Raw genomic sequence first — 461,373 nt, forward strand, 5'->3', positions numbered from 1 at the left:
TAGTGGAACCGCATTTGAAATATCTGAGAAATCGTCCCAGTTAACAATGTAGCCAGCAGCGCGCGCAACAGCGATAAGGTGCATGGTGTGGTTAGTAGAACCACCCGTTGCAAGTAGACCTACAAGACCATTTACAATGGCTTTAGCATCTACAATGTGCCCAATTGGCGTGTAGTTGTCACCAAGGTCCGTTAGGCGAGTCGCTTGAACCGCAGCGGCTTTTGTTAGCGCATCACGCAGTGGCGTACCTGGGTTAACAAACGAAGAGCCCGGTAAGTGTAAACCCATCATCTCAACCACAAGCTGGTTTGAGTTTGCTGTACCGTAGAAAGTACACGTACCAGCAGAATGATAAGACTGAGACTCAGCTTCAAGAAGTGCGTCGCGACCAACCTTACCTTCAGCAAATTCTTGGCGAACGCGCGCTTTTTCTTTGTTCGGTAAGCCTGATGGCATAGGACCGGCTGGGACAAACACCGTTGGCAAGTGACCAAACGTTAGTGCACCCATCAGAAGTCCGGGTACGATTTTATCGCAAATACCCAGCATCAAGGTGCTATCAAACATGTTATGTGAAAGCGCAATAGCTGCGCCCTGAGCAATGTTGTCACGGCTCATAAGGCTTAAGTCCATACCAGACTGGCCTTGCGTCACACCATCACACATTGCAGGTACACCACCGGCAAACTGCGCTACACTGCCTACTTCTTTTACCGCTTCGCGAATAAGCGCAGGATAAGTCTCATAAGGCTGGTGAGCAGAAAGCATGTCATTGTATGCTGACACAATAGCCACATTGGCTTTGGTCATGGAACGAAGGTCTGCCTTTTCACTTGAACCACATGCGGCAAAGCCGTGGGCCAAGTTACCGCATGATAGTACACCGCGGTGTGGGCCTTGACGGCGCGCGTCTTCAATTTTTTCTAGATACGCTTTACGCGTTTCTTTACTACGCTCGATAATTCGTTGCGTAACTTCAGCAATTTTTGGATTCATTCTTGTCTCCTATGGCGCCCACATCAGAGTCACCGGTGCTCTATTTACAACGGCAGTGATGGGCTTTTGCGCTTCGGTAGCATTTTCAATAGCGTCTAAAAGCACTTGCTTTTTCTTTTCACCCGTTAGGTGTAAAAAGATGTTTCGACTATTGAGTAACGCAGGTAGCGTTAATGAAATACGTTGATGAGGTGCTGTTGTAGGTTGAACAGCAATGCAGGTTCTGCCGCTGCTCATATCTAAGCCGTCAAGTACTTGCTCAGAACAAGGGAAAAGCGATGCAGTGTGCCCGTCTTCCCCCATACCAAGAATCAATGCGTCAAAAGGCTGTGACATGCTAGCCAAATTAGACTCGGCTGCATTTACACCTTCGTTTGCATCGTCAACATCGCTTTTCAGTTCGATAAAACGAGCTGCTGCGGCTTTATTTTGAATTAGATTGTTTTTAACTAGGCTAGTATTGCTGGCTTCATGGCCCTCTTCAACCCAGCGTTCGTCAGCAAGGGTAATATCAACCTTATCCCACTCAAGGTCGGTCTCGCTTAACTGCTTGAAAAGCGCTAGCGGTGTACGTCCACCACTAACTACTAGAGATGCGCGGCCACGAGTTTTAATACCTGTTTTAAGAATGCTTACCAAATCTTGTGCAAATGCATCGGTTAGCGCGTCAGGTGTTTCAAATGATAGAGTTGTTAACGCCATATTACTTTTTCTTCCCTGTTTTGCTTTCGTACCAGCTGCGATTCTCGCGGGCTAAAAGACCAATAGAATCTACCGGGCCCCACGTACCTGCCTGATACGGCTCAGGTGGCTCACTTGATTGCTTCCACGCTTCAAGAATTGAATCTACCCATGTCCAGGCTTGTTCAATTTCGTCTCGGCGAACAAATAGCGCCTGGTTACCAAGCATCACTTCAAGCAGTAGTTTTTCGTAAGCATCAGGAATACGCTCGTCAGCAAACGCTTCCGAGAAGCTTAGGTTAAGCTTAGATTTTTGAAGATCCATCGAGCCTGAGCTAGTTAAACCTGGAACTTTATTCATTACAGTGATTTCTACACCTTCATCAGGCTGTAGACGTATTACAAGCTTGTTAGGCGGAAGGTTTTTGAAGCTATCGCCGAATAAATTGTGCGGCTGGCGCTTGAAGTAAATAACAACTTCACTCACCTTAGTTGGCATACGTTTACCTGTGCGCAGGTAAAATGGCACGCCGGCCCAACGCCAGTTATCAATTTCCGCTTTAATAGCAATAAAGGTTTCGGTTTTGCTCTGCGTGTTTGCACCTTCTTCTTCAAGGTACCCAGGTACTTCCTCGCCTTTAACAAAACCAGACGTGTACTGACCACGTACCGTGCTTTCGTTGATATTAAACGAGTTGATAGGGCGAAGCGCTTTAAGCACTTTAAGCTTTTCATCACGAATGCTATCGGCATCTAACGTTGTTGGCGGTTCCATCGCGACCAAGCTTAAAATTTGTAACAGGTGGTTTTGTACCATGTCACGCATTTGTCCCGCATCGTCGAAATAACCCCAACGCCCCTCAATACCTACTGACTCAGCAACTGAAATTTGAACATGGTCAATACAGTTGTGATCCCAGTTTGTAGCAAAAATAGAGTTGGCAAAACGAAGCGACACTAAGTTAAGAACGGTTTCTTTACCTAGGTAATGGTCAATACGATATATTTGTTTTTCGTCGAAGTATTCAGCAACTTGTTCGTTGATAACTTTTGACGATTCCAAATCATGACCAATTGGCTTTTCAAGCACTACGCGAACGCTTGAATCGATAATTTTGCAGCTATGCAGGCCGCGACAAATGTCGCCATAAATAGCAGGAGGTGTAGCTAAGTAACACACCATGGTGCGAGTTGGGTCAACGTGGTCGTCTAAAACGCAGTAACTTTCCACATCTTTCATGTCTACGCATGCGTAATGCAAACGTGCTTTCATGCGCTCCCAAGTTTCTTCACATAAGTTCTTTTCACCAAACTTAATAAGGTTAGCGTGAACTTCTTCGATATACGCTTCAAGCTCCATTTCCTGACGCGCCACACCGACAATGGTAGTGTCTGGGTGCATCAAGTTAGCTTTTTCTAACTGATATAAAGAAGGCAATAACTTGCGTCGTGAAAGATCTCCCAGCGTACCAAAAAGTACAAAATCACAGGGCTCGTAGGAATTATCCAATACCATATTCGTCGACCTTTTAAATGTATGTGTGCGCGGCGTATTGTACAGTTATTTACAACACTAACGACTATTATTACCGTATAGTTAACACCAAATGTAGTAAAATTACAACTTGAACCAACTATAGGATCTGAATCTTTACTATTTCCCTCAGTTTACCCTGATTTAACCTGTTTGAAACAACAAATTTTGTCAAAAAATTACATTTTTCTTGTCACAGACGTCACATTGGGTACTATTACAGATGTACCTTACAATAATTTGTGCTAACCAATTGCTATATCTGTATGAACATTTTAGAAAAAATCACACAAAACCAAGCGGCATTCAGTAAATCTGAAAAAAAGGTAGCTGAAGTTATTTTAGCTAACCCACAAACAGCCATTCATTCGAGTATAGCAACCCTCGCTAAAATGTCGGATGTTAGTGAGCCCACTGTTAACCGATTCTGTCGAAGACTGGATACAAAAGGCTTTCCAGATTTTAAACTTCATTTGGCGCAAAGCTTAGCTAACGGCACGCCATATGTTAATCGTCACGTCGATGAAAATGACAGCCCAGACGAATATACGAACAAGATATTTGAGTCTACTATGGCATCGCTTGAAGTTGCCCGTCAGTCGGTTAACGTCAATGTGGTAAATCGCGTAGTTGATCTACTCACCCAGGCTCAGAAAATTTCATTTTTCGGTTTAGGTGCGTCGGCATCTGTGGCTCACGATGCACTTAATAAGTTCTTCCGATTCAACGTGCCTGTTGTGTACTTTGAAGATATCCTAATGCAGCGTATGAGCTGTATGAATTGTTCGGCCGGTGATGTCGTGGTTTTGATAAGCCATACTGGTCGTACTAAAAGCCTAGTTGAAATCGCTCAAATCGCTCGAATGAACGATGCAACAGTTGTTGGTATTACATCGGCAGAAAGCCCTCTCGCTCAAGAGTGTACCTACGTATTGTCATTGGAAGTGCCAGAAGATACTGACATGTATATGCCGATGGCTTCACGTATAGCGCAATTGACCCTTATTGACGTGTTGGCAACAGGGTTTACATTACGCCGCGGTAATAAGTTCAGAGAAAACCTCAAGCGCGTAAAAGACACATTGCGTGGGTCACGATACGAAAAACGTGGCGATTAAATCACCACTACTCTGATCATAGTCGCCTTTATTGCCGTAGCAATTAGCGACTGATGAATCCAGAAGAGCGCCTAACTGGTCGAGCCAGTTGGGCGTTTTTGTTTATTTCATTCACATTATTGTCAAATTCAACTATTATTCTGTAATAAAATTACGTAAAGCGATTACAGGCGTTCATATAATAGCCAACGCCTATCACTCTTTGTCTTTTCTAACTTAGAAACAGCGACGGAATCACATGACCAGAAGAACTAAAATTCTTGCCACCCTAGGACCTTCAACAGACTCACTTGAGAAAATTCAGGCGCTAATAGCCGCTGGCGCGAATACAGTGCGAATGAACTTTTCACACGGGCAGGCTGAAGACCACATCGAGCGAGCTAAACGCGTTCGCCAGGCTGCAAAGAACTTAGGCAAATACGTAGCTATTTTAGGTGACCTTCAAGGCCCTAAAATTCGTGTTGCCCGTTTTGCCGAGGGTGCTGTTCATTTAGATATCGGTGCTAAGTTCATCTTAGACGCTGAGTTAGGTCGTGACGAAGGTGATATCAACCAAGTAGGCATTGATTACAAAGCACTTCCTGACGACGTATCTGCTGGCGATATCCTTCTTCTGGACGATGGTCGTATTCAGCTTCGTGTGACAGGTGTTGAAGGACGCAAAGTTGTTACTGAAGTCACCGTTGGTGGTAAACTTTCAAACAACAAAGGCATTAATCGTCAAGGCGGTGGCCTTTCAGCAGACGCACTTACTGACAAAGACAAAGAAGACATTAAAACTGCAGCAAAAATCGGTGTCGATTACCTTGCAGTGTCATTCCCACGAAGCGGCGCAGATTTAAACTACGCGCGAGAACTTGCTGAAGCAGCAGGCTGCTACGCGAAAATTTGTGCAAAGGTTGAACGTGCTGAAACCGTCGCTTCTGACGAAGCCATGGACGATATTATCGTAGCCTCTGATGCTGTAATGGTAGCTCGTGGTGATTTGGGTGTAGAAATTGGCGACGCAGAACTTGTTGGCGTTCAGAAGAAGTTAATTGCCCGCTCTCGTCAACTGAACAAAGTTGTTATCACAGCGACTCAAATGATGGAGTCGATGATTGATAGCCCAATGCCGACACGTGCTGAAGTTATGGACGTAGCAAACGCTGTACTAGACGGCACGGACGCGGTTATGCTTTCAGCTGAAACCGCTGCGGGTAACTTCCCTATCGAGACGGTTGCAGCAATGGCCCGTGTTTGTGAAGGTGCAGAAACTCATCCAAGCGTTAAAATTTCTAAGCACCGCATGGATCAGAAATTTTCATCAACGAGCGAATCAATTGCACTTTCAGACTGTGTATGCAGCGAACCACCTGCCAAGCGTTAAGGCGATTGTCGGTTTGACAGAAAGTGGAACTACGCCAACCTTGATGTCTCGTATTACTACGTCACTACCAATAATTGCCATGTCTCGTCACGAATCCACGCTCAACACTATGGCATTGTGTCGTGGTGTGAAGCCAGTTTACTTTGACTCATCTAACAGCGAACCAGGCAAATTAAAGTACGATGTTATTGCTTCGCTAAAAGACAAAGGCTTAGTGAAAAGCGGTGACAGCATCATTCTTACTTATGGCGATGAAATGGAAAAAGTAGGCGCAACGAACACTTTGAAAATTGTAGAAGTTGAATAGTCTGAAACGAATATTGAAAGCGAAGCTTAAGCTTCGCTTTTTTTTGCCTGAAATTTGAATAGATTTGGAAACTAAAAACGCCCCTTACACCTTTATGATGTAAGGGGCGTTCTGGTTAATACTGTTTAGGCTAGATTGCCTGTGCAGTGTAGGTCTCTGTCTCTTGATTTATATCGTTCGCATATTGTGTAAGATGGTGGCTTATGATGTTTTCAGCCCGTTCAACGAACTCATCACGTTTAAACTTCCAACCTCTTAAATCGGCTTGTTTTGCCTGCTTAACATAAAAATCTAAGCGTGTTTTTCTAAGCAAATGCGCCTTTTTGGATAAATCAAACTCTACCAGTGATAAGGTCTGTTCAACCTTAACAATATCTGCGTGAACAGTGCGTTCTGCGTCATCGGCCGTTGCTTGGCTAACTGAAAGCTTACCCTGCCCAAACATGCCGATTAGTGCTATGACAACTGAAACAACAATAGCTGAATAAACCCACTTTAAAATGTTCATGCCTCACTCCTTGACCAACTGTGAACTGCTCATAATTTGGATAACAATTATTTGGTTAACGACTTCTATTTGGTTAACTTCTTCGGCGATGAAAAGTTAATGTATGCCAAACAGCGCGCTAATATTAATTGCTAAATGTAATTTATAATTTGAGATTGCAGCTTCTATACCACAATATATTTCTTTGAATATCAGGAAGATATGAAACAAGACTGCTACTGCAAAATGTGTATAAAGAACTTTCTACACACTTTAAGAGAATTTTTCCGTGTCTTTCCTTCAAGTTTAATTTAAGCGTTTCTAAACTTAAGTTAGTGAAATAGGCTCAAACAAACAGTAGATAAAGAATATAGTGTCTAATGCATATTTGGTATTACCAAAAAGTTTATTTCTCGCGCTAAATATCGCGACGCGCATAGACATAAGTATAAAAAAACATCGAAATCAACGGTAAAAGTGAAGGTTATATAATCACTCTCCCCTTCAGAACTCTTTAAAGTTAACGACTTGATAACATTTTGCAATTGGTTTACAAGAATGATAAATTGGCATTACAAAGTAAAAATTCAACCCAGAACTGGACTTACCAATAATATTAACTTAAGTATTAGTTGTATTGGTAAGCGATTGTCTACTAAGAGGTTTAAATGTCTAAAATAAAAACAATGCCTACTGCCTTTTCGTTATTTACCGTCTCTGTTTCCCAATGCACAAAGCCCCTGTTGACGTGCCTTCCACTACTCTTCGCTTCAGGCCTTACTAATGCTGATACACTTCCAGCTGAGAAGTTTGATTTAAGCGAATGGAAAATTACAATCCCTACAGATAAAGACAACAATGGGAAAGTTGACGAAATATCCGTAAAGGATATTCAGAGCTTTGAGCACAAAGATTTTTTCTATGTTGACGATGACGGCAATATGGTATTTGCTGCGCCTAATAAAGCGCTAACCACTCAAAATTCATCTAATACTCGTAGCGAACTTCGACACATGCTTCGCGGCTCTAACACACGCATAAAAACTCACTCCCCAAAGAATAACTTTACTGTTGCCAGCAACCCTATTTCAGATCGCTTTGCGCAAGTCGGCGGAAAATTAAATGCCACGCTTAAAGTGCAGCACGTCGCTACCAGAGCTAAATATCCCGACAAAGCGCCGGCTTTTTCAGTGGTAGTAGGCCAAATACACGCCAGTAAATGGAAGAAAAAGGTCAAAGGGTTTGGTTGGGGTAATGAACCACTCAAGATTTATTATAAAAAGTGGCCACAGCATGAAACAGGTTCTGTATTCTGGACTTACGAGCGCAACTTGCCCAAGAATGATAAAAACCGTACTGATATTGCTTATCCAGTTTGGGGAAATTTATGGACCGACCCAGAAAACCCGGGTAGCGAAGGTATTAAACTTAACGAGAGCTTTAGTTATGAAGTGAACGTTCACGGTGACGTGATGTACCTAAGCTTTAAATCAGACGGACACAAAACCGTTAATTATGCTATTAATCTTGCCAATGGGGTAAATGCTTATGGAGAGTTGGACCAACACGATCACCCCTACGGCTTTACGCTAGATTGGAATTATTTTAAAGCTGGCGCTTATAACCAGTGCAGTACTAAAGATGATGACGGCTTTTGGTACGCTGCATGTATGGGTACAGGAAACTGGGAAGAAGATAGGAAAAATGGTGACTATGTACAGGTTGCGTTTTCCAACTTAACGGTAGGTGAAAGCAGCGAACCTATTGAAACCTTCAAAGCGAACCTAATTACGCAAAAACCTGGGGCGCAAAGACCTGTGGCGAAAAGCGACAATGTGAAGATTGGCGCTACGCTAAACAAAAAAGAAGCGATATCCATAGATGCTATTCCTACTTCCGCGTTAACGGCAATAAAAAGCGTTGCGCCTAATTTTGCGATACAAGAAGTTGAGAAAGAATACAAACACGATCATGTATATCTTGATGTTGAAGGTGAAGACGCTAACGGAAATGAAATAGAATTCGATATGCTGCAAAATGGAGAGCAGTGGAAAATTGTTGAAGTACAGCGGGATTTAACTATGGAAGATTTACCTTCCGCTGTAAAAACACTTATCAATAAGCAGGAAAACTCTGACCAAGTTAGGCGTATCATTGAAAGTAAACAATACGGAACTGATATTACGATTTATGAATTTTATCTTGTGGAAGAAAATGGCACTGAATCCCGAAAAGAAATTAAATCTGAAAACGGTGAAGTTGTCCTATTGGATGAAGAGTGGAAACATTAGTTATGTCGATTTGCTAACCATTTTACCTTACTTTCGTTAGGCAAGAAAAAAGGGGCGCATGCCCCTTTTTCATAATGTCGGATGAAGAAACTTTAGTTCATTGCAGTTTCAGTAACAACACGTAAGTCACTCTCTACGTCTTTAACATCAGAAGCATTTTTAGCAATTTCTACTGCTAGGTCACGCTCAGCGTCAGAATCGACTTCGCCAGTCAGTGTTACCACACCATTTTCTACGTCAACGTCAATGTCAAAGCCTGAAATATCTGTGTCCATGAGAAGGCGAGTCTTAATTACTGTAGCAATTTTGGCGTCAGTTAATTCACTTGTGCCTTCATCTACAGTGTCTTCCATATCGTCAGACATCTCTTTGTGCATATCGTTGTCGTTAACAACAGTAAGCTTGTTATCTACAGAGGATACACCGTCGATGTTAGCTACCAACTCTTCAGCTAATTTTTTATCGACAGAGTTTTCAACCTTGCCTGTAAGAACGACATTACCATCCTTTACGTCGGTGTTAATGTCGAATGAATCTAGATTGCCATTGAACAACAGCGTAGCTTCTGCTTTACCGTCAATCCATGCGTCTTTAGCACCTTTTTCCCACTTATTGTCTGTGTCCATATCACCAGCATAAGCAGTCTGTAGTTAATGTTGTAGCAACAATCATAGAAATAATTGAACGTTTCATAACATTTCTCCTTTGTCGAAACTCACAACTACAGGTGCTAAAACCTTGCCAACATAATATCCTATTGTTTTATATACATTAATTATTGATTTTCGATTATATCGGACTTCTGGAATTTGCAAACTTTGCCTTATTTCGAGAATTTTTTACTTAACACAAGCAAACAGCGTATGCCCTATGGAAAGTGCTCTATTTATAATTCGCCGCTTAATAACCCTGAGGAAATAACACGGTGGAATTAACATTGAAAAGATCCATAGAACCACGCACAGATACTGACGCTCAATAGAAAGGTAAGGTTAAACTTATTTTAGAAAACCGCCGTAATTATAACTATTGTTTTCACATCATCTACATCGCCTTTGACATGCCAACTAACTTTTTTGGTTTAGGTAAGATGTGTTTTGTCAGTTTTACTCAAGGACCATCTAGACATGGATACTGCACTCACTGCTGCTTCTGTCTTTTTTATCGCTGTAAGCTGGGCTCCCCTTTTACCCTCTTCACACTGGTTGGTAAGAGTATGGGAGTTTCCACGACTTCAAATAGCAGCTATTATTTCTTTATTACTTATTGGGTACGCTTTTAAAGCATCGTACTACGCCCCATTAAATAGCCTTTCGCTAATTTTGGTAGTAGGCTTAATTGTTAGCTTGATTTACCAAGTTGTCTGGATAATCCCCTACACTCCCCTGTACAAGCGTGAAGTACAACGCGTGGGTAGTGAGGACACGAGCCGTAAACTTAGCGTGCTTTCCAGTAACGTATATATGCCAAACAACGATTTTCGCAAGCTCATCGAGCATGTGCGCAATAAACACCCCGACTTTCTGGTTACTCTTGAATCTAATGAAAAGTGGCAGAAGGGCATTAGCGAAATAGAGTCAGAATATCCTTACCGCAAATTCTGCCCTCTAGAAAACCTTTACGGCATGCATCTATACAGCAAGATCCCATTTGAAGAGGCTACACTTCGTTTTATGATAGAAGACGATGTGCCATCTATGAGGGTAAAAATTAATCATCATGGTCAAGATGTGCTGCTGTATTTTCTTCATCCAAAACCGCCAAGCCCTACGGAAAATACCTATGCTAAACCTAGGGATATCGAGTTGACCGTTGTCGGAGAGGAAATTGCTAAAACAGAAGGTCCAATCATAGTCGCTGGCGATCTAAATGACGTCGCGTGGTCACCTACTACCAGGAACTTTAAGAAAATAAGCGGCCTATTAGACCCTAGGGAAGGCCGAGGCTTTTTTAATACGTTCCACGCAAAGTACCCATTAGTGAAGTGGCCGCTAGATCACGTTTTTCACTCTAAACACTTTGGTTTAGTAAACATTGAGAAGTTAGAGGGGGTGGGATCTGATCACTACCCTCTTTATACCGAACTTGCGTTAATGACCGACAAAGGATAAAGCGGTTCAATGATGTTTAACGCGCCCCACGATGTTTTACACACCACATGAGGCTGTCGCAAGCCTCTTCACGCTTTTTGAAGTGCGCCAAACCAATTAAACTATGCTCTCTTGGCCAAACAGCTTGGTTAAGAAGTTCTTTATCCTTTGCAAGAAGTTGCTCGCTATCTAGCATAATCTCAATGGCTTTTTTATTGGGTTTTATCAGCGTAGGCTTAGCGTCTTTAACCAAAGCAGAGCGAACACAAATATACTCTCGCTTTACAGGGTCGCGTACCACACCGATATAGTCATTGTCACAAATGATAGCAGGCCAGCCTTCCGTTATTCTACTTTGCCCGAACATGATAAGTGTAAAAGCAACAAGCACAAAAAGTGTTAAACCAATAAACTGCGCGCTTAAATCAGGGGCCACACTTACAATAACCCCAACAACAGCCGCAAAAAATATCCAACCACCGAAGACTCTACGCATAGCGTTTGGTGAGATACCTGAAATAACATCAACCAATTTTAGAGATTGCTTGTCATAGTTTCGAATAATTACAGACGATTGTGATTCCACAGCCTTTGTCCACCAAAGAAAAATACGAAATACAGAAATTAATACGTTACAAGTAAGGCTGAAGATTTACCTACACTCTGAATGAGTAAACACCAATTTTAAAAGACGAATTTTACTCGAAAGGAAACGTGTTAAGTAATAATTGTAGGAATATGCAAACTATTGAAATGTAATGCTTAACCTACTAGGTAAGCATATCAAAATTTATATCGGGGGCAAAGCTATTACGCACTAAATACGCGGTGAAAAACGACATAACAAACATCGTACAACACCGCGCTATATGAAGAGTTTAAAATTACCTTTGCGGGCGGCGCTCTGGCATTGCGACAAGGGTATCATCTTTTAGCGTGCACGTACCCTCAACGGTTTCACCTCTTGGTGTTTCAAAAGATACGGTTTCGCCTTCAGCTTTTCCTTCACAAGCTTCTATAGCCTCTGGAGGTGGTTGTCTTGGATGTTCTCTATCGCCTTTCGCGAAGCAACCGGCGGTACTCAAACTAAGTAGACCAATTAACATTGCCGTCTTATTCATATTGCTACTACTCCTTACTTCTGTATCCAAAATATATACAAAATCAACTGTAATCGGTGCCAAATGCAGTGACCGCAAATGGCACCGGCTCTATCGTTCCAATCATAGAATTTAAATGTGCAGAAATAGTGCAGAACATGAGTATTAACCCATGATTTGCGGGTTAATCAGGCTGTGGATATTGTAGAGATGGCCCCTAGGTCGCTATACTCGAAATATGAAGTTATCTCATAAACTTACTATCATTTTGCTCGCGTTCTCTTGCATGTCTTTAATGCTTGCGCTCGCTACTGCCCGTTGGAGTTTTGAACAAGGTTTCAACAAATTTATTATAGCTCAGGAAAAAGAGCGGCTCAGTCAGCTTGGAGAAATGCTCGCGTTAGAGTACGCACTGAATGAGCGAAGCTGGGAAGGTATATCGCCCTATGCATTTTCTCGCCAAAGTAATCGCCCCCCTCCGCCTGGGCGCAAGTTTGGAGCCCAAGAACATAGAGGTATCAATCAGCATCCTCCACAAAGGCGCGCCAATCAGCTACCTAGTCGGGACCAACAGCACATAGGCCCTCCTACTACATTACTTGACTCACAAAGTAACGTCATAGCTGGCAGTATGCCTAGCGACGCTGCGACTAACCAAGATATTAAAGTATCTGTCTCTATTGTTAGCGAAGGTCGCAAGATTGGCGCATTGGAAAGCTATCTCCCCCCTTCACCAAGCTCTACAATGGCGCAAGAGTTTATGCGACAGCAGCGCACATCATTTATCGCTGTAGGTGCATTAGCATTGCTGGTTTCATTGATTACTGCGGTGATCATTGTGCCTAAACTTTTATCGCCCTTTAAAAAGATAGTAAAAGCTGTCGAACAACTCGCTAGACGCGAGTACGATGTAAAATTTAGGCAGCCGCCCAGCGATGAGTTTGGCGTGTTAATGAAAGACATTAACTCTCTTTCAGAGGCTTTACAAAAACATGAGGCTACGCAAAAACAATGGTTGGCAGATATTTCTCATGAATTGCGCACGCCGCTATCAATACTTGCTGGTGAAATGGAATTAGTTGAAGCAGGTGTCAGGCAGTTCGACAAAGCACAACTCGCTTCATTCCAAGACGAGGTTAGCCGTTTAACGCGCTTGGTTAATGATTTATATCAGTTGTCCTTATCAGATATAGGAGGCATGCACTTCGATTTCGAGATGGTTGATATCGGCGGCTTATTAGAAGATAGTTTGGCACAGTTTAATCTAGCTTTAGAGGCCAAGAGCATTAACGTTAGTACTTTCATCCCAAGCGATATAGAAGTTAACGCCGATGCCCAACGGCTGCGCCAAGTGTTTTCGAATATTTTGAGCAACAGTGTTGAATACACAGACTCTCCAGGTCAACTGCGGATAACATTAGTTGAAACCGGAACTAAAGCCACTATCGACATAGAAGATAGTGCACCTGGCATATCCACCGGAAATGAAAAGCAAGTATTTGACCCTCTCTATAGAGAGGATTCATCTAGAAAACGGCGAACTGAAGGTGCTGGCTTAGGTTTATCGATAAGTCAGTCAATTATTAAAGCGCACAAAGGTACGATAGACGCTGCGAATTCTGAGCTTGGAGGCGTTAAAATATCAATCGCGCTACCTATTAGGGGAAATGTTATCTAATGTCTACTCAATACCCTGTCTTAATTGTTGAAGACGAAGAAAAAATTGCCCAAATACTTGTAGATTTCTTTACTCTTGAGGGTTTCAACACAAAAGTACTGCATAGCGGTGAACAGGTTATTTCTGAAATTAGAGAAAACACCTTTAGCGCAGTCATTCTCGATCGCATGTTGCCTGCGGTAGATGGACTAACCTTATGCAAACAAATTAGGCAGTTTTCAAATGTGCCTCTTTTGATGCTAACCGCTCGAATTGATGAAATAGACAGGCTTATTGGGTTAGATGCAGGAGCCGACGATTACATATGCAAGCCCTTTTCTCCACGTGAGGTTGTAGCTCGGGTACAAGTTATTTTAAGAAGAACGCAAACCACTAATAACATAAGTGGTGAAGGCTCGAGAAAGCTAGTATTCAAAGATATTTCGTTAGATTTAGACGCTTATGTCTGTGAACGAAGAAACCAAACCATAGAGCTCACTCCAGTTGAGTTTAGATTGCTTAAAGCATTTATAGAAAAGCCAGGACATGTATTTTCCAGAGAACAGCTTATGGACAAAGGCTATGTGGACGGTCGCATCGTTAGCAATCGCACTATTGATAGCCACATGAAAAACTTACGCCATAAGCTAATGCAGGATGACGAAATCTCGCCGCTTCAGGCTGTATACGGTATAGGTTATAAACTGAGTTAGCTTTTTAAATCTTTTATCTGACTCAGCTTTGCACATAGCGGGCACGTACACTAGGCACCCACTTCAAGAATGGTGAAAATAACCTGTTTTCAAAGTTACTTCACTAAAAAACCTGCCCACTTTTTTGGTTTGTAAATTTTTCTCTTTCTTTGCAGTTCTTGCTCGCTTTTAAAGCCTCGCCACTGCTGAACTGGCAAATAGAAACAAAAAAACCACATATCTTCAACAGCTTACAACTTTGGAGCACTCTTTGCTTTATACAAAAGTATAACGTACAAGGTACGCCGTTTAAGCCAAGGGCTTTAGATAGGTTAGCAAAGGAGGTTGAGTATGCGTTCACCAGTAAGTGCAGTAACTATTGTTAAAAATAGAACCGAGAAGCTTTGCAATTTGATTTCGCAGTTGGAGCAATGCTCACCAACGCCAGATGAACTTGTTATTGTGTGGATGGCACCTCCTTCTGATTTGTCCCTCATTCAAAGCGAAAAATTCGATATTGTGCACAAGTTCACTACCCAAGAAGAACTACCAATTGCGAAAGCGCGAAATAAGGGAATGCTGGCGGCTAAGCATGAAAACCTTGTTTACTTAAATGTTGATGCGGTTATATCACCTACGCTCTGTAAAGATGGACTTTTGGCGTTGAAATACAACACGGTGGTGTTTACTTCGGTCGTCTTTTTACCCAACGAACGCTGCAACAAGCCGTATTCAGACATTTCAAAAAATGAACAGCAAATAGGTTATCTAGCAAGTAACGACGAAACGTTACCTGGCGATGATAACAACGAAATACCTTCAAGAGATCAGGAAAATAATCATGGAAAGTTTAGTGACGATAGTATTTGTTCTACAGTGTTTTTTATTCGTAAGACAGACTTTCAGAAAACCGGCGGCTTCGATGAAGGCTACGCGGGTTTCGGACTAAACGACGAAGACTTTTTCACCAACTGCCGGGCACTTGGCTACTCATTAGAACAGTTGCCTACTCGCACTTTTGCGCCACAACGCCCTAATTATCAATGCCCAGTCAATCATTTATTAGACTTTGTACATAATGCACAGCGCTTTCACGCTAAATGGGGCTTCTACCCTTGCACTGAAGTACTCAAAGCTTACGCGGACAAAGGCTTCATCGAGTCAAACTATGAAGAAAAGGGATTGAAGGTTATTCAGTTGCCTGAGCAGGAAGATGACCCAATCAAAATAGACACGAGCGGTTCAAGCGCTGCCCCGGCTTCTACGGGATACGAATTCACTTCGTTTCATTCGCCAGCTAAAAATCAAGAGCGTTTAAGCAACACGGCTTAATTTCTTTAAAAGGAATGAGCGGCACTGTTTGAATAGGGAGATATGGAATGTCTTTACTGAAACCCGATCTAACACACCGTTTTTTATCATTTGTAGGGGAAGGTGACTTCCCCTGTGTAGGCGCTAAATCGGCGCTAACTAAGAAGCAAATACACGTTCTGCAATTTGACGATATCTACTGCGAAAGTAATGAACCTGATATCTTGGCTTCAATTCACAAATTCGTGGAAGCATTCAAGCTGAACCGTGATATGTACTCCTCACTTGTGGTTACCTTCGAACAGCCCGATACCATTACCGAAACTGAGTTTGATAAGATTTTATGGGAAAAACTTCAACGTCTTCATGAAGTAGACGCATGCTTAAAAAGTTGGGATAGCAAAGTATCAAGCGATCCGCATAGTGCGCAATTCAGTTTAAGCCTTGGTGGGAAAGGCTTTTTCGTGATTGGATTGCACCCAAATGCCTCTAGAAAGAGCCGCCGTTTTTCTCATCCCGCAATTGTATTTAATTTACACGAACAGTTTGAACTGCTTCGTAAACAACAGAAGTTTGAAGCATTTAGAGATCATATAAGGAAGCGTGATGCCGCCTATTGCGGCAGTAAAAACCCATTGCTTGCTAACCACGGTGAAAGTTCTGAAGTTTATCAATACAGTGGTAAAAAGCATTCAGAAAGCTGGGAATGCCCCTTTAAACAAGTAAAAAATTAACTCTTAAAATATAAAAGGCACAGTATGAGACAAACTATACAGCCAAGAAGCGGTACTGCATTTACTATCAAGAAAGGTGAACGCCTTAAAGTCATTGACCCTGAAGGGGAACAAGTGGCCGACCTTTATGCCTTTAACGAGCATAATAAGGACGAGTTTATTTCCTCGGGTAGAAGTTTGGATTACAACGAAAGCCTTAAATTTAAAAAAGGCAGTTTGCTTTACTCAAATCAAAGCAACATCATGTTTGAAATTATCGAAGATAGAGTGGAAGACCATGATTTTTTACTAACGCCTTGTAGCGTAGACACCTTCAAACACTTCTACCCCAATGAAGAGCCAGTACCAGGTTGTCACGGTAACTTAGTTGCCGCTTTCGCTGAATTTGATATTCCAGAGCACCATGTTTGCACGACCTTCAATACATTTATGAATGTTGAGGTAGACAGTACGGGTAAAATCGCTGTTTTGCCGCCGAAGTCAAAAGCCGGCGATTACACGATATTTGAAGCTAAAATGGATATGATTGTAGGGTTAACGGCTTGCTCTGCTGGTGAATCTAACAACTTTCGATATAAACCAATACAATTTGAAATAATGCCCGCGAACCCGTTGTAATTCGCGAGCATTATTTTAGCAAATGGAGCGAGCGTTATTGTGCTTCTGCGATAGCGCTAGGCTTGCCTTTTTGCCAGTTAAGCCGCATATCCCACTTGAAGCGATGTTCAGGCTTTAATGGTGGTTGCGCTGCATCGATATTACTTAAGACGTTGGTTGCCTCGGTAAGCGTAGCATCGCGACCAAACAAATAGCTTTGCTCTTTCACTATGGTTAAGTAGGCCTTATTTAACGCGTAAGCGCGTTCTGGCGAAGGAGTAATGATGTCGTACACCGACTTAGCACGCTGCACTTCTTCCGCTTTAACCATACCTTTTTCGTCAAACCACTTTGCTAGCATTTCGCCGTTTTGACGAAACTCGTCGCCACCGCCTACACGCTCCATGTAGGTGAGGAATTCGCCTTTTTCTTCATTGATATTTGGCACATCTTCGATGGCACGCAAATCAATATATCCCCACCCTGCCTCGCCAGGAACTTTACGGGCAAATGAAAATGTCTGGTCAAAGGTTGACCCTACTGTTTTATGACAGCCGTTACAAAACGCTAGCTCTTGATCGTGTTGCGCACGCAGTTCACCCTGCTCATCTTCAATGAAGCCATTGATTGTCCAGCCAAAGCCGTTGTCTATCCCCTTTTCGCCTAGGTAGCGAGTTTGAGGCAGCTTTTCAAAATGTTTATCTTTTGCCTCAGCATAATAGGCAGAAGCTAGGCTTTCTCGGCTTCTAAACATATGCTTTTTCATATAACGTACTTCTTTCATGCGCGGCGCATTATAAATATTCCCGTTATCGTCCACACCAATGTAGCGTACGGTATGCAAGAACTCGGTGCCTTCAGGGTAAAGCATATGAGCCAGAGGAACAGCACTCGCATCACCCACATAATGTGAGGTGCGAACAATTTCAGTTACAGATGGCGACAACTCACCGTCTTGGTTAACGTCTACATTAATGGCAGTCTCATCTACTGGCGCTACGCTTAGTTTATTAAGCTCCTTTAGCGTCATTTCAACTAGGCTTAGGTTCAATGTGTAAATAGCTTTGTTGTAGTCGCCATTTAGCGTTTGGAAGTTTTCTGGAAGGCGAATCATAGCATCGCCCGTCGACCCGTTGGTCGGCCAGAAAGTACTTGGGAAAGGTTTGTAGTTATATGACACCCATCCGCTGCCATCTTTAGCAAAACCGTCGCCATCAAAGGCTTTGTCAGCGGCGCTCAAGTTTTCAATACGCATGTACTCTGGCATTGCGTGTTTTTTAAGTGAAGCGGTGTAGTTATCTTGCTCTACGTATTTTTTTATTGTGGCATCGTCAATACCCGCTATAAGTGATGTGCGGTCAATAAACAGATTCTTCCAGCTGTTTGTTAACCCCACATCGGAAAATTCATAGTTGCCCTGCAAGGTACCATCGCCCATTTGGTTAGGGCGTTTTTCTAAGGAATCGTAACTTTGGTGACATGCGTAACAAGGGTTATTTACGCCTTCTGTTTTGGTATAGCACTGGGGTGGGATAACCGACTCAGGGTTATACACTTCATTATGCTCAATATAGGCAAGAGCGGGAATATCGTCCCCTTCTCGGTATGGGTAGGAATGTGCGCTATTGGCGTCTGTATGTGCAGATGAAGACCCTTTCCCATTAGCAGGGTAAGTACTCGCGCTTACGCCGGCATTTGATTTATTGCTTAAATCAGCACTTGTGCTTTCAGTGCACCCTGCACTGATAAGTAGCGAAAGCAGAATGCCTGCGCTTGAGGTTATTTTTAGTATTTTCATAATCATCACAACGGCAAAAGCCGGGTGTGTAAACACCCGGCATATTTTAAATTAAAGAAAAACCTTACTTGTCTGCTGGCTCATACATCCACAGCGTGTTGTTCTCTTGGAAACCGTCTTCACCGATAAGAATACGGCCGTCGTTCATTACAACAACGTTATCTGGCTGAGAAAGCTGCTCAACGTCACAACGCTCTGCGCCGGTTAAGCTTGAACGATACGTACCGCCCATCACTACAGGTTCGATACGAGAAATGTTGTAGCCTTCTTCGAGTTTGGCGCGATAAACACCACCACAATCTTTAACACGGGCAGAAAGCTGCATATCGCCTTCACCATCGATCATCGTGTTATCGATATCTGCAATGCCAATGTAAAGGTATGCATTTTCGACAACTTCACCTTCAATGGTATCAACGCCTTCTACGGCTTCTTGCGCGCGTTTTTGGTTAATAGAGATACCTTCTAGCTTTCTCCACTCTGCCGTTGCGCCTTTAAGACGAGCAGCCGCACGACTTTCTAGGAATGCAACGCGGTCATCCATTGGCTCACCGGCTGTAACGCTTGAACCGCCCTCTTCAACCGTTGGGTAAGTTGCATCACCATCTGCCCACGCTTGAACGTCTGCCATTGTGATGTAAGAGCTTTGACCATCTACGTAATCGTCAGTACCAATACCGTTGTACTCGTCAATCCATGCGCGAATAGTCATATTGTCGCCACTGGCTAGCTCAACCCACTCAACGGCAAAGCCGGTTGTTGCCGGGTCATTCTGCCCTGCATCCTGAGTTAGTTTAGCGCCGTAAAGCGTACCTGCAGATAAGTCTTCTGCCGTGTCTGCAACAAATTTAAACAGTACGCCGCCGGTGTCATCTTGAGAAAGATAAACCGTTTTTCCATCAGGCATTACTGTTGAATTTTCGTGCTCATAACGACCCATAGTGAAGTGCTTAACAATCACCGGCTCATCAGCCAATGGTTCTGTTACTTCTGCAATGTAGCCGTAGTTGTAAGGGTTTGGTGCATCAGGTGCTGTCATTTGCCACATGCGACCTAAGCGTGCATCTGTAGATACTGCTTCTGGGTTATTCCAGCTAGGAGACGTTGTGGTATCTACTTCCGAATCAACTACCCACTCTTCAGAGGTAAGCGGCGTGCCCCAAGGAGACATCGAGCCGAAACAGTTTGCTGCCGTGCCCCATACTGGTGAGAAATCCAGCATCATGGCTTCTGTGACTTCCCACATACCGAATTCATCTTTTTCTACTTTCATGCGGCTCATACCGCCAGGTAGTTCTTCCCAGTTTGAGAACAGGTACCCTTCGCCTTCGGCAGTTGAAATAAAGCCGTTAAAGTCAGGCATATCGTTTTCAAGAACTAACTCTTCGCCATCTAGTGTGTAGATGTGGCCCAAACCTTCAGGAAGATCAGTACCGAAAGTATCACCGGTTTGACCTAGCACTTGATACTGACCGATAGCAGAAACAACTAGCTCTTTCTCTTCATCAGAGCTAGGTACTGGAGAATTTGGCAAAGTAACCGGCAGATTATTGAAGTTAGCGCCTGCAAGTACACCTACAGTACCTGTATTGATAGGCATATCGTTAACGCTATTAGTCGCAGCGTTAGTGCCTGAAGGATGCTGGACGTTGAAGAAAAGGTCGCCTTCATCAGTTAAGAAAATACCGGTTACCTCTGCGCCAAGAGGAACAGTCGCAATACGAGTAAGCGTGCCTGCTGTTGTACCTTCCGGGCCCTGCTCACCCGCAGGTCCCTGTTCGCCTGTTGGGCCTTGTTCACCTACTGGACCCTGAACGCCGTCTTCACCATCATCACCCTCTAGTGAGCAGGCAGACATGCCAAGTGTTACTGCTAGTGCAATCGCTGAATACTTAATTCCACGAAGAGTTTCGCTTTTCATTACGGTTCCTTGCTTATACTTGTTTTATAATTAGAGATGAGGAGAGCAGATGGCTTACCTCGCTAAATGGTCTTAGCGGACAAAGAGTGTGGATAAGATTTATGACACTTGGGTGACAAGTTATTGACTCCAAAATGAAAGATTTTTGACACTACAACCTGAAAGTAAAAGAGAAAGGAGAGTAAACGTCTACGAAGGCGGCGCAGTGCTTAGGGTTATTGAATGTTCAATTAAGAAAGAGTGGTCCACTTAGTCAGTTTATGAATTATTTGTTTCATGGGGCTATCTAAGAGGTTTAACTCGACTCAATACTTGAAAAGTCAATGTCGAGATAGTTAAAGAACGTTACGGAAGATATTAAAAAGAAATGTACGAAGAAGGCAAAGACACAAAAATACACCATAACGATTAAACGGACCTAGAGCCTGTTGATCTTTGCCCTGTATCAAAGATCATCAGGCCACAGCATAAAACAATATTCTACTCGCCAAATTGAGCAATGCCGCTTAATTCAAAATGGTAAGCGGATGACTATACATTTTTAGTTTATTAATCAGATAATCTTCGAATTGCTTGGCAGTTTGTATATCGTTGGTTCGCTTGGGCCAAACCGCAAGAATTTTATAGTCAAAAGCGGTTGAAGGTTTAAACAACACAAGGTGGTCATGTTCACCCTCAAATACCTTTTCGGCCTGATCTAGCCGGTAAACAAGGGCCAATCCTAAGTTGTCATTATCTGCCAAGATACTTTGAGCCCCCCAAGTAGCTATCACGCCCCAATCGCCGTGCTCGGCTTTAATCACCTGCATTCCATCATGCGCCACTAAACCTGCGACAATATTATCCGAAGGCTCTGATACAGAAACACTGATATGGGTTGTGGGGTCAAAAGCATCAATTCGATAGTGCGTGCTAACGTCGATGCTGTCCGCTTTCGCATCAGACGATGTCCACCCTTCGTAGCTAACTTTAAACTCAGCCCGTAACTGACTATTTGATACCAGCTGGTATTCGGTATTCTCGACATACTGAAAATGCATTACCGCTTGCTTAGAAGCACTATCTGATGGGATTTCCGTCGTGTTTTCTTGATTGCGGTCTGCGAGTCGGCCCAGAGCGCCTAAACCTAATGACTTCCCTACTTTAAGCGCGTCTCCGCCCCACGGAGATAAAGTGTGATAGCTATCATAACCGTCTTGCCCAACTTCGGGTAACACTACACTGTCATCAGTTTTCACGAAGACATCTATTGCGTTGCGCCAATCTAGATAAAGGCGATAGCCCATTTGATCAGACTCCCAACCAGGCCCTTCGTAACGCAAAAAATAAGAATGGTCGGTTAATTGAGGGGGTGACGTAAACGAAGTGACCTCTTCAAACGAAAAGCCTTCAGCGCTATACGCTGTATCTTGCCACTCTCCTCCCCTTCTTACTGAAAGTTCCGCGTGCGCCCTGTCTTGAACATTATTATTTGAAACCTGCTTAGGTGGCAAAAGTTCCAACGATATGCTCTCGCCTGGCGCTATAGATGCCGCACCTAAAAGCACCGCTTTCCCTTCATTATTTTCTATCCACTCTGAAGGGTGTTGCTTCAACTTCCAACCTGAATATTGCGGGGGCAGTGAAATTTCGAAAACTTGCTTCCCGTCACCACCATCTGCTGGATTTTTGACCTTGACAGACAAAGCTGGATTTATATCTTCTTGTGAGCAACTTGCCAAGAATGGCACCAAAATTAGACCTATCTTACTCAATTTAATCACTTTTATGCTCCCCATTGGTTGTTAACGCGCTGAACTAATTTACGATATTTATAAACAATATATTGACAATTGCCACCGGTGGCAATTATTTTAAATTTTGTTAACGAGATTTTTCAATTTAGTATGTCGATAAAATTCGGCACGCCAATGAACCATTTAGTGAAAGGTAAATTACATGGTCAACTTTAGCCTTGAAGGTAAAACTGCATTAGTGACAGGCGCAAGCAGAGGTATAGGTCAAGCGCTTGCCTTAGCACTCGCCACTTCAGGTGCCTTTGTCATCTGCGCGAGCTCTCGACCAGGTGGTTGTGATGAGACATTACGTAAAATTCAAAGTAAAGGCGGGCAAGCAATGGCACTAGATGGTGACCTCGCCGATGCCAACGATGTGGTTAAACTTGCCGAAGATGCGTTGAGCGTTAAAGGTCATATCGACATCCTGCTCAATAACGGTGGCACTATTTTCAGAGCGCCCGCCACCGACTTTCCTTTAGACGAATGGAGAAACGTACTTGCGGTCAACATCGATTCAGCTTTCCTACTTAGCCAAGCTATTGGCAAGAAGATGGTAGAGCGCGAGCAAGGCAAGATCATCAACATTGCCTCAATGTTGAGTTATACGGGCGGTATTACTGTTCCTGCCTACACTGCGAGCAAACATGCCATTGCCGGATTAACAAAAGCGCTGGCGAATGAATGGGGACAGCACAATGTCCAGGTAAACGCTATTGCCCCAGGTTATATCAAAACTGATAACACCCAAGCGCTGCAAGATGATGAAAAACGCAGTGCTGAAATTTGTGCACGCATTCCAGCTAACCGCTGGGGAGAAAGCGACGATTTAGCAGGGGCAGCAGTATTTCTTGCGAGCGCAGCAAGCAACTATGTTAACGGCCATATCCTTGCGGTCGACGGCGGCTTTTTAGCACGCTAGTGACTAACAAGGGTCACAGCCCTGAGCGATAAAACAGCCTTGAGCAAACAAATAGCCCTGAGCGATAAGATAGCCCTGAGTAAACAAATAGCCTTGAGCAGCAAAACAACGATGAATGGGAAAAAAGTCATGAACGAAAAAATAGACACACGATACGCCATAGGCCGTAAAGAGGCCAACGCTTACAATACGCAAGAACTGCGCGACGCTTTTTTGGTCGACACCCTAATGACAGAGGGCAAAGTCGTATGGATATACACCCATTACGAACGCTTTATGCTTGGAAGCGCCGTACCTACAACGAGTCCATTGACGCTAGAAACCATTGAAGATCAGTTAAAAATGCCCTTCTTTACCGCTCGTCGCGAAGTAGGTGTAATAAACATCGGCGGTCCGGGCACCATTACCGTTTCAGGCACAACTTACCATTTAGATAACGAAGAAGCCCTATATATCGGCCAGGGCAATGAAGAAGTAGTATTTGAGTCAGACAACGCCTCTAATCCCGCCAAATACTATTTGAATTCAGCGCCGGCTCATCACGCCTATCCATGCAAAAAAATAGGTAGTGCAGACGCAAATGTTCTCCATTTAGGTAGCCAAGAAACGTCAAATCAGCGCGATATTAAACAATTGCTTATCAATACTGTTGTTGATACCTGTCAGCTTCAGATGGGACTGACGCGACTGCATACCGGTTCTGTCTGGAACACTATGCCAGCTCATCAACACGACAGACGCAATGAAGTGTACTTTTACTTCGATATGGACAGCGAAAGCAGAGTATGTCACTTCATGGGTGAACCACAGGAGACCCGCCACATTTTCATTGCGAATGAAGAAGCTGTGGTATCGCCACCTTGGTCAATTCACTGTGGTGTGGGTACAGGAAGCTATGCGTTTATCTGGGGAATGGCAGGTGAAAACCTGGATTACGATGATATGGATAAGTTTCCGCCATCACAGTTGCGCTAAGCAGCCCTGTTCTAAATAGGTGTATTAAATATGTTGCGGTATCTAAAACTCACGCTCTCTGCTACAGCGATGTTGCTAACAGCTGCGTGTTCGCAAAATGAATTGCAAGGCGAGGTCACCGTATTGCGTTTGGGGCATACGTTGGACACACAACACTCTGTGCATAAGGCAATGGAATACCTTGGAGAGCGACTCGATTACTATTCTGACGGTACAATGAGTGTGGTTATTTATCCGAGCAGCCAGCTGGGAACCGAGAGAGAAATGGTAGAACTGTTGCAGATTGGCTCACTCGCTATGACGAAGGTGTCTGCAAGCCCCCTAGAAGGGTTTGCTCCTGAAATGAAGATATTCAGTATTCCCTACATTTTTCGCGATAATGATCATTTTTGGCGAGTATTAAACAGCGACTTGGGCGACCAATTGCTATCAGGTATTGAAGATTTTCGACTAAAAGGCCTCGGCTATTACGATGCGGGAAGCCGTAGCTTTTACACCAACGACAGACCTATAGAAACACCAAACGATCTGAACGGGCTAAAAATTCGCGTGTTGAACAGCCCTACTGCAGTAGCAACAGTTCGCGCACTGGGTGGAGCAGCAACGCCCGTCTCTTGGGGAGAGCTGTACACAGCGCTTCAGCAAGGCGTTGTGGATGGTGCTGAGAATAACCCACCTAGCTACTACCTTTCTCGTCATTATGAAATTGCTCGGTATTACAGCCTTGATGAGCATACGAGCGTGCCAGATGTCATGCTGGCATCGCTGCCGGTATGGGAAAGTTTGAATGAACAGCAGCAAACGTGGCTAACCAAAGCAATGGAAGACTCTGTTGAATACCAACGCGAACTTTGGAAAACATCTACGCAAGAATCTTTAGAAAAGGTAAAAGCCGAAGGCGTCACAGTTATTACGCCTGACAAAGCGCCTTTCGTTGAAGCGGTAAAGCCTTTTCATAAGAGCTTTGAAGACACGCCTATTGGCGACTTAATTACGCAAATAAAAGCGATGTAACAATGACAATAATACGCCTTATCGATAAAGCCTTAGCCGGCACACTTATAGTTGCCATGGTAAGTATTTTACTTACCGTGATTTGGCAAGTGGTCTCTCGTTACGTACTTAAAGACCCCGCTTCAATCACCGAAGAATTATCTAGGTTCATACTTATTTGGATTGGTATTTTAGGTGCGGCTTATGCGTATCGTCAAAACGCGCATTTAGGTTTCAACCTAATTGTTGAGCGTCAATCACGTAAAGTGAAACGCCTTTTACTTACCTGCGTTGAAATTATCGTCATTATTTTTTGTGTTTTAGTGATGGTATACGGCGGCTCTGAGCTTGTATCTCTCACCTTAGAATTGGAACAAATTTCGGCGGCACTTGGCATTAAAATGGGCCTTATTTATAGCGTGCTTCCCCTGTCTGGTGGCCTCATTATTGCCTACGCACTGGTCAACATTACAACGCTTTGGCGAAACAACAATAAGGGAACAGCGTAATGGAACTGACCGGTATTATCTTAGTCGTCGCTTTTTTCGTACTTCTTCTTTTAAATGTGCCAATTTCAATCAGTATTGGTGTCGCCACGCTGCTTGCTATGGTAATGAGCATGGATATCGCCCCTGCTACTATCACCATTGCGCAGCGTATGGCAGGTGGTCTTAATAGCTTTGCACTATTGGCAATCCCATTTTTTGTTTTATCTGGCCTTATCATGGGACGCGGCGGGATAGCCAAGCGATTAATTGAATGTGCAATGGCGCTTATTGGTGCGCTTCCCGGTGGTTTAGCCTTGGTGAATGTTGTTTCTTGCATGCTTTTTGGTGCAATTTCAGGGTCTGCGGTAGCAACTACGTCTGCTATTGGCAGCTTCATGTTGCCCGAAATGAAAAAAGCGGGCTACGAGCCGAATTTTAGTGCCGCAGTCACTGCAGCTGCATCAACCACAGGTATGTTAATTCCACCAAGTAATATCTTAATTGTATACGCAATCGCTAGCGGTGGCGTATCCATCGCCGCCCTTTTTATGGCTGGCTATATCCCAGGCATTATGGTGGGTTTAGCGCTAATGCTAGTGTGCTTTGTCTATGCAAAAATGAAAGGATACCCGCTGTCGCCACGACTTCCTTTTAAACTAGTTGTCGAAAAAACTATCGCAGCACTCCCTTCCCTGTTCCTCATATTCTTAGTGATTGGCGGCATTGTAGGCGGCGTTTTTACCGCTACTGAAGCTGGAGCCATTGCGGTAGTTTACTCATTGCTGTTAGCTGTGGTGTTTTATAAAGAAGTAGAAGCGAAAGCCTTACCCGATATATTCTTAAAAGCAGCGGAAACAACAGCAATTGTAATGCTGCTTATCGCGGCTTCAACCGCGATGTCATGGCTTTTATCGTTTGAAAATATCCCGCAAACTTTAAGTAATGCACTGTTATCGATAAGCGATAACCCATTACTCATTCTTCTTCTTATCAACTTGTTACTCATTGTGGTTGGTGCATTCTTAGATATGACACCTGCCGTACTTATTTTTACGCCCATATTTTTGCCGGTTGCCTTAGAGCTTGGAATGAGCGAGCTGCAGTTTGGCATCATGCTAGTACTCAACCTATCTATTGGATTATGCTCACCGCCCGTAGGCGCGGTACTTTTTATTACCTGTGCTATTGCTAAAACCAAACTTGAGAACATCATTAGACCGCTCATTCCTTTGTATGTGGCTATGTTCGTGGTTCTCATGTTAGTCACATATGTTGCTTGGTTCAGTGAAGCTCTGCCTCGCGCCTTGGGCTTTTAGCACTTATGGTCTGTAACGGATATCTATTCTGATAATAATATAGAGTGACCAGACTGCGGGTCGATTTGAGGTGACAGTAATATACTGCCTTGAATTGTGTGTTAATATCGCAAATAACAATAAAATAGCGCGGAAAAACAGAGATCTATGAACAAGCGCCCGACTATCAATGATGTTGCAGCCCTTGCAGGGGTATCAAAGCGTACCGTGTCGCGTGTGATTAACGGCGCAACCAATGTAGGTAAAGCAACACGTGAGCGTATTGAAGCTGTCATTCAAGAAACGGGCTTTGCCCCCGACAAGCAAGCGCGAGGTTTAAGTACTAGCCGCTCTTATTTGATAGGCTTGATTTATGACAACCCCGATGCCTTGTATATCGACCAAGTACAAAGAGGTGTGTTGAGCATATGTTCTCAAAAGGGTTATGAGTTAGTTGTACACCCTTGTAGTTACAATGCCGATGGTTTTGTAGAAAACTGCGTCAATTTTGTACGTCGTTCGAACATTGATGGCGTCATCATACTGCCACCGGTATCCGAGTCTAAGCTTTTAGCAGACGCACTGCAGCAAAAGAGCATAAACTATGTTCGAATGGCGTCAGTAGATTTAGATGACCATCAAAATATCGTAGTCAGTGACGACAGAGCTGCGCTTTGCGACCTAGCCCGTTATATGGTATCACTGGGCCATAAAGATATTGGTATTATCAGCGGTCCACAACAATACTATTCCTCAAAAGAGCGTTTGGAAGGCTTTGTTGAGACGCTTAACGGTTTAGGAGTCGATGTACCTAAAAACAGAGTAATTGAAGGTAAAAACAGCTTCGAAAGCGGTATAGAATGCGCGCGTCAATTGCTTATTCAGTCGCCACGAGTTAAAGCTATTTTTGCAAACAACGATGAAATGGCAGCAGGCGTATTGAAAGTGGCTCATGAAATGGGCATTACCGTGCCAGACGAGCTCTCCGTCGCAGGGTTTGACGACAACTTGCTCGCCGCTCGCGTGATCCCTGCCCTTACTACGGTTCAACGGCCGGTTGGTGATATGGCTGCTATCGCAGCGCGTAAAATCATTGCACACATAGAAGGCAGTGAAGTGAGTGAAACTGAAACCTACTTAGTAAAGCCCCACTTAATTATCCGAGACTCAATCAAAAAAGTGTAACTTTTTGCAATGAAGTGTTGCTAACACTTCATTTTCGACCTATTATGCCACCGGTGGCACATATTAAATAAGAATGTTAATGAGCCTATTTAATAAAGATAATGCTCAACGTTAAAAAGCTGCTCAAGTGACTATTCAGTATTAAACGGCTCGATAGAAACTCAAAGAGCTCAAGATGACAAAGCAGGACATGTGATGGACGTTAAAACACAATTAGTTAAAGTGCATAATAACGATAACGTTGCGGTTGCAACCTGCCCTATCGTGGCTGGCACTTACATCGCTGAATATGACATTACAGTTAGCCAAGACATTCCTGCTGGCCATAAAGTTGCCCTAGTTACCGTGTCAGACGGTGGCGACATCGTAAAATATGGTTTCAGCATTGGTGCTGCAACAAGCCAAATTAATGCTGGTGAACATGTTCACAGCCATAACGCAAAGACTAAGTTAAAAGGCACTGAACAATACGTTTACGCGCCGTCAAATACCGCTTCAAAACAAAACCATCTTACTTCTGAGTTACAGTTCATGGGCTACAGAAGAGAAAATGGAAAAGTGGGTATTCGCAATGAAGTGTGGATCATAAATACCGTGGGTTGTGTAAACCGTACTGCGGACCGAATTGCTGATGAATGTAACCGTCGTTTCGCGAGCGAATGCGAAGGTTTCCGCGCATTCACCCACCCTTTTGGCTGCTCTCAGCTTGGCGATGATTTAGACGACACCCGCACAATATTGGCATCACTGGCATCGCATCCGAATGCTGGTGCCGTGTTAATTGTAGGCTTGGGTTGCGAAAACAATCAGCTTAAGAGTTTACTGCCTCACGTTGATAAACCGGCAAATCGGGTTCGCTTCTACAACGCACAAGAAGTGGTAGATGAATTAGAAGAAGGCGTCAATGCGGTTTATGACTTGCTAAAAGTAATGGCTAATGACAAACGTGAGCCCATCGACGCTAGCGAATTAACCTTAGGCATGAAGTGCGGTGGTAGCGACGCTTTTAGCGGTATCACTGCCAACCCAACAGTAGGGCGTGTTACTGATTTAATGTGTAATCTAGGTGGCTCGGTCATTTTAACCGAAACGCCAGAAATGTTTGGCGCCGAACAGCTCTTAATGAATCGCGCTAAAAACAAAGACGTATTCGAGGCGTTTAACTCGCTGATTGATGAGTTTAAGAACTACTTTATCGCCCACAACCAACCTATTTACGAAAACCCGTCTCCAGGCAATAAGGCAGGCGGTTTAACCACGCTAGAGGAAAAGTCTCTCGGCGCGGTTCAAAAAGGTGGAACGTCTACTATTCAGTCTATCTTGCAATATGGCGAGCCCAAGCAAGATAAAGGCTTAAGTTTATTACAAGCACCTGGTAACGATGCCGTTAGCTCAACGGCGCTGGCAGCATCAGGGGCACATATTGTTTTATTCACCACAGGCCGAGGCACGCCCCTTGGTTTTCCTGTACCCACAGTCAAGATATCGTCAAATTCAGATATCGCTAATAAGAAGCCACATTGGATAGATTTTAACGCTGGACAAGTTCTAGAAGGCGTATCTATCGATAAGTGTGCCGAAGCGCTACTCCAACACTGCTTGGCAGTGGCATCTGGTCAACAAACCTGCAACGAGAAAAATGGCAGCCATGAGATTGCTATTTGGAAACGTGGCGTCACCCTCTAAAAGAGAGCGTTATGGAATCGATTTTATTACATGAAGATAGACTTTTTCCTGCCGATGAAGCAACTCGTACTGTTGCAAAGGCGTTGTATAAGGAAATTCGGGATCTCCCTATCATAAGTCCGCATGGCCATACTGACCCACGTTGGTTTGCACAAAACAATAATTTCACCAATGCAACCGAGCTATTTATCACGCCTGATCACTATGTGTTCAGAATGCTGTATAGCCAAGGCATTAAATTAACCGATATCGGTGTACCACGTTGGGATGGCGGCGAGACGGAAAAGGATCCACGTAAAATCTGGAAGCTTCTGGCAGATAACTATCACCTGTTTGCTGCCACACCGTCCCGTTTGTGGTTAGACACTGTATTTTATGATGTGTTTGGTTTACGAGAGATGCTATGTAGCGACAACGCAACGCATTATTACGACCATATTACCGCGCAGCTTCAAGGGGATGACTTTAAACCCCGTGCGCTGATGGACCGCTTCAATATTGAAGTGATTGCTACCACCGAAGGTGCGCTTGATGCCCTTCCCCATCACGCAGCGATTAAAGATACACCGTGGGCAAAGCGGGTAATCACCACCTTTAGACCTGATGATGTAGTCGATGCTTCACGCGAAGATATTGTTTCAAACATTGAGAAACTGGGTGAACTCACCGGTGAAGACACTGCAACCTGGCAGGGCTACCTGAATGCAATTCGTGCACGACGTGCCGTCTTTAGAGAGCACGGGGCGACAGCAACCGATCACGGACACCCAACGGCGAACACAGCTGATTTAAGTGAAGCTGAGTGTATTGCTTTATTCGATAAAGTAAGAAGTGGAAACAGTAACGCTGAAGAGCAAGAGCTATTTAGAGCGCAAATGCTTACCGAATTAGCGGGAATGAGTGTAGAAGACGGCATGGTGATGCAAATTCACCCTGGTTCGTTTAGAAACCACAACAGTCAGCTCTTTGCACAGTTTGGTCGCGATAAAGGCCACGACATTCCAATGCAAACAGATTTTGTTAAAGCGCTTCGCCCGTTACTCGGTAAATACGGTAACGAGCCTAACCTCGACATTATTCTATTTACATTAGATGAAACCACGTACAGCCGTGAATTAGCGCCACTTGCAGGCCACTACCCTTGCCTGAAACTCGGTCCTTCTTGGTGGTTCCATGATAGCCCTGAAGGGATGTTGCGCTTTAGACAGCAAGTGACAGAAACCGCAGGTTTCTTCAATACGGTTGGTTTTAACGACGATACGCGCGCGTTCTTGTCTATACCTGCACGTCATGATGTTGCCAGACGCATTGATTGTCGCTTCCTTGCACAGCTAGTTGTGGAGCACCGCATCAGCGAAACAGAAGCGGCCAGCATTGCAAGAAAACTCACTTATGATTTTGCTAAACAAGCGTACAAACTGGGGTAATCATGACAAAGCCGTTATCAATTTCAACGCTACCTCTTTTAAGTGACAGCGTAAGTAAACCAAATTACGACCTGGAAGCAACCGGTTGTGGCATTGTGCATATTGGTCCAGGCGCCTTTCACCGTGCGCACCAAGCGTATTATACCGAAAAGGCGCTGGCTTATGGCGGTGACTGGCGCATTCACGGTGTGTCAATGCGCAGCGCATCACTTAAAGAAGCGTTAGCTACGCAAGACAACCTGTATGCTTTGTGTATTGTTGACAACGAGCCTGAAACTCACATTATTGGCGCAATTAAGACCCTTTCTACATTAGCACATGATCGTGAAGACATTGCTGCTGCGCTGGTAGACAAGCAAACTAAGATTGTGACGCTTACCGTGACAGAGAAGGGCTATTGCCTTAATGCACAAGGTCATCTAGATACTGATCATCCAGATATTAAAGCTGATTTAGTCACGCCAGAAACACCGGTAAGTGCAGTTGGCCTAATTGTGCAAGCGCTAGCACAACGTAAGCAGTCAGGCTATGCAGATATTACCATTATCAGCTGTGACAACGTGTCGGACAACGGTAAAAAGCTGCAAAAAGCGGTGACCGAGTTCGCCAATAAAACGGATGAATCACTCGGCCAATGGATCAGCGAGAACATCGCCTTCCCCTGCACTATGGTTGACAGTATTACGCCAGCAACTGAAGACAGCTTTAAAGCTAATGTTGCCAATGAACTGGGTCTAACCGATAACTGGCCTATTCAGCGAGAGGCATTTACTCAATGGGTGGTTGAAGATAATTTTTCTGGCCCACGACCTGCTTGGGATAAAGTTGGCGTTACTTTCACTCATGATGTGAGCTTCTTTGAAAAAGCTAAGCTTCGCATTCTAAACGGCACACATTCAACACTGGCCTACATAGGGTTATTGCTTGGCAAGGAAACCGTATTCGACGCAATGCGTACCCCAGCCATAAAGCAACTGATTCAAACCATGTTGAAAGAAGAAATTGTTCCGTCTCTATCCAGTGATAACGAGTTTGCCGATAGCGGAACACAAGACTTCGATCTGAACGCTTACGCACAAGACATTGTTAAGCGCTATGAGAATAAGCATATTCGCCACCTGTTGTCGCAAATTGCTTGGGATGGGTCACAGAAAATCCCATTTCGAATTCTCGACACAGTACGCGATAACCTAAAAGCAAAACGAAACATTGATTTGCTCTGTAGTGCCGTTGCGGCATGGTGCCTATTTGTAAACAACAAGGTACGTTTAAACGAAACTATCACCGACCCGCTAGATAGTATGTTAAGGGCTACAGCAAAATCAGTAGACTTTCAGGCAATAGAACTTGCAAAAAAATTGCTATCTCTTGAAATCATGTTCGCCGAACTGTCGGTAAACACTACGTTCAAAGAAAAAGTGCTCGAAAAAGTTGATCAGCTGCTTAACATTTTATCGCACGAAAACAGCAACGAAAGTCAGCAAGGTTCTGCTCCCACTACGTTAACAGAAAGTTCGCTAGATTCACTAAAAGGAACCGCGTGATGAAAAGTACCTTTTCCATGCTTAAAGGCGCCCCCTTACTCCCTATTATTCAGCCTAAATCTGTTGACGAGGGGCTTCACTTAGCAGAAGCAATTGCAAATAGCGGCCTGTGCAACATAGAAGTAGTGAAACGCAGCGACGCAGCATTTGAAGCCCTGTCAGCGATTAGAAAACAGTTTCCTGAACTCGTTGTGGGTATGGGCACATTGTTAAATCGCAACCACGTATTTGAAGCGTTGGATGCAGGCGCGCAATTTTTGATAACGCCCACAAGCTCAGAGACATTGCTCGATACTCTGATTGCTTCTAATGCACCCTTTTTGCCTGGCGTCGCTACGCCTGCCGATATTCTTTTGGCGCACCAAAAAGGCATTCGCGAGATGAAGTTCTTTCCTGCGAGTCTTAGCGGCGGAACCCCTTTTCTTAAAGCGATTTCAAGTGTATTTAGCGATGTTTGCTTCTGCCCTACCGGCGGCATTAATGGCGACAACGCGAATGAGTATCTCTCGCTTGGCAATGTTCGAGCAGTAGGCGGTACATGGATGATGCCGAAGGCAGCCATTGACGCAAAAAATTGGCAAGCTATAACTTTGGCATGTCAACAAAGCCTCACATTGTTTGATGAGGCTGCGGCATGAGCATCGTTGATACCAAACAAAGAATGGTTATTTTTGGCGAGTGCATGGTAGAGCTTCGAAGCACTCAGCGTGAATCATCAGTTAGGACGTGTGATGAAAACACAAATAGCGATTTGATGACGAAAAGCTTTGCTGGCGACACCTACAACACTGCGGTTTATTTAAAACGCTGTTTGCCTTCATCTTCCATTAGCTACTTAACAGCGATCGGCGCAGACTTTTTAAGCGATGAGCTGCTGTTTAAAATGGGTGAGCACGAAATAAACACTGATTTAGTATTTCGCTCGTCGTCGCGTAATCTCGGTTTGTATATGATCCGCAACGACAATGAAGGTGAAAGAACCTTTGCCTATTGGCGTAACCAGTCTGCTGCAACTCAAACGCTTAATATTATGAACGGCGCTGAATTTACGTGTGACTGGTTTTACTTGAGCGGTATCTCTATTGCTATTTTAGATGACGAACAGCGCGCTACACTTTTCGAACTAATTTCATCCCTCAAGGCCAAAGGCAGTAAGATTGCCTTTGATCCTAATTATCGAGCTCGCCTTTGGTCATCTCAAGAAGATGCCAAGTACTGGACGGGTAAGGCTTATGCTGAAGCAGATTTAGCGTTCCCAGGTGCTGACGACCATTTAATGCTGTTTGGCCACACTAATGCTGATGAAATATTTAGCTATTTAGCCGACAAACAGATTGAAGAAATCGTTATGAAAAACGGGGCAGTCGGCGTTCATATACTCTGCCACAAAGAACAATGTATTGTACCTGTTGAGCGTGTTGAGCAAGTGGTTGATACAACAGCTGCTGGCGATGCATTCAATGGCGGTTATTTGGCAGCTCGACTTGCAGGTAGAAAGCCTGTTGAAAGCGCGAGCTATGGAGCAAAAGTGGCAGCCACCGTAATAACCTACCCAGGTGCCATTATATCAGGCGATGCCTTCACTAATCACATACCGTCGCTATAGTCGGTATGTGACATTCCCTTTTCTCTTTTGTCTTCCCTCCTCCTCACTAATCACTCGCCACATACAAAATTGATAACGATGCCTCAGCAAGTTAGCTAAGATAGGTTGCACTGCGTTAGTTTAAATAGGCGCGGCATACTAGGTATACTGGCGCGCCGCTTTGTTTAGTTTGATTTATAGAGTGTCTCGATAAACGTATTTTGCTAATGGATGTGCTGTTGCTTTTAGCTCTCGCACAAATATTTGCGCCATTTTTGCAGCACCAACTACGTTCAAGTGAGTGTCGTCATTCTTACCTTCAGGATAGCGCGCATATAGGTCGGCGGGCACCTTAATGAAGTAATGGTTGCTGTTAGGCTCGCCTACCTGAGCAAGAAAATCGCAAGTTAAAGCGTTCATAGGGATAAATGGCACGTTATTTTGTGCTGCCACTTTCTTCGCTGCATCGGCATACGCCAGCAAAGTGCGTTTTAATACACCTTCCTCGGTGAAATGACGCCTGCAAATACTACTTGCAATAATCACTGATGCGCCTCTCGCTTCAACGTCTTGCACAAACTGTTTCAAGTAAGCAGGATAGGCATTTTCCGGGTCAGCATAGCGAGCGGGGTCCGACTGTTTTTGATCGTTGTGACCAAACTGAATTACCACAAAGTCACCTTCAGAAAGATCAGATAACAGCACTTGCCAACGCCCTTCGTCAACAAATCGCTTTGTGCTCCTGCCGTTAGCCGCGTGGTTTTTGATATTTAGATTTGGCAGCATGAATTCAGGAAGTAATTGCCCCCAACCACGTTCTGGATATGCCAACATTGGCTTGTCTGACATGGTTGAATCGCCAACCAAATGTAGGGTAACCGGCTTTTTGTAAGGCGGAGCTTTTGCACTTCCTTCGTTCTCTACAATTCCGGCACTTTGTTCCTTAGCAATGTGGGCATTTGAGCTAGCGAGAACCAAAGTGCTCGAATGAGGCACGTAGCTGTTTTGAAGAGCCGTCGTACTTTCTTGGCCTGCCAATGCAAAACTACTGGCTACAGCAATAACGCTTGCAAAACTGTAGCGAAGCGCGTTGAATATTTTTCCTGCGGTGGAGTTACTTGAATTTCTCACACCTTTTCTCCTTCTCAATATTAGTAGAGTTGCGCTCCAATTAAGTGATAAAGCAGATAGACGCATCAGGAACAATCCGCAATGTCACCTTGTCACAAATAAAAAAGGCCATCATTACGATGGCCAAACACACCCGTCTTCACGGAACACAACATTTAATTATTATCTTAGGCTCACCAATATGCTTGGTCAGTCTGTTATTTTACATAGTATAACGCGCGCCCAAGAAGAACTGACGGCCCGTATGGTTGTATTCACGTACCAAATCCAATGAGCCATCACCCGTGGTAAACAAACGCTCGTACTCGTCAGTTAGGTTAATTACTTCAAAGGTTAACGTGAGTTCGTCGTTTACGTTATAAAATGACGAGAAATCTACCTGCGTTGGCCCTGTCGTGCCGTGTGCAACGTTACCATTGCTGCCAGTAAAGTCTGTCAGGTAATCGTCACGTTTGTTAACTGACACACGCGCGCCGTATTGGTCTGTTTCGTAATACACCGTAAAGTTGTACGATGTTTCACTCATACCTTCGATGTCGTCTGCGTTAACGTGAGTGTAGTTCGACACAATACCCATGTTTTCGAACAGGCCTGGTAAGAAACTTAACGGCTGCTGATAAATAAGCTCATAACCGCTTACACTTCTGTCCTCAGCGTTGATTGGGCTACTATGCTCGTATGGAATAGTACGAGGGTCTAGCGCAATTACAGGGTCAAACTGTGCATCGTTATCGATAAAGTCGTAGTAGGCACTATCAACTAGACGCTCTTCAGATGCGCGAACAATCCAGTTATCAATGTCTTTGTAGAACACGGTTGCTGCCAGTAGCGCTTCGTCGTCGAAATACCATTCAACACCAAAATCTACGTTGTCTGAAGTGAACGGGTCAAGGAACGGGTTACCCACGCTTACCGAGCCGTTAATATAATCAAAGCTAGGGTTACCAGGGTTTAATGAGTTCAGGCTTGGGCGCGTCATTGACTGGGTTAGACCAAGGCGTACAACAACGTCATCAGTGGCCTCAAGTGCTAAGTTAACTGCCGGCAAAAAGTTATTGTAGTCATTTTCAATTTGTACCGTTTCGCCTTGAATAAAGCCTTCAGAGGTGGTGGTTGTTTTCACATAGCGTACACCGTAGTTAGCGCGAAGCAGCATATCGCCAATCTCATAACTCGTGTCCATCTCAATATAAGCAGCAGAAGTTTCTTCGCCTACTTGCCAGCTTTGTGCAGAGCGCGGTGTCCAAACTACGTCTAGAAGCTGACTATTTATTGCGTCAAAGTCAGCAACAAGAAATGGGTCTAGAGGACCATCAAAGCCACTACCGAAATCGTCTACCGGCATCATTTCAGCAAAGCCGACCGCCGAATCTTGATCTGGGAAGCCATTAATTTGCTCTTCACTGTAGGTTACTACGCGGTCGTTGTAGGCGAAGCCCGCCTTGATAGTTACTTCGTCGCCAAGGTAAGTGGCATCAAACTTAACCGTATCGTTTTCGCGCAATACATCAGTAGCGCGTAAACGACCATCTGAAAGATTATAGTTACTTGCATCGTTAACGTCATAACCGTAAGTGAGCTGCGGAGCGTTAATGTTATTACTAAAATCAAAACCGTAGCTGGTTTCTTCTAACAGCGTCATGTTGTAACGATACTGCTCTGAACGAGCATCAGATTCTGCAGTGCCGGCCATCATATCTAATTTAATATTTTCACCAATAAACCACTCGCCAGAAATCACAAATTGACTAAAGTCAGTGGTTGATTCCTGCAAACGACTCTCTATACGTGACTTGATACCGTCGTAACTTCCGGCTAGAACCTGTTTGCCATTAGGATGTACTGTAATAGAAGTGGGTGTAATCTCTGAAAACGTACTTCTAAACATATGGAAGAAATTGTACATAGTACGGGTGTTATCTAGTTTAGATACCAAACCGTCTAAGGTTAAAGTGAAATTATCAGTGGCAGCCCACTGGATAGAACCCGTAAAACCGGTACGCTCTTGGTCATTACCAAAGTAATCAGGTCGTGGAAGGCGTGGCGTCCACAAGCAGTTGATGGGATCAACAGATTCGCCTTGAAACTCGCAATTACCCACGTCTGGCGCGCCGTTCACCACAGTATCAGACGTGTCTGCAAAAATACCGCCGCCATCACGAACCGGTGTTGTCCAACGAACGGTACCGAAGCCTTCTTGCCTTACTGTGCGCTCTGAGAAAGCGGCCGAGAAAAGCACGCCCACCTTGTCGTCAGCGAAACGGTTACTGATCATGAAAGCTGCGCGAGGATCGGTCTCTTCAGTAATGCTGTTATAGCCACCTTGAAGGGACGATACGAATTTAAAGCCGTCATAATCGAACGGTTTTGCGGAGTACAAATCAACGGTACCTGCAATACCGCCTTCTTCCATTGAAGCTGTAGGCGACTTCTGAATATCTACACGATTAAACAGTTCAGAAGCGAAAATATTAAAATCAAAGCCACGTCCACCGTTTACGCCACCGCCTGAATCTGTTCCATCTGTACTTGCTGGTACTTCCATGCCATTAAGTGTTGTACGGGTAAATGATGGGCTTAAACCGCGCAAGGTAATTTGACGGCCTTCTCCACCCTCACGAGAAATCGCTACGCCTGGAACGCGCTGAATAGACTCTGCAATATTTAAGTCCGGGAATTTACCAATGTCTTGCGCAACAATTGATTCTTTACTGTTAACTGATGTTCGCTTTTCCATCAGTGATTTATTAAGTGATCCACGAAAGCCAGATACCTCTATGACCTCCATATTTTGCGCTTCGGTTTCACTGGCTTGTTCGTCTGTGGCTTCTTGTGCATGAATATGTGCGCCTGACAACGCTAGCGTAACAAGAACAGCGAGTTGCTTTTTCTTTGGTAACATTGTTGTTTCTCCGGTTTTTATATTTATAAGCGACGCACATACTAAGAAAAAGTGAAAATGCTTCTGAAACGCGTGTGGACCTTTCAAATTAACACAAATTCAACATTTACCGTATTTAACCATTTCACTTCCCTTTATGCCACCGGATAACATTTTGGAGGTCATTGCCGCCAATAATCTATATTAACCAATAGCACGCTTTGGCTGTTAAGGAAGCGAAAACGCGTCAATTCTAATTAATTCTCTACAGTGGTTTTGTAACCACCAAAACCATGAATAAGAAGCATTGCAGGGTACAGCTCTATTTTTTATCAACGCAAAAACTTCCCTTCGGCAATAATGTAAACCCCGAAAAAACACTCAAGCTTTACATTTGATTTACATCCTAATTAGATATGCTACCGGTGGCAACTATTTTATTGAAAAAATTTATTATATGTATAAGTTCAGAAGATAATATTGATCGCAAAAGGCAATCTAGACCTAAGCCAAATGAAGAGAAAAAATTAAATTTAATCTCTTATATACATATACTTAGTTAAAACTTACAGCTTTTACTTGACGTAAAATAAAAGTTAAAAAATATAAATAATTTCGTTGACATGCAGGCAAATAAAAATCATTATGCTACCGGTAGCACAGAGTGTATTTACAATGTTATAAAAATAAGGGTTTGTTATGCTAAAAGGTATTCTACGCGCCGCTTCCGTTATAGCTTGCACGGCGTTTGTTTCTTCGGCTGCTGATGCAAATGATTGGGTGAAAATGCCTCTTGATAACACGCAATCGTGGTCTATGAGAATGATAGAGTCTGAAATGGTGCGCTTTCCTGGAGCTTGGCAAATCGATTGGGACGAGACGCCACAATGGGACTACGTTCATGGTCTCAACCTTCTCGCGATAACAGAAGTGTATCAAGATACTAAAGATCCTCGCCTTCTGTCTTATGTAAAAGGCTACTACGACATGCTGGTTCAAGATGACGGAAGTATTAAGACATACGATATCAACAAGTTCAATATTGATATGGTTAACCCGGGTAAGGTGTTATTTTTTCTTTATGAAGAAACTGGCAACCCTAAATACAAAAAGGCAGCCGATCTTTTAAGAACTCAACTCACTGACCACCCGCGTACAGAGCAAGGCGGTTTTTGGCACAAGAAACGCTATCCAGACCAAATGTGGCTTGATGGCCTATACATGGGGGCTCCCTTCTACGCTGAATACATTATTAAGTACGGCGATATGAAAGAGCTAGACGACGTATTTTTGCAATTTGAACTCATTGAAGAGCACCTTTACGACGAAAAAACAGGCCTCCCCTTGCATGGCTGGGACGCATCTAAAAAGCAAAAGTGGGCTGATAAAGAAACAGGTCTTTCTCAACATCACTGGTCACGTTCGCTAGGTTGGTATGCTATGGCAATGGTGGATGTGCTAGAAGTTGTTCCTGCAGAGCACCCAAAAACACCGTGGCTAAAAGCGCGCTTTAAAGCGTTTATCGACGCTACGCTTACCTATCAACATAATTCAGGCACCTGGTATCAGGTTACTGACTTGGGAAGCCGTGAAGGAAACTACCTTGAAGCATCAGGTACAGCAATGTTGACCTACGCTATGGCTAAAGGTGCAAGCCTTAAGTTTCTTTCTAAGGAATACAAAGCTCATGCAGAAAAAGGGTTTGCAGGACTCCTTGATCAAATGATTTCGGTTAATCCAGAAACTAACGTTATCAGCCTTGAACAAGTTTGCGCTGTTGCTGGTCTTGGTGGAAATCCATATAGAGATGGTTCATTCGACTACTACATGAGTGAGCCAATCAGAGCAAACGACGCGAAAGGTGTAGGCCCATTTATTCTGGCCGCACACTACCTAAATAAGTAGAAAGCACTATATCGTAATGCAAGGAGTCTATGATGGCCCAACCTAAGTCAATGAGCACTAGACGACATTTTTTAAAGTCCGGTCTCGCCACCACTGTAGCAGCTTCTGGGATGGCTGTAAGTGTTCCTACATTTCTATCCGGATGTGCAAGTGTGACCGAAACAGGAAGGACGCAACGCCAGTGGGACGCTGAAGCAAACCTTATTAAAGGGATGATAAAGCGCCCCACCTTTGCAAAGCGCGAAGCTAATGTTACCGACTTTTCAAATGAAAATGGCAGTGACTTTAAGCAAGCGTTACATGCAGCTATCGACCAAGTCGCACGCCAAGGTGGTGGCAAAGTGGTTGTGCCAAAAGGCGACTGGCTATGCAGCGGCCCAATTCACTTACAGTCGAATATAAACTTGCATATTGACGCAGGCGCAACAATTCGATTTTCTACAAACCCTGATGATTACAAACCATACGTTTTTACTCGCTGGGAAGGTATGGAGTTGATAGGTTACTCCCCTCTTATTTATGCTTTTGAGCAAAGTAATATCGCAATTACCGGCAAGGGTACGCTTGACGGTAGCGCGGCGAAAGACAATTGGTGGCCATGGAAAGGTAAGTGGAAGGCTTCAACATGGGGTGATGATCCGGTTGAAAACCAAAAATACACCAGAGATACGCTTCAGCAAATGGTAGAAAATGGGACACCCGTTAGTGATCGCGTTTTTGAAAATAACTACCTGCGCCCTCCGTTTATACAACCTTACCGCTGTGAAAATGTACTTATTGAGGGCATTACCATTCTGCGTTCTCCATTTTGGCTGGTTAACCCTGTGCTTTGCAAAAACGTCACCGTAAACGATGTGTACTGTAAAAGTTTCGGCCCAAATTCGGACGGGTGCGACCCCGAAAGCTGCACAAACGTACTTATATCTAACTGTACGTTTGATACAGGAGACGATTGTATTGCCATTAAATCTGGACGTAATGCAGACGGCAGAAGGGTCAATGTTCCCTGCAGTAATATTGTCATAGAACATTGCGAGATGAAGGCGGGGCATGGCGGTGTTGTAATAGGCAGTGAGATATCCGGCGGTGTAGAGAATCTCTATGCACAGTATTGCACCATGAGTAGCCCTGATTTAGACCGCGGCATTAGAATTAAAACCAACAGTATTCGGGGTGGGCACCTGAAAAATCTAAACTATCGCAATATCGATATTGGGACGGTGAAAGACGCCGTTGTCGTGAATTTCTTTTACGAAGAAGGTGATGCAGGCAACTTCCCTCCTCTGTTAGAAGATATCACCATAGAGAACTTGAACGTTGCTTCTGCTAACCGAGCCTTTGTACTTCGCGGGTATGACCATACGCCCATTTCCGGCTTGACGTTAAATAACATAACGATAAAACGTGCGCTCAAAGATGCTGTTATCGAAAATGTGGCGCACCTTTCTATAAATAATGTGTTTATTAATAATCAACCGTTTAACGAGCGTGGGTTGTAGAATAAATACTATGGAATTTAATAAAGCACGTGTCAGTCTTAGTTTAGCCTTTGTGTTGCTAACAGGCATCATTTTCAGTGAATTGAGCGCGGCGATGCCAGTAACTACTGATGTAGTAGTAGCTAAATCACATGACAGTAACTTGACTAATGAATCGTTACCTCGTTTTAACTCTGTGTCCGAAGCTGTTGCTTATATCGAATCTCACGAGCCACAAAAAGACAAAGTGTGGACCGTTTTTATAAGCGAAGGCATCTATCGAGAACGTGTCGTCATTAACGCTGATAATGTCCACTTGGTAGGCCAGTCGCAAGAAACAACGACTGTCGTTTTCAATCGATATGCAGGTCAAAAGGTCGCAGAGAACTCTGAAGAAAAATGGGGAACCCGCCGTACTGCCACGGTAGAGATTTTAGGTGATAACATCACTATCGAAAATATTACAATCGCCAATGACTTTGATTATCCCGGTAACGAGGTCAAAGCAAAAGATGACCCTACTCGGTTATCAGGTACGCAGGCAGTAGCGCTTAAAACCGATGTGAACTCAGATCGCACTTACCTTAAAAATGTGGCACTCTGGGGTTATCAAGACACCCTCTATTTAAAAGGTGACCGCGCTTTGATTGAAGGCGGAACAATAGCAGGTCATATTGACTTCATTTTTGGTGAGGGCACAGCATTTTTTGAGAGCGTTTCAATTGTCTCACGAGCACGTCATTCAGGTGGTGACAGCGAAGGACTTACGGGCTACATAACCGCCCCAAGCACCCATTTACAGCGCCCATATGGACTTACTTTCAATAACTGTAGGCTTGAAAGAGAAAACGATGTTCCAGATGAAAGCGTGGCACTAGGAAGGCCTTGGCACCCAACAACCACCTTTTCAGATGGCCGTTATGCAAACCCTTTCGCTGTAGGCAAAGCGACCTTTATTAATACCTATATGGACACTCATATTACTCCAACTCGATGGACTACTATGGGAGGGACTACACCAAAAGGTACAAAGAGACCATTTAGTCCCCACACAGAAGCACGGTTTTCCGAATACCAATCTTTTGGAGATGGTGCACCTAAAGAAGCCGCATCACCTGCAATTGACTCCCATTTTCTAAACGATAAAGAAGCAGAGTTTTACACTAAGGACGCGGTATTGCGTGGCTGGGTGCCAAACGATTTTCCAAGCGATGATGAATAGGGTCACTTAAAAAAGTAATTTGCTCAGCACATTGCGTAACCACTTGGCATCTATTATCTTTTAGTTACCACTGTGCATTTCTTTACCTTATGTCCATACGTTTTCGATATATTGTTGCTTTAGCGCTAACAGCGTCGCTGATTACCTTGTCTTTTTTAATTCTTTCAGGGTTAATTAAAGAACAAAAGCAAGATGGTGAAATTATCAATATTGCAGGCCAGCAGCGTATGCTGTCGCAACGCATAGCGATGCTGGCAACTTCATCGACATTGTGTGGAAACAGCCAAGAATTAGGCTACTTACAACAAGACCTTGCTAAATTTGAACAAAATCATAAGTATCTTACCTCTTTAGAACATCTGCCAATTCAAATCTTTAGTACTTATTTTCAGCAAGGACAGCTAGATGCAAAAGTTAAAAACTTCGTCGATAGAGCTGAGACCTTGTTAACAAATGCACGTTGCGAAACGACTTCTCTTATGCCGGTTGAAGAGCTTACGTCGCTTCTACAGCAGCTAGACAATGTTGTGAACCAATTCGAACAGGACGCAACATCACGTGTAGATACCGTCCTTACTATTGAAATGTACCTGTGGCTTGCAGCACTTGCTCTACTGGTTATAGAAGCCGCGCTTATTTTCTTTCCTATGGAGCGTCAGGTTAAACGCTCTATTAACGCGCTAGAGCACTCGAAAGAATTAGCACAAAATGCCGCAGAAAAAGCCGAGAAAGCCAGTAAAGCAAAATCAGAATTCCTTTCAAGCATGAGCCATGAGTTACGTACGCCTATGAATGGTTTATTTGGCATGATAGAGCTGGCGATCGATAATCCGGAAAAAAGTAACTTGTACTTAAAAAAGGCTAAAACAGCCGGCCGGCAGCTATTAGTTTTGATTAACGACATTCTCGACATATCTAAGATAGAGGCTGGCAAAATCAAGATAGAACAAGCCCCTGTTGATTTATTACAAATACTAGACGATGTGGTGTCGTTACAACGGGTTTATTGCCAGCGTAAAGGGCTCGAATTTCACTATTTAAAAGACGCTAATCTTCCCCATGTTATTCAAGGTGATATAACGCGAATAGCGCAAATCTTACACAACCTGCTAAGCAACGCGATTAAGTTTACGGCCGAAGGCTCGGTAACGCTAAAAGTGACACACGCTAAACATGAAAATGGCAATCGCCTTATCTTTGATGTTATCGATACAGGCATTGGCATTCCCTCTTCTAAGCTAGAGAACATTTTTAAAAAATTTGAACAAGCTGACCAATCTACAACACGAGAATTTGGTGGCACAGGGCTAGGGCTAAGTATCGCAAAACAGCTAGCTAACTTAATGGGTGGCGACATAAATGTGGTCTCATTCTCAGGTCAAGGCAGTACATTTACTTTCACAATGCTGACAAGAGAAGCACAGCTCCCAGAAATCGATATTGTGCCTAGCGTTAACTTGCGTTGTGCAATCATTGACGACCTACAAACCAGTCGCGAATACTTTGAGCACATCGTTGCGTCTATGTCGATTAAGCCCTGTAGCTATGAAAGTGCGAAAGCATTTTTAGATGACAAACCGTTTAATTTTGATGTCATAATTCTTGACCTTTCTATGCCAGGAATGAGCGGCGTAGATTTACTTCATCATCTTAAAAATTTAAAACCGCCCAAATTTCCTAAAGTAATATTAATTTCGGCTGAGCTAGAAAGATTGGAAGACGAACACGAAATACTCGAAAGTATTTGGAAGACTCATGCAAAACCAATCAACCGACGTGAACTGGAAAATGATTTAAGTAAGTTGATTGAAACAAAGCCTGTTAGCCGCCAAGAGATTCAAGAACTCAATAAAAAGAAACGGATACTATTGGCTGAAGATAACGAAATTAATGCTGAGATTGTCAAAGCTATATTGCAAACTGAAGGATACAAATATCTGCATGTTAAGAACGGCCAAGATGCCGTTGAAATATGTAAACGACACAACTTCGACCTGATACTTATGGATTGTAACATGCCGATTATGGGCGGTATTGAAGCCTCAATTATTTTGAGAAAAACACTGGAAACTAACACTCCTATAATCGCACTGACCGCAAATGCATTTGCAGAAGATAAAGAAGAGTGCTTAGATGCGGGCATGGATGATTTCTTAGCGAAACCATTGGATAAAGACACCCTACTCGCTACGATTAAAAGATACATCAGTTAATAAAGACGCTTGTACTTATGGGCTAGGTTTACCAAACATCAATATTAACGAAAATAAACGGTCTCTAAGCGGTATAAGCTTCTTGCTCGCCTACATAGCCTGGGGCAATAGCAAGGTTGTCAGTGTCTGCCAAACTCTGCTGATTTCTAAGCCAAAGCTGGTATTCACCGGTGCGTAAACTGGCATGCTTTGTACAGTCAACATTCCAACGCCTTAACAAATACCCTGCCATGGCTGCGCGCACTTCTAACGTCAACACGCCTTCTTCCATAGCGTAGTCGAACTCTATCGCAGTAGAATATTTAATATTCTTCGGGTGGGGCACAATTTCAAGTGAGATAAGCCTTCCCCACTCTTCATCCTGCTCAATGCATTCATGAGTTTCAGGTTCGGTTTTAACCGTTACCTTACTAATTCTTGTAAGCACAAAATCGCGAAAGCTTTGAGATTTTCTGTCGAACGCTCGCACATGCCAGCGCTGGCCATTATCAACAATACTATGCGGAACCAGTTCTCGTGCGCCACTGCCACTAGACAGCGATGTGTAAATAACGCTCATCGCCTTTTTGTTTACTATGGCTTGTACTACTTTCGCCACCACAAAAATATCAGGTACGTTCAGCGAAGACGCACTTTCTACGGGGAAATGTACATCGCCAATAGCATCGAAACCGTCCGATATATCGTTAGCAAGCTTTACCAAGGTACGTTTTGCATCGTGTTCAAAAACCGGAACGAAGCTTTCTGTTTGAAAATAACGTTTTTCCCTCGGGTCATAAATTAAGTTATCAGGCGCAAGTTCTTTATACAGCGTAAAGTCACGAGAGCCGGCCGATAAACCCACTTCAAACCGATTGATTAAATCTTGGCGATGAATGGCCCCTTTAAACAAAAGGCAGAAGTCGATATACGCCAGTCGTTGGCGTTGAGAAAAAGAAATGGTTTCTAACATGGTGCGCGCTTATTGTATTTTTATTCAGTGTGGTTCATTTAAAGCCGCATGTAAATAGCAAAAGACATAAAAAAAGCCCAGCACTTGTCTGGGCTTAAACGTTTAGCGTTTAAGGTTTATGATTTCGCACGCTTGCGAGCGAAAAACATACCACCTAACGCCAGTAGCGATAGCGCAAAGGTACCTGGTGCGGGTACTTGAGCGATGGTGAAGCTTGCGGTTTCTGGCATAGCCGTTTCAGGTGAAAGTGGACCTACTGCAGGGTCTACAAATTGATTTTGCAGAAATGTAAATGGCGATATATCGCTGCCGAAAGAAGTAGCTAAAAACTGCGCGCGATAAAGGCTAATTTCATTTTGCCCCTGCTGCGGAGCTGTTGCACCTAATCCGCCGATTGACTCAGCAAAAAGAGCTGTACCTTCAAACCTTGCCAAAAATAACTCAGGCGCAAAAGTAGGCCCTCCTGGGAACGTCGGTATTACTTGAGTACCAAACGGCATAAGGCTTTCAATACTATTATCAATAAATTGCAATACACTATTATCAAAGCTAAATGCTGTATCATAGCCAGACATGAGAGTCTGTACGCCATTATTGAATAAGCCTGAAATACTTACTGTAACGGTCACTGTATCACCGACATTATAAATCTCTTTATCTGTCGTCAAACTAATTATTGCTGCATTTGCATTGAAAGTAGCGGCAGCCATTAATAGTAAAAAGAACTTTTTCATTGTTATTTTCCTAAAATTAAATTGCACAGTTAGCGCGTGTACACATCGCCATTAATGCCTGAATATCGAAGAAGCTAATCTGGCCGTCGCCGTTAAAATCGTAGTTTTCACCCGTCGCTTGCCCTTGTAAAAACAGTTGATAGAAAGCAATGATATCGTTGTAATCCACATCGTTATCACCATCAAAATCTCCAACTGTTACTTCTTCTGGGAAGTTAAGCACTACCACTACTGGGTCGTGATCAGACGAGCGATAAGCATCAGCGCCGTAGTAACTAGAAAGCTGGGTTTCAGTCTTATATTCAACGTTATAGTCGAACACGCGAGGTTCATCGGCATTAATGTGCCATACCGTTGCATCTACCACATATTCAGTTAATGAAGGGCTTGATAAAGCGTGATCTAAGTAACCTACTTCGCCGCCGAAGCTATACGAATAAGCGCTGTCTCCATCAAAGAAGTTAACCAAGTTACTGTAGCCAGCCTCTTCAAGCGCAAGGATAGGTTCCTCTTTCGCATAGGCATTCAAATCACCCATTACGACAACGCGGTCAGACAAGACATCACTGTTTTGTTCAACAAGAGAAATTAGGCCTTGTGCTGCTTGGGTACGAAGTTCGTTCCAACACCCTTGACCGTCACCTAAATCAGCGTTGTTGCCTGTCGCGTCCCCACAACTTCCTTTTGACTTAAAGTGGTTTATCGCTAGGGTAAAGTCTTCGCCATTACTGTTCACGCTAAAACTTTGTAGTAAAGGTTGACGGTTGCCATAGTCAAATGGCGCGTCAGATGAAGTCACAGGGTTACCCTGTAGCGAAACTACTGCTGGTTTATAGATAATACCTACAGCAATTTCATCACCGCCTAGTTGAGACTCTAATGCAACATAGCTGTACTCATCGCTGCCGAGTTCAGCGTTAACGCTGTCAACCAATGTCGCAATCGCCGATTCACTGCTGTAACCATCGTTTTCAATTTCAACAAGGCCAAGTACGTCAGCATTCATCGCTACAATAGCTGCAATGGTTTTCGCTTTCTGACGCTCGAATTCAGCAACTGAATCTGCGCCACGAGATGTGGGGAATTCCGGGCCATTGAAGTAGTTAAGCACATTAAAGCTAGCCACTTTTACATCACCGATAGCATTGAGCTGTGGTGCAGCAATTCGTGGGTTAGTGCCTACGGTTTGAATATCACCAACAGGAATAAGGTTGTAAGCACCAAAGGCGTAATGTAAAACACCTTCCAAAGCTTCGATACTGTTGCCCAAACGTAGAGGGTTGTTGTGCGATAATCCACCTACAGGGAAAGGAATATCATCCAAATTCTGTGATGTTTCTCCGTCATCAACCAATAAGGTATTTCGTGCATTGATTTCGGCTAGTGCCAACGCATCTTGTGAACCCGCTACAAACTGATTAGTAGGAATGAATAAGCGTTCTGAAGACACGTTGAACTGACCATAACGCCCAAGATTGTAGATATCAGAAACTTTAAGGGTTTGCTCAAAACTAATATGCATGCCCTCTAGTGCTTCTAAATCAGTATCAAGGCTAAATGGCATAGCAACAGGTGTGTAAAGCACATTACTACCTACACCCGTAACCTCGAGTTCTGCAGACAGGGTTAATTGGGTTACACCAAAGCGCTCGCCTACTGTACCTTGCAAACGCACCGCATCCCCTGCTTCTGGCAGGTTAAATGAGCCTGCGTAAACGAACACACCTTCAGAAGTTGCCGGGTTATCGTCTGAATCACTTGCTTCTTCCTGAACAAAGAAACCGCTCATGGCAGGTACAACTTTGGTGACTACTGCTTCAACAATCACATCCGTGCCGACAAGCGCTGATTCTTCACTGTCGCCTTGAATTGCGCTGATAAGTACTACTTCAGCAATTGGATCTGTTGGGTCTGTAGGGTCCGTCGGGTCGGTTGGCTCACTTACTGAACCGTTGTGAGAACCAAAATTACTTAGCGTATCTTTTGCAAAGCTATCCCATTCATCAGTGGTAAAAGCAGGGTTTCGGTTTGGGTTTCCGCCAGTCACTGTACTCTTACGTACTAATGTGACGTCTTTGCCCCAATTAGTCTTAACGCCAAAAGTACCCAATGCATCTACAACTTGACCGTTGTAGACAAGCTCAACGTAATCGTCGCCGTTGAAATTCATTACGAAACTGCTGAGTGTAGAACCAGTTGTAAGTAAAGCATCAGCTTGGGCGTGAGCGAATGTTGCTACGCCACCTGCAGGAATTTCACCCTCAAGCGCCAGTACTTTACGGTCGGCATCGGCAGTATCACCGTTTGAAAGTAAAACTAACTCGTAACCAGACAAGCTCACAGGTTGAGTCGAGCTATTGAAAAGCTCTATCGCTTTGTTATAGCTACCACCCTCAATGTACTCTGAGATGTAAACGCTATTGGTTGACGGCCCAGTATCACCACCAGTATCGCCGCCTGTGTCACCACCAGTATCACCGCCTGTGTCACCACCGGTATCACCACCTGTGTCACCGCCTGTGTCTCCGCCTGTGTCACCGCCGGTATCACCACCTGTACCGTCGCAGTTGTCGTTATAAATAAGTGAAGCAAGTTCAGGCTTATCAATAAACGGGTTACGGTTCCCTTGGAATTCAAACACACGCTCGTTACGGCGGCGCTCAAATTCATCGACTGGATCGCTCTCGTGCCACTGAAGCAGCACACAAAGCTTACCAAATGCAGCTTCGTCGGTAGACGTTAAGCGGTTTAACAATACTAAATCTTCTTCGGTATCACCTGCGGTGTTACCGTCGTAACGCACATCCATATAAAGCATAGAGCGAGCTACGTCACCCTTCACTGCATCGCGCGGCTCGAAAGAATCGTTATCAACACGGTTTTCAGGCGCTTCGGCAAGTGCGCTATCGCTGAAGTCAAAATCTAAATTGCCACGAGAGCTATTAACCGAAATATCTGTGGGACGCAGATGAAGAATATCGCTGTATGCAGTTAAGCTTGTACTTGAAAAACCGTGGCTTTTTGCCCAAACATGTTCGCGGTTCCAATTTTCTTGGTTAGAGCTTTGGCTACCGCTTCCGTTGGTAAACTTACCTTGTGATATCCCCTTATAAAACAGGATAACATTGTCAGTATTTGAAGGGTCTTCATCAGTATAGGTAAGCGCCGTCCACACCTCAGAGTATGATAATGTGCGATGACCGTTTTCAATGATGTTGTGCGCTGTTTCTTTCAGTGTTTGTGCACTATCGCCGTTAGCAATAGCGGCATCTAAAGCGGCATAGTAGTCCGATGCTACAAAATCACTCGCTAAATTAATTGCTTCTAAATCTGGGCAGTTAAAGCAAGTACCGCTTAAGAAAAGAAGTTCGTTCGAAGGTTCACCACCGTTATCGGGGTTATTGCCGCCATCGCCGTTGTCACCACCATCGGTGGCATCTGAGCCGCTCACTGAAATACTGTCTAAATTCAGGTATTCAGTACCGGCATTATTAGCCATAGCTACTTTTAATACTAACGAGCTTCCGCTGCCAATTGTCTCATTTACCGTAGCACTATCGAAGTCATCTTCTACGGTATTCGATGCCCCTTCGGTAAGTGTTATAAGCTCAAACGCGCCGCCATCCAGTGAGTAAAATATATCGATGTAGTCTGACGCTTCAAACGTTCCACTTTGAGAAAGTGCTGCATTAATTGTGACTTCACCAGCACTAGCGATATCGATTGATTCACTCAACCAAACCACTTCGCCATCCACATCGCGGGCTTGCATAGCGCCATTTTCTACACGAAACCAATCTGAAGTTGCAGTTAATGCGCCTTTGGAAACGTCAATTGACCAACGCTCTACGCCTTCAAGGCTTAGAACGGCCCCACCGGGATTAGAACCAGTTGCGCCCTTTCCTTGCAATTCACTGGATTCAAAATCTTCCTGCCAAACCGTGTCGGCCGATGCATTTAGTGATACTACGCCCAGTGACAATGCCCCTGCCAACAACGCGTTGACAACTTTCGCTGATTTACTCAGCTTATACTTTTGTGTGTTACCCTCATTAACCATTTTGCTTTCCGCTTTATTTGTATAAGGAAGGTATAAATTCTTATACATACGTATGCGCAGCAAGCACTTAATGAAAATAATAATATAAACGTCACACGCTATATATATCAACAAGTTACAGCTTTAAAATAAGTTTACTTATTCATTAACTCGACTGAACTTTGGTACAGGAAAAGCTGATTTGTAACATTACTAAGTTGTTTCAGTTTTGAAACATTTCCATGCTGTAATCTTGCGTATGTTACAATTTAAATGCACAAAAAAAGAGCACCTATAAAGCACTCTTTAGTTCTGTGATGGACATTAGACGCACTCACTTACTTTGATTAATGATGCCTCTTTGTCGCTTACGGATTTGCAGGAAAACAGTTTTTACAGCTTTTTCACTGAATAATGGTTTTTCCCTCGAATGGGAATTTAGAACCGATAGCGGCGCAATTGCATTTGCATGGTCTTTATTTGCTGCACTAGTGCTTCACAATTATCAACGACCTCTTTAGCGTAGTCTGTATTGGCTTGGCCTACCTGCTGGATACTGCTCACCCCTCTGTTTACATCGGCAGCAACTGAAGTTTGTCCTTCTGCCAAATTAGCGGCATCCTCGTTCAGCGCAGTGATTCTAGCGACAGCCTCTAGCGCTTGGTTTAACGACTCACCTGCGTGCTTAGTGGTTTCCACGGTCTTAAACGCGGTTTCTTTGTTTAGTTGCATTTTTTCAGAAGCAATACGGCTTCCTTGCTGTAACCTTTCTATCATAATGCGGATCTCTTCCGTTGAAGCCTGCGTACGACTAGCTAGTGAACGCACTTCATCTGCAACCACAGCGAAGCCCCGCCCCTGTTCGCCTGCTCTGGCCGCTTCAATTGCCGCGTTGAGTGCAAGCAGATTGGTTTGCTCTGCAATGTTTCTAATGACTTCCATAACGCCACTGATTTCCTCGCTGGCCTGTGCTAGTTCATTGATTACTTGCACTGATGCGTCGACGTCATTCGCTTGCGATTGGATATCTTTGATAGTTTCAGATAAAACGGTCACGCTGTTTCTTGTATCCGAATCAGCAGCACTAGCTGCGTCACTCGAGCTTCTTATAGTAGTAGAAACACTTTGTGCGTTTTGCTGCATCAACGTGATCGCGTTGTCGATGGATTCGGTTTCTTGACTAAGCTTCGAAACGGTTTCCTTAGAACTCATTGCAGTAGTATTTAGCGCTTCTGATTTTGCCAACATATTATCTGTGGCTTCATCCACGCTTTGAAGTGTTTGTTGTAGTTGAGTAAGTAAACCATTGAAGGCTTTAGCCATGGTACCAAACTCGTCACTGCGGCTTGCCTCAAAGCGAAAGGTAAGATCTCCTTCACCGGTTGAAAGGTTATTAACCACACCAATAAACTCATCGAGTGGTTTTCCAACGATATATTTCACCAATAACCAAACAGTGAGTAAAATCCCCGCGCTGGCCAGCACAATTTTAAGCACTACAGTTATCACCGAACTGCTAACCATCGCTGCTTTCTCGGAAGCTGACGCAGCTAATATGATGTCATAGCCCCATTTAGAAAAAGGCACCACTTCTACAATCCAATTTTCATTTTGATTCAAGGCTTGGGTTACGTTTGCATCGGTAACATGCGATGAATGCATGCGAATGTTACCCTTTGCATCTCGTAGCGCTACGAATCCATCCTCTAAAACATGACTTTGCTTTATCGCTTGCTCTAAAACATGAAGGTCTGCAGAATATCCCACATACCATATACCTACCACTTGTCCGCTGGCGTCAAACATAGGTTCATAACCTGTCAGGTAGGGGCTACCTAGAATATCCACTGCACCATAGTAAGCTTGCTGTTTATTTATTTTCTGAATCGCTTTGCCCGACGGTGCTAACTTAGTGCCTATTGCTCGTTCACCATTTTTAATGACGTTTGTACTCACTCGGATATAGTCATCACCGGTTTTACTGAAAAGCGTTGCTGTACCTCCCATTACGCTGGTCAACCCATCAACTAACTCAAAATCGTTTGCTTGCGGAACATTCCCTAGCCTTAGCTCTAGTGCCTGTGTTGCTTTTACATTGATGTAGTCACCTTGATTGGGAGCACCTAAGGCTTCTCCTCGCTGCTTCAGTAGCGCCATACTGCTTTTCACTCGCTCAAGCATAATGGCGTCGGTCACAGTTAGAATGTTGACTAAGCGGTCGGCAGTGTTTTTCTTCTGCTCTTTAACAAGCTCAGAAATAGACGACGAGGTGGTGACCACAGTGATAATTGCTACAATCAGTGCGAACAAGGCAATGACTGCAGAAACCGAGAACAGAAATTTTCTTTGAATGGACATGCAACATCTCAGGTTAACAGTTAGGTAATAACTCACTCCTTTGACTTTTAATCCATACCATACACGCTTGCCTTTTCGTTTTAGCGGGCTCACGAGTTATTTTATAAATCTAGGCAATTTTTGTGTCAGTGCAAATTGCCCAAATGATTAATTTTTCAAAATTTCCGCAAAAACAAAAATAATGACTTTATTTGTGCGTTACGACACCTTTCTTGAAACCTTGTCACAATCTCAAAATGTCACTTCATATGCACTTTACCGCCCACTATTTTAAGCGCGGGAGTTCCCCGAATCATTGTATTTCTGGCAAACTGAACATTACATGATGGGCAGACTCCCTCTTTATTAGTGTAGTCTTCAACAATCCGCTCTTTAAAGCATTTCACCAAAGCTCCCTTGCCACCTTTTCGGTATTTAAGTAGTGGGAATCTACATTTGGCGCAAAAGATCTGAACGGTTTTCACCGGCCCTTTTGCATTGGGTTTTGCCATAACGTTTTTTCTCTCCTTATATTGTAAATTTCACCTTTTGTTGAAGTGCGACAAATCACAAATCTTGGTTATACTTCAAAGAGGGTGATGTGCCCTTTCACAATAATGTCTCTGCAGTTTATTAACGTAGCAATTTAGCTGAAAGAGAAAGGACTAAAGGTAATACCAATGAAGATAATTGCAGCCCTGTTTTTAATTTTATCGGCACCACTTTATGCGGGCACTGCTGTAATTGTAAATGCTAACAACAATTCAGGTATAGATATCGACACAGTGAAAAAGATTTACCTGGGAAAAGTGAAAGCATTTCCAGATGGCAACCGCGCCATTCCACTCACGTTCGAGCAAGGCAATGCAGCGAGAGATGCTTTTAATAACAGTGTGTTAGGAAAATCGGAATCACAATATTCTGCATTTTGGTCGAAACTAGTTTTTACTGGTCGCGGTACACCACCTGAGATGATTGCATCGGAAGATGAAATGTTGAAATTAGTTGCGACAAATCCAAATACAATTGGATTTATCGATGAGAGCAAAGTTGACGACCAAGTAAAGGTTGTTGGCACGTTTTAAACTGCCCCCTATAAAAAGCTTATTTTAGTCACAGTGCGACACACATTTCTGCGTGTCGCACTGTGTATCTCCAAGTTAGTCTGGGTAACTGGCTAGATAATTAATATTGGCAAATGCCATTATCACGTCTTTCGCAAAGTCTACTCTAGGATGTCGCAGCGCACCTTTCTTCCATACCAAGTAAATCTCGTTTTCAGGCCCACTCCTTCCAAGCGGAATAAGCTCACCTTTAGCGATGGCTTCTTTACAAAGGTAATCAGGTAACACGGAATAGCCTATCCCTGCTTTAATAATGCTGCTTATCGCACGAATATCTGGACATATTGCGGCTACAGGTGACTCGCATGGTGCATTAAACACTTCTGAAAAATATCGGCGAATAAGCGGTAGTTGCTCGTCATAGCTTACTACCTTGTGTTGATTCAATAATGACGCCGTAATCTCTTTATCGCCAATTAATTTACCTTGAACCCGGTTCATCACTAAAATTAAACGCTCTTTGTCCAACATCTGATATTCATACGTGGCGTCTGTGGGCTCAGATGCGGTGATGGCAAGTTCAGCGACGTCGTCTTCTAACAGTTGATAAGTGTTATTTTTATTACCTGTATGGATTACTAAATTTACTTTATCTGCTTGAAGTAAATTGGCCAACGCAGGGCCCGCAACAAAGCTTAAATACTCTGCTGGGCCGGCTAAGTGCAAGGTACCGTGGTCGGTAGATGCGCGACTTCGAATAGATGCTACTTTTTGTTCTAGTGTATCTATGTGACTGGCTACTTGTAGCGCTAAATCATCGGCAATTGCGGTAGGTTCAACGCCCCGAGCTTTGCGTACAAACAACTCTTTACCGACAATATGCTCCATTGCCTGAATATGTGAAGTCACTGCAGGCTGCGACATATGAAGCCGCGATGCTGCACGTGTGATGTTGCCGCTTCGATAAACTTCTACAAAGGTTTTTAACTGTGTTAGGTAAGACATGATTTTCCACCCATCAGATTTTTGATGACTCATCATAATTTATCTGACTTCTGCTTTTAAACCAATAACTCTAAGATGCACGCACTTTCAAATGCGACAGGAATTGCACATGAAAACATCATCATCAATTCTATCACTTGCCATCATCGCAGGGTTATCACAGTCAGCGTACGCTGCAGACGCTGAGTCAGCAAAAGCCAGTAAAGGCGAAGTGCTTGTTCTACTTTCAAGTGAAAATGTAATGCAGCTTGCTGAAGGAAAAACCGAACCTACCGGTTACTACCTCAACGAGTTTGGCGTGCCAGCTAAGGCTTTGGTAGATGCGGGTTACAAGCTGGTATTGGCAACACCTAAAGGTAATGCGCCAGCGGTAGATAAAAAGTCTGTTATTCCACAGTACTTTGATGGCGGCGAATCACAAATGCGAGATATTCAAACATTTGTTGCATCAATAGATGGAATTAATGACACATTGTCGTTAAATGAAGTTATTGCAAAAGGGCTTGATGAGTTTGAGGGTGTATTTATCCCCGGTGGGCATGCTCCGCTTATCGATTTAGCAAACAACCCTCAAGTGGGCGAGATTTTGTCTCACTTTCACAATGAAGGAAAACCCACTGCCGCAATTTGCCATGGCCCAATCGCCTTACTTTCTGGGCAATCTAACCCAAAGGCATTTGAGCTGGCATTGAAAACAGACGAGCAAGCCACATCTGACAATTGGATTTATGAAGGCTACAAAGTGACAATCTTCTCTACACCAGAAGAAGAGTATTTTGAAAGCACTTTAGATGATGCAAAGCTATTATACTACCCAGCAGATGCCATGGCGCAAGCGGGTGGAAATATGGAATACAAAGAAATGTGGGCGCCAAATGTAGTAGTAGACCGTGAACTTATTACTGGCCAAAACCCATTCTCTGACGAACTGCTAGCTGAGAAGCTATTACAACAGCTAAATTCACAAACTAATTAAGGACAGGCAACACGATGCTTAATTTTACATTTAAAAATCAAACCGAAATTTTGTTCGGCAAAGGTCAACTAAGTGAAGTGTCTTCACGTTTGCCGGAACAAGCAAAAGTCCTCTTCCTGTATGGTGGCGGCTCAATTAAGAAAAATGGTATTTACGATAAAGTAAATGCCGCGCTGGAAGGCGCTGACGTTATTGAATTTCAAGGCGTCGAACCAAACCCAGAATTCGAAACATTGATGAAAGCGGTGAATGTGGCCCGTGAAAATGACGTTAACTTCATTCTTGCTGTAGGCGGCGGAAGTGTTATCGACGGCGCAAAATTTGTGGCAGCGGCAGTAAACTTTGAAGGAGACCCATGGGATATATTAATCAAGGGTGCATCTTTCGAAAATCCACTACCTATTGGCGCAGTGCTTACACTGCCTGCAACAGGCTCTGAGAGTAACGGCAACTCGGTAGTAAACAGAAAGGAAACTTCACAGAAGCGCGCGTTTTCATCGGAAACGGTACAGCCAGTATTTGCTGTGCTTGACCCGGAATTCACATATTCACTACCGCCTCGCCAAGTCTCTAACGGTGTAGTTGATGCATTTGTTCACGTAATCGAGCAGTACCTAACTTACCCAGTGAATGCGCCGCTTCAAGACCGTTTTGCAGAAGGTATTTTACAAACCTTAATCCAAGAAGGTCCAAAGGCCCTAGCAACACCTGAAGACTACGACGTACGTGCAAATGTGATGTGGTCAGCAACTATGGCACTTAATGGTCTTATTGGAAAAGGCGTACCACAAGACTGGGGTACTCACATGATTGGCCACGAACTAACGGCCTTACACGGTTTAGATCACGCCGCAACGTTAGCTATTGTGTTGCCTTCGCTTATGTTCGTGCAGCGCGACAAGAAGCAGGAAAAAATACTGCAGCTAGGCGAGCGCGTGTTTGGTATTCAAGAAGATGACAAAGAAAAAGCCATCGACTTGACCATTAAGGCTGTACAAGACTTTTTCGAAACCATGCAGGTAAAAACCCGCCTATCAGACTACGACCTTGAAAAGTCTGCAATTGATGGGCTTATCGACAACTTAGAGCGCAACGGATTAACAGCGCTTGGTGAGCACGGCGATATCGACCTGGCAAAAGCCCGCGAAATTTTAACCCTCGCAGCATAAGCCTGGTTGCATATGACGCAACGCGCATATGCTTTTTCAACATTTAAGTACCCAGCATAGTCTGGGTACTTTTTATTCTTATCCTAATTAGAGAGAAATATGACTGCACTATTTGAACAGTTTTCGTTAAAAGACGTCACGCTTCGCAATCGTATTGCTGTACCTCCTATGTGCCAATATTCGGCAGAAGACGGCTTTACCAACCAGTGGCATGAAGCAAACTATCAGTCGTTCGCCCGTGGTGGCGCAGGGCTTGTAATCGTTGAAGCTACAGCGGTTTCTCCGGAAGGTCGTATTACGCCAAATTGCTTAGGCATTTGGAAAGACGATCACGTTAGTGGCCTTAAAAACATCGCAGAGCGCATCAAAAGCCAAGGCGCGGTTGCAGGTATTCAAATTGCTCATGCAGGACGAAAAGCTAGCGCTAACCGTCCTTGGGAAGGCGACGATCACATACAGCCAAGTAAAGAAAATGGTTGGCAGCCTATTGCTCCTTCTGCAGAAGCGTTTGGCGCGCACCTGCCGGTAACACCTACCGAAATGACTAAAGCCGACATTGAACGCGTTAAGGCCGACTTTGTTAAAGGCGCCGAGCGTGCACTTGAAGCTGGGTATGAGTGGCTAGAACTTCACTTTGCTCACGGTTATTTAGCTCAAAGCTTTTTCTCGAAACACGCGAACAAGCGTACAGATGAATACGGCGGTGACGCACAAGGTCGCGGACGCTTCTTGCTTGAAACACTAAGCGCAGTGCGTGAAGTTTGGCCAGAAAACCTACCGCTAACAGTGCGTTTTGGCGTTATCGAATACGATGGTGAAGACGAGCAAACACTAAGCGAATCTATCGAACTCATTAAACAGTTTAAAGAAATTGGTGCTGATTTTGTAAGTGTTAGCGTGGGCTTCAATACGCCCGAAGCGAACATCCCATGGGGCCCAGCGTTCCTAGCGCCTATCGCTAAACGCGTGCGAGACGAAGCTGATATCCCTGTTGCAACGGCTTGGGGTGTAGACACACCAGAGCTAGCTAACGAGACTATCGAAAACCAACAGCTTGACGTTGTGATGGTAGGCAGAATGCACCTTACTAATCCGCATTGGACGTACTATGCGGCAAAACAGTTAGGCGTTGAGAAACCATCATGGGTAATGCCTGCGCCTTACGCACATTGGTTGGAGCGTTACGCGCCATCAGATGAAAGGTAGCAAGTAGAAATAAAGGCAGCAGAGGCTTTAAGCTATGCTGCCTTTTTTGTTTGCGCTTAATTTGCTCTTATTTTGCTCTTATGTAATGTTTCTTTGCGTAGGCGATGCTTTAAAAGCTTTTGAGGTTTCAAACGGATCTTTTTCCTGGCGGTGATTTGACGTAGCTTCAGCCCACCAGAGCATTTGGCTAAGCGCCCTTCCAAAATAAGCTTTCCAGCTTTCTTCTTTTTCACTGCTTGCACAACCTTCCTCATCAAACGCATCTTGTGCATGCGGCACGTGGATCATTGCAGAAACAGGCAGACACCCAAGCTCAGACAGAAAGGTTCGCATCCCAACGGCCGCGCGCATTCCACCCCACTGCCCTGCTGAATAAGTGGCAATAACGCTGGGCTTGAATGAATATAAAGAACTACCAAAATGATTAAGTAAATCCGCCAACGCGGGGCTCATCGAATGGTTGTACTCAGGGCTTAGCATTACATAGCCATCAGCCGCCTCTATTTTCTCGGCAAGAGTAGATAGCGCCTCGGGAGCTTTTCCTTGCGCGTACGCAAAATGAGGTTTGAACACTTCACCGGTTGAATAATCTAAAGGGTCAATCAGTTCAAACTCGTGTTCAGCCATATTGTCTTTGCTCCAATTCAATATGGCTTTGGCGACTCGAAGTCCAAGTCTTGCTGGTTTTGGGGGCGTGCTGTCACGTACGGTGCCGAGAAAAACTAAGAATTTCACCTCGCTTGCTCCTTTGTTAGTGCATTGTGTAGCCCAGCCTAGTGTTTCTTAAAGGAGGGCACAACCATTACGCAATCAAAAAACAAAGCATAAGCTTAACAGGCTAAAACCCGTGATAAGTCACAAACTCTTCGTTGTCAGCGCGAGTTGAGCGAACGTCGTTTGCGGGAAAATCTGGGTCTGGGTAACCTAGCGCGATACAAATCATAATGGCTTCGTCATCAGGGATATTAGCGTACTTATGTACTACTTCAGACTGCATAATACCTTGTCCATTGATAACGCAACCAAGCCCTAAGTCCCATGCCGCCAGTACTATACCATACGCTAAAGATCCTAAGCCAAACTGCGTTATACCTGCAGGCTCCAGAGATTTATCATACGTCAGCACCAAAGATACCGGCGCATCAAATTGTCTAAAACCTCGCATCATCCAATCCATGCGCTTCTCTTTATCCTCTCGGGATATACCCATTACATCGAACAATTGTATCGCCACATCAATTTGGCGCTGACGATGAACACCCTCGTAATCTTCTTTGTAAGGGAAGTCTCGAACGTGGGGCTTACCTTCCAGTGTGTTTTTGGTATTACCCTCGCGAATTTTATCTAACACGTCACCTGTTACTGCGTGTATTTTCCATGTTTGCGTATTGTATGACGACGGCGCCCACTTCGCTGCGTTAATAATGGCGTCTACTGTTTCCTTAGTTACCGGCTGCTTAGTAAACCCTCGAACACTTTTTCTTGATGCTGCAAACTCCGCAAAATTCATACACTTCCTTAAACGCGGTTATTAGAACTGTTAATTTAGAGTAAACACGAGAAGATATGTCTTCAATAGGCAGGCATGCTTATTAAGATTGATTGTTTTTATAGATATATATAGAAGTTTGTAAACCCTTTTATAAAGCACCCCGTAGCAAATGCATATCATGAGTCAATCACACATGATGTTAATGGACGTTTGGCTTTAAAAAAAGCATATGAAAGGAGTTTTATAATGGCTAAGAAACCGCAATTAACTACGTCGGCAGGCGCCCCTGTAGTAAGTAACGAAACCACTAAAACGGCCGGAGAGCGTGGCCCCGCCCTTTTACAAGATTATCAGCTCATTGAAAAGTTAGCCCACCAGAACCGTGAACGCATTCCAGAGCGCGTAGTTCACGCCAAAGGTTGGGGTGCACAAGGCACGTTTACAGTCACTCACGACATCACCGATTACACATGCGCTGATTTATTTTCAGAAGTCGGTAAACAAACTGAAGTCCTAAGTCGCTGGTCTACAGTAGCAGGTGAATCTGGTGCCGCCGATACTGAGCGTGATGTCCGAGGCTTCAGCTTGAAGTTTTACACCCAGCAGGGCAACTGGGATATGGTGGGTAACAATACGCCTATATTCTTCATTCGCGACGGATACAAATTCCCAGATTTCATTCGCACGCAGAAACGTCATCCAAAAACTAACCTGCGTTCTCCAGAAGCCATGTTTGATTTTTGGGCTGGCCAACCAGAAAGTGTACACCAAGTCACTATTTTAATGTCAGACCGTGGTATTCCTGTATCGCCAATGCACATGAATGGTTATGGCAGCCACACCTTTAGCATGTGGAATAAAGACGGCAAACGTCACTGGGTGAAATTCCACTTCAAAACCCAACAGGGCATCAAAAACTACACTAATGAAACATCTGAAAAAATCATTGGTAGCACGCGCGAAAAATACCAAGAAGAGTTGTACAACGCTATAGACGAAGGTAACTTCCCAAAATGGACCATGTATATTCAGGCTATGCCTGAAGAAGAAGCTGGCCAGCAAAGCTATAACCCATTTGACCTAACTAAAGTTTGGCCACACGATGATTACCCACTTATTGAAGTAGGCGAACTGGAGATGAACAGAAACCCAGAAAACTACTTCCAGTTGGTTGAAAACGCAGCTTTTAGCCCGTCGAATGTCGTGCCTGGTATTGGTTTCAGCCCAGACAAAATGCTTCAAGCCCGTATTTTTTCATATGCTGATGCACACAGGTACCGCTTGGGCACGCACTACGAGGCTCTACCGGCTAATGCGCCAAAAAACAGTAAAGTGAATCACTATCACAAAGACGGCGCCATGCGCTTCTTTACCAACGACTTTGGCAATCCAGACGCTTACTATGAGCCCAATCAATATGAAGGGCCAGTGGCAGATTTTTCAGTGAAAGAGCCGCCGCTTCGTATTGATGGCGATGCCGACAGATATCATCAAGATGATGTTGATGTCGATTACGTGCAGCCGCGCAAGCTGTACGAAATGTTCTCTGACGATCAAAAAGAACGGTTATACAAAAACTACGCTGCTGCGATGGGCCCATGCTCTGATAGCGTAAAAGAACGCTGGTACGCCGTGTTAGAAAAGGTTCATCCAGACTACGCCGCAGGTGTTCGCAATGCGGTTGAAAGCCTAGATACTGACGTAAACACTGTACCCATTACAGAGAACACCCCTATCGAAGATAGTTAAACGAGCTTGTTATTGTTTAACACTCTTACCTGGTTGGTATCTATTGCAGGTACCAACTGGGTAATTTAGTTATTAAAGATGACGAATTTTTAACTTATCTCCCCTCTTGCTTACATATGCAGCATTCGACTTTTCTTAACAAATCAACGGCATTCAACTTTAGAACAAAAGTTTATTCACAGATTTGCGAGAATAAAAATTGTGGCTTACGTTTAGGGTATCTAATCGTTCACTGCACTGTGTATGTCGTTATTCAAAAAGTCTAAAACTGAACAAAATACCCCGCGTTTGGCGCCGTGGAAAATTGCCATTATTGATGATGAAGAAGGCGTTCATGAGGTTACCAAACTCACACTACGCAAATTCCATTTTGAGAAGCGTGGCGTAGAGTTTCTATCTGCTCATAGTGGCGAAGAAGGTTTAGCGCTATTCAAAGCTAACCCTGATATTGCGCTTGCGTTTGTTGACGTAGTGATGGAAACCGACGACGCTGGATTGAAACTGGTAGATGCTATTCGCAACGAACTACAAAACCACGTTACTCGACTAATACTGCGAACAGGCCAGCCCGGGCAAGCGCCTGAAGAGGATGTTATTAGACGGTATGACATCAATGACTATAAAGCCAAGACGGAGCTTTCTTCATTAAAGTTAAAGTCATGCGTTTATACCGCTATTCGCTCTTATCGTGATATACAAACCATAGAGCAAGGTAAGCGTGGTATGGAAGATGTATTAAAATCATCTTCCTCTGTACTGGCAAGCCAGTCGCTAGCTCAATTCGGTACTGCGGTACTCAAACAAACGCTTACCCTCCTCAATTTAAACAACTCTGTGTTATACCTGTCTACCCAGCATACCGATCTGTATGGCGATACGAGCATGACAGTACTGGGAGCGAGCGGAGACCTTGTTGGTTTATGTGAACCGGGTATCTCAACGCGTATACCAGAAGACATTGAAGAAGAGGTTAAACAGGTACTGGCGAATAAATCGCACTACCAAAGCGATACCGTATTTATCGGCTATTACCCCACAGGTGAAGACAGCCACAATATTTTGTACATAAAGTTAGACCAACCTTTAGATGCAATGCAGAGAAAAACGCTGGAAATGTTTGCATCCAATGTAGCGGTTATTTTCCAGAATCTCACGCAAAAAGAAGATATACAAAAAACACAGAAAGAACTCATCATGGTGCTAAGCGACGCTATCGAAATGCGTAGCAAGGAAACCGGTGGCCACGTTAGACGCGTTATATTAATGACAGAGTTTCTTGCTGAAAAGCTGCACATGAGCAGAGAGTTCATAGATACCATTCGCTACTCTGCAGCCCTTCACGATGTGGGCAAAATCAGCATACCAGAATCAATCTTACACAAACCTGGAAAGCTTGACCCTGATGAATGGGAAATCATGAAAACCCATGCGCAAAAAGGCTATGAACTGCTTGCCGACTCTGATCGCATTGTTGCCAAAATGGGGGCAATCATTGCTAAAACCCACCATGAAAGATGGGACGGTAAAGGCTACCCTGACGGACTTGCTGGAGACAACATACCAATTGAAGGGCGTATTATGGCTATTGTTGACGTAGTCGACGCCCTGCTTTCTAAACGGTGTTACAAACCTGCATGGAGCGTTGATGAGGTAAAAGCTTACCTTGAAGAAAACGCAGGAAAACAATTCGACCCGCTAATCACCCATATAATGCTAGAGCACTTCGATAGAATACTTGAGATCCGTGCCACAGAACCGGACGAAGATGAATGAAAGAAAACCTAGAGTTAATTTTACTACGCGTTAGCCAAAGCCCAGACATTGATAAAGGTGAATTAGACGTTGCCTCAAGACTGATTATCAACTCTGTGTGTGAAGGCTTGGAAATTACTCGAGCAGGTATTTGGTTATATGATGAAAACCAAACTCTAGTGCAGTGCACATTGCTTATAGACAAAGGCAATGATCTTGATAACGAGAGTTTAGTGCTAACTCGAAGGGATTTTCCGCATTACTTTGAAGCGCTTGATTCAGGTAGGACAATCGCAGCGCACGACGCGCTCACCGATGTTGCGACATTTGAATTTGCCGAAGTATATCTTACGCCTCTGGGCATAAGCTCTATGCTGGATGTCCCTATTCGCCACCGCGGTAAGATGATAGGAATAATTTGCTGTGAACACCAAGGTAAGGCTCGTGAATGGCTTGATGATGAAATGGTATTTGCGGCTTCGCTTGCCGATCTTTACGGGCGAGCGGTAAGCGCTAACGAACGAGCTGACTATGAGCAACAGCTTATAGAAGCTAACCAAAATCTTGAGCAAAAAGTCATAGATCGCACTGCCGAACTTGAGGCTGCGCAAGAAAAACTTGTTGAATCAGAAAAAATGGCTGCCCTGGGTAACCTTGTCGCCGGTATTGCACACGAAGTTAATACACCGCTAGGCATTGCGCTTACCTCGGTAAGTAACTGCAAAGAAGAACTCAAAGAGATTTATCGAGATTTCGAAAATGGTGAACTAACAGAAGAAGGTTTTAAAGATTTTGAAGCGATTTGCACTGAGGGGTTAACGTTAGCTGAAACAAGCCTGATGCGGGCCGCGAACCTAGTTCAAGACTTTAAGCGAACCTCTGCCGACCAAACCTCGCTTGAAATTGAAGAAATCGCGCTGGATGAATACATACCGCGGGTTTGTAATCCATTAAAACCAATGCTTCGCAAGGAGCAAATAGAGCTTAGTATAGATGTTACACCTGATTTAGTTATCACTACCTGCCCTGGCATAATCGCCCAGTTGCTTACGAATTTGATATCGAACGCGCAACGTCATGCTTTTGGCCCATCAGTAAATAATGGGGTGAATAAAGTTGCCGTAAGCTGTAGCCAAAACGACAACGGCGTTGTGGTAAGCGTTCAAGATAACGGAAAAGGCATTCCTGAAGAATTTCATAAAAAGGTGTTTGAGCCCTTTTATACAACTGCTCGTGATAAGGGCGGCACCGGTTTGGGCCTAAATATATTGTACAATCTTGTTCGCCAAAAATTTAACGGAGAAATTGATTTAATATCGTCGCCTGGTGAAGGAACCAGGGTAACGGTTTGTATACCTGTCGAGAGTTAGTGCATTTACCGCCCTATCGCTCATTTGTTTTGTTTAAATTGACGCAACAAGCGCGACATAGTTTAAATGTCGCGCTTACGACAGACCTAAAGCCTCGCAATAGGCAAGCTGAGCATAAAAACATAATAAGGCTTTTCGTGATGCAACTTTCACAATGGCGTAGCTCAGGCCAATTCCTAAACGTTAATGATCAGCAAATTTTCTACACAACCCAAGGCAGAGGACCTGTGTTGTTGTTAATTCATGGGTATCCTACCGCAAGCTTTGACTGGGTGAAATTATGGCCCGCCCTTACAAAAAATTATCACTGTGTAACACTCGATATGTTGGGGTTTGGTTTTAGCACCAAAGCACCCAAAAAATACATGATAAAAGAACAGGCAACGGTCATAGAAGCCGTAATGGAACATCTTCAAGTTACGCATGCTCACGTGCTGTCTCACGATTACGGTGATACCGTCGCGCAGGAGTTAATGGCCCGACAGTTAGACCGCGACCTTGCGTTTCGTATGCAGTCGCTGCATTTGCTAAATGGCGGCCTTTTTCCTGAAACCCATCAAGCATTACCCATTCAAAAGCTGCTGCTTTCCCCTATTGGCGGGCTGCTTATTCCTTTTTTAAGCAAAAACGCCATTCGAAAAAGCATGCACAACATCTTTGGCCCAAATACGCCTCCTGCAGACCAAGACATTGATGATTTTTGGGCGCTTATAACTGAAAACAATGGCCACAAATACATGCACTTGCTTTTGGACTATATGAAACAGCGCAAGCAATACAGAGAGCGTTGGGTAGGTGCCCTTCAAAATGCTGACGTGCCGGTTCGACTAACCGCAGGCATGGCAGACCCAATTTCTGGTGCGCACATGGTAGAAAGATATAGGGAACTTATACCCAATGCTGACGTAGTTGAACTTGTTGATATAGGGCATTACCCGCAGATTGAGAGTGCTGAATTGGTTTTAGAGTCGATTTTTGGATTTATTAGCAGCCCTTCACTTTGAAAAATAAATGAGCGGATTAATAAAGTATATCCTTATTGGCTGATAATTCGCTATCGCGAATAAATATATTACTTTTCTTAAATTCATTGATACGCCCTTCAATAACAGATGCATCTTCAGTAAGGCGCTCTTTGACTCTGTACAAGTGACCCTTGAAAAGACCTTCTGCAAGGTGGTACTTTTTATTCGGAATTTCCCTGTAGAATGAAAAGTAGCCTGGTACTTTTTCTGTCAACGTATATTGAAATGCACGATAGAAATCAGTACCAGCATTTCTCCTATAAGCCTGATAATTTGAAAATGCTTCTTCTTTAAGACCAGAAGGTGAATAATACAAATTAAACTGCCACTCATTTGGTTTCGAATAGACAGAAAACTGAAGGTCCGCTCCTTGTTTTAAGAGGACTAGCCAAAATGTAATACTCAATGCCCCCTCACGCCATAGCTGCCACTAAAATTACAATTATCTAATGACAGCTTTACGAACATTTCAGCCCCGCAGAGCCACTGCCTCAAAATGACAAGGCGTAGCCCTCAGGGGTTAGACTTTTGTGCCATCAGTGTATTTTAGCTTTAACGATTTCGATGTAATTGGCTGCACTGACTCAACCGTTATTTAATCTCAAAAGCTTGGTTAATGGTGTCTAGCGGCAAAGCATAACTCGGCTTCTTGCCCCCAAAGTCAATTAACATTGAATCTAACATTACACCGGCATCAATAAAATAAACAGTCAATGTGTGTTTACCTGGTTTATCGACAAGCTGCTTTATGGACGCACTGGCTTGGTTTCTTAGTACATTTTGCTTCCATGTATCACTCCGACCTTGCGTACAGAAATCCAATATCTCAGGTTTGTTATCGTCGATAGCAATAGCAACGCGAACGCCACGCCCTTCATACATCGGATGGGTGGGTACAACATAGACGCTAATTTCTGCTAAACCGTGATTAAAGGTAAAGAAATCGTATTCCAGTGCGGGCCCTTTGAGGGACAAAGGTTTTACAGACGCCGAGTCAGCAGTAACGGGAACGGCTTGCATAACACTTCCACTGTAACCCAGACCGTTAATTTTCTGCCAACGACGGTTTGAAACGTTTGTTTGACGCTGAAATGTAGCTGCATTTAACACCACATACCCCAAGTCTTCGACAAAACCATCAAAGGTCTTCAACACCGGAATATCCGGATTAAACACATTTAAACTAATGTCTGTTTGAAAACCCTCATTAGCTAATACAAGTTTACCAGGCACTTTAAATGAAGGAGGGATGAGTTGGTGATCATGCCCTAGCGGCGGCTCTTTCAAGGCTTCGCCAGTAGGCACTTTATCCCACTCGATATCAACCCAAACACGCTCATGAGGATTAGCTTTACTTAATGTCCCCTTGGTCTTAGACAGTGAAATCCAAGGCTGTTGAGGCGAAATAGTCCACTCACTCGCTTTATCGCCATTCAAATAAATATCAATAAAACGTGGCTTGCGACTAAAAGCGTTAAACACAGGTAAGGTGCGTGCATGGCTATTGGTGATATGCGAATTAGCCGGCATATCAAAGCCTTCTAACACAAAACCTACAGACTGCTTCTGCTCGCGATGAGGCTGCGCTGAAGAAGGCATATCAAACACAGGCAAGTAGCGCGGAGACGCCGACATGATATGCTTCCACTTACCATTTGCTACCTCGGTATTGTAGTAACGGGTAATGTCTTGGATGGTTTGATAACTTGATGCCATTTGTTCCGCATACCAGTTAGCATCACCTCGACCTTGGGCTGCGGCAAAGGCATTTTTATAGTGATAAAGCCATTTCAGGCTCATATTCCCAGCAGCAACAATGGGGTAATAAGCCAACTGGTAAAACGCATCTTGGCGGGTTTTATCGATTTGCGGTTGTAAGGTTTCCACTTCCTTGATCAAAGCCTGCCACTGGGTGATAAGTGTGCTCACTTCATCACCGTAATGAGTTTGTGTTAGTTCGCTGGGCTGAGGCAATGACACAGGCTCAACATGGCTCCATGCCATAAACTCAGGACGGCGTTGATATACCAAGTGAAAATACTGCTTGAACATAGCGACCAATTTGGCCGATGCTTGTACCGATAGATCACGAGCAAAATACCCCGCCATTTGCGTGTAAACATCATCCGGAGAGTTAAAGTGGTCTCGCTGCCACGCAATGTCCATAAACAATTCGGTATTGTATTCGTGTGGCTTAATATCTCCGACATTCAACACCCATTGTTCTCTGGCGTTGAGATCCCACGCTTTAGTAATTTCTTGCCACATTAAAATAGGGTTTGTCGAATTTAACCACAGGTAATCATGAGGGCGCCCCCAGTAAGACGTGTGATAATAAATACCCGCCCCACCTGCGCGTTTTTGTTCTTCAGGGCTGCTGAGTTGACGCAGGTAACCATAATTATCATCGGTCCACATTAACGTGATGTCATCGGGTACTTCGAGGCCGTTTTGATAGTACGTTAATACTTCTTTGTAAGGCACAAAAGCTTGCGGAATGGCATCGGCTTCTTCGCCAGTGATGGATGACAACAACTCTCTTTGGTCAGTGATCACCTTATCGAGCAGCGCCACCTGGTCAGCCATAGAACTGTCGCGCATGATCATTGGCGAGTCGTGCTCACCACGCATTGCGACGGTATAAATGCTTTCAAAGTCTTGGGTTTCCTCAATACGCTTGCTAAAAAACTGCTTTACCGCTGCAGCATTAGTGTCGTAGCGATATTGCCCCATAGCCTGTTTATTCCACTCACCATTGATGTTCGACAACATGGGCTCTGCATGGGAGGTGCCAACTACAATGCCGTAATCATCGGCGACTTTTTTGTTCTCGGGTATTTGATAAAACGGCGTGGTGGTTTTGTGCATGGCAGGCCAAATAGTATTTGCGCGCAAACGCAGTAAAAGCTCAAATACGCGGGCATAAGTTTTTGGCCCTATATCGCCGATTTCCGGCTCATAGTTTTTTGCTGCCCAGATCTGTAAGCCCCAATCTTCATCATTGAGGAAGATACCACGGTACTTCACACTCGGTGATGAAGATGCAGATGCTTCTACATCAATAGACAAAGGGAACTGCGTAGCGGGTGTGACATCGGCCCACCATTCCCACGGAGACACGCCAAGCTGACGTGACAATGACAGTAAACCATAGGCAGTACCGCGTCGGTCACTGCCCACAATAACTAACGCCGGTTTATCGCCAAGAGCGGCAATAGGCTTAAGCCAAATTTGATAGCGTTCCCACTGACCTTGAATTGAAGATGGGTCAATGTCGCCTTGCTCGATCAACCGATCGAGCAAGGCGCTCTGGCCTAAAGTTCCCGCAATAATTGCAGTGTGAGGAACCGAATTAAAATGTGACGCGAGTAACAACTTATGGCCGCTTATCGCCGCCACATCACCAACTAGCATACCCGCAGCTTTGTGTACTACTGTTGCATCTGACTCATCAACAAAGAGCGTGGCTACGCCTTTTTCCCCAACCAAAGAAAAAGGCGCGGCCCCACTTTGCACACTCAGGCCAACACTACATAATATTACGATCACCCACTTTTTGGGTTTCCACCACACTGCCACTGCGCTTACTCCTTGCAGAAAATACTATTAACGAGATTGAATATACGATACCGCGCTAATCACACCACGCAATTCAGCCAAGCCTTTCAAGCGACCAAGATAAGAATAGCCGGGTTTAATTCCGTCTTTGCCTTGCTCATCTGCCAATAAATGCCCATGGTCAGGACGCATTGGTATTTTGCATTGGTAGTCTTTTTCACAACGCAATAATGCCTGGATAAGCCCAACCATATCATTGTCACCGTCGAGATGAGCAGACTCGTAAAACGAACCGTCATCTTCACGTTTAACATTGCGCAAATGTACAAAGTAAATACGGTTGCCAAACGTATTCACCATTTGCACCAAGTCGTTGTCACCACGTGCTCCATAAGAACCAGCGCACATAGTTAGCCCATTTGCTTCACTGGGTACGGCATCCAACAAACGCTGCGCGTCATCTTGAGTTGAGACAACACGAGGTAAACCAAATAAAGAGAACGGTGGATCATCAGGGTGAATACACAGTTTCACACCCGCTTCTTCGGCAACGGGAACCACTTCTGCAAGAAACGCAAACAAGTTGTTACGCAAGCCGTCTTCACCAAGGTCGATGAAAGATTGAATGGTGGCTTTGATACTGGCGCGATCATAAGACCCTTCACCACCCGGCAAGCCGGCAATAATATTCTGCTCAAGCAAGGCTTTTTCTTCTTCAGACATAACATCTAAGCGCGCTTTAGCTTTGGCGAGTAAGCTTTCTGGATAATCCTTTTCTGCCCCTTCCCGTTGCATGATGTACACGTCGTACGCCGCAAAGTCTGAGTATTCAAAACGAAGGGCGTAAGTTTTATCGGGCAATTGATAGTTGAGGTTAGTACGTGTCCAATCCACCACTGGCATAAAGTTATAGCAAACCGTGGTCACACCGGCGGCGCCAACATTGCGAAGAGAAGTCTTGTAGTTCTCTATCATACGGGCGTAATCACCAGTGCGGCTTTTAATATCGTTGTGAACAGGAATACTCTCAATCACGTCCCAGTCTAAGCCTGCTTCTTCGATCATGGTTTTACGCGCTTTAACGCGGTCAAGTTCCCAGGCTTCGCCAGTCGTAACATCGTGCAATGACGTGACTATCCCGGTCGCGCCGGCCTGTTTAATTTTTTCTAGGGTAATGGTGTCATCAGGACCAAACCATCTCCACGTTTCAATCATAAATAGTTACTCTTATAAAAGTTATAATGCCTGTTCGATAATTTCCCAGAGCGCGCCTTGGGTGTGATAATCACACTTCGCGCCAGCCAGGCTTTTCTCGTTGCTGTAAGGCTTGTTGTCCGCCGTGAGTACGCGGTACCAACTGCCGTATGTGTGGTCAATAATGGCGTTCCAGCAATACGCCCAAATTTTTTCGTACCATTGCCAATAAGCTTCATTGCCCGTTGCTTTCGCTAACAACGCTGCCGCAGCTAACGACTCGGCTTGTACCCAGAAATATTTGTCACTGTCGCAAATTTCGCCGTCTGGAGCATGGCCGTAAAAAATACCGCCGTTTTCCTCGTCCCAACATAGTGACAAGGCACTATCAAATAGGGCTTGCGCTCTTTCCACCATCCAGCTTTCGGGCTGATGGCGATGTAAAATTAACAATAATTTAGTCCACTCCGTTTGGTGACCGGGTTGGAAGCCCCACGGACGATACAGATTTTTGGGGTCGTCTTTGTTGTACTCCCAGTCAATCGACATATCAGCATGATAGTGTTCCCAAATAAGACCTTGAGTCTGTGCTGCTTTGTCTACCGCAAAGGTTTTTGCCAGTGTATAAGCACGTGTTAAGAACGCCTCGTCTTGGGTTGCATCAAAGGCAATTAATAGAGCTTCACAGCAATGCATATTGGCATTCTGGCCGCGATACGTACCTAGCGTTGACCAATCTGGTGAGGCTTCATCGGCATAGCAACCATCTGACTCTTGCCAAAATCGCTCATTGAGTATGTCCCACGCTTGATACAAAGGCGCCTCAGCCTGTTTAAAGCCTGTTTTCACACAGGTCGCAAGCGCAAGGATCACAAAAGCTAGTCCGTAAGCATGGTTGGTTTGGTCCACTGGTGTATTAGCATCTAAAAACCAGTTGTACGCTTGTCGATCTGCATCCCAATGCCGAGTGAGCAAGTACGCCAAACCGTGTTCAACGCGTTTGAGATCTTCTTCACGTTGAAAATGCTGATAGGCTTTGCAGTAGTTGAAGATCATCCGAGTAGAGCTGACCAGATGCTTTTTATCGAGGTCGAACACGTCACCATTGTCGTAATAGTTTTGGTGAAACCCACCGTTCACTTCATCCAACACGTTCGGCGCGTAAAACGCCAGTATGTCTTGAATATGTGACGTTAATGCTTGTTTGTTTTTACAATCCAACATAACCCAACTCTCTATTGTTCATTTGGCAGCTTACTGCCTTTTTGTGCATACCAAGTGACAAACCCATAGCTAGCCAAGGGCACGATAAAGCTCATCTGAATACTCAGGGTGTCGGCTACAACGCCTTGGATAACGGGCAAAATCGCCCCGCCGACAATAGCCAAACACAACAGGCCCGCACCTTCGGCCGTCGCGCCGCCTAAACCACGAATCCCTAGTGAGAAAATAGTCGGGAACATGATGGAGTTACACAGACCAATTAATACCACGGCCCACATGGCGACACTGCCACTGGCTGATATAACAACCACTAGTAAAACAATAGCTGCAAGTGCGTTAAATGTGAGCGCAGAAGATGCTTTGATGTACTGCATGATGTAAGCACCAGCGAAACGCCCGACCATAGCAGCGCCCCAATAGAGCCCTAAATAACTCGCCGCATCTTTATGAGTGAGACCAGCGATATCATCGCTACTTAAAAAGTTAATCAAGAAGCTGCCGATCGATACTTCAGCACCGACATACAAAAAAATCGCTACGGCCCCCAAAACAAGATGACGATGAGCCGTGAGTTTTTTCACAGCCTCTCCTTGCAGGCTTGCAGGTTGCTCGGCCTCTGCGGCAATTTTAGGTAGTGGGAAGCGCTTAAATGCAATCGCCACCACAACCAGCGCTAATGCAATCAACAAGTAAGGAATTTGTACCGACTCTGGATTAGCAGGCCCGTCGAGCTGACTCGCCCCAATGATTAACGCACCACCAAAGAAGGGGGCCACAGTGTGCCCCACCGAGTTCAAGCCTTGACAAAAATTCAGTCGACTTGATGCGCTTTTTTCATCACCCAGCGCCGCTACATAGGGGTTTGCCGTCACTTGTAATATCGTAATTCCGCTGGCGAGAACAAATAGCCCCCCTAAGAAAAACACATACAACTTCACTTCTGCAGCGGGGTAAAACAACACACACCCCACAGCTGTGGTTAATAAACCCGCGATAATGCCGGCTTTAAAGCCCAAACGACTAATTAACTTGCCGGCAGGCAGAGAAATAAGGAAGTAAGCGCCGAAAAAAGCAAATTGCACCAACATGGCTTGGGTGTAATTCAGTGAAAACGCACTTTTAAGGTGAGGGATCAAGACATCATTCAAGCTTGTCAGAAAGCCCCAGAAAAAAAACAACGCACTCATCGCTAATAATGGCGAATGAGACTTCACTATTGAGGCTTGTGTTTTACTTACTGTATCCATTGGTCACCTTTATGTTCACAATTAGGTAGCATCATATGTTTTTGGTAAGGCCACCTTACAAAGGGTAATTGAAGACCATCAACATTGCAACAAAGGGGTTAAACAAAACAAAAAAATAAATACAAGTCAATGTATTAAAAAGTTTTTTGTTATTATCAATCACGCAGCGTCCAGCAACAACAGCGTTATCTTCAACATAATCGAATGAGTTAATTTAGTTTACAGAGTGTAACTTTCGTTTATTTTTTGTAAAAATTTAGTTGTGAAAACCATTTTCTTGTGATTATACTGATCCGGCCTTACCAATTATTCATAAGACTGGGAGAGACAGCATGAAAAACCGATTTGGGGCCCAACGCAAACTCACACCGTTAGCCACTGCATTAGCATTGGCATTACCTATTACGGTGCTCGCGCAAGAAACAAACTTACAAGATCCTGAAGTGATAGAAGTTAAAGGGATTCGTTCTAGTGTTACAAAAGCATTGTCGATGAAGCGTTATGAAGTAGGTGTTTCTGACGCCATTTCTGCCGACGACATTTCAAGCTTTCCGGATGAGAATATCGCCGAATCGATTCAACGTATTGCCGGTATTCAAATTCAGCGTTCTAACGGACGCGGTGCGTTAATCAGTATTCGAGGTCTAGGCCCCGAATACGCGGCAACAACCCTGAACGGTCAAGCGTTCGCCAGCGCTCAGTTTGACGGTGGCTTCCGCTTTGATATTGTGCAGTCGGAACTCGCTTCAGAAATTCAAGTTTTCAAAACTCCCAGTGCATCTATGGATGAAGGTGGACTGTCTGGTGCGGTTAACATAGGCACAGCCAAGCCACTCAACTATTCAGAGCGAAAAATGCTAGCGAAAGTAGAAGCAAACTACTCAGAAGATCGCAGCAGTACCACGCCTGGAGCAAGTTTTACCTATATTGACCAGTTTAATGACAACCTAGGTGTATTGCTAAACTTCGGTTATCAAGAACTCGATACCCGTTATGATCTCATGTACAGCCAGCGATTTGCTGATGTTGATGCAGACGGCGATGGTGAAAGTGATTATGCAGAAAATGGTATTCCGCTGGAGCGCACAAACCGCCCTCGTTTGCGCCGTGAAGACGGCAACACCCAACGCTATTTGCTGAACACCGCGATTCAATATGTTGCCAGTGACACCCTCGAATTTGGCCTGACAGGTATTCTTGCCCAAGACGAACGTAAGATATACTTCCAACAGTTGGTGCCGCTATTTAGTGGTGGTGATCCAGAGCCAGCGCTGACGTTTTTAGGTCAAACAGACAACACCGTTGACCAGATTCTTGCTGAAAACATCCGCGTTGAAGCGAACCACACCCGTCAAACTGAAGAACGCACCAGCTACGCAGTAACTGGTACTTCTGATTGGATGATTTCAGACAAGCTCAAAATGAACAGTGCACTGCATTATACCGCTGGTAGTATTGATATTGTTGAACGCGCAATCGTATTGGGTATTCGTTCTGACCTTGAAGTCGACATGGATTCCAATAACCCTGTGTTCACGTCTAACGGGCTGAACCCAGTATCAGAACCGAACTCATGGGCGTTGGACAACCTGTTCCGTAATGACATTTCAGGTAAAGTGCAAACCTACGACACTGACGAGCTCGCTGCGCAGGTTGATTTCAACTATTACCTTGAAAGCGATTTCTTTAAAGCCGTGAAATTTGGTGCCAAACATCGCAGACAAACGCTAGATACTGAAAGTACACGTTATGACCGCAACTTCCGCGACGACGATATTTATACTGCGCCCTTCCCAACTGTGGCAGAAGCCAGTTATACCGTTAAGAACTTTACTGGTGGTGAATTCTCTGGCTTGAACTTGAACTATGTATTGCCCGATGTTGACGCTTATCTAAAAGCCTTTGATGACTCAGGTTTGACCATTGAGCCTAACTTCCAAGAAGCAGGGTTCTTCCAAATCGATCGCAACATTACTAACCTTTACGCCCAGCTCGACTTCGGCAACGACTACCTGCGCGGTAACATTGGTATGCGTTACGCAAAAACCGACCGTACGGTAGACACCGTGACCTATGACGGCGGTATTCAAGTTACTACTGGCGCATTCACAGACATCGGTGGCGACTCTGCCGAGCCGTCATCAAACAGCTTTGATTACGACAACTGGTTACCCAGCTTAAACCTAGCGTATGATTTAACCGATGACATCGTAATTCGTGCCGCTGCGGGTAAAGTGCTAGTACGCCCAATTATTGGTGAAACCGCGAGCTTCGGCCGCGAGATTGCAACCCAAGATAATGGCACTGATATTATTGTGAATGTATCAGAAGGCTCTTTCGACCTTCCTGCATTAACCGCAAATCAGTATGACTTGAGTGCTGAATGGTACTTCAATGAATCAAGCGCGTTGACCTTGGCTTACTTTAGAAAAGACGTGAAGAACCAAGTTATTTCAGAAGCGGTATGTCCAGGTGATTTCCAGTTGGCGGATGTGTCTTTTGACTCAGCTACCGGTGAATGTCGCGGTACAGACGGCTACATTTATAACATAACTCGTAACCGCGCAACCGACGGCGTATTGAAGATCAACGGTATTGAGCTTGCGTACAACCAGTCGTTTGACTTCCTACCTGCACCATTTAACGGCTTGGGTATGATTGCCAACTATACCTTGCTAGACGCAGATAACCCACAAGAAGAGCAACCGCTACTTGGTTCATCAGAGCGCACAGCTAACCTTATTGGTTACTATGAAAACGGTGGTTTCGCCATTCGTATCGCGATGAACTATCGCAGCGAATACTCATTGAATGACGGTTCTAAAACGGGCGAAAACTACGGAGATAGTAGTGCGCTTGTGCCTAACCCTGGCAGCCTACTCGACGCCAGAAAGCAAGTGGATATTTCTATGTCTTACGAGTTTGAAAACGGCGTAAAAGTGTCGCTAGAAGGGATTAACGTGAACGGCGATTACGAGCGTGGAACTCGTTTCGAGAAGGCACGTTTGCAGTCTATCGCGACCTTTGGTTCGACCTACTTCATGGGTGTGACCTACAGCTTCTAATAGCTGTGTTTAGGTGGTTACCTTTTTAGGTAACCACTATTTTTATTTGGTCATGTAAATTGACCACCTGAGCAGTAACACGCTAAAGTGTAAGTATTAACAGGTTCTGATAAAAACAACATTTATGCAATTTCAAATTAATGATTTATCGAGCAAGCGTCTTTACTTGCAAATCGCTGAACAGATTCTCGAGATGATAAGTCAGGGTAGTCTACGTGTCGGTGAAAAACTGCCGGCAGAACGCAAACTTGCGGAAACCTTCAATGTCAGCCGCCCAACTATTCGCGAGGCGATGATTGCGTTAGAAGTGAGTGGTATTGTGGAAATTCGTTCGGGTTCGGGTGTGTATGTCATCGCTGAATCTGGCCGCAATGAACTCAACTTTGAAGACAACCTACCCGGCCCATTTGAAATTCTTGAAGCCCGTTTGTATTTTGAGTCAGAAGCTGCTGCTTTAGCCTCTCAGCGTATTACCCATCAGGAAATTCATCAGTTAAAAGTGTTTCAAAAGAAAATGCAAAATCTTGAGAGTCAGGATTTAGCAGAAACACACAGTTATGACCGAAGTTTTCATGAGCTGATCGCACAATCAACCAGAAACTCAAGTATCTACGAGATCATCTGTTGGTTGTGGTCGCTGCGTAATCGGTCTGAAATGAATACCACCTTCGACACGCTAATTCGCAGTCGTGGTGCGTCACCAATAATTGAAGATCATCACCTGATTATAGAAGCATTACAAAACAGAGACGAAAATCGCGCAAGACAAGCAATGAGAGCCCATATTCAGCGAGTCATCAATGAGTTCTCAGAGTGTACCTTAAACGACGACTAGTTTCCTAACGCTTAATGTATCGGCGTGAGTGATCGCAACCTTCGTGGAGAAAGACATGCGATTAACGCATTGCGCTGTTCCAGCGTTACTTGTCAGTGCGGCGCTAACTGGCTGTGGAGAATCGGATAAAGTAGAAGCACCGGTTTCAGTACAACAAGCGGTTAGTGAGCAACTTGCCCCTGTTGATGCCGTATGGCCTTGGTTAGATTCAGCTAACTCACGCTGGTTTTACTTTAATTCAGCAACACGCCCCTTCGGCATGGTGAATCTTAGCCCCGATACTGAAATTGACGGCGCATGGGGCAGCGGTTACCGATATCAAACAGAAGAAGTAAAAGGGTTCAACCATGTTCACGCTTGGCAGTTGTCTGGTTTATCTGTGCTGCCTGTATCACAACAGCGCCCACTCGCGGACATAGAAAATGACTATTTTTCAGCGTTTAGCCACGACAAAGAAAGCGTCGCCGCTGGTTATCATTCACTCGTGCTTGAGCGCTATGGCATTAATGCTGAGTTAACCGCCACCACACGCGTTGGTTTTCACCACTACGAATATACCCAAGCTGGGCCAAAACAAATATTGCTCGACTTACAGGGCCAATTTGGTCCTTCGGCGTTATCTAAAGGCAGCTTCACTCAAATCGATGACACCACGTTTAGTGGATCTGTGATTAATGCACCGACTATTCGACGTCCTCGCCCAACACCGGTATTTTTCTATATCAAGCTAAATAAGTCTGTTGCCAAACTTGACGTCAATGACACAGCAGCCCTGTTAACATTGGATGACGCTACCAATGACGTGCTGATGAAAGTAGCTATTTCCTACGTAGATGAGGACGGCGCCAAGAATAACATGCAGTCTGAATTACCTGGGTGGGATTTCAATGCAACCGTCGCAGCTTCTCGCGAAACTTGGAATGAATGGTTAGGCAAAATCCAAGTCGAAGGTGGGAGTGAACAAGTTCGCCGACGATTTTACACTGATTTGTTTCATGCACTTCAAGGGCGTCGAATAATCTCTGACGTAGATGGCCGTTATTCAGACCAAACAGGTCCAGAGCGACAAATCAAGCAACTACCATTAAATGCGCAACACGACCCCAAATTCAATCACCACAACTCAGATTCATTCTGGGGCGCGCAATGGACGATTCAAACCTTGTGGCCGTTGGCCTACCCCAAAGTGGCATCTGACTTTTCAAACTCTATGCTCACCATAGCAAAAGATGGCGGCTACGTGCCCAGAGGACCTTCTGGTGGCAACTATACGTATGTCATGACCGGGGCGTCGTCTACGCCTTTTATCGTTAGTACCTATTTAAAAGGTATTCATGATTTTGACCCACTGCAAGCCTATGAAGCGCTTAAAAAGAATCACTTGCCCGGCGGTATGATGAGCCACGCAGGCTATGAACACGATACTGCCGTAGGGGGTGGATTAGAATACTACATGGAACAGGGTTTTGTGCCTTACCCGCTGCCAATTGAAAGCAACGCGTTCCACCGCGATGGAGCAGGACAAACCCTTGAATACGCCTATCAAGACTGGACGTTAGGACAGTTAGCCCTAGAACTAGGTTTAGATGATGACGCGGAATGGTTGAAAGCACGCAGTCTTAACTATCAAAATATTTATGATGCCGAGACAGGTTACATGCGCCCGAAAGATGAGTATGGAGAGTGGAAGGCCGACTTTGACCCATTCGAATACCGCCACGGTTTTGTTGAGTCGAACGCAGCGCAAATGACATGGTACGTTCCCCACGATATCGCCGGGCTTGCCGATTTAATGGGCGGGAAAAAAATCGCCGCCGTACGCTTGAACGACGCTTTTGAAACTGCTGGAAAACTCGGTTTTACCTCGGGTACGGCTCACGCACAGGAAACCCACGAAGAGTATCGCCGTATTCCCATCAACTACGGTAATCAACCTTCAATTCAAACCGCGTTTATCTTTAATGAACTCGGTGAACCAAGCAAAACACAATATTGGGCGCGAGAGGTGGTCAATGAAGTTTATCAAAACTTGTCGCCAGAGCATGGCTACAACGGTGACGAAGATCAAGGCTTAATGGGCTCACTTGCTGTGCTGATGAAAATTGGACTTTTCCAAGTAGATGGTGGCGCGCGACAAAATCCTATTTATCAAATTGGCAGCCCTATTTTTGACCGTATTACCATTACTTTAGATGAGCGTTACTACAGCGGTAAAAACTTTACGATTGAGACCGTACATAACAGCGATGAAAATCGTTATATTAAAGCTGCATGGTTAAACGGCGAGCCACTTAAGCGACGTTATCTGATGCACAGCGAAATTACCCAAGGTGGTACGCTAAAGCTTGAGATGACGTCTACTCCTCAGGAATGACTCTATCAATTTGACGCATTTTTGCGCACACAAACGGCATTATTTGCTTTTTAAGCTGCTCGGTGATTGCGAGTAATCGGTTATTGAGGTGAATAATGCCGCCTTCCTACATGACTTTGAGATTTCTAGGGCATGCCCTAGTGATGAAACACTTGTAACGAGCGAGATTAAACATGACGTCCCTGCGCTTCTACCAGGCGTATGAAAAATCGATGTGGTCGAGACAGGTAAGTGAACTGCGCTACGGTGCTGCGCTCCGAGTTTGGGTGTGCTTACCCCTCCTGCTTTAAGGTGTAAGGTGAATGCTGCTCCCCCGTTTATGGGGTAGAGCCGAAAATTGACGTAAAGGGATGATTTTAAAAGAGAAGTTGGTCGGTGTGAGAGGATTTGAACCTCCGACCCCTGACACCCCATGACAGTGCGCTACCAGGCTGCGCTACACACCGACCGAAAGAGCGGGTTAGTCTACTCAAATTTGTTCACAATGCAACGGAATTTAGCAATAAGCCTGTTTAAGCGCTCAATTGCTAACCATCTTTGTAAAATTCTACATTAAAACACCTAGTTGCACGCTATTTTATATCAGGCCAAGGTAACGTAGCACACTGCGGTTACCACTAAGGCCACAAGCACGTTCAGCACTATTCCTTCTCTTGCCATGGTTTTAATATCGAACTTTTCAGTTGAGTACGCAATGGCGTTAGGCGCTGTTGCTACTGGCAGCATAAAGGCACAACTTGCGCTTATGGCTGCCGGTATCATAAGTAATTTAGGGTCAACGCCTACCGCTAGCCCAGCTGCAGCCAATATTGGCATAAGCAAAGTAGACGTTGCTGTGTTTGAAGTAATTTCCGTTAGGAAAGTCACGAATAAGCAAATACCCAGTACTAGTAACAACACAGGCAAGGTTGCGAGCCCAGTTAACCAAGAGCCCATCAACACGCTTAAACCCGATGACATAAACGCTTTTGCAATACAAATTCCACCTGCAAATAGTAGTAGCATTCCCCAAGGAATATCGTTTGCCGTTTTCCAATCAAGTAGCTTGTCGTTGTTACCTTTTGCGTCTACTTCGCCGTTGTCATTGCCGCTATTGGTGAAAAACATAGCTGCAACACCTGCAACGGCTATAGTGCTATCACTGATGGTGGTCACGCCTATCCAAGCGGTCCAAAAAGGTCTGAAGATCCACGCCATTGCTACCGTACCGAAAATGGCAAGTACACGCTTTTCTGCTTTTGACCATGCACAAGGTACAGGCAAATCGATGTTGCCCACTTCTTTAATTCCGCGTGCCAACCACAAGGCCATAATAGGCACACCTAAAACGACTATCGGTACGCCAGTTTTCATCCATTCGATAAAGCTGTATTCCATACCCTGCGTTTCTTCATACACGCTCATAAAGATAATATTAGGTGGTGTGCCAATTGGTGTTCCTACCCCGCCTAAGCTTGCGGAATAAGCAATACCCAGAATAAGGGCCACGCCAAATCGGGGGTTATCGACCGCATTAATAATGGCAATGGCCATTGGCAACATCATTAGCACCGTGGCGGTGTTACTAATCCACATACTAAGGACTGCGGTGGTGAGCATGAAGCCCAGTACCAGTTTAAGCGGGCTGCCGCTGCCTGTTACACGCAGCATGTAAATAGCAAATCGCTTGTGTAAGTTGGCACGTTCAAGCCCTTTTGAAAGCATGAAAGCTGCCATTAATAAAATAATGACATGACTTCCCAAGGCAGACGCAGCTTCACTATGCGACAGCACGCCGAATAATGGAAATAACGCGAATGGCAGAAGCGAAGTAGCGGGAATGGGGAGCGCTTCGGTTACCCAAAGTATTGCTACAAAAAGGGTGATCGCAGCGGTAAATATAATTTCGCTGGGCTGATGTACAGCCCATAAGCTCATACCGCTAAGAACAGAGGCGATAAACGCGAAAAGAATAATAGTGTTCTTACGTGTTGGCTGTCGTTGTTGAGAATCTGAAGAGGGTTCAGGATTTGTGTGCATTGCGCTTCCCGTTACTAATCGCTTTATTATAAGTGCTAGGGCCTTAGCTATAGGCCCTAATTATTGCTCTTATATTTTCTATCAGTAATTAGCGGGAAACGCACGAGGCTTTTCCAAAAAAATTGTTTTTAGATTGTTTTACTTACTTTCGTCGTCTGACGAAATACGGCTGGCAACTGCACCGGCTTGATCTTTATATTTCGCATCAACTCTGGCGTTGTAAGGTTTTTCAGCTGGGGCTGATAACACCTCGAAGCTAAGTGCCCCTATTTTCATTTTAGGGCGAAGCGCTAAAGGCAATTTGCCGCTGTTGTAAAACTCAAGAACGATGTTACCAGACCAACCTGGGTCGATTCTATGCGCCGTCACATGAACCATTAAGCCCAAGCGCGCCAGTGAAGAACGCCCATCTAGCCAACCAACGATATTGTCCGGCAGCGTTACCGACTCGTGGGTAATAGCAAGCGCTAGTTCACCAGGGTGTAGAAAGAAGGCTTTACCCTCTTCTAGTTCAATTTCGTCGCTCATCACGTGGTCCAGCGCTTCTTGTACCTGCGCTTTTGGACCACTTAAATCGATAAACGGCGCTTGATGATCTTCAAACACACGAAATTTGTTACCAAGGCGGATATCTACTGTTACACCGCTAATCTGATCATAGTTAGGTGTAGGCTCAATTTTTATTTTCCCATCTTGAAGATGTTGGTAGATATCGCGGTCGCACAAGCGCATGGTGTATTCCTCATTTCGTTAGGCCGCTATTATGCGTATGTCACCGCATGCATTCAACTGCTCAAGGGCTTGTTTTATCTGCTTTTGCGCAATTTTTATAAAGTTTTAGCTAATTTTGAATTTAAGTGCCAAAACCTGCCTCTATTTTTCTTTGGTTCAGCATCTAACTAGGCTTTAAACTAAACGTACATCACTATTGTGCGCTACCTGTTATTACTGACCCCTACTCTTTCTCAATCTTTCCCAAGAATGCCAATTGGGTCGCCTTTAATGTGTTTAACCGCTCCTTTGCGTGGTTCAACGGTAAGCGCTAGTTGCATAGACATTGCTCTAGCTGCCTCACGATAGCTTTCACTCAAGTCACTGTCGGGCGAGGCGAGCAACAAAGGCGTGCCGGCATCGCCATGCTCGCGAATATGAATATCAAGGGGTAGCTGCCCTAACAGTGGCAAACCATGGCGCTCAGCCAGTGCCTCTCCTCCGTCTTTTGCAAATACATAGTCTTTGGTGCCGCAGGCTCTGCATTGGTAATAGCTCATGTTCTCGATAAGCCCAAGTACTGGCACATTGACCTTTTCAAACATGCTTATGCCTTTTTGGGCATCGGCTAGCGCTAAGTCCTGGGGCGTAGTCACTACCACAGAAGCGGTTAGTGGAACTTGTTGTGCCATAGTAAGCTGAATGTCGCCGGTACCAGGCGGCATATCAACAATTAAATAGTCGAGTACAGGCCACAAGGTTTCATCTAATAATTGCTTTAACGCCCTGCTTGCCATGGGTCCGCGCCATACGGCCGCGTCTTCTTGCGGTACTAAATAACCTATGGAGTTTGCTACCAGCCCATGTGCCATAAGCGGCTGCATGTGCTTATTGTCTTCGCTTTCAGGGTGTGCATCGGGGTTGCCCAACATAATGGGAATAGACGGCCCATAAATATCGGCGTCTAAAATGCCAACTTTCGCTCCTTCTTGCATAAGAGCAAATGCAAGGTTGATACTGGTTGTAGATTTGCCCACACCACCTTTACCCGAGGCTACCGCAATAATATTTTTGATATTAGTAACAGGGGCAACTTCAGTGTCGCCACTGGCAACGTTTTGCTTAAAAGTAAGCTTATCGGCACCTTGTTTCCCTTTTAGCTGGTTAAGCACTTCTTGTTTAAGCGTATCTAACTGTGTAGCAATGCAAAATGGCAAAGTAACCGTAACGCCTGCATCTTCATTTTCTGGCTGGCTAAAAGCACACCAAGATAAGGTATCGTCTACGTCTAGCGAGAAATACTTGGCTAAAATAGCAGCAACCTTCTGCGTTAGCGGCTCTGCTTTGCGAGAAAAGAACATAAAATGCCTTACTAGTAGTAGAATTGTGTGAATTACGAGATGCAAAAAACGCGGTTTTCCGCTAGTATTTGCAGCCATTTTGAAACGCAAAGAATCAATAACGTCATTATGTCAGAAAAACGCCGAATTCTGGTAACCAGTGCGTTGCCATACGCAAATGGTTCTATTCACTTAGGTCATTTGCTAGAACACATTCAAACCGACATCTGGACTCGTTTTCAGCGCCTTCGCGGAAACGAATGTTACAGTGTTTGCGCCGACGATGCACACGGTACACCGGTTATGCTTAAAGCCCAAGAGCTTGGCATTACACCAGAAGAAATGGTGGCTAGAACCCGTGCGGAACACCACCAAGACCTTGTTGATTTTCACGTTGATTACGACAACTACTATGTAACCCATTCGCCAGAAAACAAGGCATTGTGTGAAGAAATTTACACTCGTCTAGATAACGCGGGCTACATTAGCAAGCGCACTATTAACCAACTGTTCGACCCTGAAAAAGAAATGTTCCTGCCAGATCGTTTCGTTAAGGGTACCTGCCCAAGCTGTGGCGCAGAAGATCAAAACGGCGATAGCTGTGATGTATGTGGCGCAACTTACAGCCCAACTGAAGTTAAAAACCCGCGCAGCGTTGTATCGGGTGCTACACCAGTACTACGTGAGTCTGAGCACTTCTTCTTCGACCTGCCAAAATTTGAAGGCATGTTAAAAGAGTGGATCCGCTCGGGTGCACTGCAAGAAGAAATGGCAAACAAGCTACAAGAGTGGTTCACTGAAGGTCTTCAACAGTGGGACATCAGCCGTGATGCGCCTTACTTCGGCTTTGAAATTCCAGGTGCGCCGAACAAGTTCTTCTACGTGTGGGTAGATGCGCCAGTTGGCTACATGGCTAGTTTCAAAAACTTCTGCGACCAGAATAACCTAGAGTTTGACGATTTCTGGAAAGCCGATTCTGATGCTGAGCTGTACCACTTTATTGGTAAAGACATTACTTATTTCCACTGCCTATTCTGGCCTGCCATGCTAGAAGGTGCGGGATACCGCAAGCCTACTGGCGTAAACATTCACGGTTTCGTAACCGTAAACGGTGCGAAAATGTCAAAGTCGCGCGGTACCTTTATTAAAGGCCGTACCTACCTTGACCACTTAAACCCAGAATATCTGCGTTACTACTTTGCGTCTAAGTTAGGCGACGGGGTTACCGACATCGACCTTAACTTTACTGATTTCGCACAAAAAGTGAATTCAGACTTGGTAGGTAAAGTGGTTAACATTGCAAGCCGCTGTGCAAGCTTTATCACTAAGCGTTTTGACGGAAAGCTGTCTGACAACGTGATCGAGCCAGAACTAATTGCTGAGTTCCAAAATGCATCAGAGAACATTGCTGCACTTTTCGAAAAGCGTAAGTACCACCAAGCCGTGCGCGAAATCATGGCCCTTGCTGACAAAGCAAACCAGTTCATCGACAACAACGCACCTTGGGTAACCATTAAAGACGAGACTAAGCAGCAGTTCACACACGATGTGTGCTCGCTAGGTATTAACATGTTCCGTCTGTTGGTGATTTACTTAAAGCCTGTACTACCAGTACTTGCAGAAAAAGCAGAAGAATTCCTAAACGACTCGTTTGACTGGAATTCACTGCAAACCCTATTGAAAGGCCACGCCATCAACAAATTTAAGCCGATGATGCAGCGTGTAGAAATGGAGAAAATTGACGCCATGGTTGAAGATTCAAAAGAAAGCCTAGCGCCAGCAGCACCGGCTATCGACCCAGACAGCCCGCTTGCTAAAGACCCTATTAGCGACACTATCTCGTTTGATGATTTCGCGAAAGTAGATTTACGTATTGCACGTATCTCTAACGCCGAGCACGTAGAAAAAGCTGACAAGCTTCTACGCTTAGAGTTAGATTTAGGCGGCGAAACTAAGCAAGTGTTTGCTGGAATCAAGTCGGCCTACTCACCTGAAGCCCTGATCGGTAAGCATACTGTAATGGTAGCGAACCTTGCCCCTCGCAAGATGCGTTTCGGCTTAAGTGAAGGCATGGTACTAGCCGCAGGCCCAGGTGGCGACGAGCTATATATTCTTGAGCCGCACGAAGGTGCAAAGCCGGGTATGCGCGTTAAGTAAACCTTATAATGTTCAACATTGAAGAAAGGTGACATTCAGCGCTTTAAAGCGACGGAATGTCACCTTTTTTGTTTAGCTGATAATAAAGTTCTCTGATTCGTGTAGCCTAAAATCTTATTGATAGGTTGAAGGTACATTTCCATCATCGTGCAAGCTCATTATTTCGCCCTCAGCATCATCTAACTCAATCATTACTAACCCCGTCTTTAATCTACTCCGTAATTTGCTATTTCCCTTTTTCCATTTTGCCCTATCGTCCTATCGCCCTATCGCCCTATCGCCCTATCGCCCTATCGCCCTATCGCCCTATCGCCCTATCGCCCTATCGCCCTATCGCAAAATAAGCTAACAACCGCAAACCATCAAAGGGACATCTCCACTCGTTGTAATTCAGGGCGATCTATCATTCTTTTTATAACGTAGTCACGGTGTTTAATCATTGAAAGAGGTATTTATGGAAGATTTGTTCGGGACTAATATCGATTTATCGGAATTAACCGAAAAAGCCATATCACTGGTGATGACTTATACCCCCAAATTGCTATTGGCTATTCTTACTTTGGTGGTGGGTCTTTGGTTGGTGAATCGTTTTGTAAACCTATTGGATCACCGAATAGGTAAAAAGGATCCCACGCTAAACAAATTTTTATGCGGGCTTATTAGTGCCGTGTTAAAAGTCATGTTGTTGATCTCTGTTGCTTCTATGATAGGTATTGAAACCACGTCGTTTATTGCCGTAGTTGGGGCAGCAGGTTTGGCTATAGGTCTAGCATTACAAGGCAGCCTGGCTAATTTTGCTGGCGGTGTGCTGATACTGATTTTTAAACCCTTTAAAGTGGGTGACACCATTGAAGCAGAAGGGTATCTAGGGTCTGTAGCAGAAATACAAATTCTCTATACTGTAATCAACACCTTTGACAATAGGCGTGTTGTTATTCCCAACGGGAATCTATCTAACGCCACATTAACTAACGTTAGCGTATACGATAAACGCCGCTGCGACATGACCTTTGGTATTGGCTACGATGACGATATCGACAAAGCAAAGAATATTTTGCAGCGTTTGTTTGAAGAGGACGAGCGCTCATTGACCGACCCTGCACCTAGAATTTGTGTAGGTGGACTAGGTGATAACTCGGTCGACCTGATGTTTAGACCTTGGGTCGGTACAGATGACTTGTGGCCTTATTACTGGGATATGCAGGAAAAGGTTAAAAAAGCTTTTGATGAAGAAGGTATTAGCATCCCTTATCCACAGCGAGATGTGCATTTGTATAAAGCAAGTGACGATTAAAATCTCAATATGGAGGTAGCTTGCTAAGCTATCTCCAACTCCCCTTCAAATTAGCTTATAAACGCTAAAGCCCGGTGATCTGATACAGCAACCTAGCAAATATCTAAAAGGGTTAATGCTTAGTACAGCCTGCTAGTTAAGAGCCAAGCGCGCTCTAAATCCACATGACATGTATATTAACACCACTAACGCAGCGTACGATTCGCCGTATAGGTACGCACACTTGCCCCTACCGCAGAAAAGCGCGGTTTTAAGTTACGCTTAGGTTTTATGGCCGTCATAGGGATTACCCGCTTTTTCGCGAGTATTACATATACCGCGCTGCACCAAGGCAAGTAAGACGCTAAATAGTGCTGAAGCTTAGCGGCTCCTTTCCACCGCTGCTGAAAAAACAGAGTAGAAAAAAGTACCTGGCGCTGTTCAACAATCTCGAAACCCAGCAACTGAAGCCAATCTTTGATGCGATAGGACGTAAAAAAGCGTGCATCGTGCAGAATATTTCCGCGTTTAACCGGTAAAAATTTGGCAATTCCAGCTAGGCTTAACGGGTTAAAACCACTGATGATGACGTAACCGTTTTGCGTAATAACACGGTCGACCTCTCTTAATATTTCGTGAGGGTCTTGCGCAAAATCTAGCTCGTTAGCTAATAGAAAGCCATCAATGCTGTTTTCAGAGAAAGGTAAGGAATGCGACTGCCCTACAATGGTATTTTCTCTGCTAATTGTCGATTCACGGCTTTCATTCTGTAACGGTGAAGATACAACTTTATTATCTGAAGAATTGTTAGATAAGGCGTTGTCGTCTAACTGGCGGCCAAATTGGTTATCAAAGGGCACTTGATTGATGTGGTGCCTTATAGGGCTGGTGTTCAGATTAATTTCGGCACTTAAAGAGCCTAACTTAGCAAAGTGATACCCAAATATACGCTCAGCATAATCGCTACAAACTGTATTCACGGCATCGCGGATATGCTCACCTGCGGGGAAATCATCCCAGCTTGTCGGGTAGCGAGGCGGTTTGGCTGTAAAAGCCGATTTCATTAACACTGCGCGCTCTTAGGTTGCTCTGCTGTTTACAAGTCCCTATAGTAACGCATAATTCTACCTACACAAGCAGGTACTCTTATGACGGCAGAAACGCTTCCTTCAGATGTAACAATTCATCCCATCCCCGCTTTTACTGACAACTACATTTGGTGCATTCACAACGGTAACAGCGCTATAGTCGTTGACCCGGGTGATGCTGAACCTGTATTGGCTTTTCTTAAAGCCAATAAATTATTGCTTAGTGCGGTTCTTATTACCCATCATCATAGAGATCATACTGGTGGCATCGCTAAGCTAGTGTCTACCGTACCGGATTTACCGGTTATAGGGCCAAGAGGCAACCATATAAGAGGCATCACTAAATCGGTGGCACAGGGCGATACCGTTACACTTCCTGTATTTAAAATGTCACTGCAAGTTATGGAAGTGCCAGGCCATACTCTTGACCATATTGCTTTCTTTGGGCATGGCATACTATTTTGCGGTGATACACTGTTTTCCGCGGGCTGCGGGCGTTTATTCGAAGGCTCTCCAGAGCAAATGCATCATTCTTTGAATAAGTTAAAGCGATTGCCTGACACTACCAAGGTGTACGGCGCCCACGAATATACGCAAGCAAACGTTGCATTTGCTCTTGCTGTTGAGCCTGACAATACGGCGCTAAACGACTACGCAGATTGGGTTAACGCTAAGCGAGAACAGAATCAACCTACTTTACCGAGTAACCTCAAAGAGCAAAAAAACATAAACCCATTTTTACGTGCACATGAACTTTCTGTTAAAACTGCTGCCGAAGCCTATTGCGAAAATAACCTGGCTGACGATGTTGCAGTGTTTGCTGCAGTTCGCCGCTGGAAAGATGAGTTTTGATGCAAAAGTAAGCCGATTATCGTAATATTGCCGGTTTGCAGTGCTCCAAGAGGTTTCTTCATATATGCAGTTGAAGTTTTTCCCTCTATCGCCATTGTTGTTGGCGATAGGTTTAACGGGTTGTCAGATAACAGATAATAATAGTGACAATGCGCAATTAGAAAGTAACGAAAATGCTTCGCTAGAAGCGTGCAGTGAAATTCATAGCAATGAAGAAGCTATTTCTGATTGTGAGTTAGCAAGAGATGGCGTTGTTGAAGTCGTGCATCCAAATGACGATACGCTAGAAGAAAGTGCCGAACTTACCGCGACACCTGACATGCATACACAGGCTGTTGTAACGGACGTATGGGAACGTGCTAGCGCAAATTTTGCTTTACCCATACCTGACAATAAACGCCTGAACGCCCAAAGAAAGTGGTATTTAAAGCACCCAGAATATATGGCTCGCGTGGTTAAGCGTGCCAAGCCATTTCTTTACTACATTGCAGAAGAAATTGAAAAGCGTGACATGCCGATGGAGCTAATTCTCTTGCCTATCGTTGAAAGCGCATTCGACCCTTTCGCTTATTCTCACGGCCGCGCAGCCGGTATGTGGCAATTTATCCCAGGCACCGGTAAGCGGTTTGGTATGGAGCAAAATTGGTGGTACGACGGGCGCCGCGACGTCGTTGCTTCAACGCAAGGTGCACTGGATTACCTTACCTATTTAAATGAGATGTTTGACGGTAATTGGCTGCACGCATTAGCGGCCTACAACAGCGGTGAAGGCCGTGTTCAACGAGCGATTAAAGCCAATAAACGTGCGGGAAGGCCTACCGACTTCTGGAACTTAAACTTACCTAAAGAAACCCGTGCGTATGTGCCCAAGTTATTAGCCCTTGCTGATATTCTTAAAAACAAAGATGAATATGCGTACTCTTGGCCAGAGGTAGAAAACGTAGCCGTTATTGAGGTGGTCGATATTGGCTCTCAGGTCGATTTAGCGTTTGCGGCCGAACTTGCCGGCATGTCTTTAAAAGAGCTTCATGGATTAAACCCTGGGTTCAATCGCTGGGCTACATCCCCAGATGGTCCACACCGCTTAGTACTTCCCCTTGATAAAGCTGCTGCGTTTTCGCAAGCCCTTGCTAAGATTGATCAAAAAGAGCGTCTTAACTGGGTACGTCACACCGTTAAGTCTGGCGATAGCTTAGGTAAAATTGCAAAGCAGTACCACACCACGGTGAAAGTGCTGAAAAGGATAAATGAGTTAGACTCATCAATGATTCGAATAGGCCAAGCGATAATGGTGCCAGTGGCGCTTCAAGAGTTAGACAGCTATACCTTATCGCAAGAGGAACGTTTAGCCAGTCTGCAAAATAGCAGCTTGTCTCAGCAAAAAGTGCGTCACACCGTTAAATCCGGTGATACGCTATGGGATATTGCGCGTAAGTACAAAGTAAGTACTAAGCAGTTAGCTAAATGGAATGGTATGGCACCGGGTGATACGCTTCGCCTAGGAAAAGCTCTGGTTATTTGGCAGAAAGGCAAAGCGCAAGCCGGAGTTACCAAAAAACTAACCTACACGGTAAGAAACGGTGACTCGTTATCTCGTATCGCCAGCAAGTTCAAAGTTAAGGTAAGTGACATTGGCAAGTGGAATTCGCTAAACACTAAGCGCTATTTGCAACCCGGTCAAAGACTTAAACTGTATGTAGACGTGACAAGGTTGAACGCATCGAGCTAGTGACTCGGCCTAGATTAGCATTAACGCGTTTTCCTTTAAGCGGTCATATCATACGTTAAATCACGAAAAGGATATGGAAATGCTAAGAATTAACCGAGAAAATCTGCGAAATAGTCACGAAACGCCTTGGTTAATCTTAGATTTAGTCATGCTAGGTATACTGTTTGTAAATCTAGCGTGGCTTATTTTCGATGCGCTTTATGCTACAGATTTTGTATACGGTCTTTTGGGTACATATTTCCCCGCCTTTCTAAACGCTTACGACCCAATTCACGCCAACTTTTTGTTGGTCGATTTAGTTTTTATTGCCATATTCTTTACCGAGTTCTGCTTTCGTTGGGCCGTTGCTATTGTTCGTAAAGAGCATTTACGCTGGTACTTCTTTCCGTTTTTGCACTGGTACGACATTATTGGCTTAATCCCAACGGGCCCTACTCGTCTATTCCGCTTCTTGCGAATATTCTCCATACTACACCGCTTGCACAAGTTCGAAATTATCGATTTAAATCAAACCGCCGTCTTTCGCTTTTTTGCCTTTTATTACGACGTGTTTGTTGAAGAACTTAGCGACCGGATTGTTGTTAAAGTGCTAAGCGATGCGCAAAAAGACATCTCAGCAGGTTCGCCTTTATTAGACGATATCAATGCACAGGTACTAGCGCCTCGTCGACCCGTCATAACGCAGTGGATGGCTGGTGTCATCAACCATTTAGGCCAATCTATTCAAAGCGAAGAACATGGCGAGGTAATTCGAGAGCATGTACGAAAAAGCGTGGGGAAAGCGGTGAGAAGCAATGCACAAGTATCCTCGCTGCATTACCTTCCTGTTATCGGCAAAACCATTGAAAATACATTAGAAGAGTCAGTTACCGACATTGTTACCACATCGCTAGTAAACCTGTTAAGCGACTTGGATGCAGAGCGCATCGACCATTTCATCTCTGTCGGTATGCACGACTATACTCCTACTGCGGACGCACTAGATAAAGAAGTGCTTAGCGTTGTAAATGAATGCTTAGAGCTTGTAAAAGCGCACGTTGCACAGCAGCGCTGGAAGTCACATTTAACTGAAAAAGAGTCGGCGATACCCACTAGTAAGCCAGATGTAAATCAATAGATTAGGCGATTATTAACAACAACCTCAATAGTTAACAATAACTATTATCATTACCTTTCAAATGATAGACTAAAGTTCAATATCTTAATATCTATCATTAGAGGAAGGGATTTATGGCGTCTAGTAAGCCATCATTAGCGAAACCTAGTATTTCAAAAAAGACTATTTTCTCATTGTCTGCTATTGCGTTAGCTGTTTTTGCTTCAAGCAATACATTTGCCCAGCAAACTGAAGAAGAAGAACAATTAGAACGCATTGAAGTAAACCCTATGCAGTCTTATAGAAGCACTGCAACAAAGTCATCACTTCGCCCTATTGAATCGCCTGTAAGCATTAGCGTTATTGATCAAGATTTATTGCAGCTTCGTCAAGCCGATTCAGTGAATAAAGCGCTTCGTTACGTTTCTGGTGTTACCACTGAAAGCCGCCCTACCATTACTATTTTCGACCAGTTTACTATTCGTGGCTTTACTACTTACCAAACGTTTTACGATGGCTTACCTCTTCTAACCAATAATAGTTGGAATCTTTACCCTCAAGTTGATGCGTTTGCTACTGAATCTCTGGAAATATTAAAAGGTCCGGCCTCATCTCTGTACGGTCTGGTTCCACCTGGTGGCATGGTCAACCAAGTGGCTAAATACCCTAAAGACGAAGATGAAACTCTTGTGAGAGCAGCGTTGGGGTCTGACAGCCTGTTTGAACTAGGTTTAGACACCGCGGGCGCACTTACTGACAATGCTCGCTATAGACTTGTAATGCTAGGAAGAAAGCGTGACGGATTCCAAGACACGACAGAGACCGAGCGCTACACCATAGCGCCTTCTGTTACGGTTGATATTAGTAGCGATACAGAACTTACACTATCTGGCTACTACCAAGATGACCCAGAGATGATTCCATCAACTCCTCTTCCCGGACAAGGTACCTTGTACAGCGACCAGTTTGGTAAGTTAGATCCAAGTACCTACGCAGGTGATGAAAACTGGAATAGCTTTTCACGCGAAGTGCTTATGCTTGGCTACAAACTAAATCACCAAATCACAGATAGCTGGTCAGTACTGCAAAAGTTCAGATATACAGATTCAGAAGCGCTTCAACGCAACACTTACCACTCTGTGTTAGATGCTGAAAACGATTTGTACCGCTCTGCCTATCTAACCGACGAAGAAACCGATGGTGTAACGGTAGATACCCAGCTTGCAGGGCAAATAGTTACTGGCGAACTAGTTCACAACCTTCTGTTTGGTGTCGACTATCAAGATTCTGATTCTACAGTAGCCTATCGCGATACGTTAGGTACGAATACACCGCCATTGAACCTTGTGAATATTGATAACGACCTTTTCGATGTTAGCGCGCTACCGCTCGATTTCTACCAAGAAGATCACAAAATTGATGTTGAACAACTCGGTTTTTATGTTCAAAACGAAATGCAGTTTAACAACATCACTGTGTTGTTAAATGGTCGCTATGATAACTTTGAAAGTACTGATGTCGCTGCAAATGTTTACGACGGTTTTGAATACGGTGGCACTACCGAGATTGACCAAGATGAATTTTCAGGCCGTGTGGCCGCTATGTATAACTTCGATTCAGGTTGGCGCGTATACGCGAACTATTCAGAGTCTTTTGAACCTGTAACGGGCGTAGACTCGGTAACAGGTGAAGCCTTCAAGCCGACCACCGCCGATCAAGTTGAAGTAGGTACTAAGTTCCAATCAAGCGATGGCGCGACTACGTTTACCGGTGCTTATTTTGTTCTCACTAAACAAAATGTTGTAGTGAACACGCCAGATTTTGCTCAGCGTACCCAAACTGGTGAAGTTGAGTCAGAAGGTGTTGAGCTAGAATTAAGTACAAATATCACACCTGCCCTTTCGCTTCAGGCTAATGCGACTTTCTTAGATATGGAAGTGACAGAAAATGAGCTAGACCCAGATGAAGTGGGCAATACGCCAGTATGGGTAGCCGAGGAAAGTGCTTCATTGTGGGCTAACTACCTGTTTGACGACAACTTAGATGGTCTAATGGTGGGCGCTGGCGTACGTTACGTGGGTGAAACGCAGGCAGATAAGTACAACTCTGACCAAGTGCCTTCATACACCTTAGTCGATGCTGTTGTCACTTACGACATGCCAGACTATGACCTGAGGTTAACGGGTAGTGTAAGCAACTTGACCGACAAAGAATATGTAGGTTCATGTTTTGATACCAACAACTGCTGGTTTGGGGCACAGCGTCGCTTCGAAGTGGGTATAGAAAAGCGCTTTTAATCCATACAAAAAAGCCCACATCTGTGGGCTTTTTCAATCTATCTAACTTGTAAAAATGCTTATCGACTCCGGATAGTTAGGCTTTACGCCACGTAGTGCCGCTTGGGCCATCTTCTAACACTACGCCTTTTGCGTTTAACGCATCGCGTGCAGCATCTGCGGCTGCCCAATCTTTAGCAGAACGGGCATCGTTACGTTGTTTAATTAAGGCTTCAATCTCTGCTGCTTCGTCATCGTTGCCCTCGCCACCTTTAAGGTAGGTGTCAGGATCGCTCTGTAGCATACCCAAAATTGCGCCTAAACCTTTTAGCACCGCAGCCAGTTTACCCGCTTCTTCAGCGTTGTCTTTTTGGCGGTTAAGCTCACGAGCAACATCGAACAATACAGAAAACGCTTCAGGTACGTTTAGGTCATCATTCATGGCCGCTTCGAAACGCGCTAAATAACCGCCGTAACTAAGGTCTGTACTTTCGTCTACTACAACGCCACGTAGTGCAGTATATAAACGTTCTAGGGCTGCCTTCGCTTGAGTAATATTGTCTTGAGAGTAACTTAACTGGCTACGATAATGCGCTGACATCAAGAAGAAACGCAAAGTTTCTGAATCGTGCTCTTTAAGCACATCGCGCAAGGTAAAAAAGTTGCCTAAAGACTTAGACATTTTTTCATCATTTACCTGTACCATACCCGCATGCATCCACACGTTTACGTATGGCGTATCGTACGCGCAGCACGATTGAGCCACTTCATTTTCGTGGTGTGGGAAGGTTAAATCCGAACCACCACCGTGAATATCAAAGTGCGCACCAAGGTGCTTGTGGTTCATTGCAGAACACTCTATGTGCCAGCCTGGGCGCCCCTCGCCCCATGGCGACTGCCACGCTGGCTCACCAGGTTTGGTGGTTTTCCACAATACGAAATCTAGCGGGTCGTCTTTACCTGCCGCTACTTCAACCCGGGCACCGGCTTTAAGCTGCTCTAAGTCTTGTTTGCTTAACTTACCGTAATCTTCATACTTGCTTACGTCGAATAGCACATCGCCGCTTTTAGCTTGATAGGCGTAGCCTTTGTCCATTAGACGCTGAATGATTTCAATGATCTCATCCATATGCCCACTTACTGTCGGCTCAACGTCAGGCTCTAGTAAGTTAATTGCCGCAAAGTCTTCGTGCATCATAGCGATAGTGCGTGCAGTCAGCGCTTCAAAGCTTTCGCCGTTTTCATTGGCACGAGCAATAATCTTATCGTCGATATCCGTGATATTACGCACATACTTCACATCTAAACCAAGGTGACGCAAATAACGTACTAAAACATCGAAACTTAGGTAGGTACGGGCGTGACCCATATGACTTAGGTCATAAACGGTGATACCACACACATACAAACCCACTTTCCCTTCTTGAAGCGGAACAAACTTCGCTTTTTCACGGGTTCGGGTATTGTAAAGATGTAGCATGTCTATATTTCCTATTTGTCATAATTTTGGGGCGCAAAGTTTAGCACTGTCACGATTTAAATGGTACAAGCCATTTGCAGCGATATTGCTGTTATTTGCCATACCCGCTCTTTGCGCTAGCTACCTGTTTTGCGCTAAAATGCCCCCACTTTACATATACGCTAACACACAGGACAAACCACAATGGTTACGTTAAAAACAAATTTCGGTGACATCACCCTAGAGCTTTTTGAAGATAAAGCACCTAAAACAGTCGCTAACTTCCTTTCTTATGTAGAAGACGGCTTTTTCGACAACACAATCTTTCACCGTGTAATTAACAACTTCATGGTTCAAGGTGGTGGTTTTACACCTGATATGGAACAGAAAGATACTAAAGAGCCTATCGAAAACGAAGCTGACAACGGTGTTGCGAATGAAGTAGGTACAATCGCGATGGCGCGTACTCAAGACCCACACTCAGCTACAGCACAATTCTTTATTAATGTGAACAACAACGACTTCCTTAACCACACTAGTAAGTCAGTAAACGGTTGGGGCTACTGCGCGTTTGGTAAAGTGGTTGAAGGTATGGACGTGGTAGAGAAGATCAAAGCGGTTAAAACCGGTAACAACGGCTACCATCAGGATGTACCTGTTGAGCCAGTGATCATTGAAAAAGCAGTTGTAGCATAAGTAACTGCTTAGATAATAATTACAACACCTGACTAAATTTTGGCTTGGCTGGCATGCTGTTCAAAACAAGCCTTTAGTTATATTAAAGCCGCGTGAACGTTAACGCGGCTTTTTAGACCACACTTAAGAAGATTTATGTCGTTCACCTACTTCATTGCTGATTTACACCTAAGTGCCGACCGCCCTGATATTACAGAATGCTTAATGCGCTTCTTAAAAGAAGACGCGATTAATGCTGATGCACTATATGTTCTTGGTGACTTATTTGAAGTGTGGATTGGCGACGATAATGTCACCCCGTTCAATACTGCTATAGCGACAGCCTTTAAAGAGGTAAGTCTGCACTGCCCTATTTACTTTATTCACGGCAATCGCGATTTTGCCATACGAGAAAAGTGGCTATCAAAAGCAGGCATGATCTTGTTAAACGAACAAGAGGTCATAGACTTGTACGGCACGCCTACCCTGCTGACCCATGGTGACGAGTTATGTACACGCGACGTTGCTTATCAAAAGTTTCGCAAAAAATCTCGTGGTTGGTGGTGGCCTCGTCTAATGCTTGCCCTACCTTTATGGTATCGCCAACGCGTAGCCGATAATGGCCGTAAGGAAAGTAAGGCTAAGCAACAAAACCTTAAACCAGATATCATGGATGTTACCCCAGAAGAGGTAGTGAAAGTGATGGAAAAGTGGGGTGTGCAGCGCATGATCCACGGGCATACACACAGACCAAACATTCACAGCCTTGAAGCTAATGGCAAACCTGCGACTCGAATCGTGCTCGGCGATTGGTATAATCAAGGTAGTGTTTTAAAGGTTACCCCCTCAGAAGCTATGTTACAACATCACAATTTTAAGTAAGCAAATCTGACACTTACAGATGGTCCTACCTCTTTTTTTATTACCATTAATAATATTTTATATGTGTGCCCTTCTTTACCTCTAACTCACTATAAAACGTAAGCTTTGTCAAATTTCAATCGACCGTAAAATTTCTCCAAAATACAGTTTTGTGACATTTATGACAGTTCAGTAATATAAATGTCAAAGAATTGTCACCTTCTCTCCATACGCTCTCCGTGATTTAACAATTCACTCCCCATGCAAGGAATGATGATGGGTAGTGATTGGATGTCTAGACAAAACCACAACCAATACAAACAATACGTTTAGGAAAAAATCATGAATCGTAACTGGAAAGTGGCATGTACTGCTGTTGCTCTAGCGGTTTCTGCTAGTCTTCAAGCGGCAGTGTTACCCGAGCACCAAACTAACAGCGCTTGGTTTACCGACGCACAATCAAAACTAAATACAAAGTTACAAACCAATAATCAGTTCAAAGCAAAGAATGTTATTTTGTTTGTAGGTGATGGTATGGGTATCTCAACCCTCACCTCAGCAAGAATTCACAAAGGTCAATTAGCGGGTAACCCTGGTGAAGAAGGTTATTTGAGTTTTGAAAGCTTTCCACATACGGCCTTGGTTAAAACCTACAATGTAGATGCTCAAACCCCAGATTCAGCGGGCACTATGACCGCTATGATGTCGGGCCTAAAGACTGACGTGGGTGTAATTGGCGTTGACGAAGATATTGAACGCGGTGACTGCTCAACCGTTGCAGGCAATGAAGTTATTACTGCGCTAGAGCTTGCTGAAATAAAAGGCCTGTCTACAGGTATTGTTTCGACAGCCCGTATCACTCACGCTACCCCTGCGGCAACTTACGCAAAGTCAGCAGATCGCAACTGGGAAGATATTTCCGACATGCCAGAAGCCGCTGTAACCGATGGCTGCTTAGACATTGCTGACCAGCTAGTGAACTTTGAAAGCAATTTAGAAGCGCGTTACACCGGTGTTGACGTTGACGGTATTGAGGTTGCTATGGGCGGTGGTCGCCGTCATTTCTTGCCAAAAGACGCCGCATTCAATAGCCCTGATGCAGTGAGTGATGTCGAAGGTGATAGAACCGATGATCGCGACCTTACGGCTGAATGGCAGACCATGTACGAAAATGGTGTATATGTTTATGACCAAGCAGGTTTTGACGCGATAGACACGGAGAGTGTTGAACGTGTATTCGGCCTTTTCAACGAGTCGCATATGCAATATGAAGCAGACCGTGGAAATGACATCGCGGGCGAACCATCAGTTGCAGAGATGACAGAAACGGCAATTAACATTCTTGATAACAACGAGAACGGCTTTTTCTTAATGGTTGAGTCAGGCCGTATTGACCACGCTCACCATGCGGGCAACGCGGCGGGTGCACTTACCGATACCCTAGCATTTGAAGAAGCAGTAATGACAGCGGTTGAAAATACCGATCCTTCTGAAACATTAATCCTCGTAACGGCTGACCACGGACACGTGTTCACTATCGCAGGCTATCCGAAGCGCGGTAATCCCATTCTAGGCAAAGTGGTTAACGTGGGTTCAGACGAACCTGCAACAGCGTCTGATGGCACGCCATACACCACACTCGGTTACACCAACGGTCTAGGTTTCCGCAACCTAGGTGATGAAACAAATTCTGATGCCACGTATGCATTAGAAAACGCAGCAGGTCGCGTTGATATTACCAATATCGACACAACAACGCCTGGATATCACCAAGAAGCACTTATTCCACTTAGTTCAGAAACACACTCTGGAGAAGACATTGCACTGCATGCCAAAGGACCTGGAAGCCAGCTTGCGCAAGGCGTAATAGAGCAAAACGTTGTTTTCCACTTGATTAATCAAGCGCTTGGCCTTGTAAACGAGTAAGTAGAGATAAGAATATGAACCTTTTTAAATTAAGTATAATTGCGGTAGCAGTAGCAGGTCTTTCAGCGTGTAGCTTGGAAGGCGACGATGGTAACGATGGCGCACCTGGTGCTGATGGCGCTGACGGTCAAAACGGTTTAACCAGCCTTACCGTGCAAACTGAATTAGCGGTTGGCGATACTAACTGCCCTAACTCGGGTGTTCGCATCGACTCTGGCTTAGACGCCGATGCTGACGGCTCGCTTGGTGAGTCTGAGATCACTTCGACAAGCTATGTTTGTGTTCCTGGCGTAAACAGCGTGAGCAATAGCGAACTACTCACTAGCCTCAATAATGAGTGGTTTGTGGCTGCTCAAACAGAAGTGGAAAACAATAAAACGGTTTGGATGAACGCTACTTCGGGTGAAAGCGCTGCTTCATCAAATGCGGCGTTTACTGCCACAGTTAATTCTAGAGAAGAATTAGACGCAATGGTAGCGAACCTACGCGGTAAAGCCAAAAACGTTATCTTGTTTGTCGGTGACGGCATGGGCGTTTCTACCGTTACCGCAGCGCGTATTCTAGATGGTCAGATGAACGGCCTAGCAGGCGAAGAAAACCAGCTTAGCTTTGACAAATTCCCATTCTCCGGGCTTTCAAAAACTTATAATGTTGATGCTCAAACACCGGATTCTGCAGGCACAATGACCGCTATGATGAGTGGCATAAAAACTGACGTAGGTGTTATCGGCGTAGACGAAGACATTGAGCGCGGTGATTGTTCTACCGTTGCAGGTAACGAGTTAGTTACGGCGCTAGAACTCGCTGAAATTGCAGGTAAGTCTACCGGTATTATTTCTACTGCCCGTATTACGCACGCCACGCCAGCAGCAACCTATGCAAAGTCAGCAGATCGCAACTGGGAAGACATTTCAGATATGCCAGAAGATGCAGTTACAGCGGGTTGTTCTGACATTGCCGACCAGTTGGTTAATTTCGAAGCTAACTTAGAAGCGAACTTTGAAGGCCTAGACGTTGATGGTCTTGAAGTTGTAATGGGTGGCGGACGTCGCCACTTCTTGCCGCGTGACGAAGCATTTAACAGCCCCGACGCTGCGAGCAGTGTAGAAGGCGATCGTACAGATGGACGTGATTTAACGGCCGAGTGGCAAGCAATATACGAAAACGGCGTTTATATCTATGATCAGTCTGGTTTCGACGGCTTAGATACTGAAACCACTGAAAAGGTGTTTGCTCTGTTCAACGAATCGCACATGCAATACGAAGCCGACCGCGGCAACGACATTGCTGGTGAACCTTCTATCGCTGAAATGACAAGTGCAGCAATTAAAGTGTTAGATAACAATGAAGAAGGTTTCTTCCTTATGGTTGAATCCGGTCGAATCGACCACGCTCACCACGCAGGTAATGCTTACGGGGCACTTCATGACACTATCGCTTTTGCTGAAGCTGTTGATGCTGCTGATAAGCTTACTAATGATGAAGATACACTTATTATTGTAACCGCTGACCACGGGCACGTCTTTACCATTGCTGGTTATCCAAAGCGCGGCAATCCCATTTTAGGCAAGGTAGTAAACGTAGGTTCAGATGAAGCTGCTACAGCTGCCGACGGTACGCCATACACCACACTTGGCTACACAAATGGCCTAGGCTTTAGAAATCTGGGAGACGTTACTAACTCAGACGCAGCTTATTTAGAAGGCCCTGATACAGGTCGTAAAGACATCACTGATGTCGACACTACAACACCTGGCTATCACCAAGAAGCCTTAATTCCACTGGGTTCGGAAACACACTCGGGTGAAGATGTAGGCATTTATGCTAAAGGCCCTGGCGCTTTCCTCGTCAACGGTACTAATGAGCAAAGCGTTATATTCCATGTTATGGATTTTGCAGGAGACTTTGTCTCTCAAGCAGAAAATGCAATGGAATAAGTTATTAAAAAAGTAATGCTAGGGCGGCCTTTGGTCGCCTTTTTCGCTTCGGTTAAGAACTTCATTTTCGGTAGGATAAATGAATGAAATTATTTAATGCATTTGCGCTTATTCTTTTTACAAGTGCGAGTACGTTTAGTTTAGCTCAAGTGGCTGAAACTTCGTCTGTAGTAAACGTATCTAATGAGCAGACGTGTAAAGAAGACAGCACCAGTCTGTTCGCTAAATATGAAATAAGCGTGACTAGCCCATCTAAAACTTTACAAACTACATCACTACATTTGTGGCGAAACGGCAATAAAGTCGCACATGAATACCCTGCCACCAATATTACTGAGTCATGGACACTTGTTAGAAACAAATTTATAAAGCCTACTCGCTTTTTCGATGCTCATGAGCGCGCTATCGAATACCAGCCAGGTGAAACCATTCACGGAAAAAAAGAGACGGACTTTTCATACCGCTACCAACTCATTAGTGACAAACTTATTAATGCTATGACCCTAGATACAATAGACGGTAAAAGCTGTAATACAGTGGAATACTATTCACTAGATAACGATCAGGGCCACTTTAAATTAGCATGGCTTCCCCATCTAAAATTAATAGAATCTTTTAGCGTTGATAAAAGTGGGTATGTAAGAGAGTGGAAACTCAAAACTGTCGATATCAATATGAATACGAAAGACTTCTTTGCAAAAAGACAAGACTATCAAAGTACTGACTATGCAGATATTGGGGATGACCACACTGATCCGTTTTTAACCAAAATGGTTACTCAAGGCTTTATTGAAGCTGGTGCCAGTGGCTACTACGATGAGCACGGTCACAGTATCGGTGAGGGTCACGCACACTAAACGTATAAAATCGCTCTCTAAATGGCTGTGTCTGCAGCTCAGCCATTTAGGCATCGTAAAAAGTTTTTGTTACAAACTAGCCCAAAGTACATGCGTTACGCGCTGGCTTAATTTTTGTTCTGTGGTATAAAGAATAAAAGCAAGTTAGTCATCATGGACGGTGTAAATGACAGATGTTCTTCTTTCCCCTGCAAATTTCTGGTTTAGCATTGCGCTTATAGCCGTATTCTTTGTTTTCATATTAGAACTAATAAGTACCATTTTCGGTGCGAGCTTTTTGGGGCTTGGCGACGATTTTGCTGAAGTAGATGGCGAAGGCTTTTTAAGTACGTCGTTAGCAAACTGGCTAAATATAAATAAAGTTCCCTTCCTTATATACCTAGTTGTATTGCTTACTTTATTTGGGCTTGCAGGCCTGATGCTAAACGGCTTAACAGCCAGCATATTTAAAATTACTTTGCCTGCGGCTATCTCTGTTCCTCTCGCCTTCGGTGTTGGGCTGTTTGTTACAGCCAAAACCGTAAAAATTATCGCCGGTGTATTACCAAGCGTCGAGTCCAGTGCAATCAATAGCGAAGATTTTATCGGCTCCGTGGCGGAAATCACGATTGGTAAAGCAAGCCGTGGAAATCCTGCCGAAGCAAAATTTACCGACCATTATTCTCAGCCTCATTTTGTGTTAGTTGAACCATTCGAAGATGAAGAATTGTTCGCACAGGGAGAGCGCGTCATTTTAGTTCAGAAAAACCAACACAGCTGGTTAGCAACCCGCTACTTATAACTTAAAAGAGATAAAAGTATGGATACAATTCAACCATCTAGCTTGCCGTCAATACTCTTTATTGCCGGTGCTATTGTTGTAGGGCTTATCGTTATTGGCCTTATTTTTGCCAAACTATACACCCGCGCTACTAAAGAAACTGCGTTCGTAAGAACCGGTCTAGGCGGCGAGAAAGTCATTAAGGACGGCGGCGCTTTGGTTCTGCCTGTTGTTCACGAAATTATTCCTGTGAACATGAATACCCTTCGCATCGAAGTAGAGAAAATTCAAAAAGACGCGCTAATCACTAAAGATCGTATGCGTGTAGACGTAAAAGCCGACTTCTATTTGCGTGTAGCGCCGAATGCCAACGGCATTTCAATGGCCGCGCAAACGCTAGGTACTCGCACAACACGCGCTGAAGAAGTCAAAAAATTAATGGAGTCGAAGTTTGTTGACGTACTACGTGCCGTAGCTGCTGAAATGAGCATGACAGAAATGCATGAGCAACGCGCTGATTTTGTACAAAAAGTTCAGCAGAGTGTAGCTAACGACCTTGAGAAGAACGGTTTAGAACTTGAATCGGTAAGTTTAACTGGCTTCGATCAGACAGACCTTCAGTTTTTCAATGAAAACAATGCATTCGATGCTGAAGGCCGTGCTCGATTGACTAAAATCATTGAAGAAAAGCGCAAAGAAACGAACGACATTCAGCAAGAAAACCGTATTTTCATTGAGCAGCGTAACCTAGCTGCCGAGAAACAATCGTTAGACGTAAAACGCGATGAAGAAGAAGCCCGCCTTGCACAAGAGCAGGTACTTGCTTTTAAACGCCAAGAGCAAAAAGCTGAAATTGCTAAGCAACGAGAAATGAAAGAACGTGAAGAGCGCGAAGCAGAAATTGCTAAAAACCGTGCTATCGAAGCGGCAGAAATTGAGAAATCTCGTGAGATAGAGACCCAAGAAATCGCCAAGCGCCAGGCGTTAGAACAAGCGCGCATTCGCCAGCAGCAAGAAGTTGAAGTTTCAGAACAAGTGAAGCAAATTGCTGTTGCTACCAAGTCGGAAGAAGAGTCTGCTGCACGCGCTAAAGCCGCCGAAGCTGAAAAGCAAAAAGTGGAAAAAGAAGAAGCAGTACTTACCGCTAAATCGGTAGCAGAAGCTGAGCGTAAGAAGCAAATTGAAGTTATTGATGCTCGCAAAGAGGCGGAGCGAGAAGCTGTAGGTATAACCGTTGAAGCACAGGCCAAGAAAGAAGCGGCTGAAAACTCTGCTGCCGCAATTCTGACAGAAGCCAAAGCTGCCGCTGATGCTAAAATGCTGCAAGCCGACGCGGACGAGAAAGTACTCGCCGTTGAAGCGCAAGGTAAACAAGCCCTTTACGAAGCTGAGAATACGCTCAAGACCGAACAAATTGAGCTACAAAAAGCCCTTGCGATGCTTAAGATATTACCTGAACTTGTTGAGCAAGCGGTTAAGCCTCTTGAAAACATTGAAGGTATTAAAATTCTTCAGGGATACGGACAAGGTAGCGGTACAAAAGGTGAGCATACCGTTGCAACCTCGGGCAACGGTTTGGCTGAGCAAGTAACACAGGCAGCGCTAAATTACCGTGCTAACGCCCCACTGGTAGACTCTATGCTGCGTGAAGTAGGTTTAGTCGATGCAGATAAAGGCTCGTTAGCAGACTTGGTTACCGGAAACAGCGATATCTTGGCTAAAGCAGGCGCAGTTAAGCCTAAGCCGGTTGTGGCTGCACCAGAAAACCTAAATGGCCATACAGCACAGGACGGCCAACCTATTGATTAACGGTTACTAGTAAAATAGTGAACTAAAAAAGCTAGGCCCTGTTATTTAACAGGGCTTTTTTGACCTAGCTTCTCAATTAACCATTCAGAAAATACTTTTAACCTAAGGGGCATTTGCCTTCTAGAGGGATAAAGGAGGTTAACCGGCATCGACTCCGCTTCGTATCTAGGAAGCACGCGAATTAATTTTCCTTCTTTCAGGTCAGACTCAACGCCCACGCTTGGAATTTGCGCGATACCTAACCCACTCACACAAGCCGTGAAATAGGCTTGAGTACTATTAACACTTAGTAAGCTTTGCATTTCAACGGCATGGCGCCTTCCATCTTTCATATATTCAAACTCTGGTGTTTTATGGCTTAGCGAGTGAGAATAATCAATGAGTTTATGATTACCTAAATCTGCCAGCGACTGCGGTATGCCCCACTTCGACGCATAATCAGGGCTTACACAGTTAAAAATTGGATAAGTTAAAAGGCGTCGGGCAATCAAATTGCTATCCGTTAATGCACCAACCCGTATGACACAATCAAACCCTTCTTTAATAAGATCAACTTTGCGATCGACGCTGCTTACTCGCAACGTAATTTTCGGGTAAGCAGAGATAAACTCTCCTAACATGGGAAGCAGAATGTTGGTTGCAAATCGACTGGGCATGTCGATACGAAGCTCGCCACTCACATTGTCTGGTGACGATATGAATTGTGATTGCAGGGCATCCCATTCACTTAGTAAGGCAATACTTTGTGGCAGAAATGTTTCTCCATCAGAGGTGAGAGAAACGCTTCGCGTACTTCGGTTAAAAAGACGTGTGCCCAACTGCTTTTCGAGCTTTGTTACCGCTTGGGAAATGCTTGATTTAGGCAGACCGAGTAGTGCAGCCGCCGCACTGAAGCTTCCTAATCTCGCAGTTTCCACGAACCGGGTAAGCATTTCGAACCTGTCCATTACTTCCCTATTGTTCACCAAATAAAAACAATGTTATCGCTTTAGGCAAGTTTTTCATACCAATTTAGGTCGATATACTCGTATGCAAATTAACCGACAGAGAGATGACAATGGCGATTGCATTAATAACAGGTGGAAGTCGAGGTCTTGGGCGCGCTGGCGCATTAGCACTGGCGAAAGAAGGGGTAGATGTCGTTATCACGTATAACACTAATCAAGCAGCGGCAGATGAGGTAGTTAAAGAAATTCAAAGCTATGGAAGAAAGGCCAGTGCCCTGCCCCTTAACACTGCTGACTCGCATTATTCTTTTCCCGAATTTCTGATTACGCTTAAACAAGTACTGAAGAGCCAATTTGGAAAGCAGGCTATTACCTACCTGATAAATAACGCCGGCATTGGCCTAAATGCTTCCTTTGAAGCAACCAGCATTAAACAGTTCGATACGCTATTTGATATGCATGTGAAAGGTCCTTATTTTTTAACCCAGACACTGTTACCTATTATTGAAGATGGCGGCGCAATATTGAATATCTCCTCTGGCTTGGCAAGATTTTGCTTACCCGGAAACAGCGCCTATGGAATGGCTAAAGGTGCTGTTGAAGTAATGACTCGCTATTTGGCAGCGGAGCTAGGAAATCGCAATATTAGAGTGAACACTCTTGCACCGGGTGCCGTTGAAACGGACTTTGGCGGAGGCTATATTCGTGATAATAGCGAAGTCAATAATGCTATAGCCTCTCAGACGGCTTTGGGCCGAGTTGGCAAACCCGAAGATATAGGTGGCGTTATGGCTGCGCTATTGAGTGATGATTGCTATTGGGTTAACGGCCATAGGATTGAGGCATCTGGTGGTATGAAGCTGTAACATCTTGCAAATTATAGCGTTAATGTCAGCTTTTGCTTATTAACGAAAATAGATTGAACGCCTTTGGAACCTTTCGAGCTGCAAAGGCGTATCGTAAGGGGTAAGATATACAGTCAAAGTTTTATCACTTGTGCTTAAAGATTACGTTTAGGCGAGAGGATGTTGTAGAACCTTGGACGTATTATTTGAGATTGAGTTGTTTTCAAGGAGCGAGATCGAGGATAAGTGCTATGAAGTCACTACCTGAAGAGCCGGAAAAACCATTAAGAGACGACTGCTGTGGCGGCGGTTCATGTTGCCCATGTATCTGGGACGTATACTATGAGAAGCTCGCTAAGTGGAAAGAAGCGAAGCGAGAATTTGAACAGCAAAACAACAAAGCGAAATTGCACGTTAGAACGCGAGACTAACTTTCGATAAAAAATTTAAACTGTTATATACCCAAGCACTATATGCTGAACCATTTCACTTTAAACCTTCCTTCAGTGCGTTGAGTTTTCGCAAAAGTGCGTTAACAAAGTAACAGCACAGCCTCTTACCAGGCCTCATTTTGAAACTTCTCATTTACAAACTGCTCATGCACTGCTATTTTACTTAATCGATTAAGGTCATCCTTTACCGCGTATCTCAAACAAATTGAATAAGACCACGGTAAAAGATTAAGAATTAAGCTAAACCTGTTACATGGTCAATTGGAACCTATCAGACTGGTAGTGCTTAATCTGTAGTAATGTGTGCTCGCGAAACGAAAAGCAGTACGAGCCAGCGCATGCTGAATTTTGGAGAATTATCATGTCTATACGCAATGGCGTTCAATTAATCACCTATGCAGATCGACTAGGCGATGGCAACATCGAGAGTCTGACAAGCTTACTTGAAGGTCCATTGAATGGCCTGTTCACCGGTGTTCACATCCTTCCTTTCTACTATCCTTACGATGGTGAAGACGCAGGTTTTGACCCTATTGACCACACGTCAGTGGATGAGCGCTTGGGCGATTGGAACAGCGTTAGAAAGCTGGGTGAGTCTGTAGATATTATGGCCGACCTTATTGTTAACCATATGTCAGGGCAAAGTGAAGCATTTAAAGACGTGCTAGCAAACGGGCGCGAATCTACCTATTGGCCACTGTTTTTAACTAAAGAAGATATTTTTAAGGGTAATGACCCAGCGCAAATCGACGAACAAATAGCACAAGTGTTCCGCCCTCGCCCAACGCCATTTTTTAGTGATTATGAAGTAGGCACAGAAACTGGTAAACCAGAAACGGTACCGTTCTGGACAACCTTTACCTCTAATCAAATCGATATAGATGTAGAGTCAGAGCTGGGCAAAGACTATCTATCGTCTATTCTTCAGTCGTTTACTGAGAGTAATGTTGACCTTATACGCCTTGACGCAGCAGGCTACGCCATAAAACGCGCAGGCTCGAACTGCTTTATGCTTGAAGAAACCTTTGAGTTTATTGAAGAGCTTTCTAACCGCGCTCGCGGCATGGGTATGCAGTGTTTGGTTGAAATACACAGCCATTATCAAACTCAAATTGATATTGCGGCGCGTTGCGACAGTGTTTATGACTTTGCGTTACCGCCACTTGTACTGCACACCTTGTTTACCAAAAACGCAGAGGCATTGGCATACTGGCTTTCAATTTCACCACGAAACTGCTTTACAGTGCTTGATACCCACGATGGTATTGGAATTGTCGATGTGGGCGCAAGTGGTGACAAGCCAGGCTTACTTAATGCAGACGCGATCAACGCGCTTGTTGAACAGATACACGTGAACTCTAACGGTGAATCTAAAAAAGCCACAGGCGCCGCAGCGAATAACGTAGACTTATATCAGGTTAACTGCACGTACTACGATGCACTAGGTAAGGATGATTTCGCCTATTTGGTCGCTCGTGCTATTCAGTTCTTTAGCCCGGGTATTCCTCAAGTTTATTACGGCGGCTTACTTGCGGCCCATAATGATATGGAGTTACTTGCCAACACCAACGTAGGTCGTGACATCAACCGCCCTTATTTGTCTACCGTGATGGTCGAAGAGGCAGTTAAAAAGCCGGTAGTTAAAGGCTTAATGCAGCTAATAACGCTAAGAAACGAAAGTGATGCCTTTAATGGCACGTTTGACGTAAATTACAGTGATAATGTTTTGACTCTGTCTTGGGTAAATGGCAACAATGCAGCGTCGCTACACGTAGATTTCAATGTGATGGACGCGACTATTAAGGCAGTTACAGATGGTGAAGAAAGCGTATTGTCTATTGGTTCGTTAATCGCTTAAATCATAAAAAGTACGGCTACTAAGGCGAGTATTGCTATCTGCTCAGTACTCGCCGTTTTTAGCCGTCCTTACCTAATTCGTTGTTTAATGTTTCCATATTTTCAGCTAAAACAAGTTTATTAGGCAGCCTAAGTCGCATTATCTGTAGTCGTCATTGTATGCCCTACCCCAATCACATAGCTGTCGTAGAGTGGGTTCTAACGTGCGACCTAACTCAGTAAGTGAGTACTCCACACGAGGTGGCACTTCAGCGTACACCTTCCGGTTGACCAAACCATCACGCTCTAACTCTCTTAACTGCTGGGTAAGCATTTTTTGCGTAACGCCTTGCAAACGCCTTCGCAATTGACTGAAACGTAGTGTTTTATGACAGAGGTGCCACAAAATAACGCCCTTCCATTTACCACCGATAATCTCAAGCGATACCGCAACACCACAAATGTATTGCTTAGGGTCGTTTGAGCTTTCACTAGCGCACTGTTTTGCATTCGAGGCGTTCCCTTCGACTTCAGTAATCGTATCGCACGGCTCTGTTTCTACACTTTTCAAATTTGTTGCCATTTTGCCCTCTCAGCTTACTCAAGCAAAAGATACTGCCTAGAGATCAGCTCGCCTTTTGCAAAAAAACACAAGCAAAACGTCCAACACAACTCCAATAGTATCTTTTTGGGTACTACCCTACTAAAAAGTGCATACTTGCGCAAAGTTTATATATCGTCACAATGGGTAGCGTAAATTTTCGACCAACGGAGACAGGTATGACATCATTTAAGGCTTTACTTGTAGAAAAACAGGAAGACAAATCATTCACTCGTGGCATCACAGAGCGCTCACTAAATGATTTGCCAGACGGCACTCTTCTCATCAAGGTAGAGTATTCATCACTCAACTATAAAGATGCCTTGTCTGCAACAGGTAACCCTGGTGTTAGTAGAAATTTTCCCCACACCCCAGGCATAGATGCAGCAGGTACAGTGGTGTCATGTGATGACGGCCGGTTTAAAGAAGGCGATGAGGTTATCATTACAGGTTATGATTTGGGCATGAATACCCCAGGCGGCTTTGGCGAGTACATCCGGATACCTAGTGAATGGGCGGTACCTAAGCCAGATGGCCTTACGTTAAGAGAGTCTATGGTTATTGGCACTGCTGGCTTTACAGCTGGGCTGTCAGTACAAGGGTTAGTTGAACACGGCATAACGCCTGATAAAGGTGATATCTTGGTAACAGGCGCCACGGGTGGCGTTGGGTCTGTAGCAGTTGCACTGCTTGCCAAAGCTGGCTTTTCTGTAGTGGCATGTACTGGCAAAAAAGAACATGAGTCATTCTTAAAAAACCTCGGCGCAAGCAAAGTAATAACTCGCGATGAGCTGTTGGAAAGTAAAGAGCGCCCTATGTTAAAAGAACAATACGCGGGTGCTGTTGATACCGTAGGCGGCGAATATTTAGCGCAGGCTATTAAGGCAACCCAATATGGTGGTTCGGTAACATGTTGTGGGCTGACTGCTTCTGCCGATCTTAATGTAAGTGTATTTCCTTTTATCTTACGCGGCGTGTCTTTGCTAGGTATCGACTCAGTACAATGTCCAATGCCGCCTAGATTGAGACTTTGGGATAAATTAGCCAGTGAATGGAAATTAGAATGTCTTGACGACTTAACTGAAGAAGTGTCGCTAGATGACGTTAGCCATAAAATAGATGCTATTTTGAAAGGCGAATTATCGGGCAGAACATTAGTTAAGCTTTAATCTTTTTGAGCGTAAGAGCGCTTCTATAAACACAAAAAAAGGGCTGAAGCCATTGCTTTTGCCCTATCTCGATACTAACACTCATGGCTCTCGGTAAGAGCCATGGTGCTGGCATTATCTTAAAACGCTTCTAGTACTAATTTGCCAATTGCGCGGCCTTCTTCCAGAGTTTTGTGCGCCTCTATTAGGTTGGCAGCATTAATTTTCCCCAAGTGTTTGCCTACCGTAGTCTTAATTTTACCCTCATCGATAAGGCCCGCTACGTGAGTAAGTAGACGACTTTGTTCTGCCATATCATCAGTTTCAAACATAGAACGGGTAAACATGAATTCCCAGTGTAGTGACAGGCTCTTTTGTTTAAGCTTTGCTACATCCAAACTTTCTGGGTCGTCAATTAGCGCAAGCTTACCTTTCGGTTTCATCACCTCTACATAAGTATCGATGTATTGGTGAGTATTATTTAAACTGGCCACGTGTGTTACTTCACCGATGTTTAGCCCTTTAATTTGCTCAGCCATGGGTTTACTGTGGTCGACCACGTAATCGGCGCCTAATTCCTGCACCCACTGTTTAGAGCTTTCACGCGATGCGGTAGCAATAACCGTGGCCCCCGTTAGCGTTTTGAGAAGCTGTAACATTATGGAGCCCACACCTCCGGCTGCTCCGACAACAAGTACCACTTCTTCGCTTTTTTCACTCTGCTGTTTAAGAGCAAGATGGTCAAACAATAATTCATAAGCGGTAATCGTTGTAAGCGGAAGCGCTGCTGCGTCGCTGTCAGATAATGACTTAGGCGCTTTACCGGCAATACGTTCGTCGACCAACTGAAACTCTGCGTTTGAACCAGTTCGGGTTAAATCGCCGGCATAGTAAACTCTATCACCAACTGCAAATTCGGTGACATCAGAGCCAATATCAACCACCTCGCCTACTGCATCCCAGCCAAGAATTTTAGGTTCGCCACCCTCTGGATTTACTCGCTGACGAATTTTGTAGTCGACAGGGTTAACCGCTATGGCGCTTATCTTAACTAGTAGATCACGACCCGATGCACTTGGCTTATCAATTTCCAAGTCTATTAACGCATTAGGCTCATTAATATCAAGTGAATGGGTATAGCCAATAGCTTTCATAATTCGTTTCTCCTTTAGACAATATGTTCATCATACTCTTGATTAAATTTAGATAAACATCACAATACAAGAAACATTATCAAATAATTTTTGAATATTATGCTTCTCGATGACTTGAATGTAGTAATAAAAGTTGCTGAATTTAGAAACATTACTGCAGCAGCAACCCATTTGAATATGCGAACAGCAACGGCAAGTGCTGCGGTTAAACGCGTTGAGCAAGCACTTGGCGCTGAATTGTTTGTTCGTACAACCCGATCGCTTAGGCTTTCTTCTGCAGGTGAACGTTTCCTTCCCACTTGTGAGCAAGCAATGTCAATGCTGACAACCGCCAAGCAGAACTTGAAAGGTGATACCGGCGTTATTGAAGGTGAACTAAGGTTAGGTTTATCGTCTGATTTGGGGCGCAATGTCATTGCGCCTTGGCTTGATGATTTTATGGAAGAGCATGAGAAAATAAGCGTTAAGCTCAATTTGAATGACAGTAATATCGACTTCTATCGCGACCCAATTGATTTAGCTTTACGTTATGGTTCGCCTGACGATGCCAGCGTCTATGGCTTTAAAATCTGTGACGTTCCACGCTTACTTGTTGCTTCTCCATCTTATATCAACACCTACGGTGCGCCTGAAGAGTTTGATGACTTACAAGCACACAGCGGGCTTTTTTATCAGCTGCACGATAAAGTTTATAACGAATGGGAATTCGTACACGACGATAAACCGATAAAGGTAAAAATGCAGGGCATCAGGACAGCTAATGACGGTGAAATGGTCAGAAGATGGGCTGTAGCAGGGAAAGGAGTCGCCGTTAAATCAAGTCTAGATATCTGCGACGACATCATAAATGGTCGGCTTGTGACTTTGTTGCCAGACTACCAACCAAAACCCACGCAACTTTGGCTAATATGCCCAAGCCGCCAGTCTATTACACCAGCGGTTAGGCTATTAAGAGATATGCTAAAAGAGCGCTGCGCTGAATATTTAGCGCAGCTCAAAAAAGCAGGTGCGCTGATTACACACTGCGATTAGCTGTTTACTTTCGGTGATACATGGCAGGTGCACCTTTGCTCGGTGTGCTTGCGTTAATGAATTCACGTAAGTCTTGGTTAGACTGTTTCAAGTCATCGCGACGCAGGTACATCATGTGTCCGCTGCGATACCCTTTGAAGCTTAAACGGTCTTTTAGCGTGCCACTTTGATCTAGCTGCCACATAGTATATTTAGCATCGAAGTAATTCGTGGCACCGTCGTAATAGCCCGCTTGAATCATCACGTTTAGATATGGATTTTGCGCCATGGCTAATCGCAAGTTCTCGCCCGTTTGATTATTGCTTCTATCCCACGGATGGACGTTTCCAAACATGTTGTATTTAATATCGGTTTTGTAATTTAACTCTTCACGCAAATAGTAATTAATAGCAGGCGTGAACGAGTGAAGCCATGAGGTCAGTTCAGCCCAATAGTCAGGGCGATCGCCACTTTGCTTAGCGTCTATACCCAAATAGCGACTATCTAAACGGCCTAAGGTCTTCCCTTCGTCTCGCAATAAGTCTTTCCAAAAGAAAGCGGTGCTTACATCTAGGTTGTTTTGCGCAATAGACGCCTCGCTTAAACCCGAATAGCGTGCCATTTGTTTTAGTACATCACGCTTTTCTGTATCACTAATAAAGCCACCTTTAGCGAGTGCTGGAATAAGTGTGTTGATAGTGAAGTCTTCGACTTCGGGTAATAGTTCAGTAAGGTCTTTATTTTGTAATTCTGGTTCAAGCTTATTGTGATACCAAGCTGCGGCGGCAAAATAAGGAAGTCTATTAGCGGCTTTTACTGGCCCGTCGCGCTCAATACCAATATCTGTTGGTGACACCAAAACGACGCCGTTTAAATACATCCACTGGCGGTTTTGAAGTTCTAATGCTAGGCCTGAAACTCGTGTTGTACCGTAACTTTCACCAATAAGATACTTCGGCGAACGCCAGCGATTATTGCGTGTTACAAAGGTATTCACCCAGTCGGCCAAATAGCTAATATCCGCGTTTACGCCAAAGAACATTTTCTGCTGTTCATCCTGCGATGGCATGCTGCCGTCAGCTTTAGGCAGCACTCGGCTGTACCCCGTATTTACTGGGTTAACGAATACAATATCAGCAACATCTAAAATAGAATAAGGGTTAGTTTGAACACCATAGGGCTGAACCGGGTAGCCCTCATCGTCAATATTAAGAATGCGCGGGCCTGTGTAAGCTACATGCATCCACACTGATGCAGAGCCCGGGCCTCCGTTAAAAGAAATAATAAGCGGGCGCTCGACATTCTCTTTTACGTCAGTGCGCTGATAATACGTATAAAACAAAGTGGCGACCGCTTCGTCTTTACTGTTCCAAACCGGCTGAGTACCTGTTGTCGCGCTGTACTTTACGCGTTTCCCCAGAATCTTGGTTTCATGCTCTGTTACTACACTACTATCAATTTTAATTGCACGAGCATGAGAGGCCGAGCTTTCCTCTTGGGCAGAAGCACTGACTGTCAAACTAACAAAAGCAATCATCACCGCCGTTAGCCATGCTGATAGACGGTGGCACCTCTTAGACACTAGTACATGGTCTACCTGTGATTTGCTTTTTGAATTAACCTGACTAAATAGCAGGCTTCTTGTATTTCTATTTGATGTAAGATTATTTTTCATTTTTCTTCTTTTGTGTGTCGTTAGTTTTTGGTTTTTTAATTAGTTGAGCGCAAGCCAACCTGTTTTCCAAACAGACCTTCATTGCACCATATTGAGACTATATCGCTGTTAATAAGTGAGCTTAGCAATCAACGATAAAACTACCAATTTCTTCGATACGTTTCTGTTAACGTGGCTAACCGTCATTTATATTTTCAGGGCCCCTGTCCTTTATATGAGCGATGAGGTCCGGGAAAAATGTTAAAAATCTCGCTTCTATTTCCTTTTTATTCGCACTTATGTCATCTACCGCGTGATGAAAAGTGTTCGCAAACCGAATTCGTTTTGCAACAACAGAAATGGCCTTAGCAATGCCCTCTTCTTTAGCATAATCTTCAAACCAATCGTGGGTTATCATGTGCCCTACGCTATGCTGCATTGTCTTTGGCATAGTGGGCAGCCTCTGCTCTAGCAAGGAAAAGCTTTGCTCTCGAAATTCGTTAAAGCTTTGCGACGTGAACGTCGACCAATGCTTTATCAGCAAGTGATCGAAGTAGATATCTAGCGCCACAGGCGCAAATCGCCGGCGGCTTTTATCAAACAGTTCTTTTGCAGCCAAAACACTGTCGTGACTATCCGTAAACTTATCCACTTCGTAGTGGTTTTTAAGACCCAGCTGTACTGCTCTTCCATATGTGCTTATATCAACACCACGCCTAAAATCGCCAAGTAAATTACCAAAGTGGGAGTCTGCAGTAGGACGGGCTAGAAAGAGGTGAGCAAGGTAATTCATTTTGTAATTTAATGGCCTCGATTTTAAGTTGTAACGGCTTGCGGGTATCAAGTAAAATTGACGCTCAGTTCAGAAGCATCGAATTTGGATAGCCTCAGTCTACAGCGCAGACAGCTCGCCTTGCCGACACTACCGTTGAAAATATGACAAATTCAAATGTAACTGAAAATTCGTAGCACTTAAAACCGAGTTTCAACATGTCTGTAATATCTTCCTCTGAAGTCACGTCTCTCCTGTCACCCGTCAATGATTTTTTACATTGCGAGACACCACAGTCATGGATAGACGAAGCGCAGAAAGAAGAAAACCTTCGGGTTATCCTTACCGATCACTTAATTTGCGAGCTTAAAGCAGCACAATCGGCTATGTACCTGCTTCGTCGCTATGTGGCTGATGATGAAACAAGTAAGGTACTGCTGGGCTGGCTGAAGCCCTATGAAGATTTCACCTACCGCCATGAGGGCGATTGGCAATCGCTAAATACTAAGCTCCTGTCTAAAAGCGTGTTTAATGTTGAAGGTTTAGAACCGTTTAAAAAAGACATGTTAGATAAGATGGTTATGCTTATTAAAGAAGAGCTTCATCATTTTTATCAAGTACTCGAAATTATGCACGAGTTAGGCTTTGAATATAAATCGGTGACATCAAGCCGTTACGCCAATGGATTGCTACGTCACGTGCGCACCTACGAGCCTGAAAAGCTGGTTGATAAGCTTATTTGTGGTGCTTATATTGAAGCCCGCTCATGCGAGCGTTTTGCCAAACTCGCGCCGTATGTTTCCGAAGATTTAGGCAAGTTCTATGTGTCGCTGTTGCGCTCTGAGGCCAGACACTTTGAAGATTATCTTACCCTTGCCGAACAAATCGCCAAAACCGATATTTCAGAGCGCGTTGCTCACTTCGGAAGCGTTGAAAAATCACTTATTGAAAGTGACGATAAGGAACTGCGTTTTCACTCCGGCGTTCCTCAATCCAACTAGCACCTATAGCCGTTTATAAATTAATCAATTTTTATTGACGGCTTTGCTTTTCTGCTGCACACTCAGATTGTAAACGTATTGTTAATGGCAGTGTTTGACGCCTTGCGTCGTGTTCGTGTTTTCCTGGTTTTACGGTTTGTCCGTGTGTGTACCCTGCCCCACAACAATATTTTTTAAAATAATAACGTTGGTGAATAAGGCAGGACTTTATGATTTTGAATCATCTAATTGGTATTTACACTCATCCAAGAGAAGAATGGCAAACCATTGATACCAAACACGAAACCTATTTTTACGCGCTTACCCACATTGCTTTTATTGCACTTATCCCTTCCCTCGTAGCCTACTATTCTAGTGCGCATACTGGGTGGAGTATTGGCGCAGGAGACGTAATACGACTAAGTGAAAATACCGCCATTATGATGGGTATCGGCATGTATTTTGGCTTAATTGCCGGTGTTGTAGCGCTGGCAGTGTTAATTCATGAGCTGGCTAAAGCGTTCGATGCAACACCTACGTATACCCAGTCACTAGAACTTGCGGCCTATACGGCAACACCATTGTTCATGGTTGGCTTTGCAGGTCTTTATCCTGAACTATGGGTAGTGATGACGGCACTGCTAGTGGGTATTAGCTACTCAGTTTACCTACTCTATTCCGGCGTACCTATTTTGATGCATATGCCAGAAGACAAAGGCTTTATTTACTCAAGCTCGGTAGTCACATGCGGGCTGGTTTTACTGGTTATTCTAATGACAGGCTCGGTATTAGTGTGGGGATTAACTGGCGGGCCAGTGTTCGTGCACTAACGCCCTAGCTCAACACAAAATAGGATAATGAAAAGCCGCTTTAAAAGCGGCTTTCTCGTTAACTATCAGCATATTTCAAAGATGCTAATCAGCAGCATCAATGTTATGTACATCAAGGTTACTCAATTCAGCTTGCACCACAGGTGCTTTTCTTGCTGCCTCACCCCGTGACATATCTATGCGCTCAAGATACTCTTGGTTGATATCGGCAGTGATATAGTTACCGTCAAATACTGATGTTTCAAAGCGCTGAATCGTTTCATTCTCTTCGCGTACGGCTTCAACCAAGTCAGAAATGTCTTGGAAGATAAGACCGTCTGCTTGAATAAGCTCTGCAATCTGATCGATTTCACGACCATATGCAATCAGTTCATTCGCCGATGGCATATCAATACCGTATACATTCGGGAAGCGAATTTCTGGTGCCGCTGACGCAAAGTACACTTTCTTCGCACCCGACTCACGGGCCATTTCAATGATTTGGCCTGATGTAGTCCCGCGTACGATAGAGTCATCGACAAGTAATACACTCTTACCTTTGAACTCAGATGAGATTGCATTTAGCTTACGACGTACTGATTTCTTACGCATGGTTTGGCCAGGCATAATAAAGGTTCTGCCAATATAGCGATTTTTAACAAATCCCTGACGATAAGGCAGTTCAAGTGTGTTCGCAATTTGCAGCGCTACATCCATCGACGTTTCAGGAATAGGAATAACTACGTCGATATCAAGATCTGCCCATTCGCGCTTAATTTTTTCACCTAGCTTGCGGCCCATGTTTACACGTGATGCATAAACTGAAATGCCATCAATAAAGCTATCGGGGCGTGCGAAGTAAACAAACTCGAAGATACATGGTGACGTTACCGGATTCTCTGCACATTGTCGGGTATGCAATTGCCCTTCTTCGGTAATGAATACCGCTTCACCTGGCATTACATCACGAACAAACTGGAAGCCAACTGCATCAAGTGCAACACTTTCAGAGGCTACCATCCATTCCTCACCCAGCTCGCTCATACGCTTACCAAGTGCAAGCGGTCGAATGCCGTGCGGGTCGCGAAACGCTACAATACCTTGGCCGATGATGGCCGCAACGACTGCGTAGGCACCACGAATTTTCTTATGAACTTTCGTTACCACTTCAAAAATGTGTTCAGCGCTTACGCTTAAGCCCGCTACCTGCTGTAGTTCGTGAGCAAGAATGTTAAGCAATAGCTCGGAATCTGAAGTGGTATTAATGTGACGGCGTGCTATGCGAAACACTTCTTCTTGCAACTCATGAGCGTTGGTTAAGTTACCGTTGTGAGCAAAGGCAATACCAAAGGGTGAGTTTACATAAAAAGGCTGTGCTTCTGCAGAGCTTGACGTACCCGCGGTTGGATAGCGAACATGACCAATACCCATGTTGCCCGATAACCTTTTCATATGACGCGTATGGAAAACATCTCGAACCAAGCCATTTGCCTTACGCAAATTAAACATATTTTGGTCGATAGTCATAATGCCTGCGGCATCCTGTCCACGGTGTTGAATGACCGTTAGACCGTCGTACAGTGACTGAGCTACGGGCGTTTTACCAACTATTCCGACTATACCACACATGTGCGTTACCTATTTCAAGCGGGATTTAAGAAACTGGAGGAGTCTTTCACATAACTGAAAAACCACTCAATGATGACACCAAACTCTGGAATGAGCACCGATGCTTGCCACCAATTAGAGGAAGCGGCGCCGGTGAAGGTATCCATAAAAAAGAGCAATGCGCTAACTATCAGCACGCCACGCAGAGCACCAAAAACTATACCTAGGGCCCTGTCTGTGCCAGACAACCCCGTTGCTTGTACCAATTGGCTTATGACGTAATTGATCATGCCGCCCAGAATGAGCGTTGTAATAAATAGCGCAGCGATTGCAGCGCCGTTTTTTAAATAAGGGTCGTCAATGGCTGTAAAGTAAACAGCAAGGTCAGCGTAGAAATTACTTGAAATAAAGAGTGCAGCAAACCACACCACTAACGAGATGGCTTCTTTAACAAACCCTCTAATAAGGCTTATTAAGGTAGATACCGCAATGATACCCAGTATGGAAAAGTCTACCCAGTTCATCGTCTCTTTATTGCGTTGATGTTGCTTTTTGTGATTAAGCAACGAGCCTTTGGCGAGATGGCGCGCATTCTAACAGAAGATAGAAATATTACTAGTCTGTAATGCAATCCGTGACACTTCCTTTCAGTAAGCGTGATTCAAGTAGAAAGAATACGCCCTACTCAACTTTGAACGTGGTGACTTTCCCTTTAAGTTTCGTGAGCTCTTTTAAATGTGGTAGCGCCGATTCCAGTTTCTTTTTGTCTAAATCAGGGCCTACAAAAACTTTATTGAGCGGCCCAGAGCTGGTTTGAATTTTTCGACTGAACGCGCGATACCCAGCCTTTTCTAGCTTTGCCAACAATGCCTTTACGTTTTTTTCATGACGAAAGCTGCCAAGCTGAATAACCCAGCCTGCGTCATCATCGGCAGTGGCACTTTTCGTATCAACAACCGTTTGGCTCGCTAACTCGTCCACTTCTTCAAATGCTTTTGGCATTGGCGCCTTAGCAGCAGTAGCTTGGTCAGTACTTTTGCTATCACCAGTACTTGAAGCAACCTGCTCTTCATCTAACGCTGTTTCATCTTCAATCTCCACAGCCGGAACCGCAGCTTTCGCTACCCGCTCTGATGGGAAAGATTCAGGCTCTACGATGGGCTTTTTAGGCGGGTTTGCAGGAACAGAGACGAAAGGCTCTCTGTTCGTTTGCTTTTTGCCATCAAGAAAGTCTGGTAAAAAGATAACCGCTAGGGCGACAACAATAATTGTCCCCACCAGTCTATTCTTTAATGCCGATGTCACTGTGCTCTCCTGCTTGAATACACGGTTTTACTTACAATGCGCGTGTTAGTTTTGCTCAGCAAGTACGTCTGCAACGGTAACAAAAGAACCAAAAACGAGAATAAGTTCACCAGTTTGATAATCTGCAAGCGCACGTTGATATGCTGAGGTCACGTCTTGAAACGTATCTATATTCTCTATGGTTGTGCCGGCATTAACAAGTGCATTTTCAAGTACTTCTGCACTGCAACCTCGCGGCCCACTTGTTGAAGCTAAGTACCACTTGGCGTTAAGCCCTGAAAGAGGCGCCAAGGTTTCAGCAATTGACTTATCTTTAAGCATACCCACAACAACGCGCATCTGGCTAACGTCGTAACGATTTAGCCACTCTTGCATGGCCGTGGTAGCTTGTGGGTTATGGGCGACATCTACGACAACAAGAGGCGATTCACTAATTGTTTGTTGGCGACCCGGCATGGTGGTATTTTCGATAATGTCCCTAACCACGCTTTCTTCGGGCAGTAAGTCTAAAAGCTCAAGTGCTGCTAATGCTGTGCTTGCATTTTGTAGAGGGATTTTGGGATAAGGTAGCGACGCGTAGCTGTTACTCTTTCCTTTCCAGCTCCACTCGCTGTAGTCACTTGCCACTACCGTGACGAAGTCTTGCGTGGCCCAGCGCACATTTGCCTGTAATTCATTAGCCACATCGTAAAGCGATGATGGAGGAAACAGCTCACCAACCACTGCATTGCCGTTTTTGCGCATAATGCCCGCTTTTTCACGAGCGATTTTTTCGCGAGTATTGCCAAGCCAATCTTGATGGTCAAGATCGATAGTGGTTATAACAGAAAGGTCGGGATCAATAATGTTGGTGGCATCCAATCGTCCACCTAGGCCTACTTCAAGAATGACCACATCAACAGCCCATGACTGCATCATTTTCATTGCAGCCAGCGTACCAAACTCAAAGTAAGTTAAGGTAATAGGTTCGTCAGCATTGCTCTTTCGCGCACTTTCTACAAACTCAAAAGCATCGACAAATTCACTGGCAGGCAGTAATTCGCCATTGTAACGCACCCGTTCACGGTAATCGGTTAGATGAGGTGAGCTGTATACCGCAACACTTTTGCCTTGCGATAACATGGCTTGTTCAAGCAAGCGGCAAGTTGTGCCTTTCCCATTTGTTCCTGCGACGGTAATAACCAACGACTGACTGAGCGATAATGCCATGGCGTTAGCCACTTCTTTCACTCTGTCTAGCCCCATATCGATGGCGCTAGGATGAATAGATTCTAGGTAGGATAACCACTGGCTCAGGCTTTTTTGCGAAGCAGAAGGCGCCTTTGCGCCTTCTGTATTTGGCACTGAGCCAGGTTTTAGATTGTTTTCGTTATTCACTAATTCTTGTAATGCAACTTAACCAACAGGCTGTGTAATCTATCACGCATATCTCTGCGGTCAACAATCATATCAATTGCACCTTTCTCAACAAGGAATTCACTACGCTGGAAACCTTCCGGCAGCTTTTCTCTTACTGTTTGCTCGATTACGCGAGGGCCCGCGAAGCCAATAAGCGCCTTTGGCTCTGCTACGTTTACGTCACCAAGCATTGCCAAGCTTGCAGATACACCACCCATTGTTGGGTCGGTCAGTACACTAATATAAGGCAGGCCTTTTTTGCTCATCTTAGCTAGGGCAGCCGATGTTTTAGCCATTTGCATTAGTGACATAAGCGCTTCTTGCATACGCGCACCACCACTTGCACTAAAGCAAATAAGCGGCATATCATTTTCTAAACATGCATTAACAGCGGCAACGAAACGAGCACCTACTACTGATGCCATTGAGCCGCCCATAAACGCAAACTCAAAGCATGCAACCACTACAGGCATACCTTTTAGCTTGCCCTGCATTACCACTAGCGCATCTTTTTCGTTAGTCGACTTTTGCGCAGCAACAATACGATCTTTGTAGCGTTTCGAATCTTTAAACTTAAGTACGTCTTGAGGCTCGTGCTCTGCACCTAACTCAACGCGATCGCCATCGTCTAAAAACGCATCGATGCGACGGCGTGCAGTAATTCGCATGTGGTGGTCGCATTTAGGGCAAACTTCCTGAAGTTTTTCCAGTTCGCTCTTATACAGCACGGCTTGGCATGAACCACACTTTGTCCAGATACCTTCTGGCACATTACCTTTGTGTGAAGTTTGCGTGCGAGGAAGAATTTTTTGAATCCAGCTCATGGAAATTGAATCCTTTGTTTTTGTTTGCCGACCATGACGATTAATGTTTATTCATACTTGTGGTCAACAACGCATTAAATTTTTAAGTTTCATACTGTATTACAAAGAGAAAATACGTAACACAATAGAACAGCTACCTAATATAGCGCGCTATTAGACCACAATACAACGAAATGGAAAAAACAAAACTGGTCTTAGAAGTTGGCAGTCGATATCAGTAATGCTAACCGCTGTTGGCTTTTACTTAAATTATCATTGACGAGATTCATAGAATGTTGGTTTCAAGGAGCACCGTGACATGTAAGTTTTGGAAACCGATTAACACCTGAGTGACGTTCTAGCGAAAGTTGCCGTTGTCCACTTTCGACAAAGTGCTTCAGCGCACTATCTATTTTATTTTTGAGAGAGTTTAAATCAGAACGAATAACAAACACTAAACGAACCCGGCTAACAATGTTAGGAGACTGATAGAATTCTGAAGAGCAAAACACCTTGTTAAACATAACAGCACGCGCGTTGTGTTCATTCATTATCGCAAAGTCACAGCGTCCTTTCGACATCATCATAGTCATTGTAAATTGGCTACTAGAGTCAACCCTCTGAATGCTGTCTTCTTTTGTCCCAAAGAACTGCTGTAAAACGGGATAAGTAAAGCCGTATCTAGTACAAATACTAGAAGATAAGTTTTCCTCGGGCGCAAATGGCCCTTCAAAATTTGAAGTTGAGTAGATATAGCTGTCATGCTTTATCAACTCTTCGCTAAACAGAAAGTCGTTCGGTTTACTTATCCAACTTTCAGAAGATAAAAACAAATCTATCGATGACGATTTTAATAAATCTTCGCTTCTAGCACGATTCGAGTCCAAATAAACGATACGAAACTGATTCGATAGCTCATCCGAGTTAAAAAAATCGACGACTATGCCTTCATAGCGTTTTGAGTTCTCATCATAATATAAATATGGGGCAGCACCTGGTGTGTTAACCGCGAAACGTATGCTAGGGGTTTTATCTTTTATATCGGCACCGCACTCTAATGCCGTTAAACACAATAACAAACCAAAAGTTTTTGATAAAAATTGAAACGTGGTCACAATACTTCCTTGTATACATCGACAGTGCTATGTGCAATCTGGCAGAAACAGTGGTCCCAAGGGCCCTTTAGGCAAGTTATGCTCTTCAGGGTAAGTGACATCTACCAGATACAAACCATTTGGCTTTGCCGTGGCTGCAGATTTACTTCTATCTTTTAGGCTTAATAAGTGAGCAATCCAATTTAGATCTTGCTCTCCTGCCCCAATTTCAACAAGCGCGCCAGTGATATTGCGAACCATGTGGTGCAAGAAGGCATTGGCACGGATATCTATAATCACATAGCGACCTTGGCGATACACACTTACATCCGTCACATTGCGAAACGGCGTTTTACTTTGGCACAACGCTGCACGAAACGACGTGAAGTCCTGTTCACCCAATAGCGCTTGGGCGGCAAGGTGCATTTTCTTCTCGTCTAATTCACGATGAATGTGGGTAACGCCCGAGTTCAAAATTGCTGGGCGCATTTTTGCATTATGGATGACGTAGCGATAGCGGCGGTGGGTAGCTGAAAAACGAGCATGAAAATCATCACTTACGTTCTTCGCCCAAGTAACAGCAACAGAGTTTGGAAGGTTAGCGTTAACCCCAAGCGTCCAAGCTCGTTCTGAACGTGGAGCATCACAACTGAAGTGAACCACTTGTCCAGTTGCGTGCACACCTGCATCAGTGCGTCCAGCGCATTGCACTTCAATAGGTTGGTTGGCTACTGTCGATAGTGCCTTTTCAAGATGCTCTTGAACACTCGGTACTTCGCGCTGGCGTTGCCAACCGTAAACTGCAGCACCGTCGTATTCAATCCCTAAGGCAATTCGCCCCATATCAGTTTTACCCCGTTTCTTAAAAGGCGCTAAGTGTAGTCATCTCGCTTACAACATGCAATGCTGCTTATAATCAAAGCCCAGCTACTGCATGGCAAATAAATGCAAGTTGGTGAAATCAAAAGCGGCCTGTATATCTTATCAATATACAGGCCGCTCAATACGACTATCAATGCAGGCTTTCGCCCACTCCTACAAGTGAACTAGGTGATTTTTTGTAGGATTGAGGCCGCTTCCTGTTTCTGTTCTTCGCTACCTTCTTTCATTACTTCTTCAAGCAACTCTTTCGCAGCATCTGCATCTTCCATTTCAATGTATGCACGAGCCAAATCTAAATTGGCGTTTTGCCCCGCATCTTTATCTATATCTATTACCGTGTCTTCGTCAGAAACGCCAGTAAAGTCAGATAAACTCACATCGAGGTCGAGCGCTTGGCTATCTGGATCAACTTCATCAGAGTCGTCGCCATCGTCCATCAGCGCTTCTACATCAAGAAAATCTTCGGATGGCGTTTGAGACTCACTTTCACCATCGACATCACTCAGTAAAGCAGCTAAATCCAAATCAGGATTATCAAGCTTCAGCTCTTCCTCTTGTTCCTTTTCGAGCTCAGGTTGTTCTGCACCCTGCTGGTCCTCTTCAATTTCCGAAGGCGTGGCGATATCTAAGTCCACATCATCTGGAATGTCGAGGTCGTCTAAAGCTAGTTCAGAATCATCGTCTTCAAGGGTGAAAGTTTCTTCTTCGTTATCATCCTTCGCTGATTCTATGTCGTCGCCATCATCTAACTGAAAAGTTTCGTCGTTTTCATCTAGCTCGAAGGTATCATCGCCTTCATTTGGTTCAAGGTTGTCAGCGACATCCTCTTCCAACTCAAGTGTGGCCTCGTCATCAGCTTCCTGTTCAAGTTCGAATGTATCTTCATCATTTTCGGCGACTGACTCTTGTGTATCTTCGCTTTCAATGTCGCTTGCATCTACGGCATCATCTGACTCAAGGCTCTGAAGAAGTTCATCAAACTCAGCACTGTCTAAGTCATCAAGTATCTCGTTGTCGTCAACAGCATCGTCTTCGTCAGCCCCTGACAACCAATCGTCAAGACCAGGCACGTCATCAAGTTCATTGAATTCTTTTTCTTTACTGTCTTCTGAGCCAATCTCGCTTGAATCTGGCTCTTGGACTGAGCCCACTTTTTCAGCGCTACCAGAGTCTTCGAGTTGCTGCTCACTTTTATCAACGCCGTCGACCTCTTGCTCAAGTTCAAAGCTGTCGATTTCATCAAATGCTTCATTTAACAGACTGTCGTCGTAATCATCACTGTCTTTTTCTGCCGGTGATTCATCTTGGGCAAAATCATCCGATGAAGGCTCTTGTTCAGCTGAAGGCTCCTCGTCCGCTGAAGGCTCCATCTCACCGAAAGAAGGGATGTCGTCCAACATTTGCTTTTCAAACGCTTCGATGGCGTCATCTAACGGATCGTCTGCATCACTTCCCGTATTGTTCTCGGCGCTTTCATTGACACTTTCGAGTTCAGATTCCGGCTCTATTTCAGCTTCTGCTTCTTCCTCGAATTCCAACTCTGCTTCAGGCTCGGGCTGAAACTCTAGCTCGGCTTCTAGTTCAGGCTCTTGTTCTGACTCTATATCAGCATCTTGTTCAGGCTCTACTTCAGTGCCCAACTCTTGCTGCGTTTCTGGCTCTAGTTCTGACTTAGGCTCGGCGTTTTCTTCAAGCTCGGTAACAGCGTCAGTTTCCGCCTCAACCTTGTCTTCTGGTACTAACTCGCCCTCTTCTGATTCAGTATCGAATTCGAGTTCTGCTTCAGGCTCGGGCTGAGATTCAAGCTCTGCTTCTAATTCAGGCTCTTGTTCTGACTCTATATCGGCATCTTGCTCGGGCTCTATTTCAGTGCCTAACTCTTGCAGCGCTTCTGGCTCTAGCTCTGGCTGTGGCCCTACATTATCATTAAGCTCGCTATCAGCGTCAGCTTCCGCCTCAACCTTCTCTTCAGGTGCTAACTCGCCCTCTTCTGATTCAGTATCGAATTTAAGTTCTGCTTCAGGTTCTGGCTGAGACTCTAGCTCTGCTTCTAATTCAGGTTCTTGTTCTGACTCTACATCGGCACCTTGGTCAGGCTCTGCTTCAGCGCCTAACTCTTGCTGTTCTTCTGGCTCTAGCTCAGGTTCGGCATTTTCTTCAAGCTCGGTAACAGCGTCAGCTTCAGCCTCAATATTGTCTTCTGGTGCTAACTTGCCCTCTTCTGATTCAGTATCGAATTCGAGTTCTGCTTCAGGCTCGGGCTGAGATTCAAGCTCTGCTTCTAATTCAGGCTCTCGTTCTGACTCTATATCGGCATCTTGCTCGGGCTCTAGTTCAGTGCCTAATTCAGGTTGCTCTTCTAGCGCTGGTTCTATTTCTTCAGGTTGTGTAACGGTTTCGTCTTCAACATTAAAATCTGCATCAGTGTCATTTTCAGACTCTATTTCAGATTCAAGTTCGGAAAGCAGTTCGTCTGTTAGCTGATCTACCTCTTCGCTGGTGTTAGCTTCCTCAGCTTCTAGTTCAGCGAGAAGCTCATCGGTTAAAGGGTCGCTAAAGTCATCTTCGTTTTCTTCACTTTCAGAAAAAGTTAAATCGGTATCTTCATCGTGAGCGTCCGGATTAGCATCTGGGCTAACTTCTGGTTCACCTTCCAGCTCGGCCTCAAGTTCAGCGAGCAACTCGTCAGTAAACGGGTCCTCAAAATCCCCATCATCCTCGGCTTGAGAAGGTAACTCACTTGAAGTGTTTTCATCACGCTCTTCAAGCTCATCTAATGCTGAATCGTTTATATCCTCAGGTATTCCATCCGCTGAAGGCTCCTGACCCGCTGAAGGCTCTTCCGCAAGTTCGTCTTCTGCCTGAAGTTCAGCGATAAGATCGTCAGAAAGAGGGTCACTAAAATCGGTATCTGTTTCTATTTCGTCGGTGACTATTTCATCTAAATCATCAGTGATAGCATCTAGGCTTTGGATAGATTGAGGTGACGGTGCCGATGTAATTATTTCATCTTCAATATCGTCTTCGTCATCTTCTTCGCCTAAACCACCCATCATTTCAATTTGCTCTATTTCGTTAAGCAAATCGTCGGTGATCTTATCTATTTCGTTGTTTTGCTGATTTATCTCATCGTCGAGCTTACTCAGCATGTCCTCATTGATAAGGTCATCGTTACTATCTAGCTCATCGGTAAGGCCTGCATCAACGCCATGCTCTTCAAGCAAATCATCAATGCTTATCTCTGGCTTATCGTCTTCATCTTCTACATTCGGTAAAGATGCATTACTTTCTTCTTCGTCTCCAGCCTCTGATACCGAATCAACAGAACTTGCAAGCAAGGCGTCTATATCGTCTTCGTCGACGTTTTCAGAATCGGCTGTTCCGTTAACTTCAGCAAGGATATCATCAGGGTCAATATCACCTGACTCATTGAGTTCATCACTTTCAGATTCTTCGGTGCCTTGACTTTGTACATCGTCAAGCAAGTCATCAATATCAAAATCGTCGTCATCTACTGATACAGCTTCTTCAGTAGCCGCTAACTCAGTTTCGCTATCATCTGCAGCATCTTCATCAAAGATGTCGTCATCACCTGAAAGATCAAAGCCTTCTAGGTCATCTGCGTCTTTGTCATTTAACACCTTGTCTGACAGGTCATCATCATCAAATAAGCTGTCTAACTCGCTCTGGTCAAGTTCATCATCACCAGCCTCGAACAGATCGTCTCCACCATCGTCTGGCACCAACATATCATCTTCAAGGTCAGCAAAGGTTTCTAGCTCGTCATCAAGGCTTTCTTCTAAATCTGAAGTCAGAACGTCATCAAGCAGGTCGTCATCATTGAACAAATCATCATCTGACAACTCCGCTTTATCATCGAAGTCAGGTGCTAACGCACTTGAAAGGTCATCAATGTCAGCATCAGGTACGGGTACTTCGTCGTTATCTGCCGTAATAGTAGGGCCAGGTGCAGGCACCTCTTCCGGCTTGCTGTTGCGTTTCAGCAGCCACATAATTAGGCCACCTACCAACAACAGTGACAGAAATGCAGAGCCTATGATGAGACTCAAAGGGCTGGTAAGCGCGCTTAAAAACGAAGACTGTTTCTCGGCTTCACGCTGCGCTTGCTCGGCTTTAATCATGTCGAGCAATTCTTGCTGAAGCGCCACTTGCATATCTAGTTGGCTCTTAACATCGCCTTCCACTTGACCACGTAAGGTTTCTAGTTCGCCATTAACGGCCTCAACACGCTCGTACAAGCGTCTGTTTTCGTTGAGAATTGCTTCAACATTTTCTAGTGAGGCGGCAAACTGCATACGCAGTTCGTCAAACTGACGAGTTTGTTCCTGATCTAAACGGGTGATCTTTTGCTCAATGTCAGTTTGCGTTTGAGTGAGGTCTTGTTGGTTGACTAACGGGGATGCTGGCTTAATATTCCTTACGCTGCTACCAGGCTTGTTAAGCGTTTCAGCGAATGCCCTATCGTCTTGCTCAGCTCGCATTTGTGCTTTTTGTTTGTCGATTCTGGCAATATAACGCTCAGACGGCAGCTTCAAAATCGCGCCATCTACTAACAAGTTTAAGTTGCCATTTTCAAATGCGTTGGGGTTGAGTTCATAAATAGCGGTCATAACCTGATAAACACTCAGGTTATTGTTTTGGCGATAGCGCTCGGCAATACGCCAAAGGGTATCGTTAGCATCAATAGGTCCGTACTCTAGACCCGAATATTGATCAGTTGCGTCTTTCGGACCTTTTAAGAAGGTAGCGCGTTCTTGTGCATCAACAGTGATTATAGGGCCAGACAAACATAATGTGAGTAAAAGTAAGCCCGTCAAATGCAATTTCATAGCAGTCCTATATGCCCTCAAGCGTCTTTACCACCCGGTAGTATGGGCGGATTTTTTAGCCAATCACTACAGAAAAATATATTGGCTTTTATTTTTATTCTGAAGCCACCTTGAAACCATTAATCGTCAAGCTAGCGTTTTTCAGTCTAATATGACCCTGGCAGTAAGATTTGTTTGCGCTTTTTAGAGTTCTTACTCTTCGCCTAAGTGTCTGACTGACTATTGTTTTTAACGTTGTTCTGTTCCTAACCCTACAAACTATAAACCAGTTATTAAGGGTGATCTAGTTAGACAGTAGTATTGGTCTAATCTAATGCTTAAAGTTTTGCTAAATGCTGCTTGTTTAATGTCCCGAGATTTATCTTACCATCGCGTCGAGAACACTAAATTCGCTACACACGTTATCTCTTTTACAGTGCAACAGACGCATTTTTTACATCGCACTAAACATCCTGCTTATTTTGCGTATCGGCAAGCACAGAAAAATGTTTACCTTTTCCTGTGCTTACCCGATTAATCAAAGGCAGAACCTCTGCTGAAGTATTTACAGGTAATCGCGAATTAGCGTTTCAGCAATTTGAATGCTGTTTGTTGCTGCACCTTTACGGATATTGTCAGACACCGCCCACAAATTTAAGCCACATGGATGACTAATGTCGTTTCTAATTCTGCCCACGTGCACAATGTCGTTACCGCTTGCACTGCTCACCTGAGTTGGGAACTGCTCATTTCCATCGTACACGGTAACACCGGGGGCATTGGCTAGGAGCTCTTTAACCTGCTGTGCATCTATCGGAGAACGTGTTTCTAAGTGAATGGCTTCCGCATGACCGTAAAATACAGGCACACGTACCGCAGTAGCGTTTACCAAAATACTTTGGTCGCCCATGATTTTTTGGGTTTCCCACAGCATTTTCATTTCTTCTTTGGTGTAGTCGTTATCTTGGAAAACGTCGATTTGAGGGATAACGTTAAAGGCAATTTGTCGACTAAACGACTCTGACTTCACTTCACGTGCATTTAGCAAACCCGCAGTTTGTTTAGCCAGCTCTTCCATGGCTTCTTTACCTGCACCAGACACTGATTGGTAGGTACACACGTTAATACGGTCAATGCCAACAGCTTCTTGGATTGGTTTAAGTGCTACTAACATTTGAATGGTTGAGCAGTTTGGGTTCGCAATTATGTTTCTATTGCGAAACTCTGCCAGTGCATGGGCGTTAACTTCTGGCACTACAAGAGGGATATCAGGCTTGTAACGAAACTCTGAAGTATTGTCGATTACAATACAGCCTTCTTCTGCGGCTAGCGGAGCAAATTTTGCTGAAATGCTTCCACCGGCTGAGAAAAAACCTAATTGCACTAATGACCAGTCGAAGTCATCAGCATCTAATACTTCAATGTCTTCGCCTTTAAACGATACAGTACTACCAGCTGAACGTTTACTGGCAAGAGGATACAAACGGTTTACCGGAAAGTCTCGCTCTTCTAATAGTTCAATCATGGTTTGGCCCACTAAACCAGTGGCGCCAAGTACCGCTACGTCAAACGCTTGCGACATAATGCTTTATGCTCCTATTAAGAAAATATCTAAACCAGACTAACGGAAAAGCCTAGTTTGGTGAAAGTGTTTTGAATTTGTTTACTGGTGTTCTTTGGCAATTGTAACGCATAGGCGCTGCACTCGCGACGTACTCTGTATTGCTTGCGCAGTGTAGAAAACGTACTCGCCACATCAGATTTCGTTTTTTCGTTATTTTTTGATGTTGATGAAAAAGCGTTTCGCGTTATTTCGTCATCAATAGCGACATCGTACACCTTGTGAAATACTGCAGTAAGATCTTCAACCGACAACCGCGACGCCTCTGGCGAATTTAACGCAGCTTTGATCGGGTTAGTTTTCTCTAAAAAGTCGCTAAGCGCTTTGTCTGGGGCTGCGCCCACTACCTCACAAATTTGCTCGTAAATCATTTGTGTACCGCGCACTTTACCTTCTACAGAATGACCCGCAATATGTGGTGTTACGAACCAAACGTGGTCAAATAGTGCTGTGTTTATGGCAGGCTCATTATCAAATACATCAAGCACTACTGTTGGCGTCCGTTCTTGTTGAAGCAGGTTAAGTAGTGCCTCTTCATCTATAACTTCGCCTCGGCATGCATTGATAAGCAGCTGGTCAGGTGTTAATGCTTCAAGAAAAGTTTTATCGATCATCTGGTAAGTGGGATAGTCGCCGCCTTTAATGAAAGGCACATGAAGCGAGACAACGTCGCACGTTGCAATTTGTGCTAAATCTACAAACGACTGACCGTTGTGCTGTGTTTTACCAGTACTTGCTAACGCTTGCTGTAGCGGAGGGTCGTACAAGCAGTGTTTAACACCTATTGCCGTTAAAATGCGTGATAGCGCGCTTCCCACGTTTCCGGCCCCTACTATGCCTACTTTCGCATTGTAAAAGTCGAGCTTTTGGGCTTTTTGTGCATGCAATAAAACACTCAATACGTACTCGGCCACCGCAACAGCATTACAGCCTGCTGCACTGCTATGTGCAATACCGACCTTGTCCAAATGTATTTTATCTAGATGATTGGTTCCTGCCGTTGCCGTAGTCACAAACTTAAGCTTATTAGCGTTGCTCAGCAGTTCAGGAGTAACCTTAGTGGTAGAACGCAGCGCAAGAATATCTACATCGCGCAACATTTCAGGCACAAGAGATTGCCATGCATAGGTTTTAACTTGACCTACGCTATTAAGGTAATCGGTGCCAAACGGAATGGTATCTTCAAGAAGTATTTTCATGGCGCTAAGTGTACCCTAAGTTAGGCTTTTAGTAACCTAGCGCCCTTATTTATCTTGTCGGTGGTTGGCTTAATTTACGTCATTTTGATGCACATTTGGCCGCCATATCAAAGAGACGGCCGAAGTTTATACAACCTTTTAAAACGGAAACTCTTAAAGCAAAGCGCTTTAGCTCGCGCTTTTTGTCCATCTCACCCTTTGCGATCGTGGTATTGGATAACGTTAACTTTTAATAGTTACTTATCGTATCCAGGGAAGCGACGCTCAACGCGACGTTTAATACCTGGCCATGCAAGTGAACCACCCGCTTGCCTAGTAACTTGCTCGGCTTGAGCACGAATTCCCTCTAGAATTGCCGAGTGAATTGGAATCAACGGCTTACCTGTGGCCTGCGCTTTAAGCTGAATTTCACAGGCGCGCTGCATGATAAACATAAACAAAAATGCATCGGGAATATTGTCTGCACAGGTTAAGAGCCCGTGATTGCGCAAAATCATAAATTGGGTATCGCCTAGGTCGCGAACCAGCCGCGCTTTTTCTTCTGGATTTAACGCCACCCCTTCATAGGCATGATAAGAAAGGGACGCTAGTGGAAAAAGGGACTGCTGCGAGTAAGGCTGCAACCCTTCTTCTAAAATAGATACCGCCACGCCTTCTGCTGTATGCAAATGCAACACGCATTTGGCATCATCACGTGCTTCATGAACAGCGCTGTGAATAGTAAAACCCGCAGGGTTAATATCGTACTCGCTTTCCATCACCTTATTGCCGTTAAGGTCAACTTTTACTAGGCTGGATGCCGTAACTTCATCAAACATTAAACCGTATGGGTTAATTAAAAAATGATGTTCAGGCCCAGGAACACGGGCAGAAATGTGAGTGAAAATAAGGTCGTCCCAACCATACATAGCAACTGCGCGGTAACACGCGGCAAGGTCAACACGGGTTTGCCATTCTTCACTGCTAACTTTCGACTTTACTGAATCTGTCATAGCTTTACTCTTTTTATATCTAAAATGATTCCATTGAGATTTGTCGATTTAGGCTTGTCAGCCCTTTTCTGAAGGCTCCTCACCTTAAGCGATTCAATGAAACTTCCATTTACTTTCTCTTACCGCCTACATTACGCGCAGTAATTGCTATACACTGTCGGATATACGACATTGTAAGAAATTTGTTAAATGGAAAAATTTAAACCTGTTCTGACTAGCTCTACGTGGTTTAGCGAGATGCCGCCCTATTTACAGGAAGCCATGTTCGTAAAGATGCGCCTTAAGCATTTAAAAGCAGGGCAACAACTGCATGCCAAAGGTGAAGACGGTGTAGGTTTTTATGGTGTGTGCGAAGGCCGTTTAAGAGTTGTTACGGTAGGTGTAGATGGCCGCGAAATGCTATTCGCGTTACTTGGGCCCGGCACCTGGTTTGGTGAAATATCAATGTTTGACGACCTCCCCCGTACTCACGACAACTTCTGTGAGACAAACTCCGTCGTTGCTATAATTCAAAAAAACGCGTTTAAGGCATTACTTGAACAGTATCCAGAATTGTATCCTCATTTTACTCGCCTTCTATGCACGCGTGTGCGCAGTGCGTTTCAGTTTATCGACTCAAGTGCGGGGCTTAGCCTTAAGCATCAGCTGGTAAAAAGGCTATTGATGCTTACCACCAGCTATGGTCAGCATTTACCTAAAAACAACGCGATTACACTTACCCTATCGCAGGAGTCTTTGGCGCAAATGATAAATAGTAGTAGGCAAACGGTTAATCAGCTTTTAGGCGAGCTTGAAAGTGAAGGCTTGCTGAAACGGCATTATGGAAAGATCACTATTCCCGAGCCAGATACTTTGTTTAGTCGTTACCAGTTTATTTGACCGAAATTTGTAGCTGAACTTCACTCGGTTCTAGAAAAAAATATTACCGGACCAATTATCCTTGTAGGCCATTCATTTGGAGGTGTAAACATGCAACGCTATGCCCTCACCTATCTCGAATATATAGCCGCTTTGGTGTTGGTAGACTCCGCCCATGAAGATCAGATAGATAAGATGCCTCAAACGAATTCTCTTCAACTATCCAACTCACAGAAAAAATGCTCCGTACATAAGGGAAAACCCCTACTTAGTATTACTTATTATTAATGTTTAATAAATTATACTTTATGATAACATCTCGTTAACAGGTATTTAGCAAGCTGCAATTACCTGAATTAAATAAACGACTTTTCTTAAGGTTAAGTTAGCTATCGAAGGTCTTGAACTGTAACGGAGAATTTATGATAAAAAGCAACCATGCAGAACAAGTAGACACGATTACCTCCTCACAGAAACATGATCAATCCGATAGTGGTGACGAACACATTGTCGAGGCAGAAAACACCGGACGAAGAAAGTTTATTGGTTACATGCTCAAGGGCTCGAGTTTTGCCGTTGCGTTACATATAACCGGCGGTGCTCTTCGCCCTCAGGGTGCCAACGCCCAGTTGTTAGGAATACCTGAGCTTGCAGATGAACTGGATTTAACAGACCTGCTGCTCATCTCCGGTGACCCTTTCTACTACGATTATTTAATTAAGATAACGAGTGATAACCGCGTCCGTTTTGAGCTTCCACGAATGGAAGTGGGGCAAGGTATATTAACCGCTGCAATGATGATTCTTGCCGAAGAGCTGGACGTTGAAATGTCCTCCATTGATGCGACTTTATCTCCGGCAGAAATCAGACGAGCGACTGGTCAAATTACAGGGGGCTCTCACGCCATAACCTCTCTTTGGGATCCGCTGCGTAAAGTCGCAGCAGCCCTGTTACATAAGATAAAATTGTCAGCCGCAGTGCATTTCGGGCTTTCTGTGAACGACATTAGTACAGAAAATGGCTATGCGATTGGTAACGATGGCAGCCGTATTGCTTACTCTGCGCTTACCGCAGGTGTTGAAGGACGCAACGATGCCGCTCGATTGGCACAGCCTAAAGATCCGTCACAATACAAAATTATCGGTACGCAGCAAAAGCGGGTTGACGCGCACGATATCGTTACCGGCAAACTAGATTTCGCGATGGATCTAGACGTAGTACCAGATGCGATGCCCACTGTAGTCGCTAGGCCACCCAGCTTAGGTGGTCGCGTGATCACGTTTGACGATTCTGAGGCAATAGGCCTGCCCGGTGTCCTTGCCATCAGAGAAGTTCCGCTGGATGTTGATGCAAATTCCTCTGGCGTGGCAGTTGTTGCGCGTTCCTTTGGCGAAGCATTTCGTGCGCGTGATGCTCTTAATATTTCATGGAGTGTGGGTGCTGCCGAACATCTATCTGACGCCGAGGTCATTGAGCAGTTACGTGCGATAAACCTGCCAACCTTACCTAATATTCCTCTGGCTACCGATTCGGTTGGCGGCGAGTTCATCTTTCCTTATTTGGCACATGCCCCTATGGAAACCATGACAGCAGTTGCCGATGCAACCGGCTCAAAGATCAGGGTATGGACTGGCGCCAAGACGCCACTTGCAGCACAAGCCAAAATTGCGCGCGAACTTGGAGTTTTACCCACTGACGTCGAGGTGAATGTAATTCAGAGCGGCGGCTCATTTGGCCGTCGCTTATTTTTTGATGCAGCAGTTGAAGGCGCGCGTATTTCACAAATGGTAAACCGCCCCATCAAACTTATGTTTACTCGACAGGACGACACAAAGTTTGGCCGCGCACGACCGCTCAGCTTGCATAACGTAAAAGCGACCTACACTAGAGGTTTTTTAATTGGCAAAAAAGTGTTGTCGTTTGACCATCGCGCTGCGACCGCTGAATTGGATCTCGAACATGGATTTGGCGAAGGTATTACTGCATTGGGAGGAGAATTAGCTCCCGCTGCTTTCAGCCAGACAGTCTGGCACTCAACGCAACTAGTGCAATATAAGTTTGGTGTAACTTCCTTGCTGCTAAACGAAAAAAAATTCGTTGTGCCAACCTCCTCTTGGCGCGGCATCTACTCCGGCACAGCTGCCGTCGCAAACGAGATAGTTGTTGACGAATTGGCACGCGCAATGAACAAGGACGAATGCCAGTTCAGATTACAAATGCTGGATGATGAGCGATCCAAAGCTGTTCTGCGGAAAGTTTCTCAAGAGGGCAATTGGGGAAGGAGAATGAAAAAAGGACGTGCCCAGGGCCTCGGGTTGCATAAAGAGTATAAGTCTCGAGCTGCCGTGCTTGTTGAATTACAAACGTTCAAAGATCCGGAGAAAGAATGTAAAGTCACCAAGATTGTTGTCGCGCTGGATGTGAACCGAGTATTGAATCCAACCGGCCTTGAGGCGCAAGTTATCGGTGCGGCAACCGATGCCATTACCTACATGATCCGCACCAGTTTACACCTCGACAATGGCGCCATACGCGAGAGCAGTTACGGCGATTTTGAAATTGCTCGAATGCGCAACACGCCACCGGATATTGAAGTGCATTTTATGCCGCCTAACGGAGAAACACCGGGAGGTGCAGGCGAGTTGGTAGTTCCTGCAGCGGCAGCGGCGATAGCCAACGCATTTGCCAGGGCGACGGGCATTGCACCACGTCGTTTTCCACTTCGTGACTTCTATCCAGAGGGTTAATTCATGCCACAAATTACATTTAATGTTAACAATAACCCGGTTTCTATCGACGCTGAAAACGACGATGAGCTCCTGTATCTCTTGCGTGATCGACTTGGTATTACTGGCCCAAAATATGGTTGCGGTGTTGGCGTGTGTGGCGCTTGCACTATCTTTAAAGACGGTGAGCTAGTCCGCCCATGCATTGTTCCGATGGAAGACGTGGAAGGTGCATCGCTAACCACTATCGAAGGGCTTGCGGTCGATGACATTCTGCATCCGGTGCAAGAAGCATGGATAAACGAAGATGTCGCTCAGTGTGGGTTTTGTCAGGCGGGACAAATTTTAACCGCCGTCAAACTCTTGGAGTCTAATCCCAATCCCAACGATGATGACATTGATGAAGCTATGAGCGACAATATCTGTCGCTGTGGTACCTACCATAGGATTCGAAAAGCCATTAAACATGCTGCAGCTTTGATTCAGCAGACGACATAAGAGGCTAATTTATGGAAAAACGGGTTGGGCTGAAAAGAACACCTTAATTTGTATAAGCTTAGATCTAATCTGAGTATTTCGCCTGTAGGGTTGGTCGTCTTGTAGACTGCTTAAAGCGAATTGCAGGTATTCCACCTGCTTTTAATTGGAGGGTTGCTTCACGTACACAGGGGCCTCACAAGCCTTTTAAGTCAAACAGCAAACACACCTTACACAAATGCTCGATAACGCGTGAGCTAAAATTAGAAACGAAGTAACATAGCCCATGTATAAGATCCTCAACGCTCAGAACAAGCGGCTAAAGTGCACTATTAGAATTTTCCAAGCGTTTTCCCTAAAAATATAAATAAAGCGCCGCCAACGAGAAGGCTTATAGATAATACTAATCCATTTAATAAAACTCTATTAAGGCCTAGCGCTTGAACATTTGTAAATTCGTAAGGGTAAAATTCTGTCCATTTCCCATGAGACATTGTGTACGCGGCATAAGTCAGCGGAAAAATGAGCCAATAGCCTAAGTCAGCGTATTGAAGCAGCGTTTTTTCTACAAAGAAAAACCAGTACGCAAGTGTGATTACGGGTGTAACGGCATGGACTAATAGATCTGATATACGTTCAAACAATGAAAGTTTAAGCCATCCATAGATAAGGTAGTTAGCAATACCAACTGTAACTATATAAAAAGTAATTGCAGTAGATACATTAGGATTTTTAGCAAACTGAGCAACTGAATGCTCAGGCCAAAAAGTCAAAGCCGCGAACCAAATTAGGACAAGAAGGTTCGATAGCGTTGTGTAATAACTAAAATATTTCCAGACTACAACGCCTATGCTGTCGCTGCCTCGTTTCCTAATTTCTCTTATAAGGCTAATTATTAGTGCCAATGCTGTAATTAAAAAAAGAACAAAATCCATTTAAAGTCCTTTCGAAGAATGAAGGTTCTACCAAATAAATAGGGCTCAAGTATTAAACTAATCGACCTCTAAAAAAAGGAAAACTGCTTTTTTAGACCAACTGATACTAAATTAATCCGTTATAAATTTAGTATAGTTTGCAAATGATAGGAAATAGCAACCCAGTCAAAGTGAAAAGAACAAGTGCAAAAGCATTTTCGTCAGTAGGTAGCTAATAGAAAATCTGTTTGCCTACTAATTAAAACAACTTTACTCTAACCTTTTCCTGTGACTAGCTTTTGCTTTTTTGTGCAGTGTATTGACGTTTGCTCTTCGTCGGAAAAAATTGAAAATAAGTGATAACAAGGAATCGTTAAAATGTCTAAATTTGCAGCCCGTCTAGTCATTAGTGTACTGCTATCAATTGGTTTATGCGCCTGCCAACCATCGTTAAAACCTGAAAAGTCTCTTAATAGCCCCTCAAAACAAACCCTAGAATTTGACCGACTATTTGCCCAATTCGATGATATTAATAAACCAGGAGCCTCAGTTGCAGTTCTGCAGGATGGAGAGATTATATTTTCAAAAGGTTATGGCAGTGCAAACCTTGAATACGATATACCTGTTACGCCAGAAACTATGTTTCACGTTGCATCTGTATCTAAGCAATTTACCGTATTCGCCATTCTTCTACTGGCTGAAGAAGGTAAGTTAAATTTCGGTGATGACATACGACAATACATTCCAGAAGTGCCGGATTTTGGTCACACCATAACCTTACGACACTTAGCATCACATACAAGCGGCATGCGAGATCAATGGAATTTGTTGCGTATGGCTGGTTGGCGATTAGATGACGTAATCACTACCGAACACGTATTAAAAATAGTAGCGCGACAAAAAGAGCTAAACTTCAAACCGGGAGAAGAGTTTCTTTACTCAAATACCGGGTTCACACTATTAGCAGAGGTTGTTGCACGTGTTAGCGGTAAATCTTTTGCGCAATTCACGCAAGAAAGGCTGTTCACGCCATTGAATATGAGTAACAGTTTGTTTTACGACGACCATCAAAAGATCGTTAGCAATAGGGCCTACTCATACGAGCGTAACGGCAATAGTTACAAAAAAAGCGTGTTGAACTTTTCAAATGTAGGTGCAACCAGTTTATTTACGACCGCAGAAGATTTGCTGAAGTGGTCAGCTAATTTCACCGAACCGACTGTAGGTAGCCCTGCTATAATTAAGCAAATGAATACTCTTGCGTCCTTAAACAATGGAGAAACATTTGGTGGCGCATATGGGCAATTTATTAGTCATTACAAAGGTATCAAATATTTTCAGCATAGCGGCGGAGACGCAGGATTTCGTTCGTATTTAGCTCGATTCCCTAACCAAAATTTAGCAATTGCAATATTGAATAATGGCGCAGATGCAAGGCCATGGGAATTGGCTCTGCAAATGGCTGACAGTTTTTTGGAGAAAGCCCCCCCTCCCCCTCAGAACGCGATTGCTGACGCATTTTTAGAGTCAATTTCACCTAAAGAAAAATCTAATTTTCTTGAGTTAGATGAAGACACACTCAAAGCTTATGTGGGTCACTATTGGTATGAACCAGAAGCGTACTCACGAGAGATATATTTAGAAAACGGTAAACTAATGTATTCAAGAGGCCAAGGTAACGTAAGCGTACTCGCTCCTATCAGCGAAAATACCTTCAAAATGCTGAATGTAGAGGGAGAGATTTATGTTAAGTTTACTGAAAGTGATGAGAAACAATTAATGACAGTGCAAGTAGACAACGTCGATACGTATGTGTCGGTTGGCTATACACCAGTCAAAATAACCAGAACCTGGTTATCACAGTTCGCCGGCAGTTACTTCAGCCCTGAACTTTCTTCCACTTATCACTTTTCACCAGAAAATAAACAGCTGAAAATTTCTCATCACCGTCTACGCGACCATTATATTGCGCCAATCAAAGGTGACTTTTTTAGCTCACAAGTTGGCGATATCCTATTTGAGCGCGATGTTCACGGTGAAGTGAATGGCTTCAGAATATCTAACGGTCGTGTTCGGAACCTTTACTTTAGAAAGTTATAGACGAGAACAATAAAAAAACAACAAAAAAGGGCGGAAACACAAACACTCATGGTGTTCAGGTTTACGCCCTTTTTAGTTTAAAGCTTCTTAAAATGAAGCTAAAAATTTTCTGTTTCTAGCTGCTTTGACTAGCCATTATAACGCTGCATAACCAGCGTTGCGTTAGTGCCGCCAAAGCCAAAGCTATTTGACATCACTGTGTTTAGCGTTGCTTCACGTGCTTCGGTAACAATATCTAAGCCTTGTGCTGCATCGTCCAGCGTGTCGATGTTAATTGATGGCGCGATAAAGTTATTTTCCATCATCAACAAGCTATAGATAGCTTCGTTTACACCCGCTGCACCTAATGCGTGACCTGTCAGTGACTTTGTTGCACTAATAGGTACGCCCGCTTGGCCAAACACTTCTTGAATCGCCGCAAGTTCTTTCACATCGCCTACAGGCGTAGACGTGCCGTGGGTGTTCAAGTAATCGATTGGAGCATCGATATTTTGCATCGCCATCTTCATACAGCGAATTGCGCCTTCACCCGATGGTGCAACCATGTCGAAGCCATCTGATGTAGCACCGTAACCTACTACCTCACCGTAGATTTTTGCGCCGCGCGCTAGTGCGTGTTCAAGTTCTTCAACAACAACCATACCGCCGCCACCAGAACTTACAAAGCCGTCGCGTGCTGCATCATAAGTTCGTGATGCCACAGCAGGATTGTCGTTATATTTAGAACTTAGTGCGCCCATAGCGTCGAACTGGCTTGATAGTGACCAATGTAGCTCTTCACCGCCACCGGCAAATACTACGTCTTGCTTACCAAGCTGAATAAGCTCTAGCGCGTTACCTATACAGTGGGCACTGGTTGCACATGCAGAGGCAATTGAATAGTTCACGCCGCGAATTTTAAACGGTGTCGCTAAGCAAGCTGATACCGTAGATGCCATACAGCGAGGAACCATGTAGGGCCCAACACGCTTAACGCCTTTTTCGCGAAGAATATCAGCAGAAAGCACTTGGTTTTCAGAAGATGCGCCACCTGAGCCTGCGATAATACCTGTGCGCTCGTTTGAAATGTCGCTTTCTTCTAAACCAGAGTCTGCAATGGCTTGTTGCATCGCTACGTACGCGTAGCCTGCCGCATCGCCCATAAAGCGCATAGCTTTGCGGTCGATGTGCTCTTTCAAATCGATGTCGATGTCGCCCCAAACTTGGCTGCGAAGGCCCATTTCGGCGAACTGTTCTGAAAATGTAATTCCAGACTTACCCGCTTTTAGTGAAGCAAGTACGTCTTCTTTATTTACGCCGATGCTTGATACGATACCAAGACCGGTGATAACTGCTCTTCTCATAGTTTACCCTTTGCGTTGTTGCGGCTTATGGTAACGATTTTGAATGGTAAAGTGGTCTGCTCTGCCAATTGCCATACTCGAACTAGCTATACTTAAGCGTTACAGTACCTGTTTCAATGCTGTGCATATTGGTACAAACAGGTTACTTGACCACTTCTCTTCTCTTTCGTTGTTACCGTCTGCGGCTACGTAGTTTTTTATTTTAATAAGTCCAATGTAGCACGAATGCACAGGGTCATGACTAGCGTTAATTTATACCTTCACAAAACCTTCAAAATAGCTTGAACATAAACTTTTGCGGTTTCTTTTATTCACTAAATTGGGCTCTAAGTTTGTTCTTAAATATTTTACCCGTATCTTCTCTGGGCAGAGCTTCGAGTATTTGCAACGTTTTAGGCCACTTGAACCGCGCTAGTTTGCCATCTAAATACCCGTGTAGCGCATCAATCGAAAGCGTATTGCCGGGTAGGCATTGAATAGCCACCACGACTTTTTCGCCATACTCAGCATCAGGCACACCGAATACCGCGCAGTCTGCAACCTCAGGGATTTCTATGATGACGCTCTCTATTTCAGCAGGAAATATATTGGCGCCACCTGAGATGATCATGTCTTTTTTTCTATCGCAAATGTATAAGTAACCATCTTCGTCCACATAACCCATATCGCCTAATGTTGTGAATTCACCAACATGCAAGTCACTCGGCGCGCCCGTAGTATTGGTATACTTGAATGGCGCGAACATAGAGAGATGCGCGTATATAACGCCAACGTCCCCTACTTCACACGCCTCTTTATTGTCGCTCAGTATTTTAATTGCTGCACCGGGAATGGGCTTGCCCACAGAATTAGGCTTAGCTAATGCCTCTTTAGATGAAATTAAGGTCATGAAGCCCAATTCGCTAGCGCCATAAGACTCATAAAATATTGGCCCAAACCAGTTAATCATTGCTTCTTTCACATCGCTTGGCAGTGCCGACCCTGTTGATAAGGCAAATCGCAAACTTGAAGTGTCGTATTTGCTTCTTATCGACTCGGGCAGTTTAAGTAGCCTCACCATCATGGTGGGAACAATGTAAGCATGAGTCAGTTTAAACCGCTCTATGTCTTGTAAAAATCGTTCCGGGTCGAATTGAGGCTCAATGTATACATCAACATTACCCGCTGCTAAACAGCAGAGCGTAAGCGCATGAGGTGCGCTGTGATAAAGCGGTGCAGAGACAAAAAAGCGGTCACCTCTTGATAATTGCATTAACGCTTCAGAGAGGCCTTTGAATATCAAATAAGGGTCCGGCCGCGTTAGGTCTTCATCGCGCTTGATGCCCTTGGGTTTTCCTGTACTGCCCGACGTGTACGGAAACATGCCCTTGAAGCGTTTCGGCGGTTCATTGTTGCGCTTTGCGATTGGGGCAGCTAATAGCGTATCAAGGCACTGATACTGCTCCCCAGTTTTCGGCTCGGATGCTAACAGTGAATTATCTGTAAGATGATAGCGCTCTAAAATGCTTTCCGGCGTTTTAACCGTATATATCACTGACAAGGTAGGAACTTGTAATAAAGTTTGGCGGTCATTCTCCCCCTTTAATAAATCACGATGAGCGAACAGCACTTTAGCGCTGCAGTCGTCTAAAATAGGCAAAAGTTCTGCAACTGGGCTGTGCCAATTAAGCAAAACATAACGCGAACCCACATATCGGCATGCCTCTACTATTTCGAATATATCGACGTGGTTTCGCATAAAAATAGCTACCACATCGTTTTCTTTTACATCTTGCTCAGCAAGTGCATACGCGATGATACGTGCACGCTCATCCATTTCATCTCTTGTGCGTTTGCAAATGCTCTTGCCACATTGGTGAAACACGCCCGCCATATCTTCTCCCTGAACTATCTTCAATAGACGTACAGCTAAATTTAACAAATTATTTACAACAACAATTAAATAAACGTATTGTTTTTACTGATAGATTGTTATTTGCAGAAGCAATAAAAAAAGAAGAGTTTTAAGCAGGTACAAACTTTTGCGGAAAAACAAAAAGGTGACAGGTAGAATACGCGGCCAAACGTTCGAAATTTAGATAAAACTGAAGATTGCTGTGTTATTAAAAAAGCCAAGAACCATTGCTCTACACATTTTCCAAAGTGCGATACCCCGACTTTCTTTCGTGGTGGCAGCCTTTATCATTGCTTCTGCAGCGACTGTCTCAGCAGCAGCTTCGACTATTAGGCTCCCCGCGCTACCAGAGCCAGTGTCAAACAATGCCGTAGCTTCTGTCACCATAAACAACACACAATATGTATTTAGTTTTATGGGGCTGGGCAAAGGAAAAACTCATAAAGACGTGCACAACCGTGCTTGGCAGCTCGTTATTAACAACAAAGATAAACCTTTGCAGTGGCAGGCCCTTTCCCCCGTTCCATCCAGCCTTGCGCTAAAAGGCCGCTTGGCATCAGTAGCAGTGGGCGTAAAAGACAGCGTTTACATTTTTGGCGGTTACACGGTTGATGAAGACCATAATGAAATTAGCACCCCAGATGTTTATAAATTCTCGCCTGTAACTGGGGAATATACGCTATTGGCGCCTATGCCTGTACCTGTTGATGATGCAACTGCACTGGTTTACCAAGACCGCTACGTTTACTTAGTTTCAGGCTGGCACAACGATGGCAACGTAAATCTTGTACAAATCTACGATACGCAAACCGAGCAATGGCAACAGGCAAGCCCTTTTCTTGGCAAACCGGTATTTGGTCAAGCTGGAGGCATCGTTAATAACACCATGGTAATTTGTGACGGCGTATCAGTAACACCGCACAGTGATAAACGCCGTAGCTTTGCTGCAGAAACCGCCTGTTTCAAAGGCGTAATTGATAAGAAAAACCCTTTAAAGGTTGATTGGCGTAAACTTGACCATCCAACAGGTACTGCGCGCTATCGCATGGCCGCAGCGGGCGATGAGGCCACCAATAAAATCTATTTTGTAGGCGGCTCGGCTAACCCGTACAACTACGATGGCATTGGCTATAACGGCGAGCCTTCAACTGCAGATGACGCCATTTGGGCCTTTGATATTGCAAAAGAAACGTGGGGTATATCGAAAACAGAAGCTGAAGCGCCCACCATGGATCATCGCGGATTAATTAACGTTAACGGTTCTTGGGTCACTATTGGCGGTATGCTTGGCGCGCAGCGCGTGACCAGTAAAGTCACCACGCATTTTTCAGCACTCGCAGAGGCGTCTTGTTCACCAGCGCAACAAACTAGCTCTAACGTTTCAAGCCAATCATCGGATGGGCAAGCTGATGAACGAGTAAAAACAGCCCCCAAACTAGAGTGCCAGCACCAAAACAATATAAGCGGAGAAAAATAAACAGTGAAATCTAAGCATGCACAGGTTCATTTTAATGAGAGCGGTACACCTGTCGCCGACCATTTTGACGACGTTTATTTTTCTAACGACAGCGGAATTGATGAAACCCAACACGTTTTTGTTGCTGGCAACGACCTTGCTGAACGCTGGCAACAGTGGCGCAACCCAACTTTTGTCATTGCCGAAACAGGTTTCGGGACTGGGCTTAATTTCTTAGTTGCTATGCGTGCTTTTAACGAATTTAAAGCAGCGAACCCGAATCATCCACTTAAGCACCTGTACTTTATTACCACGGAAAAGTTTCCACTGCCTCAACAGGATATGCAGCGTGCACTAGAAGCTTTCCCTGCCCTTAAAGACGAAGCGCAAGCACTCGCTGCACTTTACCCTATGGGACTTGAAGGTTGTCATCGCTTACATTTCGATAAGCACTCAACCACGCTCGACCTGTGGATTGGTGATGTTCACGAGCTTTTACCTCAATGGCATTCCCCTGCAAATGGACTAATCGATGCCTGGTTTTTAGATGGTTTCGCACCAAGCAAAAACCCGGACATGTGGACCGACGCTCTGTTTAGCCAAATGGCTCGCTTATCAAAAACCGGCACAACCTTTGGCACATTTACCGCCGCAGGCATAGTAAAGCGTGGGCTAACTGGTGTGGGTTTTAGCATTAAAAAACGCAACGGCTTTGGCCGTAAGCGTGACATGCTGACCGGCGTTTTTAACCAAGACAACGAAAATGTGCAGCATAAACTTCGCCTGCCTGCTGGCCCCTATTACAGGTACGCTAACGGCAGTTTAGATAAAACAAGTAAAGTAGCAGTAGTAGGATCCGGCCTTGCTGCAGCCACTGCGTGCCTTGCGTTAGTGAAGCGCGGTATTAACACCACCTTGTATTTCGATGGGGACACTCTTGCAAGCGGCGCGTCCGGAAACCCGCAAGGCGGCTTTTACCCGCAGCTTCATAGCGAAGCAAGTATTGCCAGCCGCATTCAGGCGCACAGTTTTTTGTTTGCTAGACAAGCCTACGATCACACTATTGAACATGCAAAAGCCTGTGGCCTAGCCGACGTTGCCCATGATTTTTGTGGCGTTATTCAATTAAGCTTTAACGACAAGGTAGCGGAACGCCAAAATAAACTGGCAGCAGCCGACGTATGGCCTGAAGCTTTAATTAAACCCGTGGACAGCAAAGAAGTGAGCGATATCGCTAACCTAGCTCTTCCCTACTCTGGCTTGTACATTGGCTTGGGCGGATGGCTTTCTCCTCCACAGCTAGTTACTGCCCTTATTGAAGAAGCATTGCAAAGTGGCAAACTCGAGTTGAAACCCAATCATATCTACGTATCCCATAAAGCGATTGAGGGAACGCTGCACAACGAAGACAGTGGCGCTTCAACCGGTACTCTTGATGCGGATGATGTGGATACAGCTAAAGGTGGCAGCGTTAACGGGTCAGCAACACAGAAAGTGCAAATTTGTTTTAACCTTGGTGAGCCTGAGAAATGTGCTAAGGGTGATCTTGATAGCAACACTTTCGATAGCGACTTATCGCAAGAAAACGTTACTGCCGATCACCTTATCCTTGCCCTTGGCGCAGGTGCGGTAAACGCTAGCGATTTTGACAGCCTGTCCCTTCGCCCTGTTCGTGGTCAGGTTGAAGCCATCCCCACCCAAATGCCAATTGAACAGCTCAAAACGGTATTGTGTCACAAAGGCTATATGACGCCTGCGCTCGACGACAGACACGCACTTGGCTCAACCTATGTGAAAAACGACTTAAGTAGCGATGTGCGAAGCGAAGAAACTGAAACAAACCTTGCCACACATGAACAGGCGCTGGCAAATACCGACATCGTGCAGGCATTACAACACGACGGCCAAGCAAGAGCGGCAACGCGCTTAGGTTCGCCCGACCACCAGCCTGTAGTCGGTGTACTGCATGATTTTAATGCGTTGAAAAAACACTACGATATGCTAGGCGTGGGCAAGCCGTTAACCAGCGCGCCTGTGTTGCCTGAAAGTGTAGTGTCCACCCTTACTTGCTTAGGGTCACGAGGGTTAACTACAGCGCCCTTAATGGCAGAGGTTTTGGTAAGCAGCCTATGTAAGGAGCCGCTACCTTTAAGCAATGATCTGCTTAATGCTGTAAACACCAGCCGCTTTATGACTCGCGAAGCGATTAGAAGTCAGGGTTAATAAACCAGGAGGCCTTTGTGAAAATTCTACTGTGCAGGACACAAAAGGCCGGATGTTTAGAGGTTTGAAAGCGAACATGAAATGAGTTCGCTTTGAAAAAACAGAGCGCAATGGAACTAAATGGCTAGTTTACGCTAGCCACTTTATTTAAATCCATCACGATAAACGCAGGAATGTATACGTTGGCGCTTGCCACCACTTGTTTATTTTCCAACGACACAATACGGGCGTTTACGCGTACGCCTCTGTCATCTTCAATAATGGTGCCGGTTACAACATGGTCCATTTCAACCTGTTTAGCGAGTGCAGTACCATCTCGCGTGAGTACGAAATCGCCCACTGGCGTTACGGTAATGCCACCTGCAAGCTTAAAGTCGACAACAGCTAACCCAAAGTCTTGTAGCTCGGCTATTAGATACTCTGAAAGCTGATTGCCTAACACGGTGCTGTCGCTCAACGACTGATTAAGCCTCACAAAGCTCGCCACACCCACCATATCTTGCTGCGTAAGACGGGTTGCATTGTCCATTAACTCCATCGCAAGCTGCGAAGCGTAATCGTTTAAACGTTTGTGCGTTTGTGAAGGTGAATAGCCATGGTGTAGCGGGTCCTTGTAGCCGGGCTCTACTTCCACGTGCTGTTGATATTGTCTATCGCGAGAATCTGGTGTGTACTCTAACCCTGAGCGGCTTGGTACAGGAACTGGCTCAGCGTGATGCGTAATTTCACCGTCTTCACCTAACCAAAATGAGCCAATAGACTCTGTGCTAGTGCACCCTGTCATACAACCACTTAGCATAAGGCCAACCGCTACCCAGCTATTTTGAACAAGCTTCTTAGTAAACACCATACTGAAACTCCTAGCCGCGACTTAGCTTAACGCCATCGCGCATACCGTTTTGCTGGCTACCGTCACTTGGAATAAGTGCATCTACAACGTAGAACGGCACTAGCATTTGCGCAGTTGCCACCACTGCACGCGACTCCATGCCTAAAATACGGGCGTTAACTAACACGCCACCTTGGTGCTTGGTCATGGTTCCGGTTAACACGTATTCAATAGGCAGGCTGCTGCTCAATTCCAAATAGTCTCGGCTTAATACAAAATCGCCATCGTCAGTAATGCGAATATACTCGGTGGCTTTGAAGTCGATAACCGGCACGCGGAATTTATGCAGTTCGTGAACAAAAGATTCCGCCATCTGACGGCCAAGCAAATCTGTTTTCTGCAAGTCAGTATCTAGCAGTGCGAAATGGGTTACACCAATAGGTGTCTTGTTATTCACGTATTCCATATTGGCAATTAAGTCTTGCGCCATGTTCTTCACATAGTCGCCAATATGCTTGGTTAGAGGTCGACCTTTATACGCGCCCTGTACGCTCGAATACAAAGGAGGTTGACCGATAGCGCCATACGCGTCCATAGCCTGAGACTGGGTATCACTGGTATTTTCAACTGGCTTCGTAGGAGCGCGGTCGGCGGCAGTAATATCAATCACGTTCATGGCCGGGCGCTGAGGCGCTTGTTCTGCTACCTCTTCTTCCCCCATCATCATAGAGCACCCGCTAACGCTTAGCAGTGAAGCACAAAGCGAAAGCGCCGCGTATTGATTTCGTCTTTTCATGGGGTTACCTCGTACCTTCAGTTCTGTATAACTTACCGTTTCTGGTGGTTACTTGTTCTTCGCGCCAAAATAGTTCGGCTGGGAAAAAGCGTGTTGCTGCAGCGACAATGTTTTTATTTCTAGCGTTGATAATTCGAGCGTTAACCACCGCGCCAGACTCTTGATACACAATAGTGCCGGTTATATAAAAATCGACGCGCTCAATGTTGGAAAGCTGGTCGATATCGCGGGTTAATACTCTGTCGCTTTCGTCACTAACAATTATATCGTTCGAAAGCTTAAATTCTTGAGTAGAAAAGCCTCTTTTCGTGGCCTCAGTAATCATTCCCTGTTCAAGTTGATGACCCAACAACATTAGCGGGTGTTGATGGTCAGCACTGTATTTCATAGTATCGGCAGGTACAAAGCCAACTACCGCATAGCGAGACTGACGCGCTGGACCCACATCAGCAAAAAGTTCGTTCGCCAACATATAGGTGTGGTATTCCACATTCCCCAATGCCGATACGTCGCTGGCATCGGTTTGCGCAAATTGACTCTTAGGTTCGTCAGATGAAGAGCAACCAGAGAGTAAGCCCAATATAAGCGCGGTATATGCCAAAGCTTTCGCAACTAAGCGACCATTTTCTGTCAGCAAAGCGTGAGAGACAGGTTTTGTCATACTTTTCATTACACGTGTCCAGTGAAAAACGTCAAATTTCTATCGGAAAGAAGCAAAACTCATCGAAAAACAGTGATCAGCTACTACGCAAACCGACATTTTTAGTGTCTTTAAACAGGCTTTTGCAAAATTCACACCAAAGAGAGGCTACAAGCAGCATTGACCGTTACATTGAAGGTTACATTGAAGAAAAATTGCTGATAACCAAGTGATATAAAGCGCCTAGTTTCAGTAGATGTACCTTCTTCAGCGCTAAAAGAGTTTGATGTTTATAGCCAGAGCGTTCTTAAAAAGCGGAGATGACTTGCCGCCTTAGGACAGAAAGCTGCCGATATTAAATAGGCAATGATCTCAATGCCATGTGATTAAAAAACTTAAGAACTCCCGGGTCTCTCATGCCACGTTAATGACCAGGTAGCTAAATAAACCTGCACATGCCTAGACCTAAACTTTCACCATCACGAGGTTCAAAACCGAACTTAAGATAAAAACTTTCCTTACCATGCGCAGCCAATAAGCCAATCGTTGCGCCAGGTGCGCAGCAAGACTCTAAATGTGCAATCAAGGTGTTCATTATTTTCGATCCCAAACCTTTATTCTGATGTCCTGGATGAATAATGACGTCTTGAATGTAAAAGTACATTGCGCCATCGCCAATCACCCGACCAGAGCCTACAAGGTTGTTGTCGAGGTAAATTGTTGCCCAAAACAACGAGGCATCAATACTCTTTTGAACAACCGATAAACACGGGTTATTCCATCCAATCAATTTTCTTAAACTGGCAAAGTCTTCAGCTGACGGAGGACTTTCTTCAACGGTGTAATTCGTATGCATCATTCGTCATTCCGCCCGCCGTTCTCGCAAAAGCTAGCTACCTAATTCGGTAATATGAAGTAGTTCGCCCGACGGGCCCCATAGATAGAAAACACTTCCCCAACTTTGCTTCTCAATTGAAGATATTTTCGTTTTATGTAACGAGCGCGAGCACAAATCAAAAGCGTCCTGAATGTCTGCTACACATATTTGAAGCATAAAGTTATTCGCCAATTCAGGATTATAGAAGCGCTGAAGAAAGAAGAGACAATCACCATTTTCAAACAGTGTTAGGTCTTCATTTACATATTCTGCATTAAATCCAATCTCAGAATAAAATGCTTTAGAAATGTCGTAGTTTTTGCTTGGAATAAAAGTCTTAATATCTATGACGTCCATATCTTGAGATTTCTCGCATTTCGCTGCTTTAAATTTAAATCGTGGCTAAATGGCCATAACAGCAAGCATGTCTTCGCCATCTTCATCTAATCCCACCTCTTCGAAACCAAAACTTGAATAGAAGGTTTTAGCGACAGGATTCTTGGGGTTATAGCATATCTCAATAAATTTAAGCTCAGAAGTTTGCTTTATAAGCGCGATAGCTTGAGACAAAGCAACTCTGCCAATTCCTTCATTTTGATGGCTCTCATCAATCATAAAGCGCCAAATGGACACCTTAGTTGGCGTTTCCTGAACCCACATCAAGAATCCTACGGGCTGGTCGTTGCAATAAATGGCTTTACAGGTATGGTTATCATTATAAAAAGACTCAACCAGCGACCACATATTGCACGCAACAAATGCTTGTTGATCTTCCGCCACGTCCAAGTCACAAACCTGCTCATAGTTAGATTTGTTTATTTCTTCCAGTGAAATTTTCATCCTGTTTTCTTTTACGCTCGTTTTATTTCAATACGCATTATAAGCCGAACTTTATTCAATTAATCAACAAGCGATTATAGCCACGTCTAAAGGACGGGCCTAAGAACCAATGCCGAAAGGTACAACCCTAAGCCAAATACTGCATGGTTTAAAACGCTGTGTAGGCGAACAGCGTTAGGATTAGGCGTTTTCGACGCAGCAATTCCTGCGCCCATTCCAGGCTGCAATACGAAAAATGGTGCAACGACTGTGGCTATACCTAGTGCTAAAGCTGGCCCTGCCGATGGTTCTAGCAACCAAGCCTCTCCAAATATAAGAAGAAGTAACACCGCATAGCCAATACCAATCACGTAATGCACTGTCCACCCAATGGATTTTTCACCACTCACAACATCGGCGTTTGCAATAGAAGTATGCGAGAACCGCCCTTTTCTCATATGCCCTATCCAACGCCCTACCATGCCCCAATTAGTTGGAGCAATACCAAACAGTTGTTGCCTTAGCAGCGCCCATAAATCCATCACTAGGGTAGCCCCAATACCAATTAGCACGATTAAAACAATATTCTGCATATTCACACTCAACAGCTAGTTACATTTAATTAGAGATGATAGCCTACAACTTCAAGTTAACTTTAAGTCAAGCAATCCTTTGGAAAAATGTATGGAAATATCTCAAGTAGCCAAAAAGTCAGGAGTGTCAGCATCTACACTTCGGTTTTATGAAGAGAAAGGTCTTATCAGTTCTATTGGTAGGCAAGGTATACGTCGTGTGTTTAGCCCGAATGTACTAGAGCGTCTTGAGTTAATAGCATTAGGTCGCGCTGCAGGTTTTTCTTTAGAAGAGATTGCGGGGATTTTGGGGAACGAGGCAAAGCCTGAAATTGATCGTGAGCTACTACTGAGAAAAGCCAATGAACTAGACGGAACAATAAAGAAGCTCACAGCCATGCGCGATGGTCTGCAACATGCGGCAGCCTGCACCGCGCCAAGCCACTTAGAATGCCCAAGATTTCGTCGTTTGATGAACCTTGCAGGTACAGGGGCAATAAAAGGCTTAGCATAGAGTAAAAAGTAAGATGCCCGCATTGAGCGGGCATTTCATTGTCATCTATATCAATTTAACCGTAGTCGAAACATAGCACTCATTGTTTCAAACTATCGATAAAATCCTGCTGCGGTGACGTCTGCTTAGGAGGCAGCAACACGATTTTGCCCACGTGCTTTTTCTCAGAGAAATCTTTTTGTGCTGTTACGATATCTTCCAGCGGGTAGGTTTTAGCTAGCATAGGTTTTATTTCACCTCGCTCAATATATGAAACAAGATTTGGGAAAACCGGTTCATCCCACGCAGTACAACCAATAAAGGTAAGATCTTTTAAGTAAAAGTTGCGCATATCAAGGGTGACTATTGGCCCCGCGATGGCGCCGGAAGAAGCGTAGCGACCACCGCGTTTCATAACCACGGACATTTGTGTGAATCCGTCACCTGCAACGTTATCGACAACTACATCTACCGACTTTTCTCCTAACACTTCAACTAAATCGCTGTTGCGTTCGATAACGCGGTCTGCACCTATTTCCTTAAGCACGTCCATTTTATTTTTACCAACAACGGCGGTAACTGTCGCACCACGGCGTTTAGCTAACTGAACAACTGCAGAACCTACACCACCTGAAGCCCCTGTCACCAAAACATGCTCGCCTTTAGAAACACCAGCTCGATGGACCATATTTTCAGCAGTGCCATAAGCGCATGGTATGGTTCCGAGTTCGGCATCCGACCAATCACACTCGACAGCGAAGGCTTCACTCGCGGTTATTTTTACGTACTGGGCGAAAGCGCCATCGAAGTCTGACGCCATCCAAATATTCTCTAATGAGTCCCAAGAGTCTTTTCGGATGCAAGAACGTATCAAAATTCGCTCTCCGATACGTGTAGGGTCTACGCCTTCTCCAACGGCTACGATTCGACCACAACAGTCAGTCCCTTGAATAAACGGAAAAGGGGTTTGTTCATTCCATCCACCGTCTAACTCTTCTGCTGCGCTTGACTTCTCATCGTCATTCTCATCCAACGCGTCAGTGCCTTGCGTGACTTTAGAAGAATACCAACCTAATCGAGTATTAATTTCCGTATTATTAACTCCCGCTGCTAAAACCTGAACTAGCACCTCGCCAGCAAGCGGTTTTGGCATGGGAACATCGGTGTAATTTAACTGCTCATAACCACCGTTCGCCATGGTCACCACAGCCTTCATAGTCGTATCGTCAGGTTTTACATCGAATCTCTGCTTGTCGCCAAGCAAACTAGTAATACTCATAATTTCTCTTACGTTTAGGATTAATAACAATTAATACGCCCAAAATAACGTATGCCTGATGCTCATGCAAAGCAGCTACGTTTTTACGGTTAACATTTAAACGGCTGTGTAGTGCTTAAAGTTTACCGAAGTTAGGGCTTTCGCCAACGCGCTTTAATTCCACGGGTGTCAATATGAATAAATGGACCTCGGTGAGGTTTAGGTCCGTAAACTCCCAAACCACCAATTAAACCTTTATATTCACTGCGTTTATTCAGCTCTGCAATCATGTTGGCCATAACGTCAGCATCTTTAATATTTACTACACCGTCGCTATTCAAATCGTCCATTCGATAGTTACCGTCATTATCTACAAAAATGTCGGCAGCATCGCCATATACATGTCGGCTAAATTTCACGTTACCGATTGACTTGTTGTACTGAGGTGTTCTATAGCCGCTCATGATCACCATGTTTGAAACATGAATATTGTTCATATTCATTTCTCTTCTAAGCATTTCGAGCTTTAAAAGTAGAGACGGACGAAGGTATACGAACTTCGGGTAGCCAGAGCGCTGTTTACTGGTGAACTCTTTTAACTTGAAATGGGGAGACAACAATAAGTCTTGGTTATTTTTAGTAACTTCAATAAAGCCTTCGGGTTCAACGTAAACGTCTTTATTTTTGACTTCGCTTTCATCTGGATAGGGCCCTATATGATAATATTTTAGGCGTCCGCCCTGGACTTTTTCGGCAGGAACCATAACAAATACATTTAACGACATATTGACCTGTCCGTCTTCACTTCTTATTTCTAGACGCTGCTCACCAGGGGTATTTTTCGCCTTCCAGTGCCATGTCATAGACTCGGATTTTTCAACCATCACGCCGTTTTCAAACAATTGGTAGGTTTTGTCCGGCTGCGGATAAATAATTTCTAGCTCTGTAATCTCTTCAGGCAACACGAATAAAGAAAAAACGTTATAAGGCATTACTATATTGTTGATCTTTAAACTAAACTCCGCGTCTTCTAAGTGAGCTTTATTCTCAACGACAACTGGCTCATGCGGCGCTCTTTGAGTGCTTCTTTGAGAAACTATCTTCTGAACCTTCTCGGCACTTTTTGCATCTGCGCCCTGTGCAAGAGCATTCGCAAAATGTGCGTTCAAAAGTAATGCGAATGCCACTACCGAAACAATTAGGTTGTTCACTATCATCTTCATTTGCCTTGTTACCACTATTATTCGTTTATATTCTTTTACAGAGACGCTACCTGAGTAAGCGCCTTAGCATCGCGTCTATCGCGCTGATAGATATCATTTCTGAAGTTCACCGTACCGTCTTGTTCAGCCCACGCAGTCCAATACACCAAATGAATAGGCAAAGGTTCTTCAAGGTGAAAAGTTTTTGACTGGCTTAATTCACGGGCTGTTATGACGTTGTCCATTAGACTCTCTACGCCCTGCTCTTCTGCAATTAACTTTGCTAGTGAAAAAGGGTCTTCCAATCTAATACAGCCGTGAGACGCTGCGCGGTTTGTTTCACTAAACCATTGTTGATAAGGCGTATCGTGCACGTACACAGCGTGTCGATTCGGGAATAGGTATTTAACCTTGCCTAACGGATTTTTTTCGTTGGGAAGCTTTACTAGAAAATGATCAAACTGATAAGGCTTTATGTTTCCCCAATCGATTGTATCGGGGTCAACCAACTCATCATCAACAAAGCTATTTTTACGAATAACAATATTGTTTTCTTCTAAGTAGTTAGGGTTATCTGCTACTTTTGGGGCGATCTCTTTAGTCGTGATCGAAAGTGGTATACGCCATTCTGGGTTAACTACAAATTTTTCGATATGATCGCTAAAAGAAGGTGTAGCCCAACTTGGCTTGCCTACTACCACGTCTTTAGTGGCTTTTACTTTACCTTTACTAATATAGCGAAGGCGGAACTCTGGAATGTTGACTAACACATAAGCATCGCTGTCTTTTTCTTCGAACATCTCCAAGCGTGTTATATTCAGTGCTAATTGCTTGGCTTTCTCATCTGCCGACACACTTAGTGCAGCAAGCGTTTTTCTGCCCACTACACCATCAACTAGAAGGCCATGACGGCGTTGAAAATCTTTTACCGCATTTTCGACATCTGTATCGAAAACGCATGGCTCGGAGTGAACCGCTGTAAATGCGTGAGTACAATTTGTATTAATCGAAGTGTATTCTCTACCTAAACGAGAGACTAATGCAGTTATAGCTTGAACTTCCTCTTCACTGTAGGTGGGTGTTTCATCGGCTGTAGCCTTTCTTAATGCGCCATGTTTAAGAAGCAAGTCTTTGTTTAAGGCTTCCCAGCCACCTTGCTGAGCTATAGAAGAATAAAAAGCATAGGCACTTTTCATTTGCTTTAACTGTGTCTGCAAAACAGAGTCATTATTAGTCTGTTCTAATGCTTTCGGCGAGGAAGTAGAAACGGTCGAGGCAACACCTACTAAAGGTAACCAGAAAGATGCAGCAGCAATAATGAGTTTTTTCGCTATGCTAGAAGTTCGCTTTTTAGGCGCTAAAAAGCGACCAGAAGAGTTCACTTCCAATTGATCACTATGGCGCAATTGAACAGTATGCTTGACGGCTCGATGTTCGGTTTCCATTTTTCCTTTCCTTGAAAATACACACATAGACAAGGTCGCAAAACAAGTGCCAGGGAATAACAAAAAACACAACCTACTGAAAAATATAATTTATTTGTATAAACAGGAAGTGAAAGGCTTTAGATAACAGAATTATTATGTGTAGGTAATTCAGCTTTTCAGTAAGATTTTTACGGGAAAAGGTTAGAAAATCGCCGTAAATTTTACAAACTAGATAGGTTTAGAAATATAAATAGAGCCGCAATAGGGCTAAACGCTTCAGTGGAACACTCGATGTTTGGCGAAGACATATCTGGTAGTAGCCAAGAAGATTTAGTTAGGTAAGCAACTAAAAGGCTAAACACTTAACTAAACTATTTAACTAGTTGAACTAGCATCGTTTTTACAACAGTAAAAGTATTGTTGAACAAATATAACAATACGTCTAGGATGGTGACGGTGTTTACAAATCAAGCAGAATAAGGATATCAACAATGCTCAAATACTGTCTTTTCTTACTTTCGGTTATTGCAATTTCACAGGCTAACGCTGCATCAATTTCTTATTTCCCTTGTGCAGAACGGGAATGTGTTCAACGCTTCAAAGATATTAAAGTAAGCGCTCGCAAGCACATAAACGCAAATATTATATTGGGGGATATGTACCTTAATGGTTATGGAACCGATAAAAATAAAAGCAAAGCATTAAAAGCTTTTAAAAAAGCGGGGAGCTGGGGTTCTACTGAGGGAAATTATAAAGCAGGACTATTAATTATCTCTGACGATAACCTTGCTGATAAAGAGACAGGCTTACGCTTTCTTAGAGATTCAGCCAAGAGTGGTCACAAAAACGCGGTTTATTTTATGGCTGAGATTTTGTCGAACCCAAGCTATAGCGTACAAAATTTAGAGCAAGCTGACTTTTGGTTGGCTAAAGCGGCTGAGCAGCGCCATGAGCTGGTGCCTAACACAGTAGCTAGATTGAAGTCGGAGCAAAAGCTTAATGAACAAAACTTCCCACAAACGCTATCAACACTAGAAGAACTATCCGCGAAGAATTCTGATGAACAAGCCCCACTTGCCCACAAAGCAGGAGCATTAGCGCCAAACGGGGACGAGATTGAAGTCGTTACCGTTAAAACACCAAAACTTGGCGAGCTCATTGATACTGGTATTGAATACTATCAGAGCGCACCAATCTCCATCACAAAAAACACCACAGGTACAAGAATTAAGGGCCGTAGTTGTCAAGATAAAGCAAATGCATGCTCTGACATACCCACTGACCAATTCATACGCTATTACTGGCAATTTCTTATGAGTGATTTCTAAAAGAAGTTAACGTCTATATTTTATAAGACGCCCGGTTTATCACTTCATCGGGCGTTTTGTAAAAAACGGCTAGATTTAGCTGTATGTATTTACCTAAAAAAGATCTTATTCTTGCATTTGCGCCTAAATCACTTATCATGAGGGTTGAGAAAAAACATCTTTTTCCAACCTTGAGTTTCAGACGTTGCTTTCCATGGCAAAGGAATAAGAGAAACTATCGAGTAGTGAAGGTGTGGCTGCTTACCTTTGGCATTGCCAGTATCGCCAAGGGTTCCCACTTTATCTTTTTGCGATAACCAAGTCCCCTTCTCAACTGTAACTTCTTGCATGTGAGCGTAATAATGCACACGCCACTTGGGGCCTAGAACCGCGAGAACGTTCCCTCCTTTTCCCAATTCGCCTGTGTAGATAACGTAGCCAGAGGTAGCGGATTGAACAGGCGTGCCTTTTGCACCGAAGATGTCTACACCTTTGTGCACACCAGAGCTGCCCCATGGCTCATACCAAAACGTGTTGTGATTCCAGTCGTTAGAGGATGCCCCCTCTACTGGAATTACAAGTTTTTCTGGAATTACTAGCCCCGCGCAAATGTATACCAGAAAAATTAGTAAAATTGATATGATCGTTTTTTTCACAAAAGTTCCTTTTTATAGGTCCCACCTTTCGAAGGTTGTTTTCTCAGACTCAGATAAACACTTTATTGGGGAATTACCTTCTAGCTATCTCAAGGTGGTAAAAATATGGCTATCGTAAAACTGTCCATCTTTGAAAATGGCGCGTTGCAATATCGCTTCCTGCTTGAACCCTGCATTTAGCAGCAGCTTTTGCGAAGCAAAATTGGATGAAAATACGCAGGCGAAAATGCGTTCTATATTTGTGTCTGAAAAAGTAAGGGCAATAATTTGGCGCAGTGCATCGCGCATAATGCCTTTTCGCCAGTGTGATGAACAAAGCCAGTAACCAACCTCTCCAGACCTTTCATATTCAAAATGACCGCGGTTAACACCAATACACCCTACTAACTCGCCCTCATACTCAACAGCTCTTATAAAGCCTTGGGTACTACCCTCTTGAACCCACCACGTAGCATCTTCTCTTGTATAAGGGCTGGGAATTTTTGTCGAAAGGTATTGAGTGACCGACGGTTGATTTAAAATATCTACCAGTCTACCCACATCGCCCATTTTAAAATCTCTCAGTTCTACCTTGCTCAAAAATTTATTCCCTTAGTCGACTGTAGAGTGTAGCGCTTAGCTCATAAGACTAACTTACCAGCTGACTCCGTCTTCAGAAAGTCTTATTCACCATTGACAGGTAAACAGAAAACTTCACAATAGTTCTACTTCTTACCCACTCGCAATCATAATGCTGTATCTTTCCGAATTTCAAACAAAGCTTTCTAATCAATATATTACCCCTGCATTTTCGTTAACACTGAATAATGAAAAACCACCCTCGCACTACATTATTGCAGGTAGAAATAGTAGCGGGAAGTCGCTCTTAATTTCATCACTAGCGGGTAACGGTAAAGTAGAAAGCGGTATTCGCGAGAGTAGTTCTCTTGTAGCGGAAGTATCAGTATTTAAACAACAGGCATTAATTGAACAAGAAAAGCAAAAAGACAGTGCGGATATTTTAGATGTAATCGCTGAGCCAACACAGGTACGCGAGTTATTCTTACGCACCAATGAGGATTATCAAAATCACCCTTATTACAGCGAACTTACTTCTGCGCTGAGAATTGAACATATACTTGATAGTGCGTTTCTTTCGCTGTCTACGGGAGAAACCCGCAAGGTAATTATCATGCTGGCGTGGTTGAGCGACGCTGCAATTATTTTGCTTGATGAACCCTTCGAAGGCTTAGATGTGGAAGCTGTTAACGCATTTAGTCGCTTTCTTGCTTCTCAACAACAAGCCGCACTGGCGTTGACCGCCAACAAGCTTGCAGACATTCCTGAGGGCCTTCACGCACAACTCATTGTGATGGATGATCTAGCTATTACGTGGAAATCTGACGGCACACTTAACTATGATGACTTGCGCTCAGAGTTAAGCACTTGGTTTGCGCTGGAGTCTGATGATATCGATGTACCCTCAGCGCTAAACGCTAATGCTCCAAACCGCAGCGACCCAAATCGCAAGGAGTCAACCAGTGAACTTGATTCACTACCCCATACCTTAATCGAGCTGAATGACGGCTTTGTGCGTTTCGATGAACGTACTGTATTTGAAAAGCTTAATTTTACGCTTAATAAAAATGAGCATTGGCAGATAACGGGCCCGAACGGGTCAGGTAAAACTTGTTTGCTTCAAATGTTTACTGGTGATAATTCCCATTGTTATACCAACGACTTAACAATGTTTGGAATAAAACGGGGGACTGGCGAGAGCATATGGGATATTAAGAAGCACATTGGAATTATGTCGAATGCGCTGCACATGCAATACAAAGTAAACGCAAGTGTTGAACATGTAATCATTTCTGGCTTTCACGACAGCATTGGTCTATACACCCGCCCAACGTTGGCTGAGCGAAACGTAGCAGAACAATGGCTTGCTGTACTGGGCTTACAACAGAAGAAGAATACACCGTTTCAGTCGCTATCGTTTGGCGATCAGCGATTAGTGCTTATAGCGAGGTCTATGGTAAAACACCCTGCACTGCTTATATTAGATGAACCCTGTAACGGTTTAGACGACTTCAACCGCCAAAAGGCACTTAAGCTTATTGATATATTGGCAAAGGCTGGCACCAGCACGCTGCTGTATGTTAATCACAACCCAGAGGAATGCATTCCCAGCATTCGCAACACCCTGAATATGAAAGACTACAATGTTGCAAACTAAAATCTGAGAAGAAAAAGGCGCTATCACAAGGGAAAACTCATGAAAAAGAGTGATAGCGCCAAAGAAATGGTAGAAATGCATTAAAAGCGCTTAAAATCTGCATCTGGCTCATATTCAATGCAGTACTCTTTTTGAAACTACATTGGGTCTAGAGTAAGCAGCACACGTTGAGTATTTGGCTGCACTTTGCAAGACCGATGTACGGCGGCAAACTCTTCATGACCTTGCCAAGACTTTCCTTTGAGTAACCCCACATCAAAAGCACTCATTTGTTTAATGCTGCTTTCTTGGTAGCGCTGCCCTAGCCTATTCTTCGTAAGCCCTTGCGTATTCGCTTCGTTAAGGCCAATCATCGGGCTAGTTACCACCCTTTCTTTAGGTAACCACTCAGTACCTTCGCCTAAATAAGTATTTACCAATCGAACAGGAATATTGTCTACGTGAAAGCTGGGGCACATTGCCGAAGATAGGGGCACGAGTCTTACCCCTACACTGTCACAATCAAATAGTGTGGTAAGCATGTCAGAAAGCAGATAAATATCATCAATGGCGGCTTGTTTTCCAATACTGGTTTCTTCGCCTGGTAGAAGCGTGGCAATTTCCTTCCTTAGAGAAGCAACAGAAAACACACCACGAATACCCATTCCTAGTGATTTAAAAACCTCGCCATAATATTGGGAGATGAGCGGCGCCTCGGGTCTATTCCATACCGTAACGCTAACCCCTTCTTCAAAAATATCGCCCAGAACTATAGCGTCGGCGCTTGAACGCCAAGAGTTGCTATGTTCAAAGGAAGTAATGTGGTCTTGTAACGCCTGCATGCTAGTGCTCCCACGCAGGAAATGGGTCAGGCATTTCAGCCCAAACATGGTGGCCTTGAATAAGCTGTTCATCAGTTAACAAGCAACTGTCTAAGCGCCTGATTATGTCCTCTTTATTAAGCCCTTGCCCAATAAATACTAGCTCTTGACGCATATCACCGAAAGGCTCCATCCATTGCTCTTCAATGGCTTTAAGGTAGTCAGGGTCTTCAGGCCACTGCTCTTTGGGTACGGCTTTCCAAAACAATCCAGCGGCTCCGTATCTCGCCATGCCGCCAGCCTGGCTCCAACTGCCTGCAAGCTGTGGGCGCGTTGCCAGCCAGAAGAAGCCTTTTGAACGAATTAATTTGCCAGCTATTTCTTTACTATGAATAAAATCATAAAACTTCTGCGGGTCAAACGGACGTCTTGCTTCGTACGAAAAGCTGCTGATACCAAACTCTTCGGTTTCTGGCACGTGTTCGCCACGCATTTCTTTCAACCAACCCGGCGATTGCTGAGCACGCTCAAAGCTAAACCGACCTGTGTTTAATACCTTATCTAGAGGTACTTTCCCATGCTCAATAGGAACTTGAATAGCCTCGGTATTTAGGGTTTGAAGGATGCTTTTAAGGCGAGCCAAATCTTCTTCAGAAACCAAGTCAATTTTGCTTATTAGCAAAATGTCAGCAAATTCCACTTGCTCTACCAATAAATCTGCCACGCTTCGCTCGTCTTCCTCACCCAAGCTCTCACCCACTTCGTTGAGAAACTTAGCTTCGTCATAGTCTTTAAGAAAATTCAATGCATCAACAACCGTGACCATGGTATCGAGACGAGAGATTTCCGATAAGCTTTTGCCGTCTTCATCGGCAAAAGTAAAAGTCTCGGCCACTGGTAGCGGCTCCGATATGCCCGTAGACTCAATGACCAAATAATCGTACTTCCCTTCGTGCGCTAAACGCTCTATCTCTTCAAGTAAATCTTCTCGCAACGTACAACAAATGCAACCGTTGCTCATTTCAACCAGCTTTTCTTCAGCTCGATTAAAACTAACCTCGTTTTTCACGGTAGCGGCATCAATGTTGATTTCGCTCATATCGTTGACTATAACCGCCACTTTCAATCCATCACGATTATTCAGAATATGGTTTAGAACCGTGGTCTTACCGGCGCCTAGAAAGCCCGATAGTACGGTAACGGGAAGCTGAGTTTGAATTGACATAACGACTCGCTAAGTTTCATTTTAAATCTCGAATTTAATAAATGTTATAACATAACAATTAAAATGAAAATAACGATATGATTAATTTATTGCAAAACGCTAGTAATACTCAGCGAGAACGAGTTGACAATAATGTTATCGAAGAAAGAGCCATTTCCTTTCAGGTCTGAAGTGCACTGCACTTATACAAATCGCAAAACCAAGGAAATAATAACGCCTGTTGCGATAAGCTGAACTAAGCAAAACCCCATAATATCTTTGGCTTTTAGGCCAGCTATGGCAAGTACGGGTAGTGCCCAAAACGGCTGAATTAAGTTCGTCCAAGCGTCGCCCCACGCCACTGCCATTGCTACCCTATTTACTTCCGCACCCAGTTCAGCAGCCGCAGGGAGGATTACAGGGGCTTGCACCGCCCACTGCCCGCCACCCGAAGGTACGAAAATATTAACAATGCCTGCACTAATAAAACTCCATACGGGCAACGACTCTGCAGATGCAAAACTAATTAGCCATTCTGACATAGTCTGCGCTAACCCAGATTGCACCATAACCGCCATGATGCCAGCATAAAACGGAAACTGTATTACAATTCCGCTGCCGCCCTGAACCGCTTGCTGCAAGCTATGCAATACATTGCGTGGCGTGCCGTGAAGGACAATAGCAAGGAAAAGAAATAACGTATTAACGATGTTTAGGTTTAGCCCGCCGCCAGAAATGAAATAATTTGTAAGATAAGCAAGCCCAGCGAAACCGACAAGTAAACCAAGTGCTTTGCTGTTTTCAAGTTTATCAGCGGGTCTTTCGTTTTCTGCTGAAGGTAAAGCATCGTCTTGTAGCTTTGCGCTATCCACAATTACGCTTTCAGATTTAGGAGGTAGCATTAAGCGATTCACAAGGGGAGCAACTACAAACATTATTGCCAACAACAGTAAGTTGAAGCCGCTAAAAATCGTCTCGCTGGTACCAATTACGCCTATTTGTTCCTCTGAAAAATGGCCCGGTGTTGCAATAGTTAACGGTACAGAGCCCGCCAGTCCGCCATGCCATACGACAAAACCTGAATATGCGCTCGCCACCAATAGTCGATAATCTACTGACACTTTTCTTGCAAGTGCTTTGGCGAACAACGCACCTACTACTAGCCCGAAGCCCCAGTTTATCCAACTGGCTGTAAGCGACACTAAAGTAACCAGTACAATAGCGCTTCCTGGGCTCTTAGCTAGACGGGCGAGACTTTCCAGCAGCGTTTTGACTAGCGGCGTGCATGCCAGCATGAACCCGGTTACTAATACCAAGAGCATTTGCATTGAGAAAGTTAGCAACCCCCAGAAGCCGTCGCCCCACTGTTGAACTGTGGTAAGTGGTGATTGGTCTTGAATGACCACCGCAAAGACAAGCGTTATGAGCGTTAACAATAAAACGAAAATATAAGGGTCGGGAAGATATCTTTCGACGAGTTTTACGAAGGGTTTTGATGCACGATTTAGCATTAACGCTCTCACAACTTGTTAAAAACTTGTTGCATATTAACGCGTTTACTTCCTCGTTGGCGAGAGGCTAGTTAATTTTGCTTAGCCACTTCTGTAAGGTTGAAGTTACTTTTTGATGATCGATAGGCTTTGTTAGAAAGTCGTCCATACCTGCTGCCATGCACATATCTTTATCGCTCTGCATGGCATTGGCCGTCATCGCTATAATAGGCGTACTTTTATAGATATCTCCTGCCGCACCTTCACGGATGCATTTCGTTGCTTCGAACCCATCCATTTCGGGCATTTGGCAATCCATAATTATTACGCTGTATTGTGCTTCAGGCTTGCTGTTCTTCAACATATCTAACGCTTCTAGTCCATTATTAGCTACATCCACCTGATACCCTTCGCTTTCGAGTGCATTAGTAGCAACCAGTTGATTTATCGCATTATCTTCAACTAACAAAATCCGTATTGCTTCGATATCAAGTAAGCGTCTCTTAGGTTCCTGCTCTGCTAGGTCTTCATCTGGATGTTGCTCTACAAAGTCTGCAGTACCTATAACCAACTGCCGTGAATGCACATCGTTTTGTGTACCGGGTTTACCTACCGTGGTTTCAAGTATTCTTAGTAAATCTGAGGTCGTTATCGGCTTAGGCAGACACTCATCAATGAGCATCCCTCTAAACTCGCTGTAGCTATCGACATCGCTTAATTTGGTCATAAGAATAGTACGACAGTGTTTCAAGTTAGCCATACCCTTAAGGTTCAGTAAGTGATTGTCTTGCTCGTGGTCATCAACGACTTTTTCCAAAAACAAAATATCAATACTTAAAGGATTTTGTTCACTAATCTCATCAGCTAAGTAAAGCGCTGCAGCCTCTTCTAGTGAAGATGCAGTTAATGCATTCACACCCCAAAGCCCAAGCTGGTTTTGCAAGGTATGCCTTGTTGAGGCATTGTTATCCACTATTAAGCAACGCGTGTTTTCTTTAACAAGTTCAGGTTGCAGTGTCGTGCTTTCCTTCGAGCCCGTAACTTTGCATATAACGTTGAAGCAGCTACCTTTGCCAAGCTCTGACACAACGCTTATGTCACCACCCAATAAATGACACAAATTCTTTGTAATACTTAAACCAAGTCCTGTGCCGCCGAAGCGCCTCGTTGTAGACGCATCTACTTGGGTGAAGGCGTCGAACAAATGAGGAAGTTTGGATTCCGGGATGCCTATTCCCGTATCTTTTACAGTTAAGCGCAGCATAGCTTCATTTTCAACATCACTTGGAAGTAACCTTGCTGCAATGTAAATTTCACCCTGTTCAGTGAATTTAACGGCATTGCTTAAGAGGTTAGTCAGAATTTGTTGAATTCGGTTTGGATCTGAATATATCTTTGTTTCGCTGATTTCAGAGAGATCAACGATTAGTTCTAGGTCTTTTTCTTGTGCTGAGTGCGCTACTGATAGTGCAACACTTTCCACTAACTCCCTTAAGTCAAAATCCACTGACTCTAGCTCAAGCTTGCCCGCTTCTATCTTTGAAAAATCCAGGATGTCATTGATAAGCACAAGCAACGAGTTAGCACTGGTTTTAGCAATACTCACGCGCTGGCTTTGTTCTGCTGTCAGGTCACTTTTTTTCAACAGGCCAAGCATACCTATAACACCATTCATCGGCGTCCTAATTTCGTGGCTCATATTGGCAAGAAATTCAGACTTCAACTTCGTGGCTTCTTCGGCACGTTCAAGCGCTTGTTTTAAATCGTTCGCCTGCGCTTTTAGCGACGCAGTTTTTTCAGATACCTGCTGTTCTAGTGTTTGAACAAAGCGTTTCTGTTTAGTGATTTCGGTTTGCTGTAGGCGGGTGCGCAGGTAAATCACTAATACAACCATACCTATCAAAAATAAGCCGTAGATAGTGTATGCCCACCAGCTTTTCCATGGTGCTACTGCCACATGTAAATTCAATGATAGAGTATCATCACCCCACTCACCATTGGGTTTCATGGCTTTTACGAGCAACCTGTAGTCGCCACCATTTAAGTTGGTAAACGACACCGAAGTATGATTTCCAATATGAATCCACTGCTCATCGTACCCTTCTAACTTGTAAGCAAAGCGGGCACGCTTAGGGTCTGAAAAATCTAAAATCGCAAAATCTAATGAAAAAAAGTAATCTTCATAAGAAAGGTTGATATCAGTAACATAGGACAGTGGCTTATTAAGCTCTACTGACTCCCCCATTTTGTTAAAACCGGTAAGAACTATATTTGCGCTAACAGCATCGGTTTGCTCTTGGTTATATTTGAAGTACTCTACCCCCCGCTGACTACTCGTAAAATAGGTATTTTCACCCGCTTTAATTAAGCTATCAGAGTAAAAGTTTTTGCCTGCCAAATCTGTATTACTGTTGTAGCTAATAACATTTTGTGTGTCGGGATTATAAAGAAAAACACCTTTATTGGTGGTAAGCCACAGCCTGCCGTCCTCGCCATCAGCGATAGCTCTTATTAAGGTGGTGGGCAGCCCATTCTTCTCACTAAAATGCTTGAAGGTTTTAGACTCGGCGAAATACTGGTACAACCCCCTTTGGGTAGCTATCCATATTTCTCCATCATTCGTTTGGTGTATGTCTTCTACAATGCTATCGACCAAACTTCCCTGCTGGCCCTTTGCGCCACTAAAAAACGTGAAACTTTCACTATCAGCTGACCACAAATTCACACCTCCGCCCGTGCCCACCCAAATATTGCCGCTGGCGTCTTTGTATAAGCTATGAATTTCTGGGTGCGTTAAGCCGTCTTCGGTTGTGAGATGTTTGAATTTTTCGGAATGCTTATTGTAAACGTAGATACCGTGCTTATAAGTACCAATCCAAACATTGCCATCATTATCTAATTCAAGCGCTCTAAACTCACGAAACTGACGATAATTGCTGTCAGTCTTAGGGTATTCAATGCGGTTTATTGCTTTAGTATGTCGATCAACTCTGACCACAAAATCATCTTGTGCTACCCACAGAAACCCTTCTTGATCCGGCACGATAATAGGTCTTTCTATAACTCCACGCTCTTTATAACCTTCAAGCTCTTTAAATACCGAGTCGTATTCTTTTTGCAAAAGCTCTTCTCTCACTTTCCATTTGAATACGTCGGCGTTTGCCGTAACAATGAGTACATCGCCACTTTTATTGCCATTTTTATCGCTGTCATCAAGTGCTATATCAAGTGCGATACCACTTGGTGCGGTTAGTAATTCACTATTAATTTGTTTAATTTTTCCGCGAGGAGAAAATTTAAAAATCCCGTGAACCTCACTGGTAATCCACTTGGTTTTAGTATGATCTTCAAAAATTATGCGAAGGCCGTTTTCATAACCAAAGTCGACCTTTTCAACATAGTTCCCCTCTCCGGTATGACGATACAATCCCTCGGTAGTGACGAACCATATTTGACCATCATGGTCCTCAATCATTGAGTTTACTTGGCTTAGTGGTTTACCTTCTCGTGTCGTTTGAGGCAGAAAAACACCGGAACTTGGAAAGAATAAGAAGGGTCCATTTTGCGTAGCGACGAATAGCTGATGAGAAGATGTACGAAGTAAACTACGTATTTCATTCGCGCCCGTAGCCGTTTTGTTTTTTGGATCCGGCAAGAAATGCTTGGCGTCTAACGATTTTTTATCGAGTAAATTTATCCCATAGCTGGTCGCTACCCACAGACTATCGGCATCGTTATCAATAATGTCCCAAATGCGATTGTGGGAAAGACTATTTTTATCCCCTGGTATTTTTTGTACTCGCTGAAATTCTCCATTGCCTAAAAAACGATTAAGCCCTTTGTCGTAAGAGCCTAGCCAGATATCACCTGCGTTATCTTGAAAAAGTGACTGAATTCGGTTTGATGACAAAGAATTTGTATCATCAGGCACATTTAAATAGCGCTCATACTGACCGGTTGTAGGGTCGTATTTGTTAACACCACCGCCCCACGTACCCACCCAAATATTGCCCTCGGCATCCAACATTAAGTTGCCGGCATCGTTATGAGAAAGGCTTTGGCCGTCTTCGCTATTCGATTCAAAGAGCTTAACGTTGCGACCGTCATAACGCATGACGCCATTTTCTGCTGTGCCAAACCAAAGGAAGCCTTGGCGGTCTTGGACTATGGAATAGATTTCTGATGAAACAAAGCCATCTTCAGCGGTTAAAAGTTCGACCGCATATTCGTTCATTAACTTATTCGAACCAGATGCGAGCGCAACAGTAATACACACTACATTTAGAAAAGCGATTGCAAACACGCGGAAGGGTGAGAGTATAAATTTTTTCGTGTTCACCAGAGGGGTTGTCTTCAAATCAAGAATTGAGCAGCTAATTAAACTTGTTTAACTTTAGTGCATGTTGTCGCCGCTCACCATTCTACAAAAGGCGCATTTGTCACCAACAAATAAACGCTTCTTGACCTGAATCATGACGTACAAAAGCTATAGGTATATGATTAACGATGACATTAACCAACAAGGCCAGTAGATAGTCTCTTTTTAAACGCTTTTGTGCTGAAAGAAAAAGAGACATTAAAGCCCGATTTTATTTGCGTCAGGAGAACACAATGACAAAGTCATATAAAGAAATTACCGATAGCTTAAATCCGTATCTAGCCGAGGTTAAAAAAGGCGTGCCAGAAGTCATGAAAGGGTTTTCTGATATGGCTAAGGCTGCGACCGCAGACGGTGCGTTGGATAAAAAAACGAAAGAACTTATTGCTCTTGCGATTGGTATTGCAACGCGATGCGATGGCTGCATAGGCTTTCATGCTAAAGCGTTAGTGCAATTAGGTGCTACCCGTGAAGAAATCGAAGAAGTGTGCGGTATGTCGGTTTACATGGGCGGAGGCCCATCGTTTATGTACGCTGCAGATGCTTTGCGTGCATTTGATGAGTTTAGTGAATAATTCCTAATAAAAAAGGGCCGAGAAAATTTTCGGCCCTTTCGCTTGCTTTGCAGTGTCGCTTATTACAGTGAATTCATACTCTGCACACTGACAGGTCCAAGCTCAGCTGCTTCAACATCCGCTTTGATTTTTTCGGCATCACCAATGATTATCCAAGTCAATTTTTCCGGATGCAGTACCTCTTTCGCCGCGCTACTTAAATCGTCTAAAGATAAGCCATTGTACTTATCGACCAAAGACTCTGGATAATTATATTCTCTATTGAACCTCTTACTTGATAAGAGGCTATACATTACCGCATTGGCCGTTTCGAATTGACCAGGCAACGAGCGGACTTCATCCAATCGCGCTCTTTCCAATTCATTCGCCATCGGCGGCTTATCCCCTATATATGCATTGAGCTCTTTTTTGAGTTCAAGTAGAGACGGCCCTGTTTTATCGGTTTGCACTGGTGCATACACCATAAATGGGCGTTGACCTCTTGCGTCTTGAAGAAAGGTATACGCGCCATAAGACCAGCTTTTATCTTCGCGTAAATTCATATTCACGCGAGCAGTGAAAGCGCCACCTAGTGTTTGGTTCATAGCATTGATGGCTATATTGTTGTCTGCACCTGTTGGTGGCGCTAAATGCGCGGCCAGAATTAGCGACTGTTGCGCACCTGGGCGATCAATAATAATCGCTTGGCCCTGCTCAGGCATGGACGCTTCAGCTATTTGTTTCGTTCCTTTATTGCCTTCTACTTTCCATTTACCAAACTCTTTTTCAAGCATAGGTTTTATGACGTCTAACGTAGTGTCACCAACGACAAAAATTGTCGCATTATCAGGGCGTAGCCACGTATCTTTAAAGCTAACTAGATCGCTTCGCGTCACTGCTTTCACGTCTTGCTCAGTTCCTGTACCGGTAAATGGAATACCATAGGCATGATCATCACCATAGATAAGCGGTGGAAGTAAGGTTAGCGCAATACTTACAGGGCGTGTTTTTTGCTGGGCAATATTGCTTAAAATAAGGGCACGTTGACGTTCAACCTCTTCTTCTTTAAACGTGGGCGATTTTAATATATCCCCCAAAAGTGCCAAAGAAGGCTTCATGTTTTCGGTAAGCATCGACATGCTAACTGTAGTGGTGTCTAGATTTGAGCCAGCATTTAAATTTGTTCCCAACTGCTCAAGCTCTGCCGCTAGTTCCAAGGCATCGTATTTACCCGCCCCTTCATCAAGCATCTGTGTGGTGAAACTCGCAAGTCCTAACTTTCCACCTGCATCAGCAGCATACCCTGCGTCAAATTGCACTGCCACATTAACCAAAGGTACCGTAGAGCGTTTCGCAAACACCACATTCACACCGTTAGATAAAGTGGTCTGCGTAACCTCTGGGAAGCTTAGTTGTGTCTCTGCATCAATTGACGGCAAACCTGAACTACGATCTACGCTCTCAGTTGATGCTGTATGTTCAATAAACGGCACAACCGTGATTTGGTGCCACCCTTCTTTTAACCATTTATTCGCAGCCGCTTTAACGTCTTTGGGCGTCGCCTCTCCTAGCTCGTCTAACTCAGTTTTAAAATAGTTAGGGTCACCAGCAATAAACTCCCCGCTAGCAAGGGTGTCTGCTTTCCCGCCAAAGCCCCCAACTTCTTCTAGCCCTCGAATAATTGAAGCGCGTTGTTTCGTCGACACAAGCTTAACTTCGTCTTTGCTAGGGCCTTTACGCAAGAATTCGCTAATGACCTTATCAATCTCTTTTTCTACCTTTGCTACGTCAACGCCGTCTTTTACGTCAACCGTAACTCCAAAGATGGACGCCATTTGTAGCTCGTAATTAAATACCGACGCATTGGTAGCGATTTGCTGATCGTAAACAAGTTCTTTATAAAGACGTGAGTTTTTGCCATCACCCATCACACTTGCAGCGATAAACAGGTCGGTTGCAGTTGATGACGTGTTTTCAGGTGAAACCCAAAGGCGATAAATGCGCGACTGTGGCACTTTGTCTTGGATCACTTCTCGGGTGTTTGCGCTACGTTTCGGTACCCATGCTTCCCACTTAGACAATGCGGGGCCCGGCTCAATATCAGCGAAGTACTTGTTAACCAGAGGTTTGGCTTCTTCGGCGTTAATGTCGCCGCTTAGCACCAGTATTGCGTTGTTGGGGCCATAATATTGGTTAAACCAGCCCTTAACGTCGTCAAGCGACGCTGAGTTAAGATCTTCCATTGAGCCTATTACAGTGTGGTGATAGGGATGCCCTACGGGAAATAAGCCTTCAAAAATATGGGTGAATACGCTTCCGTAAGGCTGGTCTTCGCCTTGGCGCTTTTCATTTTGTACAACGCCACGCTGTTCGTCTAACTTCTCTTGTGTTACCGCACCTAACAGGTGTCCCATACGGTCAGATTCCATCCACAATATACGGTCTAGAGCCGGCGTTGGAACGGTTTGAAAATAGTTAGTTCGGTCAAAATTTGTGGTACCGTTGAGGCCTGTAGCTCCGGCTTCTTGAAGCGGCCCGAACCACTCATCGTCATAGTTTTCGGTACCATTGAACATGAGGTGTTCAAATAAATGAGCAAACCCAGATTTGCCGTTGGGTTCATCTTTTGACCCCACTTTATACCACACAGCTACAGCAACTACTGGCGCTTTGCGGTCTTCATGAACAATTACGGTTAGCCCGTTATCGGTAGTAAACTTTTCATAGTCGATATTAATATCGTTTTTAGCAAACGCTGAGCCCATCAGCGAACTACTTACTGCCAGCACACCCACGCTTAATTTAAAGCCCTTGGTGAGATGTTTAAGTACAGTCATGTCGTCATCCTTAATCTTATTTTCTGCGCTGAACACCAGAATGTGCCAGGCACCACAAAGCGGCTTTACGCCTGTACTAAACATAAACTAATCTGGCGGTTAATAAAGGGCTGTAATGCAGAAAACTGTAACGGATTGTAAAAGAGGAAAAACGATGTGCGGGGGAGATAGTTCTTGTGAGAAAGTAAATAAGGAAAGCCGCAATTACATTGCGACTAACCGTGCCCAAAGTGCTTTGACTTGCTGAGCATCTTCACTGTCTAATTCGTTGTTAGCGAAAGCATTATTAAGGCTTTCGAGCATTTTGTCATTAAGCATCGCAATGGTAGCGCCTTCTTGCATCTCTAGTTGGCGTGCCTCTACCGCGAAATGGCCTTGTAAGTAGCTGGCAATAAACAATTCGTCATCACTACCGTGATTTACCACGTCATCAAGCGATGCCTCAATATCTGCAATAGCTTTAACGACACTTTCTGGTGCTGCAGCAGGTGGTAACACGTCTTACTCCTTCCTGTTGTTAATTTCAGTTATTTATCTCTATGTTTTCAGGTCGAGATAAACCTCGTTGTTCTAAAGGCAATAAATTCGCTTTAGTGTATGGCGTAATGCCTTTAAACAGCTTGGCAAAGTACTTTGTCTTTGTAGCCGGTAATAACCGTAAAAGCGCCTGCTAATTTAGCGTCTAGCGCGGCATCGCTTGAATCTAAACGAAGCGGTTTGCCATTTAATGCCTGTAGTTTTTGTTTAGTGGCAACGACAAGCATATTTTGTTTGCCAATTTGACGAATAAACGCTGGGCTTAACTGTTGATTTCCACGCCCCAAAATGTGGCCCTGACCACCAATAACCGTCAAAATGACTTTAGTGGGTTTGTCATGAGTCAGCGCAATTAGCTCGCTGGCAGTCACATCACTTGCGATTAGTTCACCTTGCTTCACCACATCAACGCCTAACAAGGTATTGTCTAAGCCAAGGAACTCCATGACAGCGCCTACTGTAGAGCCCGAGCCCATTACAAAATAGGTGTCAGGCTCATCGTCCATGATCTCGCTCACATATGCCGCAATATCATCAAGCACCAAAGCCTCGTCTTCTTTGCCGCCCATTTTTACGGCTTGAACGTAAGTGAGTTCTGCCGGTACGCGCATTTCGCCATAATGCTTAGCAATAACTTTCCCTTCGCGAAACGCGTTTTCGTCAATATCACGCACTTCGGCGTCCATTTCACTTACAAGCTCGCCTGCAATCATTTGACTTACTACCTGCCCTGCTGCTGACGGCGACACGCAGTAAACGCCAGAATGAATTTTACAACCGGCAGGCACGCCTAACACGGGAACTTGTGTGCCGACTACACTACAGATATTACGGGCTGTGCCGTCGCCTCCGGCAAAAAGCAGCAAGTCAACGTTGGCATCTACCATGGCTTTAGCTGCGCGTTCTGAGTCTTCGCCTTCGGTTTGTGCAGCACTAGGCGTATAGATTACCTCATAAGGAATACCTAGAGATTCACAAACTGTTTCGCCCATATCGCCCGACGCAGTCACAACAGTAAATTTCCCCGACAACGCTTCTAAGATACTGAGCGCTTTGGCCATTTTTTCGTTAGCTTTTTTCTCTGCTCCCATAGCGAGGGCTTTTTCACGAATTTCAGCCCCATCGCTACCTTTAAGCGCAAGCGCTCCGCCAATACCTGCAAATGGGTTTACCACAACACCCAGTTTGAATTTGGGCTTGTTATTAGACGTTGATTGGCTAAGGTCAATTTGACTCATTCAGCATTTACTCCTATCCCATCGACTACGTCACTACTTGCGGTGTTTTGGCGCGAGACTGCTGCCGTGCTATTCATGACACTGCTAGGCGGATCAGTTAATTTACTTTCGCCAAACACAGATGACAGCGCTTGTATAAAACGTTCAGCGCGTGGTGGAAAACCATTAGTTTTAAAAGCTTCTAGCTGAGCAGCCACGTTTCGGGTAAAACCTTCTCTGTCGGGCTCAGCACCATTCAAGTTATCCGTACTCACCTGAAATTTTCTGCCGGCGGCTTCGGTAAACGCCCATTCAATAGCCTGTGGCTTAATTTCTACTTTTTCAAAGTCTGCTTGCTGCACTGCATCGCGGCCATCAGGGCAATACCAGTAACCGTAATCTTCTAAAAGTCTGCGCTTTTCGCCTGCAATGCACCAATGCGCTATTTCATGTAAGGCACTTGAAAAGAACCCATGAGCAAAGACGATTTGATGGTAAGGCTTTTCGTTATCCGCGGGGATGTAAATAGGTTCATCATCGCCCAAAACCAAGCGCGTATTGAAATCTTCAAACGTGCTATTAAACAGTGATATTAACGTTGGAACATCGCTGTCTTTTTCTAAGCCCGGGGCGTGTGCGCCAGTGGTCTCATTTTTACAGGCATTGTTCAATGATGACTGACTACTTTGACTGTTCATTAAGTAAATTAAAAATCTAAATAAGCAAGCTAAACTAATGGCGGCAGAGTATACCAGTAAAACTTTGTCTTCTCACTTGAAAGGCACGCTTGCTTAGGTCAATCTAGGTTTACAACAGCAGATAAGCCACACTAGCTCAACAGGGAGTTTCTCATTTGGCGCAAGAGATAATTAAACATATTCACCGGGTAAATGCCCTTCGTGATTTGGCCAATCAGTTGGGAGTAATGCCTATCATTCATCAGCTGCAGCATTGGCAGTGCGAACGCTTACTGGTCACGCACGACGATTTGGCGCAGCAAAAACGTTATCAAAAAGCCATGGCGTTTTTTGTAGATGAATTGTACGGCCCGAAAGATTTTAGCCAGCGCGACGCTGATTTAGTTCGCGTTATTCCGAAGCTTGCAAAAGTATTGCCAGACAAAGCCATGAACGCTATGGACGATGCCCTATCGCTAAATGCACTATCATTCGATTTGGATATGGCAGTGGCCCAGTACTTACAAAGTCATTTTCCTGGGGAGCCCATTAACCGAGACAACTACGCTTTGGCTTATCGCAATGTGGGCAGGATGGAAGACAGAGCGCATCAAATCGACATAATTTCGCACTTGGGCGATCAACTCTCTGACGTAATAAAGATTCGTGGTATAGGTATGTTGATTTCGCTATCTCGACGTCCAGCCAAATTAGCGGGCTTACTGGCTCTGCATGAGTTTTTAGAGCGTGGTTTTAATGCATTTAAAGCGCTAGGCGATGTGCAAGGCTTTATACAACCTGTTTTGGTAAGAGAAAAAGCAATTATGCAGTCATTGTTAAGTGACGATTTAATCTTGCCTGAAGATAATCCGTTGCCAAAGGTATAAGTTGCCGAAACAGAAATGCAATAATAGGTCTTCGAGAGCACCGGCGCTACGCCGACGGTAATGAAGCAAATAGGGTATAAATAAGATATATGAATAAGGAAAAGGTTTGAGCAACCCAACGCTTAATTGGATGTTAGATAACCCCTACGTGCAGCAATGGCATATTAATGAAACACACATCGATCACTATCAGCACGTGAACAATGTGGCGTACCTCTCTCAGCTCGAAACCTTAGCTTGGGCTCATTCAAACGCCCTCGGCCTGCAGTTTGCCGATTATCAGGCGCTAAACCGTGGGATGGTAATAAAACGTCACGAACTTAACTATCATCTGCCAACTCATCTTGGTGATACGTTAGAATGCGCCACTTGGATAGTACACTGCGATAAAAAATTGACCTTGAAACGCCAGTTTCAATTTATCTGCCCAAAGCGAAACAAAACCGTATTTGATGCACTAACAACTTTCGTTTGCGTCAGCCTTGATACTGGCGCGCCAAAGCGGATGCCTAAGCAATTTGTGGACGTCTATGGAAAGGCGTGTTTAGACCAATGAAAACAGGGCTTGCAGTTCTGCTTACACTGTTTTTATGTGTGTCGTTGGGCATCAATGTTTACCTATGGATTAGCTTAAAGCAGCATAATAACGGTGCTTATAAGTTAGAAGCAGACTATGAGCATCATTTACAACATGAAGCAGCGCTGGAAAGTGAGACTCAGGCGAAGGGCAATATAGAGCCCTTCAACAAAGATCGTGAATCCACCTCTTTTTCGAACGCTGACAGAACTAACATACCGTCAAATGAGCGTGAAGATCTGCGCTTATCTTCGCAACAAATTACCCAAAGTGATATCGCTACGCTAACTACCCTACTCAATAATGGACAATATGCGTTGCTCACCACAGAGCTTACAAACCTTTTAAAAAATGACCCGCTCAACGAATCGCTGCTGTTGCTAGAAGCTGAACTAATTGAGTTAATTAAGCCCCTGCCCACAGCGATAGTACACTACTACGACTTGGCTGAACTGCCTCTTTCAACTAAAACTCTCGCGTTTATCGACACAAAAATTGCTACTTTGTATCAACAAGCGCAAACGCAGTTAAGTCAAGACCAACAATGGGAACTGGTGGCTAGATTAAATGAGCCTCTTTATCAACGCATACCCGACGCAAAACACTACACCCTAAATTTGGCTGAAGCTTATGCTTACCAGCAAAAGCTTACGCTAATGGAAGATGTACTCGCTGCTCTGCCGATAAACGATAGAGACGCCAATACCATTCGCGATAAAGCCTATGACATGCGCGATATTGCTAATGCCGACACTACACCGAACAACAGTGAACTAACGCCGCCAGACGGGGAGAACGCACGTTATGAAACTCGCTTAGCTTTGCAGCGTATTGGTGACCAATATCGCCTTGAAGCAAAGGCGCTTAACCAAAAAGCCACCATGATTTTAGATACGGGTGCCAGTACTACTGCAATATCGTCGCGATTATTTGCTCGCTTGGGTCGTATGCGAAACCTCACGTTTATCGGTAACTTCAACGTGAGAACCGCCTCAGGAACTATTGAAGCACCACTAGTACAAATACCGCGATTTTACTTTGCGGGCTACGAGTTCAACGATGTTTCTGCCATCGTGCTGCCCGAAGACGCATTACCCGATGCTGATGGGTTGTTGGGAATGAACGTCTTAGGCCAATTTGACTTTGCGATAATGCCCCAGTCTAGTGAATTGATTTTGACTGAGCGTGATAATTAGCGCGCAAACTTTGTTTACCGCTACTCGTGCCTCTGTGATAAAGTTCAGAGAGTTCACAAATATTCAGACAGCAGTTGTAATGCCACGGTTGGTTTTTCTTTTAAGCATAATTTATCTATCAAGTTTAGTTAAAAGTTTACACGCACAAGAGTATGCTAATTGTGTTAGCTGCCATCAGGAACAAGTTACGTTGTGGCAACAATCAGACCACGCGAAAGCAATGGCCCATGCTAATGATAAAACCGTGCTTGCCAATTTCGATAATGTTTCTATAACTCACTTCACGCAGAAGGCACGTTTTTTCAAAAACGAAAATAAATTTTTTGCCGAGCTCACAGAAGCAGGAAGTACGAATATCTATCCAATCACTTATGTTTTTGGTCATTTTCCGTTGCAGCAATACCTCATCGAAACACAAGCAGGTAAACTTCAAGTTTTTCCTTTTGCTTGGGATGCTCGAGACGAATCAAAAGGCGGCCAACGTTGGTACCCCAATTATCCATCTGAGGATATTACCCCTAAAGACAGGTTGCATTGGAAACAACCGATGCAAAACTGGAATGGTATGTGTGCAGACTGCCACTCAAGCGGATTAAAGCGCAATTTTGATACTAAGACGCTTACATTCGACAGCCAGTTTGATGAAATCAATGTGTCGTGCGCATCCTGCCACGGTGATATGGCATCGCATTATACTGCAAATACAACAAGCGTTAATGACAGCGAACCAAATAAAAAGGGCAACGTTACGCAAGTTGAAGAAGCCAATCACCATAGGTCATCGCTCACTTCTCACGAGCTGTCTCAAAATGAACAACAAGCAATTGGAAGGTGGCTGTTAAAAGATGGAAGCAACATCGCTACTTGGCACGAACAAAAAGATGGCGAATTTATTCCTGCAAAACGAGACAATCGGTTTATGGAAACGTGCTTTGCGTGTCACTCTCTGCGCACCTCACTTTCTGATGGAATAGACCCTAAAAAACCTTTCCTAGACCAGTTCTCACCTTCGCTTCTTATCTCACCATTGTATTTTGCCGATGGGCAAATACGTGAAGAGGTTTATGTATACGGCTCTTTTTTACAAAGCCGCATGTATGAAGCTGGTGTTAACTGTATAGACTGCCACAACCCACACTCTATGAAGCTCAAAATAGAGGGAAATGGTTTGTGCCTTCAGTGTCACTCGGCATCGGCTTATGAAGGTGAAAAGCATACAAAGCATGTGGGGAGTGAAGATGCAAATCAGTGCGTAAACTGCCACATGCCTACGCGCACCTATATGGGTGTAGATGCACGGCGGGATCATAGCTTTAGTATTCCAACTCCCAACGTTTCTTCGACTACTGGCGCACCCAACGCATGTTTAAACTGTCACGACCAAGATAATGATTGGGTATCAGAAAAGCTAATCAACTGGTATGGCAAAGACTCTACACTAAACAAACAAGAAGAAAACTATATCTCTGTTATGCAGGGTAATATTCATAGTAAACAAGCTGTGCTGCGTATTGCCCATTCGTCGTCTCTTCCAGTTATAAAACGGGCTACTGCGCTGAGCTTGTTGGCATCGTCGAACCAGGCACTTACTGATAAAGATTTACGGAAATTTATTCTGCATGAAGAGCCTTTGCTAAGACTGGGGGCGGCGCAAGCCGGTCGTGCACTTCTTCCTAATGAACGAACGAAAACGTACGCTAATCTACTTGATGATAAGTATAAAGCCATTCGAGTGACTGCAGCTAATAACTTGCTTGGTCAGGGCTTCAACACACCGAACTTCAAAAAAGCGCTTGGAGAGCTTAGGTTGTCGAATACCGTAAATCAATGGCGGGGGGAAGGTAACCTCAATCAAAGTCTGGTTGAATATCAGCTCGGCAATATTCATCAAACAGAAAATCTGCTTAAACAAGGTTTAACTGTAGACCCTTACTTTGAGGCAAACTACATCAACTTGGCCGAATTGTATCGCGCTCAAAATAAACTTCTGTTAGAAGAACAAACCCTCCTTGATGGAATGAGCAATTTACCTGATAGCGCGCTCATCCATTATTCGTTAGGCATGCTGCATGTTCGTAAACAGGATAAAGCAACTGCAGTTACATTTTTCAAAAAAGCAACAGAACTTGCCCCTGAGAACCCACAAAATTGGTATATTTACGCCCTCGCTTTAGATAGTGTAGGTCAAACGAAAAGCGCACTCAACGTACTAAAAAAAGCCATAAAGAGACAGTCTGATAATTCGCTTATCAGCTTGGGGTTGTCACTTTCACAAAAAATAGGCGATGAAGCGTCGTACCGCTTATTCCAGTCTAAAGTTAGGCGATAAACAAATCACCGTACTACTGAGGTCATGCTTTGCATGCCCTAATGGGCAAGCGTTCTAGCTGTAAAAAGCCACTAATCAGCATTTACTACAACTAAAGGAAACGTCTCAAACGCCACGCCTTCATGCCCTGTTTTCATAAAGTTGAGGATATTGGCGTGGTCGTTACCATCGGGGTTATTGAGTACGTCTTCACGATAAAAGCGCCCAAACAAAGCCAGTGTTTGTGCTTGGTTTAGGTTTAAATACTGACCCAGTGCAAGCAGCTTGCATGAGCCATTATTCTGGTTAGCTTCGTTTGTTACATCACCATTGGTGAACGCGGTTGGCGTAAAAGCAAACATGCTATCAACGAGCGCGATAACATCGTTAAACTCGATAGTCTCTGGTGAATTGCTAACGGCTTGAACTAAGTCTTGAGTGTTGCTGAACGTCATGTTTATCTCAGTGAAAAAAGAAAACGATAATAGCAGGTCTAGGTAACTTCAACAGGCTAAAACAGGTGTGGTTTCGGTATTTTCATAAAAAATCACAGCCTTCGGCTTAAAAAAATAAACCCCTCCGAAAAAAAGAGGGGTTTATCATCAATTTAAAGCACCTTTTGATGCGGCACTTCTATTTCTAAACGCGTTTGCACTAGGTCATTAAACCGCAGCACACACCCGTGTACCTTGGTCGATGGCGCGTTTAGCGTCTAGTTCCAACGCTTCATCGGCACCACCAATTAAGTGATAAGGCATGTTTAAGCCTTCAACGATATCACGCATCGGCTCTTGGCCTGCACAGATGATGATGTTGTCTACCGGCAATACTTGGCTATTGCCTTCTACCGTAATGTGTAGCCCTTCATCATCAATTTTATCGTAGCTTACGCCAGGGATCATGGTCACGCCTTTGGCCAGCAAGCCTACTCTGTGCGCCCATCCTGTTGTTTTGCCTAAACCCGCGCCAACTTTTGTGGTCTTGCGCTGCAATAGGAAAATCTCTCTTGGCGATGGCTCTGGCTGCGGCTTAACGCCTTCAATACCCGCGCGAGCCGAGAAGGTCATATCAATGCCCCACTCTTTCATAAATGCAGGAATATCTTGGCTTGGCGTTTCTTTGCCATGAGACAAATACTCAGCGGTATCAAAACCAATACCGCCAGCACCGATAATGGCCACCTTATTCCCTACAGGCTTTTTCTCTTTTAACACTTCGATATAGGTCAGCACTTTTTCGTGCTCAATACCATCAATTGCTGGCGTGCGTGGCTTAATACCCGTCGCAATCATAACTTCATCGAAACCTTCATCGTTAAGCGCAGCCGCGTCAACATAAGTATTCAATTTGAGGGTAATATTTTTATGAAGCTCAATTTGGCGCTTGAAATAACGCAGCGTTTCATAGAATTCTTCTTTGCCAGGGATTTGTTTAGCAATATTAAACTGCCCACCAATTTCGCTAGATGCGTCATAAATCACAACGTCGTGACCACGCTCGGCCGAGGTCACTGCTGCTGCTAATCCCGCAGGACCTGCGCCTACAACCGCTACACGCTTTTTAGTCTCTGCTGGCTTAACGTTAATTTCAAGCTCGTGACACGCACGAGGATTTACCAAACAGCTGGTCATTTTGCCGTTAAATACGTGATCAAGACAGGCTTGGTTACAGCCAATACAGGTATTGATTTCATCGGCCTTATTTTGCTGCGCCTTGCGCACAAAGTCAGGGTCGGCCAAGAATGGGCGAGCCATTGATACCATGTCTGCATCACCGCGAGACAGTACTTCTTCGGCAACTTCAGGGGTGTTGATACGGTTCGATGTGATTACCGGAATCGAAAGTGCTTCGCGGAATTTAGCCGTTACCCACGTAAATGCCGCACGCGGTACTTTAGTAGCAATGGTTGGGATACGCGCTTCGTGCCAGCCAATACCGGTGTTAATGATAGTAGCACCCGCTTTTTCGATTTCTTTGCCAAGCTGTACGACTTCTTCATAAGTAGAGCCTCCTTCAACAAGGTCAAGCATCGACAAACGGTAGATAATGATAAAGTTCTTACCTACAGCCTCACGCACGCGGCGCACGACTTCAATAGGTAAGCGGATACGGTTCTCGTATTCACCGCCCCATTCATCGTCACGATGGTTAGTGCGTTTAGCAATAAACTGGTTAAGGAAATAGCCTTCAGAACCCATGATTTCAACGCCATCGTAGCCAGCGCGCTGGGCTTGAGTTGCTGCAGTGATGAAATCTTTAATTTGCTTTTCAATCTCGTCAGCTTCTAACGCTTTTGGCTTAAACGGGTTAATTGGCGCTTGTACCGCAGAAGGTGCAACAAGCTTAGGGCTATACGCATAACGGCCCGTGTGCAATATTTGCATACAAATTTTGCCGCCAGCAATATGCACTGCGTCAGTCACTTCTTTGTGGTTTTTCACTGCTTCGTCTGTGTCTAAACGAAACGTTGAAGGATGGGTAGCGCCTTCTTCATTGGGCCCAATACCGCCGGTAACAATAAGACCTACGCCACCTCTGGCACGTTCGCCATAAAATGCTGCCATACGTTTATGGCCGTCGGGTAATTCTTCTAAACCCGTGTGCATAGAGCCCATAAGCACGCGATTTTTTAGGGTAGTAAACCCTAAATCTAATGGGCGAAATAAATGAGGGTAAACGGGATGATCGGTAACGGTCTGATTCATGATACATTCCTGAAAGTGGTTTAGGCTTGGTAAAAGCCGTTAAAAAGCCTGTTTAAATGTTCTTATTTGATGCGCTTCTTTTGTAGAAGCGCTATTTGTCTAAGTGTTTACTTAATTTCTGTAATAGAAATCATGTCGCGCACCAGCCTTAACGAATGGTAATTATCATTGGGCCAACAATGAGCAATTAGCAGTTAGGACAGCGCGCGTTCATACATAAACTTACGAATTCATTTTCTTAATGGCCGGGTGTAATGGCGGATATTCCGGCAGCGTTTTGGTTTTCTGTGCTTCCATGGCTTTAAACACATCTTCCATTTGAAACATGCCCGCTTGCCATGTGGCCATATAGGTCAAGCTTTCTGCCACAGTGTGTTCTACCGCGTAGTTAGTCATAGTCTTAGTACCTGAAACTGCGAGCGGCGAATTCATTGCAATCTGCTGCGCTATTTTCATCACCGCTTCTAGCATTGATTCTTGGTCGTCAAATACCTGATTTACAAAGCCAAGTTGCTGCGCTTCTGCGGCACCAAAATTGCGCCCGGTATAAGCCAGTTCTTTTACTATGCCAATAGGTATAAGCTTTGGTAATCGCTGGAGCGTACCGACATCTGCTGTCATACCTAATTGGGTTTCTTTAATAGTGAAAAAAGCGTCTTGGGTGCAATAACGCATATCACATGCACTTAGTAAATCTACTGCACCACCAATTGCCCCGCCCTGAACTGCACCAATAACCGGCATACGTGCCTGTTCTATGGCGGTAAAGCTATCTTGAAGCAACATCACCATACGGCGCATGCGCTCTGCTCTGCGCGACGGGTCGCCCTTAAAGTCTTCTTTCATATTCAGGAACACCGATAAGTCCATACCGGCAGAGAAATGCTTACCCGTAGATGAAATAACGATGACGCGGGCTTGACCCTCGTCATCGATTTCACGAATAGCCGCTGGCAATTCGGTCCAGAACTCAGGGATCATACTGTTCATTGCATCGGGGCGGTTAAGTACTACGTGGGCAATATGGCCCTCTTGTTTTACTTCTAATGTAGAGTACTTCATGGTTTGCGCTGTCTCCTTGGGCTGTTCCTGTTAACAAATTTGCAAACTAGACAGCGTCAAAATAAAAGGCTATGTTGACACTGTCAAGATAAAACGTTATCTATTCGTCTCAATTTTGAAAATGGAAACATTGGATTTATGGCTAATGCAGTACAAAGCTACCATCACGGCGACCTGCGCAGCGCACTGATAGAGGCGGCTACCGCGCGTCTCTCTGAGCACGGCGTTGATAGTTTATCTCTTAGAAAGCTAGCAGAGGATGCCGGTGTGTCACGTACTGCGCCCTATCACCATTTTAAAGACAAGAGTGCGCTGTTAAGCGCCATTGCAGCCAAAGGCTTTAGCGATTGGCATACCGCAGCTAAACGTATATTCGAGCAAGAAGATAAGACACCACAGGTGCGTTTTCGCGAATTTGTGCACGAATACATTGGCTATGCTGCCGACAACCCCGAGATGTACGAATTGATGTTTGGTCGCACTATTTGGCAAAACCAAGCGGCGACCAACGATCTGAAAGATGTTGCATTTCCCTGCTTTCAGTTTCAAGTAACGATGACGCGCTATTGGCAGGATAAAGGGCTACTTCCGAACAATCAGGATGCGCTGAGACTAGCACAGGTAACGTGGGGTACGTTACACGGTATTGCGCGTTTACTTATTGACGGAATATACGCTGACAGCAGTCATATCGACGAGATGTGTGATTGTGCAGCGGATTTATTTATGCAAAAGCAGGTATAACGTCTTATCAACGCAACCACTTGAATATAGCGTTGCGCTTGTACGCCGCGAAAAGTGTTTAACTGCCTAGAGCGGTAAAATAACCTAGAGCGGATGAATTGCCAGAGCGAGATGAGGGCTCGCTCTTAGCATTTTTTATTTACGCCGATTCTGCTTTAGCCAAAGATACTGGCTGACCTTCGTGCGTCGCTTTAATGAACTCAGCAGCACGTTCGGCAATCATGACGGTGGGTGCGTTGGTATTGCCGCCAATCAAGCTTGGCATCACCGAAGCATCTACCACTCTAAGACCTGCTATGCCTCTTACCCGCAACTGAGTATCAACCACTGCCATCTCATCGTCATCACTGCCCATTTTACACGTACCAATTGGGTGATAGATGGTTTCAGCGCGCTCACGTAAAAATTCTAATATTTCTTCATCAGTTTGCGCATCTTCCCCTGGGTATAACTCACTACCTTGGAACTTGTCGAAGTCTGGCGCAGATAGCAGCTTTCTGGCAATACGCACGCCTTCAATCATGACTTGCTGGTCTTCCTCTGCGGATAAGTAATTCGGGTCAATAAGCGCTTGATCGGCAGGATGGTTACTTTGAAGCGAAATAGTGCCGCGGCTTTTAGGATATAGACAACATACGTGCAGGCCATAACCGTAACCAAAAGCCAGCTGTCTTCCGTGGTCGTTTAAAATTGCAGGTAAAAAGTGGAATTGAATATCAGGGCCCTGTGTCGCTAAGCTTGAACTAACAAAACCACCGGCTTCAGCGATATTTGAAGAAAGAATACCTTTGCGCTTAAACGCGTAGTCTGCGGTGGCTTTAACGTAAGAAGGCAGCGCTCCGAATGCCACGGCATAACCTTCTCTGGCTTTACAGGTATATTGCACGATGGCATCTAGGTGATCTTGTAGGTTTTGGCCCACACCTGGCAAGTCTTGCTGTACAAAAATCCCCTTTTCTTCTAGTTCTGCTCTGGGTCCAATCCCCGAAAGCATTAGAAGTTGAGGTGAATTAATTGCGCCGCCGCAAAGAATAACTTCGCTTTTAGCGAAATAGCGGTTCACCACGCCTTTTTCCCGTACTTGAACCCCAATAGCACGCCCTTCTTTTAATAACACCTTTTCAGCAGCGACTCTTGTAAGCACGGTTAAATTGTTTCGGTGCTTTGCCTGCGTTAAGTACCCTTTTGCTGTTGAGCAGCGCTGGCCGTTGACTTGTGTAACATGGTAGTAACCAAGCCCTTCCCTATCGTCTCGGTTAAAGTCATTAAGCTGTTGATAGCCTGCAATCGACGCAGAGTTCACAAAAGCATCGGACAGTACGCTGGTATGCCTTAACTTGCTAACATTTAGCGGGCCACCTGCGCCGTGATATTCATCAGCCCCTTCTTCAAAGTTCTCAGAGCGTTTGAAATAAGGCAGTACATCTTCAAATGACCAGCCCTCGGCCCCTTCTTCATTAGCCCAGCGGTCGTAGTCTTCTTTTTGCCCCCGAATATAGCACATGGCGTTGACTGAACTGCTGCCGCCCAAGGTTTTACCGCGAGGCCAGAACAGCTCTCTGTCATACATTTCTTTTTGAGGAGCCGTATGATAACCCCAACCAATGCCTTCAAACCTGCTAAGCAGAGACAAACCAAAAGGAATATGAATAAGTGGGTTGGTATCCTTTGAGCCAGCTTCCAATAGCAAAATATCTAACGCAGGATTTTCCGATAATCGAGTGGCAAGCACTGCACCCGCAGAGCCCCCGCCTACAATGATGTAATCGTATTTGCTGAGTACTTCGCTCATTTCGCCAACTCCTTGAGGGCAAGACTTTTAAATGTTAATAAAACGTTGTGGTACGACCAGATTAGCAAACAATACTTCATCAATAAAAGAATTAAATTGTAAGATTTAAAAAATCTAATAATCCTGATAACTTAAGCGCTGTACTGGTATATGCATTACGTTAGACAATCTAGCAACAGGCCACTGCCTAGCAACATTAGGCTAAGAATACACCTTGACCAATAACTTATCCTTCAAAGACAAATGCAAAGTGTACCTGGCACAATGGCTTGTGAAATGGGGTAAGCTGACGCACGACGACTTTACCAAAGCTGAACTCCAAGACCTTATAAACCATAGCTTTCCTTACACCTTCACCTTCAACATCCCTATGGGAAGTGGCACTGTGACCGTGCTTGAAGGCAACATTACATTAGATAATGCAAATAACCGTATTGGTCTTCAGTGCCTTGCGGCACTTAATATTGTGGTAGCTTCTACCACCATTTACCGTGCTCACGTGGTGTTTACTCTGTCAGCGTCGCCTCATTACGACAAAAATATGAGCACGCTTTATCTAACCGGCCTTTCCACTGATAGTGTCAGTTTAGTTAACGATGATTACGCGTTGATTAAAGACACACAGTTTTTGGTTTCGCGGTTCTTTCCTAAAAGTGTAAACACTCTGCTTGGCGGCTCATTGAAGTCGGCACTATCGATTTTTAGCGCCGGGACATCAGATATTGCAGCAGACTATTTACAGGTCTATTTAACGGGCTCGAAACAAGCAGTATTGGAATACCACATTCCCCATATTAACGACGCTATTAAAAAACAAATTAACCAAGAAGACCTAAGCCATACTATGCGTGGTGACCACTGGCGCGAAGTGCTCTTCTCGAAACTAGGTCAAAACGTACGTGTAGAAGACAACGTACTGCGCTTCTATCTCATTGAATAGCGCTCAGTCTAAAAGTTACGCATACTAGTGATCTGACACAATAGAGACAGGCACGGTATCCACCTGCTCACCAATATCGTCGATGTTTAGCCTTGGATCGTCCACGCTCGCTTCTAGCATGTCGAATGCCTCTTTAACGTAACGCGCTAATGGTTGTAACGACTCGATATTTTTATTGCAGCACACCAACCCAACATTTGCAGTGCCTGCGTAGGTCATAAGCGTAATATTTACCCCTCCGCCTGGCGTCATGGTAGAAATGGGATAGCAGGCCAACAACTCCGCATCTTTTAAATACCTTGTATCTTTGGGGCCGGGTACGTTTGAAATAAGAATATTTGCAATAGGTTTAACCACGCTAGATAGCTTTAACCATTCGAAGACCAGCGCAAGAGATTGAATGGCAATGGTATAGCCACTAAATGCTGCAGGACGCGCATGCTGCGCCGCATTTTTAACGATACGATGGTTCACTACAATTTGACGCAACCTAAGATAGGGATCGTTTTCACCATGTGCTAACTCCACCGGCACAATAGCTATTTTATTACCTGTGGTTTTCTCACCGGGTTTGCGCAAGTTAATCGGCATATTGGTGAATAAGGCTTTTTTAAATACCTGACCATGATCTTGTAGTAACTTATGTACGCCGATATCAAAGGCGCATAGCAATACCTCGTTTGCGGTAGAGCGCGTGCGCCTTGCTAGCGCTTTCACCCGCTTGAAATCTAAATCCATAGTTGCCACGGCCCTACCCGCTTTCACTTGCCCGGTAAGCACTGTTTTCGTACCAGTGAAAGGAATTGGCATATAATGTGGATTTACTCGCAGCGCTTTCATAAATATGCGGATAAAGATGACAAGCAAATCAAGTGCGGTTTTGAGCGCGTACCCCACGCCCACTAAACGCTTGTAAAAACTCACCGAGTCTCTACGCTTATGGCGAAGCCGCTTTACTGCCCAAACAGGCGTAAACTTTGTTTCGTGAGAGTTAGACACATAACCGGCCTGAAACCAGCGTACCAAAGTCGCACCATCACCATACATATGATGAACGCGAGCATAAATGGCAAATGTTTCGCTATTATCGTCAAAAATAAAATGGTATTGCCACAAAGGTTTGTCAGGGTCTAACCGCGACGCATGTAACCTCGCAACGAAGGCGTCTAGTGCCTCTCGGTTTGTAATATCTGCCACTCGATGAATTTGCACATGATAGTCCATGTTTAGCTTTTTCACCGGCGCAAAGCCAACAGGGTAACCTAGCACCGTTTTCACCGAACAGTTGAACGGAGAAGTAGCCCGAGCAAAGCTTCTTATTTCTTGGAATAACTGAGGCACATATTCAGTACTTTTTGCCCCTTTTGGAATTGCGAGTAGTCTGCAAGCAAGCAACATGTTTTGGGTTCTCGTCTGACTCTGTTATCCAAAATGACTTATCTAAGAAACTGAGCGTTTTTGCCATTACTATTCCTTTACGCGAAGTCGAGGGGTGACGGGGTTGAGGCATTTCTCACAAAGTCATGTGAGTGCAGCATCTGTTCTAGCTGAAGCTTTTGTTCATCAGGCAGCGTCAGCCTTGGCAATACACTCACCATCATGAGTGACAGAGCATGATAACGCTGCATTGTGCTATCCATATGACTGTTTAACTCATCAAACTGACAAGACTGGGTAATAATTAAAGATATTAAATCTACTAATAGCGCCCTATCTGCATCTGAGGCAATAAGAATATCTCGCTTTGATAGTGACTCAAAAAGAAAGGCTAATTGTTTATTTAAGCTCGATAGTATGTGCTGTCTAGGCCGAACAATGCTCGGGTATTTTTCCGCCAAGTCAGCTGGACTGCGATAGAAAAAGCGAAATACATGAATACTGTCTATGAGCAAATACAGATAATACATAATTTCTTCGGGATGAAGTGTATCGAGCTTTTCTCGATTCAGTATCTTCTGCATTTGTTGTTCATGCATTTTCATCAAGGCACTAACAAGGCTGTCTTTACCTTTAAAATGGTAATAAAGGTTTCCCGGACTAATATCCATCTCAACGGCGATATCGACACTGGTTACCGTGTTTTCGCCGTGCTCGTTAAATAACGTTAGCGCGGTGAGTAGTATTTTCTGCGCGGTTTTCATAGTTCAGTCCGACCCTTTGCCATCCTTGTGCGTTAGTTTTTGCTAATAAGATAACTTACATAAACACCAGATAAAGTTGGGCAACACCAGCTACCATACCTAAAATAGCGCCCGTTACGATGAGTTTCCACTCATCTTGCTGATAAGCTGGGCGCAACACCCCTTCAAATTCTTCAACACTCAGTGCCTGCATGCGCTCGCTCAAATCGTGCCCAATCTGCATCGCATTGTTGGCATAATCAAAGGCATAAAGTAAGTATTTATCGGAATTATCAAATATTTGACGTACCGCTAGCGCCTTCATTTTATGATAATTTTCTGACCCAACACCTAGCGCAAAATAAGGTTGCGCGATAGCCACATAGCGTTCAATAGCATCGTTAACATGAAGCTCGATTAGTTCTAAAAGCTGCGCAGAACCAGAACCGTGCAATATAACGTAGGTAATGTTTTTCGGCGTTATCAGCTTTTTTTCAATAATGCTTGAGTAAACTTCTGATACTTCTTTTTGCCGCTTTAAAAACATGCCCTGGATAGTAATAGGCCCCAGTTTTCTCGGGCGTTTGGGTTCGAAAATTATCTTGATGGCAATCCAGTTGGTAGCATAACCCACAAGCAAGCCGCCTAGGGGTAATATCCACCATGCTTGATAGAAATACCAAAGCAGCATGGTTGGTAAGCCGAACAGGAAACCGAAATAAAAGCCAGAACGCACTATAAATGGGAACTCTTTGCTGCCTGCGGTTAAGAAAATCTCATTAACGAGTTCTGGAGTATTAACCAGTTGCTCAACCACTAACTCTTTAATATCCAAAATTTCTGAAACGTTATGCTGAAAGTCGTCCACCATTTTGTGAACCACATTGGGGATGTCGTTTTCGATACGCTGGTAAACTAAATTTTTGCCTTGCACAGGCAAAGCAGCCCAAAGTTGAGGCGCTGATTCGGCCATTACGTCATTGACGACTTTGCGTATAACCTGCCCTAAGCGGCGCTCAATAGCCTTCGTTAGTTCATCTGCATCTAAGCGCTGCGCTAATTCTTCAACACTTAACAATTTGCCTAAAACTAGCTCAACCTCAATCTCTGCCATTTGGCGGCGCTTCGCGGGAATGAGCCCCTGCCATCCAAAGAAGGGCTTAATACCTACGAACTCTATGGGGTAAAACATCATTTTTACCGCCAAATAGTTAGTCAGCCACCCGACGATGGCACTAATTAAAGGAATTGATAGCAGGCTTAGCGTTTGAAAATTCCATTCCATACTACAAAAAAGAGGTCCACATTATTATTTTCACTCTCAGGCTACTGAGTGCTTATGAAATGGTCAATGTAAAAAACAAAATTACTGCTAATTGTTGATTGAAAACAACCCTCTGAAAGTCTAACTATTAAAAGATACCGCCTTGAGTCACGCGCTAAAAGCACAAAGCGGTTAATTAAGAAAAAGGGTTTAGGTAGTGGATTCTAAATTTACGCCATACACTCAATATAGCGTAGAGACCGCTGTTGATGGGCGCAGGCTTACCACATGCTTTTTGGCAAATGCCGATAACTGCGCCACTTAGTAAACAGGGTTCGAAATACGTATCTATCCTTTACTGGTGTTAAACGCACCTGTTCGCTCGTCATATAAGAAAAGGCAACAGTGCTCATCAATTAAAATAGGTAATCGTTATGGCAGTATTCGATTTTCAGTTAAAAAAACTTGAACATGATATTGAACATGCAAGCAGTTACGATGAATATGAAGCCGCGTGCCTAGCGCACGATGCGCTGTCTGGCGCTGACGAGTGGAAAGCAGAAGATGCCAGCGATGACTATGACTACAAGCTTATTCGAAAGCGTGTTCAACGCCTACAGCTTGCTAGAAGCAGAGGCGATTTACATGCTCTGATGTCCATCCTGCACGAAGGGCTACACGGTAATTTGGGTAATATCGCCAACCCTATACTGCTTAGCCAGTGCAAAATTGGCACTAAATACCTTATTGAACAATTTATTGATGAAGTGATATTGGCGCTAGAACAGATCTATAACGCAGATGAACAAGACGTAGACTTCTATGAAAAGCTATCGTTTTTTGATGAAACCGCCCATGCCTTCGGGCGAAGTTGCCTTATGCTTTCAGGTGGCGCAGGCTTAGGTTTTTTTCATGCAGGTGTGGTTAAGTCGTTAAACGAAAAGAATTTATTACCTACCGTAGTGTCTGGCTCAAGTGCAGGGTCGATCATTGCTGCGATGTTAGGCACGCGAACGCACGATCAGTTGCTAGAAGCGCTAAGCGCAGATTTTATATACGAAACCTTCAAACATTGGCGAAGCTTTGCAGGTCTTGGGAAAAAAGGGCTATTTGATAGCTCAGTACTTGAAAATGCACTGATTGAACTGTTCGACCTTACAACCTTTGAAGAAGCCTTTAAGAAGACAGGACGGCACATAACTGTGACGGTATCTCCTGCCGACTTGCATCAGCATTCACGACTGTTAAATGCCAAAACCTCGCCCAATGCTATTATTACCCAAGCGGTACGTGCATCTTGTGCGGTACCCGTTATCTTTAGCCCTGTGCAGCTAAGAGCGAAAACTCCGTCTGGCGAGATAGTTCCTTATATCCCTAACCGACGTTTTGCCGACGGTTCGTTAATGGCTGACCTCCCCTACGAACGGTTAGCTAGGTTATACGGTGTCAATCACAGTATTGTAAGCCAAACAAATCCACTAGCGGTGCCGTTCATTTCATCAAATCGCATTGATCCCAACTCGCTATGGGATATGTCGGCACGTCACATTGGACAACTTGCAAAAACCAATAGTATTTTCGCTATCGATATCATTGAACGTTTAACCGGGAATAAGAGCGCCAAGCTAGCAATTCACAAAGTACGTTCTATTATTGATCAGCAGTATGTAGGCAATATCAATATTTTACCCAAGCGCCAAATAAGGAATTTATCTCAGGTATTGTCTAACCCAACCCGCGAAAGCATTAGCCAGTTAATTGTAAGTGGTGAGCGGGCATCATGGCCGCAACTACATGTTATTAAAAGAAATACCAAAATTAGTGAAAATTTACGGTATCATTTAGGGCAATTGAAAAAACGTGAGGCAGTAGAGCTTGGGCACGAGGTTAGGTAACCTTTGTGTCGCTTGGCCTGTCCTGAATTGCTTATAGCAAAGTAATAGCAATTCGTAGCATCATTTTGAAAGGAAGACGGTGAGCGCACAAAGCCAAAACCCCGATAGCATTTTTACGCAGCAGGTAAAACAACTTATCAACATGATTTATCCTAAAGACTCGGGCTTCGGTTCGGTTTTTGAGGATGCCAGTCATTACTTTTCCCTCACCCCTTCTCTCGAACAGCATATTGAAGAATTAAAAGCACAACTTAAACGAATTGAAGGTAATAAAAAGAAAGAATTATTAGCTGAACAGCTTGCCCAACAAATAAAAAATAGCTCAGAAAAACTTGAAGAAGAGCGTTTAGCGAGATTAGAGCGTTTGGACGCCGTAAGCACTAAAATAATCGAGCTTTGCGAAGGCGACAACTGGCAAGAAACACAACAGCTTAGCGCCAAGTTGCTTGGAACAATAATGTTGCTAACACGAGGACCTGAGGGCAATTTCGCTCGTGTGCATATGCGCTTCAAACCGCTTTACAAGGCTGTTTTAACTTTACGTTTGGTAGATAGACTTTTAGAACACGACACTATCGCCCACAGATACTTATCAAAGTATCGTGAAGCCGCCTCTCGCTTTCGCGGAAACCGCTATTGGCGAGATAAATGGAAAACTGAGTTAGGTCGCCCTCTTATCACCGCCGCCCTTCTGCAAGATATTGGTTTACAAAGTCCTGCTGCGCAAACCATATTAAAAGGTGAAAATGGCGACCTAGATGAGTTTCGTTTGTTAGAAGAATCGCAGCGAAAAGACCTGCTGAAGCTAAACTATCACTTCACGTTACGTTACTTATCCGATGGTTTAGGGCAGCCTAACTACGTAGGTAACAATAAAGAAGAAAGAGACCGTTTTAATCAAACTCACAAAGACGCTAACGAATTTTTGCTGAGTTTGGTTAAAGACGCCTTTGTGTCAAAAACCGGTTTGGGCGAGATTGTAAAAATCCCTCAAATTTACGTTTCCATCGTGCTTTCTACTAAGTCAGACTACTCACGAATGAGCCTACCCAAGGGGTATATGCTAATTGAGCAACTTGCGAAAAAAGGCGGCCTAAACAAACAATTAGCACAGGACTTTGTTGAACTGGTGGGCTACTTCCCGCAAGGTTTTGGTGTTACTTATATTCCTGCGAATGAAAAAGGCCAAGAAAAAGATCAATATGAGTGCGCCATAGTGATTGGGCTGAACCCCGCGAACCCTGCAGAGCCTTTATGCAAAGTCGTGACAAGAAACCAAAAGTACATCACTAGCGGTGCGCAAGAAGTCATTCCCAAAGGCAGAAACCTGTATTTCCCTGCGAACAGAAAAAAGTTAATGCGCGTGGGCCAAGAAAGGTTGGGCGAAATCATGAGCCAGCTGTCGAACAATTTCACGCCGGATGCTATTGACGATTTAGTGCCAAGCTATTGGGAACCCTATGACTTCTTTGGCTTTAAAAAACACCAGAATTTGTGGACGAAAAATAGTTAATAAGCGGTAAGTTTGAAGCATAAAAAACGCCCATTTAAGGGCGTTTTTGTTGAAACTTATTTATGACCAAAGTGCCGTTATACATCTCGACATGATGAAGTTAGTCGAGGTTCATTCATAATGCCAGCTCGTCGGTAGGTGTTATTATTTTCCGTATTATTGTTAACGGCTCTCATATTATGACGTATCGCAGCAGCATGACAATCCTGTGCATCTTGGTATTGCCTAACGAAAAAGCCCTGTGCGTCATAAAGCGCAACCGCGCCGCTATTTGCTTCTGGCTGTTGCTGTGCCATTTCTGTTGAATCGCATGCCGTTAAAAAAATCACAGACGCTACTAAAAGTATTCTCATGCCATATTCCTTCATTTAATGTTCAGTTAAACAATAGGTTATACAAACAACATCTGCAAGTGTTTATTGAACAATAATCAAACAGCACTACCCAGAAATGAGATCCACTAGTAATTTTGATAACCACCACTGCAAGTATAAATTGTCATTATCGATTACTTTGTTTGTACAAGCCAACCGCCAAAAGCTTCGTATATTCGGTAGGGGGCTGCAAACAGTGCAGCGCCGACACCTCGCTCAGGATCTTTAGTTTTATCCAAACGCGCTTAGTCCTGGGAAACAAAAAAGACATACTTTTAACGAGTCTTTTTACTCGTCGTTCTTAGTGCTTTCAGACGAACTCGTTGCACTGTTAGTCGTGCTCTTGGCCGGTGTTGCTTTAGTACTAGCTGTTGTTTTACGTGCTGTACTCTTAGCTGCCGTTGACTTTGCCGCAGTGCGCTTGTTAGCTGTTCCAGTAGCGGCCTTTTTAGTCGAACTAGACGATGAAGCGGCCGTTGTAGTAGCTTTTTTTGCGGTACTCGCTTTGCGGGTACCGGTGGTTGTCGACGAGGTCGTTGTTGACTTCGCTGCAGAACTTTTAGTTGCTGTTCTTTTAGTGGCAGTAGCCTTACTTACAGTACTTGTCGCTTCGGCTTTTTTAGCCGCTTCTTTTGCAGCTAAAAGGGCTACTTGCTCGACGAGCAAATCCACTTTTGCACTCAACATTTCAAGTTGCTGCTCTTTCTGTTGACGTTTTTGACCACCTGATAATGCTGAAAATAACGGCGTTGATGCCACCAGCTTTTGTGCAGCGTCGACTAAAGCGAATGGATTAAGTGTACGCCTAAGTTCACTTTCCACTTCAAGGCCTTTAACCTGCATAGCGTTAATGGTTTCGTGTGTATCGTCAATTCTCTGGCTGACCACACCTGCAGCTTGGTCTAGCTTTTCAGATAATAGGTCCGAACCAGCAAAGAGCCATCCAAATAAGGGGGACGATTTCAGAGGTGAAGCGTTGCTACCATTTAGTGTTGTCGTTTTTCTTTCGGCAACAGGCACAATTTCTGGATTAGGGATATTTTTGTTGCTCATAACGCCTCCAATGCGGAGATTTGTAAGCATGGCAGTGTAAGGGCTATTCACAGCCTAGTCTCAAAGCTTTGCTAAATAGCTTACTTTAAGCTTGAACGCACGGCTTTCACTGCCACTCAGTTGCAATTTTATTAGTACCCTACTTTAGCGAAGTAGTAATCAAAAACTGCATATTGAGCACCGCAAGCGGAGCCCAAAAAAGACTATCGCTTTACTTGCTTGCCGCCAGTTTAGCAACAGCTTCAGTCAAGGCATCGATTTTAGCCGACAGCTCTTCAATACGCTGATCTGCTGGCTCAGAATCAAGACCAAGTTTTTTGCGAACGTCAGCTACACGATTTTCTACATCGTTAGTGGTCGATTTAAACTTGCTCTTAGCATCGTCTTCTAGCGTTTCACCTTTAGTCACTAGTTCGTCGAACATTTTGTTCGCTTCTTCGCTAAGTTTCTCGTAACGCCCTTGCGCTTCTTCAACGCTTTTACCATAAGCGCCTAGGCCTGCTAACCAAATTTTACGCGCCATCTCTTCGGCTTCGTTAATTTTGCCTTTAATTGTGTCAGTAGTAGTCATGTTCAGCTCCTATGAATGCTAAATTTGAGTGTGTTTCAACACCATGGTTAAACTTTACGCTTAACAATTAGAATCCGCATACTAAAAACACTAAAAAATAAAAAAGCCCGAAAAGCGTGTGCTTATTCGGGCTTAAATACTGAAGCGCTTCTTCTTTGAAAAGCGAACCAACTTAAGTAATGACTGACGTCAACTTTCCCTAAGAACGCGGCTGCTTACAGCGGTACACCTGCTAGATGCAACACAAAGGCATACTCTAAAGCAGTTGATTCAAAACGCTTAAAGCGTCCCGACGCGCCGCCGTGCCCTGCTTCCATGTCGGTCTTAAACAGAAGCAAGTTATCATCTGTTTTATACTCTCTAAGTTTCGCAACCCACTTCATAGGCTCAAAGTATTGCACTTGAGAATCGTGTAGCCCTGTAGTCACCAGCATGTGTGGATAATCTTTAGCTTCTATTTGGTCGTAAGGCGAGTAAGACAGCATATAGTCAAACTCATCTTTATTTGCTGGGTTACCCCATTCGGTATATTCACCTGTGGTCAATGGAATAGTCTCATCGCTCATCGTGGTCACCACATCAACAAACGGCACGTGGGCACTCACCCCTTGGTAAAGCTCAGGGGCCATATTCACAACAGCTCCCATTAGCAAACCACCTGCGCTACCGCCCATTGCAAATACGCGATCTTTATCAGCGTACTGTTTAGCGATTAAGCCTTTTGATACATCAATAAAATCAGTAAATGTATTCATTTTTTGATGCATTTTGCCGCTCTCATACCATTCACGCCCCAGCATTTGCCCACCGCGAATATGCGCAATGGCAACAACAAACCCTCTGTCTATTAAAGAAAGCCAGCTGCTTCTAAACGTCGGGTCAATAGTCGCGCCATACGAACCATAGGCATATTGATATAGCGGATTAGAACCGTCTTTTTTAAACTTATCTTTACGATAAACCAAGGACACTGGAACCATAGCGCCATCGCGCGCCTCAATCATTACTCGCTCTGAGGCGTAAGCTGAAGAATCAAAGGTGTCAGATACATGGGTTTGCTTCATGACTTCACTCTCCAGCGTATCAAGGTTGATATCAATGATAGAGCCTGGCGTAGTCAATGAGCTGTAATAGATTCTAAGCTTATTAGTATCCATTTCAGGGTTGGCATTAAAGTATGCACCGTAAATAGGATCTTGAGTTGGTATAACCTTTTGCTCGTTTGAAGTTAGGTTGTGTACAACTAAGCGCAGCATGCCATTTTCTTTTTCTTTCACAACCAGATGATTTTTCATCACTTCAATACTTTGAAGAAAGACCTCTGGACGATGTGGGACTACTTCTTGCCATTTTGACACGTCACTTGTGGCATCTAATGGCGCCTTCATTACTTTGAAGTTTTTTGCATCAATGTTAGTTAATACGTAATAACCGTCACTTGCTTTTGCTACGCTATACTCCTGGCCATCTTCAATGGGTAAGAATATTTCTGATTGAGATGTAGGGTTATCAGCATCGATCAAAGTCACGCCAGTTTTGTCAGTGTGAGAATGATAAATATAAATGACACTGTCGTCTTTGCTTTTACTGATGTAGGTATAAAATGTAGGGTCGCTTTCTTCGTAAACTAATACATCGTCCTCTTGTGAGGTACCCAGCTTATGGCGATACACTTGATAGCCTAGAAGGGTTTGCGGGTCTTTTTTCACATAAAATAAATGTTCATTGTCGTTAGCCCACACTGCGTTGCCTGACGTGCCTTCTAGAACATCGTCAAGCTTTTCGCCGTTATCCAGGTTTTTAACGTATACGGTATAAATTCGACGACTAAGCGTGTCTTCAGAGTACGCCATAAGCATGTTGTTACTGCTTACCGCGTAACTACCAATACTGAAATAGTCATGTCCTTCAGACATAACATTCGCATCAAGCAACACTTGCGGCTCAGCATCTAGCGAAGGCTTTCTTAGATATACAGGATACTCGTTCTCTCCTGAATAACGGGTGTAGTACCAGTAGCCGTTATCGAACACAGGTACAGTGGAATCGTCTTTCTCTATACGAGAAACCAGCTCTTCATAAAGTGCTTCGCGGTTTTCTTTGAGCGGCGCAAGTACAGTCTCTACATAGCTGTTTTCTTGCTCTAGATGCGCCAATATCTCTTCATCTGTGCGTGAATCATCGCGCATCCAGTAATAATTGTCGTTTCTAGTCACTCCATGCGCCGACATCTCATAAGGCACTTTTTTCGCTATTGGAGCATTTACTTTTGTATTTAACATAACTAATGGAGATGCCTTGTCTAACTCTTGTTGAACGTTTTCCGTTTTGTTCTCAAGGCTACAGCCTGACATCAGCCCGCCTGCAGCTAGTGCTATCCATATGAATTTCATTATTTTTCCTTTATCTCACGTTCGATTACGTTTATCCACGCTTGGTGCTTTATCGCTGTCAAAAAGTGTTTCTTCAACACCATCGTAATTTTGAATTTGTGCGCAAAAAAGCCCTTCGCTGTTTTATATAACGAGTATATATAAATGAAAGTGAGGTTCTAGCGTTAATGGCAAATGCATGCGGGTGAGGCGGGGATTAAGTGTTACAAAATATACACGCCTTACAGGCAAACAAATATTGTGCAGATTGCACAAACAAAAACACCGCATAACTCACAGAGAAATGCGGTGTTTAAAATAAAAACGTGTTATCGAATTTGGAACAACGTTTATGCTTCTTTGAGCCTAAACGTCACTAACCTTAATCGACTAAATCCTTTGGCATTTCGTCACGAATGGCTTGCCACACCTTACCACTCTCAATACCGTAGTTTCTTACCACGACAGGAACCCTGTCGTATTCGCCCTTCTCTGCCGCATCAAGCAGGTCTGCGTAATATTTCATGGCGATGTCTCGTGCCGGTTGATGCGAAAAGAAGTACCCACCTATTCGCGAGTACAGCCCGCGGAAACCATTCATCATCAAAACAAATACGTTGTTGTTAGAGGCAAGCGCTAGATCATGAGTCATCTGATAATCAAATTGCGCAAACGCTAACCCTTCTTGCTCAACATCTTTGTATCTCGCGATAATATCTGCAGACGCTTGAGGGTTGTTTCGAATAGCACCTCGAATGAAAACCGCACTTAAATTAGTGCGCGCAGCAAGCAAATTATCGACAAGCTCAGGAATGCCCTCTTGGTCTAAGCGAGCAAGAGTTTCAAGAATGTTCAGACCGCACGTTTCCCAGAAGTTGTTTACCTTGGTTGGCTTGCCGTGTTGAATGGTCAACCAGCCATCGCGCGCCAAACGCTGTAATACTTCTCGCAAAGTGGTTCGCGTTACACCAATTAACTCAGAAAGCTCTCTCTCTGCAGGCAAAATGGTGCCAGGTGGAAATCTTCCACTCCAAATAGATTCAACAATATATTCTTCGGCGAATCCGGCTGGACTCTGTGCCTTATAAATCATAACTAATCGCCTGCACGTTCTTGTTATTTTGCAACTGATTGTACCAGATGCTGTTTTATTATCACAATGAATTATGCCTCGTCCACTAAAGGTTTTAACAACTTGTTAAAATTTAAGTGTTATTTCAAAAACTATAAAGCAACGCTTGTTTACTTTATGTTCAAAATAGTCAGCATTTCCTATCTTAATGATAATTATCATCAAAAAAGTGATAAATATTCAGTGACTTTCATATGGTGGGGTCTGTGAATTGCTTTCTCAAGGCGGTAATATCATGTACGCTTAATTTCCGACTATAATGACAGCAACGAAACGGCGGTTAGACGAACTAAATCGTACAGCACCAGCAGTTTAAGTATGCAATAACCGGAACTACACAGTATAAAGATGCGCAAAATGCGTGCTTTGTTGTAAAAGGAACAGGAACTCATGCAAACCTCAATGATCGCGGCGATCTATAAGAATTTCCTGGGACATGCGCCCGACTGGTATAAAAAAACCATTATTGCCTTTCTCATTGTTAATCCCTTCATCTTTATGGTGGACCCATATGTAGCTGGCTGGACGCTTGTCATTCAGTTTATTTTTACGCTAGCAATGGCGCTTAAATGCTACCCGCTCCAACCAGGCGGACTCCTACTTATCGAAGCCATGTTTATCGGCATGACGACACCCGGTCATATGATGCATGAGATTGAAGTGAACTTAGAGGTTCTGCTACTGCTTGTATTTATGGTGGCTGGCATCTACTTCATGAAAGATTTACTTATGTACCTATTCACCAAATTGGTTATTAAGGTACGTAATAAGCTAATACTGTCGCTTTCATTTATTTTTGCCTCTGCATTTCTATCGGCTTTCCTAGATGCGCTAACGGTAGTGGCGGTAATCATCAGTGTCGGCTTGGGCTTTTACTCTATTTATCACAAAGTGGCGTCGGGCAAAGAGTTTCACTCAGATCACGACCACACCAGTGATGACGAATTAGGAAGTCACGACCTAGAAGACTTCAGAGCGTTTTTACGCAACCTTATGATGCACTCCGCGGTAGGTACAGCCCTTGGTGGTGTTATGACCATGGTAGGTGAACCACAAAACCTGATTATTGCAGACAAGGCCGGCTGGGACTTCGTTGAGTTCTTTATCCGCATGGCGCCTGTCACACTGCCAGTGTTTGTATTTGGCTTGTTAACTACAGTCGTGTTAGAAAAAACCGGAATGTTTTCTTACGGTGCAAAATTACCTTCGGCGGTAAGACAAATTTTGGTCGACTACAACGACCATATGGACAAGGGCCGCAGTAAGCGTGAAACCGCTAAACTGATAGTACAAGCGCTAATTGGTGTTTGGTTAATCATTGGCCTTGCTACGCATATGGCGTCAGTGGGTCTTATCGGTCTGTCAGTTATTGTACTTGCTACTTCAATGAGCGGTGTTATCGAAGAGCACGCACTTGGTAAAGCGTTCGAGGAAGCACTGCCATTTACCGCACTACTTTGCGTATTCTTTGGCGTAGTAGCCGTTATTATTGACCAAGGCCTATTCCAGCCAGTTATCCATTGGGTACTGTCGTTTGAAGGCGAAACGCAAATGGTCATGTTCTATCTTGCCAATGGCGTGCTTTCGATGGTGAGTGACAACGTATTCGTAGGCTCGGTGTATATCACTGAGGTAACGGCTGCGCTGCAAGCAGGCCAAATTACTCGTGACCAGTACGATATGCTTGCTGTAGCAATCAATACGGGAACTAACTTACCAAGTGTGGCAACACCAAACGGTCAAGCGGCATTCCTATTCTTGCTGACCTCAGCCATCGCGCCGCTGCTTCGTTTGTCGTACGGCCGTATGGTTATGATGGCGTTGCCATATACGATAGTACTTACTATTGTTGGTCTGGTAGCGACCTATATTGGGCTTGCTGATGCTACTCAGTGGCTATACGACATGCACCTTATAGAACACCACACTGCAGCTGAAGCAGGCGCACAAGCGGTAGGTCACTAGTCTATGCGCGGAATCATTCACAGCATTAGCCAATGGGCAGAGCACAAGTCTTCATGGCTTGTGCTTTTCGCCACGTCACTGGCATTAGAAATTGCTGCGCTTTACTTTCAGTATGGCATGGGTTTAAAGCCGTGCATTATGTGCATTTATCAACGAACCGCCATGTACGGTATTGTGTTGTCAGCACTTATTGTCGTTATTAAAAACAATGGCTTTACACGCATGCTTGGTTTCGCTGGTTGGGCTGTATCTGCAGGATGGGGCTTCTTAATTGCCAAAGAGCACGTTGGCATTCTCAACGCTGCGAACCCATTTTTTGCCAGCTGTGAAATTGTGCCAAACTTCCCTTCGTGGTTACAACTTCACGAGTGGCTACCTGCTGTGTTCGCTGCTGAAGGTGACTGTTTAGAAGATTCGTGGCAGTTTTTGTCTATGGGAATGGCAGAGTGGATGCAAATAATTTTTGCTGCTTACTTCGCTGTATTTGCCATTGTATTTGCCTGCCGCTTACTGGATAAGAAACCCTTTTGATCGACTTATCCATTTTACCCTCTCGCCTACCTCCTATACAGTCGGAGCAAGGCCCAATTAGCATTCAGCGCATCGCAGAGAAACACTGCAATGCGCTGTGTGATGCGGGCCAACAATCTATTCACCATGTAAAGCCTTGGTTCGGCTCTGCGGTCTGCCCTGTCACGCCAGCGTTGTCGAAGCAGTGCATAACTAATATGGAAAAAGCCCGTCAGACAGGCTACGGTCTTACGTATTTGTTAATGCATGACGAAAAGTGTTTGGGCATGGGTATTATCAATCATATTCATCATACCCATTTAACCGCAAACCTCGGCTACTGGTTAAGACCCGACGCTTGCGGTAGAGGCTTAGCGACGGCGCTGTGTGAAGCGCTAAAAAAGCTCGCATTCTCGCAAATGAATCTGCACCGAATAGAGTGCTTTGTTGAACCAAACAATAAAGCGAGTATGCGTGTTGCCGAGCGAATTGGCGGTGTGAAAGAAGGGCTTTGTAGAAAGCGCGTATTTGGAAGAGACGCGCTTCTTTACGCACTTACTATCTAACCTGCTTAAATGTGCAATCTAGCCACCAACAGCCCCAATATTTCCTGTTTATGTGGCAATGCTTTCCTATAATCTGTAATTACACTTAGAAAGAGTACATAACCCCCGTATAGGCGTATATAGAATTATCGGGGTATGCGCCAGTTTCTAGCGCTTCACCCTTAGCAAGGTATGCACCGCCTAGTTCGAACCTTAGTGGCGCAGATGCTTGATATCGCCAGCGAAACTCTATTTGGTGCCCTAGAAAGTCTTCTTCACTTTCAGCCACTTTTTGAAGCCACAGTCCTTTGTACCCAAGCATAAGCGTGTTATCGTCATTTAGCTTTGTAACTCCTCTTAGCCCCGGTGCCAATATATTGCTACGAGGAAATGTTTGATAAACGTCCGTTGGGCCGAAATCAAACCGCCGTAAACCATAAAGAGAGTCAAAGGCTTTTATGGTGTCGTCAGTACTATCATTGTCACCACTTGCTGCATCAATTTCTGCTCTAATAAAAGTATTAGCACTGATTTGTTTGCCGATGTGACTATGTACCATCCAAGAAGTAACGTCTTTATCATCTATGTCTGATGTTGATGTAGACTGCCTTGCCTGACCAGTTTGCCCTATCGCTTCTATGTTGTATTTCCAATCTTCTGAAAAGGTTTTCGAATAATCCACCGACAAGGTAAACAGGTCACGATTTTTTGTCGCTAGCTCTTTTGAGTCAGATTCTTTCAGCCAGTAACTGTGTACTTTCCAGGTGTTATCTTCTGATTCAGCATAAACGCCATAAAATTTTTGATTACTATAACTTTTATCAAAAGCGCGTTTATTACTATCGATTGAGGCCGAATCTAATGGAAAGCGAGTAAGTGGCAGCAAATAGAAACCACGAACATGCCATCCAGACCAAGTTGCATCTATTAAAGCACCTTCAAAGCTGTTCGTAGCGTTTCTAAATCGTGTGCGCCCCATCAGTCGACGGCTACCGTGATCAAGTGTTACGCGTCCAAGAGTTACGCTATCTATAACTTCACTGATACCCTTGTAAGTGATGTACAACTGCACTGGCTCAAGCGTATTCACCTGCGAAGACTTGAGAGTGGGATCATTTTCGTCGAGATAAGCCCTAGAATCTTCTATCTCAGCGACAGCACTCCAATTTCCATAGTTGGCTTCGCCTTTTAACCTAATTCGGGTTGAAAGGCGTTGATTTGTTTTAGCGCGGATGTTTTCGTCTGTAGGAAAGATTGGATTATTAAGCGTTTCATAACGTACTCTAACTGAACCGCTGTAGCTAGTATCTAGGCTTTCTGCTTTTAATGATGGGCCTATACAAGTAGTGGCTAACAATAATATCGGAGCACTAGCACTCAGTTTACTCATCTTTAAGCCTTTGAAAATCGGGTAAGAAAAGCGTAAGTATAAGCGAGTCAGTCGCATTTCACTCACGCTCTTTAGTCTAAAATCAAAATCAACAAAGGTGAGGTGTTGAATTTAAGTAGTCACAACTCGCAGGGTTTAGTCTAAATCTTCTAACGGCCAAATAGCGATATAGTCTTCAAAATGATTGAGATCCACATCACTTTCAAACACCGTTTTATTCCGCACCGACATTCCTTTCGCATGCATTACGTGTTTCTTACCCTTATTCAGCAAAGGGTGCCACGATGGTATTCCTCTGCCCTCGTAAAGCCGACGATAGGTGCAGCTATTGGGCATAAAGAAAATATCCTTTAGATTTTCTTTGGTAAGCTTCACGCAATCTGGTACGAGCTCGGTGCGCCTTTCATACTGAGTACATTCACACTTTTTCGTATTCAAATATGAACACACAATATTGGTGTAGTGAATCTTTTCATTATCGTTAATATGGTCGGTAACTTCGTATTCTTCTACCGCGTCATCATCAATAAATTTTTGCAGGCAGCATTTACCACATCCATCACAAAGTGATTCCCATTCCTTTTGGTTCATTTCTTCTAATGACTTAGTTTCCCAAAATGCCACCGTCATTGCGCCACCACCTCTGTACTTAAAGCGAGCAAACTATCTAGCGATGCCTCGACCTTATCTGCAGGACTCAATTTACCTACCCCTTTTGGCGTACCGGTAAGGACCACGTCTCCGCTATCTAGGGTAAATATAGATGACATGTGAGCGATTAGAGGAATGATTCTGTGTAGCATGAGTTCGGTATGCCCCTGCTGCCTGACCTCTCCGTTTATGGTTAAGGTAAAGCGCAAATCATCAAGATTCCCAACTTCGCTGTACGGCACAAAGCCAGAAAGTGGCGCGCTGTTATCAAAAGATTTGGCTCGTTCCCAGGGTTGCCCTTGCTTTTTAAGCGCTGCTTGGACTTCGCGGAGAGTTAAATCAAGCCCTAGGCCAATCCCCCAAATAGCACCTTTGATCTCATCTTCACTTGCATTTTTAAGTGGTGACTTAAGCAGTACCGACACTTCAAGCTCGTTATGGCATTCGCCTTTGTCAGTGGGAATAGCAATGGGCTCATGCATATGGCACAGCGCAGCCTTAGGTTTCATAAACAGCAGCGGTGCTTCAGACACCGTAGAGTTCATTTCTTGAATGTGGTCGAGGTAATTTCGACCAATGCATAGCACTTTACTAACAGGTAATGATATTTCATTACCTTGGGTATCAATGTGACGATATGCCATTAGTAACCTCGCTTTATTCGTTCAGATAAATACCCAACCGAAACGCCGAAATAAGACGAACGGTTCCACTTCATTAGCGTATGGAAATTTTTATACACCAAGTAAATTCGCCCTTTTTCACCATCCGGCATAATAAGTGACGCATCGACATTAGCTTTGGGAAGCTCACTGCCGTTATAGCGCCTAACGCCATTTGAGCTCCAAAAAGATAGCGGCTTCATATTAGATTTCGCGAGCCCTGAAAAGGGTACAGGTTGTGTGAGAGTGACTTGGCGCCCCCACGTTCCCTCACTATCCCATCCTTCAGAGGATAAGTAGTTGGCGATTGACGCAAACACGTCTGCCTTGGTGCCCCAAATATCCTTTCTGCCGTCGCCGTCATAATCTACCGCATAGTTTAAAAAGGATATGGGCATAAACTGTGTTTGCCCCATCGCGCCAGCCCATGAGCCTTTAAGCGCCTCTACAGAGATATGCCCTTCATCTAGTATCTGAAGTGCCGCAAAAAAATTATCTTTGAACAGCTTTTCTCTTCGCCCTTCATACGCTAAAGATGCAAGAGCGGACAGCACGCTGAAATTACCCTGAATTTTACCAAAGTTAGACTCGTTTCCCCACAGCGCAACAATAAAGCGTGCTTGTACGCCATATTTTTGAGCAATTTCTTCAAGCAGTACTTTATGTTCGTTGTACTGCTCCACCGCCTGCTTTACTTTCCAGTCGGGTACTCGCGTTGCCAGATAGTCATCTAACGTGATTTTTTTCTCTGGCTGGCTTTTATCAGATTTAACGACGGTAGGTCTAAAGGCGATGTCAGCGAACGCCTGCTCTAGCTTAGCTTTATCTATACCTTTTGTAGCCGCTTCGTTTTCAAGCTGAACAACATAGCGTTTAAAGCCTTCTTCACTAAGCCCATTGTCACTACTCGGCTTGTTTTCAGCGTAAGCCGTTAGCGAAAGGCTTAAAGTGACACTAAGTAAAAGTGCGGCAATCTTAAGTGGCTTAAGCAGTAACCTGTTGCTTCCACGCTTGGTGTGAACTGCCAATTGTGAGACTAAGCGGTTTATTATCTTTACTAACATGAATATTTAAAACTTTTTATCCGGAGTTTTTGAAAGTCCAAGAGATTCGCGATGCTGCTCTAACAAGTTGTCTTCCTTAGGTGGCATTTGCAGGTAAAAACCTTTTTCAGTAAGTTCATCGATAAGCTTTTGCTTATCGACCATACCCAGTTTTTCCCGTTTTTCTAAAGCGATAATGGTCACTAATTCCGGGCGCCCAAAGGTTTCCATTAGCGCTTCGGGCACATCTTCGAAATGATCTTTTTTGGGCACATATAAATACATGCCTTCTTTTTTAAGCGTTTTATAAACTGCGCATAACATAAATGTTTTACTCGCTTTGTAATGAGTGCGGTCGTAAAAATTTTCACTTTTTCACGACCGCGATGTTTTGTAGAAAGTTACTGAGAAGGCGCGTCGCCTAACAGTCGGGTTACGTGAGGTCGAAACAATGGCTCACGCCAAGTAGATAGCACATCAGGCGTTAACCCTTGTACACGGGTCTCGTCAACTGGAAACCAGTACCATTTTAACAATTGATTTAGCTGTTTTTTAGACGCTATAACGTCGCTATTGACGTTGTTATCTTTTGCAATTTGATCACTAATTACTTTAAGTTCGGCAAGGGTTTTCTTGTATTTAGCAATATCGATAAGCCGCAACACAACAGGTAACCGTAGCTTCTCTGGCGTTTGCGCATACTTCGCTCTTGCTTCTTCAATTAGCGTAATAATAGTATCGCCGTAGCGGCGTACCGATTGGTGATTCACGCCGTTAATGCGCGAAAGGCCAGATTTACTATCAATCAGGCGCTGCGCCGCTTCAAACAAATGACCTTCTTTAAAAACGAAGTTTAGCGCCAAGTCTTTCTTACGTGCCGTATTTAAACGCCATGCGGCCAGCGCTTGTAATACTGTGAGCTGCTCGCTGTTTAATCGCCAGTTGTTCTTAATGCTTAGATAAGCAAAATCTTCTGGCATTTGGGCACGCTTTTTATCTACTAGCAAAGCGATCTCTTGGTAAATCCAATGCACTTTGCCCGCTTCTTGGACTTTACTGGCTAGCTCTTGATAGCACGGCAGTAAGTACAATACGTCGTTTGCTGCATAGCTAAGCTGAGATTCGCGAAGGGGTCTCGCTATCCAGTCTGTTCGCGATTCACCTTTATCTAGCGTAATATCGCACAGCAACTCTACCAGCTTTGCATAGCCCAGTGACGGCCCCATATCCAAAATGCTTCCTGCCAACTGTGTATCGAAAACGGGTGTTGGTACCGTGTCGAAGGCGGTGAGAAATGCCTCTATATCTTCTGAACACGAATGCAGTACTTTTACTACTTCAGTATTTTCCATAAGCTCGATAAACGGCCGCATGTTGTCGATGGCAAGCGGGTCAATAAGAACCAGTTGATGGCCGTCGTAAAGCTGAATCAGGCCAAGGTGAGGAGTAAGGGTTCTCGTTCTTACAAATTCGGTGTCTAAGGCTACGGCCTCTTGACGCTGAGCTGCAGTGCACACTTTTTCAAGTTGTTCAGATGTTGTAATTAATTGATATTGCATATTTTTGCACAGTAATAAAAAAGCCGGCTTACGCCGGCTTTCACAAAACTATTTCAATGAAACTAGTCTCGAAGCTCCCGACGCAGTATTTTACCTACATTGGTTTTTGGTAAGTCGTCTTTGAAAACGACTTGCTTAGGCACTTTGTAACCCGTTAAATGGTTACGACAGTGCGCGATAACGTCTTTTTCAGTGAGTGAATCGTTATTTTTAACTACGAATAGTTTCACAACTTCACCGCTGACCTCATGAGGAACCCCAACTGCCGCCGCCTCAACAATGTTGTCATGCATTGCAGCTACTTCTTCAATTTCATTAGGGAACACGTTGAAGCCAGAAACTAGGATCATATCCTTTTTACGGTCAACAATATAGAAGTAACCTTCATCATCTATTGTTGCAATGTCACCAGTGGCTAGCCAACCGTCTTTCAGAATTTCTTCTGTTGCTTCAGGGCGATTCAAATATCCTTTCATCACCTGAGGGCCTTTCACCCACATTTCACCAGGCTCGCCTTTTTCAACTGGATTACCGTCATCATCAAGCAGCTTGATATCTGTAGAAGGCACCGGCATACCGATTGCGCCTTTATAAGCTTCAATTTGTGGAGGGTTTACTGCAACCACAGGTGAGCATTCTGTAAGGCCATAGCCTTCAAGAAGCACAGTGTTAGTAACCTTCTCCCACTTCTCTGCAACGGGGCGCTGAACCGCCATGCCGCCACCTAAGCCAAATTTAAACTTACTGAAATCAAGCTCGCTGAACCCAGGCGTGTTCAACAGGCCGTTAAACAAGGTGTTTACGCCAGGCAGGATAGTAAATGGGTATTTGCTAAGTTCATTCACAAAAGCTGGCATGTCGCGGGGATTGGTAATAAGCAAATTGCGGCAGCCATATTTAACGAACATGAGGCAGTTCGCCAATAGCGCAAAGATATGATAAAGCGGAAGCGCGGTAACAACAAAGTCTTCGCCTTCTTCTATAACGGTTTCTAGAATACCTGACACCTGCTCTAAATTTGCCACCATGTTGCGGTGAGTTAGCATAGCCCCTTTAGAAACACCGGTTGTTCCACCTGTGTATTGAAGGAAGGCTAAATCACCGCTATCGATGTCTGGACGCGTATATTCTAAGGACTGACCTTTTTTAACCGCCGACATAAACGAAGTGGTTTCAGGTAAATTGAATGAAGGCACCATCTTTTTAACGTACTTAACCACCGCGTTCACAACCCAACGCTTAGGAGCAGGCAACATATCACCCAATGCCGTTAAAAAGACTTCTTGTAAATTAGTATCTGCGATGACCTCTTCGAGAGTACAAGCGAAGTTCTCGACTATAACGATAGCTTTAGCGTTGGCATCGTTTAGCTGGTGCTTCAACTCGCGAGCGGTATAAAGAGGGTTGACATTAACCACAACCATACCTGCGCGCAATATCCCAAACATAGCAACAGGGTACTGAAGGAGGTTAGGCATCATAATTGCCACGGCATCGCCGCGTTTTAAGCCGCTAGACTGTAAGTATGCAGCAAACTGCGCTGATAAGGTATCTAGCTCCTCAAACGAAATTGAGTGCCCCATGTTAATGAAGGCTTCTTTGTTTTTAAACTTCTTAACCGACTGCTCGAAAATGTCTACTACAGATGCGTAACGATCGGCATCGATTTCTGCGGAAACGCGAGGGTCGTAATGCTTAAGCCAGGTTTTTTCCACCAAAACCTCCTCTACTTTATTCTTATACTATTTAATGAGCACTTTAGAAGACGTGCTCATGTAACTGGTCTGATAACTTGCGAATAGTATAGGAAGTGTAAAAAAAAATAAACGGCGCAATTTACAATTTCTCAACAAAATTGCGAATTAATAGCCCTACATCATCAGTATTTTCCATGTGAATATGATGACCGCCTACTAATTGTTCGTATTGTGCATTTAAAAACCACCCCTTCCTCTTTGGAAAGACTGACTCTAGATTTTTAAAGCTATTAGATGCACCGATAAAAAGTACAGGACATACAATAGCACGCATAAGAGATTCTGCCTGCTTTTCTGTAAGCCTTAGCGATGATTTTGTACGAAGTTTTGGATCGCTCGCCCAGAAACAGTGCCCACCAGCATCTTGGGTTAAGTTTCGAGACAATATTGAGCGGGCGTGCTCTTCTGGAATGTCTGAAATTTTGCATCTCGCTTTTACGGCATCTTCTAAATCAACGATCCGCAATTTATTACGGGATTTGGCATGACGGCTGATAATAGACTCTCGCATTTGCGATGCGGTAGTCTCTTCACTTTCAGTAAGCGGGCCACATGCATCAATGCTAATCACGGCAGAGACTTTATCGGGGAAGAGCGCAGCAAATAGGCTAGCAAGGATTCCACCAAGCGAATGCCCCAGTAGGATTACCTTTTCCCAGTTTTGAGATTCAATTAAGGCATACAAGTCTTGCAGGTAGTCAGCTTGATTATAATGCGCGCCATGAACACGATGAGATGAACGCCCATGCCCTGCTAGGTCAATTGCAACAAAGCGGTGGGTTTGTAGGTAAGGAGCTAGCAACCTTAAGCTTTCTGCGTTATCCAAGTACCCGTGCAAACCGATAACAACTTTGCCTGCACCTTGGTTGTCTAACGCAGTTAGGTGTAGTGCTCCAATATTGAACTCTGTTTCAATCATAACGCTCCGTACCGGCAAATAACCGCCGCCTCCCTTACAGTTCCATTCCACTAAAACCAATAAGGCGGCAATTATATGCCGCCCATTTAACTATCCCTATTGTCGCTTGTTGGTACTTGGTGATTTACCGCGCGGCTCCGAATTGTTGTTACTTGGTCTACTGTTGGTAGATGGTAACTTTGCTTTGCTCGGTGCATTTTGATACCGGATAACGCGGGTTCTATTAAAATGCGGGTACATCCACGGCCCATTAAAGCGATAGAATGGTGAATACCAGCCGGTGTGATAATTAAAGAAGTAAGTATTTACGTCGTAAACCTCTTGTTTTCTCCACATATGATAATCGTCAGCGATAATCGTTGGGTAGATATAAGGTTGCTCTCCTACCATGCCTGCCGTTGGCGCTGTTATGCTGCCTAAAAATGTTGCAGACCGGCCTTCTTCAAAAACGATAGGGTCAACAAAGCCATCTATTTGCACTTTAAATCGGCCTGACGTTTCGCCATTAGTGGAAGGTTTACCGTAGTGGTTCAAAGGAAAGTGAGCAAGCTCGATCAACGTCTTGTTGGGCTTATTTTCAACCCCAACAATCATACCACCCCACCGCGCTTTTTGACCTTGCGCATTAGCGCCTGAGGTCACCGCTTTTGAATAGCTAACAAGTTGGGTGCCTTCTGGTACATCGATACTATCTGGAACTATGGTACAGCCAGTAAATAACATGACCGTAATTAAAACTAAATAACGAGACATCAAAGCGCTCCTCTGAACCCTAGAAAAAATGTTGCACCTGTTTGGATCATAAGGGGAGCAGTAAGTGCTCTTTATGAAATCCTCGTGCGGTAACACATCTAAAAACTCTAATATACTTTTACGTATCTCTTTAAGTTACAAAGAAAAACCACACCCTACCAGCTAAACATTAGCATTATTACGAGACGACTACCACTGTCGTTCAATTAATGTAATACATACATAAAGAATGGGGTTTGGGCCACAATAATTGGAACGGATATAACGGTAGTTAGTTCAAAAAGGTATGCGAAATTTAACAAATCGTTAGAACTTACAGGCGAGTGAACATACAGCAGTGAGATGATGTTATGCGTAAATATCTACACCAAACATCGATTGAATAGAATCCCGTTGCTGCTGCTTTTCGAAGCTTGTGTATGACGCTATGGCATTTTGAGAATAGGTGTTGCCGTCTTCACGGATAAATTGTTGGTACGCTTTGGCGTTATCCGTTCCCTGTTCGTCGGGCGCAACAACGATCGCCCTGGCAGACGATTCACTTTGCCCTTTACTTTGCTGTTCAGGGTCTTTGTTAATTTTAGCGACACGGCCTTGCGAAGGTTCGGAAGACGGTACGGCGAAATTGTTGTTGATAATCATACGAAGTTAATTAAAGCAATAATCATACCAATGGAAAGCGAGCTTCATCGTCGAGACTCGCTTTTTTTGTCAATGTTGGCCGTTTTACTATTAACCTTTTTATTAGAAATGGGCGCCCCATAATTATGGCGCGTCGTTACTCTCTGCCTGGTAATTTTTTCCACGTGACTTTATCGCGCAGATATACAGGTTCTACATTCAAAGCGTCAAATACTTCGCCTTTGCTATGTGCATCTATTGCAAGCTTAAGCATGTACTGTGCGTTTGGAAGCGTCACTTCAGACGTTACTTCACCACATAACTCAGACTTCCAGTTATCAAGCTCCTCAAAGGCAGACCAGCCGGTGCCAGCTGCAATCACAGAGGCGCTATTCTCTTCCTTAAGCGCGTTTAGCTGTTCAATAGCCACTTCCGGCGGACAAACTTGCTCTTCTATAGTGAGAGAAACACCTTCTTCTGTCTGCCTATAAACAGCAAAATACACTTCCCCCATACGCGCATCCGATGCAACGGCGACAAATGCATCTTTGTTCTGAGTTTCAGACGCCACTTCAAACGCCATAGCTTCAAGCGTACTCACGCCCGCTACTTTTAAGCCTGTTCCTAACGCTAAACCTTGAATCATTCCCGTCGCTATTCGAACACCGGTAAAGCTGCCAGGGCCTCGACCGAAAGCCAGTAAATCTAGATCGCCCAGCGAAATCTTTGCTTCCTTTAACACCTCATCCACCATGGGTAGAAGACGCTGACTATGCTGCTGAGGGCATATTTCAAAGCGCGTAACAACAGTGTCGTTATAATGAAGCGCTACCGAGCAAGCTTCGGTTGCCGTATCTATAGCTAAAATATTCATGTTTATCTCTTATTTCATATAAGCTGAAAATAGTGTTAGTGGGTGAAGTCACATTAACCGCTTTCAGCGCTTTAACTTAGGCTTCATCAATGCCGGCTAAAAATTTTTCCACTTCGTCCAGGCTTCTTGTTCTTTTCATATCCGGCAAGCTGCCGACAAAGGTTTTGGCGTAAGGTTTTGTCACTAATCGGTTGTCACATATTACCAGTACGCCCTTATCTGATGGGTCTCGAATGAGTCGTCCTGCGCCCTGCTTTAACGTAATAACAGCTTGGGGAATTTGAATAACACCAAACGGGTTTGCTCCACGTTTTTTTACATCTTCCATACGCGCTTGAAGCAGCGGATCATCAGGTGACGCAAAGGGCAGCTTATCAATCATCACGCAAACCAAGTCGTTGCCGCGAACGTCTACTCCTTCCCAAAAAGCGCCTGTGCCCATTAATACCGCTTTTTCATCTGCAAGGTACGCATCCAGCAATGCTTGCTTGGTGGTAGTCCCTTGCACCAGTAGCGGGTTGTCTATCTCATCTTCTAGCTTCTGCGCAATTTCTCGAAGCATGGCGTGACTAGTAAACAACAAAAAACATCTGCCGCGACTTGCTTTGATTAGCCGTTTGGCTGTTTCTAGCAAAGTTTCGCGCATAGCGTAGCTGTTTGGTTCTGGTAAATAGCGGGGCACGCACAGCATGGCCTGTTCAGGATAATTAAATGGGCTATCTAATCCTAACGTTTCTGCGTCTTCTAAGCCCATGCGGCGTTGAAAGTGATCAAAACCGCCATTTACCATTAAGGTCGCCGAGGTGAAAATCCACCCGCGCGGCGGCGATGATACGAAACGTCTGAATTTAGCGGCAATTGATAAGGGCGTTAAATGCATAATGAGGTGGCGCTGAGTAGTTTCATACCACAAACTTACATTTTCTTGCTTATTGTCACTTAACGCATCTAACTGCTCTCGTGCCGCGACAACACGTTCATACATGTTGTCTAAATCTTTATCGCGGCCAATGTGTAACTTACACACCTCATGCAGTACGCCAAGCGCTTCGGCCAGCTTGCCCACCTGCATGCGCACGTCGTCACGGTCTAGTGCCTCGGCCCAGTTGCCACGTTCAGCCGTATCCGGGAACAATAAACGTAAATCAGAGGCTATCATTCTGCATTTATCAGCCGCTTTATCTAGCTGCCCAGCATCTTTTAGCACTGTTCTGAACAACAGCGTGATATCTTTCGCAATATCGTGAATTTGTCTTGTCGAAAGTGACTCGCCAAAGTAATCACTCGCAATATCAGGAATTTGATGAGCCTCATCAAAAATAATCGCGTCAGCTTCTGGGATAAGTTCGCCAAACCCCGTGTCTTTCAGTGCCATATCTGCAAAGAAAAGGTGGTGGTTTACCACAATAATATCAGCATCCAGCGCCTTTCTGCGCGCTTTTACCAAGTAGCAATCTTCATAATCTGGGCAATCGCGACCCAAGCAATTATCTACTGTAGAGGTAACCAACGGTAAAACACGGGCATCTTCAGGAAGGGTTTTAAGCTCACCCATGTCACCCGTTTTCGTTGTACTAGACCAGCGTTTCACTTCTGAAAGCTGTCCCAATACCTCTTTTTCAACCAGAGTAGAATTGCCGCTGTGCTGCGCTACCCGGTGCAGGCAAAGATAGTTTGAACGGCCTTTTAGCAGTGCCGTTTTTCGCTTGCTGCCCAAAGCCTTTTTTACCAAAGGTAGGTCGCGGTGAAACAGCTGTTCTTGTAGGTTTTTAGTACCGGTAGAGACGATGGCTTTTCCGTCGCTTAGCAATGCAGGAGCAAGATAGGCGAAGGTTTTACCGGTTCCTGTACCCGCCTCTACGATTAAACTACCTGTGGTATCAATAGCGCGCTTAACCGCCTTCGCCATCTCAGTTTGAGCTTCGCGAGGTACGAACCCCTTGATAGCACCAGCAAGAAGGCCATCTGATGAGAATACATTATTTATTGTGGGCATGGTTTAAGCGCTATAATTACTTTTCTACTTTAGGCCGCGCATTATGCCAAAAAGCCTTTAGAATGCCCAATAAAGGTTTGCATTTTAACGTCGTCTTCTTCCATTCATTTGCCTAGCTTGATAGTTAAATTACTAAAAGCACGTAGTGCTTAACTTCACTTATCGAGCAACACTAATGTTAATTTTTTGATGAAAAGAATTTATCTTCTAGAACAAAAGAATTTGCTTTTTAAACTTAATACTTAGGCGCAAAATCCAGCTCGTAAATGTTTACACTCAACTATTTAACGAGGTAATTATGAAAGGTTTACGCTTTATAGGTTTAGGCTTAGTAGGTTTAAGCGCAATGGCGTTCTCTGTAATTGCAGCTGCATCAGAAGAAGCACCTGCGGAACTAGTAGCTGAATTAACTCAGTTCTGTAAAGAAATCGCTGAAGAAGAAGGCACAAAAGACAAGTCGGAAGATGCATTTGTATTAGAGTGCGTGAATGATGAGCTAGAAGCTGAAGGTTACCAAAAGCTGAAATCTTTAAACTAATCTAATAAGGTGAGTTACTGATTCACTTTATCTGAATTGATAAACGAGCCTCGCCAGAAATGGCGGGGCTTTTTTGTACTTTTCTTTTTTGGTCTTTTCCTTTTTTGGGGCGTGGTTTCGGGCTCTGGTCTTAGAAAAATTTTTAGCTGTTCAGCGTTTTTGACGGCGACGTATACCATAGCAGCTCAATATAAAAGTTAACGCTCAAAAAATGCATCAACCAAATCGGCCAGTGCCTCCTCTAACTCTTCTTCAAAAGCGTCGATATCAATGCCAAAGCTATCCATATATTTAGCCGCATTGTCACGGGAAAGTACGGCGTTTTTTATCTGAAATTCAAGCTCGGGCAGTGTCTTGTCGTAGCGGGGCTTAATGGTCCATCTCAAGCAATGACCATTGTTGTCCTTTAGCTTTTTTTTGGCAAATACACAAAACTCCTCGACATAGTCTGCACCTTGCGGCCCAAGACACCCCGGTTCTATGCGGTACATCACCAGCAGCTTTTTATATAGCGGAAGTCGCGTTTCCATCACATCTTCAATTAGTTTAAAGACTTGATTATCGGAAAATTTGGAGTATTTTGCCAGCCACGAAGAGGGTGAATACGAGAAATCTCATTTCCACCCTTTATCATTACTCTGCTAGTTCAGGATCTTTTATGAACAGAATATCCATGATAATTGCAGGGTCCCACTCGCGCATCTCTGCTTCGCATTTCAGTCGAATTTCGTCTAACTCACTTATCGTAGCAATCGAGAATGCGTCATCCACTATAATGTGGACTAAAAGATAAACATCCCTACCCCGTTTACTAATTCGCACTTCTACATGTTCGTATGGTACGTCGGCCAATGTCTTTTTGAACTTCTTTTCAATTACTGCGGATATTGCTTCAGGAGGCGCCTTATTAATGACCTCGTTAAGACTTTCGCGCAGGATCTTAAACGGAACCGGCAGCATTACCGTGCCAAGAATAATCAATAAAACGGGGTCAACGTAAGGCGACAGCGTTCTATATTCCGTCAACTCCAGTCCGTAGGCCAAAATAAAAGCGAACAAGATGGATGCACTTAGCACACCGTCTATCATCCAAGTGTGAGAATCCACTTTTACTAAATCGGACAGTAAATGCTTACCTTTTACACGCATGTAAAGAGAGATACTAAAACAGCCAACTGTTGCCACAACACCGTAGACCATACCAATACCATATTCAGCTGCGTGACCACCTGCTAATAAACTCTGAACAGAGCTCGCGACGGCATATACACAAGTGGCAATGATAATAAGCGACTTAAACATGTTTAGCGTAGGCTCAATTGCCGTGTAACCAAAATGAAATCGGTCATCATCAGGGCGTTGAACCAAGTTAGCTACTTTAAGCGTTAGCATTGACATAATAAAAGCGATTAACGAGTACGCGGCATCAAATAAAATAGCGCCTGAACTTGTTAAAATGGCAAAACCAAGTGCAATAACGACAAATGCACCGGCAATGTAAAAAGAAAGCGTTAATAAACGCTTTTCTTCAAGGTGATGGAAGCCAATGTCCATGAGAGTCACATCGAAATTAAGGTGCGCGGATTCTACTCCGTTATTTAAAAAAAAATAGTGCTTTGAACAAAAATATTGCTATTTTTTTAATCAATTCAGTGATACATAGCGCCTATATAATTTCGACTTAACGCAATGCGTTTTGAGCACTCATTTTAAACTATGAAAACCGTTACCCACCCTTCTATAAAAAGTTACTTTGATGCTGATGAAAGCCGACAGGAAGTCGAGCAGGCATTCTCTCGGGGGCTTGCTTATGCGGGCCATTCTCTCATGGTGCCAGAGAAGTTTAGTTATCAAGTGCTTCCTCACTTTAACGACCGTTATGCGTTGTTTAATCAGGGTGAGAATTATGAACTTATATCCAATGTTTGCTTACATCGACAAGCTCAACTTCTTGAAGGGCAAGGTCGAGCACGCAGCATTGTTTGTAAACTCCACTGCTGGGGCTATGACAACACAGGCCAGCTTAAAGGTACCCCCCACTTTAAGGGTGTACCTAATGGTCAGTTGAAAAAGGAATCGCTATCAGTGTGGAACGGTCTTCTATTTCGAGGGCGCTCTCCTAATATGGACTTATCTGCCCTTGGGCTTGAGGATTATATCGACTTTACCGATTACTTTTACGCCGGCTCTGAAACCACGGAATATCAATTTAACTGGAAGACATTCATCGAAATCTATCTAGAGAACTATCACGTGTACTCCATGCATCCTGGGCTTCGCCAGTTTGTTAAACCCGATGATTTAGAGTGGTCGTTTGGCGATGATTTTTCAGTTCAAAAAGTTGGGCTAGGCGACCAGCTTACCAAGCGCACAACACCGCGTTACAGAGAGTTCCAAGACGCATTAATAGAGCGCTACGGGCAAACACTTCCCCGCTATGGTGCGATATGGTGCTTTTTGTACCCGAATATTATGATTGAGTGGTACCCAGATATTATCGTTGTCAGCACGATTTACCCTAAGGGAGCGGCCGCGTGTATAAACCACGTAGAATTTTATTATCCCAAATCACTTTATAAAGATATGCCAGACTACTTTGCCGCGGAAAAAGCGGCCTATATGGAAACAGCGGTAGAAGATGAAGAAGCCTGCCTATTGTTAGAAAAAGGTCGACGGGCACTTTATTTATCAGGCGAAGAAGAACAAGGCCCCATAGAACCGTTTTTAGAAGCGGGCGTGGCGCATTTCTACGATTGGCTTGCTAAACAGTAGCTACCTTGTTGCTTTAAATAGTGTTATTTCACAAAAAAGGAGTTTTGATGAACAATTACAAAGGGTCTTGTTTGTGCGGTTCGGTAACTTTTAAAATTGAGGGTGATTTTGACAGTTTTTATCTGTGCCACTGCAAACATTGTCAAAAGGATACAGGTTCGGCCTTCGCAGCCAACCTGTTTTTAAGTTCGGCTATATTAACTTGGGCATCGGGTGTTGACGCTGTAGTCAACTTCACGCTCGAGAACACGCGTCACAGAAAAAGTTTCTGTAAAATTTGTGGTTCATCCCTTCCGTGTTCTCAACTCGGTAACGTTTTAGCCGTACCCGCCGGGTGCCTGGATACAAATCTACTGATTAAACCTACTGCACATATCTTCAGTGTAAGCAAAGCTGCGTGGGAAGAAAGCTTAGAAACAATTACAACATTCGAACGTTTACCGTAACAAACATTGGGTGCTCATTCGAAACATAGTGGCTTTATACTAGATAGAAATCGCGGTTTGAATAACGGCAGGTCGATCGTTGCTCACATTCACAACATGCCCCGCTTAATATGTTCCATTTTTGTTAAAAATAACGGGTAACTTTTTCATAAAATTCTATAGTTCTCACAATTCCTCCTGCCTCCACCTGTCCCTTAAAAAAACCAACACATTGATTTAAATAAACTTTATTTGAATGGCATATGCTGTGAATAATCCTTTGTGAATTCTCTCCTCCGTTTTTATGCAGTATGGAGGCCGAAAACCAAGGAGTAAGATATGAAAAAGTTAACTATTGCTACATTGATTAGTGCCGCTCTGTCTGCTGGTGCATTTGCTGGCAACGACATGGAGAAAATCGACACAACGTTCGTCGATTTAGACCACGATGATAACGGCTACATCTCACGAGAAGAAGCTGACGACGATGAGATTTATGCACATTTTTCTAAAATTGATACTAATTCAGACATGCAACTTTCAGCCAAAGAATTCAATGCTCATGTCATGAAACACCCTCAACATTTCGATGATGAAGTGCTTTCCACGGTCAAGTCGATGAAAGAAAGCATGGGGGCAAAAGGTACAATGGAAACGAAGGTTAACGTTGATTCCGATGTAGATGAAGTGGTTGCCGCGACAAAAGATAAAAGGCTCACTCACGAGTTAAGAGCTGAAACTGAGCTTAAAGCTAATGGAAACCTAGAAAAGACAAAGGTCGATAAAGTAGCCAAAGATACTGTTGTGAACGATAAGACTGTGATCGCAGATGAAGCAGTAGTTGCGCGTAGTAAATTCGATATGATGGACGCGAATAACGATGGCGAGCTTACAAAAGCGGAAGCCTCAAGAAGTGGCGTAACACGCAATTTCGACAAAATCGATTTGAATGATGATGAATTGATTACACGCACCGAATTTAAGCGTTATCAGCGCTCATCTAAAGGAAATTTAGACGGTAATTCGGAAGAGTAATGTCTTAACAAGACAAGGGCCGCTCGTGCGGCTCTTTTTATTGTTCAGATACTTTTAATTAGACGTGCTATCGAGCCTGCACGTATCGATTTCCTTCCACACCACTTCATCGAATAAAGGATTTTTTATGTTAGCTTCCACAGGAATTAAAAGTTTACTCGCGTACAGAGCTCTGCGAAAAATGAATGTGCCCGGTGCAGATGGAGCGCACAGTAAAGATAGCCTTATTACGTCTAGCAAGTTAAGTAATGCAACGACGCCACCATCAGTCGTCGCAATAACAGGTTCAGCCTATGCCGTATCTAAGATGACGGACGCTCCAAAAATACAACGCTTCCTTCTAAAATCGACGTTATCAGCCTCAGTGGCTGGTCTACTTAATGCGGGCCTTAAGAGATTGATTGGACGAAAGCGTCCTAGAGCTGAGGCTGGCCCTGAAATAAAAGGCCCGGCATTGAAAGACAAATTTAACTCTATGCCATCAGGACATGCGGCAGCAGTAGCGGCAGTGGCAGGCTCAATACCTCGCACTTCCGGACCTTTACTATTAGCATCAGCCGCAGGCTTAGCTGCTACGGCAGTCATTGGAAAGTCGAGGACTAAGCGCGATGCACATCATTTATCAGATGTTTTGGTGGGAAGCTGTTTAGGCTTTGGCGTTGCCTACGCCGTGTCTAAACTCGAAAAGCCCGTTGAAGCTGAAGTTGAAAACCTGAAGCAAAGCTCTCACCTGCAGAATCGATTTAAACAATACTAATCACGGAAATACGAGTTAAGGCATGTTTCCTCACTTTTTTAGTGAGGGAACACACTTGCATAGGCTTGTTGTTTAATGCTTACAATGGTGCCTAGAAAGTTAAGGATATCATCCATACTTCTGCGAGATGTGATTTGTTATTTTTAGGGAAAAGGTTAGTTGGGCTTTAAATATCCGCATACGCCATTGGCGTATTCTGGTGTTAATGTTATAGTTAACACATGGTAATTATAGAAACCCCCATATTCACCAAGCTCATAAAAGAGTTGATGGATGATGATGAATACAAAGACTTGCAGGAAGCACTTGTCAGCAGGCCAGATAGAGGCTCATTAATTAAAAATAGTGGTGGCCTTAGAAAGGTACGCTGGGCGCTGGAAGGAAGGGGTAAACGTGGTGGTGCTAGAGTTATCTATTATTGGATGACCGACAACGACCAACTTTATATGCTGTTGGCATACCCAAAAAATGTGCAGGATAATTTGACAGATACGCAGCTTAAAGCGCTGAAGAAGATCGTAGAGAGGTGGTCAGAATGAATGGTGACATGTTTGAACAATTGATAGAAAGTGTGTCTCAGGCAGACGATATCATCAAAGGTAAAGCAAAGCCTTCCCGTACAACTGAATTTGCTAAGCCTCAAGTTAAAGCCATTCGTGCAAAAACGGGGTTAACACAAACCCGTTTTGCTGACGTTTTGGGGGTGAGTAAACGCACACTAGAGAATTGGGAACAAGGCCGACGCCACCCAACGGGTCCTGCTCGTGCTTTGCTTAAGATCTTAGATGCTGATCCTAAGCTCGCCTTGGAAGCACTTAATCACTAGATAGCCAATATTAACCGCATGATAGTACGTGCGGCAATGCACTAGGAGCCACGACGAATATCCGCTCCTTGTCTATAGCCGCCTGCCAGATTATGTCAGAATAGCTTAGAACTTATACCGTCAGTTTTCCCTTAGTAATCACACCAATAGACCTTATGTATTACACATTAGATCTATAAGGCATAGATTCAAATTTCCGGTGTAGATTTGATCACTTCCTCGATTTCACTGTTACCACTCAAGCGGGCGAGATCGATAAGATAACCTTTTTCTAGCTTATCTAATGCGTGGCCTTTAAGACGCGCTCTAACCTCTTCCACATCACCATTGGCAATGGAAGTTTTCAGAGCAGCATGATTATTTAACGAGCGGTCTTCGGTTTTCTCACTTGAATCGTTCGCAGGCATAGTTCGTCCTTAATTTTTATTCAGTGGAATATAAAAATCTCATATACCATTTGTAGTTAATCACGACGTTAAACGATCAACGCTTCAAGCCACCCATATTTCAAACTGCCAAGGTGCAAGTTTACAGACAGAATCAGATTCAAAACTTTGCTTCTCGTCACGCTCCCAGTGCGCATACTCACCTTCAAATAATGGTTCTTCAAACGTTACTTCAAGCTGATCGTTCGAGAAATTAATTATGACGAACACTTTTTCATTTTCACTACAACGTACAAAGCTAAAAACCTCACCCATCTTAGAGTTAGGCACCTGAATCATTCTTGCGCCATACTCTCCATTTCCTAACACGGCTTTAGATTTTTTGAGTGCAATAAGCTCGCGATACAAGTTGCCGATTTCATGGTCTTGCCACCGTATAGGATCGCGCTCGAAGAATGCTAAGCGTTTGGTTTCTCCCGCTTCTTGCCCGTTGTGAATAAGCGGCATGCCCTCACCTATTACCGATAAAGCAATGCACGCTTCAAGTGCTTCGCCAAACTGTTCACGCTGTGTGCCATCCCAAGCATTTTTGTCATGATTACTAACGAAGGTCATTCTGTAAGCCGAACGAGGCCAGCTTCGTTCGTTCCACGAATAATATTTACGCAACCTATCTAGTGAACACTTTCCGTGAGCGAGTTCATGCAGTGTTTCATTCCAGCTCCATGCATAAGTCATGTTGAACGCATTTTCGTGGAGATCGCGATTCTCCCATTCAGCCAACATAAAGATCGGTCGAATTGCATTCAATGTTTCAACCGCTTGACGCCAGAAGTCGTTAGGTACATAGCCTGCTACGTCACAGCGAAAGCCGTCGATGTTGAACTTTTCAACCCAGTAACACAGTGCATTTATCATGTATTTTCGAAGGCCAATTTGTTCATAATCGAACTCAATGATATCGCTCCAATCCCACCACGGAGATGGACGAAAATCTCCTTTGTAGTCTTTGGCGTACCACTCAGGGTGTTGTTCAACCAGTGGATTATCCCATGCACTGTGATTTGGTACCCAATCTATAATAACTTTCAGCGATAGCCGATGCGCTTCGTCCACCAGCACTTTAAAATCTTCTTCGCTACCGAATTCTGGGTTGATAGCCAAGTAGTCTTTAACGGCATAGGGGCTGCCAAGCTCACCTTTTCTGTTTTTTTCACCGATAGGATGTACAGGCATTAGCCAAATGATATCCGCGCCGAGGGATTTAATATGCGCAAGTCCCTTTCTTACTCCCTCAAAATTACCTTCTTTTGAAAACTGACGGGTATTTACTTGATAAATAACCGCATGAGATGACCATTTTGGCTGAAGCACGTTATAGCGTTTCTGGGGAGTAGGATTGATATCCATATTATCTTTCCTTTTACAGATTAGCGTTTTTAAAGAAGAATTCGCATCACACTCACGACCTTAATCACTAGCATTTGTATAGCGGCGATAGCTACGCTTAAAATATAGGTAAACTTGTGATGCCTAAAATTAGTACCCACATACCGAAAAAAAGTTTTAGACGCTGAACAGAAAATGCCAAAACTACATATTTGGCAATCATTCCACCGATAATTGCACCAGCCCCCGCAAACAAAACGACCTGCCAAACCACCGACGGATTTATAAAAGCGTGATACGGCAACGCTGACCACACAGTAAACGCGGATAAAATAACCGCTACCGCGATAGACATAGTGACATTAAACCCACGAATAATGAGGTAAACCGCCACTAACTCACCCACTCCCACTGAAAGCCAAGCTGTAATAACGCCCCCGACAAAACCAATGAATGGTAAAAACACTAAATCTTTTGTTTGTAAATCCTTAACTAAATGAGTGCGCTTCATTAATGGAACAGACGCGAATATGGCAATGGCTAATAAAATAGAAAACCCACCGAAGGCAATGTGAAGGTTATTGGCACCGCCCCACAATTGCGCTAACAACAATTGGCTTTGCGACGAATATTGCGCAAACCCTATGCCACAAATAGATGAAGGAACGGTTAGCATTAGTGCGCTCGGCAGCCCTTGCCAGTAGCCATCGTGCTGGTGCTGTCTTTTATAATACGCCGCCCAGGTCAATGCCCCCGCAGTCATGCCGCAGCATTGAATAGCAAAGCTGGTTGCCACTACGCTTTGAGGGGAAAACGATAGATAGTTAAAAAACGGAACAAACACCACACCGCCACCGGCGCCTGTAGCATTTGCAAATATAGCACCTATCACACCAAGAACGCTGAAAAGTCCGAACTCTTTAACAAGTTCAATAGGTGCAGGCTGCGATAATAAAAGGCTACACCAAGTAAGAAGAAGTAGAACAAAAATTGACTTGCCAGGTTGGCGCTTTAATAAAGAGATCACACACGTCCTTACGACACAACTATGATAATTGTCAGAAAATAAACTTGTTTGATACGTTAACCATTCGCATCAGTACATTTTTCAAACTATTGTTAGCTCATAACGTATAAGCTTTTACTTACACAATTGTTATATACAGTACTTTGTAAAATATGGTTGAAGTATCTACATTTGAGCAGCAGGTGCAACTGCATCTTTCGCCAAACCGCTCAGCAACATGGCGCCAGACTAAATACTTAATCATGGCGTTTGCTTTGTTTATTGGTCTAATCGCTATCGCGTGGTCAATAGCGGGGGCCTGGGTAATTTTGCCGTTTGCAGGATTAGAAGTGGGGTTGCTCGCGCTAGTTATGTACTTGGTGTCTAGAGCCACCTACCGATGGGAAACCATTTTAGTTTCTGCTGACCGCATTCAAATCTCCTGCTCGAACGGTACCAGCCTATGCTTTCCTCGTCCAGACACGTCCTTGCTCTATCAAAAGGACACAAGCCTAAAACGTATTTCACGGTTAATTTTACAAACTTCTATGCAGCAGTTTGAGTTAGGCGCTTTTTTAAACTCGGAAGATAAAAAGCTAGTACACGATAATTTGCACAAGGCCGGGATCATGGTGTGCACAAACAAATGGTGGTAAGGCTCGTTGTCTTATTTTGCATCTGACAAACTCTCTTCTGTTCCCTTTTTCTAGGTACTAATGATTGATGATGAGAACCTTCATGACACAAAATTAATGATCATTGTGGCCGTTTTCGACTAATTAGATATAAGACGCAGCCAAAGTTAGCTGCGACCTAACGAGGGCTATTTTATGAATTTATATATTGAATCATTAGAAGGTGGTAACTACCTTGCTGCTACGGGCATGGGTGCATCACGCAGTTTGGTCAGAGACAAAAAGTCGCAACCTAAAACATTTCACTGCCTGAATGAAATTAGAGAACATTTCGATTCGCAAGCATTTGAGCACGTTTGGCTTCGCCAGAGTACTCCGTATGAAGAAATGGTCGGTCAAACCGATCATCCCGGTGCGCTAGAGCTTGAAATAGAATGGTGAATGCTGACTGTTAGCGAACCCAACTTGGGCTAAAATTAATAGCACGAAGCTACCAATTCATCAAAGGCGCCTACTATTTCATGTACACATGCTCCACTTAGCACATTTTTTGCGTACAACTCATGTAACGTAAATAAAAACGGTATTTTGTTGAATTAAATGCGGTAGAAAGTGTCTTTTATCTCAAGTAATAAAATACCTACATGCTAAGGAGAATTGCATGAAGATTAGTAAGTTAGCGATTAAGTCTGTATTTATAGCGGCTGTTTTGGCATTGACTGCTTGCGCTTCTATGGGTGATGGCACTGTTGCTGAAAAGCAACAAGCTATTTTAGACATGCAGGAGAATGCGCTTGCACGTCTCTATACCGAGAAACCAGATACTCGCTCGCAAATAAGGGATGCCGCAGGCTACGCCGTATTCACTAACGCCAACATTAATGTGTTTTTTGTGGCCGCAGGCACCGGCTACGGTGTGGTAAACAATAACGTTACCGGCGCAAAAACCTACATGAACATGGCTGAAGGTGGTGTTGGCTTAGGATTAGGCGCTAAAGATTATCGTATTGTTATGGTCTTCCATACTCAAAAAGCGATTAATCATTTCATTGAAAATGGTTGGACCGTCGGTGGTAACGCAGATGTGGCAGCGAAAGCAGGCAATAAAGGCGCGTCTGCTGAAGGCGAAGGTTACCTTGGTAATGTAACGGTTTACACTATGACTGAAAGCGGTCTTACATTGCAGGCCACTGTAAAAGGCACGAAATTTTGGGTAGATAAAGAACTAAACTAACTCAGCCCTAACTATTCCTAATCAAATTAGCGATTAGTGCTCCAACCCACCGAAGGTCTCTTGAATGCAAGAGACCTTTTTATTTTTTTCTCTGCACAATATGCTCTCTTCCACTCAAAATATAAAGGCAATTTGGAACAAATAAATAAGCAGTGTTGTGTTACCAACATAGATTCTTTTTCCATCGCTCCTTTATACGAAAGTCTAAATTTAGGGGGGAACCCTCATAACTGAATTGAATACTCGTGACTACGCTTTATTTGTAAAAGGCTCGCTTAGCAGCACGCTAAGCCATTAACGAGGGGTTCATCATGCAACCACAAAACAACAAAGTGATAAGAGCACTAGCAAGAACAATATTAACGAGCGCATTGTTCGCTTCTGCGACGGTAGGCTTTTCAACTAACGCAGCGATCATAGGCAGCAGTTATGGGAATGCCGTTCATGTCGACCTGTCCATTACTAGCAATGTCGGTAATATTGTCACCGCTGTTGCTAACTCAACTATCAACTTAGCTCACACCAGCGGTAGTGCACCTGAAAATTATTCACAGCTCGAAACTATGGTCGGCGCAAGCGCAGACACATCAGGCACATTGGGCGGCTCGATTGACGTTACAGAGTTTGACGGCATTGCATCTACAGCCATTATTGAAGGAGAATCTCAATCGTCTTTAACGAGTTTTGTTCCAGCAAACTTTTTTACCTCAGGCCGCGGAACAATAAACGACCTCAATCTTGATTTATTTTCAGACGTGCTTGGCATCAGTGGCTTTTTAACGTTAAGTGCTGATGTACTTTCAACCGTATCGCAAATTGACGGAAACGCTACATCCGGTTCGAACGTTAACCTATCTACAGCAGGTACATCTAACATTGCGGAAGTGGAAGTAAGCCTTTGGGGAAATAGCGTAAAGGCTACGACACTTGAAAATCAGTCTCTTTTTACTGGTTTAAATATTGCCGACTTTGGCTTGGGGATATTCGTTAATGAAGTTGAAAAGTCGTGCTCAAACACTTCATGCTCTGAGTCTCGAAATGCAGTAAGAGTATCTTTTGATAATTTTTCTCTGAACGCGTTTTACGATGCACTTTTCCCCGCTGGTGTGCCGTTAAACGGGCCGGTGTTCAATCTAACCAATAATCCCATTGTTAACGGAGAAATCATATTAGCAAGTTCGTTTGCTACCACCTCATCTTCAACTGAAGTAAGTGCCCCCTCTACGTTTGCGATTTTTTTTCTCGCAGTAGGCTTGCTGAGTGCGAGAAGGTTTAACAAGCACCGTACTCTTTGCAAATAGCATCTGGTAATGAACTGGCAAGAGGAGTGAGGCAACCATAAAGCGCCCTCTTCTTCTTGCCTTGATTCAGCCAAGCTATTTACGTTGCTCGTGTTGTTTTTCCTCAATTCTCATCCACTGTGCGCGCGTGCAGTTTTCAAGCAGTTCAAACGCTTCAACAACGACATCTCGACCTTGAACAAAGGCATGTTTTTCATTACTTTCCCGGTTACTTAAAGCTTCAAGCTTTTCTCTTGTTCCGGCACGCCCAGGGTGGTTCGATAAAAAAACATCAATATTTTGGTCTTTTACTAATCGTTTCATCGTCATGGCTGAGTCGGTATAAGACTGAATGCGCGAGACATCAGGGCCGTAGTTGAGCCCAGTACCGCCCCACAACACAGCCCGATGTTTTTCGCTTCCGTCAATTACGGGAAAAACGACCGTTAACGTTCCTGGCGTATGGCCCGGCGTAACATAAAGCGTTAACTCAGTACCGTTAACATTCAATTTTTCACCATCGGCTACCGCCACATCTCGGCTTGGCTTTTTACCCCAACGATAACTGGCAAATTTATCGTTTTCGAGGTAATCCCACTCTACATTGCTCATGACTATGCGAGGGCTATATGTTGACTTGATAACTTCAAACCCACCATAGTGATCGCCATGGCCATGAGAAATAATGAGGTGAGATATGGGCTTGTTGCCTAATCCGAGCGCAGAAAGACCGTCAATTATGTACTGTTGAGCTTGCTCGTCATTATTCAACGCATCCACCAGAACAATGCTTTCGCCCGTATCTATTGCCCAACTTGCAACGTTGCCTGCCCCTACATAATAGAGGTTATCAAAGACCTGCTGGGGTGGTATTTGACGCCGCCCCTTGCCTTTGCGGTCGGGCTTGCTTCCACTTTCGGCACGCTTAGGTCGTTCTCGTCGTTTTTCATCGAGTTTGAACACATTTCTAGGTGGAGCACTAATATCACAGAGGTTTGCCAAGCCAGGAAAATGCGTAGCGCTCTCTAGGCCCTTTCGGGCATAATCTTGAGCGGTTAGCGAAGAGCTAGCAGTGCAACTAGCGCACACACAAACAGCCCAGGCAATAACCGCTATTTTCAGAACGTCCAATTTAACCCTAGCCACAATCTTCTTCCGTCTTCAACGTACCCAAACTCTTCGTATCGCATTGTTTTATCAAATGCATTGTAGAGCCCCGTTTGCAATTTAATATTGCGCGTAAGCTTGGTGTTGTAACCTATGTCAAACAAACCGACCCCTGGGGATAAAATAGAACGTGAAGATACTGACGTTAGCGCCGTTTCTTCCCCTCTTACTGTCCACCTTGACCAGATTTCGCTTTCTTGAGATAGGCGATATGTGGTGTTTAGCGTGAACAAATGCTTAGGCTGTTGAACCAAAGGTAGGCCTTCATTTGAACCTGTCTTTTGTTCAGAACGCGTGTAGCTGTATGCACCGTTAAATGACCAGTTTCCAACGTTATACTTTGCAGCGAATTCTGCACCGTAAGATTCAGCTTCATCGATATTGATATTGTAGCGGTCCGTTTCATCCAAACAGACTGATAGTTCACATGATGCGATGGCAATTTTATCATCGAAGTCGTTATGGAACACCGTAATACTGTACTCCAAGCCAGCATCACCAGAATAGTAAAGCGCGAGCTCTTTGTTTAACGTAGTTTCAGGTGACAAGTCCGGATTACCGTAAACATCTCCCCCTCGGCTTTCTTGAATCCAACCCTCAGCCATTTCTCGAAGCTCAGGTGTACGATAGCCGGTAGAGACACCTCCTTTGACTACCCAATTATCATTGAGGTTGTACACCGCATACGCACGAGGGCTAATTTGTGAGCTAAACTGTTCATTGTCATCAAGACGAATACCTAGCGTGAAGGCCAACCTATCGTTAACACGCCATTCATCTTCGCCATATAAAGACCATTGACTGTTTTCAATATTGGTCGCCTCGCCGCCGTTTGTATCAAAATCATCCAGCGACTCTTCAAGAAACTCTGTGCCAACCGTAAGCATGTGGCTATCGCTTGCAGCCCAAGACCATTGAGAATTAAAGACCAGATTATCAATAGTGATATCTCGCCCTACGTTTTCAACCGACTCTTGCTGAATGTAACTTCGAGCAGTCACATCATCATACTTCCCTTCGTGAGTCAGCGCATATGAATGTCTCTCGCTTTCAGTCTCTGATAAGGAACTTCTTTCTGGCAAAGACTTACCAGGTGTGGATATACGTGTCTGATCTTGGAAGATGTACTCAAACGTGAGTGTATCTGTAATATTTGGTGTTAAGTGAAACGCTGTACGAATGTTGCTTAGATCTTTTTCTGCGTAGCCTCGTTCAATATCGTCCTCTTCTCGCTTTTGATAAAGACCGCTGGCTGTAATGCTCAACAAATTCTCGATTAACGGCCCAGAAAATGCCAGTTGAACTTGACTATCTGAGCCACTGTCTGAATTTTCTTGAATTTTTGTTTCTGCGCGAAGGTTACCACTCCATTTTCTGAAGTTTTTTCGCGTAATGATATTGATCACCCCACCCATTGCGTCTGAACCATATAAGGTAGACATAGGCCCGCGCACAATTTCAATACGTTCTATGCTGTCCAAAGGCGGCAACCAATCTTGTTCATACCCGCCGCTGCCATTTGGCTGGGACTCTCTACCTGTTTGTTTTTTACCATCAACAAGTATAGATGTATATTGTGCAGGTAGGCCTCGAACGCTGATATCTTGGCGGTACCCGCCCCCCGTTACAGTAACCCCCGGCACGTCTCGAAGTGCGTCTGTGATGTCTTTGTACGCTCGCTGCGCCAGTTGTTTTCTATCGATGACGCTTACTGACGCGGGTGCTTGAGACAAAAGTTGCTCGAAGCCAGAAGCTGTAACAGTGATGCTCTCCATATCATCTTGTTCGTTAGATTGAGCAAGAACATTCTGAGAGAACAGTGAATACAGTGAAATTGCCAGTAAAGTGGGAGTAAAACGCATACTTAATCGATTAATATAAAAAGAATAAGCTGATGATAATCATTATCATTAATATGTAAAGTTGAATTTCATTTTTATCGTCACGCTTAGGTATTTTTACAGAAAGCAAACGCTCCAAATAAAAACAATACTTTGCATCCACAATCGTATTTGGGCATATTTTAGTCAATCAGTTTATTCAATAACCGTTTCAACATAGGGATCGCGTATGATTGTCGTGGTATTTAATCAAAAAGGTGGGGTGGGAAAATCAACGATTAGTACCAATTTAGCCGCACAAAGCGCGAAATTGGGTCACAAAACGTTATTAGTGGATCTGGATGCCCAAGGTAACAGTACTCACTACGCGGGGTTTAACCCCAGCGAGAAAAGCCTTTCTGTTGCTGATATGTTCAAACAAGTGGTGGGAATATTCAGAACGGCTAAAAAACCTGCTGAGTTTGTTCATCCAACCCCTTTTGAAAACCTTTACGTCATGCCGTCTTCACCAGCCTTAACTGATGTAGAACGAGAACTCGAATCTCGATACAAAATTTTTAAGCTTAAAGATGCACTGAAGGAGTTAAATGGGGAATTCGACCATATTTTTATTGATACACCACCAAATTTTAATTTCTATTCAAAAGCGGCACTTATTGCAGCAGATGGTTTCTGTGTTCCTTTTGATTGTGATGACTTTTCCGCACAAGCTATCGACCACTTACTCGACAATGCAACAGAACTTAAAGAGGACCATAACCCAGAACTTAAGCTATTGGGCATTGTAGTTAATCAATTTAATAGTCAGGCAAAACTGCCTACAGAACTAGTACAATCACTCAAGCAACAAGGGTTGCCAGTGTTAGAAAGCTATATAAGTGCTACGGTGAAGGTGAAAGAGTCTCATTCTAAGCGTGTGCCGCTGCCCTTCTATCTACCAAAGCACAAGGTCACCGGTCAAATAGAAGCATTATTTGAAGCGCTAAACGCAGAGAAAAAGTAATCACTAGCATAGTCTAAACATCAATATCAATGTGCTTAAGCCCACCGCCGCTATTGCTTCGCTCTTTGTCTTTCGTGTTCTCTACTGACGCATCAACCACTTCGGTGCGTTTTATGTCTTGATAGTTGTCGCGCTCGTCTTCACTAAGATGCTCAGACTTCTTTGTCTTCTGCACTTTTTTCACCCGCTCATCAGGTTCAATCGGCACTTTGGTGTTACGAGGCAAAATGGGAAACAGTAAATCGTTGCTCATACGCCCTCCTAAAATGTGTATCTGTTTTATAATTTATCGGCAGAGAAGCGCTCAAAATTACGGTTCACAACTAATTCATAACAAATAGTTTTATTATATGTATATTAATTTAGAGTTAATGTAAGAAAAGAGTTCACTTTTGCCTTGCAAATCGAAGCTCAAACCGCTAATGTTTCAGCCGTTCGAAATTAGGAATTAGATTCACCAAAATGATTAACTGCGCGGCGAAACATCACCATCACCACAAAGCATAACCTTTCAGGTTCGTGCTGGAAGGTCTATATTTCCTTCCAACGGCGCAGATAGAAAAATTCTCGACCCTCGGAAGGAAACTTCCGGGGGTTTTTCGTTTTAGGCGCAATCAAAAGTTAAAACACAACGTGTAAGGAACGTTTCAATGAGTAACAGCAACAGACTTCGAATTGCCGTACAAAAATCAGGTCGCTTGAGTGATGACAGCATCGCACTTCTTAAAGCTATCGGCATTAAATTGAACATTCGTGATCGCCTGCTGATTGCGCACTCAACGAACGAGCCAATCGATTTACTTCGCGTACGTGACGACGATATTCCAGGTCTAGTGATGGACGGCGTTTGCGACCTTGGTTTCATTGGCGAGAACGAGCTAGAAGAAAAAATGCTTGAACGCAAAGCAGCAGGTAAGCCGTTTGAGTATGAAGTATTGCGTCGTCTAGACTACGGCGGCTGTCGCTTATCAATTGCCGTACCTAATGAGATGGATTACGACGGTATTAAGTCTTTAGAAGGCAAAAAAGTAGCAACCACTTACCCTTACCTTCTTGAGCGCTACTTCAAAGACCAGGGTATTAACGCGAAAGCCGTAATGCTACAGGGCTCAGTAGAAGTTGCGCCGCGTGCTGGTGTCGCTGACGCAATTTGTGACCTGGTATCTACAGGCGCAACCCTTGAAGCAAACGGCCTCGTTGAAAAGGATGTCATCTTCCGCAGTAAAGCAGTACTTATCAAACGTACTGACAGCGAACTTAGTGACGAAAAAGTAACACTGGTTAACCGCCTAATGCCTCGTGTCGATGGTGTACTGCTAGCAAAAGAAAGCAAGTACATCATGCTACACGCGCCTAAAGCTTACCTAGAACAGGTTAAGAGCCTACTTCCAGGTGCTGAAAATCCAACGGTGCTTCCACTTGCTGGAAATGAAGAGCAAGTTGCTATCCACGTAGTTTCTACAGAAACCTTGTTCTGGGAAACCATGGAAAAGCTTAAAGCCCTTGGTTGTAGCTCTATTCTTGTAATGCCAATCGAAAAAATGATGGGCTAAAAGGCAGACAATTATGATTACTTGGTCATCTCTCTCGACAAATGAGAAAAAACAGGCGCTAGCCCGCCCGGCTATGGCCAATAGCCAACAGTTAAAGCAAACCGTGGGCGAGATTATCGCCCGCGTTGAAGCAGAAGGTGATGCGGCAGTACTGGATTACACACGGAAATTTGACTGCCCGGATCTAAAAAGCCTTGTGCTTTCGCAAGAGAATATCGATGCACTTGCAGCTAAGGTAACACCTGAAGTCGCAAACGCTATCGACACAGCGTTTAACAATATAAAGACCTTTCACGAAGCTCAAATGCCCAGTGATATTGCGCTGACCACAACGCCTGGCGTCAAATGTGAGCTCCGCTTCACTGCCCTTGACGCAGTAGGTCTGTATATTCCAGGGGGCAGTGCTCCACTTCCCTCAACTGTGCTAATGCTTGGTGTACCCGCGCTAGTGGCAGGTTGTGAAAATAAACTCCTGTGCACACCGCCAAATAAAGAACAACTTATTGCGCCTGAAATTGCCTATGCGGCAAGAAAATGCGGCATTGATAAAATCTTCTTGTGTGGTGGCGCTCAAGCGGTTGCAGCCATGGCATTGGGTACTGAAACGATTCCTCAGGTCGATAAAATCTTCGGCCCTGGCAATAGCTTTGTTACCGAAGCTAAACAGCAAGTTAGCCAACGTGCTGATGGCGCTGCTATTGATATGCCGGCGGGTCCATCAGAAGTGTTGGTACTTGCTGATGAATTTGCAAACCCTGAATTTGTGGCTGCAGACTTACTTTCCCAAGCCGAACACGGGCCAGATTCACAGGCCATTTTGGTATCCAACAGCGCCACGCTTATTGAAGAGGCAAAAGCTGCGGTTGAACGTCAATTAGCTACGCTGTCTCGCGCTGAAATTGCACGCCCTGCTATGGAAAATGCACGCTATATACTTGCCGATTCCATTGAACAGGCTATTGAAGCAAGCAATGCCTACGCGGCTGAACACTTAATTGTGCAGATTGAGAATGCCCGCGATTATTTACCAAAAATTAAATATGCAGGCTCTATTTTCTTAGGCCCGTGGTCTCCAGAATCTGCAGGGGACTATGCGTCAGGCACTAACCACGTGCTGCCCACATACGGTTATGCCAAGAATTACTCTAGCCTTGGTTTGTTGGACTTTATGCGCCGCTACACAATTCAAGAGTTAAGTGAAGACGGCATGCGTAATTTGGGACCTGCTATCATGGCACTAGCCGCAGCAGAAGGGTTAGACGCCCACGAACAGGCTGTTGCGCTTCGTATGCAGGCACTTAAGCAGGGAGACGCCTAATGTCGGCACTTATCGATAACCTAATTAACGAAAACTTAGTGCCGCTAAAGCCGTATGAATCAGCGCGCCGCTTGTTTTCAGGAGGTCAAGACTGGCTTAATGCCAACGAGTCACCTTATGCTAACGAATATAGTGTAGATAGCAGTAACTTTAATCGGTATCCTTCGTGTCAGCCTGATGCGGTAGTCAGTGGTTATGCCGATTATGCTGGCCTTGATAAGTCTCAGTTAATCGTTACTCGCGGTGCAGATGAGGGCATTGAACTGCTTATCCGTACCTTCTGTACGCCGGGTAAAGACAGCATTCTTATATGCCCACCTACTTACGGTATGTATGCAATCAGCGCTGAAACCTGCGATGTGGGCATTAAGAAAGTGCCGCTTAACGACGACTTTAGCCTTAATGTGAATGCAGTTTGCGCAGAAGAAGACGTTAACGTGATTTTTATCTGCGCGCCTAATAATCCAACCGGTACGCCGGTCGCTCGTGAAGATATTAAGACTGTGCTTAATCACTTTACTGATAAGGCTTTAGTGGTGGTAGATGAAGCATATATTGAGTTTGATGCTGACAATACATGGGCAAATGAAATAAACAACTATCCGAATCTTGTTGTACTTCGTACGCTATCGAAAGCGTTTGCTCTTGCCGGTCTTCGCTGTGGTTTTACCCTTGCTCAGGCCCCCGTCATTCAAGCACTACTAAAAGTGATAGCGCCCTATCCTATTCCAGAGCCAGTGGCACAGATTGCCGCACAAGCATTGTCGCCAGAGTCGCTAACGTTACTTGAGCTGCAGGTTGCAACGCTTAACCGCGAAAAAGAAGCATTAGCTGAAGCGTTAGAAGCAGTTGAAGGCTTTGAGCTAGTTGGTGACAGGCGAGCAAACTTTATCTTATTCCGCTACGCGAAAGCTCAAGCTCTAATGCAGTACTTGGTAAGCCAAGGCATGCTAATCCGCGACCAATCAAAACAGCTTAACTTACAAAACTGTTTACGGGTAAGCATAGGCACAGAAGAACAAAATCAGCGTTTAATGCAGTTGATTAACGAATTTAAAAATAGTGAGGATGCGGCATGAGTCAGCAAGCCATTTTATTTATCGACCGCGACGGTACACTTGTTGAAGAGCCTCCGGTAGATAAGCAACTAGATAGTCTTGAAAAGCTGGTTTTCGAGCCAAACGTTATTCCCGTGTTGTTAAAGCTTAAAGCAGCTGGGTTTAAACTCGTTATGGTAAGTAACCAAGACGGGTTGGGCACAGACAGCTTCCCTCAAGAAGACTTTGACAAGCCACACAACGCCATGATGGCGATTTTTGAAAGCCAAGGCGTAATCTTTGACGATGTGCTTATTTGCCCGCACTTCGATGCTGATAACTGCACATGCCGCAAACCAAAGCTTGGCTTAGTACAAGAATACTTGCAGCAAGGCAAAGTGGATTTTACCCGATCGTTTGTGATTGGTGACAGAATTACCGATGTACAGCTTGCTGAAAACATGGGTATTCGCAGCTTCCAATACAACCGAGAAAGCTTAAACTGGAACGATATTCAGAAAAGCTTGCTTGCATCTTCACGTATTGCTGAAGTGGTACGCACGACTTCTGAAACAGACATTAAAGTACGTGTAGATCTTGATTCGCAGGCTAAATCAACCATTCAAACCGGCATGGGCTTTTTTGACCACATGCTTGACCAAATTGCTACACACGGTGGCTTCGAGCTAAATCTTACTACCAATGGCGATTTGCACATTGACGACCACCATAGTGTAGAAGACACCGCCCTTGCACTAGGTGAGGCGCTTAAAAAGGCACTGGGCGACAAACGCGGTATTGGCCGTTTTGGTTTTGCCTTGCCAATGGATGAGTGCCGTGCGGAATGTATTATGGACATTTCTAACCGCCCTCACCTTAAGTTCGACGCTGAATTTAGTCGTGATCAAGTAGGCGAAATGGCCACTGAAATGGTGCCACACTTCTTCTACTCGATTGCGCAAAGCATGGGTCTTTCGCTGCACCTATCCACCAGCGAAGGTAATGCCCACCACCAGGTAGAAAGCTTGTTTAAAGTCTTTGGTCGCGCCCTTCGCCAAGCCATTACGCGCCAAGGTGATGCATTACCAAGCAGTAAAGGAGCACTGTAATGTCAGTGGTAAACACTAGCCAGCGACAAAAAATAGTAATAGTGAATACCGGCTGTGCCAACATCTCATCGGTACGCTTTGCCCTTGAACGCCTAGGCGTTCAAGTAGACGTATCTGACGATGTAGACGTGATGAAAAGCGCTGACAAAGTGTTTTTACCCGGTGTTGGTACCGCAGCAGCGGCTATGGCAAGCATTAAGCAAAAAGCGCTGGTAGAAACCCTTCAGGCGCTAACCCAACCTGTGCTGGGTGTATGTTTAGGCATGCAGCTTATGGTTGAAACTAGTGCTGAGGGTGGTTTTCAAGGCACAGGTAACATCGACTGTTTAAACCTTATGCCGGGTCACGTGGCGCGCATGGAATCAAAAGGCGTGCGCTTACCTCATATGGGCTGGAACACTGTCTCACACAACAACGAAAGTCTGTTCAAAGGCATTCCGCAAGATACCTACTTTTACTTTGTGCACAGTTTTGCCGTTCCTGAATACGAGCACACGCTTGCAAGCTGCACTTATGGAAATACGTTCTCTGCTGCCATAAACAAAGACAATTTTTACGGGGTGCAATTCCACCCAGAACGTTCTGGCGAAGCCGGAGCACAACTACTGACTAACTTTGTGAACCTATAATGATTATTCCAGCGATTGATCTTATTGAAGGACATGTAGTCCGCCTTTATCAAGGTGACTACGAGCAAAAAACCCAATACGAACTGGACCCTGTTGACGTGGTTCACGACTATGCTGACCAAGGCGCAACTTGGCTGCACATTGTTGACCTTACGGGCGCTAAAGACACTAGTAAGCGTCAGCTTTCACTGATTAAGTCTATGGTCGACACTAAGCGCATGAAGTTTCAAGCCGGCGGCGGTATTCGTAGCGAAGAAGAAGTGGCGCAGTTACTTGAAACTGGCGTAAGCCGCGTAGTAATAGGCTCTTTGGCGGTAAAACAACCTGAGCTAGTAAAGTCTTGGGTAGACAAGTACGGTCCAGAGCACATCGTTTTAGCTCTTGATATCAATATTAGCGACAGCGGTAAAAAGCTTATTGCTACCCACGGTTGGCAAGAGAATTCTGGCGTTGCTCTCGAAGGCTTGCTTGAAGACTTCGCTACAGTTGGCGCTAAGCACGTGCTATGCACCGATATTAGCCGCGATGGTACACTACAAGGCGCTAACACTGAGCTGTATCAAGAAATGGCAGCCCGTTTCCCTAATGTAAGCTGGCAAGCGTCTGGCGGTATTGGCAGCATCGCTGATATCGAAGCCTTGAAGCCGACTAACGTTGGCGGCGTAATTTTAGGTCGCGCATTACTTGAAGGTAAATTCACGGTGAAGGAGGCTATTGCATGCTGGCAAAGCGCATAATTCCCTGTTTGGATGTACGCGACGGTAAAGTGGTTAAGGGCGTTCAATTTAGAAACCATGAAATTATTGGTGACATCGTGCCACTTGCCGAGCAGTACGCAAAAGCGGGCGCCGACGAGTTGGTATTTTACGATATTACCGCAAGCTCTGACGCCCGAGTGGTAGATAAAAGCTGGGTAAGCCGTATTGCACAGGTTATTGATATACCGTTTTGTGTCGCAGGTGGCATTAAAAGCATTGAAGATGCTGGGCGCATTTTGGAAATGGGTGCAGATAAGATTTCGATTAACTCCCCTGCCCTTAATAACCCTGATCTAATTAATCAGCTTCACGATGTATACGGTCAACAGTGCGTAGTAATTGGTATCGACAGTTTCTATAACGAAGCAACCGACCAATACGAAGTATACAAGTTCACAGGTGATGAGAGCCGCACACAGAAAAGCAAGTGGCAAACCATCGACTGGATCAAAGAAGTGCAGTCACGTGGTGCTGGTGAAATTGTACTGAATTGTATGAACCAAGACGGCGTACGTAAAGGTTATGATGTGAAGCAGCTTAAAGCCGTGCGCGATGTCTGTGAAGTGCCGCTAATTGCATCAGGTGGTGCAGGCGAAATTGCTCACTTTACTGATGTGTTCCAACAAGCTGATGTAGATGGCGCACTTGCAGCCTCGGTATTTCACAAGGGCATCATCAACATTGATGAGCTTAAAGCAGAATTAACCAGCAATGGCGTTGCCATGCGTAAGCGTCACGGATTAACGGCGCAAGCAGAAGGAGTAAACCCGTGATCATTACTAACGAAAACAGCAATAAACTGGCTTGGGATAAAATGGACAACCTGCTGCCTGCGATTGTGCAAGACGCACTATCAGGCAAGGTATTAATGCAGGGTTACATGGACCAAGACGCGCTAGCGAAAACCCTTGATACTGGCAAAGTAACCTTTTTCAGCCGCTCAAAGCAGCGCCTTTGGACCAAGGGTGAAACCTCGGGCAACACGCTAGATTTAGTGAGCGTTGCTTGTGACTGCGATCAAGATTCACTGTTGATACTTGCCAACCCAAACGGCCCGACATGCCACACTGGTGTTGAAAGCTGTTGGTTTGACGGCAACACACCCGCATTTACCTTTCTTGCAGACTTAGAACGTGTCTTGGCTGCTCGTAAAGATGCCGACCCTAAAAGCAGCTACACCGCAAGCCTTTATAACAAAGGCATCAAGCGCATAGCTCAGAAGGTAGGTGAAGAAGGCGTTGAAACCGCACTAGCAGCTACTGTGCACGACAAAGAAGAGCTTAAAAACGAGGCCGCTGATTTGTTGTATCACCTAACGGTTCTTCTTCAGGCAAGCGATATGTCGTTAAATGATGCACTAAATGTGCTTCGCGAGCGTCATAAGTAATCTGCGAGCACGCTAACGTTTTGTTTGAAATGCCCTAAGTGCGATAAGCGCTAAGGGCATTTTTATTTATTACGTGTTATTTCTCGATTTCCCTTACTACCTGCCCATAAGCTAATAGTGCGAACAGCCCCGTTCCCCCAACGATATTACCCATCAACGTTGCGCCTATTAACGCAGCCGTTTCGGCAATACTGATATGCCCTTGCAGAGCCAATAGAAAGAGTTCAGTAGACCCTGCTATTACGTGGGTAAAGTTTCCGATGGCAATAAGATAGGTAAAGATAACGATCATCAATATTTGAGAATGTTTAACCGAAGGCTTCATCCAAACGATAGCGGCAATGATAAATCCAGACGTTATGCCATATGAGAAGGCGTCTGGCGGTGATAACTTGGCATAGTGTTCAGATATAGCAGTCATTCCTTCCACCAGTTCTGATGGAACCGCTTGTAGGGTATAGCTGAAAAAGGCGGCTAAAAAGGTGCCAACCATGTTTGCGGCGAAAACGATAGCCCACAGTCGTACAATGCACGCTCCCATATTAAGAGATGGCTTACTTAGCAACGGCAAAATAACGGACAGTGTATTTTCGGTAAATAGTTGTAACCTACCAACAATTACCAGTACGAAGCCCACCGTATAACCTAAGTTCTCGATCACAAACTGATAAGGAGAACCGGAAAAGAGGTGATGCAGGATCCCCTCAGCTAGAATTGAAAGCGAAATACCAATCCCCGCCGCAACCCCAGACCACCACAGCGACATCATGGGCCGCTGAAGCTCTTCCAGCCCCTCCCTATGCACAATGGCGTATAGAGAGACAGAGTTTAAACTTTGATTATTTTGAACATCCTTTTCTTCGGTATGACTAAGCGCCACATCCTGTTCTCGACGCCCAGACTCCTTTTTTTTCTCAGTCACTCATGCCTCCATAACGCTTTTTTTAAACTTCTAAACTTCTTTCAATTATTTGCAATATCGAAACAGTAAATGAGCTATTGCACGACGATATTGATTACACTGGTGCGTGTTATTATACAGGTACGTCGATTTCGCACCTTTTCGGTCATATTAATTACACTCTTTAGAAGTTCGTACTTAAAAAAACTAAGATAGAAGTACTAGAGGTGAGGCGATTCTGAACAGGCAAAGACACAGTTACTTACATTTTTCAAACCGGTAAGTTGAACGAATGGGTTAAATTGACCTCTATATTCAATGAAAGATGAGACTTCAAAAGTCTTTGCATGATTTTGTCAGATGCGAATAGCGAGCACTCGATTTTGAAAAATATTAAACAAAGCGTAAAAAACAACCTGCCTTTTATCTTATTGATCGTCTTGCTTTTCTCATTTAGAAGTAGCGTAGCTGACTGGTATCATGTTCCCAGCGGCTCTATGGAGCCAACTATTATGGTCGGGGACCGAGTGGTGGTAGATAAATCAGCATACACGCTAGAGCTTCCCTTTACCGATGTTGTAATTGCTAGAACTGATGATATTAGACGCGGTGATATCGTGATTATCGACAGCAGCGCAGCTAACACAAGGCTTATTAAAAGAGTCGTTGCCGTCGAAGGCGACAAGGTCGCGTTAAACAATAATGTGCTCTTTATTAACGGTGAGAAAGCGGCGTTAACCCCCACAAATGAGCGGGTTTATTCTGAAGACATTCTAGGTCATAACCGCACTATAGCGCTTAACCCAATACCAAGCCCTGCAAAGAGTTTTAATATGGTCACTGTGCCCAAGGCTCATGTCCTCGCTATGGGTGATAACAGAAACAATAGTGTCGATTCCCGCTACTATGGGTTCATTCCAGTTGAAGAGATTCAAGGTAAGGCGACATCTGTTGCATTTTCTTTAGACACGCATGATATGTATTTACCGAGAAGAGACAGAGTTTTTGTGGCACTTCAATAAAGCTGTTCAAGTTCAGTCTTCATTGCGTTTTGAAAGCGACCTTTACTCACGTTCAAATTTTCATCATAAAAAGACTGGTCAGATCTGCGAAAATGAGTGGTCGCGGATATCTCACGAAAAAAAATGAGTTATCCCCCCCACCTAGCATATTAAAAACCATACGTTTGTATGGACAAATTATTTCTTAATTAAACCAAATCAGTAGCACTCGGCGATCACCCTTCAGCTCTCCGCCTTTCGAGATTTAAACCCGTTAAGATCACTTCATTTAGTCAAGCATGACACTAAAAAGTAAGTCTTTATTTACACACCTTGTAACCAAGTGTCACATTTTTCCTATTTTTCCCTATTGCAACTTTAGTATAAGGAATGCTATTCATAATTTTGCAGCATAACTATGTTGCAGAGACACACAACAAGTAAGATGGACAATAAGGAAATAATAATGAAACAAGGTCGTAAAGTAAGTGCAATTGCAGTGGGATTAGCACTTTCAGGATTAACTTCTCTTTCTCCTGCGTATGCACAGCAAGCTGACGAAGAATCAGCTAACCTCGAACGAATTGCGGTCACCGGTTCTCGTATTAAGCGCACAGATATGGAAGGCCCTTCTCCCATTCAATCAATTGATGCAACCATGATTGAAGGCATGGGCTATGAAAATTTACAGCAGCTATTAGAAAGAATGCCAGCAACCGGTGCAGGTACCTTCTCAACTCGTAACAATAGCCAAGACTCGACTGCGAATGGTGCGGCAGCAGTATCGCTTCGCGGTATGGGCCCAGACGCGACGCTGGTACTAATTAACGGTCGCCGTGTAGCAATTAGCGCATTTGCAGAAAGCATTACGAATTCATTTGTTGATATTAACTCTATTCCTGTATCTGCCATTGAGCGCATTGATATCTTAAAAGACGGTGCATCGGCGATTTATGGTTCAGACGCGGTAGCAGGTGTGGTTAACGTGGTTCTTAAGAAAGACTATGAAGGTCTTGAAATTAACGCCGGTTACGGTGGCACTACGGGACCAAGTTATGATGAAACCACAGCGAGCATTTTGTGGGGCTCTCAAAGCGAAAAAAGCAGTGCTACTGTTATTATTGACTACTTTAACAACAGCACGCTAGGCGCTGATGAAATGGGTCGTTATGGTACAGCAAATCAATCACCTTATGGCGGCATGGATTTTCGTTCATCGCGCGGCTACCCTGGCTACTTTTATGTAGATGGTGTTAAAACCATCGACCCAGATTGTCCTGAAGATAGCGCTACGGCGTCTGGCAGTTGCCTGTTCGATTACGGCCCGTTTGGCTTGGTGATCCCTTCTTCCGAGCGCGTAGGCTTTATCGGCCAGTTTGATTACAAAATTGGCGATGAAACCACAGCGTTTATGGAAGTGGCTATGCAACACAATACGTCTGAAGCAGGCGGCGCAGCAACCCCACTTGATGAAGACGCGGGTTTAACCGTTCCAGGCACTCACCCTGATAATCCTTTTGGTCAAGATATCGAAATTGGCCGCTACCGCCCTGTTGACGCTGGCGCTCGTCGTTGGGACATTGAGTCTGATACCCTACGTCTTGTCGCGGGTCTTCGCGGTACATTTAATGACTATGATTGGGAAGCGTCGGTACAAAAAGGTCGCAGCCGTTCAGAGCAAAGCGGTGACCAATCACAAGGCTGGGTTCGCGTTGACTGGTTACAAGAGCAAATCGATCTTGGCAACTACAATCCATTTGGTGGCGTTACTAACCCGCAAAGCGTAATTGATGATATAACCACCAGCCTAGTGCGTCGCGGTGAATCTCGCATGACCAGCGTTGATGCACACATTACGGGCGAAGCCTTTGAATTTGGTGACGACGTTGTCATGATAGCTGCGGGCGTGGAGTACCGTGAAGAACAAGTGTCTGACGTACCAGACGTACAGTTCCAACGCGGTTTAATATTTGGTACTGAGTCTGTGTCAGCTTCAGCAGAACGCGACCAGTATGCTGCGTATTTAGAGCTTTCAATTCCGTTGGCTGAAGAGCTAGAACTTCAATTAGCTGGCCGCTACGACCACTACAGCGACTTTGGCAGCACAACCAACCCTAAAATTGCGTTACGTTGGGCGCCGAGCGACGAAGTAACCGTACGCGGCTCTTGGGCACAAGGCTTTAGAGCACCGTCTCTTGCACAAGTTGGCCTTGGTCCATCGCAGAAAAGCGTATTTTTTGTAGACCAATATCGCTGTGAAGCTACAGGTCAAGATTGTGAATCGCTAGATTACAACATCGAGTTTGCGGGTAACCCTGACCTAGATGCAGAAGAATCAGAGTCATGGAACGTGGGTGTTATCTATGCACCTATTCAAGAGCTTGGTTTGAGCATTGACGTTTGGAGCATCACCCAAGACAACAAAATTGACGAGCAGCAGTTTGGTTTGGTTTACAATGCCGAGTGTAATAACCAAGACAGTACAATCTGTGTTCGTTTAGACCCTCAGGAAGGTGAGTCATTAGGTGTTATTCAGAAAATTTTCAACACCTACCAAAACGTGTCGTCACAAGAAGCCTCTGGTGTAGACTTCAGTGCTAATTACAGCATGGAGCTTCAAGAATACGGTAACGTACGCTTCAACCTAGACTGGTCATATATGGACGAGTTTGAAAAAGACGGTCTGGAATACACGGGCGAATACGGTTACCCCGAGCATCGTTGGTTGTTCGGTACAACGTGGTCTAAAGGTTCGTTCGATGCTAACTTGAACATTAGCTTTATTGGTGAGTTTGAAGATACACCTGACATTGATTTCGACGGTGTATTGGACTTTGAAGAAAATACGTCTAGAACAGTAGATTCGCAAATGTTGGTAGACTTACAGTTTGGTTATAACTACAGCGACAATCTTCGCTTAGTCATCGGTTCTAACAACTTGCTTGATGAAGAGCCTCCATTTGCTATTGGTGATGGTGATAGCGACCTTTACGGTTACGTAGGTAGCGTACACAATCCTCGTGGCCGCTTTGTTTACTCTAAACTAACTTACCGCTTCTAAAGGCTTGTAAAACGACAAAGCGTTCAATGGTATTACTTTACATTACTGTGCCTTGAGCGCTTTTTTAACGTCGATTAAATTGCCCTAAAACAGCAAGTATTCAATTAGAACCGTAGTGAGCCATGCAGAAAGTACCGGCAGAATGATCATGATATAAACCATAACCTCTGAACCCACAATGTCGGCGCGCCAAGCATCCATCATCTTCACTTTAAACCTGCGCTTCAACAAGTAAGTGTAGAAAATCATAAATACCAGAGTCATCAAGATTTTAAGCATTTAAATAACAACCAAGATTATTTAACAGTTAAACGCCTGAGGCGATGGGTTTTCTTGTGTATTTTCGAATGTGCCAGCAAAGTACATAACTACGTGAGAATATTCAGCTGGTTTTCGTACTATACCTTCGCAACACGTAAAGCGAACCTGTCTTAAATACCTGATTAATTTAATCTGCTTGGAAGTGATATAAAAAATGCCAGCTAATGAAATGATTCCATTAAGCCGGCATTTTTATATGAATTTAGTAGTTATACTGCGACTACAACCCGAAATGGATAAGCACCAAATTACCTATTGCAGCACAAAGCATAGCTAGAAACGTCAATATCATCCCCGCAAAGCGTTGCCAACTGACGCCAGAGTGTCTCCCTAAACCGTAAGCGTGAAAGACGCGCCCGAATAACAATGCACTTCCCAGAGCGTGAACGGCCCATACTTGGCCCGTATTGGCTTCAAAACAGGCTATCATAATAAGAGTAATGGGCACGTACTCACTGAAATTACCATGGGCTCTCGCTAATCGACCAAGATCTTCGTGACCACCATCGCCAATACTCACTTGGTGACGACGCCTGGCACCAATAACTAAAAACGACAAATACAGGTAACAAATACCCAATAGGCTGGCATAAAACGCCGTGATTGGTAAAACCATGGTCTACTCCACATGTTATAGTTATAGCGCGTAATTTTAATCAGTGATTACATCATACGTTCATTAGAAGCTATTAAACGTTATCCGCTATTAAGTTACAAGCAACAAAAAAGGCCGCATATGCGACCTTTTGTAGTTCTCTTTGATACTTAGCCTAAACGCTCAGCTAGCTCAGCACTTACTTCTTCAACTGGACGTGTTCCGTCTAGCTTGTGGTATTCACAGTTTCCAGCGTCAGCTTCAGCGCTGTAATAGTTTACAAGCGGCTTAGTTTGCTCGTGGTAAATTGCAAGACGCTTGCGTACAGTTTCTTCTTTATCGTCGTCACGAACGATTAGGTCATCACCTGTTTCATTGTCTTTACCTTCCACCTTAGGCGGGTTGTAAACAACGTGATAAACGCGGCCCGACGCTGGGTGTACGCGACGACCGCCCATACGCTCAACAATGACGTCATCTGGAACGTCAAACTCAATGCAATGGTCAACAGAAACACCGGCTTCTTTCATTGCATCAGCTTGTGGAATAGTACGAGGGAAACCGTCTAACAAGAAACCGTCTTTGCAGTCATCTTGTGCAATACGCTCTTTAACCAGACCGATGATAATCTCATCAGACACTAGTTTACCTTCGTCCATTACACGTTTAGCTTCTAGACCTAGCTCTGTACCTGCTTTAATCGCAGCACGAAGCATATCGCCCGTTGAAATTTGTGGAATGCCATATTTGCCCATCAAGAACTGAGCTTGTGTGCCCTTACCCGCGCCAGGAGCGCCGAGAAGAATGATTCGCATGAGTGCGTTCTCCGCTTATGATTTTTGAACTTTTTACTTCGGGCACTTTACACATTCAACACTGTAGTGACAAGTGTAAGAAGTACCGTAAAGTTAATCTTAAGACTAATGGCGAATATATACTCAGCTTATAGGCGTTTTTATAAATTTAAGTCTAAACCTGTAAGCTAATCGCCCGGTAATTCATCTTCTTTAAAGCATGAATTTTTAAAGTTTTAAGTGATTAACTAGAAATTTTAACTGCCAAAATATAGCACAATAAAACAGCCAAATTTACTTTTGTTAGTAGTAGACATAAAAAAACGGGCGTGATGCCCGTTTTTAAGTATAAACCTGCTGTCTACCTGCTTATTTTGCCAACTTCATTAGCAAGGTATTCAAGTTCTGAACGAACGTAGACGGGTCTTTCAAACTACCCTGCTCTGACAACGCTGCTTGATCAAAGAGTACACCAACCCATTGGTTGAATAGCTCTTCATCTTGCGTGTCGGCAAGCAGTTTAACTAAGCTGTGCTCAGGGTTAAGTTCAAAGTGATACTTCACGTCTGGCACGGTTTGGCCAGCCGCCTGCATCAACTTCATCATCTGTGTAGTCATGCCATTGTCGTCGGCAACAATAACAGCAGGGGAGTCAGTTAAGCGATGCGTGAACTTAACGTCTACAACCTTGTCACCAAGTGCTGTTTTCGCTCGCTCTAGAACGCCTTCTACTTCTTTCTCTGCTTCTTCTTGAGCTTTCTTAGACTCTTCGTCTTCTAAGTCGCCTAAGTCTAAGTTTCCTTTCGCGATAGAAACAAATTGTTTCTCGTTAAACTCAGTTAGGTGAGACATTAGCCACTCGTCAATGCGCTCGCCCATTAGCAATACTTCGATTCCCTTCTTACGGAAAATCTCAAGGTGTGGGCTAGACTTAGCCGCTTGAAGGCTGTCTGCAGTCACGTAGTAAATCTTATCCTGGCCTTCTTTCATTCGCTCAATGTAATCAGCTAATGAAATTGTTTGTGCGTCAGATTCTCCGTGGGTAGATGCAAAGCGCAATAGACCAGCGATCTTCTCACGGTTACTGAAGTCTTCCGCTGGACCTTCTTTTAGTACATTACCAAACTCATTCCAGAACGACTGATATTTTTCACTGTCATTCTTCGCCATTTTCTCAAGCATTTGTAGAACGCGCTTGGTACAACCTTGACGTAGTGCTTGGGTAATCTTGTTGTCTTGAAGAATCTCTCGAGACACGTTTAGCGGAAGGTCGTTGCTATCTAGCAAACCTTTAACAAAACGCAAGTAGGTCGGCATGAACTGCTCTGCGTCATCCATGATGAAAACGCGTTGAACGTAAAGCTTAAGACCATGGTTTTGATCGCGGTTCCACATATCGAAAGGCGCTTTGGAAGGGATATAAAGTAAGCTGGTATATTCAGTTTTACCTTCCACCTTGTTGTGCGCCCATGCTAGCGGATCTGCAAAGTCGTGAGAGATATGCTTATAGAACTCGTTGTACTCTTCATCAGTAATATCAGACTTCTCACGAGTCCAAAGCGCAGTGGCTTTGTTAACCACTTCCCACTCACCAGGCTGAGCTTCAATTTTTTCGCCATCCGGACCTTCACTCTCTGGCACTTCATCTTTCCACATTTGTACAGGAATACTGATGTGGTCTGAGTATTTGCTTACAATTGAGCGCAAACGCCACGTGTCGGCAAATTCTTTTTCGTCTTCGCGAAGGTGAAGCGTAATCTCTGTTCCGCGAGTAGGCTTGTTGATTTCGGCAATAGTGAACTCACCTTCACCGTCTGAAACCCATTCAACACCAGTAGATGCATCGGCACCAGCCGCACGAGTGCGAACAGTCACTTTGTCTGCAACTATAAATGCTGAGTAGAAACCTACACCGAACTGACCAATAAGCTGGGAGTCTTTCGCGCTATCGCCAGAAAGCTTGCTAAAGAAATCTTTAGTACCAGATTTGGCAATGGTACCCAAGTTGGCAATGACTTCATCACGAGTCATACCAATACCATTATCGGTAATCGTAACTGTGTTCGCTTCTTTATCAACGCTAAGTTTTACGTTTAATTCACCATCGTTTTCGTACAGGCTATCATTTTCTAGGGCGCGAAAACGCAGCTTATCCGCAGCATCTGCCGCGTTTGACACTAGCTCGCGTAGAAAAATTTCTTTGTTTGAATACAAAGAGTGAATCATCAGTTGAAGAAGCTGTTTTACTTCTGTTTGAAAACCGTGGGTTTCTTTGTGGGCTGCTTCAGCCATAATCCAATATCTCCTCGTTGAATGGATCACGTTTGATGTTAAACAGGTAAGGTCACTCAACGCACTTTTCAACGTTTAGAACGAAAATTTATTTTCTATTCGTAAACTTTTTCGAGAAAAGGTGTATACCGCTTATCTAATAAGCGAATCAGCAGGAATTAACTTGGCAATGGGGAACGATTTTACAAAAAGCGAGCGTTTTATTTTATATGCTTAAAACGCTCTGTATTTTAGTTACAGCTTGCGGCGACCCGAAAAAGCGTGGGTCAGTGTATTGCCGTCAATGTATTCAAGTTCTCCCCCAACCGGTACACCATGAGCAATGCGAGAGGCGTCGACATTGTGACTCGTACATAGCTGAGCAATATAGTGCGCCGTTGCTTCCCCTTCTACAGTGGGGTTTGTGGCTAAGATAACTTCATTAATTCCACCAGCAGCGAGGCGCGCTTCGAGTTCGGTTAAGCCAATTTCTTCCGGTCCAACGCCATCAATGGGTGACAAATGCCCCATTAATACAAAATACTGGCCTTTGTAGCTTAACGTTTGTTCTATCGCTAATACATCTTGAGGACTTTCTACAATACACAATAAACCGCTAGCCTCTCTTTCTGGGTGGCGGCAAATGTCACATAGCTCATCTTCTGTGAACGTTCTACAACGCTTACAATGATGAATATGCTCCATGGCATTGTGTAGCACATTGCTTAAATCAATCGCCCCCGTACGGTTTCGCTCTAAAAGATGAAATGCCATTCGTTGGGCGCTCTTATTGCCAACGCCGGGAAGACAGGTTAATGCCTGTATTAGTTCTGAGAGTAGCGGGCTGAACTTCATAATGTTTACTGCTTAGGTATTTGTTCGGTTAGTTTCGGGCTTTCGCGGTATTTAATCACGTTACGCTTCACTTGGTCGAGTTTAACTTCGTAGACATTGCCGCCAAATAGCCCTTTGTATTCTTCGTCAGTAAACACCAGAGTGTTGTCATCATAGAAAGTTACCGCCTCTTTTTGTGTTACCACACCAAGGTCGATACGAGAAACGTCACCGCTAAAAAAGTTGTCGCCTTCAAAATTTTCGAAAAGCCACAAGCTAGTTGAATCGAGTAGTACAAGTTTAGTTCTATCAGGGCTTATCGCCGCAGAGGTTATCCAGCATAGCTTCTCTAGGGTAGTGCAGGTTTTGAACTCACCTATTAGCTGTGCATCGAAGTTGGCAGCATGGTCGCCCACTTTGTATAGCTTTGTAATGCCATCAAAGGGCTTAGTTCTATTTTTGGTGAATAAATACAAATTACGCTTGTATTCTACAAAGGCTTCTAAATCGTAGTTTTTGTCTTGGGGCTTCACTTTGCCTTTACCCATTTCTGGATAGGTGAACTTTATAATCTCTGCTTCAGTAGTGTCCCCTTCAATGTCAATGGGATTTTCTATTTTATAGATAGTGAGCCAGCGGCGTTTATTGTCATTGTTACCAAAATCTCCTAGAAAAAAATGACCAAAACTATTTTGGGTCATATCTTCCCAATCTACATTTTTAGCGTTTGAAACCGTAACCTCTCTAACAATACTGCCGCTCTTGCCCAGCAAATACAAAATAGGTCCGTCACCACTATCATTAATAGCCCACAGCCTTTTATATTTGTCGAACTCTATTCCAGAAATTTCTTTGAGTTTTGGGTCTACCGTTACCGTTTTCATTTTAAACAGTTCGTGAACACTCATAAAAAACAGCACGGCTGCGATAGGGAGCAAAAGAACCGTGGTGATAACTAAGCCTTTCCTTAGCACTACAAACCTCTATTTAGGGTGATTGGTTTTACGTTCTCCCTGCGCTTTTCATTGCAGGAAGCTTGCCTACACGCAGAGGAAATAAAGAGTCAATAATATAACGAATCAGGTCAGATAAAGGACCAACTCTAAGTGAAGCGACATTTTAGTGCGATAGGTACGCTTCTGTCGACGTAAAATACTGCTTGAAACCTCTCTAGTGTGAACGGATGCCTAAGAAATGCAGAATGATATAAAAGTGGAACAAAAACTCAGCAGTACTAACTCAAATAACTAGCGTCTTCATTGCCCTTCGGCTAGTGCGGTAATGCTAACAAGCGGTGAGGCATGCTCTGCTTGCAAATACTCCATCAAGCCGACTAAGCTCAAAGGCTTCGTGAAGTAATATCCTTGCATAGCTTTGGCACCAATCTTTTTGGCGAAGGTTACCTGTTCAGAGGTTTCTAAACCTTCTAACGTGCACGGCATGCCTAGTTTCACACACATTGACACCACATTCTCGATGATCAGCGCTCTGCGTTTTTCTTGTTTACTTTGTAGTGGAAAGTCAGGCAGTAGCGAGCGATCGATTTTGATTGCATCATACGTTTCGTCAGCTAATTCTGATATGCAAGAAAAGCCTGTTCCAAAGTCATCGATGGAAATAATGACCCCAAGACCTTTAATTTTGGTAAGCACTTCCCTCGCCTTTGAACTTTGAAGCGTGGATTCAGTTATTTCGATGACTATTCGTCCAGGGTCAATATTATGGAAAGCAAAGCGCTCCGCAAACAGTTCTACGATGCCATCATTCTGTAACTGTACCGCAGACATATTTAGATTGAATTTTATCTTTGAAAACCCCCATCCGCTTAGTGCTTTGAGTGCAAAACAGACTTCATCAAGCATCAGTAACCCAATATCATGAATATACTTTGTACGTTCAGCTATTGGAATAAACTTTTCTGGGCTGATTGGTCCATGGCTGGGAATGTGCCAACGAGCTAATGCCTCCACGGCCAAAACCTCACCGTTAGAGCCCACTATAGGCTGAAAATAAGCGGTAATTTGTTTACTTTGGATAGCGCTTTTAAGCCCTTGTTGGATAAACAGCCTATATTCAATGTTTTTCGACAGATTATCGTTGAAAGTGACAATGCTGTTTTTACCACCTTGCTTTGCTGAAAACATTGCGATATCGGCATTTTTTAGTAGCTCTGTTGGCGACATACTTTCTGTAGATGAAGCAAGGCCGATACTCGCTGTAATTTGAAAGTCACCTGATGTTGTTCTAAATGTTTTTTTCAATGAAGAGGATAACCGGGATGTCATTTTACTTAAAAGCTTATGGCAGGTAGTGCTTGTTACAACAACAAACTCGTCACCGCCAAACCTAATAACAGTATCATCGTCTCTTAGCGCTGCCTTAAATCGACTTGCACACGCTCTCAAAATCTCATCTCCCACTTCATGTCCATGGGTATCATTAATAAGCTTAAACTCATCAATATCAATAAAAATAATCGAGCAGGGCTCACATGATTCACTGTAAGTCTCGACAATACTGTTCAAAAAGTTTCGATTTCCAGCACCGGTGAGGGCGTCAGTGAATGCAAGGTACTTGAGTTGACTTTCCGATGACTTTAGTTCTGAAACATCTGTGAGAATGGCAACATAATTAGTTTCACCAACATCAATTTCGAATGACGTTACCGACATGGTTAAATGAAACCTTTGTCCTTCGCTTACAATAGTGAGTTCTGTCCTTAAACCGTCTATCAAATAGTCTGGACGAGGATCGTGTTTTCGCGCTTTAGGAAAAACATTGTTAATGTGGGTAGATATTAGATGCTCGGCTTGGGTACCTAGCATATCACATAAGGATTGGTTAGCTTTTATTATGAGACCTTCAGCATCACAGACTAAAACGCCTTCTTTAATTTCACTTACAATCTTATCTGCAACACTCAGGTTTGACTGAGCGCTCTGTAGGATTGATATATCTTGTATGGCGCCAATTTGAACGTAGTCTTCGCCCCACCCTACATCGGAAAGGACAACCTGAAACCATTTAGTCGCTTGCCCTTCAATTTTCAGCTGCAAGGTTGTGAGATAATTCGACTTTAAATGTATCGCCTCTTTTAACTCAACTTCCGTTTCTTCGGGAAACAACGAAAGGAATTTGGATATTGGCATTTTGCGTGGAAAATCAAAAAGGTTCTCGACGCTTTTAATAACGACTGACTGAGTAGAGGTATCGACTTCTAACACGCCTAACTTAGCAATCTTTGAGGCCATTGCGAAACGTCTATTAGAAGAAGCGAGCGCTTTCTCCGTTTTCTTTCTTTCCAGCGCAACTTGAATAGTCGTTGTAAGCGAAAGCACGCCGTACGGTTTTACTAGATATCCATACGGGGAAATCGCGAGCGCATTAGAAATTGTCGTGTCATCACAATAAGAGGTACTAAACACTACGGGTACTTTAAACCTCTCTGTAATGCTTTTGGCAATTCCAATACCAGAATCTGAACCACCCAAATCAATGTCCATCAAAATCAGATCCGGAACACGTTTATCTACTAACGCATACAGTTCGCTTTCCGTCTTTGCTATGCCTAACACCTGCATACCTGCTTCGGTAAGCGCATTCTTAACATTCATTGCTTCAACTAAATTGTCTTCAACAACAAGTATCAAGGGCGGAGTTATATCAGTCACAGCTTTACACCTTAAAGCCAAAAGCTTCGATGGAGCGCTTTAGCAATGTTGTGTCGACGGGTTTGGTTAATACATCCACATTAGATAACTCGTTTGGCAGCTCTATTGTCGCTCCATAACCCGTAATGAAGATAAAGGGTATTGATAACTTTTGTATTTCAATACCTAACTGAAAGGTATTTTCATTTCCCAAATGAACATCTAAAAACATCATCGAAGGTTTAACTTTGGCCAACGCCGCTCTTGCTGAACTGATATCACCAAAAATATCAATTTTATCAATTCCCAATTGTTTAAGGTGCTTCTTGAGGTCTAGCGATATAAGTAAGTTATCTTCAACGATAAAGGCGCTTGTGAGGATTTTTTCGGTATTAGCTGTACTGATGGATTGAGGCTTTTCGCCATGGGTTGCATGTGGAGTACTTGTTTGGCTAGCACCCAATTCTATAAATTTACGAGGAATGAGAAACTCTGCATTGAGCCCGGTAATTTTAGTACTCAATGACGCTTTGCCTTTTAATTCATGGGGGATGACTGACTTTATAACCGTCATTCCAAACCCTTCATCACCTAAACCATGTAAGGGAGGCCCCCCTATTTCTTCCCATTTAATAGAGCAGCCTTTTTCGTCTAATTCCCAGGTTATCGCCACTCTGCCATCATTACTTGTCGCGCTTAGCGCTCCATACTTGGCAGCATTGGTAATCATTTCATGAAAGACTAACACGATAGGCGTTACTGCATAGGGTAAGATTCTTATATCAGGCCCGTCTATCTTAAAAGATGACTCATTGATCATGTAAGCTTTGAGCTCGTTATGAAGAAGCTCTTTGAATCTTACACTGTTGTATGAGGCATGCGTAAGCTGATCATGCCCCAGAGCAAGTGCAGATATTCTCGACGATAAAGAAACCACAAATTCATCAATATCTTTCTTGCTCTGTGATGTCTGTCCGATAATCGCACTGACTAAATTTAAGATATTGCGAACGCGATGGTTTAGTTCACCAATCAGTAACTCGAGTCTTTTTTTGGCTTCACGTTGCAGTAGTTCTTTTTCGTGCAAATGGCGAATGGTTAGTTCCATTACACCGAGCCTAATAGATTTAGCACGTTCAATATCCAGCGTTGTCCATGGAGTAGAAGTAGATTCATTATTTTCTACCCATTTATCAAAACTCGCTCGTGGAGTAAGCGTTTCCTTCCCCTCTTTCAGCTCGACGCGTTTTGCAGGGTTACCCGCCCAATAGACTTGTTGCACAACTGAGTTTCTAAAAAGAAAAATATAGTCCATTGGCTGATGAGAGATCTTTAATGCCAATACCCCGGCAACACTCTCATCCGCTAACTCGTTGTGAATGTCTGCTAAGTTGTCAAATTGATGGATTTCTTCTTCGGGAAGTTCAGCGAGTATTGCTGTAAGACGTTTGATTTTTCGTGCGCTAAATGCTGCGCCCGACTTAGTATATTCATTGCTAAAAATACAGCCGATGCCGTCAATATCTATAAGCGTTTTAAGCAGGGATAACTGTTCTACGATAGCATTATTGAGTGACTTGCCTAGAGAAAGGTTGCTAAGTACACGTGTAAATGTAGCATTTGCTTTCTCGCTTACTCTTATCCGTTCATTTACCAGCCTTCTGGATAATTCTAGTGAGAACATCTCTGCGAAGAGTTCTAATTGCGAAACTAAGCGACTAGGGATAACTTTTTTAGTGTTGTGATGACATGCAATCAACCCCCACAACTCACCTTCCACAATAAGTGATATCGACATAGAGGCGCCAACTTTCATATTCTTTAGATATTGAATATGCACTTCGGAAACAGCCCTTAGGCGTGAAAGTGAGAGATCTATAGAAGCTCCATCGCTTTTTTTGTTACCAATAATAGGAAAAGTTTCACCGTTAACGTCAGAAATAGTTCTAATAAGGTTTTTCTTGTAAAGCTGTCTTGCTTGACGCGGAATGTCCGACGCGGGGTAACGCAACCCCAAGAAAGGAGTCATTTCGTTTGACACTGACTCTGCGATAACTTCGCCTGAACCGTCGGATAAAAATTGGTAAAGCATCACTCTGTCGTGTCCAGTCGCAGTTCTCACGCTTTCAACTAAACCTTGATAAAGGTCCTCAAGCTCAGGAAACATCGATATCTGAGCCATTAGCGCTGTGATAACCCCCTCATACTTACCCAAACTCTCTAATTTTTCGAATTCAAGGATGAGGTGTTCGGCACTTTGATGAATGCACAGGTCAAATGTGTCTTTACAATGCGGTATTGATACAGAATGAAGGTAGGCTGCTTTGCCAAGGATCATTGCCTGGCTTTGCGCACCACGTATCGCGTGCACAAGTTCACGATCGACTAATTCCCAAAATGTGTAACCGAGCAGTTGATTGCTCGGAACATCAGCAAATTGGTTCAGGTTTTCTGAAAAATGAGTAACAACCCCCGCCTTATCGACGATAATCATGAAACCATGGTTTTGTATCCGACCTAGAAGGTGTATCGGTTCTTTATCGCATTGATCGACTAATGATGAAAGTTCGCCTGCTTCATCGTGCATTATTATTATCCCAACCACTTCATATTAGATGACGCTTATGAAAACTTAGCAGTATCAAGCTTCACAAGAGCCTTTAAGAAAAACTAAATAAACATTCCAGATAAAATATAGCCTAGGTTCTAGCGAATCTAAACTCTTTATGCATGTTTATTAATATTAGTGTAAATATAAGCAGACGTGTGTTTTTTTAGCGTTAGACATGAAGTAGGCTTAACAATATAGCAATAACCTAATTTACGCTGGCAAGTGTGATTAAATTAGTCGTCGAATGTACCACTCATTTGAAACTTATGATTGAAACGGTAGACACAAAAAAGCTCTAGTGCAGAACCAGAGCTTTTTGGAGTTTTAGCCCCTATGTGACCCCGTTAGTTTTGTAAACTTAAGTTGGTGTATAGAGGCGTGCGCTAAGGGCTTAGTTTTTTAAAACGGCATTTTGAAGCCAGGAGGTAGTGGCATTCCACCAGTTACATCACCCATCTTCTCTTTGCTAGTTTCTTGAACTCGACGTACTGCGTCGTTAAATGCTGCAGCAACCAAGTCTTCAACCATATCTTTGTCGTCGTCCATCAATGACTCATCAATGTCTACACGACGTACGTTGTGATTGCATGTCATGGTGACTTTAACCATTCCTGCACCCGCTTCACCGGTTACTTCAATTTTGGCTAGGTCGTCTTGTGCTTTTTGCATGCGCTCTTGCATTTGCTGCGCCTGCTTCATGATATTGCCCATTCCACCTTTAAACATAATTTTTGTCTCGCTTCGTTTTGGTGTTAATAATTCTGCTATCGCGCTTTAACCGAATCGGTTAGCACTGACGCATCGAAAGTCGATAGCAATGCTTGAATTGTATCGTCGGTTTTGATCACCGAATGTGCATGCGCATGGCGCATGGCATGAATCTCTTGTTGTAAAGCAAAAGGTGTAGATGCTGGTTCACCTAACGTGATATTTACTTCAACGTTTTCACCCAACCCATGATGGATTGCATCAACCAATTGCTTTTTCGCACTATCATTTAATAAGTGCGTCTGACTATGGTCAATTTCAAGGGACACTTGATTGCCATCACGAGAAAATGATGCGTGCAGAACCAATTGTTTAAGTAAACCAGCAACCGGCATTTGCTCAACTAAGTTGCTCCATTCGTCAATTTGGCTAGCGTGAGTTAATTTGCTTCCGTCATTTAAGTACGCCTTTAACTGTCCGTCATAGGTACTGCTCAGCGGCGTATCAAAATTTAGTGCATCCCGCGCAAAAGACCGATCTCCCGCACTTTCCATCTGCTCTGGAACTTCCTCGTAATTCGAGCTGCTATCAGAGGGCACTTCAACATAGTCAGCACCTTCAATGTGTTGAGGCGGTTGATTATCATAATCAGTAGACCAAGGAGGCATATCTTCTGTAGACGCCGCTGTACTTGGTTGAGCGACAGCTTCATCATTTGAAAAAGGCATATCCTCTTCAAATTCATCAAGCGAGAAATCGCTCGTGTTGTTTGAGCTAGAATGATTACTTTCTGACTCGCTAGTTTGCATAGTGTCAGTAGAATGCGCGTGAGTAATGCCTAAAGACGAGCCTGAATTTGTACTATCCAGTTGAGGATTGTCATCACGTGCAATGCTATTGTCTTTATATCCTGAGCTGCTTTCTATAGGCTCCAGGCTGTTATCTTCAAGTTCAGGGCTACTATTTACAGGCTCAGGGTTATGACCTTTAAGCTCTGGGGTATGATCTTGCAACTCAAGGCTATCGTCATGCCCAACGGGACTTAAATTACCACTCTTGCTTTCGTTATCAGCGCTAGCCTGCCCTGCACCATTATCGCCAATATTATTAATTCCATTTGCAGTTTGTGCAGTACTTAAGGCCTCCGCTTTACTTTTGGTAAAGCGCGCTTGAATATCACTTGCACTTTCGGTTTTAGCATTCGCTGCACTGGTACTTTTTGCTTCTGCGTCTTGTGCTTTTCTTTGCTTTAGCTTTTGACGAAGTGCCAACATATCTGCCGTAGAGGTAAGCTGTTCCTCTGCGGTTAATGAGGACGCTTCACTCTCGCGCGACAACGACTCGCTGTTTTTATGAGAGCCTTCAGCGTCATGAAAACCTTCAGCGTTGTGAGAGCCCTCAGCGTTGTGAAATTCTTCAAAACCTAAGGAGACATCGACTTCTGACGGAGGCGGCATATCGTCCATGTAAGCATCTAGCGGAGGCTCATCAAAAAGCTGCTCGGCCTCGTTTTGGGGCGCATTGGTGTCCTTTGGCGATGGTTCACGCTGGGTAGAAACGTTTCCTGTTTGTACGGCGGTATTTTCTGCAGCTACATCTTCAATAGACGAAGTTGGTGCTAACTTTACAGATTCATCACCATGTGCAGCGTCACGGTCCAGCCCTGTTGTTTGAGTCGACGTTGCACCTGATTCCACATGAGATAGCGCCGACTGAGCATTACTTTCACTCAACTCGCTTTCATCAACGGCTGCAGACTGCTGTACTTGCTGTGATTCAAATGGCGACGTCTTTTGAGGCTGTTCTTGCTGCTCTTTATCAATTATTGATGTAGCAAGTGAATCAGGGGTAGATGGCGCACTTTCTGACGACTGGGTAGAGGTAGATTCAACCGATAGATGTGAAGGCGTCTCCTCCTGCACATTGGTTGCAGAAGTTTCGCTTAACGGCGCTTCCTCCTGCTTACCGACGTTTCCCGGGCCACCACTGGAAGAAGCATGATCTACAGGTAAACTATGCTCACTCCTCCCGTTTTCAATCTCACTTGCGGTGTCGTCGATGGGGATGTTTGGAGCAAACGACATCATACGCATCAATGTCATTTCAAACGCACTTTTTCCGTCTGCCGCAAACGGTAAGTCTTTTCTTCCTTGCAGTGCAATCTGGTAAAGCAACTGCACTTGCTCTGCTGGAATAGTTTTCGCTAATTGAAATATCGCTTTAGCCGACGTGGTTTCTAGCTTACATGCTTCAGGCACCCATTGCGTTAACGCTATTTGGTGCAGCAGGCTGGCCAATTCGCTGTGGACGTTGTCATAATCTGGTGCTTGCTCCGCAATGTCATTAACTAACTGCAATACATCAGCAGGACTTTTACTTACCACCGCATGAACCACTTTAAGCAACTGGTTCTTGTCCATCAGGCCAAGCATGTCGGTTACTACCGATGACAGAACCTGATTTCCACCCTGTGCAATAGCTTGGTCCGTTAAACTTAACGCATCACGCATACTGCCTTGAGCAGCTCTAGCTAAAAGCGCTAGCGCTTGTGGCTCAAAAGGCAACTGTTCATGTTCTAAAATATGCTGTAGCTGCCCAACAATTTGCTCCCGAGACATAGCTTTCAGATTAAACTGCAAGCAACGGGATAATATGGTTATTGGAAGCTTTTGAGGATCGGTGGTCGCCAGTAAGAACTTAACGTGTGGAGGTGGTTCTTCCAGCGTTTTTAACAGCGCATTAAAGCTGTGTTTTGAAAGCATGTGTACCTCATCGATAAGGTACACTTTGTAACGTCCGCGAGTTGGTTTGTATTGAACATTATCAAGAAGTTCGCGAGTATCCTCGACCTTAGTTCTTGATGCAGCGTCAATCTCTAACAAATCAACGTAGTTGCCCTGCTCTATTTCTTTACAGGTATTACATTGACCGCAAGGGTTGGCCCCTTGCCCTTCTTCGCAGTTAAGGCTCTTAGAAAAAATACGTGCAATTGTGGTTTTACCTACGCCTCGCGTACCTGAAAAAAGATAAGCGTGGTGTAGACGGTCGTTATCTAAAGCATTTGAAATGGCAGAGACAACATGTTCCTGACCCACAAGTTCACTGAACTTGCCTGGTCGCCACTTCCTTGCTAGTACCTGATAACTCATTATTACGTATTTCGCCTTTTGCTAGTTATGCTTTATAGCGATTATTCGCCTTCAAACTCACAAATAGAGTAGCTTTCTATATCAAGCGTACTCAATTTCTTCTCGCCACCTAGGTCTGGTAAGTTAATAACAAAACCTGCATGGTTTACTTCACCGCCTAATGAACGAATTAATTTTGCAGAAGCAGCTATCGTTCCACCTGTTGCAAGTAAATCGTCAATAAGAAGCACTTTATCACCGGGCTCGATGGCATCTTTATGGATTTCCAATGTATCCATGCCATATTCAAGCTCGTAGCTCTCGCTAACGACTTCACGAGGAAGTTTGTTGGGTTTTCTTACTGGAACGAAGCCTATGCCCATTTCGATGGCCAATGGCGCACCAAAAAGGAACCCACGCGCTTCAGTACCTGCAATCTTGGTAAATCCCATACCCTGATACTTTTCGACAAGTAACGAGATACAGCTACTAAAAGCTTTGTGATCTTCTAAAACGCTAGTCACATCTCTAAATAAAATACCTGGCTTTGGATAGTCAGGTACGGTTTTCACTACTGATTTAATATATTCTGCAGTCACAATTATGCCTTGAATGTCTGCGTTATAACCAGAAGGTGAACCAGCCGGCGATGATATGCATCAACGGGAACGCGATTAGAGTTACTAGCGATGCTAGAAAGTACCACTTGTTATAGACTTCTTTGAAATCTGAATTGTCAGCCATTTGCACTACCTAAACAATTTTGTGAACAAAAAAATGGTGCTAAATGTTAATCGAAAGCAAGCCCGATTGACAGCGCTAATATGATCGATCGCTCACTTTCAGACCAGATCCTATCGAAAGTTTAATATAAAGCAGCTAAATAGTAAGAGTTACTTAGAGTACTGGAAGCAGTATTCCTTTTTGTAACATATCAGTGAGGGTCTGGTTCATACCATTTACAAGCACGTTTGACGGAATTTGGGGAAGTTGTTGGCACAACGACTCTGCTAATTGCTCGATTTCCATTCCCATTTCATTTTGTTCCAGCGTGTTGACTAAAATAGCCGTTACCGGATTAACATGAGCAAATTGAACGTCAAACTCACGGTCTCTGTAAACAACGTAGAACTGCTGTTCTTGGGCAGGTTGCTCTGGGATATAATCCTCACCAATTAAATGGACTTCAAACTGATATGCTGCCAACGAGGCATACGGTGACACCCTAATAGCGGTAACATTGTTTTCTTGCTGATAGAACTCAACATTGTCTTCATTTTTTCTGATACTGACGTCAAGCTCGAGCCACTCATAGTGAGCAAGCTCCGCAGCAAAGTCGGGCAGAGTAATATCGAAAGTTGGCTCTGTTGAAAGATACTCAACGAACTCTTTACTTATTTCAGCAAAATAAGGAGAGCGGCATTCGTGCTCAATAAAAAACTGACGCACAATACTCTCCCATCCTTTTTCACCATACTGTTTTACCACAATAGATTTTAAAACGGGAAAACCGGTACTGACGAAATTATCGATGTTGTTGAAAAACAGGGATTGATAAATTTTCATCCGGCGAATGTGATCAGCGTCGGTAACACAAAATGTCTTTGGGTCTTTGATCGCATCAACGAACGTTTTTTGAGTGGTTTGAAATGACTGAGTCACGCGACACTTCCTTTAACGTTTGATGCTTGAACAGCTTCGCATTTTGCTTGAATTTGCTTAATTTTCTGCACTTCCGCTAATAATTCGCTTAACGGGGGAATATTAAAATCACGCTCTAGCAAAGTCGGAAATACGCCGTGAGTAAGGTAAGCGTGCTCCAACAGCGCCCAAACTGGCTCAATCACATCAGCCCCGTGAGTATCAACTTTTAAATCCTCTGCTTCATCATAATGACCTGCAATATGGCCATACACAATTTTGTCTGAGGGCAAGCCGTTAATGAACGCTTTCGCATCGTATTTATGGTTGATACTGTTCACGTAAACATTGTTTACGTCCAGAAGCATTTGGCAACCCGACTCTTTTAATATGCGCGTGGTAAATTCAAGCTCATTCATCTCTTTGCCTGGAGCAATGTAATAAGAGACATTTTCTAGGACCAGTGGTCGTTCAATAATATCTTGAACTTTAACAATTCGAGATACTACATGCTCAATTGCGTCTTCAGTAAAAGGAATTGGCATCAGGTCGTACATATGCCCGTTGCCAGAACAAAAGCTTAAGTGCTCGCTATACAATGCAATATTGTTTGCATCTAAAAATCGCTTAACGGTTTTTACAAACTCGACATCTAGTTTGTCGCTACTTCCGATAGACAAAGATAAACCATGAGTTGTAAAGGGAGCTTGCGAAGACGCTTGCTGAAATTGTTCTTGGTACTTTCCACCAAGTGGGATCCAATTTTCAGGGGCTACTTCCCAAAAATCGACTTCAGAGGGCAATGTAGGTAAAAGCTCTTTTAGTATTTCTCGACGAAACCCGAGACCAGCGCCACTGATGTTTTTCATATCTTCCCTTTTACCGTATGGGGTTGCACAAATGCAACATACGTTATTAACAAAAATGGCCATCATTCGACAGCCATATTCTTGCGAAGCGTAACTCGTGTAGCCTTACATCATCTTATTTTAAGCTACACAATGTTATTTGAATGGCAGTTACATGCTACCGCATTTGCCTTCGCCGCACTTCCCTTCTTTGCCAGCTTTCTTGTCGCCGCCGCACTTACCTTCGCCACACTTACCTTCTTTTTCAGCTTTCTTGTCGCCGCCGCATTTTCCTTCGCCGCACTTGCCTTCTTTTTCAGCTTTCTTGTCGCCGCCGCACTTACCTTCGCCACACTTGCCTTCTTTCTCTGCTTTGTCTCCGCCACATTTACCTTCGCCGCACTTGCCTTCTTTTTCTGCTTTGTCGCCGCCACATTTACCTTCACCACACTTGCCTTCTGCAGCGAATTGGCTGTAGCCAGATTCTAGTGCCTGTATACCAAATGGATTAACGTCTGCTACTGCAACTGTTGACGCCAAAGAGCCAATTACAACTGCACCCAAAGCTGTCGCTACTGATGATTTTTTGATTTGTTTCATTGATCTACCCTCAATAATATTAGTCGTGTTTGACGTACAGTAAGCACGTGTACTTTAAAAGACCCTGTTTGCTTAAAGGATATTTCATTATAATTAATTTTTTTACAGTTATTTTATATCCAATTGATATTATTGATTTTTATAAAATTCGAAATGCACACTAAAGCTTGAATAAGTAACAAGCAAAGGGGTCAGAGTACTTTTTCTGAATTTTCGGTACTGGGGATAACGGTATAACTGCGTACTCACCTTGATAGTAATAAAGTACTTCGCCCCCATTTTTGAGGTTCAGCTGAAGGAGGAGTGGGGTCAGAGTACTTTTTCTGAATTTTCGGTACTGGGGATAACGGTATAACTGCGTACTCACCTTGATAGTAATAAAGTACTTCGCCCCCATTTTTGAGGTTCAGCTGAAGGAGGAGTGGGGTCAGAGTCGTGACTCTGCCCCCATTATTTTCTCTGCTTCAGAAAGCAAAAAACCCGCCGTTAGGCGGGTTCTTCTTAATGGGACCTGGCAGTGTCCTACTCTCACATGGGGAAGCCCCACACTACCATCGGCGCTAATACGTTTCACTTCTGAGTTCGGAATGGAGTCAGGTGGTACCGTATCGCTATGGCTGCCAGGAAAAAACTGGTAACAATTTGGGAAAGATAATATTAATTCAATCAGTGAGTAACTGTCTTTTCACTCTTACTTGCTTACTTTAGCTTGTCTACAACACTCAGAAGTCCAAAGCTTCTTGGGAGTTGTATGGTTAAGCCTCTCGGGCAATTAGTACAGGTTAGCTTAACGCCTTACAACGCTTCCACACCCTGCCTATCAACGTCATCGTCTATAACAACCCTTCCAGAACTTAAAGTTCAGGGATGACTCATCTTTGGGCCGGCTTCCCGCTTAGATGCTTTCAGCGGTTATCCGTTCCGAACATAGCTACCGGGCAATGCGATTGGCATCACAACCCGAACACCAGCGGTTCGTCCACTCCGGTCCTCTCGTACTAGGAGCAGCTCCCATCAATCATCCAACGCCCACACCAGATAGGGACCGAACTGTCTCACGACGTTCTAAACCCAGCTCGCGTACCACTTTAAATGGCGAACAGCCATACCCTTGGGACCGACTTCAGCCCCAGGATGTGATGAGCCGACATCGAGGTGCCAAACACCGCCGTCGATATGAACTCTTGGGCGGTATCAGCCTGTTATCCCCGGAGTACCTTTTATCCGTTGAGCGATGGCCCTTCCATACAGAACCACCGGATCACTATGACCTACTTTCGTACCTGCTCGACGTGTCTGTCTCGCAGTTAAGCTAGCTTATGCCATTGCACTAACCTCACGATGTCCGACCGTGATTAGCTAACCTTCGTGCTCCTCCGTTACTATTTGGGAGGAGACCGCCCCAGTCAAACTACCCACCAGACACTGTCCACAACCCCGATAAGGGGCCAATGTTAGAACATCAAACATACAAGGGTGGTATTTCAAGGACGGCTCCACACAATCTAGCGACTGTGCTTCAAAGCCTCCCACCTATCCTACACATGTAGGTTCAATGTTCAGTGCCAAGCTGTAGTAAAGGTTCACGGGGTCTTTCCGTCTAGGTGCGGGTACACAGCATCTTCACTGCGATTTCAATTTCACTGAGTCTCGGGTGGAGACAGCGTGGCCATGGTTACACCATTCGTGCAGGTCGGAACTTACCCGACAAGGAATTTCGCTACCTTAGGACCGTTATAGTTACGGCCGCCGTTTACCGGGGCTTCGATCAAGAGCTTCGTCCGAAAACTAACCCCATCAATTAACCTTCCGGCACCGGGCAGGTGTCACACCCTATACGTCCTCTTACGAGTTTGCAGAGTGCTGTGTTTTTAATAAACAGTCCCAGCCACCTGGTCACTGCGGCCTCCATTTGCTTACCACGCGAAGTGTTCACAAACAGAGGCGTACCTTCTCCCGAAGTTACGGTACAATTTTGCCGAGTTCCTTCACCCGAGTTCTCTCAAGCGCCTTAGTATTCTCTACCTGACCACCTGTGTCGGTTTGGGGTACGGTTCATATAATCATAAGTTTAGAAGCTTTTCCTGGAAGCAGGGCATCAACAACTTCACTCCCTTGGGAGCTCGTCTCGTGTCTCGGCCTTGAAGACCCGGATTTACCTAAGTCTTCAGCCTACGCACTTTCACTTGGACAACCAACGCCAAGCTTGCCTAGCCTTCTCCGTCCCTCCATCACTGATTATATAAGTACGGAAATATTAATCCGTTTCCCATCGACTACGCATTTCTGCCTCGCCTTAGGGGCCGACTTACCCTGCCCTGATTAGCATGGGACAGGAAACCTTGGTCTTCCGGCGTGGGAGTTTTTCACTCCCATTATCGTTACTCATGTCAGCATTCGCACTTGTGATATGTCCAGCAAGCTTTACAACTCACCTTCATCCACTTACACAACGCTCCCCTACCCAGCACGTAAACGTGCTGCCGCAGCTTCGGTATATTGCTTAGCCCCGTTACATCTTCCGCGCAGGCCGACTCGACTAGTGAGCTATTACGCTTTCTTTAAAGGGTGGCTGCTTCTAAGCCAACCTCCTAGCTGTCTATGCCTTCCCACATCGTTTCCCACTTAGCAATATTTTGGGACCTTAGCTGGCGGTCTGGGTTGTTTCCCTCTCCACGACGGACGTTAGCACCCGCCGTGTGTCTCCCGGATAGTTCTCATTGGTATTCGGAGTTTGCAAAGGGTTGGTAAGTCGGGATGACCCCCTAGCCTTAACAGTGCTCTACCCCCAATGGAATTCGTCCGAGGCTCTACCTAAATAGATTTCGGGGAGAACCAGCTATCTCCCGGTTTGATTGGCCTTTCACCCCCAGCCACAAGTCATCCCCTGACTTTTCAACGTCAGTGGGTTCGGTCCTCCAGTTGATGTTACTCAACCTTCAACCTGCTCATGGCTAGATCACCGGGTTTCGGGTCTATACCTAGCAACTAAACGCGCAGTTAACACTCGCTTTCGCTACGGCTCCGCTATTCGCTTAACCTTGCTACTAAATATAAGTCGCTGACCCATTATACAAAAGGTACGCAGTCACCCCGAAGGGCTCCCACTGCTTGTACGTATACGGTTTCAGGTTCTGTTTCACTCCCCTCACAGGGGTTCTTTTCGCCTTTCCCTCACGGTACTGGTTCACTATCGGTCAGTTAGGAGTATTTAGCCTTGGAGGATGGTCCCCCCATATTCAGTCAAGATAACACGTGTCCCGACCTACTCGATTTCACTGTAAAGATTGCGTCGTGTACAGGGCTATCACCTTGTATCGCTCCTCTTCCCAAAGGATTCCACTACATTCAATACAGCTTAAGGGCTGTTCCCCGTTCGCTCGCCGCTACTAGGGGAATCTCAATTGATTTCTTTTCCTAAGGGTACTTAGATGTTTCAGTTCCCCTCGTTCGCCTCGTTACGCTATGTATTCACGTAACGATACCTGTAAACAGGTGGGTTTCCCCATTCGGACATCTGTGGCTCAAATGCATTTTGTCGGCTCACCACAGCTTTTCGCAGACTTACACGTCCTTCATCGCCTCTAACTGCCAAGGCATCCACCGTATACGCTTCGTCACTTAACCATACAACCCCAAACAGCCTTTTGACTTCTGTCTAAGTTATGTCGCATGAATGACAAGCTAATCGGAAGAATTGCCTTGCTATCAATAAATTGATAACAAGCAATTCAGTCAAGTAGAGTAAAAAGTTCATCTTTCGATTTCTCAGTTACTCAATTTTGATTGATTACTATTAATATCAGCTTTCCAAATTGTTAAAGAACATTCGATGTTTCCTGCAAAAGCAGTACTTTCATCTTTAGAGTAAAAAACCCTAATCAATGCTTACTGAAACAGTAAATATTCATTAGGATTTCGGGTCCAACGTGACACGTTTCTACCTTTGTTACCTTCCTTTCTTAAAGCAAGGAAATGGTAGGCTTGGGCAGACTTGAACTGCCGACCTCACCCTTATCAGGGGTGCGCTCTAACCAGCTGAGCTACAAGCCTTCAGTACTTCGCTTATGCAAGCTCAGTGTCAAGTAGATGGTGGAGCTAAGCAGGATCGAACTGCTGACCTCCTGAATGCAAATCAGGCGCTCTCCCAGCTGAGCTATAGCCCCATAAACTTGTGTCGTTCTTCATTTTAAACAAGACTATCTGTGTAGGCACTGCATCAAGGCGTCTATCGACGTAATGGTAAGGAGGTGATCCAACCCCAGGTTCCCCTAGGGTTACCTTGTTACGACTTCACCCCAGTCATGAAACACAAAGTGGTAATCGTCCTCCCGAAGGTTAGACTAACTACTTCTTTTGCATCCCACTCCCATGGTGTGACGGGCGGTGTGTACAAGGCCCGGGAACGTATTCACCGCAGTATTCTGACCTGCGATTACTAGCGATTCCGACTTCATGGAGTCGAGTTGCAGACTCCAATCCGGACTACGACATTCTTTAAGGGGTCCGCTCCACATCACTGTCTCGCTTCCCTCTGTAAATGCCATTGTAGCACGTGTGTAGCCCTACACGTAAGGGCCATGATGACTTGACGTCGTCCCCACCTTCCTCCGGTTTGTCACCGGCAGTCTCCTTAGAGTGCCCAACTTAATGCTGGCAACTAAGGACAAGGGTTGCGCTCGTTGCGGGACTTAACCCAACATCTCACGACACGAGCTGACGACAGCCATGCAGCACCTGTGTCAGAGTTCCCGAAGGCACCAATCTATCTCTAGAAAGTTCTCTGCATGTCAAGTGTAGGTAAGGTTCTTCGCGTTGCATCGAATTAAACCACATGCTCCACCGCTTGTGCGGGCCCCCGTCAATTCATTTGAGTTTTAACCTTGCGGCCGTACTCCCCAGGCGGTCTACTTAGCGCGTTAGCTTCGCTACTCACGACTTAAAGTCACAAACAGCTAGTAGACAGCGTTTACGGTGTGGACTACCAGGGTATCTAATCCTGTTCGCTACCCACACTTTCGCACATGAGCGTCAGTCTTTGGCCAGGGAGTCGCCTTCGCCACTGATGTTCCTCCAGATATCTACGCATTTCACCGCTACACCTGGAATTCCACTCCCCTCTCCAAGACTCTAGTCTGCCAGTTCTAAATGACCATCCCAGGTTGAGCCCGGGGCTTTCACATCTAGCTTAACAAACCGCCTGCGTGCGCTTTACGCCCAGTAATTCCGATTAACGCTCGCACCCTCCGTATTACCGCGGCTGCTGGCACGGAGTTAGCCGGTGCTTCTTCTGTTGTTAACGTCACGGCTAGCAGGTATTAACTACTAACTTTTCCTCACAACTGAAAGTGCTTTACAACCCGAAGGCCTTCTTCACACACGCGGCATGGCTGCATCAGGGTTTCCCCCATTGTGCAATATTCCCCACTGCTGCCTCCCGTAGGAGTCTGGGCCGTGTCTCAGTCCCAGTGTGGCTGATCTTCCTCTCAGAACAGCTAGAGATCGTTGCCTTGGTAAGCCTTTACCTTACCAACTAGCTAATCTCACTTGGGCCTCTCTTTGCGCCGGAGCCGAAGCCCCGTTTGGTCCGTAGACATTATGCGGTATTAGCAGTCGTTTCCAACTGTTATCCCCCTCGCAAAGGCAAGTTCCCAAGCATTACTCACCCGTCCGCCACTCGTCAGCGAAGTGCAAGCACTTCCTGTTACCGTTCGACTTGCATGTGTTAGGCCTGCCGCCAGCGTTCAATCTGAGCCATGATCAAACTCTTCAATTAAATATATCGAAATATGAATCGTCGTTGTGACACTCTTAACGAGTGCCCACACAGATTGTCTTGTCTAAATTGTTAAAGAACGTTGCGACTTCGTCGCAATTCACTAGAAGCCGTTACTTCTTAGTGACTCACCCTGTTCGAGTGAGGTGCGCATTATACGCTGGAAGTTTTCGTTGTCAACACTTTTTGGAAATTTATTTTCTGAAGCGCTTCTTCTAAACTCCCGTCTTTACTGGCCTATACAGGTAGTAGAGACTTACTTCAGGAGGGTTGCTGTTTTGCTTTTCCCCCGAAGCGGATGCGCATTTTAGGGAAATGAGCGCTCACGTCAACACTTATTTTAAATAAATACAAAAAAAGCGACCATTCGGTCGCTTTTCACTCTATTCGTTTATTTTGCAGTCAGATTTATCGGAAAAAGCTCTGTTTAATAACACTAAAAGAGATTTCCCCTCTTTTCATAAAGGCTAGAACTGCCTACTTACTACTTAGAAACGTCTTCACTTTCGCTTTGGTTCTTTTTGTCAGCATTGAAGTCCGCGTCTTCTTCGTGATCGCCTACCACGTCATCTAAAGTCACTTTCTCTACCGTGCGGAAAGTATTGATAGGCCCTGCCAGTGCATACAAAGCAAATACTAAAAATAGTACAAGCGCTGGCTCTGTTGCAACGACAACGAATATTAAAAGCACTAATAGTAGGCCAACAAATGGAACCTTGCCATGCCAGTTAACTTCTTTGAAAGAATTATATTTAAAGTTACTCACCATAAGTAAGCCAGCTAAACCAGTTACTGCGGCCACAATCAACCCGTAGTCAGTCCCTACTGCATCATACTCGACACCAACCCAAACAAGACCGGATACAACTGCCGCTGCCGCTGGACTAGCAAGACCTTGGAAGAAACGCTTATCAGCGATGCCAACCTGTGTATTGAAGCGAGCTAGACGTAATGCTGCACCGGCTACATATACAAATGCAGCCAACCAACCTAACTTGCCTAGTTCTGTTAGTCCCCAATTATAAGCAACAAGCGCAGGTGCCATACCAAAAGAGACCATATCTGCCATAGAGTCATACTCTGCGCCGAAATCACTTTGGGTATTTGTCATTCGAGCTACGCGTCCGTCCAGCCCATCAAATATCATTGCCACAAAAATTGCGACAGCGGCTGCTTCAAAACGACCGTTCATTGACGACACAACAGCAAAGAAACCAGAAAACAAACCTGCTGTTGTTAATAAATTGGGAAGTAAGTATATCCCTTTACGTTTTTGTTCAGACATATGTCCTCGTACTTCTACATGTAATTGAGTTAATTATTTCATAGATATGCAAGAAGGCATAGCAAAGTAAAGATACAGCCAACTTCAACACATTAATTTCTGCGATGTCACATTTTAAAAGCTTTGCATTACATTCAGTAGAGTCCACCTTATCAAATGAAAACAAAGCATAGAGACTAAAAATTTGGAACCGGCTTCCTTAGTTACCTTAACAACCGATAATAACTAGGTATACGGCCACATACCTTAAACAGGTCACCGTTCATATATCATACAACTCCATGTTGAAATTAGGTACTGACTAAGTATGCGCCACAAAGAAAGGTGTAACGCTACCTTAGTATGTACTAGAAGCGACAAGCGCTTCTCTTATAGGAAAGCAATTATGCAAATACTTCCAAAAACCTTTTCTTTGAAGTCTGTATTACTGGTCTCCACGGCTTTGCTATCCACGATGAGTGCTAATTCAACGTACGCTACCTATTATTATACCAAGAAGAGTTATACTCACTGCGGTTCGTCGAATCAAACATCAGAGCAAAGCAAAGTATGTAATTCACCGTTAGGTGAATACAATTATGACTTGGTAGATAAGAAAGTAACCAAGAACTCCCCGACAAATGATTCTTTCGTTCAGATAGACGGGCTAAATATAAATATGTCGGCTTTTTCTGATACGCAGGGAATTACTGGTGAAACTGTGGTCGGTGCGAAGCTAGAGAAAATATCTGATAAATGGGCTTATGGTGTTACCAATAATGATGAAGCAAATTATCGTGGCAGTGCTGACCATGCCATTGATAACCGGAATTACTTCTCAAGCGGTAGCGACAACTCGGACTACTATAGATTTACAAACGTAGAACGCGATTATGATTTTGTGTTGCTATCGTTTGATTCTGCGGTAACGCTAACCGGCGCCAGTTTTTCTTGGCTCTATAGCAGTGGTGATAGTCAAGTATCTGTAGCGGCTCTTGACAATACGGCCAAACTTACGTCTGGCATTAACACATGGGGTGATATTGTTGAAAATGCACTAACGTCAGCATCGTTTGACATTGAAAGTTGTGAATATTTAGACCATCGCGCCGACTTCACATTCTCTGAGTCAGCGCAATATTGGCTGGTTGGTGCTTACAACACAGTATTTGGTAAAATTGACGGAAGAGTGGGTAACGACGCGTTTAAACTAGCCAATATTGGTTTCTCTGTTACAGAGACGAAGGGTACCCCTGATACTACTGAGGTGTCGGAGCCAGGTACTATTGGCTTACTAATGGCTTGCTCTCTATTCGTTATGTGGCGCCGTAAAAAAGCCATTTAAGAAAATTAAACTTTAGATCACTGGCAGGTGGTACAACCTGTCAGTTTTTTTTACTCTCATCATTAAAAAATCACCCCATATCTTTACAATTCAAACACTTAAAACTTGGCCCAAATAATGCTTATATTGTAAAATGAAGTGTTTTTTGTAATTGGAAGTAATAGTGAAAAGTGTTATCGCGAAAGTATTTGTAATTTCTTTATTGAGTTTTCCAGCTTGGGGTGGCTATGACAAACCTCTGTCTGAGGCTATTGCAACAACAGACTTAGTTTCGGCAGGTAGCCCAGTAAGTACAGTTTTGATAGATGGTAAAGAAGTCGGAGTCGAAATTACTGCTTGGTCCGATACTTTGAGTGGCAGTAATAGATACGTTGAGTCGGCTAATCTTGGTACTTACGCAGGCAGCTTAACTGTTACTAATTCCGCCGGTAAAGGTGATGACCATTATATCGATAATATTGCTTACTACGACATGGTACTGTTTTCTTTTGACCAGGCCGTTACGCTAACTGGTGCATCGTTTCTCCCTTATTATAATGCAAATGGTAAAAACGACGTAACAGTTGCAGGTCTAAATGATAGTGTTTCAAGGCTATTTGAATCAGGGGCTAACACTTGGAGTGATATAGCAGGTGAAGCTATAGCTAATGCAAGCGGTCACTTCGGTATAAAAAACAATCAGTCAACGTTTGAAGGATTAGCTTCTGCCAAGTATTGGCTTGTAGGTGCTTATAATTCCGTATTTTCTGATGAGAATAACCAGAAAAACTCAGTTAAGTTTAAATTATCCTCTCTAGGTATCGAACTAGCAGGTGAACAAACTACACCTCCTACTCAAGTCAGCGAACCAGGTGCCCTAGCACTTATGAGCTTAGGTTTGGGTCTTGTTCTTTATAGACGTAAGCGTTGCGTTTAATTGTTTAAAAACGTTCAGAAAACACGTATCTTAAAAAGGTGGCTTAGGCCACCTTTTTTTATGCTATTTTAATGCCAGTGGCTAGGCTAAGTTTCGAAGGTTTATATGGATTTTTTAAATAATAAAAAGCGTGTTGTACAACGCGCTGTTGTCTCTGCAGTTGCCTCTTCATTAATCGCTTTCAACAGTTTTGCTACTACATCGGAAGATTACGAAAAAGCGCTCACCGCGTTTAATCAAAACGAATACGATGAAGCCTACATTCACCTTAAAAATAGCTTACAAAAAGACCCTGAAAACCTAGCTGCTAAAATACTAATGGGCGAGATACTGCTTATAAACGGCTACTTAACTGCGGCAGAAATGGAATTCGTAGAAGCGCTGGAAATGGGTGCCGATATAAACCTTCTGGCAGAGCCGCTTGGCAACACATGGTTGTTCTTGAACAAATACAAAGAGGTTGTAGAGTTTTCTGATTTAAACAAGCTGTCGGGTGATGCAGAGCGCGAGTGGCTTTTAATTCGTGCAACCGCGTGTATTAGACTGGAAGATGAGCAATGCGCCTTACGTGACTACAACACCATCGTTTCCCGTACGCCTAACTTCGTGCCTGCCATTAATGGTCTAGCCTCTATTGCCCTTCAAAATGAAGATTTATCTAAAGCAACGTCTTTTATCAACAAAGCCATGTCGTTAGAGCCAGAAAACGCTATCACATGGCGTTTGAAAGGACAGCTCGCATACCGACAAGGCGATAAAGACGCCGCAACCGCACATTTACAAAAAGCCCTGACGTTTAACCGCGATGACCCTATTGCCCTACGTAATCTAGTTGACTTGTATTTAGAGGCGAAAGACTACGATACAGCAAAGCTATTCGTTGATGAGATTATTGAGGATACACCTAACGATCCGTTAGCCATATTACTCAACAGTTGGCTACAAAGTAGAGACAACCAGCAAGCTATTGATAACGAGAAGCTAAAAGAACTTAACGATTTCATGGCACAGCTCGACCCTGAACTGATAACCTCTCAACCCATGTTGCTGTACATAAGTGGTTTAACGAACTTCTTTAACAACAACATGGAAACAGCCGCAAAAGACTTTAATGCCTACTTGCAGCAGGAGCCTGATGACCTACAGGCAGTATTGATGCTGAGCCAGGTCTATATGGCGACACAGCAAGATAAACAAGCGCTTGCCCTGCTTGAACGCCATCAAGATGCGTTGATGGAAGACCCTGACTCGGCACTTCTTCTAGGAGACTTATTTATTCGCCAAAACAAAGCGTTTAAAGCTGAACGCTTATTGCAAAACCTTGAATATAAGTACCCGAATGAGAACAAACTCCAGCTGTTTAAAATCAAATTGATGGCTGCCAGAGGTAAGCAGGACGAGGCGCTATCAATTCTTGAAAAGAATTTGCCGACCTACAAAGACAACGCAGGTTTTCTATTCACTTATTCATTAATGAATTTACAAGCGCAGCAATTCGATAATGCGCTGAAGGGTGCAAATTTACTAAGTAAGCTTTTTCCTGATGAAGCTGAAGTGTACAACCTAAAAGCCGGCATTTTGATTAGACAAGGTCAATTGGAGGAAGCTAAAGACAACATCGAGAAAGCGCTAGCGCAAAACCCTACCCTCTTTCCAGCAAAATTCAATTTAGCAGCTACAGAGAGTCGTTTAGGGAATGTTGACAAATCTAACCAACTTGTAGAAGAGTTACTTGACTTGTCCCCTCAGCATAACGAAACATTAATGCTTAAGGCGTTTAATTTAACCAAAGCGGGCAACGTAGAAGACTCAAAGCAAATTTACCTTGATATATTAACGCTCAGTCCTTCGAATATCGGTGCTAGAGAGCGCATTTCATCTTTATACCAGCAGCAAGGCGACATTAAGAACGCACTGTATCATTTAGATTTGCTTATAAAAGATGATTTCGACAATGCTGACTACCTTCTTCGTAAAGCTGCGCTTCAGCTATCAAATAACCAGCGAGCTGATGCGGAAAAAACGCTAAGCATTGTAAGAAACTTTATTAACGACGATGCTGGAAAGCTTATCGCTTATGCTGACCAAGCTCGCAATTTGGGAAATAACGAAAGCGCTCTAGGTGCCATGGCGCGCGCTTACGAAATAGCCAACACGAGTACTTTTGTAACTTTGCGCTATACCAGCTTATTGTTAGATTTACAGAAAAACGATAAAGCACAGTCGCTATTAGTGACCATTCCAGCAAATCAGCAACAAAACCCGGTCTACCACTTTCTGAAGGGAAGATTAGCTGCGAATAAAGGTAATAACGAAAGCGCGATTAACGCTTTCCAAAAAGCGCTAGAAGTCGACGCTTCTTTTGCACAGGCATTTATTGCGATCTACAACTATGCCTTAAATGAACAGTTTGTTGATGTATTTTTAAATACTGCCCGCAAATTGGTGAACGAAAATGAAAACAATTTGCTGGCGAAAAATCTATTAGCACAATATTTATTTTTTATTCAAGAATTCGACGAATCAACAGTACTCTATAAAGAGCTTATTGAAGAGCCAAACTTATTGAACCCTGCTGAGGCCTTCAACCGCTTAGCTATCATGCATATTGAAAAATCGCTAATTACCGCGAAAAACTATGCGCGACAAGCTTACGAACTGCAGCCTAATTCTTCGAAAATACTAGACACATTTGGGCACATCAAAGCGCTACAGGGAGATTATGAGGGCAGTCTTAAAATGCTTAGAGACGCTTTCGCAAGGGACGCTAATGACCCTAACATCCGCTATCACCTTGGCTACACGCTTGCAAAACTCAATAGAATTGAGGAAGCGAAAAAAGAGCTAGAGTATGCAGTAAATGTAGAGCGACCTTTCTTTAGACGTCCGCAGGCTAGAGCATTATTAGAGAGCCTGTAAGGCTCTCTACGCATAAAATTAAACACAGCACGAACAATTGCGTTTGTGCTTCTCCATCTTACCAATGCCTGGGTTAAAGGTATTGGTAGGGTCTAGTTTTCTATAAAACTGCTGTAGAGTGCTTTCTGCTTTATACAAATGCCCAACATTATGCTCGGCAGGATATTTGGCACCGCGGCTATCTAATAGTGCCAACATGTCTGCTTTTACTTTTTTGGCATCACTGCCCTTTTTAAGTATGTAGTCTTGATGAAAGACATGGCAAAAGAAATGGCCGTAATAAAGCGGCTTTTCTACATGTTTGGCTATGTGCTCAGGCAACTCCTCTACCCAAAACTCGTCATTGCGGCGCAACGCAATATCTAACGCTAAAATATCTCCGACTTGTTTGTCATGCATAATTTGGTAGCACACCGCAGCTCCCGCAGCGGCGAAACGTAGTAAAAAGGCTTTAGATGCTTCCTCTTCATTACAGATAAGGTAGTCACCATCTAGCTTCTCTTCAGTAAACAGTTTGGCTAAAAGTGTCTTCGCCTCTTCAATGCCTCCATCGCTCATCTTAAGAATAAGATGATGCTCGTATTTGTCGCGGTAGGTTCTCAAACTTGTAGGGATTTGGTTAGAGAAAAGCTTACTCCCAAACTGCATAACTCTATCGCTTAGGTAACGAGGCATAAAAGGCAGTTTGTTAAGCACAGCATCCACCCGCCCTTTTAGTGCAAACATTTTAGGTAGTGAATCAGTCCCCAAACGCTCAATACTCAATATCGTGTCTTTGCCATACACATCTGCAATATCAAACATTTCTCTATGCAGGTATTCACCTACTTCAGGAATGTTTTCAAACGTCGACAGAATGTCTCTGCGAATACGGGTAAGTACAGCAGCATCGTTTGTACCGATATAAAACGTTTGTTCTTTTTTAGGCACTTCGAATGTATCTAATCGCACGGCAAAAACGGCAATTTTACCCGCGCAACCGCTGGCTTCATATAGTCTTGATGGGTCGGCATTGAAGCGACTAGGCGTACTAGCATTTACATCTCGAACGATTTCTTCATAGTCACTGGCTGACGCTTTTTTACTCGTTTCTGGGAGGGATTTTGAAAAGTTGCCTGATGCGAGATTACCGATAATTTCTTCAGGTGTTTCACCCAAGTCTATCCCTAAATGATTAACCAGCTTTAAATCACCGTTAGCATCGATTTGAGCAAATAGCGACAACTCCGTATAAGCGGGGCCTCGTTTAACCAATGCGCCGCCAGAATTATTAGCTACACCACCAACGATAGACGCCCCCAAACAGGACGATCCAATCACCGAATGTGGCGCGCGGCCAAGGGGCTTTAACATTTTTTCAAGCTTAAACAAGGTTGCCCCAGGAAAACTCAACACTTGGTTACCGTCGTTTATTAGAACGACATCATCCATGGCTAAGGTGTTAATTACCACCACCGGCCTATCATAATCATCACCGTTCGGGGTAGAACCTTCGGTCAAACCGGTTTTTGCAGCCTGCATAATGATGATGCAGTTGTATTCAACGCAAACCTTAAGCACTTCCCAATATTGCATTAGCGTATTTGGAAACAGTACGGCCAATGCCTCACCTTCACCCGAGCGCCACCCTTTTCGGTAGTGCTCAGTTTGGCGTTTTCCAACGGCAAGGTTGCTTTCCCCGAGTACGCGTTTAAATGCGTTAATAATTGGGGCTGTTTCCATGTATGACTCCTAACACTCACGCTGAAATTACTTTAGCAGAGTAAACTAAAGGAAAAGACAGTGCCAAGGCAATAATAAAGCAATAAAAAAGGCACTGTTTCCAGTGCCTTCGAATTAAAGACTTGGTCTGCTGATTAACTGCTTACTACAAATAGACCGCTTTCGTCAGCATCAATGCGAATAGTGGATTCCGGTATTAGTTCACCCGCCAGCAATTGCTGGGCGAGTGGATTTTCCACCTGCACCTGTATCGCTCGTTTAAGCGGCCTTGCGCCAAACACAGGGTCGAAACCTGCATCGGCTAACTTGTCCATAGCTGCGGCAGACAAAGTAAGTTTGTAACCTTTTTCCGCCAATCGTGCTCTTAAGGAAGCAAGCTGAATTTTAGCAATAGACTTAATTTGCTCTTTGCCCAACGGATGGAATACCACAATATCATCCACACGGTTGATGAACTCGGGCCTGAAGTGCTGCCCTACTACGCTCATTACCGATGCTTTCATATCGTCATACTGACTTTCGTTGTGCTTATCTTGAATGATGTCCGAACCCAAATTAGATGTCATGATCACAACCGTATTTTTGAAATCTACGGTGCGGCCTTGTCCATCAGTCAGTCTGCCGTCATCCAGCACCTGAAGTAAAATGTTGAATACATCAGGATGTGCCTTTTCAACCTCATCCAATAAAATTACGGAATAAGGCTTGCGACGCACCGCTTCGGTTAAGTAGCCACCCTCCTCATAGCCAACGTAGCCAGGAGGCGCACCTACTAAACGAGCGACCGAGTGTTTTTCCATAAACTCAGACATATCGATACGCACCATGGCGTCTTCAGTATCGAACATAAAGCCAGCCAAGGCTTTGCAGAGCTCAGTTTTACCTACGCCCGTTGGACCTAGAAACAAGAATGAGCCAATTGGACGGTTTGGATCGGCAAGCCCCGCACGTGAACGGCGAATAGCATTTGATACTGCTTCAACGGCTTCTTCTTGCCCTACTACACGTTTATGAAGGACATCTTCCATACGCAACAGCTTCCCGCGCTCGCCTTCAAGCATTCTCGCTACAGGAATACCTGTCCATCGCGAGAGCACATCTGCAATTTCAATATCCGTTACTTTATTTTTAAGAAGCGTGGTCTCACGGGTTTCATTTTCAGCCGCCTGTTCGAGCTTGGCTTCAAGCTCAGGAATACGGCCGTACTGAAGTTCCGACATACGATTCAAATCAGATGCTCGACGGGCAATTTCTAAATCTAGCTTTGCTTGTTCAAGTTCCCCTTTGATGGTTTGGGTACCCTGCATGGCATCTTTTTCATCTAGCCATACTTTTTCAAGCTCTGCATACTTGGTTTCTGCTTGCTCGCGCTCAAGTTCAATCATTTCGAGGCGCTTATGACTCGCATCATCTGTTTCTTTGGCCAGAGCTTGCTCTTCCAACTTAAGCTGGATAATCCTGCGCTCCAAACGGTCCATATCCTCTGGCTTAGAGTCTATTTGCAAACGAATGCTAGAGGCCGCTTCATCAATAAGGTCGATGGCTTTATCGGGCAATTGACGGTCACTAATATAACGATGCGACAAACTTGCCGCTGCGACAATAGCTGGGTCAGTAATATCTACGGAGTGATGGAGTTCATAACGCTCTTTTAAGCCTCGAAGAATAGCAATAGTGTCCTCTACGCTTGGCTCTTCAACCAATACTTTCTGAAAACGGCGTTCTAGCGCAGCGTCTTTTTCAATGTACTGACGATATTCGTCTAGCGTGGTTGCCCCCACACAGTGAAGTTCACCGCGTGCCAGCGCCGGTTTAAGCATATTCCCCGCATCCATGGCGCCATCGCCCTTCCCTGCACCTACCATGGTGTGCAGTTCGTCAACGAATAGAATGACGCGGCCTTCTTCTTTAGCCAATTCGTTAAGAACGGCCTTTAAACGTTCTTCAAACTCACCGCGGTATTTAGCCCCAGCCACTAACGCGCCCATATCTAGGGCAAGAACGCGCTTGTTCTTCAATCCTTCAGGCACTTCACCGTTAATAATGCGCTGCGCTAACCCTTCTACAATCGCCGTTTTACCTACACCAGGCTCACCAATAAGCACGGGGTTGTTTTTTGTTCTGCGCTGCAGAACTTGAACGGTACGGCGAATTTCGTCATCACGTCCAATTACCGGGTCGAGCTTGCCTTGTTCCGCTCGCTCAGTTAAGTCTGTGGTGTACTTTTCAAGGGCCTGGCGCACATCTTCAGCGTTAGGGTCTGTCACCTTCTGTCCGCCACGCATATCATCTATCGCGCTTTCAATAGCGTCTTTGGTGATATTCAAACTTTTAAGGATCTCACCCAATCGCCCTTTATCTTCAAGGGCTGCTAACACGAAGATCTCCGACGTTATATATTCGTCTTTTCGTTGCTGAGCAATCTTGTCGCAAAGGTTAAGTAAAATGCCACTGTCTTTGCTTAATTGAACATCACCACCAATGCCTTCAATTCTAGGTAAACGTTCAATAGCCTGACTCAAAGCAGAACGAAGTGCGTTAACATTAATGTTAGCTTGATCAAGCAACGGGCGTACTGAACCACCTTGCTGATTCAGCATGGCGGTCATTAAGTGGACAGGTTCAATGTATTGATGATCTCGCCCCAATGCGAGTGATTGAGCATCGGATATCGCGAGCTGAAATTTACTGGTAAATCTATCTAGTCTCATAATCTCAACCTAATAAGTGAACAACTATACCTGCGGTAACACACCGCGATTACGAACATTTTAACTCTCGCGGAGTGGGCAATGCTCTATGAGGAATGGTATTGCTTATGTTCTAGTTATGTAGGCTGCGCAATTGTGATTCAAGTATGAGATTGAAAAGTTAGCCAAAAAGATAACAAATACTGTAGAAACTTTGATGTAGCGCAAATAAATGATGGGATTAAGAACTAATGCCCATAGGATTAGATATCTAAAGCATACCTATTACGCTGACCATGCGCCCAGTTTTGCGTTTGTTTTGATGAGTGGCTCTCCGATGCGAATAGAAGCGTCGCTCGTCAGTGTAAGTACACAGGTTACTTTGCGTGATATCTTCAACACCAGCTTGCTGCAATTGCATCTGTGCAACTAAAGGTAAATCTAAAAGGTATTTACCCTCATTACTACTATTGGCAACGGCGCCGGCTACATGGCGAAATTTACTCGCCAGTTGAGCATCCACTTCATAGCAAGAACCGCTGATTGCGGGGCCTATCCAAGCCATGATTTTATTTGCATCGCAGTTAAATTGCCCAACAGCATTTCTGATAATATTAGTCTCAAGCCCTTTCCACCCCGCATGAACTGCTGCCACTTCTTGTCCACTCTCATCACATAATAGGATGGGCACACAGTCAGCAGTCATTACGGCGCAAAAATATGAATTGGAAGAAGAATACGCTGCATCAGCAGTAGTATCCACACTTGGCAGTGACACCACGCGATTGCTGTGTATTTGCTCTAGCCACGTTATCTTTTCGCTGTGTGGAATCAGGCTTCTATTGGCTTTAACTAGTAAAAGATCATCTCCCACGTGCGCACCAACATTTAAGCCTGCAAAATCTCCCATACTAGCGCCCCCCAACCTTGTCGTTGTATAAGCGACAATATTAGAGGGGCATGACCACGCAGGCGTAACCAAATCCAGCGTGGATGAAAGAGGTGAATTTGCAGCTGACCACGTCATAAGCCCTACTCCATGCTTAAAGCATATCCTGAGGATTGTCCGCGGTGTCCTTTTTCACGGCTTTAAGCAAGTCCTGCATGTCTTGTGGCAGAGGTGCCTTCCAGGTCATCCACTCTTCGGTCTCAGGATGGAATAGCGATAGCTGAGCGGCATGTAACGCTTGGCGCTGGAATCCGCGAAGCGCAGCAATAAATTCCTCAGACGCACCTTTAGGTAAACGCGGACGCCCGCCGTACACCTGATCGCCTAACAGCGGATGCTTTATATGCGCCATATGCACGCGTATTTGGTGCGTACGACCAGTTTCAAGCTTTAAACGCAAATGAGTATAAGCGCGGAACTTTTCAATAACGCGATAATGCGTTACTGCTGGTTTACCCATTTCGCGAACTGCCATATGCGTGCGCTTTGTGGCATGCCTACCGATAGGTTCATCTACAATACCACCCGCAACCATAGTACCCAGAGCAATAGCTTCATATTCACGGCTCATCTCGCGGCGCTGTAGCTGGTCAACAAGGTGCGTTTGCGCAGGTATTGTTTTTGCTACTACCATTAAGCCCGTAGTGTCTTTGTCAAGACGGTGGACAATGCCTGCACGTGGAACTTTGTCAATTTCGGGATAGTGATTTAGCAATGCATTAAGCACTGTACCGCTTGGATTTCCCGCGCCAGGATGCACGACCAAATCAGCAGGTTTATTTATTACCAAGATGTGCTCATCTTCATAAACAATATCTAGCGCAATGTCTTGCGCAACACTTGTTACCTGCACGTCCATTTCAGCTTGTACAGTAATGAGTTCATCCATTTGCATTTTGTGTCTTGGGACGGTGATCACTTCACCATTTACCGCAACATTTCCGTCCTGAATCCAAGTTTTTAACTTAGAACGAGAATATTCAGGGAACAAATCAGCCAAAACCTGATCTAAGCGTAAACCAAAATGCGCAGCTTCCGTTGAAGCTTCTAGTTGTATTGTGTTCGGCGACTGTGTCATAACACCATTGATTACGTCTAAAAAAGGGTATTATAACAAGTATTCACGCTGTACACTGCCTTGTTTACGTTTTTGTATGGTTTTTCTCGTCGTTAGTACGTTAGAATGCAATTAAAGTGTTGTTGTTTAACACATGAGCTTAGACAGCGAAGTATTAAACTGTTTAGCAGGAAAATAGAATTATTATGAAATCATTTCGTCTACTGGCTCCCGTTTTATTGGGCGCTATGGTATCTGTCGCAGGATGTAGTTCTTCAGATAAAGAAGAGAAAGCCGTTTTAGCTAACATGGGTGCACAGCAACTGTACGACAGAGCAAAGCAAAGCATGGAGGTCGGTAACTTTAGCGCGGCTGCTCAAACGTTAAGTGCGCTAGATTCCCGTTACCCGTTTGGTCCACTGTCTCACCAAGTACAGCTAGATCTTATTTACAGCTACTATAAGTCGGGTAAGAACGAAGAAACACTTGCCACTATCGACAGATTTATCCGTCTTAATCCTAATCATTCGGATGTTGACTACGCTTATTACATGCGTGGCTTAACTAACATGGAATCAGACAGCAACCTATTCCAAGAGTTAATGAACATCGATCGTACGGATAGAGACCCTTCAAAATCCCGCGCAGCGTTTGAAGACTTTCGTCGTTTGATTCAGCAGTATCCAGACAGCAAGTATGCGGCTGATGCGAAGCAGCGTATGGTTCATATTAAAGATCGCTTAGCGCGTTATGAAATTGCTATAGCACGTTTTTATATGAGACGAGAGGCTTACGTTGCTGCTGCCAACCGTGGTCGCTATGTTATTGAGCACTTCCCGAACACTACGCAGGTCCAACAGGCCTTGGAAATTATGGTTTCAAGCTACGAGCAGCTTGGTCTTACAGAGCTTCGTGATAACGCAATGAAGACACTTAGACTTAACTATCCGGACAGCGAGTTTATTAGCTAGTCGAAGAGAGTTTGAGACGCGAACGACTATAGAACATTAATAATTAAAACGAAAAAACGCACTTAAGTGCGTTTTTTGTTATTTAGCGATTGTAAGCACAGTAGCTGATAAGCAACTGTTTTAAACCTTAGCGGAAGAAAAGGTGGCTAAATGGGTTTAATAGTCTCGCTAAACCGGAAGTAAAGTGTAATGGCTGATCTACAATGCTAAACACTAAGCAACCGTCTTTTCCTTCAGCCCTGGGAGTATGGGTTTTTTCACCATCCATGAAAATGAAGTCGCCAGTATCGTAACGGCTGAGCCCGTCACTAAATTCGCCATCAATAACTAACGTGTACTCTGTTCCTCTATGAGTATGCTCTGGCACACTTCCGCCACCGCCCATAAATATAAAATTGGCTACGCCCTGATTACCTAAATCAACCGGGGCCTGCCATAGCTTACCGACTAAACTTGACCAGTTTCCAGTCTTGTCGATATATCGGTGAAGGGTTCGAGGTAAAGTAAACGTTCTGCCATCCAATTCAATAGAACTTAAATTTTCTGATTTAGATGGTGCCCGAGGCTTTTTAAACGTCTCTCGATATTCAGAAACGTTGGCAGTATCAACACCGCCATTCGGTGATTGTGGGAGTTGGGTGATTTGTGAAAACATATCGCCAAACTGAAGCGAAGCATCAGAAGTCGCGAAAGCATTCTCACTTACAGCTGACACCATTTGTGCAGCTAAGCTTTCTGTTTCGATCTCAACAAATCGTTGGCACTTCGGACACATATCGCAATGTGCCGAAACCATCAAAGATATAGCAGGTGACAGCGTGCCCTCAACGAAATCTTTAAGTTGTTGGGCACTGGGATGAAACCTAATCATTATCGTTTAACATGACCTTTAATCGTTGAAGCGCCAAACGCGTACGGGACTTTACCGTACCTAACGGAATAGAAAGTTCGTCGGCAACTTCTTGTTGAGACTTGCCATCAATGTAGATAGCTTCAACTACCGCTTTTTGTTTTACCGGCAGTGATTCAAACAAGTGACCAATTTGCTCTAAAGTAACTTGCTCGTCAAGCGGCGCTTCATTAGCATCCGCAGTTTGCTCACAAAGCACTGGCCACAAATCATCAGAACACACGTCTTCTTTTCGGTTCTGTAGCTTACGCAACATGTCAAAACGTATATTACGCGCAATTGTAAAAATCCATGTCGATGGAGACCCTTTCTCGGCATTAAAAAGATGTGCTTTTTGCCAAACGTTTGACATGGTGTCTTGAACAAGTTCCATCGCTAACGCCTCATTTCCCATTTGTTTCAATGCATATGAGCGCAAGCGAGGTGCGAAATAGTTAAATACTCTAGCAAAGGATCGTTTGCATCTGGCGTCAGCAACCGCCACAAGGTAATCAGACATTTCAGTAGCACATTCTTTAGGTTTGATTGTGCTGTTACTTTGTTCCAAAGGAATTCCAACTAACATAAGATTCGTCCGCTTTTCCGTTTTGGTTGTATCATTCTACGACGTTCTGACTTAAAACGATTGCGAAAAACGCAAATGTTGGATTACGAATTTGTAATGTCAATTTCAACTCTCAATATTAAGCGATTAGTGCAGAGAGATAATTTAGCAAACTAGTACATTCTCTTTGCGCTAAAAAATGCTGCTTTTGCGAGCCATCGACTGGCAATAACTCTAACCATCGATTTAATACCCAGTTGGGACAATTAAATTTCGGTGATTCATACAACGACGCCAGTTCTTCGTAATTTCCAAATATTTCTTTAAGCCGCTCGTCCATAGGCGCTATTTGTTGAGGGGCCAAATCGCATTTCCAAGGTTCTAACACCTTACAACTTCCAGTGCGAAGGCCATCTTTTTCAACTTCAATGCTACTTACCTCAACTAAATGAGAACCAGCAACCTTTATGCCAAGCAAACCATCGTCGAGCATATCAAAGTCGACAACCTGTGCGTATGTCCCTATTTTATGGATGTGTTCGTTTGAGCCTTTGTCTCCGTTTGCGTTTAGCATACACATCACAAAGCCTTTATTTTCGGCGCATGCCTGCTTAACCATACGCACATATCTAGGTTCAAAAATACGCAATGCCATTCTGCCTTCAGGCAAAAGGTGCGCAGATAAAGGAAATAAGGGAAAACGTTCTACACTCATACTCAACACTTCCGAAAACACGGAAATACTTACGCGACTGAGTACAAATAGGATCGAATGGGAAAATTTTTCACGGATAAACGGAGAAACATGATCTTAAGTTCAGCAATTAATGTAATTTAGTTTTTGTATAAAATTACTAACAGATTTTAGATCAGAGACTTGCAGTCAATAATTAAAAAAATTTTTGTAAGGTTCAGAGAAAATCATAACTGAATGATTTATCAGTACTCAAGATTTTAATGTAAAGGAAGCTGTATGGATGTCATCGAGCGCTTTTGTAAAATTTACACAGATATATGTCAGATATCCCCAGATGACTTGGAAGACATCTATGCCAGTAATATTAAATTTATAGACCCCATCACTATGCACAGCGGGATAGACGAAGTTAAAAGTTATTTTTCTAACCTTCTTACACAAGCCGAAACGTGCAAGTTTGATATAGCAGACATCCTCTACTGTTCTCAACAAGCCGGCCATAGTCAATCCAAGGTGACTCACGTTGTAAATTGGACAATGACCCTCGTACTGAAAAACAATGCGAAAAAGATCACGCTAGACGGTACAACACAACTTGGTGTTGACGGTGACATCATCATCTACCACAAAGATTATTATGATTTGGGCGAAATGGTTTACGAACACGTACCTATCTTAGGTTTTATAATCAAAAAGATAAAAGGGAAGCTGGCAAAATGAAGAGTATCTTAATTACTGGCGCAACATCTGGAATAGGTAAAGCATTAGCAATCAAGTGTGCCGATAATGGGTATAGTGTCATTGCTTGTGGAAGAAACAAAGAAGCCCTTGATGAACTTAGCAAATATAGCAATATTAGCGGTTGTCAGTTTGATGTGTCAGATCTAGAAGATACGAAGCGAGCATTAGCAAATGTTAGGTTTGATATTGCTGTACTCAATGCTGGTACTTGTGAATATGTAGACCTTGAAGATTTCGAGCCAGACATGTTCCGCCGAGTTTTCGAGCCTAATTTCTTTGGCGTAGTTCACTGTGTTAACGCGCTACTCCCACAATTGAAAGATGGCGACAAGTTGGTCATAGTCGACAGTATGGCTCGTCTATTACCTTTCACACGCACTCAGGCCTACGGCTCTAGTAAAGCTGCCCTTCACTACTTCACGAAGTCCTTAGAAGTCGATCTTCACCATAAAGGCGTGAAAGTACAGGCAGTCTCACCAGGGTTCGTTGAAACACCTTTGACTGACAAAAACGACTTTGAAATGCCGATGAAAATTAGCGCTGACGAAGCCGCTGAAGCTATGCTTAAAGGAATAGAAAATAATAAGCAAACCGTTTTCTTCCCTCGTTTCTTTGGGTTTATCCTACGCTTTATGCATATATTGCCTACGCCAATTCAAAGACGCCTATCCTTGGCCATGCGAGAAAAACAATAAGAGAAGTAAAAATGAATAATAAGATTGCCATCATAGGCACAGGTATTTCAGGGTTAACCTGCGCACACCTTCTAAACCGACAGAACGACATCACAGTTTATGAAGCGAATGACTACATTGGTGGTCATACGGCAACAAAGAAAATCGATGATAATGGTCAGACTCATCACATTGATACCGGCTTTATCGTTTTCAATGACTGGACCTACCCTAACTTCATTAAGCTTATTACTCAGCTAAACGTTGACTACCAACCAACAGAGATGAGCTTCTCTGTTATGAGTAAAAAAGCAAACTTAGAATACAATGGTAATAACTTAAACAGCTTGTTTGCACAGCGACGTAACATTCTTCGACCTAAGTTTTGGCGCATTGTTAAAGACATACTGACGTTCAATAAAGCGTGTAAAGCCATGGTGGCTGAAGAGCGCGACACGTCTTCGTTAACGCTGGAAGATGTTATTAAAGAATTAGGGCTAAGCGACGATTTCGCGCGCTACTATATACTACCTATGTGTGCCGCTATTTGGTCTAGTAGCCTAGAACAAACGAGGAAGTTTCCATTAACCTTCTTCTTGCAGTTTTTTAATAATCACGGCCTGCTCAATATTACCGACCGACCACAGTGGTACACGATTAAAGGTGGCTCTAGCCAATATATACCGCCATTGGTTGCACCATTTGAGTCTAAAATTAAATTATCTACGGCTGTAGTTTCTGTGGCCAAACGCGATGATAAGTGGGAAGTTACTGATTCATCTGGTGCAGTTGCGACGTTCGATCATGTCGTGTTTGCGTGTCACAGCGACCAAGCGTTAAAAATGATTCATTCCCCTACTTCACTGCATAGAGATATCCTTGGCAATATTCCTTTTGCGGAAAATGATGTAGTCATGCACAAAGACACAGGCCAATTACCAAAGAGAAAGTTAGCGTGGGCAAGTTGGAACTACAGCTTAAAAGAGGATGCAAGCGAGGAAGCCCGCCCCGCTTCTGTCACCTACAATATGAACATTCTCCAGCGATTAGAAGCGGAGAATACGTATTGCGTAACGCTCAATAATACGCCTGAAATTGACAACAAGAGTATTTTGCGAAGCTATCAATACGCTCACCCTCAGTACAGTGCCAACATGGTTGAAGCGCAGTCACGTAGAAGTGAGATTTGCGGCGTAGATAATTTACATTTTTGTGGCGCATACTGGTACAACGGTTTTCATGAAGACGGCGTTACCAGTGCACTAGACGTTTGTGCTCGTTTTGGTGAAACACTGTGATAGAAAGCGCGATATATAAAGGCAAGGTATATCATCAACGTTTCAAGCCTACCCAACACAAGTTTGACTACGACATTTATCTGTTTTGGTTAAAACTGGAAAGTGAGGAACTGAAAGTGCTATCGGATACGCTGAAGTATTTTAGCGCGCACACCAAAGCACGAGTTCGATTCAAGCGAGAAGACTATCTAGGTGACCCTTCCATTTCTTTGAAACAAGCCGTGTTGCAAAGAATGACCGAATTAAATGATGGTAAAGCGCTAAGCGGCGACGTTTTTATGCTAGGTCAGTTACGCATGTGGGGGCTGTATTTCAGCCCAGTTAACTTTTATTACCTTCGCAATGCTGAGGGTAAATATACTCATATGCTTGCTGAGGTTAGCAATACTCCTTGGAATGAGCGCCATCACTATCTGGTAAACCTAAACAGCCAAGCCGATACACCTAAGGCTTTTCACGTGTCGCCTTTTAACCCTATGGATATGACCTATAAATGGTCGATTTCCCAGCCTTCGTCTAGACTTTCTTTAGCGATGGATTGCGTAAGAGAAGACAAAGAATTTAGCGCTGGGATTAATTTGACTAAATTTACTTTAGATAATGCGAATCTATCTGCCGCACTTAAACGTATACCCAGTATGACGATAAAAACCGTGGCCGGAATTTATTGGCACGCGCTTAAGCTATTGCTGAAACGAACGCCACTATATACACACCCAGAAAAGAGTCAGGAACAATAACAATGTCTTTCGGTGAATCTGTACTACTGACCACCTCAGAGGTCTCTTTTGTAGATAAAACTTGTAGAACACTATTTTTGAAGTGTTTAAATCAGCTTCCATTTGGTCGCTTAACTATTCAAGAAAACGGCGATGTCGTGGCGCGTTTCGGCACAGACGAAAGTGACTTGCGCGCTACAGTAAATATCAAAAATGTGCAAGCCTATCGACAGTTATTACTTGGCGGCAGTGTGGGCGCTGGCGAGGCGTACATGGACGGGTTATGGGACAGTGACGATGTAACAGCCGTAGTAAGGATTTTCGCACGAAACTTACCCACCCTTGATGAGTGGGAAAATAAGTTTAAGTGGCTAACCATGCCCATTAATAAAATTCAGCATTTTGCGCGTCGAAACACAAAAGACCAAGCTAAAAAGAACATTGAAGCGCATTATGATTTGGGTAATAAGCTTTATACCCGGTTTCTTGACCCGACAATGATGTATTCATCAGCTATATACCCTGACCCGAATGCAACGCTAAACGACGCGCAGAATTACAAACTGAAAGCCATCTGTGACAAATTACAACTTACCGAAGCAGACCACCTCTTAGAGATAGGTACTGGCTGGGGCGGCCTTGCAGTTTATGCTGCGAAACATTACGGCTGCAGTGTCACCACCACGACTATTTCAGAAGAGCAGCACGCATGGGCGAAAGATTGGATTGAACGGGAAGGATTAGAAAGTAAAATTACCTTACTTAAAAAAGATTATCGTTTGCTTGAAGGTAAATATGACAAACTAGTATCCATTGAAATGATTGAAGCGGTTGGCAAAGAGTATTTAGGAAACTTTTTTGAAAAATGTGCTTCTCTTTTGAAAGACGACGGACTTATGTTACTTCAGTCGATAACCATCGACGATAGACGTTATGACAGCTACTCAAAGAGCGTAGACTTCATACAGAAATACATTTTCCCGGGTGGTTTTTTACCATCGCAATACCAGTTAAATGCACACCTTAAAAAGTACACGAATATGATGATCCGTGACTTACATGACATTGGTGTGGACTATGCAAAAACGCTAAACCATTGGTATGAAGCATTTATCTCGGCGAAAGATGAATTATTGAATGATGGTTACGACGAACGCTTTATGCGTATGTGGACCTATTACCTCAAATACTGCGAAGGTGGCTTTTTAGAAAGAACCATTAGCACTGTACAACTTGTTATATCTAAACCTCAGTACAGAGAAGAACTAGCTAGAGTTTGATTGTCGTTGCTGGGTAGGTAATTATCTATGCGGATTGGTATGAGTACCCAGCAAGCAATTTTAAACCAAAAAGCGGTGCCATATGGCACCGCTTTTTAGTGGATATTGTAATTCAAAAGAGTACCGCTTAATCGTCTACCACTGATATAGGTTTGGATATCATTGGTTTACCTTGGTTAATATTAATTTCCACTCGGCGATTCTTAGCTCTATCACTCGCGGTCGTGGCATTTTCGACGATAGGATTAGTATCAGCTTTGCCAACCACAGACATACGGCTTTCATCAAACCCAGGCGCTGTCCGCATAGCTTCGGCCACCGCTACTGCCCGTTGTGATGATAAATCCCAGTTTGAGCGATAGAGCTCATTGGCAATATGCTGTCCGTCACTATGGCCCGAAATCTCGATTTCTCCAGGCACATCCGCTAACAATGAACCAATTTTTCTTAATACGGGCTGAAATTGTGGCTGCAAGAAAGCAGACCCTGCTGAGAACGAACCATTCTCGCGAATACGAATAGTAAGCTGCTGCCCCAGCGACTCCATTTCTACCGACCCATCTAAAATTTGCTTTTCTAATTGTTGGGCCACTTTTTTCATCAACTCAGCCATTTGAGATTGGTCTGTACTTTGCTCAGCGGATGAAGATGACTCAGTAGCCGTTTGTTGAGACTGACCGCCCCGTTGTTCGCCACGCTGCTTTTGCCTGCCGCCGGCCGAGTCCTCGTTTCCAGCTTGGAACTCTAGCATTTGTTGGGTCATTTCGTTGGTTTGCTGCTGAATGGACTCAATTGGTGTTGGGTCGGGTTTACCCGGGCGAAACTCCATGGCTATAACGCTAGTGCCCTTTGGAATATCTTTTACTTCGATTTTGTTTTGTACACCGAATGCAAACTTCATTGAGCCAGCTATTTGCTTAAATTTAAGTACGTCCATTTCGGAGAATGAAAGCAAAAGTACAAAGAAGCACATAAGCAGTGACATTAAGTCTGCGAAGGTTCCCATCCAAGCTGGAAGCCCCTCGGGGGGGCATTTTGGGCATTCTTCTTCGGCCATTACTCTTCCTCTGCGCTTCCACGCTTACTTGCAGCAAGGTAGTTTTTCAGTACGCCTTCAATAACTCGCGGGTTTTGACCGTCAGCGATACCGACAATACCGTCAAGAACAAGGCTTTGATTGAGCTTTTCTTCCCCTGCTCGCACAGAAAGTTTGAATGCTATTGGCAAACAGATAACGTTGGCGAAAAAAGCGCCATACAGCGTGGTGAGTAGTGCTACCGCCATTGCCGGGCCGATAGCTTTCGGGTCATCCATGTTTGACAGCATGGCAACCAAACCAATCAAGGTACCGATCATACCCATGGCGGGTGCAATATCGCCCATACCTTTAAAAAACGAGGCACCAAAATCATGTCGTTCTGACGTCATAGAAATATCTTTAGCAAGTGTCTCTCTGACCACTTCGATATCGTGCCCATCCACCAACATGTCGACACCTTTTTGCATAAACTCGTTAGAGATTTCCGCTTCCTCTAAAGCCAAGAAGCCACCTTTTCGCGCCGCATCCGCCATCTCTACGATTTTCTCAATAAGCTCTTCTGGTGATTCAATCTTGAACATGAATGCTTTACCAGCAATCTTACCTGCACCGAAGAACTGACCTAAAGTAAATTGTGACAAGACAACAAATAAAGTCCCACCAAACACGATCAATATCGATTGGACGTCGATGAACATGCCTAAGCTGCCGCCTAGAATCATAGCCATAACTATGAAACCAATGGCGCCCAACATACCTATGACGGTTGCTAAATCCACTCACTCTTCCCCATTTATGCGCAGTCAGTGCTGTTAATGTACAAATATTCTATCGGCAAAGGATAAAAATACTAAAACGACATTATTGAAAAATATCATATTTATTTGTTTTTTATTAAGTGTGACTTTAAAAAACCCTGTTCAAAGGTTTGCTATACATCGTCCTTGCTTACAGCGTTCGCTTACCTGTCAGAACACGCATGCACCCTACTATTTAAAGTAATGTAGCCACTTATTTCGAATATAGCACAATATCTTCCTATTCAACGTGGTCAGTCTGCATGAAAAAAAAGCTATATTACTGTGATATAGGCGATATACGGACAAACCATTTGACCCTTGTGCGGCCCTCGGTTAATGTGCGCGGTACACGTATTTTGGCCAATGTATTGAGTGTTTTTATGACGACAGAAAAAGCATCAGCGTCTTTTGAAGAAACTTTATCAGAACTAGAAGCTATCGTTAACGAAATGGAAAACGGTGATCTGCCTCTTAATAAAGCACTGGAAAAATTTGAACGAGGCATAGCGTTATCTCGTCAAGGCCAGCAATCACTTGAAAACGCCGAGCAAAAAGTAAAAATATTGCTTAGTGAACAAGGCGAAGAAACGCTTCAGACTCTTCCTGAAAGTGAACAGCCGTAAAACGTTCATTTTTAACTTACAGGCGACCTATGAATTTTTCTGCTTTGCATCAGCAAGTGAAACAGCAAACTGATGCATCCCTTCTTACCTTAATTGATGATTTACCCGATTACGCACCGCGCCTTAAAGATGCAATGCGTCACGCATTGCTTGCAGGTGGCAAGCGCATGCGCCCACTACTAGTGCAGGTTGTAGGAAACACGCTAGACGTGCCCAAAAAAGATCAGATGGCTATAAGCATGGCTATCGAGTGCGTGCACGCCTACTCGTTAGTTCATGATGATTTACCAGCCATGGACGATGATGATTTACGTCGCGGAATGCCAACGTGTCATATTGCCTTTGATGAAGCTACAGCTATTTTAGCTGGCGACGCGCTGCAAGCCCTCGCATTCACGGTGTTAGCCGATGCGCCACTAAGTGCGTACGCCGAAACGAAGCGTGGTCAGTTATTGTCTGTACTCGCAAAAAGTGCTGGCTACGTAGGCATGTGTGGTGGCCAGGCTATTGACCTAGCCAGTACAGGTCAAGCCATCTCGATAGAAGAACTGAAACAGCTTCACAAACTAAAAACTGGGGCTTTGCTGAAGGCCTGTGTTGAAATGGTCGCTATTGTCAGTGAAGGCTTACTGCCACAAACTAAAACTGATTTAATGGCTTATGCCGCCGACATTGGGCTAGCTTTTCAAGTTCAAGACGACATTTTAGACGTTGAAGGCAGCAGCGAGAAATTAGGTAAACCGGCAGGGTCAGATGAAGCATTGGGTAAAAACACGTTTCCCGCCAAGCTTGGAATGGCTGGCGCTAAACAAGAATTAGAAATGCTTCACGATAATGCACTTCAAGCATTGACGCGTTTACCCTACAATACCGACAGTTTAATTGCGTTTAGCGAGCTTTTGGTGAAACGTGACCATTAGCCACGCGCCATGTTGAAAAAGATAATAAGTACATGAGTTTAGATCTCCAACATTACCCAACGCTTGCGCTTGCGCAAACACCTGAAAAATTGAGGCAGCTGCCCCAGGATAAATTACGCGAGCTCGCCGATGAGTTGCGTGAGTACTTACTTAATAGCGTAAGCCAAACCAGTGGTCACTTCGCTTCCGGTTTAGGCACGGTAGAGCTTACTGTCGCGTTACATTATGTATACAACACACCTTTTGACCGTTTGTTGTGGGACGTAGGGCACCAAGCCTATCCTCATAAAATTCTCACTGGCCGTGCGGAGCGCATGAGTACCATTCGTCAAAAAAATGGCCTGCATCCTTTTCCATGGCCGCCTGAGAGCGACTATGACACCTTTGCCGTAGGTCATTCTTCCACATCGATTAGCGCCGCGCTGGGTATGGCGGTAGCGGCAGAAAAAGAAGGTGAAGACCGCAAAGTGGTGGCCGTTATCGGCGATGGCGCAATGACCGCAGGTATGGCATTTGAAGCCCTTAACCATGCAGGTGATATCAAAAAAGACATGGTGGTTGTACTTAATGACAACGAAATGTCTATATCTGAAAACGTAGGGGCGTTAAACAGCCACCTAGCCCGTTTGCTAACGGGTAACTTTTTCAACTCAATACGGGATGGCGGCAAAAAGCTACTAAGCAACGTACCACCTATTAAAGAGTTCGCTAGCCGCGCAGAAGAGCACCTTAAAGGTATGGTTGTGCCCGGTACTATCTTTGAAGAGTTAGGCTTTAATTACATCGGTCCTATCGACGGTCACGATGTAAACGCTGTAGTCGATACCCTTCGCAATATGCGTAACTTTGAAGGTCCCCAGCTTTTACATGTTGTGACAAAGAAGGGTAAGGGCTACGCCGTTGCTGAAGAAGACCCTATTAAATTTCACGCGGTGCCAAAATTTAATCCGGCAGATAATGCTCTGCCAAAATCGAAGCCCTCTGCCCCAACCTACTCTGCTATTTTTGGAAAATGGCTATGTGATATGGCCGCCCAAGACCCAAAACTAATGGCTGTAACACCTGCAATGCGTGAAGGTTCTGGCATGGTTGAGTTTTCTCAGCGTTTTCCCGAACAATACTTCGATGTTGCCATTGCCGAACAGCATGCTGTGACCTTTGGCGCCGGTCTTGCCAAAGACGGTATGAATGCGGTTGTTGCGATTTATTCATCGTTCCTTCAGCGCGCTTACGATCAGCTTATTCACGATGTGGCAATTCAAGACTTACCGGTATTATTTGCTATAGACAGAGCGGGTATTGTAGGCGCCGATGGCCCTACTCACCAAGGTGCGTTTGATATTGCTTTCCTTCGCTGCATTCCAAATATGGTCGTTATGGCACCTTCAGACGAAAATGAATGTCGTCAAATGCTCTATACAGGCCATAAGCTACAAAAGCCGGCTGCTGTTCGTTACCCTCGCGGTGCTGGCATGGGCGTTACACCAGATGAGGCGATGACGGAACTTGAAATAGGTAAATCACGTACCTGTCGAGAAACCGCTAAAGCTAAACCTGAAAGTGTTGCTATTTTGAATTTCGGCTGCTTACTGCCCTACGCGCTTGAAGCTGCAGAAGCTATTGATGCAACGGTTATTGACATGCGCTTTATAAAACCACTAGATGGCGATGCCGTTTTAAAAGCTGCAAATGAACACAGCGCACTTATCACGTTAGAAGACGGCTGTATTATGGGTGGTGCAGGTAGTGCGGTGCTTGAACACTTGCAGCAAAATGGTGTTCTTAAGGCAGTTAAAATGTTAGGTCTGCCTGATAGCTTTATTCTGCAAGGTACACAACAGGAAATGTATAAAGAGCATGGCTTAGATGCTGAAGGAATTATTGCTGCAGCAAATAGTTTTATAGCCAATTAGCTATAAAGCTAGCTTTGTAAAAGCGACTATTATGCTTTTCGTTTAAGTTAGAGATTAAAAAGCCCGCAAACTGCGGGCTTTTTCGTGATGCATTTCGCTATTGTCTGTCTTTTTATTGCCTAACTTCTCTCTGTAGCCAATCTATGAGAGCGGCCTTGAATCTTCACTTTTAGCTAGAACAACGCCAGAGCTGCTGGCCAGAACACCATTAATAAATGTAAACAGCCACACGCCATGGCACCAGCAAGAATATCATCCAGCATAATGCCTGTACCGCCGTGTAAGCGCTTGTCGATAATACCTATTGGCCAAGGCTTTAAGATGTCGAAAAGTCTGAACAGAACAAAGCCCACGAGTAAAGATGACGCTGAGATAGGTACAAATAGAAAGGTGATAAACATGCCCGCTATTTCATCCCACACAATAGAGCCGTGATCGTGTACCTGCATATCGTCTGCAGTCTTGCCACACAGATAGATACCTACCACTGAAAATATCAGCGTAAGCGCGATGAAGGAAACCACAGAAATCTGGCTGCATGCTACAAGTAGCGGTAGTGCAGCAAGAGAGCCAAATGTACCCGGCATAAAAGGAACAAGCCCGCTACCAAAACCGAGTGCGAGAAAATGAACAGGATTTTTCAGACTCACTCTAGCGCGATATTCCGCCTGCATGCTTCTTCCTTTATTCACTATTGTAAGATGTAGTTTGCCTAAAAGGCGTGCTCGTAGCCAGATGCATTAGCTGGCGTATACTTTTCGTTATCTTTTAGCAACGAAAGTGAACCGCTATGCCCGGTTAATTGGCCAATACACGTGGCTTTTACATTCGTACTTGCCAACGAAGTTTCAAGGCTACCGCGCTGCTCTTCACTTACAGTAAAAATAAGTTCGTAGTCATCGCCAGCGGATAATGCATATTCAATAGCTTGCTCAGGCGTAACTGCACTTGTTAGTGCTCGTGATAACGGTAAACGATCTACATGAACATTCGCACCGCAATTAGACGCTTTTAAAATGTGCCCTAAATCTGAAATCAAGCCATCAGAGATATCAATGCACGACGTTGCAATACGACGTATCGCCGTACCCACCGCAACACGAGGCGTTGGGAAGTAATGGCGATTAACCAAAACGTCTTTCGCTTCACCACTTACGCTGAGATTTTTTTGCAGAATATCTAAGCCCGCTCCTGCATCACCTAGTGTTCCGGTAACATAAAGCCAATCACCCGGCTTCGCGCCGCTGCGCGTTAGTTCCGAACCCGGCGGAATAAAACCTTGTGCAGTAATAGTAAACGCCATAGGGCCTTTTACTGTATCGCCACCGATAAGCTGAACAGAATAGTACTGAGTAAGCTCGTACAATCCAGATACAAAGTCATCTAACCAGGCTTCATCTACTTCAGGCAGTGACAAAGACAAGCTGATCCATGCGGGCTCAGCCCCCATAGCGGCAAGGTCACTTAAATTAACAGCAACGGTTTTGTAGGCTACAGACTTGGCCGGTGCATCTTTTAAAAAGTGCACGCCTGCGACAAGGGTATCTGTAGTAACGGCAAGTTGTTGGTTTTCAGGAACCGTTGTTACAGCACAGTCATCACCAATACCAATAACAACGTCTTTGCGTTTGTGGCCACTGTTTGAAAAATAGCGGCCGATAAGATCAAATTCTTTCACGGTAATTTTTAAACCCTTTTAGCGGCAATCCATGCCGCCACGGTAAGGTTAGTCGCGCTCGTCTTTGCGCAACGTGCGCACTGCTTTATCCAGTGCACCATTAATGAACTTATGGCTTTCTTCAGCACCAAATGCCTTAGCTAGCTCAATCGCTTCATTAATAATTACGCGGTAAGGTACGTCGATACGCTCAGTGAGTTCCAGCGTCGCAATGCGCAAGATGGCTTTTTCGATAGCGTCTAACTCTTCTGGCAAACGGCCAAGATAAGGCTTGATGGTTGCATCAAGTTTACTTGCGTTGTGTGCAACACCGCGAAGCAACGCTTGGAAATACGCCATGTCTACCTTTTGCATGTCGTTACTGGTGGCTAGCGCCAGTTCAACCTGCTGAATATCATTGTGACTCATTTGCCATGAATACACACCTTGAAGGGCGAGTTCACGGGCTTTACGACGAGCTGAAACTTTCACTTAATGTTTACCTTAAAGCTTTTCAACAGCATCGATAACGTTAACCATTTCTAGCGCGCCAAGTGCAGCTTCTGCACCCTTATTGCCCGCTTTGGTTCCCGAACGCTCGATAGCTTGTTCAATTGAATCTGTTGTGATTACGCCAAATGATACAGGTACGCCGTATTCAAGTGATACTTGCGCAAGACCTTTGTTGCTCTCGCCTGCTACGAAATCAAAGTGTGGCGTGCCGCCACGAATAACTGCACCAAGAGCGATGATGGCGTCAAATGACTTCTTCTCAGCTAATTTCTTAGCAATGACAGGTAACTCGTAAGCACCAGGTACACGTACTACCGTGATATCGTCATCGCTTACTTCACCGTGACGCTCTAGCGTGTCTAACGCACCTTCTAGTAAGCTTTCAACAACAAAGCTATTAAAGCGTGATACAACGATAGCAAACTTCTTACCGGTTGCTCTGATATTACCTTCAATTACCTGCATGGATTCATTCCTCGAGAAAAAACGGCGCGAAGTATACCATAACTGCGCCCAAACTAAATCGATTGTTTCTTTAACTTCAACTATTCGTAAACAGCCATTTTATGCTTAGCCAAATGTGGGGAGGGAATGCTGGTCGCAAACCCTCCACCGCATGGATGCGGTGGCGGAGCGTACAGGGATGTATTCACCGCGTGTTTGCGACCAGCATCCCCTTTCCACTTTCACTGTGGCCTAAACCCAAGTGCTAGTCGTGCACGTACTCTACAACTTCAAGGCCGTAGCCTGAAAGTGCATGATATTTAATTGGCTTACTAAGAAGTCGCATTTTGTGAACGCCCATTGAGGCAAGAATTTGGCTGCCTACACCAATAGTGCGCGACGACCCCTGCCAGTCGGCGCCAGCTGGGCGCTCGCCTCTATCTTCTGCGGCAAAGCGGCGTACCTGACTTTCAATATGCTCTTCTTTACCTAATAGCACCAATACGCCACCGTCTTCTGAAATTTTGCGCATGCCATCTGCAAGCGTCATCGAGCGATGAATACCGCGGGTAGACCCAAGAAGATCACTAAACGTATTGTGAAGGTGTACACGTACAAGTGTCGGCTCATCTTCTTTAATTTCGCCTTTTTTAAGTGCGAAATGAAGTTGGTTGTCGATGCTGTCTTTAAACGTGTGAAGCTCAAAGTCACCATACTCGGTTGGCATATTGCACTGAGCAACCTTCTGTATGGTGGTTTCATTGAGATTGCGATATTCAATTAAATCAGCAATGGTGCCGATTTTAAGATCGTGTTTTGCCGCAAACTTTTCTAGCTCAGGGCGGCGAGCCATAGTGCCGTCTTCATTGAGAATTTCTACAATAACCCCAGCTGGCTCTAAACCAGCCAAACGAGGTAAATCGACACCCGCTTCAGTATGACCTGCGCGATTCAGTACGCCGCCGTCTTTCGCAATTAATGGAAAAATATGACCTGGCTGCACAATATCTGTCGCTTTCGCGTCTTTCGCTACAGCAGCTTTGATTGTTGTCGCACGGTCGGCCGCTGAGATACCAGTGGTAACGCCAGTTGCAGCTTCAATAGACACAGTGAAGTTGGTAGAAAATTGCGCTTCGTTTTTATCAACCATCAAAGGAAGATTTAGCGTGCGGCAGCGCTCTTGCGTCATAGGTAAGCACACCAAGCCGCGGGCGTGGGTAACCATAAAGTTAATGGCTTCTGGCGTGACATGCTCTGCCGCCATGATTAAATCGCCTTCGTTTTCCCTATCTTCATCATCCATCAAGATAACCATTTTACCTTGGCGAATGTCTTCAATTATTTCTTGTGTAGTGTTAAATGCCATGTTGTGTGCTTCTTGTAGGGTTATTTTCTTAAAAATCCGTTCTCGGCAAGAAATGCCATGTCGATGCCTTTGCTTATAGGCTCGGCGGCTTTATCGCCTAGCATTAATCGCTCTAAATAGCGCGCAATAACATCAACCTCTAGGTTTACCGCTGTGCCCACTTTATAGCTTCCCATAATTGTTTCTTGCAGCGTATGAGGAATGATCCAAAGCATGAATTCTGCGCCGTTGACTTCGTTTACTGTCAAACTGATACCATCAACGGTGATACTGCCTTTATGGGCAATATATTTAGCCAAGGCTTCTGGCGCTTTCACCCAAAACTCGACGTAGTCTGAGTGCTTGATAATCTGCGTAACCTCGCCTACGCCGTCCACGTGACCTGACACAATATGACCGCCTAAACGGTCGCTTGGACGCATCGCTTTCTCAAGGTTCACCGTAGAGCCTGCGCTGTAATGTGCAAAGCCAGTCAATTTGATGGTCTCTGCCGACACATCTGCGCAATAATAGTCAGGGCCCATATCAGTCACTGTTAAGCAAACACCATTGGTCGCGATACTGTCGCCAAGTGCGACATCAGACATATCAAGCGTAGGTGACGCAACGGTAAGGCGAATATCGTTGCCTCGGTTATCAAGCTTTTTAATTTCACCTAGCGCTTGAATAATTCCAGTAAACATAAAGTTCCTCTTTAATCGCGTTAACCACGAGTGTTGCTAACATCAGGGCGAAAGATAAGCTTAATATCGTTCCCCACCTGACGATTTTCAATAAGCGAAAGCGAAATACATTCATTTAATGACGTAAACGCTGGCAAATTAACCATACTTATACCCTTTTCACCTAAAAGCTTAGGTGCTTGGTAGCAAATTAGCTCATCCACCAGCCCCTCTTGCAACAATGCACCGGCTAAGCCTGGGCCCGCTTCCACCCATACTTCATTATATTGCTTATCGCCTAATGCCGACATTAGTGTATGTAAGTTGAGTTTACCGTCTTTTTCATCTACCACTAGGTAGTGCTGTGTTGCCGTATCAGGATGGGATTGGGAAGTAGCTGTTAGGGTAATATTACCGTCGTTAAATAACGCGTAGTCTCGAGAAAGCTTGCTTTTGCCATCAACGACAACTCGAGCAGGCTGGCGAATTTGTTCAAGAGGATAATCAGTGAGCTGTGCTTCTTGTTCTCTAACCAACAAACTAGGGTTATCGGCTCTTACCGTACCTGAGCCTGTAAGTACAACGCAACTTTGTGCACGATACTGTTGCACATCCCGTCTTGCCTCTGCACCCGTAATCCACTGACTTACGCCATTTTGAAGGGCTATTTTCCCGTCCAGGCTAATGCCTAATTTTACACGAACGAAAGGCTTGCCAGTAAGCATGCGTTTGATGAAACCTGGGTTTAGTGCTGCAGCTTCTGCGGCCATCACATCGCTGACCACTTCAATACCTGCTTCTTGTAAGATGCTGATACCGTTACCGCATACATTTGGGTTAGGGTCGGTCATGGCAATAACCACTCGCGCCACTTTTGCTTCAACTAAAGCCACCGCACAAGGCGGTGTGCGGCCAAAATGACTGCATGGCTCAAGGGTAACGTAAGCCGTCGCGCCTTTTGCGCCTTGCGCTCGTGCGTTAAATGCTTGTCTTAATGCGTGTACTTCGGCGTGAGGAGTGCCAGCTTGGATATGATATCCCTGACCTATTAGCTGATTGTTTTCGTCAACAATTACGCAACCAACGCGAGGATTAGGAGAAGTGGTATAGCGCCCTTGTTGGGCAAGTTGAATGGCTTTTGCCATCCAAAAATAATCATTTTTAACCGTATCGTGGTTCACTTGGATTCCTGTTGTAGCCCTAAGTGCCTGAGGTTTTGGGTGTGCCCGACCTAGTCCCCTAATCGCGCTATTTCTTCTCCAAATTCACGAATGTCTTCGAAGGAACGATAAACAGAGGCGAACCTGACATAGGCGACTTTGTCGAGTTCTTTTAGGGCTTTCATTATGAGGTTGCCGAGCAATTCGCTACTCACCTCACGTTCCCCCGTTGCACGCAACTGTGACTTCAGTGAAAGGATGCACTGTTCAACTTTTTCAGTGCTAACAGGGCGCTTTTCAAGTGCGCGTTGCAAGCCTGCACGAAGTTTATCTTCATTAAATGGTTCACGTGAACCATCGCGCTTTATCACGCGGGGCATGACGAGCTCAGCACTTTCAAAGGTCGTAAAGCGCTCGTGACACACCATACATTCACGGCGTCTACGCACTTGCTGCCCTTCTGCAACCAAACGAGAATCAATAACTTTTGTTTCTTGTTCTGAACAAAACGGGCAAAACATGAATATTCCTTAAATATTGCGTACTTAGGTATTTAAATTGAACCTAGACTAGTTAGTCCAGCATTAGTACCAAAGTACGCAATAAAACACAAACCTATTTATTTATAAACAGGGAATTGTGCGCAAAGAGCAACCACTTCGTCTTGAACTCGCTTAATAACTGACTCATCGCCCATGTTATCTAGAATGTCGCAAATCCATGTCGCTACTTGCTTAGCTTGATCTTCTTTGAAACCTCGGCGAGTAATTGCTGGGCTACCGATACGAAGGCCGCTGGTTACAAAAGGTGAACGCGGATCATTTGGCACTGAGTTTTTGTTTACCGTGATGTTTGCTGCGCCTAGCGCCGCGTCTGCATCTTTACCCGTAATGTCCTTGTCGATTAGATCAAGTAGGAACAAGTGGTTGTCAGTACCGCCAGAAACGATGTTATAACCGCGCTCTTTCATTACAGCAACCATAGCTTTCGCGTTTGCAACAACCTGCTGCTGATACACTTTAAACTCTGGCTGTAGCGCTTCTTTAAAAGCAACCGCTTTAGCTGCAATTACGTGGCAAAGTGGGCCACCCTGGTTACCTGGGAATACCGAGCTATTAAGCTTTTTGTAAATTGCTTCGTCGCCACATGACGATAGGATCAAACCACTACGCGGACCCGCTAGGGTTTTGTGAGTAGTCGTAGTTACCACATGAGCATGAGGAAGCGGGTTTGGATAAACGCCAGCTGCTACTAGACCTGCTACGTGCGCCATATCTACAAGCAAGTATGCGCCCACGCTATCTGCGATTTCGCGGAATTTAGCCCAATCAACAACACCTGAATACGCAGAGAAACCACCGATAATCATTTTCGGCTTGTGCTCTTTAGCTAGCGCTTCCACTTGAGCATAATCAATTTCGCCCGTTTCTTTGTTTAGACCGTACTGTACAGCGTTGTAGGTTTTACCAGAGAAGTTTACGTGCGAACCGTGAGTAAGGTGACCACCTTCAGAAAGGCTCATACCTAGTACCGTATCGCCCGCGTCAAGTAATGCCATGAAAACAGCTGAGTTTGCTTGTGAACCAGCGTGTGGCTGAACATTTGCGTAGTCTGCACCAAATAGCGCTTTTGCACGGTCGATAGCTAGTTGTTCAACAACGTCTACGTGCTCACAACCACCGTAGTAACGCTTGCCTGGATAGCCTTCAGCGTATTTGTTAGTAAGCTGCGAACCCTGTGCTTCCATTACTCGTGGACTACAGTAGTTCTCAGAGGCAATTAGCTCAATGTGATGTTCTTGACGCTCAACCTCTTTAGACATTGCATCGGCTAATTCAGGATCGAAGTCGGCTATATTCATTTCGCGAGAAAACATGGGGGCTCCTTAACTGCGGTTTTTATATGGCGTTACGCACTGATTGCTCAAATTCGAGCCATATTCTAGTCATTTTCGGTTACTTGTATACCGCTTTATGACCAAATTAATATAAATGGCGCAGGTTTAACGTAATACCTGCGCCAGCGCGAGATCAGACCTGTTTTTCAAGGGCTTTAACACGGTCAAATAAACTACCAATTTTGGCAAGGCGAACCGTATTTTTACGCCAATCACGGTTAGTTTGTGCTGGCTGGCCTGAAGAATAAACGCCTGGTTCAGTGATATCTTGTACAATCATGGTATAACCAGTCACCTGAACATTATCACAAATGCTAATGTGACCGTTGATGCCAACTCCACCGCCGATAATAACGTGTTTGCCAATATGACAACTGCCGGCGATACCTGTAGCGCCGCAAATACATGAATGATCACCGATAATACAGTTGTGGCCAATTTGTACTTGGTTATCAATAATAACGTTGGTGCCTAAAATCGTATCTTCCATAGCGCCGCGGTCAATACTGCTGCTCGCACCAATTTGACTGTCGTCACCAATACGAACTGAGCCAGTTTGCGGAATAGGGATCCATACACCTTTATCGTTTGCGTAACCAAAGCCTGCTGCTCCAATTACAGTTTGACTATGAATAGTCACGCGCTTGCCAATAACCACGTCGTGATAAATGGTCACATTTGGATGGATAGTACAGCCTTCACCAATGTGCGTGCCTCTACGGATAACGGTATTAGCGCCAACCGTGACTCTATCGCCCAGCACCACATTATCTTCAATAATAACGTTGTGTCCTAGCGATACATCACTGCCGATACGTGCAGACGGCGCAATAACCGCTGACTCAGCAATGCCTGTAGCAACCGCTGGCGTGGTATCGAATAATTGAGCGATGAGCGCAAAGGCTGCATGAGGGTTTGCCACAACTAAAGCAGGCACTGGGCTGTCACCTTTAAGGCTCTCGTGCAGAATAACTGCACCTGCATTTGTATCTTTCAACTGTGGTTTATATTTAGGGTTGGTCAGAAACGAAATTTGATGCGATGCTGCACCAGAGAGTGTGCCAACCGCAGAAATAGTGATATTGCCATCCCCCTGCACTTCCCCACCTACATGCTTGGCGAGCTCATCCAGACTATATATGCGTTTATTCATAGCGGTCATCTTAATTGCCTGTTCAGAAATATGAATAGTATTGAGTCTATCGCTTTGGGTTCTTTATCGCTTCTTGCTAGCTCACCCTAAAGCCCATGTTTACTCATGCTTATAAAAAGCAAGTTTACCTTAATTCGACTCGCCAACCGATGCATAAATCGATCTTTTTGGCATGAGTGATTAAAATATCGCCAACCGCAAATGCACCAAGCGTAAGTAACTGGCACAAACTACCCTGTTACGAGTAGAATAGACCACAATCACTTTTTTATTTTTCACCGCTTATTCAGCGAGGATAGAGCATGGCGCAATACGTTTACAGTATGCATCGCGTGGGAAAAATCGTCCCACCTAATAGACACATTCTAAAAAATATCTCACTTAGCTTTTTCCCAGGCGCCAAAATTGGTGTGCTAGGTCTAAACGGTGCAGGTAAATCTACCTTGCTTCGCATTATGGCCGGCGTAGATACCGACATCGAAGGTGAAGCACGTCCTCAACCAGGTTTAAAGGTGGGCTACCTTCCACAGGAACCTCAGCTTGACGAAACCAAAGATGTTCGTGGCAATATCGAAGAAGCTGTAGCGGATGTTAAGCATGCACTCACGCGCCTAGACGAAGTCTATGCCGCTTATGCAGAAGCAGACGCTGATTTCGACGCCCTAGCTAAAGAGCAAGGTGAGCTAGAAGCTATCATTCAAGCGAAAGATGGCCACAACTTAGAAAATGCCCTAGAGCGCGCTGCAGATGCCCTTCGCCTACCAGCTTGGGATGCGGACGTTAGCAAACTGTCTGGTGGTGAGCGTCGCCGCGTTGCCCTTTGCCGCTTACTTTTAGAAAAACCTGAAATGTTGCTTCTTGACGAACCAACTAACCACTTGGACGCAGAATCAGTGGCGTGGCTAGAGCGCTTCCTTCACGATTATGAAGGTACTGTGGTAGCTATTACCCACGATAGATATTTCCTTGATAACGTTGCGGGTTGGATTTTAGAGCTTGACCGAGGTGAAGGTATTCCATGGGAAGGAAACTACTCTTCGTGGTTGGAGCAAAAAGAAAACCGACTAGAGCAAGAAGAGCGTACCGAAACGGCGCGTATGAAGAGCATGAAACAGGAACTTGAGTGGGTGCGCTCAAACCCGAAAGGTCGTCATGCTAAAAGTAAAGCCCGTATGGCCCGTTTCGAAGAACTATCTACCAGCGATTACCAAAAGCGTAACGAAACTAACGAGCTTTTCATTCCACCAGGTGAACGCTTAGGCGACAAAGTTATTGAAGTAAGTAATCTGAAAAAGTCTTATGGCGATCGCGTACTTATCGATGACTTAACGTTTAAAGTACCAAAGGGTGCCATTGTAGGTATCGTTGGTCCTAACGGTGCGGGTAAATCAACCTTGTTCAGAATGCTTACTGGCGCTGAGCAACCTGATTCAGGCAACATAGATTTAGGTGATACCGTTCAGATTGCTGCGGTAGAACAGTTCCGCGACCACATGAACGAAGAAAACACTGTGTGGAAAGAAATTTCTGACGAACAGGACATTATTCGCATTGGTAACTTTGAAATTAACAGCCGCGCCTATTGCAGCCGCTTTAACTTCAAAGGCACCGATCAGCAGAAGTTCATCAAAGACCTGTCAGGTGGTGAGCGAAACCGTGTACACCTTGCTAAACTGCTTAAAGCAGGCGGCAACGTGTTGCTACTGGATGAGCCAACCAACGACCTAGACGTTGAAACCCTTCGAGCCCTGGAAAACGCGTTGCTGGAATTCCCTGGCTGCGCCATGGTTATCTCGCACGACCGTTGGTTCCTAGACCGCGTGGCAACGCACATCATGGATTACCGCGACGAGGGTAATATCAACTTCTTCGAAGGTAACTACTCTGACTACGAAAGCTGGTTGAAGCAGGAGTTTGGGCAAGATGTGGTTGAACCCCATCGCCTCAAATATAAGCGCATGTCTAAATAACACAAAATCAGATATGTAGTGTGTTATAACTCTGAATTGACACTAAAAGCCGCTATCAACGATAGCGGCTTTTTTATTTGGCGGCTTTTCGTTGCGAACGAGCGCGAATTAGCCAATACTGAGGGCATAGACAAACATTAGGTATATGAGTAATGACAGACAAACGCCAATTCCAACGGGTATCACTTAATGTAAACGGCAAGCTGGCACATAATGACAACAGTATTGATGTGGTAGTTGGCGACGTGTCTCTGCAGGGCATAAAACTCCAAGCAACGGAAACCGCATTATCAAACCTACCTTTCGACAGCCATGAACCTTATGTTGCTACCTTCCAAGCAAATGAAGACAGCCCTGTTATTACCCTTTCAATCTCGCAGTTATATCGCCACGCTGACAGCAGGCAGGAGCTTGTTTCTTTGGGGTGTAAAGTAGAGCGTATGGATGTGGAAAGCATAAGCGCTCTTCGCCGTTTAATCTTACTAAACAGCGATGATGCTAGTATTGAAGAGAAAGATCTTAATGCGCTGGTAAATGCGGTTTATCAAGCCCCAAATTAGAAAAAAATACTACAAGTCTTCGTAAGGCTTCAAAAAGCCTATTCCCTTTAACTGCGCAAAAAGCCGTATTCGTTGGTCTTCTTGCGCCTTTCCGACAGCTTTAACATTAATGCCTTTCGCTTTATTCCAAGGCATCTAATGCTTCAGAAAGTCGAGCCACGGGCACGACTTTCATGCCATTAATAGCTTGTTTCGGCGCGTTGGCTTTAGGCACAATAGCTCGTTTAAAGCCATGTTTTGCTGCTTCAATAATGCGCTCTGTTCCATTGGGAACCGGACGAATCTCACCGGCTAGCCCTACTTCACCAAACACAATCAAGTCGCGCGGTAATGAACGGTTTCTAAAACTAGAAATCATCGCCAGTAATAACGCCAAATCAGCACTGGTTTCAGAGACGCGTACACCGCCTACTACGTTCACAAATACGTCTTGGTCGTTCATTTGTACATTACCGTGACGGTGAAGTACTGCTAACAGCATGGACAAACGATTTTGATCTAGGCCTACAGCTATCCGTCTTGGGTTAGACATCTGCGAATAATCCACTAACGCTTGTATTTCAACAAGTAACGGTCGGGTGCCCTCCCAAATGACCATAACACTCGACCCTGGCGTTTCATTTTCACCACGACTTAAGAAAATAGCTGAAGGATTACTTACCTCTTTCAAACCTTTTTCCGTCATGGCAAATACACCCAACTCGTTTACTGCACCGAAGCGGTTTTTGTGGCTTCGCAGAGTACGATAGCGACCGTCACTTTCCCCTTCCAGCATCATTGAGCTATCGATACAGTGCTCGAGTACTTTTGGGCCAGCTAAGTTACCGTCTTTCGTTACGTGGCCAACAATAAACATGGCAATGTGATTTTGTTTGGCAAAACGCGTTAAATACGCCGCGCTTTCCCTTACTTGGGATACGCTGCCCGGCGCAGATTGAACATCTGACACATGCATGACCTGAATAGAGTCGATAACCATAATTTTAGGCTTTTTCGTAAGCGCTAAATCGCAGATGGTTTCCACGTTAGTTTCGGCTAACATCATCAATTTATCGTCAGGAAGGTTTAAACGCTTGGCACGCATTGCAACCTGCTGAAGAGACTCTTCCCCTGTCACATAAAGTGCAGTTTCGCTTTTCGCCATCTGACACATTACCTGAAGCAAAAGTGTACTTTTACCTGCACCTGGCGACCCACCGATTAGCATAGCTGCACCAGGGACAATGCCACCACCTAGCACTCTATCCAGCTCTTTAAACGTTGAAGAAAAACGTGGAAGCGATTCCAAATCTATTGCGTTTAAGGTTTCGATTTTGGCGGCGGTTTGCCCTGCATACCCTGATGTAGTTTGGCGCGCGACACTTTTAGCACTTGCAACCACAAACTCACTTATCGTGTTCCACGCTTTACACTCCGAACACTGCCCTTGCCATCGAGGAAACTCGGCCCCGCAGTCAGAACACACATAAGCAGTTTTACGTTTTGCCATATTCCAGTTTTATCCATTGCTTAAAAAGAGTATTCTAACACTTAATAACAGCGAATTAAGCACAATCCTAAGGTCAGTTTTTGTTCAGAAAAACAACCAAAATATAAAACAAACTTACACGTTAATGAGTTTTGCTGATTTGCCGATAACAACTAAAATAATGATACTAAACAACAAAGTTGCGCATTCATGAGTCAAGATTTAAAGCAATATGCTGACATTATTGAACAGCTAAAGCCTATGGTTAATGAGCCTGAATTTAACCAGGTATTGCTTCAAACTGCTTCTGACGTTCCAAAAGAAAAACGCTTTCTAATTAAAATGGAAGTAAAGCGTTTAGCTAAACCTTGCATGCGTACCATAGATTTGCGCGGCCATGTCGACGGAAAGTGCAAAAAGTATGTGCACGAAGGTAGAAGCCACTATATGGACGACGTGGCCGTTGATAAGTTTGAAGAACAACTGCGCGTGTTTGGTCGATACACTTACGGTGTGTACGAGGCCGTTCAAAACACTGAGAATAACTTCCGCCTAATGCGTGAAAAAGAGCTTGCTCAAGAGCGCGCAGATAAAGAAAACCCCGAAGTTAAAAAACGTTCTGCGGTTTTAGAACAATTTAAAGTTCCCACTGTAAACCTTCTCGACTATAGGCAGCGCAATACAGAGCGCATGAACTTCGCGGTTGCCGTAGAAATATTTAACACTGAGAACCGCTCTGTGCGAGGCTTAAGCGTAGATATTTCTCTTGAAGGCCTTCAGATAAAATTGTCTAAAGACGCCTTTTTCAAAAAAGGCGAAACGCTCTTCATTTACTTCAGAGGGCTAGAAAACGAGTTTGCCATGGATAAGAAAAATGGCATTGCTTACAAACTAGTAAAAATCATTACGAAAAATGATGTTAACTATTTAGCTTTACAGCGCGATAAGACTCATCCAAGCCCAGCATTCGATAAGTTCCTAGAAAGCTTTATACACGGCAATAAACGCCGCTATAAAGTAAATATGACAAACACCATCGAAGCGATAACCAGTAAGACCTGTGAACAGTATTTTTCACCTCGTAGCCCTACGCTTCCCGTTTTTATCGACGTCGTCAACGAAACTTTGGTGCCACGCTATGCGATGGTAAATGAAGTAAACCGAGAAACGGTACAGTATTGGCAAGACGAAGAGGAAAACTGTCGTCTTAATTTCTTGTTATCGCAAGAAAGACTTACTCGGTTACTAAACAAATCTGACGAAGTTCGTGAAATATTTGTCTTCAGCTTTACCCATTTGCACACAGATAAAGTTTATTTTTACTCAGCCTCTTATGAAGAGTTACTGCAAAAAGAGGTCTTATCCCGTGTATTTTTGGGTTTTGGCTCAAGAAAAGCGAGTTGGCGAGTTTTTAAAATAACCCTGACAGACATGGTCCCAGAACAAGCGCATATTCCGCTTTCTATCCCAGACTCCGTTGGCAACAAAGTTAAAAAGCTTAATACACCGCCTTCTGCTCGTTTAATGTCAAAACTTAAAAACCTGCGTTATCTCGCTCATGTTACAGACGTGACCTCAGTAACAGGGCAAGAGACGTACAACGAACTTAAGTTTAATCGCGACAACCTCGCGCATTTAAGGATCTTTGGCCACCCAAGGAATCGTGCAGCATCTAACATTCATATTGTCCGTTTTAAATATGAAGAGCAGCGCATTGAAAGCCGTTACCAGCTAAGGACACAAATTGAAGCAAGGTTTAATGGCGAATCGACGGTCCATAGAGGCATCAGCGAAGACATCTCAGTTCACGGATTAGGTCTTCGTGTTGAGCTGGCGAAAGATTACAAAGGTAGTTTGGAAGGAAGAGTAGAAGTTGCCTTTCCTCGGCTTCAGGAAATAGCGAACAACTTCGACGTTATGCACCTTCAGTATGAAATTATTTATCATAATGTCGAGAAGAATATCCTTCATCTGAAGACGGCAACTGGCGACGAGGGCAAAAGCGCTCGCAACTTTTTTGAAGAATTAATCAAAAAGAACAAGGCCAACCTTAAAGTCGATAACGATGAAGAAGAAGTAGAGGGAATAGGGCAAGCTCTGCGTTGTATAAATGCAAGAAACGCGACCTCCTTATCTTTCCTGATGAGTAAAGAAGGTGTTCGCTATACTCCGCAGGCGTGTATTGTTGGAAAACAAGACGAACGCATCACTACTCTTACCACGCAATACGCAGAACGTGGAAAAGTGAACTTGGAGTTTTTATTCAGAGATAGAAAGCAAGACTCTCCTTTCGTACAAAGTGGTATCAAAGCAGTTAAGCTTGAGAATATGCCCTTACGACAAGAGCTATTCATATCTTTCGATGCGTCTCAAAAAGAGCCGCGAATGGCGATCATTCCTCGTTACTCACATAAGTTTGAAAGCAATGAACAACGCCGTGCATTTATCAGAGAAGCCATGGTGCGCGGTCAGTTTGTCGCTATACACGTTATGCTAACCACAACTGGCAAGCCTGACTTGACCATGCTGCAAACAGAAATTAACTACGTCACCATGTACGCCATGCACAGAGCTCGTGAGTTAGAAAAGAAAATGTGGAGTATTGCCGCCTGTTCCCACCTTGTCGACGTCACTGATGAGGTTCTCATAAGATACGGCTTTACAATGCAAGACATTACGGCGAATAAAACGTTAAAAAGCGCTGTACAACCTAAAGCCATGGTTACCAACGCTTAAGTAAGAGACAATATTTTAATGTACATATTCAGGTCTGCGCTTAGAAAAACTAAGCACAAATCTCAAATGTGTTTAAGCGCCAATTATTTTAACAACTGGCGCTTGTATACCAGTCCGCACAGATAATTGTCCACTCCAAAGGCGCTGGCAAGTTTCCTAGCAAAGCGTGGGAATGCAGGAATGGCTGTTCCCTTTCCAATTCCCTTAGCGTCTATTTATCTAAGAAATAAAGAAGGCTGTGCAGACTACCAACGCGTACGGCAACGTCCGCTTTCTCATTCACCAAAGGTTTGCCGTGACATGCAACGCCTAAGGCTGATTCAGCCATCATCACCAAGTCGTTCGCCCCATCGCCCATGGCGACGGTTTGGCTCGATGGTATTTGCCACTTTTTAGACAGCGCTTTTACTGTGCGAGCTTTCACATCAGCATTAATAATTTCGCCTTCCACTTTTCCTGTTAAGTGCCCGTCTTTAACCGAAAGCGTGTTGGATATCGCATAGTCCAGTCCCAGCCTTGCTTTTAAATGGTCAGCAAAGAAAGTAAAGCCACCCGATGCAATAGCTAGCTTCCAGTTGTGTCTTTTTAAATGACTAAGCAGTGTCTGAATGCCAGGCATAATAGGAATGCTGTCGCGTATTTGATTAAGGTGGTCAATGGGTACCCCTTCTAAACACGCCACTCTATGCGTTAAGCTATCGTTAAAGGCAATTTCTCCACGCATTGCTCTTGCGGTCACTTCGGCAACCTGTTCACCCACACCAGCCAGTTTTGCTATTTCATCAATACATTCTATGGCAATAACCGTGCTGTCCATATCCATAACCAGCAGTCCGGGTTCAGACAAAGACGGCCGCGAGGTTTGCAGTCCAACATCAAGGTTGTAAGCATCACTGACATCACCAAGTAAAGACTTTATTTGCTCAGGCTTTGCGTTAATTACCTGCCCTTTTATTTCGATAGCATCATCTCCCATTTGCTGATGCAAATGATGAAACGCAGCACTTACTGGCGAAAATACGTTTTTGAGTTTAACTAGTACGCCTCTTAATAAATATGGGGTTATAGCTTGTCCGACTACAGTTAGCGTATGGGAATACGCTTGCGTATTGTGCTCAGCGCTGACAATGTTTGCCAGGTATGAAGCTAGGTGAATATCGTCATTATTGATTTCGATGGTGAATATGTCTTTCATAACGCACACAGAGACTGTGGTAATTGGCAAATGATGCGCTAATGCTAACCAATTAGGCTAACTAATAAAATATCCCCTTTAAAATTATTTAGATTTCCCCTACTGTTAGGCAAATCATAGCAATTATGGAATTACGCATTGTTAAACGTGCTGAGCAAAGCCCCTTCACAATCAAAAAGCAATTCGCACTCACTTTACACAGCGTTAAAAAGACTATTTCACACGCTGATTGTAAGTACGGTGTTTGCGCTGGTGATTGTATTGATACTTTTGCTGCAGCAATACCAAAGTGATTGGCTAACGGTGCAAACTCGTTTTTCTGGGGAGAGCATCGCAAGGCAGTACGCTAAACTACTTCGCCCCGCATTTGAAGCTGAGCAAGCAGCCAATCAAGTAAGCGAAGAAGGTTCTGACTCTTCACTATCGAGTACCCTTGCCCAACGAAACTACATTGAAAGTGTCGCCACCGTTTTAGTTAACGAGCCACATATTCTTGCTCTATCAGTGTTTGATAAAGACGGAAGGTACATTGCGCCTTTACCTCAAATTGAAAGCGTTGTGTCGATGAGCCAGTCTCAAGGTGTGACGCCGCTCACCTATGTCGGGGTGATCACCGACAACAATGATAATGTATTAGGCTATGTAAACATTCATATGGATACGCAGACAATATTAGAAAGTCCCCTTGCCCTGCGTTATCAATTGGCGTTAATTGCGTGTATTTTAGTGTTTTTGGCTTTAATGTTAGGCATTTACCTGACGCGGGCGTTTTATAAATCTCGCCCTTGGTTTATACAAGCCATCGAATCGATGAGAAAGAACAAAGATACGTAAGCAGGTATCCACGATACTTTTACACGAGATCGCAATTCTATTCTGCTTTAAACAAGCGAAAATAGTTTTGTGTTGTAATGGATATTGTTTGTTTAGGCGAAATAGCGAAAAGCTTGTGTATTACATCAACCACATCAGATAGATACTGTGGTTTATTAGGGGTTCCCTGTCTGCCGTACATGGGCATATCTGGGGCATCAGTCTCTAGCAGTATTTTATCGAAGTGGTGCTCTAGCAGATACTTAAGGGTATCTCGCGTTTTTTGTGCTCTTTTATAGGTTATCGTGCCACCTATTCCCAAGTAAAAGCCTCGCTCAATATAGGCTTTGGCCGCTTCCACACTACCCGAAAAAGCATGGACTACCCCAATACCTTGATACTTAGCTTGCTTAAAGGCTTCAAGTAATAAGTAATGGCTTTTTCGGTGATGTAAAATAACAGGGAGCGCTTTTGTATCAGCGAGTTTTAAATGGGCGTGTAGCACTTTCTTTTGAAGCGTCAATGACACATCAATGTGCCCATCAATACCGGTTTCCCCCACTGCTTTTACCGAAGGATGCAGAGTGGCAGCTGCCGCTACAAGCTGTTCGAGATTTTCATCAATTGCCTGCTCAGGTACGTCAGTGGTAGAACCTGTATTTTTATCTTGATTGCTATCGGTCAAAAAATAAGGATGAAGACCTAGCGCGGTATCAATAGGCAAAAAGCTACTGTGCTGCTCACTAAGCGCTTGAATTGCTCCCCAAGAACGTGGGTTAATACTTGGTGCCATTATGCGAGTAAGGCCAGCGGCCTTGGCACTTGCCAGCTCAGTATGAAGATCTACTTTTGATGCAAGTAAGTCGAGGTGGCAATGACTATCAATCATGGTGTTGCTCGCTTTACGCTTTACGCTCAATCAAATACTAAGTGCTTAAAATGTCTAGCCATTGTAAAAGACTAGTTACCCTATGCATTCAATATGAGCTTTTAAGGCATTAAGCGCTGTGTTGCCCATGCGCCATCTTCGGTTTTGTTATACTCAAAACGGTCGTGAAGCCTATCTTCTCCGCCCTGCCAAAATTCAATTTGATGAGGCACAATACGAAAGCCTCCCCAAAAGTCGGGTACAGGTAGCTCTTTGTTCGCAAACTTATCTTTTAACTGCTTAAATTGGGTAAGCAAAAGCTCTCTACTGCCAATTGGCTTGCTTTGTTTAGACGCATAGGCCGCCAATTGACTGTCTTTAGGGCGAGAGAAGAAATAAGCCGCATTTTCAGAAACAGAAAGCTTTTCAACGCTGCCACATACGCGAACTTGGCGCTCCATAAAGAACCATGGGAAGTGACAGGATACTTTTGGGTTAACCGAGAGTTCTTGCGCTTTTCGACTGCCAAGATTTGTAAAAAACACAAAGCCTTTTTCACTGACATCTTTTAACAAAACAATACGTTGAGAAGGTTGCCCATTAGCGTCAACGGTGGCAACCGTCATCGCCGTAGGATCGGGGATACCAGCATCAATAGCGTCTTTCAGCCATTTATCGAACAAAATAAATGGGCTTGAAGTAATATCAGTCTCGCTTAAACTGCCTTTCGAGTACTGTCTGCGCATATCTGAAATTGCCATATACCGCTCCTGAGAAGAGATCACTATGATTCTTAGTGCTTATTGTAGATGCTTGTGCATACTTTTACGCGAATGCTTCTGGCTTCACGTTCACCAAGAGCACTTTAGAATGAAGCACTAGTTAGCATTAGAACAAGGCTCAACGTACTAATGCTAACAAAGAATTACGCTAAAAGTTGCTGTCGTCACCGTAGCCTAGTGAACGCAAAGCACGCTCATCGTCTGCCCAGCCTTGTTTCACTTTAACCCAAAGCTCCAAAAACACCTTATTGTCGAACAAGTTTTCCATATCTTTACGCGCTTGCTCGCCAATGGTTTTCAAATGCTTACCGCCTTTACCGATGATCATGCGTTTTTGCGTTTCGCGCTCAACCAAAATTAAGCCACTAATACGATAAACACCATTGTCAGCCATTTTGAACTGCTCAATTTCTACTGTAGTAGAGTAAGGCAACTCATCGCCAGTGAAGCGCATTAGTTTTTCACGGATGATTTCAGCAGCCATAAAGCGACTTGAACGGTCAGTGATATAATCTTCTGGGAAGAAAAATTCACTTTTAGGTAATGATTTAGCCACTAAGTCTCTAATATCGTCGACCATTTTGCCCTGTTTAGCGCTGATAGGGATCATGTGCTCAAACGGGTGTTTCTCGCCAAGGTTTTTAAGGTGGACCATAAAGTTTTCTTTATCTTCGACCTTATCCATCTTATTTACGATGAGGTAGCAAGGAAGGTTTGCCTGCTTAACCTTACTTAATACCATTTCATCTTCGGCGTTGAATCTATCGCCTTCTACCACAAAAAGCACAAGGCCAACTTCAGCTAATGAGCTAGACGCGGCGCGGTTCATGTAGCGATTAATCGCGCGTTTTTCGTCTTGGTGAAGCCCTGGTGTATCAACGTAAATCGCCTGATAGTCGCCGTCAGTATCTATACCTAGAATACGGTGACGGGTGGTCTGAGGCTTACGTGAGGTAATACTTACTTTTTGACCCAGCAAACGGTTAAGTAGCGTTGACTTGCCCACGTTAGGGCGCCCGACTATGGCTACTAAGCCACAGCGAGTTTGTATATCTGGCATCTCTGGCATTTCTGGCAAATTTGACTCATCATGCGTTGTCATCAAGCTTCTCCAATGTTAAACGAGCAGCTTCTTGTTCTGCTTTACGACGGCTATTGCCAGACGCCACGACTGGCTTTGGTAGACTTTCTACTTTGCAGCTTACTTCGAAAGTTTGCGCATGGTCTTTACCGGAAATAGACAGCACCTCGTACGTTGGCAGTGGCTGCTTGCGACCTTGCAGGAATTCCTGAAGACGTGTTTTGCTGTCTTTAGGGTGGGCGTTAGGGTCGAGCTTGTTTATGCGAGTCTCCCACAAACGGTCGATAACGCCACGCACTTCGTCCATACCTGAATCGAGATAGATAGCACCTAAGATAGCTTCAACTGCGTCAGCTAAAATCGAGCTTCTGCGATGACCGCCACTTTTAAGCTCACCTGGCCCTAAGTTGAGTAATTCACCCACGCTGGCTTCTTTAGCGAGTTCAGCCAAGGTCTCGCCTTTAACTAATGTGGAGCGCATACGGGTAAGCTTGCCTTCAGGTACTGTTGGAAAACGCTTAAACAGTGTTTCCCCCACAATCATGCCTAAAATAGCGTCGCCCAGAAACTCTAAGCGCTCATTGTGCTGTTTGGCTGCACTGCGGTGAGTGAGCGCTTGTTCCAATAACGCCTCATTGGTAAATGTGTAGCCTATCGCCTTGTAAAGACGACGATATTTATCAATTCCCTGCATTAATGAATGCCACCTGCACGCTCAAATCGAATACCTGTTGGAACCCACGTAGGAAGAAAGTCTGAAGGGCTGCGCTCGAACTCAAAAGAAATCCAAATTGCTACGGCTTTTCCAACCAAGTTTGCATCCGGGACAAAACCCCAGAAACGACTATCGCGGCTATTATCGCGATTATCGCCCAATACGAAATACTGACCTTCTGGCACTATCCACTCGTTACTTCGGGTTCCCGGCTGGGTGTAGAAGTTAACTGGTGAAATTTCGCGAACGGGGTGGCGTAGAATATCATGCTCTACTGTGCCAAGATCTTCGGTGTAGCGCATAAGTTGCGCCATGTCTTGCACAAACTCACCGCGCTCTTGGAACGTTAATGGCACTGCTTTTAACTTTGGACAATTGCTACCAGATTCACACTTAGGTTTGATGTAAACCTGCTTATTTTGATAAACCACGGTATCGCCCGGTAAACCAATTACGCGCTTTATGTAGTCTATTGACGGTTCTTCAGGGTATTTGAAAACCACCACATCACCGCGTTCAGGCACACCCGTTTCAATTAACTTACTTCTGAAAACAGGGTCTTTTACGCCGTACGCAAACTTCTCAACTAAAATGAAGTCACCCACCAATAACGTAGGCATCATTGAACCTGATGGAATTTGGAAAGGCTCATATAAAAAGGAGCGCAATACCAAAACGAAAGCTATAACAGGGAATATCTGTTGTGAGGTGTCGACCAAGTACGGCAGCTGAGGGTCTTCTCCATAGCCCGCACCCTCTGCAGTCGCTGCAGCCTGTAAACGCGCTTTTCGTTTTGGCGCAAACACCAGGCTATCCACTAGCCAGACTAGTCCTGTTATTAAGGTGAGTGCCACCAAAATTAAGGAGAAATAATTTGCCATTATTTGCCCACCTTAAGTACTGCAAGGAACGCATCTTGTGGCAATTCAACATTACCCACTTGCTTCATTCGCTTTTTACCTTCTTTTTGCTTTTGAAGTAGCTTCTTCTTACGGCTTACGTCACCACCGTAACATTTCGCGATTACGTTTTTGCGCAGCTGCTTCACCGTACTTCTTGCAACAATATGGTTACCGATAGCCGCCTGAATAGCGATATCGAACATTTGGCGTGGGATAAGCTCGCGAAGCTTCTCTACCAATTCACGACCACGTCCCTGAGAGTTTTCTCTGTGAGTGATGACTGCAAGTGCATCCACACGCTCGCCATTAATCAGAATATCTACGCGTACCATATCTGAGCTTTGGAAACGCTTGAAGTTGTAATCAAGCGACGCAAAGCCACGGCTGGTAGATTTCAAACGGTCAAAGAAATCAAGCACTACTTCTGCCATTGGCAGCTCGTACGTTACCGCCACTTGTTTACCGTGGTATGTCATGTTGGTTTGCATACCGCGCTTTTCAACACAAAGCGTAATAACGTTACCTAGGTATTCTTGAGGTACAAGAATGTTGGCTTCAACCATAGGCTCACGAATTTCAGCAATATCGTTTACTGGCGGCAGTTTAGCCGGGCTATCTACGGTAAGCGTCTCGCCCTTGGTTGTTTCAACTTCGTAAATTACTGTAGGTGCTGTAGTGATAAGACCAAGATCATATTCGCGCTCTAAACGCTCTTGGATAATTTCCATGTGCAGCATGCCAAGGAAACCAATTCTAAAACCGAAGCCAAGCGCTGCTGAGCTTTCTGGCTCATAGAATAGTGAAGCGTCGTTCAGACTTAGTTTAGCAAGGGCATCGCGGAAGTCTTCGTAGTCATCTGAGCTTATCGGGAAAATCCCCGCATAAACCTGTGGTTTAACCTTCTTAAAGCCCGGCAGCATAGCTTCAGCTGGCTCGCGAGCCAAAGTAATAGTATCACCCACTGGTGCACCTTGAATGTCTTTAATACCAGCAATGATAAAACCTACTTCACCGGCTCTTAACGTACCCGTATCTAGTGGTTTAGGTGTAAATACACCAATCTTATCCACCTGGTGAGTTTGTCCGTTAGACATTATCTGGATTTTGTCTTTCTTGCTAAGCTGCCCTTCCACGATTCTTACCAATGAAACAACACCTTGGTAATTGTCAAACCACGAATCGATAATCAATGCTTTAAGTGGCGCTTCACGATCGCCTTCTGGTGGAGGGATCTTATTTACGATAACTTCAAGCACATCCTCAATACCAATACCTGTTTTCGCTGAGCAGCGAACAGCGTCAAGTGCATCAATACCGACAATGTCTTCAATTTCTTCTGCAACACGGTCTGGTTCAGCCTGCGGCAAGTCGATTTTATTTAGCACTGGCACCACTTCCATATCCATCTCAATAGCAGTGTAGCAGTTTGCTAGCGTCTGTGCTTCAACGCCCTGACCGGCATCAACGACAAGTAGTGCACCTTCACAGGCAGCCAATGAACGAGACACCTCGTAAGTGAAGTCAACATGTCCTGGCGTATCAATGAAGTTTAGCTGATAGGTTTCACCGTCGCGCGCTTCATAGTTCAGTGTCACGCTTTGCGCTTTAATGGTAATACCGCGCTCTTTTTCCAAGTCCATTGAGTCGAGAACCTGCTCGGCCATTTCGCGATCGGTTAGCCCTCCACAGTGCTGAATTAGACGGTCTGACAGCGTAGACTTACCGTGGTCAATGTGGGCGATAATACTGAAGTTACGAATGTGCGATTGTTGCATAATGCTGGAAATTACCTGCAGAAAAATTCATTAAACAAAATATGCTGCTTGCCTTGGGTTCAGGCTTATACGCAGCGCGAGCGGATTTTACCCATTTCTGGCACGAAAAGCGAATTGGCATGGCGGAAATTTTAATACCCAAGCACGCAAAGCGTATAAAAGGGGCAACTTGGCGTGGCTTTACCCGCCTGCCTTGAAATTTGAAGCATGTAAAGCACTGCTAATTTGGGGCTCTACAGCGAATATGAGCAAATAAAAAGAGCTAAACCTACTTATGAGCAGGTGCTTCCCTCAGTTTAGGCCTTGCTGGCCTAATAAAACGGGTTGATATTTCGTGCGCTCAACTCGCTGTAACTTGTAAGCAATGAGCTTGTAAGTCAGGAAAGTCGCCAAAGCGCTTGGACCCAGTGCCCATAATTCATGGCTAAAACTTGTGGAGCTAAGCAGTGATATAAAAACTGAATACGCGCCAATAAAAACAATAAGCGGTAACAAATATAAGAAAGCCGACGCACTTAAAATACCCGCTTCGGGTATGCCCACAGTCACCTGCTGACCGACCCGTACTGGCATAGGCGTACGTAGCGTTAATTGCTGAGTCTTAGGTGCAATAGCACGAGAAATGACACCGGTACCACAATCACTTTGTGCCTGGCATGCATTACAGGTGGACTTAATTGCCGCTTCAACTGTTACCGTATCTCCATCAACGGCAACCACAGTGGCGGTTTCTTTAATCATATTTGCTCTTTATTACCGTGTTAAAGCATTGCTAAACCCTAGCTATCTATTGCCCTGCATTGGCAACAGGTCGTAAAGACGTAGCAATAGCATTAGCAGTCTGTAGTGGAATTTCCCCTACTACCGTCACTTGGGCTTTCCCGTCGGTCAGCGTTAAAAAGGTGCTGACTTCGTTTCGTAACGCAAGGGTTTCGCCGAGCGCATCTTCGGCTGGCTGAACATAAACAGATACGTCCACTAGGCCATCCGAAAAGAGTTTATATTCTACGACCTGCCCTGTTAATGCTAAACGTCTTGTATCTTGCTTTATTTCTCGCATGCCCGAAGGCAAATATGTGACATCCCATTTGTGTGCTCGGCTTGGGGTATTACTCAAAGCCATAGGCGCTGGTAATGATGCTGAGTTTATTCGCGAGAAATATTCCGCAGGTTCAGGCGATATGGCAAAGGCGGTAACTTGAATTTGCTCTAATAACGCCCCTTGCAAATCAAGCATATTAAGCTTCAGCAACATACCAGAGGACTCATCGAGCCATAGTTGATAGCCAAACCGTGTATTATCTCGGCTGACAATACGAATTTGCTGTGCTGAACGCCCTGCCACCCGCGCTCTTCCAACAGCGACAAACTCATAGGCTGAACTGAGTTGTTCTGGATGGTAGAGCAATGCACTAGGTATTGGACCATTTATATGCTTTGACCGTAGGCTGTAAGGTTGAACGTCGGGTTCAAATACGCTCACTACGTCATTAACGCGAATAAGCTCGCGACCAGGCCCATTTTGAAGGTTTAATTGCTCTAGTTCAGAACCATCCTCCATTATCCCATGACGCCACAGGTAAGGAACCGTTTCCTTTCCTGAGACAGTCTGCACAAAAGACACTTGGAAATTGGCGTTGGTAATAATGTTTTGTAGTTCGGCCAGCCACTGATTCGCTGACTGAAGCTGTGGCGTGGGGGAAGCATCCTCGTTGCGACTTTGTTCAGTTTGCCTTTGAAGTCCTTCTCCTTGCTTAACACCCTCCCCTTGGGAAACGTTTGTGCCGGTATCGGAACTGTCTTCTGATTTAGCATCGCTAACACTATGTGCTTGAGCTCTTGCACCAGAAGAACTCGCCACTTCGCTAGGTGCCGTTGCATGAGAAAACGTGGGATTGATAGCCCCGCCCGAAATGAAAAAAAGTGCAAGGATAGAACTACAGCGCATTATTCCCGCCTTAAAACAAACATACCAGCAGTATATGCTGGTATGATTAAAATATGAAATGCATCTTCATCGCACTTAAGAGCGAAGGCACATTTCACCTCATTTTGACTAGCTCAACGAAAATCTATGGTCGCTCTGGTCCACTTGTTTCGTTTTCATTCTCTTCTTCCTGCGCTTGCTTGAGTTTTATTTGCTGCTCATGGTCAGCAATTAGCGCATTTATTTTGCGCTTTTTCTCAAGCATTTCGTTCATATCATTGCGCGGTAAGGTTCGGGTTTGCTCCAAACTCACTGGAGACAATCCGCCTTGGGGTGCAATCGTTGGCGCTGTCATAAATGGCTCGGTTGGCGCTTTCTGGTTGGTATATTGAACACCAAAAATAACTGCCACCGCCACAGACGCAGCCACTGCAAACTGACCTGACTGCTTCGCAAAAGGAACGACACTGCCAATTAGTGGAATTGACTGCCAACGCGAGCGTTTAGGTGCGACGATCGCCGGTTCATTTTCAAGCGCAGCTGCTACGCTGGCTGTGATGTCCAACTGAGGGGCTACGCTTGCCTCTTTTCGCATTGCACCGCGATACACGTGGTAACGTTGCCATTTGGCTTGAAGCGCTTCATCTTGCTTGATAGCGTCGATGATTTCATTGCCTTCTATCTCACCATCCATGAATGCGGACAATTTTTCTTGCTGTTGCGTCATATATTCATTTCCAGATCAAAGTGATCGTTAACTACCCTAACACAGCTGTTAGTCATCGTGGAAAAAAGAAAGTTCATCTTTTTTTGATTTTATTTCTTTTTAATTTTCTAACAACGGTTGAATAACTTTATCAATCGCCTCGCGAGCCCTAAAAATACGGGATCTTACCGTACCAACAGGACACGACATTACATTTGCGATTTCTTCGTAGCTCAACCCTTCAATTTCGCGCAACGTAATCGCCATGCGCAAATCGTCCGGCAGCTTCTCAACTACCTTAAACAGGGTTTCTTCAATTTCCTCAGATAACAGGCTTCGCTCGGGTGTAGATTGCTCTTTTAATGCATCACTACCTTCGTAAAAATCTGCTTCGTCAGCATCGACATCGCTTGCAGGCGGCTTGCGACCTTGAGATACAAGATAGTTCTTGGCACTATTAACCGCAATGCGATAAAGCCAAGTATAAAAGGCACTGTCGCCACGAAAATTAGGTAAGGCACGGTATGCTTTAATGAACGCCTCTTGCGTTACATCAGCAACGTCACCGGTATTTTTTACATAGCGAGAAACGAGATGCATCACTTTATGCTGGTAACGAGTTACCAATAAGTTAAATGCATTTTTATCGCCACGCTGTACTTTTTCGACCAGTTGTTGGTCGGTTATCTGCTCGCTCATTCGAGCCATTACTCCCTACTTCAACTACACAATAGCTCTAACAAGCATGTGTATAGACGCGCTCTTTTTACAAAAGTTCTGTAAAAGCATTAAATTTTTTAAAAAATGCTTAGGTCAGCAGGCAAGAATGATTGTGTTTTGCTACTCATCCTTTAGACTTGCCGAACCTTTGCTCGTTTGAATTGATATAAAAATACATGAAATCTGTATCGTCTTCACTAACTTCCACTTCAAATGCAATAGAACACCGTTGTGACGTATTGATTATTGGGAGTGGCGCGGCTGGATTAAGCTTGGCGCTAAAGCTTGCCGACCATTGTCAGGTTATTGTACTTAGTAAAAGTGATCGCAATGAAGGCTCCACCCGCTATGCACAAGGTGGTATTGCAGCCGTATTCGATGAACAAGACTCCATAGACGCTCACGTAACGGATACGTTAGCAGCAGGCGCTGGGCTTTGTGAAGAGCCCGCCGTTAGGTTTACTGCGGAGCGCGCAAAGGCATCTCTTGAATGGCTTATCGGCTATGGCGTACCCTTTGATACAGAAAAAAGCGAGTCCGGCGAGGAACGCTTTCACCTTACCCGAGAAGGTGGGCACAGTCATCGCCGAATTCTTCATGCCGCTGACGCCACAGGTGAAGCACTTCAAATTACATTGAATGACGCAGTGTCGACACATCCGAATATCCATGTATTCGAGCGCTACAATGCTATTGACCTTATTCCTTCAAAAGAGGAGAAAAACAGTGTTGTAGGTGCCTACGTTTGGAATAGACAACAAGAACACGTGGAAGTGATACGCGCGCCTTTCGTAGCCTTGGCCACCGGTGGTGGCAGCAAAGTTTATCAATATACCTCTAATCCTGATGTATCAAGTGGTGACGGCATTGCCATGGCATGGCGCGCAGGCTGCCGGGTAGCTAACATGGAATTTAACCAATTCCACCCTACCTGCTTATTCCACCCGCAGGCTCGTAATTTCTTAATTACTGAAGCGCTGCGCGGGGAAGGCGCAAACCTCTGCCATGCTGATGGCACCCGCTTTATGCACAAATTTGACGAGCGAGGCGACTTGGCGCCTCGTGATGTAGTCGCCCGGGCTATTGACTATGAAATGAAACGTTTAGGCGCTGACTGTATGTATTTAGATATTAGTCACAAGCCTGCTGATTTTATCGTTAAGCACTTCCCTAATATTTATCGCAAGTGCCGCTCTCTTGGTATCGATATTACCCGTGAGCCGATTCCAGTAGTACCTGCTGCGCATTATAGCTGTGGCGGGGTAATGACCGACTTCAATGCTAAAACCGATTTAAATAATGTGTACGCAATTGGTGAAGTTGCCTATACAGGTCTACACGGCGCTAATCGTATGGCGTCTAACTCTTTGCTTGAATGTGTGGTGTTCGCAAGCGCCGCTGCAGAAGATATAATTAAAAACCTTAACAAGGCAGACTGTGAAGAGGCAATTGCGCCGTGGGATGAAAGCCAGGTATCAAACTCAGATGAAGAAGTTATCATTCAGCATAACTGGCACGAACTTAGACTATTTATGTGGGACTACGTAGGTATTGTGCGCACTGATAAGCGCCTTGAACGAGCCATGCGCCGTATTAAGCTGTTAGAGCAAGAAATTACTGAGTATTACTCACATTTCAGAGTAAGTAATAACCTGCTAGAGCTTCGAAACTTGGTAACTGTTGCCGAGCTAATCGTGCGATGTGCAATGGCGCGAAAGGAAAGCAGAGGCCTACATTTCAATTTGGACCACCCTGAACAATTAGACAACCCAGTTCCCACGATTCTTACTCCAAGAAAGCAATTGTCGGGTTCTGACGTAGGTTTATTAATTACCCAAGATAGCTTTTCTGGCGCCGACTAACACATAGCGATACACGCTTGCTAATGTAGGGTTAATTTAGGGCTTATGTTTAAATTAAAAACGCCTGCCAAAGCGAACGGATGCTTTAAGAATACAGCACTTGCAAACAAACAGTGCTATGTAAAAACGGCCAAAAAAAGAGAGCATATTTGTATGCTCTCTCATTCACTCTTTCAGATGTCTTTTCTTAACCCTGGATTTGATATTCAGTTCAGGGCTATCACCCTTTTAGAGTTTTTCTTGATTAAACGCCACGCTCGCTGATAAATGTACAAGGCTATCGTCACTATCGGTTACGTCTAACAGCGCACTAGTATCCGTTTTACAGTGTTGTTGAATATGAATGTCATTAGGCAAGAAAACCGGCTTTTTAAAGCGACAATTTACTTCTTTCACGGTTATGGATTGACTGTCCTCTTGGTGACTTACAAACGCTGACACCGCACGAGATAAGGTCCACATCCCGTGAGCTATGGGCTGTTTGAACCCAAAGGCTTTGGCAGATATGGCAGACAAGTGAATAGGGTTATAGTCTCCCGAAAGCTTAGCGTAGCGTCGTCCGGTATTTGCCGATGCATTAATTTCAGCAATTAGCGCTCTATCTTCAAGGTTACATTCGTCACTTAGGTCGGTTTTTGGGCCAAGTGGTGCAACATGAACGGCTTTAACTTTCACCAAATAGCTACTTATCGCCCGATAGACCAGATTCCCCGACTGAAGTGCTTCTAGCATAACGTCCACTTCCCAACCGCGGCTATGGGGTCTCACGTCGTGAAAGCGCACTCGACATTCAAATGGCTCGCTTAAATCACAATGCTCTAGCACAAACACTTTGTTCGCAGCGTGAATCAAACCAAGTAAAGGAAATGGGCTTTGTTTGTCTAGCAAGCATTGCATCTGTAACGGTAACGAAAGCATCTGCAAATAAAGAGGATGAGCATGCTCATTCGCCGGCCAATCGACTTCTTGACAAAAAGAAGCATAGTGCACGTTATCGACATTGAGCGTTTTTGTGTATATGCGCTGCGGCAACGTAGGCGGCTTAAACTGCATAAGTTGCCTAGCGTCAACGCGTTTGAATAACGCTTTAGTATACTCACGAAACATCTGTTAAATTCCTTTAAGGCGTCGCTTTTCTTGCGAAAATAATGGCTCTTGCCAACCTGCGGTAGTCTGCCTCACAGCACTCACCTTTTAAGACCCACGTCAAATGGTTATGACCTTTTTCAAACCAATGCCGTCTATGACGCAACACGTTAATGCACATTCCCCAAGTAAATAACTGGGAAGACTGATGAATCCTCATCGATGTGCCATCGGATAAAGCATCGGCTAACACACTGGGCATGGTCGTGCTTCTTGGTTCCAAAGGGAGAGTACTATCGTCAATAGCGCGAATAATACCATCGCTGGTCAAAGAGAGTGCATATTGAGTAGTAGAAATATTGTTACTAAACGCATCATAAAGACGCCAGACTATCATTAACGTAGCCACGACAGCTATGCACACTAATTCTGCGGTGAAGCTTAGCCAAGACCATAGGTATTGAGGAAGACTGCATAGTGCCGCCATAAGGCAAACGGCCACGCATAATTCCCCAAATACTTTTCTAAATCTATTATGCTTTATGCTAACTCTATACTTTGACACGATTAACAATAGTTGCCACCATGGCGGCTAATTCAGGGTCTTCGCACTTTTGATGCCCCATTATCCAAGCAAACAAATCAGGGTCATCACTGGTAAGTAAACGTTCAAATGTTTCTTGGTCTTCGTAACTTAGTGAGTCAAAGGCTTCTTCCACGAAAGGAAGCAATAGTACATCTAACTCTAGCATGCCTCTGCGGCACGCCCACTTTAATCGGGCTAGTCTTTTTGGTTCAAACATATGTCTTTTATACCGTTTTTTATTCACTACCAATAATACCATGCACTGCGGCCGGGGATCACTGCTCTTTTGGTCTGATAGGCAAACTAAATAGAACTTAATCTGTACACATTAGTGCGTATTACCCTTGAATATTGCTGGTTTTACCATACCTTGAGTACATACAGCGAACTTTACAGTGGTGAATATGACATCTATCGCAGCATTACAAAATCTTCCTCAAGAGTTTATGGTCGAGCTTTCAAACACCATGATAATTTCTTTGGAAGGAGAACAGGCTGACAGCTACCTTCAAGGTCAAATCACAGTCAATATCAATAAACTTGATGAAAATACGGCACGGCATTTTGCGCATTGTGACAACAAAGGCAAGACGTGGTCTACGGGGTACGTGACCCGACACTTAAGCAAGTTATTGATGCTGACAAATGATGATGCGGGCAGCCATTCGTTAGCCCAGCTCAATAAGTATGGCGTGTTTTCTAAGGTCGATATCGTTGACGACTCGCAGGCTTACAGCACTTACTTCATTTCACTCGATGCTGCAAAGTCTGATGAGGTAAACGCCCTATTAGGACAACTGTTTTCAAGCGATGAAGTCGCACAACTTGTTGAGGGCGATACCGCAGATAAAGTTATGCTGCCGAAAATAGAAAGCGAGCATGGCGTGGCATTTGTCGCCAACACTACTCGCAAAGGCATTGTTGTTCTTTTAGATGAAACCGGCACAAAGCAATTAAACACGTTAATTGAAACAAAAACTGTAGCTTGTTATTCCCACGTTGTGTTTGACGCCATTCAGATTGAAAGCGTACATGCCTTAGTACAGGGTGAAGCGGTGGCGGAATATGTACCACAAATGATTAATGTACAGGCGCTTAACGGTATCGACTTTGATAAAGGCTGTTACATGGGACAAGAAGTGGTTGCGCGAACACGATTTTTGGGCAAGAACAAACGTGCCGCCTACAGCTTCAAACTTGAAGAACAAGTAGATATCAAACCTGGCGATAGCCTTGAAAAGCAATTAGGTGAAAATTGGCGTATAGCGGGTAAAGTATTGAATGTTGCGTCGCTCGATAACGAAACCTGGTTTATTGCCGTGTTAAATAACGACACTACCACCGAAGATTTACACAGACTGGCTGATAACCACGCCATTACCTGTTACCCTAATAGCTTGCCGTACAGTATTGAGCAACAAGCAAGCAATATTGTGAAAAAACGTCGATAAGCAGTTTACTGCTGCATTAAATTTATTGCCCTTTTTTTATCATAGGGCCAAGATAGGATTTGTTATGACAATTACTTCTGACAGCGTTGTAACGCTACACTACACCGTATCTACCGAAGACGGCACAACGCTAGACTCTTCAGAAGGTAAATCGCCGCTAGTTGTACTTTTAGGTCGTCGCTTCTTAATTGAAGGACTAGAAGATGCACTTATTGGTAAATCAAAAGATGACAGCTTCAACGTTTCTGTAAACCCTGAGAAGGCTTACGGTGAACGTTCTGATGAACTAGTTCAAACCGTACCTCGCTCAATGTTCGATGGTATGGACGTTGAAGTTGGTATGTCTTTCCGCGCCACTACCCCGCAGGGTGAGCAATCTGTGATCATTATCGAAACAACTGACGAAGAAGTTGTTGTTGACGGTAACCACCCGCTAGCAGGCATTCCGTTGACGTTCGATGTAACGGTTGTGGACGTGCGTGAAGCGACGAAAGAAGAGCTTGAGCACGGTCATGTGCATCAGGAAGAGAGCAGTCTGTTGCGACCCGAAAACAGGCGAATGTTCAGAAGATAAGCACTAAATTGTGTTCAACGTATCAAAAAGGGAGCCGCTGGCTCCCTTTTTCATTTTTGAATAGTACGGTTTATTTATATAGCGTCTTCGTTTTGTTCGCCGGTACGAATACGCACAGCGCTTTCAACGCTGTAAACGAAAATTTTGCCGTCACCGATTTTGCCCGTTTTAGCAGATGACTGAATGGCTTCTACCGCTTGTTCAACGCGGTCATCATCTAGTACAAGCTCAATTTTGATTTTAGGTAGGAAGTCAACTTGGTATTCAGCACCACGATAAAGCTCGGTATGACCTTTTTGGCGGCCAAATCCCTTCACTTCAGATACTGTCATCCCTGCGATACCGACTTCAGCTAGCGCTTCCCTAACATCGTCCATTTTGAACGGTTTAATGATAGCTTCAATTTTTTTCATGACTACAACTCATCGTAAATTGTTGGAATTGGTACACGTTTGTGTTGCGTACGCTCATAAATATAGAGCAATTTCTCTTCCACTTCTGCAGAAACAGGCTTGCCTTCCAAAAAGTCATCGATTTGGTCGTAAGACATGCCTAGCGCTTGCTCGTCAGCTTTTTGTGGCGACAGGCTTTCTAAATCAGCGGTTGGGGCTTTGGTGATTACATTGTGCGGTGCACCTAAATGGGCTGCCACTGCACGCACTTGGCGCTTGCTTAGACCAAATAAAGGCGCTAAATCGCACGCTCCGTCACCGTATTTAGTATAAAACCCTGTAATATTTTCAGCCGAATGGTCTGTACCTAGAACAAGTCCATCAACCATTCCCGCAATTTCATACTGAATAACCATACGGGTACGCGCTTTGACATTGCCTTTCACGAAGTCCTGCTTCGCTTCGCTTTCAGGAAGAAGGTTGGCATTAGCAAGCGCTTGTGAAGTAGAGGCGTGAATTGCGTCTGCGCCTGGTTTAACGTTCACCGCTAGCGAATGGGAGGGCTGAATAAAATCAATAGATTTTTGTGCATCTTCTTCGTCAGCTTGAGTGTCATAAGGCAAGCGAACCGCAATGAACTGATAGTTTTCATGATGTTCATCATTTAGCTCGTTCACTGCTAACTGTGCTAAGCGACCCAAAGTACATGAATCAATTCCCCCACTAATACCTAATACCAGCGAATTCAAACCTGAGGTAAGCAACTGCTTTTTGATAAAAGATACTCGACGTGCAACTTCATATTCGACGTCAATTTCAGGCAGCACTTTCATTTCATCAATAACTGCTTGTTTTTGCATTGTAATATCCACGTATTTTTGAGGCGTCCTGGAGCTCGATTCTACGACAATATCACTTCAGATGTTAGTGGTATCCTCGCATCTATTTGATTTACCGTGCGCTTACTGTACAAAAGAAAGCGCATCGGATGTTTATTTTATTGTTTTTGAGCGTAGGCATCGGTTGTGCGAAATAGTTAACCGTAAGGCGTATGGTCAACTATGCGATATCACGGTAAAACATACCTTTGTCACTGTATTTTAGTTTACCCTAAAAAATAGGCGAGTAATGCATATTTATCGCGTAGTATCATTACATCGAAGATAGAATAAAAGAATAAAAGAATAAATTGTAGGTGAATAAGGTTTTTGCTCAAGGCAAGCCCCAGAAGCTCAGACAACCTAAAAGCAATAGCTTTACCTGCGGTTTGTATGGCGTAACTCATTAATGAAGATTTAAAAAAGTTCGGGAAAATAGCAGTCTCAAAATGATAAGAACAAGATTAAAAAAATACCCAAAAGCCTTTGTTAATCAAAAAGGTCTTACACTGCTGGAGATGTTGGTCGCCGTTGCTGTGCTGGCGATTATTCTTACTACTGTCGCGCCCAGTATTCAAAGCGTTCTTATCAAAAATAGAATCACTTCAGATATAAATAATTTAAGTGCCGTAGTGCAGCGGGCTAGGTTCACCGCGGTAGACGAGCAAGCTAGTGTGGTTTTGTGTCCAACAGAAAATTACACTGCCTGCACCAGCAGCTGGAAAAAAGCAAAAATGGTATTTGTTGATGCCAACGGCAACGGTAGTCGCGACAATACCGAGGCGCTTATTGTCGCAAGCGATCCGCTTAACTCGGCAAATACTATCTACGGAGTAACAGGAAGCTTAACTTTTGATGAGCAAGGTGCAATCGATACGGCATCAACAATTACCTTGTGCCCAAAGGATAACGATACCGACTATGCCTCTGCCTTGTTACTTTCGCTATACGGACGAATTTCAGTAGCTGTAGACAGTGACGGCGATGGTAAAAAAGAAGACTTAGATGGCGATGCGCTATCTTGTAGTTAATAGCCGCAGTTAATTCCTGCACTTACCAACCGAAGTTAGTATACGCAGCTGATAAACTGGGCTGATTACTCTGCTACCAGCATTCTATTGGGGCCAACGAGGTTTCACTAATTTTTATAATCCTACAACTGTCATTTTGCTTTTTAAATAATAGCGTGGCTGCCACCTCATATTCACCACTTTGACTCATCGTTTGTGTAATGTTGACTTTGTCGATATTGGCTTGAGGCAGTGAGGTTATCGGTAGGTAGACACCTGACTCTAACCAATTTCTCGACTGTATTGACTGTATTGATAACAAGTACGCTTTAACTTGATTTACTTGGCTTAATTGCCAACTTGATATTATCGCTGTTGTAGTTGCTACACTTAATACACTAACTATAGCCAGCACAGCTAATACCTCAACCAGCGTAAATCCTGTCTTAGAAATTCGATTGTTTAACCCAATGCCATTCCCTTCCATGGTACAGCTTTCTCTCGTTAAGTTTTTCAGTACATTAAGCCTATCAATTTAGCACTGTCACTATTACTGGACTTACGCATGGCTTTTCCTGAACGAAGAAATGAAAAAAGAGAAAACAATAGGTACAAGCGCGCTTCAGGCATGTCGCTTATTGAATTACTTATCGTGATAGGTATTACAAGTATATTGTCGGTTAGCGCAGTTCCGTCATTTCAAACGTGGCTAGAACGAAACGATTTTAAACATTTCGCGTCGCAATTAGCCAACTCAGCAAAGCAAGCACGTATTTATGCACTTACTCAAAAAAAGCCCTTTTACCTAATCACAAAATTTGAAAATGCGAATTGCGTAATAATCAGTGACGATGAAAACTGCACCTGTTCAACATACCAGAACTGTGCGCTAAATGACGCCGCGTTTTGGGAGCTTCCAGCAAAATGGAATTCAAAGCTAACCACGTTAAACGCAAAAGACAAAACTGTAGCTTTCAATCAACAGGGTACACTCAATTTCGGCAGCGCCACCACATTTAAGCTGTCCAGCGATCAATTTTCCGCCAAAGTCACTGTTAGCCCGCTGGGACGCGTGAAGTTATGTAGCGAACAGCACATTACAGGCGTCACAGCATGCTAGCCCTCGCAAAGCCATTGAACGGCTTCAGCGTAGATAAAATTGGCGGCTATAGTATTACAGAGCTGATGGTGGCCTGCACGTTAACAGGCATACTGATAGCAGCTATAACGACCTACAGCGTGCAGTCTCACGTTAGTTTATCATCGATTCAACACGCAACCGCAATAGAAGAAGACGCCCGTGCACTGCAGGATACTATTTCACGGCATTTAAGCAGGGCTGGATTTATTGAAAATAGCAGCACGCTTACGCCATTTTTAACTCTTGCAAGCCCCCCTCAAATAGTGACCAACGTGACCCTTGGTCACCAAACTGGTGAAACAGCAAATAGCTGCATCACGTTTTCTTATGACAAAAATCGTAACGGCATTATAGCTACAGCGCAGGACGAAATGTTTGGATATCGACTACACGATAAGGCAATTGAATACAGGGTTGGAGGAAAAACCTGTACGCAAGGGGGGTGGTTTGACTTGACCGACCCAAATACTGTCGAAGTGACACAATTTTCCGTAAGCGTATTACACAAAGGTAGCTGGGGCGCGGCTTATGAAATCAATTTAAGTATACAGAGTTTGGTAAACCCAAACGTAGTAACAAACAAAACGTTCGTGGTGGAGGCGGTTAATGAAAGATAAAGAGATAGTAAAATGGAAGCCCATCACCGCATACACACAAAACGTTAAGTGTAACTCTTACTTTTTAAAAGCGAAGCAACAAGGTATGGCGGTCCTCGCGATTGTCGCCATTCTCCTAAGTGTAGTGACTTTTACTACCATATTTACTTCGCAAAACGTTCAGCAGTACTATGCCATACAGAAAATCAGACAAGAAACTGTGAGCTCTCACTCGCAATTGAAAAAACACCTCAAAGAAGTAGCGACAGCCCTTCGAACAAAAAGTGTTTTAACGGCGTTAAACACGACAAAACAGCCTTTTCTATCAACCACAGTACACGAAGAAAGCCTTACGGGTATTGGACAGCAGCCGCTCACTCACTATGAAATTAGCGTTTCTCACAGTGCAGAAAATATTAAATATAAAGCAAATTTTCTTCGTTACCCTGCCCTTCTTAGGCTGCCCACCGCAGCTCAGCTGTTTTCATGGGATAGCCAGCTAACCAATTGGTTGTTTAATCGCAATTTAGCCGAACTAAGTGCGGCATATTTTCCAAACAGTGTGACAGCTTCCCATTGTTACAACTTGGTGGAAGCCAGCATCTATTGGATAAATGGTGACTGCGTTTTATCCCATAGCGACCTAACACATACATCGAGTTCGGCCCCTGTCTTGTTAATTGTGATGGATGGCGATCTTACTATAAGTGCGAATACTCATTTCTTTGGGCTGATCATGATGCTCTCTAAAACCCCTTCTACTCATGAACTACACCTTGCACATTCGAGTTCAATTAAAGGCGCATTCGTATCTAATACTCAGTTGCAAACGCAGATCAATGGCGCCTTAATGCCTTCAGCGCAGGTGCTTAGTACTTTGCAGGCGGGCTCTCAAATGGCGAAAATAATCCCTATTCCAGGAACTTGGTATGACAACAATTAAAAAGCCCCAACAAAAAGATTTCAGAAGCGTATTGTCAGTAAAGCGTCAAATCGCGCGTGATGATAATAGTGATAGCTCAAACGTTAGTGTTGTGAATAAAGGAGGAGTGCTAATAGAGGTGCTCATAGCGCTTTTGATTTTTATGACCTCTAGTGCTTTTCTACTTTCAAGCGAAATTAAAACACGAGTGCTTTGGCAGGCAACGTTAAAGTCACAAGACGAACAAACACAACAGTTAAATGCCGCGAGATTGGCCTATACGCAGGATAACCTTGATCAACGCTGGGAGGATATAGCCGTTTTTGGTATTCCGACAATCACACCTTAGCGCGTTATAATTCGCCAAGGTGCAATAATAAGCTGCATCAATTAAGCTTTAACAAGACCAGCAATATTCACCGGTTTCAAGAGAGCCATTATTGTTTTTGTCCCACCCTTTTCTACCATCACTGAAGTAGTAAAGGGTACCATCTGACCCTTGGCCAGTGCCCGATACAGGAGTAGCTCTCAATTCATAATCAGTGACACCGGCAGATTGAATAGTTAGATTATAACGGCGATTAGCCGCGGGCTCTGATGAAGGTGAGTGTGTTGCAAAAATAGAAGGGGCTCCTGTATCGCCTCCGCTTGCGCCTGCACCTTTGTAGCTAAAAGAACCGCTATGATGACGCTCCATCGCGGATGCTAAGCCTAATAAATCAGCCTGACCTGTACCGCGGTATCCATCAGCAATAACCCCCTGATAGGACGGATAGGCAATGGCCGCGATTATGCCAACGATAGCCACCACAATCATCAATTCGATAAGTGAAAACCCTTTTAACTGTTTTTTGAACTTCATGGTTATTCCCTTTCTGTTTCTGAGTGCCAGCTTCCGCGCTGAATACGTTCGAATCGCCCGTAAATGTTTTCAGCTAAGCACTCAAAAGCACTGTTACAAGCTTCGTCATTACCATCCTCATCGACCTCAATCACCGCAGAAACACACTCAGTACCTAAACATACAACCGGGCTGACAATATCTTCAATAAGTATTTTGGTTTCAGGTGCAATACCCGTTTGCTTTAACTCAGCAACGCGATCATCACCATTCACATCACCGTCGTTATTCACATCTGTGACAGCATTGCCATTAAACATACTAACAAGGTACGCACGACTGTTTCCGGTAGGCGGTGCGCAAGCGCTGGTGCTGCTTACGGCCGGAACATAGGTGGTAAAGAATACTTTGTAGTCAATAATAAGCGGAGAAGACAGCACTTTCTCTCCATTCGTCGTTAAGTTCAAATACCAGCCATCTTTATTGGCGAACTCTGCTGTCGCCAGCGCACGTTCGTTTTCATCACTGCTATTTAGCGCGTGACTGGTAGCGTTGTACATTTTATTTTCGGTCACTGTAGTCATGTACGTGTATTTGCCGTTTTCATCACGTTTGAACACACCGCTATCTTTAAGCATGTAGAAGTTGTCTTCCACTACGGTATCAAGTGGAGATGCACGCCACCCGCTACCCAGCGCTACGGCATAGTATAATTCATCACCTAAAGCGATTTCTGTTACATCCGGCCCATAGTAAAAACGGCGATTGGTTTCTTCGGTATCGCCACCGAAATCTGCAATACGTGCACCTTTTATAAAATTAGAGCCAGTCTCTCCATTATAGATGTCCAGACGAAATAGTTGGCCCCCTGTATCAGCAACATACATGTGGTCGGCTTCACCATCATTATCCCTATCGATAACGGAAATGCGCCCCGGAATACTGTAAGTCATATTACTTAGATCAAGATCAGAATCTTCATTACTGGCGTGCCAAAGCAAGCTTCCAGTATCAGCATCAAACATGTAAACGGCATTACCAACTACATCGTTAGCTCTTATCGAACGATCATCTTGAGCGTCGTCATAACCGCCCCCAACAATCATCACGTTTTTAACTTCACCACCCATATTTACTTTCGTAATGGTTGGCCTTGACCACGTTTGGCCCAACTTAGTTAAATCACCTTCACCGCCAGTGAGTTGATACTTAAGCTTAGGCGAGTTTTTCGCTGTCACATCAAAAACATAATAGTTACGGCCACCTCTACGCATGCCAACATAAAGATACATTTTGTTATCCACGGTTCGCAGAACCATATCGCCATCTAGCCCATACTCGTGGTTCAACGAAGGGGTATCTTTGTAGAAGTGATGTAGATTTTGTAACAGCTCTTTCGGCATGATGGCAAAGTTTTCTTCGCCAGTTTCTGTATCAAATGAATGAAGCATCCCTTGGTTAGTCGCGACAAAAATGGCTGAATCATTAGTACCGTAATTCACAATAATAGGCTGTGAATGAATGGGGTCACCCATTTGGGTTCTGTAATCACTCGTACTGCCATTACCATTGCTGTCTTTTACATCAACACCTCGTGCCCATTTTAGAATAGCCTCTCTTAGGTCTTCAGCGTCGGTCTCATTTTGGATAGCGAGATCTTCAGTCGTAATAGAAGAGTTATCTTCATGAAGTGCATTGTCCTCATCCACAATAGAACCCGTTCCGTCAAACACATAAATGTTGCGGTTTGACCCCATACGACTTGCGGCGCCACCTTCGCTCACCTCACTGCCGTCAGCGAGTGTTGACCAATAGCTATGAGAATTCTCAGCGAAGAACCCGGTTTCGCTATCTACGGCACTATGGCTGTTCTTATCGAGAATTTCGTCGCCACTCAATCTGTAGCGCTTCAAGTTACCAGGCCAAATTGCGCCTTCACTAGGCTTAAACAGTGCGAAATAAAGCTCATCTCTATGCGTAAGACGGTTTAACTGGTTAACCGCAACACCGGGGGAAACAAACGTAGCATTCACATCTTTTACAGAGCGTAATATAGTATTGAATGCTTCGAGTAAATCAGTGCTGTTGTCCGCTTGATAGAAACCACCACCACTTTGCAGCGCAAGTTGGTTGAGGAAGTTATTAGCAGTATTGTTCGCTGCAAACCCAATGGTATGGGTAATGACTCTAGGCCCAATTACAGAGGTAGAGGCATCGCTGATGTTTTTAACCAAGTCAAGGCCACACTTTTCGCCGCCACTACCGGTGCAGCTTTGACCTAATAGGGTCTGAATTTTAGAAACACTATGGTTGTTATTCGCTTCACCGTCAGAAAGCAATACTATATGGTTGTTGGTTTGACACTGTAAGTCGGACACTGGCGAAATGTAGGTTGCAGGAGTAGGAATTTGCTCTGTAATACAATCGCTGTCAGATAGATTATCTTCTGTACACCCATAAGGTAGTATAGAGTCTTCACCAATATAAGAGCTACGATGGCTTACCCTAGTGCTTTTTCTAACGGAGTTGCTAACACCATTCTCACCACGTTTACGGCCATAATCTACACTTCGGCCGCCATAGTAGTTTGTCGCTTCTAAGAGCGTATCTACAATGGGTGTAAAACCATTGGCGCTCAATTCATCTATTTTACTGACTAAGTGTTCACGTACAGATGCTGTAGCGCCAGGCGTGGCTGCACCGTTAAATTTAACTATAAGCTTTGGCGCTTTAGACGGTGAGTTATAGGTGTGCGCTCCACGGTACGACACAAAATCGTCCATCACAAACGCCATATCATTGCCTGATTCCCACCCTGAACGGTCGACGATTTGCTTAACAATACTGCTTATATCAGGTGTTCTGTAACTATAGTTATTATAGAAGTCTGGCATCGACCAAGTAATACCTGAGGTTTTTGGCAGATTTCGCAAGCGATAGCGTTGGTTTGGATGAAAGTCTGACGCATCATCGTCGGCGACACCGCGTATACGCATACTAGGGTTGCCATAAGTTACAGTACTGTAGGCGGTAAACTCAAGGTACGCCTCTGCTATTTCAGCACCTTGTGGAATATTTACGTTTCTAAACCTTACCCCTATGTAGTCGTTATACGAAGGATGAAATGTGAGTTCGCTCCCTGTGTTCGGGTAGCCATTTGTCGCTTCTTCAGAGTTATCTTTCGAGTTGCCAACCTGATAAATACCCTCACCTTGCACACATCCCGTCGCCGTAGAGTCATCGTATGACACGACTAATTGCGGGGCTCCGCTTTGCCCTACATCACTTGCTCTTACTTCTCGACCGCTAGCGTTATCCGAACTTGAGCCTTCGATCAGGATATTTAAGTCTTTTCCGCCACACCAAGCAGACAAGTCCACAACTTCTTGTATTACTGCACTAATATCTGGTGTGGTAATAACCTCGCCTGAGGCGGGAAAGCTATTATTAGTCAACCATTCGACATTAGCGGCTGTCTTGGTTCGGTCGCTAAGATTGTTGCTGCTTGAAGAAAACTCGGTACTGGATGCAGATGCTTCTGCTGAAATGACAAGTGATGTGCCTGCAATATTAAACCTTTCAGAGGTAAGGCGAATGTTAGCACTAACAATGGTGGCCCCTTGCGGTATGTTTAAATCGGTAAAGCGCAGACCAGAAGTTACCGTTTGAGTGCCACTACTTAATATCAAGTCGTTGCTATCTGTCGTCACACTACCATTGATTTCATGGGCATCATGGTTATCGTCGTTAGTTGAAACAATAATTTCAGGACGCACAGCATCGTCAATATTACGTATCGGATAAAGAATTGGCCCGCCATAATCAGAAAAGCGCATGAGTCCAGCATTAATATTTGTGGCAGAGCGTAGCGCGTCTTTAAGCGCGTTTTGTACACGGAGCATCCTGGTCTGACTGGTGTTATCGTAAGACCCCATACTCCCCGATGAGTCCATAATAAAGAGTACATTTGGATTATAGGTAACCGCACTGCTCGCGTTCCCTAAATAAATATCAAGGTCATCGCCGAAGGCAGAAAATCCAATACAGCTAAACAACGTAATCGAAGCAAGGTAATTTGTTATTTTTTTCATCATAATACCTATTGTGAAGCCGGGCCAAAAACGGATGCAGCTAAGCTGTTAGCTACCACTGTGGACTTACCCGCAACTTTTCCGCAGCCTCTAATAATAAATACGTGGCAGTTAACATTACTTCCACCAATTACATTGCTTGACCCTCTGCAAGCTTGTTCACGAATAAACGCTGTACGCGACCAGCTTTTTGAAGACGCCTCGCTTTGATAAGTACCATCTGTAATATGCCTATCACCAATGGTTAAACCACCTTCAGTCATGTATCTATCAGTCCATTGGTTTTCATCAAAACAGCTCATTGTATCTGCATCAGGGTCAAAAATAGTGCCTTGCCTTGCCTCTGAAAGTGGATCCGTTTTTGCTGTGTCAGTAAGCAAGGACTCATCTTCGGATTCGAAAAAAACACCGGCAATTGCGGCTTCAGCCGCGTCGAACGCTAATCCACTTTGCTGCATAGACACGGCCATTTTTGATTGAGACAAGCTGCTCGTTACAGCGCTTACGCCTAAAACTGTGATAGACAGCAAAACAAGTAGCGCAAATACCATGACTAAGCCTTGCTGTTTCATTTCGAACTCCTGACAAAATTCTTCATATTTCTTAGGGCTAAGGTCTTCGAAAAGACTTGATAATAGTGATCGGTCGTCATTGTTTTTGATGCTTCATTCAAAAGCGCATATTTTTGTGCCTGGGTTTGCCGCACTTCATTTTGGTAGCTTTTAAGCATAATGGCCCATCGTAATGACACCACTTGTTGGTTCAGCGCCCTTAAATTATCGATCTCATCGGCAGTGACGTAAGTAACAGCCTGACCATTAGAACTTGTGATCACGTCTGACACGCCAAACTGCACTTGAAAACTTTCTACGTTATCTAGCAATGTGACCGTAATAGGGTCAACCGATTGCGATTTAATGCCAAGTAAAACGCGTCCATCGTAACCGGTACATTTTAGTGTGCTGCCACTTACGAAATAATGATTAACAACGTGAAATTCGCGCCCGGCATAGCCATGTGAATTACCGGTACAATCTTCGTGATTTAAAAGACTTACAACGAGTTTATCGCTGCCACCGCTGTCGGTCTGTACACTACCCAATGTGGTTTTAGTAGAAAAGTCACCGGGTAAGGCAACAGGGTGATTTTCGACATAAGCAGCTTCAGCAACAATATCAACAGACGTATCGACATCGGCGACAATTTGGTCGTAACGACCTACTTCGTAAAACTCCGCCGACAAGCGGGACATAATAAAGCGCCCAGACTCTTGAACTTGGGCTACCGCTTGATTAACTTTATTGGTAACACTTGAACTGACCAAAACCTGAATAACCGCACCAGAAATAATCAGGCCCAGCGTCAAAGTAATCATTAACTCTACCAGTGAAAAGCCGTGTTGTGCTCGTTGACGATAGCTCTTCATAGCGTCACATCCTTAAACACACATCCATTGCTGTCACCTTCGGCTTCGTTGCAGCGCGAATTTAAATTATATTGCTGGTTGCCAGAGGATGAGACGGGCCACATGAGCAAAATTTCTACACGGGACCCAGGGCTACAACTGTAAGTGTCAGCGTTATTATTATCAGCACAAGATACCGACACTGTGGTTTGCGGATTGGTTTGCACCGCTGAACAAGATAATGCCCAGCCGTCATATTTGGCCATTTGAGTTTCGGTGCAAGATTGCCCTTCACAATTGGGAATAGCTGCAGGTCTCGTTAAACAGCAGCTGTAGTAAGGCTGAGAACCATTAGCACAACTTAAACCTGAAAAATTATAGGTTGTATCTGCGAAATAGTCGTTATTTGCTACCATGCCGTCGCCCACGGTTGCAGGGCGAGCTGCGGCGCGTAATCGCTCTGCTACTTGTGCGGCTACCATTTCCGCTTGCGTCCTGCTTATGGCGTCTTTATTAGCAAAAGAGCCGGTAAACTGCAGCGCAGCAACACCGAGTAACCCTACCGCTAGAATAAATAGAGTAATCAAGATTTCTATAAGACCTACACCGCATTGGGTGCAGATTGTGCTTCCTTTCACTGGGTTTCTCGCCACCTTTTTAACTCTCATCACTTTTGCCAAAATTGAAACGTAAGAATGGGTGTTATCACCAATTTAGTATAGTAAGACAAAAGCGCTTTACACTGGGTATCATTGGTTATCAAAACGTATAATTTTTAGCTATCTAAAAGGTTACAAACTAGCGATTAGCGTTGCGCTAATTTCTTCGGAACCGGCGCACGAACACTTTCACAGTAGCGTATATAAAGACCCCGCCTTCACAAGCAGAGGGAACACTACAGTAGTTTTAAGGCTTCACTTCCGCCAAAACTACTGCTGACCTTTTACCATAAACAAGTAGCTAAATTCTTTTAGTCGCTAAACCTCGTTTTGATTTAAGGTATTATTATCTATCCGCAAGTCGTTGAATTTCCAGTAGACAAAAGCATAAAAAAACACCGCAACAAAGTGCGGTGTTTTTTGTGCTTTGATAATGTAGCAAGTTTAAACGACTTGCTTGACTCGCAATTCTTTAGGAACAGCAAATTCCACATTCTCTTCGCGCCCAGCACGCTCAGAAGCTGAAACCGCGCCCCACGCTTTGAGCTTGTTTACCACACCCTGCACTAAGACTTCAGGGGCAGATGCGCCAGCGGTAACGCCAATGTGCTCTACGCCTTCTAGCCACTCTTCCTGGATGCAATTAGCGTCGGCAATCAAATAAGCTTTAGCACCAATTTTTTCAGCCAGTTCACGAAGACGGTTCGAGTTTGAGCTATTCTGTGCCCCAACAACCAACAGAACCTGACAGTCTTGTGATAAGTCGCGCACAGCGTCTTGGCGATTCTGTGTTGCATAGCAAATATCGTCTTTTCTCGGACCGTTTATTTTGGGGTACTTAGCGCGAAGGGCGTCGATTACATCGGCGGTGTCATCAACAGATAACGTAGTTTGGCTGCAATAATAAAGGTTGGTCGGATCTTTAACTTCAAGCGTTGCCACATCAGCTTCAGATTCAACTAAATAAATACCGCCCTCTTCATTGCTGTACTGACCCATGGTGCCCTCCACTTCAGGGTGACCAGCGTGACCAATCAAGATGCATTCAGTGCCCGTTTTGCTAGCACGAGTAACTTCCATATGCACCTTTGTAACCAGCGGGCAGGTTGCGTCGAAAACCTTAAGACCACGATTATCTGCTTCTTTTCTTACCGCTTGCGACACACCGTGCGCCGAAAAAATTACGATACTGTCGTCTGGCACTTCATGCAGCTCATCCACAAACAGCGCACCGCGCTCGCGCAGCCCGTCTACAACGAACTTGTTGTGTACCACTTCGTGGCGCACATAAATTGGCGGTTCGAACATTTCTAGCGCACGCTCAACTATGGTAATAGCTCTGTCTACGCCCGCACAGAAGCCGCGAGGGTTAGCTAAATGAATTTGCATAACTAATTTCCACCTTGTGCTGAAGCGCCAGGTTTAACATCGATGATTTCTACATCAAAAATAACCGTCTGACCCGCTAACGGATGATTGAAGTCTACCGTTACTGAATCGCCAGCAGCGCTTCGAATAATACCCGGAATTTCCGAACCATCTGGCTGCGAAAATGCTAGAATCATGCCTTCTTCTACTTGTAAGTCAGCACCAAAGCGACTTCTATCCATATAGTGAATATTGTTAGGATCTGACTGGCCAAATGCATCTTCGGGGCCTAATGTGAATGACTTTTTGTCGCCCTTTGCTAGCCCAAGTAGACACGCTTCAAAATTTGGTGTTAGGCTTCCGTCACCCATAACCATTTTTGCAGGTTTGTTGTTTACACGAGTGCTGTCTGCAGCAGAACCGTCTTCAAGTTTTAAATCGAAGTGAAGAATAACTTCGCTATCTGCGCCAATTACTAAAGAATCTGTCATAACCTTTCCGAATACTACTTAATGGTTTCGCTACTTTTCGTGCCGCTTGCTTGCACGTCAGCGCTTTTTTCTTCACTTCTTTTATCGCCATTTTTAAACATGTCGATTATGAGTAAAGCCGCGCCTATAAATATGGCGCTGTCGGCTATATTAAACGCAGGCCAGTGATAATTGTTTACGTAAAAGTCTAAAAAATCGATGACATAACCGTGAACTAAACGGTCGTAAACGTTTCCTAATGCACCACCTAAAATAAAGGCAAACGCAACGGGCAGCATTTTTTGCGAACGAGGTGACTGCTTCAGCCACCACAAAATCACTACACTTACTACGACAGCGATGGCAGTGAAGAACCAACGCTGCCAACCACCTGCATTTTCTAGAAAGCTAAATGCGGCGCCGTAATTATGTACGTAAGTAAAGTTAAAAAACGGCAGTACCTGTATAGACTGATACAGTGACATACTGTCGATAACCGTGTACTTACTCCATTGGTCGAGGATAAACGCAATCGCGCTTATCCATAAGAAACGCAACCCCGTTTCGCGAAAAAGCTTAGGCATAGTGGCGCTCTTCTCCATCACCGTCAATGTTTGTCACACAGCGACCACATAACTCTTCGTGACCTTCATGCGAGCCTACATCTTCACGGTGATGCCAGCAGCGCACACACTTTTCACCGCTTGCTTTATTAACGCTTAGCCATAAACCTTCAACGTCTGTGGCTTTCGCGTCAGACGGAGCTTCATCGACTTTGGTTAGCGAAACGCCCGACGTAATAAGCACGAAGCGAAGCTCGTCTTCTAGTTTAGCCAGTACGTTGTAAAGAGACTCGGTAGCATAAAGCGAAATGCTCGCTTCCAGTGAGCCACCTAGTTCGCCATCTTTACGCGCCTGCTCCATCGCCTGGTTTGCCGCGTCTTTTACGCTTAGTACTTGATGCCATAGAGCATCGTTAAACGTATCGCTTTGCGTGAAGTTATTAAACCCTTCGTACCAGGTTTCAGTAAATACAAACTCACTACGCTCGCCAGGTAAGGTTTCCCAGATTTCCTGTGCAGTAAAGCTAGTAATAGGCGCCATCCAGCGAACCAAGGCTTCAATGATGTGATACATGGCCGTTTGGCATGAACGACGGGCCAGCCCATCTGCTTTAGCTGTGTACTGGCGGTCTTTAATCACGTCTAAATAGAATGAGCCCAGTTCAATTGAACAGAAGTGCGTAAGCTTCTGTGACACTACTAGCAAGTCGTAGTTGTCATACGCCTCGATAAGCTCTTCTTGAAGTGCCTTGGCGCGAGCAACAATCCAGCGGTCAAGGGCGACCATATCGTCTTCTGCAACCGCGTCTTTAACCTCAAACCCATTAAGGTTTGCAAGCAAGAAACGTGCGGTGTTACGCACGCGGCGATAGCCATCTGCAGCACGCTTTAAAATTTCATCCGATACAGCAATTTCACCGCGATAATCGGTAGATGCTACCCAAAGACGAAGGATGTCTGCGCCTAATTTGTTAGTCACTTCCTGAGGTGCCACAACATTACCTACCGACTTCGACATTTTTCTGCCGTGAGCGTCTACCGTAAAGCCGTGGGTTAGCACTTCTTTATACGGTGCGTGACCGTGCATGGCTGTTGATGACATAAGCGAAGACATAAACCAACCGCGATGCTGGTCGGAACCTTCAAGGTATAAATCGGCTGAGGCCGGAATATCGTCGCGACGGTCTACAACAAAGTAGTGCGTTACGCCTGAGTCAAACCAAACGTCTAGGGTATCAGTCACTTTTTCGTAGTTGTCTAGCTCGTTTCCAAGCAGTGCTGCATCATCGAGGTCCCACCACGCTTGAATGCCTTTAGCTTCAACTTCTTGTGCCACCTTTTCCATCAATGCTGCAGACTCAGGATGAATTTCACCAGTAAGTTTGTGCACATACAATGGAATAGGCACGCCCCACGTACGTTGACGAGAGATACACCAGTCTGGACGACCTTCAACCATTTTCTCAATGCGGTTTTGACCCCAGTCTGGGATCCACTTGGTTTGCCTAATTTGTTCAAGTGATTCAGCGCGAAGGCCTTTTTTATCCATGCTTACAAACCACTGAGGCGTAGCGCGAAAAATAATTGGCGTCTTATGGCGCCAGCAGTGCGGGTAGCTGTGCTCGTATTTTACGTTTAAGACGAGGTTGCCCTTCTCCTTTACCGTTTCGATAATTTCATCGTTAGCTTTAAATACAAACTTGCCTGCAAATAACGGGGTGTTTTCAAGGTATACACCATTGTTACCTACCGGATTATAAACTTCGATATCGTATTGCTTGCCAACGTTGAAGTCGTCAACACCATGGGCAGGTGCGGTGTGTACACAGCCAGTACCAGATTCTGTAGTAACGTGGTCGCCTAGAATCAGTGGTACTTCAATGTCTAAGAACGGGTGATTAACGTTAAGCTTATCAAGTGCTTCACCGGTACAGGTTGCCACTTCACGGAAATCTTCTACGCCGTAACGGTTCATACAGCTTTCAAGCAGGTCCTGCGCTACTACCAACCATTCGTTTGATGGCTGAACTTCAACAATTGCATAAGTAAGTTCAGGGTGTAAGCTAATTGCACGGTTGGCAGGTAACGTCCACGGCGTGGTAGTCCAAATAACAACACCCGCTTTGTGAGCGGTTAAATCAGCTTCAGACACGCCAAACGCTTCTGCAATAGCCGCCACATCAGCCACGGGGAACTTAACGTCGATTGCCGGTGATACTTTGTCTTTGTATTCAACTTCTGCCTCAGCAAGTGCAGAACCACAATCTGTACACCAGTGAACAGGCTTAAAACCTTTTTCTAAATGGCCTGAGTCAACAATTTTGCTTAATGCACGAATGATGTCGGCTTCAGATTTGAAGTCCATGGTTTTGTATGGGTTATCCCATTCACCAAATACACCTAAACGTTTAAAGTCAGCCATTTGGCCGTCAATTTGCTTTTGTGCATATTCGCGACACTTTTGGCGAAATTCAGCCGCAGTAACTTTCTTACCTGGCTTACCAACTTTCTTTTCTACCATCAATTCAATCGGCAGACCGTGACAGTCCCACCCTGGAACGTATGGAGAATCGAAGTCAGAAAGGTTTTTCGACTTTACAATAATGTCTTTAAGAATTTTGTTAACCGCGTGACCAATGTGAATATCGCCATTCGCATAAGGAGGACCATCGTGAAGAATAAATGGCTTTTTGCCTTTTTTCGCTTCACGAATTTTGCTGTATACCCCTTTTTCCTGCCAGTCTTTAAGCATTTTCGGCTCGCGCTGAGCAAGGTTACCGCGCATTGGGAACGCAGTTTCTGGAAGGTTCAGTGTGGCTTTGTAATCACTCATAAAATTGTATTATCCGGTTACCTTAATTTTCACCCAATGCACTAACACATTGTGAAGGCGATATTCATTTTGCGATGTTCAAATTAAAACGCTGATTGTAAAAGGTTCAACGTAAAACTGTGTGTCGTTCTCACTAGTGCAAGGCCGACGTTATATGTTCTAGCAAAGTAACTTGCTTACGCGTTTCGCGAACAAGGATCCACGTTTAAAAAATCGAGCGCAATAAAACTAATACGCGCAGAAACTTTTCGTGACTTTATCACGTTTAACTATGCTAATAACAGACGCGCTTGTGCTGCATCTGCTTGGATTTGATCTTTCAACGCTTCAAAAGAATCAAATTTAATTTCATCTCTTATTTTTGCCATCGGAAACACCGTAATGGGCTTGCCGTAAAGGTCAGATGACAAATCAAAAATATGGACTTCTAACTGGTTTCTTACCCCGTTAACAGTAGGACGGGTACCAATGTTCGCAACGCCGTTATAGTGTTTTCCATCTACGTCAACACGTACTGCGAACACGCCGTGAATGGGCGTTTTTTGGCGTTTTAGCATGACATTCGCGGTGGGAAAACCAATGGTGCGACCTTTTTTCTCGCCGTGAACCACCCTGCCGTGAATAGCAAACGGGCGCCCTAGCATTTCGGTAGACAGACCAAAATCGCTGTCAGCCAGGGCTTCTCGCACCGCGGTAGAGCTTATTCGATGGGCATGCATGGTAAAACTGTGGGTGCTTACTACTTCGAAACCGTAATGGCGACCTGCCGCCTCAAGCATTTCGAAATCCCCTTTGCGACCATTGCCAAAACGGAAATCGTCGCCAACAACAAGAAATTTAACACCCAGTTTGTCCACCAATAAATCGTGGACAAACGTGTCGGCACTTTGTTTTGCAAACTCAGCGTTAAAGCGCACAGCAAGCAGTCTGTCGACACCTTGTTGGCGCAGCAATTCGTACTTTTCACGAAGAGGGCTAATACGCGCTGGCGCCTTATCAGGCATAAAAACTTCTTCAGGCTGCGGTTCAAACACCATCACGGTGGCAGGAAGTGATAGCGATTTCGCTTTTCCAAGCACATTAGCTAGCACAGCTTGATGACCACGGTGTACACCATCGAACTTACCGATAGTGAGCACACACCCTTTGTGATGAGGTTTTACATTGTTTAGCCCGCGGATAAATTCCACTGTTAGCCACTACCTTTTAACTGCTAGAAATTCAAAGCTCGCGATTATAGCCGACCACGAGCACAATACCAAGCGCGTGCACATTCCCGCTCAGCGTCCTTTCACTACCTTTAAAATTTACTCGCCACCGCTTCTGAAATGCCTAGGGCGCATGCCCAATACTACCATGGTGGCCATGAACAGTATGACCGACAGCGAAATGGTTATTCCTACTTCTAACATTTGGGCGGAAAGCGATAAATCAAAGAAAGCTAAGCCTTGATCGCGATAATAAATAAGCCCGCCCATCGCTGCACTTGCAATTACCACCCGCGCTATAAACAGAACCGACGTGCGGCTAAGCGCAAACACTCCTTGACGATGCAGCGTTATGTAGAGCAAAGCGGCGTTGAGCGTCGCAGACATGCTAGTTGCAATAGCTAATCCTACATAACCAAAAGGTATAGCTAGGACTACGTTAAACACCATATTAGCGACCATACACCAGATGCCAAATTTCACCGGCGTTTTGGTGTCTTGGCGAGAGTAAAAACCTGGCGCAAGAATTTTAACCAGCATAAAGCTTAGCAAGCCAAACGAGTACGCGGTAAGCGAATAAGAGGCCATAATAGCCGTTTCAGCAGTAAAGGCTCCGCGTTGGAAGATAACAGTTAAAATAGGTCTTGCCATTACGCCGAGCCCTACTGCAGCAGGAATGCCCAATAAACACACCATGCGAAACGCCCAATCGATATTCGCGGCAAACGCTTTGGGGTTGTTACTTACGTGATTTCTAGACAAGGTAGGTAGAATTACCGTTGCGATGGCGATACCAAACAACCCTAGGGGAAATTCGAGCAGCCTGTCAGAATAGTACAACCAGCTTATTGAACCGGTCACTAAAAAGCTGGCGATAAAGGTATCAAACAGCAAGTTAATCTGACCTACTGACACACCGAACAATGCAGGGAGCATCAAGGTACGTACTTTAACCACATTTTCGTCGTGCCAGCCCCACTTTGGTTTGGCTAAAAGCCCAGCCCTGAACAAAAACGGTAGTTGAAACACGAACTGAACAATACCGCCGATAAACACGCCCCAAGCTAGGGCGTAAGCGGGTTGCTCCAGCGTAGGTGCTAAGTATATTGCACATGCGATAATGCATACATTAAGTAAAACGGGGGTAAAAGCGGCAACCGCAAATTTATTGAGCGTATTGAGTATCGCCCCTGCCAAGCCAGTCAAAGAGATAAATGCTAAATAGGGAAAGGTAATTTTCAACATGGTCGAGGCAAGCACAAATTTGTCGCCGGCTTCATCGCCTTCCAGCCATGCCATAAACCAACCGGTACCAAACAGGGCTGCCAAAACAGGTGATGCAATAACACCAATAATTGACACCACAAACACGATAGCGCCCAACGTACCGCTAATTTTTGCAACAAATTCTCGTAACTGCTTTTTATCGTCGTTTTCGTGAACCTCGGTTAACACCGGAATAAACGCTTGCGCAAATGCGCCTTCAGCGAATAGACGACGTAAAAAATTGGGAATTTTGTTGGCAAAGAAAAATACGTCTGCGGCTGCCCCATCGCCCATAAGCTTGGCAACAACAACATCACGTACTAGGCCTAATACTCTCGAGACCAAGGTCATAATACTGACGATAAGACCAGATTTTATTAACTTCCGTGACACGTCACACTTCCAATAAGAGATAAAGAATAGGCTGAACAGCAAACGCTTTTTTAAAGAGTGATTAAAGGCGTCCGCTCCAAGTAAAGAGGCAACAATAGGTTGCGAGCGAGCCATAATAGCGAAAGCCTATGGTCTACGAAACGATTTATTCAAAATAGTTGTGCACCTTTATGGACTTTCTTGCTATAATCCGCGCCCGATATGGGGTGCTGTTGTTTATGCATGTCTATCGCTTAAATGTCCTGAAAGAATTCCGTTACAGATATCTTTCAAAAAATTTCGCAGAGAATGTGCAACGTGTTGAGCATACTTTGTGTTCAATAGCTTGCGCGTTTTAACGCGGAACGATTTAAGTTTTAAATCGTTTGACATTTGGGCGTTTGGTAGGCACAATCCGCACCCTCGTTTTTGACATGAATTTATTTTGGGAGTTACACCTTGGCTAACATTAAGTCTGCTAAGAAGCGTGCAATCCAAGCCGAAAAGCGTCGTCAGCACAACGCTAGCCGTCGTTCAATGACTCGTACAAGCATCAAGAAAGTTATCGCTGCAATTGCAAGCGGTGACAAAGAAGCGGCACAAGCTGCACTTACTGCTGCTACTCCAGTACTTGACAGAATGGCTACTAAAGGCTTGATTCACAAGAACAAAGCTGCTCGTCATAAGAGCCGTCTAGCTGCACAAATTAAAGCACTAGGTTAATCTTTACGATTAGTAGTAAAAAAGCGCCCTTCGGCGCTTTTTTTGTACCTGTAATTAAATCAAGGTTTATTTATTGTTTTAGAATAAACATTAGACTTACAAGTAAAAAGCCCGCCATTAGGCGAGCTCTCTCACTAGATAAAAAGTCTTTGCGCTGTGTTCACACTTTATACGCTATCAGCTCATCTTCCTTATTGAGCTAGCCGGCGCGATACGCATGATCCAGTGAAGAATTGCCCAAGGCCAGCTTGGCACAAAAGCGTTCGCCTTCTCTTTATTAATTGCATTGACCATAGCGCGACAGCCCACATCGGTATCAACAATAAATGGTACCTTCTCAACTTTTTCATTTATTTCACTTCGAATGAAACCAGGATGAATGCAGGTGACATTAATCGGCGTATTCATTACATCCATTCGAATGCCCTCAGTCATAGACGTTAGACCTGCCTTCGTAGCTGCGTAAACGGTCATAGCACGTCTAAACCCGCGCACAGCACTTATAGATGAAATCGTTACTAAATGACCACTATTTTGCGCCCTAAAGATAGCCATAGCCGCTTCACATTGTGCTAGCGCCGACACAAAGTTAGTCACCGCCGTTTGCTTGTTAGCGTGGAAATACCCTGTGCCAATTGACGCGCCCTTCCCCATCCCTGCATTCACGATGACTCTATCGAGTGTTCCCATGTCAGCTTTGAATGCGTCGAACACTTCAAAAACCGCATCGTGATCATTTACATCAAGCGAGCGAATATACACGTCAATGTTTGGGTTAATTGAAAGTAATTCGTCTTTCAGTTTTTCTAAGTTCTCAAAGCGCCTTGCACATAGCGCTAAGTTACAGCCCTGTTTGGCAAACTCAATCGCCATTCCCTTGCCTAAGCCGGAACTCGCGCCCGTGATCAGAATATTGCGTCTTGTTGTCATTATCGTTTTCCTGATGCTTTGATGGCCTTATTACAGCGCCACATTAAGTAATGAATGAAGATCCAAAAGTTTTTAAACGCTGGATTATTGGTTTGCTTGTGGTGATAGCGATAGTAAATTTGCTGGGCAATACCGGCTAAACGGAAAAGTCCATAAACCTCATAGAAAGCAAAATCTTCAACATCTATCTCCATTTCTTTGCAGTAATACGCCACAACTTGTTCACGAGTGAGCATTCCCGGTAAGTGAGTTGGCTGACGACGTGTTGATTGCGCTAAAAAGTCATCATCAGCTTGCACCCAATACGCCAAGGTATTGCCTAAGTCCATAAGCGGGTCACCTAAGGTGGCTAGCTCCCAATCTAACACACCGATGATTTGGGTATAGTTATCAGGCTTTAACACCACGTTATCAAACCGGAAGTCATTGTGCGTTATACAAATGCGTTCTTGGTCAGGCATGTTGTTCTCTAGCCAACGCATAATTTTTTTACCCGAGGGGACATTCCAAGTTTTCGCTTTACTATAACGCTCACTCCACCCGCTTATTTGCCGCTCTATGTACCCAGCACCTTTCCCCAAGTGCTCAAGCCCCGCTTTTTTATAATCAACTTTATGAAGTTCAATTAAACTATCAAGTACATTAGTGCAAAGCTGCTTGGTTTGCTGATCTGTTGTCTCTAAACCTCTGGGTAAGTTCTTTCGTGGTATCACGCCAGTAAACTTTTCCATTACGTAGAACTCAGTGCCTAATACGCTTTCATCTTCACAGAGCCCGAGCATTTCTGGCACATACCGGTAGACAGGCTTTAGCGCGTGCTGTAATCGATACTCTCGCCCCATATCGTGAGCCCCTTTGGCTTTTGTACCTGCTGGTGCCCTACGCAAAATTAATGACGTTTGTTCGCTCTGGTTTTGATCGCTGCTTTGATAGTCCAAGCAATACGTCCAATTAGACGCGCCACCGGAATACTGGGTTACTTTAGGTAAACTATCGCTACTTTGTATAGCGGCTGACAATGGATTCGAGGCACTAATATTTTCCTTAAGCCAATTGTGTACAGCGCCGACGTCTAGCTCTTCTCCTGCTCGCACGCTATCCGCTTTATCTACTACCTGTTGTTGCATATATCGTTCTTCTTTTATTTTTGTATTAAACGCTTATTCAAAGCTAGTTATTGGTACGCATTTATTCGAAACTAATTTTGTCTTTCGCAGCTCATCACCTAACTCATATTAGCGAGTGGTAACAAGGTTTCTGGCAATAAGGCGCTAACAAAAAGCCTGTTTTTATTCTTTAATTGTGCTTTTCCATTGCTCGTTTCATCGTTTTAGTTTGATTGAGCATATTGCTTATATAGCGCTGCGTGGGTAACAACTTTTTCAATAAGAACGCACGTTTGCCTAACTTGTGAGTGAGAATAAGAAACTTCCCTTGACTGACTTGCTGATATATTGACTCTGCCACCTCTTCTTTAGTCATATCTGCCTTAGCGAAAAACTTGTTGATCATCTTATGCGAGGCTGGATTGCTACTTCGCATCGACTCATCTAAATTCGTTTTAAAGAAACTAGGGCAAACCACACTAACATTTATATTGTCTGGTGCTAGTTCCAACTTCATGGTTTCTGAAAACGATACTACAGCGGCTTTTACTGAGTTATAGCTTCCCATATAAGGAATAGGTGTTAACCCTGCTTGCGAGGCAACATTGATAAAGTAACCACTGCCTTGCTTTCGCATTAAAGGTAAAAGGGCACGACTTACTCTTACCATGCCTAACACGTTAATATCGAATACCCACTGCCACTGATCGATAGTTTCGTCTAAAAGACTACCGCCCGTAGCGACCCCAGCGTTATTAAACACATAGTCCACGCCTCCCCAGCGAGTTTCGATAGTTTGCGCTAGGGCTTCAACATCATTGTCAGAGGTTATATCGCAGTGAACATAAAACGCATTTGCACCTTGTGCACAAAGCATATCTACCGTTTCAACGCCCCTTTCTTGGTTAATATCGGCAACACAGATATTTATATCTTTATCTTTGCTTACCCATTTTTCCGCCCATTTTAGGGCAATGGCCTGACCTAAGCCGGTAGCACCACCGGTAATTAATAAACGCATCATGTAGTTCCTACTTTTTATTATTTCACGAGTATTTTTGGCGTTGTTTTTACAGCTATTTTTGCATTTCGTTTTGCCCACAGAGCTAATAATGCAGGACCGATGTACATGGCTATACCGTAAACGCCTGGAGCGATGGCATAGTCAGGCGCTTGTAAAAAAGTAATGCATATGAGCATGGCAAGAGCCGCGTTTTGTACGCCTATTTCAATAGCAAGCGTAAGCGAGTCTTTAAATGCTAGGTTTGAAAGCTTAGCAAGCCCGAGGCCTAACAATACCGATAATAAATTTAACGTTAAACATATCAAAAACGCGCTTTCGAAGGACGCGGCTAAATTATTTCTTTCAGAAACCAGAACGCCGACAATCATGAGCAACATGAAATACATCGAAAACTGCCGAAAAAAGTTCTCTGTTTTCTTGGCAAACACCAGATAAAATCGACGAATTGTCATGCCAATAACGACCGGTAGAATCGACACGCCGACGAGCCCTATAACGGTTTGGATAATAGAAAATTCTGGCGCGTTTTCTTTTACAAAGTAATCAATCGCAAATTGAATAATAAATGGCGTGGTGAACACGCAAGCAATGGTTGAAATTGCGGTTAGGCTAACTGAAAGGGCTAGGTTGGCTTTTGCAAAATGGCTGATTAAATTACTGGTAGTACCGCCAGGGCATGCTGCCAAAACCATTACGCCAACAGCAATATAGTCAGGCACACTAAACGCAATACATAAACTTAAAGCTAGCAAAGGCAACAAGATAATTTGACCGATAAAGCCTGTTATTACCGCCCTAGGCGCTTTAATCAATCGGGCAAAGTCAGCAAGGGTCAGGGTTAGCCCCATGCCAAACATCACAAGTGCCAACGCTAGAGGTAACAACACCTCGGTAAGTACAGATGCCTGCATGCACACGCCCCTTACAAAAGAAACCTTTTATTAACATTTAAGCCAGTGTACCCTGTTTAACAATAAATAAAAATGATGCCTTATTATGGAAATCCATAAATATTATGCATGGAAAAATAGATTTTAATTTATTCGTAGTGCTACGTGAGGTCTATGAACACGGCAGCATTACTAGAGCCGCCAATGCGCTGCATATTACTCAGCCTGCGGTAAGTCATGCGCTCAGTAGGCTACGAGAAAAATTTGATGACCCATTGTTTACGCGCCATGGGCGACAAGTAGTCCCTACCCCGTTCTGCCAAGGCATCATTACATCGGTCGTGACATCAATTGAAACCCTTGAAAATACCTTAAAAGGCAAAGTGGACTTTGACATAGGTGATAAACCACGCACAGTTAACCTTGGAATGCGTGATATTTTAGAATCTATATTTTTTCCAACGTTAATTCCTGAACTTGTTCAAAACACGCCTAATATCACGGTAAATAGCAGGCAAGTAACCTGGCCCGAACTTGCCCCGGCACTTACTAACAAAGAGGTCGATATTGTCATTGATGCCCTCGTTCCTACCAGCAGTGAGATACGTTCTCAGTTTATCTGCGAGGAAACCTTCGTTGTGGTATGTGCACCAACAAATAGCTACCTAGACAACCCCAGTATTGAAAACTACTCAGTTGCACAGCATGCGCTCGTGTCTTTAAAAGATTCTAAACTAGACACCGTTGATCTCGCCCTTGCTCAACACAATTTGCATCGAAAAATATCCCTACAATGTGAGCACTACTTTGCCGCTGTTAATGTAGTGAGTCAGTGTGACCTACTGCTTACTATGCCAGCACGCTTTGCACATCAGTTTAGCGACAAATGTTATATCGAGACTTTGCCACTTCCGTTTGAAGTACCTCCTCTTCCCGTGCACATGTACTGGCACAAAAATGCCGATGATGATTTAGTAAATATTTGGATGCGGGAGAAGCTTTTAGAAGTAGCAAATAAATTGGGGCTATAAAAAAGCCGATACACTAAGGTATCGGCTTATACTATCTTCACGTTATCAGAATTAAAGAATTGGAAGTGTTAACTTACCCGATGCATTTTCGCCAGCTTTTGTTTGATACTCATAACTAAAAGTCGCACTGACAGGATTTTCCGCAGTGTTGTCCTCTAGATATAGGCTGATTCTATCTCTGTAGATATATTCGCCATCAGCTACTGTTGTACCACTTATATACGAAGTATAAGCCTGATTAGAGATACTTTCATTTTGAGCCACGTTTATTGCAAGCAAACGCTGCATAGAAATGTTTTCATCTCGAACTAGCTCATATCTATTCACAAAAGCGTATTCATTTCCATTTTCAGTGTAACTTTCAAAATTAATAATAAGGTAATTAAGTGATTCAACTGAAGTTGGTAGTAGAATACTCACTGAATTACCAAAATTATTTGCCGAGTTTGCAACCCCGGCTGTATTTTCACTAACGATAACTGAGCCATTAGAATAGTAATTGCTGTTATCTAATTTTAGAGCGTTGATATCGAACTCTGCCGTTTCATCAGCGGGGGTGGTAAATGAATAATCATCACCATAAATATTTGCTGAAACACCACCAGAGGCTGGAGAAACTTCACCAATTGCAAAACGGTAGTTAGTGTTAGTTTGCAATTCTGTTGCTGGAGAAAACGTGTGCTTAACACCACCAAGGTCCACGCTCTGACTAAGCTCTACACTTGCCTCTTCACTCAAAATATAAGTGTAACCATTAGGAACGCTATCATCAGCAGACTCATTGCCGCGAACAATTGAAACTTCGTCGAAAGTCAGGCTAACCGCGTCCAGATCTATGTCAACAGCTTCGCTGTAATACACTGAATAGGCAAAATTAGACGGGTTAACATTCGTAGTAATAACTTCAACGGTTGCTTGGGGCTCAACTTCAGTAGGAACTAGGACTAAGTTAATAATCTCAGAGTCAGCTACTGTGTAATAGCTATTTGACTCAAACCCACTTGTACTAACGTTAATTGAAGTTTCGCCTGTGGCATAACGTGTTGAACGACTGAGATTAATACTGCCTGTCGAATAGGTGATATCACCTACCTGGAAAGAGGACATTTCGAACGAAATACCGCCATCAAATGGAACCACCAACTCATAAGAATCACTTTCTTCATCATATTCAGATGTGTACGTCTCCTCTGACGTACCCATCATGAACTCAGCGCCTGCGATAGGCTCGCCCATACTGTCAATCAGGCTTATTACAACAGTTTTCTCTTCTGCTGCAACTTCATCGTATTGACTAAGACTAATTTCCTCTTCTGAAAACTCACTTGCGTCGTAAATAAATAATGTATCACCAGATATATTCACGTTGCCGATGTTAGTGAAGTCGAAGTCTGCTTCTCCGTCGTTATCTATGTCGATGTTCGCGCGTAATGTAACGTTTAAATCACGTGGCAAAGTTATTTGATAAGTTTGTGTTTCTTCATTGAATTCGCTCTCATGGGCAAAATCAAATACGCTGCTGGTAGATGTCCCCGAAAAAGAAAAACCAATAAAGCTAAGTCCACCGACTGCTTCGCCGCTTTCCGTGTCCGTAACGCTGAACTCTACCTCAACAGGTGTAGATACTCCTATGATGCCAATGTCGTCATATCCTTCACCTGAGCTCACAGGACCAGTAGTGATAAAAAATGCGCGTTCTAAGTAACTTTCATCAGTGGAAGAAACTACAACGGTAAGGTCAGCACTCGCTGGTAAGCCTTCTAAGTTAAAACCGCCATTCTCTGAAGTTACACCTTCAGCAACCACTGTATTTCCTTGATAAACAGCGACGTTTAAGCCCACTAAAGGTACATCAGTGCGTGTATCAACCACAGCGCCTGCCAGCGTAACCGAAGTTTGATTATTTTCGATTTGCTCTGCCAGGAGGCTGTTTTGTTCAGTAAGTACAGAATTTTGTTGATTAAGTGCGTCAACAACTCCGTCGTTACTATCGTCATCAACTTCAATGCACCCTGTAAGAGCGAGGGATACAAAAAGTGGGATCGGTGCGAGCTTTTTATTTATTTTCATGAGTGGCCTCTTAGTTTTTACGTTACATCGCAATAGAAACTAAGGACGAAGAGAGAACGAGAGGATATTAATAACGGTCTGAATACTAAGACTGAACTACCTTGTACGTTACGAAACTTCATCCTTGAAATACCAGAGTATCCGATACGAATTCAATTTGCATGTAATTTGTAACGATAATTGCCCCCCGCTCCTTATACTTTAGATTAAGTTTGTAACACAATGGTCAAGCAAGCGTCACGGTAGTGTCAATTTGCAGACCTATAGTGACGGTCCAAGGCATCGCTTTGGGAAACCACTATGAAAAAAACACACTATCGTACGCTTTGGCTTTCAGATATCCATTTGGGAAATCGCGACTGCAAAGCTGAATACTTACTTTCCTTTCTGGACAGCATCACGGTAGACACTTTGTATTTGGTAGGCGACATTGTTGATATGTGGCAAATGACCAAACAATTTCGCTGGCCAGAGGCGCACAATCAAGTCATGCACAAATTCATGCAAATGAGTCAGGAAGGTACACGTGTAGTGTACTTACCCGGCAATCATGATGAGCCAATTCAATCTTACTCTGGTATGGCCTTTGGCGATATTGAAATAGAGCGTGAGCTGGTGCACACCACGGCACAGGGAAAACGTTACCTGGTTTTACATGGCGATCAGTTCGATGGCGATGTGACCATGGGCAAATTCCATGCTTGGATTGGCGATAAAGGTTATGACCTCTTGCTTTTTCTAAATCGCGAATTCAACCGTTTGCGCGCGTGGCGCAAGCGGGAATACTGGTCACTAGCGGGCTACATTAAAAAGCATATTAAAGGAGCAAATGAAGCCATTGCTCGATATCGCGAAGCATGCTGCAAGCGTGCCGACGATATGGGGCTAGATGGTGTAGTGTGTGGTCATATTCATCACCCTGAAAGTAGTTTTGAAAACGGCATACACTACATTAATGATGGTGACTGGATAGAAAACTGTAGCGCTCTCGCTGAAGACATGAATGGTAATTTATCTCTTATTCATTATCTCGATTCACTAGAATCAGCTACGGTAACATCAATCACAACCAAAACCTCTCGATCAAAAGCTGCGTAGTTACTGCTACTTTTCTGGGGGGCTTACAGGCCCCCTATCACTGCTTTTATTGAACCCTTCTACGCGAAACAAACTTGTCGAGCCAGCATCAATAACATCTTTTTAACACTGTCAAATAACTGCCATCAAACTGTGTAAAAAGCGTCACATTGTCCTGCTATTGTTCGCCAAAACCGAAAGAGAAACAGGTTCTATGTTTACTGTAAACGACGTACTGAACAAGCATTATCCTCAAGTAGCGAACAATCCTATTCTGTTTAAATCGCTGTCTTTCGTATTAAGACACCTTCTTCACGAACGCGAAATTACCGAATTTGGTGAAACCTATCCGCACTATGAAGACATTGATTTTGTAGAACAAGTGTTGGAGTACTTCAATATCAGCTACTCCACCCGTGATGTCGAAAAAGAACGTATTCCAAGCGAAGGCAAAGTGGTAATTATCGCAAACCACCCTATTGGCTCTCTCGATGCCCTTGCGCTAATTAAACTAGTTAGTGAAGTGCGGCACGACTTAAAAGTAGTGGCCAATGAAATGCTCATGGCTATCGAGCCTCTTCACGATATGTTGCTACCAGTAAATAATATGCAGGGTGGCACACCGAAGCAGCATTTATCGGCTATCCAAAAACACCTCAAAAGCGACGGTGCTATATTGATTTTTCCTGCCGGTGAAGTCTCTCGATTACGCCCGCAAGGTGTTCGCGACACGCGATGGCACACTGGCTTTTTGCGTATTGCAAAGCAAGCTAAAGCGCCGATATTGCCGGTTTATATTGACGCTAAAAATAGCCCCCTTTTTTACAGCGTGTCTATGGTATACAAACCACTCGCCACCGCACTGCTGGTTAAAGAAATGTTCAAACAGCGCAAAAAGCATTTACCTATGCGCATTGGCGAACTTATTCCTTTTGAAGCTTACCAGCAAACCAATATTCCGCTAAAAGAGCAGGTAAAGCTGTTTAAGCGCCACCTATATCGCATTGGCAGCAACAAGAAAGGCGTATTTGAAACGCAGGCGTCTATTGCTATGCCCGAAGACAGAAAAGAGCTCGCCCGCGCAATTCGAGAATGTGAGCATCTCGGAGAAACGGGTGATGGAAAGTCTATCTACCTGTATCAGCACAAAAGCTGCTCGCCAATTATGCGTGAGATAGGCCGCTTGCGAGAAGTCGCATTTCGCGCCGTGGGAGAAGGCACCAATAAACGTAGAGATATTGATCAATACGACTCTTACTATTATCACCTTGTGCTATGGGACGACAGCGACTTGGAAATTGTAGGCGCCTATCGCTTTGGCGATGCAGAACTTTTGACAGCGCCCGATCACCCTACGGGACTTTATTCTGCCACTTTATTTAATTATGGCAAAAACAACGACAAACTTTTTAAGGAAGGCCTAGAACTAGGGCGAAGCTTTGTTCAGCCTCGCTACTGGGGCAAACGCAGTTTAGATTACTTGTGGTTTGGTATTGGTGCATTTTTAAGTCGTTATCCCAAATATCGTTATCTATTTGGTGCAGTGTCACTTAGTAATGCCTATCCGGAACCAGCTAAAGACCTATTGGTACAATTTTACTCCACGTATTTCCCTGCAAAGTTTGGTGAAGCGACCTGTAAACGCCCTTATCAAATGGCTAACGATGCGCTACATCAATTCAAAGGTAACGATTACAAAGCCGAATTTACCGAGCTAAAGGATTTATTGGCTAATATGGGCGTTAACGTGCCTACGCTTTATAAGCAATACTCTGAACTGTCCAAAGACGGTGGTGTGGCGTTCCTTGGATTCAATGTCGACCCAGATTTTAACGACTGTATTGATGGCTTGGTAGTGGTTGATATGCAAAGCCTTACCGAGAAGAAACGCAAACGCTATTTAACTGACATTCAGCTTAAAGCCACTGCCTAATGTTTTAGGAAAGAACACGTCTTTTATAAAGCCTACGCAAAAGCTAAAAAGGGAGCGCCTAATTGACGCTCCCTTTTCATTTTTACTAGAAATATCAAATGTAATTATCGACCGCCAATATTTTTAAGAATATCCGTATAGATATCTTCAAGTGTAAGTAAATCCGATAAGTGAATGTGTTCGTTTACCTGATGGATAGTGGTGTTGGGCACACCGACTTCGACAACCTGTGTGTGCTCGCTTGAGAAGAAGCGCCCATCTGACGTGCCGCCGGACGTACTAACTACAGGATAACGACCTGTGGCGGCTTTAATGGATTTCTCAACGCAAGCTATTAGGCAACACTCTGCATTACTATTAGGCTTGCTTAAGTATGCTTCACAGGGCCTTGAAAAGCTGACTTCGGCTTCTACATCAACGGTATTGATGATATTGCGTAGCAAAGCAGATAAGCGCTCTTGATCAAACTGCCACGAGTATCTTACGTTAAACTCTATACGAACAGCACTAGGCACTATGTTATCGGTGAAGCTTCCTGTATCCATATGTGTTACTTGAAGCGTGGTGCCAGGAAAGTCATCGCTTCCTGTATCAAAAGGATATTGAGTTAGTGCATTAACCACTCTACTCGCTTTGTGAATAGCATTCACTGCTGTCTTTGGGTATGCCACATGGCCTTGCTTTCCTGCAATATGGATAGTGCCTGAAAGTGAACCCCTGCGACCAATCTTTATCGTATCGCCAGTTTTAGAAGATGCCGAAGGTTCGCCTACTAGGCACATATCAAGCTGTACATTTTTAGATGCTAAATATTCAGCTATCCATTTAGAGCCCCACTCCGCCTCCCCCTCTTCATCACTGGTGATTAGCCACCAATAAGATATTTTATCAGGATCTAAAGAGGCAATAGTTCGCTCAGTCGCTGCTAGCATAGCTGCAATGCCCGTTTTCATGTCGGCAGCACCGCGCCCATAAAGTTTATTTTTACTTATAACCGGGCTGAAAGGGGGAGATTTCCACTTATCGAGAGGGCCAGGAGGCACGACATCTGTATGGCCGCTAAATGCTAAGTGAACAGGCCCTTGCCCCCATCTGGCGATGAGGTTCTTGACCCCATTAATCTTATGCTTTTCACATGTAAAACCAAGCTTTTCAAGCTTATAGATTAGGTAGCTTTGACAACCCGCATCTATTGGAGTGATAGACTCTCTAGCCATGAGTACTTCGGCAAAGTGAATACTGCGCGCCGGCGCTAAAGAAGGTAAAGGCTGAATTGACATTCACGTAACCCAATTTAGAAACATGGGTCTATTACACAAATTTAAAGTGACACACTAATAACAGATTTGCGACAAAGTCATGACAACATAGCCAAGGCTTTTTCGGCGTGAATGGCCGCAAATAAGAATACTGTAGGCGTATGGAAGTTTCGACCGGCCTCCCTAATATTTGTCTATAGCTCCACACATTGTTATAAATAGGCCACAACTTATAAGAAGGCAGTACTGTGTTAAAAATAATTGTTTTAATACCCCTTATCTTGTCATTACTTTGGTTTGGTTATTTGCAAGCCAATAAATATACTCTTGAACAAGGCAAGCAGGGGTTTCTTTACATATTCGTGCTATCCGGAGTTATTGCTGCGTTTTATACACTCTTGCTGTTTTTAACGCATTAGCTCTTTTTTGCCATAAAGTCTATCTCTTCGCACTAACCCTATGCAGCCTGTGAGATTAGCAAGTAAATTTACCGCAGCATTGATTATGCTGTGCAGCACCAATTAAATAACCACTTAGCAAAATAAGTTAAGCGATCAAAAAAGCCAGCTTTGATTAAAAAGCTGGCTTTTCACTATTTCTAATTGTTACCACCCTACCATCGAGTGGCTGAAGTTGCTTACAATGACTCTGAAATAGTCACGTCAGCATTTGCGCGAAGCGCATCGATGTACTGCTGATAAACACGTTGACCTTGTACTTGAGCAAGACGTTGTTTCAGGCTTTCTCCTAGCTCGTTTTCAAGTTCAGGTGCAGCATTCACGCCTTCTAGCATAACAACTGCAACATCGCCGTTAACTGTTGTTGCCACGTCAACCTTATCTTCACCTTCAAGGCCCAGTGAGAAAAGCGTATCAACCAATGCGCGTGCTAGTGTACCGCCTGCTCTTGGCACTGCTGCTGCCGTTTCCCAAGCTACAGATTTTTCTGCTAGTTCGCTTTCAACACTTTCCTCTGCACGTACTTTCTGTGCAATGTCGAAGGCCCAAGCTTCTGCTGCTTCTTTCGCTTTTTCCGCTTTTACTGATGCTTCAATTCCCTCGCGAACTTCATCTAGTGACTGAGTACGTTGTGGTTGATGCTCAATAACACGTGCAACAACAACTGTTTCGTCATCAAGTTCAATGATGTCGCTGTTAAGACCTTCTTCAACTAGCTCTGATGAGAAAGCAACATCCAGCAAACCGGGGAAGCTTAGTTCCGCAGGCGCCGTATTTCGGCTGAACAGCACAGACTCTTGTATAGGTAGATCTACAGCATTAGCTGCGTCTTCAAGTGTATCTGGCACCTCAAACGCAATCTCAGCTAGGGTATTTTGAAGCTCAAAGTACTTTTCCATCGCCGCATCGTAAAGAAGGGTATCGCGAATTTCACTGGCCACTTCATCGAATGATTTTACTTGCGCTTCTTTTAAATCTGTTAGCTTAATGATGTGAAAGCCAAACTCGGTCTCAACAACGTCAGATACATCACCGACGTTTTCTAAAGCAAACGCAGCTTCATCGAACGCTGGGTCCATCATTTCAGGTGTAATGAAATCTAGGTCACCGCCGTTCTCAGCTGAGAATGTGTCGTCAGAGTTTTCTTCAGCAAGCACTGCAAAGTCGGCACCGTTATCAAGCTCAGTTTTCAATGACTCTGCTTTTGCTTTCGCAGCGTCTTGGTCGTCACCTGCTTCGATAAGGATGTGTGAAACTCGGCGTTCCTCTTCAGTACCATAGCTTCCTAGGTTATTGTCGTAATAGGTACGTACTGCTTCTTCATCTACAGAAACGCGACCTTTTAGATCTTCAACACTTAGTTTTACATAAGCCAGTTTCACCTGCTCTTCAGTATCGAAAGAGGCAATATTGTTGTTGTAGAACGCTTCAACATCAGCATCTGTTACTTCGATAGAACTGGCAAATTCGTCAGAGCTCACTAATACGTATTTCGCATCACGAGTTTGACGTTGAAGGGCATTAGCCTGCTGCACTTCACCGTCTAGAGAAAATGAAGAATTCGTTAACGCTGCAGCCAATTGATTCTGAGTCATCTGCGTTCTTAGGTAGTCGCGGAAGTCTGCAACTTGAAAACCATTTTGACGGAGAATAGCTTGGAAACGCTCGTTATCAAACTGACCACCAAACTGAAATTCAGGCATTTGCACTATCGTTTCACGAATTTGTTCATCGCTTACGCGCAAGCCCATATCGGTAGCTTGTTGCTGAATCAGTTTTTCAGCAATAAGTCTGTCCAGTACATTTTTTCTAAAATCTGCGAGATATTCTTCGCTAGAGAAAAGCTGCGCGATGCTTTCGCCGTACTGTGACTCCATTTGTGCACGCTGGTTTTGGTATGCACGTTCTAGTTCTTGTGCCGAAATTTCTTCGCCGTTTACAGTTGCTACTGCTGTAGTGCCTGATGATGTTAGGTAGCTACCTACACCTGCGAATACGAAACTTAAAACGATAAGCGCAATAATCGCCATCGCCCAAGGGCCTTGAGAACCTTCTCTGATTCTTTCTAGCATGATTGTTCTTCAACTCCGTTGCTTACTACAATTACCCTAACCCATCACTTGCGGGCGAGCTCAAGGTAAAATAAGCGATGATTATAACCCAATGCCGCCGAATATAAACGCCAAAACAAACTATTTGTAATGTCTTTCGTCAAGTTAAGGCGTTTCTCTGACATGTATGAAAATCGGCATGCCTAAAGGGGAAATTCTTACTCTTAAAATATTGGGGTCAGAGTCGTTACTCTGACCCCAATATTGAATTCTTTGCTTTAGAAATAAAAAAGGCGATGGACTAGCCATCGCCTTTTTCTATAATTTTTTTGCTTAGTTACAAGCGTCTTTCAGTGCTTTACCAGCTTTGAAAGATGGAACTTTCGCTGCTGAAATCTGAATAGTCTCACCAGTTTGTGGGTTACGACCACTGCGAGCTGAACGTTCGCGAACTGAGAAAGTACCAAAGCCTACTAGTGCAACTTGGTCGCCGTCTTTTAGCGCCGCAGTTACTGAGTCAGTGAATGCGTCAAGAGCGCGGCCAGCTGCTGCTTTAGAAATGTCTGCACCAGCAGCGATTTGGTCGATAAGTTGAGACTTGTTCACAATTAGATCCCCTTCGATTGTTATTATACTGTTTGTCCAAAACGATTTTGCTTGAACGTTATAGCAAGCTTGATCGTTAACATCAAGCTTCAGTCACAAATAATTAACTTTTTAAATGAATCGCTGCAATCCCTTTTGTGGCAAGGCTTCAAGCGAATACCACTTAAAGGTAACACAACTTTTGCGACATGAAAGCCCTATTTTCAAAAAAATAAGCTTTTCTTTCGTCTAATGCGCATAATTTAGTCAATTATTGCATTTTTATAGCAAAAACAAGGCTGCACGCCTTTAAAATTAAAGGTATGCAGCTATACGTGTAAGTTACTTTTTAACCACTTCGAAACTTTCAACAGGCTCCTGAAGCGCAATATCAAGAACATCATCAATCCATTTAACCGGGTGAATTGATAAATCTTTCTTCACATTGTCTGGAATTTCTTCCAGATCACGCTCGTTGTCCTTTGGAATAACCACGGTTTTGATGCCACCACGGTGTGCTGCAAGTAACTTTTCTTTTAGACCACCAATAGCAAGTACTTCACCGCGAAGAGTAATTTCCCCCGTCATGGCAACATCACACTTCACAGGGTTACCTGTTAGTGAAGATACTAAAGCGGTACACATTGCAATACCTGCGCTTGGGCCATCTTTTGGTGTTGCACCTTCAGGAACGTGCACATGAATATCACGCTTCTCATAAAAGTCATCATTAATGCGAAGCTTTTCAGCGCGACTTCTTACCACTGTCATCGCCGCCTTAATTGACTCCTGCATGACATCGCCCAAAGAGCCTGTAGAAGTCATTTTTCCTTTACCTGGAACCGATGTGGTTTCAATGGTCAGTAGGTCGCCCCCAACTTGCGTCCAAGCTAAACCGGTAACTTGACCGATTTGGTTGTCTTTGTCGGCTTTGCCGTAGTCAAAGCGCTGAACACCAAGATAGTCTTTAAGATTATCTTGAGTAACAACCACCTTATCTTTGCTTTTCGTAAGTAAGATATCTTTAACCGCTTTACGACATACCTTAGACACTTCGCGCTCTAAGCTTCTAACACCCGCTTCACGCGTGTAGTAACGAATCATGCCTATAACAGCAGAATCTGTAATCTCAAGCTCTTTCGCTTTAAGGCCGTTGCGCTCCATTTGCTTACCAATTAAATGGTTCTTCGCAATGTTAAGCTTTTCGTCTTCGGTATAACCAGACAGTCGAATTACTTCCATACGGTCAAGCAACGGACCAGGGATATTCATGCTGTTAGAGGTTGCGACGAACATAACGTCAGATAGATCGTAATCAACTTCTAAATAATGGTCGCTAAAGCTGTTGTTCTGCTCAGGGTCAAGTACCTCTAGCAAGGCTGACGCTGGATCTCCTCGCATGTCTGATGACATCTTATCGATTTCATCAAGCAAGAATAGTGGGTTTTTAACCCCGACTTTCGCCATTTTTTGAACGAGTTTACCCGGCAGTGAGCCTATGTAGGTACGACGGTGACCACGTATCTCGGCCTCGTCTCGCACGCCGCCCAAGGCCATACGGACATATTTACGTCCCGTCGCTTTAGCGACAGACTGGCCAAGCGAGGTTTTACCTACACCTGGAGGCCCCACAAGACATAGAATTGGGCCTTTAAGCTTTTTAACACGCTGCTGAACCGCTAGGTATTCAAGAATACGTTCTTTTACCTTTTCTAGGCCGTAATGGTCTTCGTTAAGCACATCTTCAGCCCGTGAAAGATCTTTCTTCACCGGCGAGCGCTTATTCCAAGGAACACTAGTAAGCCAATCAATGTAGCTTCGAAGAACAGTAGCTTCTGCTGACATCGGTGACATCATTTTTAACTTTTGAAGTTCAGCTTTCGCCTTATCTTCTGCCTCTTTCGGCATTTTCGCGTCGGCAATCTTTTTAGATAGTGCCTCGAACTCATCGGGCGCATCGTCTAACTCACCCAATTCTTTTTGAATGGCTTTCATTTGCTCATTCAAATAATATTCGCGCTGGCTTTTTTCCATTTGCTTTTTAACGCGGGTGCGAATTTTCTTTTCCACCTGCAGCAAATCAATTTCGCCTTCCATCAGTGCCATCAAATACTCAAGGCGCTCATTAACACCCTGCATTTCTAGCACTTTTTGCTTTTCAGTAAGCTTTAGAGGCATGTGCGCAGCCATGGTATCTGCTAGACGCGCCGCATCTTCAATCCCATTAAGTGAAGTCAGTACTTCTGGCGGGATTTTCTTATTCAGTTTCACATAGCCTTCAAACTGTGAGACTGCAGAGCGAATCAAGACTTCTTGCTCACTCTCATCAATGCCTTCATCTTCTAACTTATCAACGTTAGCGACAAAGAAAGGCTCTGATTGTTTATAGCTTTCGATTGCACCACGTACGCTACCCTCTACAAGTACCTTTACAGTACCGTCAGGAAGCTTTAAAAGCTGTAGGATAGTAGCAATGGTACCTACAGTGTAAATATCGTCTGCTTCAGGCTCATCAACGCCCGCGTCTTTTTGTGCTACTAGAAAAATTTGTTTGTCATTATCCATTGCCGCTTCAAGGCAACGGATTGATTTCTCACGCCCAACAAATAGGGGTATGACCATATGCGGGTAAACAACCACGTCCCGCAAGGCAAGCACAGGAATTTCAATGCGATTTTCACGCTCAACTGTCATACTTGTTCTCAATTAGTTTGAAATGTCATTTTTATATGGGGATGCAAGAGCAAAGTTCAATCGAAACTTATTAAAGTGTGTTAATTCCTTAACCTTACCTTCCCTGCTCTAGGGCCAGTCGACCTTAATATAACCATTATCGATTTTGCACCGAATGGCAACACAAAACTAAAAATTCTAGTAGAAAGGATAGCTTTACTGCTTGTATTCGCTTAAATATCAACCACCTTCAATATTACTTCATCAGTTGCTGTCAGTTATCAAGAGGTTACTTACGACCAATTATCAACCTTTAGAAACAAAAAAAGGTCCCGCAGGACCTTTTTTGAATCAAGCTAACATCTATTCAGATGCGGCCTTTTTCTCATTACTGTCGTAAATCAAAATAGGTTTCGATTCACCACGAATTACCGTTTCATCGATAACCACTTTGCTTACGTCTTCCATTGAAGGAAGATCGTACATGGTATCAAGCAAAACCGCTTCAACAATTGAGCGAAGGCCGCGAGCGCCGGTTTTGCGTTCCATTGCCTTTTTAGCAATAGCGTTAAGTGCATCGTCACGGAACTCAAGTTCAACGTCTTCCATAGAGAACAATGCACCATACTGTTTGGTGATTGCATTCTTAGGTTCACGTAAAATTTGAATTAGCGCCTCTTCGTTCAACTCTTCAAGGCTGGTAACCACAGGAAGACGACCGATGAATTCTGGAATTAACCCGTATTTCACTAAGTCTTCAGGTTCAACCTGTTTGAACAGTTCGCTAATTTGCTTACTGTTGTCTTTAGACTTAACCGTAGCACCAAATCCAATACCTGTGTCTTTCTGCGCACGCTGCTCGATAACTTTATCGAGGCCCGCAAACGCACCACCACAGATAAACAGTATTTTTGAAGTATCAACTTGCAAAAACTCTTGCTGAGGGTGCTTACGTCCACCTTGCGGAGGAACCGACGCAACCGTACCTTCAATCAACTTAAGAAGCGCTTGCTGAACACCTTCACCCGATACGTCACGGGTAATTGATGGATTGTCAGACTTACGAGAGATCTTGTCGATTTCGTCAATGTAAACAATACCGCGCTGTGCTTTCTCTACGTCGTAATCACACTTCTGAAGTAGTTTTTGAATGATATTCTCAACATCTTCACCCACATAGCCCGCTTCCGTCAGCGTGGTTGCGTCAGCCATTGTGAACGGCACGTCAAGTAAACGTGCAAGCGTTTCTGCTAATAGTGTTTTACCACTACCGGTAGGGCCAATTAACAGAATGTTACTTTTGCCTAATTCAACGCCTTCGTGAACATCGCCATTGCGCAAACGCTTGTAGTGGTTATAAACCGCTACTGATAGTACCTTCTTCGCATGTTCTTGGCCGATAACATAATCGTCAAGATGAGCATGAATTTCAGTTGGTTTAGGTAAAGCGTCCTGCTTTTGCTTAGGCGCGATTTCCTTAATTTCTTCGCGAATGATATCGTTACATAACTCAACACACTCGTCGCAAATAAATACCGACGGGCCTGCTATTAACTTTCTTACTTCGTGTTGGCTTTTGCCACAAAACGAACAGTACAGTAGCTTGTTATCACCGTCACCGCTTTGCTTATCACTCATTACTTTTGCCTCTGCCTTACCCGAGCCGAAAACCAAATTCGTGCTATGCACTGGCCCGGGTCATCTATAACTATACTACTTAGTTCCGGCTACGTCAGATCGATTTGCTAAAACTTGGTCAACCAGGCCGTAATCTTTTGCCTCGGTTGCGCTTAAAAAGTTATCACGGTCTGTGTCGCGCGCGACTTTTTCATAGTCTTGACCAGTATGGTCTGCCATTAGGCGATTCAACTTCTCTTTAATAGACAGAATTTCTTTCGCATGTATTTCAAAATCAGATGCCTGACCTTGGAAACCACCAAGAGGTTGGTGAATCATAACGCGAGAGTTAGGTAGACAATAACGCTTACCTTTTGCTCCTGCAGAGAGTAGAAATGCGCCCATGCTCGCAGCTTGGCCCATACACACTGTGCTCACGTCTGGCTTGATAAATCTCATTGTGTCATAGATTGCCATACCAGCAGTCACTGACCCGCCCGGCGAGTTAATGTATAGGAAAATATCTTTCTCTGGGTTTTCAGCTTCTAAGAACAACATTTGAGCAACGATGAGGTTGGCCATGTGATCTTCAACTTGTCCTACTAAGAAAATTACGTTTTCTTTTAAAAGACGAGAGTAAATGTCGTATGAGCGCTCACCTTTTGAGGTTTGCTCAACAACCATAGGAACAAGTGCATTCATTGGGTCAAACGGGGTATTAGTCATAGCTACCTTGATTATCTAGCGTTAAAAACAAAAATGCTCGGAAGGCTCCGAGCATTTAAGCAGTTGCTGACAAGTATTGTCAATCAGACAGTAAAAAATTACGCCTGTTTGTTCATAACCTCGTCAAAAGCTTTAGTTACTTCAGTAACTTTTGCTTGCTCAAGAACCCACTCAATCGCTTGTTCTTCTAGCGCAACGTTTTGCATTTGCTGCATAAGCTCTTGATTGTTGTTGTAGTAGTCAACAACTTCTTGTGGATCTTCATACGCAGAAGCTGCAGTTTCGATCATCTCGTTAACTTTAGCTTCGTCTGCTTTTAGTTCGTTTTCTTTGATTACTTCACCTAGAAGTAGACCAATAGATACGCGACGCTTAGCGTTGTCAGTAAACAGTTCCGCAGGAAGGTCTGGAAGGTTCTGACCACCGCCTTGTTGGCTGAAACGTTGCTTCGCTTGCTCGCGTAGCGCGTTTACTTCTTGATCGATAAGCGCTTGAGGAATATCAATCTCGTTAGCTTCAACAAGTTTAGAGATTACGTCTTCTTTAACTTGTGCTTTAAGCGTTTGGTCTAGCTCACGCTGCATGTTCTTACGAACTTCAGCTTTAAGTGCGTCAACGCCGCCTTCTTCAACACCGAATAGCTTAGCAAACTCTTCGTCAACTTTTGGAAGGTCTAGACCTTCTACTTTCTTAACTGTAGCTTGGAAAACTGCGTCTTTACCTTTTAGGTTTTCAGCATGGTAATCTTCTGGGAAAGTAACTTCGATAGTTACTTCTTCACCCGCTTTCGCGCCAACTAGTGGTTTCTCGAAACCTGGGATCATGCGATCTTTGCCAAGTTCTAGTGCGAAATCTTCTGCTTTTCCACCTTCGAACTCTTCGCCGTCGATAGAGCCAACGAAATCGATGATAACTTTGTCGTCTTTCTTCGCTTTACGCTTAACTTCTTTCCAAGATGCGTGCTGCTTTTGAAGCGTTTCCATCATGTTATCAAGATCTGCATCAGTAATTTCTACTACTGGCTTTTCGATTTCGATATCGCTAACACCTTTCACTTCTACTTCTGGGTAAACTTCGAAAGATGCTACAAATTCTAGGTCCTGACCGTCTTCGTCTTTAGTCAGTTCAAACTTTGGCATACCAGCAGGCTGAATCTTTTCTTGAATGACTGCTTGGTAGAAGTTTTGCTGCATAACATCGCCAGCAACTTCTTGGCGAACTGCCAGGCCGAAACGCTTTTTGATTACGCTTACAGGAACTTTACCTGGACGGAAGCCGTTGATGCGTTGTGTTTTTGCCAACTGCTGTAGGCGTGACTTAACTGCTGAATCAACCGTGTCAGATGGAACGGTGATAGTAAGACGGCGTTCTAAACCCTGGGTCGTCTCGACTGAAACTTGCATTATGTTACCTCAACTATACGCCTCTATAGGCGTTTTGTTCTCAATCCCCTCTCCCGTCATGCATTAATTGCATATCACTCCGGGGTAGAAGGTCGTTATTCGACGTTTATAAAATCAAAGTTAGGACACAAAATCGTGCCACAAAGCCAACCTGAAACAAACGTACTGGTTAAAAAAAGACGCGGTAGTATACAGCCGCACACCACAAGAGTCGAGAGGGAAACACAAGTTTGTAACAACCAATCGAACGCATTTTAAGCAAATTGCGAAACTAGTAAGAAAAATAGATTGAAAAACGACTTTGACTAGCGGTTTGGGACGCTATTTGAAGAGGACAAAAGAAAAAATAAGAAATAATGGTCGGTGAGACAGGATTTGAACCTGCGACCCCTTGTACCCAAAACAAGTGCGCTACCAAGCTGCGCCACTCACCGATATAGATATCTCTTTAAAGACTCTTGAAGAGTCTTGAGAATATGGTGCGGAAGGAGAGACTTGAACTCTCACGCCGTGAAGCACTGGAACCTAAATCCAGCGTGTCTACCAATTCCACCACTTCCGCAAAAAAGTGGGGTGGACGATGGGACTTGAACCCACGACAACCGGAATCACAATCCGGGGCTCTACCAACTGAGCTACGCCCACCATAGTAATCCTGTGTTTGTCTACGTGTGAATTGATAAACACATAAACAACTATCGAACTGTCAGGATCTCACTTTACTGCTCGATAGCCTGGTTTGACTTTAATTCAACACTCTTTGGTTTACTCGCTGAGCTATGAATTATTGCTAAGTCAAATAAGCATAAATGGTCGGTGAGACAGGATTTGAACCTGCGACCCCTTGTACCCAAAACAAGTGCGCTACCAAGCTGCGCCACTCACCGACAAGAATGCTTAAGGTAAGCTTTTAAAAAAGCTTGAAAATATGGTGCGGAAGGAGAGACTTGAACTCTCACGCCGTGAAGCACTGGAACCTAAATCCAGCGTGTCTACCAATTCCACCACTTCCGCTAAAAGTGGGGTGGACGATGGGACTTGAACCCACGACAACCGGAATCACAATCCGGGGCTCTACCAACTGAGCTACGCCCACCATAGGGTGTGTTGCAATCTACAAGCTTTATATTAGCAATATAGATACAAAAATTCTGCCTTGCTATCAGGACCTACCTGACTCGCATGGCGCGCCCGGCAGGATTCGAACCTGCGACCCACGGCTTAGAAGGCCGTTGCTCTATCCAGCTGAGCTACGGGCGCTTGGCGAATCTTCGCTGCAAAAAGTGGTCGGTGAGACAGGATTTGAACCTGCGACCCCTTGTACCCAAAACAAGTGCGCTACCAAGCTGCGCCACTCACCGACTGTCGTATCGACCAAGACGCATAAGCCTCTGTGCCGTTACGGGGTGCGAATATTACTGACATCCCCCCACCTCGTCAAACACTTTTTTAAATAAAATCGCCAACCGCTCACAAAGCACTCATTATCATGTTTTTTTGTACAATTCCGCTTCTATTTCGCTACTTTTAACCACGCTGAGCAACCCGTAAACGAGTTTGTCGTATTGATGTTACGAGAAAAGTTATTTGTTCAACTTATTGATGTTCGATGGCAATCAATAACTACTATCTAATAATTGCTAGAGTATACCCCCTGTTTTATGAAACAATATAGGGCACTTGTTGACCACCCAACCATATAAGAATCGTACAAGACTATGACCGCTCATCTTATTGACGGCAAATTAATTGCCAAGCAAGTTCGCCAACACGTAACCTCCTATGTTGAGTCACTTACCCAAGCAGGCAAAAGACAGCCAGGTCTCGCCGTTGTCCTCGTAGGCAGTGATGCCGCTTCTCAAGTTTATGTTTCAAATAAGCGTAAAGCCTGTGAAGAAGTAGGATTTGTTTCTCGCTCTTTCGACCTTCCTTCAGACACTACGGAAGAAACCTTGCTTAACTTAGTAGATGAGCTCAACGAAGATAAAGAGATAGACGGTATTCTTGTGCAACTTCCACTACCTGCAGGTCTCAACGCAGAGAAAGTATTAGAGCGTATTCACCCTCATAAAGATGTTGATGGCTTCCATCCCTATAACATTGGTCGTCTTGCTCAACGTATTCCCGCTTTGCGTCCTTGTACACCTAAGGGCATCATGACCATGATAGAGTCTACCAAACGCCCTGTTAAGGGCTTAGACGCGGTTATAGTAGGCGCATCTAACATTGTAGGCCGCCCTATGAGTCTTGAATTATTGTTAGCAGGCTGCACCGTCACTACCTGCCACAAGTTCACCCAAGACCTTAAAAGTCATGTCCAGCGTGCAGACTTACTTGTCGTAGCAGTAGGTAAACCTAATTTTATACCTGGCGACTGGGTTAAACCCGGCGCGATTGTAATTGATGTAGGCATTAATCGTCTTAATGATGGCTCGTTAATTGGCGACGTCGATTTTGAAAAAGCCAAAGAGCGTGCAGGCTGGATAACCCCTGTACCTGGCGGTGTCGGCCCTATGACAGTTGCAAGTTTGATAGAAAACACGCTTGAGGCATACGTTAAGTTTCATTCCTAAAGCACTAAGATTCACTCAAATTTTAAAGGCAGAAATTAAATTTCTGCCTTTTTGCTTTATACTCCCCTCTCGTTGAATACAGACCTAAATTGAATAACTTCTTTATGGCAGAACCAATATCTCCGTTGAGCGAACAACACGTAATTGATGCAACACTTAAGTGGGTTGATGATATTGTGATAAAGCACAATTTCTGCCCCTTTGCGCGCTATGTAAGAACACCAAATCAAATTCGTTGTAAAGTAATAGCGGGGGATGCAGGGGACGTTATTCAATCTTTGTACGATGAACTTCGCCACTTGGAAGAGAATGAAAGCACCGCCACCACGCTTATTGCACTGACACATCCAACCCTTGATGATTTTGATGAGTATCTTGATGTGCTAGCTATTGGCGATAATATGCTGCATGACTGGGGGTACAGCGGTACCTATCAACTCGCGAGCTTTCACCCTGACTATGTTTTTGACGGTAGCGATTCTAACGATGCTGAAAACTACACGAACCGTTCCCCCTACCCGCTTTTACATTTAATTCGCGAAGCAGACATTACTCGCTATATGAAAAAAGAAGAGGATGCGGAAAAGATATTCAGTCATAACATTGATAAGGCGCGGGCACTAGGCTGCCCTTATTTTAAGAACGCATTGGAAACAATGAAAAAAGATAAGCCTGCGCAGTAAAACACAAGTGTTTTTATTTGCTCTGCTATGCACACAAGTTTTGTAAACTGGTGCTAGAAAAAGTCCTAGTGCAATAACTGTTCAGGCCCAATAATGTTGGATTAATCCAGGGAACCCAAATAAACATCCCATTCGTGAACCGAAAAAATGCTGTATTTGGTTCAAGTTTTCACTTGCACTGTTACATTACCTGTTAAGTATGAGAGTAATATGACAGCAAAAATTATTTTCAATTAGGTTAAAGCAGACCCGTGACTCCCCCAACTTCATTTACTGTATCGACAATCGCAACTATCGCTACGCCTTTCAAACAAAAGTTTGCCATCCCGAGGCAACCTAACTTAGCAAAAGCTCATGGGGTAATTGCCTTTGAAGAAGGGTTTAACGATATCCATATGCTAAAGGGGATAGAAAGTTATAGTCATCTATGGCTGCTTTTTATCTTTCATCAGAATATTGAGCGCGGTTGGAAAAATACAGTAAAGGCGCCTCGGCTAGGCGGCAATGCCACTATGGGTGTATTAGCGACTCGCAGCACTCATCGACCGAACAGCATTGGCATGTCTGTTGTTAAAAATAAAGGGCTAGTGCACGATAACGGCAAAACGCATTTACTTGTAGAAGGCGTTGATTTAGTAGACGGTACGCCACTTGTCGATATTAAACCCTACATCGGTTACGCAGATAGTGTTCCAAACGCGAGCGATAAGCTTGACGAAATCAGCCCCATTCCCCAACGCCACGTAGCGTTCTTAGATACGCTCAAGCCAACGCTTTCTGAAATAGACAAAAAGTACAGCGACTTTACCGCTTTAGTTACAGCAGTACTGGCGCAAGATCCACGCCCAGCGTATAAACAAAAACTGGATAACGACGAGAAAACCTATCGCGTTACCCTGTACGATATTGATGTAGGTTTTAAAGTGAAAAATAATGTCATTTGGGTTACTGAGTTCGTTCACTTAGGATAATTGCACTTTTAGTGTCAACAGTCTGTGGCGAAATGGCTCACAGTTAATTAGAATACCGCCAAACGTGTGATGGTCACTCTTTAGTTAACGCATTTAGCAATTATTTCGTAAATTACATAATGCGTACAACTTATTGCAGAAGGCCAGCACACAAACAGTCTTAATACATTGAAAACAGGATACCTGCTTTACATGCGCACTAGTCAATATTTGCTTGCCACGCAGAAAGAAACACCTGCTGATGCAGAGGTTATCAGCCACCAGCTTATGCTGAGAGCTGGTATGATAAGAAAGCTTGCCTCAGGTCTTTACACGTGGCTGCCGTCAGGTCTTCGTGTACTTAATAAAGTAGCCAATATTGTTCGTGAAGAAATGAACAAAGCAGGCGCAATTGAAGTGCTTATGCCCGTTGTTCAGCCTGCTGACCTGTGGGAAGAGTCTGGACGCTGGGAAGAATACGGCCCAGAACTGCTTCGTGTTAAAGACCGCCATCAGCGCGACTTTGTATTAGGCCCAACTCACGAAGAGGTAGTTACAGCTCTTGTACGCAATGAAATTAGTAGCTACAAGCAACTTCCACTGAACCTGTATCAAATCCAGACTAAATTCCGCGACGAAGTTCGTCCTCGTTTTGGTATTATGCGCGGTCGTGAATTTACCATGAAAGATGCATATAGCTTTCACTTAGAAGAAAGCTGTTTGGAAGAAACCTACCAGAAAATGTATAACGCTTACTGCAACATCTTTTCGCGTATGGGCCTAGACTTCAGAGCAGTAATTGCTGATTCAGGCTCAATCGGTGGAAATCATTCTCATGAGTTTCATGTGCTAGCTGACTCTGGTGAAGACGCCATTGCATTCTCATCAGGCAGCGACTACGCGGCTAACGTTGAAATGGCCGCCGCTGTGGCGCCAGAAAAAGCACAAGCAACCGGTGCAGCGGTAGAAACTAAAGATGCCAAAGGCAAAGATTTCGAAAAAATACTAAAGAGTATTGATGCCGATATAACAAATGCCGTGAAAGTTGTTGTGGTAAAAGCGGCGAACGCTACGGATGACAAAGGCGAAGAAGTACACGCAGACAACTGGGTTGCATTAGTACTACGCGCTGACCACGAATTAAATGATATTAAAGCAGAGAAAATTGAAGGTGTTGCTACCCCGCTGGTTGAAGCGTCATTCGACAAAGCGAAAGAAGTGCTTGGTGTAGTACCCTATTTTGCAGACGCAACTAACCTTCCAATCCCAGCTTACGTGGATGCGAGTGCTGCAGCCCTAGCAGATTTTACAACAGGCGCTGGCGCTGGCGGTAAAATGAATATCAACGTAAATTGGTCTGATGATATTTCTGGGGTAGATATTCGCAATGTCGTCGCTGGCGATGCGGCTCCTGACGGTAAAGGCACACTTGATATTAAGCGCGGTATCGAAGTGGGTCATATCTTCCAACTTGGCAGCAAATATTCAGAAGCTATGAATTGCGGTGTGCTTAGTGAATCAGGTAAGCACCAGACGCTTACTATGGGCTGTTACGGTATTGGTGTATCACGTATTGTTGCTGCAGCTATCGAGCAAAATCACGATAAATTTGGCATAAAGTGGCCAGATCCTATTGCACCGTTTAAAATTGCATTAATACCTATGAATATGCACAAGTCTCACCGCATTAAAGAAGCTGCAGAAGCGCTTTACGAAGAGCTTGTTGCCCTTGGCGTAGAAGTGCTGTTTGACGACAGGAAAGAGCGCCCGGGTGTAATGTTCAATGACATGGAATTAATTGGCATACCTCACAGCATTGTCATTGGTGAAAGAAATCTGGATAATCAACAGGTTGAATATAAAAATAGACGTACTGGCGAGAAACAGTTATTAGATCTCAGCGCAGCAAAAGATTTTGTAGCCGCTCTCTAAAACCTGAACTTGCCCATTAGATAAGTAGATGAGGGCGTATGCGGTTAACTTTTTATGGCGTAAGAGGGTCAATACCCACTCCGGGGGCAGCTTACGTTCGTTATGGTGGCAACACCGCATGCGTTCACATTGAGCTCGAGGATGGTACTGATATCATCTTCGACTCAGGCACAGGTATCCGTTTGCTTGGCGATCGGTTAATTAAGAAAACAACGCCAATTCACCTTTTGTTAAGTCACAACCATTGGGACCATATTCAAGGTTTTCCCTTTTTTGCGCCCATTTACCAAGAATCGCGCGAAATAAACATTTACCCAGGCCTTACCCAGCTCAACGAACCAGATCAAATTTTAAGGCAAATGGAAGGGTCATTATTCCCCGTCCCGAAAAGCGCGTTAAAGTCTTCCATAAGCCTTATTGAGTATCCCGCGACAGAGAATACATTTACCATTGAAAGTGCGACTATTACTCGCTTGGCCATGAATCATCCTGGCAGCGGAAGCGCCTACTGCATTGAGGCTGACGGTGCTAAGATCGCTTACATCACCGATAACGAGCTCTACCCTCCTTACAAAAAAGAAACAGATTTCATTGATTTTGCTAAATTTGCACAGGGTGCAGACCTTCTTATTCATGATGCACAGTACATGCTATCTGACATGCCGGCAAAAAATGGCTGGGGCCATTCGGTTGCAGAGGAAGCAGTAAAACTGGCCATGGCCAGTCATGTAAAACAATTAGCGTTATATAGTCATGATCCAGAACGCACTGATGACGATATAGATGATGTTGTAACCCACTGTAATGACTATGTCACAGTGGCAGAGTCTACTTTACACGTATTTGCATCTTCAGAAGGCCAAACGCTGGACTTCAGTTAAGCATAATAACAACCCCTTGCAACGGAGAATTAAAGGTGTCTGTGTTTAAGCCTTTTGTATTTTTGGCAGCGTTTGCTGCTTGTACACCTGTGTACGCACAACAATCACAAGAAGTGATGAGCGAACAAACTTCAGAACTCGACAATAGTGAACAACTTGACACTGTTGAAGACGAGAACGGTCAAACATCGCAAGATGAGAGCGGAATTGAAGTGATTAATATCATTAAACGTGATACCACTACAGAGAGTGCGCTCGATAATCGCTTAGAAGGTGATAAAGAAGCGCTAGACAATGTTTTTGCTATTACCCAGCACAGACAAAACTATTTACTTCCTATCACTTATGTTTCTAACCCTAATACATTCGGTGATGAAGAATTAACGGAAGAAAACATAGACAATAAAGAGGCTAAGTTTCAGGTAAGTGCCAAGCTACCACTGTACTTAGAAGATACTGGCTTCGACGGACTGTATTTTGGCTTTACGTTAACCTCTTTCTGGCAGCTTTATAACAATGAAGCATCGAAGCCCTTCCGCGAAACCAATTACGAACCGGAAGTCTTTTGGCAAGAAACTGCTGATTATTCGGTACTGGGCTACAAATTTAATACCTTCCAAGTCGGTTTTAATCATATGTCGAATGGACAAAGCGGCCTTCGCTCTCGAAGCTGGAATCGTCTTTTCGCATCAATAGTATTCAGTGACAACGACGATATTTACTACTTTAAGACTTGGTATCGTATTCCTGAAGATGAAAAAGCAGACCCGCTTGACCCGACAGGGGACGATAATCCAGATATTCAAGACTACTACGGCAGAATGGAATTTGGTTACGGCAGAAAAATTGGGGCTTTCAAAGTGCTTGCGTTGCTAAGGAACAACCTGGATTTTGACGAAAACAGAGGCAGCATTCAGCTAGACTTCACCTACCCTATTTCGGATCGCTATGAATTACTGCTGCAATACTTCAACGGCTATGGTGACTCTCTCATCGACTATAACCGTTCACAGGAACGCATTGGCCTTGGTTTTCAGCTGCACTTTTTGTAAAACAGATACTCATGCTTAAAAAAGCGCGCACTGCAAACATCCCGTTTGAGCGCGCTTTTTAAAATTGCCACTCGCCGCAGCTAATCAATTACACCCGCAGCACGATAAAGCTGGATATGCACATCCACCAGCGCAGAAATATCCCTTTGATACCCTCCACCAATGACCGCAGCGATTGGAACGCCTAAACGCTCAGCTAACGCAAAGACTTTCTTATCCCTTTCATAAACACCTTGAGTAGATATATGTAAGTGTCCTAGATCGTCGTTTACGTGCACATCAACGCCGGCGTCATAGATGATGGCGTCGGGTTGAAATTGTCTTGTTACCATGGTTAGCGCTTGCTCTAGCGTGGTTAAATACTCGTCGTCTTCGGTGCCCTTATCGAGCCCTATATCAATATCGGAACGCTGTTTTCTGTGCGGAAAGTTTTTCTCGCCGTGAATGGATAAGGTGAATATATCCCGATTGTTTTCGGCAAGTTTAGCGGTACCATCGCCTTGATGCACGTCTAGGTCGACAATGAGTACATTTTCAATAGAAGGGGTTTGCTGCATAGTTTTTGCCGCTAAATACAAATCGTTGAACAGACAAAAACCAGAACCAAAGTCCGAAAATGCATGATGATACCCACCTGTTAAATTCAAGGCTTTGCCATGCTCTAACGCAAGGCTTGCTGTTAAACAAGTGCCAGCAACGGCTGTTCGGGTACGGTTAATTAATTGCTGTGACCAAGGAAAGCCTATACGGCGCATGGCTTTTTTGTCTAGTGCGCCGGAAGTGAGCGCATCGACATAGTCCGAGTTGTAATAGGTCGTAAGAAAGGATAAATCGACAGGTGACGGAGTAATAAAGCGCGCTTTATCGACACCGCGTTTTACAAGTTCATCTCGAATACCCACATATTTTTCGATAGGAAAGCGGTGTCGCTCGGGAAGATCTAATTGGCTATAAATAGGGTGAAATACGAGTGGTGGTGTCATTATTATCTGTACTAGTTTATGGGAGCATGAAATCGGTATCAGTAAAAAGAAAAGGAGCGCGACTTGTTTATGCACTCCTTTATTCATGTTTCACGTTATACCAATCCGAATAGATAATTGCTCGCTGAGTAGGTTATTATCTTTGTGGACTAATACTAATACTGACAAAGCCCAGTTACCGGGTCAAACTGTTAACCACCTTTTCAACGTTTTCTGACATACTTTTCATTGAACGTGACATATCGTCACGCTGCGCAAGTTGATGGTATTTTTCAGATGATGTCACCACGTTGCTAATTATTGTTTCTACTTGCTGAAGTACAGCCTCTTGCTCGTCCGCCGCTTCGTTTAGCGCAACAACTACGCTCGCGGTTTCTTGAATATCTCTCACCACATTATTGAGGGTTTCGAGTGCCGTAGCTGCTTCTGCTGCGTTTGTGTCTGACAGCTGCTTGCCTGACGACATCGCCGCAACGGCCCCTTTTGCTTCAGCTTCAAAACTACTTAAAATGTCGTTAATTTCCTTGGTCGACTGCTGTGTTTTAGCTGCAAGTGCTCGAACCTCGTCGGCTACCACAGCAAAACCACGGCCATGCTCTCCTGCCCTAGCCGCTTCAATTGCTGCATTTAACGCTAACAGATTGGTTTGATCGGCAATTTCATTAATGACGTTCACCACTTTTAGAATATTGGTACTGCGGCTTTGCAGTTCTGACACAATATTACTAGATTCCGTTACCGTTTTAGCTAGCTGTTTAAAGCCTGCATTAGCACTTTCAAATGTGGCGTAACAGCTTGCTACGTTCTTTTCAGAATTATTGGTAGCTACAGCAACTTGGTCAGTAATAGCCACTAAATTTTGCACAATCTCTTTGAGTTTATCAGTGCTGCTATCAAGCGAATGCGACGCATCGCGCTGTCCATTGGCGCCCTCCATGATAGATTGGCCAACATTACCAAGGGTGCCAAACGCCTTTTCCATTTCTCGCTCTGCCTGTTGAAGCTGTGCAACAGAATCTTTCAGCTTGTATTGCAACGCGCGAGCGGAATCAGCCAACATTCCCAGTTCATGGTCACTTGAATATGTTAAGTCATAGTCATAACGGCTATTGGCCAAGTTCGATATGCACGCAGCAACCTGTTTTGTTGGTTTGATCACTTGAGAGCGCAAGCGAGCAACAACATACACGACTGAAAGTACAGACAATGCAATAGCGGCCAATAATATGATCCAAAGCATAGTGCGGGTATTGGCTTTAAGCTCTGCTATTGCATGGGCAGAATCTGCAGCAATTTCTGATGCAATGCTTGATAAAAGTTTAGCGGGCTCCCTATCAATACCGCGCACAAAGCTATCGCCAACTTTAGGGTCAAAGCCTGAGTTAACAAATGCGTTGTAGCCTTCTCGATATTTTTCGGCCATCACGGCATGCGCTTTTTTAAATTGTCTGATATCAGACTTCACGCTATCACTTACCACATCACTTGATAGCATTAGGTCGAACTGCCGAGTAATATCAGTTTCACGCTGCTTGAATCGTTCCCAGTATTTTTCTCTATCTTCTTTTTTGTGTCCGCGCAGCAAGACGTTCTTCCATTCTTGAACTTGTGTTTTGAACGTACTAAGCGTTGTATTGACGTCTCGCTCAGCTTGAACCAGCGTATTCTCTAGCTCATCAAATGCGCTAAGCAAAGAAAATGACTTTAGAATTGAAGCACCATTGAGTAATACAAGAATGAAAAGACTGGCGAGAACGGGCGTCATCACCAAACGACTGATGCTTGTGTAATTGAACACGGCTTAACCTTTAGTATAAGTTGAAGGAGGACGCCGCCATTAGATGATATTTTTATTACGATAAAGTTACGTTTTAAGTATGATAATACATACGGTAGTTACAACATTAATACCACAACTAATAACTAATTTCTTTTTCGTTTAGCCCTAGGTGAGCCTTCGCTTTACTGATGCCTTTGAAATGCTTTCCTTCATTCAACGCCAACTCAAAAAGAGTCTCGGCTCCCCTCGCCCCAGCGTCTCTATAAACGAGACCCATTCTATAAAATGTAGGGGCAGTATGCTTATTTCCCGTTTTCTTCAAAAGAAGGCTATAATATTTTAAAGCACTTTCTATCTCGCCTTTTTTGTAATGTGCCCACCCAAGGGTATCTAACAATATAGGGTATTTATCAAAATTATCCCTCTCTTCCATTGCTAAATCGATAGCTTTGTCGTGCTTGTTCAAAAACTCCGAATGAATCGCTGAGAGCTGATTTAAAATCAAAACATCTGAACTCAGGCTATAAGCCTCATTTAACACATCCAATGCTTGTTCAATTTTATCCAGCTTCAAATATATATTTGATAGTTGAAGTTTCCAGTCCACTCGCACGTTATCGTGTGCAACTAAGCGCTCATATTGGCTTTTCGCACTTTGAAAATCATTTTCTCGATAAGCTATCTCAGCAAGCTCTATTTTTGCTGATATTGCTATATCATCACCTGCATTAATAATGTTTTCATAAATCAATTTGGCAGAATCATCTCGACCTTTTTTTATAAAGCTTCTTGCATAAACCAATTGCTGTAAGCTCGAAAGTTTGCCTGGAGAGCTTTCTACTTGCTTTATAACTTGATCGTAGTAACCAAGCCTATAAAGCATGCTTATTTCGACTAAATCTAAAGACAAAAGACCAGATAAATTTTCTTTTGCATAGGGCAAGTCGGGAAAGTAGGTCGCAGCCGATGAAATAAAAGGAGCCTCGGAATTGTGTGAAAGTGCCAGCCTCAACAGGTTAAAAATAGGGTCTTGCTTTACGTTTTCACTTTTTATCAGCGAAAGCTGTGTTTTTCTGTTTTTATCAGGACTATTCAATATTAGTCCAACATATGCATCTGCGGAGGATGAATCAATTGCTATAGCTTTCGTGAAGTAACTAATGGACGCTTGCTTATCTTGCTCAATTTGTCCTATTACACCTAAGTTTAAATTGGCTAAAAAGTCGTTTTCATTTACTTCAAGTAATGAAGCATACATTCTTTTAGCATGGTCAATTTTATTAAGAGCAATATAAACAGATGATAATAACTGTAAAACTTTTGAATCATGAGAAAAATTCTTTTTCAGGGCTTCAAGTACGCTTCTAGCTTTTTCGTACTCACCTAAAATAACTAAAGCCCTCGAAAGCGATACAGCTATATCCCTGTTTGAGGCTTCATTAAGTAATGCTTTTGATAGAACACGCTCTGCTTGTAGCATGTGTCCTTGCCCCATGTATATTAAACCTAGGTTGTGCAAGGTGTTCGGCGTTAACTTACTTTCATCGATAAGCTGAATCGTTTGAAGCGCATAAAAATATCGCCGTTGGCTGAAATATACATTAAACACCGTTTCGGTTAGCCAATATTTGATATTTTCTTCGTCTGTTGGTAAATCTTTTAAATATTCTTGTACCTTTAAATAATCATTGGTCCCAACATAAGCTAACGCAATTAAGAGATTTGACAAGTAATCGTGAGGCGTTGTGTATGTCAGGCGCTTTGCTGCTGTTAAAGCCTCTTCAAACCTCTCTTTTTCCAACAGGGCAAGCGTCATACGATAGCGAGGCAGCTTACTTAAACGCTCAAACTCTTTTCTCTGTTCATCATAAACAAGATCCGACACCTGAATTGGTGCTGCGATTGCCCCTTTTGAAAATAAAAAAAATACTAAACAAAAAACAAAACTTAGTTTCATAATCCCTCCCTAGAATGAACTGACTTAAGATGACAAAAGCCAGTTCAACCAATATTTAACGCGAAAATTTTTACGCTATTTTTCTTTGCGTCCTCTTCTTAAAAACATGCACATAGATACGCCGAAAAGAGCAATTACCGGAGGAGCTGTAACTGGTGTACTGTCTGGAGGAGGAGCATTGAAGCCTGCTTCACCACTGACATAAAATCCAGCAAAAAAGATATTGTCATCCTGAGAAGCGTTTACAGTATCAACAACAATACTTGTATCCCCATCATTAATAAAAGTAGTAAGGTCGTAGTATTCTGAGTCATCTGAATAGCTAGGATTACCACTAAAAATCGAGTCCTCGAACCCTCCCACGGTTATAAGGTTGCCATTTGACAATGATGCGTCCGCCGAGTCGTCGTTGTTTCCAGCATTTGCTGTTAATAGCTGTCCATTGACGTTTACCGTTGAGCGCTGACTGCAACAGCTAAATGATATACCAAGAGACATTTCTGCAAAAAAACCTGCACTGGTTGGTGCTAACGGACTAGCGAAATTTATAGATGTACTATCACCAGTTACACTTGCAAACCCATCTAACAATCCAACCGAAGCATTTGGGAGCGCAGCGTTTTCATAAACGATAACTAGTGCTTCGCCGTCTATCTGATTTGTAAGTAAACCACTCTCAGAGACTGAAAAATCATATATTCCGCCAGGCCCTGATTCTATTGTGCTTTTTACTATGCTTGTTACATCTGAGCGATAAGACCTTAAATTACAGCACGCTGTCGCATTTGGTACTGCAGGTCCGAACGTTACTGAAGTCCCATCTAATTGAACTGTAGGTATTGCTGAGGAGGTGTTGGTCGCTGAGTATAAATAAGCTGCGAGAACTGTTGAACCAGATGGTACAGATGCTGAGATTATTCCAGACTCAGTGGTAGACCCAAATCCGTCAGTAGACAAGCCTACATTTCCCACAAAACTTTGAAAAGGCGATAATGCAGCCTGAGCGTAGTTTGCAAAAAAAATGATAAAAAAGGCGATAATTGCGCTACTGCTTCGATAAATACTTCCTGAATTATTTTTCATATATTTTCTCCATGAAATAGTAGATTACGAGCAGTGGGTTGATACTGTTTTGCCATAAAGCGAAAACGAACCAACTGTCAATCAAGCGATAGCATAATACATACCTAATCTTTTTTTACACGATAAAACATATACTTACCCAGCTTTAGATTAAAATTTGAACAGCCGTGTAAATTTCTTTGACACTAATACAAAAATGCCAGTCAACGACGCTGACTGGCATAGTATTAGATTTTGAAAAGTATACGATTTAGATACTACTCCCACTCAATCGTAGCAGGCGGTTTACCGGAAATATCGTAAACTACTCGGCTAATACCGTCGATTTCATTGATAATGCGGTTCGACACTTTGCCTAAGAAGTCGTATGGCAAGTGTGCCCAGTGAGCTGTCATAAAGTCGATGGTCTCTACTGCACGAAGGCTTACTACCCAGTCGTATTTACGCGCATCACCCATTACGCCAACCGAGCGCACTGGAAGAAATACGGTAAACGCTTGGCTTACTTTTTGGTACAAATCAGCTGCATATAGCTCTTCAATAAAAATAGCATCAGCACGACGTAGTAAGTCGCAATATTCTTTCTTAATTTCACCAAGTACACGAACACCTAGACCCGGTCCAGGGAACGGGTGACGATAAAGCATGTCGTACGGTAAACCTAGTTCTAGGCCGATTTTGCGGACTTCATCTTTAAATAGTTCACGCAGTGGCTCAACAAGACCCAGTTCCATATCTTCAGGAAGACCGCCCACGTTGTGGTGCGACTTAATTACGTGCGCCTTACCGGTTGCTGAACCCGCTGATTCAATCACGTCTGGGTAGATAGTACCCTGTGCTAGCCATTTAGCGTTCTCGAGCTTGCTCGCCTCTTCATCAAATACACGAACAAATTCATTACCGATAGCTTTACGCTTAAGCTCAGGGTCTTCAATGCCTTTCAAGCGGTCAAGGAAACGGCCTTCAGCATCGACACGGATAATGTTTAAACCAAAGTGGTCACCAAACATTTCCATAACCTGATCTGCTTCATTCAGGCGCAGTAATCCGTTATCTACAAATACACAGGTAAGATTTTTGCCAATAGCACGGTGAAGCAACATCGCCGTTACTGAAGAGTCTACACCGCCCGATAAACCTAAAATGACGCGCTCATCACCTACTTTTTCTTTAATACGTTCAATAGCGTCGTCGATAATCGCGCCAGCCGTCCAAAGCTTTTCACACTTACAGATATCCATTACAAAATGCGTAAGTAAACGCATACCTTGGCGCGTGTGAGTCACTTCTGGGTGGAATTGTACACCGTAGAATTGCTTTTCTTCGTTATACATTGCCGCATGTGGGCATGAAGCGGTTTGCGCAATGGTTTCAAAGCCTTCAGGAATAGCTGCTACTTTATCGCCATGGCTCATCCACACATCAAGAAGCGCCGCACCATTATCACCAATGGCATCTTCAATTTTATCTAGCAGAGGGCTTGGTTTAATCACTTCTACCTGTGCATAACCAAATTCACGCTTATCTGAGCCCAGTACGCCACCGCCCAACTGGTGCGCCATTGTTTGCATGCCATAGCACACGCCTAACACGGGCACGCCGGCTTCAAACACATACTCAGGTGCGCGTGGCGAGCCTTCTTCGGTCACTGACTCTGGGCCGCCAGACAAGATAATCCCTTGAGGGTTAAATTCGCGGATTTGCTCTTCGGTCACATCCCAAGCCCAAAGCTCGCAGTAAACGCCGATTTCGCGAACACGACGTGCTATCAACTGCGTGTATTGCGAGCCAAAATCCAAAATAAGTATGCGTTGGTCGTGGATATTTGTGGTCATGTTTTATTTTTACCCGTTAAATAAAAGAACAAAGGCTGGTGTATTACCAGCCTCGCAGTCGTCGGTCGCCTTAACCTAAACGGTAGTTTGGCGCTTCTTTGGTAATGCTTACATCGTGTACGTGGCTCTCACCCATTCCGGCTGAAGTTACGCGCACAAATTGTGCTTTGGTATTCATCTCTTCGATGGTAGCACAGCCTGTTAAGCCCATTGCCGAGCGAAGACCGCCCATTTGCTGGTGTATAATATTCGCAATAGGACCTTTATACGCTACGCGACCTTCAATACCCTCTGGTACTAGTTTTTCCGCGTTGTCAGAGTCTTGGAAGTAACGGTCTGATGAACCATGACTTTGATCCATAGCGCCTAGCGAACCCATGCCGCGATATGACTTGTAGTAACGGCCTTGGAAAAGCTCAACTTCCCCTGGCGCTTCTTCAGTACCCGCTAGCATGCTGCCAACCATTACGCAGCTTGCGCCAGCGGCCAACGCCTTAGCAATGTCACCAGAAAAACGAATACCGCCGTCAGCAATAACAGGGATATCTGTATCTTTTAATGCTTCTACTGCGTCAGATACCGCAGTAATTTGAGGTACACCACAACCGGTTACAATACGAGTAGTACAAATAGAACCAGGGCCAATGCCTACTTTAACTGCATCTACGCCCGCATCAGCTAGTGCTCTTGCACCATCGCCTGTTGCAACGTTACCTGCAATAATTTGTACATCAGGATAATCGGCGCGTACTTTCTTAACGCGATCAATAACGCCTTGCGAATGACCGTGAGAAGTGTCAATTAGCAGAACATCTACACCTGCATCAACAAGTAATGCGATACGCTCATCAGTGCCTGCACCAACGCTAACGGCAGCACCAACGCGAAGACGACCAAGCGAGTCTTTACACGCATTAGGCTTGTTTTCTGCTTTTTGGAAGTCTTTAACGGTGATAAGACCAGTAAGTTTGAACGCATCGTCCACTACGAGAATTTTTTCAATGCGGTGTTCGTGCATAAGGTCTAGCACAACATCAGAACTTGCGCCTTCTTTAACGGTAACCAGATCATCCTTACCGGTCATCACGTTGCTAATAGGTAGCTCTAGGCGCTTTTCGAAGCGAAGATCACGACCTGTCACAATACCAATAAGATTATTGTCTTTATCCGTTACAGGGAAACCAGAGTAGCCAAGGCGTTTAGAAAGTGAAATAACGTCACCAATAGTTGCGTCTTTGTCTACCGTTACAGGGTCAGATACTACGCCACTTTCGTATTTCTTAACTTCACGTACGTGTTTAGCTTGCTCTTCAGGCTTCATATTTTTGTGAATGAAACCAATACCACCTTCTTGGGCTAGCGCAATAGCTAGACGGGCTTCAGAAACCGTGTCCATGGCAGCTGACACCATTGGAATATTTAACGTTACGCCACGCGTAAGGCGTGTTTGTAAGTTGGCTGTATGAGGGAGGACGGTCGAGTGGCCGGGAACCAGCAACACATCGTCGAACGTCAGGGCTTCTTGGATGATACGTAGCATGCAACAACACCTATTCAGTTGAGGGTTAATTGCGGCGCAATTGTAGTGTTTTTTAGTTTTCAGGTAAACTCTAAATGTATTAAACCTAGTGATTTTTTTTATGTTTACAAATTCGCCATCTACGTCTCGACAAATTTTAACAGTTACCAAGCTAAATCGCTTAGCCAGAACCGTATTGGAAGGTGAAATTGGCCTTATCTGGCTGTCTGCTGAAATATCTAATTTCGTTGCGGCAGCATCAGGACATTGGTATTTCACGCTAAAGGACAACAAAGCCCAAGTGCGCGCGGCTATGTTTAAAGGCGCAAATCGCAACGTTCGTATTCGTCCTAAAGAAGGCGATAAAATATTAGTGCGCGCATCAGTAGGCCTTTATGAAGCACGCGGCGACTATCAACTTGTTGTTGAGCACATGGAAAGCGACGGTGAAGGTGCGCTTAAGCAAGCGTTTGAAGCTTTAAAGTTCAAACTTAATAATGAAGGCTTGTTCGATACGGCTAATAAGCGCCCGTTACCTGAGCGTATTAACCGCATCGGTGTAATAACTTCATCAAGTGGCGCTGCGCTTCACGATGTATTGAGTGTTTTAAAACGAAGAAGCCCACAAACCGAAGTCGTTGTTTACCCATCAATGGTTCAGGGTGAAACTGCACCACTACAGCTTATAAACGCACTGAGAACGGCTAACAGACGGGCCGAAGTCGATGTACTTTTGCTTACACGAGGCGGTGGTTCATTAGAAGACTTGTGGTGTTTTAATGACGAAAGCCTAGCAAGAGAAATTGCCGCCAGTTCCCTACCCATTGTTAGCGCCGTAGGGCACGAAGTAGATTTTACCATTAGTGACTTTGTAGCGGATGTGCGTGCCCCCACCCCTTCTGCTGCAGCCGAGATCTTAAGCCAAGACTCGACAGCTCTTAATCAAACCTTGCGTCAGCAAAAACAACGCTTAGCACGCGCAATACATCAATATCTTCAAGCTAGCAAACAGCAACTCGTTTTTAAGAAACAGCGGTTAAACGCTTTGCACCCACAGAGCCGTATACAGTCGCAGTGGCAAACGTTAGACCGGCTTCAGCTTCGGTTGACACATAAAATGCAAAGTGATTTGGCAAAAGCAGAAAAGCAACTGCATACGCTAGCGTCTAGATTAAGCCATCAATCACCATCGGCAAGTGTAGCGCGTGCAAAAGATAAACTTAACTACGCGAATACCAAGCTCATCTCAGGAATGAATGCACTTATAAAAAGCAAGAAAAGTGAACTTGGCAGTAAAGTGGGCCTCTTACAATCCGTAAGTCCTCTTTCAACACTAGCCCGTGGTTACAGCATTACGCTTACCGAAAAAGCAGCGATAAATAGCGTGGAAAAAGTTGAAATAGGTGATGAGATAAAAACACGAGTGACTGACGGTGAAATAACCAGTACAGTGACGAACATTCAGCGGCAATAGGCGGCTTTTAATATTATGCCCGTTAGTGCAAAAATCTTTTCATTTTACGCTTTTCAGCTGCGGGCTCGTGTGTTGTTTTGCAAACTATTTCAGGGCGTTGCTAAGCCAGTATCTACGCTGCCTCTTTGCTTGTTTATAGCAGTTTATTTTTCTAATCACGCTTGGGCAGCTTCAGTAAACCAAGGCGTTGCTGTTTTCTCTACCTACCCAAGCGAAGATTTACTTGAAACCTGCAATGAACAGCGAGAAACAAATAGCCTCAGACCTAATTTCGTAAGCGACAGCACTTTATGCCAAGAAGATGCTATTTCTCCAGAGAATTTTATCAAAGAGCTCAGTGAAACCAGAAAATTTGACAACCTCTTACCCTACGCTGAGGGGAATGACTACGAACTGCTTATCGCTAACGTCGGTGCTGCGCTGGGTTTGCACAAACAAAATGCGAAACAATTCGCGGAATTTACTCTACAGTGGCGGGGCATTGAAATTGATTCTTCAGCGTTTGATAGCGGTATAGAAACCAGTGATAGCAATGTTATTGAAAAGCAAAGCACCGAAAATGTTGCACGTTTACTGGTATCTCGCTGGCTTGAACACGTAAAGCATAAACAAATATTTACCAGCGAGTTCTTGTTTGATGCCCTTGAAGCAAGTAATTATAGTTCGGCGATGCAAGTTCCGGAAACCGTCGGTGACTTTACTAAACTAGACACACAGCTTTTTTCAGACCCATTTAGCGGTGCAATTACTCGTTATATACACCCAAACTTCGAAGACGCTTTGGTCGACGTGACCGTCTACCCATTTTTGGCGCAGCTTTCTTCAGAGGAAAGCGAGCTATTGCCACAGGAATTAGAAAGCGACTTAAAGAAAGCATCGGCTACAGCAGAATTACAGCACTTAATTCTATCTGAAGTCAGTCCAGCTTCTCCTTATGCAGTAAACGATAAGCTTTCTGGCTGGAGACTGGGTTTAAGTGCAAATTCAGAAACATCACCAACAATCTTCGCAACTACCTATGTATTCAGACAACAAGACAAGATAGTTAAAGTGTCTACCACCTTCCCTCCTGATTTCTCAGACACTATCGTCAATCAGCTCATCGTTAAGGTTGAAGTACCGCGAGAGTCTGAAATGATGAAAAAGGTTCGAACCCTGCTTTTGGAAGGTCAGCGCTAGGCTTTTTTCACTCTGTTACGTTTAGTAAACGATAAATTCCGTTTTGGTCTTTTTTCTATTTCACTATTAAGGATATAGACTTTTTGCTGTTCCTTAGGTTTGTATCTGTCAAACCAGTTGTATATTTGATTTTTTTGAAGTGGTGCGGTGCTTTTAAATAACTTTTCTACTGACAAAATGACGTCCAAATACAATTAATTACAGTGCGTTTTCCCTAAATCGAATTGCAAATGATTGCAAAAATGACTCCAACACCTACCAACGAAAGAAAACTTCGTTTTTAAAGGGGCGAAGCGTTGTTATGAGAGAAGAAGTGGGACGTTGAATAGTAAAGGACAGCGTAAAGTCTACAACTAAATTGTAATTATGACTTAGCTGAAGGGAGAGGAAGAGAGAATTAAGACGCTATTTCAATTGAACGAGAAATAGCGCCTAAATTTTTAGAGGTGCTTGTGAGGTTTACTTTTTGTCTTTGTAGTAAGACATCATACGGCGACGTTTGCGCTGCTGCGCCAAGGTCAGATTAGCTTTTTTACCCTCAAACGGGTTACTACCCTCTCTGAATTCAATCTTGATAGGCGTGCCCATAATCTCTAGCGCTCTTCTGAAATAGTTCATCAAGAAGCGTTTGTACGAACTCGGAAGATCGTCAACCTGATTGCCGTGAATGACAATAACGGGCGGGTTATAGCCACCTGCGTGAGCATACTTCATTTTCACCCGACGACCGCGAACAAGCGGTGGCTGATGATCGTCCTGTGCCATTTCCATGATTTGAGTAAGCAATGCTGTGTTAATACGTTTGGTCGCACTCATATAAGCTTCTTGCACTGATTCGAACAGGTTCCCCACACCGGAGCCGTGAAGCGCCGAAATAAAATGAATACGGGCAAAGTCGACAAAGCCCAAGCGACGATCCATTTCACGCTTTATGTCGTCTTTCACATCAGTGCTCAGCCCATCCCACTTATTTACAGCAACAACTAGCGAGCGCCCTGAGTTTAAAACAAAACCGAGTAAGCTTAAATCTTGATCAGTAATACCTTCTCTGGCATCGATAACTAATAACACCACGTTTGCTTCTTCAATTGCTTGAAGGGTTTTTACAATAGAGAACTTCTCTACGGCTTCACTGATCTTTCTGCGCTTTCTTACACCTGCGGTGTCTATAAGAATGTATTCACGCTCGTCCCTTTCCATAGGGATATAAACGCTATCACGGGTTGTACCCGGCATATCATAAACAACAACCCGCTCTTCACCTAAGATGCGGTTTGTTAGTGTTGATTTACCTACGTTTGGCTTTCCTACAATAGCTAGCTTAATAGGCAACTCTTGTAAACGCTGACGCTGAGCTTCGGCATCTTCTTCTTCCTCTGGCTCTTCGTCGACGATTTCCATGTCTGGAAAATCTGCTTCCAGTGGCTTCAGCGCGTCCTGTAGTAACTGGCTAACGCCACGGCCATGGGCCGCTGCAATTTGCTTTATCTCGCCTAAACCTAAAGAGTAAAATTCTGCGCTTTCACTATCGCCGTCGATACCGTCAACTTTGTTCGCTACAACAAACACTTTTTTGTTTATACGTCTTAGGTGGTCAGCAATGCCTTGGTCAGCCGGTAACATACCTGCTCTTGCATCGACTAAAAAAAGCACCACATCAGCCTCTTCAATAGCGAGTAAAGACTGCTGTGCCATTTCAGCATCAATACCTTCTTCATCACCTGTAATACCGCCGGTATCAACAACAATGAACTGGCGCTTTTCAAACTTCGCTTGGCCGTATTTACGGTCGCGAGTTAACCCAGGGTAGTCTGCAACAAGTGCATCACGGGTATTAGTAAGGCGATTAAACAAGGTTGATTTGCCAACATTAGGGCGGCCAACCAAAGCAACAACGGGTAACATTTATCAGATCCTAAGGGTCATGAAAGCTAAAAAAGCACAAGCCACATCCACCATGTAATCAAGCAACGTTTGGGAAGTTTATGCTCTAACGATTAAGAATTTGTGATGAGGCTTTTAAGAATGGGCGCATTATACCTTGTTCACTACCTAATACCAATCCGCATAGATAATTGCCCACTCAGCGAGAATTAAAATGTTCGTAATCGCGGCGTGTTACCGCAGGTATAGTGGTTCTACATCGAGGTAAAGATATTCATGCCAAACTACGGCAAACTATGAATAGAATAGTAAATAAAAAGGGCGTTTTAGGTCACACCCAAAACGCCCTTAAAAGGATGCATTAAATTATGGAGTACTAGTTTGGCGCGCGTACCGAGACTACTTCACCATTTCTAGTTACAGCAATAATATTACCGTCAACATTCAGCGGCGCTGCGAAAATAGCGTCGTCTTCGTCGTCGCCCCCCACATCTAGTCGAGCCACCACTTCACCAGATTCTTGTTCTATCCAATGTAAGAAGCCCCAATTATCACCTACTACAATATGCTCGCCCACCGGGGTCGCTGCAGTTAGCGAACGCTGTTTAAGCAAGCCTTGAGACCATAGCTCTACGCCATTTCGTCTATCAAGGGCATAAACGTTAGAGTTGTTATCTACAACAAAAATACGGTTGCCATCGATATTCAGGTTGCGGAATGATGCATATTCACGCTTCCAAATAACGCGACCTGAACGAAGCTCTACAGCGGCCAATGTGCCGTTATAAGAAACGGTGTAAATAGTCCCGCCATAAAGTACTGGGGTAGTATCAATATCGACAATACGTTCAAGTTCTGTCGCGCCAGAAGGCGTTCCAATGACTGTTTCCCAAGCAAGCACACCAGTTTCAATAAGGTTAACTTGAATTTTACCGGTCGGGGTACCCACGATAGCGCCGCCGTTTGAAGCAATGGGGCCTGAGATACCTCGAAGCGTTAATGGGGGCGTATCGCCTTCGTGTCTCCACATTTGCTCGCCGGTTCTGGTATTAAAGCCAAACAAACTTCCAGCGCCTGTGTTGACTACAAGGATCCCTTCATCAGCAGTCTGGGGCTGCAAGAATTTCTCCAGGTACCGTCGCTTCCCACACAAGCTCACCTGTTTCTGCGTCCATTGCCGCTACATAGCCATTTTCAGTACCGATGAATACATGTCTATCTGCAACAGAAATACCGCCAATACGGGCTGTTTCACCACTTTGCCATAGCTTAGTGATTGAACTCATCATGCCTTCAGAACGAAACTGTGCGAAGTCTTTTTCCCACAACACCTTTCCTGTATCAGGCTCCATCGCGACAACAGTGCCATGACGATCAGCAGCAAAAAGCTTGTCATAAGCGTATACAGGGCGCAGACGTGAGAAGTAATGGTCTACACCATCACCAATATCACGGTCCCACACTAATTCAGGAGTAAACTTAGCTTCAATCGGCTTTAAACGACGAATTTCCAGTTCTTCTTCATCTGCAAACCAGTCTGAAATCGTAGAGCAGCCAGACATTGTGATAGACACTGCTAGTGCCATACCTATCGTGCGAGCAAATCGACCTTTACGGCCACACGTGTTGTGAAACAAATTGCGTACCTCTTTATTATTTACACCAGCCCAGTGGGCATCGCTTACTGTGCAGAAGAAACCGACAGGTTATCTAACTTCATTTGTAAAAGCGGATTGTTGGCATTTTTTTCTAACGCATTTGAATAAGCTAAACGAGCATCGTCAAACTTGCCTTGTTTTTGATACACATCGCCTTTTAGTTCAGAAACCTCTGCTGTAAATGCGTCGTTAGTAACATTGCTAAGCGTAGACAACGCCGCATCAAGTTGGTTCATTTCAATTTGCACCCGAGATAAACGAAGCGACGCTAGCACCTTCATTTCATCGTTTTCAGCAAAGGTAACAACGCTATTTAGGTGCGAAGCAGCAGCATCTAAATCGCCTGCATCTACCGCTTGCTTAGCCGCAAGAAGGCTGGCAATACTCGCATACCCGCTATCTTTATTTTCTTCGATGAAGGCCTTAACTTTCGCGTCACTTCCTTCGGTGCCAAATGTTTCTACCGCATTTTGATAGGCAACCGATGCAGCTTCTTTATTTTCAATTTGCGCTTCAGAATACGCTCTCCAGCCCCATAGGCCGCCTAAACCTAGCGCAGCGCCAACGATAATAGCTGTACCGTGCTCTTTCCAAAAACGCTTAATCGCTTCTACTTGTTGTTCTTCTGTTGCGAACTGTTCCATGATGTCCTCTATTTATTTTGCGCTCAGCATCTCTGCAACCTTATCAGATAAGGCATCAAAGCTGACCGTAACTTGTTCTTGACCGTCGCGCATTGGTTTAACACCCACTTCGCGAGACTGCATTTCATCATTACCTAAAAGCAGCGCCAAACGTGCGCCCGTTTTATCTGCACGTTTCAATTGTTTCTTAAAGTTTCCGCCGCCACAATGCATCATAATGCGAGTATTGGGAAGCGTATTTCGAAGATGTTCCGACACTTCAATAGCATACGACTGCGCTTCATCACCCATTGCGGTTACATATACGTCGGCAAAGCTCGTATCCTGACCTTCTTCGGTTAGTGTTGTCAGCAACAGTACCAAACGTTCGATACCCATAGCAAAGCCTACCGCAGGTGTCGCTTTACCGCCTAATTGCTCTACTAAACCATCGTAACGACCGCCAGCACATACTGTACCTTGTGCACCTAGGCTATCGGTAACCCATTCAAACACAGTACGGTTGTAATAATCTAACCCGCGTACTAAGCGAGGATTTATTTCGAACTCGATGCCTGCTTGGGTTAAGCGCGAACACAGCGTATCAAAGTGTGCTTTAGATTCTTCATCGAGGTGATCGATTAGCGCTGGCGCATCGGCAATAGCAGCTTGAACATCAGGGTTCTTAGAATCGAGTACGCGAAGTGGATTTGTTTCAAGTCGACGCAATGAATCTTCGTCTAGTTGGTCTGCACGCTCTTTTAAAAATTCAACCAGCGTATCGCGATAAGCCGCACGCGCTTCGTTTGAACCTAAGGTATTTAATTGCAGCTTTACATGTTGTTCGATACCAAACGCTTTCCAAAAACGTGCGCTAAGAAGAATAACTTCTAAATCGATGTCAGGCCCATCCATGCCATAAGTTTCTACACCGAACTGATGGAACTGGCGATAGCGACCTTTCTGTGGGCGTTCATGTCTGAACATGGGCCCCATGTACCACAAGCGCTGCTGCTGGTTGTACAATAAACCATGTTCGTTTCCTGCACGCACACAACTTGCCGTACCTTCTGGACGCAGCGTTAAGCTGTCGCCGTTTCTATCTTCGAAGGTATACATTTCTTTCTCAACGATATCGGTCACTTCTCCGATAGAACGTTTGAATAAGTCGGTGCTTTCAACGATGGGTGTGCGTATTTCTTGGTAACCGTAACTCGCCACCGTTTGACGAAGTACAGATTCTACCTTCTGCCATGTACCGGAAATCTCCGGTAGGCAGTCATTCATGCCTCGAATTGCCTGAATAGTCTTAGCCACGTGAAATTCTCATACTGCTAAATAGTGAAAAGCCCCGCATTATAGGGGCTTTGGGAGTAAACAACAATGAACAAAAAATGCCTTAGTCTTTGACTGATACCTGAATTTTATTTTGTTCACTCATACGCGATGCCTTGGCGCGAATTTTAGCTTCTAGCTTATCGACCAAATCATCGTTTGGAAGGCGCTCTTTTACGCGCTTTCCGTCTTCGTAAAGACCGCTCATATTGCGCGCACCTGTAAGTCCCAGATCAGACACTTCGGCCTCGCCAGGACCATTGACCACGCAACCGATGATAGACACGTCCATTGGTGTAAGAATATCTTCTAATCGTTGCTCTAGCGCGTTTACGGTGCCGATTACATCAAACTCTTGTCTAGAACAACTGGGGCAAGCAATAAAGTTGATACCACGGGAACGAATACGAAGTGACTTTAGAATATCAAAGCCAACTTTAATCTCTTCTACTGGGTCGGCCGCTAACGAAACACGAAGGGTATCGCCAATACCTTCGGCAAGAAGCATACCTAGCCCAACCGCACTCTTCACGGCACCTGCGCGCTGACCGCCAGCTTCAGTAATACCTAAGTGCAAAGGTTGATCAATTTTTTGCGCCAATAGGCGGTATGCACCGACCGCAAGAAAAACATCAGATGCTTTAACGCTAACTTTGAACTGGTCAAAATTGAGTTTATCTAAAATATCCACATGGCGCATAGCCGACTCAACAAGGGCTTCTGGCGTGGGCTCGCCATACTTTTCTTGTAAATCTTTTTCTAGAGAACCGCCATTAACACCAATTCGGATAGGAATGTTTTTATCTTTTGCGCAATCGACAACCGAACGTACACGCTCCATATTGCCAATATTACCCGGGTTTATCCGCAAACAATCTACGCCGTATTCAGCTACTTTAAGCGCAATGCGGTAGTCAAAATGAATGTCTGCAACAAGTGGTACACTTACCTGCTGCTTAATTTCTTTAAAGGCTTCAGCGGCTTCCATAGTGGGTACCGATACGCGAACAATTTCGCCGCCCACAGCAACAATACGGTTTATTTGATCGACAGTCGCAGCCACATCTGTGGTGCGGGTATTTGTCATAGATTGAACAGCAATGGGAGCACCATCACCAATGGGAACGTTACCTACATTAATACGCGTAGACTTTCGGCGCTTAATAGGGCTTTCTGCAAACATCTAATTACCTATAAAGGAAGTACAAAACGAGCTGTTCTACCATTTTGATATGGAGAAATATCAACAGCGTCGCCGTTAACTGATATGCGCACATTATCCGGTGCGCCGAGCGTAACTTCAACAGGAGGAACACCTTGAATTTCCATTACACGCCCTTTTTGCTTTACACCGTAGGCGATAGCCTCGCCAGAGGCATCTTTAATATTAACCCAACAGTCATCTTCAAAGGTAAAAACCATTGAGATAGGCGCAGCATCAGTCTGAGTGTTAAGAGCGTTATCAACTAACGTTTCATTATCGCTAGCTGCCGCGTTTACTACTGCAGTAATATTGTTACTGCTATCAACTGCAGTGTCAGGAGCAGAAATGGCGCCATCGTCAAGGTCGCCGCTTTGAGTAAAACCATTATCCTGCCCATTTACATCGCTGTTTGCACCTGCTAATTCAGCGTCATCAGAGCCTGTATTTGAGACATCATTGATTTGAGATGAGCCTTGCTCTGAGCTTCCCGTTGATGATGTGTCAGCCAAGTCACCTTGTACAGTGTCAGCACCACCAAAATTTCCATTTACAGTGCCATCAGTTGAAGAAACTGGCGTGTTTGCCGCCTCTCTCTTTACAGCCTCATTTAAAGGCAGTTCAGCAACGGTGTCGTCGTTTGGCTGTTGATACCACCACACGACAACGCCAGCAATGATGAGAAGTAAAATCGCATAGGTAACCATCATCCAACGGTCATCGTGTGTCTGTTTTGCGACACGTTTTGAAAAACTCTGTAGTTTTTCCGATGAAGGTACTGATGTTTGATTGTGGAAGCGTTCAAATGCCTCAATAACCGCATGGGAGTTCATTCCCAATTGTTTGGCATAGTTTCTTACATAGCCTTTAGTAAAGGTAACTGACGAATTCTCGTCAATTACATCACTTTCTAAATCATTGATTTGTTTAGCCTTTAAAAACAACTTATCGGCAATATCTTGCTGAGACAAACCTAGCTTTTCGCGACGTGCTTTAAGCATTGCCCCTGGGCTTGGCGTATTTTCTTGTTGTTGCGAAGTAACTTCTTCTTTCGCGCTTTCTTCTGACACCATTAAAACTTATTCCTCCTGCGTATTTGGTGGTACTAACCAAAGCGTCTGACCAGCAATAATAGGGCCAGTATTTTCAAGGTTATTCCACTTTTGCAGTGTTGCCATTTTGATATTGTGCAATAAAGAAATACGATATAAGTTTTCACCCTCTTTTACTACATGGAATTTGTCGTCAGGCGCAGATAATTCAGTATTTTGCTCTCTATCTTCGGCTTCTACCATGGCAACCTGCTTTTGCTCACCACTTAGGGTGTCGATTGACTTATCAATCCCGGTTTTATTAGAAGGCGCCGGCTCACTTGCACTTTCGCCAGTTTGCTTTTGAACGGCATTTTCAGATTCTTGCTCAACAGCGGGTTGTGCTGCCTTTTTATCAGGAGAAGAAGCCTTGGATTTTATTACGACTTTCTTTTGTAGCGCGTCGCGATGAACCAAATATCGCTTCGTAAGTTCACTTTCAGGGAACAGAGAAAGCAACATATCGCCATACCCCTTCGCTTTTTCTAAATCTTTCTGACCTTTGGCGATTTCATAAGCCAGCCACAATGAATCTGGGGTAACCTTGGCAACGCGTTGGTATTTTTGAAGTGTTATTTCAGCTAAGTCCCACTGCTCAGACACTGTATACAGTTCACTTAACAAGAATAGACTCTTACCGCGGGCCGGTTGGTGCTGCAAAGCATCTTTAAAGTAACCGATTGCTTCATCAAGTTTACCTTGGCTTTGCGCGCACAAGGCCAGGTTTTCGTAGGTTTGCGCCGCGTTTGCGTATAGACGGTTATTAATCGCGTCGAAGAAATACGCTTTGGCTTTATCGTAATCACCATTTTGGCATTTAAACGCACCATAGCTATTGGCAATATCCCCATCGTCAGGCGCTAAATCAATGGCAGTTCTATAATATTCTTCTGCTCGCAAGTTATCGCCTACTAACTGATAATAATACGCCATAGCGTACTGAACATCTGCAGAGCGAGGGTTAAACGCAAGCGCCTTGTCGAGGTTCTTTTTTGCCTGCGTGTAGTTATTATTTTGTAGGTAGGTAAGACCAAGAGACATGCGCGTCTTGGCGGCTTCTTCGTGATCAAAGTCACCGCCATACATGCCTGACTGGCTGTTACTAACACAACCAGCAGTGAGCATTACCGCGCTTAATAATCCAATTCTAAGTGAAGTTCGCAATCCTGCAACCATAGTATTACCCTATTATCTTAATGATTATTGGGCCATTTTTACTGAAATTGCTTCGCCCTTCACCTGTTTTTTTAACAATCTTTTCGTTCTGTCTACAACATCGCCCACTAATTGACCGCATGCCGCGTCAATGTCATCGCCTCGGGTTTTACGCACAACAGTGGTAAACCCATATTCCATAAGCACTTTTGAGAATCTGTCGATGCGCGAGTTACTAGAGCAAGTGTAAGGCGAACCTGGGTATGGGTTAAAAGGTATTAAATTTATCTTACTAGGAGTATCTTTTAATACCTTAGCCAGCTGGTGCGCCTGCTCAGTGCTGTCATTAATATTCGAAAGCATTACATATTCAACGGTTACGCGTCCTTGGTTAGCTTTAGATTTAGCTAGGTAGCGGCGTACCCCTGCTAAGAATGCTTCGATATTGTATTTCTTATTAACCGGTACAATTTCATTACGCAGTTCGTCGGTGGGCGCGTGTAGCGAAATAGCAAGTGCGACATCAATCTGATCGCCCAGCATATCAAGTGCAGGTACAACACCAGATGTACTTAGCGTAACGCGGCGCTTAGATAGACCGAAACCAAAATCATCTAGCATGATGTCCATGGCCGGCACTACGTTTTTAAGATTAAGCAGCGGCTCACCCATACCCATCATTACTACATTGGTGATTGGGCGTTTGCTTGAGTCTTTAGAAAGGCCAAGGAAAGTAGCTACGCGCCATACCTGACCAATAATTTCACTCACGCTTAAGTTACGGTTGAAGCCCTGTTGCGCCGTTGAACAGAAGGTACACTCTAGCGCACAACCGACTTGCGACGATACGCATAACGTCGCCCGATCAGTTTCAGGGATCCAAACTGACTCAACTTCCTGGCCGCCTTCAAGGGTAAGTGCGAACTTGATAGTACCGTCGCTCGCTTCTTGGAAGTAAGCGATTTCAGGGGCTTTAATCTCACAATTTTCAATGAGCATCGCGCGAAGGTTTTTGTTGAGGTTACTCATTTCCTCAAAATCGCTGACACCGTGCTGGTAAATCCATTTCATTACCTGGTCGGCACGAAATGGTTTCTCGCCCATTTCTTTAAAGAAATTGCGCAAGCCTTCGCGATTTAAGTTTAATAAGTTAGTTTTTGCCATGAATAAGATGACCCTTTTACCTTCGAGGGATGCCCCTCTAACTGCTGAATATGGTGTATAAACCAGCGATTCGATTATGTCTTGAGCGACATTTAAGAAAAAGAATTGCGCTGATTAAAATTTGCGCGGATTTTACCACAGATGAGATACGAGAAAAAGTCGATTTAACGCAGAGAAAAGTTAAGTTTGGCAATGCACGAGAAGCGTGGTTTAGCTTGCCTAAATGAGCGCCGAGCAAAGCAGCATAAAACGTGCTCAGAAACAAAAACGGGGCCATAAGGGCCCCGTTCTTTCTACCAGCGTAATCTTAGCGAGTACGTGGGCAGATTTCTTCTTCAGAGAAGAAGTAAGCGATTTCACGTGCTGCTGACTCAGGCGCGTCAGAACCGTGAACTGCGTTCTCGTCGATTGACGCAGCGTAGTCTGAACGTAGTGTACCTGCAGCTGCATCAGCTGGGTTAGTTGCGCCCATGATTTCACGGTTAGCTAGAACAGCGTTTTCGCCTTCTAGTACTTGAACCATAACTGGACCAGACGTCATGAAGTCTACAAGTGCGCCGAAGAAAGGACGCTCTTTGTGTTCTGCATAGAAGCCTTCTGCTTGCTCTTTGCTCATGTGGATCATCTTAGATGCCACAATGCGAAGACCTGCAGATTCGAAACGGTTGTAAATTGCACCGATTACGTTTTTAGCTACCGCATCAGGCTTGATAATCGAAAAAGTACGCTCAAGAGCCATGTTCTCTCTCCAAACAAATTGTGTATGTATCTTTAAATTTTGGCCGCGAATTATAGGCAATTAATAACGGCTTGACCAGCGCCTTTTTAAATCAGGCGTAACGTATTGTTTTTACTTGTAATGTAGTGTCAGATTAACTCACTAGCTATGACAATATGATGACAGTGTATACATTATTGTGCGAAGGCAGATATTTTAAAGCAATAATATCTGCACTGGTGATAGCTGCTACCGGTGGTTAACGTGAAGTTGGATAACTGACCCAGCAATAAGGTTTTAGGCGTTAGCTTTTGCAAGCTCTTGAATTTTACCTACGATAGCGCGTAAGCCATTGCCTCGGGTCAGAGTGATATGACGCTCAAGATCTAACGCTTCAAAATAGCCGTCGATATCAAACGCCAAAATATCCTTTGGCGTTTTGTCGTTGTAGGCGGCAAGTACTAACGCTAGTAACCCTTGAACAATAACAGCGTCACTGTCCACATCAAAGTTGATTTTATTACCGTCGTAAGACTCTACCAACCACACGCTGCTCTGACACCCCTTTACTAGACGTTCAGGCGTCTTAGCATCTTCTGGTAAACCCGGAATAGATTTTCCTAAGTCAATGATGTACTGATAACGCTGTTCCCAATCGTCGAAGAACGCTAAATCATCAATAATTTCGTCACTGCTAGGTAGTTGCATTGCTATTTCCGTAATTGTGTAAAAAGAATTATAGGTAGGCGGTATATTAACCGCTTAAAAGAACAAACCCGCTTCAAGCTGTGCTTCTTCACTCATCATGTCTCGTGACCAAGCTGGATCAAAAACCAATTCAACGTTCACGTTTTTAACATGAGGCACCATAGCTACGCGATATTCCACATCACCGACTAAAACTGGCCCCATACCACAGCCCGGTGCTGTAAGCGTCATATCGATATTTACGGCACCAGATGCTTGGTCAATATCCACCTTATAGATAAGGCCGAGCGATACAAGATTAATTGGAATTTCTGGGTCATAGATAGTTTCTAAAGCATCCCACACTTGCTGCTCACTGATGTTCCCATCTTCGGGAGCGTCAAAGCTTAGCGTCATGGCTTTACGGCCAATAGCACCAGCATCGGTACCGTCAATACGGTACATATTACCACGCCAAGTTACGGTGTAGTTACCACCTAGCTCTTGCGTGATATTAACAAACTCACCTTCAGGTATAACGGTGGGATTGCCAGCAGGAACCAAACGTGCCTTACATTCACGCTCGGTGGTCACCATTTTTTGCTTCATAAACGACTTTGTACTCTTGGTAATACTTGTTGTGGGCTATGAACGCAGGCGTTAGCCTACGTTGAAGCTCTCGCCACACCCACATTCATCAACCACGTTAGGGTTGTTGTACTTGATGATGCCATTCACACCTTCAGTCACGTAATCGATTTCTGTATTACGCAAAAGGTCTGTTGCATCGGCTGCGACAGCCACATTTACAATAGGAGAAATCTCTACAATTTCATCCCCTGCTTGTGCGCCATCAGCGAAATCAAGCACGTAAGCATAACCGGTGCAGCCGCTTACTTTTGTTGATAAACGAATTAACTGACCAGGCTTGTCTTTAAGCTTACTTTCGAAATGCTTAACGGCACTGTCAGTTAGCGTAATGAGCTTTGTACTAGGTACGAATGTTTCAACACTCATAATGCCTCCTTAGGCCAACATCATTTTTGCTTTCTTAAGCGCAGCGAACAAGCTGTCTACTTCTTCAAGCGTATTATAAATTGAGAACGACGCACGGGCAGTACCCGGAATACCAAAGCGTTTCATTAGCGGTTGTGCACAGTTATCACCGGTACGAATTGCCACGCCTTGTCTATCCAGAATGAAGCCTACGTCCGCAGGGTGCGCACCTTCAAGTAGGAAGCTCAGCACCCCTACCTTATTAGGTGCAGTACCGATGATACGCATGCCGTCAAGCGCTTCGGCTTGCTGGGTAGCGTAGGCAAGCAGCTTCTGCTCGTGCGCGTGCAGCGCATTAATATCAAGGGCACTAAACCAATCTACTGCTGCCCCCATACCTATGGCGCCAGCAATGTTAGGCGTGCCAGCTTCTAAGCGGTTTGGTAATGCACCCCATGTAGCTTCATGGTAAGTCACGTCTTTGATCATCTCGCCGCCTACCTGCCATACTGGCCAGGTTTCAAGCACTTCTTTTTTGCCCCACAAGCAGCCTATACCCGTTGGACCAAATAGCTTATGGCCTGAAAACGCGTAAAAATCACAACCAATATCTTGTACGTCAACGCCGCCATGAGCAATGCCCTGAGCGCCATCAACTAATACCCATGCGCCAACTGCTTTCGCTTTTTGGGTAAGTGTCTTAATTGGGTTAACCGTGCCTAACGCATTCGATACATGGGGAAAAGCCACCAGCTTAGTGTTTTCAGACAGCAATCTGTCGAACGCTTCAACATCAAGCTCACCACTATCGAAAATAGGCACAACGTTTAACGTTGCCCCCGAGCGGCGACAAGCTTGCTGCCAAGTCACTAAGTTAGCGTGGTGCTCCAGTTCGGTCACCATCACTTCATCGCCTTCAGTAAGTAGCTGACTTAAACCATTAGCGACAATATTAATAGCTTCGGTGGTACCGGCAGTCCAAATGACTTCTTCGCGAACGTTAGCGTTAATAAACGTAGCAACGCTGGTACGTGCATTTTCGTAGCGGCGCGTGGCTTCATCGGATAAATGATGCGCTCCGCGGTGCACGTTTGCGTTCGTACCCGTGTAAAAATCTACCAAGGCGTCAATCACCGCCTGTGGTTTTTGCGTTGTTGCCGCGTTATCGAGGTATACCAGCGGTTTGCCGTCTACCGTTTTCGATAAAATAGGAAACTGGGCACGAAGTGCTGCAACGTCTAAACTCATTTCACCTCCATCTGGGCGAAACGCTCGCTTAAGATAGGCGCAAGCCACTCACGTACTGCTACGTTTGGCACATCGTTGATAAGCTCTTGGATAAAACCGAAGTTCAGCATAACTAGTGCTTTACTACGCGAAATACCACGAGTAAGCATGTAATACAGCGCTTCTTCTTCAATCTCTGCCACAGTCGCACCATGGGCACATTTCACGTCGTCAGCATAAATCTCTAGTTCAGGCTTGGTATTAATGACGCCTCGGCGAGATAGCAATAGATTGCGGTTATTAAGCTCAGCAAGTGTTTTTTGCGCGTCACGATGAATATGAATGCGACCGTTAAATACCGCACGGGCCTTGTCACCAACTATACCGCGCGCGTTTTCTTCTGTTGTACCATTAGGCATCGCGTGCTCAATGGTTGAGTGAAGGTCGAATAGCTCGCCTTCTGCTAGAAGATAAATCGCGTTCATTTTCGCGTCAGCGAATTCACCAGCATGGTGAATATCTACGTCTAAACGAGATAGCTCACTGCCATAGCCCACCATAGTGCTGTTAAGCGTAGTGCGGTTATGAAGCTTAAAGTGGCTGCCGCCTAGCTGCTTTGCTTTGCCCGTAAACATAGCAAAACGATAGTGCTCTAGGTGTGCATCATCAGCAAGGTCATATTCAGCAAACGCTGTGGTTAAACTTTCCGTATCGCCAAAACCTTGCTCGATAACAGTAGCACTTGCGCCTGCTGCCACTTTCACTACCACGCGCGTATGAGCGTCTACATTTTGTGAAGCCATGTTCACGATGCGTACCGGCGTGTCGATTTTTACGCCTGCTTCAACACTGATAAATATACCGTGTTGGCAAAGCGCGTCGTTAACCAAACCAAACATATGACGGGTTGGCTTTACTTGACCGTAGACACTGCTAATAGCTTGCTGCGTAGCTGCATCGTCGGTATTAAGCGACGTAATTGTCATGCCAGCAGGCACGTTCAAGGTGTTTACTTGCGTTACCAATACACCATCAACGAAAATTAAGTCGATAGCATTCAGGTTTTCTATTGCTGGAACTGGCAGGCTGTCTGCTTGAACAGCTTGTTTCGCTTCACGCTTTTCTACAGGCGTGAGCGGCGTAAAACGCCAGCTCTCGCTTCTACGCGCTGGCCAGCCGTCAGCTTTTAACTGTGTTAAGGCCTGTTGACGCACGGGCGATAAATAATCGTCCCGCTGTGCGCTATCAATGACCTGTTCTAGCCATTGACTCATGCCTCAGCCTCCTCGTACGCCTTACCTAAAAATGCATAACCGCTCTTCTCTACTTCTAGTGCAAGTGAAGCGTCGCCGCTTTTCACGATTTTGCCGTCAGCAAGAATGTGCACAAAGTCAGGCTTAATGTAGTCAAGAAGACGCTGATAGTGAGTAACAACGATGAAGCTACGCTCGCCGTCGCGCTGGCTGTTAACGCCATCTGCAACAACCTGTAACGCATCAACGTCAAGGCCTGAATCAGATTCATCTAGAATGCAAAGCTTTGGCTCTAGCAAAATCATTTGCATGATTTCGTTACGCTTCTTCTCACCACCAGAGAAACCTTCGTTCACACCACGCTTTAGGAAGTCTAGTGGAAGCTGAACTTGCTTACAGGCTTCTTTAGCTTTTTTAAGGAACTCAGCAGCCGATAGAGGCTCTTCGCCACGCTCTTCGCGCATAGCGTTTACCGACTCTTTCATAAATTCCATGTTGCTAACGCCAGGAATTTCTACTGGATATTGGAATGCAAGGAAAAGGCCTTCGCGGGCACGCTCTTCCACTTCAAGCTCAAGTAGGTCTTTGCCATTAAGCATGGCTTCGCCTTCGCTAACTTCATAACCGTCACGGCCAGATAGTACGTAACCTAGTGTACTTTTACCGGCTCCGTTGGGACCCATGATAGCGTGTACTTCACCAGGTTTAACTTCAAGGTTAAGACCTTTAATGATGTTTTTCTCTTCCACGCTGGCATGTAAATTCTTGATACTAAGCATTGATTACCCCACTGAACCTTCAAGACTAATTTCGAGCAGCTTGCCGGCTTCTACGGCAAATTCCATTGGCAGCTCTTTGAATACTTCTTTACAGAAACCGTTAACGATCATAGAAACGGCTTTCTCTGTGTCTAAGCCACGTTGCTGACACAAAAATAATTGTTCGTCGCTCACCTTCGATGTTGTTGCTTCGTGCTCAACAATAGCGGAAGGATTACGGCTTTCTATATACGGGAACGTATGCGCGCCACACTTGTCACCGATAAGTAACGAGTCACACTCGGTGAAGTTACGTGCACCGTCTGCACGCGGGCCCATTTGGACTAAACCACGATAGGCGTTATTGCTGTTACCCGCTGAGATACCTTTAGAGATGATGGTCGACTTGGTATTTTTACCCACGTGGATCATCTTAGTACCGGTATCAGCTTGCTGGCGACCGCGTGTTAGCGCTACTGAATAGAATTCACCTACACTGTTGTCGCCTTTAAGTACACAGCTTGGGTACTTCCACGTAACCGCAGAGCCGGTTTCTACCTGTGTCCAAGATATTTTAGCATTGGTATGCGCTACACCACGTTTAGTCACGAAATTGTAGATACCACCTTTACCGTTCTCGTCGCCTGGATACCAGTTTTGTACCGTTGAGTACTTAATTTGGGCATCGTCCATCGCAACAAGCTCTACCACTGCCGCGTGCAGCTGGTTCTCATCGCGTTGCGGAGCAGTACAACCTTCAAGGTAGCTTACGTAGCTGCCTTCATCGGCGACGATTAAGGTACGCTCGAACTGACCAGTGTTCATTTCGTTTATTCGGAAATAAGTAGAAAGCTCCATTGGGCAACGTGTGCCTTTTGGAATATAAACAAATGAACCATCAGTAAATACGGCGCTGTTTAGCGCGGCGAAATAGTTGTCAGTACGCGGAACCACTGAGCCAATGTATTTTTTAACAAGGTCTGGATATTTCTGAACTGCTTCAGAAATTGGGCAGAAAATAACGCCTGCTTCTTCAAGCTTCTCACGGAATGTTGTAACTACTGATACCGAATCGAATACCGCATCTACAGCAACGCCCGCTAGCATTTCTTGTTCGTGCAGCGGAATACCCAGTTTTTCGTAGGTGCGTAGTAACTCTGGGTCCACCTCGTCTAACGACTGAGGTTTATCTTTCATGCTCTTTGGTGCCGAGTAGTAAGAGATGGCTTGATAGTCAATTTTTGGATAGTCGACGTGCGCCCAGTCTGGCTCTTCCATCTCTAGCCATGCATGGTAAGACTTCAAGCGCCATTCAAGCATCCATTCAGGCTCGTTTTTCATTGCTGATATGCGGCGGATAACCGACTCGTCCAGGCCGCTCTCAAACGTTTCAGATTCGATTTCTGAATAGAAACCTGCATCGTACTTTCTTTCTAACGCCTGTTCGATCTGTTCACTCATGTTGGGATCTCACTTGTTTGCCTGCATTTGCTGCCACTATTCTTTCTACTCAACTGGCGAATAAATTACCCCACGGTCTTGGTAATTTATGTAAATCTTCAACTTCAACAACCTTATTTAGTTGGGCTTATCCCCCACAAAATTGTTGAAACTGCCAGTTACATGCGGACAGCCTAAAATTTTTGGTGCCGTAGTATATAATACCCGACTATTTCACTCAAATATTCAGCCACTAATTTATGGCTACTTACATGTTCTAAACGCTGCTTGAAGCTCCATTTTCTTCAAGCTCGCATTAATTTTCGTCCACATTCCCTAAAATCAATAGAATGTGTTAACACAACCCACGCCTTGTCCCGAACAATAACGCTTGCTCAAATCTACGCTCAAACGGTTGATCAGGCTCTACACTAAGCTCTGTTTTTAGCGCTTAGTCAAACACCTAGCTAAACGACTATTAAAGCGTTTAAGCAACAACCGCTTGGCGCAGTCGCGTTGTCACATCAACGACTTTGTTTACTACGTAATCAATGTCTTCTTGGGTCGTAAAACGCCCTACGCTGAATCTGATCCCTGCATGCGCCAATTCGTTGCTGCGGCCAATGGCTTTTAGCACATATGAGGGTTCTAAACTTGCTGAAGTACACGCCGACCCTGACGATATGGCAATATCATTTAAGCCCATCATCAAGCTTTCGCCATCTACACCCGCGAAACTTACATTTAATATGCCAGGTATGCGCTGCGTGGCATGCCCGTTTAAATAAATATCGTCAAGTTGTTGCAGGCCCTGCCACAGCGATTCACGCAGCTTTAATATGCGCGCACTGTCCTCTTCCATTTTTGACGACGCCAGTGCGATGGCTTCACCCATTCCAACAATTTGATGGGTGGCTAAGGTACCTGAACGCATGCCACGCTCGTGTCCACCGCCATGAATCTGTGCCACCAAATTGATTTTAGGGCGGCGACGCACATATAAGGCCCCCATTCCTTTCGGACCATAAATCTTATGGGCGGATATAGACAGTAAATCTACCGGAAGCTCTGACAAATCAATCGCTATCTTGCCCACACTCTGCGCGCCATCTATGTGAAAAAACACGCCCTTGTCGCGACAAAGTTGCCCAATGGCTTCGATGTCTTGGATAACGCCTAACTCGTTGTTCACATGCATGACCGATACTAAGATAGTGTCGTCGCGTAGCGCGTTTTCGAGTTCGTTTAAATCAATTAACCCGTCTGACTGTACTTCAAGATAGGTAACATCAAAGCCCTGCTTTTCTAGGTACTCACAAGTATCCAATACCGCTTTGTGCTCGGTATTTACAGTAATAATATGCTTGCCTTTGTCAGCATAGCCTTGCGCAATACCTTTAATAGCGAGGTTATTTGACTCAGTTGCGCCCGAGGTAAAAACAATCTCTCTGGGGTCGCAATTCAGCGCGTCGCTAATTTGATTTCTAGCAACATCTACCGCTTCTTCAGCCATCCAGCCGAAGCGGTAGCTACGAGAAGCCGGATTACCAAAGTTACCTTCAAGCGTTAAGCATTTTGCCATCGCCTCGGCCACACTTGGGTCTACCGGGGTCGTTGCTGCGTAATCTAAGTAAATGGGTGTTGATAAAGCCATATGTCACTCAATACCAATTTAAAGTTGAATACTGACTTCTATATCTTTAGTGATATGACGAAGTGATGCATTACCGTCCTGGCGACCAGCCACTTCCTGAACATCGCGCTTAGCCATTAATTCACCAAGCGTGATCGAATTTAAAAATGCGGCAATACGGTCGCTTAGGTCTTGCCATAAGCTATGGGTTAAACAACGATCGCCGCCTTGGCAATCGGCTTGCCCCTGACAGCGCGTAGCATCAATAGACTCGTCGACGGCGCGAATAACTTCGCCTATCGCAATATCACTTGCTTCCCGGCCCAGCAAATAACCGCCACCGGGCCCGCGAACACTGTCTACCAGTTGTTCTTTACGCAGCCGAGAAAATAGCTGCTCTAAATAAGATAAGGAAATTTCTTGTCGTTCTGAAATATCGGCAAGAGGCACTGGACCACGCTTTGAGTGCAAAGCGACATCAAGCATTGCGGTAACCGCATAGCGCCCTTTAGAAGTGAGTTTCATTGGATTCTCCCGCCGTTTTGTAGTGCGGGAATTTTCACATACCCGACTAAAATGGTCAAGTATAAGACCTAGTAAACTAGTCAGGTATTATTGATGCGTGTAATCGCTTTTGTACATCAAGGGTTTTGTTTCGTTTCAGCTCCATCAAAATAAGCGCTAATAGGCGCTAAATTTGCGTGGTATCTCTTGTCCTAAATGCTAAGGGATCGTTTATTCTTCAGGTGAAAAATCACGTCGACCAGCAGCGCTACTTGTTTGCATGCAAGTGTATATGAGCAAGGATACTGTCTGCTATCCGATGTGATTGAATGGTATCTATTTGATGGCGCAATCCGCGCAGTACTTGATGTTTAGCACCTGATATCGCTCTGGCTGTTGCAACACCACCACTGGGGTGCACCATGTGATCAACATCGCCGTGTATCACTAAGGTCGGTGCTTTGACGTTTCTAAGCATTGGCGTTCGGTCACCTGATTTAATGATTGCACCAATTTGCCGAAACAGGGCTTTTGCATCACTCTTACCACCATTGCGCTGCCATGCTAATTTCGCATACTGGTGCCATTGATTTATTGCATCTTCTGACGCTGCATCGCCTATATGGGTCATCATAGCTTCATAATTTCTGACCGCGTCATTTTCGCTTACTGGTGCTTTTGCTCTTGCTAAACGCCATAGCGTTGAATACGACGGCTGACCAACTTTTCGGCTCCCAGTGGTAGAGAAAATAGACGTCATAGATTGCACTTTTTCGGGGTAAAGGCTCGCCAGTGTTTGAGCAATCATCCCTCCCATAGACATTCCAGCAACATGTGCGCTTTCAATATTTAGCGCCTCCAAAAGCTGGGCAGTATCTTCAGCCATGCGCTCCAGTCCGTAAGCTCCGCTAGGAGCCTTCCCTATTAGTTGCTGAAGAAGTGAAGGATGCGGTGTGTCGCTGCGTACTGACCTTCCCGCATCACGATTGTCAAAGCAAATAACGCGAAATCCACTAGCAACTAAACGCTCAATAAGCGCGTTTGGCCAATAAACTAACTGAAGACCTAAACCCGCAATAAGTACAATGGTATCGATATTTCCGACACCATGTTCGGCATAGCAAAACCTATCACCGCTTTTAAGCGTTACGTATTGCTCATGATGCTGGGCTAAACTCATTTAAAGCTCTCTTGATTTAATAAAAGAAAGTGTGCGTCTATTGAAATTTCTATTCAAACTTAAGAGCTGGATCGTCTACACGACCTTTCCGAAAAATCTTCACGTCTTGTGCATAATTGAACGACATAGACCAAGGAAACTGCATGCCTTGACGTGGCAACTGTTCTAATGAGCGTTGGATGTAGCCAGCACCAAAGTTTAGCAACGGCTGCGTTTCCATATTTGGGTCTGCTATAGGTGTACACTGTGTAAAGCCGTGCTCTTCCATATGATTGAGCAATCGCGTGAAATGTTCACATAGAAGGCCAATTTTTAGTGTCCACGATGAAGCTGTATAGCCCACCGCAATAGCAAAATTAGGTACGCCACTGAGTAACATACCTTTATACGTGATGCATTCTGGAAGCGAAACAGTTTCACCATCAATTTTTGGTACTATCCCTCCTAAAGGCAGAAGGTTTAGTCCAGTGGCTGTTACTATAATATCTGCTTCAATATGCTGGCCTGAATTAAGTTTAATGCCCGTTTCAGTAAACGTATCTATAGTATCTGTTGCAACCGACGCCTTACCTTTGGAAATTGCCTCGAATAAATCTCCACCTGGAACTGCACACAGTCGCTGCTCCCAAGGATTGTAAGGTGGATTAAAGTGTATATCTACTGGATATCCTTCGGGTAACATTTTTGCATTAAGACTACGTATTATTTTGCGCGCACAATGTGGAAAGCGCTGACAAAACGCGTACACCCAACGTTGTTTCGCTATGTTAAACCAACGCGCAGCTTTAAACGCTGTATCCTCGCTAAACCACGCGCGTAAATGTTTTGCGATTGGGTCATCTACGGGCACAGGCAATACGTAGGATGGCGTTCTTTGCAGCATAGTCACGTGCGATGCGCTTTTCGCTAGAGCGGGAACCAGCGTTACCGCCGTTGCACCGCTTCCGATTACCACTACGCGTTTGTTTTCGTATTCCAGATCTTCAGGCCAATGCTGTGGATGTACAATCTGACCGTTAAATTGTGATTGCCCTTTGAAATGTGGTGCATAACCTTTATCGTATCGATAATAACCCGAAGCATTAAATATCCACCTGGCGGCAATGTGCTCATGCTGCCCGCTTTCTTCTGACTTTAACGTTACTCGCCAATATTTCTTATCGCTTTGCCAGTCTATAACCACCACACGAGTTAAAAAACGTATGTTCTCTTTAATACCGTTTTCAGCCGCAGTTTCTTCAACATAAGCCTTTATTGAACGACCATCAGCAATGGCTTTTTTCTCTTTCCACGGCTTGAAGTCATAACCAAAGGTGAATAAATCAGAGTCTGAGCGTATTCCCGGATATTTGAATAAGTCCCATGTGCCGCCCAAATCACCGCGGGCTTCTATAATAGAATAGGAAAGGTCAGGACATTTTTTTTGAATGTGGTAGGCGCAACCGATACCCGAAATACCCGCTCCTACGATCAAAACGTCTAAAAGTGGTAACTCGCTCTGCATAACATCCATGAAAAGTCATAAATAACGTTATCACAATGTATGTTGGAGTCTTACGCGAGTCAATAAAGATGTTAAATTATTGTAAAAGCAGACTTTTAATCACTGTTGTAGTGTGGTAGCGGACTATCTGTTGCCCTATTAGAATCAAATAGGGCTTAAGTTTTAAATTGCTGGGTCGAAGGAAGAGTGGGCTTTTTCGCGCTCTTGAGTCTCGGTTAAATCAAAGCCCGTATCCGCGAAATCTTCAGCGCTAATGTTGTGTAAATTATCGGTACACACATCGCCACCCAATGACTGAATGACCTTGCACATCTCTTCCACTTTCGTATCCATTTGATGCATATGCTCTAGCATAACTCCCATAGCATTGGCCACCGGATCAGGGTTATCTGGCGCGACTGCATAGGCATCAAAACCATATTTCTGAGCAATTTTATCGCGCTGAGGATTTACCGTGGCATTCGACTCTCTTTGCTTAGAAATAATGATACGACCGGGAATGCCAACTGCTGTAGCGCCGTCTGGAATATCTTTAACTACTACCGAATTAGACCCTACTTTGGCGTTTTCACCAATGGTAATCGGCCCTAAGACTTTAGCCCCCGCCCCGACCACTGCGCCGTTCTTAAGGGTTGGATGGCGCTTGCCGGCTTTCCAGCTAGTACCGCCAAGAGTCACCCCATGGTATAGAGTAACATCATTGCCAATTTCTGCGGTTTCACCGATAACTACGCCCATACCGTGGTCGATAAATACCCGGCGTCCCAACGTTGCCCCTGGATGAATTTCAATGCCCGTAAGCCAACGACTAAACGTTGATAAAGTACGTGCCAACCATTTCCATTCTGCCTTCCACAATTTGTGACTAATTCGATGCAGCCACACTGCATGAAGGCCAGGATAGTTGGTTAGCACTTCAAAGGTATTTCTGGCCGCAGGGTCGCGATGAAAAACACCTTGAATATCATCTTTTATACGGGCGAACATAGTGTTTACTCTTTTTCTTCTATCGCTGGTGCAGGGTCTGCATCGCCTGAGTTAGCATTCTTCACCGATTTATCGATAGACGCCAATATACCGCGTAATATATTAAGCTCTTGAGACTCAGGGCGTGCTCGGTTAAACAAGCGGCGTAGCTTAGTCATTACCACACCTGGGTGGCTTTTACGTATAAAAGACGTGCCTTCCAGCGTAGTTTCCAAATGCGTATAAAAACGCTCTAAATCGTCATTCAGTGGATATTCTTCCTCAACGCTTGGGTATGTTTCGCGATTTAGATAGGCCATGCGAATTTCATAACAAAGGGTTTGCACTGCAACTGCTAAATTAAGTGAGCTGTATTCAGGGTTGGCTGGAATACACATATGGAAGTGACACTGCTGCAGCTCTTCATTCGTTAAACCACTGTTCTCACGCCCAAAAACCAAGGCTACCGGGTACTTTTCTACTTCTTGGACCAGCTTCTCGCCACAGTCGCGCGGGCCTAACATAGGCCATGAATGAGTGCGAGAGCGTGCAGACGTCCCTACTACCAAGCCACAGTCTTTAACTGCCTCTTCCAGCGTGCTTACAATTTTCGCGTTAGCAAGCACATCACCAGCCCCTGCCGCCAATGCACTGGCTTGGCCGTCTGGCTCATTTACTGGGTCGACAAGATATAAGCTGCTCAGCCCCATGGTTTTCATAGCTCTTGCTGTCGAGCCGATGTTTCCCGTGTGAGACGTGTTAACTAAAATAATGCGAATATTCTCGAGCATGCGTGTAATACCTACGTACTTATTTGGATAGCGTCTTTAATTCGATAATATGCGGTTTTGTCGTACTACCTTTAAGACCTTAATGGCGTGAAGTTTAACACAGCGGCAGTATAGATGGCTATTCACGCTATTGTGCTGGGATTTCATTTGCATCGCACATAGATTCTGGTAGACTCCGCCCGTTTTCGAAAGCAACTAGCTATTTTTTATACAGCTGGTTTGTTTCATTGGTCTTTTACAATTGGTGGTTTATCTATGCATCCTATGCTGAATATTGCGGTGCGCGCTGCGCGTGCGGCTGGAACAGTTATTGTTCGTGGTTTTGAAAAACATAATGAAGTAGCGACAGAGTCAAAAGGCTTAAACGACTTCGTTACTCAAGTTGATAAAGAAGCGGAACAAGCAATTATTGCCAAAATTCAGCAGTCTTACCCGAACCATTGCTTCCTAGGTGAAGAAGCGGGTGAAGTTCTAGGTACAGAAACTGACTATCAGTGGATTATCGATCCGCTAGATGGCACCACTAATTTTGTAAAAGGCATTCCTCACTTTGCCGTTTCAATTGCACTTCTTCACAAAGGTCGTCTAGACCAAGCGGTTGTTTTCGACCCAATTCGCAGCGAATTATTTACCGCAAGCCGTGGTCAAGGTGCACAGCTAAACGGCTACCGTATTCGTGCTTCTAAACCACGTGATCTTACTGAAACCATTATTGCTACTGGCCTGCCTTTCAAAAACAAAGCTCAGTTTGGCGAATACGCTTTAAGCCTAAACAAGATTTTCCACGAAGTGGGTGATATTCGCCGTGCAGGTAGCGCAGCACTAGACCTTGCTTACGTTGCAGCGGGCCGCCACGACGGTTACTGGGAGCGCGGCATTAAATCTTGGGATATCGCAGCAGGTGAGCTTATTGTTCGTGAAGCTGGCGGTTTGGTAACAGACTTTAAAGGCGGAAACGATCCGCTTCACAAAGGCGAAATTGTTGCTGGTAGCGTGAAGGTTGTTCAAGGCCTAGTTAAACATCTTAAGTAAGAAGCATCTTAAGTAAGATTTTGCTACGCAGATTGGGACTGAACCCACATTAGAACATTGAGTAAAGGCGCTATTAATGGCGTCTTTTTTGTAGCCATTTGGCATAAAAAAACCGCATCATAGATGCGGCTTTTTGTACGTATCACGAAGATAGGACTAAGGCATAGGATCTAAATCTGCGCCTTCCTTTTCCACTTGTGGTGGCATTAGGTCTTCTTTGCTGATGCCCAACGCAAGCGCTACTGAACTCGCAATATAGACAGACGAGTAAGTACCTACTACTACACCGAACAACAAGGCAGTGGCAAATCCGTGAATTAACGCACCACCCTTGTAGAATAATGCGACCAATACCAACACCGTGGTTAATGAGGTGATGATAGTACGGTTTAGGGTTTGCGTTAGCGAGATATTGATAATCTCAACAGGCTCGCCTTTACGAATTTTGCGGAAGTTCTCACGAATACGGTCACAAACAACAATAGTATCGTTAAGTGAATAACCAATTACCGCGAGTACCGCTGCAAGTACAGTAAGGTCAAATTCGATTTGAAGTACCGAAAATAAACCTAGCGTAAGGATAACGTCGTGAGCAAGCGCCGAAACCGACCCTAAAGCAAATCGCCATTCAAATCGCATGGCTACGTATACTAAGATACACAGTAGGGCCACTAGCATCGCAAGGCCGCCCTGCTCGGTAAGTTCTTCACCAACGTTAGGCCCTACAAATTCAATACGACGCATATCAACCGCTGTACCGTCCGCGCGCAAAGCAGCAAGTACTTGCTCACCGATAGTCACAGCTTTAACACCATCACGTGGCGCTATACGTATCAATACGTCTTGGCTGCTTCCAAAGTTTTGCACGATAGCATCTTCGAAGTTCGATTCATTAAGCTGAACACGAATGCCTTCTAAATCGGCTGCGTCTTCATAGCCAACTTCAATAAGCGTACCGCCTGTGAAGTCTAAACCCCAGTTAAGGCTATTGACACCTAAAGAAACGAACGAGCCGATAATAAGTATTGTCGACAGCACCATCGCAGGAATGCGCAGGCGCATGAAATTAACGGTTTCGGATAATTTTAATAACTGCATTTTTTACTCCTTAAATCGCTAATTTCTCTAGACGTTTACCACCCCATACTGCGTTAACAATAACGCGAGTAACTAAGATAGCGGTAAACATAGACGTTGCGATACCAATCATTAGCGTAATAGAGAAGCCTTTGATTGGGCCGGTACCCACTGCAAACAGAATTAGACCAGCAAGGAAAGTAGTGATATTCGCATCCAAGATGGTGGAGAACGCGCTGTCGTAACCTTGATGGATGGCTTGTTGTGGACTGCGACCCTCACGAAGCTCTTCTCGAATACGTTCGAAAATTAGCACGTTTGCATCCACCGCCATACCGACGGTTAGTACAATACCTGCCATACCCGGAAGCGTAAGTGTTGCCCCAGGGATCATCGACATAATGCCCACAATCATGACTAGGTTTGTGATAAGAGCGATGTTGGCTACCACGCCAAACGCTTTGTAGTAAATCAACATGAAAACAAGTACCGCTGCCAGACCATACATAATAGCCTGCATACCCAGTTCAATGTTTTCTTTACCTAAGCTTGGCCCAACCGTACGCTCTTCAACGATTTGAATAGGCGCAATAAGTGCACCCGCACGAAGTAGTAACGCTAAATCACGCGCTTCTTTCGGTGAATCAAGACCCGTAATTTGGAATTTGCTGCCAAGTTGCGCACGAATAGTGGCAACTGAGATGACTTGCTCATGCTTTTCAAATACAAGCTTACCGTCATCATTTCGCTCACCGGTAGATTTGTACTCGATAAAGACCGTAGCCATTGGCTTACCAATGTTGCCGCGGGTTGAGCGAGACATTTTGTTACCGCCTTCAGAATCTAGCGAGATGTTTACATTTGGAAGACCATATTCATCAACACCGCTATTCGCATCAATAATGTGGCTACCAGTAAGCATAATGCGCTTTTCAAGCAGCTGAGGAATGCCTTGCTGATCTTCAATCACTTGAGAGCCAGGAGGAACGCGGCCGTTCAATGCATCACGGATATCGTTCTTCTGGTCCACCATGCGAAATTCTAGTGTTGCTGTGGCATTAAGAATCTCTTTCGCACGGGCGGTGTCTTGAATACCTGGAAGCTGCACAACGATGCGATCAGCACCTTGCTTTTGTACAAGCGGCTCAGCCACACCAAGTTGGTTTACACGATTACGAATTATGGTAATGTTTTGCTTAACCGCGTTGTCGCGAATTTCTTGAAGCTTGCTTTCAGCGAAAATAGCGCGAAGTGTTAAGTCGTCCACCTGGTTAAAAGTAAGGTCGCGACTTTGGTTACGCAGAAAGAACTCGGCTTTATCAAGTGTGTCTTCATCGCGAAAAGTAATGTCGATATGATCGTCCACCTGCTTTACGCCACGATAGCGAATACCTTCTTCACGTAATGAAGTACGGAAACCGCTCTCTGCATCTTCAAGAGACTTGGTAATCACTTCTGTCATGTCCACTTCCATTAAGAAGTGAACACCACCGCGAAGGTCAAGGCCTAGCTTCATTGGCGCGCCACCTAAACCTTCAAGCCACTCTGGCGTGTCCGGAGCAAGGTTCATAGCAACGTAATAATCATCGCCAAGGGCTTTTTCTAATGTTTCGCGAGTAACTAGTTGGGTGTCTGAATCAGAAACGCGAACTAAAATTTGTTCACCTTCAAATTCAACACGCTTTGGAGAGATGTTTTTTTCGCTTAGCGCGGCTTTCACTTGTTCAACAGTGGCATCTGTCACCACGGCATCACGGCCTGCTGAGATTTGTACGGCGTGGTCTTCACCGTAAATGTTAGGAAGCGCATAAAGTGCACACACTGCAACAACAATGAGTGCACTCAGTACTTTCCAAATAGAGTTTTTGTTTAGCACTGGATAATCCTTTCGTGCCAGTACCGGGAAGCGTCCCGGCCCCGGCTATTGTTACTTACAGTGACTTCATGGTGCCTTTAGGCAGCACAGCAGTTACTGAAGACTTCTGAACAACGATGTTGTTTGATTCGTTAAGTGCAACTTCAATAAAGTCTTTTTCTTCTGACACTTTAGTGATTTTTCCTACCAAACCACCTTGTGTTAATACTTCATCGCCTTTGCCTAGTGAAGAAACTAGGTTTTTATGCTCTTTCACGCGCTTAGCCTGTGGGCGGTAAAGCAAGAAGTAAAAGATTAAACCGAATACAGCTAGCATGATGATCATTTCCATGCCGCCACCTTGCGGTGCACCAGCAGACTGTGCATAAGCGTTCGAGATAAATAGGCTCATAAAATTCCCCAAATATTATCGTTGTTATAGTGCCGGAACCGGCAACCCTTTTTGTTCATAAAATTCTTGTACAAATTCATCAAGCGTACCTGCGTCTATCGCATCGCGAAGACCCTGCATAACACGCTGATAGTAACGAAGGTTATGGATGGTGTTTAAGCGCGCACCCAGTATTTCGTTACACTTGTCCAAATGATGTAGATAAGAGCGAGAATAGTTTTTACAAGTGTAGCAATCGCAATTCTCATCTAATGGTGAAGTGTCATTTCTGTGCTTCGCGTTGCGAATTTTGATAACGCCTTCTGTCACAAATAGGTGACCGTTTCGCGCATTACGCGTAGGCATAACACAGTCAAACATATCGATACCGCGACGCACAGACTCAACCAAATCTTCTGGTTTGCCCACGCCCATAAGATAGCGAGGCTTATCTTCTGGAATTTTTGGCGCTGTGTGGTCGATAATGCGGATCATGTCTTCTTTTGGCTCGCCTACTGAAAGGCCGCCAATGGCATAGCCGTCAAAGCCAATCGCTTCAAGACCAGCAAGTGAAACGTCACGCAGACCTTCGTACATACCGCCTTGAATGATACCAAAAAGTGCCGCCGGGTTATCGCCGTGGGCTTCTTTACTACGTTTGGCCCAACGTAGCGACATTTCCATTGAAACGCGCGCTTCTTGTTCAGTAGCAGGGTACGGCGTGCACTCGTCAAAAATCATTACGATGTCAGAACCCAAATCGCGCTGAACTTCCATCGACTTTTCAGGCGTAAGCAAAATCTTTTCGCCATTAATTGGAGAGCGGAACGTTACGCCTTCTTCAGTAATTTTACGCAAGTCACCCAAACTAAATACCTGGAAGCCGCCCGAGTCAGTGAGGATCGGCTTGTCCCAATTCATAAAGTCGTGCAGATCGCCGTGCTGGCGAATAATGCCAGTACCAGGGCGTAACATTAGGTGAAAGGTATTTCCAAGACAGATGTGTGCACCGCTGTCTTTTAATTCTTCAGGGGTCATTCCCTTAACAGTACCGTAAGTACCTACTGGCATGAACGCTGGCGTTTCAACAACACCGCGTTCAAACACCAAACGACCGCGTCGTGCTCGGCCTTCGGTTTTTAACAACTCAAATTGCATGTGAAAGCATTCCCACTTTTGTGCGCTTCTGCGCTGGGTATAAAAATAAATTGGCGGCGATTATACCAGTAATTTGGCTGAGATCATGCCCCGTATCTATGTTTATCTGTAACTAAGCTGGAAAGGCCTACAAAACACCGATTTACACGCCTTCTATCGTAGCCGAATGTGCTCAGGCACGCTCAATAAACATAGAGTCACCATAGCTAAAGAATCGATATTCTTTTTCTATCGCTTCTTGGTAGGCATTCATCACGTTGTCTTTACCGGCAAATGCACTAATTAGCATCATTAGCGTAGACTCTGGAAGGTGAAAGTTAGTGAACATGGCGTCTACCACTTTGAACTCAAAGCCCGGGTAGATAAAGATTTCTGTGTCTTCGTTAAATGGCGCAATAACCTCGTCGTCACCGCGTTCTGCACTTGCTTTTGCCGCTGACTCCAAAGAGCGTACAGAGGTTGTTCCCACTGCGATAACACGCTTTCCATTAGCTTTTGTAGCTAACACAGCATCGACGACTTCTTGGGGGACTTCTGCAAACTCCGCGTGCATTTTGTGCTCAAGAATATTGTCAACGCGCACGGGTTGAAAGGTACCCGCACCCACGTGCAAGGTTACAAAAGCCAAATTCACGCCTTTCTCTTTAAGCGCTTCTAAGATAGCGTCGTCAAAGTGAAGCCCTGCAGTAGGTGCTGCAACAGCGCCTGGCTTTTGATTATAAACAGTTTGATAGCGCTCTTTGTCTGAGTTTTCGTCTGGGCGGTCAATATAGGGAGGAAGCGGCATGTGGCCATGCGCTTCCAATAGCGTCAATACGGTTTCGTCATGGTCAAACTGTAAAACAAATAGCGCATCGTCTCGCCCTGTCACCGTCACATTCACTTTCTCTTCAAGAATAAGCTTAGTTCCTGGCTTAGGTGCCTTGCTCGCGCGAACATGCGCCAAGGCAGTATTGTCTGAGGTAATGCGTTCAATCAGCACTTCTACCTGACCGCCCGTTTCTTTTTTACCTAAAAGTCGTGCGGGAATAACTCGGGTATTATTAAAAACCAGCAAGTCGCCTTCATCTAAAAGCTCGACCATATCAGCAAACATACTATGGCGAACGTCACCCGATTTGCCGTCCAGCTGCAATAGGCGACTGGCTGAACGATTTTCGGTGGGATATTTTGCAATTAGGCTTTCCGGAAGGGTAAAGCTGAATTCAGATAGTTTCATAAATAATAGATTCTTAATTTATACGCAATTTATGTTGTTTTCTTTATGGTTTAACACAATTTCAAGAGGAGGTAATTATACTAAAGTTGCGAAATTTCACAGAAATCAATGTCGACCAAAGTCTTAGAAATCCTACCTCTCAGCCTACATGTATAGATATTAATACCTACTTATCGCACAAAATACGCACTAGCTGAATTTTGTACTAGCGAGCAAATACTTAAACGATTAATATCTGCTCCAGATAGTGATGATGTTCTCCCATAACATTCCTTATCGTTCGTACCCGGCATGTGCCGGGTACTTTTTTATCTGCCCTATTCTACTCTTTCGAAACACTAAGATCAGTTAAGATTTCTTCTAAAAGCGCAGCATCTAAAGGTCGAGCTTTAAGCACGTATAAAATCTGAAGCAATAAATCGGCCCCCATAATACCTTTATTCACTTTATTCCTCAGGTTGTCAGCGCTTTGATCCACACCTATTTCTTCAAGTCTTTGGCTTAGCGCTTGATATTTTACGCCGCGCACAGACATTTCAGATTTCACGACTCTTGCAACCGTTTGTCGCCATGCACTCTTTGCACTCTGCGTATTTCCTGTGTTCACACAGCCTCCAAAAACCATACAAATGTGATATATAATTTACAAAAACACACTTTTTTACACTTATAGCATATATTTAATGTTGACGATTATGGCACAACAGGTCTACACTGCAAGTCAAGATATTGGCGAAGACGAAAATAGTCGTTACAGTAACCGCGGTTGTTCTTTTAGTAATGCTAGGTTTTAAGTTTTGTGTTTCAACACAGTTTTAAGCAAAGCAATGCGTTGTAAGGCACCACATATACGACATTCGTTTTCAACATTATCGCTTTAATAACTAAAGGAGAAAGGTATGAGCTGGGAACTGGAAAGCATCGAAGCCTTATTTAAAGAGCACGATGACTTTGTGGTAACACATGAGGAAAACTGCTTACTTATTGCTAATCAAGACGGCATTGATGCATGGCTTGCAATTAGCGGTGAGCAAATTTTGGTAGAAAGTCTCTTGTTCGCCGCGTCGGAAGTAAAAGATAAGCCTGCGCTTGACCATGAAATACTGTCTACACACATGGTGTTTCCTCTTACCACCGTAGGTATTTCAAATATTGGTGGCGAAGAATATTACACCGCCTTTGGTGCACTAAGTGCCCAGTCGAAAGCCGAAAGTATTGTTATTGAAGTGGAAACCTTGTTTCAAAATGTTGCATCTTTCTTAGATGCCTACGAAACACACCTTAACTAAAATTTACTTCTTAAGGAGAAGCGAATGTCAGTGTGGAAAAAACTAATTACTGCAGTAAAAGGTGGTGCTACCGAAGCTGCGCAGTCTGTTGCAGACAGTCAGGCGATTCGAATTTTGGAGCAAGAAATCAGAGAAGCCAAAGAAGAACTACGTAAGTCTGATCATGCGCGCACGCAGATTTTGGCGAAATGTAAACTTTCTCAACAAAAAGTCGATAGCTTCAACTCGTCAATAGCCGAGTACGAAGAGCATGCGCGTAAAGCGATAGATAATGATCGTCAGCTTGCTCTTGACTGTGCACAGAAAGTATCAGAGTTGAAAGAAGAACGTGAGCAAGAACAAACCTACCTTGATCAGTTCAAACAGTCTGAGAAGCAGTTGGCTAATAATATTCAGCAAGCTAAAGCGAACTTGCGCCGCTTAGAGCAGCAAGTGGATATGGTCAAAGCTACTGAAAGTGTTCAAAAAGCGCAGGTTGCAGTATCTTCACGCCACATGGGCGCGAACAGCAAAATGAAGACAGCGACTGAGTCTTTGTCTCGCATTCAGGATAAGCAAAAGATGCGCAATGCGGAACTTCAAGCAGCCGAGGAACTAGCTAGCGAGGAGTCGAGCAGCGACCTAGAAAAACGCCTAGCCGAAGCGGGCATCAAAGGGGGCAAAACCTCAGCCGATGACGAGCTAGCTCGAATTCTAGGCAAGTAAGTTAAAGGATGGGAGCTAAAGGCTCCCATTTTTAATTTCTTGTTACAATAATTCCTTGCATAAATCGCCAGATAACAACGACCTAATCTAGACAAATCAAGTACTTCAAGGCAGAGTAAGGACACGCATAACAAGGGCTGTTTGTTTTATGTCTCCATGGATTAAACTGCGAAAAATCATGCTGCAATACTTTGCAGAGTCTCGCTGGTACACCATTGTCGGTGCGACCGCGTTTTACGCAGTAACAAGCTATTGGCTTCTTTTCGCTGCAGGCGAACACGACTTAATTGCTAAAACCGACTTTGTCTACTGGTTAGCGGTCACTGCTTCAACGGTAGGTTATGGCGATTTGTCTCCCGTCACACCAGCGGGCAAATTAGTTGTTGCGCTTTATGTCATACCGCTTGGTTTGAGTATTTTCGCCATGGTGATTGGGCGAATTGCAGCTTGGGTTTCTTTAACGTGGAAGAAAGGATTGTTGGGTATGAATAGCTTGATGCTTAATGAACATATCTTGGTGATTGGGTGGAATGAGCAGCGCACCATGATGCTGCTTGACTTGATTCTTCAAGAACGAGATGCAATGTCTGAACGCCCAGATATTGTACTTTGCGTAAAAGCTGATATTACCAACCCCATGCCTGGCGTCATTGAGTTTGTAAAAGTAGATTCGTTTAACAAAGACGAAGATATGGACCGCGCTTGTGTAAGCTCAGCCAAAACTATTATTATCGATAACCCGCAGGATGATGTCACCATGACTACTGCGCTTTACTGCACCAAGCGCAATCCTGATGCACATCAGGTGGCCTATTTCGACGATGACAGCTTAGTTAATTTGCTTCAGGACCACTGCCCTAAAGTGGAATGCACACCTAGTGTTGCAATAGAAATGCTGGTTAAAGCTGCATTTGATCCAGGTTCAAGTATGCTTCATCACGATTTGCTAAGTATTGATGAAGGGCAAGCCCAATTTTCAGTAAAAATACCGCAAAGTTGCCAAGCGATTTCCGTTGCCAAGTTATTTATCAATTTAAAGCGTAAACACGACGCTATCTTTATTGGTTATGCACCCAATGGCCTTGTGAAAGAAATGGTGGTAAACCCGCCGTTAGACGCTACGTTAAACCCAGGTGACACCTTGTTTTACATCGCTGAGCGACGCATTAATGCAATAAACTGGTCGTCACTGGACGCTGATTAAGAGGCGTAAACATGTTTAGTAAACTATTTAAAAAATCAGAGCCTAAAAAACCTAAGTCGCCAGAAATAATGGGGCTTTATTTAGGTGGTTCTTTCGAATTAGATAACTTAAAACTTTCCCTACTAGAGCCCGAGTTAACCATTGAAGGCGCAGCACGTTCGCAGTTAATTCAAGCGGTAGGTGAAGCCCCTTTGGATACTGGCGGCACCCTGCTTCGTTTTTACACTGACGATGATGGTTTTCTACAGGTGGTAACCGACGGTGGTCTATCAGAAAACCACATTACTGACGTGAAACTTTGGCACTTTTATGAAACTAAAACCATTGGCAACACAGCTCAGTGGAATGAATGTTTAAAGAGCGTAATCAGTCAGCCTACCTACGAGCTTGAGGGCAATGTATATACCCGTGTCTGGGGGGCTGTGGGCGACGAGTCACCGCCTGTTGCGGTTACCGAAACGACTTACGAAGAAGACGGTGATGTCAGTAAAACAGATCAGTTTATGATGTTATACGAACGCCCGATCAGTAACGATAGAGTTGAGACCTTGCTTGTTGTTGGTGAAGAAAAGCAAGTAGGTAATAATTTAGATAGATGCTTAGTGATTTCTACAGGCTTCGATGTTGAGCCTGCGGACATCACGATAAACGGTTAAAAAAAAGGAATAACTATGGACACCATTATGCACTCTTTGGCCGGCCTGGATAACTTTGCGCTGTACTTCGGCCTATCGATTGTTTTCTTGTTTATCTTCAAATTGGTGTACGCCTTGGTTACACCTCACGATGAATGGAAGTTGGTAAAAGAAGAGAAAAATGTAGCTGCAGCTATTGGATTTGGCGGTGCTATTATCGGTTTTGCTATAGCGCTTGGTAGCGCAGCTTCAAACTCTGTTGCTGTGGTGGATTTTGCTATTTGGGCGCTTGTTGCTGTGATTGCACAATCCCTAGCGTTTGCCATATTGCGTTTCAGCTTTATGCCCAAAATCGCCGAGCGCATAAATAATAACGAAGTCTCTGCGGGTGTAATGCTTGCTAGCATGTCTATTGCCGTAGGCTTACTCAATGCCGCTTGCATGACCTATTAAGGGGGCAGCGATGACTGATAAACGAAACACTCAGCTTGATGTTATTGATAGCGTGCAAGGTGAAAAGCCCGCATTAAAACGCACCAAACATATTGACCTTGGTCGCATGCGCAAAGGTTTTAGCGTGAAGCCTTTAGCATTGGGGGTGGCCAGCGTTATTTTGAGTGGTTGTGGCGGCGAAAAAGAAGACGCCACCATTTACACCTCGCTAGAAGACTGTAAACAGGATTTTCCTGATGCAGTAGAGCGTTGTGAAGCTGCCTACCAGACAGCGGTCGACGAGGCCATGCGCACCAGTCCGCGCTTTAACTCTGAGTACGACTGCGAACATGAATTTGGCCCTAACCAGTGCCAATATGTGAATAATAGTAGCGGCAGCTTTTTCATGCCATTCATGGCTGGCTACATGGTGAGCTCTCTGCTATCGCCAAATCGCTACTCCTCGCAACCCTTATATACTTCCTATTCATACAATTCACCATTTCGTTCACGCTGGATAACGGCAGACGGCTATGTGTTCGACGGCGATATTCGTAAAAGAAATTACCGCGTAAATAAAAGCGTTTACAAACCAAAGCCCACGGTGAACCGCACCATGAAACGGGGCGGCTTTGGCAGCAGTGTTCGAGCAAAATCGTCTTGGGGTAGCAGCAGCCGTAAAGGCGGCTGGGGCGGATAACTATGTTTAGAATGCCTTGCCAGCCTCGCAAGGGCTGGCAGCAGTTGGCTAACGAGTTTGGTTTTCATTTCCACACCATGTATGGCGAGCCATATTGGGATGAAAGTGCTTACTATCAATTCACGCTAGCACAAATTGAAAACGACATTGAAGACCCCACTGCCGAGTTACATCAAATGTGCTTGGCGGTAACTGAAGATGTGGTTAATAGTGAGGAATTACTTACTCGCTTTTGCATCCCCGAGCAGCATTGGGATTTAGTGCGCAATAGCTGGAACGAAAGAGACCCAAGTTTGTACTCTCGCCTTGACCTTGTTTACAGCGGTAAAGGGCCGGCAAAACTTCTTGAGAATAATGCAGATACGCCCACCAGCCTGTATGAATCCGGTTTTTGGCAATGGTTGTGGCTTTCTCAAAATGTTGATGCAGGTAAACTTGCTCTGCATGCCGATCAGTTTAATAGCTTGCAAGAAAAATTAGTCCACCGCTTTCGTGAAATTGCGCTGCACTACAATATAAATCAACTGCATATGGCGTGCTGTAAAGATACCGTAGAAGACCGCGGAACCGTGCAATACCTTCAAGACTGCGCCAAAGAAGCTGGGCTTATGGCTGACTTTGTCTTTATCGAAGATATTGGGTTAGCAGACACAGGCGTTTTTACTGACCTTCAAGACGCGCCAATTACAGACTGCTTCAAGCTTTACCCTTGGGAATTTATGCTGCGCGAAGAGTTTGGCGACGTATTAGAAGACGCCCAAGTAAATTGGTTGGAGCCCGCGTGGAAATCTGTCATTTCAAATAAAGCGCTGCTTCCTCAGCTTTGGAAGAAATTCGAAGGTCACCCTAACCTGCTTCCGGCTTATTTTTTAGATGAAATAAATGCAAATAGTTTGTCCGGCAAGTGGATTAAAAAGCCCCTCTTTTCTAGAGAGGGAGCCAACGTATCAATTATCGAAGGTGGTGTTGAGAACATTTTAAGTGACGGGCCTTATGGCGAAGAAGGTTTTATTGTTCAAGCTTTTGAACCATTGCCCGTTTTTGAAGGTAATCATACGCTTATAGGTAGTTGGTTAGTAGATGACATGCCAGCGGGTATTTCGGTAAGAGAAGATGCCTCAGCGATCACCCAAGACCTTTCTCGCTACCTTCCCCATATTATTTTGTAATCTATTTAAGGGGCCTTTACATGAAGCCGCTTTCATTTCAAATTCGCGTTCTGCTGACGTTAGGTGCACTATTAATCGTAATAGAAGTAGCTAACTTACTCACTGGTAATGCACTTAATCAGTTTGGTGTGGTGCCCCGCACGCTATCAAGTTTGCCTTATATTTTTACTGCACCTTTTCTTCACGGAACGCCGACGCACTTAATGGCAAACCTCGTCCCTCTTTTGTTGTTCATGTGGCTTACCATGCAATGGGGAAAACGTACGTTTCTCATCGCAACGCTAAGTGCACTGCTTATAGGTGGCTTAGGCGTATGGCTGTTTGGCAGAAGCGCTACGCATATTGGCGCAAGCGGCATGGTATATGGTTATTTCGGTTTCCTCGTGCTGGCAGGTTTTAGAAGTAACAAAGTGCGGTATTTGCTTATTTCACTAGTAGTTGCAGCGCTATACGGAGGTATGCTGGTTGGTGTGCTTCCCACGTCAAAATTTATTTCCTTTGAATATCATCTGTTTGGCTTTATTGGCGGCTTATTTGCCGCATGGCACTGGGCACGCTAATTACTTTCCGTATAATTGGCTTTAAGATAAGACGTTAATAAAAGATATGTCAGCAGTACAAGAACCTACACAAAAGAATCAAGGCTTTTTCGGCAACCTCGCGTTTAACATTGTTATTCCCGTGGTGTTAATGAGTTATGCGAGTTCAGAAGATTACCTAGGGCCGGCTTGGAGTATCGTAGCCGCACTTAGCTTTCCTATTGGCTATGGCCTATGGGACCTAAAAGAATCAGGAAAGGTAAACGGATTTTCTATTCTTGGGATTATCAGTGTGTTACTTACCGGTGGGTTTAGCTTACTCAAACTGCCAGCAGAGTATATTGCAATAAAAGAGGCGGCCATTCCGGGCATTATTGGTATAGCGGTATTGGTAACCCAGTACACGAACAAACCCTTGGTCAAAATGCTTATTCTCAACGACCAAATCATAAACTGGCCTCACCTCAATCAGGTGTTAGATGCCAAAGGAAAGCAGCCAGAGTTTAAAAAGAAGGTGGCGGTAAGCTCTTATATTGTTGCGAGCTCGTTTTTCCTCTCCTCGGCGCTTAATTATATTTTGGCAAAAATGATATTGGTTAGTGAGCCAGGCACAACAGCATACACTGAAGAGTTGGGTCGAATGACTGCACTTAGCTATCCAGTCATTGTGATCCCAAGTATGATTTTGCTAATTGCCGCGCTTTGGTATTTATTTGCACAAATCAAGAAAATCACTGGCGAAGAGCTCGATAACTTCATTAACCAGTAAAAAAAATCGAGAAGGGGCTAAACGCCCTTTTTTCAAATTTGAAGTACCCTGCCCTACGACTAAATCTATTACATATCTAGTATTTTAAGCTACCAAAGCAATATCCTGAGCCGCCCAAGGGTATTAGCCATCAAATTCCCACACCGTTTTTAACCAAAAAGTGTGGGTATTACGTATACTCTCAAAGATAAAAAGAACCAGTTCCATCAGAACATGTTGGCGCTAACATGAAGCGCACATAGCTCCTCTGCCAGTAAACCATCAACACTGTGTATTGCGTGCATGCTCGTGCCCTCATGTTCAGACCAAAACGGTTCAAGAAAAAACGGCCAACTATGCTGACAATAAAAGAGTTAAAAAAATCGTTTTCAAAGGCGGGAGCGCCGCTTATAAACAACCTTAACCTGACTGTAAACCCAGGCGAATCGGTTAGCATACAGGGTGCCTCTGGGTGTGGTAAATCTACTTTGCTATCGCTCATTGCTGGGTTCGAAAGCCCTGATAGCGGCGAGATTGCAGTAAATGGGTTATCAATTGCTAGCGCTGGCAAAAATGGTAATAACACTCAGACCAGAGACGTTGATAATTTCCGTAAACAGCATTTGGGCATCGTATTCCAAAGCTTTAACCTGTTCGACTGCTTCAATGCCTGGGACAACATTGCCTTTACCGCAAGGCTAAAAGGTAATTTTGATAAAGACTATCAATTAGCATTAATGGAACAGCTTGGAATATTACCCTTAGCGCAAAAGCCGCTAAGCCAATTATCTGGAGGCGAACAGCAGCGCTGTGCCATAGCCCGAGCATTAGTACATCGCCCCGCGCTTATTCTAGCTGACGAACCCACCGGCAATTTAGACGAGACCACCAGCGAAACCGTATCTGACTTACTTTTTCAAACCTGCAAGCACACTAATACCTCCCTTGTTGTGGTTACTCATAGTCAAGACGTAGCGGTAAAAGCGGATTCTGTTTTACGACTGCATAAAGGTGTATTAGAAGATGCTAGGCCTAGCAGCATGGAGTCTGCGAATGTAATACATGGCCCTGTTTCACCACCAATTTACGCAAAGGAGCGTAATGGTGGAGATATTTAGCGATATGAACCTTGTTATGAAAACGTCGTTAAAGAGTGAGAAGCTGCTTTGCTGCGCACATTACTGCTGAGTATCTCTAGTCTTCTTGCTATGGCAAGGCATAGACCGTGGGAACCCTTGCTCATTATGGTTGCTATAGTTTTGGCCAATGCCGGTCTGGTTACCGTTTTACTGATAAACGAGGGCGCAACACAAGGTGAGCTTCTCCAATCTAATAAAGGTCTTTTTACCGGTAGTATCATTACACCAGTCTACAGCGGAGTACAATCTGAACCAGGGAGCCTCTTGCAAGGCAGCGTTAAAAATGAGTACTCACACGAGCGATCTGATCATGAGCGCTCTGTACAAGAACAGACCACACTTGAGCATCTTACTCGTGAAGGCTTCACGAAGGAAGATTATGCTATCCTCCGCAGGCATGGCTTTACCCAACTTATTGCTATATCTGAACGCAGCATTACTCTTTCATGCAGTGATACGGCAGCAACGCCAATTACCCTCAAATTGCTTGGCGTTGATACTCAGCCTCTTTTAGGAAGTACCTTTCGAGCTACTGACAAAAACCTTTCGCTGTCGTCTCTTTCTTTGAGAGCTGGCGAAAGTAAGCCAGCTTCTGCTGCTCGAATATTGCTCGCCGAACTTCCTGAGACATTTTCAGTAAACGGACTGCTTCACCCTGTTACAAATGCCAAACTCACTTGTCACAATACGCTAAGTGGTAATGATAGTACGACGACAACCCGCCCCTATTGGCCTGCAGCGGTCAATGCTTATGTAAGCAATCTGGTGCCGCAAGATACGATTTTGGTCTCTATTGATGACTTTTACAAAGGAGGGATAAGCCCTAGCAGCAATAATAATACCTTCAGCAAAGCTAATACCCACAGCAAGGATAACACCCAGCCCGGCGCTAACGATACTTCAAAGCAACAAAAAAGTTTTGTACCGCTTACTGGCCTAGTAGCTCTCTCGCCGCTTTCAGAACAAGACCTTGAAACAATAGAATCACTACTTGGAATACCCATTAAACAATCAAGTAACACCAGTGACAATGACACTGGCTCGTTACCAGATAGCTTTAGATTGAATCTATGGGCAATGAGCGCGCTTATGGGCGTGGTTTCACTTTTCATAGTGCTGAACGCGCTAAATTTGATGTACCGTACACGGCTACCCAACGTGATACGGCTTCGCCAACTTGGTATATCTCAGCGTATATTAAGTGGCGCGCTCTTTACTGAACTGCTGGTTTACTGCGTGATAAGTATACCAATTGGCATCTTCATAGGCTTTCAAGCCGCGTCATGGCTATCACCGGTAATAAGCGGTACCTTCTCGTCGTTGTTTAACGCGGTATTTATTAATCCTGACGTCAACCTACTTTTTATTTTCGGATTCGCGTTAATAACGACTTTTACATCCTTAGTCGTTTTCTCTTTAGCTTCTATCGTTAAGCTTTCAAATGCGTTAACTGTGCGCCCTGCCAAAGAGAAAATGATGCAGCAATGGACTGCAGGCCTTGTATCAGCAGCGGCCTTGGTTTTTCTATTTATTACTGAAGCCTTTGTTACCTCTGCGGCTTCTGCACTATTTTTTGTTGCATTATTACTACTTACAAGCTGCGGACTTGTGCTTCTGTGGCTACCCATCGTAGCAAAACTACTTAGCGCATTTGTGCCAAGACAATGGCCTGTATTTCATTACGTGATTGCTAATATGCATTTACTGTCTAGTAAAACACGCCTTGCTGTTTGCGCATTTTTCATTGCCTTAACAGCAAATATCGGCATGAATACCATGACCGACAGCTTTAGAAGTGCAACGGAGCAATGGTTAAATCAAAGGCTTTACGCGCCTTTCTACCTTTATACCGACGCGCCACTTAGCAATATAGAATCACTATCGGCCAATTCACTATCACCATTGGCTGTAACGCCTTTGCTAAAAGCTGACGGTGACGTATTAAGCTCAAATGGCACAGAAAAAATAAGTGAAGTAACAGCCCCCACGCCAACTTACGTTTCTATTAGCAGTTACCCTGTTCATAAAAATGGTAAAGAGAGCCTGGTCCTCAATAGCGTAAAAAACAACGACCTCAGTGCAGCTTGGCGTGGGTTCAAAGAAGGGAAAGGAGTATTTATTAACCAGCAATTAGCCTTCGCGCTTAATGCTGAATTAGGCGAGACGCTAAGTGCAGCTAATATTAGGTTTCGAAAAGGATTAAATAGAAGTAGTTCGAACGTTACCCTATCCACAAACCCAGCAACCGATCAAGCTAAGGGGGCGAGAACCAGTTCTGCCTACGACACGGCTGCCGAGCCTTCAAGTACAAGTATTTTTTCAACACAACCTGAATGGAAAGTGCTTGGGATATATCCTGATTATGGCAACCTTAATGGGCAGATATTAGCGCCCCTCCCTCTATTCAACCAAAACAACATTACAGTGAGAAACAACTTATTTTCCGGCGTACTGGCTATATACCCCAAGCCAAACGACAGCCAGGGTACGACAGCGGGTCGCGATGTTACCTTCACAAAAGATCGACTTGAGCAACAGCTAAAAGCTCGCCTTAGAGATAAAGCCGATATAACCCTGTATAGCAGGCAGGAGCTTCTGAATATCTCCATGGATACGTTTGACCGCACCTTTATTTTGACCGACGGCCTGAATATTACGACCTTGCTCGTTGCAGGCATTGCCTTCGCGGTGTCTCTTACCGTTTTAACAATAGGCAGTTCACCACAACTGTCTATGCTAAGGGCACTTGGGGTTAGTCAGCTTAAAGTCAAAGCATCGTTATTTATGCAGTACCTGTTACTTTGCTTGGTTTCAGCATTGCTCGCCATTCCCTTTGGCATTTACTTAGCCTACGTCTTTATAAATTTAGTCAACCGATACGCCTTTAACTGGGTGTACCCTCTTTCAATTGAAGTAAACGTCATTCTATCTAGTGTGGGCCTTTCGCTGCTTATCGTTTCACTGGTGCTTTTACTGCCTTTAGGAAAACTAAAACCCAAAATTGATTTAAGACATGAAGTGCAGCTATGACACATACATTATATCGCACCCGCCACTATTCTCGTTGGCCTTTCAGCAAGTTTAGCTGTTTATTGCTTTTTCTCACTTGCTCATTCTTGTCTTCCTGCCATGACAGTTCAAATACAAACGAGCAAAGCAAGAGTAGTGAGTCCTCAAAAGCTTCTTCACCTCGTGGTTTCTTTGGCGAAATGCAGTCGAGCGATGCCTTTACTTTAGTAGAAAGAAACACGTATGTTGAGCTACCTGAAGACCATAAAAGCCATCCCGACTTTCAATTAGAATGGTGGTACTTAACCTTTGTATTAAGTGGCGAGAACGGTCAGGAATTCGGCTTGCAATATACGCTTTTTCGATTCAATACCGATACGGCCGCCAATAAGAGCACTGATAAACCAGTCGTGCGAAATTGGGCTAACGGACAACAATGGATGGGACACGCCTCACTGCACACCCTAGAACATCATTATTTTGAAGAGCGATTTGCGAATGGCGGCGTAGGCAACGCTTACGTAAAACCATCTCCCTTTACAACGGTCATAGATGATTGGGTATGGAAGTCAGCACAGACTGAACCAGTATCAAAAGCCACGGAAGATAGCAGCGCCATGTTTCCCTCCACGTTAACCTTTGCTTTTGGTAAACACCATACGCGCGATACAAATCAGCCGTCTAATGCAACCTCCAAACCTCCTGAAAGTGCGCTACCTAGAAACGATGAAGCTCAAAATGGTGCTGTAAATAGAGCTTCACCTGCAGATACACAGTTAAATAATGAAGTAGTTCCAATGAATAAAGCCGTTAAGGTCGCACTTAACCTAAACTCTTCGGGCCCTTTTATAAAACAGGGCGATAATGGCTATAGCAAAAAGACACAAGACGAACGGCTTCGCTCTTACTATTACAGCCAGACCTTCATTGATGCAAAGGGCACTTTAAATGTAGAGGGCAATAACATAAAAGTTGAGGGTAAAGGCTGGTTTGATCACGAATGGACGAGCCACTTGGCCAACAGCGAGGCATTGGGGTGGGACTGGTTCTCGCTGCATTTAAACGACGGAAGCAAACTTATGGCGTTTCGAATGCATGCGAATACTGACAGCGAAGAGAAAAGTAAAACTCAAAACGCGGAAGTATTCACAACGGCCAGCTTCATAAGTAAAGATGGAATGAAAGAGACCATCAAGCAAGACAGCCTATCTATTACGCCAACAGGCTATGAGCCAATTCAAGTAGAAAGCGCAGTAGAAGGTGAACAAGGCAGCTCAGTCCGTTCCGTTCCCACAGCTTGGCGCATACAGTTACCGACAAAAAACATCGATGTCTCCGTTAGCGCGTTTAAAGAAAAACAGTGGAATAACAGTTTATTTCCCTACTATGAGGGACGAGTTGACGTAGAAGGCTCCCACTCAGGGAGCGGCTTCATGGAATTGACGGGATATTAATAAATAGACCAGTTTATCCGTTCACTTAGCGAAGTTAGCGCCGCCACGCCTAGCTGAGAATTCCCCACACTGTTAAGTGCTGGCGAAAATACGCAAATAGTGAATCGACCAGGTACCACAGCAACAATACCGCCGCCTACCCCACTTTTACCCGGCAATCCGACTTTAAAAGCAAAGCTGCCCGCTTCGTCATACATGCCGCTGGTTGCAAGCAATGCGTTCACTTGCTTAGTTTGGTAAGGCGTTAATACCTGCTCATTTGCGCAGGTTGAGAAGCCCGCGTTAGCAAGGAAGCTTGTCGAACGCGCTAAATCTTCACAGCTCATTTCTAATGCGCAGTTATGAAAGTAATTGCGAAGCACATCTTCCACGTCGTTTTCAAAATTGCCGTAGGCTTTCATCAAATACGCCATTGCTGCGTTACGAGAACGGTGTTCAAATTCCGAATCGGCAACTTCTTTATTAACGACGATCTCCCCATTGCAGCTTAAGCGTCTTACAAAATCTCTCATGGCAATAAAAGGTGATGCAAACCGCGATTGCACCATATCACTTACCACCAGTGCACCGGCATTAATAAAAGGATTGCGCGGAATACCATGTTCGTATTCTAACTGCACCAAAGAGTTGAACGGCAGCCCAGATGGCTCACACCCCACCCGCTCCCACATGGTTTCACCGTAGTGATTGATGGACAAAACCAGGTTGAAAACTTTTGAGATGCTTTGTATTGAAAAGGGCACGCTAGCGTCACCAATAGACGTAATGTGCCCATTGATATCACAAATAGAAATACCAAACTGACGAGGATTAACAGTGGCTAACGCCGGGATATAGTCCGCGACTTTACCCATGCCAAGCATAGGCTCGACTTCGTCATAAATATCCTGCAGTAACGATAGCATTTCGCTTTCCATTCTCTCGTTTGACCTCTGTTTTGCAAATATCTTTTTTCATTAATAAAAGAAAAGCGCCTGTTTAAAAAACGCTGGCGCTTCCATTTTAGTTAAGTTCTATTGGCTATGTGTTGCTTCAATAATGCACTGTGCTACAAAAGCCTTAGCCCGCACGTACAGCCGACGCTTAGTTACAGCGCCAGTCTTCTTTAAAGTCGCATAAGCCGTCATCATCTTCATCTGACGTAAGCTCAATATTGGTAGATACCTTTTTTGATACTTCATTTGCGTCATTATCGATTTTTATTGGCTGTTTTTTATCAATAAAACTAAAAATAGTCTTAGCAATATCGGTATTATCGATTTGCCCCATAAACGACTTGTGGCCTGCACCAAAAGCAAACACTTCAACATCTACACCGGTATGACCGCCTGTAGTCCAACCTGTATTTGTTTTAGCATCTAGAAAGGTTTTCACCGCCATAAAGCGCGTTTTATCATCTTGATTCGATACACTATTTAACGTGGCTAACTCTTCTTCGCTTAGCGAAAGCCCAAGCTTCTGCGCCACATACTCGCCAGGATTTTCTTCATTAGCCATATTAAGCGCTATCGTCATTACCGAGGCTGACATTGATTTTAAATGTTCAGGACTCCAGCGGTAGTCGCCATTTGCGCCGATTGTTAAACCGCCGGTACTATGGTCAGCAGTTAGTACAACCAGTGTGTCCGGGTTAGCTTTAACATAATCGCGCAGATATTCCATGGTTAGCGCCAAGTCATGCATTTCAGCCATAGCAGAAGCGATATCATTTGCGTGCCCTGCCCAATCTACCTGGCTTGCTTCAACTAAAAGGAAAAACCCATTGTCGTTTTCTAAGTGTTTGATAGCATGTTGAGTTAAGTACTCAAGACGGTTTTTGCGCTTATCATCCAGCACTGCAGGCAGCGCTACAGGAGCAAACAGACCAAGTACATTACTTCCTGCTGGTACTGACGCCAAGCGGTTATATGAATCAGCATATTCGTAGCCCGCATCAATAAACTGCGCCAGAATATCTCTGTCCTCTCTTTCAAAATAGGAAGTACCACCACCTAACATTACGTCTGCCACAAACTCGCCGTTTGCGCGCACATCAAAGAAATCCTCAGCAATTTCGTTGTAGTTCTTGCGGCTTTGGTTGTGCGCAATGTATGACGCTGGTGTTGCGTGAACAATTTGCGAGGTTACGGCTAAACCCGTACGCATACCTTTACTTTTGGCATAGTACATAACCGAGTTTACTGGCTGTTTATCAACATCTACGCCTATTGCACCATTGTATGACTTCACGCCGGTAGCAAGTGCTGTTGCGGCAGCGGCTGAATCGGTTACATAACCCGATACACGAGCGGGGTAAGTCGACGCGTTACCTACTAAAATGTCGTCAAACACAACCGTCTCTACTTCCGGTGTTGACGGATCATCTACATAATTGCGATAAGCGGTAGTGTAGGCAGGCCCCATACCGTCGGCAACAACCATAATGATATTTTTCGGCACACCTTTAATTTGGCTACTGTTTACGTTTGCTGACTCTGTCTTTGATTCAGTGATACCACAGCTCGCAAGAACAGCAATAGACGCACAACTTAGCAATGATGTGCGAACAAATTGTTTAATCATTTAAACTTCCCTGAGTAAGTAAAGATACCTGCTGACGTTATTAGCCGCAGTTACTGCAAAATCGATATTATCGCGAATGATTCTTTGGTGATCATAAAGGTATTAGCAAAGCGATAAGAGATAATAGTGTAAATCAGGCAGGCAATATGCTCAAAGCTTTTGGATAAAATAAGCTTATGATGAGATGACCGTTTTAGCCACCTCGTCTGTTTGAAGAATATTTAAGAAAGGAAAGACTATTTGCTTTGAGCAGCAAGGTATTCACGCATGCGCTGTTGCGCCACGTCTACAAGCATATCGGGCTGAAATTTAGAGATAAATCTATTACAACCTACTTTTTCAACCATGGCATCGTTAAAGCTACCGCTTAATGAGGTGTTTAGTGCGATAAACAGATCACTCATACGTGGGTCGTTACGCACCTCTGAGGTAAGCCTATAACCGTCCATCTCTGGCATTTCTGCGTCAGTGAACATAAGCAATATTTCATCGGTCGGGTTCTTACCTTCATCAGCCCACTGTTTTAGTAGCGCCAACGCCTCTGCGCCGTTCTTTCGTTCAATAATGCTGATGCCTAGCTGTTCTAAGGTATCTTTTATTTGTTTTCTTGCCGTGCTGGAATCATCAACTATCAACACTTTCTTGCCTAGAAAGTGATTGACGATATCTCGATCTAACACTTCTTCAGAAATCGACGTATCGTAATCGATGATTTCCGCGAGTACTTTTTCAACATCTATTATCTCAACCAGCTCTTGTTTACCCTCAACATTCACCTGAGTTATGGCGGTCAAATAGTTAGATTTACCAATGCCACTTGGCGGCGGTTGTATCGTCCCCCAAGAGGTATTCACAATATTTTTAACTTCTCCAATAATAAAGCCCTGCACGCTTCTATTGTATTCGGTGATAATAACGTTTTTCGCTGTGGCTTCTGTGGCTGCTCCGCGCATTTTTATCGCCTGACGTAAGTCTATAATTGGAATAGAGCTACCGCGGTAATTCATTACGCCTTTTAGATTATTATGGGAACCAGGCATAACGTTAAGCTTGGGTACATTGATAACTTCTTTGATTTTAAAGACATTCATGGCAAAAATGTGACGAGTTCCAAGCTGAAACATCAAAAGCTCAAGCCTGTTTTCCCCTACAAGCTTGGTTCTCTGATCAACCGACGACAATACACTGTTACTCATAACGCCCACTTATTCATTTTACAATCAAAGACCTATAGCTAACTTAATACCGTCATATGAATTTAGCCTAGCTACAATAACTTACCGCTAAAGTTACCCCGACAATCATTACAAAGCTATTCCCCTTTTAGCTAATAGACAGCTGAAAAAAACTGCATAATTAATACCTTATAGGTAAGGCACTCTTTTCAGCGACCACACCTCTAGTGAGCTTTTATTTACATGCATTAGCGTCTTCTCCTGACTACTTTATCCAATACGTTAAGGCGCGATGGGCGTCCAGGAATACGATGGCGAGGCATCGCTATTAACAATAAGGTAGCTTAAATATAGGCCAACAACCTCAAATATGCCTCTTCTGATTACTTTCGCGCACGTTTTTTGTAAGGCCCCTCTATGCCTTTTTAGCGATGAACGACTAAGTTCGCTGTTCCCGTATTATCTAAGTGTTAGATGAACGTTTTCTAACTTGGTGAAAAATTCGGTGGCATAGCGGCACTAGATAAACATTCATAATATCAATGACCGCAATGCAAAATATATATTTCTATTATTCTAATTCCGGCACTAGGATGAAATGGAATCAACGGGAACGCCCTACAGCGTGAACACAAACAACGTTAAGAATTTTAATTACAGTCGGGAGAGACGCTCATGTCGCAATATCAACAAGACATTGATAACTTCGCCACATTAAAGGCAGCACAAAAAGGAACTTGGGAAGGTATCAACCCAGAATTCGCTGCACGCATGAAGGTTCAAAACCGTTTCAAAACAGGTTTAGATATTGCTCGCTATACTGCAAGCATCATGCGCAAAGACATGGCTGAATACGACGCAGATTCGTCTCAGTACACACAGTCACTAGGCTGCTGGCACGGTTTTGTCGGCCAACAGAAAATGCTTTCAGTTAAAAAGCATCAAGGCACAACTAATAAAAGCTACCTGTACCTTTCAGGTTGGATGGTAGCAGCACTTCGCTCTGAGTTTGGTCCTCTACCTGACCAATCTATGCACGAGAAAACGTCAGTGTCTGCACTTATCGAAGAGCTATACACTTTCCTTCGTCAAGCTGACGCACGTGAACTGGGTGACCTTTTCCATAAACTAGACGACGCAAAGAAAAACGGTGGCGATGTTGCTGCAATTCAAGCTGAAATCGATAACTACGAAACTCACGTAGTTCCAATTATCGCTGATATCGACGCGGGCTTCGGTAACGAAGAAGCAACGTACCTACTTGCAAAGCAAATGATTGAAGCGGGTGCATGCTGTATCCAAATCGAAAACCAAGTATCAGACGCAAAGCAATGTGGTCACCAAGACGGTAAAGTAACCGTGCCACACGAAGACTTCCTAGCTAAGATCAATGCGGTACGCTATGCATTCCTTGAACTCGGTGTTGATGAAGGTGTTATCGTTGCGCGTACTGACTCACTAGGTGCTGGTCTTACTCAAAAGATCCCTGTATCTACATCAGAAGGAGACCTAGCTGCACAGTACAATGCATTCCTTAAAACCACTGAAGTTGCAGGCGCAGACGACCTAACTGAAGGTGACCTAGTTCTTAAACAAGGTGGCAAACTTGTTAAGCCTGAACGTTTACCAAATGGTTTATTCCGCTTCAAAGACAACACTGGTTTTGACCGTGTAGTACTTGACTGTGTAACGTCACTTAAACACGGCGCTGATCTACTTTGGATTGAGACTGAAAAGCCGCACGTTGGTCAAATTGCTGAAATGGTTAACGCTATTCGCGAGCAAGTTCCAAACGCAAAGCTAGTTTACAACAACTCTCCATCATTCAACTGGACGCTTAACTTCCGTCAGCAAGTATTCGATGCTTGGACAGAAGAAGGTAAAGACGTTTCTGGTTATGACCGCGCGAAACTTATGTCTGCTGACTATGACGACAGCGAACTTGCAGCAGCGGCGGACGAGAAGATTAAGAGCTTCCAAGCTGATGCAGCACGAGAAGCGGGTATCTTCCACCACCTTATCACGCTACCGACTTACCACACTGCGGCGCTGTCTACGGACAATCTTGCAAAAGGTTACTTCGGTGAAGAAGGCATGCTTGCTTATGTACGCGGTGTTCAGCGTCAAGAAATTCGTCAAGGCCTGGCGTGCGTTAAGCACCAAGCAATGGCTGGTTCTGACCTAGGTGATACGCACAAAGAGTATTTCTCAGGTGAAGGTGCACTTAAAGCGTCTGGTGAAGATAACACCATGAATCAGTTCGACGTATAACGCGAACAGGCAATGAGTTAAACGGAAAGCATCCCAACCTTTCCTACAGGGCACCTTCGGGTGCCCTTTTTTGTGCACCCCATTCATTTAATTTATACTTTCCAGAAAAAATAAAAGAAGCTATATTTCCCCCTCCCCCATAACCAATACATAAACACATTTACTTTCAATAGCTTACAAATAATTTCGTGAAGACTTTAAGACCAAACGCTTATCTGACAATCGAATAAAAAAGCTTTATAATAGGCATGTTTAATTAGGTTTAATAAGAGCATTAGAATAATGAATATAGCGAAGGTCGACCTGAATTTATTGGTTTATTTAGATGTGCTGTTGCGCGAAGGCAGTGTTACAAAAGCTGCAAACCAGCTAAGTATTACTCAGCCAGCAATGAGTAACGGCTTAAAACGCCTTCGCGATCTATTTAAAGATCCGCTTTTAGTGCGAACCAGCGATGGAATGACACCTACTAAGCGTGCCCTTGAGCTGCAACCTATTATTCGCGATGTGCTTAGTCGATTAGAAAGCTCTATTCAGCCCGAAACTGACTTCGACCCTTTAACCAGCGACCGAACCTTCCGCATCATGACCAGTGACTATGCAGAAAGTACTTTATTACTTGAGTTAGTTGGAAGACTGGCAGATTTAGCGCCCAATATTACCCTTGACCTTATTACGCCAAGCGATGTGACTTTTCACGATGTTGAGCAAGGTAAAGTGGATATGGCGATCAACCGTTTCGATGAACTACCCTTGTCGTTTCACCAAAAAGTTATTTGGTATGACACCTTTAGCTGCGTAATGAGTGCGGACCACCCGCTAGTAGAAAAATGCAATCTAGAAGGCTACTTGAGCGCTCAGCATATCTGGGTGAGTAAAACGGGTTTTGGTGTGGGCGTAGGTATTGACCCGAATGAAGTTCAAAAGTTGGGATGGGTAGACGCTGAACTAACAAAAATTGGCAAACAGCGGGCTATACGCGTATTTACTCGTCATTATCATGCGGCACTTCAGATTGCGAAAAAGCAGAAGCTTATTGCTACTTTGCCAAGCAAAGCAGCGCGTTTGTTTAAACACGACCCAGATGTAGTGATTAAAGAACCGCCTTTTGACATACCACCTATTGCGCTAAAAATGGCGTGGAGTGCTCTACTTCACCACGACGCAGGCCATATTTGGTTGCGTCGATTAATCAGCGACGTTGCCAGCGAAATGAACGCGGGCTAAACATTCACAAAATATATGGCAAAAATACAAACCATAAATTAAAAAACTATCTCTATACGCACTACACTGGGTTAACAGACAAATGTATAGAGGTAGTTATGCAAGGATATATCACCAGAGGCCGACTACAGGTTGCCGAACAGCTAGATAATTTTATAAATGAACAGGCACTTCCTGGTACAGGCGTAGATAAAGACACCTTTTGGCAAGGTGCAGAAACCCTCTTCGAAAAATTCATTCCTCAAAATCGCGCACTATTGGAAAAGCGAGAACAGCTTCAGCGTGCTATCGACGATTATTATAAAGCCGGCAACCCGGTAAACGGAAACGAATATACCGACTTCCTAAAAAGCATTGGGTACCTTGTTGAACAACCATCACAAGTAAGCGCACAAACACAAAATGTAGACGCTGAAATAGCGACAATGGCAGGCCCGCAGTTAGTAGTGCCAATCAATAACGCGCGCTACGCACTTAATGCGGTAAACGCACGTTGGGGAAGCCTGTACGACGCACTTTACGGCACTGACGTTATAAGCAATGACGGTGGCGCCGAGCCTGGCAAGAGCTACAACCCCGTACGCGGTGCTAAAGTAGTTGCTAAAGCGAAAGACTATTTAGATAGCATGATACCGCTAGCAAAAGGCAGCCACGCTGACGTTACTAAATACAAAATCGAATCAGGCAAGCTGGCTATTACGCTTGTCGACGGCGACGAGACAACCCTAGCGAATACCGAACAGTGGCAGGGTTACCAGGGTGACATTAACGCACCTTCAAGCTTGCTTTTTGCCCACAATGGTCTGCATTTTGAAATTCAACTAGACCCGACCCACCCTATTGGTGAGAGCGATGCTGCGAACGTAAAAGACGTGCTGGTTGAAGCCGCACTAACTACCATTATGGACTGCGAAGATTCTGTAGCTGCTGTTGACGCTGAAGACAAAACTTTGGTGTACAGCAACTGGTTGGGTTTGATGAAAGGCTCGCTAAGCATTGAAATGACAAAGGGCGGCAAACAGCTTGTTCGCGCTATGCATGATGATAGAAGCTATCAACCGTCTAAACATGCTTCTCAAGACGAGCTAAAAGACGGCGAGCTAGTGCTTTCTGGTCGAAGCCTGATGTTTGTTAGAAACGTAGGCCATCTTATGACTAACAATGCCATGCTCTTTGACGGAGAAGAAGTACCAGAAGGGATCATGGACGGTTTAGTGACGTCTCTTATTGCTAAGCATGATCTTTTAGGAAACAGCAAATTTAAAAACAGCCGCGAAGGCAGTATTTATATTGTTAAACCTAAAATGCACGGTCCAGAAGAAGTGGCATTCTCTAACGCATTATTTGGTGCTATCGAAACAATAATCGATGTTCCAGCCAACACCCTTAAGATGGGTATAATGGATGAAGAACGCCGCACAAGTATCAACCTTCAGGCTTGTATTGCAGAAGCCACTTCACGTGTTGTATTTATCAATACAGGCTTCTTAGACAGAACCGGTGATGAAATTCATACCTCGATGCTAGCCGGCCCTTTTGCAGAAAAAGCCGCGCTCAAGTCTATGGCGTGGATTAAGGCTTATGAAACTGCGAACGTAGCCGTAGGCCTTCGTTGTGGTCTTTCTGGCAAAGCGCAAATTGGTAAAGGCATGTGGCCAATTCCTGATGAAATGCAAAATATGATGACTGCCAAAATAGGCCACCCTAAAGCAGGTGCTAATACCGCTTGGGTACCCTCACCCACTGCAGCAACACTGCACGCACTTCATTACCACGATGTAAATGTGTTTGACGTTCAAAAGTCACTAGATGAAAACTTTAGTGGCCTTGCCGACATCCTTACCATTCCATTGTTAGAAGACGCGTCTACGCTGACTCGCGAAAGCATTAAGCGTGAAATCGACAATAACGTTCAAGGTATTTTAGGCTACGTTGTACGCTGGGTACACCAAGGTGTAGGCTGCTCGAAGGTTCCTGACATCAACGATGTAGGCTTGATGGAAGACCGCGCAACGCTGCGAATTTCATCGCAGCATATCGCCAACTGGCTTGAGCATGGCATTGTGAGTGTTGATCAGGTAAAAGAATCGTTGGCTCGTATGGCAGTATTAGTTGATGAGCAAAATGCAGGGGACCCCGAGTATATTCCGATGGCACCTGATTTAGACAGCTCAATCGGCTTTTTAGCTGCAAGCGACCTTATCTTCAAAGGTAAAGAACAACCTAGTGGTTACACCGAACCTTTGCTGCACGCTCGAAGACGTGAGATGAAAGCGAAGCTTGCTGCGAGTTAATTTCATACGTGTATTTATAAGTTAGAACCTAAGGTTTATAACCTCGACCGTAAAGCACGTTAGAAACACAATTGCATACTAACTAGGCTCACTTTTGTTAATTCAGAAGTGAGCCTTTTTTATGTATCGTTCGCATGATGTCCAATTATTTGCACTCTTTTATGTGCCAGTCCAACTCACTGATAAAAGTACTGAGCATCGCATTATGTAGCGATATCGCAACACCTTAGACTAAAGATATCGCTCTTCCTCCTTTTCAAGCTTTACTGATAGTGCGCAATTAAACTACTCTTTTACTGTGAGGCACTGCGTTTAGTTTTACAGCTTGTATCTAAAACCTTGTTCGCGACGCCTCCCTAGTTTGGAGTATGCACATGCAGATAGCCACGGCGGCGATACCGAATAAACTTTTACACGCGAACGTCACACAAATAGTTCCTATCTTTTCAGGTGGGGGTACGCGCTTAAGTGCCCATATCGGCATCATAAAAGCGCTGCACGATATGAACATTGGTTTCGATACTTTGGTTGGCGTATCTGGCGGCTCAATTATCGCATCCCTTTATGCCAAAGGGTACACTGTCGAGCAAATGCGAGAGCTAGCACTCGTTACCGATTTCAAGCAATTCACAGAGTTTTCACTGATAAGGTTACTTCGAGAAGGAGGGCTGTCATCTGGCGATGTGTTTCAGCGATGGATTGACGAACAGTTAGAGGGTGCAATCTTTGCCAATCTCCCCTTGGACCTGCATATACTCGCAACCGACGTAAATGGCGGCGGGCCAGTTTTATTTAATAAGCAGACCTCTCCTGATATGAAAGTATCAGAAGCAGTGCGGTATTCTATGTCTATTCCGCTTATCTTTTCGTTTAAGCCCTTTAAAGAGCACTTATTAGTAGACGGGGCGATATTGTCTGAAGATGCATTGTTTGAAGACTGGCGAGGTGATGGCACGCCATCCGTGTGCTTCAGGCTACAAAGCACCAATCAAAAACGGAAAGCCATTAAAAAGAACCTACTTCAATTACCTCAATACGTCAGCATGCTTATTCGTACATTTATGACGGCGATATCCAGAGAGTACGTTAATGCGAAGTACTGGCACAATACGGTGGTAGTGAATACCGGGGAGATTTCTGCGGTAGATTTTTCGCTAACACCGGAAATTAAAAACACACTTTTTGAGCTAGGCTATTCAACCACAAAAGAGTTTTTGCCCAAAAAGTGTGCGGGATTTATGAAAAGCGGTGCAATTTAACTGACTTTCAAAGCACGTTTAAAGTGCTAGGTCTCACACCTTGTAAAAATCACGATACCAATCCACAAACGCTTTAACGCCCGTTTCAACATCGGTAGACGGTTGGTACCCAGTATCTTCGACCAGCGACGACACATCAGCATAGGTATCTGGCACATCGCCTGGCTGAATAGGAAGAAGCTCTTTTTTAGCCTCAACACCCAGCGCACTTTCCAATGTTTCAATGAACTTCAAAAGGTGAACAGGCGTTTGCGCACCTATGTTGTATACCTTATAAGGAGCCTTGCTAGAGCTAGGATCTGGATTGCCGCCGTCCCAACTCTCATTGGGTTTAGCCACATTATCTAACGAACGGATAACGCCTTCCACGATATCATCAATGTAGGTGAAATCACGACGGTGGTTACCGTAGTTATAAACCTGTATTGTTTTGCCTTCTAGAATCGCTTTAGTGAACTTGAACAGCGCCATATCTGGGCGCCCCCAAGGGCCATACACAGTAAAAAAGCGCAGCCCCGTTGTAGGTAAGTTATACAAATGGCTGTAAGTGTGCGCCATCAGTTCATTGGCCTTTTTAGAGGCAGCATACAAGCTTACCTGGTGATCGACATTGTGCTGCTCTGAAAACGGCATTGTTTCATTCGCGCCGTAAACTGAGCTAGAGGACGCATAAACCAAGTGCTCGACTTTATTATGGCGACAGCCTTCCAGAATATTCACAAAACCGACTATGTTAGAGTCAACATAAGCGTTAGGATTTTCAAGGGAATAGCGCACACCCGCTTGAGCGGCCAAATGCACTACCCTGTCGAACTTATGCTCTTCAAAAAGCGCAGCGATTTTATCGCGCTCTTCAACTCCCATTTCTGTGAATGAGAACAGGTCAGCAGCAGATGATGATTTAATTTCATCTAATCGGGCGTGCTTAAGATTTACATCGTAATAATCGTTTATGTTGTCAATCCCGACAACTTGGTCACCACGATTGATAAGATATTGCGATACAGCTGCGCCAATAAAACCAGCTGCTCCGGTGACTAAGATTTTCATAAACTCTTCTCTTGTTTTTTAAACAAACCAATAATCCTTTTATACGACTTTATCGCCGCATGTTTGATAAGCAGCTTAGCAGGCATTTTTATTAAATGACTTTTGACAAATAAATAAAACGATGCAGCATGATGTTTGGCACTCCATTCAGAAGTGACTGGTTGATAAAGCATAATGACATAGCATTTTTTCTCTACAATCCATAATCGCTTTCGCCTCAACATTTGCTCTACAAATGTCAACTCCTCATTCGAAAGGGACCTTCCTAGGACCTCGCTCATCAAAGAAAGAGACTTAGCAAGATCAATGCCCAATGACAAGCTTTTAGCTCTCTTGATTAAGGAGGTGCTTGTTCTATTTTGTTCAATGAAGTCTGACAGCAACCAATATTGATCGCACAAATCTCGCAGTGAACGATTAAAAACGCTATCCTGAATTAGATGTACAGCTGAGTGAATTATTAGGTCTTCATCGTTAGGCACAATTAAATTTTGCTCTAACTCTACGCCGTTATCGACTATTAGCGAAGCATCAATATGACGCTTAGAACTAATAGGCAGTAAATTGTGATGTAAGTCTACAACTAGACCACTTTTCGAATTTACAAATGGAGGTAATTCGTGCATCCACTGCCGATAGTAATAGTCGTCATATTCATCAGAAATTGAAACTGCAAAACCATTGATAAATAGCCAAAACTCAGCATCATTAAGAAATTTTTTTTCTACAAGCAAGTCAATATCTGATAGCAGTCTGTACCGAGCATTTTTTTTCCCAGCTACTATATAAGCAGCCCCTTTGAGTAAAGTGATCTTCAACGCTGCTGGGTTGTTTTTACGTAACTGTTGGAGATGCCAATTAACCGAGTCATGCTGCTTAAGTAACTCGTAGTGTGAGCTTTTTAGCTGACTGGCTACGCTCGAGGGTATTAGTTTAAGAGCATTTTCTTCATGAGCAATTTGGTAGAGAAAAGGAAGAAAGCCGAGTTGTCTTGCTAAAGCAACAACACTACGCCACTCACTTTTGTCCAACTGAAGCGCGCTCTTTTTATTTGTAATAAGTTCGATTAAGAGATTGCTACTTGTCACTTTTATATAACTCGTTCACAAAATCGATTGCATGCTGCGTATCGGAATAGGTAATTTCAAATGCCGGCGTACGTTCACATATTTGTTGAAGCATACTAATTGCTTTCGAGCCCAATATATGAATATTAAAAGCTTGCTCCAATAGTTTCGTGAACGAGTCCAAAGCCGAAATTCTTGAGACTTGAATGTCAGTAGTTGAAGCATTGTATTTAGGAAAGACTATACCTCGTATTTCGGCTGGCTCCATCATTGTTGACCAGTTCAAATCCGATGGGCGGCAGTGACTGACTGTGCCCTTATGAGTGTTATGGGCGACTAGACCTATTACTGCAGAAGGGTATTTTTTTTGAATTACATCTATTGCTTTGTCTTTAAGGCTAATTGGCCTAACAAAGGGGGTAACTGATGAATCATCCAAATTAATAAGGGTTAATTCATCGGTTAAAAGTCGATAAGATTCATTCATTAACGCACAAGACAACGTGCTCTTACCACTACCTGAATCACCGGATAGCAAAATAGCGTTTTGATTTTGTGCAACGCAAGCAGCATGAATTATGAGTCGATCCGCTCCATACTTGGACACGCACCAATTCATGCCCCACTCTAGCAGTGCGTGACTGTGATTACTAGGACCTCGAGTAAATGGAGCAAAGCCATCTAAAGAAAACAGTGCGCGTTTGAAAAGAGGAATAGTCGAAATGTAAGGGATATTTACTGAAACATTAAAATCTGCTGTACCATTAGGAGATAAAAGCGAATCAGGATATAGGGTGTAAAGGTTTTCAATAACAGATGGAAAATGCGAAGATACTTTAAAAGAAAATGGTGAAGTACTGACTACACAACAGTTATTACGCACCAATTCACCCCATTACTCTATTTAGCGTCGAACATATCAAATTTTTTCAAGGTTTTAGTAAATTCACTATCTTCAAGTGAACTGTTATTAAAAGTCGTTCCATTTGTCATCAATGCATCAATCACAGGTTCTATTTCATCCCTAAATACTAACAACTGGCCCGTACCTCTATGAAATAAAACTATCATAGAGTCCGATTTAATTACCTCTACAAATTCGCTTATCAAGAGATTCTACGACAAAGATGGATAATCTGAAGGATCACCTATTATACCCGCAGTATCAATACTGTTTGAACTAGAAGACGAGCTACTTTTCGCACTATAAGAGGAAAAACCTTGATAACGGCTGCTTGAGGATTTATTCGGGTCGTAGCACTTAGATAAATCAGATCGAGCGTACGTTTGCAACTTGGATTCGTCCAATACACCGCGCTCATTTAGAGATGCTAGAGAATCTATAAAGCGATTGAATATCTTTTGATCTTTATTTGATTCCGCCCTATTGCAAAAATCTATTAACTGAAGCGCACTGTATCCGTACTCTATTCCTGGGTGAACAGCGTTTAAATAAGCAGCAGCTAAATGTTGCTCGGCTTCACTAGAGCCGCTAGAGTAGGTTTGACTCAAAGATTCCCATGGAGTCTCGCACGAAATTCCTTGGGGTCGCATACCACCAAGCAGCTGGCTCCAAGTTTTTGCATAGCTACCATAATTATCCGAATTAGCGACATCAGATAGTGTCTTCTTGTTCCAACCGAAATATTTCCTGTCCCCCTTTAAATAGGAGCTTTTCCCCTTCGTCCAATCCCACTTTATGTTAAAGTTTTTATTGGAAAATAAGAATATCCCGGGAAACACACTCTTAGGCCAAAAATGGACTTTGTTTTTCCAAACGTCAACAGAGCACCCTTCTGAGCCTTTACATTCATAAGTGACTTTATTGGAGAAGTTATTAGATAGAGAGCCTGACATAGACATACAACTAGACGCCCAAACTGATTTACTGCTCGCCAAGGCAAGTAAAGGTGCTGTTTTGACCGTCCCTTTCAACAATTTTCGTCTTGATAACTTTTGCATAAATCTAATCCGCACCTATGAATCGAATGTTTGGTTCTTAACGCCACAGTGAGATGCAAAAAACCTGCCAAACAAAAAAACTAAGTTAAACAATGTGTTAATTAATGTATCAAAACAAAGTGTAAATTAGTTTGACGATTTTTTGTCCCTACAGGCTTATGTTATTCCTTGTTGCCAAATTTCGCAAATGCTTTACCGGTATTGCGTAGGTGATACCACTTGGGGACGATAGCGCGTATTCTTTTCCACCCTGAACCATCACTTTATTAATAATACCAATTACTTCACCTGAACTAGCTACATATAAAGCACTTCCGCTATTCCCGGGAAATGCTGTAGCGTCCAATTGATAAACATCGAATTTTTGCTGTAATCGAGCAATAAGTTGGGAATTAAGTTGAGACGAGGAACTTGCTGGAGTGGCATCAGGAGTTACTGCCGCAATAATACCCTTATGAGTAGCTGGGTACAACCCAAGAATACTGCCAATCGGAAACCCCGTGAAAGCTATTTCTTCCCCTGGTTCAACCATGCTTTCAGTTTTACGAAACGTAAACTTAGAGGGAAGTTCTATTTTGTCAGTCAGAATTTTCAGGATTGCCAAGTCGAATACTGGATCAAAATCTATTATTTCGACTTCATGCAGCTCAAATTTACGACCAGTACCGACGAAAACAACCCGCTTCTGAATTTTATCTTGGGACAGTGTTTCTGATACAACGTGATAGTTTGTGGCAATGTAGCGCCCTCCTCCAATAACAAACCCTGTACCTTTTAGTTGTGCTAAATTTCCTTCAATAGGGGTAAGCGTCCCTACACCTACTACCGATGGCTGTACTTTTTTTATAACTGAAGGTAGCGAGAGAGTATCACTAGCATGAACGGTATTAAGGATATTAATTATAGACAAAAGAAATAGAAATAACGTGGGTTTCATAATTTTATCTCTGGTGTTTTTGCATAAATGAGTGGTAAAACAATAGCAAAGGTTAATTAAATCAAGAATAAGACATTGAGTACTTTCGCTAATATAATAACCAGTCCTTTGATACATTTCTTTATCCTAGTGCTAATGTCAGGGCTATTGTTATTAGTTAAAAAGAATAAGTACTCTTTTCATACTATCTTATTTGCTTTTATTTTGCTGTTTTCATGTAGTCAATCTTTTCTTTCTTCAGCTTTATTACATCCACTGGAGCAACACTCAATCAATAGCGAACACGATAAAAATGAAAAAAACACTGGCAATGGACAGCGCATTATTGTGGTAATGGCATGCAACTATTACGATGAAATGACTATTCCATATGCAAACAGATGGCCACCATGCTCTTATTTACGATTATCACACGCAGCAGATATATACCAAACTCATGAATACAAGATAATTGTTGCTGGCGGTAATTTTGGTGAGTGGCCAAGCGCTTATAGTCGTTACGCTCGCGATTTTCTCGAACGTCAAAGTGTGGAAAGCAAAGATATTATTGAAATTCCAATAGGCTACGACACTGAGTCCGAAATTCAGGGAATCTTGAAAAAAGTTCACCCCTCATCTTTAACTTTGGTCACGTCGGCGAGCCATATGTTAAGAGCCAGTAGTTACTTCAAATTATGTGGGGTAAATATTCACGCTGCCCCTACCGACTTTTTAGTAAAACCCAAAATTGTACTTAAGCTTAATTTACCAGACCCTAAGAACTTAACTATAATAAAAAGGGCTTTACATGAATATTTTGGCCTAGTCGAATTCAAACTCAAAAGAAGGTTTGGTTTACTTAGTAAGTATTGCTGAGTGCGTACTAAAATATATAACGAAAAATGTAGAGAATATCAAAATGAGAAACAGACAAGACGCCGAATCGATTGCTTCGCATTTCGCCACCTATTTTGAGCCTGATGTTTCTAACAGCACGGAAAGTATCAAAGCTTCATTTGGTATACGCCATAACGTATACGCTGAAGAACTCAAACTTGAGCCAATAAGAGCGAATAAACTTGAAACCGACGATTTTGACTCGCATTCGATCCACTGCCTTATAAAGCACCGACTTTCCTCTACATTTGCCGGAACTGTTCGCATAATTACCTCTCAATCTGAAAAAGAGAAGCTACCAATCGAAGTCTTCTGCAATGAAAGTATAGAAGATGAAGAATTCTTACCATCAAACTTCGAACGTAAAGATATTGTAGAAATTTCCAGATTAGCAGTACCTGAACACTTCCGTAGAAGACAAATGGATGAGTTCGACGGCGCAGCTATCGGTGCAATCAATGAACATACTTACTCAGAAACTGAGTTACGGTGCTTTCCATTTATTGCTGTAGGGTTATACCTTTCAGCAACAGCGGTTCTAATAGAAAAAAATATTCATCATTGTTATGTAATGGTTGAGCCAAGGCTAGCAAGGAGCATGAGATTAGTTGGGCTACCTTTCAAACAAATAGGTTCAGTAGTAGACTATCATGGTCAGAGAGCGCCATTTATTATTAATCCCATGGAAGTGCCTGCGAACTTAAGAAGAGGTTTCGGTGAACTACTCACCGAGATTCAAAACGATATTTCTAGTAGTAGAAGCGCCCTAATCAAATCCCCCCTTCCACAAAATAAGCTCCACCCTTGAATGTCAAAATTTTTTACAAGCTGTTAACTGAGCGACTTGGAACATAGTTTAAAAGGTTTCTTATTCATACACTTGAAAGTATGGTTCAGTTTTTGCATCGCCATGCTAGAAAACCGAATATGATTTTTTGTTGATGTATCGAGGTAAATCATGCGTTTATTTAAACTTTTAGCAACACTCGTTCTGCCCATAGTTTCACTTTCATCCACAGCCGATGAATTTTACATAGATAATGGAGCTGATTTCGATGCATCGAAAAACAGTGACGTTGCGATAGACCAAAACACCACTGGTTGGGTTACTGAACTCCTCCATAAGTATGATTCAAATACTACTGCCTTTTGTTCTGCTGCAGAACTTGCTGGAGGTTGCACCGTTAACACATCCGGGGGCGCAGATCTCACGTCATTTGCCGCGTTTTTGAGCTCACTAGGAACTAATGGCGTTACTGACCTTAGCCCTTTGGACATTCTCGATGTCTCTGGGCCAAGTGATAATGGTTATTCTGAAAGCTGGGGAATCACATTCAGTTTTGACATAGAAGGAACTATTCAAGGACCAGATTTAGTTACAGACTACAATAGTGGCACTGTAAATTTTTACTATTATGACTTAACGACACTTGCAACCGGTGACGTTTCAACAGCTTTGATTGAACTTTTCACTGTTGACGTATTTGGAACCTCTAACTCTCCTGGCGGACAAATACTTCAAGGCTTGGTTTCTTCATTTGGTTCAGGTTCAATAAACGGCGTAGCGATTACCGACTTTTTTAATGTAAGCTCTGGAACTTTCGCATCAATATTAGAAAATCAGCAAGACATCGTTGTGAATATTGATTACAACACTGATGCTAATCTCGTGACAATCAATGATAACGGCGATGGTACTACTTCTTTAAGTGGTACCCATGATGGTTCAGTTAGTTTCGCGGTAGTACCAGAACCATTTTCGGTAGCTATGTTTGGTTTATCATTGTTTGTAATTAGCGCTTTTTCTCGTAAGAGGGCTATGAAGTAATAAGCGACCGTAAGATTCGATGACGATATAAAGCTCGCTTAGGCGAGCTTTTTGTTTTATAAGAATTAACTGTTAGTATCATCTATTATTAGCTTTGACGCTTTTCGAAGGAATGAACATGAATAAATTACTGATACTCCTTGTATGCTTAGCCATCAATGTAGGTTGCTCTCAGCAGACTCCGCAAGAACTATTGGATGATGCTAAGAAGTCATTAGAATCAGGGGATTTTAGAGCAGCTGAAATAAAGCTTAAAAATCTAGTAAAAGACACACCTGATTCTCTTGAAGCTAGAGAAATACTTGCTAATGTCTATCTGCAAAGTGGCCAGTATGCTAATGCAAGAAAAGAGTTTGAGTTTATCCTTTCAAATAAAGAAAACAACGATAAGGTATTAGAGTCGTTTTATCGTGTCCTGTATTTTCAGGAAGATTACGAAGGCATAATAGAAAAGTCAGAAACCCTACCAGATACTTCAAACGCGTTAACTACGCAGATTTATGTATATCGCTCTATCGCATTCGCAGCTCTAGATGAACATATCAAAGCTAAACGAGCTTTAGAACAAGCCGAGATTGTTTCCGGTGAAGCAGACTACACTTCCTTCGGAAAAGCTTTTCTTTTAAGTCAGCAGGGTTCCTACACTAATGCTCAGATATTGCTTGAGGAATTACTTAGCACTAATGAATCGTTTTATGAGGCAAGGCTTCTTTTAGGGCAACTGTACGCTCAAGATGGTGATTACGAAAGTGCAGTAAAAAACTTTGAACAGTTTAATAAAGACCAACCATCAAACGACAAAGGGAAGCTTCTATTAGCTGACAGCTATACAAAAACAGCCCAATTTGAGAAAGCAACCCCTCTCATTGATCAGATTTTATCGTCGTTTCCCAATCATCACTATACGAACATATTGAAAGGTATCGTTTTGTTCAATAGGGAAAATTTCGAATCGACGATTAGACATATGGATACAGCGCTTTTAAGTGAGCCCGATGATGCTATTGCGAAACTATATGCTGGAGTGGCAGCTTATAACTTAGGAAAAAATGAACAAGCATTTGAGTACTTACTTCCAGTCAGCAAGAACGTAGTTGCCACTCACCCAGTTAACAAAATTTTATCTGACATTAAGATAAACTTAGGTTACACCTCAGATGCTTTGAAAGATATGGGTAACTATTCCTTCATCGACGATAATGACAAGCAACTTTTATTCAAATTGAGCGCTGAACTTGTAAACAAAGGAATGACTGACGAAGCAAAAGGCCTGATAAAGAAAATAAAAACCAATGACTTAAATGATGCTAAGTCTTTAGCTAAAGTTGGTATTCTCAAATTGAGTTTAAATGACGCAAGTGGTATTTCTGATTTAGAAAAGTCATTACTGATAGATGATGAAACTATCACGAGGTTCGCATTAATCGAAGGTTACATTAATACAGACCAACTAACATTAGCAAAAGAACAAGTCGATGATTGGCTACTTAAATCCCCCGACAATGTGCAAGCGCTTAATACTGCCGCAACAGTTTATGCAAAACTAGGTGACCTCAAAAAAGTAGAAGAAATACATGCCAAAGCTCTTTCACTCGATAGCTTGAATTTATATTCGATCAATTTTTATACGAAGAAGGCAATTGAAAAGAAAAACTTCGATAAGGCTATCGAACTACAAAAAATGTTAGCCAAATCTAAAAAAGCAACAGGCACTACTTTGTTTAATTATTTTTTGTTAGAGAAAGAATATGGAGAAATAGAATCGGCGCTTTCCATATATCGAAAAAAAATCGAGGAGTCACCTGAAAATTTTCAATATATTACGAGTTATGCGCAAGCACTGTTGTCTGACGGCAAGTCGCAAGAAGTCATCAATGCCTTTGAGTTGGTAAAGTCAAGGAGAGACGCTCCTGATCAGTTCTGGCAATTATGGGCCGAAGCTTTTTTAATCAACGGGGACGAGTTACAAGCACTAGGTGTTTATCAAGATTGGAGAAACTCATCTCCATCAAACATTAAGCCATGGCTGTTCCCTGTCATGTTATTTGACAAAACTGGTAAGTTTGATAAAGCACTCCGAGAAACGGAGAAAGCACTGGTACGATTTCCCGCTTCTACGCAATTCCAACTTTTGCGTGCACACTATCTAATCTTGAATAAACGAATTAAAGAAGCCCAACGAGCTATTGACCTGCTAAGCGAAGAGTCGAAAAGTACTCCTGAGTATAAAAGTATTATGGGGCATATAGCTTATGCAAACGGAAACTTCCCTTCAGCCATTAGTGCTCTGACTGAATATTATAACTATTCTAACTCCTCGAGAACGGCTTCGATTATATATAGCGCAAACGTCAACAATAACACCCCAGAACAGGGGGTTAAATTTCTAGAACAACACCTTGAAATACGGCCTGATGACGCAACTATAAGACTAACCTTGGCAAGTATTTTTTCAAAATTCGATGTAACAAAATCCATCAAGCATTATCGAGTACTAGCGAATTCAGAACCTAACAATTTCATTATTCTGAATAACTTATCTTGGCAATTCATTAAGCAGGAAAAATTTGAGGAAGCACTGAAGTTTGCTGAGAGGGCTTTCGCGATAGCACCGAAAAGTGCGACTGTTTTAGACACCTATGGTTACGCACTTTTAAAAAATGACGACATTGAACAAGCAATTCTTATTTTAAAAGAGGCTTTAGAAATTGACCCGGACAATGAACAAATCATAAATCATTTAAATGAAGCTAGCTCTGCAAAAAACGCGAGCTAATTCGTTTTCAAGGTATTCGCTTTGTCAGAAAGTTTTACAACCACCAATCACCTTTCTTGTAGAGTCATGATTTATATGGATTAATTACTTGGCGCGCTTTTAGCATAGTATGTTACTGAACGGCTGCATAAAGGATTTGAAGTATTTTGATGTAGCAGCCTTACTAAAATTTTTAGTTTTGTTACAAGGATCCACAAATGAAATTAAAACACATTGCAATAGGCGCAGCACTAACGCTCGCGACTTCAGCAGTATCTGCTGAAGAGTTTTATATAGATGTAGGTGTAGACTTCGATGGCGGCCTAAACCCAAACACAGACTGCTGGGTCAACTACAACTGGCTGGTTAAGCGAATTACTATATAACTATCAATCAACCACTGTGGCAGACTGTGGTGCACTGTCACTTCCCACAGGGTGCAACATTAACACGTCCGGTGGCGTAGATTTTTCTGGCTCGGTGAATGATGCAATAGCTTCGTTAGGCCTGAACGGAATCAGTGACTTATCGCCTCAGGACACCCTCAATCAGGCTGGTCCTAGTGATAACAACTATTCACAAGATTGGGGTCTTACTTTTCAATTCGATTTAAGTGGCACAATTTCTGGCAGTGAGTTAGTAACAGACTACGATAGTGGAGCTATAACGTTTTACTACTATGATTCGTTTGAAGCAACAATAGCTGACACATTTACTGAGCTATTTACAATAGATGTGTATGATACTATTAATACACCAGCTGGCGGTCAAAACCTAGCTGGCGTTTTGAGCTCGGTAGGAACAGGGACAGTAAACGGCGTTATGGTCGGTGATATGTTCAATTTTGCCACAGGCTCGTTTAATGACTTGATTACATCTTTTGTTAACGTAATTGCAAGTGTTGACTACAACACTGATGCATCGCAGGTTCAGATCGATGATAACGGTGATGGCACATCAACGTTAAGAGGACTTCACGACGGTTCTATATCTTTTGCTGCGGTTCCAGAACCTTCAACGATAGCAATTATGAGCTTAGGTCTGCTTGGTTTAGTAAGTACTAGCCGCCGTCGTCGCAAGTAATTAAGTCAACGATATAGCTGTTTTTTAAATTGAAAAAAAAGCCCCAACGTATAATCATTTGGGGCTTTTTATTTTACCTTTCTCTAAAATTCAAACTTTGCTAGGCGGGGGTACTCAAAACGTACTAATCATCACCTTTTGCAAGAAGCCTTCTCAAATACCAACACATAAAGCGCTGTTTCCAGTGCTTGTTCCCACCTGGCCGATTGGTTTTGACAAGCTTATTTAAGTAAGCATCAAAATGAAGCCCTTGCGGTGCATGGATTACCTCCCCCCTTCCAAGTAGGATTTTTAACGCGTTAGTACATAGCACTCCTGCGGCAAGAGATATTCCCATACAAGTAGAGGGTACTTTAGACTCTTTCTCGGTGAAATTAACACTCGCTTTTTTTACAAGGTAATGCCTCTGCAACATACTCGGTGACATACCTACCACAAATCTAAGTATTTGCTCTTCGAAATCGACACCCTCTAAACAAAAATACTCTTCAAAGCTCATTTTGTTTGGTAAAAAACACATCAAGGCTGTGCCCATACCCATTGGCGCTGCGGAAATAGCAGGAATACCTTTGTCGTAACATGCTTGAAAAACTTTGCGACGTATATCAACTTTGAAAATATCTAAGCTATCTACATATAAATCAACGCCATCTAGAAATTCATCTAAATTATCTTCAGAAATCCCGCTAGGAAAGTTCTTTAAACTTCCTGATGGGTTTATAGAAGTCAGCGTCTCTTCCATAACTAACGATTTGTCTTTACCAACCGTATTTACATTTGCGCCAGCTTGTCGGTTGAAGTTAACATAATCGTAGGCGTCCATATCAGAGATATGAAAATGACCGATTCCTAAGCGAGCTAAAACAATTGCATGGTCACCACCAACGCCGCCTAACCCACCGATTGCTACCTTCGCGTTCTTCAACTTTTTCTGTTCTTCTTCGGTGACCCACCCAATATTTCTAGAAAAAGCTTCGTTGTAATCAAAAGCCACTTCATACTTCCTTATAAAAGATAAAAATGTATTGTTTAGTTATAGCACTCTTTAACCGATATTCGTACTGGTTAAATCATTACCAATTATTACAGGTTATACATTTCTAAACTATCAACGGCCGAATCAATGCGTTCGAGCATAGCTTCAAATTCACCGTTTTTATCTTCTCCAAAATATCTCTCAAAATTATTACTTTGTAACTGGTTTTTAGGGAACTCTAATTTAGGCAGAAGAATTATCTCATTAGAAGCAAACCACCCCTGTACATGAACTGCATGCTTATTGTCTAGAGTAGCAATATGAGCTAATTTTGTCCCTGCTCTGTCGGCAACCAAGTCATCAAAACTAAACCCACTCCCACCTTCACTATCTAGCAGCTCTTTGTACAAACCAACTTTATTACTTAACGAAACATTTGTGGTAAGTTCGATTATCATGGAATAGACATAATGTAGGCTATGGTCGAAACGGCCATTTATTTGAGTTCTTCTTAAGTTATAGTGCGACCTATCCAATCCAATCATATCTGCAAACTGGTTGGACCCAACTAAGATCGCAATTGCCCACATGGCAGCTTCATTTTCTTTTGTCGGTGGCAAAGCATTTGGCGAAGCTTTAGCAGTTTTAAAAGCGTGAGCAATATAGACGCTTAAACGGGTTTCAGAGTGTGGAATAGAAATTAATTCATCGATATATACTGCGACGGCGTCTTCGTGTACGGTTGCATTTTGAAATAACTTTTTAGATACATTAACGATTTGCCTCTTTCGTTTGCGAATGTTCTCTCCAAGTGTTTGAGACTTTCTCATTTTTCCAACCAGGTGCCCATGGTTCACTCGTACCGAACTGAAAGAACCTTTTATTAACTCCGCCAATTCTTTCCCACCGAAAAGTTGTACGCTGTTAGTAATAAAAAACTGCATGACTTTTCCATTAATCGGAATTAATCCTATCTTACACTCATCTATTAATTTCCCTGCGGCCCCCCCTAATAAACAAAACCCATTTATGAAAAGCGGTTGGCTGAGCATGCTAGAACTCAATTGAAAAACAAAAATCCCATTCTCTACACCAAGATTAATCCTCATATTGACACTCGCTAGGTCATTGACTACCAAAAGCATATTGTTAAGCTCTTCTTCAGACAGATCGACTGCGAAATTTTGATCGTCTTTTAGTAACTCTTCTCTTAGCGCTGTGAGAGAGCTGTACGCTTTTTTTACAACACGGCCAGAGACTTTTTCACTATCGGTTAAAATAGGCTTTGTGGAAATGGTCAACACTATAAACAATGTTGACACAATCAAAAAAATTACAAACAGCTGTAATGAAAATTTCATCGAAGCTCCAAGTTGTGGTGAATGCTAAACTTAGCGAGTCCGCAATTGCTTAAAATCTCTAATGGTTCTATTCTAGAAGCCTAAAAATGGATTGGATAAGCAAAAGACTGCACATCTTATGAACTCTCTAGCTGTAACAACTAAAAAATTAGAAAAAGAGCAGTTAACCTATATTGCAGATGAATGGCTCAAATTGGAAAAACTTTCGAGTAAAAGCTTTTTTACTAGCTGGAAGTGGATCGGTTGTTGGCTAAAAATGGTCAACTACGATACTAATTTGATTACTGTTTATGAGCACAACCAAGTTGTTGGTATGGCATTTTTTTCTATCCATAAGGAAAACAGAACCTTCTACTCCACGAATCAACTTTGGATAAACAGAACTGGGAAACAAAATTTTGACCAAATATGGAGTGAATACAATGACATACTATGCCCAAGAGGAAGAGAGTGGTCTATCCGAACTGTCGTATTAGACTATCTAACGGCAGAATATCCATTTGTAGATGAATTCGTTTTGGGTGTTAGCCGACAAGAAATTTCTGAAACTCCCTGCTCTACAAACCTTTTTCCAAGAACAATCTGGGAAACTAAAAGTTATTCAACGACACTCAAACCTGAGTTTGGGTGTTTAGATAACTACCTTGCTACATTATCAAAGAACACTAGGCATCAGATCAGACGTTCAATAAAACTTCTGAATAAAAAAGGTGACGTAAAATTAAAACGTGCAGATTCTCTAGAAGAAGCGCTAGAAATGCTTTCGGACGCGGGAAAGCTTCATCGTTTGAGATGGAAGGGAGGCAAAAGTGGGTTCAATAATTCACGATTCAGAGATTTTCACCACGAACTGATAAAGCGTAACTTTAGTAGCGGGTGTATTGATATATTATCTTTAAGTGTTAATGGTACACCTGCTTGCTTTCTCTACAATTTCATACACCACGGTTATGTATATTTCTACTTATCAGGCATAAAATATGAAGATGACAACAAATTAAAACCGGGATTGGTTGCCCATGCTCTTGCAATATCTCTTTATGCTGGAGAAGGCAAGACTACATATGATTTTATGGGGGGAAGAGGTCAGTACAAAGCTTCGTTATGCAGTGATGAAGAGACTTTGATAATCACTAGCTTCCAAAGAAAGCGCCCCCTTTTACTTTTAAAACGCTGGATTGACAAATCCAGATCCCGTTTTAGGCTTTCGGACAGTCTTTTAAATGAGCGAGGGTAATCTACTTTTTAGAAGTTCTACTTGGGTGTTAGGTGCAGCTTGGTTTAACCGAATTTTAGGCTTTCTTTCAGTTTTTCTTTTGGCTAGGCTACTTTCCCCTGAGGACTTTGGTGCTTTCACTGTACTACTGCTAGTTATTCAGGCCACGAGTGTCTTTACTGATTTAGGTGTCGACCAATATTACATTCAAAAATTAAAGGTATCAAAGGAAGAACTGTGTGCCTGCTGGTCTTTAAATTTTGGAATTAAAACAAGTCTTACTATTCTGCTTGTATGTCTCGCGCCTTTTGTTGTAGAACTGCTAGAAAGGGAAGACTTATTGTTCCCTCTTGTTGCGCTAAGTTTTCTACCGCTAATTAATGCAGCTAACAACGGTTTTATTATTCATTTGAAACGCGAGTTGTCGTTTCACTACTTTGCTAAGTTTGCAGTATTCGGACAAATTGCAGGTAGCGTTATATCTATTAGCATTGCTTATTTTTATACGAATCACTGGGCACTCGTGATTGGAATGTTAAGCAACGCCTTAGCTCAATGTTGCATAAGTTACGTACTTTTAAATGAGCGTACGACTTTCACTTTCAAACATTTCAGAAAACCTCTGCATTTTGGGAAATGGTTACTATTGAGAAATGGCGTTGCACATGTCCGCGCAAAGTTCGACGTATGGTTTGCTGCTTCGCTTTTCAGTCTATCTAATGTTGGCGGATACAACACGTTAAAAGATATTGCTATGCTACCATCAAGAGAACTTGTAGGACCTCTGTTCCAAGTATTTTTCTCATTTATGTCATTGGGTAACAGGCAAGAAAAAGGTTTTGATCGCATTTATGTAACATGCTTCATCATGCTACTTCTATGTACACCCATGGCGATAGGCCTTTTCCTACTATCAAAAGACATAACGTTATTGCTACTTGGTGAACAGTGGGTAGCATATTCCCCCGTATTAGCAACACTAGCAATATTAACACTGAGCGCTACGACAGGAGACTTTGTCAGTGATGCTTTATTGTCTCGCGGCCTAGTAAGGCATGTGTTCCTATACGACTTAATTACACTTATTATAGCCCTTATATCTCTCTACTTGACTTATCAACTTCTTACCAGCCCTGATTCGTTGGCGAAATTTAGAGCGCTATTTAGCGTATTTATGTTTTTGAGCAGCTTAGCTTGGCTTTCAGTAGTGGTTAGAATTAGTGTGAAACGTTTAATTAGAATGTGCAGCGTTATTTTCATTTGTGGGATAATTATGTCGTTCTTCGTCCTGATGTCCTGCAACATTTTCGACAGTCTATTTGTAAAAATTCTATTCACCTCACTTGTTGGCGCGGCAACCTACTTTATATCTATATTCTTAGCCACGCTTTTGCCTCTTTTTTCCCCCGAAGACAGAAGGTTGTTGACCCAAGTGGCGCTCTCTATAAAAAATAAAGTGTACAACAAGGCTTCACAATGAGTACTAAGCAAAAAGCCATTTTCCTTGATCGTGACGGAGTCATAAACCAAGAAGTTAACTACCTTCACAAAATCGAGGACTTCAAATTTACTGACAATTGCATTTGTGCTTTAAAGCTTTTACAGAACGCTGGGTACAAGTTATTTATTGTGACTAACCAAGCAGGTATTGGACGAGGATATTACTCTGAATCGGATTTTCACAATTTAATGAATTGGCTAAACGCAGAACTTGCAAAACATGGTGTAAATATCACTGATATCGAGTTCTGCCCCCATCACCCTACAGGCGCGAATGGCATTTACAAAAGAAACTGTAGTTGCCGTAAGCCAAAGCCAGGTATGCTTCTCGATCTAATTGATAAGCATGATATAGATGTAAGTAAAAGCTTTATGGTTGGAGACAAGTTCAGCGACTTAGAAGCTGCTGAGGCGGCTAATATTAAACGGTGCATACTTGTTAAGTCAGGGCATGCTTTTCAGCCAGAAAACACACCTTTAAGATGGCAAATTTTTGATAATCTTTATTCTTTTGCTCTAAAACTCAATCAGGATATTTTAGCGTGACTCGGTTACTTGTACAAAAACGTGTGTTAGTTTTGGGTGAAGACACTAGGAGTTTCCTTTCAGTAATTCGCTCTCTAGGGTCAGCCGGTATGGAAGTAGATATCGTGACGCTTTTGAATACTACCCCTGCTCTTAGATCGAAGTATGTTAATAAAGCTTATAAACTTAATTATCAGGCTTTTACTCAATTTGAATGGTCGGATAAAGTAACTGCAATCATACAGGATGGGGATTATGATTTAATTGTTCCTTGTGATGAACGATCATTGTATCCACTACTAGAAATTCAAGCCTCAAAAAAAACACGAGCAATTTTTGCTATTCCTGAACGAAATATTCTTGGCCCCCTATTTGACAAAGAAGAAACAAGAAAATTAGCCAAAGAATTAGGAATTAATGTCGCCTTTGGAGAGCACTTTGAATTTAATGAGAATTCTACTGAAAACTTGATTTCTAAATATTCACTCCCCCTTGTATTGAAACCAACCAAATCATACGAAAGTGAACAACTTAATAGAAGAAACACGGTGCTTATAGCCCGCTCAACCTCTGATATTGAACTATTTAAACAACAAAATGATCAGTGCTTGGTCGAGCAGTATTTTGAAGGGACAGGCATGGGAGTATCTGTATTCTCTTGGAAAGGTAAAATACGGGCAGCATTTGCTCATAAACGAGTGTCAGAGCCTGAGCACGGTGGTGGAAGTTCATATAGGAAAGCATGCCTATTACCGCCAGATATGCTTGATGCCTGCCAAAAAATTTGTATTCACTTGAACTATAGCGGTGTAGCTATGTTTGAGTTTAAACATAACAATAGCACAAATGAATGGATACTCATCGAAATTAATGCACGCTTTTGGGGCAGCCTTCCGCTCGCTATTTTTGCCGGTGTTGATTTCCCAAAGATTCTCGCTACTTATTTGTTAACTAATGAGAAACCCCACAAGCTTACGTACAATTTAAAAGCACACGCCAGAAGTTTAACCTCCGATCTTTACGATATAAAAGCCAGCTTTGAACGCAGCAGGACGCAATACGGAACAGCTAAAGCTTTGTCTAAAACTCTTCCACGCTTGTTCGGCTTTATTAGGCTGCTTACAGGTAACGATACTATCGATACCTTCCAAAGGGGCGATATACAACCGTTTTTCTGTGAGATTGATGAGCTTATAGGGGAAAAGATAAGACGCGGACTTAGGATTTCAAAATACTCTAGCGATTCAGCGCATAACGCTAATTTACTAGGTGAACCAATCAATGAGATTTTAGTTCTCTGCTACGGGAATATTATGCGTTCTCCGTTTGCGGTAAATCTGTTAAAGAAAAAGCTTCAACAGATTGGGATTCAGGTAACGGTAAACGGAGCAGGGTTTCATCAACTCGAAAACCGTCCTTCCCCCGAACGATGTATATTGGAAGCTAATAAGTGGGACGTAGATCTGAACAACCATCGTTCTAGTTGGTTGTCACAATCTATGATAAAAAACCATGGACAATTAATAATATACTTTGATCTGAAGCATGAGCATTTATTAGAGAGCTATTATGAGAATTACAGAGCTTTGAATTTGGCTCACTTCGTACCGTCTCCGAAGGGGCCGTTGAAAGAAATTGCTGATCCCTATAACGGATCTCCCGATGAACTTGAGCAATGTTATTTAAATATCAATAGTGCACTTGACGAACTTTTAACTACTCTAACTGCATCAGGTTCTATAACAAAATAATATATAAATTTTGGCGCAACTTAAGCTAACCTAGACTGAACAAAAAACGATCAACGGTTTAGGTTTAGCTCATGGACGACTGGCAAATAAATGTTGTATTCGGTTCCTCGCAAGGGCTCAAAAACGATGCTCTGATCGTGAGTAAAGTGATAAAGCAGCATTTTCCGTACAGGACAGTTCGAGAGTTCGATGGCGCTAAACACGCTTCTATTAACTGTTGGAAGCTTCTAGGTAAACTTTTTTCATCTATTTTCCTAGGAAAAAAACAACTTACCATTCATTTTGAAGAAATCTATAGCGAGATAATGGTTAACTCTCACGTAAATATATTTTTTCCCAATCAAGAATGGTTACGCAGTAAAACCCAGCAAAGAATAAACGACAATGTGCACGTATTTTGTAAAACACAATACGCATTAAAACAACTCAGTGCTAGGTGGCTACATTGCGAGTTTACGGGGTTCACTTCTACAGACCTTCAAGATAAAACTATTGAGAAAGATTACTGTAAATATCTTCACGTTGCAGGGAAAAGTGAACAAAAAGGCACCATTCCACTTTTACAGGCTTGGCAAAAGCACCCTGAGTGGCCGACTCTTACTGTGGTTAGTCGACTAAGTGAGCACCAGAATTATAAGGCAAAAAATGTGAGAGTTCTCAGTTCATTTTTGCCTCAAGATGAATTGGAGTTTTTGATGAATAAATGCGGCGTTCACCTGTGTCCATCTGAGGCTGAAGGCTTCGGTCACAGTATCAACGAGGCGATGTCAACCAGTGCAGTTGTAGCCGTAACTGATGCAGTTCCCATGAATGAGTTTGGTGAAGACCTATTCCTTTTTAACGTTTCACGTAAGCGTACGCGCTATTTTAGCAGTATCAACGAATGCTCTATCGAAGATATAGAGAATACTATTGAACTCATACAGTCGACAGCCATAGATAGGCTCAAAGATATTGGCAGAAAAAATAGAATTCGATACGAAGAGCAAAAGCTAGCTTTCGATAGAAATTTTATAAAACTTCTAAAAGAATGCGTAGATACGAGTTCGGCAAATCTAGTAAAGTTAAAATAAACGCTCAGTTGTTATAGCTTGCGCTTTACTCCTATTTGAAGAATAGATACGATTACTTTTTACTTTAAAACACGGAATAAAGTTATAGTGACTGATGGCGATGTATGCCCTCCCAAATTAGCGATAGTCATTCACACGGAAGAAGAGTTTGACTGGGGAGGCGGCTTTAATGTTGACGCTACTTCTGTGACTCATGGCGAAGAATTATTTGAGCTAGTTCAGTCTCTTTCTTTAATTGGCGCTAAAACAACGCTTGCAATGGACTATCCATTTGTAAATAGCGTTCAAGGCCAGCATTGCATTGCTAACATTAAGGCGAGTAAGGAAATATCGCAGAAAGTTGAGTTTGGAGCTCATCTGCACCCATGGGTCAACCCTCCATTTGAAAAAAAGAGTGGTTTCATTCCAGAGCAGCTATCTTACCCAGGTAATTTAGATTACCAACAAGAACGCGTAAAACTTGCAGAACTAACCAATAAAATTACCGAGCAAACCGGAACTCGTCCCGTAACTTATCTCGCGGGTAGATATGGTATCGGCAATAACACGCACCAAATTTTAAATGAATTGGAATACAAGATTGACGTAAGTATTAGTCCTTTCGCTGATTACCGACATCAACATGGTCCTGATTTTAGAAACTTCAATAACGATATAAAATTAGAAAACAAAATCCTAAGCTGGCCACATTCAAGTGCTGTTGTTTCGCCCTTCCCATTTGTCCGCTACTATTTCAACTCTTCCCCAACTTCATATTCAAGTGAAAGCTTGTTTATAAATGTATTGAAGAAAGTTTTCAGAGCTAAGCTACATAGACTTTCTCCAGAGGGCTTTTCGCTTGCTGACATGAAAAATGTCACAAAATTTCAAAATACTCTCGGACAAAACTATTTTATTCTGTCATTTCACTCACCCAGCGTGAAAGTTGGCCTTACTCCTTATGTCAGAAATGATAGGGAACGTGATGAGTTTATAGAAAAAATATTGTCTTTCGTTAATTGGTTTGAAGAATCAATGAATGGTGAATTTATTACTATCAACGAACACCCATTGGTACGTAAACTATGACCAACACTGATGTAAAAAACACCCCATTTTTTAGTGTCGTAATCCCCACTCGAAATAGGGTCGACTTGTTTAAAAAAGCCCTAAACTCTGT

Annotated in this window: 380 protein-coding genes, 11 tRNA genes, 3 rRNA genes, 7 pseudogenes and 1 other annotated feature (2 of these 402 running past the window's edge); of the genes and pseudogenes, 165 read left to right on the forward strand and 236 right to left on the reverse strand. The window is 44.0% G+C overall.

Annotation, left to right across the window (positions count from 1 at the left end; genetic code table 11):
- The 3 genes in view from edd to zwf are tightly spaced (at most 9 nt apart) and all read right to left on the reverse strand, a layout consistent with a single transcriptional unit that may run on beyond the window.
- On the reverse strand, positions 1 to 996 hold the 5' portion of the coding sequence (edd, locus tag ACYX4W_RS14930; RefSeq protein ID WP_476053868.1) for a phosphogluconate dehydratase. It extends 831 nt beyond the left edge of the window; only the first 996 of its 1,827 coding nucleotides appear in the window; its start codon is at positions 994 to 996; its stop codon lies off the left edge, out of view.
- Between the two features lie 9 nt (positions 997 to 1,005).
- Positions 1,006 to 1,698 carry a 6-phosphogluconolactonase gene (gene pgl, locus ACYX4W_RS14935; protein ID WP_474856981.1) on the reverse strand — a complete coding sequence of 231 codons (693 nt, stop codon included), beginning with the start codon at positions 1,696 to 1,698 and terminating at the stop codon, positions 1,006 to 1,008.
- 1 nt (position 1,699) lies between these two features.
- Positions 1,700 to 3,193: a glucose-6-phosphate dehydrogenase gene (gene zwf, locus ACYX4W_RS14940; protein WP_458730979.1), complete on the reverse strand. Its 1,494-nt coding sequence runs from the start codon at positions 3,191 to 3,193 to the stop codon at positions 1,700 to 1,702.
- 284 nt (positions 3,194 to 3,477) lie between these two features.
- On the opposite strand from zwf, the gene ACYX4W_RS14945 reads away from it, so the two are divergent.
- Positions 3,478 to 4,329 (forward strand): MurR/RpiR family transcriptional regulator, encoded by an 852-nt coding sequence (locus ACYX4W_RS14945; protein ID WP_474806210.1) that lies wholly within the window; start codon positions 3,478 to 3,480, stop codon positions 4,327 to 4,329.
- Positions 4,330 to 4,567: 238 nt separating this feature from the next.
- A pseudogene (gene pyk / locus ACYX4W_RS14950) lies at positions 4,568 to 6,005 on the forward strand (pyruvate kinase).
- A gap of 130 nt (positions 6,006 to 6,135) precedes the next feature.
- Here the strand turns inward: pyk and ACYX4W_RS14955 are convergent.
- Positions 6,136 to 6,513: a hypothetical protein gene (locus ACYX4W_RS14955; protein ID WP_476053866.1), complete on the reverse strand. Its 378-nt coding sequence runs from the start codon at positions 6,511 to 6,513 to the stop codon at positions 6,136 to 6,138.
- Between the two features lie 665 nt (positions 6,514 to 7,178).
- On the opposite strand from ACYX4W_RS14955, the pseudogene ACYX4W_RS14960 reads away from it, so the two are divergent.
- Positions 7,179 to 8,255 (forward strand): annotated as a pseudogene (locus tag ACYX4W_RS14960) (polysaccharide lyase family 7 protein); the annotation flags it as partial.
- 620 nt (positions 8,256 to 8,875) lie between these two features.
- On the opposite strand, the pseudogene ACYX4W_RS14965 reads toward ACYX4W_RS14960, so the two are convergent.
- A pseudogene (locus ACYX4W_RS14965) lies at positions 8,876 to 9,476 on the reverse strand (BON domain-containing protein).
- A 434-nt stretch (positions 9,477 to 9,910) separates the two neighbouring features.
- Between ACYX4W_RS14965 and ACYX4W_RS14970 the strand changes: the two are divergent.
- Positions 9,911 to 10,894: an endonuclease/exonuclease/phosphatase family protein gene (locus tag ACYX4W_RS14970; protein ID WP_476073687.1), complete on the forward strand. Its 984-nt coding sequence runs from the start codon at positions 9,911 to 9,913 to the stop codon at positions 10,892 to 10,894.
- A gap of 16 nt (positions 10,895 to 10,910) precedes the next feature.
- On the opposite strand, the gene ACYX4W_RS14975 is transcribed toward ACYX4W_RS14970, so the two are convergent.
- Entirely contained in the window at positions 10,911 to 11,459 is a 549-nt protein-coding gene (locus ACYX4W_RS14975) for a hypothetical protein (protein ID WP_474806201.1), read from the reverse strand.
- Between the two features lie 298 nt (positions 11,460 to 11,757).
- Complete coding sequence (locus ACYX4W_RS14980; RefSeq protein WP_474859094.1) at positions 11,758 to 11,994, reverse strand: hypothetical protein; 237 nt, start codon at positions 11,992 to 11,994, stop codon at positions 11,758 to 11,760.
- A 217-nt stretch (positions 11,995 to 12,211) separates the two neighbouring features.
- Between ACYX4W_RS14980 and ACYX4W_RS14985 the strand changes: the two genes are divergently transcribed.
- From ACYX4W_RS14985 to ACYX4W_RS15005, 5 genes are all read left to right on the forward strand, one after another.
- On the forward strand, positions 12,212 to 13,651 hold the full coding sequence (locus tag ACYX4W_RS14985; protein ID WP_476073688.1) for an ATP-binding protein: 1,440 nt from the start codon (positions 12,212 to 12,214) through the stop codon (positions 13,649 to 13,651).
- A complete protein-coding gene (locus ACYX4W_RS14990; protein WP_476073689.1) occupies positions 13,651 to 14,343 on the forward strand; it encodes a response regulator in 693 nt (230 codons plus the stop codon). Before ACYX4W_RS14985 ends, ACYX4W_RS14990 begins: the two co-directional genes overlap by 1 nt.
- Positions 14,344 to 14,673: 330 nt before the next feature.
- Positions 14,674 to 15,654 (forward strand): glycosyltransferase family 2 protein, encoded by a 981-nt coding sequence (locus tag ACYX4W_RS14995; protein WP_476073690.1) that lies wholly within the window; start codon positions 14,674 to 14,676, stop codon positions 15,652 to 15,654.
- Between the two features lie 47 nt (positions 15,655 to 15,701).
- On the forward strand, positions 15,702 to 16,367 hold the full coding sequence (gntA, locus tag ACYX4W_RS15000; protein WP_476073691.1) for a guanitoxin biosynthesis heme-dependent pre-guanitoxin N-hydroxylase GntA: 666 nt from the start codon (positions 15,702 to 15,704) through the stop codon (positions 16,365 to 16,367).
- 24 nt (positions 16,368 to 16,391) lie between these two features.
- On the forward strand, positions 16,392 to 16,985 hold the full coding sequence (locus ACYX4W_RS15005) for a DUF1989 domain-containing protein (protein ID WP_476073692.1): 594 nt from the start codon (positions 16,392 to 16,394) through the stop codon (positions 16,983 to 16,985).
- 34 nt (positions 16,986 to 17,019) lie between these two features.
- Here ACYX4W_RS15005 and ACYX4W_RS15010 read toward each other — a convergent pair whose 3' ends face one another.
- From ACYX4W_RS15010 to ACYX4W_RS15020, 3 genes are all read right to left on the reverse strand, one after another.
- Entirely contained in the window at positions 17,020 to 18,762 is a 1,743-nt protein-coding gene (locus ACYX4W_RS15010) for a hypothetical protein (protein ID WP_476073693.1), read from the reverse strand.
- Between the two features lie 64 nt (positions 18,763 to 18,826).
- Positions 18,827 to 20,683 (reverse strand): alkaline phosphatase PhoX, encoded by a 1,857-nt coding sequence (locus ACYX4W_RS15015; protein ID WP_476073694.1) that lies wholly within the window; start codon positions 20,681 to 20,683, stop codon positions 18,827 to 18,829.
- 506 nt (positions 20,684 to 21,189) lie between these two features.
- Positions 21,190 to 22,446 carry a DUF4861 family protein gene (locus ACYX4W_RS15020; RefSeq protein WP_476073695.1) on the reverse strand — a complete coding sequence of 419 codons (1,257 nt, stop codon included), beginning with the start codon at positions 22,444 to 22,446 and terminating at the stop codon, positions 21,190 to 21,192.
- 175 nt (positions 22,447 to 22,621) lie between these two features.
- On the opposite strand from ACYX4W_RS15020, the gene ACYX4W_RS15025 reads away from it, so the two are divergent.
- The 11 genes from ACYX4W_RS15025 (at position 22,622) to ACYX4W_RS15075 (ending at position 34,579) form a co-directional block, all read left to right on the forward strand.
- Positions 22,622 to 23,380 carry a glucose 1-dehydrogenase gene (locus ACYX4W_RS15025; RefSeq protein WP_474806180.1) on the forward strand — a complete coding sequence of 253 codons (759 nt, stop codon included), beginning with the start codon at positions 22,622 to 22,624 and terminating at the stop codon, positions 23,378 to 23,380.
- Positions 23,381 to 23,509: 129 nt separating this feature from the next.
- Positions 23,510 to 24,355 (forward strand): 5-dehydro-4-deoxy-D-glucuronate isomerase, encoded by an 846-nt coding sequence (gene kduI / locus ACYX4W_RS15030; protein WP_476073696.1) that lies wholly within the window; start codon positions 23,510 to 23,512, stop codon positions 24,353 to 24,355.
- 30 nt (positions 24,356 to 24,385) lie between these two features.
- Positions 24,386 to 25,369 carry a TRAP transporter substrate-binding protein gene (locus ACYX4W_RS15035; RefSeq protein WP_476073697.1) on the forward strand — a complete coding sequence of 328 codons (984 nt, stop codon included), beginning with the start codon at positions 24,386 to 24,388 and terminating at the stop codon, positions 25,367 to 25,369.
- Between the two features lie 2 nt (positions 25,370 to 25,371).
- Positions 25,372 to 25,857, forward strand: coding sequence for a TRAP transporter small permease (locus ACYX4W_RS15040; protein WP_474806174.1), 486 nt, complete (start codon positions 25,372 to 25,374; stop codon positions 25,855 to 25,857).
- On the forward strand, positions 25,857 to 27,152 hold the full coding sequence (locus ACYX4W_RS15045) for a TRAP transporter large permease (protein ID WP_476073698.1): 1,296 nt from the start codon (positions 25,857 to 25,859) through the stop codon (positions 27,150 to 27,152). The genes ACYX4W_RS15040 and ACYX4W_RS15045 overlap by 1 nt, the downstream gene beginning before the upstream one ends.
- A gap of 147 nt (positions 27,153 to 27,299) precedes the next feature.
- Positions 27,300 to 28,316, forward strand: coding sequence for a LacI family DNA-binding transcriptional regulator (locus ACYX4W_RS15050; RefSeq protein WP_476073699.1), 1,017 nt, complete (start codon positions 27,300 to 27,302; stop codon positions 28,314 to 28,316).
- A gap of 195 nt (positions 28,317 to 28,511) precedes the next feature.
- Entirely contained in the window at positions 28,512 to 30,002 is a 1,491-nt protein-coding gene (locus ACYX4W_RS15055; protein ID WP_476073700.1) for a UxaA family hydrolase, read from the forward strand.
- A gap of 11 nt (positions 30,003 to 30,013) precedes the next feature.
- Positions 30,014 to 31,429: a glucuronate isomerase gene (gene uxaC, locus ACYX4W_RS15060; protein ID WP_476073701.1), complete on the forward strand. Its 1,416-nt coding sequence runs from the start codon at positions 30,014 to 30,016 to the stop codon at positions 31,427 to 31,429.
- Positions 31,430 to 31,431: 2 nt separating this feature from the next.
- Positions 31,432 to 32,973, forward strand: coding sequence for a mannitol dehydrogenase family protein (locus tag ACYX4W_RS15065; protein ID WP_476073702.1), 1,542 nt, complete (start codon positions 31,432 to 31,434; stop codon positions 32,971 to 32,973).
- Positions 32,973 to 33,611 (forward strand): bifunctional 4-hydroxy-2-oxoglutarate aldolase/2-dehydro-3-deoxy-phosphogluconate aldolase, encoded by a 639-nt coding sequence (eda, locus tag ACYX4W_RS15070; RefSeq protein ID WP_476073703.1) that lies wholly within the window; start codon positions 32,973 to 32,975, stop codon positions 33,609 to 33,611. Before ACYX4W_RS15065 ends, eda begins: the two co-directional genes overlap by 1 nt.
- Positions 33,608 to 34,579, forward strand: a complete 972-nt coding sequence (locus ACYX4W_RS15075) for a sugar kinase (protein ID WP_476073704.1) — start codon at positions 33,608 to 33,610, stop codon at positions 34,577 to 34,579. The genes eda and ACYX4W_RS15075 overlap by 4 nt, the downstream gene beginning before the upstream one ends.
- Before the next feature lie 174 nt (positions 34,580 to 34,753).
- On the opposite strand, the gene ACYX4W_RS15080 is transcribed toward ACYX4W_RS15075, so the two are convergent.
- Both ACYX4W_RS15080 and ACYX4W_RS15085 read right to left on the reverse strand, forming a co-directional pair.
- Positions 34,754 to 35,689 (reverse strand): rhamnogalacturonan acetylesterase, encoded by a 936-nt coding sequence (locus tag ACYX4W_RS15080; RefSeq protein WP_476073705.1) that lies wholly within the window; start codon positions 35,687 to 35,689, stop codon positions 34,754 to 34,756.
- Positions 35,690 to 35,891: 202 nt separating this feature from the next.
- On the reverse strand, positions 35,892 to 38,591 hold the full coding sequence (locus ACYX4W_RS15085; protein WP_476056393.1) for a TonB-dependent receptor: 2,700 nt from the start codon (positions 38,589 to 38,591) through the stop codon (positions 35,892 to 35,894).
- A gap of 678 nt (positions 38,592 to 39,269) precedes the next feature.
- Between ACYX4W_RS15085 and ACYX4W_RS15090 the strand changes: the two genes are divergently transcribed.
- From ACYX4W_RS15090 to ACYX4W_RS15105, 4 genes are all read left to right on the forward strand, one after another.
- The gene (locus ACYX4W_RS15090) at positions 39,270 to 40,475 is read left to right on the forward strand and encodes a glycoside hydrolase family 88/105 protein (RefSeq protein WP_476073706.1); all 1,206 of its coding nucleotides are present in this window, start codon (positions 39,270 to 39,272) and stop codon (positions 40,473 to 40,475) included.
- A gap of 32 nt (positions 40,476 to 40,507) precedes the next feature.
- Entirely contained in the window at positions 40,508 to 41,974 is a 1,467-nt protein-coding gene (locus ACYX4W_RS15095) for a glycoside hydrolase family 28 protein (RefSeq protein WP_476073707.1), read from the forward strand.
- Between the two features lie 10 nt (positions 41,975 to 41,984).
- Complete coding sequence (locus ACYX4W_RS15100) at positions 41,985 to 43,175, forward strand: pectinesterase family protein (protein WP_476073708.1); 1,191 nt, start codon at positions 41,985 to 41,987, stop codon at positions 43,173 to 43,175.
- Between the two features lie 89 nt (positions 43,176 to 43,264).
- Positions 43,265 to 45,388, forward strand: a complete 2,124-nt coding sequence (locus tag ACYX4W_RS15105; protein ID WP_476073709.1) for a response regulator — start codon at positions 43,265 to 43,267, stop codon at positions 45,386 to 45,388.
- 64 nt (positions 45,389 to 45,452) lie between these two features.
- Here ACYX4W_RS15105 and ACYX4W_RS15110 read toward each other — a convergent pair whose 3' ends face one another.
- From ACYX4W_RS15110 to ACYX4W_RS15130, 5 genes are all read right to left on the reverse strand, one after another.
- Positions 45,453 to 46,340 carry a WYL domain-containing protein gene (locus tag ACYX4W_RS15110; RefSeq protein ID WP_476073710.1) on the reverse strand — a complete coding sequence of 296 codons (888 nt, stop codon included), beginning with the start codon at positions 46,338 to 46,340 and terminating at the stop codon, positions 45,453 to 45,455.
- A 116-nt stretch (positions 46,341 to 46,456) separates the two neighbouring features.
- Positions 46,457 to 47,074: a cohesin domain-containing protein gene (locus ACYX4W_RS15115; protein WP_476073711.1), complete on the reverse strand. Its 618-nt coding sequence runs from the start codon at positions 47,072 to 47,074 to the stop codon at positions 46,457 to 46,459.
- A 16-nt stretch (positions 47,075 to 47,090) separates the two neighbouring features.
- The gene (locus ACYX4W_RS15120; RefSeq protein ID WP_476075483.1) at positions 47,091 to 51,134 is read right to left on the reverse strand and encodes an ExeM/NucH family extracellular endonuclease; all 4,044 of its coding nucleotides are present in this window, start codon (positions 51,132 to 51,134) and stop codon (positions 47,091 to 47,093) included.
- A 417-nt stretch (positions 51,135 to 51,551) separates the two neighbouring features.
- Entirely contained in the window at positions 51,552 to 53,471 is a 1,920-nt protein-coding gene (locus ACYX4W_RS15125; RefSeq protein WP_476073712.1) for a methyl-accepting chemotaxis protein, read from the reverse strand.
- A 239-nt stretch (positions 53,472 to 53,710) separates the two neighbouring features.
- Positions 53,711 to 53,962, reverse strand: a complete 252-nt coding sequence (locus ACYX4W_RS15130; RefSeq protein WP_476073713.1) for a hypothetical protein — start codon at positions 53,960 to 53,962, stop codon at positions 53,711 to 53,713.
- A gap of 168 nt (positions 53,963 to 54,130) precedes the next feature.
- On the opposite strand from ACYX4W_RS15130, the gene ACYX4W_RS15135 reads away from it, so the two are divergent.
- On the forward strand, positions 54,131 to 54,535 hold the full coding sequence (locus tag ACYX4W_RS15135) for a type 2 periplasmic-binding domain-containing protein (RefSeq protein WP_474806144.1): 405 nt from the start codon (positions 54,131 to 54,133) through the stop codon (positions 54,533 to 54,535).
- A gap of 75 nt (positions 54,536 to 54,610) precedes the next feature.
- Here the strand turns inward: ACYX4W_RS15135 and ACYX4W_RS15140 are convergent, their stop codons facing one another.
- On the reverse strand, positions 54,611 to 55,519 hold the full coding sequence (locus tag ACYX4W_RS15140) for a LysR family transcriptional regulator (protein ID WP_474806142.1): 909 nt from the start codon (positions 55,517 to 55,519) through the stop codon (positions 54,611 to 54,613).
- A gap of 109 nt (positions 55,520 to 55,628) precedes the next feature.
- On the opposite strand from ACYX4W_RS15140, the gene ACYX4W_RS15145 reads away from it, so the two are divergent.
- The 3 genes from ACYX4W_RS15145 to ACYX4W_RS15155 all read left to right on the forward strand — a co-directional run bounded on the left by ACYX4W_RS15145 (position 55,629) and on the right by ACYX4W_RS15155 (position 58,870).
- Positions 55,629 to 56,495, forward strand: a complete 867-nt coding sequence (locus ACYX4W_RS15145; protein WP_476073714.1) for a type 1 glutamine amidotransferase domain-containing protein — start codon at positions 55,629 to 55,631, stop codon at positions 56,493 to 56,495.
- 14 nt (positions 56,496 to 56,509) lie between these two features.
- Entirely contained in the window at positions 56,510 to 57,664 is a 1,155-nt protein-coding gene (locus ACYX4W_RS15150) for an iron-containing alcohol dehydrogenase (RefSeq protein ID WP_476073715.1), read from the forward strand.
- Positions 57,665 to 57,763: 99 nt separating this feature from the next.
- A complete protein-coding gene (locus ACYX4W_RS15155; RefSeq protein ID WP_474806138.1) occupies positions 57,764 to 58,870 on the forward strand; it encodes an NADH:flavin oxidoreductase/NADH oxidase in 1,107 nt (368 codons plus the stop codon).
- Positions 58,871 to 58,948: 78 nt separating this feature from the next.
- On the opposite strand, the gene ACYX4W_RS15160 is transcribed toward ACYX4W_RS15155, so the two are convergent.
- Entirely contained in the window at positions 58,949 to 59,605 is a 657-nt protein-coding gene (locus tag ACYX4W_RS15160) for an NADPH-dependent FMN reductase (RefSeq protein WP_476073716.1), read from the reverse strand.
- A gap of 103 nt (positions 59,606 to 59,708) precedes the next feature.
- Entirely contained in the window at positions 59,709 to 60,380 is a 672-nt protein-coding gene (locus tag ACYX4W_RS15165) for a nitroreductase (protein WP_476073717.1), read from the reverse strand.
- Between the two features lie 228 nt (positions 60,381 to 60,608).
- On the opposite strand from ACYX4W_RS15165, the gene ACYX4W_RS15170 reads away from it, so the two are divergent.
- The 4 genes from ACYX4W_RS15170 (at position 60,609) to ACYX4W_RS15185 (ending at position 66,237) form a co-directional block, all read left to right on the forward strand.
- On the forward strand, positions 60,609 to 62,111 hold the full coding sequence (locus tag ACYX4W_RS15170) for a catalase (RefSeq protein ID WP_476073718.1): 1,503 nt from the start codon (positions 60,609 to 60,611) through the stop codon (positions 62,109 to 62,111).
- Positions 62,112 to 62,354: 243 nt separating this feature from the next.
- A complete protein-coding gene (locus ACYX4W_RS15175) occupies positions 62,355 to 63,884 on the forward strand; it encodes a DUF3369 domain-containing protein (RefSeq protein WP_476073719.1) in 1,530 nt (509 codons plus the stop codon).
- Positions 63,881 to 65,233 (forward strand): sensor histidine kinase, encoded by a 1,353-nt coding sequence (locus tag ACYX4W_RS15180; protein ID WP_476073720.1) that lies wholly within the window; start codon positions 63,881 to 63,883, stop codon positions 65,231 to 65,233. The genes ACYX4W_RS15175 and ACYX4W_RS15180 overlap by 4 nt, the downstream gene beginning before the upstream one ends.
- 140 nt (positions 65,234 to 65,373) lie before the next feature.
- Positions 65,374 to 66,237: an alpha/beta fold hydrolase gene (locus ACYX4W_RS15185; RefSeq protein ID WP_476075484.1), complete on the forward strand. Its 864-nt coding sequence runs from the start codon at positions 65,374 to 65,376 to the stop codon at positions 66,235 to 66,237.
- Between the two features lie 16 nt (positions 66,238 to 66,253).
- Here the strand turns inward: ACYX4W_RS15185 and ACYX4W_RS15190 are convergent, their stop codons facing one another.
- The 5 genes from ACYX4W_RS15190 to ACYX4W_RS15210 all read right to left on the reverse strand — a co-directional run bounded on the left by ACYX4W_RS15190 (position 66,254) and on the right by ACYX4W_RS15210 (position 73,481).
- Positions 66,254 to 66,664 (reverse strand): hypothetical protein, encoded by a 411-nt coding sequence (locus ACYX4W_RS15190; protein WP_476073721.1) that lies wholly within the window; start codon positions 66,662 to 66,664, stop codon positions 66,254 to 66,256.
- A 185-nt stretch (positions 66,665 to 66,849) separates the two neighbouring features.
- Positions 66,850 to 69,837, reverse strand: a complete 2,988-nt coding sequence (locus tag ACYX4W_RS15195; protein WP_476073722.1) for a glycosyl hydrolase 115 family protein — start codon at positions 69,835 to 69,837, stop codon at positions 66,850 to 66,852.
- 27 nt (positions 69,838 to 69,864) lie between these two features.
- Entirely contained in the window at positions 69,865 to 71,031 is a 1,167-nt protein-coding gene (uxuA, locus tag ACYX4W_RS15200; protein WP_476073723.1) for a mannonate dehydratase, read from the reverse strand.
- A gap of 21 nt (positions 71,032 to 71,052) precedes the next feature.
- Positions 71,053 to 72,234, reverse strand: coding sequence for an AGE family epimerase/isomerase (locus ACYX4W_RS15205; protein WP_476073724.1), 1,182 nt, complete (start codon positions 72,232 to 72,234; stop codon positions 71,053 to 71,055).
- Between the two features lie 11 nt (positions 72,235 to 72,245).
- Positions 72,246 to 73,481, reverse strand: a complete 1,236-nt coding sequence (locus ACYX4W_RS15210) for a sugar MFS transporter (protein WP_476073725.1) — start codon at positions 73,479 to 73,481, stop codon at positions 72,246 to 72,248.
- Positions 73,482 to 73,813: 332 nt separating this feature from the next.
- Here ACYX4W_RS15210 and ACYX4W_RS15215 point away from each other — a divergent pair, with 332 nt between their 5' ends.
- The 3 genes from ACYX4W_RS15215 to ACYX4W_RS15225 all read left to right on the forward strand — a co-directional run bounded on the left by ACYX4W_RS15215 (position 73,814) and on the right by ACYX4W_RS15225 (position 79,755).
- Positions 73,814 to 76,546: a TonB-dependent receptor gene (locus tag ACYX4W_RS15215; protein WP_476073726.1), complete on the forward strand. Its 2,733-nt coding sequence runs from the start codon at positions 73,814 to 73,816 to the stop codon at positions 76,544 to 76,546.
- Positions 76,547 to 76,670: 124 nt separating this feature from the next.
- Entirely contained in the window at positions 76,671 to 77,381 is a 711-nt protein-coding gene (locus ACYX4W_RS15220) for a FadR/GntR family transcriptional regulator (RefSeq protein ID WP_476073727.1), read from the forward strand.
- A gap of 55 nt (positions 77,382 to 77,436) precedes the next feature.
- On the forward strand, positions 77,437 to 79,755 hold the full coding sequence (locus tag ACYX4W_RS15225; protein ID WP_476073728.1) for a GH92 family glycosyl hydrolase: 2,319 nt from the start codon (positions 77,437 to 77,439) through the stop codon (positions 79,753 to 79,755).
- 369 nt (positions 79,756 to 80,124) lie between these two features.
- Here the strand turns inward: ACYX4W_RS15225 and ACYX4W_RS15230 are convergent.
- The 4 genes from ACYX4W_RS15230 to apbC form a co-directional block, all read right to left on the reverse strand.
- Positions 80,125 to 80,201: transfer RNA gene (locus ACYX4W_RS15230), tRNA-Pro, on the reverse strand.
- A gap of 136 nt (positions 80,202 to 80,337) precedes the next feature.
- On the reverse strand, positions 80,338 to 81,774 hold the full coding sequence (locus ACYX4W_RS15235) for an SLC13 family permease (RefSeq protein WP_476073729.1): 1,437 nt from the start codon (positions 81,772 to 81,774) through the stop codon (positions 80,338 to 80,340).
- Between the two features lie 138 nt (positions 81,775 to 81,912).
- Positions 81,913 to 82,506: a dCTP deaminase gene (dcd, locus tag ACYX4W_RS15240; protein ID WP_179983793.1), complete on the reverse strand. Its 594-nt coding sequence runs from the start codon at positions 82,504 to 82,506 to the stop codon at positions 81,913 to 81,915.
- Between the two features lie 233 nt (positions 82,507 to 82,739).
- Entirely contained in the window at positions 82,740 to 83,846 is a 1,107-nt protein-coding gene (gene apbC / locus ACYX4W_RS15245) for an iron-sulfur cluster carrier protein ApbC (RefSeq protein WP_476073730.1), read from the reverse strand.
- A 108-nt stretch (positions 83,847 to 83,954) separates the two neighbouring features.
- Between apbC and metG the strand changes: the two genes are divergently transcribed.
- Positions 83,955 to 85,982 (forward strand): methionine--tRNA ligase, encoded by a 2,028-nt coding sequence (gene metG / locus ACYX4W_RS15250; RefSeq protein ID WP_476073731.1) that lies wholly within the window; start codon positions 83,955 to 83,957, stop codon positions 85,980 to 85,982.
- A gap of 454 nt (positions 85,983 to 86,436) precedes the next feature.
- A complete protein-coding gene (locus tag ACYX4W_RS15255; protein WP_476056361.1) occupies positions 86,437 to 87,276 on the forward strand; it encodes a mechanosensitive ion channel family protein in 840 nt (279 codons plus the stop codon).
- A gap of 185 nt (positions 87,277 to 87,461) precedes the next feature.
- Here ACYX4W_RS15255 and ACYX4W_RS15260 read toward each other — a convergent pair whose 3' ends face one another.
- Entirely contained in the window at positions 87,462 to 88,319 is an 858-nt protein-coding gene (locus tag ACYX4W_RS15260) for a class I SAM-dependent methyltransferase (RefSeq protein ID WP_476073732.1), read from the reverse strand.
- A gap of 84 nt (positions 88,320 to 88,403) precedes the next feature.
- Between ACYX4W_RS15260 and gloB the strand changes: the two genes are divergently transcribed.
- From gloB to ACYX4W_RS15280, 4 genes are all read left to right on the forward strand, one after another.
- Positions 88,404 to 89,195 (forward strand): hydroxyacylglutathione hydrolase, encoded by a 792-nt coding sequence (gene gloB / locus ACYX4W_RS15265; protein ID WP_476073733.1) that lies wholly within the window; start codon positions 88,404 to 88,406, stop codon positions 89,193 to 89,195.
- 64 nt (positions 89,196 to 89,259) lie between these two features.
- Complete coding sequence (locus ACYX4W_RS15270; protein ID WP_476073734.1) at positions 89,260 to 90,924, forward strand: lytic transglycosylase; 1,665 nt, start codon at positions 89,260 to 89,262, stop codon at positions 90,922 to 90,924.
- A gap of 79 nt (positions 90,925 to 91,003) precedes the next feature.
- On the forward strand, positions 91,004 to 92,041 hold the full coding sequence (locus tag ACYX4W_RS15275) for an ion transporter (RefSeq protein WP_474806098.1): 1,038 nt from the start codon (positions 91,004 to 91,006) through the stop codon (positions 92,039 to 92,041).
- A gap of 113 nt (positions 92,042 to 92,154) precedes the next feature.
- Positions 92,155 to 94,317, forward strand: coding sequence for a TonB-dependent siderophore receptor (locus ACYX4W_RS15280; protein ID WP_476073735.1), 2,163 nt, complete (start codon positions 92,155 to 92,157; stop codon positions 94,315 to 94,317).
- Between the two features lie 76 nt (positions 94,318 to 94,393).
- Here ACYX4W_RS15280 and cysS read toward each other — a convergent pair whose 3' ends face one another.
- A complete protein-coding gene (gene cysS, locus ACYX4W_RS15285; protein ID WP_476056356.1) occupies positions 94,394 to 95,776 on the reverse strand; it encodes a cysteine--tRNA ligase in 1,383 nt (460 codons plus the stop codon).
- Positions 95,777 to 95,959: 183 nt separating this feature from the next.
- On the opposite strand from cysS, the gene ACYX4W_RS15290 reads away from it, so the two are divergent.
- The 7 genes from ACYX4W_RS15290 (at position 95,960) to ACYX4W_RS15320 (ending at position 104,580) form a co-directional block, all read left to right on the forward strand.
- Positions 95,960 to 96,451: a peptidylprolyl isomerase gene (locus ACYX4W_RS15290; protein ID WP_020743833.1), complete on the forward strand. Its 492-nt coding sequence runs from the start codon at positions 95,960 to 95,962 to the stop codon at positions 96,449 to 96,451.
- 135 nt (positions 96,452 to 96,586) lie between these two features.
- On the forward strand, positions 96,587 to 97,312 hold the full coding sequence (gene lpxH / locus ACYX4W_RS15295; RefSeq protein ID WP_476073736.1) for a UDP-2,3-diacylglucosamine diphosphatase: 726 nt from the start codon (positions 96,587 to 96,589) through the stop codon (positions 97,310 to 97,312).
- Between the two features lie 321 nt (positions 97,313 to 97,633).
- Positions 97,634 to 99,217 carry an alkaline phosphatase gene (locus ACYX4W_RS15300; protein WP_474806090.1) on the forward strand — a complete coding sequence of 528 codons (1,584 nt, stop codon included), beginning with the start codon at positions 97,634 to 97,636 and terminating at the stop codon, positions 99,215 to 99,217.
- 14 nt (positions 99,218 to 99,231) lie between these two features.
- Entirely contained in the window at positions 99,232 to 101,154 is a 1,923-nt protein-coding gene (locus tag ACYX4W_RS15305) for an alkaline phosphatase (protein ID WP_476073737.1), read from the forward strand.
- Positions 101,155 to 101,237: 83 nt separating this feature from the next.
- Positions 101,238 to 102,011, forward strand: coding sequence for a hypothetical protein (locus ACYX4W_RS15310; protein WP_476073738.1), 774 nt, complete (start codon positions 101,238 to 101,240; stop codon positions 102,009 to 102,011).
- A gap of 166 nt (positions 102,012 to 102,177) precedes the next feature.
- Entirely contained in the window at positions 102,178 to 102,792 is a 615-nt protein-coding gene (locus ACYX4W_RS15315; RefSeq protein WP_476073739.1) for an OB-fold-containig protein, read from the forward strand.
- Positions 102,793 to 102,810: 18 nt separating this feature from the next.
- Positions 102,811 to 104,580, forward strand: coding sequence for a flotillin family protein (locus ACYX4W_RS15320; protein ID WP_476073740.1), 1,770 nt, complete (start codon positions 102,811 to 102,813; stop codon positions 104,578 to 104,580).
- Between the two features lie 41 nt (positions 104,581 to 104,621).
- Here the strand turns inward: ACYX4W_RS15320 and ACYX4W_RS15325 are convergent, their stop codons facing one another.
- The gene (locus ACYX4W_RS15325; protein ID WP_476073741.1) at positions 104,622 to 105,527 is read right to left on the reverse strand and encodes a LysR family transcriptional regulator; all 906 of its coding nucleotides are present in this window, start codon (positions 105,525 to 105,527) and stop codon (positions 104,622 to 104,624) included.
- Positions 105,528 to 105,637: 110 nt separating this feature from the next.
- On the opposite strand from ACYX4W_RS15325, the gene ACYX4W_RS15330 reads away from it, so the two are divergent.
- The 3 genes from ACYX4W_RS15330 (at position 105,638) to gtfA (ending at position 108,682) form a co-directional block, all read left to right on the forward strand.
- Complete coding sequence (locus ACYX4W_RS15330; RefSeq protein ID WP_476056348.1) at positions 105,638 to 106,393, forward strand: SDR family NAD(P)-dependent oxidoreductase; 756 nt, start codon at positions 105,638 to 105,640, stop codon at positions 106,391 to 106,393.
- 230 nt (positions 106,394 to 106,623) lie between these two features.
- Positions 106,624 to 106,803, forward strand: coding sequence for an oxidoreductase-like domain-containing protein (locus tag ACYX4W_RS15335; protein WP_476073742.1), 180 nt, complete (start codon positions 106,624 to 106,626; stop codon positions 106,801 to 106,803).
- Between the two features lie 382 nt (positions 106,804 to 107,185).
- Positions 107,186 to 108,682 (forward strand): sucrose phosphorylase, encoded by a 1,497-nt coding sequence (gtfA, locus tag ACYX4W_RS15340; protein WP_476073743.1) that lies wholly within the window; start codon positions 107,186 to 107,188, stop codon positions 108,680 to 108,682.
- A gap of 138 nt (positions 108,683 to 108,820) precedes the next feature.
- On the opposite strand, the gene ACYX4W_RS15345 is transcribed toward gtfA, so the two are convergent.
- The gene (locus ACYX4W_RS15345) at positions 108,821 to 109,243 is read right to left on the reverse strand and encodes a winged helix-turn-helix transcriptional regulator (RefSeq protein WP_476073744.1); all 423 of its coding nucleotides are present in this window, start codon (positions 109,241 to 109,243) and stop codon (positions 108,821 to 108,823) included.
- 197 nt (positions 109,244 to 109,440) lie between these two features.
- Between ACYX4W_RS15345 and ACYX4W_RS15350 the strand changes: the two genes are divergently transcribed.
- Positions 109,441 to 110,430, forward strand: a complete 990-nt coding sequence (locus ACYX4W_RS15350) for a YhdH/YhfP family quinone oxidoreductase (RefSeq protein ID WP_476073745.1) — start codon at positions 109,441 to 109,443, stop codon at positions 110,428 to 110,430.
- A 119-nt stretch (positions 110,431 to 110,549) separates the two neighbouring features.
- Here the strand turns inward: ACYX4W_RS15350 and ACYX4W_RS15355 are convergent, their stop codons facing one another.
- The gene (locus tag ACYX4W_RS15355) at positions 110,550 to 111,563 is read right to left on the reverse strand and encodes a zinc-binding alcohol dehydrogenase family protein (RefSeq protein ID WP_476073746.1); all 1,014 of its coding nucleotides are present in this window, start codon (positions 111,561 to 111,563) and stop codon (positions 110,550 to 110,552) included.
- Positions 111,564 to 111,662: 99 nt separating this feature from the next.
- Here ACYX4W_RS15355 and ACYX4W_RS15360 point away from each other — a divergent pair, with 99 nt between their 5' ends.
- Positions 111,663 to 112,595, forward strand: a complete 933-nt coding sequence (locus ACYX4W_RS15360) for a LysR family transcriptional regulator (RefSeq protein WP_476075485.1) — start codon at positions 111,663 to 111,665, stop codon at positions 112,593 to 112,595.
- A 4-nt stretch (positions 112,596 to 112,599) separates the two neighbouring features.
- Here ACYX4W_RS15360 and ACYX4W_RS15365 read toward each other — a convergent pair whose 3' ends face one another.
- Entirely contained in the window at positions 112,600 to 114,111 is a 1,512-nt protein-coding gene (locus ACYX4W_RS15365; RefSeq protein WP_476075486.1) for a S10 family peptidase, read from the reverse strand.
- A gap of 313 nt (positions 114,112 to 114,424) precedes the next feature.
- The gene (locus ACYX4W_RS15370; RefSeq protein WP_476073747.1) at positions 114,425 to 115,021 is read right to left on the reverse strand and encodes an acyl carrier protein phosphodiesterase; all 597 of its coding nucleotides are present in this window, start codon (positions 115,019 to 115,021) and stop codon (positions 114,425 to 114,427) included.
- 197 nt (positions 115,022 to 115,218) lie between these two features.
- Between ACYX4W_RS15370 and miaE the strand changes: the two genes are divergently transcribed.
- Both miaE and ACYX4W_RS15380 read left to right on the forward strand, forming a co-directional pair.
- Entirely contained in the window at positions 115,219 to 116,001 is a 783-nt protein-coding gene (miaE, locus tag ACYX4W_RS15375) for a tRNA isopentenyl-2-thiomethyl-A-37 hydroxylase MiaE (RefSeq protein ID WP_476073748.1), read from the forward strand.
- Positions 116,002 to 116,210: 209 nt separating this feature from the next.
- Entirely contained in the window at positions 116,211 to 116,810 is a 600-nt protein-coding gene (locus ACYX4W_RS15380; protein ID WP_476073749.1) for a Yip1 family protein, read from the forward strand.
- An 84-nt stretch (positions 116,811 to 116,894) separates the two neighbouring features.
- Here the strand turns inward: ACYX4W_RS15380 and purF are convergent, their stop codons facing one another.
- The 11 genes from purF to ACYX4W_RS15435 form a co-directional block, all read right to left on the reverse strand.
- Complete coding sequence (gene purF / locus ACYX4W_RS15385; protein WP_474857062.1) at positions 116,895 to 118,418, reverse strand: amidophosphoribosyltransferase; 1,524 nt, start codon at positions 118,416 to 118,418, stop codon at positions 116,895 to 116,897.
- Between the two features lie 14 nt (positions 118,419 to 118,432).
- Positions 118,433 to 118,921, reverse strand: a complete 489-nt coding sequence (locus tag ACYX4W_RS15390; protein WP_179983818.1) for a CvpA family protein — start codon at positions 118,919 to 118,921, stop codon at positions 118,433 to 118,435.
- Positions 118,922 to 119,078: 157 nt separating this feature from the next.
- On the reverse strand, positions 119,079 to 119,702 hold the full coding sequence (locus tag ACYX4W_RS15395; protein WP_476073750.1) for an SPOR domain-containing protein: 624 nt from the start codon (positions 119,700 to 119,702) through the stop codon (positions 119,079 to 119,081).
- 45 nt (positions 119,703 to 119,747) lie between these two features.
- On the reverse strand, positions 119,748 to 121,079 hold the full coding sequence (gene folC / locus ACYX4W_RS15400; RefSeq protein WP_476073751.1) for a bifunctional tetrahydrofolate synthase/dihydrofolate synthase: 1,332 nt from the start codon (positions 121,077 to 121,079) through the stop codon (positions 119,748 to 119,750).
- Positions 121,079 to 121,924 carry an acetyl-CoA carboxylase, carboxyltransferase subunit beta gene (gene accD / locus ACYX4W_RS15405; RefSeq protein ID WP_118493756.1) on the reverse strand — a complete coding sequence of 282 codons (846 nt, stop codon included), beginning with the start codon at positions 121,922 to 121,924 and terminating at the stop codon, positions 121,079 to 121,081. Before accD ends, folC begins: the two co-directional genes overlap by 1 nt.
- A gap of 281 nt (positions 121,925 to 122,205) precedes the next feature.
- Positions 122,206 to 123,018 carry a substrate-binding periplasmic protein gene (locus ACYX4W_RS15410; protein WP_476073752.1) on the reverse strand — a complete coding sequence of 271 codons (813 nt, stop codon included), beginning with the start codon at positions 123,016 to 123,018 and terminating at the stop codon, positions 122,206 to 122,208.
- Positions 123,019 to 123,045: 27 nt separating this feature from the next.
- The gene (truA, locus tag ACYX4W_RS15415) at positions 123,046 to 123,840 is read right to left on the reverse strand and encodes a tRNA pseudouridine(38-40) synthase TruA (protein ID WP_476073753.1); all 795 of its coding nucleotides are present in this window, start codon (positions 123,838 to 123,840) and stop codon (positions 123,046 to 123,048) included.
- A 203-nt stretch (positions 123,841 to 124,043) separates the two neighbouring features.
- Positions 124,044 to 128,729 carry a FimV/HubP family polar landmark protein gene (locus tag ACYX4W_RS15420; RefSeq protein WP_476073754.1) on the reverse strand — a complete coding sequence of 1,562 codons (4,686 nt, stop codon included), beginning with the start codon at positions 128,727 to 128,729 and terminating at the stop codon, positions 124,044 to 124,046.
- 544 nt (positions 128,730 to 129,273) lie between these two features.
- Positions 129,274 to 130,290, reverse strand: coding sequence for an aspartate-semialdehyde dehydrogenase (locus ACYX4W_RS15425; protein WP_476073755.1), 1,017 nt, complete (start codon positions 130,288 to 130,290; stop codon positions 129,274 to 129,276).
- Positions 130,291 to 130,319: 29 nt separating this feature from the next.
- Positions 130,320 to 131,528 carry a 4-phosphoerythronate dehydrogenase gene (locus tag ACYX4W_RS15430; RefSeq protein WP_476073756.1) on the reverse strand — a complete coding sequence of 403 codons (1,209 nt, stop codon included), beginning with the start codon at positions 131,526 to 131,528 and terminating at the stop codon, positions 130,320 to 130,322.
- Positions 131,529 to 131,764: 236 nt separating this feature from the next.
- Positions 131,765 to 132,520 carry a class II aldolase/adducin family protein gene (locus ACYX4W_RS15435; RefSeq protein ID WP_474806047.1) on the reverse strand — a complete coding sequence of 252 codons (756 nt, stop codon included), beginning with the start codon at positions 132,518 to 132,520 and terminating at the stop codon, positions 131,765 to 131,767.
- A 189-nt stretch (positions 132,521 to 132,709) separates the two neighbouring features.
- On the opposite strand from ACYX4W_RS15435, the gene ACYX4W_RS15440 reads away from it, so the two are divergent.
- The 4 genes and pseudogenes from ACYX4W_RS15440 to ACYX4W_RS15455 all read left to right on the forward strand — a co-directional run bounded on the left by ACYX4W_RS15440 (position 132,710) and on the right by ACYX4W_RS15455 (position 136,602).
- The gene (locus ACYX4W_RS15440) at positions 132,710 to 133,399 is read left to right on the forward strand and encodes a Crp/Fnr family transcriptional regulator (protein ID WP_476073757.1); all 690 of its coding nucleotides are present in this window, start codon (positions 132,710 to 132,712) and stop codon (positions 133,397 to 133,399) included.
- 21 nt (positions 133,400 to 133,420) lie between these two features.
- Positions 133,421 to 133,666 (forward strand): annotated as a pseudogene (locus ACYX4W_RS15445) (alpha/beta fold hydrolase); the annotation flags it as partial.
- 134 nt (positions 133,667 to 133,800) lie between these two features.
- Positions 133,801 to 136,125, forward strand: coding sequence for a molybdopterin cofactor-binding domain-containing protein (locus tag ACYX4W_RS15450; RefSeq protein ID WP_476073758.1), 2,325 nt, complete (start codon positions 133,801 to 133,803; stop codon positions 136,123 to 136,125).
- 3 nt (positions 136,126 to 136,128) lie between these two features.
- Complete coding sequence (locus tag ACYX4W_RS15455) at positions 136,129 to 136,602, forward strand: (2Fe-2S)-binding protein (RefSeq protein ID WP_071951887.1); 474 nt, start codon at positions 136,129 to 136,131, stop codon at positions 136,600 to 136,602.
- Between the two features lie 311 nt (positions 136,603 to 136,913).
- Here ACYX4W_RS15455 and ACYX4W_RS15460 read toward each other — a convergent pair whose 3' ends face one another.
- Positions 136,914 to 137,516 (reverse strand): Pr6Pr family membrane protein, encoded by a 603-nt coding sequence (locus tag ACYX4W_RS15460; RefSeq protein WP_476073759.1) that lies wholly within the window; start codon positions 137,514 to 137,516, stop codon positions 136,914 to 136,916.
- Positions 137,517 to 137,873: 357 nt separating this feature from the next.
- Here ACYX4W_RS15460 and ACYX4W_RS15465 point away from each other — a divergent pair, with 357 nt between their 5' ends.
- Positions 137,874 to 139,595, forward strand: coding sequence for a serine hydrolase domain-containing protein (locus ACYX4W_RS15465; protein WP_476073760.1), 1,722 nt, complete (start codon positions 137,874 to 137,876; stop codon positions 139,593 to 139,595).
- A 128-nt stretch (positions 139,596 to 139,723) separates the two neighbouring features.
- Here ACYX4W_RS15465 and fabB read toward each other — a convergent pair whose 3' ends face one another.
- Both fabB and ACYX4W_RS15475 read right to left on the reverse strand, forming a co-directional pair.
- Positions 139,724 to 140,938 (reverse strand): beta-ketoacyl-ACP synthase I, encoded by a 1,215-nt coding sequence (gene fabB, locus ACYX4W_RS15470; protein WP_118493712.1) that lies wholly within the window; start codon positions 140,936 to 140,938, stop codon positions 139,724 to 139,726.
- A gap of 307 nt (positions 140,939 to 141,245) precedes the next feature.
- Positions 141,246 to 142,811, reverse strand: a complete 1,566-nt coding sequence (locus ACYX4W_RS15475; RefSeq protein WP_476073761.1) for an AMP-binding protein — start codon at positions 142,809 to 142,811, stop codon at positions 141,246 to 141,248.
- A gap of 223 nt (positions 142,812 to 143,034) precedes the next feature.
- Between ACYX4W_RS15475 and ACYX4W_RS15480 the strand changes: the two genes are divergently transcribed.
- Both ACYX4W_RS15480 and mnmC1 read left to right on the forward strand, forming a co-directional pair.
- The gene (locus tag ACYX4W_RS15480) at positions 143,035 to 144,309 is read left to right on the forward strand and encodes a Kelch repeat-containing protein (RefSeq protein WP_476073762.1); all 1,275 of its coding nucleotides are present in this window, start codon (positions 143,035 to 143,037) and stop codon (positions 144,307 to 144,309) included.
- Between the two features lie 3 nt (positions 144,310 to 144,312).
- On the forward strand, positions 144,313 to 146,511 hold the full coding sequence (gene mnmC1, locus ACYX4W_RS15485; RefSeq protein ID WP_476073763.1) for an FAD-dependent 5-carboxymethylaminomethyl-2-thiouridine(34) oxidoreductase MnmC1: 2,199 nt from the start codon (positions 144,313 to 144,315) through the stop codon (positions 146,509 to 146,511).
- A 124-nt stretch (positions 146,512 to 146,635) separates the two neighbouring features.
- On the opposite strand, the gene ACYX4W_RS15490 is transcribed toward mnmC1, so the two are convergent.
- The 7 genes and pseudogenes from ACYX4W_RS15490 to ACYX4W_RS15520 form a co-directional block, all read right to left on the reverse strand.
- Entirely contained in the window at positions 146,636 to 147,361 is a 726-nt protein-coding gene (locus ACYX4W_RS15490) for a FlgO family outer membrane protein (RefSeq protein ID WP_476073764.1), read from the reverse strand.
- Positions 147,362 to 147,371: 10 nt separating this feature from the next.
- Positions 147,372 to 148,136 (reverse strand): FlgO family outer membrane protein, encoded by a 765-nt coding sequence (locus tag ACYX4W_RS15495; RefSeq protein ID WP_474857077.1) that lies wholly within the window; start codon positions 148,134 to 148,136, stop codon positions 147,372 to 147,374.
- 4 nt (positions 148,137 to 148,140) lie between these two features.
- Positions 148,141 to 148,806: a FlgO family outer membrane protein gene (locus tag ACYX4W_RS15500; protein WP_476073765.1), complete on the reverse strand. Its 666-nt coding sequence runs from the start codon at positions 148,804 to 148,806 to the stop codon at positions 148,141 to 148,143.
- A 409-nt stretch (positions 148,807 to 149,215) separates the two neighbouring features.
- Positions 149,216 to 149,635 carry a GNAT family N-acetyltransferase gene (locus ACYX4W_RS15505; protein WP_476073766.1) on the reverse strand — a complete coding sequence of 140 codons (420 nt, stop codon included), beginning with the start codon at positions 149,633 to 149,635 and terminating at the stop codon, positions 149,216 to 149,218.
- Positions 149,632 to 150,010, reverse strand: a pseudogene (locus ACYX4W_RS15510) (VOC family protein). Before ACYX4W_RS15510 ends, ACYX4W_RS15505 begins: the two are co-directional and overlap by 4 nt.
- Before the next feature lie 45 nt (positions 150,011 to 150,055).
- Positions 150,056 to 150,493: a GNAT family N-acetyltransferase gene (locus tag ACYX4W_RS15515; protein WP_476073767.1), complete on the reverse strand. Its 438-nt coding sequence runs from the start codon at positions 150,491 to 150,493 to the stop codon at positions 150,056 to 150,058.
- 86 nt (positions 150,494 to 150,579) lie between these two features.
- Positions 150,580 to 151,065, reverse strand: a complete 486-nt coding sequence (locus tag ACYX4W_RS15520; RefSeq protein ID WP_476073768.1) for a DUF2938 domain-containing protein — start codon at positions 151,063 to 151,065, stop codon at positions 150,580 to 150,582.
- Positions 151,066 to 151,156: 91 nt separating this feature from the next.
- Here ACYX4W_RS15520 and ACYX4W_RS15525 point away from each other — a divergent pair, with 91 nt between their 5' ends.
- On the forward strand, positions 151,157 to 151,558 hold the full coding sequence (locus ACYX4W_RS15525) for a helix-turn-helix domain-containing protein (protein ID WP_476073769.1): 402 nt from the start codon (positions 151,157 to 151,159) through the stop codon (positions 151,556 to 151,558).
- A 79-nt stretch (positions 151,559 to 151,637) separates the two neighbouring features.
- On the opposite strand, the gene ACYX4W_RS15530 is transcribed toward ACYX4W_RS15525, so the two are convergent.
- From ACYX4W_RS15530 to ACYX4W_RS15540, 3 genes are all read right to left on the reverse strand, one after another.
- On the reverse strand, positions 151,638 to 152,816 hold the full coding sequence (locus ACYX4W_RS15530; protein ID WP_476073770.1) for an alcohol dehydrogenase family protein: 1,179 nt from the start codon (positions 152,814 to 152,816) through the stop codon (positions 151,638 to 151,640).
- A 131-nt stretch (positions 152,817 to 152,947) separates the two neighbouring features.
- Positions 152,948 to 154,012, reverse strand: a complete 1,065-nt coding sequence (locus ACYX4W_RS15535; RefSeq protein ID WP_474806012.1) for a YcbK family protein — start codon at positions 154,010 to 154,012, stop codon at positions 152,948 to 152,950.
- 41 nt (positions 154,013 to 154,053) lie between these two features.
- Positions 154,054 to 155,442: a L,D-transpeptidase family protein gene (locus ACYX4W_RS15540; protein WP_476073771.1), complete on the reverse strand. Its 1,389-nt coding sequence runs from the start codon at positions 155,440 to 155,442 to the stop codon at positions 154,054 to 154,056.
- A gap of 473 nt (positions 155,443 to 155,915) precedes the next feature.
- On the opposite strand from ACYX4W_RS15540, the gene ACYX4W_RS15545 reads away from it, so the two are divergent.
- The gene (locus ACYX4W_RS15545; protein ID WP_476056319.1) at positions 155,916 to 156,752 is read left to right on the forward strand and encodes a tetratricopeptide repeat protein; all 837 of its coding nucleotides are present in this window, start codon (positions 155,916 to 155,918) and stop codon (positions 156,750 to 156,752) included.
- 128 nt (positions 156,753 to 156,880) lie between these two features.
- On the opposite strand, the gene ACYX4W_RS15550 is transcribed toward ACYX4W_RS15545, so the two are convergent.
- Together ACYX4W_RS15550 and ACYX4W_RS15555 are read right to left on the reverse strand one after the other, a co-directional pair.
- The gene (locus ACYX4W_RS15550; protein ID WP_476073772.1) at positions 156,881 to 157,387 is read right to left on the reverse strand and encodes a M23 family metallopeptidase; all 507 of its coding nucleotides are present in this window, start codon (positions 157,385 to 157,387) and stop codon (positions 156,881 to 156,883) included.
- A gap of 84 nt (positions 157,388 to 157,471) precedes the next feature.
- Positions 157,472 to 157,966, reverse strand: a complete 495-nt coding sequence (locus ACYX4W_RS15555) for a GNAT family N-acetyltransferase (protein ID WP_476073773.1) — start codon at positions 157,964 to 157,966, stop codon at positions 157,472 to 157,474.
- Between the two features lie 151 nt (positions 157,967 to 158,117).
- On the opposite strand from ACYX4W_RS15555, the gene ACYX4W_RS15560 reads away from it, so the two are divergent.
- Positions 158,118 to 159,602, forward strand: coding sequence for an ATP-binding cassette domain-containing protein (locus tag ACYX4W_RS15560; RefSeq protein ID WP_476073774.1), 1,485 nt, complete (start codon positions 158,118 to 158,120; stop codon positions 159,600 to 159,602).
- 137 nt (positions 159,603 to 159,739) lie between these two features.
- Here ACYX4W_RS15560 and ACYX4W_RS15565 read toward each other — a convergent pair whose 3' ends face one another.
- The 4 genes from ACYX4W_RS15565 to ACYX4W_RS15580 form a co-directional block, all read right to left on the reverse strand.
- Positions 159,740 to 160,423, reverse strand: a complete 684-nt coding sequence (locus ACYX4W_RS15565) for a DUF1826 domain-containing protein (protein WP_476073775.1) — start codon at positions 160,421 to 160,423, stop codon at positions 159,740 to 159,742.
- A 1-nt stretch (position 160,424) separates the two neighbouring features.
- Positions 160,425 to 161,627, reverse strand: a complete 1,203-nt coding sequence (gene zigA / locus ACYX4W_RS15570) for a zinc metallochaperone GTPase ZigA (RefSeq protein WP_476073776.1) — start codon at positions 161,625 to 161,627, stop codon at positions 160,425 to 160,427.
- 182 nt (positions 161,628 to 161,809) lie between these two features.
- Positions 161,810 to 163,117, reverse strand: coding sequence for a short-chain fatty acid transporter (locus ACYX4W_RS15575; RefSeq protein WP_476073777.1), 1,308 nt, complete (start codon positions 163,115 to 163,117; stop codon positions 161,810 to 161,812).
- Positions 163,118 to 163,184: 67 nt separating this feature from the next.
- Positions 163,185 to 167,330, reverse strand: coding sequence for a hybrid sensor histidine kinase/response regulator (locus tag ACYX4W_RS15580; RefSeq protein WP_476073778.1), 4,146 nt, complete (start codon positions 167,328 to 167,330; stop codon positions 163,185 to 163,187).
- Between the two features lie 377 nt (positions 167,331 to 167,707).
- Here ACYX4W_RS15580 and ACYX4W_RS15585 point away from each other — a divergent pair, with 377 nt between their 5' ends.
- Positions 167,708 to 168,049, forward strand: a complete 342-nt coding sequence (locus tag ACYX4W_RS15585) for a carboxymuconolactone decarboxylase family protein (RefSeq protein WP_202943007.1) — start codon at positions 167,708 to 167,710, stop codon at positions 168,047 to 168,049.
- A gap of 62 nt (positions 168,050 to 168,111) precedes the next feature.
- On the opposite strand, the gene ACYX4W_RS15590 is transcribed toward ACYX4W_RS15585, so the two are convergent.
- The 4 genes from ACYX4W_RS15590 to ACYX4W_RS15605 form a co-directional block, all read right to left on the reverse strand.
- Entirely contained in the window at positions 168,112 to 170,865 is a 2,754-nt protein-coding gene (locus ACYX4W_RS15590) for a M16 family metallopeptidase (RefSeq protein ID WP_476073779.1), read from the reverse strand.
- A gap of 204 nt (positions 170,866 to 171,069) precedes the next feature.
- Positions 171,070 to 171,363: a YfcL family protein gene (locus tag ACYX4W_RS15595; protein ID WP_474805991.1), complete on the reverse strand. Its 294-nt coding sequence runs from the start codon at positions 171,361 to 171,363 to the stop codon at positions 171,070 to 171,072.
- Positions 171,364 to 171,476: 113 nt separating this feature from the next.
- Positions 171,477 to 172,640, reverse strand: a complete 1,164-nt coding sequence (locus tag ACYX4W_RS15600; protein ID WP_476073780.1) for an ATP-NAD kinase family protein — start codon at positions 172,638 to 172,640, stop codon at positions 171,477 to 171,479.
- Positions 172,637 to 173,317 (reverse strand): elongation factor P hydroxylase, encoded by a 681-nt coding sequence (locus ACYX4W_RS15605; RefSeq protein WP_474805987.1) that lies wholly within the window; start codon positions 173,315 to 173,317, stop codon positions 172,637 to 172,639. Before ACYX4W_RS15605 ends, ACYX4W_RS15600 begins: the two co-directional genes overlap by 4 nt.
- Before the next feature lie 155 nt (positions 173,318 to 173,472).
- Here ACYX4W_RS15605 and ACYX4W_RS15610 point away from each other — a divergent pair, with 155 nt between their 5' ends.
- The 4 genes from ACYX4W_RS15610 to ACYX4W_RS15625 all read left to right on the forward strand — a co-directional run bounded on the left by ACYX4W_RS15610 (position 173,473) and on the right by ACYX4W_RS15625 (position 178,285).
- A complete protein-coding gene (locus tag ACYX4W_RS15610; protein ID WP_474805985.1) occupies positions 173,473 to 174,183 on the forward strand; it encodes a DUF8198 family protein in 711 nt (236 codons plus the stop codon).
- A gap of 106 nt (positions 174,184 to 174,289) precedes the next feature.
- Positions 174,290 to 174,739 carry an acyl-CoA thioesterase gene (locus ACYX4W_RS15615; RefSeq protein ID WP_474805984.1) on the forward strand — a complete coding sequence of 150 codons (450 nt, stop codon included), beginning with the start codon at positions 174,290 to 174,292 and terminating at the stop codon, positions 174,737 to 174,739.
- Entirely contained in the window at positions 174,736 to 175,956 is a 1,221-nt protein-coding gene (locus tag ACYX4W_RS15620) for a retropepsin-like aspartic protease family protein (protein ID WP_476073781.1), read from the forward strand. Before ACYX4W_RS15615 ends, ACYX4W_RS15620 begins: the two co-directional genes overlap by 4 nt.
- A gap of 79 nt (positions 175,957 to 176,035) precedes the next feature.
- On the forward strand, positions 176,036 to 178,285 hold the full coding sequence (locus tag ACYX4W_RS15625; RefSeq protein ID WP_476073782.1) for an ammonia-forming cytochrome c nitrite reductase subunit c552: 2,250 nt from the start codon (positions 176,036 to 176,038) through the stop codon (positions 178,283 to 178,285).
- A 71-nt stretch (positions 178,286 to 178,356) separates the two neighbouring features.
- Here the strand turns inward: ACYX4W_RS15625 and ACYX4W_RS15630 are convergent, their stop codons facing one another.
- The 3 genes from ACYX4W_RS15630 to ACYX4W_RS15640 all read right to left on the reverse strand — a co-directional run bounded on the left by ACYX4W_RS15630 (position 178,357) and on the right by ACYX4W_RS15640 (position 182,031).
- A complete protein-coding gene (locus tag ACYX4W_RS15630; protein ID WP_474857105.1) occupies positions 178,357 to 178,719 on the reverse strand; it encodes a HopJ type III effector protein in 363 nt (120 codons plus the stop codon).
- A 207-nt stretch (positions 178,720 to 178,926) separates the two neighbouring features.
- Entirely contained in the window at positions 178,927 to 180,969 is a 2,043-nt protein-coding gene (locus ACYX4W_RS15635) for an oxidoreductase (protein WP_474805976.1), read from the reverse strand.
- 222 nt (positions 180,970 to 181,191) lie between these two features.
- Entirely contained in the window at positions 181,192 to 182,031 is an 840-nt protein-coding gene (locus ACYX4W_RS15640) for a crotonase/enoyl-CoA hydratase family protein (RefSeq protein ID WP_476073783.1), read from the reverse strand.
- A gap of 138 nt (positions 182,032 to 182,169) precedes the next feature.
- Here ACYX4W_RS15640 and ACYX4W_RS15645 point away from each other — a divergent pair, with 138 nt between their 5' ends.
- On the forward strand, positions 182,170 to 182,775 hold the full coding sequence (locus tag ACYX4W_RS15645) for a TetR/AcrR family transcriptional regulator (RefSeq protein ID WP_474857108.1): 606 nt from the start codon (positions 182,170 to 182,172) through the stop codon (positions 182,773 to 182,775).
- Between the two features lie 139 nt (positions 182,776 to 182,914).
- Here the strand turns inward: ACYX4W_RS15645 and ACYX4W_RS15650 are convergent, their stop codons facing one another.
- The gene (locus ACYX4W_RS15650) at positions 182,915 to 184,567 is read right to left on the reverse strand and encodes a GMC family oxidoreductase (protein ID WP_476073784.1); all 1,653 of its coding nucleotides are present in this window, start codon (positions 184,565 to 184,567) and stop codon (positions 182,915 to 182,917) included.
- Between the two features lie 214 nt (positions 184,568 to 184,781).
- On the opposite strand from ACYX4W_RS15650, the gene ACYX4W_RS15655 reads away from it, so the two are divergent.
- Positions 184,782 to 185,507 carry a DUF1439 domain-containing protein gene (locus tag ACYX4W_RS15655; protein ID WP_476073785.1) on the forward strand — a complete coding sequence of 242 codons (726 nt, stop codon included), beginning with the start codon at positions 184,782 to 184,784 and terminating at the stop codon, positions 185,505 to 185,507.
- A 24-nt stretch (positions 185,508 to 185,531) separates the two neighbouring features.
- Here ACYX4W_RS15655 and ACYX4W_RS15660 read toward each other — a convergent pair.
- The 3 genes and pseudogenes from ACYX4W_RS15660 to ACYX4W_RS15670 form a co-directional block, all read right to left on the reverse strand.
- Positions 185,532 to 186,972 (reverse strand): annotated as a pseudogene (locus tag ACYX4W_RS15660) (wax ester/triacylglycerol synthase domain-containing protein).
- Positions 186,973 to 186,982: 10 nt separating this feature from the next.
- Complete coding sequence (locus ACYX4W_RS15665; RefSeq protein WP_476073786.1) at positions 186,983 to 187,648, reverse strand: TetR/AcrR family transcriptional regulator; 666 nt, start codon at positions 187,646 to 187,648, stop codon at positions 186,983 to 186,985.
- A 55-nt stretch (positions 187,649 to 187,703) separates the two neighbouring features.
- Positions 187,704 to 188,912: a DUF445 domain-containing protein gene (locus tag ACYX4W_RS15670; RefSeq protein ID WP_476073787.1), complete on the reverse strand. Its 1,209-nt coding sequence runs from the start codon at positions 188,910 to 188,912 to the stop codon at positions 187,704 to 187,706.
- Between the two features lie 413 nt (positions 188,913 to 189,325).
- On the opposite strand from ACYX4W_RS15670, the gene ACYX4W_RS15675 reads away from it, so the two are divergent.
- Together ACYX4W_RS15675 and ACYX4W_RS15680 are read left to right on the forward strand one after the other, a co-directional pair.
- Positions 189,326 to 190,786, forward strand: coding sequence for a DUF3336 domain-containing protein (locus ACYX4W_RS15675; protein ID WP_476073788.1), 1,461 nt, complete (start codon positions 189,326 to 189,328; stop codon positions 190,784 to 190,786).
- A gap of 79 nt (positions 190,787 to 190,865) precedes the next feature.
- The gene (locus ACYX4W_RS15680; protein WP_476073789.1) at positions 190,866 to 192,299 is read left to right on the forward strand and encodes a hypothetical protein; all 1,434 of its coding nucleotides are present in this window, start codon (positions 190,866 to 190,868) and stop codon (positions 192,297 to 192,299) included.
- 77 nt (positions 192,300 to 192,376) lie between these two features.
- On the opposite strand, the gene ACYX4W_RS15685 is transcribed toward ACYX4W_RS15680, so the two are convergent.
- From ACYX4W_RS15685 to fadR, 5 genes are all read right to left on the reverse strand, one after another.
- A complete protein-coding gene (locus ACYX4W_RS15685; protein ID WP_476056296.1) occupies positions 192,377 to 192,652 on the reverse strand; it encodes a hypothetical protein in 276 nt (91 codons plus the stop codon).
- Between the two features lie 309 nt (positions 192,653 to 192,961).
- Complete coding sequence (locus ACYX4W_RS15690) at positions 192,962 to 193,726, reverse strand: hypothetical protein (RefSeq protein WP_476073790.1); 765 nt, start codon at positions 193,724 to 193,726, stop codon at positions 192,962 to 192,964.
- Positions 193,727 to 193,937: 211 nt separating this feature from the next.
- Positions 193,938 to 194,297, reverse strand: coding sequence for a phasin-related domain-containing protein (locus ACYX4W_RS15695; RefSeq protein WP_025255732.1), 360 nt, complete (start codon positions 194,295 to 194,297; stop codon positions 193,938 to 193,940).
- A gap of 215 nt (positions 194,298 to 194,512) precedes the next feature.
- Positions 194,513 to 196,690, reverse strand: coding sequence for a S9 family peptidase (locus tag ACYX4W_RS15700; RefSeq protein WP_476073791.1), 2,178 nt, complete (start codon positions 196,688 to 196,690; stop codon positions 194,513 to 194,515).
- A gap of 361 nt (positions 196,691 to 197,051) precedes the next feature.
- Positions 197,052 to 197,762, reverse strand: coding sequence for a fatty acid metabolism transcriptional regulator FadR (gene fadR / locus ACYX4W_RS15705; protein ID WP_474805955.1), 711 nt, complete (start codon positions 197,760 to 197,762; stop codon positions 197,052 to 197,054).
- Positions 197,763 to 198,191: 429 nt separating this feature from the next.
- Here fadR and nhaB point away from each other — a divergent pair, with 429 nt between their 5' ends.
- From nhaB to ACYX4W_RS15720, 3 genes are read left to right on the forward strand one after another with little or no spacing between them, the layout of a single operon-like run.
- Positions 198,192 to 199,766 (forward strand): sodium/proton antiporter NhaB, encoded by a 1,575-nt coding sequence (gene nhaB, locus ACYX4W_RS15710; RefSeq protein WP_476073792.1) that lies wholly within the window; start codon positions 198,192 to 198,194, stop codon positions 199,764 to 199,766.
- A 3-nt stretch (positions 199,767 to 199,769) separates the two neighbouring features.
- Positions 199,770 to 200,297 (forward strand): disulfide bond formation protein DsbB, encoded by a 528-nt coding sequence (dsbB, locus tag ACYX4W_RS15715; RefSeq protein WP_014976923.1) that lies wholly within the window; start codon positions 199,770 to 199,772, stop codon positions 200,295 to 200,297.
- Positions 200,294 to 200,842 (forward strand): GNAT family N-acetyltransferase, encoded by a 549-nt coding sequence (locus tag ACYX4W_RS15720; RefSeq protein WP_476073793.1) that lies wholly within the window; start codon positions 200,294 to 200,296, stop codon positions 200,840 to 200,842. The genes dsbB and ACYX4W_RS15720 overlap by 4 nt, the downstream gene beginning before the upstream one ends.
- Before the next feature lie 85 nt (positions 200,843 to 200,927).
- On the opposite strand, the gene ACYX4W_RS15725 is transcribed toward ACYX4W_RS15720, so the two are convergent.
- The 12 genes from ACYX4W_RS15725 to ACYX4W_RS15780 form a co-directional block, all read right to left on the reverse strand.
- Entirely contained in the window at positions 200,928 to 202,211 is a 1,284-nt protein-coding gene (locus ACYX4W_RS15725; RefSeq protein ID WP_476073794.1) for an alginate export family protein, read from the reverse strand.
- Between the two features lie 135 nt (positions 202,212 to 202,346).
- Positions 202,347 to 202,841 (reverse strand): YcgN family cysteine cluster protein, encoded by a 495-nt coding sequence (locus ACYX4W_RS15730; RefSeq protein ID WP_476073795.1) that lies wholly within the window; start codon positions 202,839 to 202,841, stop codon positions 202,347 to 202,349.
- Complete coding sequence (locus ACYX4W_RS15735) at positions 202,838 to 203,506, reverse strand: fumarylacetoacetate hydrolase family protein (RefSeq protein ID WP_474805942.1); 669 nt, start codon at positions 203,504 to 203,506, stop codon at positions 202,838 to 202,840. The genes ACYX4W_RS15730 and ACYX4W_RS15735 overlap by 4 nt, the downstream gene beginning before the upstream one ends.
- Positions 203,506 to 204,588 carry a lytic murein transglycosylase gene (locus tag ACYX4W_RS15740; RefSeq protein WP_474805940.1) on the reverse strand — a complete coding sequence of 361 codons (1,083 nt, stop codon included), beginning with the start codon at positions 204,586 to 204,588 and terminating at the stop codon, positions 203,506 to 203,508. The genes ACYX4W_RS15735 and ACYX4W_RS15740 overlap by 1 nt, the downstream gene beginning before the upstream one ends.
- 6 nt (positions 204,589 to 204,594) lie before the next feature.
- Positions 204,595 to 204,891 carry a YcgL domain-containing protein gene (locus ACYX4W_RS15745; protein ID WP_474805938.1) on the reverse strand — a complete coding sequence of 99 codons (297 nt, stop codon included), beginning with the start codon at positions 204,889 to 204,891 and terminating at the stop codon, positions 204,595 to 204,597.
- 77 nt (positions 204,892 to 204,968) lie between these two features.
- Positions 204,969 to 206,126: a ribonuclease D gene (gene rnd, locus ACYX4W_RS15750; RefSeq protein WP_474805936.1), complete on the reverse strand. Its 1,158-nt coding sequence runs from the start codon at positions 206,124 to 206,126 to the stop codon at positions 204,969 to 204,971.
- A 62-nt stretch (positions 206,127 to 206,188) separates the two neighbouring features.
- Entirely contained in the window at positions 206,189 to 207,841 is a 1,653-nt protein-coding gene (gene fadD, locus ACYX4W_RS15755) for a long-chain-fatty-acid--CoA ligase FadD (RefSeq protein WP_474805934.1), read from the reverse strand.
- A 121-nt stretch (positions 207,842 to 207,962) separates the two neighbouring features.
- On the reverse strand, positions 207,963 to 208,802 hold the full coding sequence (locus tag ACYX4W_RS15760) for an alpha/beta fold hydrolase (protein ID WP_476073796.1): 840 nt from the start codon (positions 208,800 to 208,802) through the stop codon (positions 207,963 to 207,965).
- Between the two features lie 96 nt (positions 208,803 to 208,898).
- A complete protein-coding gene (locus ACYX4W_RS15765; RefSeq protein WP_474805931.1) occupies positions 208,899 to 209,555 on the reverse strand; it encodes a Slp family lipoprotein in 657 nt (218 codons plus the stop codon).
- A gap of 348 nt (positions 209,556 to 209,903) precedes the next feature.
- Complete coding sequence (locus tag ACYX4W_RS15770) at positions 209,904 to 210,197, reverse strand: hypothetical protein (RefSeq protein ID WP_474805929.1); 294 nt, start codon at positions 210,195 to 210,197, stop codon at positions 209,904 to 209,906.
- Between the two features lie 136 nt (positions 210,198 to 210,333).
- Positions 210,334 to 211,050 (reverse strand): tRNA (adenosine(37)-N6)-threonylcarbamoyltransferase complex dimerization subunit type 1 TsaB, encoded by a 717-nt coding sequence (gene tsaB, locus ACYX4W_RS15775; RefSeq protein ID WP_474805927.1) that lies wholly within the window; start codon positions 211,048 to 211,050, stop codon positions 210,334 to 210,336.
- A gap of 76 nt (positions 211,051 to 211,126) precedes the next feature.
- A complete protein-coding gene (locus ACYX4W_RS15780; protein ID WP_014950010.1) occupies positions 211,127 to 213,046 on the reverse strand; it encodes a DNA repair helicase YoaA in 1,920 nt (639 codons plus the stop codon).
- Positions 213,047 to 213,344: 298 nt separating this feature from the next.
- Between ACYX4W_RS15780 and ACYX4W_RS15785 the strand changes: the two genes are divergently transcribed.
- Complete coding sequence (locus tag ACYX4W_RS15785; protein WP_474805925.1) at positions 213,345 to 213,584, forward strand: hypothetical protein; 240 nt, start codon at positions 213,345 to 213,347, stop codon at positions 213,582 to 213,584.
- 197 nt (positions 213,585 to 213,781) lie between these two features.
- On the opposite strand, the gene ACYX4W_RS15790 is transcribed toward ACYX4W_RS15785, so the two are convergent.
- Complete coding sequence (locus ACYX4W_RS15790) at positions 213,782 to 214,114, reverse strand: hypothetical protein (protein WP_474805923.1); 333 nt, start codon at positions 214,112 to 214,114, stop codon at positions 213,782 to 213,784.
- 103 nt (positions 214,115 to 214,217) lie between these two features.
- Positions 214,218 to 215,138 (reverse strand): cation diffusion facilitator family transporter, encoded by a 921-nt coding sequence (locus tag ACYX4W_RS15795; RefSeq protein WP_474805922.1) that lies wholly within the window; start codon positions 215,136 to 215,138, stop codon positions 214,218 to 214,220.
- A gap of 162 nt (positions 215,139 to 215,300) precedes the next feature.
- Between ACYX4W_RS15795 and ACYX4W_RS15800 the strand changes: the two genes are divergently transcribed.
- The 6 genes from ACYX4W_RS15800 (at position 215,301) to nadS (ending at position 219,399) form a co-directional block, all read left to right on the forward strand.
- Positions 215,301 to 216,356: an aromatic ring-hydroxylating oxygenase subunit alpha gene (locus ACYX4W_RS15800; RefSeq protein ID WP_476073797.1), complete on the forward strand. Its 1,056-nt coding sequence runs from the start codon at positions 215,301 to 215,303 to the stop codon at positions 216,354 to 216,356.
- 47 nt (positions 216,357 to 216,403) lie between these two features.
- Positions 216,404 to 216,802 (forward strand): GFA family protein, encoded by a 399-nt coding sequence (locus tag ACYX4W_RS15805; RefSeq protein ID WP_476073798.1) that lies wholly within the window; start codon positions 216,404 to 216,406, stop codon positions 216,800 to 216,802.
- Positions 216,803 to 217,120: 318 nt separating this feature from the next.
- Complete coding sequence (locus ACYX4W_RS15810) at positions 217,121 to 217,816, forward strand: EF-hand domain-containing protein (protein WP_474805917.1); 696 nt, start codon at positions 217,121 to 217,123, stop codon at positions 217,814 to 217,816.
- A 127-nt stretch (positions 217,817 to 217,943) separates the two neighbouring features.
- On the forward strand, positions 217,944 to 218,573 hold the full coding sequence (locus ACYX4W_RS15815) for a phosphatase PAP2 family protein (RefSeq protein WP_474805915.1): 630 nt from the start codon (positions 217,944 to 217,946) through the stop codon (positions 218,571 to 218,573).
- A 269-nt stretch (positions 218,574 to 218,842) separates the two neighbouring features.
- Positions 218,843 to 219,112 carry a type II toxin-antitoxin system RelE/ParE family toxin gene (locus ACYX4W_RS15820; protein WP_474805913.1) on the forward strand — a complete coding sequence of 90 codons (270 nt, stop codon included), beginning with the start codon at positions 218,843 to 218,845 and terminating at the stop codon, positions 219,110 to 219,112.
- The gene (nadS, locus tag ACYX4W_RS15825) at positions 219,109 to 219,399 is read left to right on the forward strand and encodes a NadS family protein (protein WP_474805911.1); all 291 of its coding nucleotides are present in this window, start codon (positions 219,109 to 219,111) and stop codon (positions 219,397 to 219,399) included. The genes ACYX4W_RS15820 and nadS overlap by 4 nt, the downstream gene beginning before the upstream one ends.
- A 188-nt stretch (positions 219,400 to 219,587) precedes the next feature.
- On the opposite strand, the gene ACYX4W_RS15830 is transcribed toward nadS, so the two are convergent.
- The 3 genes from ACYX4W_RS15830 to ACYX4W_RS15840 all read right to left on the reverse strand — a co-directional run bounded on the left by ACYX4W_RS15830 (position 219,588) and on the right by ACYX4W_RS15840 (position 222,201).
- Complete coding sequence (locus ACYX4W_RS15830; protein ID WP_474805909.1) at positions 219,588 to 219,806, reverse strand: hypothetical protein; 219 nt, start codon at positions 219,804 to 219,806, stop codon at positions 219,588 to 219,590.
- A gap of 84 nt (positions 219,807 to 219,890) precedes the next feature.
- Entirely contained in the window at positions 219,891 to 221,195 is a 1,305-nt protein-coding gene (locus ACYX4W_RS15835; protein WP_476073799.1) for an alpha-amylase family glycosyl hydrolase, read from the reverse strand.
- A 97-nt stretch (positions 221,196 to 221,292) separates the two neighbouring features.
- Entirely contained in the window at positions 221,293 to 222,201 is a 909-nt protein-coding gene (locus tag ACYX4W_RS15840; protein WP_476073800.1) for a sulfite exporter TauE/SafE family protein, read from the reverse strand.
- A 152-nt stretch (positions 222,202 to 222,353) separates the two neighbouring features.
- Here ACYX4W_RS15840 and ACYX4W_RS15845 point away from each other — a divergent pair, with 152 nt between their 5' ends.
- From ACYX4W_RS15845 to ACYX4W_RS15860, 4 genes are all read left to right on the forward strand, one after another.
- The gene (locus tag ACYX4W_RS15845; protein ID WP_476073801.1) at positions 222,354 to 222,836 is read left to right on the forward strand and encodes a DUF2244 domain-containing protein; all 483 of its coding nucleotides are present in this window, start codon (positions 222,354 to 222,356) and stop codon (positions 222,834 to 222,836) included.
- A gap of 174 nt (positions 222,837 to 223,010) precedes the next feature.
- Positions 223,011 to 223,256 (forward strand): DUF6482 family protein, encoded by a 246-nt coding sequence (locus tag ACYX4W_RS15850; protein ID WP_179983935.1) that lies wholly within the window; start codon positions 223,011 to 223,013, stop codon positions 223,254 to 223,256.
- A 220-nt stretch (positions 223,257 to 223,476) separates the two neighbouring features.
- The gene (locus tag ACYX4W_RS15855) at positions 223,477 to 224,049 is read left to right on the forward strand and encodes a lipid-binding SYLF domain-containing protein (RefSeq protein WP_474805903.1); all 573 of its coding nucleotides are present in this window, start codon (positions 223,477 to 223,479) and stop codon (positions 224,047 to 224,049) included.
- Positions 224,050 to 224,360: 311 nt separating this feature from the next.
- The gene (locus ACYX4W_RS15860) at positions 224,361 to 225,350 is read left to right on the forward strand and encodes a hypothetical protein (protein ID WP_476073802.1); all 990 of its coding nucleotides are present in this window, start codon (positions 224,361 to 224,363) and stop codon (positions 225,348 to 225,350) included.
- Positions 225,351 to 225,425: 75 nt separating this feature from the next.
- Here ACYX4W_RS15860 and ACYX4W_RS15865 read toward each other — a convergent pair whose 3' ends face one another.
- A complete protein-coding gene (locus tag ACYX4W_RS15865; RefSeq protein ID WP_474805900.1) occupies positions 225,426 to 226,475 on the reverse strand; it encodes an MBL fold metallo-hydrolase in 1,050 nt (349 codons plus the stop codon).
- A complete protein-coding gene (locus ACYX4W_RS15870) occupies positions 226,448 to 228,358 on the reverse strand; it encodes a TonB-dependent receptor domain-containing protein (RefSeq protein WP_476073803.1) in 1,911 nt (636 codons plus the stop codon). The genes ACYX4W_RS15865 and ACYX4W_RS15870 overlap by 28 nt, the downstream gene beginning before the upstream one ends.
- Positions 228,359 to 228,566: 208 nt before the next feature.
- Between ACYX4W_RS15870 and ACYX4W_RS15875 the strand changes: the two genes are divergently transcribed.
- Entirely contained in the window at positions 228,567 to 229,340 is a 774-nt protein-coding gene (locus ACYX4W_RS15875) for a ParA family protein (protein ID WP_476073804.1), read from the forward strand.
- Positions 229,341 to 229,353: 13 nt separating this feature from the next.
- Here ACYX4W_RS15875 and ACYX4W_RS15880 read toward each other — a convergent pair whose 3' ends face one another.
- Complete coding sequence (locus tag ACYX4W_RS15880) at positions 229,354 to 229,593, reverse strand: hypothetical protein (RefSeq protein ID WP_474805895.1); 240 nt, start codon at positions 229,591 to 229,593, stop codon at positions 229,354 to 229,356.
- A gap of 229 nt (positions 229,594 to 229,822) precedes the next feature.
- Positions 229,823 to 229,940, forward strand: a sequence feature (His leader region).
- Positions 229,941 to 229,990: 50 nt separating this feature from the next.
- On the opposite strand from ACYX4W_RS15880, the gene hisG reads away from it, so the two are divergent.
- The 8 genes from hisG to hisIE are packed head-to-tail and all read left to right on the forward strand — an operon-like array spanning position 229,991 to position 237,131.
- Positions 229,991 to 230,893: an ATP phosphoribosyltransferase gene (hisG, locus tag ACYX4W_RS15885; RefSeq protein WP_179983939.1), complete on the forward strand. Its 903-nt coding sequence runs from the start codon at positions 229,991 to 229,993 to the stop codon at positions 230,891 to 230,893.
- A 13-nt stretch (positions 230,894 to 230,906) separates the two neighbouring features.
- Positions 230,907 to 232,211: a histidinol dehydrogenase gene (gene hisD / locus ACYX4W_RS15890; protein ID WP_476073805.1), complete on the forward strand. Its 1,305-nt coding sequence runs from the start codon at positions 230,907 to 230,909 to the stop codon at positions 232,209 to 232,211.
- Positions 232,211 to 233,290, forward strand: a complete 1,080-nt coding sequence (gene hisC, locus ACYX4W_RS15895) for a histidinol-phosphate transaminase (RefSeq protein WP_476073806.1) — start codon at positions 232,211 to 232,213, stop codon at positions 233,288 to 233,290. Before hisD ends, hisC begins: the two co-directional genes overlap by 1 nt.
- The gene (hisB, locus tag ACYX4W_RS15900) at positions 233,287 to 234,357 is read left to right on the forward strand and encodes a bifunctional histidinol-phosphatase/imidazoleglycerol-phosphate dehydratase HisB (RefSeq protein WP_476073807.1); all 1,071 of its coding nucleotides are present in this window, start codon (positions 233,287 to 233,289) and stop codon (positions 234,355 to 234,357) included. Before hisC ends, hisB begins: the two co-directional genes overlap by 4 nt.
- A complete protein-coding gene (gene hisH, locus ACYX4W_RS15905; protein ID WP_476073808.1) occupies positions 234,357 to 234,986 on the forward strand; it encodes an imidazole glycerol phosphate synthase subunit HisH in 630 nt (209 codons plus the stop codon). The genes hisB and hisH overlap by 1 nt, the downstream gene beginning before the upstream one ends.
- On the forward strand, positions 234,986 to 235,723 hold the full coding sequence (hisA, locus tag ACYX4W_RS15910) for a 1-(5-phosphoribosyl)-5-[(5-phosphoribosylamino)methylideneamino]imidazole-4-carboxamide isomerase (RefSeq protein WP_476073809.1): 738 nt from the start codon (positions 234,986 to 234,988) through the stop codon (positions 235,721 to 235,723). The genes hisH and hisA overlap by 1 nt, the downstream gene beginning before the upstream one ends.
- A complete protein-coding gene (gene hisF / locus ACYX4W_RS15915) occupies positions 235,705 to 236,517 on the forward strand; it encodes an imidazole glycerol phosphate synthase subunit HisF (protein ID WP_474805886.1) in 813 nt (270 codons plus the stop codon). The genes hisA and hisF overlap by 19 nt, the downstream gene beginning before the upstream one ends.
- Positions 236,514 to 237,131, forward strand: coding sequence for a bifunctional phosphoribosyl-AMP cyclohydrolase/phosphoribosyl-ATP diphosphatase HisIE (gene hisIE, locus ACYX4W_RS15920; RefSeq protein WP_476073810.1), 618 nt, complete (start codon positions 236,514 to 236,516; stop codon positions 237,129 to 237,131). The genes hisF and hisIE overlap by 4 nt, the downstream gene beginning before the upstream one ends.
- Positions 237,132 to 237,207: 76 nt before the next feature.
- Here hisIE and ACYX4W_RS15925 read toward each other — a convergent pair whose 3' ends face one another.
- A complete protein-coding gene (locus ACYX4W_RS15925; RefSeq protein WP_476073811.1) occupies positions 237,208 to 238,053 on the reverse strand; it encodes a formate/nitrite transporter family protein in 846 nt (281 codons plus the stop codon).
- 326 nt (positions 238,054 to 238,379) lie between these two features.
- On the opposite strand from ACYX4W_RS15925, the gene lepB (ACYX4W_RS15930) reads away from it, so the two are divergent.
- Together lepB (ACYX4W_RS15930) and ACYX4W_RS15935 are read left to right on the forward strand one after the other, a co-directional pair.
- Entirely contained in the window at positions 238,380 to 239,054 is a 675-nt protein-coding gene (lepB, locus tag ACYX4W_RS15930) for a signal peptidase I (protein WP_476073812.1), read from the forward strand.
- Positions 239,055 to 239,499: 445 nt separating this feature from the next.
- Entirely contained in the window at positions 239,500 to 242,094 is a 2,595-nt protein-coding gene (locus ACYX4W_RS15935) for a TonB-dependent receptor (RefSeq protein ID WP_476073813.1), read from the forward strand.
- Between the two features lie 84 nt (positions 242,095 to 242,178).
- Here ACYX4W_RS15935 and ACYX4W_RS15940 read toward each other — a convergent pair whose 3' ends face one another.
- From ACYX4W_RS15940 to pssA, 21 genes are all read right to left on the reverse strand, one after another.
- Positions 242,179 to 242,373 carry a hypothetical protein gene (locus ACYX4W_RS15940; RefSeq protein ID WP_476073814.1) on the reverse strand — a complete coding sequence of 65 codons (195 nt, stop codon included), beginning with the start codon at positions 242,371 to 242,373 and terminating at the stop codon, positions 242,179 to 242,181.
- A 262-nt stretch (positions 242,374 to 242,635) separates the two neighbouring features.
- Positions 242,636 to 243,031, reverse strand: a complete 396-nt coding sequence (locus ACYX4W_RS15945; RefSeq protein WP_474805876.1) for an MAPEG family protein — start codon at positions 243,029 to 243,031, stop codon at positions 242,636 to 242,638.
- A 149-nt stretch (positions 243,032 to 243,180) separates the two neighbouring features.
- A complete protein-coding gene (adk, locus tag ACYX4W_RS15950; protein WP_334059352.1) occupies positions 243,181 to 243,825 on the reverse strand; it encodes an adenylate kinase in 645 nt (214 codons plus the stop codon).
- Between the two features lie 348 nt (positions 243,826 to 244,173).
- Positions 244,174 to 246,096 carry a molecular chaperone HtpG gene (gene htpG / locus ACYX4W_RS15955; protein ID WP_476073815.1) on the reverse strand — a complete coding sequence of 641 codons (1,923 nt, stop codon included), beginning with the start codon at positions 246,094 to 246,096 and terminating at the stop codon, positions 244,174 to 244,176.
- A 234-nt stretch (positions 246,097 to 246,330) separates the two neighbouring features.
- On the reverse strand, positions 246,331 to 246,930 hold the full coding sequence (recR, locus tag ACYX4W_RS15960; RefSeq protein ID WP_039222833.1) for a recombination mediator RecR: 600 nt from the start codon (positions 246,928 to 246,930) through the stop codon (positions 246,331 to 246,333).
- A 5-nt stretch (positions 246,931 to 246,935) separates the two neighbouring features.
- Positions 246,936 to 247,883, reverse strand: a complete 948-nt coding sequence (locus ACYX4W_RS15965; protein ID WP_476073816.1) for a hypothetical protein — start codon at positions 247,881 to 247,883, stop codon at positions 246,936 to 246,938.
- 282 nt (positions 247,884 to 248,165) lie between these two features.
- Entirely contained in the window at positions 248,166 to 250,580 is a 2,415-nt protein-coding gene (locus ACYX4W_RS15970) for an EAL domain-containing protein (protein ID WP_476073817.1), read from the reverse strand.
- 4 nt (positions 250,581 to 250,584) lie between these two features.
- Positions 250,585 to 253,146 (reverse strand): HWE histidine kinase domain-containing protein, encoded by a 2,562-nt coding sequence (locus ACYX4W_RS15975; RefSeq protein ID WP_476073818.1) that lies wholly within the window; start codon positions 253,144 to 253,146, stop codon positions 250,585 to 250,587.
- A gap of 423 nt (positions 253,147 to 253,569) precedes the next feature.
- Positions 253,570 to 253,896 carry a YbaB/EbfC family nucleoid-associated protein gene (locus tag ACYX4W_RS15980; RefSeq protein ID WP_014950049.1) on the reverse strand — a complete coding sequence of 109 codons (327 nt, stop codon included), beginning with the start codon at positions 253,894 to 253,896 and terminating at the stop codon, positions 253,570 to 253,572.
- 38 nt (positions 253,897 to 253,934) lie between these two features.
- A complete protein-coding gene (gene dnaX / locus ACYX4W_RS15985; protein WP_476073819.1) occupies positions 253,935 to 257,027 on the reverse strand; it encodes a DNA polymerase III subunit gamma/tau in 3,093 nt (1,030 codons plus the stop codon).
- 41 nt (positions 257,028 to 257,068) lie between these two features.
- Positions 257,069 to 257,605 carry an adenine phosphoribosyltransferase gene (apt, locus tag ACYX4W_RS15990; RefSeq protein WP_014950051.1) on the reverse strand — a complete coding sequence of 179 codons (537 nt, stop codon included), beginning with the start codon at positions 257,603 to 257,605 and terminating at the stop codon, positions 257,069 to 257,071.
- 22 nt (positions 257,606 to 257,627) lie between these two features.
- Positions 257,628 to 257,750, reverse strand: coding sequence for a hypothetical protein (locus ACYX4W_RS15995; protein WP_256253717.1), 123 nt, complete (start codon positions 257,748 to 257,750; stop codon positions 257,628 to 257,630).
- A 153-nt stretch (positions 257,751 to 257,903) separates the two neighbouring features.
- Positions 257,904 to 258,668: an HvfC family RiPP maturation protein gene (locus ACYX4W_RS16000; protein WP_476073820.1), complete on the reverse strand. Its 765-nt coding sequence runs from the start codon at positions 258,666 to 258,668 to the stop codon at positions 257,904 to 257,906.
- Complete coding sequence (locus ACYX4W_RS16005) at positions 258,665 to 259,516, reverse strand: HvfB family MNIO-type RiPP peptide maturase (protein WP_476073821.1); 852 nt, start codon at positions 259,514 to 259,516, stop codon at positions 258,665 to 258,667. Before ACYX4W_RS16005 ends, ACYX4W_RS16000 begins: the two co-directional genes overlap by 4 nt.
- Before the next feature lie 150 nt (positions 259,517 to 259,666).
- Entirely contained in the window at positions 259,667 to 260,095 is a 429-nt protein-coding gene (locus ACYX4W_RS16010; RefSeq protein WP_476073822.1) for an HvfA family oxazolone/thioamide-modified RiPP metallophore, read from the reverse strand.
- Positions 260,096 to 260,604: 509 nt separating this feature from the next.
- Positions 260,605 to 260,720, reverse strand: a 5S ribosomal RNA gene (rrf, locus tag ACYX4W_RS16015).
- Positions 260,721 to 260,846: 126 nt separating this feature from the next.
- Positions 260,847 to 263,722 (reverse strand): 23S ribosomal RNA (locus tag ACYX4W_RS16020).
- A gap of 349 nt (positions 263,723 to 264,071) precedes the next feature.
- A tRNA-Ile gene (locus ACYX4W_RS16025) sits at positions 264,072 to 264,148 on the reverse strand.
- Positions 264,149 to 264,185: 37 nt separating this feature from the next.
- Positions 264,186 to 264,261, reverse strand: a tRNA-Ala gene (locus tag ACYX4W_RS16030).
- A 77-nt stretch (positions 264,262 to 264,338) separates the two neighbouring features.
- A 16S ribosomal RNA gene (locus ACYX4W_RS16035) occupies positions 264,339 to 265,871 on the reverse strand.
- The 16S, 23S and 5S rRNA genes sit together here with 2 tRNA genes alongside, the layout of an rRNA operon.
- 484 nt (positions 265,872 to 266,355) lie before the next feature.
- On the reverse strand, positions 266,356 to 267,156 hold the full coding sequence (gene pssA, locus ACYX4W_RS16040; RefSeq protein WP_118493465.1) for a CDP-diacylglycerol--serine O-phosphatidyltransferase: 801 nt from the start codon (positions 267,154 to 267,156) through the stop codon (positions 266,356 to 266,358).
- Positions 267,157 to 267,541: 385 nt separating this feature from the next.
- Between pssA and xdp1 (ACYX4W_RS16045) the strand changes: the two genes are divergently transcribed.
- From xdp1 (ACYX4W_RS16045) to prsT (ACYX4W_RS16055), 3 genes are all read left to right on the forward strand, one after another.
- On the forward strand, positions 267,542 to 268,480 hold the full coding sequence (gene xdp1 / locus ACYX4W_RS16045; protein ID WP_476073823.1) for an exosortase-dependent surface protein XDP1: 939 nt from the start codon (positions 267,542 to 267,544) through the stop codon (positions 268,478 to 268,480).
- 163 nt (positions 268,481 to 268,643) lie between these two features.
- Positions 268,644 to 269,396: an exosortase-dependent surface protein XDP1 gene (gene xdp1, locus ACYX4W_RS16050; protein WP_476073824.1), complete on the forward strand. Its 753-nt coding sequence runs from the start codon at positions 268,644 to 268,646 to the stop codon at positions 269,394 to 269,396.
- Positions 269,397 to 269,501: 105 nt separating this feature from the next.
- Positions 269,502 to 272,315, forward strand: a complete 2,814-nt coding sequence (gene prsT, locus ACYX4W_RS16055; RefSeq protein WP_476073825.1) for an XrtA/PEP-CTERM system TPR-repeat protein PrsT — start codon at positions 269,502 to 269,504, stop codon at positions 272,313 to 272,315.
- Positions 272,316 to 272,333: 18 nt separating this feature from the next.
- Here prsT (ACYX4W_RS16055) and dld read toward each other — a convergent pair whose 3' ends face one another.
- From dld to rluD, 4 genes are all read right to left on the reverse strand, one after another.
- Positions 272,334 to 274,037, reverse strand: a complete 1,704-nt coding sequence (gene dld, locus ACYX4W_RS16060; RefSeq protein WP_476073826.1) for a D-lactate dehydrogenase — start codon at positions 274,035 to 274,037, stop codon at positions 272,334 to 272,336.
- A gap of 134 nt (positions 274,038 to 274,171) precedes the next feature.
- Positions 274,172 to 276,748: an ATP-dependent chaperone ClpB gene (clpB, locus tag ACYX4W_RS16065; RefSeq protein WP_476073827.1), complete on the reverse strand. Its 2,577-nt coding sequence runs from the start codon at positions 276,746 to 276,748 to the stop codon at positions 274,172 to 274,174.
- A gap of 250 nt (positions 276,749 to 276,998) precedes the next feature.
- Positions 276,999 to 277,754, reverse strand: coding sequence for a peptidoglycan editing factor PgeF (gene pgeF, locus ACYX4W_RS16070; protein WP_476073828.1), 756 nt, complete (start codon positions 277,752 to 277,754; stop codon positions 276,999 to 277,001).
- A gap of 16 nt (positions 277,755 to 277,770) precedes the next feature.
- A complete protein-coding gene (gene rluD, locus ACYX4W_RS16075; protein WP_334059725.1) occupies positions 277,771 to 278,754 on the reverse strand; it encodes a 23S rRNA pseudouridine(1911/1915/1917) synthase RluD in 984 nt (327 codons plus the stop codon).
- 185 nt (positions 278,755 to 278,939) lie between these two features.
- Here rluD and ACYX4W_RS16080 point away from each other — a divergent pair, with 185 nt between their 5' ends.
- The gene (locus ACYX4W_RS16080) at positions 278,940 to 279,704 is read left to right on the forward strand and encodes an outer membrane protein assembly factor BamD (RefSeq protein ID WP_461851800.1); all 765 of its coding nucleotides are present in this window, start codon (positions 278,940 to 278,942) and stop codon (positions 279,702 to 279,704) included.
- Positions 279,705 to 279,831: 127 nt separating this feature from the next.
- Here the strand turns inward: ACYX4W_RS16080 and ACYX4W_RS16085 are convergent, their stop codons facing one another.
- The 3 genes from ACYX4W_RS16085 to ACYX4W_RS16095 form a co-directional block, all read right to left on the reverse strand.
- The gene (locus tag ACYX4W_RS16085) at positions 279,832 to 280,575 is read right to left on the reverse strand and encodes a ChrR family anti-sigma-E factor (protein ID WP_476073829.1); all 744 of its coding nucleotides are present in this window, start codon (positions 280,573 to 280,575) and stop codon (positions 279,832 to 279,834) included.
- Positions 280,568 to 281,179, reverse strand: a complete 612-nt coding sequence (locus tag ACYX4W_RS16090; protein ID WP_179983974.1) for a sigma-70 family RNA polymerase sigma factor — start codon at positions 281,177 to 281,179, stop codon at positions 280,568 to 280,570. Before ACYX4W_RS16090 ends, ACYX4W_RS16085 begins: the two co-directional genes overlap by 8 nt.
- A gap of 118 nt (positions 281,180 to 281,297) precedes the next feature.
- A complete protein-coding gene (locus ACYX4W_RS16095) occupies positions 281,298 to 281,873 on the reverse strand; it encodes an LON peptidase substrate-binding domain-containing protein (protein WP_474805845.1) in 576 nt (191 codons plus the stop codon).
- 258 nt (positions 281,874 to 282,131) lie between these two features.
- Between ACYX4W_RS16095 and ACYX4W_RS16100 the strand changes: the two genes are divergently transcribed.
- Genes ACYX4W_RS16100 through ACYX4W_RS16120 form a run of 5 tightly spaced genes read left to right on the forward strand, consistent with a single transcriptional unit; the run spans position 282,132 to position 286,567 of the window.
- Positions 282,132 to 282,575 carry a nuclear transport factor 2 family protein gene (locus ACYX4W_RS16100; RefSeq protein WP_476073830.1) on the forward strand — a complete coding sequence of 148 codons (444 nt, stop codon included), beginning with the start codon at positions 282,132 to 282,134 and terminating at the stop codon, positions 282,573 to 282,575.
- Positions 282,572 to 283,291 carry an SDR family NAD(P)-dependent oxidoreductase gene (locus tag ACYX4W_RS16105; RefSeq protein ID WP_476073831.1) on the forward strand — a complete coding sequence of 240 codons (720 nt, stop codon included), beginning with the start codon at positions 282,572 to 282,574 and terminating at the stop codon, positions 283,289 to 283,291. The genes ACYX4W_RS16100 and ACYX4W_RS16105 overlap by 4 nt, the downstream gene beginning before the upstream one ends.
- An 11-nt stretch (positions 283,292 to 283,302) precedes the next feature.
- Positions 283,303 to 284,568, forward strand: coding sequence for an NAD(P)/FAD-dependent oxidoreductase (locus ACYX4W_RS16110; protein ID WP_476073832.1), 1,266 nt, complete (start codon positions 283,303 to 283,305; stop codon positions 284,566 to 284,568).
- Positions 284,565 to 285,308, forward strand: coding sequence for a DUF1365 domain-containing protein (locus tag ACYX4W_RS16115; RefSeq protein ID WP_476073833.1), 744 nt, complete (start codon positions 284,565 to 284,567; stop codon positions 285,306 to 285,308). Before ACYX4W_RS16110 ends, ACYX4W_RS16115 begins: the two co-directional genes overlap by 4 nt.
- A 2-nt stretch (positions 285,309 to 285,310) precedes the next feature.
- The gene (locus tag ACYX4W_RS16120; protein WP_476073834.1) at positions 285,311 to 286,567 is read left to right on the forward strand and encodes a class I SAM-dependent methyltransferase; all 1,257 of its coding nucleotides are present in this window, start codon (positions 285,311 to 285,313) and stop codon (positions 286,565 to 286,567) included.
- Between the two features lie 127 nt (positions 286,568 to 286,694).
- Here ACYX4W_RS16120 and ACYX4W_RS16125 read toward each other — a convergent pair whose 3' ends face one another.
- Entirely contained in the window at positions 286,695 to 287,624 is a 930-nt protein-coding gene (locus ACYX4W_RS16125; RefSeq protein WP_179983981.1) for a flagellar motor protein MotB, read from the reverse strand.
- Positions 287,624 to 288,385 carry a flagellar motor protein PomA gene (gene pomA, locus ACYX4W_RS16130; RefSeq protein WP_012518934.1) on the reverse strand — a complete coding sequence of 254 codons (762 nt, stop codon included), beginning with the start codon at positions 288,383 to 288,385 and terminating at the stop codon, positions 287,624 to 287,626. The genes ACYX4W_RS16125 and pomA overlap by 1 nt, the downstream gene beginning before the upstream one ends.
- A 401-nt stretch (positions 288,386 to 288,786) precedes the next feature.
- On the opposite strand from pomA, the gene xseB reads away from it, so the two are divergent.
- The 3 genes from xseB to dxs are packed head-to-tail and all read left to right on the forward strand — an operon-like array spanning position 288,787 to position 291,862.
- Entirely contained in the window at positions 288,787 to 289,029 is a 243-nt protein-coding gene (xseB, locus tag ACYX4W_RS16135) for an exodeoxyribonuclease VII small subunit (RefSeq protein ID WP_136782332.1), read from the forward strand.
- A 29-nt stretch (positions 289,030 to 289,058) separates the two neighbouring features.
- Positions 289,059 to 289,949 carry a farnesyl diphosphate synthase gene (locus ACYX4W_RS16140; protein WP_476073835.1) on the forward strand — a complete coding sequence of 297 codons (891 nt, stop codon included), beginning with the start codon at positions 289,059 to 289,061 and terminating at the stop codon, positions 289,947 to 289,949.
- 32 nt (positions 289,950 to 289,981) lie between these two features.
- Positions 289,982 to 291,862, forward strand: a complete 1,881-nt coding sequence (dxs, locus tag ACYX4W_RS16145) for a 1-deoxy-D-xylulose-5-phosphate synthase (protein ID WP_476073836.1) — start codon at positions 289,982 to 289,984, stop codon at positions 291,860 to 291,862.
- Between the two features lie 173 nt (positions 291,863 to 292,035).
- Here the strand turns inward: dxs and ACYX4W_RS16150 are convergent, their stop codons facing one another.
- From ACYX4W_RS16150 to lpxD, 10 genes are all read right to left on the reverse strand, one after another.
- Positions 292,036 to 292,536, reverse strand: coding sequence for a phosphatidylglycerophosphatase A family protein (locus tag ACYX4W_RS16150; protein WP_476073837.1), 501 nt, complete (start codon positions 292,534 to 292,536; stop codon positions 292,036 to 292,038).
- A 38-nt stretch (positions 292,537 to 292,574) separates the two neighbouring features.
- Positions 292,575 to 293,540, reverse strand: coding sequence for a thiamine-phosphate kinase (thiL, locus tag ACYX4W_RS16155; RefSeq protein WP_474805829.1), 966 nt, complete (start codon positions 293,538 to 293,540; stop codon positions 292,575 to 292,577).
- Positions 293,541 to 293,588: 48 nt separating this feature from the next.
- Positions 293,589 to 294,011, reverse strand: a complete 423-nt coding sequence (nusB, locus tag ACYX4W_RS16160) for a transcription antitermination factor NusB (protein WP_012518940.1) — start codon at positions 294,009 to 294,011, stop codon at positions 293,589 to 293,591.
- A 12-nt stretch (positions 294,012 to 294,023) separates the two neighbouring features.
- Entirely contained in the window at positions 294,024 to 294,497 is a 474-nt protein-coding gene (ribH, locus tag ACYX4W_RS16165; protein ID WP_025255832.1) for a 6,7-dimethyl-8-ribityllumazine synthase, read from the reverse strand.
- Between the two features lie 244 nt (positions 294,498 to 294,741).
- Complete coding sequence (gene ribBA / locus ACYX4W_RS16170) at positions 294,742 to 295,842, reverse strand: bifunctional 3,4-dihydroxy-2-butanone-4-phosphate synthase/GTP cyclohydrolase II (protein ID WP_476073838.1); 1,101 nt, start codon at positions 295,840 to 295,842, stop codon at positions 294,742 to 294,744.
- Positions 295,843 to 295,862: 20 nt separating this feature from the next.
- The gene (locus tag ACYX4W_RS16175; protein WP_476073839.1) at positions 295,863 to 296,525 is read right to left on the reverse strand and encodes a riboflavin synthase; all 663 of its coding nucleotides are present in this window, start codon (positions 296,523 to 296,525) and stop codon (positions 295,863 to 295,865) included.
- Between the two features lie 20 nt (positions 296,526 to 296,545).
- Positions 296,546 to 297,685: a bifunctional diaminohydroxyphosphoribosylaminopyrimidine deaminase/5-amino-6-(5-phosphoribosylamino)uracil reductase RibD gene (gene ribD, locus ACYX4W_RS16180; RefSeq protein ID WP_476073840.1), complete on the reverse strand. Its 1,140-nt coding sequence runs from the start codon at positions 297,683 to 297,685 to the stop codon at positions 296,546 to 296,548.
- 50 nt (positions 297,686 to 297,735) lie between these two features.
- The gene (nrdR, locus tag ACYX4W_RS16185; RefSeq protein ID WP_012517538.1) at positions 297,736 to 298,185 is read right to left on the reverse strand and encodes a transcriptional regulator NrdR; all 450 of its coding nucleotides are present in this window, start codon (positions 298,183 to 298,185) and stop codon (positions 297,736 to 297,738) included.
- A 98-nt stretch (positions 298,186 to 298,283) separates the two neighbouring features.
- Positions 298,284 to 299,540: a serine hydroxymethyltransferase gene (gene glyA, locus ACYX4W_RS16190; protein ID WP_476073841.1), complete on the reverse strand. Its 1,257-nt coding sequence runs from the start codon at positions 299,538 to 299,540 to the stop codon at positions 298,284 to 298,286.
- 154 nt (positions 299,541 to 299,694) lie between these two features.
- Complete coding sequence (lpxD, locus tag ACYX4W_RS16195) at positions 299,695 to 300,723, reverse strand: UDP-3-O-(3-hydroxymyristoyl)glucosamine N-acyltransferase (protein ID WP_476073842.1); 1,029 nt, start codon at positions 300,721 to 300,723, stop codon at positions 299,695 to 299,697.
- Between the two features lie 293 nt (positions 300,724 to 301,016).
- Between lpxD and ettA the strand changes: the two genes are divergently transcribed.
- A complete protein-coding gene (gene ettA, locus ACYX4W_RS16200; RefSeq protein WP_179983992.1) occupies positions 301,017 to 302,684 on the forward strand; it encodes an energy-dependent translational throttle protein EttA in 1,668 nt (555 codons plus the stop codon).
- 152 nt (positions 302,685 to 302,836) lie between these two features.
- Positions 302,837 to 303,244 carry a PilZ domain-containing protein gene (locus tag ACYX4W_RS16205; protein WP_476056237.1) on the forward strand — a complete coding sequence of 136 codons (408 nt, stop codon included), beginning with the start codon at positions 302,837 to 302,839 and terminating at the stop codon, positions 303,242 to 303,244.
- A 121-nt stretch (positions 303,245 to 303,365) separates the two neighbouring features.
- On the opposite strand, the gene radA is transcribed toward ACYX4W_RS16205, so the two are convergent.
- Positions 303,366 to 304,733, reverse strand: a complete 1,368-nt coding sequence (radA, locus tag ACYX4W_RS16210) for a DNA repair protein RadA (protein ID WP_461851788.1) — start codon at positions 304,731 to 304,733, stop codon at positions 303,366 to 303,368.
- 189 nt (positions 304,734 to 304,922) lie between these two features.
- Between radA and ACYX4W_RS16215 the strand changes: the two genes are divergently transcribed.
- Positions 304,923 to 307,448 (forward strand): PilZ domain-containing protein, encoded by a 2,526-nt coding sequence (locus ACYX4W_RS16215; protein ID WP_476073843.1) that lies wholly within the window; start codon positions 304,923 to 304,925, stop codon positions 307,446 to 307,448.
- 211 nt (positions 307,449 to 307,659) lie between these two features.
- Here the strand turns inward: ACYX4W_RS16215 and serB are convergent, their stop codons facing one another.
- Positions 307,660 to 308,643 carry a phosphoserine phosphatase SerB gene (serB, locus tag ACYX4W_RS16220; protein WP_476073844.1) on the reverse strand — a complete coding sequence of 328 codons (984 nt, stop codon included), beginning with the start codon at positions 308,641 to 308,643 and terminating at the stop codon, positions 307,660 to 307,662.
- Positions 308,644 to 308,895: 252 nt separating this feature from the next.
- Here serB and ACYX4W_RS16225 point away from each other — a divergent pair, with 252 nt between their 5' ends.
- Positions 308,896 to 309,477: a hypothetical protein gene (locus ACYX4W_RS16225; protein ID WP_476056233.1), complete on the forward strand. Its 582-nt coding sequence runs from the start codon at positions 308,896 to 308,898 to the stop codon at positions 309,475 to 309,477.
- Between the two features lie 37 nt (positions 309,478 to 309,514).
- Here the strand turns inward: ACYX4W_RS16225 and ACYX4W_RS16230 are convergent, their stop codons facing one another.
- The 10 genes from ACYX4W_RS16230 to rpoE all read right to left on the reverse strand — a co-directional run bounded on the left by ACYX4W_RS16230 (position 309,515) and on the right by rpoE (position 318,911).
- Positions 309,515 to 310,345, reverse strand: coding sequence for a TatD family hydrolase (locus ACYX4W_RS16230; RefSeq protein WP_476073845.1), 831 nt, complete (start codon positions 310,343 to 310,345; stop codon positions 309,515 to 309,517).
- Between the two features lie 101 nt (positions 310,346 to 310,446).
- Positions 310,447 to 311,085, reverse strand: a complete 639-nt coding sequence (gene pdxH, locus ACYX4W_RS16235) for a pyridoxamine 5'-phosphate oxidase (protein WP_476073846.1) — start codon at positions 311,083 to 311,085, stop codon at positions 310,447 to 310,449.
- Positions 311,086 to 311,254: 169 nt separating this feature from the next.
- The gene (era, locus tag ACYX4W_RS16240; protein WP_476075487.1) at positions 311,255 to 312,166 is read right to left on the reverse strand and encodes a GTPase Era; all 912 of its coding nucleotides are present in this window, start codon (positions 312,164 to 312,166) and stop codon (positions 311,255 to 311,257) included.
- Between the two features lie 28 nt (positions 312,167 to 312,194).
- Positions 312,195 to 312,881: a ribonuclease III gene (gene rnc, locus ACYX4W_RS16245; protein ID WP_476073847.1), complete on the reverse strand. Its 687-nt coding sequence runs from the start codon at positions 312,879 to 312,881 to the stop codon at positions 312,195 to 312,197.
- Positions 312,881 to 313,783, reverse strand: coding sequence for a signal peptidase I (gene lepB / locus ACYX4W_RS16250; protein ID WP_179984000.1), 903 nt, complete (start codon positions 313,781 to 313,783; stop codon positions 312,881 to 312,883). Before lepB (ACYX4W_RS16250) ends, rnc begins: the two co-directional genes overlap by 1 nt.
- Positions 313,783 to 315,579: a translation elongation factor 4 gene (gene lepA, locus ACYX4W_RS16255; RefSeq protein WP_179984001.1), complete on the reverse strand. Its 1,797-nt coding sequence runs from the start codon at positions 315,577 to 315,579 to the stop codon at positions 313,783 to 313,785. The genes lepB (ACYX4W_RS16250) and lepA overlap by 1 nt, the downstream gene beginning before the upstream one ends.
- A 291-nt stretch (positions 315,580 to 315,870) precedes the next feature.
- Entirely contained in the window at positions 315,871 to 316,320 is a 450-nt protein-coding gene (locus ACYX4W_RS16260; protein ID WP_476073848.1) for a SoxR reducing system RseC family protein, read from the reverse strand.
- Between the two features lie 46 nt (positions 316,321 to 316,366).
- Positions 316,367 to 317,527, reverse strand: coding sequence for a MucB/RseB C-terminal domain-containing protein (locus ACYX4W_RS16265; protein WP_476073849.1), 1,161 nt, complete (start codon positions 317,525 to 317,527; stop codon positions 316,367 to 316,369).
- 124 nt (positions 317,528 to 317,651) lie between these two features.
- Positions 317,652 to 318,233, reverse strand: coding sequence for a sigma-E factor negative regulatory protein (locus ACYX4W_RS16270; RefSeq protein WP_476073850.1), 582 nt, complete (start codon positions 318,231 to 318,233; stop codon positions 317,652 to 317,654).
- A 99-nt stretch (positions 318,234 to 318,332) separates the two neighbouring features.
- Positions 318,333 to 318,911: an RNA polymerase sigma factor RpoE gene (rpoE, locus tag ACYX4W_RS16275; RefSeq protein ID WP_012518957.1), complete on the reverse strand. Its 579-nt coding sequence runs from the start codon at positions 318,909 to 318,911 to the stop codon at positions 318,333 to 318,335.
- Between the two features lie 197 nt (positions 318,912 to 319,108).
- Here rpoE and nadB point away from each other — a divergent pair, with 197 nt between their 5' ends.
- Positions 319,109 to 320,794 carry an L-aspartate oxidase gene (gene nadB / locus ACYX4W_RS16280; RefSeq protein WP_476073851.1) on the forward strand — a complete coding sequence of 562 codons (1,686 nt, stop codon included), beginning with the start codon at positions 319,109 to 319,111 and terminating at the stop codon, positions 320,792 to 320,794.
- A 228-nt stretch (positions 320,795 to 321,022) separates the two neighbouring features.
- Here the strand turns inward: nadB and ACYX4W_RS16285 are convergent, their stop codons facing one another.
- From ACYX4W_RS16285 to ACYX4W_RS16295, 3 genes are read right to left on the reverse strand one after another with little or no spacing between them, the layout of a single operon-like run.
- Positions 321,023 to 321,901 carry a MaoC family dehydratase gene (locus ACYX4W_RS16285; protein ID WP_476073852.1) on the reverse strand — a complete coding sequence of 293 codons (879 nt, stop codon included), beginning with the start codon at positions 321,899 to 321,901 and terminating at the stop codon, positions 321,023 to 321,025.
- Positions 321,902 to 321,914: 13 nt separating this feature from the next.
- Positions 321,915 to 322,382 carry a hypothetical protein gene (locus ACYX4W_RS16290; protein WP_476073853.1) on the reverse strand — a complete coding sequence of 156 codons (468 nt, stop codon included), beginning with the start codon at positions 322,380 to 322,382 and terminating at the stop codon, positions 321,915 to 321,917.
- 49 nt (positions 322,383 to 322,431) lie between these two features.
- The gene (locus tag ACYX4W_RS16295) at positions 322,432 to 322,683 is read right to left on the reverse strand and encodes an FAD assembly factor SdhE (protein WP_014950112.1); all 252 of its coding nucleotides are present in this window, start codon (positions 322,681 to 322,683) and stop codon (positions 322,432 to 322,434) included.
- Between the two features lie 187 nt (positions 322,684 to 322,870).
- Here ACYX4W_RS16295 and ygfZ point away from each other — a divergent pair, with 187 nt between their 5' ends.
- On the forward strand, positions 322,871 to 323,917 hold the full coding sequence (gene ygfZ, locus ACYX4W_RS16300) for a CAF17-like 4Fe-4S cluster assembly/insertion protein YgfZ (protein ID WP_476073854.1): 1,047 nt from the start codon (positions 322,871 to 322,873) through the stop codon (positions 323,915 to 323,917).
- A gap of 64 nt (positions 323,918 to 323,981) precedes the next feature.
- Positions 323,982 to 324,491, forward strand: coding sequence for an FKBP-type peptidyl-prolyl cis-trans isomerase (locus tag ACYX4W_RS16305; protein ID WP_476073855.1), 510 nt, complete (start codon positions 323,982 to 323,984; stop codon positions 324,489 to 324,491).
- A gap of 74 nt (positions 324,492 to 324,565) precedes the next feature.
- On the opposite strand, the gene ACYX4W_RS16310 is transcribed toward ACYX4W_RS16305, so the two are convergent.
- Positions 324,566 to 324,904, reverse strand: coding sequence for a P-II family nitrogen regulator (locus tag ACYX4W_RS16310; protein ID WP_012517511.1), 339 nt, complete (start codon positions 324,902 to 324,904; stop codon positions 324,566 to 324,568).
- 2 nt (positions 324,905 to 324,906) lie between these two features.
- Complete coding sequence (gene nadE, locus ACYX4W_RS16315) at positions 324,907 to 325,743, reverse strand: ammonia-dependent NAD(+) synthetase (RefSeq protein ID WP_476056225.1); 837 nt, start codon at positions 325,741 to 325,743, stop codon at positions 324,907 to 324,909.
- A gap of 467 nt (positions 325,744 to 326,210) precedes the next feature.
- Here nadE and ACYX4W_RS16320 point away from each other — a divergent pair, with 467 nt between their 5' ends.
- Positions 326,211 to 326,792 (forward strand): GspH/FimT family pseudopilin, encoded by a 582-nt coding sequence (locus ACYX4W_RS16320; protein WP_476073856.1) that lies wholly within the window; start codon positions 326,211 to 326,213, stop codon positions 326,790 to 326,792.
- Positions 326,793 to 326,865: 73 nt separating this feature from the next.
- On the opposite strand, the gene ACYX4W_RS16325 is transcribed toward ACYX4W_RS16320, so the two are convergent.
- Complete coding sequence (locus tag ACYX4W_RS16325) at positions 326,866 to 327,258, reverse strand: type II secretion system protein (protein WP_476073857.1); 393 nt, start codon at positions 327,256 to 327,258, stop codon at positions 326,866 to 326,868.
- 78 nt (positions 327,259 to 327,336) lie between these two features.
- On the opposite strand from ACYX4W_RS16325, the gene ACYX4W_RS16330 reads away from it, so the two are divergent.
- The 4 genes from ACYX4W_RS16330 to ACYX4W_RS16345 are packed head-to-tail and all read left to right on the forward strand — an operon-like array spanning position 327,337 to position 329,779.
- Positions 327,337 to 327,891: a GspH/FimT family pseudopilin gene (locus tag ACYX4W_RS16330; protein WP_476073858.1), complete on the forward strand. Its 555-nt coding sequence runs from the start codon at positions 327,337 to 327,339 to the stop codon at positions 327,889 to 327,891.
- Complete coding sequence (locus ACYX4W_RS16335; RefSeq protein WP_476073859.1) at positions 327,885 to 328,529, forward strand: potassium:proton antiporter; 645 nt, start codon at positions 327,885 to 327,887, stop codon at positions 328,527 to 328,529. Before ACYX4W_RS16330 ends, ACYX4W_RS16335 begins: the two co-directional genes overlap by 7 nt.
- Complete coding sequence (locus ACYX4W_RS16340; protein ID WP_476073860.1) at positions 328,519 to 329,451, forward strand: hypothetical protein; 933 nt, start codon at positions 328,519 to 328,521, stop codon at positions 329,449 to 329,451. Before ACYX4W_RS16335 ends, ACYX4W_RS16340 begins: the two co-directional genes overlap by 11 nt.
- The gene (locus ACYX4W_RS16345) at positions 329,438 to 329,779 is read left to right on the forward strand and encodes a type IV pilus modification PilV family protein (protein WP_476073861.1); all 342 of its coding nucleotides are present in this window, start codon (positions 329,438 to 329,440) and stop codon (positions 329,777 to 329,779) included. The genes ACYX4W_RS16340 and ACYX4W_RS16345 overlap by 14 nt, the downstream gene beginning before the upstream one ends.
- Before the next feature lie 48 nt (positions 329,780 to 329,827).
- Here ACYX4W_RS16345 and ACYX4W_RS16350 read toward each other — a convergent pair whose 3' ends face one another.
- The 11 genes from ACYX4W_RS16350 to murJ all read right to left on the reverse strand — a co-directional run bounded on the left by ACYX4W_RS16350 (position 329,828) and on the right by murJ (position 344,527).
- Positions 329,828 to 330,292 (reverse strand): type IV pilin protein, encoded by a 465-nt coding sequence (locus tag ACYX4W_RS16350; protein ID WP_476073862.1) that lies wholly within the window; start codon positions 330,290 to 330,292, stop codon positions 329,828 to 329,830.
- 2 nt (positions 330,293 to 330,294) lie between these two features.
- Positions 330,295 to 334,362 (reverse strand): PilC/PilY family type IV pilus protein, encoded by a 4,068-nt coding sequence (locus ACYX4W_RS16355; RefSeq protein ID WP_476073863.1) that lies wholly within the window; start codon positions 334,360 to 334,362, stop codon positions 330,295 to 330,297.
- 8 nt (positions 334,363 to 334,370) lie between these two features.
- A complete protein-coding gene (locus tag ACYX4W_RS16360) occupies positions 334,371 to 334,934 on the reverse strand; it encodes a PilX N-terminal domain-containing pilus assembly protein (protein ID WP_474805777.1) in 564 nt (187 codons plus the stop codon).
- A complete protein-coding gene (locus ACYX4W_RS16365; protein WP_476073864.1) occupies positions 334,931 to 335,788 on the reverse strand; it encodes a PilW family protein in 858 nt (285 codons plus the stop codon). The genes ACYX4W_RS16360 and ACYX4W_RS16365 overlap by 4 nt, the downstream gene beginning before the upstream one ends.
- Positions 335,785 to 336,435, reverse strand: coding sequence for a type IV pilus modification protein PilV (gene pilV, locus ACYX4W_RS16370; protein WP_476073865.1), 651 nt, complete (start codon positions 336,433 to 336,435; stop codon positions 335,785 to 335,787). Before pilV ends, ACYX4W_RS16365 begins: the two co-directional genes overlap by 4 nt.
- A gap of 435 nt (positions 336,436 to 336,870) precedes the next feature.
- Positions 336,871 to 337,815: a 4-hydroxy-3-methylbut-2-enyl diphosphate reductase gene (gene ispH, locus ACYX4W_RS16375; RefSeq protein ID WP_474855488.1), complete on the reverse strand. Its 945-nt coding sequence runs from the start codon at positions 337,813 to 337,815 to the stop codon at positions 336,871 to 336,873.
- Between the two features lie 2 nt (positions 337,816 to 337,817).
- Complete coding sequence (fkpB, locus tag ACYX4W_RS16380) at positions 337,818 to 338,285, reverse strand: FKBP-type peptidyl-prolyl cis-trans isomerase (protein WP_474805770.1); 468 nt, start codon at positions 338,283 to 338,285, stop codon at positions 337,818 to 337,820.
- Between the two features lie 14 nt (positions 338,286 to 338,299).
- Positions 338,300 to 338,848, reverse strand: a complete 549-nt coding sequence (lspA, locus tag ACYX4W_RS16385) for a signal peptidase II (RefSeq protein ID WP_474805768.1) — start codon at positions 338,846 to 338,848, stop codon at positions 338,300 to 338,302.
- On the reverse strand, positions 338,841 to 341,660 hold the full coding sequence (gene ileS, locus ACYX4W_RS16390) for an isoleucine--tRNA ligase (RefSeq protein ID WP_476073866.1): 2,820 nt from the start codon (positions 341,658 to 341,660) through the stop codon (positions 338,841 to 338,843). The genes lspA and ileS overlap by 8 nt, the downstream gene beginning before the upstream one ends.
- A 269-nt stretch (positions 341,661 to 341,929) precedes the next feature.
- Positions 341,930 to 342,850: a bifunctional riboflavin kinase/FAD synthetase gene (gene ribF / locus ACYX4W_RS16395; RefSeq protein ID WP_476073867.1), complete on the reverse strand. Its 921-nt coding sequence runs from the start codon at positions 342,848 to 342,850 to the stop codon at positions 341,930 to 341,932.
- Positions 342,851 to 342,967: 117 nt separating this feature from the next.
- The gene (gene murJ / locus ACYX4W_RS16400) at positions 342,968 to 344,527 is read right to left on the reverse strand and encodes a murein biosynthesis integral membrane protein MurJ (protein ID WP_476075488.1); all 1,560 of its coding nucleotides are present in this window, start codon (positions 344,525 to 344,527) and stop codon (positions 342,968 to 342,970) included.
- A gap of 438 nt (positions 344,528 to 344,965) precedes the next feature.
- Between murJ and rpsT the strand changes: the two genes are divergently transcribed.
- Positions 344,966 to 345,229 carry a 30S ribosomal protein S20 gene (gene rpsT, locus ACYX4W_RS16405; protein ID WP_014950134.1) on the forward strand — a complete coding sequence of 88 codons (264 nt, stop codon included), beginning with the start codon at positions 344,966 to 344,968 and terminating at the stop codon, positions 345,227 to 345,229.
- Between the two features lie 177 nt (positions 345,230 to 345,406).
- Here the strand turns inward: rpsT and ACYX4W_RS16410 are convergent, their stop codons facing one another.
- From ACYX4W_RS16410 to ACYX4W_RS16425, 4 genes are all read right to left on the reverse strand, one after another.
- Positions 345,407 to 346,159 (reverse strand): SDR family oxidoreductase, encoded by a 753-nt coding sequence (locus tag ACYX4W_RS16410; RefSeq protein WP_476073868.1) that lies wholly within the window; start codon positions 346,157 to 346,159, stop codon positions 345,407 to 345,409.
- Positions 346,159 to 347,286 (reverse strand): phosphotransferase family protein, encoded by a 1,128-nt coding sequence (locus ACYX4W_RS16415; protein WP_476073869.1) that lies wholly within the window; start codon positions 347,284 to 347,286, stop codon positions 346,159 to 346,161. Before ACYX4W_RS16415 ends, ACYX4W_RS16410 begins: the two co-directional genes overlap by 1 nt.
- 169 nt (positions 347,287 to 347,455) lie before the next feature.
- On the reverse strand, positions 347,456 to 348,286 hold the full coding sequence (locus ACYX4W_RS16420; protein ID WP_476075489.1) for an SDR family oxidoreductase: 831 nt from the start codon (positions 348,284 to 348,286) through the stop codon (positions 347,456 to 347,458).
- Positions 348,287 to 348,306: 20 nt separating this feature from the next.
- Positions 348,307 to 349,200 carry a bile acid:sodium symporter family protein gene (locus ACYX4W_RS16425; protein WP_476073870.1) on the reverse strand — a complete coding sequence of 298 codons (894 nt, stop codon included), beginning with the start codon at positions 349,198 to 349,200 and terminating at the stop codon, positions 348,307 to 348,309.
- Between the two features lie 104 nt (positions 349,201 to 349,304).
- Here ACYX4W_RS16425 and ACYX4W_RS16430 point away from each other — a divergent pair, with 104 nt between their 5' ends.
- On the forward strand, positions 349,305 to 350,210 hold the full coding sequence (locus ACYX4W_RS16430) for a LysR family transcriptional regulator (RefSeq protein ID WP_476073871.1): 906 nt from the start codon (positions 349,305 to 349,307) through the stop codon (positions 350,208 to 350,210).
- 51 nt (positions 350,211 to 350,261) lie between these two features.
- Here the strand turns inward: ACYX4W_RS16430 and ACYX4W_RS16435 are convergent, their stop codons facing one another.
- Positions 350,262 to 352,280 (reverse strand): hypothetical protein, encoded by a 2,019-nt coding sequence (locus ACYX4W_RS16435; RefSeq protein WP_476073872.1) that lies wholly within the window; start codon positions 352,278 to 352,280, stop codon positions 350,262 to 350,264.
- A 300-nt stretch (positions 352,281 to 352,580) separates the two neighbouring features.
- Between ACYX4W_RS16435 and ACYX4W_RS16440 the strand changes: the two genes are divergently transcribed.
- A complete protein-coding gene (locus ACYX4W_RS16440) occupies positions 352,581 to 353,378 on the forward strand; it encodes a UDP-2,3-diacylglucosamine diphosphatase (protein ID WP_476073873.1) in 798 nt (265 codons plus the stop codon).
- Between the two features lie 193 nt (positions 353,379 to 353,571).
- Positions 353,572 to 355,290, forward strand: a complete 1,719-nt coding sequence (olsF, locus tag ACYX4W_RS16445) for a bifunctional ornithine lipid synthase OlsF (RefSeq protein WP_476056206.1) — start codon at positions 353,572 to 353,574, stop codon at positions 355,288 to 355,290.
- A gap of 104 nt (positions 355,291 to 355,394) precedes the next feature.
- Here olsF and dapE read toward each other — a convergent pair whose 3' ends face one another.
- From dapE to ACYX4W_RS16520, 15 genes are all read right to left on the reverse strand, one after another.
- Complete coding sequence (gene dapE, locus ACYX4W_RS16450) at positions 355,395 to 356,570, reverse strand: succinyl-diaminopimelate desuccinylase (RefSeq protein ID WP_476073874.1); 1,176 nt, start codon at positions 356,568 to 356,570, stop codon at positions 355,395 to 355,397.
- Between the two features lie 616 nt (positions 356,571 to 357,186).
- Positions 357,187 to 359,079, reverse strand: a complete 1,893-nt coding sequence (locus ACYX4W_RS16455) for a SurA N-terminal domain-containing protein (RefSeq protein ID WP_474805748.1) — start codon at positions 359,077 to 359,079, stop codon at positions 357,187 to 357,189.
- Positions 359,080 to 359,391: 312 nt separating this feature from the next.
- Positions 359,392 to 359,664 (reverse strand): nucleoid-associated protein HU-beta, encoded by a 273-nt coding sequence (gene hupB, locus ACYX4W_RS16460; protein WP_012518978.1) that lies wholly within the window; start codon positions 359,662 to 359,664, stop codon positions 359,392 to 359,394.
- A 321-nt stretch (positions 359,665 to 359,985) separates the two neighbouring features.
- Entirely contained in the window at positions 359,986 to 362,337 is a 2,352-nt protein-coding gene (gene lon, locus ACYX4W_RS16465) for an endopeptidase La (protein WP_474805745.1), read from the reverse strand.
- Between the two features lie 342 nt (positions 362,338 to 362,679).
- Positions 362,680 to 363,954, reverse strand: coding sequence for an ATP-dependent protease ATP-binding subunit ClpX (gene clpX, locus ACYX4W_RS16470; RefSeq protein WP_269917387.1), 1,275 nt, complete (start codon positions 363,952 to 363,954; stop codon positions 362,680 to 362,682).
- A 75-nt stretch (positions 363,955 to 364,029) separates the two neighbouring features.
- Positions 364,030 to 364,659 carry an ATP-dependent Clp endopeptidase proteolytic subunit ClpP gene (gene clpP, locus ACYX4W_RS16475; RefSeq protein WP_118493312.1) on the reverse strand — a complete coding sequence of 210 codons (630 nt, stop codon included), beginning with the start codon at positions 364,657 to 364,659 and terminating at the stop codon, positions 364,030 to 364,032.
- A gap of 98 nt (positions 364,660 to 364,757) precedes the next feature.
- Positions 364,758 to 366,062: a trigger factor gene (gene tig, locus ACYX4W_RS16480; protein WP_476073875.1), complete on the reverse strand. Its 1,305-nt coding sequence runs from the start codon at positions 366,060 to 366,062 to the stop codon at positions 364,758 to 364,760.
- A gap of 357 nt (positions 366,063 to 366,419) precedes the next feature.
- Positions 366,420 to 366,496: transfer RNA gene (locus ACYX4W_RS16485), tRNA-Pro, on the reverse strand.
- Between the two features lie 43 nt (positions 366,497 to 366,539).
- A tRNA-Leu gene (locus tag ACYX4W_RS16490) sits at positions 366,540 to 366,624 on the reverse strand.
- Positions 366,625 to 366,631: 7 nt separating this feature from the next.
- A tRNA-His gene (locus ACYX4W_RS16495) sits at positions 366,632 to 366,707 on the reverse strand.
- 165 nt (positions 366,708 to 366,872) lie between these two features.
- Positions 366,873 to 366,949 (reverse strand) — tRNA-Pro (locus tag ACYX4W_RS16500).
- Between the two features lie 42 nt (positions 366,950 to 366,991).
- Positions 366,992 to 367,076: transfer RNA gene (locus ACYX4W_RS16505), tRNA-Leu, on the reverse strand.
- A gap of 6 nt (positions 367,077 to 367,082) precedes the next feature.
- Positions 367,083 to 367,158: transfer RNA gene (locus ACYX4W_RS16510), tRNA-His, on the reverse strand.
- 87 nt (positions 367,159 to 367,245) lie between these two features.
- A tRNA-Arg gene (locus ACYX4W_RS16515) sits at positions 367,246 to 367,322 on the reverse strand.
- 24 nt (positions 367,323 to 367,346) lie between these two features.
- Positions 367,347 to 367,423, reverse strand: a tRNA-Pro gene (locus ACYX4W_RS16520).
- 357 nt (positions 367,424 to 367,780) lie between these two features.
- On the opposite strand from ACYX4W_RS16520, the gene folD reads away from it, so the two are divergent.
- The 6 genes from folD (at position 367,781) to ACYX4W_RS16550 (ending at position 374,133) form a co-directional block, all read left to right on the forward strand.
- The gene (folD, locus tag ACYX4W_RS16525; RefSeq protein ID WP_118493308.1) at positions 367,781 to 368,635 is read left to right on the forward strand and encodes a bifunctional methylenetetrahydrofolate dehydrogenase/methenyltetrahydrofolate cyclohydrolase FolD; all 855 of its coding nucleotides are present in this window, start codon (positions 367,781 to 367,783) and stop codon (positions 368,633 to 368,635) included.
- Between the two features lie 104 nt (positions 368,636 to 368,739).
- Positions 368,740 to 369,318: a DUF1415 domain-containing protein gene (locus ACYX4W_RS16530; RefSeq protein ID WP_476073876.1), complete on the forward strand. Its 579-nt coding sequence runs from the start codon at positions 368,740 to 368,742 to the stop codon at positions 369,316 to 369,318.
- 251 nt (positions 369,319 to 369,569) lie between these two features.
- The gene (gene tsaA / locus ACYX4W_RS16535) at positions 369,570 to 370,289 is read left to right on the forward strand and encodes a tRNA (N6-threonylcarbamoyladenosine(37)-N6)-methyltransferase TrmO (protein WP_476073877.1); all 720 of its coding nucleotides are present in this window, start codon (positions 369,570 to 369,572) and stop codon (positions 370,287 to 370,289) included.
- 192 nt (positions 370,290 to 370,481) lie between these two features.
- On the forward strand, positions 370,482 to 372,200 hold the full coding sequence (locus tag ACYX4W_RS16540; RefSeq protein ID WP_476073878.1) for a proline--tRNA ligase: 1,719 nt from the start codon (positions 370,482 to 370,484) through the stop codon (positions 372,198 to 372,200).
- A gap of 38 nt (positions 372,201 to 372,238) precedes the next feature.
- Positions 372,239 to 373,081, forward strand: coding sequence for an MBL fold metallo-hydrolase (locus ACYX4W_RS16545; RefSeq protein WP_474805734.1), 843 nt, complete (start codon positions 372,239 to 372,241; stop codon positions 373,079 to 373,081).
- 35 nt (positions 373,082 to 373,116) lie between these two features.
- Positions 373,117 to 374,133 (forward strand): phospholipase A, encoded by a 1,017-nt coding sequence (locus ACYX4W_RS16550; RefSeq protein ID WP_476073879.1) that lies wholly within the window; start codon positions 373,117 to 373,119, stop codon positions 374,131 to 374,133.
- An 80-nt stretch (positions 374,134 to 374,213) separates the two neighbouring features.
- Here the strand turns inward: ACYX4W_RS16550 and ACYX4W_RS16555 are convergent, their stop codons facing one another.
- The 6 genes from ACYX4W_RS16555 to guaB all read right to left on the reverse strand — a co-directional run bounded on the left by ACYX4W_RS16555 (position 374,214) and on the right by guaB (position 383,311).
- Positions 374,214 to 375,116 (reverse strand): histone deacetylase family protein, encoded by a 903-nt coding sequence (locus tag ACYX4W_RS16555; RefSeq protein WP_476073880.1) that lies wholly within the window; start codon positions 375,114 to 375,116, stop codon positions 374,214 to 374,216.
- Between the two features lie 175 nt (positions 375,117 to 375,291).
- The gene (locus ACYX4W_RS16560) at positions 375,292 to 376,914 is read right to left on the reverse strand and encodes a methyl-accepting chemotaxis protein (protein WP_476073881.1); all 1,623 of its coding nucleotides are present in this window, start codon (positions 376,912 to 376,914) and stop codon (positions 375,292 to 375,294) included.
- A gap of 118 nt (positions 376,915 to 377,032) precedes the next feature.
- Complete coding sequence (locus tag ACYX4W_RS16565) at positions 377,033 to 378,853, reverse strand: tetratricopeptide repeat protein (protein ID WP_476073882.1); 1,821 nt, start codon at positions 378,851 to 378,853, stop codon at positions 377,033 to 377,035.
- Positions 378,854 to 378,928: 75 nt separating this feature from the next.
- Positions 378,929 to 379,936, reverse strand: coding sequence for a hypothetical protein (locus ACYX4W_RS16570; protein WP_476073883.1), 1,008 nt, complete (start codon positions 379,934 to 379,936; stop codon positions 378,929 to 378,931).
- A gap of 257 nt (positions 379,937 to 380,193) precedes the next feature.
- Complete coding sequence (gene guaA, locus ACYX4W_RS16575; protein ID WP_476073884.1) at positions 380,194 to 381,771, reverse strand: glutamine-hydrolyzing GMP synthase; 1,578 nt, start codon at positions 381,769 to 381,771, stop codon at positions 380,194 to 380,196.
- Positions 381,772 to 381,841: 70 nt separating this feature from the next.
- On the reverse strand, positions 381,842 to 383,311 hold the full coding sequence (gene guaB, locus ACYX4W_RS16580; protein ID WP_474805723.1) for an IMP dehydrogenase: 1,470 nt from the start codon (positions 383,309 to 383,311) through the stop codon (positions 381,842 to 381,844).
- Between the two features lie 100 nt (positions 383,312 to 383,411).
- Here guaB and xseA point away from each other — a divergent pair, with 100 nt between their 5' ends.
- A complete protein-coding gene (gene xseA / locus ACYX4W_RS16585; protein ID WP_476073885.1) occupies positions 383,412 to 384,764 on the forward strand; it encodes an exodeoxyribonuclease VII large subunit in 1,353 nt (450 codons plus the stop codon).
- A gap of 15 nt (positions 384,765 to 384,779) precedes the next feature.
- Positions 384,780 to 385,943 (forward strand): hypothetical protein, encoded by a 1,164-nt coding sequence (locus tag ACYX4W_RS16590; protein ID WP_476073886.1) that lies wholly within the window; start codon positions 384,780 to 384,782, stop codon positions 385,941 to 385,943.
- A 459-nt stretch (positions 385,944 to 386,402) separates the two neighbouring features.
- Here the strand turns inward: ACYX4W_RS16590 and der are convergent, their stop codons facing one another.
- The 22 genes and pseudogenes from der to trmJ all read right to left on the reverse strand — a co-directional run bounded on the left by der (position 386,403) and on the right by trmJ (position 409,711).
- On the reverse strand, positions 386,403 to 387,848 hold the full coding sequence (gene der / locus ACYX4W_RS16595; RefSeq protein WP_474855438.1) for a ribosome biogenesis GTPase Der: 1,446 nt from the start codon (positions 387,846 to 387,848) through the stop codon (positions 386,403 to 386,405).
- A gap of 355 nt (positions 387,849 to 388,203) precedes the next feature.
- Positions 388,204 to 389,464: pseudogene (bamB, locus tag ACYX4W_RS16600) on the reverse strand (outer membrane protein assembly factor BamB).
- Positions 389,465 to 389,508: 44 nt separating this feature from the next.
- A complete protein-coding gene (locus ACYX4W_RS16605; protein ID WP_476073887.1) occupies positions 389,509 to 390,129 on the reverse strand; it encodes a YfgM family protein in 621 nt (206 codons plus the stop codon).
- A gap of 12 nt (positions 390,130 to 390,141) precedes the next feature.
- Positions 390,142 to 391,425 carry a histidine--tRNA ligase gene (gene hisS, locus ACYX4W_RS16610; protein WP_476073888.1) on the reverse strand — a complete coding sequence of 428 codons (1,284 nt, stop codon included), beginning with the start codon at positions 391,423 to 391,425 and terminating at the stop codon, positions 390,142 to 390,144.
- 82 nt (positions 391,426 to 391,507) lie between these two features.
- Positions 391,508 to 392,626 carry a flavodoxin-dependent (E)-4-hydroxy-3-methylbut-2-enyl-diphosphate synthase gene (ispG, locus tag ACYX4W_RS16615; protein ID WP_461851742.1) on the reverse strand — a complete coding sequence of 373 codons (1,119 nt, stop codon included), beginning with the start codon at positions 392,624 to 392,626 and terminating at the stop codon, positions 391,508 to 391,510.
- An 8-nt stretch (positions 392,627 to 392,634) separates the two neighbouring features.
- On the reverse strand, positions 392,635 to 393,717 hold the full coding sequence (locus ACYX4W_RS16620) for a RodZ domain-containing protein (protein ID WP_476073889.1): 1,083 nt from the start codon (positions 393,715 to 393,717) through the stop codon (positions 392,635 to 392,637).
- A 6-nt stretch (positions 393,718 to 393,723) separates the two neighbouring features.
- Positions 393,724 to 394,911: a type IV pilus biogenesis/stability protein PilW gene (pilW, locus tag ACYX4W_RS16625; protein ID WP_476073890.1), complete on the reverse strand. Its 1,188-nt coding sequence runs from the start codon at positions 394,909 to 394,911 to the stop codon at positions 393,724 to 393,726.
- Between the two features lie 24 nt (positions 394,912 to 394,935).
- Positions 394,936 to 396,054 (reverse strand): dual-specificity RNA methyltransferase RlmN, encoded by a 1,119-nt coding sequence (gene rlmN / locus ACYX4W_RS16630; RefSeq protein ID WP_012518999.1) that lies wholly within the window; start codon positions 396,052 to 396,054, stop codon positions 394,936 to 394,938.
- Between the two features lie 307 nt (positions 396,055 to 396,361).
- Positions 396,362 to 396,793 (reverse strand): nucleoside-diphosphate kinase, encoded by a 432-nt coding sequence (gene ndk, locus ACYX4W_RS16635; protein WP_012519000.1) that lies wholly within the window; start codon positions 396,791 to 396,793, stop codon positions 396,362 to 396,364.
- Positions 396,794 to 397,069: 276 nt separating this feature from the next.
- On the reverse strand, positions 397,070 to 397,480 hold the full coding sequence (locus tag ACYX4W_RS16640; protein ID WP_476073891.1) for a SufE family protein: 411 nt from the start codon (positions 397,478 to 397,480) through the stop codon (positions 397,070 to 397,072).
- Positions 397,481 to 397,534: 54 nt separating this feature from the next.
- On the reverse strand, positions 397,535 to 398,068 hold the full coding sequence (gene sufT, locus ACYX4W_RS16645; RefSeq protein WP_179984056.1) for a putative Fe-S cluster assembly protein SufT: 534 nt from the start codon (positions 398,066 to 398,068) through the stop codon (positions 397,535 to 397,537).
- Between the two features lie 51 nt (positions 398,069 to 398,119).
- Complete coding sequence (locus ACYX4W_RS16650) at positions 398,120 to 398,476, reverse strand: HesB/IscA family protein (RefSeq protein WP_025255915.1); 357 nt, start codon at positions 398,474 to 398,476, stop codon at positions 398,120 to 398,122.
- A 9-nt stretch (positions 398,477 to 398,485) separates the two neighbouring features.
- Positions 398,486 to 399,703, reverse strand: a complete 1,218-nt coding sequence (locus ACYX4W_RS16655) for an aminotransferase class V-fold PLP-dependent enzyme (RefSeq protein ID WP_476073892.1) — start codon at positions 399,701 to 399,703, stop codon at positions 398,486 to 398,488.
- Positions 399,700 to 400,956 (reverse strand): Fe-S cluster assembly protein SufD, encoded by a 1,257-nt coding sequence (gene sufD, locus ACYX4W_RS16660; protein WP_476073893.1) that lies wholly within the window; start codon positions 400,954 to 400,956, stop codon positions 399,700 to 399,702. Before sufD ends, ACYX4W_RS16655 begins: the two co-directional genes overlap by 4 nt.
- Positions 400,953 to 401,714 (reverse strand): Fe-S cluster assembly ATPase SufC, encoded by a 762-nt coding sequence (sufC, locus tag ACYX4W_RS16665; RefSeq protein ID WP_474805697.1) that lies wholly within the window; start codon positions 401,712 to 401,714, stop codon positions 400,953 to 400,955. Before sufC ends, sufD begins: the two co-directional genes overlap by 4 nt.
- Positions 401,715 to 401,717: 3 nt before the next feature.
- Positions 401,718 to 403,154: a Fe-S cluster assembly protein SufB gene (gene sufB / locus ACYX4W_RS16670; protein ID WP_269917414.1), complete on the reverse strand. Its 1,437-nt coding sequence runs from the start codon at positions 403,152 to 403,154 to the stop codon at positions 401,718 to 401,720.
- A gap of 466 nt (positions 403,155 to 403,620) precedes the next feature.
- Positions 403,621 to 404,787 (reverse strand): IscS subfamily cysteine desulfurase, encoded by a 1,167-nt coding sequence (locus ACYX4W_RS16675; protein ID WP_476073894.1) that lies wholly within the window; start codon positions 404,785 to 404,787, stop codon positions 403,621 to 403,623.
- Between the two features lie 18 nt (positions 404,788 to 404,805).
- On the reverse strand, positions 404,806 to 405,291 hold the full coding sequence (gene iscR, locus ACYX4W_RS16680; RefSeq protein WP_179984062.1) for a Fe-S cluster assembly transcriptional regulator IscR: 486 nt from the start codon (positions 405,289 to 405,291) through the stop codon (positions 404,806 to 404,808).
- Between the two features lie 247 nt (positions 405,292 to 405,538).
- A complete protein-coding gene (locus ACYX4W_RS16685; protein ID WP_476073895.1) occupies positions 405,539 to 406,450 on the reverse strand; it encodes an alpha/beta fold hydrolase in 912 nt (303 codons plus the stop codon).
- 49 nt (positions 406,451 to 406,499) lie between these two features.
- Complete coding sequence (locus ACYX4W_RS16690) at positions 406,500 to 407,963, reverse strand: flavin-containing monooxygenase (RefSeq protein ID WP_476073896.1); 1,464 nt, start codon at positions 407,961 to 407,963, stop codon at positions 406,500 to 406,502.
- A 153-nt stretch (positions 407,964 to 408,116) separates the two neighbouring features.
- Entirely contained in the window at positions 408,117 to 408,941 is an 825-nt protein-coding gene (cysE, locus tag ACYX4W_RS16695; RefSeq protein WP_474805688.1) for a serine O-acetyltransferase, read from the reverse strand.
- A gap of 5 nt (positions 408,942 to 408,946) precedes the next feature.
- Positions 408,947 to 409,711 (reverse strand): tRNA (cytosine(32)/uridine(32)-2'-O)-methyltransferase TrmJ, encoded by a 765-nt coding sequence (gene trmJ / locus ACYX4W_RS16700; RefSeq protein WP_476073897.1) that lies wholly within the window; start codon positions 409,709 to 409,711, stop codon positions 408,947 to 408,949.
- 255 nt (positions 409,712 to 409,966) lie between these two features.
- Between trmJ and suhB the strand changes: the two genes are divergently transcribed.
- Positions 409,967 to 410,743 (forward strand): inositol-1-monophosphatase, encoded by a 777-nt coding sequence (gene suhB, locus ACYX4W_RS16705; protein WP_474855407.1) that lies wholly within the window; start codon positions 409,967 to 409,969, stop codon positions 410,741 to 410,743.
- A 156-nt stretch (positions 410,744 to 410,899) separates the two neighbouring features.
- On the opposite strand, the gene secF is transcribed toward suhB, so the two are convergent.
- The 6 genes from secF to ACYX4W_RS16735 form a co-directional block, all read right to left on the reverse strand.
- Positions 410,900 to 411,841: a protein translocase subunit SecF gene (gene secF / locus ACYX4W_RS16710; RefSeq protein WP_476073898.1), complete on the reverse strand. Its 942-nt coding sequence runs from the start codon at positions 411,839 to 411,841 to the stop codon at positions 410,900 to 410,902.
- Positions 411,842 to 411,851: 10 nt separating this feature from the next.
- Positions 411,852 to 413,696 carry a protein translocase subunit SecD gene (secD, locus tag ACYX4W_RS16715; protein WP_476073899.1) on the reverse strand — a complete coding sequence of 615 codons (1,845 nt, stop codon included), beginning with the start codon at positions 413,694 to 413,696 and terminating at the stop codon, positions 411,852 to 411,854.
- 55 nt (positions 413,697 to 413,751) lie between these two features.
- Positions 413,752 to 414,087: a preprotein translocase subunit YajC gene (gene yajC / locus ACYX4W_RS16720; RefSeq protein ID WP_390607436.1), complete on the reverse strand. Its 336-nt coding sequence runs from the start codon at positions 414,085 to 414,087 to the stop codon at positions 413,752 to 413,754.
- Between the two features lie 24 nt (positions 414,088 to 414,111).
- The gene (gene tgt, locus ACYX4W_RS16725) at positions 414,112 to 415,224 is read right to left on the reverse strand and encodes a tRNA guanosine(34) transglycosylase Tgt (RefSeq protein ID WP_118493223.1); all 1,113 of its coding nucleotides are present in this window, start codon (positions 415,222 to 415,224) and stop codon (positions 414,112 to 414,114) included.
- A 172-nt stretch (positions 415,225 to 415,396) separates the two neighbouring features.
- Complete coding sequence (gene queA, locus ACYX4W_RS16730; RefSeq protein ID WP_476073900.1) at positions 415,397 to 416,443, reverse strand: tRNA preQ1(34) S-adenosylmethionine ribosyltransferase-isomerase QueA; 1,047 nt, start codon at positions 416,441 to 416,443, stop codon at positions 415,397 to 415,399.
- Positions 416,444 to 416,765: 322 nt separating this feature from the next.
- Positions 416,766 to 417,050, reverse strand: coding sequence for a DUF6471 domain-containing protein (locus tag ACYX4W_RS16735; protein WP_474805674.1), 285 nt, complete (start codon positions 417,048 to 417,050; stop codon positions 416,766 to 416,768).
- 292 nt (positions 417,051 to 417,342) lie between these two features.
- Between ACYX4W_RS16735 and ACYX4W_RS16740 the strand changes: the two genes are divergently transcribed.
- The 12 genes from ACYX4W_RS16740 (at position 417,343) to ACYX4W_RS16795 (ending at position 429,466) form a co-directional block, all read left to right on the forward strand.
- Entirely contained in the window at positions 417,343 to 417,732 is a 390-nt protein-coding gene (locus ACYX4W_RS16740; RefSeq protein ID WP_118493217.1) for a DUF2170 family protein, read from the forward strand.
- 24 nt (positions 417,733 to 417,756) lie between these two features.
- Entirely contained in the window at positions 417,757 to 418,437 is a 681-nt protein-coding gene (locus ACYX4W_RS16745) for a PspA/IM30 family protein (protein WP_118493215.1), read from the forward strand.
- A 148-nt stretch (positions 418,438 to 418,585) separates the two neighbouring features.
- Complete coding sequence (locus tag ACYX4W_RS16750; protein ID WP_476073901.1) at positions 418,586 to 419,641, forward strand: potassium channel family protein; 1,056 nt, start codon at positions 418,586 to 418,588, stop codon at positions 419,639 to 419,641.
- An 11-nt stretch (positions 419,642 to 419,652) separates the two neighbouring features.
- Positions 419,653 to 420,297: a YjfK family protein gene (locus ACYX4W_RS16755; RefSeq protein ID WP_476056181.1), complete on the forward strand. Its 645-nt coding sequence runs from the start codon at positions 419,653 to 419,655 to the stop codon at positions 420,295 to 420,297.
- Positions 420,298 to 420,312: 15 nt separating this feature from the next.
- The gene (locus ACYX4W_RS16760) at positions 420,313 to 420,729 is read left to right on the forward strand and encodes a DUF350 domain-containing protein (protein WP_474805668.1); all 417 of its coding nucleotides are present in this window, start codon (positions 420,313 to 420,315) and stop codon (positions 420,727 to 420,729) included.
- A gap of 10 nt (positions 420,730 to 420,739) precedes the next feature.
- A complete protein-coding gene (locus tag ACYX4W_RS16765; protein WP_476073902.1) occupies positions 420,740 to 421,408 on the forward strand; it encodes a DUF1190 family protein in 669 nt (222 codons plus the stop codon).
- Between the two features lie 2 nt (positions 421,409 to 421,410).
- Complete coding sequence (locus ACYX4W_RS16770) at positions 421,411 to 422,577, forward strand: glutathionylspermidine synthase family protein (protein WP_476073903.1); 1,167 nt, start codon at positions 421,411 to 421,413, stop codon at positions 422,575 to 422,577.
- 20 nt (positions 422,578 to 422,597) lie between these two features.
- A complete protein-coding gene (locus ACYX4W_RS16775; protein ID WP_476073904.1) occupies positions 422,598 to 423,137 on the forward strand; it encodes a rhomboid family intramembrane serine protease in 540 nt (179 codons plus the stop codon).
- A 46-nt stretch (positions 423,138 to 423,183) separates the two neighbouring features.
- Complete coding sequence (locus ACYX4W_RS16780) at positions 423,184 to 423,885, forward strand: VC0807 family protein (RefSeq protein WP_025255943.1); 702 nt, start codon at positions 423,184 to 423,186, stop codon at positions 423,883 to 423,885.
- 335 nt (positions 423,886 to 424,220) lie between these two features.
- On the forward strand, positions 424,221 to 424,982 hold the full coding sequence (locus ACYX4W_RS16785) for an ABC transporter ATP-binding protein (protein WP_476073905.1): 762 nt from the start codon (positions 424,221 to 424,223) through the stop codon (positions 424,980 to 424,982).
- Positions 424,983 to 425,030: 48 nt separating this feature from the next.
- Positions 425,031 to 428,033: an FtsX-like permease family protein gene (locus tag ACYX4W_RS16790; protein ID WP_476073906.1), complete on the forward strand. Its 3,003-nt coding sequence runs from the start codon at positions 425,031 to 425,033 to the stop codon at positions 428,031 to 428,033.
- Positions 428,030 to 429,466, forward strand: a complete 1,437-nt coding sequence (locus tag ACYX4W_RS16795; RefSeq protein ID WP_476073907.1) for a lipocalin-like domain-containing protein — start codon at positions 428,030 to 428,032, stop codon at positions 429,464 to 429,466. Before ACYX4W_RS16790 ends, ACYX4W_RS16795 begins: the two co-directional genes overlap by 4 nt.
- Here the strand turns inward: ACYX4W_RS16795 and glsB are convergent.
- The 3 genes from glsB to ACYX4W_RS16810 form a co-directional block, all read right to left on the reverse strand.
- The gene (gene glsB / locus ACYX4W_RS16800; protein ID WP_025255947.1) at positions 429,463 to 430,371 is read right to left on the reverse strand and encodes a glutaminase B; all 909 of its coding nucleotides are present in this window, start codon (positions 430,369 to 430,371) and stop codon (positions 429,463 to 429,465) included. The two genes, ACYX4W_RS16795 and glsB, sit on opposite strands and share 4 nt — an antisense overlap.
- 178 nt (positions 430,372 to 430,549) lie before the next feature.
- Positions 430,550 to 432,028: an alkaline phosphatase gene (locus tag ACYX4W_RS16805; RefSeq protein WP_476073908.1), complete on the reverse strand. Its 1,479-nt coding sequence runs from the start codon at positions 432,026 to 432,028 to the stop codon at positions 430,550 to 430,552.
- Between the two features lie 236 nt (positions 432,029 to 432,264).
- Positions 432,265 to 433,224 carry a chemotaxis protein CheV gene (locus ACYX4W_RS16810; protein ID WP_476073909.1) on the reverse strand — a complete coding sequence of 320 codons (960 nt, stop codon included), beginning with the start codon at positions 433,222 to 433,224 and terminating at the stop codon, positions 432,265 to 432,267.
- 654 nt (positions 433,225 to 433,878) lie between these two features.
- Here ACYX4W_RS16810 and ACYX4W_RS16815 point away from each other — a divergent pair.
- From ACYX4W_RS16815 to ACYX4W_RS16830, 4 genes are all read left to right on the forward strand, one after another.
- Positions 433,879 to 435,474: an isocitrate lyase gene (locus ACYX4W_RS16815; RefSeq protein ID WP_474805656.1), complete on the forward strand. Its 1,596-nt coding sequence runs from the start codon at positions 433,879 to 433,881 to the stop codon at positions 435,472 to 435,474.
- 282 nt (positions 435,475 to 435,756) lie between these two features.
- The gene (locus ACYX4W_RS16820; RefSeq protein WP_071959609.1) at positions 435,757 to 436,701 is read left to right on the forward strand and encodes a LysR family transcriptional regulator; all 945 of its coding nucleotides are present in this window, start codon (positions 435,757 to 435,759) and stop codon (positions 436,699 to 436,701) included.
- 98 nt (positions 436,702 to 436,799) lie between these two features.
- On the forward strand, positions 436,800 to 438,995 hold the full coding sequence (locus tag ACYX4W_RS16825; protein ID WP_476073910.1) for a malate synthase G: 2,196 nt from the start codon (positions 436,800 to 436,802) through the stop codon (positions 438,993 to 438,995).
- A gap of 374 nt (positions 438,996 to 439,369) precedes the next feature.
- On the forward strand, positions 439,370 to 440,254 hold the full coding sequence (locus ACYX4W_RS16830) for a patatin-like phospholipase family protein (protein ID WP_476073911.1): 885 nt from the start codon (positions 439,370 to 439,372) through the stop codon (positions 440,252 to 440,254).
- Positions 440,255 to 440,287: 33 nt separating this feature from the next.
- On the opposite strand, the gene ACYX4W_RS16835 is transcribed toward ACYX4W_RS16830, so the two are convergent.
- From ACYX4W_RS16835 to ACYX4W_RS16855, 5 genes are all read right to left on the reverse strand, one after another.
- Complete coding sequence (locus ACYX4W_RS16835) at positions 440,288 to 441,304, reverse strand: NAD-dependent epimerase (RefSeq protein ID WP_476073912.1); 1,017 nt, start codon at positions 441,302 to 441,304, stop codon at positions 440,288 to 440,290.
- Positions 441,301 to 442,392: a nucleotidyltransferase family protein gene (locus tag ACYX4W_RS16840; protein WP_476073913.1), complete on the reverse strand. Its 1,092-nt coding sequence runs from the start codon at positions 442,390 to 442,392 to the stop codon at positions 441,301 to 441,303. Before ACYX4W_RS16840 ends, ACYX4W_RS16835 begins: the two co-directional genes overlap by 4 nt.
- Complete coding sequence (locus ACYX4W_RS16845; protein WP_476073914.1) at positions 442,382 to 443,254, reverse strand: HprK-related kinase A; 873 nt, start codon at positions 443,252 to 443,254, stop codon at positions 442,382 to 442,384. The genes ACYX4W_RS16840 and ACYX4W_RS16845 overlap by 11 nt, the downstream gene beginning before the upstream one ends.
- Positions 443,255 to 443,487: 233 nt before the next feature.
- The gene (locus ACYX4W_RS16850) at positions 443,488 to 444,333 is read right to left on the reverse strand and encodes a hypothetical protein (RefSeq protein ID WP_476073915.1); all 846 of its coding nucleotides are present in this window, start codon (positions 444,331 to 444,333) and stop codon (positions 443,488 to 443,490) included.
- Between the two features lie 148 nt (positions 444,334 to 444,481).
- Positions 444,482 to 445,270 (reverse strand): S1 family peptidase, encoded by a 789-nt coding sequence (locus ACYX4W_RS16855; protein WP_476073916.1) that lies wholly within the window; start codon positions 445,268 to 445,270, stop codon positions 444,482 to 444,484.
- Positions 445,271 to 445,405: 135 nt separating this feature from the next.
- On the opposite strand from ACYX4W_RS16855, the gene ACYX4W_RS16860 reads away from it, so the two are divergent.
- The 6 genes from ACYX4W_RS16860 to ACYX4W_RS16885 all read left to right on the forward strand — a co-directional run bounded on the left by ACYX4W_RS16860 (position 445,406) and on the right by ACYX4W_RS16885 (position 451,812).
- On the forward strand, positions 445,406 to 446,125 hold the full coding sequence (locus ACYX4W_RS16860) for a YdcF family protein (protein ID WP_476073917.1): 720 nt from the start codon (positions 445,406 to 445,408) through the stop codon (positions 446,123 to 446,125).
- 43 nt (positions 446,126 to 446,168) lie between these two features.
- Entirely contained in the window at positions 446,169 to 446,954 is a 786-nt protein-coding gene (locus tag ACYX4W_RS16865) for a PEP-CTERM/exosortase system-associated acyltransferase (RefSeq protein ID WP_476073918.1), read from the forward strand.
- Between the two features lie 150 nt (positions 446,955 to 447,104).
- Entirely contained in the window at positions 447,105 to 447,974 is an 870-nt protein-coding gene (locus ACYX4W_RS16870) for a hypothetical protein (RefSeq protein WP_476073919.1), read from the forward strand.
- A gap of 118 nt (positions 447,975 to 448,092) precedes the next feature.
- Entirely contained in the window at positions 448,093 to 450,750 is a 2,658-nt protein-coding gene (gene prsT, locus ACYX4W_RS16875) for an XrtA/PEP-CTERM system TPR-repeat protein PrsT (RefSeq protein WP_476073920.1), read from the forward strand.
- Between the two features lie 197 nt (positions 450,751 to 450,947).
- Positions 450,948 to 451,115: a hypothetical protein gene (locus ACYX4W_RS16880; RefSeq protein WP_476073921.1), complete on the forward strand. Its 168-nt coding sequence runs from the start codon at positions 450,948 to 450,950 to the stop codon at positions 451,113 to 451,115.
- 16 nt (positions 451,116 to 451,131) lie between these two features.
- Complete coding sequence (locus tag ACYX4W_RS16885) at positions 451,132 to 451,812, forward strand: PEP-CTERM sorting domain-containing protein (RefSeq protein ID WP_476073922.1); 681 nt, start codon at positions 451,132 to 451,134, stop codon at positions 451,810 to 451,812.
- 124 nt (positions 451,813 to 451,936) lie between these two features.
- On the opposite strand, the gene ACYX4W_RS16890 is transcribed toward ACYX4W_RS16885, so the two are convergent.
- Together ACYX4W_RS16890 and ACYX4W_RS16895 are read right to left on the reverse strand one after the other, a co-directional pair.
- Entirely contained in the window at positions 451,937 to 452,806 is an 870-nt protein-coding gene (locus tag ACYX4W_RS16890) for a ThiF family adenylyltransferase (protein ID WP_476073923.1), read from the reverse strand.
- Between the two features lie 89 nt (positions 452,807 to 452,895).
- Positions 452,896 to 454,149 (reverse strand): hypothetical protein, encoded by a 1,254-nt coding sequence (locus ACYX4W_RS16895; protein ID WP_476073924.1) that lies wholly within the window; start codon positions 454,147 to 454,149, stop codon positions 452,896 to 452,898.
- Between the two features lie 91 nt (positions 454,150 to 454,240).
- On the opposite strand from ACYX4W_RS16895, the gene ACYX4W_RS16900 reads away from it, so the two are divergent.
- From ACYX4W_RS16900 to ACYX4W_RS16930, 7 genes are all read left to right on the forward strand, one after another.
- The gene (locus ACYX4W_RS16900) at positions 454,241 to 455,386 is read left to right on the forward strand and encodes a GNAT family N-acetyltransferase (RefSeq protein WP_476073925.1); all 1,146 of its coding nucleotides are present in this window, start codon (positions 454,241 to 454,243) and stop codon (positions 455,384 to 455,386) included.
- Positions 455,373 to 456,845 carry an oligosaccharide flippase family protein gene (locus tag ACYX4W_RS16905; RefSeq protein WP_476073926.1) on the forward strand — a complete coding sequence of 491 codons (1,473 nt, stop codon included), beginning with the start codon at positions 455,373 to 455,375 and terminating at the stop codon, positions 456,843 to 456,845. The genes ACYX4W_RS16900 and ACYX4W_RS16905 overlap by 14 nt, the downstream gene beginning before the upstream one ends.
- Complete coding sequence (gene gmhB, locus ACYX4W_RS16910) at positions 456,842 to 457,411, forward strand: D-glycero-beta-D-manno-heptose 1,7-bisphosphate 7-phosphatase (RefSeq protein ID WP_476073927.1); 570 nt, start codon at positions 456,842 to 456,844, stop codon at positions 457,409 to 457,411. The genes ACYX4W_RS16905 and gmhB overlap by 4 nt, the downstream gene beginning before the upstream one ends.
- Positions 457,412 to 457,500: 89 nt before the next feature.
- A complete protein-coding gene (locus ACYX4W_RS16915) occupies positions 457,501 to 459,141 on the forward strand; it encodes an arsenate reductase/protein-tyrosine-phosphatase family protein (protein WP_476073928.1) in 1,641 nt (546 codons plus the stop codon).
- 71 nt (positions 459,142 to 459,212) lie between these two features.
- Positions 459,213 to 460,214, forward strand: coding sequence for a glycosyltransferase (locus tag ACYX4W_RS16920; protein ID WP_476073929.1), 1,002 nt, complete (start codon positions 459,213 to 459,215; stop codon positions 460,212 to 460,214).
- Positions 460,215 to 460,301: 87 nt separating this feature from the next.
- Complete coding sequence (locus tag ACYX4W_RS16925) at positions 460,302 to 461,282, forward strand: polysaccharide deacetylase family protein (RefSeq protein WP_476073930.1); 981 nt, start codon at positions 460,302 to 460,304, stop codon at positions 461,280 to 461,282.
- Positions 461,279 to 461,373 carry the 5' portion of a glycosyltransferase family 2 protein gene (locus ACYX4W_RS16930; RefSeq protein WP_476073931.1) on the forward strand. 901 nt of this gene lie beyond the right edge of the window, so only the first 95 of its 996 coding nucleotides appear in the window; it begins with the start codon at positions 461,279 to 461,281; the stop codon falls past the right edge of the window. Before ACYX4W_RS16925 ends, ACYX4W_RS16930 begins: the two co-directional genes overlap by 4 nt.

This window comes from Alteromonas sp. ABH4_454, from assembly GCF_056311775.1.

Bases quoted from the DNA above. Each gene is read 5' to 3' on its own strand.
- pgl (WP_474856981.1), bottom strand. From the start codon at position 1,698: ATGGCGTTAACAACTCTATCATTTGAAACACCTGACGCGCTAACCGAT.
- zwf (WP_458730979.1), bottom strand. From the start codon at position 3,193: ATGGTATTGGATAATTCCTACGAGCCCTGTGATTTTGTACTTTTTGGT.
- ACYX4W_RS14945 (WP_474806210.1), top strand. From the start codon at position 3,478: ATGAACATTTTAGAAAAAATCACACAAAACCAAGCGGCATTCAGTAAA.
- ACYX4W_RS14955 (WP_476053866.1), bottom strand. From the start codon at position 6,513: ATGAACATTTTAAAGTGGGTTTATTCAGCTATTGTTGTTTCAGTTGTC.
- ACYX4W_RS14970 (WP_476073687.1), top strand. From the start codon at position 9,911: ATGGATACTGCACTCACTGCTGCTTCTGTCTTTTTTATCGCTGTAAGC.
- ACYX4W_RS14980 (WP_474859094.1), bottom strand. From the start codon at position 11,994: ATGAATAAGACGGCAATGTTAATTGGTCTACTTAGTTTGAGTACCGCC.
- ACYX4W_RS14985 (WP_476073688.1), top strand. From the start codon at position 12,212: ATGAAGTTATCTCATAAACTTACTATCATTTTGCTCGCGTTCTCTTGC.
- ACYX4W_RS14990 (WP_476073689.1), top strand. From the start codon at position 13,651: ATGTCTACTCAATACCCTGTCTTAATTGTTGAAGACGAAGAAAAAATT.
- ACYX4W_RS14995 (WP_476073690.1), top strand. From the start codon at position 14,674: ATGCGTTCACCAGTAAGTGCAGTAACTATTGTTAAAAATAGAACCGAG.
- gntA (WP_476073691.1), top strand. From the start codon at position 15,702: ATGTCTTTACTGAAACCCGATCTAACACACCGTTTTTTATCATTTGTA.
- ACYX4W_RS15005 (WP_476073692.1), top strand. From the start codon at position 16,392: ATGAGACAAACTATACAGCCAAGAAGCGGTACTGCATTTACTATCAAG.
- ACYX4W_RS15010 (WP_476073693.1), bottom strand. From the start codon at position 18,762: ATGAAAATACTAAAAATAACCTCAAGCGCAGGCATTCTGCTTTCGCTA.
- ACYX4W_RS15015 (WP_476073694.1), bottom strand. From the start codon at position 20,683: ATGAAAAGCGAAACTCTTCGTGGAATTAAGTATTCAGCGATTGCACTA.
- ACYX4W_RS15025 (WP_474806180.1), top strand. From the start codon at position 22,622: ATGGTCAACTTTAGCCTTGAAGGTAAAACTGCATTAGTGACAGGCGCA.
- kduI (WP_476073696.1), top strand. From the start codon at position 23,510: ATGAACGAAAAAATAGACACACGATACGCCATAGGCCGTAAAGAGGCC.
- ACYX4W_RS15035 (WP_476073697.1), top strand. From the start codon at position 24,386: ATGTTGCGGTATCTAAAACTCACGCTCTCTGCTACAGCGATGTTGCTA.
- ACYX4W_RS15040 (WP_474806174.1), top strand. From the start codon at position 25,372: ATGACAATAATACGCCTTATCGATAAAGCCTTAGCCGGCACACTTATA.
- ACYX4W_RS15045 (WP_476073698.1), top strand. From the start codon at position 25,857: ATGGAACTGACCGGTATTATCTTAGTCGTCGCTTTTTTCGTACTTCTT.
- ACYX4W_RS15050 (WP_476073699.1), top strand. From the start codon at position 27,300: ATGAACAAGCGCCCGACTATCAATGATGTTGCAGCCCTTGCAGGGGTA.
- ACYX4W_RS15055 (WP_476073700.1), top strand. From the start codon at position 28,512: ATGGACGTTAAAACACAATTAGTTAAAGTGCATAATAACGATAACGTT.
- uxaC (WP_476073701.1), top strand. From the start codon at position 30,014: ATGGAATCGATTTTATTACATGAAGATAGACTTTTTCCTGCCGATGAA.
- ACYX4W_RS15065 (WP_476073702.1), top strand. From the start codon at position 31,432: ATGACAAAGCCGTTATCAATTTCAACGCTACCTCTTTTAAGTGACAGC.
- eda (WP_476073703.1), top strand. From the start codon at position 32,973: ATGAAAAGTACCTTTTCCATGCTTAAAGGCGCCCCCTTACTCCCTATT.
- ACYX4W_RS15075 (WP_476073704.1), top strand. From the start codon at position 33,608: ATGAGCATCGTTGATACCAAACAAAGAATGGTTATTTTTGGCGAGTGC.
- ACYX4W_RS15085 (WP_476056393.1), bottom strand. From the start codon at position 38,591: ATGTTACCAAAGAAAAAGCAACTCGCTGTTCTTGTTACGCTAGCGTTG.
- ACYX4W_RS15090 (WP_476073706.1), top strand. From the start codon at position 39,270: ATGCTAAAAGGTATTCTACGCGCCGCTTCCGTTATAGCTTGCACGGCG.
- ACYX4W_RS15095 (WP_476073707.1), top strand. From the start codon at position 40,508: ATGGCCCAACCTAAGTCAATGAGCACTAGACGACATTTTTTAAAGTCC.
- ACYX4W_RS15100 (WP_476073708.1), top strand. From the start codon at position 41,985: ATGGAATTTAATAAAGCACGTGTCAGTCTTAGTTTAGCCTTTGTGTTG.
- ACYX4W_RS15105 (WP_476073709.1), top strand. From the start codon at position 43,265: ATGTCCATACGTTTTCGATATATTGTTGCTTTAGCGCTAACAGCGTCG.
- ACYX4W_RS15110 (WP_476073710.1), bottom strand. From the start codon at position 46,340: ATGTTAGAAACCATTTCTTTTTCTCAACGCCAACGACTGGCGTATATC.
- ACYX4W_RS15115 (WP_476073711.1), bottom strand. From the start codon at position 47,074: ATGAAAAAGTTCTTTTTACTATTAATGGCTGCCGCTACTTTCAATGCA.
- ACYX4W_RS15120 (WP_476075483.1), bottom strand. From the start codon at position 51,134: ATGGTTAATGAGGGTAACACACAAAAGTATAAGCTGAGTAAATCAGCG.
- ACYX4W_RS15125 (WP_476073712.1), bottom strand. From the start codon at position 53,471: ATGTCCATTCAAAGAAAATTTCTGTTCTCGGTTTCTGCAGTCATTGCC.
- ACYX4W_RS15130 (WP_476073713.1), bottom strand. From the start codon at position 53,962: ATGGCAAAACCCAATGCAAAAGGGCCGGTGAAAACCGTTCAGATCTTT.
- ACYX4W_RS15135 (WP_474806144.1), top strand. From the start codon at position 54,131: ATGAAGATAATTGCAGCCCTGTTTTTAATTTTATCGGCACCACTTTAT.
- ACYX4W_RS15140 (WP_474806142.1), bottom strand. From the start codon at position 55,519: ATGTCTTACCTAACACAGTTAAAAACCTTTGTAGAAGTTTATCGAAGC.
- ACYX4W_RS15145 (WP_476073714.1), top strand. From the start codon at position 55,629: ATGAAAACATCATCATCAATTCTATCACTTGCCATCATCGCAGGGTTA.
- ACYX4W_RS15150 (WP_476073715.1), top strand. From the start codon at position 56,510: ATGCTTAATTTTACATTTAAAAATCAAACCGAAATTTTGTTCGGCAAA.
- ACYX4W_RS15155 (WP_474806138.1), top strand. From the start codon at position 57,764: ATGACTGCACTATTTGAACAGTTTTCGTTAAAAGACGTCACGCTTCGC.
- ACYX4W_RS15165 (WP_476073717.1), bottom strand. From the start codon at position 60,380: ATGAATTTTGCGGAGTTTGCAGCATCAAGAAAAAGTGTTCGAGGGTTT.
- ACYX4W_RS15170 (WP_476073718.1), top strand. From the start codon at position 60,609: ATGGCTAAGAAACCGCAATTAACTACGTCGGCAGGCGCCCCTGTAGTA.
- ACYX4W_RS15175 (WP_476073719.1), top strand. From the start codon at position 62,355: ATGTCGTTATTCAAAAAGTCTAAAACTGAACAAAATACCCCGCGTTTG.
- ACYX4W_RS15180 (WP_476073720.1), top strand. From the start codon at position 63,881: ATGAAAGAAAACCTAGAGTTAATTTTACTACGCGTTAGCCAAAGCCCA.
- ACYX4W_RS15185 (WP_476075484.1), top strand. From the start codon at position 65,374: ATGCAACTTTCACAATGGCGTAGCTCAGGCCAATTCCTAAACGTTAAT.
- uxuA (WP_476073723.1), bottom strand. From the start codon at position 71,031: ATGATTGAAACGTGGAGATGGTTTGGTCCTGATGACACCATTACCCTA.
- ACYX4W_RS15205 (WP_476073724.1), bottom strand. From the start codon at position 72,234: ATGTTGGATTGTAAAAACAAACAAGCATTAACGTCACATATTCAAGAC.
- ACYX4W_RS15210 (WP_476073725.1), bottom strand. From the start codon at position 73,481: ATGGATACAGTAAGTAAAACACAAGCCTCAATAGTGAAGTCTCATTCG.
- ACYX4W_RS15215 (WP_476073726.1), top strand. From the start codon at position 73,814: ATGAAAAACCGATTTGGGGCCCAACGCAAACTCACACCGTTAGCCACT.
- ACYX4W_RS15220 (WP_476073727.1), top strand. From the start codon at position 76,671: ATGCAATTTCAAATTAATGATTTATCGAGCAAGCGTCTTTACTTGCAA.
- ACYX4W_RS15225 (WP_476073728.1), top strand. From the start codon at position 77,437: ATGCGATTAACGCATTGCGCTGTTCCAGCGTTACTTGTCAGTGCGGCG.
- ACYX4W_RS15235 (WP_476073729.1), bottom strand. From the start codon at position 81,774: ATGCACACAAATCCTGAACCCTCTTCAGATTCTCAACAACGACAGCCA.
- dcd (WP_179983793.1), bottom strand. From the start codon at position 82,506: ATGCGCTTGTGCGACCGCGATATCTACCAACATCTTCAAGATGGGAAA.
- apbC (WP_476073730.1), bottom strand. From the start codon at position 83,846: ATGTTCTTTTCTCGCAAAGCAGAGCCGCTAACGCAGAAGGTTGCTGCT.
- metG (WP_476073731.1), top strand. From the start codon at position 83,955: ATGTCAGAAAAACGCCGAATTCTGGTAACCAGTGCGTTGCCATACGCA.
- ACYX4W_RS15255 (WP_476056361.1), top strand. From the start codon at position 86,437: ATGGAAGATTTGTTCGGGACTAATATCGATTTATCGGAATTAACCGAA.
- ACYX4W_RS15260 (WP_476073732.1), bottom strand. From the start codon at position 88,319: ATGAAATCGGCTTTTACAGCCAAACCGCCTCGCTACCCGACAAGCTGG.
- gloB (WP_476073733.1), top strand. From the start codon at position 88,404: ATGACGGCAGAAACGCTTCCTTCAGATGTAACAATTCATCCCATCCCC.
- ACYX4W_RS15270 (WP_476073734.1), top strand. From the start codon at position 89,260: ATGCAGTTGAAGTTTTTCCCTCTATCGCCATTGTTGTTGGCGATAGGT.
- ACYX4W_RS15275 (WP_474806098.1), top strand. From the start codon at position 91,004: ATGCTAAGAATTAACCGAGAAAATCTGCGAAATAGTCACGAAACGCCT.
- ACYX4W_RS15280 (WP_476073735.1), top strand. From the start codon at position 92,155: ATGGCGTCTAGTAAGCCATCATTAGCGAAACCTAGTATTTCAAAAAAG.
- cysS (WP_476056356.1), bottom strand. From the start codon at position 95,776: ATGCTACATCTTTACAATACCCGAACCCGTGAAAAAGCGAAGTTTGTT.
- ACYX4W_RS15290 (WP_020743833.1), top strand. From the start codon at position 95,960: ATGGTTACGTTAAAAACAAATTTCGGTGACATCACCCTAGAGCTTTTT.
- lpxH (WP_476073736.1), top strand. From the start codon at position 96,587: ATGTCGTTCACCTACTTCATTGCTGATTTACACCTAAGTGCCGACCGC.
- ACYX4W_RS15300 (WP_474806090.1), top strand. From the start codon at position 97,634: ATGAATCGTAACTGGAAAGTGGCATGTACTGCTGTTGCTCTAGCGGTT.
- ACYX4W_RS15305 (WP_476073737.1), top strand. From the start codon at position 99,232: ATGAACCTTTTTAAATTAAGTATAATTGCGGTAGCAGTAGCAGGTCTT.
- ACYX4W_RS15310 (WP_476073738.1), top strand. From the start codon at position 101,238: ATGAAATTATTTAATGCATTTGCGCTTATTCTTTTTACAAGTGCGAGT.
- ACYX4W_RS15315 (WP_476073739.1), top strand. From the start codon at position 102,178: ATGACAGATGTTCTTCTTTCCCCTGCAAATTTCTGGTTTAGCATTGCG.
- ACYX4W_RS15320 (WP_476073740.1), top strand. From the start codon at position 102,811: ATGGATACAATTCAACCATCTAGCTTGCCGTCAATACTCTTTATTGCC.
- ACYX4W_RS15325 (WP_476073741.1), bottom strand. From the start codon at position 105,527: ATGGACAGGTTCGAAATGCTTACCCGGTTCGTGGAAACTGCGAGATTA.
- ACYX4W_RS15330 (WP_476056348.1), top strand. From the start codon at position 105,638: ATGGCGATTGCATTAATAACAGGTGGAAGTCGAGGTCTTGGGCGCGCT.
- ACYX4W_RS15335 (WP_476073742.1), top strand. From the start codon at position 106,624: ATGAAGTCACTACCTGAAGAGCCGGAAAAACCATTAAGAGACGACTGC.
- gtfA (WP_476073743.1), top strand. From the start codon at position 107,186: ATGTCTATACGCAATGGCGTTCAATTAATCACCTATGCAGATCGACTA.
- ACYX4W_RS15345 (WP_476073744.1), bottom strand. From the start codon at position 109,243: ATGGCAACAAATTTGAAAAGTGTAGAAACAGAGCCGTGCGATACGATT.
- ACYX4W_RS15350 (WP_476073745.1), top strand. From the start codon at position 109,441: ATGACATCATTTAAGGCTTTACTTGTAGAAAAACAGGAAGACAAATCA.
- ACYX4W_RS15355 (WP_476073746.1), bottom strand. From the start codon at position 111,563: ATGAAAGCTATTGGCTATACCCATTCACTTGATATTAATGAGCCTAAT.
- ACYX4W_RS15360 (WP_476075485.1), top strand. From the start codon at position 111,663: ATGCTTCTCGATGACTTGAATGTAGTAATAAAAGTTGCTGAATTTAGA.
- ACYX4W_RS15365 (WP_476075486.1), bottom strand. From the start codon at position 114,111: ATGATTGCTTTTGTTAGTTTGACAGTCAGTGCTTCTGCCCAAGAGGAA.
- ACYX4W_RS15370 (WP_476073747.1), bottom strand. From the start codon at position 115,021: ATGAATTACCTTGCTCACCTCTTTCTAGCCCGTCCTACTGCAGACTCC.
- miaE (WP_476073748.1), top strand. From the start codon at position 115,219: ATGTCTGTAATATCTTCCTCTGAAGTCACGTCTCTCCTGTCACCCGTC.
- ACYX4W_RS15380 (WP_476073749.1), top strand. From the start codon at position 116,211: ATGATTTTGAATCATCTAATTGGTATTTACACTCATCCAAGAGAAGAA.
- purF (WP_474857062.1), bottom strand. From the start codon at position 118,418: ATGTGTGGTATAGTCGGAATAGTTGGTAAAACGCCCGTAGCTCAGTCA.
- ACYX4W_RS15390 (WP_179983818.1), bottom strand. From the start codon at position 118,921: ATGAACTGGGTAGACTTTTCCATACTGGGTATCATTGCGGTATCTACC.
- accD (WP_118493756.1), bottom strand. From the start codon at position 121,924: ATGAGCTGGATTCAAAAAATTCTTCCTCGCACGCAAACTTCACACAAA.
- truA (WP_476073753.1), bottom strand. From the start codon at position 123,840: ATGGGGCGAATTGCCTTAGGGATTGAATACGACGGTGCTGCAGTTTAC.
- ACYX4W_RS15420 (WP_476073754.1), bottom strand. From the start codon at position 128,729: ATGAAATTGCATTTGACGGGCTTACTTTTACTCACATTATGTTTGTCT.
- ACYX4W_RS15425 (WP_476073755.1), bottom strand. From the start codon at position 130,290: ATGTCGCAAGCGTTTGACGTAGCGGTACTTGGCGCCACTGGTTTAGTG.
- ACYX4W_RS15430 (WP_476073756.1), bottom strand. From the start codon at position 131,528: ATGAAAATACTTCTTGAAGATACCATTCCGTTTGGCACCGATTACCTT.
- ACYX4W_RS15435 (WP_474806047.1), bottom strand. From the start codon at position 132,520: ATGACAGATTCAGTAAAGTCGAAAGTTAGCAGTGAAGAATGGCAAACC.
- ACYX4W_RS15440 (WP_476073757.1), top strand. From the start codon at position 132,710: ATGGAAAAATTTAAACCTGTTCTGACTAGCTCTACGTGGTTTAGCGAG.
- ACYX4W_RS15450 (WP_476073758.1), top strand. From the start codon at position 133,801: ATGATAAAAAGCAACCATGCAGAACAAGTAGACACGATTACCTCCTCA.
- ACYX4W_RS15455 (WP_071951887.1), top strand. From the start codon at position 136,129: ATGCCACAAATTACATTTAATGTTAACAATAACCCGGTTTCTATCGAC.
- ACYX4W_RS15460 (WP_476073759.1), bottom strand. From the start codon at position 137,516: ATGGATTTTGTTCTTTTTTTAATTACAGCATTGGCACTAATAATTAGC.
- ACYX4W_RS15465 (WP_476073760.1), top strand. From the start codon at position 137,874: ATGTCTAAATTTGCAGCCCGTCTAGTCATTAGTGTACTGCTATCAATT.
- fabB (WP_118493712.1), bottom strand. From the start codon at position 140,938: ATGAGAAGAGCAGTTATCACCGGTCTTGGTATCGTATCAAGCATCGGC.
- ACYX4W_RS15475 (WP_476073761.1), bottom strand. From the start codon at position 142,811: ATGGCGGGCGTGTTTCACCAATGTGGCAAGAGCATTTGCAAACGCACA.
- ACYX4W_RS15490 (WP_476073764.1), bottom strand. From the start codon at position 147,361: ATGGTGTTTACTAAGAAGCTTGTTCAAAATAGCTGGGTAGCGGTTGGC.
- ACYX4W_RS15495 (WP_474857077.1), bottom strand. From the start codon at position 148,136: ATGAAAAGACGAAATCAATACGCGGCGCTTTCGCTTTGTGCTTCACTG.
- ACYX4W_RS15500 (WP_476073765.1), bottom strand. From the start codon at position 148,806: ATGAAAAGTATGACAAAACCTGTCTCTCACGCTTTGCTGACAGAAAAT.
- ACYX4W_RS15505 (WP_476073766.1), bottom strand. From the start codon at position 149,635: ATGATGCATACGAATTACACCGTTGAAGAAAGTCCTCCGTCAGCTGAA.
- ACYX4W_RS15515 (WP_476073767.1), bottom strand. From the start codon at position 150,493: ATGAAAATTTCACTGGAAGAAATAAACAAATCTAACTATGAGCAGGTT.
- ACYX4W_RS15520 (WP_476073768.1), bottom strand. From the start codon at position 151,065: ATGCAGAATATTGTTTTAATCGTGCTAATTGGTATTGGGGCTACCCTA.
- ACYX4W_RS15525 (WP_476073769.1), top strand. From the start codon at position 151,157: ATGGAAATATCTCAAGTAGCCAAAAAGTCAGGAGTGTCAGCATCTACA.
- ACYX4W_RS15530 (WP_476073770.1), bottom strand. From the start codon at position 152,816: ATGAGTATTACTAGTTTGCTTGGCGACAAGCAGAGATTCGATGTAAAA.
- ACYX4W_RS15535 (WP_474806012.1), bottom strand. From the start codon at position 154,012: ATGATAGTGAACAACCTAATTGTTTCGGTAGTGGCATTCGCATTACTT.
- ACYX4W_RS15540 (WP_476073771.1), bottom strand. From the start codon at position 155,442: ATGGAAACCGAACATCGAGCCGTCAAGCATACTGTTCAATTGCGCCAT.
- ACYX4W_RS15545 (WP_476056319.1), top strand. From the start codon at position 155,916: ATGCTCAAATACTGTCTTTTCTTACTTTCGGTTATTGCAATTTCACAG.
- ACYX4W_RS15560 (WP_476073774.1), top strand. From the start codon at position 158,118: ATGCTGTATCTTTCCGAATTTCAAACAAAGCTTTCTAATCAATATATT.
- ACYX4W_RS15565 (WP_476073775.1), bottom strand. From the start codon at position 160,423: ATGCAGGCGTTACAAGACCACATTACTTCCTTTGAACATAGCAACTCT.
- zigA (WP_476073776.1), bottom strand. From the start codon at position 161,627: ATGTCAATTCAAACTCAGCTTCCCGTTACCGTACTATCGGGCTTTCTA.
- ACYX4W_RS15575 (WP_476073777.1), bottom strand. From the start codon at position 163,117: ATGCTAAATCGTGCATCAAAACCCTTCGTAAAACTCGTCGAAAGATAT.
- ACYX4W_RS15580 (WP_476073778.1), bottom strand. From the start codon at position 167,330: ATGAACGAATATGCGGTCGAACTTTTAACCGCTGAAGATGGCTTTGTT.
- ACYX4W_RS15585 (WP_202943007.1), top strand. From the start codon at position 167,708: ATGACAAAGTCATATAAAGAAATTACCGATAGCTTAAATCCGTATCTA.
- ACYX4W_RS15590 (WP_476073779.1), bottom strand. From the start codon at position 170,865: ATGACTGTACTTAAACATCTCACCAAGGGCTTTAAATTAAGCGTGGGT.
- ACYX4W_RS15600 (WP_476073780.1), bottom strand. From the start codon at position 172,640: ATGAGTCAAATTGACCTTAGCCAATCAACGTCTAATAACAAGCCCAAA.
- ACYX4W_RS15605 (WP_474805987.1), bottom strand. From the start codon at position 173,317: ATGAACAGTCAAAGTAGTCAGTCATCATTGAACAATGCCTGTAAAAAT.
- ACYX4W_RS15620 (WP_476073781.1), top strand. From the start codon at position 174,736: ATGAAAACAGGGCTTGCAGTTCTGCTTACACTGTTTTTATGTGTGTCG.
- ACYX4W_RS15625 (WP_476073782.1), top strand. From the start codon at position 176,036: ATGCCACGGTTGGTTTTTCTTTTAAGCATAATTTATCTATCAAGTTTA.
- ACYX4W_RS15630 (WP_474857105.1), bottom strand. From the start codon at position 178,719: ATGACGTTCAGCAACACTCAAGACTTAGTTCAAGCCGTTAGCAATTCA.
- ACYX4W_RS15635 (WP_474805976.1), bottom strand. From the start codon at position 180,969: ATGAATCAGACCGTTACCGATCATCCCGTTTACCCTCATTTATTTCGC.
- ACYX4W_RS15640 (WP_476073783.1), bottom strand. From the start codon at position 182,031: ATGAAGTACTCTACATTAGAAGTAAAACAAGAGGGCCATATTGCCCAC.
- ACYX4W_RS15645 (WP_474857108.1), top strand. From the start codon at position 182,170: ATGGCTAATGCAGTACAAAGCTACCATCACGGCGACCTGCGCAGCGCA.
- ACYX4W_RS15650 (WP_476073784.1), bottom strand. From the start codon at position 184,567: ATGAGCGAAGTACTCAGCAAATACGATTACATCATTGTAGGCGGGGGC.
- ACYX4W_RS15665 (WP_476073786.1), bottom strand. From the start codon at position 187,648: ATGAAAACCGCGCAGAAAATACTACTCACCGCGCTAACGTTATTTAAC.
- ACYX4W_RS15670 (WP_476073787.1), bottom strand. From the start codon at position 188,912: ATGGAATGGAATTTTCAAACGCTAAGCCTGCTATCAATTCCTTTAATT.
- ACYX4W_RS15675 (WP_476073788.1), top strand. From the start codon at position 189,326: ATGGCAGTATTCGATTTTCAGTTAAAAAAACTTGAACATGATATTGAA.
- ACYX4W_RS15685 (WP_476056296.1), bottom strand. From the start codon at position 192,652: ATGAGAATACTTTTAGTAGCGTCTGTGATTTTTTTAACGGCATGCGAT.
- ACYX4W_RS15690 (WP_476073790.1), bottom strand. From the start codon at position 193,726: ATGAGCAACAAAAATATCCCTAATCCAGAAATTGTGCCTGTTGCCGAA.
- ACYX4W_RS15695 (WP_025255732.1), bottom strand. From the start codon at position 194,297: ATGACTACTACTGACACAATTAAAGGCAAAATTAACGAAGCCGAAGAG.
- ACYX4W_RS15700 (WP_476073791.1), bottom strand. From the start codon at position 196,690: ATGAAATTCATATGGATAGCACTAGCTGCAGGCGGGCTGATGTCAGGC.
- fadR (WP_474805955.1), bottom strand. From the start codon at position 197,762: ATGATTTATAAGGCACAGAGTCCAGCCGGATTCGCCGAAGAATATATT.
- nhaB (WP_476073792.1), top strand. From the start codon at position 198,192: ATGCAAACCTCAATGATCGCGGCGATCTATAAGAATTTCCTGGGACAT.
- dsbB (WP_014976923.1), top strand. From the start codon at position 199,770: ATGCGCGGAATCATTCACAGCATTAGCCAATGGGCAGAGCACAAGTCT.
- ACYX4W_RS15725 (WP_476073794.1), bottom strand. From the start codon at position 202,211: ATGAGTAAACTGAGTGCTAGTGCTCCGATATTATTGTTAGCCACTACT.
- ACYX4W_RS15730 (WP_476073795.1), bottom strand. From the start codon at position 202,841: ATGACGGTGGCATTTTGGGAAACTAAGTCATTAGAAGAAATGAACCAA.
- ACYX4W_RS15735 (WP_474805942.1), bottom strand. From the start codon at position 203,506: ATGGCATATCGTCACATTGATACCCAAGGTAATGAAATATCATTACCT.
- ACYX4W_RS15740 (WP_474805940.1), bottom strand. From the start codon at position 204,588: ATGTTAGTAAAGATAATAAACCGCTTAGTCTCACAATTGGCAGTTCAC.
- ACYX4W_RS15745 (WP_474805938.1), bottom strand. From the start codon at position 204,891: ATGTTATGCGCAGTTTATAAAACGCTTAAAAAAGAAGGCATGTATTTA.
- rnd (WP_474805936.1), bottom strand. From the start codon at position 206,126: ATGCAATATCAATTAATTACAACATCTGAACAACTTGAAAAAGTGTGC.
- ACYX4W_RS15760 (WP_476073796.1), bottom strand. From the start codon at position 208,802: ATGATTGAAACAGAGTTCAATATTGGAGCACTACACCTAACTGCGTTA.
- ACYX4W_RS15765 (WP_474805931.1), bottom strand. From the start codon at position 209,555: ATGTCTCGTTATTTAGTTTTAATTACGGTCATGTTATTTACTGGCTGT.
- ACYX4W_RS15770 (WP_474805929.1), bottom strand. From the start codon at position 210,197: ATGATTATCAACAACAATTTCGCCGTACCGTCTTCCGAACCTTCGCAA.
- tsaB (WP_474805927.1), bottom strand. From the start codon at position 211,050: ATGAATATTTTAGCTATAGATACGGCAACCGAAGCTTGCTCGGTAGCG.
- ACYX4W_RS15780 (WP_014950010.1), bottom strand. From the start codon at position 213,046: ATGCCCACAATAAATAATGTATTCTCATCAGATGGCCTTCTTGCTGGT.
- ACYX4W_RS15785 (WP_474805925.1), top strand. From the start codon at position 213,345: ATGAAAGGTTTACGCTTTATAGGTTTAGGCTTAGTAGGTTTAAGCGCA.
- ACYX4W_RS15790 (WP_474805923.1), bottom strand. From the start codon at position 214,114: ATGGAAACGCGACTTCCGCTATATAAAAAGCTGCTGGTGATGTACCGC.
- ACYX4W_RS15795 (WP_474805922.1), bottom strand. From the start codon at position 215,138: ATGGACATTGGCTTCCATCACCTTGAAGAAAAGCGTTTATTAACGCTT.
- ACYX4W_RS15800 (WP_476073797.1), top strand. From the start codon at position 215,301: ATGAAAACCGTTACCCACCCTTCTATAAAAAGTTACTTTGATGCTGAT.
- ACYX4W_RS15805 (WP_476073798.1), top strand. From the start codon at position 216,404: ATGAACAATTACAAAGGGTCTTGTTTGTGCGGTTCGGTAACTTTTAAA.
- ACYX4W_RS15810 (WP_474805917.1), top strand. From the start codon at position 217,121: ATGAAAAAGTTAACTATTGCTACATTGATTAGTGCCGCTCTGTCTGCT.
- ACYX4W_RS15815 (WP_474805915.1), top strand. From the start codon at position 217,944: ATGTTAGCTTCCACAGGAATTAAAAGTTTACTCGCGTACAGAGCTCTG.
- ACYX4W_RS15820 (WP_474805913.1), top strand. From the start codon at position 218,843: ATGGATGATGATGAATACAAAGACTTGCAGGAAGCACTTGTCAGCAGG.
- nadS (WP_474805911.1), top strand. From the start codon at position 219,109: ATGAATGGTGACATGTTTGAACAATTGATAGAAAGTGTGTCTCAGGCA.
- ACYX4W_RS15830 (WP_474805909.1), bottom strand. From the start codon at position 219,806: ATGCCTGCGAACGATTCAAGTGAGAAAACCGAAGACCGCTCGTTAAAT.
- ACYX4W_RS15835 (WP_476073799.1), bottom strand. From the start codon at position 221,195: ATGGATATCAATCCTACTCCCCAGAAACGCTATAACGTGCTTCAGCCA.
- ACYX4W_RS15845 (WP_476073801.1), top strand. From the start codon at position 222,354: ATGGTTGAAGTATCTACATTTGAGCAGCAGGTGCAACTGCATCTTTCG.
- ACYX4W_RS15850 (WP_179983935.1), top strand. From the start codon at position 223,011: ATGAATTTATATATTGAATCATTAGAAGGTGGTAACTACCTTGCTGCT.
- ACYX4W_RS15855 (WP_474805903.1), top strand. From the start codon at position 223,477: ATGAAGATTAGTAAGTTAGCGATTAAGTCTGTATTTATAGCGGCTGTT.
- ACYX4W_RS15860 (WP_476073802.1), top strand. From the start codon at position 224,361: ATGCAACCACAAAACAACAAAGTGATAAGAGCACTAGCAAGAACAATA.
- ACYX4W_RS15870 (WP_476073803.1), bottom strand. From the start codon at position 228,358: ATGCGTTTTACTCCCACTTTACTGGCAATTTCACTGTATTCACTGTTC.
- ACYX4W_RS15875 (WP_476073804.1), top strand. From the start codon at position 228,567: ATGATTGTCGTGGTATTTAATCAAAAAGGTGGGGTGGGAAAATCAACG.
- ACYX4W_RS15880 (WP_474805895.1), bottom strand. From the start codon at position 229,593: ATGAGCAACGATTTACTGTTTCCCATTTTGCCTCGTAACACCAAAGTG.
- hisG (WP_179983939.1), top strand. From the start codon at position 229,991: ATGAGTAACAGCAACAGACTTCGAATTGCCGTACAAAAATCAGGTCGC.
- hisD (WP_476073805.1), top strand. From the start codon at position 230,907: ATGATTACTTGGTCATCTCTCTCGACAAATGAGAAAAAACAGGCGCTA.
- hisC (WP_476073806.1), top strand. From the start codon at position 232,211: ATGTCGGCACTTATCGATAACCTAATTAACGAAAACTTAGTGCCGCTA.
- hisB (WP_476073807.1), top strand. From the start codon at position 233,287: ATGAGTCAGCAAGCCATTTTATTTATCGACCGCGACGGTACACTTGTT.
- hisH (WP_476073808.1), top strand. From the start codon at position 234,357: ATGTCAGTGGTAAACACTAGCCAGCGACAAAAAATAGTAATAGTGAAT.
- hisA (WP_476073809.1), top strand. From the start codon at position 234,986: ATGATTATTCCAGCGATTGATCTTATTGAAGGACATGTAGTCCGCCTT.
- hisF (WP_474805886.1), top strand. From the start codon at position 235,705: ATGCTGGCAAAGCGCATAATTCCCTGTTTGGATGTACGCGACGGTAAA.
- lepB (WP_476073812.1), top strand. From the start codon at position 238,380: ATGATTTTGTCAGATGCGAATAGCGAGCACTCGATTTTGAAAAATATT.
- ACYX4W_RS15935 (WP_476073813.1), top strand. From the start codon at position 239,500: ATGAAACAAGGTCGTAAAGTAAGTGCAATTGCAGTGGGATTAGCACTT.
- ACYX4W_RS15940 (WP_476073814.1), bottom strand. From the start codon at position 242,373: ATGCTTAAAATCTTGATGACTCTGGTATTTATGATTTTCTACACTTAC.
- ACYX4W_RS15945 (WP_474805876.1), bottom strand. From the start codon at position 243,031: ATGGTTTTACCAATCACGGCGTTTTATGCCAGCCTATTGGGTATTTGT.
- adk (WP_334059352.1), bottom strand. From the start codon at position 243,825: ATGCGAATCATTCTTCTCGGCGCTCCTGGCGCGGGTAAGGGCACACAA.
- htpG (WP_476073815.1), bottom strand. From the start codon at position 246,096: ATGGCTGAAGCAGCCCACAAAGAAACCCACGGTTTTCAAACAGAAGTA.
- recR (WP_039222833.1), bottom strand. From the start codon at position 246,930: ATGAAGTTCAGCCCGCTACTCTCAGAACTAATACAGGCATTAACCTGT.
- ACYX4W_RS15975 (WP_476073818.1), bottom strand. From the start codon at position 253,146: ATGCACGATGAAGCAGGCGAACTTTCATCATTAGTCGATCAATGCGAT.
- ACYX4W_RS15980 (WP_014950049.1), bottom strand. From the start codon at position 253,896: ATGTTTAAAGGTGGAATGGGCAATATCATGAAGCAGGCGCAGCAAATG.
- dnaX (WP_476073819.1), bottom strand. From the start codon at position 257,027: ATGAGTTATCAGGTACTAGCAAGGAAGTGGCGACCAGGCAAGTTCAGT.
- ACYX4W_RS15995 (WP_256253717.1), bottom strand. From the start codon at position 257,750: ATGGCTGACAATTCAGATTTCAAAGAAGTCTATAACAAGTGGTACTTT.
- ACYX4W_RS16005 (WP_476073821.1), bottom strand. From the start codon at position 259,516: ATGAAAAACATCAGTGGCGCTGGTCTCGGGTTTCGTCGAGAAATACTA.
- ACYX4W_RS16010 (WP_476073822.1), bottom strand. From the start codon at position 260,095: ATGAAACAAATCAAAAAATCATCAGTAGCGACAGCTTTGGGTGCAGTT.
- pssA (WP_118493465.1), bottom strand. From the start codon at position 267,156: ATGTCTGAACAAAAACGTAAAGGGATATACTTACTTCCCAATTTATTA.
- xdp1 (WP_476073823.1), top strand. From the start codon at position 267,542: ATGCAAATACTTCCAAAAACCTTTTCTTTGAAGTCTGTATTACTGGTC.
- prsT (WP_476073825.1), top strand. From the start codon at position 269,502: ATGGATTTTTTAAATAATAAAAAGCGTGTTGTACAACGCGCTGTTGTC.
- dld (WP_476073826.1), bottom strand. From the start codon at position 274,037: ATGGAAACAGCCCCAATTATTAACGCATTTAAACGCGTACTCGGGGAA.
- clpB (WP_476073827.1), bottom strand. From the start codon at position 276,748: ATGAGACTAGATAGATTTACCAGTAAATTTCAGCTCGCGATATCCGAT.
- pgeF (WP_476073828.1), bottom strand. From the start codon at position 277,754: ATGACGTGGTCAGCTGCAAATTCACCTCTTTCATCCACGCTGGATTTG.
- rluD (WP_334059725.1), bottom strand. From the start codon at position 278,754: ATGACACAGTCGCCGAACACAATACAACTAGAAGCTTCAACGGAAGCT.
- ACYX4W_RS16080 (WP_461851800.1), top strand. From the start codon at position 278,940: ATGAAATCATTTCGTCTACTGGCTCCCGTTTTATTGGGCGCTATGGTA.
- ACYX4W_RS16085 (WP_476073829.1), bottom strand. From the start codon at position 280,575: ATGATTAGGTTTCATCCCAGTGCCCAACAACTTAAAGATTTCGTTGAG.
- ACYX4W_RS16090 (WP_179983974.1), bottom strand. From the start codon at position 281,179: ATGTTAGTTGGAATTCCTTTGGAACAAAGTAACAGCACAATCAAACCT.
- ACYX4W_RS16095 (WP_474805845.1), bottom strand. From the start codon at position 281,873: ATGAGTGTAGAACGTTTTCCCTTATTTCCTTTATCTGCGCACCTTTTG.
- ACYX4W_RS16100 (WP_476073830.1), top strand. From the start codon at position 282,132: ATGGATGTCATCGAGCGCTTTTGTAAAATTTACACAGATATATGTCAG.
- ACYX4W_RS16105 (WP_476073831.1), top strand. From the start codon at position 282,572: ATGAAGAGTATCTTAATTACTGGCGCAACATCTGGAATAGGTAAAGCA.
- ACYX4W_RS16110 (WP_476073832.1), top strand. From the start codon at position 283,303: ATGAATAATAAGATTGCCATCATAGGCACAGGTATTTCAGGGTTAACC.
- ACYX4W_RS16120 (WP_476073834.1), top strand. From the start codon at position 285,311: ATGTCTTTCGGTGAATCTGTACTACTGACCACCTCAGAGGTCTCTTTT.
- ACYX4W_RS16125 (WP_179983981.1), bottom strand. From the start codon at position 287,624: ATGGCCGAAGAAGAATGCCCAAAATGCCCCCCCGAGGGGCTTCCAGCT.
- xseB (WP_136782332.1), top strand. From the start codon at position 288,787: ATGACGACAGAAAAAGCATCAGCGTCTTTTGAAGAAACTTTATCAGAA.
- ACYX4W_RS16140 (WP_476073835.1), top strand. From the start codon at position 289,059: ATGAATTTTTCTGCTTTGCATCAGCAAGTGAAACAGCAAACTGATGCA.
- dxs (WP_476073836.1), top strand. From the start codon at position 289,982: ATGAGTTTAGATCTCCAACATTACCCAACGCTTGCGCTTGCGCAAACA.
- ACYX4W_RS16150 (WP_476073837.1), bottom strand. From the start codon at position 292,536: ATGCAGGCGGAATATCGCGCTAGAGTGAGTCTGAAAAATCCTGTTCAT.
- ribH (WP_025255832.1), bottom strand. From the start codon at position 294,497: ATGCAGGTAATTGAAGGTAATATCAGAGCAACCGGTAAGAAGTTTGCT.
- ribBA (WP_476073838.1), bottom strand. From the start codon at position 295,842: ATGGCATTTAACACTACACAAGAAATAATTGAAGACATTCGCCAAGGT.
- ACYX4W_RS16175 (WP_476073839.1), bottom strand. From the start codon at position 296,525: ATGTTTACTGGAATTATTCAAGCGCTAGGTGAAATTAAAAAGCTTGAT.
- nrdR (WP_012517538.1), bottom strand. From the start codon at position 298,185: ATGTTTTGCCCGTTTTGTTCAGAACAAGAAACAAAAGTTATTGATTCT.
- glyA (WP_476073841.1), bottom strand. From the start codon at position 299,540: ATGTTTTCTCGCGAAATGAATATAGCCGACTTCGATCCTGAATTAGCC.
- lpxD (WP_476073842.1), bottom strand. From the start codon at position 300,723: ATGACCGCTATGAATAAACGCATATATAGTCTGGATGAGCTCGCCAAG.
- ettA (WP_179983992.1), top strand. From the start codon at position 301,017: ATGGCGCAATACGTTTACAGTATGCATCGCGTGGGAAAAATCGTCCCA.
- ACYX4W_RS16205 (WP_476056237.1), top strand. From the start codon at position 302,837: ATGACAGACAAACGCCAATTCCAACGGGTATCACTTAATGTAAACGGC.
- radA (WP_461851788.1), bottom strand. From the start codon at position 304,733: ATGGCAAAACGTAAAACTGCTTATGTGTGTTCTGACTGCGGGGCCGAG.
- ACYX4W_RS16215 (WP_476073843.1), top strand. From the start codon at position 304,923: ATGAGTCAAGATTTAAAGCAATATGCTGACATTATTGAACAGCTAAAG.
- serB (WP_476073844.1), bottom strand. From the start codon at position 308,643: ATGAAAGACATATTCACCATCGAAATCAATAATGACGATATTCACCTA.
- ACYX4W_RS16230 (WP_476073845.1), bottom strand. From the start codon at position 310,345: ATGATTGATAGTCATTGCCACCTCGACTTACTTGCATCAAAAGTAGAT.
- pdxH (WP_476073846.1), bottom strand. From the start codon at position 311,085: ATGGCAATTTCAGATATGCGCAGACAGTACTCGAAAGGCAGTTTAAGC.
- era (WP_476075487.1), bottom strand. From the start codon at position 312,166: ATGCCAGATATACAAACTCGCTGTGGCTTAGTAGCCATAGTCGGGCGC.
- rnc (WP_476073847.1), bottom strand. From the start codon at position 312,881: ATGCAGGGAATTGATAAATATCGTCGTCTTTACAAGGCGATAGGCTAC.
- lepB (WP_179984000.1), bottom strand. From the start codon at position 313,783: ATGGCAAATTATTTCTCCTTAATTTTGGTGGCACTCACCTTAATAACA.
- lepA (WP_179984001.1), bottom strand. From the start codon at position 315,579: ATGCAACAATCGCACATTCGTAACTTCAGTATTATCGCCCACATTGAC.
- ACYX4W_RS16260 (WP_476073848.1), bottom strand. From the start codon at position 316,320: ATGATTAAAGAAACCGCCACTGTGGTTGCCGTTGATGGAGATACGGTA.
- ACYX4W_RS16265 (WP_476073849.1), bottom strand. From the start codon at position 317,527: ATGCGCTGTAGTTCTATCCTTGCACTTTTTTTCATTTCGGGCGGGGCT.
- ACYX4W_RS16270 (WP_476073850.1), bottom strand. From the start codon at position 318,233: ATGACGCAACAGCAAGAAAAATTGTCCGCATTCATGGATGGTGAGATA.
- rpoE (WP_012518957.1), bottom strand. From the start codon at position 318,911: ATGAGCGAGCAGATAACCGACCAACAACTGGTCGAAAAAGTACAGCGT.
- nadB (WP_476073851.1), top strand. From the start codon at position 319,109: ATGAAATCTGTATCGTCTTCACTAACTTCCACTTCAAATGCAATAGAA.
- ACYX4W_RS16285 (WP_476073852.1), bottom strand. From the start codon at position 321,901: ATGTTTCGTGAGTATACTAAAGCGTTATTCAAACGCGTTGACGCTAGG.
- ACYX4W_RS16295 (WP_014950112.1), bottom strand. From the start codon at position 322,683: ATGTTTGAACCAAAAAGACTAGCCCGATTAAAGTGGGCGTGCCGCAGA.
- ygfZ (WP_476073854.1), top strand. From the start codon at position 322,871: ATGACATCTATCGCAGCATTACAAAATCTTCCTCAAGAGTTTATGGTC.
- ACYX4W_RS16305 (WP_476073855.1), top strand. From the start codon at position 323,982: ATGACAATTACTTCTGACAGCGTTGTAACGCTACACTACACCGTATCT.
- ACYX4W_RS16310 (WP_012517511.1), bottom strand. From the start codon at position 324,904: ATGAAAAAAATTGAAGCTATCATTAAACCGTTCAAAATGGACGATGTT.
- nadE (WP_476056225.1), bottom strand. From the start codon at position 325,743: ATGCAAAAACAAGCAGTTATTGATGAAATGAAAGTGCTGCCTGAAATT.
- ACYX4W_RS16320 (WP_476073856.1), top strand. From the start codon at position 326,211: ATGATAAGAACAAGATTAAAAAAATACCCAAAAGCCTTTGTTAATCAA.
- ACYX4W_RS16325 (WP_476073857.1), bottom strand. From the start codon at position 327,258: ATGGAAGGGAATGGCATTGGGTTAAACAATCGAATTTCTAAGACAGGA.
- ACYX4W_RS16330 (WP_476073858.1), top strand. From the start codon at position 327,337: ATGGCTTTTCCTGAACGAAGAAATGAAAAAAGAGAAAACAATAGGTAC.
- ACYX4W_RS16335 (WP_476073859.1), top strand. From the start codon at position 327,885: ATGCTAGCCCTCGCAAAGCCATTGAACGGCTTCAGCGTAGATAAAATT.
- ACYX4W_RS16340 (WP_476073860.1), top strand. From the start codon at position 328,519: ATGAAAGATAAAGAGATAGTAAAATGGAAGCCCATCACCGCATACACA.
- ACYX4W_RS16345 (WP_476073861.1), top strand. From the start codon at position 329,438: ATGACAACAATTAAAAAGCCCCAACAAAAAGATTTCAGAAGCGTATTG.
- ACYX4W_RS16350 (WP_476073862.1), bottom strand. From the start codon at position 330,292: ATGAAGTTCAAAAAACAGTTAAAAGGGTTTTCACTTATCGAATTGATG.
- ACYX4W_RS16355 (WP_476073863.1), bottom strand. From the start codon at position 334,362: ATGAAAAAAATAACAAATTACCTTGCTTCGATTACGTTGTTTAGCTGT.
- ACYX4W_RS16360 (WP_474805777.1), bottom strand. From the start codon at position 334,934: ATGAAACAGCAAGGCTTAGTCATGGTATTTGCGCTACTTGTTTTGCTG.
- ACYX4W_RS16365 (WP_476073864.1), bottom strand. From the start codon at position 335,788: ATGAAGAGCTATCGTCAACGAGCACAACACGGCTTTTCACTGGTAGAG.
- pilV (WP_476073865.1), bottom strand. From the start codon at position 336,435: ATGAGAGTTAAAAAGGTGGCGAGAAACCCAGTGAAAGGAAGCACAATC.
- ispH (WP_474855488.1), bottom strand. From the start codon at position 337,815: ATGCAAATTCATTTAGCTAACCCTCGCGGCTTCTGTGCGGGCGTAGAC.
- fkpB (WP_474805770.1), bottom strand. From the start codon at position 338,285: ATGACAGATTCTTTAGTAATTGGCGCAGATAGCGAAGTTATTCTTCAC.
- lspA (WP_474805768.1), bottom strand. From the start codon at position 338,848: ATGCCTAAGCTTTTTCGCGAAACGGGGTTGCGTTTCTTATGGATAAGC.
- ileS (WP_476073866.1), bottom strand. From the start codon at position 341,660: ATGAGTGATTACAAAGCCACACTGAACCTTCCAGAAACTGCGTTCCCA.
- ACYX4W_RS16410 (WP_476073868.1), bottom strand. From the start codon at position 346,159: ATGACAACAAGACGCAATATTCTGATCACGGGCGCGAGTTCCGGCTTA.
- ACYX4W_RS16415 (WP_476073869.1), bottom strand. From the start codon at position 347,286: ATGCAACAACAGGTAGTAGATAAAGCGGATAGCGTGCGAGCAGGAGAA.
- ACYX4W_RS16420 (WP_476075489.1), bottom strand. From the start codon at position 348,286: ATGCGTTTATTAATTACCGGTGGTGCTACCGGCTTAGGTCAGGCCATT.
- ACYX4W_RS16425 (WP_476073870.1), bottom strand. From the start codon at position 349,200: ATGCAGGCATCTGTACTTACCGAGGTGTTGTTACCTCTAGCGTTGGCA.
- ACYX4W_RS16430 (WP_476073871.1), top strand. From the start codon at position 349,305: ATGCATGGAAAAATAGATTTTAATTTATTCGTAGTGCTACGTGAGGTC.
- ACYX4W_RS16435 (WP_476073872.1), bottom strand. From the start codon at position 352,280: ATGAAAATAAATAAAAAGCTCGCACCGATCCCACTTTTTGTATCCCTC.
- ACYX4W_RS16440 (WP_476073873.1), top strand. From the start codon at position 352,581: ATGAAAAAAACACACTATCGTACGCTTTGGCTTTCAGATATCCATTTG.
- olsF (WP_476056206.1), top strand. From the start codon at position 353,572: ATGTTTACTGTAAACGACGTACTGAACAAGCATTATCCTCAAGTAGCG.
- dapE (WP_476073874.1), bottom strand. From the start codon at position 356,570: ATGTCAATTCAGCCTTTACCTTCTTTAGCGCCGGCGCGCAGTATTCAC.
- ACYX4W_RS16455 (WP_474805748.1), bottom strand. From the start codon at position 359,079: ATGCTAGAAAGAATCAGAGAAGGTTCTCAAGGCCCTTGGGCGATGGCG.
- lon (WP_474805745.1), bottom strand. From the start codon at position 362,337: ATGACAGTTGAGCGTGAAAATCGCATTGAAATTCCTGTGCTTGCCTTG.
- clpX (WP_269917387.1), bottom strand. From the start codon at position 363,954: ATGAGTGATAAGCAAAGCGGTGACGGTGATAACAAGCTACTGTACTGT.
- clpP (WP_118493312.1), bottom strand. From the start codon at position 364,659: ATGACTAATACCCCGTTTGACCCAATGAATGCACTTGTTCCTATGGTT.
- tig (WP_476073875.1), bottom strand. From the start codon at position 366,062: ATGCAAGTTTCAGTCGAGACGACCCAGGGTTTAGAACGCCGTCTTACT.
- folD (WP_118493308.1), top strand. From the start codon at position 367,781: ATGACCGCTCATCTTATTGACGGCAAATTAATTGCCAAGCAAGTTCGC.
- ACYX4W_RS16530 (WP_476073876.1), top strand. From the start codon at position 368,740: ATGGCAGAACCAATATCTCCGTTGAGCGAACAACACGTAATTGATGCA.
- ACYX4W_RS16540 (WP_476073878.1), top strand. From the start codon at position 370,482: ATGCGCACTAGTCAATATTTGCTTGCCACGCAGAAAGAAACACCTGCT.
- ACYX4W_RS16545 (WP_474805734.1), top strand. From the start codon at position 372,239: ATGCGGTTAACTTTTTATGGCGTAAGAGGGTCAATACCCACTCCGGGG.
- ACYX4W_RS16555 (WP_476073880.1), bottom strand. From the start codon at position 375,116: ATGACACCACCACTCGTATTTCACCCTATTTATAGCCAATTAGATCTT.
- ACYX4W_RS16565 (WP_476073882.1), bottom strand. From the start codon at position 378,853: ATGAAACTAAGTTTTGTTTTTTGTTTAGTATTTTTTTTATTTTCAAAA.
- ACYX4W_RS16570 (WP_476073883.1), bottom strand. From the start codon at position 379,936: ATGAAAAATAATTCAGGAAGTATTTATCGAAGCAGTAGCGCAATTATC.
- guaA (WP_476073884.1), bottom strand. From the start codon at position 381,771: ATGACCACAAATATCCACGACCAACGCATACTTATTTTGGATTTTGGC.
- guaB (WP_474805723.1), bottom strand. From the start codon at position 383,311: ATGCTACGTATCATCCAAGAAGCCCTGACGTTCGACGATGTGTTGCTG.
- xseA (WP_476073885.1), top strand. From the start codon at position 383,412: ATGTTTACAAATTCGCCATCTACGTCTCGACAAATTTTAACAGTTACC.
- ACYX4W_RS16590 (WP_476073886.1), top strand. From the start codon at position 384,780: ATGCCCGTTAGTGCAAAAATCTTTTCATTTTACGCTTTTCAGCTGCGG.
- der (WP_474855438.1), bottom strand. From the start codon at position 387,848: ATGTTACCCGTTGTTGCTTTGGTTGGCCGCCCTAATGTTGGCAAATCA.
- ACYX4W_RS16605 (WP_476073887.1), bottom strand. From the start codon at position 390,129: ATGGAACAGTTCGCAACAGAAGAACAACAAGTAGAAGCGATTAAGCGT.
- ispG (WP_461851742.1), bottom strand. From the start codon at position 392,626: ATGTTTGCAGAAAGCCCTATTAAGCGCCGAAAGTCTACGCGTATTAAT.
- ACYX4W_RS16620 (WP_476073889.1), bottom strand. From the start codon at position 393,717: ATGGTGTCAGAAGAAAGCGCGAAAGAAGAAGTTACTTCGCAACAACAA.
- pilW (WP_476073890.1), bottom strand. From the start codon at position 394,911: ATGGTTGCAGGATTGCGAACTTCACTTAGAATTGGATTATTAAGCGCG.
- rlmN (WP_012518999.1), bottom strand. From the start codon at position 396,054: ATGGCAAAAACTAACTTATTAAACTTAAATCGCGAAGGCTTGCGCAAT.
- ndk (WP_012519000.1), bottom strand. From the start codon at position 396,793: ATGGCTCTTGAGCGTACTTTTTCGATTATCAAGCCTGATGCGGTAGCT.
- ACYX4W_RS16640 (WP_476073891.1), bottom strand. From the start codon at position 397,480: ATGCAACTACCTAGCAGTGACGAAATTATTGATGATTTAGCGTTCTTC.
- sufT (WP_179984056.1), bottom strand. From the start codon at position 398,068: ATGAAGCAAAAAATGGTGACCACCGAGCGTGAATGTAAGGCACGTTTG.
- ACYX4W_RS16650 (WP_025255915.1), bottom strand. From the start codon at position 398,476: ATGAGTGTTGAAACATTCGTACCTAGTACAAAGCTCATTACGCTAACT.
- ACYX4W_RS16655 (WP_476073892.1), bottom strand. From the start codon at position 399,703: ATGAGTTTAGACGTTGCAGCACTTCGTGCCCAGTTTCCTATTTTATCG.
- sufD (WP_476073893.1), bottom strand. From the start codon at position 400,956: ATGAGTCAATGGCTAGAACAGGTCATTGATAGCGCACAGCGGGACGAT.
- sufC (WP_474805697.1), bottom strand. From the start codon at position 401,714: ATGCTTAGTATCAAGAATTTACATGCCAGCGTGGAAGAGAAAAACATC.
- sufB (WP_269917414.1), bottom strand. From the start codon at position 403,154: ATGAGTGAACAGATCGAACAGGCGTTAGAAAGAAAGTACGATGCAGGT.
- ACYX4W_RS16675 (WP_476073894.1), bottom strand. From the start codon at position 404,787: ATGGCTTTATCAACACCCATTTACTTAGATTACGCAGCAACGACCCCG.
- iscR (WP_179984062.1), bottom strand. From the start codon at position 405,291: ATGAAACTCACTTCTAAAGGGCGCTATGCGGTTACCGCAATGCTTGAT.
- ACYX4W_RS16685 (WP_476073895.1), bottom strand. From the start codon at position 406,450: ATGAGTTTAGCCCAGCATCATGAGCAATACGTAACGCTTAAAAGCGGT.
- ACYX4W_RS16690 (WP_476073896.1), bottom strand. From the start codon at position 407,963: ATGGATGTTATGCAGAGCGAGTTACCACTTTTAGACGTTTTGATCGTA.
- cysE (WP_474805688.1), bottom strand. From the start codon at position 408,941: ATGTTCGCCCGTATAAAAGATGATATTCAAGGTGTTTTTCATCGCGAC.
- trmJ (WP_476073897.1), bottom strand. From the start codon at position 409,711: ATGCTCGAGAATATTCGCATTATTTTAGTTAACACGTCTCACACGGGA.
- suhB (WP_474855407.1), top strand. From the start codon at position 409,967: ATGCATCCTATGCTGAATATTGCGGTGCGCGCTGCGCGTGCGGCTGGA.
- secF (WP_476073898.1), bottom strand. From the start codon at position 411,841: ATGCAGTTATTAAAATTATCCGAAACCGTTAATTTCATGCGCCTGCGC.
- yajC (WP_390607436.1), bottom strand. From the start codon at position 414,087: ATGAGCCTATTTATCTCGAACGCTTATGCACAGTCTGCTGGTGCACCG.
- tgt (WP_118493223.1), bottom strand. From the start codon at position 415,224: ATGCAATTTGAGTTGTTAAAAACCGAAGGCCGAGCACGACGCGGTCGT.
- queA (WP_476073900.1), bottom strand. From the start codon at position 416,443: ATGAAACTATCTGAATTCAGCTTTACCCTTCCGGAAAGCCTAATTGCA.
- ACYX4W_RS16740 (WP_118493217.1), top strand. From the start codon at position 417,343: ATGAGCTGGGAACTGGAAAGCATCGAAGCCTTATTTAAAGAGCACGAT.
- ACYX4W_RS16745 (WP_118493215.1), top strand. From the start codon at position 417,757: ATGTCAGTGTGGAAAAAACTAATTACTGCAGTAAAAGGTGGTGCTACC.
- ACYX4W_RS16750 (WP_476073901.1), top strand. From the start codon at position 418,586: ATGTCTCCATGGATTAAACTGCGAAAAATCATGCTGCAATACTTTGCA.
- ACYX4W_RS16755 (WP_476056181.1), top strand. From the start codon at position 419,653: ATGTTTAGTAAACTATTTAAAAAATCAGAGCCTAAAAAACCTAAGTCG.
- ACYX4W_RS16760 (WP_474805668.1), top strand. From the start codon at position 420,313: ATGGACACCATTATGCACTCTTTGGCCGGCCTGGATAACTTTGCGCTG.
- ACYX4W_RS16765 (WP_476073902.1), top strand. From the start codon at position 420,740: ATGACTGATAAACGAAACACTCAGCTTGATGTTATTGATAGCGTGCAA.
- ACYX4W_RS16770 (WP_476073903.1), top strand. From the start codon at position 421,411: ATGTTTAGAATGCCTTGCCAGCCTCGCAAGGGCTGGCAGCAGTTGGCT.
- ACYX4W_RS16775 (WP_476073904.1), top strand. From the start codon at position 422,598: ATGAAGCCGCTTTCATTTCAAATTCGCGTTCTGCTGACGTTAGGTGCA.
- ACYX4W_RS16780 (WP_025255943.1), top strand. From the start codon at position 423,184: ATGTCAGCAGTACAAGAACCTACACAAAAGAATCAAGGCTTTTTCGGC.
- ACYX4W_RS16785 (WP_476073905.1), top strand. From the start codon at position 424,221: ATGCTGACAATAAAAGAGTTAAAAAAATCGTTTTCAAAGGCGGGAGCG.
- ACYX4W_RS16795 (WP_476073907.1), top strand. From the start codon at position 428,030: ATGACACATACATTATATCGCACCCGCCACTATTCTCGTTGGCCTTTC.
- glsB (WP_025255947.1), bottom strand. From the start codon at position 430,371: ATGCTATCGTTACTGCAGGATATTTATGACGAAGTCGAGCCTATGCTT.
- ACYX4W_RS16805 (WP_476073908.1), bottom strand. From the start codon at position 432,028: ATGATTAAACAATTTGTTCGCACATCATTGCTAAGTTGTGCGTCTATT.
- ACYX4W_RS16810 (WP_476073909.1), bottom strand. From the start codon at position 433,224: ATGAGTAACAGTGTATTGTCGTCGGTTGATCAGAGAACCAAGCTTGTA.
- ACYX4W_RS16815 (WP_474805656.1), top strand. From the start codon at position 433,879: ATGTCGCAATATCAACAAGACATTGATAACTTCGCCACATTAAAGGCA.
- ACYX4W_RS16820 (WP_071959609.1), top strand. From the start codon at position 435,757: ATGAATATAGCGAAGGTCGACCTGAATTTATTGGTTTATTTAGATGTG.
- ACYX4W_RS16825 (WP_476073910.1), top strand. From the start codon at position 436,800: ATGCAAGGATATATCACCAGAGGCCGACTACAGGTTGCCGAACAGCTA.
- ACYX4W_RS16830 (WP_476073911.1), top strand. From the start codon at position 439,370: ATGCAGATAGCCACGGCGGCGATACCGAATAAACTTTTACACGCGAAC.
- ACYX4W_RS16835 (WP_476073912.1), bottom strand. From the start codon at position 441,304: ATGAAAATCTTAGTCACCGGAGCAGCTGGTTTTATTGGCGCAGCTGTA.
- ACYX4W_RS16850 (WP_476073915.1), bottom strand. From the start codon at position 444,333: ATGCAAAAGTTATCAAGACGAAAATTGTTGAAAGGGACGGTCAAAACA.
- ACYX4W_RS16855 (WP_476073916.1), bottom strand. From the start codon at position 445,270: ATGAAACCCACGTTATTTCTATTTCTTTTGTCTATAATTAATATCCTT.
- ACYX4W_RS16860 (WP_476073917.1), top strand. From the start codon at position 445,406: ATGTCAGGGCTATTGTTATTAGTTAAAAAGAATAAGTACTCTTTTCAT.
- ACYX4W_RS16865 (WP_476073918.1), top strand. From the start codon at position 446,169: ATGAGAAACAGACAAGACGCCGAATCGATTGCTTCGCATTTCGCCACC.
- ACYX4W_RS16870 (WP_476073919.1), top strand. From the start codon at position 447,105: ATGCGTTTATTTAAACTTTTAGCAACACTCGTTCTGCCCATAGTTTCA.
- prsT (WP_476073920.1), top strand. From the start codon at position 448,093: ATGAATAAATTACTGATACTCCTTGTATGCTTAGCCATCAATGTAGGT.
- ACYX4W_RS16880 (WP_476073921.1), top strand. From the start codon at position 450,948: ATGAAATTAAAACACATTGCAATAGGCGCAGCACTAACGCTCGCGACT.
- ACYX4W_RS16895 (WP_476073924.1), bottom strand. From the start codon at position 454,149: ATGAAATTTTCATTACAGCTGTTTGTAATTTTTTTGATTGTGTCAACA.
- ACYX4W_RS16905 (WP_476073926.1), top strand. From the start codon at position 455,373: ATGAGCGAGGGTAATCTACTTTTTAGAAGTTCTACTTGGGTGTTAGGT.
- gmhB (WP_476073927.1), top strand. From the start codon at position 456,842: ATGAGTACTAAGCAAAAAGCCATTTTCCTTGATCGTGACGGAGTCATA.
- ACYX4W_RS16915 (WP_476073928.1), top strand. From the start codon at position 457,501: ATGGAAGTAGATATCGTGACGCTTTTGAATACTACCCCTGCTCTTAGA.
- ACYX4W_RS16920 (WP_476073929.1), top strand. From the start codon at position 459,213: ATGGACGACTGGCAAATAAATGTTGTATTCGGTTCCTCGCAAGGGCTC.